Source organism: Streptomyces sp. RK9 (assembly GCF_045070545.1).
Classification (GTDB): Bacteria; Actinomycetota; Actinomycetes; order Streptomycetales; family Streptomycetaceae; genus Streptomyces; species Streptomyces alboflavus.
Genome location: NZ_CP173704.1, coordinates 3,242,796 through 3,704,168, shown reverse-complemented (window position 1 = coordinate 3,704,168; position 461,373 = coordinate 3,242,796). Strand labels below are relative to the sequence as shown.

Annotated in this window: 325 protein-coding genes, 3 pseudogenes and 1 riboswitch (1 of these 329 cut by a window edge); of the genes and pseudogenes, 158 read left to right on the top strand and 170 right to left on the bottom strand. The window is 72.9% G+C overall.

The features are described 5' to 3' along the window. The first annotated feature begins 219 nt into the window (after window positions 1-219). The 4 genes from AB6L24_RS36210 to AB6L24_RS36195 all read left to right on the top strand — a co-directional run bounded on the left by AB6L24_RS36210 (window position 220) and on the right by AB6L24_RS36195 (window position 2,995). Window positions 220-1,821 carry a phage tail sheath subtilisin-like domain-containing protein gene (locus AB6L24_RS36210; RefSeq protein WP_405662582.1) on the top strand — a complete coding sequence of 534 codons (1,602 nt, stop codon included), beginning with the start codon at window positions 220-222 and terminating at the stop codon, window positions 1,819-1,821. A gap of 69 nt (window positions 1,822-1,890) precedes the next feature. Then, window positions 1,891-2,334, top strand: coding sequence for a phage tail protein (locus AB6L24_RS36205; RefSeq protein WP_030360083.1), 444 nt, complete (start codon window positions 1,891-1,893; stop codon window positions 2,332-2,334). Next, the gene (locus tag AB6L24_RS36200) at window positions 2,334-2,840 is read left to right on the top strand and encodes a hypothetical protein (RefSeq protein WP_405662579.1); all 507 of its coding nucleotides are present in this window, start codon (window positions 2,334-2,336) and stop codon (window positions 2,838-2,840) included. The genes AB6L24_RS36205 and AB6L24_RS36200 overlap by 1 nt, the downstream gene beginning before the upstream one ends. Continuing rightward, entirely contained in the window at window positions 2,837-2,995 is a 159-nt protein-coding gene (locus tag AB6L24_RS36195; protein ID WP_087886307.1) for a DUF6760 family protein, read from the top strand. Before AB6L24_RS36200 ends, AB6L24_RS36195 begins: the two co-directional genes overlap by 4 nt. 272 nt (window positions 2,996-3,267) lie before the next feature. Here AB6L24_RS36195 and AB6L24_RS36190 read toward each other — a convergent pair whose 3' ends face one another. Further along, window positions 3,268-3,984 (bottom strand): hypothetical protein, encoded by a 717-nt coding sequence (locus AB6L24_RS36190; protein WP_405662577.1) that lies wholly within the window; start codon window positions 3,982-3,984, stop codon window positions 3,268-3,270. Between the two features lie 1,843 nt (window positions 3,985-5,827). On the opposite strand from AB6L24_RS36190, the gene AB6L24_RS36185 reads away from it, so the two are divergent. From AB6L24_RS36185 to AB6L24_RS36145, 9 genes are all read left to right on the top strand, one after another. Further along, entirely contained in the window at window positions 5,828-6,343 is a 516-nt protein-coding gene (locus tag AB6L24_RS36185) for an extensin (RefSeq protein WP_405662575.1), read from the top strand. A 78-nt stretch (window positions 6,344-6,421) separates the two neighbouring features. Continuing rightward, window positions 6,422-6,844 (top strand): phage tail protein, encoded by a 423-nt coding sequence (locus AB6L24_RS36180; protein WP_030360079.1) that lies wholly within the window; start codon window positions 6,422-6,424, stop codon window positions 6,842-6,844. Window positions 6,845-6,882: 38 nt separating this feature from the next. Beyond that, window positions 6,883-7,602: a LysM peptidoglycan-binding domain-containing protein gene (locus AB6L24_RS36175; protein WP_405662573.1), complete on the top strand. Its 720-nt coding sequence runs from the start codon at window positions 6,883-6,885 to the stop codon at window positions 7,600-7,602. Further along, window positions 7,602-9,515 (top strand): VgrG-related protein, encoded by a 1,914-nt coding sequence (locus tag AB6L24_RS36170; RefSeq protein ID WP_405662571.1) that lies wholly within the window; start codon window positions 7,602-7,604, stop codon window positions 9,513-9,515. The genes AB6L24_RS36175 and AB6L24_RS36170 overlap by 1 nt, the downstream gene beginning before the upstream one ends. Window positions 9,516-9,564: 49 nt before the next feature. Beyond that, the gene (locus AB6L24_RS36165) at window positions 9,565-10,017 is read left to right on the top strand and encodes a GPW/gp25 family protein (RefSeq protein WP_405662569.1); all 453 of its coding nucleotides are present in this window, start codon (window positions 9,565-9,567) and stop codon (window positions 10,015-10,017) included. Further along, on the top strand, window positions 10,017-11,975 hold the full coding sequence (locus AB6L24_RS36160) for a putative baseplate assembly protein (protein WP_405662568.1): 1,959 nt from the start codon (window positions 10,017-10,019) through the stop codon (window positions 11,973-11,975). Before AB6L24_RS36165 ends, AB6L24_RS36160 begins: the two co-directional genes overlap by 1 nt. 28 nt (window positions 11,976-12,003) lie before the next feature. Further along, on the top strand, window positions 12,004-12,561 hold the full coding sequence (locus tag AB6L24_RS36155) for a phage tail protein (protein WP_405662566.1): 558 nt from the start codon (window positions 12,004-12,006) through the stop codon (window positions 12,559-12,561). Then, entirely contained in the window at window positions 12,558-14,207 is a 1,650-nt protein-coding gene (locus tag AB6L24_RS36150; protein WP_405662564.1) for an NADase-type glycan-binding domain-containing protein, read from the top strand. The genes AB6L24_RS36155 and AB6L24_RS36150 overlap by 4 nt, the downstream gene beginning before the upstream one ends. A gap of 112 nt (window positions 14,208-14,319) precedes the next feature. After that, the gene (locus tag AB6L24_RS36145; RefSeq protein ID WP_405663573.1) at window positions 14,320-15,099 is read left to right on the top strand and encodes a polysaccharide deacetylase family protein; all 780 of its coding nucleotides are present in this window, start codon (window positions 14,320-14,322) and stop codon (window positions 15,097-15,099) included. Between the two features lie 64 nt (window positions 15,100-15,163). On the opposite strand, the gene AB6L24_RS36140 is transcribed toward AB6L24_RS36145, so the two are convergent. Then, on the bottom strand, window positions 15,164-16,465 hold the full coding sequence (locus tag AB6L24_RS36140; protein WP_405662561.1) for a cytochrome P450: 1,302 nt from the start codon (window positions 16,463-16,465) through the stop codon (window positions 15,164-15,166). Between the two features lie 113 nt (window positions 16,466-16,578). Continuing rightward, window positions 16,579-17,178 carry a TetR family transcriptional regulator gene (locus tag AB6L24_RS36135; RefSeq protein ID WP_405663571.1) on the bottom strand — a complete coding sequence of 200 codons (600 nt, stop codon included), beginning with the start codon at window positions 17,176-17,178 and terminating at the stop codon, window positions 16,579-16,581. A gap of 99 nt (window positions 17,179-17,277) precedes the next feature. Here AB6L24_RS36135 and AB6L24_RS36130 point away from each other — a divergent pair, with 99 nt between their 5' ends. Next, the gene (locus tag AB6L24_RS36130; protein ID WP_405662558.1) at window positions 17,278-18,270 is read left to right on the top strand and encodes an oxidoreductase; all 993 of its coding nucleotides are present in this window, start codon (window positions 17,278-17,280) and stop codon (window positions 18,268-18,270) included. A gap of 60 nt (window positions 18,271-18,330) precedes the next feature. Here AB6L24_RS36130 and AB6L24_RS36125 read toward each other — a convergent pair whose 3' ends face one another. The 5 genes from AB6L24_RS36125 to AB6L24_RS36105 form a co-directional block, all read right to left on the bottom strand. Beyond that, window positions 18,331-19,551, bottom strand: a complete 1,221-nt coding sequence (locus AB6L24_RS36125; protein WP_405662556.1) for an XdhC family protein — start codon at window positions 19,549-19,551, stop codon at window positions 18,331-18,333. Window positions 19,552-19,624: 73 nt separating this feature from the next. Next, window positions 19,625-21,082 (bottom strand): NCS2 family permease, encoded by a 1,458-nt coding sequence (locus AB6L24_RS36120; protein WP_380856447.1) that lies wholly within the window; start codon window positions 21,080-21,082, stop codon window positions 19,625-19,627. A gap of 162 nt (window positions 21,083-21,244) precedes the next feature. Beyond that, window positions 21,245-23,629, bottom strand: a complete 2,385-nt coding sequence (locus AB6L24_RS36115) for a xanthine dehydrogenase family protein molybdopterin-binding subunit (protein ID WP_405662553.1) — start codon at window positions 23,627-23,629, stop codon at window positions 21,245-21,247. Window positions 23,630-23,631: 2 nt separating this feature from the next. Further along, window positions 23,632-24,237, bottom strand: coding sequence for a (2Fe-2S)-binding protein (locus AB6L24_RS36110; RefSeq protein ID WP_405662551.1), 606 nt, complete (start codon window positions 24,235-24,237; stop codon window positions 23,632-23,634). Beyond that, a complete protein-coding gene (locus tag AB6L24_RS36105) occupies window positions 24,237-25,127 on the bottom strand; it encodes an FAD binding domain-containing protein (protein ID WP_380856453.1) in 891 nt (296 codons plus the stop codon). The genes AB6L24_RS36110 and AB6L24_RS36105 overlap by 1 nt, the downstream gene beginning before the upstream one ends. Window positions 25,128-25,512: 385 nt before the next feature. Here AB6L24_RS36105 and AB6L24_RS36100 point away from each other — a divergent pair, with 385 nt between their 5' ends. Together AB6L24_RS36100 and AB6L24_RS36095 are read left to right on the top strand one after the other, a co-directional pair. Beyond that, window positions 25,513-27,207: a PucR family transcriptional regulator gene (locus AB6L24_RS36100; protein ID WP_405663568.1), complete on the top strand. Its 1,695-nt coding sequence runs from the start codon at window positions 25,513-25,515 to the stop codon at window positions 27,205-27,207. Between the two features lie 184 nt (window positions 27,208-27,391). Then, a complete protein-coding gene (locus AB6L24_RS36095) occupies window positions 27,392-28,168 on the top strand; it encodes a hypothetical protein (RefSeq protein WP_087886296.1) in 777 nt (258 codons plus the stop codon). Between the two features lie 60 nt (window positions 28,169-28,228). Here AB6L24_RS36095 and AB6L24_RS36090 read toward each other — a convergent pair whose 3' ends face one another. After that, window positions 28,229-29,107, bottom strand: a complete 879-nt coding sequence (locus tag AB6L24_RS36090; protein WP_405663565.1) for a GntR family transcriptional regulator — start codon at window positions 29,105-29,107, stop codon at window positions 28,229-28,231. Window positions 29,108-29,291: 184 nt separating this feature from the next. On the opposite strand from AB6L24_RS36090, the gene AB6L24_RS36085 reads away from it, so the two are divergent. Next, window positions 29,292-30,161, top strand: coding sequence for a (2Fe-2S)-binding protein (locus AB6L24_RS36085; protein ID WP_405662548.1), 870 nt, complete (start codon window positions 29,292-29,294; stop codon window positions 30,159-30,161). A gap of 236 nt (window positions 30,162-30,397) precedes the next feature. Next, window positions 30,398-31,465: a DUF2637 domain-containing protein gene (locus tag AB6L24_RS36080; RefSeq protein WP_405662545.1), complete on the top strand. Its 1,068-nt coding sequence runs from the start codon at window positions 30,398-30,400 to the stop codon at window positions 31,463-31,465. Window positions 31,466-31,893: 428 nt separating this feature from the next. Here the strand turns inward: AB6L24_RS36080 and AB6L24_RS36075 are convergent, their stop codons facing one another. Beyond that, window positions 31,894-32,337 (bottom strand): ATP-binding protein, encoded by a 444-nt coding sequence (locus AB6L24_RS36075; RefSeq protein ID WP_405662542.1) that lies wholly within the window; start codon window positions 32,335-32,337, stop codon window positions 31,894-31,896. A 297-nt stretch (window positions 32,338-32,634) separates the two neighbouring features. Between AB6L24_RS36075 and AB6L24_RS36070 the strand changes: the two genes are divergently transcribed. After that, window positions 32,635-35,697, top strand: a complete 3,063-nt coding sequence (locus tag AB6L24_RS36070; RefSeq protein ID WP_405662539.1) for an alpha-mannosidase — start codon at window positions 32,635-32,637, stop codon at window positions 35,695-35,697. Window positions 35,698-36,426: 729 nt separating this feature from the next. Here AB6L24_RS36070 and AB6L24_RS36065 read toward each other — a convergent pair. After that, entirely contained in the window at window positions 36,427-38,169 is a 1,743-nt protein-coding gene (locus AB6L24_RS36065; RefSeq protein ID WP_380856469.1) for a pyruvate dehydrogenase, read from the bottom strand. Between the two features lie 54 nt (window positions 38,170-38,223). Continuing rightward, entirely contained in the window at window positions 38,224-40,233 is a 2,010-nt protein-coding gene (locus tag AB6L24_RS36060; protein ID WP_405662537.1) for a protein phosphatase 2C domain-containing protein, read from the bottom strand. A gap of 287 nt (window positions 40,234-40,520) precedes the next feature. Here AB6L24_RS36060 and AB6L24_RS36055 point away from each other — a divergent pair, with 287 nt between their 5' ends. The 5 genes from AB6L24_RS36055 to AB6L24_RS36035 all read left to right on the top strand — a co-directional run bounded on the left by AB6L24_RS36055 (window position 40,521) and on the right by AB6L24_RS36035 (window position 47,400). Further along, a complete protein-coding gene (locus AB6L24_RS36055; protein ID WP_405662535.1) occupies window positions 40,521-41,552 on the top strand; it encodes a helix-turn-helix domain-containing protein in 1,032 nt (343 codons plus the stop codon). 42 nt (window positions 41,553-41,594) lie between these two features. After that, window positions 41,595-42,080, top strand: coding sequence for a DUF456 domain-containing protein (locus AB6L24_RS36050; protein WP_405662532.1), 486 nt, complete (start codon window positions 41,595-41,597; stop codon window positions 42,078-42,080). Window positions 42,081-42,282: 202 nt separating this feature from the next. Then, window positions 42,283-44,601, top strand: coding sequence for a glycosyl hydrolase family 95 catalytic domain-containing protein (locus AB6L24_RS36045; protein WP_405662529.1), 2,319 nt, complete (start codon window positions 42,283-42,285; stop codon window positions 44,599-44,601). A gap of 128 nt (window positions 44,602-44,729) precedes the next feature. Then, a complete protein-coding gene (locus AB6L24_RS36040) occupies window positions 44,730-45,263 on the top strand; it encodes a hypothetical protein (RefSeq protein WP_380856484.1) in 534 nt (177 codons plus the stop codon). A gap of 16 nt (window positions 45,264-45,279) precedes the next feature. Further along, complete coding sequence (locus AB6L24_RS36035; RefSeq protein ID WP_405662525.1) at window positions 45,280-47,400, top strand: hypothetical protein; 2,121 nt, start codon at window positions 45,280-45,282, stop codon at window positions 47,398-47,400. 172 nt (window positions 47,401-47,572) lie between these two features. Here the strand turns inward: AB6L24_RS36035 and AB6L24_RS36030 are convergent, their stop codons facing one another. Both AB6L24_RS36030 and rsgA read right to left on the bottom strand, forming a co-directional pair. Continuing rightward, complete coding sequence (locus AB6L24_RS36030; protein WP_405662523.1) at window positions 47,573-48,970, bottom strand: DNA-3-methyladenine glycosylase 2 family protein; 1,398 nt, start codon at window positions 48,968-48,970, stop codon at window positions 47,573-47,575. A gap of 186 nt (window positions 48,971-49,156) precedes the next feature. Further along, window positions 49,157-50,236, bottom strand: a complete 1,080-nt coding sequence (rsgA, locus tag AB6L24_RS36025) for a ribosome small subunit-dependent GTPase A (RefSeq protein ID WP_405663562.1) — start codon at window positions 50,234-50,236, stop codon at window positions 49,157-49,159. A 526-nt stretch (window positions 50,237-50,762) separates the two neighbouring features. Between rsgA and AB6L24_RS36020 the strand changes: the two genes are divergently transcribed. From AB6L24_RS36020 to AB6L24_RS35995, 6 genes are all read left to right on the top strand, one after another. Further along, window positions 50,763-52,421, top strand: a complete 1,659-nt coding sequence (locus AB6L24_RS36020) for a hypothetical protein (protein ID WP_405662521.1) — start codon at window positions 50,763-50,765, stop codon at window positions 52,419-52,421. Between the two features lie 16 nt (window positions 52,422-52,437). Next, window positions 52,438-53,316, top strand: coding sequence for a hypothetical protein (locus AB6L24_RS36015; RefSeq protein ID WP_405662518.1), 879 nt, complete (start codon window positions 52,438-52,440; stop codon window positions 53,314-53,316). 75 nt (window positions 53,317-53,391) lie between these two features. After that, complete coding sequence (locus AB6L24_RS36010) at window positions 53,392-53,937, top strand: hypothetical protein (RefSeq protein ID WP_405662516.1); 546 nt, start codon at window positions 53,392-53,394, stop codon at window positions 53,935-53,937. Window positions 53,938-54,041: 104 nt separating this feature from the next. Beyond that, window positions 54,042-56,924, top strand: a complete 2,883-nt coding sequence (locus AB6L24_RS36005; RefSeq protein ID WP_405662513.1) for a glycoside hydrolase family 2 TIM barrel-domain containing protein — start codon at window positions 54,042-54,044, stop codon at window positions 56,922-56,924. 135 nt (window positions 56,925-57,059) lie between these two features. After that, window positions 57,060-58,463, top strand: a complete 1,404-nt coding sequence (locus AB6L24_RS36000; protein WP_405662511.1) for a hypothetical protein — start codon at window positions 57,060-57,062, stop codon at window positions 58,461-58,463. A 72-nt stretch (window positions 58,464-58,535) separates the two neighbouring features. Then, window positions 58,536-59,336, top strand: coding sequence for a hypothetical protein (locus tag AB6L24_RS35995; protein ID WP_405662510.1), 801 nt, complete (start codon window positions 58,536-58,538; stop codon window positions 59,334-59,336). Between the two features lie 60 nt (window positions 59,337-59,396). Here the strand turns inward: AB6L24_RS35995 and AB6L24_RS35990 are convergent, their stop codons facing one another. Further along, on the bottom strand, window positions 59,397-59,822 hold the full coding sequence (locus AB6L24_RS35990) for an NUDIX hydrolase (protein ID WP_405662508.1): 426 nt from the start codon (window positions 59,820-59,822) through the stop codon (window positions 59,397-59,399). 126 nt (window positions 59,823-59,948) lie between these two features. Here AB6L24_RS35990 and AB6L24_RS35985 point away from each other — a divergent pair, with 126 nt between their 5' ends. Continuing rightward, window positions 59,949-60,398 carry a VOC family protein gene (locus AB6L24_RS35985; protein ID WP_380856514.1) on the top strand — a complete coding sequence of 150 codons (450 nt, stop codon included), beginning with the start codon at window positions 59,949-59,951 and terminating at the stop codon, window positions 60,396-60,398. A 21-nt stretch (window positions 60,399-60,419) separates the two neighbouring features. Here the strand turns inward: AB6L24_RS35985 and AB6L24_RS35980 are convergent, their stop codons facing one another. Beyond that, entirely contained in the window at window positions 60,420-61,169 is a 750-nt protein-coding gene (locus tag AB6L24_RS35980) for a helix-turn-helix domain-containing protein (protein ID WP_405662505.1), read from the bottom strand. 9 nt (window positions 61,170-61,178) lie between these two features. After that, on the bottom strand, window positions 61,179-62,135 hold the full coding sequence (locus AB6L24_RS35975; protein ID WP_405662503.1) for an AraC family transcriptional regulator: 957 nt from the start codon (window positions 62,133-62,135) through the stop codon (window positions 61,179-61,181). An 81-nt stretch (window positions 62,136-62,216) separates the two neighbouring features. On the opposite strand from AB6L24_RS35975, the gene AB6L24_RS35970 reads away from it, so the two are divergent. Next, window positions 62,217-63,086 (top strand): NmrA family NAD(P)-binding protein, encoded by an 870-nt coding sequence (locus AB6L24_RS35970; protein WP_405662501.1) that lies wholly within the window; start codon window positions 62,217-62,219, stop codon window positions 63,084-63,086. 397 nt (window positions 63,087-63,483) lie between these two features. Here AB6L24_RS35970 and AB6L24_RS35965 read toward each other — a convergent pair whose 3' ends face one another. Then, window positions 63,484-64,620: a YihY/virulence factor BrkB family protein gene (locus AB6L24_RS35965; RefSeq protein WP_380856526.1), complete on the bottom strand. Its 1,137-nt coding sequence runs from the start codon at window positions 64,618-64,620 to the stop codon at window positions 63,484-63,486. Between the two features lie 17 nt (window positions 64,621-64,637). Between AB6L24_RS35965 and AB6L24_RS35960 the strand changes: the two genes are divergently transcribed. The 15 genes from AB6L24_RS35960 to AB6L24_RS35890 all read left to right on the top strand — a co-directional run bounded on the left by AB6L24_RS35960 (window position 64,638) and on the right by AB6L24_RS35890 (window position 79,353). Continuing rightward, a complete protein-coding gene (locus AB6L24_RS35960; protein WP_405662498.1) occupies window positions 64,638-66,272 on the top strand; it encodes an acyl-CoA dehydrogenase family protein in 1,635 nt (544 codons plus the stop codon). Window positions 66,273-66,557: 285 nt separating this feature from the next. After that, entirely contained in the window at window positions 66,558-67,859 is a 1,302-nt protein-coding gene (locus tag AB6L24_RS35955) for a GAF domain-containing protein (RefSeq protein WP_405662495.1), read from the top strand. Between the two features lie 116 nt (window positions 67,860-67,975). Further along, a complete protein-coding gene (locus tag AB6L24_RS35950) occupies window positions 67,976-68,542 on the top strand; it encodes a GNAT family N-acetyltransferase (protein WP_405662493.1) in 567 nt (188 codons plus the stop codon). 289 nt (window positions 68,543-68,831) lie between these two features. Continuing rightward, window positions 68,832-68,915, top strand: a complete 84-nt coding sequence (locus AB6L24_RS35945; RefSeq protein ID WP_318657890.1) for a putative leader peptide — start codon at window positions 68,832-68,834, stop codon at window positions 68,913-68,915. Window positions 68,916-69,031: 116 nt separating this feature from the next. Continuing rightward, window positions 69,032-70,738, top strand: coding sequence for a nitrite/sulfite reductase (locus AB6L24_RS35940; protein WP_405662491.1), 1,707 nt, complete (start codon window positions 69,032-69,034; stop codon window positions 70,736-70,738). Continuing rightward, the gene (locus AB6L24_RS35935; protein WP_030360356.1) at window positions 70,735-70,914 is read left to right on the top strand and encodes a hypothetical protein; all 180 of its coding nucleotides are present in this window, start codon (window positions 70,735-70,737) and stop codon (window positions 70,912-70,914) included. The genes AB6L24_RS35940 and AB6L24_RS35935 overlap by 4 nt, the downstream gene beginning before the upstream one ends. After that, complete coding sequence (locus AB6L24_RS35930) at window positions 70,911-71,627, top strand: phosphoadenylyl-sulfate reductase (protein ID WP_405662489.1); 717 nt, start codon at window positions 70,911-70,913, stop codon at window positions 71,625-71,627. Before AB6L24_RS35935 ends, AB6L24_RS35930 begins: the two co-directional genes overlap by 4 nt. Next, a complete protein-coding gene (gene cysC / locus AB6L24_RS35925; RefSeq protein WP_405662486.1) occupies window positions 71,609-72,220 on the top strand; it encodes an adenylyl-sulfate kinase in 612 nt (203 codons plus the stop codon). Before AB6L24_RS35930 ends, cysC begins: the two co-directional genes overlap by 19 nt. Then, window positions 72,217-73,188 carry a sulfate adenylyltransferase subunit CysD gene (cysD, locus tag AB6L24_RS35920; protein ID WP_405662483.1) on the top strand — a complete coding sequence of 324 codons (972 nt, stop codon included), beginning with the start codon at window positions 72,217-72,219 and terminating at the stop codon, window positions 73,186-73,188. The genes cysC and cysD overlap by 4 nt, the downstream gene beginning before the upstream one ends. A 2-nt stretch (window positions 73,189-73,190) precedes the next feature. After that, the gene (locus tag AB6L24_RS35915) at window positions 73,191-74,546 is read left to right on the top strand and encodes a sulfate adenylyltransferase subunit 1 (protein ID WP_405662481.1); all 1,356 of its coding nucleotides are present in this window, start codon (window positions 73,191-73,193) and stop codon (window positions 74,544-74,546) included. Window positions 74,547-74,787: 241 nt separating this feature from the next. Next, complete coding sequence (locus AB6L24_RS35910; RefSeq protein ID WP_405663559.1) at window positions 74,788-75,924, top strand: ABC transporter substrate-binding protein; 1,137 nt, start codon at window positions 74,788-74,790, stop codon at window positions 75,922-75,924. A gap of 43 nt (window positions 75,925-75,967) precedes the next feature. Further along, the gene (locus AB6L24_RS35905) at window positions 75,968-76,783 is read left to right on the top strand and encodes an ABC transporter ATP-binding protein (protein ID WP_405662479.1); all 816 of its coding nucleotides are present in this window, start codon (window positions 75,968-75,970) and stop codon (window positions 76,781-76,783) included. After that, window positions 76,770-77,696, top strand: coding sequence for an ABC transporter permease (locus AB6L24_RS35900; protein WP_405662477.1), 927 nt, complete (start codon window positions 76,770-76,772; stop codon window positions 77,694-77,696). Before AB6L24_RS35905 ends, AB6L24_RS35900 begins: the two co-directional genes overlap by 14 nt. 5 nt (window positions 77,697-77,701) lie before the next feature. Further along, the gene (locus AB6L24_RS35895; protein WP_405662475.1) at window positions 77,702-78,520 is read left to right on the top strand and encodes a sirohydrochlorin chelatase; all 819 of its coding nucleotides are present in this window, start codon (window positions 77,702-77,704) and stop codon (window positions 78,518-78,520) included. 296 nt (window positions 78,521-78,816) lie between these two features. Continuing rightward, window positions 78,817-79,353 carry a GNAT family N-acetyltransferase gene (locus AB6L24_RS35890; protein ID WP_405662472.1) on the top strand — a complete coding sequence of 179 codons (537 nt, stop codon included), beginning with the start codon at window positions 78,817-78,819 and terminating at the stop codon, window positions 79,351-79,353. 67 nt (window positions 79,354-79,420) lie between these two features. On the opposite strand, the gene AB6L24_RS35885 is transcribed toward AB6L24_RS35890, so the two are convergent. Further along, the gene (locus tag AB6L24_RS35885) at window positions 79,421-80,422 is read right to left on the bottom strand and encodes a ketopantoate reductase family protein (protein WP_405662470.1); all 1,002 of its coding nucleotides are present in this window, start codon (window positions 80,420-80,422) and stop codon (window positions 79,421-79,423) included. Window positions 80,423-80,510: 88 nt separating this feature from the next. Between AB6L24_RS35885 and AB6L24_RS35880 the strand changes: the two genes are divergently transcribed. Next, complete coding sequence (locus tag AB6L24_RS35880) at window positions 80,511-81,440, top strand: transglutaminase-like domain-containing protein (RefSeq protein WP_405662468.1); 930 nt, start codon at window positions 80,511-80,513, stop codon at window positions 81,438-81,440. On the opposite strand, the gene AB6L24_RS35875 is transcribed toward AB6L24_RS35880, so the two are convergent. The 3 genes from AB6L24_RS35875 to AB6L24_RS35865 all read right to left on the bottom strand — a co-directional run bounded on the left by AB6L24_RS35875 (window position 81,412) and on the right by AB6L24_RS35865 (window position 83,657). Beyond that, the gene (locus AB6L24_RS35875; RefSeq protein ID WP_405662466.1) at window positions 81,412-81,831 is read right to left on the bottom strand and encodes a DUF4440 domain-containing protein; all 420 of its coding nucleotides are present in this window, start codon (window positions 81,829-81,831) and stop codon (window positions 81,412-81,414) included. The two genes, AB6L24_RS35880 and AB6L24_RS35875, sit on opposite strands and share 29 nt — an antisense overlap. Next, window positions 81,824-82,375: a DUF1697 domain-containing protein gene (locus tag AB6L24_RS35870; RefSeq protein WP_405662464.1), complete on the bottom strand. Its 552-nt coding sequence runs from the start codon at window positions 82,373-82,375 to the stop codon at window positions 81,824-81,826. Before AB6L24_RS35870 ends, AB6L24_RS35875 begins: the two co-directional genes overlap by 8 nt. A gap of 73 nt (window positions 82,376-82,448) precedes the next feature. After that, on the bottom strand, window positions 82,449-83,657 hold the full coding sequence (locus tag AB6L24_RS35865; RefSeq protein ID WP_405662462.1) for a S8 family serine peptidase: 1,209 nt from the start codon (window positions 83,655-83,657) through the stop codon (window positions 82,449-82,451). A 469-nt stretch (window positions 83,658-84,126) separates the two neighbouring features. Between AB6L24_RS35865 and AB6L24_RS35860 the strand changes: the two genes are divergently transcribed. After that, the gene (locus AB6L24_RS35860) at window positions 84,127-86,406 is read left to right on the top strand and encodes an MMPL family transporter (protein ID WP_405662460.1); all 2,280 of its coding nucleotides are present in this window, start codon (window positions 84,127-84,129) and stop codon (window positions 86,404-86,406) included. On the opposite strand, the gene AB6L24_RS35855 is transcribed toward AB6L24_RS35860, so the two are convergent. Beyond that, window positions 86,345-87,061 carry a YitT family protein gene (locus tag AB6L24_RS35855; RefSeq protein ID WP_405662458.1) on the bottom strand — a complete coding sequence of 239 codons (717 nt, stop codon included), beginning with the start codon at window positions 87,059-87,061 and terminating at the stop codon, window positions 86,345-86,347. The two genes, AB6L24_RS35860 and AB6L24_RS35855, sit on opposite strands and share 62 nt — an antisense overlap. 110 nt (window positions 87,062-87,171) lie before the next feature. On the opposite strand from AB6L24_RS35855, the gene AB6L24_RS35850 reads away from it, so the two are divergent. Continuing rightward, window positions 87,172-88,632 carry a PLP-dependent aminotransferase family protein gene (locus AB6L24_RS35850; RefSeq protein ID WP_405662456.1) on the top strand — a complete coding sequence of 487 codons (1,461 nt, stop codon included), beginning with the start codon at window positions 87,172-87,174 and terminating at the stop codon, window positions 88,630-88,632. Window positions 88,633-88,727: 95 nt separating this feature from the next. On the opposite strand, the gene AB6L24_RS35845 is transcribed toward AB6L24_RS35850, so the two are convergent. The 3 genes and pseudogenes from AB6L24_RS35845 to AB6L24_RS35835 form a co-directional block, all read right to left on the bottom strand. Further along, window positions 88,728-89,840 carry a CDP-alcohol phosphatidyltransferase family protein gene (locus tag AB6L24_RS35845; RefSeq protein ID WP_405662454.1) on the bottom strand — a complete coding sequence of 371 codons (1,113 nt, stop codon included), beginning with the start codon at window positions 89,838-89,840 and terminating at the stop codon, window positions 88,728-88,730. Between the two features lie 277 nt (window positions 89,841-90,117). Beyond that, window positions 90,118-91,414 (bottom strand): annotated as a pseudogene (gene mgt, locus AB6L24_RS35840) (macrolide-inactivating glycosyltransferase). Continuing rightward, window positions 91,411-91,809, bottom strand: a complete 399-nt coding sequence (locus AB6L24_RS35835) for a MarR family winged helix-turn-helix transcriptional regulator (protein WP_405663556.1) — start codon at window positions 91,807-91,809, stop codon at window positions 91,411-91,413. Before AB6L24_RS35835 ends, mgt begins: the two are co-directional and overlap by 4 nt. A gap of 148 nt (window positions 91,810-91,957) precedes the next feature. On the opposite strand from AB6L24_RS35835, the gene AB6L24_RS35830 reads away from it, so the two are divergent. Further along, window positions 91,958-93,055 carry a hypothetical protein gene (locus AB6L24_RS35830; protein ID WP_405662452.1) on the top strand — a complete coding sequence of 366 codons (1,098 nt, stop codon included), beginning with the start codon at window positions 91,958-91,960 and terminating at the stop codon, window positions 93,053-93,055. A 62-nt stretch (window positions 93,056-93,117) separates the two neighbouring features. Here the strand turns inward: AB6L24_RS35830 and AB6L24_RS35825 are convergent, their stop codons facing one another. Genes AB6L24_RS35825 through AB6L24_RS35815 form a run of 3 tightly spaced genes read right to left on the bottom strand, consistent with a single transcriptional unit; the run spans window position 93,118 to window position 96,244 of the window. Then, the gene (locus tag AB6L24_RS35825) at window positions 93,118-94,413 is read right to left on the bottom strand and encodes an ABC transporter substrate-binding protein (RefSeq protein WP_405662450.1); all 1,296 of its coding nucleotides are present in this window, start codon (window positions 94,411-94,413) and stop codon (window positions 93,118-93,120) included. Continuing rightward, window positions 94,413-95,252, bottom strand: coding sequence for a carbohydrate ABC transporter permease (locus tag AB6L24_RS35820; protein ID WP_380856605.1), 840 nt, complete (start codon window positions 95,250-95,252; stop codon window positions 94,413-94,415). The genes AB6L24_RS35825 and AB6L24_RS35820 overlap by 1 nt, the downstream gene beginning before the upstream one ends. After that, the gene (locus AB6L24_RS35815; protein ID WP_405662447.1) at window positions 95,249-96,244 is read right to left on the bottom strand and encodes a carbohydrate ABC transporter permease; all 996 of its coding nucleotides are present in this window, start codon (window positions 96,242-96,244) and stop codon (window positions 95,249-95,251) included. Before AB6L24_RS35815 ends, AB6L24_RS35820 begins: the two co-directional genes overlap by 4 nt. Window positions 96,245-96,436: 192 nt before the next feature. On the opposite strand from AB6L24_RS35815, the gene AB6L24_RS35810 reads away from it, so the two are divergent. After that, a complete protein-coding gene (locus tag AB6L24_RS35810; RefSeq protein ID WP_405662445.1) occupies window positions 96,437-97,303 on the top strand; it encodes a phosphotransferase enzyme family protein in 867 nt (288 codons plus the stop codon). 206 nt (window positions 97,304-97,509) lie between these two features. Here the strand turns inward: AB6L24_RS35810 and AB6L24_RS35805 are convergent, their stop codons facing one another. The 4 genes from AB6L24_RS35805 to AB6L24_RS35790 all read right to left on the bottom strand — a co-directional run bounded on the left by AB6L24_RS35805 (window position 97,510) and on the right by AB6L24_RS35790 (window position 101,875). Then, window positions 97,510-98,217 carry a 3'-5' exonuclease gene (locus AB6L24_RS35805; RefSeq protein WP_405662442.1) on the bottom strand — a complete coding sequence of 236 codons (708 nt, stop codon included), beginning with the start codon at window positions 98,215-98,217 and terminating at the stop codon, window positions 97,510-97,512. A 103-nt stretch (window positions 98,218-98,320) separates the two neighbouring features. Further along, window positions 98,321-99,562, bottom strand: coding sequence for an SAV2148 family HEPN domain-containing protein (locus AB6L24_RS35800; RefSeq protein ID WP_380856617.1), 1,242 nt, complete (start codon window positions 99,560-99,562; stop codon window positions 98,321-98,323). 104 nt (window positions 99,563-99,666) lie between these two features. Further along, on the bottom strand, window positions 99,667-100,995 hold the full coding sequence (locus AB6L24_RS35795; RefSeq protein WP_380856620.1) for a copper amine oxidase: 1,329 nt from the start codon (window positions 100,993-100,995) through the stop codon (window positions 99,667-99,669). An 85-nt stretch (window positions 100,996-101,080) separates the two neighbouring features. Further along, a complete protein-coding gene (locus AB6L24_RS35790) occupies window positions 101,081-101,875 on the bottom strand; it encodes a Tat pathway signal sequence domain protein (protein WP_380856623.1) in 795 nt (264 codons plus the stop codon). A gap of 162 nt (window positions 101,876-102,037) precedes the next feature. Here AB6L24_RS35790 and glgX point away from each other — a divergent pair, with 162 nt between their 5' ends. Further along, complete coding sequence (glgX, locus tag AB6L24_RS35785) at window positions 102,038-104,146, top strand: glycogen debranching protein GlgX (RefSeq protein WP_405662438.1); 2,109 nt, start codon at window positions 102,038-102,040, stop codon at window positions 104,144-104,146. A 27-nt stretch (window positions 104,147-104,173) separates the two neighbouring features. On the opposite strand, the gene AB6L24_RS35780 is transcribed toward glgX, so the two are convergent. After that, the gene (locus AB6L24_RS35780) at window positions 104,174-105,532 is read right to left on the bottom strand and encodes an MFS transporter (RefSeq protein WP_405662436.1); all 1,359 of its coding nucleotides are present in this window, start codon (window positions 105,530-105,532) and stop codon (window positions 104,174-104,176) included. A gap of 81 nt (window positions 105,533-105,613) precedes the next feature. On the opposite strand from AB6L24_RS35780, the gene treY reads away from it, so the two are divergent. Both treY and AB6L24_RS35770 read left to right on the top strand, forming a co-directional pair. Next, the gene (gene treY, locus AB6L24_RS35775) at window positions 105,614-108,151 is read left to right on the top strand and encodes a malto-oligosyltrehalose synthase (RefSeq protein WP_405662434.1); all 2,538 of its coding nucleotides are present in this window, start codon (window positions 105,614-105,616) and stop codon (window positions 108,149-108,151) included. A 117-nt stretch (window positions 108,152-108,268) separates the two neighbouring features. Beyond that, window positions 108,269-109,519: a M14 family zinc carboxypeptidase gene (locus tag AB6L24_RS35770; protein WP_405662431.1), complete on the top strand. Its 1,251-nt coding sequence runs from the start codon at window positions 108,269-108,271 to the stop codon at window positions 109,517-109,519. 47 nt (window positions 109,520-109,566) lie between these two features. Here AB6L24_RS35770 and AB6L24_RS35765 read toward each other — a convergent pair whose 3' ends face one another. Then, window positions 109,567-110,127 carry a DUF1707 and FHA domain-containing protein gene (locus AB6L24_RS35765; RefSeq protein WP_051811445.1) on the bottom strand — a complete coding sequence of 187 codons (561 nt, stop codon included), beginning with the start codon at window positions 110,125-110,127 and terminating at the stop codon, window positions 109,567-109,569. A gap of 251 nt (window positions 110,128-110,378) precedes the next feature. On the opposite strand from AB6L24_RS35765, the gene AB6L24_RS35760 reads away from it, so the two are divergent. The 3 genes from AB6L24_RS35760 to AB6L24_RS35750 all read left to right on the top strand — a co-directional run bounded on the left by AB6L24_RS35760 (window position 110,379) and on the right by AB6L24_RS35750 (window position 115,348). Then, window positions 110,379-112,400 (top strand): ATP-binding protein, encoded by a 2,022-nt coding sequence (locus AB6L24_RS35760; RefSeq protein ID WP_405662428.1) that lies wholly within the window; start codon window positions 110,379-110,381, stop codon window positions 112,398-112,400. A gap of 130 nt (window positions 112,401-112,530) precedes the next feature. Next, window positions 112,531-114,276 carry a malto-oligosyltrehalose trehalohydrolase gene (gene treZ / locus AB6L24_RS35755; RefSeq protein ID WP_405662426.1) on the top strand — a complete coding sequence of 582 codons (1,746 nt, stop codon included), beginning with the start codon at window positions 112,531-112,533 and terminating at the stop codon, window positions 114,274-114,276. A gap of 70 nt (window positions 114,277-114,346) precedes the next feature. After that, window positions 114,347-115,348: an aldo/keto reductase gene (locus AB6L24_RS35750; RefSeq protein ID WP_405662424.1), complete on the top strand. Its 1,002-nt coding sequence runs from the start codon at window positions 114,347-114,349 to the stop codon at window positions 115,346-115,348. 30 nt (window positions 115,349-115,378) lie between these two features. On the opposite strand, the gene AB6L24_RS35745 is transcribed toward AB6L24_RS35750, so the two are convergent. Together AB6L24_RS35745 and AB6L24_RS35740 are read right to left on the bottom strand one after the other, a co-directional pair. Further along, entirely contained in the window at window positions 115,379-116,506 is a 1,128-nt protein-coding gene (locus AB6L24_RS35745) for a M24 family metallopeptidase (protein WP_405662421.1), read from the bottom strand. A gap of 173 nt (window positions 116,507-116,679) precedes the next feature. After that, window positions 116,680-117,321 (bottom strand): LysE family translocator, encoded by a 642-nt coding sequence (locus tag AB6L24_RS35740; RefSeq protein ID WP_405662419.1) that lies wholly within the window; start codon window positions 117,319-117,321, stop codon window positions 116,680-116,682. A 129-nt stretch (window positions 117,322-117,450) separates the two neighbouring features. On the opposite strand from AB6L24_RS35740, the gene AB6L24_RS35735 reads away from it, so the two are divergent. Continuing rightward, entirely contained in the window at window positions 117,451-118,200 is a 750-nt protein-coding gene (locus AB6L24_RS35735) for a metallophosphoesterase (RefSeq protein ID WP_405662416.1), read from the top strand. A 44-nt stretch (window positions 118,201-118,244) separates the two neighbouring features. Here AB6L24_RS35735 and AB6L24_RS35730 read toward each other — a convergent pair whose 3' ends face one another. Together AB6L24_RS35730 and AB6L24_RS35725 are read right to left on the bottom strand one after the other, a co-directional pair. Next, on the bottom strand, window positions 118,245-119,021 hold the full coding sequence (locus AB6L24_RS35730; RefSeq protein ID WP_405662414.1) for a PDZ domain-containing protein: 777 nt from the start codon (window positions 119,019-119,021) through the stop codon (window positions 118,245-118,247). Window positions 119,022-119,069: 48 nt separating this feature from the next. Continuing rightward, complete coding sequence (locus AB6L24_RS35725; protein ID WP_405662412.1) at window positions 119,070-119,933, bottom strand: LysR family transcriptional regulator; 864 nt, start codon at window positions 119,931-119,933, stop codon at window positions 119,070-119,072. Between the two features lie 96 nt (window positions 119,934-120,029). On the opposite strand from AB6L24_RS35725, the gene AB6L24_RS35720 reads away from it, so the two are divergent. Beyond that, window positions 120,030-120,788, top strand: coding sequence for a glutamine amidotransferase-related protein (locus tag AB6L24_RS35720; protein ID WP_405662409.1), 759 nt, complete (start codon window positions 120,030-120,032; stop codon window positions 120,786-120,788). A gap of 65 nt (window positions 120,789-120,853) precedes the next feature. On the opposite strand, the gene phsA is transcribed toward AB6L24_RS35720, so the two are convergent. After that, window positions 120,854-122,659 carry an O-aminophenol oxidase PhsA gene (gene phsA / locus AB6L24_RS35715; RefSeq protein ID WP_405663553.1) on the bottom strand — a complete coding sequence of 602 codons (1,806 nt, stop codon included), beginning with the start codon at window positions 122,657-122,659 and terminating at the stop codon, window positions 120,854-120,856. 484 nt (window positions 122,660-123,143) lie between these two features. Between phsA and AB6L24_RS35710 the strand changes: the two genes are divergently transcribed. The 10 genes from AB6L24_RS35710 to AB6L24_RS35665 all read left to right on the top strand — a co-directional run bounded on the left by AB6L24_RS35710 (window position 123,144) and on the right by AB6L24_RS35665 (window position 141,587). Further along, complete coding sequence (locus AB6L24_RS35710) at window positions 123,144-123,620, top strand: hypothetical protein (protein ID WP_405662407.1); 477 nt, start codon at window positions 123,144-123,146, stop codon at window positions 123,618-123,620. A 37-nt stretch (window positions 123,621-123,657) separates the two neighbouring features. Next, window positions 123,658-126,045 (top strand): hypothetical protein, encoded by a 2,388-nt coding sequence (locus AB6L24_RS35705; protein ID WP_405662405.1) that lies wholly within the window; start codon window positions 123,658-123,660, stop codon window positions 126,043-126,045. Window positions 126,046-126,054: 9 nt separating this feature from the next. Further along, a complete protein-coding gene (locus AB6L24_RS35700; RefSeq protein ID WP_405662403.1) occupies window positions 126,055-132,159 on the top strand; it encodes a CHAT domain-containing protein in 6,105 nt (2,034 codons plus the stop codon). Beyond that, window positions 132,156-132,503 (top strand): hypothetical protein, encoded by a 348-nt coding sequence (locus tag AB6L24_RS35695; protein ID WP_405662401.1) that lies wholly within the window; start codon window positions 132,156-132,158, stop codon window positions 132,501-132,503. Before AB6L24_RS35700 ends, AB6L24_RS35695 begins: the two co-directional genes overlap by 4 nt. Before the next feature lie 22 nt (window positions 132,504-132,525). Then, a complete protein-coding gene (gene grpE / locus AB6L24_RS35690) occupies window positions 132,526-133,062 on the top strand; it encodes a nucleotide exchange factor GrpE (RefSeq protein ID WP_405662399.1) in 537 nt (178 codons plus the stop codon). Then, complete coding sequence (locus tag AB6L24_RS35685) at window positions 133,059-135,200, top strand: Hsp70 family protein (protein WP_405662397.1); 2,142 nt, start codon at window positions 133,059-133,061, stop codon at window positions 135,198-135,200. Before grpE ends, AB6L24_RS35685 begins: the two co-directional genes overlap by 4 nt. Continuing rightward, window positions 135,197-137,176, top strand: coding sequence for an Hsp70 family protein (locus AB6L24_RS35680; protein WP_405662395.1), 1,980 nt, complete (start codon window positions 135,197-135,199; stop codon window positions 137,174-137,176). Before AB6L24_RS35685 ends, AB6L24_RS35680 begins: the two co-directional genes overlap by 4 nt. An 86-nt stretch (window positions 137,177-137,262) precedes the next feature. Beyond that, the gene (locus tag AB6L24_RS35675; protein ID WP_405662393.1) at window positions 137,263-138,921 is read left to right on the top strand and encodes a hypothetical protein; all 1,659 of its coding nucleotides are present in this window, start codon (window positions 137,263-137,265) and stop codon (window positions 138,919-138,921) included. Continuing rightward, a complete protein-coding gene (locus AB6L24_RS35670) occupies window positions 138,918-139,415 on the top strand; it encodes a hypothetical protein (RefSeq protein WP_405662391.1) in 498 nt (165 codons plus the stop codon). Before AB6L24_RS35675 ends, AB6L24_RS35670 begins: the two co-directional genes overlap by 4 nt. A gap of 3 nt (window positions 139,416-139,418) precedes the next feature. Next, window positions 139,419-141,587, top strand: a complete 2,169-nt coding sequence (locus AB6L24_RS35665; RefSeq protein ID WP_405662389.1) for a hypothetical protein — start codon at window positions 139,419-139,421, stop codon at window positions 141,585-141,587. Between the two features lie 21 nt (window positions 141,588-141,608). Here AB6L24_RS35665 and AB6L24_RS35660 read toward each other — a convergent pair whose 3' ends face one another. The 4 genes from AB6L24_RS35660 to AB6L24_RS35645 form a co-directional block, all read right to left on the bottom strand. After that, window positions 141,609-142,961, bottom strand: a complete 1,353-nt coding sequence (locus AB6L24_RS35660) for a protein kinase domain-containing protein (protein WP_405662386.1) — start codon at window positions 142,959-142,961, stop codon at window positions 141,609-141,611. Between the two features lie 19 nt (window positions 142,962-142,980). After that, a complete protein-coding gene (locus AB6L24_RS35655) occupies window positions 142,981-143,874 on the bottom strand; it encodes a protein phosphatase 2C domain-containing protein (protein WP_405662384.1) in 894 nt (297 codons plus the stop codon). Then, the gene (locus AB6L24_RS35650) at window positions 143,871-144,530 is read right to left on the bottom strand and encodes a tellurium resistance protein (RefSeq protein WP_380856914.1); all 660 of its coding nucleotides are present in this window, start codon (window positions 144,528-144,530) and stop codon (window positions 143,871-143,873) included. Before AB6L24_RS35650 ends, AB6L24_RS35655 begins: the two co-directional genes overlap by 4 nt. A 213-nt stretch (window positions 144,531-144,743) precedes the next feature. Next, complete coding sequence (locus tag AB6L24_RS35645) at window positions 144,744-147,704, bottom strand: GTPase-associated protein 1-related protein (protein ID WP_405662381.1); 2,961 nt, start codon at window positions 147,702-147,704, stop codon at window positions 144,744-144,746. Window positions 147,705-147,837: 133 nt separating this feature from the next. Here AB6L24_RS35645 and AB6L24_RS35640 point away from each other — a divergent pair, with 133 nt between their 5' ends. From AB6L24_RS35640 to AB6L24_RS35625, 4 genes are all read left to right on the top strand, one after another. Continuing rightward, complete coding sequence (locus AB6L24_RS35640) at window positions 147,838-148,650, top strand: alpha/beta fold hydrolase (protein WP_405662378.1); 813 nt, start codon at window positions 147,838-147,840, stop codon at window positions 148,648-148,650. Next, the gene (locus tag AB6L24_RS35635; protein ID WP_405662375.1) at window positions 148,647-149,918 is read left to right on the top strand and encodes a cytochrome P450; all 1,272 of its coding nucleotides are present in this window, start codon (window positions 148,647-148,649) and stop codon (window positions 149,916-149,918) included. Before AB6L24_RS35640 ends, AB6L24_RS35635 begins: the two co-directional genes overlap by 4 nt. A 69-nt stretch (window positions 149,919-149,987) precedes the next feature. Beyond that, window positions 149,988-151,256 (top strand): DUF1266 domain-containing protein, encoded by a 1,269-nt coding sequence (locus AB6L24_RS35630; RefSeq protein ID WP_405662373.1) that lies wholly within the window; start codon window positions 149,988-149,990, stop codon window positions 151,254-151,256. Between the two features lie 516 nt (window positions 151,257-151,772). After that, complete coding sequence (locus AB6L24_RS35625; protein WP_405662371.1) at window positions 151,773-153,980, top strand: tetratricopeptide repeat protein; 2,208 nt, start codon at window positions 151,773-151,775, stop codon at window positions 153,978-153,980. A gap of 208 nt (window positions 153,981-154,188) precedes the next feature. On the opposite strand, the gene AB6L24_RS35620 is transcribed toward AB6L24_RS35625, so the two are convergent. Continuing rightward, window positions 154,189-154,635 (bottom strand): hypothetical protein, encoded by a 447-nt coding sequence (locus AB6L24_RS35620; RefSeq protein WP_405662369.1) that lies wholly within the window; start codon window positions 154,633-154,635, stop codon window positions 154,189-154,191. Then, window positions 154,626-155,885 (bottom strand): hypothetical protein, encoded by a 1,260-nt coding sequence (locus AB6L24_RS35615; protein ID WP_405662366.1) that lies wholly within the window; start codon window positions 155,883-155,885, stop codon window positions 154,626-154,628. The genes AB6L24_RS35620 and AB6L24_RS35615 overlap by 10 nt, the downstream gene beginning before the upstream one ends. Before the next feature lie 305 nt (window positions 155,886-156,190). Between AB6L24_RS35615 and AB6L24_RS35610 the strand changes: the two genes are divergently transcribed. Continuing rightward, window positions 156,191-159,649, top strand: coding sequence for an AfsR/SARP family transcriptional regulator (locus AB6L24_RS35610; protein WP_405662364.1), 3,459 nt, complete (start codon window positions 156,191-156,193; stop codon window positions 159,647-159,649). A 236-nt stretch (window positions 159,650-159,885) separates the two neighbouring features. Here AB6L24_RS35610 and AB6L24_RS35605 read toward each other — a convergent pair whose 3' ends face one another. The 5 genes from AB6L24_RS35605 to AB6L24_RS35585 form a co-directional block, all read right to left on the bottom strand. Continuing rightward, complete coding sequence (locus tag AB6L24_RS35605) at window positions 159,886-160,413, bottom strand: hypothetical protein (protein WP_405662362.1); 528 nt, start codon at window positions 160,411-160,413, stop codon at window positions 159,886-159,888. A 47-nt stretch (window positions 160,414-160,460) separates the two neighbouring features. Beyond that, window positions 160,461-160,868: a peptide-methionine (R)-S-oxide reductase MsrB gene (gene msrB, locus AB6L24_RS35600; protein ID WP_030360292.1), complete on the bottom strand. Its 408-nt coding sequence runs from the start codon at window positions 160,866-160,868 to the stop codon at window positions 160,461-160,463. A gap of 43 nt (window positions 160,869-160,911) precedes the next feature. After that, the gene (gene murC, locus AB6L24_RS35595; RefSeq protein ID WP_405662360.1) at window positions 160,912-162,285 is read right to left on the bottom strand and encodes a UDP-N-acetylmuramate--L-alanine ligase; all 1,374 of its coding nucleotides are present in this window, start codon (window positions 162,283-162,285) and stop codon (window positions 160,912-160,914) included. Between the two features lie 162 nt (window positions 162,286-162,447). Next, the gene (locus AB6L24_RS35590) at window positions 162,448-162,918 is read right to left on the bottom strand and encodes an indole-3-glycerol phosphate synthase (protein WP_405662359.1); all 471 of its coding nucleotides are present in this window, start codon (window positions 162,916-162,918) and stop codon (window positions 162,448-162,450) included. 133 nt (window positions 162,919-163,051) lie between these two features. Beyond that, window positions 163,052-163,864, bottom strand: a complete 813-nt coding sequence (locus tag AB6L24_RS35585; RefSeq protein WP_405662356.1) for a pyrimidine reductase family protein — start codon at window positions 163,862-163,864, stop codon at window positions 163,052-163,054. Between the two features lie 47 nt (window positions 163,865-163,911). Between AB6L24_RS35585 and zapE the strand changes: the two genes are divergently transcribed. The 3 genes from zapE to AB6L24_RS35570 all read left to right on the top strand — a co-directional run bounded on the left by zapE (window position 163,912) and on the right by AB6L24_RS35570 (window position 167,552). Next, window positions 163,912-165,006 carry a cell division protein ZapE gene (zapE, locus tag AB6L24_RS35580; RefSeq protein ID WP_405662354.1) on the top strand — a complete coding sequence of 365 codons (1,095 nt, stop codon included), beginning with the start codon at window positions 163,912-163,914 and terminating at the stop codon, window positions 165,004-165,006. Window positions 165,007-165,118: 112 nt separating this feature from the next. Continuing rightward, window positions 165,119-166,501 (top strand): alkaline phosphatase PhoX, encoded by a 1,383-nt coding sequence (locus AB6L24_RS35575; protein ID WP_405662352.1) that lies wholly within the window; start codon window positions 165,119-165,121, stop codon window positions 166,499-166,501. 73 nt (window positions 166,502-166,574) lie between these two features. Further along, the gene (locus AB6L24_RS35570; protein WP_405662350.1) at window positions 166,575-167,552 is read left to right on the top strand and encodes a PPK2 family polyphosphate kinase; all 978 of its coding nucleotides are present in this window, start codon (window positions 166,575-166,577) and stop codon (window positions 167,550-167,552) included. A 28-nt stretch (window positions 167,553-167,580) separates the two neighbouring features. Here AB6L24_RS35570 and AB6L24_RS35565 read toward each other — a convergent pair whose 3' ends face one another. Together AB6L24_RS35565 and AB6L24_RS35560 are read right to left on the bottom strand one after the other, a co-directional pair. Then, window positions 167,581-168,888, bottom strand: a complete 1,308-nt coding sequence (locus tag AB6L24_RS35565) for a methyltransferase (RefSeq protein WP_405662348.1) — start codon at window positions 168,886-168,888, stop codon at window positions 167,581-167,583. A gap of 167 nt (window positions 168,889-169,055) precedes the next feature. Further along, complete coding sequence (locus tag AB6L24_RS35560; protein WP_405662346.1) at window positions 169,056-169,466, bottom strand: VOC family protein; 411 nt, start codon at window positions 169,464-169,466, stop codon at window positions 169,056-169,058. 240 nt (window positions 169,467-169,706) lie between these two features. Here AB6L24_RS35560 and AB6L24_RS35555 point away from each other — a divergent pair, with 240 nt between their 5' ends. The 4 genes from AB6L24_RS35555 (at window position 169,707) to AB6L24_RS35540 (ending at window position 172,213) form a co-directional block, all read left to right on the top strand. Then, on the top strand, window positions 169,707-170,591 hold the full coding sequence (locus AB6L24_RS35555) for a polysaccharide deacetylase family protein (protein ID WP_405662343.1): 885 nt from the start codon (window positions 169,707-169,709) through the stop codon (window positions 170,589-170,591). A gap of 86 nt (window positions 170,592-170,677) precedes the next feature. Continuing rightward, window positions 170,678-171,010 (top strand): thioredoxin family protein, encoded by a 333-nt coding sequence (locus AB6L24_RS35550; protein ID WP_405662341.1) that lies wholly within the window; start codon window positions 170,678-170,680, stop codon window positions 171,008-171,010. 150 nt (window positions 171,011-171,160) lie between these two features. Continuing rightward, on the top strand, window positions 171,161-171,343 hold the full coding sequence (locus tag AB6L24_RS35545) for a hypothetical protein (RefSeq protein WP_405662338.1): 183 nt from the start codon (window positions 171,161-171,163) through the stop codon (window positions 171,341-171,343). Window positions 171,344-171,481: 138 nt separating this feature from the next. Beyond that, window positions 171,482-172,213 (top strand): peptidyl-tRNA hydrolase, encoded by a 732-nt coding sequence (locus AB6L24_RS35540; RefSeq protein WP_405663551.1) that lies wholly within the window; start codon window positions 171,482-171,484, stop codon window positions 172,211-172,213. 39 nt (window positions 172,214-172,252) lie between these two features. Here the strand turns inward: AB6L24_RS35540 and AB6L24_RS35535 are convergent, their stop codons facing one another. Together AB6L24_RS35535 and AB6L24_RS35530 are read right to left on the bottom strand one after the other, a co-directional pair. Then, entirely contained in the window at window positions 172,253-172,930 is a 678-nt protein-coding gene (locus AB6L24_RS35535; protein WP_405662335.1) for a hypothetical protein, read from the bottom strand. A 110-nt stretch (window positions 172,931-173,040) separates the two neighbouring features. Then, window positions 173,041-173,484 carry a DUF5959 family protein gene (locus tag AB6L24_RS35530; protein WP_405662332.1) on the bottom strand — a complete coding sequence of 148 codons (444 nt, stop codon included), beginning with the start codon at window positions 173,482-173,484 and terminating at the stop codon, window positions 173,041-173,043. A 234-nt stretch (window positions 173,485-173,718) separates the two neighbouring features. Between AB6L24_RS35530 and AB6L24_RS35525 the strand changes: the two genes are divergently transcribed. From AB6L24_RS35525 to AB6L24_RS35505, 5 genes are all read left to right on the top strand, one after another. Further along, window positions 173,719-174,486, top strand: coding sequence for a DUF4142 domain-containing protein (locus tag AB6L24_RS35525; protein ID WP_405662330.1), 768 nt, complete (start codon window positions 173,719-173,721; stop codon window positions 174,484-174,486). A 219-nt stretch (window positions 174,487-174,705) separates the two neighbouring features. After that, entirely contained in the window at window positions 174,706-176,118 is a 1,413-nt protein-coding gene (locus AB6L24_RS35520; RefSeq protein ID WP_405662327.1) for a DUF692 domain-containing protein, read from the top strand. Window positions 176,119-176,220: 102 nt separating this feature from the next. Further along, window positions 176,221-176,976 carry a DUF4142 domain-containing protein gene (locus AB6L24_RS35515; RefSeq protein ID WP_405662324.1) on the top strand — a complete coding sequence of 252 codons (756 nt, stop codon included), beginning with the start codon at window positions 176,221-176,223 and terminating at the stop codon, window positions 176,974-176,976. Window positions 176,977-177,072: 96 nt separating this feature from the next. Then, the gene (locus AB6L24_RS35510; RefSeq protein ID WP_405662322.1) at window positions 177,073-177,843 is read left to right on the top strand and encodes a TIGR04222 domain-containing membrane protein; all 771 of its coding nucleotides are present in this window, start codon (window positions 177,073-177,075) and stop codon (window positions 177,841-177,843) included. A 160-nt stretch (window positions 177,844-178,003) separates the two neighbouring features. Beyond that, entirely contained in the window at window positions 178,004-179,665 is a 1,662-nt protein-coding gene (locus AB6L24_RS35505; protein ID WP_405662320.1) for an alpha/beta hydrolase, read from the top strand. A 72-nt stretch (window positions 179,666-179,737) separates the two neighbouring features. Here the strand turns inward: AB6L24_RS35505 and AB6L24_RS35500 are convergent, their stop codons facing one another. The 3 genes from AB6L24_RS35500 to hemG form a co-directional block, all read right to left on the bottom strand. Then, window positions 179,738-180,112: an RNHCP domain-containing protein gene (locus AB6L24_RS35500; RefSeq protein WP_405662318.1), complete on the bottom strand. Its 375-nt coding sequence runs from the start codon at window positions 180,110-180,112 to the stop codon at window positions 179,738-179,740. A gap of 167 nt (window positions 180,113-180,279) precedes the next feature. Next, window positions 180,280-180,999 carry a hydrogen peroxide-dependent heme synthase gene (hemQ, locus tag AB6L24_RS35495; RefSeq protein ID WP_405662316.1) on the bottom strand — a complete coding sequence of 240 codons (720 nt, stop codon included), beginning with the start codon at window positions 180,997-180,999 and terminating at the stop codon, window positions 180,280-180,282. 4 nt (window positions 181,000-181,003) lie between these two features. Continuing rightward, on the bottom strand, window positions 181,004-182,536 hold the full coding sequence (hemG, locus tag AB6L24_RS35490) for a protoporphyrinogen oxidase (protein ID WP_405662314.1): 1,533 nt from the start codon (window positions 182,534-182,536) through the stop codon (window positions 181,004-181,006). A 464-nt stretch (window positions 182,537-183,000) separates the two neighbouring features. Here hemG and AB6L24_RS35485 point away from each other — a divergent pair, with 464 nt between their 5' ends. Both AB6L24_RS35485 and AB6L24_RS35480 read left to right on the top strand, forming a co-directional pair. Next, window positions 183,001-184,245: a DUF4349 domain-containing protein gene (locus AB6L24_RS35485; protein WP_405662312.1), complete on the top strand. Its 1,245-nt coding sequence runs from the start codon at window positions 183,001-183,003 to the stop codon at window positions 184,243-184,245. 86 nt (window positions 184,246-184,331) lie between these two features. After that, complete coding sequence (locus AB6L24_RS35480; RefSeq protein WP_405662309.1) at window positions 184,332-185,717, top strand: FAD-dependent oxidoreductase; 1,386 nt, start codon at window positions 184,332-184,334, stop codon at window positions 185,715-185,717. A gap of 794 nt (window positions 185,718-186,511) precedes the next feature. Here the strand turns inward: AB6L24_RS35480 and hemE are convergent. Then, entirely contained in the window at window positions 186,512-187,576 is a 1,065-nt protein-coding gene (gene hemE, locus AB6L24_RS35475; RefSeq protein WP_405662306.1) for a uroporphyrinogen decarboxylase, read from the bottom strand. Between the two features lie 333 nt (window positions 187,577-187,909). Here hemE and AB6L24_RS35470 point away from each other — a divergent pair, with 333 nt between their 5' ends. From AB6L24_RS35470 to AB6L24_RS35450, 5 genes are all read left to right on the top strand, one after another. Beyond that, window positions 187,910-188,569 carry a DUF3000 domain-containing protein gene (locus AB6L24_RS35470; RefSeq protein WP_125264688.1) on the top strand — a complete coding sequence of 220 codons (660 nt, stop codon included), beginning with the start codon at window positions 187,910-187,912 and terminating at the stop codon, window positions 188,567-188,569. 282 nt (window positions 188,570-188,851) lie between these two features. Then, a complete protein-coding gene (locus AB6L24_RS35465) occupies window positions 188,852-189,514 on the top strand; it encodes a response regulator transcription factor (RefSeq protein WP_016643199.1) in 663 nt (220 codons plus the stop codon). Between the two features lie 78 nt (window positions 189,515-189,592). Next, a complete protein-coding gene (locus AB6L24_RS35460; protein WP_405662304.1) occupies window positions 189,593-190,888 on the top strand; it encodes an HRDC domain-containing protein in 1,296 nt (431 codons plus the stop codon). A 1,242-nt stretch (window positions 190,889-192,130) separates the two neighbouring features. After that, a complete protein-coding gene (locus AB6L24_RS35455; RefSeq protein ID WP_030357203.1) occupies window positions 192,131-193,357 on the top strand; it encodes an acetyl-CoA C-acyltransferase in 1,227 nt (408 codons plus the stop codon). After that, window positions 193,354-195,486: a 3-hydroxyacyl-CoA dehydrogenase NAD-binding domain-containing protein gene (locus tag AB6L24_RS35450; RefSeq protein ID WP_380856800.1), complete on the top strand. Its 2,133-nt coding sequence runs from the start codon at window positions 193,354-193,356 to the stop codon at window positions 195,484-195,486. The genes AB6L24_RS35455 and AB6L24_RS35450 overlap by 4 nt, the downstream gene beginning before the upstream one ends. Before the next feature lie 64 nt (window positions 195,487-195,550). Here AB6L24_RS35450 and AB6L24_RS35445 read toward each other — a convergent pair whose 3' ends face one another. Then, window positions 195,551-196,585, bottom strand: a complete 1,035-nt coding sequence (locus AB6L24_RS35445) for a hypothetical protein (RefSeq protein ID WP_405663550.1) — start codon at window positions 196,583-196,585, stop codon at window positions 195,551-195,553. A 119-nt stretch (window positions 196,586-196,704) separates the two neighbouring features. Between AB6L24_RS35445 and AB6L24_RS35440 the strand changes: the two genes are divergently transcribed. Beyond that, on the top strand, window positions 196,705-197,073 hold the full coding sequence (locus AB6L24_RS35440) for an NTP pyrophosphohydrolase (RefSeq protein ID WP_405662302.1): 369 nt from the start codon (window positions 196,705-196,707) through the stop codon (window positions 197,071-197,073). Window positions 197,074-197,086: 13 nt separating this feature from the next. Here the strand turns inward: AB6L24_RS35440 and AB6L24_RS35435 are convergent, their stop codons facing one another. From AB6L24_RS35435 to AB6L24_RS35410, 6 genes are all read right to left on the bottom strand, one after another. Beyond that, the gene (locus AB6L24_RS35435; RefSeq protein ID WP_405662299.1) at window positions 197,087-197,551 is read right to left on the bottom strand and encodes a hypothetical protein; all 465 of its coding nucleotides are present in this window, start codon (window positions 197,549-197,551) and stop codon (window positions 197,087-197,089) included. 194 nt (window positions 197,552-197,745) lie between these two features. Continuing rightward, window positions 197,746-198,816, bottom strand: a complete 1,071-nt coding sequence (locus AB6L24_RS35430; protein WP_380856806.1) for a C40 family peptidase — start codon at window positions 198,814-198,816, stop codon at window positions 197,746-197,748. Window positions 198,817-198,832: 16 nt separating this feature from the next. After that, on the bottom strand, window positions 198,833-199,315 hold the full coding sequence (locus AB6L24_RS35425; RefSeq protein ID WP_030357209.1) for a poly-gamma-glutamate biosynthesis protein PgsC/CapC: 483 nt from the start codon (window positions 199,313-199,315) through the stop codon (window positions 198,833-198,835). Further along, window positions 199,312-201,189: a poly-gamma-glutamate synthase PgsB gene (gene pgsB / locus AB6L24_RS35420; protein WP_405662296.1), complete on the bottom strand. Its 1,878-nt coding sequence runs from the start codon at window positions 201,187-201,189 to the stop codon at window positions 199,312-199,314. Before pgsB ends, AB6L24_RS35425 begins: the two co-directional genes overlap by 4 nt. Before the next feature lie 6 nt (window positions 201,190-201,195). Next, window positions 201,196-203,430, bottom strand: a complete 2,235-nt coding sequence (locus AB6L24_RS35415; RefSeq protein ID WP_405662294.1) for a HAMP domain-containing protein — start codon at window positions 203,428-203,430, stop codon at window positions 201,196-201,198. Window positions 203,431-203,710: 280 nt separating this feature from the next. Then, on the bottom strand, window positions 203,711-204,913 hold the full coding sequence (locus tag AB6L24_RS35410; protein WP_405662292.1) for a CapA family protein: 1,203 nt from the start codon (window positions 204,911-204,913) through the stop codon (window positions 203,711-203,713). A 77-nt stretch (window positions 204,914-204,990) separates the two neighbouring features. Between AB6L24_RS35410 and AB6L24_RS35405 the strand changes: the two genes are divergently transcribed. Next, window positions 204,991-206,010 carry a hypothetical protein gene (locus tag AB6L24_RS35405; RefSeq protein WP_405662290.1) on the top strand — a complete coding sequence of 340 codons (1,020 nt, stop codon included), beginning with the start codon at window positions 204,991-204,993 and terminating at the stop codon, window positions 206,008-206,010. 357 nt (window positions 206,011-206,367) lie between these two features. Here AB6L24_RS35405 and AB6L24_RS35400 read toward each other — a convergent pair whose 3' ends face one another. The 9 genes from AB6L24_RS35400 to ngcE all read right to left on the bottom strand — a co-directional run bounded on the left by AB6L24_RS35400 (window position 206,368) and on the right by ngcE (window position 218,602). Continuing rightward, a complete protein-coding gene (locus tag AB6L24_RS35400) occupies window positions 206,368-207,891 on the bottom strand; it encodes an amino acid permease (protein ID WP_405662288.1) in 1,524 nt (507 codons plus the stop codon). Between the two features lie 149 nt (window positions 207,892-208,040). Next, a complete protein-coding gene (dxs, locus tag AB6L24_RS35395) occupies window positions 208,041-209,969 on the bottom strand; it encodes a 1-deoxy-D-xylulose-5-phosphate synthase (protein ID WP_380856920.1) in 1,929 nt (642 codons plus the stop codon). Between the two features lie 267 nt (window positions 209,970-210,236). Further along, a complete protein-coding gene (locus AB6L24_RS35390; protein WP_405662286.1) occupies window positions 210,237-211,553 on the bottom strand; it encodes a sugar ABC transporter permease in 1,317 nt (438 codons plus the stop codon). Further along, on the bottom strand, window positions 211,550-212,350 hold the full coding sequence (locus AB6L24_RS35385; RefSeq protein ID WP_190115423.1) for an ATP-binding cassette domain-containing protein: 801 nt from the start codon (window positions 212,348-212,350) through the stop codon (window positions 211,550-211,552). The genes AB6L24_RS35390 and AB6L24_RS35385 overlap by 4 nt, the downstream gene beginning before the upstream one ends. Before the next feature lie 212 nt (window positions 212,351-212,562). After that, window positions 212,563-213,660: a substrate-binding domain-containing protein gene (locus tag AB6L24_RS35380; RefSeq protein ID WP_405662283.1), complete on the bottom strand. Its 1,098-nt coding sequence runs from the start codon at window positions 213,658-213,660 to the stop codon at window positions 212,563-212,565. A gap of 122 nt (window positions 213,661-213,782) precedes the next feature. Continuing rightward, window positions 213,783-214,982 (bottom strand): ROK family transcriptional regulator, encoded by a 1,200-nt coding sequence (locus AB6L24_RS35375; RefSeq protein ID WP_405662280.1) that lies wholly within the window; start codon window positions 214,980-214,982, stop codon window positions 213,783-213,785. Between the two features lie 177 nt (window positions 214,983-215,159). Further along, window positions 215,160-216,086 (bottom strand): carbohydrate ABC transporter permease, encoded by a 927-nt coding sequence (locus AB6L24_RS35370; protein WP_380856833.1) that lies wholly within the window; start codon window positions 216,084-216,086, stop codon window positions 215,160-215,162. A 13-nt stretch (window positions 216,087-216,099) separates the two neighbouring features. Next, entirely contained in the window at window positions 216,100-217,029 is a 930-nt protein-coding gene (locus tag AB6L24_RS35365; RefSeq protein ID WP_380856836.1) for a carbohydrate ABC transporter permease, read from the bottom strand. 124 nt (window positions 217,030-217,153) lie between these two features. Further along, window positions 217,154-218,602 carry an N-acetylglucosamine/diacetylchitobiose ABC transporter substrate-binding protein gene (gene ngcE, locus AB6L24_RS35360; RefSeq protein ID WP_380856839.1) on the bottom strand — a complete coding sequence of 483 codons (1,449 nt, stop codon included), beginning with the start codon at window positions 218,600-218,602 and terminating at the stop codon, window positions 217,154-217,156. A gap of 559 nt (window positions 218,603-219,161) precedes the next feature. Between ngcE and AB6L24_RS35355 the strand changes: the two genes are divergently transcribed. The 5 genes from AB6L24_RS35355 to AB6L24_RS35335 all read left to right on the top strand — a co-directional run bounded on the left by AB6L24_RS35355 (window position 219,162) and on the right by AB6L24_RS35335 (window position 229,274). After that, entirely contained in the window at window positions 219,162-220,502 is a 1,341-nt protein-coding gene (locus AB6L24_RS35355) for a P-loop NTPase fold protein (RefSeq protein ID WP_405662276.1), read from the top strand. Further along, window positions 220,492-222,333: an Hsp70 family protein gene (locus AB6L24_RS35350; protein ID WP_405662274.1), complete on the top strand. Its 1,842-nt coding sequence runs from the start codon at window positions 220,492-220,494 to the stop codon at window positions 222,331-222,333. The genes AB6L24_RS35355 and AB6L24_RS35350 overlap by 11 nt, the downstream gene beginning before the upstream one ends. A 125-nt stretch (window positions 222,334-222,458) precedes the next feature. Further along, a complete protein-coding gene (locus tag AB6L24_RS35345; RefSeq protein WP_405662272.1) occupies window positions 222,459-226,355 on the top strand; it encodes a GH92 family glycosyl hydrolase in 3,897 nt (1,298 codons plus the stop codon). A 144-nt stretch (window positions 226,356-226,499) separates the two neighbouring features. Beyond that, the gene (locus AB6L24_RS35340) at window positions 226,500-227,186 is read left to right on the top strand and encodes a DUF7019 family protein (RefSeq protein WP_405662270.1); all 687 of its coding nucleotides are present in this window, start codon (window positions 226,500-226,502) and stop codon (window positions 227,184-227,186) included. Then, window positions 227,187-229,274, top strand: coding sequence for a HEAT repeat domain-containing protein (locus tag AB6L24_RS35335; RefSeq protein WP_405662268.1), 2,088 nt, complete (start codon window positions 227,187-227,189; stop codon window positions 229,272-229,274). 44 nt (window positions 229,275-229,318) lie between these two features. Here AB6L24_RS35335 and AB6L24_RS35330 read toward each other — a convergent pair whose 3' ends face one another. Continuing rightward, the gene (locus AB6L24_RS35330) at window positions 229,319-230,821 is read right to left on the bottom strand and encodes an MFS transporter (protein WP_405662266.1); all 1,503 of its coding nucleotides are present in this window, start codon (window positions 230,819-230,821) and stop codon (window positions 229,319-229,321) included. A gap of 118 nt (window positions 230,822-230,939) precedes the next feature. Between AB6L24_RS35330 and AB6L24_RS35325 the strand changes: the two genes are divergently transcribed. The 3 genes from AB6L24_RS35325 to AB6L24_RS35315 all read left to right on the top strand — a co-directional run bounded on the left by AB6L24_RS35325 (window position 230,940) and on the right by AB6L24_RS35315 (window position 232,637). Continuing rightward, on the top strand, window positions 230,940-231,260 hold the full coding sequence (locus AB6L24_RS35325) for an ArsR/SmtB family transcription factor (RefSeq protein WP_405662263.1): 321 nt from the start codon (window positions 230,940-230,942) through the stop codon (window positions 231,258-231,260). A 114-nt stretch (window positions 231,261-231,374) separates the two neighbouring features. Further along, the gene (locus tag AB6L24_RS35320; RefSeq protein ID WP_405662261.1) at window positions 231,375-231,767 is read left to right on the top strand and encodes a VOC family protein; all 393 of its coding nucleotides are present in this window, start codon (window positions 231,375-231,377) and stop codon (window positions 231,765-231,767) included. Window positions 231,768-231,902: 135 nt separating this feature from the next. Beyond that, on the top strand, window positions 231,903-232,637 hold the full coding sequence (locus AB6L24_RS35315; RefSeq protein WP_405662260.1) for a hypothetical protein: 735 nt from the start codon (window positions 231,903-231,905) through the stop codon (window positions 232,635-232,637). 81 nt (window positions 232,638-232,718) lie between these two features. Here the strand turns inward: AB6L24_RS35315 and acnA are convergent, their stop codons facing one another. From acnA to AB6L24_RS35300, 3 genes are all read right to left on the bottom strand, one after another. Further along, on the bottom strand, window positions 232,719-235,433 hold the full coding sequence (gene acnA / locus AB6L24_RS35310) for an aconitate hydratase AcnA (protein ID WP_405662259.1): 2,715 nt from the start codon (window positions 235,431-235,433) through the stop codon (window positions 232,719-232,721). A 258-nt stretch (window positions 235,434-235,691) separates the two neighbouring features. Beyond that, window positions 235,692-236,474, bottom strand: a complete 783-nt coding sequence (locus AB6L24_RS35305) for a hypothetical protein (protein ID WP_405662258.1) — start codon at window positions 236,472-236,474, stop codon at window positions 235,692-235,694. Between the two features lie 79 nt (window positions 236,475-236,553). After that, window positions 236,554-237,564, bottom strand: a complete 1,011-nt coding sequence (locus tag AB6L24_RS35300; RefSeq protein WP_405662256.1) for a LacI family DNA-binding transcriptional regulator — start codon at window positions 237,562-237,564, stop codon at window positions 236,554-236,556. A 277-nt stretch (window positions 237,565-237,841) separates the two neighbouring features. Here AB6L24_RS35300 and AB6L24_RS35295 point away from each other — a divergent pair, with 277 nt between their 5' ends. The 3 genes from AB6L24_RS35295 to AB6L24_RS35285 all read left to right on the top strand — a co-directional run bounded on the left by AB6L24_RS35295 (window position 237,842) and on the right by AB6L24_RS35285 (window position 242,974). Beyond that, on the top strand, window positions 237,842-239,752 hold the full coding sequence (locus tag AB6L24_RS35295) for an amidohydrolase (protein ID WP_405662254.1): 1,911 nt from the start codon (window positions 237,842-237,844) through the stop codon (window positions 239,750-239,752). 166 nt (window positions 239,753-239,918) lie between these two features. Continuing rightward, window positions 239,919-241,448 carry a UDP-N-acetylglucosamine 1-carboxyvinyltransferase gene (locus AB6L24_RS35290; RefSeq protein WP_380860597.1) on the top strand — a complete coding sequence of 510 codons (1,530 nt, stop codon included), beginning with the start codon at window positions 239,919-239,921 and terminating at the stop codon, window positions 241,446-241,448. 68 nt (window positions 241,449-241,516) lie between these two features. Then, a complete protein-coding gene (locus AB6L24_RS35285; protein ID WP_405662251.1) occupies window positions 241,517-242,974 on the top strand; it encodes a hypothetical protein in 1,458 nt (485 codons plus the stop codon). A gap of 32 nt (window positions 242,975-243,006) precedes the next feature. On the opposite strand, the gene AB6L24_RS35280 is transcribed toward AB6L24_RS35285, so the two are convergent. The 3 genes from AB6L24_RS35280 to AB6L24_RS35270 all read right to left on the bottom strand — a co-directional run bounded on the left by AB6L24_RS35280 (window position 243,007) and on the right by AB6L24_RS35270 (window position 245,478). Further along, window positions 243,007-243,843, bottom strand: coding sequence for an alpha/beta fold hydrolase (locus tag AB6L24_RS35280; RefSeq protein WP_405662249.1), 837 nt, complete (start codon window positions 243,841-243,843; stop codon window positions 243,007-243,009). Further along, window positions 243,843-244,241: a RidA family protein gene (locus AB6L24_RS35275; RefSeq protein WP_405662247.1), complete on the bottom strand. Its 399-nt coding sequence runs from the start codon at window positions 244,239-244,241 to the stop codon at window positions 243,843-243,845. Before AB6L24_RS35275 ends, AB6L24_RS35280 begins: the two co-directional genes overlap by 1 nt. Window positions 244,242-244,314: 73 nt before the next feature. Further along, entirely contained in the window at window positions 244,315-245,478 is a 1,164-nt protein-coding gene (locus AB6L24_RS35270) for an acyl-CoA dehydrogenase family protein (protein WP_405662245.1), read from the bottom strand. 126 nt (window positions 245,479-245,604) lie between these two features. Here AB6L24_RS35270 and AB6L24_RS35265 point away from each other — a divergent pair, with 126 nt between their 5' ends. Beyond that, window positions 245,605-247,263, top strand: coding sequence for an AMP-binding protein (locus tag AB6L24_RS35265; protein ID WP_405662243.1), 1,659 nt, complete (start codon window positions 245,605-245,607; stop codon window positions 247,261-247,263). Window positions 247,264-247,272: 9 nt separating this feature from the next. Next, window positions 247,273-248,091 (top strand): PaaX family transcriptional regulator C-terminal domain-containing protein, encoded by an 819-nt coding sequence (locus tag AB6L24_RS35260; RefSeq protein ID WP_405662241.1) that lies wholly within the window; start codon window positions 247,273-247,275, stop codon window positions 248,089-248,091. 184 nt (window positions 248,092-248,275) lie between these two features. Here the strand turns inward: AB6L24_RS35260 and AB6L24_RS35255 are convergent, their stop codons facing one another. Together AB6L24_RS35255 and AB6L24_RS35250 are read right to left on the bottom strand one after the other, a co-directional pair. Continuing rightward, a complete protein-coding gene (locus tag AB6L24_RS35255) occupies window positions 248,276-250,684 on the bottom strand; it encodes a bifunctional salicylyl-CoA 5-hydroxylase/oxidoreductase (protein WP_405662239.1) in 2,409 nt (802 codons plus the stop codon). Window positions 250,685-250,713: 29 nt separating this feature from the next. Continuing rightward, a complete protein-coding gene (locus AB6L24_RS35250) occupies window positions 250,714-251,541 on the bottom strand; it encodes an enoyl-CoA hydratase family protein (protein ID WP_405662236.1) in 828 nt (275 codons plus the stop codon). Window positions 251,542-251,866: 325 nt separating this feature from the next. Here AB6L24_RS35250 and AB6L24_RS35245 point away from each other — a divergent pair, with 325 nt between their 5' ends. Next, window positions 251,867-252,292, top strand: a complete 426-nt coding sequence (locus AB6L24_RS35245) for an ATP-binding protein (RefSeq protein ID WP_030357254.1) — start codon at window positions 251,867-251,869, stop codon at window positions 252,290-252,292. Between the two features lie 27 nt (window positions 252,293-252,319). On the opposite strand, the gene argF is transcribed toward AB6L24_RS35245, so the two are convergent. The 6 genes from argF to AB6L24_RS35215 all read right to left on the bottom strand — a co-directional run bounded on the left by argF (window position 252,320) and on the right by AB6L24_RS35215 (window position 262,739). Further along, complete coding sequence (argF, locus tag AB6L24_RS35240; RefSeq protein WP_405662234.1) at window positions 252,320-253,330, bottom strand: ornithine carbamoyltransferase; 1,011 nt, start codon at window positions 253,328-253,330, stop codon at window positions 252,320-252,322. A gap of 118 nt (window positions 253,331-253,448) precedes the next feature. Continuing rightward, on the bottom strand, window positions 253,449-254,675 hold the full coding sequence (locus tag AB6L24_RS35235) for an arginine deiminase (protein WP_405662231.1): 1,227 nt from the start codon (window positions 254,673-254,675) through the stop codon (window positions 253,449-253,451). Between the two features lie 102 nt (window positions 254,676-254,777). Next, window positions 254,778-257,396 carry a polynucleotide kinase-phosphatase gene (locus AB6L24_RS35230; RefSeq protein ID WP_405662229.1) on the bottom strand — a complete coding sequence of 873 codons (2,619 nt, stop codon included), beginning with the start codon at window positions 257,394-257,396 and terminating at the stop codon, window positions 254,778-254,780. Then, window positions 257,393-258,886: a 3' terminal RNA ribose 2'-O-methyltransferase Hen1 gene (locus tag AB6L24_RS35225; protein WP_405662227.1), complete on the bottom strand. Its 1,494-nt coding sequence runs from the start codon at window positions 258,884-258,886 to the stop codon at window positions 257,393-257,395. Before AB6L24_RS35225 ends, AB6L24_RS35230 begins: the two co-directional genes overlap by 4 nt. Before the next feature lie 359 nt (window positions 258,887-259,245). Continuing rightward, the gene (locus AB6L24_RS35220) at window positions 259,246-260,250 is read right to left on the bottom strand and encodes a 2-dehydropantoate 2-reductase (RefSeq protein ID WP_405662224.1); all 1,005 of its coding nucleotides are present in this window, start codon (window positions 260,248-260,250) and stop codon (window positions 259,246-259,248) included. 242 nt (window positions 260,251-260,492) lie between these two features. Beyond that, window positions 260,493-262,739, bottom strand: coding sequence for an MMPL family transporter (locus AB6L24_RS35215; RefSeq protein WP_405662222.1), 2,247 nt, complete (start codon window positions 262,737-262,739; stop codon window positions 260,493-260,495). A gap of 247 nt (window positions 262,740-262,986) precedes the next feature. On the opposite strand from AB6L24_RS35215, the gene AB6L24_RS35210 reads away from it, so the two are divergent. After that, entirely contained in the window at window positions 262,987-264,291 is a 1,305-nt protein-coding gene (locus AB6L24_RS35210; RefSeq protein ID WP_405662220.1) for a sensor histidine kinase, read from the top strand. Between the two features lie 64 nt (window positions 264,292-264,355). Here the strand turns inward: AB6L24_RS35210 and AB6L24_RS35205 are convergent, their stop codons facing one another. Then, complete coding sequence (locus tag AB6L24_RS35205; protein ID WP_405662218.1) at window positions 264,356-265,030, bottom strand: response regulator; 675 nt, start codon at window positions 265,028-265,030, stop codon at window positions 264,356-264,358. A 162-nt stretch (window positions 265,031-265,192) separates the two neighbouring features. On the opposite strand from AB6L24_RS35205, the gene AB6L24_RS35200 reads away from it, so the two are divergent. Next, a complete protein-coding gene (locus AB6L24_RS35200; RefSeq protein ID WP_405662216.1) occupies window positions 265,193-265,501 on the top strand; it encodes a hypothetical protein in 309 nt (102 codons plus the stop codon). A 69-nt stretch (window positions 265,502-265,570) separates the two neighbouring features. On the opposite strand, the gene AB6L24_RS35195 is transcribed toward AB6L24_RS35200, so the two are convergent. Further along, window positions 265,571-266,494: an LLM class F420-dependent oxidoreductase gene (locus AB6L24_RS35195; protein ID WP_405662214.1), complete on the bottom strand. Its 924-nt coding sequence runs from the start codon at window positions 266,492-266,494 to the stop codon at window positions 265,571-265,573. 265 nt (window positions 266,495-266,759) lie between these two features. On the opposite strand from AB6L24_RS35195, the gene AB6L24_RS35190 reads away from it, so the two are divergent. Then, window positions 266,760-266,987 carry a hypothetical protein gene (locus tag AB6L24_RS35190; protein ID WP_380860653.1) on the top strand — a complete coding sequence of 76 codons (228 nt, stop codon included), beginning with the start codon at window positions 266,760-266,762 and terminating at the stop codon, window positions 266,985-266,987. A 197-nt stretch (window positions 266,988-267,184) separates the two neighbouring features. Here AB6L24_RS35190 and AB6L24_RS35185 read toward each other — a convergent pair whose 3' ends face one another. The 4 genes from AB6L24_RS35185 to AB6L24_RS35170 form a co-directional block, all read right to left on the bottom strand. Next, entirely contained in the window at window positions 267,185-267,706 is a 522-nt protein-coding gene (locus tag AB6L24_RS35185) for a DUF6099 family protein (protein ID WP_380860656.1), read from the bottom strand. A gap of 257 nt (window positions 267,707-267,963) precedes the next feature. Next, a complete protein-coding gene (locus tag AB6L24_RS35180) occupies window positions 267,964-268,287 on the bottom strand; it encodes a nucleotide pyrophosphohydrolase (RefSeq protein ID WP_030357267.1) in 324 nt (107 codons plus the stop codon). A 12-nt stretch (window positions 268,288-268,299) separates the two neighbouring features. Further along, window positions 268,300-269,541 carry an ATP-binding protein gene (locus tag AB6L24_RS35175; protein WP_405662210.1) on the bottom strand — a complete coding sequence of 414 codons (1,242 nt, stop codon included), beginning with the start codon at window positions 269,539-269,541 and terminating at the stop codon, window positions 268,300-268,302. Window positions 269,542-269,701: 160 nt separating this feature from the next. Next, on the bottom strand, window positions 269,702-270,085 hold the full coding sequence (locus tag AB6L24_RS35170) for a cell division protein SepF (RefSeq protein WP_030357269.1): 384 nt from the start codon (window positions 270,083-270,085) through the stop codon (window positions 269,702-269,704). 196 nt (window positions 270,086-270,281) lie between these two features. Here AB6L24_RS35170 and AB6L24_RS35165 point away from each other — a divergent pair, with 196 nt between their 5' ends. The 6 genes from AB6L24_RS35165 to AB6L24_RS35140 all read left to right on the top strand — a co-directional run bounded on the left by AB6L24_RS35165 (window position 270,282) and on the right by AB6L24_RS35140 (window position 276,210). Next, window positions 270,282-270,578, top strand: a complete 297-nt coding sequence (locus AB6L24_RS35165) for a hypothetical protein (RefSeq protein ID WP_405662207.1) — start codon at window positions 270,282-270,284, stop codon at window positions 270,576-270,578. Window positions 270,579-270,676: 98 nt separating this feature from the next. Beyond that, window positions 270,677-273,034 carry a heavy metal translocating P-type ATPase gene (locus AB6L24_RS35160; protein WP_405663547.1) on the top strand — a complete coding sequence of 786 codons (2,358 nt, stop codon included), beginning with the start codon at window positions 270,677-270,679 and terminating at the stop codon, window positions 273,032-273,034. Then, the gene (locus tag AB6L24_RS35155) at window positions 273,031-273,585 is read left to right on the top strand and encodes a copper chaperone PCu(A)C (RefSeq protein WP_405662205.1); all 555 of its coding nucleotides are present in this window, start codon (window positions 273,031-273,033) and stop codon (window positions 273,583-273,585) included. The genes AB6L24_RS35160 and AB6L24_RS35155 overlap by 4 nt, the downstream gene beginning before the upstream one ends. A gap of 150 nt (window positions 273,586-273,735) precedes the next feature. After that, a complete protein-coding gene (locus tag AB6L24_RS35150) occupies window positions 273,736-274,374 on the top strand; it encodes a metal ABC transporter ATP-binding protein (protein WP_405662203.1) in 639 nt (212 codons plus the stop codon). A 196-nt stretch (window positions 274,375-274,570) separates the two neighbouring features. Continuing rightward, a complete protein-coding gene (locus AB6L24_RS35145; protein WP_405662201.1) occupies window positions 274,571-275,455 on the top strand; it encodes a metal ABC transporter permease in 885 nt (294 codons plus the stop codon). Further along, a complete protein-coding gene (locus tag AB6L24_RS35140; RefSeq protein WP_405662198.1) occupies window positions 275,398-276,210 on the top strand; it encodes a metal ABC transporter solute-binding protein, Zn/Mn family in 813 nt (270 codons plus the stop codon). Before AB6L24_RS35145 ends, AB6L24_RS35140 begins: the two co-directional genes overlap by 58 nt. A 156-nt stretch (window positions 276,211-276,366) precedes the next feature. Here AB6L24_RS35140 and AB6L24_RS35135 read toward each other — a convergent pair whose 3' ends face one another. Continuing rightward, window positions 276,367-278,166, bottom strand: a complete 1,800-nt coding sequence (locus AB6L24_RS35135; RefSeq protein WP_405662195.1) for a class I adenylate-forming enzyme family protein — start codon at window positions 278,164-278,166, stop codon at window positions 276,367-276,369. Window positions 278,167-278,245: 79 nt separating this feature from the next. Beyond that, window positions 278,246-280,204: a CoA transferase gene (locus AB6L24_RS35130; RefSeq protein WP_405662192.1), complete on the bottom strand. Its 1,959-nt coding sequence runs from the start codon at window positions 280,202-280,204 to the stop codon at window positions 278,246-278,248. A 232-nt stretch (window positions 280,205-280,436) separates the two neighbouring features. Between AB6L24_RS35130 and AB6L24_RS35125 the strand changes: the two genes are divergently transcribed. Beyond that, window positions 280,437-281,591, top strand: coding sequence for an acyl-CoA dehydrogenase family protein (locus AB6L24_RS35125; RefSeq protein ID WP_405663544.1), 1,155 nt, complete (start codon window positions 280,437-280,439; stop codon window positions 281,589-281,591). 13 nt (window positions 281,592-281,604) lie between these two features. Here AB6L24_RS35125 and AB6L24_RS35120 read toward each other — a convergent pair whose 3' ends face one another. Together AB6L24_RS35120 and AB6L24_RS35115 are read right to left on the bottom strand one after the other, a co-directional pair. Then, window positions 281,605-282,783: a sugar ABC transporter permease gene (locus tag AB6L24_RS35120; RefSeq protein WP_405662190.1), complete on the bottom strand. Its 1,179-nt coding sequence runs from the start codon at window positions 282,781-282,783 to the stop codon at window positions 281,605-281,607. 228 nt (window positions 282,784-283,011) lie between these two features. Further along, window positions 283,012-284,190 (bottom strand): MFS transporter, encoded by a 1,179-nt coding sequence (locus tag AB6L24_RS35115; RefSeq protein WP_405663542.1) that lies wholly within the window; start codon window positions 284,188-284,190, stop codon window positions 283,012-283,014. A 545-nt stretch (window positions 284,191-284,735) separates the two neighbouring features. Here AB6L24_RS35115 and AB6L24_RS35110 point away from each other — a divergent pair. From AB6L24_RS35110 to AB6L24_RS35080, 7 genes and pseudogenes are all read left to right on the top strand, one after another. Beyond that, window positions 284,736-285,653, top strand: coding sequence for a hypothetical protein (locus AB6L24_RS35110; protein ID WP_405662187.1), 918 nt, complete (start codon window positions 284,736-284,738; stop codon window positions 285,651-285,653). 321 nt (window positions 285,654-285,974) lie between these two features. Continuing rightward, complete coding sequence (locus tag AB6L24_RS35105; protein ID WP_405662185.1) at window positions 285,975-286,706, top strand: sigma-70 family RNA polymerase sigma factor; 732 nt, start codon at window positions 285,975-285,977, stop codon at window positions 286,704-286,706. A 1,003-nt stretch (window positions 286,707-287,709) separates the two neighbouring features. Further along, window positions 287,710-288,882, top strand: a complete 1,173-nt coding sequence (locus AB6L24_RS35100) for a cytochrome P450 (RefSeq protein WP_405662182.1) — start codon at window positions 287,710-287,712, stop codon at window positions 288,880-288,882. Window positions 288,883-289,014: 132 nt separating this feature from the next. Then, on the top strand, window positions 289,015-303,483 hold the full coding sequence (locus AB6L24_RS35095) for an SDR family NAD(P)-dependent oxidoreductase (protein WP_405662180.1): 14,469 nt from the start codon (window positions 289,015-289,017) through the stop codon (window positions 303,481-303,483). A 68-nt stretch (window positions 303,484-303,551) separates the two neighbouring features. Further along, window positions 303,552-310,040 (top strand): annotated as a pseudogene (locus AB6L24_RS35090) (SDR family NAD(P)-dependent oxidoreductase); the annotation flags it as partial. A 17-nt stretch (window positions 310,041-310,057) separates the two neighbouring features. After that, entirely contained in the window at window positions 310,058-310,828 is a 771-nt protein-coding gene (locus AB6L24_RS35085) for a thioesterase II family protein (protein ID WP_405662178.1), read from the top strand. Next, entirely contained in the window at window positions 310,825-312,039 is a 1,215-nt protein-coding gene (locus AB6L24_RS35080) for an alpha-hydroxy-acid oxidizing protein (RefSeq protein WP_405662175.1), read from the top strand. Before AB6L24_RS35085 ends, AB6L24_RS35080 begins: the two co-directional genes overlap by 4 nt. Before the next feature lie 156 nt (window positions 312,040-312,195). On the opposite strand, the gene AB6L24_RS35075 is transcribed toward AB6L24_RS35080, so the two are convergent. Both AB6L24_RS35075 and AB6L24_RS35070 read right to left on the bottom strand, forming a co-directional pair. Beyond that, on the bottom strand, window positions 312,196-328,665 hold the full coding sequence (locus AB6L24_RS35075) for an amino acid adenylation domain-containing protein (protein WP_405662172.1): 16,470 nt from the start codon (window positions 328,663-328,665) through the stop codon (window positions 312,196-312,198). 1 nt (window position 328,666) lies between these two features. After that, window positions 328,667-335,197: an amino acid adenylation domain-containing protein gene (locus AB6L24_RS35070; RefSeq protein ID WP_405662169.1), complete on the bottom strand. Its 6,531-nt coding sequence runs from the start codon at window positions 335,195-335,197 to the stop codon at window positions 328,667-328,669. Window positions 335,198-336,052: 855 nt separating this feature from the next. Here AB6L24_RS35070 and AB6L24_RS35065 point away from each other — a divergent pair. After that, window positions 336,053-336,448: a molybdopterin-binding protein gene (locus AB6L24_RS35065; RefSeq protein ID WP_405662167.1), complete on the top strand. Its 396-nt coding sequence runs from the start codon at window positions 336,053-336,055 to the stop codon at window positions 336,446-336,448. Window positions 336,449-336,480: 32 nt separating this feature from the next. Here AB6L24_RS35065 and AB6L24_RS35060 read toward each other — a convergent pair whose 3' ends face one another. Together AB6L24_RS35060 and AB6L24_RS35055 are read right to left on the bottom strand one after the other, a co-directional pair. Next, a complete protein-coding gene (locus AB6L24_RS35060) occupies window positions 336,481-337,485 on the bottom strand; it encodes a PucR family transcriptional regulator (RefSeq protein WP_405662164.1) in 1,005 nt (334 codons plus the stop codon). A 4-nt stretch (window positions 337,486-337,489) separates the two neighbouring features. Beyond that, complete coding sequence (locus AB6L24_RS35055) at window positions 337,490-338,077, bottom strand: PucR family transcriptional regulator ligand-binding domain-containing protein (protein ID WP_405662161.1); 588 nt, start codon at window positions 338,075-338,077, stop codon at window positions 337,490-337,492. A gap of 288 nt (window positions 338,078-338,365) precedes the next feature. Between AB6L24_RS35055 and AB6L24_RS35050 the strand changes: the two genes are divergently transcribed. From AB6L24_RS35050 to AB6L24_RS35040, 3 genes and pseudogenes are all read left to right on the top strand, one after another. Further along, complete coding sequence (locus tag AB6L24_RS35050; RefSeq protein WP_405662158.1) at window positions 338,366-339,250, top strand: FAD binding domain-containing protein; 885 nt, start codon at window positions 338,366-338,368, stop codon at window positions 339,248-339,250. Further along, a pseudogene (locus AB6L24_RS35045) lies at window positions 339,247-342,107 on the top strand (molybdopterin-dependent oxidoreductase). The gene AB6L24_RS35050 and the pseudogene AB6L24_RS35045 overlap by 4 nt, the downstream one beginning before the upstream one ends. Beyond that, the gene (locus AB6L24_RS35040; protein WP_405662157.1) at window positions 342,104-342,697 is read left to right on the top strand and encodes an MBL fold metallo-hydrolase; all 594 of its coding nucleotides are present in this window, start codon (window positions 342,104-342,106) and stop codon (window positions 342,695-342,697) included. The pseudogene AB6L24_RS35045 and the gene AB6L24_RS35040 overlap by 4 nt, the downstream one beginning before the upstream one ends. A gap of 25 nt (window positions 342,698-342,722) precedes the next feature. Here the strand turns inward: AB6L24_RS35040 and AB6L24_RS35035 are convergent, their stop codons facing one another. The 4 genes from AB6L24_RS35035 to AB6L24_RS35020 all read right to left on the bottom strand — a co-directional run bounded on the left by AB6L24_RS35035 (window position 342,723) and on the right by AB6L24_RS35020 (window position 349,945). After that, on the bottom strand, window positions 342,723-343,913 hold the full coding sequence (locus AB6L24_RS35035) for a cation:proton antiporter (RefSeq protein WP_405662155.1): 1,191 nt from the start codon (window positions 343,911-343,913) through the stop codon (window positions 342,723-342,725). 63 nt (window positions 343,914-343,976) lie between these two features. Then, complete coding sequence (locus AB6L24_RS35030) at window positions 343,977-345,308, bottom strand: class I SAM-dependent RNA methyltransferase (protein WP_405662153.1); 1,332 nt, start codon at window positions 345,306-345,308, stop codon at window positions 343,977-343,979. 153 nt (window positions 345,309-345,461) lie between these two features. Then, a complete protein-coding gene (locus AB6L24_RS35025; protein ID WP_405662151.1) occupies window positions 345,462-347,510 on the bottom strand; it encodes an APC family permease in 2,049 nt (682 codons plus the stop codon). A gap of 176 nt (window positions 347,511-347,686) precedes the next feature. Next, the gene (locus AB6L24_RS35020; RefSeq protein ID WP_405662149.1) at window positions 347,687-349,945 is read right to left on the bottom strand and encodes an MMPL family transporter; all 2,259 of its coding nucleotides are present in this window, start codon (window positions 349,943-349,945) and stop codon (window positions 347,687-347,689) included. A gap of 249 nt (window positions 349,946-350,194) precedes the next feature. Here AB6L24_RS35020 and AB6L24_RS35015 point away from each other — a divergent pair, with 249 nt between their 5' ends. From AB6L24_RS35015 to AB6L24_RS35000, 4 genes are all read left to right on the top strand, one after another. Then, entirely contained in the window at window positions 350,195-350,551 is a 357-nt protein-coding gene (locus AB6L24_RS35015; protein ID WP_033263899.1) for a winged helix-turn-helix domain-containing protein, read from the top strand. After that, window positions 350,548-350,787, top strand: a complete 240-nt coding sequence (locus AB6L24_RS35010; RefSeq protein WP_405662147.1) for a hypothetical protein — start codon at window positions 350,548-350,550, stop codon at window positions 350,785-350,787. The genes AB6L24_RS35015 and AB6L24_RS35010 overlap by 4 nt, the downstream gene beginning before the upstream one ends. Window positions 350,788-350,943: 156 nt before the next feature. Beyond that, window positions 350,944-351,612 carry a TrkA family potassium uptake protein gene (locus AB6L24_RS35005; protein ID WP_030357311.1) on the top strand — a complete coding sequence of 223 codons (669 nt, stop codon included), beginning with the start codon at window positions 350,944-350,946 and terminating at the stop codon, window positions 351,610-351,612. Then, complete coding sequence (locus AB6L24_RS35000) at window positions 351,612-352,280, top strand: TrkA family potassium uptake protein (protein ID WP_030357312.1); 669 nt, start codon at window positions 351,612-351,614, stop codon at window positions 352,278-352,280. Before AB6L24_RS35005 ends, AB6L24_RS35000 begins: the two co-directional genes overlap by 1 nt. 408 nt (window positions 352,281-352,688) lie before the next feature. Here AB6L24_RS35000 and AB6L24_RS34995 read toward each other — a convergent pair whose 3' ends face one another. From AB6L24_RS34995 to AB6L24_RS34940, 12 genes are all read right to left on the bottom strand, one after another. Continuing rightward, a complete protein-coding gene (locus AB6L24_RS34995) occupies window positions 352,689-353,441 on the bottom strand; it encodes a DUF3159 domain-containing protein (protein ID WP_405662145.1) in 753 nt (250 codons plus the stop codon). A 3-nt stretch (window positions 353,442-353,444) separates the two neighbouring features. Continuing rightward, a complete protein-coding gene (locus AB6L24_RS34990; RefSeq protein WP_078619604.1) occupies window positions 353,445-353,855 on the bottom strand; it encodes an OB-fold nucleic acid binding domain-containing protein in 411 nt (136 codons plus the stop codon). Between the two features lie 143 nt (window positions 353,856-353,998). Continuing rightward, the gene (locus AB6L24_RS34985; protein WP_087886167.1) at window positions 353,999-354,682 is read right to left on the bottom strand and encodes a response regulator; all 684 of its coding nucleotides are present in this window, start codon (window positions 354,680-354,682) and stop codon (window positions 353,999-354,001) included. Between the two features lie 74 nt (window positions 354,683-354,756). After that, on the bottom strand, window positions 354,757-357,303 hold the full coding sequence (locus AB6L24_RS34980) for an ATP-binding protein (RefSeq protein WP_405662142.1): 2,547 nt from the start codon (window positions 357,301-357,303) through the stop codon (window positions 354,757-354,759). Between the two features lie 234 nt (window positions 357,304-357,537). After that, complete coding sequence (locus tag AB6L24_RS34975; protein ID WP_405662140.1) at window positions 357,538-358,764, bottom strand: alginate lyase family protein; 1,227 nt, start codon at window positions 358,762-358,764, stop codon at window positions 357,538-357,540. A 195-nt stretch (window positions 358,765-358,959) separates the two neighbouring features. Next, window positions 358,960-359,691, bottom strand: a complete 732-nt coding sequence (locus AB6L24_RS34970; protein WP_405662138.1) for a potassium-transporting ATPase subunit C — start codon at window positions 359,689-359,691, stop codon at window positions 358,960-358,962. A 5-nt stretch (window positions 359,692-359,696) separates the two neighbouring features. Continuing rightward, window positions 359,697-361,859 carry a potassium-transporting ATPase subunit KdpB gene (gene kdpB / locus AB6L24_RS34965; protein WP_405662136.1) on the bottom strand — a complete coding sequence of 721 codons (2,163 nt, stop codon included), beginning with the start codon at window positions 361,857-361,859 and terminating at the stop codon, window positions 359,697-359,699. Continuing rightward, a complete protein-coding gene (gene kdpA / locus AB6L24_RS34960) occupies window positions 361,856-363,520 on the bottom strand; it encodes a potassium-transporting ATPase subunit KdpA (protein ID WP_405662134.1) in 1,665 nt (554 codons plus the stop codon). Before kdpA ends, kdpB begins: the two co-directional genes overlap by 4 nt. A gap of 8 nt (window positions 363,521-363,528) precedes the next feature. Then, window positions 363,529-363,618, bottom strand: a complete 90-nt coding sequence (gene kdpF, locus AB6L24_RS34955) for a K(+)-transporting ATPase subunit F (protein WP_033264828.1) — start codon at window positions 363,616-363,618, stop codon at window positions 363,529-363,531. 350 nt (window positions 363,619-363,968) lie between these two features. After that, on the bottom strand, window positions 363,969-364,742 hold the full coding sequence (locus AB6L24_RS34950) for a DUF3710 domain-containing protein (RefSeq protein WP_030357321.1): 774 nt from the start codon (window positions 364,740-364,742) through the stop codon (window positions 363,969-363,971). A 1-nt stretch (window position 364,743) separates the two neighbouring features. Continuing rightward, entirely contained in the window at window positions 364,744-365,250 is a 507-nt protein-coding gene (dut, locus tag AB6L24_RS34945; RefSeq protein ID WP_405663540.1) for a dUTP diphosphatase, read from the bottom strand. Window positions 365,251-365,270: 20 nt separating this feature from the next. Then, entirely contained in the window at window positions 365,271-365,855 is a 585-nt protein-coding gene (locus AB6L24_RS34940) for a PaaI family thioesterase (RefSeq protein ID WP_405662132.1), read from the bottom strand. Window positions 365,856-365,913: 58 nt separating this feature from the next. On the opposite strand from AB6L24_RS34940, the gene AB6L24_RS34935 reads away from it, so the two are divergent. Next, a complete protein-coding gene (locus tag AB6L24_RS34935) occupies window positions 365,914-366,360 on the top strand; it encodes a DUF3093 domain-containing protein (protein WP_405662130.1) in 447 nt (148 codons plus the stop codon). Between the two features lie 90 nt (window positions 366,361-366,450). Here the strand turns inward: AB6L24_RS34935 and AB6L24_RS34930 are convergent, their stop codons facing one another. The 4 genes from AB6L24_RS34930 to AB6L24_RS34915 all read right to left on the bottom strand — a co-directional run bounded on the left by AB6L24_RS34930 (window position 366,451) and on the right by AB6L24_RS34915 (window position 370,140). Next, complete coding sequence (locus AB6L24_RS34930; RefSeq protein ID WP_380860336.1) at window positions 366,451-367,476, bottom strand: hypothetical protein; 1,026 nt, start codon at window positions 367,474-367,476, stop codon at window positions 366,451-366,453. Between the two features lie 13 nt (window positions 367,477-367,489). Beyond that, window positions 367,490-367,786 carry a DUF4193 domain-containing protein gene (locus AB6L24_RS34925; protein ID WP_030357326.1) on the bottom strand — a complete coding sequence of 99 codons (297 nt, stop codon included), beginning with the start codon at window positions 367,784-367,786 and terminating at the stop codon, window positions 367,490-367,492. A 393-nt stretch (window positions 367,787-368,179) separates the two neighbouring features. Beyond that, the gene (locus AB6L24_RS34920) at window positions 368,180-369,481 is read right to left on the bottom strand and encodes a sensor histidine kinase (protein ID WP_405662128.1); all 1,302 of its coding nucleotides are present in this window, start codon (window positions 369,479-369,481) and stop codon (window positions 368,180-368,182) included. A gap of 5 nt (window positions 369,482-369,486) precedes the next feature. Further along, the gene (locus tag AB6L24_RS34915; protein WP_016639100.1) at window positions 369,487-370,140 is read right to left on the bottom strand and encodes a response regulator transcription factor; all 654 of its coding nucleotides are present in this window, start codon (window positions 370,138-370,140) and stop codon (window positions 369,487-369,489) included. Window positions 370,141-370,456: 316 nt separating this feature from the next. Here AB6L24_RS34915 and AB6L24_RS34910 point away from each other — a divergent pair, with 316 nt between their 5' ends. Then, window positions 370,457-370,630 carry a hypothetical protein gene (locus tag AB6L24_RS34910; protein WP_169786659.1) on the top strand — a complete coding sequence of 58 codons (174 nt, stop codon included), beginning with the start codon at window positions 370,457-370,459 and terminating at the stop codon, window positions 370,628-370,630. 168 nt (window positions 370,631-370,798) lie between these two features. On the opposite strand, the gene AB6L24_RS34905 is transcribed toward AB6L24_RS34910, so the two are convergent. Together AB6L24_RS34905 and AB6L24_RS34900 are read right to left on the bottom strand one after the other, a co-directional pair. Further along, the gene (locus tag AB6L24_RS34905) at window positions 370,799-371,614 is read right to left on the bottom strand and encodes an inositol monophosphatase family protein (protein ID WP_405662125.1); all 816 of its coding nucleotides are present in this window, start codon (window positions 371,612-371,614) and stop codon (window positions 370,799-370,801) included. A gap of 21 nt (window positions 371,615-371,635) precedes the next feature. Continuing rightward, window positions 371,636-372,763: a ferrochelatase gene (locus AB6L24_RS34900; protein WP_405662122.1), complete on the bottom strand. Its 1,128-nt coding sequence runs from the start codon at window positions 372,761-372,763 to the stop codon at window positions 371,636-371,638. A gap of 163 nt (window positions 372,764-372,926) precedes the next feature. On the opposite strand from AB6L24_RS34900, the gene AB6L24_RS34895 reads away from it, so the two are divergent. Both AB6L24_RS34895 and AB6L24_RS34890 read left to right on the top strand, forming a co-directional pair. Further along, the gene (locus AB6L24_RS34895; protein ID WP_405662120.1) at window positions 372,927-374,219 is read left to right on the top strand and encodes an MFS transporter; all 1,293 of its coding nucleotides are present in this window, start codon (window positions 372,927-372,929) and stop codon (window positions 374,217-374,219) included. Beyond that, entirely contained in the window at window positions 374,125-375,498 is a 1,374-nt protein-coding gene (locus AB6L24_RS34890) for a D-arabinono-1,4-lactone oxidase (protein ID WP_405662118.1), read from the top strand. The genes AB6L24_RS34895 and AB6L24_RS34890 overlap by 95 nt, the downstream gene beginning before the upstream one ends. An 18-nt stretch (window positions 375,499-375,516) precedes the next feature. Here the strand turns inward: AB6L24_RS34890 and AB6L24_RS34885 are convergent, their stop codons facing one another. Continuing rightward, window positions 375,517-376,770, bottom strand: coding sequence for a hypothetical protein (locus tag AB6L24_RS34885; RefSeq protein WP_405662116.1), 1,254 nt, complete (start codon window positions 376,768-376,770; stop codon window positions 375,517-375,519). Window positions 376,771-377,269: 499 nt separating this feature from the next. Between AB6L24_RS34885 and sepH the strand changes: the two genes are divergently transcribed. Next, the gene (gene sepH / locus AB6L24_RS34880; RefSeq protein WP_405662113.1) at window positions 377,270-378,334 is read left to right on the top strand and encodes a septation protein SepH; all 1,065 of its coding nucleotides are present in this window, start codon (window positions 377,270-377,272) and stop codon (window positions 378,332-378,334) included. 237 nt (window positions 378,335-378,571) lie between these two features. Here the strand turns inward: sepH and AB6L24_RS34875 are convergent, their stop codons facing one another. Continuing rightward, the gene (locus tag AB6L24_RS34875) at window positions 378,572-379,426 is read right to left on the bottom strand and encodes a sulfurtransferase (RefSeq protein WP_405662110.1); all 855 of its coding nucleotides are present in this window, start codon (window positions 379,424-379,426) and stop codon (window positions 378,572-378,574) included. 431 nt (window positions 379,427-379,857) lie between these two features. On the opposite strand from AB6L24_RS34875, the gene AB6L24_RS34870 reads away from it, so the two are divergent. Then, window positions 379,858-380,673: a VOC family protein gene (locus AB6L24_RS34870; RefSeq protein ID WP_405662107.1), complete on the top strand. Its 816-nt coding sequence runs from the start codon at window positions 379,858-379,860 to the stop codon at window positions 380,671-380,673. A 4-nt stretch (window positions 380,674-380,677) separates the two neighbouring features. Here AB6L24_RS34870 and AB6L24_RS34865 read toward each other — a convergent pair whose 3' ends face one another. The 4 genes from AB6L24_RS34865 to AB6L24_RS34850 form a co-directional block, all read right to left on the bottom strand. Then, window positions 380,678-381,337, bottom strand: a complete 660-nt coding sequence (locus AB6L24_RS34865) for a thymidine kinase (RefSeq protein WP_405662105.1) — start codon at window positions 381,335-381,337, stop codon at window positions 380,678-380,680. Between the two features lie 92 nt (window positions 381,338-381,429). Next, the gene (locus AB6L24_RS34860; protein WP_405662103.1) at window positions 381,430-382,617 is read right to left on the bottom strand and encodes an alkaline phosphatase family protein; all 1,188 of its coding nucleotides are present in this window, start codon (window positions 382,615-382,617) and stop codon (window positions 381,430-381,432) included. Next, on the bottom strand, window positions 382,617-383,213 hold the full coding sequence (locus tag AB6L24_RS34855) for a DUF5998 family protein (RefSeq protein WP_380860305.1): 597 nt from the start codon (window positions 383,211-383,213) through the stop codon (window positions 382,617-382,619). The genes AB6L24_RS34860 and AB6L24_RS34855 overlap by 1 nt, the downstream gene beginning before the upstream one ends. 119 nt (window positions 383,214-383,332) lie before the next feature. Continuing rightward, window positions 383,333-386,365, bottom strand: coding sequence for a GNAT family N-acetyltransferase (locus AB6L24_RS34850; protein ID WP_405662101.1), 3,033 nt, complete (start codon window positions 386,363-386,365; stop codon window positions 383,333-383,335). Window positions 386,366-386,544: 179 nt separating this feature from the next. On the opposite strand from AB6L24_RS34850, the gene AB6L24_RS34845 reads away from it, so the two are divergent. Then, window positions 386,545-386,826, top strand: coding sequence for an HPr family phosphocarrier protein (locus tag AB6L24_RS34845; RefSeq protein ID WP_030357341.1), 282 nt, complete (start codon window positions 386,545-386,547; stop codon window positions 386,824-386,826). A 300-nt stretch (window positions 386,827-387,126) separates the two neighbouring features. Here the strand turns inward: AB6L24_RS34845 and AB6L24_RS34840 are convergent, their stop codons facing one another. From AB6L24_RS34840 to AB6L24_RS34825, 4 genes are all read right to left on the bottom strand, one after another. Continuing rightward, on the bottom strand, window positions 387,127-387,813 hold the full coding sequence (locus AB6L24_RS34840; protein ID WP_405662098.1) for a GntR family transcriptional regulator: 687 nt from the start codon (window positions 387,811-387,813) through the stop codon (window positions 387,127-387,129). A gap of 246 nt (window positions 387,814-388,059) precedes the next feature. Further along, the gene (locus AB6L24_RS34835) at window positions 388,060-388,887 is read right to left on the bottom strand and encodes a M23 family metallopeptidase (protein WP_405662097.1); all 828 of its coding nucleotides are present in this window, start codon (window positions 388,885-388,887) and stop codon (window positions 388,060-388,062) included. Window positions 388,888-388,900: 13 nt separating this feature from the next. Continuing rightward, a riboswitch (cyclic di-AMP (ydaO/yuaA leader) is annotated at window positions 388,901-389,061 on the bottom strand. A 263-nt stretch (window positions 389,062-389,324) separates the two neighbouring features. Beyond that, the gene (locus AB6L24_RS34830) at window positions 389,325-390,725 is read right to left on the bottom strand and encodes a M16 family metallopeptidase (protein ID WP_405662094.1); all 1,401 of its coding nucleotides are present in this window, start codon (window positions 390,723-390,725) and stop codon (window positions 389,325-389,327) included. Beyond that, window positions 390,722-392,083: a M16 family metallopeptidase gene (locus tag AB6L24_RS34825; RefSeq protein WP_405663537.1), complete on the bottom strand. Its 1,362-nt coding sequence runs from the start codon at window positions 392,081-392,083 to the stop codon at window positions 390,722-390,724. The genes AB6L24_RS34830 and AB6L24_RS34825 overlap by 4 nt, the downstream gene beginning before the upstream one ends. 372 nt (window positions 392,084-392,455) lie before the next feature. On the opposite strand from AB6L24_RS34825, the gene AB6L24_RS34820 reads away from it, so the two are divergent. Continuing rightward, on the top strand, window positions 392,456-394,909 hold the full coding sequence (locus tag AB6L24_RS34820; RefSeq protein ID WP_405662091.1) for a DNA topoisomerase (ATP-hydrolyzing) subunit A: 2,454 nt from the start codon (window positions 392,456-392,458) through the stop codon (window positions 394,907-394,909). Here the strand turns inward: AB6L24_RS34820 and AB6L24_RS34815 are convergent, their stop codons facing one another. Further along, window positions 394,910-396,139 (bottom strand): CobW family GTP-binding protein, encoded by a 1,230-nt coding sequence (locus AB6L24_RS34815; RefSeq protein ID WP_405662088.1) that lies wholly within the window; start codon window positions 396,137-396,139, stop codon window positions 394,910-394,912. Between the two features lie 346 nt (window positions 396,140-396,485). Between AB6L24_RS34815 and AB6L24_RS34810 the strand changes: the two genes are divergently transcribed. Then, window positions 396,486-397,034 carry a DUF6082 family protein gene (locus AB6L24_RS34810; protein WP_405662085.1) on the top strand — a complete coding sequence of 183 codons (549 nt, stop codon included), beginning with the start codon at window positions 396,486-396,488 and terminating at the stop codon, window positions 397,032-397,034. Window positions 397,035-397,286: 252 nt separating this feature from the next. Beyond that, on the top strand, window positions 397,287-397,523 hold the full coding sequence (locus tag AB6L24_RS34805; RefSeq protein WP_289944920.1) for a hypothetical protein: 237 nt from the start codon (window positions 397,287-397,289) through the stop codon (window positions 397,521-397,523). A gap of 224 nt (window positions 397,524-397,747) precedes the next feature. Here the strand turns inward: AB6L24_RS34805 and AB6L24_RS34800 are convergent, their stop codons facing one another. Further along, window positions 397,748-398,935, bottom strand: coding sequence for a citrate synthase/methylcitrate synthase (locus AB6L24_RS34800; RefSeq protein WP_405662082.1), 1,188 nt, complete (start codon window positions 398,933-398,935; stop codon window positions 397,748-397,750). Window positions 398,936-399,055: 120 nt separating this feature from the next. On the opposite strand from AB6L24_RS34800, the gene AB6L24_RS34795 reads away from it, so the two are divergent. The 4 genes from AB6L24_RS34795 (at window position 399,056) to AB6L24_RS34780 (ending at window position 403,753) form a co-directional block, all read left to right on the top strand. After that, window positions 399,056-400,384 (top strand): citrate synthase, encoded by a 1,329-nt coding sequence (locus AB6L24_RS34795; RefSeq protein ID WP_405662079.1) that lies wholly within the window; start codon window positions 399,056-399,058, stop codon window positions 400,382-400,384. A 36-nt stretch (window positions 400,385-400,420) separates the two neighbouring features. After that, window positions 400,421-401,326, top strand: a complete 906-nt coding sequence (locus AB6L24_RS34790) for a sucrase ferredoxin (RefSeq protein WP_405662077.1) — start codon at window positions 400,421-400,423, stop codon at window positions 401,324-401,326. A gap of 82 nt (window positions 401,327-401,408) precedes the next feature. Further along, entirely contained in the window at window positions 401,409-403,079 is a 1,671-nt protein-coding gene (locus AB6L24_RS34785) for an ATP-binding protein (RefSeq protein ID WP_405662074.1), read from the top strand. Next, complete coding sequence (locus tag AB6L24_RS34780; protein WP_405662073.1) at window positions 403,076-403,753, top strand: response regulator; 678 nt, start codon at window positions 403,076-403,078, stop codon at window positions 403,751-403,753. Before AB6L24_RS34785 ends, AB6L24_RS34780 begins: the two co-directional genes overlap by 4 nt. Before the next feature lie 11 nt (window positions 403,754-403,764). Here AB6L24_RS34780 and AB6L24_RS34775 read toward each other — a convergent pair whose 3' ends face one another. The 6 genes from AB6L24_RS34775 to AB6L24_RS34750 all read right to left on the bottom strand — a co-directional run bounded on the left by AB6L24_RS34775 (window position 403,765) and on the right by AB6L24_RS34750 (window position 410,869). Next, on the bottom strand, window positions 403,765-405,357 hold the full coding sequence (locus AB6L24_RS34775; protein WP_405662070.1) for a cation acetate symporter: 1,593 nt from the start codon (window positions 405,355-405,357) through the stop codon (window positions 403,765-403,767). Then, the gene (locus tag AB6L24_RS34770; protein WP_405662068.1) at window positions 405,354-405,854 is read right to left on the bottom strand and encodes a DUF485 domain-containing protein; all 501 of its coding nucleotides are present in this window, start codon (window positions 405,852-405,854) and stop codon (window positions 405,354-405,356) included. The genes AB6L24_RS34775 and AB6L24_RS34770 overlap by 4 nt, the downstream gene beginning before the upstream one ends. A 113-nt stretch (window positions 405,855-405,967) precedes the next feature. Further along, complete coding sequence (locus AB6L24_RS34765) at window positions 405,968-406,618, bottom strand: response regulator (RefSeq protein WP_405662066.1); 651 nt, start codon at window positions 406,616-406,618, stop codon at window positions 405,968-405,970. Between the two features lie 143 nt (window positions 406,619-406,761). After that, window positions 406,762-407,853, bottom strand: a complete 1,092-nt coding sequence (locus AB6L24_RS34760; RefSeq protein ID WP_405662064.1) for a sensor histidine kinase — start codon at window positions 407,851-407,853, stop codon at window positions 406,762-406,764. Between the two features lie 124 nt (window positions 407,854-407,977). After that, window positions 407,978-408,466, bottom strand: a complete 489-nt coding sequence (locus AB6L24_RS34755) for a DUF1453 domain-containing protein (protein WP_405662062.1) — start codon at window positions 408,464-408,466, stop codon at window positions 407,978-407,980. Window positions 408,467-408,745: 279 nt separating this feature from the next. Then, entirely contained in the window at window positions 408,746-410,869 is a 2,124-nt protein-coding gene (locus tag AB6L24_RS34750) for a type IIA DNA topoisomerase subunit B (RefSeq protein WP_405662059.1), read from the bottom strand. 431 nt (window positions 410,870-411,300) lie between these two features. On the opposite strand from AB6L24_RS34750, the gene AB6L24_RS34745 reads away from it, so the two are divergent. After that, entirely contained in the window at window positions 411,301-411,531 is a 231-nt protein-coding gene (locus AB6L24_RS34745; RefSeq protein ID WP_030357361.1) for a hypothetical protein, read from the top strand. A gap of 240 nt (window positions 411,532-411,771) precedes the next feature. On the opposite strand, the gene AB6L24_RS34740 is transcribed toward AB6L24_RS34745, so the two are convergent. From AB6L24_RS34740 to AB6L24_RS34710, 7 genes are all read right to left on the bottom strand, one after another. Then, complete coding sequence (locus tag AB6L24_RS34740) at window positions 411,772-412,602, bottom strand: S1 family serine peptidase (RefSeq protein ID WP_405662057.1); 831 nt, start codon at window positions 412,600-412,602, stop codon at window positions 411,772-411,774. A gap of 140 nt (window positions 412,603-412,742) precedes the next feature. Then, window positions 412,743-414,290: an RNA polymerase sigma factor gene (locus AB6L24_RS34735; protein WP_405662054.1), complete on the bottom strand. Its 1,548-nt coding sequence runs from the start codon at window positions 414,288-414,290 to the stop codon at window positions 412,743-412,745. 689 nt (window positions 414,291-414,979) lie between these two features. Beyond that, complete coding sequence (locus AB6L24_RS34730; RefSeq protein ID WP_078619518.1) at window positions 414,980-415,870, bottom strand: FadR/GntR family transcriptional regulator; 891 nt, start codon at window positions 415,868-415,870, stop codon at window positions 414,980-414,982. A gap of 162 nt (window positions 415,871-416,032) precedes the next feature. Further along, window positions 416,033-418,309, bottom strand: a complete 2,277-nt coding sequence (locus AB6L24_RS34725) for an ATP-binding cassette domain-containing protein (RefSeq protein WP_405662052.1) — start codon at window positions 418,307-418,309, stop codon at window positions 416,033-416,035. 216 nt (window positions 418,310-418,525) lie between these two features. Continuing rightward, a complete protein-coding gene (locus tag AB6L24_RS34720) occupies window positions 418,526-419,287 on the bottom strand; it encodes an NUDIX domain-containing protein (RefSeq protein WP_030362786.1) in 762 nt (253 codons plus the stop codon). Window positions 419,288-419,418: 131 nt separating this feature from the next. After that, the gene (locus AB6L24_RS34715; RefSeq protein ID WP_405662050.1) at window positions 419,419-421,524 is read right to left on the bottom strand and encodes a glycogen debranching N-terminal domain-containing protein; all 2,106 of its coding nucleotides are present in this window, start codon (window positions 421,522-421,524) and stop codon (window positions 419,419-419,421) included. A 216-nt stretch (window positions 421,525-421,740) separates the two neighbouring features. After that, a complete protein-coding gene (locus AB6L24_RS34710; RefSeq protein ID WP_405662048.1) occupies window positions 421,741-423,513 on the bottom strand; it encodes a DUF4192 domain-containing protein in 1,773 nt (590 codons plus the stop codon). A gap of 133 nt (window positions 423,514-423,646) precedes the next feature. Here AB6L24_RS34710 and AB6L24_RS34705 point away from each other — a divergent pair, with 133 nt between their 5' ends. After that, the gene (locus tag AB6L24_RS34705; RefSeq protein ID WP_405662046.1) at window positions 423,647-425,833 is read left to right on the top strand and encodes a RecQ family ATP-dependent DNA helicase; all 2,187 of its coding nucleotides are present in this window, start codon (window positions 423,647-423,649) and stop codon (window positions 425,831-425,833) included. A gap of 213 nt (window positions 425,834-426,046) precedes the next feature. After that, complete coding sequence (locus tag AB6L24_RS34700; protein ID WP_405662044.1) at window positions 426,047-426,682, top strand: hypothetical protein; 636 nt, start codon at window positions 426,047-426,049, stop codon at window positions 426,680-426,682. 315 nt (window positions 426,683-426,997) lie between these two features. Here the strand turns inward: AB6L24_RS34700 and AB6L24_RS34695 are convergent, their stop codons facing one another. From AB6L24_RS34695 to AB6L24_RS34685, 3 genes are all read right to left on the bottom strand, one after another. Then, window positions 426,998-427,669 (bottom strand): hypothetical protein, encoded by a 672-nt coding sequence (locus AB6L24_RS34695; protein WP_405662042.1) that lies wholly within the window; start codon window positions 427,667-427,669, stop codon window positions 426,998-427,000. Window positions 427,670-427,746: 77 nt separating this feature from the next. Beyond that, a complete protein-coding gene (locus AB6L24_RS34690; protein ID WP_030362792.1) occupies window positions 427,747-428,448 on the bottom strand; it encodes a ribonuclease HII in 702 nt (233 codons plus the stop codon). Window positions 428,449-428,556: 108 nt separating this feature from the next. Continuing rightward, complete coding sequence (locus tag AB6L24_RS34685; protein ID WP_405662040.1) at window positions 428,557-429,171, bottom strand: TetR/AcrR family transcriptional regulator; 615 nt, start codon at window positions 429,169-429,171, stop codon at window positions 428,557-428,559. Window positions 429,172-429,297: 126 nt separating this feature from the next. Here AB6L24_RS34685 and AB6L24_RS34680 point away from each other — a divergent pair, with 126 nt between their 5' ends. After that, window positions 429,298-430,854, top strand: coding sequence for an MFS transporter (locus AB6L24_RS34680; protein ID WP_405662036.1), 1,557 nt, complete (start codon window positions 429,298-429,300; stop codon window positions 430,852-430,854). A gap of 125 nt (window positions 430,855-430,979) precedes the next feature. On the opposite strand, the gene AB6L24_RS34675 is transcribed toward AB6L24_RS34680, so the two are convergent. Genes AB6L24_RS34675 through abc-f form a run of 3 tightly spaced genes read right to left on the bottom strand, consistent with a single transcriptional unit; the run spans window position 430,980 to window position 434,223 of the window. After that, window positions 430,980-431,906, bottom strand: a complete 927-nt coding sequence (locus AB6L24_RS34675) for an ADP-ribosylglycohydrolase family protein (RefSeq protein WP_405662034.1) — start codon at window positions 431,904-431,906, stop codon at window positions 430,980-430,982. Between the two features lie 12 nt (window positions 431,907-431,918). Beyond that, window positions 431,919-432,578, bottom strand: a complete 660-nt coding sequence (locus AB6L24_RS34670; protein WP_030362796.1) for a histidine phosphatase family protein — start codon at window positions 432,576-432,578, stop codon at window positions 431,919-431,921. 34 nt (window positions 432,579-432,612) lie between these two features. Next, window positions 432,613-434,223 carry a ribosomal protection-like ABC-F family protein gene (abc-f, locus tag AB6L24_RS34665; protein WP_405662031.1) on the bottom strand — a complete coding sequence of 537 codons (1,611 nt, stop codon included), beginning with the start codon at window positions 434,221-434,223 and terminating at the stop codon, window positions 432,613-432,615. A 191-nt stretch (window positions 434,224-434,414) separates the two neighbouring features. Here abc-f and AB6L24_RS34660 point away from each other — a divergent pair, with 191 nt between their 5' ends. Further along, window positions 434,415-435,047, top strand: a complete 633-nt coding sequence (locus AB6L24_RS34660; protein ID WP_405662029.1) for a TetR/AcrR family transcriptional regulator C-terminal ligand-binding domain-containing protein — start codon at window positions 434,415-434,417, stop codon at window positions 435,045-435,047. A 35-nt stretch (window positions 435,048-435,082) separates the two neighbouring features. Here AB6L24_RS34660 and AB6L24_RS34655 read toward each other — a convergent pair whose 3' ends face one another. After that, window positions 435,083-435,688 carry a YdbC family protein gene (locus AB6L24_RS34655; RefSeq protein ID WP_380860214.1) on the bottom strand — a complete coding sequence of 202 codons (606 nt, stop codon included), beginning with the start codon at window positions 435,686-435,688 and terminating at the stop codon, window positions 435,083-435,085. Window positions 435,689-435,721: 33 nt separating this feature from the next. After that, window positions 435,722-436,543 (bottom strand): arylamine N-acetyltransferase, encoded by an 822-nt coding sequence (locus AB6L24_RS34650; protein WP_405662025.1) that lies wholly within the window; start codon window positions 436,541-436,543, stop codon window positions 435,722-435,724. A 107-nt stretch (window positions 436,544-436,650) separates the two neighbouring features. Between AB6L24_RS34650 and AB6L24_RS34645 the strand changes: the two genes are divergently transcribed. Further along, entirely contained in the window at window positions 436,651-437,181 is a 531-nt protein-coding gene (locus AB6L24_RS34645) for a TerD family protein (protein WP_405662023.1), read from the top strand. A gap of 61 nt (window positions 437,182-437,242) precedes the next feature. Here AB6L24_RS34645 and AB6L24_RS34640 read toward each other — a convergent pair whose 3' ends face one another. Together AB6L24_RS34640 and nrdR are read right to left on the bottom strand one after the other, a co-directional pair. Beyond that, window positions 437,243-440,134, bottom strand: coding sequence for a vitamin B12-dependent ribonucleotide reductase (locus AB6L24_RS34640; protein WP_405662020.1), 2,892 nt, complete (start codon window positions 440,132-440,134; stop codon window positions 437,243-437,245). A 131-nt stretch (window positions 440,135-440,265) separates the two neighbouring features. After that, on the bottom strand, window positions 440,266-440,808 hold the full coding sequence (gene nrdR / locus AB6L24_RS34635) for a transcriptional regulator NrdR (RefSeq protein WP_030362803.1): 543 nt from the start codon (window positions 440,806-440,808) through the stop codon (window positions 440,266-440,268). Between the two features lie 495 nt (window positions 440,809-441,303). On the opposite strand from nrdR, the gene lexA reads away from it, so the two are divergent. Next, window positions 441,304-442,089 carry a transcriptional repressor LexA gene (gene lexA / locus AB6L24_RS34630; protein WP_030362804.1) on the top strand — a complete coding sequence of 262 codons (786 nt, stop codon included), beginning with the start codon at window positions 441,304-441,306 and terminating at the stop codon, window positions 442,087-442,089. Window positions 442,090-442,208: 119 nt separating this feature from the next. Here lexA and AB6L24_RS34625 read toward each other — a convergent pair whose 3' ends face one another. From AB6L24_RS34625 to AB6L24_RS34605, 5 genes are all read right to left on the bottom strand, one after another. Beyond that, window positions 442,209-444,224, bottom strand: a complete 2,016-nt coding sequence (locus AB6L24_RS34625; protein ID WP_405662016.1) for an ATP-dependent DNA helicase — start codon at window positions 444,222-444,224, stop codon at window positions 442,209-442,211. A 40-nt stretch (window positions 444,225-444,264) separates the two neighbouring features. Then, a complete protein-coding gene (locus AB6L24_RS34620; RefSeq protein WP_405662013.1) occupies window positions 444,265-446,232 on the bottom strand; it encodes an IucA/IucC family protein in 1,968 nt (655 codons plus the stop codon). Window positions 446,233-446,326: 94 nt separating this feature from the next. Next, on the bottom strand, window positions 446,327-447,103 hold the full coding sequence (locus tag AB6L24_RS34615) for a GNAT family N-acetyltransferase (RefSeq protein ID WP_405662011.1): 777 nt from the start codon (window positions 447,101-447,103) through the stop codon (window positions 446,327-446,329). A gap of 169 nt (window positions 447,104-447,272) precedes the next feature. Beyond that, the gene (locus AB6L24_RS34610; protein WP_405662008.1) at window positions 447,273-449,408 is read right to left on the bottom strand and encodes an IucA/IucC family protein; all 2,136 of its coding nucleotides are present in this window, start codon (window positions 449,406-449,408) and stop codon (window positions 447,273-447,275) included. Window positions 449,409-449,592: 184 nt separating this feature from the next. Beyond that, window positions 449,593-451,218 (bottom strand): diaminobutyrate--2-oxoglutarate transaminase family protein, encoded by a 1,626-nt coding sequence (locus tag AB6L24_RS34605; RefSeq protein ID WP_405662005.1) that lies wholly within the window; start codon window positions 451,216-451,218, stop codon window positions 449,593-449,595. Between the two features lie 586 nt (window positions 451,219-451,804). Between AB6L24_RS34605 and AB6L24_RS34600 the strand changes: the two genes are divergently transcribed. Further along, window positions 451,805-453,031, top strand: coding sequence for a serine protease (locus AB6L24_RS34600; RefSeq protein ID WP_087886112.1), 1,227 nt, complete (start codon window positions 451,805-451,807; stop codon window positions 453,029-453,031). A gap of 258 nt (window positions 453,032-453,289) precedes the next feature. Beyond that, window positions 453,290-454,504, top strand: coding sequence for a trypsin-like serine peptidase (locus AB6L24_RS34595; protein WP_405662002.1), 1,215 nt, complete (start codon window positions 453,290-453,292; stop codon window positions 454,502-454,504). A gap of 159 nt (window positions 454,505-454,663) precedes the next feature. Here AB6L24_RS34595 and hflX read toward each other — a convergent pair whose 3' ends face one another. The 4 genes from hflX to dapF all read right to left on the bottom strand — a co-directional run. Beyond that, window positions 454,664-456,154: a GTPase HflX gene (gene hflX / locus AB6L24_RS34590; protein WP_405662000.1), complete on the bottom strand. Its 1,491-nt coding sequence runs from the start codon at window positions 456,152-456,154 to the stop codon at window positions 454,664-454,666. Between the two features lie 360 nt (window positions 456,155-456,514). Beyond that, window positions 456,515-458,017: a M1 family metallopeptidase gene (locus tag AB6L24_RS34585; RefSeq protein WP_405661998.1), complete on the bottom strand. Its 1,503-nt coding sequence runs from the start codon at window positions 458,015-458,017 to the stop codon at window positions 456,515-456,517. A gap of 114 nt (window positions 458,018-458,131) precedes the next feature. Continuing rightward, complete coding sequence (locus AB6L24_RS34580) at window positions 458,132-460,279, bottom strand: RelA/SpoT family protein (RefSeq protein WP_405661995.1); 2,148 nt, start codon at window positions 460,277-460,279, stop codon at window positions 458,132-458,134. 252 nt (window positions 460,280-460,531) lie between these two features. Further along, window positions 460,532-461,373, bottom strand: the 3' portion of a protein-coding gene (gene dapF / locus AB6L24_RS34575; protein WP_405661993.1) for a diaminopimelate epimerase. 52 nt of this gene lie beyond the right edge of the window; 842 of the gene's 894 nt are visible here — the last part of the coding sequence; its start codon lies beyond the right edge, outside the window; the stop codon is at window positions 460,532-460,534.

Genomic DNA, 461,373 nt, shown 5'->3' with positions numbered 1-461,373 from the left:
CACCACCCTTGACCGGCCGGTCCGGTCCGGACAGGTCCACGGGGGCACCCTCGCGGGCACACCCGCGGGCCCCGCGCCGGGGCGTGCGGACACCCGGAGCCGCGAACTGCCCCTGTGGGCACAGGAGTTGCCCCGCGCCCGGCACCTGAGGACGTTTCAGTGACGGGAGTGGCCCGCGAGGGTGGGAGGGTCCCGTCCCGTACCCGAGGAGAGCAGAGCATGCCGTCCTACCTGTCACCCGGCGTCTACGTCGAGGAGGTGGCCAGCGGCTCGCGCCCGATCGAGGGGGTGGGCACCTCGGTGGCGGCCTTCGTCGGGCTCGCGCCGGCCGGACCGCTGAACGAGCCGACGCTGGTGACGAATTGGACGCAGTACGTCACGTCCTTCGGCGACTTCACCGAGGGCTACTACCTCGCCCACTCGGTCTACGGCTTCTTCAACAACGGCGGCTCCGCCGCGTACGTGGTCCGTGTCGGCGGCTCCGCCGAGGGCGTGTCCGGCGACGGCGAGGCACCGGCCGCGGTGACCGGACCGGCCGCCGCCCCGGCGGCGCTGCCCGCCGCGGAGCCGAAGCAGCTCGGCACGTTCTCGGTGACGGCCACCGGGCAGGGCCGCGACGGCCGGCTGTCCGTGGAGGTCGCCGACCCCGAGGGCGAGGGCGCCGCCGACCGCTTCAAGCTGATCGTCAAGGACGGCGACAAGGCCGTCGAGACGTACGACGTGAGCGCCAAGAAGGGCAGCCGCTCCTATGTCGTCACCCAGGTCAAGGAGCGCTCCAAGCTCATCGCCGTGACGGAGGCCGCCGCGGCGGCGCAGCTCGCCCGTCCGGAGAACCAGACCGTGGCCCTGCCCGTGCCGCCCGCCCCGGCGGCCCCGCTGCCCGCGCCGACGGAGCGGGCCACGACCGGGCACGCGGGCCCCGCCGAGTACCTGGGCGACTCCGCGGACCGCACCGGCTTCGGCGGCCTGGAGGCCGTCGACGAGATCTCCATGGTGGCCGTGCCCGACCTGATGGCCGCCTACCAGCGGGGCACGATCGACCTGGAGGCCGTCAAGGCCGTCCAGCTCGGGCTCATCGCGCACTGCGAGCTGATGGGCGACCGGGTCGCGGTCATCGACCCGCCACCGGGCCTGAATGCCCGTCAGATCCGGGTGTGGCGGCAGGAGACGGCGGGCTACGACTCCAAGTACGCGGCCCTGTACTACCCCTGGCTGAAGTCCTTCGACCCGGCCTCAGGACAGTCCCGCATGGTCCCGCCGAGCGGCCACGTCGCCGGCATCTGGGCCCGCAACGACTCCGAGCGCGGGGTGCACAAGGCCCCCGCCAACGAGGTCGTGCGCGGCGCCGTCGACCTGGAGCTCCAGATCACCCGCGGCGAGCAGGACCTGCTCAACCCCATCGGCGTCAACTGCATCCGCGCCTTCCCCGGCCGCGGCATCCGCGTCTGGGGTGCCCGCACCCTCGCCTCCGACCCCGAGTGGCGCTACCTGAACATCCGCCGCTACTTCAACTACCTGGAGGAGTCGATCCTGATCGGCACCCAGTGGGTGGTGTTCGAGCCGAACGACCACGCGCTGTGGGCCCGCATCCGCCGCAACGTGTCGGCGTTCCTGGTCAACGAGTGGCGCGGCGGCGCGCTCTTCGGGCAGCGGCCCGAGGAGGCGTTCTACGTCAAGTGCGACGAGGAGACCAACCCGCCGGAGTCCGTCGACCTCGGCCGGGTCATCTGCGAGATCGGCATCGCGCCGGTCAAGCCCGCCGAGTTCGTGATCTTCCGGCTCTCCCAGTTCTCCAGCGGGAGCGGGGAGTTGGAGGAGTAGCCCGTCCTCATGAAGCGCCCATCGCGTAGCAGCGCCCGTCGTCAAGAAGCCTAGAAGGACAGCGAACACATGAGTCTGATGCAGGGTGACTCCCTCACGTCACACAACTTCGGTCTGCAGATCGACGGTGTGATGGTCGAGTATCTCGCGGAGGTCAGCGGCCTCACGCTCGAACAGGACGTCATCGTCCACCAGCAGAACTCCGCGCAGGGCAAGCCCGAGGTGAATCTGCTGCCGGGCGTGCAGAAGAACGGCCAGTGCACCGTGGTGCGCGGCATGACCCAGTCGTCGTCGTTCACGACCTGGATCAACGACTCGATCAACGGTCAGATGAGCACGGCCCGCAAGAACGCGTCCATCATCATGATGGACTACCAGGACAATCCGGTGAAACGGTACAACCTGCGCAACGCCTGGTGCAGCAAGGTCGACGCCAGCACCCTCAAGGCGGGCGAGGCCGCGGCCCTCACCGAGACCGTGACCATCGTCTTCGAAGAACTGGTCATCGAGTAATGCGGCGCACGGCAGCCGGTGCGCCGGGCGCGGGCACGGCCGCCGCGCCGCCGCAGCACCCTCAGACCGCGGCGGCGGGAGCGGATGCCCCCGTCCCGTCTCCCGCCGCCGCACCTTACGACCCGGCTCCCCGGGAACTGCGCACCGAGTTCCCCTTCCAACTGCCGCGCGGCTACGTCGACGAGTCCGGCACCGTGCACCGGGACGGCGTGATGCGCCTGTCCACGGCGCGGGACGAACTGGTCCCGCTGCGCGACGTGCGGGTCCAGGAGAACCCCGCGTACCTGTCGGTGGTGCTGCTCGGCCGCGTCATCACGCGCCTCGGCACGCTGCCGATGGTGCACGACGGGACCGTGGAGAGCATGTTCGCCTCCGACCTGGCGTTCCTCCAGGACTTCTACCGGCAGATCAACGCCGAGGGCCACACCCGCGCCGCGGTGGAGTGCCCGCACTGCTCCGAGCCGTTCGAGGTGGAACTCGGCGGGAGCCGCCTGGGGGAATCGTGACGTACGCGACCGACCGGCTGCACGAGGAGATCGCGTACGTTGCCTACCACTTCCACTGGAGCCTGGCGGCGATCCTGGACCTGGAGCACCACGACCGCCGCCGCTACGCGGACCAGATCGCGTCCTTCGTGACGCGCGCCGGGGCGGAGGGCTGAGCTGTGGGGTTCTTGGAACGGCTGCGGGGGCGGCTCGCGGGTGAGTCTCGGGGGGACGGGCGGGGGGTTGCCGCTGCCGAGGGGGCTGGGGCCTCCGGTGGCGGTGAGTCCGGTGGCGGTGAGTCCGGTGGCGGTGAGTCCGGTGGTTCTGGGCACGGTGGATCCGGGTCCGGCGGTTCCGGGTCCGGTAGTTCCGGGTCCGGTAGTTCTGGATACGGCGGCGCCGTGTCGGGCCCGGCGCCCGTGGCCGCGTGGCCGGGGCTCGCGCCGATTCAGCGTGCTGTGGACGACGGGCGGGCCGGGGTCTCGGACAGCGCCTTCGGCACGCGGCTGCCGACGTGGCAGAACCCGTCCTTCGCCGGGGCGTCGTCCCTCACCACGGTCCTCGGCACCGGCTCCGGCGGGCTGCTGTCGGGGGCGCTGACCGAGTCGGCGCGACCGGTGACGGGGCTCGAACGGCCTGCGGATTCCCTGCCGTTGGGGGGTTCGGGCGACGCGGCCGGGGCCGGAGTCGGGGTGACGGGTCGGCGGGTGCCTGTGGTGCCGTTGCGGGCGGTCCCGGGGGCGGGGGCTTCGGCCTCTGCGCCCACATCGGTGTCGGCGCCCGCTTCGGCCTCGGCACGGGCTGTGCCTGCGGTGCGGACGGCTGTGCAGACCGCGCGGGAGGTCGGCTCCGGTGGGCGTCCGGTGCCGGAGGCGTCTCCGCGCGGGGCGGCGGCTGCGCGTGGGGCGGCTTCCGTGGGCGGGGCGGCTTCCGTGGGCGGGGCGGCGTCGGTGGCCGGGGCGGCGTCTGTGCAGCGTGCCGCTTCCGGTGGGGTGGCCGTGCCGGAGGCGGCCGGCTCAGGGGTGGTTCCGGCTCCGGTGGGCGAGCCGTCGAGGACTGCGCCCGCATCGGTGCCGGTCGTACGAGCCGGTGTCGCGAGCCCGGCCTCCGCGCCCGCCCCGGCCCCGGCTCGCGGGGTCCGCGTGTCCCCCGTACCGGCTGCCACGCCCTCCGCCGCCCGGCCCCGCCCCCTGACGAAGGCGCCGACCGCGCCGACCACCGTGCAACGCCGCGCCCTGCCCGTCGCGCGGCGCGAACCCACGCCTGCGCGGGCCGTGAGCGGCGCGTCGGCCGGAGTGTCGGCGTCGCCCGAGGCATCGACGGCAGCCGGGGCGTCGGCCGACCCTGACGCCCCGGCACACCGCCCGACCCCGGCCGCCCCCACCACCACGACCACCGATCGGCAGCCCGTACAGCGAGCCGTGGACCAGAGCACGGGCACGGGCACGGGCACCGGAACCGACATCGGCACCGGCACCGGCACCGGCACCGGCACCCGGAACAGCCCCCGACCCCCGTCGGCTCCATCTCCTCCCGGCGAGCAGAGCGCCAAGTCACCCTCTGCAGACGCACGTTCAACACCACCCAGCGCCCCGGCACGACGTCCCGTCACCCCGACCACACAGCCGAAGTCCCTGCAAACGCACCCGAACCCGAAGCAGCCGTCGCCCACCCCGAACGGGCCGCCGCCCTCAGGCAGTTCACGCACGCCCGAACCCCCGCGCGGGCAGACACCCACCCCTGCCCGCAGCCGGGGTCCGGGACCCACCCCGACCGCACCCACAGCCCCGGCACAGAGCAAGGCAGCGGACAGCGCACCGGACGCATCACCGGCAGCGCCCCCGAGCAGGCCCTCGACCTCGCTCACCCCTAACTCCGCGCCGCCCTCGACTCCGCCCGCCACGCACATCCCGAGCGCCCCACGCACCGCGCTCCCCTCCGCCACACCACCGGCACGCCCACAGGTACAGCGAGCCCCGGCGCGCCCTGCCCCCACGACCTCGCCCGCTGCCGCGCCCAAGCCCACCCCCGCGGCCACCGGCCCCACCACCCCGCGCATCACGGGCGACAACGCCGACAAGCCCACCGCACCCCGCGAGTCGCCCCCGACGCCCACCTCGCCCCGCCGGTCGGCCCCCGCGCCCACCTCTCCCTCCGCCCCGCCGAACACACCACCTCCCGTGCAGCGCGCCGCCCGCACCACGTCGGGCGTCACCACGCCCACATCCCGGGGCGGCACCACCCCGGCCCCCGCGTCCCCTACGGACGACAAGGCACCCTCCACCACACCTCCGGGAACCCCGAATTCCCTCACGCCCGCGTCGAGTTCACCCCCCGCGCAGCCCACCGCCACCACCACCGCCAAGCCCCCGGCCGTGCAGCGCGCCGTCACCCGCAAGCCCCCGCGCTCCGGTCTCGGCGCCCCGATCACCTCCACCGCGACCCCCGCGCCGACCACCACACCCGGCACCGCCCCGGCACCGCTCTCCGCACCGGCACCCTCGGCATCGGCTCCCACCGAGCCGACCCCACCGCCCGGCCCCGCCGCGTCAACTCGCCCACCCCTCGCACCGGTTCCGGCCCCGGCACGTCCCCCCGTCAACCAGGCCACCCCGCCCACGCACCAGGTCCAGCGCGCCGCAGCACCTTCCACCACACCCCTGCGACGCCGAACCCCCCTCGGCGCACCCCTCCCCGCCGCCCCCGCGGAGACCACACCCCCCACCCCTTCTCCGAAGCCGTCCCGCGACGCCTCGCACCCCACCGGTGGCACACCCGCGCCGGTCCAGCGCAGCACCGCCCCGACGCCCAGCAGCCCCAGAAGCCCCAGCAGCCCCAGCAGCGCACCCTTCACCGCGCTCCCCCCGGCACCCCCCGGACGTACGGCCACGCCCGCCGCTCCCGGTGCGCCCTCCGCACCGCCCGCCGTCCAACGCGCCACCACCCCCGCGAAACCCGTCCACCTGCGCGCCCTGCCCCCTCCCGCCGACACCGCGCTCCCCCTCCCCGTGACGCCCCTCGCGCCGCCTCCGTCCCCCTCGCGGCAGCCCGCACGCCCGCGCCCCGTCGCGCCGGTCGCGCCCAGCGCGCCCGCCGGGACCGGCGCCGACGGGCCCACCGTGCAGCGGCTGCCCTTCCGGTCGCCGCTCAGGTCCAGCGCGACGGCCGCGCTCGCCGCCAGGGCCGCCGCGACGGTGTCCTCCACCCTCGGGCACCTCACCTCGCGGCGGGACGACGCCGACGTCCCGCCACCGCCCTACTCCCCGCCCGCCGGTCCCCCGCCGCCGTACTCCCCGCCGGGCAACGGGGGCTCGCCGCCGCCGTCCGGCCAGGTGGCAGCGGCAGCGGCGGCGCCGCCCGCGTACAGCCGGGTCCCGGACGGCACGTTCGACCCGAAGGACCTCACGGAGTTCCAGCTCGACGAGCTGACGCACCGGATGATCGGCCGCATCACGCGGCTGCTGCGGGCCGAACTCCGCATGGACCGCGAGCGGATCGGCAGGCTCCGCGACGACCGGCGGTGACGGCCCAGGCCACACAGACGCACGTACCCGCACGGCTGGACGAACGGCCCAGCAGTCACGACAGAAAGGCGCTCCCCGATGCCCCGCCAGGACCCGGGCTCCACCATCTGGTTCTCCCTCTCCATCGACGGCGAGAGCCTCGGCCGCTTCAACGGCTGTGACGGTCTCTCGTCCCAGGTCGAGGTCGAGCACCACCAGGAGGGCGGTAACAACGGCTTCGTGTGGCAACTGCCCTCCCGGGTCACCTTCTCCACGATCCGGCTGACCCGTCCGCTCACCCCGGACACCACGAAGGTCGCCAAGTGGATCTCGTCCGTGCAGACCGGGATCAAGCGGCCCACCGCCGAGATCACGGCGCTGCGCGCGGACGGGTCCGAGGTCGCCCGCTGGGGGCTCATCGACGTGCTGCCCGTCAGCTGGCAGGGCCCCACCCTCGACCCCGGCAGCCCGGCCGTCGCCACGGAGGTCCTGGAGATCGCCCACCACGGGTTCACGGACTAGGGCGTCGAGGAAGCAGGAGAGGAGCGGGGGACAAGCACATGCCCAAGAGCAAAGGCGCGGGCAAGAGCCTCGTGCGCGCCAGTCTCGCCATCCATGAGCCGCCCGTCGGCACCAGCACCACACCGGGGTCGCTCATGAGGACGTTCGACTTCGAGTTCAATCCGGCGCAGCTGACCATCGGCCGCCGCGCCCAGTGGACGGTGACGCCGACGGCGGCCGAACGGGACGGCGCCATACCGGAGTTCATGGGCGCCGAGCCGCGCGAGATGAGCGTGGAGGTGTTCCTCGACTCCTCCGCCAAGCCCACCGGCAAGACGGTCCTGAAGAAGGTGGAGGCGCTGCTCGACTGCTGCAGCGTGACGGCGAAGAGCAAGGACGCCGACCAGCCGTCGCCGCCGTGGGTGGTCCTCCAGTGGGGGTCGTTCGCCACCGCCCGGTTCACCGCGTACGTCAGCTCCGTGCAGGCCTCGTACACCCTGTTCAGCACCACGGGCGTCCCCATCCGGGCCACCTGTCAGCTGCAATTGCACGAGATCCCGGGCGAGCCCATGGGGCAGAACCCGACGTCGGGCGCGCTCACCGCGCAGCGCGTGCACCGGGTCGTCGCGGGCGACTCGCTGCAGTCCCTGGCCTGGCGCGAGTACGGCGACGCCACGGTGTGGCGGACCATCGCCGACGCCAACGGGATCGACGATCCGTCCCGTCTGACGACGGGCACCGAACTGGTGCTTCCCGCACCGCAGGAGGTGCGGCGCTGATGGCACAGACCGCGTTCTCCAGCGTCCTCGACGTCAGGATCGGCGGCGCCGAACTGCCCCGGAAGGTCGCCCTGATGCTCGTCGACGGCTGGGTCGACCAGGGCGCGGGGGTGCCGGCCGCGTTCCGCCTCACCTTCCGCGACCCCCACCACAAGGTCCTCGGCCTGCTCGGCGTCGAGTTCGGCACGAAGGTGGTGCTCACGCCGGTCGCGGACGGCAAGGGCACCGGCGATCCGCTGCTCACCGGCGAGGTCACCGCGCTCGAGGCCGACTACGACGGCACCGGCTCCTACACCGTCATCCGCGGCTACGACTACGGGCACCGCTTCCTGCGCCAGCGCCGCGTGGCCGCGTACACGAACGAGACGGCGTCCTCGATCGCCCGGCGCCTCGCCGGTCTCGCGGGGGTGCCGGTCGGCAGGATCGAATCGTCCGGCGGGCGCTACGAGTTCATCAGCCAGGCCAACGTCACCGACTGGGACTTCATCGCGCGGCTCGCGGACGAGAACAAGATGGTGATGTCCCTGGACGCGGACGGCAGGTTCAACTTCGTGAAGCCCAAGCCGTCGTCGGGCGCGCCCTCGCCGAAGACGGACAGCAAGAAGAGCACCTTCGTCCTGAAGGCGGGCGCCGACATCCTGCGGCTTCGGACCGCGGTGACCGCCGCCGACCAGGTCGACACGGTGCAGGCGCGTGGCTGGGACGTCGCCAACGCGCGGGAGATCGTGGGCACGTCGCGCTCCGCGCGGAACCCGAACTTCGCCATCGGCGCCACCCCGGGCGAGGCGGCGGGCGCGTTCAAGAAGGCCACGCTCGTGCAGACGTCGACGCCCTACGACAAGCCCGCCGAGGTCGACCACGCCGCCGACGCCCTCTTCGACGACGTGTCCTCGTCGTTCTCCGAGCTGGAGGTCGTCGTGCACGGCAACCCCAAGCTGCGCCCCGGCGTGCCCGTCGCGCTCGGCGACGTCGGCAAGCCCTTCGAGGGCAAGTACACGACGACGTCCGTCCGGCACGTGTTCGGCAACGGGCAGCGCTACGAGTCGTGGGTCACCGTCAGCGGCCGCCAGTGGCGTTCCCTGTACGGCCTCACCTCGGGCGGCTCCGACAGCGCGCCGAGGCTGCCCGGCGTGGCGAACGCCGTCGTCAGTGCCGTCGACACCAAGGACGAACAGGCCCGCGTGAAGCTGACGTTCCCGTGGCTCGACGACACGTACGAGAGCGACTGGACGCGCTCGGTGCAGCTCGGCGGGGAGCGCGGGGGCGGGATCTTCCCGCTGGACGTGGGCGACGAGGTCCTCGTCGGCTTCGACCGGGGCGCGCTCGACCACCCCTTCGTGATCGGCGGGCTCTACAACGGCAGGAACAAGCCGACCCGGGACAGCGCCCCGCTGTACTCCGGCGCGCGCAACCAGGCCAGCCGCCACACCATCGCCGACCGCACCGGCAACCGCGTCGACCTGCTCAGCCAGCGCGTGGGCAGTCACCAGGGCGTGCGGATCAGCACGGGCGACGGCAAGTTGAAGGTCCACCTGGACCGCGCCAAGACCGAGATCACGGTGGACAGCAAGGGGTCGGTCACGATCACGGGCAGCCGCTCGGTGTCCGTGCACGCGGGCACGGACCTGTCGCTGAGCGCCAAGGGCAACCTGTCCATCAAGAGCGGCGGGCTGCTCTCCCTGCGGGCGGGGAGCGCGGTCAACGTGAACGCGGGCGGCGGCGGGTTCCGGGTCAACACGTCCTTCTTCCAAGTGACGGCGACCGGCCTCGCGTCCCTCGTCGCGCCCGGCGGGGTCACGGTGAACACCGCTGGGGCGATGGCGCTCACGTCCGGCGCCACGATGGCCCTGACCTCGTCGAACATCGGGCTGAACGGCGCTGTCCTCGTCAACCGCAAACCGCTGCCGTTCTGATGACCACGCACCCGACCCCGCATCCCGGGAGAGGACCGGTGACTTCCTGATGGCCGAACAGTTCGTCGGCTCCGGCTGGGCGTTCCCGCTGCGCATCGGCCCCACCGGGGGCATCGCCCTGGTCAGCGGGGAGCGCGAGATCGAGGAGGCCATCCGGCTCGTCCTCGCCACCGCGCCGGGCGAGCGGCCGATGCGCCCCGAGTTCGGCTGCGCCATCCACGACCTGGTGTTCGCCCCCGTCAACGAGCAGACCGCGGGCCGCATCCAGCACGAGGTGTATCTGAGCCTGGACCGCTGGGAGCCGCGCATCGAGGTCCTCGAGGTGGAGGTCTCCGCGGGCGAGGACCAGAGCGTGCTCTTCATCGACGTCCGCTACGCGATCCGCGGCACCAACAACCCGCGCAGCCTCGTCTTCCCCTTCTACGTCATCCCCTCCCACGAGGACCCGGAGGCCCCGGGGACGTCCGGCGGCCCCGGCAACTCCCCGGAAAGCGACCACTGATGCCCCTGCACTCCCCCAACCTCGACGACCGCCGCTTCCAGCAGTTCGTCGACGACGCCAAGCGCTACATCCAGGAGCGGGCGCCGGAGTGGACCGACCACAACGTCTCCGACCCCGGCGTCACCCTGGTCGAGACGGTCGCCCACATGGCCGACCAGATCGTCTACCGCCTCAACCGGGTCCCGGAGAAGAACCATCTGGCCTTCCTCGACCTCGTCGGCATCACGCTGTTCCCGCCGGTCGCCGCGCGCACCGACGTCACGTTCTGGCTGTCCGCGCCGCGCGAGGAGACCGTGGCGGTGCCCGTCGGCACCGAGGTGACGACGCTGCGCACGGAGGCCGAGGACGCCGTCGTCTTCGCCACCGAGCGCGATCTGCGCATCGTCTCCTGCGCCCTGCGGCACCTGCTGACGCAGCCGCGGGGCGAGCCCGTCGCGGACCGCACCACCGAACTCGCCGAGGGCGGCGACGTCCTGTGCTTCACGGCGGCCCCGCGCCCCGGCGACTGTCTGCTGTTCGGCCTGACCGCGGCCGTCCCCGACTGCGCGGTCGCCCTCGAACTGGACAGCCGCGTCGACGGCGTCGGCGTCGACCCCCGGCAGCCGCCGCTGGTGTGGGAGGCCTGGACTGCGGACGGCTGGCGGCCGTGCGAGGTCCACCGCGACGGCACCGGCGGCCTGAACCGGCCCGGCGAGGTCGTCCTGCACGTGCCCGGCGGCCACGTCCTGTCCCGCAGCGGCGGCCACGAGGGCGGCTGGCTGCGCTGCCGCGTCACCGACCCGCTGCCCGGCCAGCCCTTCTACACCACGTCGCCGACCGTGCGCGCCGCCGACGTCTGCACGGTCGGCGGCACCACGCGCGTCGTGCACGCGGAGACGGTGTACGACGAGGCGCTCGGCGAGTCCAGCGGGCTGCCCGGGCAGCGGCTTCGGCTCGCGCACGCGCCGGTGGTCGGCGATGACCCGCCGGTGCTCCTGCAGACCGCCGAGCACGACGGCTGGGAGGACTGGCGGGTCGTCCCGCACTTCTCCGAGTCCCGCCCCGACGACCGGCACATCACCCTCGACGCGGCCACCGGCGACCTCGCCTTCGGCCCCGCCGTCCGCGAACCCGACGGCTCCCTGCGCCAGTACGGGATGGTCGCCCCCAAGGGCTCCGTCGTCCGCGCCCGCCGCTACCGCACCGGCGGCGGCAGGGCGGGCAACGTGGCCCGCGGCGCGATCAGCGTCCTGCGCACCTCCATCCCGTTCATCACCGAGGTCGTCAACCGCGAGGCCGCGCACGGCGGGGTCGACGGCGAGACCGTCGAGGAGGCGAAGGTCCGGGCCCCGATCACGCTGCGCGCCCAGGAGCGTGCCGTGACCCTGCGCGACTACGAGGAACTGGCCCGCCGCGCCGCCCCCGAGACCGCCCGCATCACCTGCCTGGAGGGCGCCACCGACGAGGTCGGCGCGTACGCGGTGCGGGTCCTCGTGGTGCCGCAGGCCGTGCCCGACCCCGGCGGCCGGCTGCGCTTCGAGCAACTCGTCCCCGGGGACGCGCTGCTCGACCGCGTCACCCGCCACCTCGACGAGCGTCGCCTCATCGGCACCCGGCTCGCCGTGGGCCCGCCCTACTACCAGGGCGTCACCGTGGTGGCCACGGTGCACGCCTTCCGCGGCGTGGAGACCGACCGGGTGCGCCGCGCGGCCCACGACGCGCTCTACCGCCACCTCGACCCGCTCACCGGGGGTGCCGACGGCCGCGGCTGGCCGTTCGGGCGCCCGGTCCAGGCGGGCGAGGTCTTCGCCGTGCTCCAGCGGGTGCCCGGCGTGGAGCTGGTCGACGAGGTCGTCCTGCACCCGGCCGACCCGCTCACCGGCAAGCGCGGCGACCCGACCGACCGCATCGACCTGGAGCCGACCGCGCTGGTCTTCTCCTTCGACCACCGCGTCCGCGTGATCGGGGACGCCGCATGACGACTCCGCCTCGCAGGGGAGGCCCGCGATGAGAGGTTCCGTCGACGGCCTCGGCTCCTCGGCGCCCATCGGCATGATGCTCCCCGCCGTCTTCGCCGACGACGATCTCGCGCAGCGCTTCGTCGGCGGGCTCGACGACGTCCTCGCGCCGATCCTGAACGTACTCGACTGCCTGGACGCCTACTTCGACCCGGCGCTCACCCCCATCGACTTCGCCCAGTGGCTGAGCACCTGGGTGGGTGCGGAGACCGACGGCACCGAACCCGAGCGGCGGCTGCGGGCCGCCGTGGCCGCGGCGGCCACCCTGCACCGCGTCCGCGGCACCCGGCGCGGCCTGTCCGAAGCGGTACGGCTCGCGTTCGGCGTCGAGCCGGAGATCACGGAGAGCGGGGGCGCCGCCTGGAGCGCACGCCCCCGCGGCCCCGTCCCCGGCACGCCACGCCCCCACCTCCACGTCACCCTGCGGCTGCCCGAGCCGACCCCGGCGGACACCCACCGCCTGGACACCCTCGTGGCCGCCGCCCGCCCCGCGCACATGCCCTACACCGTCACCGTGACGGCCGTCGAAAGGACCCAGCAGAGATGACCACGCAGAACTGCGCCGAGTGCGACACCCGCGCGGAACCCGGTCAGTCGTTCTGCGACTCCTGCGGGGCCGTGCTCCGCTGGGACGCGGCGGGGGCGCGGAGCGGGGCTTCGGGCGCTTCGGGGGCTTCGGGGGGCGGGGCCGTTTCGGGGTCCGCCTCCGGGGCGGGCTCGGGCTCGGTCTCCGGGGCGGGCTCGGGCTCGGTCTCCGGGGCGGGCTCGGGGTCCGCCTTCGGGCCGGGCTCGGGGTCCGCCTTCGGGCCGGGCTCGGGGTCCGCCTTCGGGCCGGGCTCGGGGTCCGTCTCCGGGGCAGGAGCTGGTGCAGGGGGCGGTGCAGGAGCCGGTGCGGCTTCGGCGGCGGGCTCGATGGCGGGGTCCGGCTCGGCCCCCGGATCCGGCTCGGCCCCCGGCTCCGGACCGGCCTCGCGCCCGGGCCCGGCCCCCGGCTCCAGGGCCGACACCGGCTGGGACGCCTTCTCCCGCCCCGAAGGCACCGGCCTCGGCCCGTCGGGCGCGACGAGGACGGCCGCCGCGCCCCACCCCGCCCCCGGTTCCCCGGACCTGACGGACACGGTCCCCAACCCCCCGGCGCAGCCCGCCCCGGACGGCTACCCCCCGGCGGCCCCCGTACAGCCCACGCCACCCGACGCGTACGGCTCGCCCGACGCGCACCGCCCACCCGACCCGTACTACTCGCCCGACGCACCGAACGCGTACCACGCACCAGGCGCACCCATACCCGACGACCGGGCCCGTTCCCTCCTCGTCCCCGTCTCGGACCCGGAGCCCGCCCGGCCCGCGCCGACCCCGGCCGTGGCCCCCGTCCTGCCCGGACGCCCGGACGCGGCCCGCCCCCAGGTGCGCGCCCCCGGCCCGCACCTGCAGGAGCCGTACGGCCCGGCCTGCCCGTGGTGCGCCACCCCGAACCGCCCCGACCGCCACTTCTGCGGCCGGTGCGCGATGCCGCTCGCGGAGAACGGGGCACGCCCCACCCCGCCCGGACATCTCCCGTGGTGGCGGCGCCTGTTCGGGCCGGGCAGCGACGAGGCGCCCTGGGCGGGCGAGCGGCCCCGGCTGCGCCGGGTGTTCGACCGGGTCGGCACCTGGGTCACCGCCGTCGTGGTCGTGACGCTGCTCATCCTCGGCGCGGTGTACATCCCCGACGGCTACAACGCCACGCGTGACCACTTCGCCAAGCGCGCCCCGGTCGAGCCGGACCAGATCAAGGCGTCCCGGGCGTACACGGGCCACCCCGCGAAGCTTGCGTTCGACAAGCTGAACAACACCTGGTGGGGGCCGGGGGTGGTGCAGTCGGGCCAGGGCGAGTGGATCGAGGTGGGGTTCGCGCGGCCGACGCGGCTGCTCGACCTCATCATCACGCCGGGGGTCTCGACCCGCGCCGACAAGCTCGACGAGTCGGCGCTGCCGCACCGCGTCAAGGCGACGATCACCAAGAACGACGGCAGCACGACGACCCGCGACCTCACCCTGGACCCGGGCGCGGGCGGCCAGCGCCGCGCCTTCCGCGTCGGCGAGGTCACCAAGGTCCGTTTCACGATCGAGTCGGCCCACGCCGCGTCCGCGAAGAAGCAGGTGGCCATCGCCGAGATCGAGATGTTCGGGCGCTCCGACGGCAGCAGGACCTGACCCCTCACCCGGCCCCCGGGGGCGCCTGACGTGGGAGTCCGCCCACGTCAGCCCCCTGGACACCCCAGCTATACACCCTGCGTATAGTTCCCGCATGCCTGCCATACACAAGATGCGGAAGCCCGCGACCAGGTTGCGCCCGCGCGCCGTCTTTCTCGGGCTGGCCACGCTCGCCGTGAGCGTGGCCCTGTCCGGCTGCACGAAGCTGGACACCGTGTCCCCGAGCACCGTCCGCAAGGACGCGGCGGACGCGAAGCCCGCCGATCAGGGCACGTTCGGGACCGTGGACTGCCGCAAGGCCAAGTGCATCGCGCTGACCTTCGACGCGGGGCCCAGCGAGAACACACCGCGGCTGCTGAAGATCCTCAAGGAGAAGGCCGTGCCCGCGACCTTCTTCACGCTCGGCAAGAACCACATCGTGAAGTACCCCGAGCTGGTCAAGCAGATGGACGCCGAGGGGCACGAGGTCGCGAGCCACACGTGGTCGCACAAGATCCTCACCAAGATCGACGCCAAGGAGGCGCGCGCCGAGCTGGAGCGCCCCAACAAGGCGATCGAGAAGCTCATAGGCAAGAAGCCGACGCTCATGCGCCCGCCGCAGGGCCGCACCAACGACACCGTCAACAAGCTCTCCCGCGAGCTCGGGCTCTCCGAGATCCTCTGGACGGTGACGGCCAAGGACTACACCACGAACGACTCCGCCCTCATAGAGAAGCGGGTCCTCGAGCAGTCCAGCCGCGACGGGATCATCCTGCTGCACGACATCTACAAGGGCACCGTGCCCGCCGTGCCCGGCATCATCGACGCGCTGAAGCAGCGCGGGTACGTGTTCGTGACCGTGCCGCAGCTGCTCGCGCCGGGCAAGGCGGAGCCGGGGAAGGTCTACCGCTAGGAGCCGTGGGCGGCGGGTGGCGAGGCAGGGCGCGGCAGCGGGTCCTGGGCGCGGGGAAGCGCCGTCACCACTCCACGTACAGCGCCTCCGGTGCCCGGTGTATCAGCGTCGGACGCATCCGCACCGGCGGCCCGTCCGAGGCGAGCCTGAGGCCCGGGAAGCGCCCCGTGAACAGCTCCAGGGTCACGCGCAGCTGCTCGCGGGCGAGCTGGGCGCCGGGGCAGCCGTGCGCGCCGAGGCCGAAGGCGACGTGCCGGGCGACCGGGGTGCGGGTGATGTCGAACACGTCGGGCCGTTCGTACCGCCCCGCGTCGCGCCCCGCCGAGCCGAAGCCGACCAGGACCTCGGCGCCCGCGGGGAGCTCGGTGCCCGCGAGGGTGACGGCGCGGGTGGTGACGCGGCGGAAGCCCTGGAGCGCGGTGTCGTAGCGGGCCGCCTCCTCGATGGCGGCCGGGATGCGCTCCGGTTCCTCGCACACCAGCTTCCACTGCGCGGGGTGGCGCAGCAGGTGCAGCAGGGTCGTGCCGATCAGCGCCGTGGTGGTCAGGTGCCCGGCGAGCAGGAAGTTGTGCAGGTGCGCGACCAGCTCGGCGCGCTGCCCGAGGGTCAGCGCGGGGCCCGCGCCGTCGGCCTCGGGGTCGGCCTCGTCGGGTTCCCCGTCGTCGGGGACGAGCGAGGTGACCATCTCGCTGCACAGGTCGTCGCGGGGCGCGGCGTGCCGGTCCTGTACGTAGCCCTCCAGGAGCCGTCGCAGCGCCACCGTGTCGTGGGCCGCCGCGATCTGCTCGTCCTCCGGGAGCGGCCGGAACAGCAGCTGTTCGGAGCTGTGGCCGCCGCGCACGACCACCGGCACGTCCTCGGGGTCGAAGCCGAGGACCCGCCCGATGACCTGCCCCGGCAGCCGCAGGGCGTACGCCTCCATCACGTCCACGCGCGGCCCGCCCCGCGCGCCGGGCCCCGCCGCCGCGAGCGCGTCGACCAGGGCCGTCGCCCGCTCGGTCACGTACGGCAGGACGGCGGCCACCCGGGCCGGTGAGAGGCCGCGGACGAGGGGTGCGCGCAGGCGCTGGTGCGCCGGGCCGTCGGCGGTGACGACGACGCGGCGGCGGGGGCCGCCGCTCCGGTCCTGGCCCTGGCTGAGGACGGCGAGGGCCGCGGGCGCGGGGACGGTGTCCGGGCGCACCGCGTTGGCCGACGAGAACACGTCCGGCCTGCGCAGCACCTCACGGACGTCGGCGTCCCTGGCGACCAGCCAGGCCTGCAGCTCGGGCACGTAGGTGAGCCCTTCGGCACGCCGGGCGCGCGCGTACAGCGGGTAGGGGTCGCGCATCAACTCGTCGAGCCTGGCGTGCTGTTGCCGCTCCATCCTCCTCATGGTGCCCGAGCCGCCGAGCCCCACGGAAGGGCGCGGGCACCCCGCGCGGGGCTCGCGCACCCCCGCGCACCGGCCCCGCGGGACCAGGGCTCCCACGGCCCCCGTCAGCCCCGCGGGACCCCCGCGTCCAGGGCGGGGGCGATGACGGCGAACGCCCCGTCCGTCAGGCCCGCCGGGTCCTCCTTGCCCTCGCTGCCGCTCCAGCGGTGCAGCACGGTGTCGAAGGCGTTCAGGGCCATCCCGGCGGCCAGGCGCGGGTACAGCCCGGTCGCGTCGTCGAGGCCCTCGCGGCGGGCCAGTTCCGCCGCCAGGTCGTCGCGCCACTGCGCCTGCCGCTCCAGGAAGCGGGCGAGCAGCGCGGGCGTCCCGAGGATCAGCCGGACCACGCGCAGTGCCCGCTCGGAGTGGTCGGCGCACTCGCCGAGGGGGACCCAGACGGCGTGCCGCAGCGCCTCGGAGGGCCGCTCCCCGGCGGGCCGGGCGGCCAGCTCGGCGCACATGCCGGTGCCCATGTCCGCGAGGAACTGGACGACGACGTCCTCCTTGGACGCGAAGTACCGGAAGAACGTCCGCTTGGAGACGCCGGCCGCGCCCACGATCTCGTCGACGGTGACGGCGTCGAACCCCTTCAGGGCGAGCAACTGCAGCGCCGCTTCGGTCAATTCGTCCGCGACGAGCTGACGCTTGCGCTCGGCCAGGCTGATTTCACGGCGAGAACTCACCCCGTCATGTTACATGCGATGCCTCGCATGGCACTCGATAGCGCGTTGACACTCGGTGTCATGCGAGGCAGCATGTGCCGCATGACGCAGCAGCAGAGCCAGCAGTACGGGCAGCGCGGGCAGCAGCAGACGGGGGAGGGCGGCTGGGACGCCGCCTCGATACCGGACCTGACCGGCCGGACGTACGTCGTCACCGGCGCCAACAGCGGCCTCGGCCTCGCGACCGCCCGCGCCCTCGCCCACCGGGGCGCGCACGTGGTCCTCGCGGTGCGGGACGAGGCGAAGGGCCACCGCGCCGCCGCCGACATCACCGCCGACCGGCCGGACGCGACCCTGGAGGTACGCCCCCTCGACCTGGCCGACCTCGACTCGGTGCGCGCCTTCGCCGCCGCCCTGCACGCCGACCGCACCGGCCTGGACGGCCTCGTCAACAACGCGGGCGTGATGGCCCCGCCCCGGACGCTCAGCGCGCAGGGCCACGAATTGCAGTTCGCCGCCAACCACTTGGGCCACTTCGCGCTCACAGGGCTACTGCTCGACCTGCTGGCGGCGACGCCGGACTCCCGTGTGGTCACGGTGACTTCCACCAACCACCGGCAGGGCCGCCTCGCCTTCGACGACCTCGCCGGCGAGCGGACGTACTCCCCCATGGCGTTCTACAACCAGTCCAAGCTGGCCAACGCCGTCTTCGGCCACGAGCTCCACCGCCGTCTGACCGAGGCGGCGAGCCCCGTCCGCAGCCTCCTCGCCCACCCCGGCTACACCGCCACCAACCTCCAGACGGCCGCCCCGACCGGCCTGGTCAAGTTCCTCTTCGGCCGCCTCCTCAAGCCCCTGGCCCAGTCCGCCGACCGGGGCGCCCTCCCCCAGCTCTACGCGGCCACGGCCCCGGAGGCCCAGGGCGGCGACTTCATCGGCCCCGACGGCCCGGCGGAACTGCGCGGCGCCCCCAAGCGGGTCCGCCTCTCCCCCGAAGCGACGAAACCCGAGACCGCGACCCGCCTCTGGACCTTGTCGGAGGACCTGACCGGGGTGCACTTCACGTTCCGGGGGCTGAGCCCGTCCGGCGATTGAGGACGAGCGCGCAGCGCGATGAACAGCAACCCCGTCCGGGGGCACCGACCGGGTCCGACCTCAGGCGACCGACCCGATCCGCCCGCCCACCTTCCGCGTTCCCTCATGGTGGATGGGCGTGTGCGCCCCGGTGAGCGAGACCCCGCTCCCACCCCGCCGCGAGGCGACGATCTCCGCGGCGATCGACAACGCCGTCTCCTCCGGCGTGCGCGCCCCGAGATCGAGCCCGATGGGTGAGCGGAGGCGGGCCAGCTCCAGCTCGGTGACGCCGACTTCCCGCAGGCGCCGGTTGCGGTCCTGGTGGGTGCGGCGCGAGCCCATGGCGCCGACGTAGGCCACCGGAAGCCGCAGCGCGAGCCGCAGCAGCGGCACGTCGAACTTGGCGTCGTGCGTGAGGACGCACAGGACGGTGCGGCCGTCGACGTCGGTGCGCTCCAGGTACTCGTGCGGCCACGCGACGACGATCTCGTCGGCGTCGGGGAAGCGGGCGGGCGTGGCGAAGACGGACCGGGCGTCGCAGACGGTGACGTGGTAGCCGAGGAACTTGCCGACGCGGACGAGGGCGGAGGCGAAGTCGATGGCCCCGAAGACGATCATCCGGGGCGGCGGTACGGAGGACTCGACGAGGACGGTCAGGGGCTGCCCGCAGCGCGAGCCGTCCGCGCCGATCGCGACGGTCCCGGTGCGGCCCGCGTCCAGGAGGGCACGTGCCTCGCCCGCCACGGTCCGGTCCAGCTCGGGGTGCCCGCCGAGGCCGCCCTCGTAGCGGACGGCGGCGTCCGGCGCGACCTCGTCCGGGGGCCCGTCGCCGTGCGCGGCCCCCTCGGCCCCGGTTCCGGCGTCCGCGCGGACGAGCAGGACCTGCCCCATCAGCTCGGCGGGGCCTTCGGTGATCCGGGCGACGGCGGCCGCCTCGCCCCGGGCCGCGGCGGCGAGGGCCGCGGCGTACACCGGCCGCGCGGGAGAGTCCGCGCGGACCGGCGCCACCATGATGTCGATGACTCCGCCGCAGGTCAGGCCCACGGCGAAGGCGTCGTCGTCGCTGTAGCCGAAGCGTTCGACGACGGTTTCGCCGTCGTCGAGCGCCTGTCGGCACAGCTCGTACACCGCTCCCTCCACACAGCCCCCGGAGACCGACCCGATCGCCGTGCCGTCGCTGTCGACGGCGAGGGCGGCACCGGGCTGCCGGGGCGCGCTCCCGCCGACGGCCACGACGGTGGCGACGGCGAAGTCACGTCCCTGCTCGACCCACCGGTTCAGCTCTTCGGCGATGTCCAGCATGTCGGTCTCCTCAAGGGCTCTGCGGAGCCTCCCCGAGAGGCTCCCCACGGTCGTGTGCGGGGCGGGCGGCGCCTCAGTGGACGCCCATCCAGCTTTCGATGGGGCTGAGGGCGAAGTACACGATGAAGATCAGGGTCAGGCCCCACATGAAGGCCCCGATCTCCCGTGCCTTGCCCTGCGCGATCTTGATGGCGACCCAGGAGATGACACCCGCCGCGACACCGGTGGTGATGGTGTACGTGAAGGGCATCAGGACCACGGTCAGGAACACCGGGATCGCGGTGGCGCGGTCGGCCCAGTCGACGTGCCGTGCGTTCATCATCATCATCGCTCCGATGACGACGAGCGCGGCGGACGCGACCTCCTGCGGGACGATCGCGGTCACGGGCGTGAAGAACAGGCAGGCCGCGAAGAACAGGCCGGTCACGACGGAGGCGAGGCCCGTACGGGCGCCTTCGCCGACGCCGGTCGCGGACTCGACGAAGACGGTCTGTCCTGAGCCGCCCGCCACGCCGCCGATGGCGCCGCCGGCGCCGTCGATGAACAGCGCCTTGGACAGGCCGGGCATGCGGCCCTTGTCGTCGGCCAGGTTGGCCTCCGTACCGACGCCGATGATCGTCGCCATCGCGTCGAAGAAGCCCGCGAGCACCAGGGTGAAGACGATCATGCCGACCGTCATCGCGCCGACCTCGCCCCAGCCGCCGAACTCGACGTCCCCGAAGAGCGAGAAGTCGGGCGTGGAGACCGCGCTGCCGTGCAGCTCGGGGGCGCCGTTGGCCCACTGCTTGGGGTTGATGACGTCCATCGCGTTCAGGGCGACGGCGACGACGGTGCCGGTGATGATGCCGATCAGGATGGCGCCGGGGGTGTTGCGGGCCTGCAGCATGAAGATCAGGAGCAGGGTGCCGGCGAAGAGCAGGACGGGCCAGCCCTGGAGCTCGCCGGCCGGGCCGAGGGTCAGCGGGGTGGCCTTGCCCTGGTGGACGAAGCCGCCCTTGACCAGGCCGATGATGGCGATGAACAGGCCGATGCCCATGGTGATGCCGTGCTTGAGCGCGAGCGGTATCGCGTTCATGATCATCTCGCGGAGCCCGGTGACGACCAGGAGCATGATCACCACGCCGTACATCACGCACATGCCCATGGCCTGCGGCCAGGTCATCTCGGGCGCGACCTGGGAGGCGATGACGCCGGACACGGAGAGCCCGGCGGCCAGGGCCAGCGGCACCTTGCCGACGAAGCCCATGAGCAGGGTGGTGACGGCCGCGGCGAAGGCCGTCGCGGTGATGAGGGCCTTCTGCCCCATCGTGTCGCCCGCCGCGTCCTTGCCGGACAGGATCAGCGGGTTGAGCAGGACGATGTACGCCATCGCCATGAAGGTGGTGATGCCGCCGCGCACCTCACGCGCGACCGTCGATCCTCTGAGGGATATGTGGAAGTACCGGTCGAGCCAAGACCGTCCCGCGGGGACGCGCGAGCCGGGGCCCGCGTCCTCCGCGGTGGTCTTGGGCTCCACTGATTGCTGGGTCATGGTGCCTACTCCCAAGGTTCACAGGGGCACCCGCAGAGCTGCGGGATTTGGGATGGTGCGTGGGCTGCACGACCCGGGGGACGGCCCGAGACGAACTTGAGGAGAGGGGGTCCGGGGGACGAGAGTCCCCCGGTTCCCCTTTTTCTGCTGACCCCGGAGGGTTTACGTGCCGGTGAGGTGTTCGGGACGTACCGGCGTCTTGTTGAGCTCCAGACCCGTGGCCGCGCGGATCGCCGCGAGGACGGCCGGGGTCGAGGAGAGGGTGGGGGCCTCGCCGATGCCGCGGACGCCGTAGGGCGCGTGCGGGTCGGCGAGCTCCAGGTAGTCGACCGGGATGGTCGGGGTGTCGAGGATGGTCGGGAGCAGGTAGTCCGTGAAGGAGGGGTTCTTCACCTTCGCGGTCTTCGGGTCGACGATGATCTCCTCCATCACCGCGACGCCCAGGCCCTGCGTGGTGCCGCCCTGGATCTGGCCGATGACGGAGAGCGGGTTGACCGCCTTGCCGACGTCCTGGGCGCAGGCCAGTTCGATGACCTTGACCAGGCCCAGCTCGGTGTCGACCTCGACGACCGCGCGGTGCGCGGCGAAGGCGTACTGGACGTGGCCGTTGCCCTGCCCGGTGCGCAGGTCGAAGGCCTCGGTGGGGCGGTGCCTGAACTCCTCCTCCACCTCCACGGCCTCGTCCTCCAGGACGTCCACGAGGCTGGCGAGGGCCTCGCCGCCGTCGGTGACGACCTTGCCGCCCTCCAGGAGGAGTTCGGCGCTCGCCCAGGCCGGGTGGTACGAGCCGAACTTGCGCCGGCCGATCTCCAGGACCTTCCCGCGGACGATCTCGCAGGAGTTCTTGATGGCGCCGCCGGTCATGTACGTCTGCCGGCCCGCGGAGGTCGATCCGGCCGAGCCCACCTGGGTGTCGGCGGGGGCGATGGTGACCTGCTGGACGCCGAGTTCGGTGCGGGCGATCTGCGCGTGGATGGTGACGCCGCCCTGGCCGACCTCGGCCGCCGCGGTGTGCACGGTGGCCACGGCCTCGCCGTTGATGACCTCGATGCGGATCTTCGCGGTCGAGTAGTCGTCGAAGCCCTCGGAGAAGCCGACGTTCTTGATGCCGACCGCGTAGCCGACGCCGCGGACGACGCCCTCGCCGTGCGTGGTGTTGGACAGACCGCCGGGCAGCGCGCGGACGTCGGCGCCCTCGCTGGACTCCCACTGGCGCTCGGGCGGCATGGGGCGGGCCTTGACCCGGCGAAGCAGCTCGGCGACGGGAGCGGGCGAGTCGACCGGCTGCCCGGTCGGCATGATCGTGCCCTGCTCCATCGCGTTCTTCTGCCGGAACTCCACCGGGTCCATGCCCAGCTTCGCCGCCAGCTTGTCCATCTGGGCCTCGTAGGCGAAGCACGCCTGGACCGCGCCGAAGCCGCGCATCGCCCCGCAGGGCGGGTTGTTGGTGTAGAGGCCGATCGCCTCGATGTCCACGTCGTCGATGACGTACGGGCCGACCGAGAGGGACGAGGCGTTGCCGACGACCGAGGGGGTCGAGGACATGTAGGCGCCGCCGTCCAGGACGATCTTGCACTTCATGTGCGTGATCTTGCCGTCCTTGGTGGCGCCGTGCTCGTAGTACAGCTTCGCCGGGTGCCGGTGGACGTGGCCGAAGAAGGACTCGTACCGGTTGTAGACCATCTTCACCGGCTTGCCGGTGCGCAGCGCGAGCACGGAGGCGAGGATCTGCATCGAGATGTCCTCGCGGCCGCCGAACGCGCCGCCGACCCCGGCCATCGTCATGCGCACCTTCTCCTCGGGCAGGCCGAGGCAGGGGGCGATCTGCTTGAGGTCGGAGTGCAGCCACTGGGTGGCGACGTACAGGTCGACGCCGCCGTCCTCGGCGGGCACCGCGAGGCCGGACTCCGGGCCGAGGAAGGCCTGGTCCTGCATGCCGAAGGTGTACTCGCCCTTGACGATCACGTCGGCCCTCTTGGCGGCCTCGGCGGCGTCGCCGCGGATGATCGGCTGGCGGTGCACGATGTTCGGGTGCGGGGCGTGCCCGGCGTGGTGGTCGCCGCGGTTCTCGTGGACCAGGACCGCGTCGGGGGCGGTCGCGGACGCCTCGTCCGTGATGACCGGCAGCTCGCGGTACTCGATCTTGATCTTCGCGGCGGCGCGGCGCGCGGTCTCCGGGTGGTCCGCGGCCACGAGGGCGATCGGCTCGCCGTGGTGGCGGACCTTGCCGTAGGCGAGGACGGGGGTGTCCTGGTACTCCATGCCGTAGTTCTTCGCGGCCGGCAGGTCGTCGGCCGTGAGGACGGCGTAGACGCCGGAGAGGGCCAGGGCCTCGGAGGTGTCGATGGACACGATCTCGGCGTGCGCGACCGTGGAGCGCAGGGCCTGGCCCCAGAGCATCTCCTCGTGCCACATGTCCGAGGAGTAGGCGAACTCGCCGGTGACCTTCAGGGTGCCGTCGGGGCGGAGCGTCGACTCGCCGACGCCGCCCTTCGTCTGGGAGCCCTGGGTGACGTTGGCGGGGATTCCGGTGGTGGTGCCAGCCATGATCAGACCGCCTCTCCCTGGCGGGCCGCAGCCAGGCGGACCGCGTCGAGGATCTTCTCGTAACCGGTGCAGCGGCAGAGGTTGCCGGAGAGCGCCTCGCGGATGTCCGCGTCCGACGGGGTGTCGTTGCGCTCCAGGAGCTCGTCGGCCGCGACCAGCAGACCGGGGGTGCAGAAGCCGCACTGGACGGCGCCCGCGTCGATGAACGCCTGCTGGATGGGGCTGAGTTCGGCGCCCTCGCCGGTCTGCGAGTCAGTGGCCCCGCCGGCAGAATGAGCGCGCCACTGCTGGGCGTCCTGGAGCGAGGTGCCGCAGGCGCCGGTGGCGCAGCCGCCGCCCGGGTGGGCGCTCTCGCGGTGCTTGGCGTAGTCGGCGAGGCCCTCGACGGTGGTGACCTCGCGGCCCTCCACCTGTCCGGCCGCGACCAGGCACGAACACACCGGCACGCCGTCGAGGCGGACCGTGCAGGAACCGCACTCGCCCTGCTCGCAGGCGTTCTTGGAGCCGGGCAGGCCCATGCGCTCGCGCAGCACGTAGAGGAGGGACTCGCCCTCCCAGACGTCGTCGGCTTCCTGGGGACGGCCGTTGACCGTGAAGTTGACACGCATTACGCGACTCCCTCCGTGCTGCGGCCCGTGCCGCGGTAGGACTCCCACGTCCAGCCGAGTGTGCGGCGGGCCATGATGCCGACGGCGTGGCGGCGGTAGCTCGCGGTGCCGCGGACGTCGTCGATGGGGTTGGCGGCGCCGGAGGCGAGCTCCGCGAACTGCTTGGCGACCGACGGGGTGATGATCTTCCTGTTGTCCCAGAAGCCGCCCTCTTCGAGCGCCGCGTTCAGGAACTCCTCGGCGGCCTTCGCCCGGATGGGCGTGGGGGCGGCCGAGCCGATGCCGGTGCGCACCGTGCGGGTCTCGGGGTGCAGCGCGATGCCGAAGGCGCACACGGCGATGACCATGGCGTTGCGCGTACCCACCTTGGAGTACTGCTGCGGGCCGTCGGCCTTCTTGATGTGCACGGCCCGGATCAGCTCGTCCGGGGCGAGGGCGTTGCGCTTCACGCCGGTGTAGAACTCGTCGATCGGGATCAGCCGGGAGCCGCGCACGGACTCCGCCTCGACCTCGCAGTCGGCGGCGAGCAGCGCCGGGTGGGCGTCGCCGGCCGGGGACGCGGTGCCGAGGTTGCCGCCGACGCCGCCGCGGTTGCGGATCTGCGGCGATGCCACCGTGTGCGAGGCGAGCGCGAGGCCGGGCAGCTCGGCGCGCAGGTTCTCCATGATGTCCGTGTACGGGACCGAGGCGCCGAGCCGCACGGTGTCCGCACCGACCTCCCACTCCCGCAGCTCACCGATGCGGTTGAGGTCCAGCAGGTACTCCGGACGACGGTGGTCGAAGTTGATCTCGACCATGACATCGGTGCCACCCGCAATCGGCACAGCGGTGGGGTGCTCGGCCTTCGCGGCGAGCGCTTCCTCCCAGCTGGCGGGGCGAAGGAAGTCCATGAGTGGCTCTCTCTTCGTGATCGTGCCTGGCGGCCGGGTCCCGCTGGGGAACCGGCCGGGGCTTGACTGTCTGACGAGCCGGGGCGAACGTTCCGGCCAAGGTTCCGGCCGAAGCGGTCCTTCGCCTCTCGACTACTCGTTCATGTGCTGTTAACGCGGAGTGGGGCAAGTACACCGCCCGGTCGTCCGATGGGGTCAGTCACCGAAACCATGAAGGAGTTGGCTGGCCAAGGCGCGAGTCTTGTAGATTCGTATGAAGAACGGCCCCCAGTAACCTCGCGGATTCCCTCTAGAAACCGCGGAGCCTTCGGGACTCACCGGCCCCCGGGTTCGTCCGGGGCTCCGGCCACACGTGAAATCGAGACAGATCGGCGGCGACGACACCATGCGGCTGCGCGCACTCCTTGACACCGACGCGCTGGGCCTCAGGCTGCTCGGCGGCGAGGACGAGCTGGACCGCACCGTGCGTGGCGTGATGACCACGGACCTGCGCGACCCCAGCCGCTACCTCGCGGGCGGCGAGCTGGTGCTCACCGGTCTCGCGTGGCGCAGAGACGCCTCGGACACCGAGCCTTTTGTACGTATTCTCGCAGCCGCCGGGGTCGCCGCCCTTGCCGCGGGCGAGGCGGAGCTGGGCTCCATCCCCGACGACCTGGTCGAGGCCTGCGCCCGGCACCGCCTGCCGCTGTTCGCGGTCAACGAGTCGGTGGCGTTCGCGACGATCACCGAACACGTCGTGCGCCAGGTGTCCGGCGAGCGCGCCGGCGACCTGGCGGCCGTCGTGGACCGCCACCGCCGCCTGATGACCTCGGGCCCCGCGGGCGGCGGCCCCGACGTGGTCCTCGACCTGCTCGGCACCGACCTGGACCTGCGGGCCTGGGTGCTCTCCCCCGCCGGACGGCCCATCGCCGGGGCGGGCACGGCGGGCCCGGCCCTGCCCGCGGCCGTCTGCGCGCGGCTCGCCGGGGAGCAGCTGGCCGCCGCGAGGACGGGGCGCAGAGGCCCGCACCGGGTGAGCGTGGACGGGGTCACGTACTCGCTGTTCCCCATTCGGTCCAGTGGCCGGGGTGCGGTCGGCGCGTCCCGGGACGTGCGCGAGACGGTCCTCTCGGACTGGCTGCTCGCCGTCGAGGCGGACGCGGGCGACTGGCCCGAGGAGCGGCTCGATCTGCTCCAGGGCGTCACCCAGCTGATCGCCGTGGAGCGGGACCGCAGGGACGCGGCGCGCACGGTGCGCCGCCGCCTCGCCCAGGAGGTCCTCGAACTGGTCCAGACGGGCGCGGCACCCGCCGAGATCGCGGCGCGCCTGCGGGTCGCGGCGCCGGTGCTGCTGCCCGGGCTCGGGACGGCGCCGCACTGGCAGGTCGTGGTGGCGCGGGTGGAGTGGGAAGCCGCGGTCGGCGCCGAAGGATCGGGCATCGAGGGCGGCCCGGTCGCCCAGTCCCTCCTGGAGGAGATCCTGGTCGACCCGACGGCGGCCGGGCCCGACCCGTCCGACCGGATCGCGGTGGCCCACACCGGCGACGAGGCCATCGCGCTGGTGCCGCTGCCCGCGCTGTCCGCCGATGTGGACGGCGCCGAGCCGGGGCTGCTCGCGGACTCGCTGCTCTCGGCCGTGCGGGAGCCGCTCTCGGCGGGTCTCGCGGACGACGGGCGGCTCACGATCGGCGTCAGCGCGTCCGTGCACTCGGCGGAGGGGCTGCGGGGCGCCCTGGAGGAGGCCCGGCACGCCCGCAGGGTCGCTGCGGCGCGGCCGGGCCGGGTGTGCGCGGCGGGCCACCAGGAGCTGGCCTCGCACGTGCTCCTTCTGCCCTTCGTGCCCGACGACGTGCGCCGCGCGTTCACCGCGCGCCTGCTCGACCCGCTGCGCGAGTACGACCGCAGGCACCGCGCCGAGCTGATCCCGACCCTGGAGGCGTTCCTCGACTGCGACGGCTCCTGGACGCGCTGCGCGACCCGGCTGCACCTGCACGTCAACACGCTGCGCTACCGGGTCGGGCGTATCGAGCAGTTGACGGGCCGTGACCTTTCCCGACTTGAGGACAAGCTGGACTTCTTCCTGGCCCTGCGCATGAGTTGAGGCCCTGGGGCGGATTCTCAGGGGCCGCGGGCGTCTCCGCGGCCCCGCGCCCTCCACCTGTCCCTCGGCTCTCGTTCCCCCTCGTTTGTGAAATCTTTCACCCATCCCCTTGGCCGAGCGCGCCGATCCGTGCTGAGATTCGCCCACGACTCAACAGCTCAATGGCGCGCTAGGGGAGGGCAACGTGGCGCATACCGCCATGTCTGGTACCGGAACGAATGCTCAGAACGATCCACTCCAGACCGCGGTATGGCGGCTGCGCTCGCGCGGTTGCTGGACCGACGCGGCGGCGCTGCTCGCCACCCGAGAGGGCGCGGACGTCGCCGTCCAGAGAACCTCGCTCCTCATCGAGCGCTGCCTGTTCACCGGCGAGGGCTGGGACGAGGCCGAGGACAGCCTGCGCACGGCGGAGGCGGTCGCCGACGATGACGACGCCCGCGGTGCCGCGGCCTGCGAGCGCGGCCAACTCGCGTACGCGGCCACGGTGTTGGGCGTACGGGACCGGGCCGACGAGGCCCGCACCGCGCTCGGCAGGGCGGCCGCGCTGCTGGCCCCCGGGTCCTCCGGGCGCCCCCTGCTCGACTTCCGCCGCGGCCTGATCGCCGAGCACATCGCGGACTCCCCGCAGGCGGCCCGCGCCGCCTACCGCCGCGCCCACGCCGGGGCCACCGCCCACGACGACCCGCTCCTGCTCTCCTTCACCTGGCGCCATCTGGCCGGACTCGCCCTGCGCGAGGGCGAGTTGGCCGACGCGCGGCACGGCTTCGCGGAGTCCCTGCGGCTGCGCGAGGAGCTGGGCTTCCTCGTCGGCACGGCCCCGGCGCTCGCCGCCCTCGCGGACGCGGAGCCCGAACCGGAGGCGTCCCGGCTCCGTGCCGAGGCGACCCGTCTTTTCCGGCTCCTCGGCGGGGTGCCGTCGTGGCTTGCGGCACAGCTGACGCCGCCCGCGCCGGCGGCCTGAGGCAGGGGCCGCGCGGCGGCCGGCGCGGGCGGCGTTCCCGTCCGGCGGGCCGCCGCCGGGTCAGACGTCGCCGCCCGTGAAGTGCTCGCGCACCAGGGACTGGACCACCGGCAGGTCGCGGGCGACCAGGGCGTCCAGGAGGGCCATGTGCTCGGCTGCGTCGGCCACGAGGTCGGCGCGGCGGCCCGCGACGGGGCCCGTCACCAGGGGCCACTGGGAGCGGCGGTGCAGGTCGTCGGCGACCTGGACGAGCTGCTGATTGCCGGAGAGGCCGAGCAGGGCGCCGTGGAAGGCCCGGTCCGCCTCGGCGTAGCGGGCCAGGTCGGCGCAGGCCGCGGCGGCCACGGTCGCCTCCGCCAGGGGGCGAAGGCGCGCCCAGGCCTCCGCGGGCACGCTGCGGGCGAGCCGCAGCATCACGGGCACCTCGATCAGCGCCCGCACCTCCGCCAGCTCCCCCAGCTCACGCGCCCCGCGCCGGGTGACCCGGAAGCCGCGGTTGGGGACCACCTCCACCGCGCCTTCGAGCGCGAGCTGCTGCATGGCCTCGCGCACGGGCGTCGCCGAGACCCCGAAGCGCTCGCCGAGGGCCGGGGCGGAGTACACCTCGCCCGGCGCGAGCTCGCCGCCGACCAGCGCGGCGCGCAGGGCGTCGAGCACCTGGCCGCGCACGGAGGTGCGCTGCATGGGCTTGCGCGGGGGCGGGACGCCGAGGCGGCGGGCCGGTATGTCCGGGACGGCGTCGTCGGTCCCGTCGGGGGCGCCGCCGCCAGAGCCGCCGTCGGGGCCGCCGTGGGTGTGCTCACCCCGCGCCGCCGCGTCCGCCTGCCCTGACCCCGACTGCCCCGACTGCCCCGCCTGCCCCGACTGTCCGCACGGCTCAAGCTGCCCGGACCGCTCAGGCTGCCCCGACTGCTCCGGCACGCGCCCGGCGGCGCGCATGGCGGTCACATCCGCCGTCCGCGCTCCCGCCCGCTCCACGCTTGCCTCCCGCACTTCCGCGCCCCGTCCGTCCGAAACGTACGAGAAGCACCATAGGCGGACACGACCGCAGTTGAAACCTCGATCATGTTGGGTAAGGTTAGGCTTACCTGCAATCGATCGATTGATTCGGTGGTCCCCGCGCATGTCCGTTCCCACCCTGGAAAGCGGCGCTCGACGTACGGAGCACGCTCAGAGCCCCGTCACCGCCGCCTACGCCCGCCTCACCGAGGTGTTCCCCGGGCTGCGCATCCAGGAGCTGGCCGAGGACGAACAGCCGCCGCGGGGCGGTGGCTGGGTGGGCGCGGCCGGGCTCGCGGAGGCCGGGGCCGCGTTCGAGGAGTTCCTCGCCTGGGACGACGCGCAGGTCGTCAAGGACTACGGCCAGCAGGCCCGCCCGGACGTCGTCGCCAGCTTCGGCCTGCACCGCTACGCCTGGCCCGCCACCCTGCTGTTCACGGTGCCGTGGTTCCTCCAGCGCCGGGTGCCGAGCTATCCGGTGGAGAACGTCTTCTTCCAGCGCGCCCTCGGCAAGATCGCCGTGCGCCCGGGCGGCTTCGTCTGTCTGCCGGACGACCCGGCGGCCACGCTGCCCGGCGCCCGGGTCGTGGCGGACGAGGAGGCGCTGCGCGCCGCGCTGCGGGCGGCGGTGGCGGAGCACATGGGGCCGCTGCTCGACGGCTTCGGACCGCGGATGCGGCGCCGGGGCCGGGCGCTGTGGGCCGTCGCCACGGACGAGATCGTCGAGGGCCTCTGGTACGTGGCCCACCTCCTCGGCGAGGAGCAGCGTGCCACGACCGAGCTGGAGCAGCTGCTCCCGGGCGCCACGAAGCCGTACGTCGGCACCGCCGCGTTCCGCGAACTCACCGGTCCGAACGGCGAGAAGCTGCCCACCCGGGACCGCGCGAGCTGCTGCATGTTCTACACCCTGCGGCCCGCCGACACCTGCGTCACGTGCCCCCGTATGTGCGACGCCGACCGCGTCGCCAGGCTGACGGCCGACGCCGCGAGCTGACCTCCCCGGCGGCCCCCGAACGCCGCCGCCGGGCCGCCCCCGCCCCGAACCACCCCTTCGTGCGCGTTTAATCGAACCCAATTCCAGCGCCTCCCGCGTGAGTTCGAGGTATTCGGCGCTCGGTACGGCCTTCACCACCCCCTTGGCGTCCTCTTGCCGCAAAACCGCCTTGGGCGCTGTGCGGGGTGGGCCACTATGGCGCCCGAACTCGCCCTACGCGACGCAAGGGACGCCAGATGAGACTGACCGACATATCGCTGGACTGGCTGCTGCCCGGCGGGATTCTGCTCCTGGGCATGGCAGTCGCGGTGGCGGTACTCGCGCGGGGCAGGAAGGCCCAGGCGAAGGTGGCCACCAGCGACGACTCGTGGGAGCGCAACGAGGAGCGCCGCAGGCGCAAGGAAGCCGTCTACGGCACCGCCTCCTACGTCCTCCTCTTCTGCTGCGCGGCGGTCGCCGCCGCCCTCTCCTTCCACGGACTTGTCGGCTTCGGCCGGCAGAATCTGAACCTCTCCGACGGCTGGGAGTACCTGGTCCCCTTCGGTCTCGACGGCGCCGCCATGTTCTGCTCCGTCCTCGCGGTGCGCGAGGCGAGCCACGGCGACGCGGCGCTCGGCTCGCGGCTCCTGGTGTGGACGTTCGCGGGGGCCGCCGCCTGGTTCAACTGGGTGCACGCGCCGCGCGGCATCGGGCACGCGGGTGCCCCGCAGTTCTTCGCCGGGATGTCGCTGTCCGCGGCCGTGCTCTTCGACCGGGCCCTGAAGCAGACCCGCAGGGCCGCGCTGCGCGAGCAGGGGCTCGTGCCGCGGCCGCTGCCGCAGATCCGCATCGTGCGGTGGCTGCGGGCGCCGCGGGAGACCTTCGGCGCGTGGTCGCTGATGCTGCTCGAAGGCGTACGCACCCTCGACGAGGCCGTCGAGGAGGTGCGTGAGGACCGGCGCGAGAAGGAGCAGGCGCGGACGCGGCGGCGGGACCAGGAGAAGCTGGAGCGGGCGCAGCTCAAGGCCATCAGCCGGGGGCATCGCGGGTACCACGGGCGCGGTGCGCGTCAGGTGGACGTCCAGGTCGGCTCCTCGGGCGGGTCCGCGCAGGTCGGCGCGGACCCTGCCATAGGTGCGCCGCCGCCATCGCCGCCGCCCCAGGACGAGCTTCCCGTACGGCACCGGCCCTCCCTTCAGGCCGTGCCGAGTGACCCGTCCGCTCCCGTCACCGTCGACCTCACCGCCGAGGACGACACCCAGACGTTGCCCCGGCTCGACTCCCTGGAGCAGAAGCTGAAGGATCTCGAGCAGCAGTTCGGGTGAAGCTCGGCCGCGGGCCCCGCGCTCGGACCGGCCGAGCAACAGCCCGGCACCCTCAGCCCCTCGCGGGTCACCCCCGATCGGCGCTCCGCGCCCCGTCCTCAAACGCCGGACGGGCTCTCTCCCACCCACCCGCCCCAGCCATTCACCAGCTTGGCAACAGCCCGGCACCCTCAGGCCCGCCCCAGGTGACCTTCCAAGCCCACATCGGCGACGCCTTCAGCCCGTCCGGCGCTTGAGGACGAGCGCGAAGCGCGACCGGGGGCAACCCCTTCCGGGCTGAAGGTGCCGGGCCGGTACAAGTTCGGGCGGGTGGGTGGGAGAGAGCCTGTCCGGCGATTGAGGACGAGGCGCGGAGCGCCGATTCGGGGGAGGACTGTCCCACCCGCCACGGAACACCCACCCCCGGAGCCCAGGGGCGCAGCGCGGGATCAGCCCGAGCCCGCGTCCAGCTCGAACCACACCACCTTGCCCACCCCGTGCACCCGCACCCCCCACGCGTCGGCGAGGGACTGGACGAGGAGCAGCCCACGCCCGTGGGTGTCCTCGGCGTCCTCGGGCACCCGGGGCCGCGGCCGACGGGCAACGAAGTCCCGGACCTCGACCCGCAGCCGCCCCGGCCCCACCGTGGCGGTGAGCACCGCGTCCCTGTCGGTGTGCACGAGCGCGTTGGTGACCAGCTCACTGGCAAGCAGCTCCGCCGTCTCGGCCCGCCCGGGCCGCCCCCAGTGCCGCAACAGCTCCCGCAACGCACCCCGCGCCTCCGGCACCGCCCGCAGATCGGCACGCCCGAGCCGCCGCCGCAGCTGCGCCCGCCCGGTCCCGGGCGCACCCCCGGCCGTATCGTCCCCACGCTGCGGAGCGGACGCCGCCACACCGACGGAGCCGACGGAACCGACCGACCCGACGGAATCGGTGGCAGCTCCTCCTCTTAGGTGTCTCGTCATGACCCCCGCCCACCCGTTGCCCACCATGACCAAGCCCCCCGACCGGTCTCCATCTCGAAATCTCGAACACGCTCACGGAATGCATTCCCGTCCCGTCAGGCCGCACTCATGTCCATTCGTCAATCAAAGGGACGGATGCGCCGATGGGTTGGGGGGAAGTGAAGCCGAGTACGCCCCGACCGTCCCCCGGTCGACCCCCGTGAGCGAGAACGCGAAGGAGCCGCCGTGCACGACGACCGACCGCTGGTGGAGGAGCGCCTGGAGCGCGCGCTGCGGCAGTTCATCAGGCCCGCCCAGTACGCGGCGCGGGTGCCCCTCGCCCTGTCCGTGTGGCACGCGCCGGGCGAGCCGGTGCCCGTGGCCGAGGCCCTCGCGGAGACGTATGAGCCGTTCACGGCCGGATCCGACTGGGGAAAGCCCTGGTCGACGAGCTGGTTCCGGCTGGAGGGCGAGGTGCCTCGGGAGTGGGAGGGGCGGCATGTGGAGGCGGTGATCGACCCCGGGTTCACCGGGGAGGGCCCGGGCTTCCAGGCGGAGGGCCTGGTGTACGACGCCTCGGGGGTGCCCTTGAAGGGCATTCACCCGCGCAACCGTCATGTGCCGGTGGCCTCCCGCGCGCGGGGCGGCGAGCCGGTGCGGCTACTGCTCGAAGCGGCGGCCAATCCGACCGTGCTGCACGACTTCGTACCGACCCCGCTCGGCGACATCCTGACGGCCGGCGATCGGCCCATCTACCGATTCGCGGCTGCCGACCTCGCCGTACTGGACGAGGACGTCTGGCAGCTGATTCTGGACATCGAGGTCCTCGACGAGCTGATGCGGGAACTGGACCCGGCCAGGCCGCGACGGCACGAGATCCTGCGGGCCGTCGAGGACATGCTCGACGCGCTCGACCTGCACGACGTGGCGGGGACCGCGGCCGCGGGCCGGGCCGCGCTGGCCGACGTGCTCTCGCGACCCGCCGCCGCGAGCGCCCACCGCGTATCGGCTGCCGGGCACGCGCATATCGACTCGGCGTGGCTGTGGCCGCTGCGCGAGACGGTGCGCAAGGCGTCCCGCACGTTCGCCAATGTGACGGCGCTCGCGCGTGACTATCCGGAGCTGGTGTTCGCGTGCTCGCAGGCGCAACAGTACGCGTGGGTGAAGGAGCACCAGCCGCACATCTGGGAACGCATCAAGAAGGCCGTCACGGACGGCAATTGGGCCCCGGTGGGGTCGATGTGGGTGGAGTCGGACGCCAACATGCCGGGCGGCGAGGCACTCGCGCGGCAGATCGTGCACGGCAAGCGGTTCTTCCAGGAGGAGTTCGGCGTCGACACGGAGGAGATCTGGCTGCCGGACTCCTTCGGGTACACGGCCGCGTTCCCGCAGCTGGCGAAGCTCGCGGGCGTACGGTGGTTCCTCACGCAGAAGTTGAGCTGGAACCAGTCCAACAAGATGCCGCACCACACCTTCTGGTGGGAGGGCATCGACGGGACGCGGGTCTTCACGCACTTCCCGCCGGTCGACACCTACAACTCCCAGCTGCACGGCACCGAACTCGCCCACGCGGAGCGGAACTTCGCCGACAAGGGCCGCGCGACCCGCTCCCTGGTGCCGTTCGGCTGGGGCGACGGCGGCGGCGGTCCGACCCGCGAGATGATGGAGCGGGCGCGCCGCCTGCGCTCCCTGGAGGGCTCGCCGCGCGTCGAGGTCGAGCGGCCCTCGGCGTTCTTCGCCGCGGCCGAGGAGGAGTACGGCGAGCGGGCACCCGTGTGGTCCGGGGAGCTGTATCTGGAGCTGCACCGGGCGACGTACACCTCGCAGGCGGCCACCAAGCGCGGCAACCGGCGCACCGAACACGCCCTGCGGGAAGCCGAGTTGTGGTGCGCGGCGGCCGCCGTGAAGGACGCGGCGTACGCCTATCCGTACGACGACCTGGACCGGCTGTGGAAGACGGTCCTGCTGCACCAGTTCCACGACATCCTGCCCGGCTCCTCCATCGCCTGGGTGCACCGCGAGGCCCGCGACACCTACGCGCGCGTCCTCGCCGAGCTGGACTCCCTCACCGCCGAGGCGGTGCGCCACCTCGGCGGCGGCGAGGCCTCCGTGCTCAACTCGTCGCCGTACGAACGCAGCGAGGTCGTCGAGCACGAGGGGCGGCTCGTGCACGTGCACGTCGGCGGCCTCGGCACCCGCGGGCTCGCGGAGGCGGCCGGGCAGGAGCGGGAGCCGGGGGCCGTCACCTCGGCGACCCGCACCGGACAGGAGATCGTGCTGTCCAACGAGCACCTGCGGGTCACCATCGACTCCGACGGGCTGCTCGCCTCCGTCCTCGACCGGGCCGCCGACCGCGAGGTCCTCGCCCCCGGCAGCCGCGGCAACCTCCTCCAGCTGCACCCCGACCACCCCACCCACTACGACGCGTGGGACCTCGACAAGCACTACCGCCACCGGCACACCGACCTCACCCGGGCCGAGTCCGTGGAGCTGGTCGAGGACGGGCCGCTGCGGGCCTCCGTGCGGGTCGTGCGGGTCTTCGGCGCCGGGTCGCGGATCACGCAGGAGCTGCGGCTCGCCGCGGGCAGCCGCCGTCTCGACGTCGTCACCGAGGTCGAGTGGCGCGAGTCGGAGAAGGTGCTCAAGGCCGCGTTCCCACTGGACGTGCAGGCCGAACGGTCCGCCGCGGAGATCCAGTTCGGGCATGTGCAGCGGCCCACGCACGCCAACACCTCCTGGGACGCGGCGCGCTTCGAGATCTGTGCGCACCGGTGGCTGCGGGTGGCCGAGGACGGGTACGGGGTCGCGGTGCTCAACGACTCCACGTACGGGCACGACGTGACCCGGGTCGCGCACGCCGAAGGGCTCGGGACGACCGTGCGGCTCACCCTCCTGCGGGCGCCGCACAGTCCCGACCCGGACACCGACGTCGGCACCCACCACTTCACCTACGCGCTGCTGCCCGGGGCCGAGACGGGGGACGCCGTCGCCGAGGGGCTCGCCCTCAATCTGCCTCTGCGGGTCGCCTCCGCGCCCGCTGTGGCGCCCCTCGTGCGGGTCGATCATCCCGGGGTGACCGTCGAGTCGGTCAAGCTCGCGGAGGATCGTAGTGGGGATGTGGTGGTGCGGCTGTACGAGTCCCGGGGTGGGCGGGCCCGGGCCGTCCTCACGACCTCGTTCCCCGTCACCCGGGCCGACGTCACCGACCTCCTGGAACGCCCCCTCCACCCCGCCGACACCTCCGGCGCGGGTCTCTCCCTCACCCTCCGCCCCTTCCAGATCCTCACCCTCCGCCTGCACCCGGCCTAACCCTCGCGGGGCGCCCCAGTCCCACCCCTTCTCCGATCCCAGGGCTCCGCCCCTGGACCCCGGGGGTGGGACTCCCCTCCGGGCCGGCCGAAGACACCCCCGAATCGGCGCTCCGCGCCTCGTCCTCAAACGCCGGACGGGCTGAAATACCCCGGGGCGGGCCGGAGAGGCGCTGCGGCGTGAGCCGTTTCGGGGCTGAAAGTGCCGGGCTGCTGCTCAGCCCAAGCAATGGCGGGGGCGGGCGGGTGGGAGAAAGCCCGTCCGGCGCTTGAGGACAAGGCGCGAAGCGCCGATTCGGGGGCGACCCACGGAGGGCCGAAGGTGCCGGGCTTTCGGGCAAGCCCGTGCAGGTTCGGGCGGGCGGGTGGGAGAAAGCCCGTCCGGCGCTTGAGGACGAGGCGCGAAGCGCCGATTCGGGGGCGATCCACGGAGGGCTGAAGGCGCCGGGCTTTCGGGCAAGCCCGTGCGAGTCCGGGCGGGCGGGCGGGAGAAGGCCCGTCCGGCGCTTGAGGACGAGGCGCGAAGCGCCGATTCGGGGGCGACCCACGGAGGGCTGAAGGTGCCGGGCTTTCGGGCAAGCCCGTGCAGGTTCGGGCGGGCGGGTGGGAGAAAGCCCGTCCGGCGCTTGAGGACGAGGCGCGAAGCGCCGATGCGGGGGTGAGACCGGCAGGGCTGGGGGCGCCGGGCTGTCGGGCAGGGTGGTGCGAGTTCAAGAGGGTGCGCGCCCGTTCAGGGGCGTGGCACGTTGCGGAGGTTGGAGCGGGCCAGCTGAACCATGCGTCCCACCCCACCGTCAAGGACGATCTTGCTGGCGGAGAGCGCGAACCCCGTGACCATCTCGGAGCTGATCTTGGGCGGGATCGACAGCGCGTTGGGGTCGGTGACGATGTCGACGAGGGCGGGCCCCTTGTGGGCGAAGGCGTCCTTGAGGGCACCCGCGAGCTGCTTGGGCTTCTCCACGCGCACGCCGTACGCCCCGGCGGCCCGAGCGACGGCGGCGAAGTCGGGGTTGTGGTTGGTGGTGCCGTACGAGGGCAGCCCAGCGACCAGCATCTCCAACTCCACCATCCCGAGCGAGGAGTTGTTGAAGAGGACGACCTTCACCGGCAGGTCGTACTGGACGAGGGTGAGGAAGTCCCCCATCAGCATGGAGAACCCACCGTCACCGGACATGGAGACGACCTGCCGCTCGCGGTCGACGAACTGGGCACCGATGGCCTGCGGCAGCGCGTTGGCCATGGAGCCGTGGCTGAAGGAGCCGATGATGCGCCGCTTGCCGTTCGGGGAGAGGTAGCGGGCGGCCCAGACGTTGCACATGCCGGTGTCGACGGTGAAGACGGCGTCGTCGGCGGCGAGGTCGTCGAGGACGGAGGCGACGTACTCCGGGTGGATGGGGATGTGCTTCTCGACCTTGCGGGTGTACGCCTTGATGACGCCTTCGAGCGCGTCGGCGTGCTTCTTCAGCATCTTGTCGAGGAACTTGCGGTTCGACTTCGGCGAGACGCGCGGCGTGAGACAGCGCAGCGTCTCACGCACGTCGCCCCAGACGGCGAGGTCCAGCTTCGAGCGCCGGCCCAGGTTCTCGGGGCGCACGTCGACCTGGGCGATCTTCACGTCGTCGGGCAGGAAGGCGTTGTACGGGAAGTCGGTGCCGAGCAGGATGAGGAGGTCGCACTCGTGGGTGGCCTCGTACGCGGCGCCGTAGCCGAGGAGCCCGCTCATGCCGACGTCGTACGGGTTGTCGTACTGGATCCACTCCTTGCCGCGCAGCGCGTGCCCCACCGGTGACTTGATCTTCTCGGCGAACGCCATCACCTCGGCGTGCGCGCCCGCCGTGCCGCTGCCGCAGAACAGCGTGACCCGGTCGGCCTCGTCGATCATCGCGGCGAGCTTGTCGATCTCGGTGTCGCCGGGCCGCACGGACGGCCGGGACGTCACGAGGGCGGTCTCGGCGGCCTTCTCCGGGGCGGGCTCGGAGGCGACGTCACCGGGCAGCGACACCACGCTGACGCCGGACCGGCCGACGGCGTGCTGGATGGCCGTCTGCACCAGGCGCGGCATCTGCTTGGGGCTGGAGATCAGCTCGCTGTAGTGGCTGCACTCGCGGAACAGCTGGTCGGGGTGGGTCTCCTGGAAGTAGCCGAGGCCGATCTCGGAGGACGGGATGTGGGAGGCCAGGGCGAGGACCGGCGCCATGGAGCGGTGCGCGTCGTAGAGGCCGTTGATGAGGTGCAGGTTGCCGGGGCCGCAGGAGCCCGCGCAGGCGGCGAGGGAGCCGGTGATCTGGGCCTCCGCGCCGGCCGCGAACGCCGCGGTCTCCTCGTGCCGGACCTGGATCCAGTCGATCGCCTTGGTGCGGCGGATCGCGTCGACGACGGGGTTCAGGCTGTCCCCGACGACTCCGTAGAGGCGTTTGACTCCGGCGCGTACGAGGATGTCGACGAACTGTTCGGCGACGTTCTGCTTGGCCATCTCTTCATGCACCCCTTCACTCTCGTTGGGTCCATGAATTCACAGCGGCGCCGCTCACGCCTCCCAAACGGCGGCAGCGGTGCGATCGTCCGCGTATCCCTTCACCCGCACCTGGGTGTCGGCGAGGAACGCGGCGAGTCCCGGCGGGCCGCCCTCGGCCCAGCGGCGGGTGAGATGGCGGGCCAGCTCCGGCTCGCCCCGCAGCGGCTCGGCGAGGCCGCCGCTGCACAGCAGCAGCGTGTCACCCGGGCGGGCGACGGAGGCCCGGAACCGGAACGGGTCGCGCGGCGGCGCGGGCGCGGGCTCGTACGGGCTCGGGGGCGTCGTGATGCCCAGGTCCATGGTGAGCCGGTCGCCGTCGGGGGTCTCGGCGGGCGGTGAGCCGAAGCCGACGACGGGCTCGCCCGCCGTGTCCGCCGTGCGGGGCTCTATGTCCTGCCACTCGCCGCCGCGCAGCCGGAACAGGCCGCCCGCGCCGACGCCGAAGAACACGCGGGTGCGGCACTCGGGGTCGGCGGGAAGCAGCAGGCAGCGCAGCGTCGCCGTGTACTCGTCGGGTTCCAGGCCGAGTTCGCTGGCGCGGGCGCGGAGCTTGCCGAGACTGCGGTCGGTGAGGCGGTGCAGGCCCGACTTGAGGTCGCCGCGGCGCGCGGCGCGGATGTCCTGGGCGAGACGGCTGTGGCTGCGGCCCACGGCACGGCCGATCCAGGCGCAGGCGTCGGCCGCGGCCCGGTGCGCGCCCGGCGTGGCGCGGGCGCCGGTGGCCATGGCGACCAGGACGAGGGCGTCCTCGCCGGCGCCGAAGCGGGCGGTGAGCAGCGCGTCGCGGCGCGGCTCGCCCCGGAACCGGGCCGAGTCGCCGCGCACGGACGCGGCCCGCAGGGTGCTCGTGCCGTACCGCGCGCCGTCGAGCACGGTGTCCGCGACCAGTTCGCCGAGGGCGTCCGGGTCGGCCACGGGCAGGCCCGTCGGCTCCGCCTCGTACGTGGGCGGCCCGTCCCCGACGTACGCGGGCACCCCGATCGGCACCTCCGTGTCACCCCGCGCCGCCCCGTCTCCGGCATCGGTCCCGCTCGTCGGACTCCCCTCGCTCGACACCCGCCCCTCGGCCGTCGAGGCCTCCGGGGGCTCGGCCCGCCGCCCCGAAGGGAACGTGACGGGCCCGACGGCGGCGACGGTGGCCGACCAGGGGGCGGGGGCGCGGTAGGCGGGCGGGTGCTGGGGGCGGTCGGGGGGCGGGCCTGAGGGCGGGGAGGCGGGTGGTGAGGGAGGCGTTGAGCGGGGTCTTGAGGGCAGTGCTGAGGGAGGTGGTGAGGCGGGGCGCTCAGGGGGTGCGGTGCGCCCGGAAGGGGGCGGAGGCTCGGCAGGCGCAGCGGGTGCGGGGGTGCCGAGGGGGGCGGGCGGGGGCGGGGGTGTCGCGGGTGGGGAGGGTGGGGAGGGTGGGGAGGGTGGGCTGGAGGTGGAGGTGGAGGTGCCTGCGGTCGCCGGGTGGCGGGGTGGTTCCGGAGCCGAGGGACGCGGTGGCTCCGGAACCGAGGGCCGGGGCGCCTCCGGAGCCGGGGGCCGGGGCGCCTCCGGGACCGCAGGCCGAGGTGGTTCCGGAGCCGCAGGCCGAGGTGGTTCCGGGACCGCGGGCCGGGGCGGCTGGGGTGGTTCCGGCGTGGGGCGGTGAGGTGGCCGTGGGGCCGATGAGGTCAACCAGCCCGGGAGATCCTCGCGTTGGTCGGGGGCGGCCCCGCGCTCGGCCGGGTCCGCGTCGCGCTGCCCGGGAACCCCCCGCGCCCCGGAGCCCCCGGCCTCGTGCGCGTCACGGCCGTCGGCGGCACCGGGCCCGACACCCGCCCCGCCGCCACCCTCAGCGCCCACGGCGCCCTCAGCGACCTCTGCACCTTCGTCCCCGTCAGCCACCGTGTCCGACGCCGAAGCGAAGCGGTCGTCCAGGGTGTCGGCGGCCTTGGCCGGGCCCGTGTCGTCCTTCGACTCGTCGTACAACTGGCCCCACCAGTCGTCCTCCTGGCCGGAACGGGCCCCGTGACCGGTGTGCCTCTCCCCCTGCTGGCTCATGCCCCTATTGTCCACCGCACAGGGCGTACGAAAACGGTGCATGAAGAAATTCCGGCCGTCACGGGCGGGGGTGGGCCGGGGTGGCGCGGAAAGCGCCGGGCGGCCCCACCCCCCACGGGAGGACCGCCCGACGCAGGGGGACACCTTGGCAGACCGGCGGGTGCTGCGGGGATGATGTTCGCGGCGGGTTTACGCCGTGGCCGCTTTCCGCCACGGCGACGCGGACCGCGCCAGGACGATCGGGAGGCCCGGCCTGCCCGGAACGCATCGGGGAGGGACGGCGCCGCATGCTGGCTGCGATAGGCCTGGACGAGACGCACGAGGCGGCGTACCGCGCGCTGGTGTCGGTGGGCGCCGCCGACGTGCCCGACCTGGCGCGCCGGCTCACCCTGGGCGAACCGGAGACCGAGCGGGCGCTGCGCCGCCTGGAGCGGCACGGCCTGGCCGCGCAGGCCTCGGGCCGGGCGGGCCGCTGGGTGGCCGCGCCGCCCGGGGTCGCCCTCGGCGCGCTGCTCACCCAGCACCGGCACGAGCTGGAGAAGGCCGAGCTGGCGGCGACGCTGCTCGCCGAGGAGTACCGCGCGCGGGCCGCCGAGCCCACCGTCCACGACCTGGTCGAGGTGGTGACCGGGGCCGCCGCCGTCTCCCAGCGCTTCCTCCAGCTCCAGCTCGGCGCGAGCCGTGAGGTGTGCGCCCTGGTGACGGGCAGGCCGGTGGCGGTCACGGGCGTGGAGAACGACGCGGAGGAGCAGGCCGCGAACCGGGGTGTGCGCTACCGCGTGGTCATCGAGCGCGAGGTCCTCGCCGCGCCCACGGGCCTCATGGAGGTCGCGGCGGCCATGCGGCGCGAGGAGCGGATCCGGGTCGCCGACCGCGTGCCGACGAAGCTGGTGGTCGCCGACGGCACCCTCGCGATGGTGCCGCTGACGTCGCGGACGGCGGAGCCCGCCGCGCTCGTGGTGCACGCGAGCGGCCTCCTGGAGTCCCTGACGGGCCTGTTCGAGGCGGTGTGGCGGACGGCGCTTCCGCTGCGCCTCGGCGAGGGCGACGCGGTGCGCGAGGCGGGCGCCGACGGACCGGACGGCACGGACCTGGAGGTCCTCTCGCTGCTCCTCGCCGGGATGACCGACGCCAGCGTCGCCAAGCAGCTCGACCTGGGCCTGCGGACCGTGCAGCGCCGGGTCAAGCGGCTGATGGAGCTGACCGGCGTGACGACCCGCCTCCAGCTCGGCTGGCACGCGTACGAGCGCGGCTGGGTGGCCCGCGAGGCGGCCGCGGGCCCCCTCGGGAGCGCCCCCCACTCGGACCCCCGGGACTGACCCCGACCTGCGGTTTCGTACCCGCTCCTGCACTCTGGGCAGATGGGAGCGTGGGAACTCCTGCTGGTCGGCGTGGTGATGCTGCTCGGCCTGTGCGGAGTGCTGGTGCCCGGCGTGCCGGGGTCCTGGCTCGTATGGGCCGGGACCGCGTGGTGGGCGCTGCAGGACCCGAAGGGGCTCGCCTGGGGCGTCCTCGTCGGCGCGACCCTGGTGCTCCTGTTGTCCCAGGCCGTGCGCTGGCAGCTGCCGCCGCGCCGCCTCCGGGAGTCCGGGGCGACCCACCGGATGGCCGTGTACGCGGGCGGGGGCGCCCTGCTCGGCTTCTGCGTGCTGCCGGTGGTCGGGGCGCTGCCGGGGTTCGTCGGCGGAATGTACCTGGCGGAGCGGATACGGCTCGGCGGGCGCGGGGAGGCCGTGACGGCGGTGCGGACGGCGCTGCGGGCCGGGGGGTGGAGCGTGTTCGTGGAGCTGTTCGCGTGCCTGCTGATCGTGGGGGCGTGGGTGGGGGCGGAGGTGTGGGGCGGCTGAGGTGGAGGGGTGTGGGGGTGTGGGGTGGCTGAGGTGGGGGCGGCCGGGTCCGGTTCGTTCAGCAGGCCGCCCGGGTCCGGCTCGCTCGGCAGGCTGCCCGGCTCCGGTTTTACATCCGATCTCTCCCTACTCATTGACGTACCCGTACGTCATCTCTAGCTTTCAGCGGCAGATACCTCCGATGACTCGGCCAGGAGGCCTCATGCCACGCCCGTCCAGAAGAGCCGTGCTCGCCACCGGACCCGCGCTCGGCGGGGCGGTGCTCGTCGGCGGACTGCCCGCGCGGGCCACGGCGGCCGCGCCGCGGGCGCGGGAACGCGCGGCCCCCGACCCCTGGCGCACCGTCCTCGACGACGCGGACATGGTCTGGCAACGGATGCCGAGGACCTGGTACGAGGGCCCGTTCCTGGGCAACGGCTTCCTCGGCTCCGGGATCTACGCCGAGCCCGGCCGCGAGACGGCGGCCGTCCGCTTCAACGTGCAGCACTCCGAAGTACAGGACCACCGCCCCGAGTTCGGCTCGCTCTTCGGCCTCGCCCGGCTGCCGATCGGCCACTTCACCCTGGAGCCCGTCGGGGCGATCACCGGCGTCGACTGGCGGCTGCGCCTGCGCGACGCCGAGCTGACGGGGACGCTCACCACGGACCGGGGCACGCTCCGCGTCCGCGCGCACGTGCACAGTTCGCGTGCGGTGCTCGCCGCGGAGGTGACGGCGAGCGCGGGCGAGCGCGGCTTCCGCTGGGTGTTCCACCCGGCGGAGGCGATCAGCCCGCGGGCCGCGTTCAAGCCGGTGCCGGCGGGCTACGAGGGCAATCCGCCCGCGCGGGTGGAGAGCCACGACGGGGTGTCGGCGGCCGTGCAGCCGCTGCTCGCGGGCGGGCAGCACGTCACCGCGTGGCGGGAGCGACGGCGGGGCGGGGCACGGACGTTGTACGTCCACGTGGCGCACTCGCACCCGCAGTCCACGGCCCGCGACCGGGCCCTGCGCGCGGTGCGGGCCGCCGCCCGGCTGCCGTACGACACGCTCGCCGCGCCGCACCGCTCCTGGTGGGACGCCTACTACCGCAAGAGCTTCCTGTCGCTGCCGGACGCCCGCATGCAGCGCTTCTACTGGATCCAGCTCTACAAGATCGCGGCGGCGGCCCGCCGCGACGCCCCGGTGATGGCGACCTGCGGCCCCTGGCTGGAGCCGACGCCATGGCCGAACACCTGGTGGAACCTGAACGTACAGCTGGAGTACTGGCTGATCCACGGCGCCAACCACCTCGAACTCGACGCCGTCACGCGGGCGTTGAGCGAGTTCCGGGACAACCTGGCCAAGGAGGTCGCCGCGCCCTACCGCACCGACTCCCTCGGCGTGCCCCGCACCACCGACACCCGTCTCGTCAACGGCGCCTCCGTCACGAACGGTGGCTACGGCGTGGGCATTCCGGGCCAGGACCCTCCGACCCCCGAGGTCGGCAACCTCACCTGGGCGCTGCACAACGTCTGGCTGAGCTACCGCCACACCATGGACACCGCGATCCTGCGCGACGTCCTCTTCCCGCTCCTGCGCGGCGCCGTGAACTACTACCTGCACTTCCTCCGGCCCGGCGCGGACGGCAAGTTGCACCTCCCGGCGACCTTCTCCCCGGAGTACGGCGGCAACAGCAGAGACTGCAACTACGACCTGATGCTCCTCACCTGGGGCTGCCGCACGCTCCTGAAGACGACCGAACTCCTGGGCTTGGACGACGAGTTGGCGCCGCGCTGGCGCGAGGTCCTGACGCGGCTCGTCGCGTACCCCACCGACGCGAACGGCTACATGATCGGCGCCGACATCCCCTACGCGAAGTCGCACCGCCACTACTCGCACCTCCTCGCGGTCTATCCGCTGTACGAGGTGACAGGCCGGGCGCCCGCCGAGAAGGCGCTGATCGAGAAGTCCCTCGCGCACTGGGTGGGCTTCGAAGGAGCCCTGCAGGGCTACACGTTCACGGGTGCCGCATCGATCTCGGCGCTGCTCGGCAAAGGCGAGGACGCCCTGAAGTACCTGGGGCAGCTGATGAGCCGCTTCGTCCAGGCGAACACCATGTACAAGGAGTCGGGCCCGGTCATCGAGACGCCGCTGTCGGCCGCGCAGTCGCTGCACGACATGGTGTGCCAGTCCTGGGGCGACGTCATCCGCGTCTTTCCCGCGCTGCCCGCCGCGTGGCCGGACCTGACGGTCCACGACTTCCGCACCCAGGGGGCGTTCCTGCTCAGCGCGGTGCGCGAGCGGGGGGCGACGCGGTGGGTGCGCCTGGTGAGCGAGGCGGGCGCGCCGTGCGTCGTGCGGCACGGCATCGCGGGTCCGGTCGAGGTGCGGGACGCGCGGGGGCGGCCGCTGCGCCACGAGGACGCGGGCGGCGGGGCGTTGCGCATCACGCTCGGCAAGGGCGGCTCCGCGCTGATCACGGCCCGGGGGGACCGTCCCGACCTGCGGATCAGGCCCGTCAAGCCGGTTGCCGACGCCCCGAGATGGGGGCTGCCCGCGAGCTGACGGGACGTCGGGACGGGGCGGGACGAGGCGTTGACACGAAGAGCCGAAACGACTTAGGTATGCCTTACCTAAGTCGAGGCTCGCTCGGGCGTGCCTCGTCCCTGACACCCAGAGAGGTGCCGTCCACCATGCCCACCCGCACTCACGTCCGCGCCTGCGTCACCGCGCTCGCCGCCGCCGCGCTCACCGCCGCCTTCGCCGGATCCGCCGCGGCGGCCGACGTCACGGCCAAGCGCACCATCACCGACGGCGGCAAAACGTACAACCTCCAGCTGACCGGCCCGGACACCGCGTCGGCCGCGGGCGCCAACGTCACGGTCTCGGGCACCGGTTACAACACCGCGCAGGGCGTGTACGTCAGCCTGTGCGCCGTCAGCGGGGCGCCCGGCGCCAACAAGCCGACGCCGTGCCTGGGCGGCCAGGACCAGTCCGGCACGACCGGCGCCTCGCACTGGGTGTCCAACGTCGGCGGCGGCACCGTGCCGAACAGCTCCCGCTTCGCCGCGGGCGGCAAATTCTCCGTGAAAATCCACGTGAAGGCCGACCTGGGCAACGGCCAGGTGTGCGGCGAGACCGTGGAGTGCGCGATCGTGACGCGCGCCGACCACTTCGACTCCGGCGACCGCAAGTACGACGTGCACATCCCGGTCACCTTCCAGTAGGCCGGACGGTCACACGATGAGACGCACCTCGCTGCTGGCCGCGTCGGCGCTGACGCTCGCCGGCCTCACCGCGGGCTTCGCGCCCGCGGGCCCCGCGGGCGCCGGTGCCGCCGACTCCGCCGACTCCGCCGAGGAGAAGGTGAGTTATCGGCGCACGGGCGACTTCACGACGGCCGGGAAACCGCTCGACGTCACGATCCACCCCGATGCGAAGAAGCTGTACGTCGGCTCCGACGACGACTCGGGGACGGCGGACGTCAATGAGATGGGGCTGTACGTGCTCGACCGGGCCAGCGGCGCGGTGCGCGGCCGGACCACGAAGGCGCCCGGCTCGAACGGCGTGCCGCGCGAGTCGGCCGTCCGCAAGATCGCCGCGCCGCTGCCGGGCGACGGCGTGGTCTTCCACTATCCGCTCAAGGGCCTCGGCACGGCCAAGGACGGCGACCAGGAGGCCAAGGGCGTCTGGCTCGCGGGCGCCAAGGTCACCGACGTCGGTCCCGGAGTCACGGACGGGACGACGCTGGTGGCCCAGGGCGCCGTCCTGACGGAGGTCGTGACGGCCACGGGGGAGGCCGAGCGGACGCTGACGCTGCCGGGCGCCGGACAGTTCGCCGTCGACATCGCGCGGAAAGCGGTGTGGTCGACGGACCTCGCGCAGAACAAGCTGTACCGGATCGACACCACCTCCTTCACCGTCACCAAGGCCGTCGAACTCCCCGTCACGGAAGGCACGGAGGGCTTCACGGCCGTCGACCCGGCGACCGGCTCGGTGTGGGTCGGACGGCAGGACAAGGTGATGGTGTTCGACGCCGAGGGCGCCGCGCGCGGCACCGTCGACGGCAAGGACCTGGCGCGGGACGTGGCCTTCGACGGCTCCCGGGCGTACGTCGCCCGGCAGGACGTCGGCGACCCGGGCGCACCCGACTACGACGGCCGGGGCTCCCTGACGGTCCTCGACACCGGCACCCTGAAGCCGGTCGCCGAGCCGGTGTCGCTGCCCGGCAACGAGGCCCAACTCGGCTACGCCGCCGTGGCGGTGGCGCCGGGCGGCGCCGAGGTGTTCGTGACCAGCCCGGCCCAGAACCGGATCACCCGGATCGAGCGGAACACCCCGCCGAAGGTCACCGCGTCGCCGACCGACGTGAGCGCCGACGACGGGGCCGAGGTCACGTTCACCGCGCGGGCCGACGGCACCCCCGAGCCCGCCGTGCGCTGGCAGCGGAGCACGGACGGCGGCCGTTCCTGGACCGCGGTCGAGGGCGCCACGAAACCCTCGTACACCTTCACCGCCCGCGCGCGCCTCGACGGACACCGCTACCGCGCCGAGTTCAGCAACGACGCCGGCACGGCGCACTCGGAGCCCGCCACCCTCGAGGTCCGCGCGAAACCGGGCGACGAGGGCTCGGCGACCGGCCCCCAGGGGCAGCGGCTCACCGTCACCCCGGTGAACGAACTCGCGCCCAAAAAACAGAAGTTGACTGTCACGGGCTCCGGCTACGACGAGAAGAAGGGCATCTACGCGGCCCTGTGCGTCGACAACGGCCCCGGCAAGACACCGACGCCCTGTGTGGGCGGCGCGGCCACGGACGGCGGCTCGAAGGCGTCGGCGTGGATCTCGAACAACCCGCCGCCGCACGGCGCGGACCTGGCCGTCCCCTACGGCAAGGACGGCTCGTTCAAGGTCGAGCTGACCGTCGACGCCAAGGACGGCTCGACGGACTGCCGCACCACGCGCTGCGTCCTCGCGACCCGCGCGGACCACACCCGGCCGGGCGACCGCTCGCAGGACGTCCGAGTGCCGGTGACCTTCGCCGACGGCGGCGGTGACGGCCCCGGGGACGGCGACGGCAACGGCGGTACGGACGACGGCGGGTCCGACGGTTCCGACGGGGGCGGCTCGGCGGGCGGCTCCGACTCCGGCGGGTCCGGGGGCTCCGAGGGCTCCGGCACGGCGGGCTCGGGCGGATCCGGCGGCTCTGTCGGCGGCACCGGCAACGCCGGGTCGGACGGCAGCCTCGCCTCCACCGGTCAGACCATCGGCGGCGCCGCGGCCCTCGCGGCGGCACTGACGGCGGCGGGCTGGTACGCGATGCGACGGGCCCGCCGGGGAACCGACGGCCTGGGCGGGACGGGGTGAACTCCCCCGGCCGTACCGAGAGAGCCGCGTACCGAAAGAGCCGTGCCGAGAGAGCCGTGCCGAGAGAGCGGCACCGACAGAGCTGAACTCCCCTTCCCCATAAGGAGTTCAGAACAGCAGGAGGGGGCCTTCGCACGTGCGGCGCGAAGGCCCCCTCTCGTCGTGCGGGCCCCTACGCCGTGAGGAGCCGCGCCTCCCCCACCCGCGCTCCCGCCGCTCCCGTACGCAGATGACGCACCGCGTACGAACGCCAGGGCCGCCACGCGTCCGACACCGGCTCGCCCGGCGGGGCCACGTCCGGGTCACCGAGGGCCCGGGTCCGGATGGCCGCGGCCGCCACCGCGTCCACACCGGCCACCGCGCGCAGCTGCCGCTCGGCGTCGTCGCGGTCGACGCCCGCGTCCAGGCGCACCGTGCCGTCGGCGAGGGCGGCCGCGAGCGGGAGCCGTCCGGCGACGGCCTCCGGCGCGGGGAAGACGTGGGTGAGCGTGCCGCACGGCGACGGCAGCGGGGTGCCGTGCTCGACGACGAGCCGCCGCGCCTCCTCCCGGCCGACGACCGCGCGCACCGCGAACTCCTCCGGGTCGGCCGCACCCGGCGAGCGCAGTCCGGGGCGGGCCCGGACGAGGGGGGCGAGCCGGGGGTCGGCGGAGAGCCGCTCGTCGACGGCGTACGGGTCGGCGTCCAGGTCGAAGAGGCCGCGCAGGCGCTGCACGGCGGTGGTCAGGTCGCGCAGGTCGGTGAGGTGGAGGCGAGCCTCCAGCCAGCCGCAGCGGTGGCTGTCGGAGCCCTTGCGGGCGTCGCGCTCCTCGACGGCGACGATCCCGGAGGCGTACGGCAGCCGCAGGGTGCGCCGGTACGTGCGGGCGCCGCGCTCCCCGCTGACGTCCTCGACGCCGGGCAGCGCCTCGTGGGCGAGCAGGTCGAAGACGGCGGCGGCCTGGTAGGGGCCGCGGTGGGCGAGGCGCAGCGGGATGCCCGCGGCGGGGGTGCCGCGGCCGCCGCCGCGCTTGGGCGCGGCGGCGCGCAGCCCGGTGGGCGTCAGCTCGTACACGGCGCGGATGGTGTCGTTGAACTGCCGGACGCTGGCGAATCCGGCGGCGAACGCGATCTCCGTGACCGGCAGGTCGGTGGTCTGGAGCAGCACGCGGGCGGTGTGCGCGCGCTGGGCGCGGGCGAGCGCGACCGGGCCCGCGCCCAGCTCGGCGGTGAGCTGGCGCTGGACCTGGCGGGCGCTGTACCCGAGCCGGACGGCGAGGCCGCCGACGCCCTCGCGGTCGACGACGCCGTCCCCGATCATCCGCATGGCCCGGCCGACCACGTCGGCGCGGACGTTCCACTCGGCGGAGCCGGGCACGGCGTCGGGGCGGCAGCGGCGGCAGGCCCGGAAGCCGTTGCTCTGCGCGGCGGCGGCCGTCGGGTAGTAGCGGACGTTCTGCCGCTTGGGCGTGACCGCCGGGCAGCTCGGCCGGCAGTAGATGCCGGTCGTCTCGACGGCGAAGAAGAACTCCCCGTCGAAACGGGCGTCACGGCTGCGGACGGCCTCGTACCTGGTGTCTTGATCGCTCACACGTCCAGTGTGCGGCGCGGCTGCCGCCGGGGCTAGCGGGAATCGGACGTCACGCTGGCGGCCCGGTACGTCGGCGCGCGCGGGCTTACGGGGCGCGTACCAGCGCCCCGTAAGGGGCGCGGGGAACTGCGCGACCAGCCCCCACCGCCCCGCGGCCAAAGAACCACCGCGCCCCGCCGCACATGCTCAGCGCAAGCGCCCCCGCTTCGCCTCCATGGCGGCCTTCCCCTCGGCCCCGCGCCGCTTCCACTCCCGGCGCATGTCCGCCCGGACCCTGGCATCGGTCTTGGCGACGATGCGCTGGTTCTCCCGGATCAACTTCCGGTAGCTGTCAAGGCGCCGCTCGGGGAGCGTGCCGTCCTCAAGGGCGGCGAGCACGGCGCAGCCCGGCTCCGCGACGTGCGCGCAGTCCTGGAAGCGGCACCCCTCGCCGAGCTCCTCGATCTCGGCGAAGACCTGGCCGACGCCGGTCCCCGCGTCGTACAGGCCGACGCCCCGCAGCCCCGGTGTGTCGATGAGGACACCGCCGCCGGGCAGGACGAGGAGGTTGCGGGTGGTGGTGGTGTGCCGCCCCTTGCCGTCGACGTCGCGGATCGCCTGGACGTCCATGACGTCGGCCCCGGCGAGCGCGTTGGCGAGGGTCGACTTGCCCGCGCCGGACTGCCCGAGGAGCACCGACGTACCGCCGGAGAGGACCGCGGCGAGGACGTCGACGCCGTCGCCGTCGGCGGCGCTGACGGTGAGGACCTGGACGCCGGGGGCGGTCGTCTCGACGTCCTCGACGAGGTACGACAGGGCGGTGGCGTCGGGCACGAGGTCGGCCTTGGTGAGGACGACGACGGGCTGGGCGCCGGACTCCCAGCCGAGCGCGAGGAACCGCTCGATGCGGCCGAGGTCGAGCTCGGCGGCCAGGGACACCGCGATGACGGCGTGGTCGACGTTGGCCGCGAGGATCTGCCCCTCGGACCGCTTGGAGGAGGTGGACCGCACGAACGAGGTGCGGCGCGGCAGGTAGGCCCGTACGTAGCGGGGGTCGCCGCCGGCCGGGTCGACGGCCGCCCAGTCGCCGGTGCAGATGACCTTCAGGGGGTCGTGCGGGGTGACGTACGTGGTGTCGGCACGGATGACGCCCTCCTCGGTGACGACCAGGTCGCAGCTGCCGCGGTCGACGCGGACGACGCGTCCGGGGAGCAGCCCCTGCGCCGCGTACGGGGCGAAGGCGGCGGCCCAGTCCTCGTCCCAGCCGTACGGCACGAGGGAGGACACCGCGGACTCGGAGAGAGCCGCGGAGACGGCGGCCGGGGAGGAACCGGAAGAAGCAGGGGAAGCAGAGGAAGAGCGGAAAGCGGAGGAAGACAAGGGGAACCCTTCACAGGGTGGCCCCGGCCCACGCGCCGGACGGGCGCGGCGAAGGACGAGAGAGGTCAGCCGGAGACCACGGAGGTGGTGTGGATGAACGTCTGGGTGCGGGCAGCACCGTTCGCAACGACAGCCATGAATCACACCTCCTGGGAACCTGCTCGGCCGACTGCGGCGGTCGCGCGTCGCTTCCGCCGAGGAACGCGTTGACTGTAGCTCCCGCCTCCCGCGGACCGCCACCTCTTTTTCCGCTTTTTCCGCCCACCCGATCCGCACCCCGCGCCACCCGAGGGCGAACCCAACCCGGCGACACCCAACTCCCCGTGCGCACAAGCGAGTTGGTCCACCGAACTGACGCGTTCCCACCCTGACAGACCCCCGCGGCGCCGTTATGCTGGTGGGCTCTCTCGGGCGGAGCACTTACGGGGGACGTATGACGACGCCTGAATCACCCGCCCCACCCGGCGTGGGCAGGGAACTGCCGGACCGCACCGCGACGCGGCGGCTGTGCGCCGGGGTCTACCTGGACCCCGGGTTCCGCGACGCCGTCCTGCACCGGGTCTACAACGCCCGCAAACGCCGGGTCGCACCGTCGTACGGCTACGACCTCGTGCCCGTGGTGACGCACGCGTGGCGTGCCTGGTGGCTGTCCACCGTCGGCGACGCCGTGCTGCTCACGCTGTGCTGCGCGGCGATCCTGCTGTACCCGCTCCCGGCGCTCCTCGCCGCCGTCGCCCTCTTCGACATCGGCCTGGTGGCCGCGCTGGTCACGTACGCCACGCGCTCGGTCCGGGCCCTGGGACACCGGTACACCGACGCCCCGGACCCGGACCCGGACACCGACGACGACGCGGACGCGGACACGGACACACCCCGGTGGCGCAGGACCCTCGGCTACGACCTCGTCGTCGCCGCCCTCGTCACCGTGGGCGTGGTCGCGGGCGTCAGGGGAAGCGCGGGCGACGGCGTGTTCCTCACGGCCGCCGCGATCGCCCTGACGCTCTGCGCCGTCCTCGCGGTCCTCGGCACCCTGCGCCAGCTCGCCGTGAACCGGCTGCGCGCCCACGGCACGGATCCGCGCCGCCCGCGCACCCGCGGCCGCCTCGCCGTGATCGAGAGCCAGCAGCGGCACCCCCTGGTCGTGTACTCGGGCGCGAGCCCGTTCGTCGGAAGCGGCAGCGGCCTGCGCACCTGGTCGTTCGCGCAGCGTCTGATCGAGGCCAAGCCGCTCGGCGTCGACAAGGACGTCGAGTTCGAGAAGAAGCCGTTCGCCACCCGGGAGTTGGTGGAGGAGCTGCGGCGCGCGATCACGGCCCTCGACACCGAGGAGGACCCCGAGACCCGCCTTCCGGGGCTGCGGGTGCTCGACTCCCTCTTCGTGGAGGGCCGTTACGCGCGCGACTACGCGGACGACCTGGAGCCCGCAGCCCGCGCCGGCCTCGTCGAGCGGATCCTGGACCGGCCGCAGGAGACGGCCCGGCACTATCTGACGTGCCAGGTGGAGTCCTGGGGCGGCGAGGTGGTGACCACCGTCTTCGTCCATGTGTCGCTGCAAGGGCGCACGATGTACATCGAGTTCAGCAGCCGGGCGCTCGCGCCGACCCGCCTCGCCTACCAGGTCGTCGACACCATCGGCGGGACGGGCACCCTGGCGACGCTGCGGGCGGCCGCGCTGCACGGCGGCCGCATCCGGGACATCGCGCTCGCGCCGCTGCGGCTGCTGCGGGCGCCGCTGCCCCTGCTCGGCGCCCTCGGCGCCGGGAGCGATGCCACCGTGGCGCAGCTCAAGCGGGGGCGGGACGTCGGCGCGGACTGCAGCGCGCGCGAACTGGCGGCGATCGGCGCGGACGAGAACTACTTCCAGACGTTCGACGTCGTGAAGCATCTGAAGATCATCGAGCAGCGGCTGCTCTCGACGGTCGGCGACTACCTGACCGAGCGGGGCGTGGACACCTCCGAGTTCCGGCGCCGCGCCACGGCCATCCTCAACAACGGGGTCATCAGCACCGGCAACAGCGGGATCATCCAGACCGGCTCGGGGGACATCGACGTATCGGGGGCCATGGGCGAGGGCACGAGTGTCGGCAAGTGATCCCGGGAGGGACGCCGTGGGGAACAACGGGGTCATCAGCACCGGCAACAGCGGGATCATCCAGACCGGCTCGGGGAGCATCACCGTCTCCGCCCAGAGCGCCGCCGACGCCGAGCCCCCGCCGGACCCCGCCCCCGAGACCTGGGACCTCGGCGTCGTCACCGTCCTCTCCGTGGAGACCCGCGCCCTCGTCGCCGCGCTCTCCCTGCGCGGCACGCAGCGCAAGACGGTCACCGCGCGCCGCGAGCGGTTCCGCGAGTTCCGCTGGGTCGACGCGGGCCGCCCGGTGCGGGTCGCCGTGACCCAGTCGCTGCACCCGGGCCAGCTGTCGGCGGGCAGCGCGGTGGCGGCCCTGCGCGCCGCGTACGCACCGCGCTTCCTCGCCCTCGTCGGCATCGCCGGCGCCGTCCACCCGGACCTGGGCCTGGGCGATGTCGTCGTGGCGCAGGAGGTCGTGCACTACGAACCCCGCAAGGTGACGCCCGAGGGGATCCGCAGGCGCGGCCGCAGCCACCCGGTGGCCGCCGAGGTGCAGCACGCCGTCAACGACTTCTTCACGGAGCACGACGAGCCCTGGCGGCTGCCCTGGGCCGGGGAGCACCGGGCGCTGCGCGGCCTCGTCGGCTCGGGCGAGGCCGTCCTCGCCGACACCGACGCGGCCGAGCGGGCCTATCTGCGCGCGTACAACGAGAAGGTCCTCGCGGTGGAGACGGAGGGCGCGGGCCTCGCCGAGGCCGTGTACGCGGGCCCCGCCCACGACCGCGCCCCCGAGCCCTGGCTGATGGTCCGTGGCATGTCGGACGCGGCGGGCCCCGACAAGGACGACCGCCATCACGCCGTCGCCGCCCGCAACGCCGCGGAGGTCTTCTGCGCCCTGCTCCCCCACCTGCTGTGAGGCCGGGCGCGAAGCCGCCGCGCCCCCGCCCGTGACACCGCACGCCCGCGACGACCCCGAACGGACGGAGGCAGGATGGCGGAGCCGGACGAGGTGACGCTCGGACGCGTACTCCTGACCGAGTACGAACAGCTGAAGGCGGAACAGACGGGGCGGATCCGGCTGCGCGACAACCTCCTGTACGCGATGCTCGCCGCCACGGCCGCCGTCATCGCCGCCACGATGCGCGCGGGCGACCACGCGGCGCTCCTGCTGCTGCTCCCGCCGATCACGCTGCTGCTCGGATGGACGTACCTCGTCAACGACGAGAAGATCTCCGCCATCGGCCGCCATGTGCGCACGACCCTCGCGCCGCGCCTTGCCGAAGTCCTCGACGTGGACGAGGAGATCCTCACCTGGGAGTCGGCCCACCGCGACGACCGGCGCCGGGGCTCGCGCAAGGCCCTGCAGCTCGCCGTGGACCTGCTGGCGTTCGCGGTCTCGCCGCTGGCAGCGCTGACCGCCTTCTGGGTCAACGGCCACCTCACCTGGCCGCTGCTCGCGGTCTCGGGCGCGGAGGCCGCCGCCGTCGGGGTCCTCGCCTGGCAGATCGTGGTGTACGCCGACCTCGGCCGGGGCTGAGGCCGGGCCCGCCGCGCCGTTCGGTCCAGATCACGCGCCAAGAATCCAACAACCTGCCGACGCAAAGAATTGAGACCGCACCTTCCGCGGGTTGTGATGGACCCATGGAACTTCCCCACCACGAGGACGTGTCCCCCGGCACCGGCGGTCTCGCACCCCGCGCGTGGTACGCGGGCTCGGACGCCGCCGTGCTCTCACTGAACGGGAGCTGGCGGTTCCGGCTCTCCCCCGGCGCCCACGGGCTCGACGAGTCGTTCGCCGCCGCCGGGTTCGACGCCGCGGCCTGGGACGAGGTCGTCGTGCCCGGGCACTGGGTCCTCCAGGGCCACGGCGCGCCCGTCTACACCAACCAGATGTATCCGTTCCCCGTCGACCCGCCGCGGGTGCCGACGGAGAACCCGACGGGCGACCATCTGCGCGGCTTCGACCTGCCCGGCGCCTGGCCCGCGGACGGGGACGCGGTGCTGCGGTTCGACGGGGTCGAGTCGTGTGCACGGGTGTGGCTGAACGGCACCCTGCTCGGGGACTTCAAGGGGTCGCGGCTCCCGCACGAGTTCGCGGTGGGGCACCTGCTGCGGCCGGAGGGCAACGTCCTCGCGGTGCGCGTGCACCAGTGGTCGTCGGGGTCGTACCTGGAGGACCAGGACCAGTGGTGGCTGCCCGGCGTCTTCCGGGACGTGACGCTCCTGCACCGGCCCGAGGGCGCGGCGCGGGACTTCTTCACGCACGCCTCGTACGACCACGAGGCGGGCACGGGCACGTTGCGCGTGGACTCCGACGTGCCGGGCCGCGTGACGGTGCCGGAGCTGGGCGTGGACGTCGCGACCGGGCAGAGCGTGACCGTGCCGGTCGAGCCGTGGTCGGCGGAGCGGCCCCGCCTGTACGACGCGGAGCTGGCCACGGCGGGCGAGCGGATTCCGCTGCGGGTGGGGTTCCGCACGGTCGCCCTCACCGACGGGCTGATCACCGTGAACGGGCGGCCGTTGCTGTTCCGGGGCGTCAACCGGCACGAGTTCCACCCGGAGAAGGGCCGCGCCCTCGACCTCGCCACGATGCGCGCCGACGTCCAGCTGATGAAGCAGCACAACATCAACGCCGTCCGCACCTCCCACTACCCGCCGCACCCCGCCTTCCTCGACCTCTGCGACGAGCTGGGCCTGTGGGTCATCGACGAGTGCGACCTGGAGACGCACGGCTTCACGATGCTGGGCTGGCGCGGCAACCCCGCCGACGACGACCGCTGGACCCCGGCCCTCCTCGACCGCGCCGCCCGCACCGTCGAGCGCGACAAGAACCATCCGTCGGTGATCATCTGGTCGCTCGGCAACGAGTGCGGCACGGGCAGGGGCCTGCGCGCCATGGCCGCCTGGATCCGCGACCGCGACCCGGACCGGCTCCTGCACTACGAGGGCGACCCGTCCTGCCAGGACACCGACATGTACGCGCGGATGTACGCCGACCACGCCGAGGTCGAACGCATCGGCCGGGGCGAGGACGAGGGACCCGAGGCGCGGCGCAGGCTGCCGTTCATCCTCTGCGAGTACGGGCACGCCATGGGCAACGGCCCCGGCGGCCTGCGCGAGTACCAGGACCTGTTCGAGCGGTACGAGCGGCTGCAGGGCGGCTTCGTCTGGGAGTGGATCGACCACGGCCTGAAGCACCCGGAGTTCGGGTACGCCTACGGCGGCGACTTCGGCGAGGAGCTGCACGACGGCAACTTCGTCTGCGACGGCCTGTGCTTCCCCGACCGGACGCCGTCCCCCGGGCTCCTCGACTACAAACAGGTGATCCAGCCGGTGCGGTTCACCTACGACCCGGTGTCCGGCACGGTGTCGGTGACCAACCTGTACGACTTCGCGGACCTGGCGGAGCTCGCGTTCGAGTGGACGTACCTCGCGGACGGCCCCGCGCACCCGGTGTCGGGCCCCCTCGACGTGCCGCCCGAGCTGGGCCCCGGCGAGAGCGTCGAGCTGAAGCTGCCCGACCCGCCGCAGGCCGCGAACGGCGCCGAGATCCGGCTGCACGTGTCGGCCATGGTGTGCGAGGAGACCAACTGGACCTCCCTCGACCACGTGGTGGCCCGCGCCGACTTCGCCGTCACGCCGCGCCCGCCCGTGCCCGTCGCCACCGGCGAACGCCCGCGCCGCAGCGGCTACGACGTGGCGCTCGGCCCCGGCCGCTTCGACGCCCGCACGGGCGACCTGCGCGCACTCGCCGACGTCACCCTGACCGCGGCCCCGCGCCTGGACGTGTGGCGGGTGCCCACCGACAACGACGACGGCGCGCCCTGGCAGCCCGACACGCGCTACGGCCCGCTCTGGCGCAAGCTGGGCCTCGACCGCATGCAACACCGCCTGGACGGCGTCGAGTCGGACGCCGACGGGCTCACCGTCCGCACCCGGGTCGCCCCGGCGGCGCGCGACCTGGCGCTGCGCACCGTCTACCGCTGGACGTCCGACGGCACGGCCCTGCGGCTCGCGGTGTCGGTGACGCCGGAGGGCGACTGGGAGGTGCCGCTGCCCCGGCTCGGGATCCGGCTCGGGCTTCCCGCCGTCCTGGGGTACGCGCACTGGTTCGGCGGCGGTCCCGGGGAGGCGTACCCGGACACGGGATCCGCCTCGTGCGTGAGCCGTTGGAACATGGACGTCGGCCGGATGCAGACGCCGTACGTCCGCCCGCAGGAGAACGGCGCCCGCGCCGACGTGCGCTGGGCCGAGCTGCGCGACGGCTTCGACGGCGCCGGGGTGCGGATCGTCGGCGAACCGGAGTTCTGGTTCTCGGCCCGGCGCTGGAGCGACGCGGAGCTCGACGCGGCGGCCCACCGCACGGACCTGAAGCCGGGTCCCACGGTGTGGGTGCACCTCGACCACGGGCAGCGCGGCATCGGCTCGCAGTCGTGCGGCCCCGGGGTCCTTCCGCAGCACGAACTCCGCGCGCAACCGGCGGAGTTCACCTTCACGTTCGCCATGACCGGACGGGGGCGTTGAGAGAACACTGAACGGGGCGGCGCGCCCCGCGGCCACGGGTTCCGGACCCTTCCTGACCCGGAGAAACCCGGTTACGGCCGCCTAGACTGGGAATGACGACGACCCACGCGCCGCCCTGGGGGGAGGGAACATCCCGTGTCACAGCAGCAGCTGGGCCGCAGCCCGGCCCGGCCGGATCCGGAGCCGCCGCCCCCGGGCGATTCGCGCCAGGGCCGGTTCGTGGGCTGGCTCGGCGGCTTCGGCTGCGTCGCCGCGGGGTACGCCGTGTTCCAGTCCCTGGTGGGCGTGTTGCCGCAGGAGCTGTCCACGGACGCCGCGCGGTACGGCATCGCGGGCGTCAGCGGCGTCGGCACGGCCCTCGCGGCCTGGCTCGCGGCGGCGCTGCTGCGCGCACGGGCGGGCACGGACGACGACGGCGCGCCGGCCGCGCCGCGCGCCCTCGGCACCGGCGCGGCCACGGGGTCCGCACACGCCCCCGGCCCCTTCCCGGCGCTCGCCGCCGCGACCCACCGCACCCTGCACGCCGAACTCGCCGTCCTCGACGACCCCGACCGCGGCCTGCTCAAGGGCTGGCCGCACGCCCTGGACGAGCAGACCCTGCCGGTGCGGCCCACGCCCACCGGCACCGCGTACGGACTGCACCTCGTCCTCGAACTCGGCGTGCAGGACGGCCGGTTGAACCCCTCGGAGCTGGTGGAGACGCTGTGGCGGCAGCGTCTTTCCGACGGCGGCTGGGCGGCCCGCTCCCAGGGGGCGGTGCCCAGGCCCGAGGTGACGGCGCTGGTCCTCGGCGCGCTCGCCCGCGCGGGCGCGGACCCGGCGCGGCTCGCGGACGAGGCGGCGCGCTGCGCGGCCCGCTTCACCGCGGACCTGGAACCGTCGGGACTCGCCCGCACGCACGTCGTGACGACGGTCCTGCGGGGCATGCTGCGCGCGGCGCCAGAATCCCCGGCCATCGCCCGGCTGCGGGACGAGCTGGTCGACCGGACCATCACCGACCCGGCCCGCGAGCACCGCCGCTGCTGGGGCCCGGCCCTGCGCGGGCCCGCCGCGCACACCACGCGGCCCTCGCCCGCGCACACCGCGCAGGCCGTCGTCGCCCTGGACCGCGCGGCCCGCGTGCTCGGCGAGGACGGCAACACCCGGGCCGCCCGCGAGGACGGCATCCGCTGGCTCCTGGCCTGCCCGATGCCGGGGCACGAGACGTGCGCGGACCTGCGCAACACGCAGGAGGAGGTGCGCCGCCCGCACCCGCAGGACTCCTGGCGCCAAGAGGTCCTGTTCGTACGGCACTTCACGGCCGCGTGGATGGTGCGGGCCCTGCTCACGCCCGGGGCCTGGGAGATCGCCGTGGCCGAGGACCGCGAGGAGGCGTGGCGGACGCTGCTCGCGGACGCGGTCGCCGGTGTGCTGCGCCAGCAGGACGAGGGCATCTGGAACTGGGACGGGCACGATCTCGGCCGTCCCCTGTGGATGACCTATCAGGGCCTTTCGGCGCTGCGGGCCCATGCCGTATGGATGTATCAGCCGGACCGCTGAGAGCCTGTCGTCGAACCGGCTCCGCGTCCCGGCGGGCGGGGTCGTGGAACGGACGGAAGGCGGAGTGACCGCATGGGTGGTCGGCACGTGCTGCGGGCCAGGCGGCTGATGGAGGGAGCCCTCGACGGGCTCGTCGGGCCCGTGGGCCTCGCCGGGCGGGACGGCCGCGACGGTCCCGACGGTCCGGACGAGGAGGAGCTGGTGCGGGCCGCGCGCGCGGTCGTCGCCGAACTGGGCTCCCCTGGGCGGCTCTCGGCGCTCGTGGCGGAGCTGGCGGCAGGCGTCGGCGACCCCTCGGGGTGCGCGCGGTTCTCGTACCGGCACGTCCTCGGCTTCGACAAGCTGCTGCTCGTCTCCGTCGGCACCCGGCACATGCTGCGCGCGCACGTCTGGCACCCCGGCTCGCACCGGGCGGGCCGTGAGGACATCCACAACCACCGTTCCGCGCTGGCCTCGTTCGTGGTGCGCGGCACCCTCGGCATGGAGCTGTACGAGACGGCGGGCGACGGCCCGCTGGCGGCGGCGCGCTACCGCGAGTCGCTGTCGGCGGAAGTCAGCGACTGGCTCCTGGAACCGGCAGGGCGGGCGAGGCTGCGCCTGACGCAGTCAGCCGAGTACGCGGCGGGCAGTGGCTACGCCCTTCCGTCGCACGCGCTGCACCGGGCGTGGTGCGCCTCGCCGGGTACGGCGGTGACGCTGTTCCTGGAGACGGGCTCGGACCGGCGGCGCCACACGGACGTGTTCACGGGCGACGTCCGGGACGGGCGGGCGCAGGCGTACGCGAAGGAGCCGCTGGAGGTGGCGGAGTATCTGGCGGAGCTGCGGGCGCTGGCCGAACTGATCGGCGGGAGCGAGGAGTTGGCGCGCTCGTAGGCGCCCGTCTGGCCTGGGATCGGTGGTGCTCGGGCCGACCGGGCCCGGGTGCCCGGGCTGTCAGCGGGTGCGCAGGCGGCTCAGCGCCTGGCCCACGATCTCGCGGTTGTAGTCGTCGATCTCGACCGTGTCCAGCTCGCCGGGAGCGAGCCAGCGATGGGCCTGGTCGGGGTGGGGCAGGGTCACGTCGAAGCTGAGCGGACGGACGAGGAAGTTGTCCTGCCAGTTCTTGACCTCGTGCCCTCGGTACTGGCTGACGAAGGAGGACTCGCCGACCTTGCGCACGACGTGGCCGAGCAGTCCGGTCTCCTCCTTCAGCTCGCGCAGCACGCCGTCGCGCGGGCTCTCGCCCGGCTCCAGCTTCCCGCAGGGCACCCCCCACACGCGTGGCAGGAACCGCTCCGTCTCACTGCGACGCACGAGCAGCACGCGGCCCCGGTGGGCCACGACGGCTGCCGCAAGATGGTTCTCGCCAGGGATAGCCATGACACCACCGTAGCGAGGAATCAGGGCCCGGGACAGCCATGGACGCCGTCCGCGCCCCGCCCGCGCGCCCCCGGCGTGTCCGATTCCTTCAAGACCCTCGCGGAGCGGCTGCCTACGCTTTCCGACATGAACAGCGACGACACCGCACAGAACACGAACACCCCGGACCCCGCGCCGCGTGTCACGCCCCGCCTCGACATGGTGGGGATCGTCACCTCCGACATGGCGGCGTCCCTCGCCTTCTACCGCAGGCTCGGCCTCGACTTCCCGCCCGGCGCCGAGGACCTGCCGCACGCCGAGGCCACCGTCCCCGGCGGCCCGCGCTTCGCCCTCGACAGCGAGGAGACGATCCGCTCCTTCTCCCCCGACTGGCAGCCGGCGGAAGGCGGCGGGCGCATCGGGCTCGCCTTCCACTGCGGTACGCCCGCGGGCGTGGACGCGGTGTACGAGGAGCTGACGGCCGCCGGGTACCGCTCGGAGCTGAAGCCGTTCGACGCCAAGTGGGGGCAGCGGTACGCGACGGTGCTCGACCCCGACGGCAACGGCGCCGACCTGTTCGCCCCGCTGCCGCGCTGACCGGCGGCCGCACGCTCCCCGTCAGCCGGAGCCGAGCAGCTCGGTCAGGCGCATGCCCGTCAACTCCTTGACGTCCCGGGCCAGATGGGCCTGGTCGGCGAAGCCCGCGGCGGCCGCCGTGTCCGCGTACGGCTGTCCGGCGCGGGCCAGGGCGAGCGCCCGCTGGAGCCGCAGGACGCGCGCGAGGGTCTTGGGGCCGTAGCCGAACGCGGGCAGGGAGCGGCGGTGCAGCTGCCGGGCGCCGAGGCCCGCGGCGTCGGCGGTCTCGGCGACGCCCCGGCCCGCGCTCAGCGAGCGGACGACCGCGATCAGGAGCGGGTCGGGTGGCGGCCGGTCGGCCGCCCGCTCCCCGGCTACGGCCTCGAGCGCGGCCACGGGGTCCTCGGCCCCGTCCACGCGCGCGGTGAGGCGGCGCACCTCGGCGGCGCCCCACAGGTCCGCCAACTCCACGCGCCGGTCGCGCAGTTCGTGGGCGGGGGCGCCGAGGATCGCGGGGGCCGTGCCGGGCGCGAAGCGGACGCCGACGTACCGGCCGGACTCCCGGACGCCGGGCAGATACGCGTGCGTGTCCGGCCCGGCGACGTAGAGCCTGCCCTCGGTCCACAGCAGGTCCATGCAGCCGTCGGGAAGGACCGGCGAGACGGCCGGGGCACCGGGGGCGGCGTCCGGTGCGGCCGTCTTGGTCCACACGACGGCGCCGGGCAGCACCAGGGAGGGCCGCTCGGCGTACGCGGGCACCACCGCCCCCTCGTGCCTGCCGCCGACCGCCATGACCCCAGGCTACGACGCGCCCGTGCGGTGTTCCTGGGGGCTGACGCCGTACTCCCGCTTGAAGGCGCTGGACAGGGCGAACGCGCTGCCGTAGCCGACCTTGCGCGCGATCGAGGCGATCGTCAGCTCGCTGTCGCGCAGCAGGTCGGCGGCGAGGGCGAGCCGCCAGCCGGTCAGATACGTCATCGGGGGCTCGCCGACGAGTTCGCTGAAGCGCCGGGCGAGCGCGGCCCGCGAGACGCCCGCCTTGGCGGCCAGCGAGGCGACTGTCCAGGGGTGCGCCGGGTCGTCCTGGAGGAGCCGCAGGACCGGGCCGACGACGGGGTCGCCCATGGCCACGTACCAGGCCGGGGCGGCCGCCTCCGGGCGTGAGAACCACGCCCGCAGGGCCGCGATGAGCAGCAGGTCGAGGAGGCGGTCGAGGACGACCTCCTGGCCGGGATCGTCCTTGTCGATCTCCTCCGCGAGGAACGGTGTGAGCGGGCAGTCCCACACGTCCGTCGGCAGGACGAGCAGCGGCGGCAGCGCGTCGAGGAGGCGTCCGGTGATCTCGCCGCGCATCTGGTACGTCCCGATCAGCATCTGGACGGGCCCGTCGGGCTGGCCCCAGCGGCGCAGGCCGAGGCGCGCGTAGTGGCCCTCCGGGGCGCCGTTCAGCGGGGCGCAGGACTGGCCGGGGCCGATCTCGCCGAAGGGCGGGGTGTCCTGGTCGCCCGCGACCAGGTAGGGGTCGGGGCCGCGGGCGATGGCCACGTCGCCGGGGCGGATCAGCCGGGGCGGCCGGTCGGGGTGCGGGGTGCCGTCCGCGTTCTCCGGGACGAGCCAGGCCTCACCGGCCACCATGATCATGACCGAGACGGGCGCCCCGTCGGCGATCCGGACCGACCAGGGCGGCTCGAAACACGCGCGCAGCATGAAGGCGCCGCGGGCGCGGGGGCCCTCAAGCAGACCTGCGAGTACGTCCATGGGGGCAGCGTAGACGCACGCGTATGCGCGTGAGCCCCTCACGGATGGCTCCCGTGCGGGCACCGGCGGTTGACTTCACCCATGACCACGAACGAGCAGAACACACAGCACACGCAGGGCACTCCGGCACCGCTGACGGTCCTCGTCACCGGGGCGACCGGGCGGGTCGGGAGCCGGGTCGCCGAGGCCGCGCGGGCCGCGGGGCACGAGGTGCGGTCCGCCTCGCGGTCCGGCGCGGTGCGGTTCGACTGGTACGACGCGTCGACGTGGGCGGACGCCCTGCGGGGCGCCGACGCCGCGTTCCTCGCGTACCAGCCCGACGTCGGCGCGCCCGGTGCCGCCGAGGCCGTCGGCGCGTTCGCCCGGCAGGCCGTCGAGTTGGGGGTGCGCCACCTCGTCCTCCTCTCGGCGCGCGGTGAGGACCAGGCGCACGCCACGGAGGACGCGCTCGCCGTGCCCGGGGCGCGGTGGACCGTCGTGCGGGCCAGCTGGTTCGCGCAGAACCTCAGCGAAGGGCCGCTGGCGGACGCCATGCGGGAGAGCGGGGAGCTGGCGTTCCCCGGGGGTGAGGTGCTCGAGCCCTTCATCGACGTGCGGGACATAGCGGACGTCGTCCTCGCCGTGCTCGGGGCGGGTGAGCGGTACGACGGGCGCGTCCTTGAGGTCAGTGGGGGGCGGCTGCTGTCCTTCCGGGACGCCGTCGCCGAGGTCTCTGCCGCCGTGGGGCGGGAATTCGGGTACGTGCCCGTGCCCGCCGCCGAATACGGTGCCGCTCTGCGTGAATTCGGCGTCCCCGACGCGGAGGTCGAATTCCTCATCGAGCTCTTCGAAACCAACCTCGACGGGCGCAATGCCCACATCTCCACCGGCGTCCAGGACATACTCGGCCGGGCCCCGAGGGAATTCTCGGCCTTCGTCCAGGAGGCCGCCACCGCGGCCACGTGGAAGTAGCGACGCCGACCACGGCCCGGGGCTGAGCCGGGGTCACCCCCGATGCGGCGCTCCGCGCCTCGTCCTCAAACGCCGGACGGGCTCTCTCCCACCCACCCGCCCCAGCCATTCACCGGCTCGGCAACGGCCCGGCACCCTCAGGCCCGCCCCAGGTGACCTTCCAAGCCCACATCGGCGACGCCTTCAGCCCGTCCGGCGCTTGAGGACGAGGCGCGGAGCGCCGATACGGGGGTGCCCCTTGCGGGCCTGAAGGTGCCGGGCCGTTGCTCAGCGGGATGCAGGTCTGGGCGGGTGGGCGGGAGAAAGCCCGTCCGGCGTTCGAGGACGAGGCGCGGAGCGCCGATCGGCGGAGGGATCGGCGCAGCTGAAGGTGGCGTCGGCCGGACGCCGGGAGGGGCTAGTCCGGGTCAGGGTGGTCCCCGTTGCGCTTCGAGTGGTGGGTGCGCAGGCGGGAGGAGACGTCGTCGGGGGGCAGGAAGCGGGACCAGCGCTCGGGGAACTCCGAGGGCATGTCGGGGTCGTCGGGATCCTCCGCGGCCCGCGCGGCGGCGGCCCGCGCGATCAGCTCCGCGGCCTTCGCCTCCCGCACCCGCTCATTGGCCTCACGGGCGGACGCGGTGGCGACGGACGGCCACACCCGGTCTATGGCGGCGTTGACGGCCGCCCCGACGAGCACGGCGAAGGCGGAGATCCCGATCCACAGGAGCACGGCGACGGGCGCGGCCAACGAGCCGTAGATCGTGGGCCCTTCCACGGTACTGGTGAGGTAGATGCGCAGCAGGAAGCTGCCGAGCACCCACATGCCGAGGGCGATGAGCGCCCCGGGCATGTCCTCCACCCAGGGCGACCGCACGGGCACGGACACGTGGTAGAGCGTGGTGAGGAAGATGATGGAGAGGAAGGTGACGACGGGCCAGTAGAGGATCTGGACGACCGTCGCCGAGCCGGGCACCAGCTTCACCACCGCGTCCGGCCCGGCCACCATCAGCGGCAGCGCGACGGACCCGATGACGAGGGCGACGAGGAAGAGCCCGAAGGCGAGGATCCGGGTCTTGACGATGCCCCGGGCGCCGTCGAGTCCGTACATGACGGTGATGGTGTCGATGAAGACGTTGACGGCGCGCGATCCCGACCAGAGGGCGAAGAGGAACCCTATGGAGATGACGTCGGGCCGCCCGACCTTCATCACGTCCTCGAGGATCGGCTGCGCGATCTCACGGACACCCTTGTCGGAGAGGATCGTCCGGGACGCTTCGAGGATGTTGTTCTCGACGCTGGTGATGGTGTCCGCGCCGGTCCACCGGTCGACGTACGCGAGCAGCCCGATGAGGCTGAGCAGCAGCGGCGGCACGGACAGCAGCGTGAAGAACGCCGCCTCCGCCGCGAGCCCGAGGACGCGGTACTCGATGCAGGAGTTGACGGTGTCCTTCAGCAGCAGCCAGGCGGTCCTGCGCTTGGAGACGTTGCGGTAGAGAGCGCGGGCCCGTTTCCAGCGACCGTGTGGCCGCCCGGGTGTTTCTTTTGCCTGGTGCACCTCCTTACCGTAGCGGCATGGCAGCCACCACCCACACAGTGACCAACCAGGCTCCGCCCCTGGTGGGATATGACGTCTTCACGTCCGACCGCGCTCTGGTGGAGGGGGTCGAACGGCATCTCGACCCGTCGCTCCTGGGGGCGAGTCGCGAGGAGCTCTCCGCCCTCGGCCGCACCGCGGGTTCCGTCCAGGCACAGGAGTGGGGGGTGCTCGCGAACGAGAATCCACCCGTTCTGCACACGCATGACCGGTATGGGAACCGGATCGACGAGGTCTCCTTCCATCCGTCCTGGCACCGGCTGCTCGGCAAGGCCGTCGGCGCGGGCCTGACGGCGGCGTGGAGCCGTCCCGGCGGGCATGTGCGGCGGGCGGCGGGTTTCCTGGTGTGGACGCAGACGGAGGGCGGGCACGGCTGCCCGGTGTCGATGACGCACGCGGCGGTGCCCGCGCTGCGCGCCGACCCCGCGCTCGCCGCCGAGTGGGAGCCGCGGCTGACCTCCACGGTGTACGACGAGGGGCTGCGGCCGGCCGCGCAGAAGGCGGGCGTGCTCTTCGGGATGGGCATGACGGAGAAGCAGGGCGGCAGCGACGTACGGGCCAATACGACGCGGGCGCGGGCGCTCGCCGAGGACGGGACGTACGAACTCGTCGGGCACAAGTGGTTCTGTTCCGCGCCGATGTCGGACGGCTTTCTCGTCCTCGCGCAGGCGGCGGAGGGACTCACTTGTTTTCTGGTGCCACGGATCCTCGACGACGGTGCGCGGAACGTATTCAACATTCAGCGTCTGAAGGACAAACTCGGGAACAAGTCGAACGCCTCCAGCGAGGTCGAATTCGACGGGACCTGGGCGCGCCGGGTCGGCGACGAGGGGCGCGGCGTCCGCACCATCATCGAGATGGTGGCGGCGACCCGGCTCGACTGCGTCATCGGCTCCGCGGCGCTGATGCGGCAGGCGGTGGCGCAGGCCGTGCACCACGCCACGTACCGGGAGGCGTTCGGCGGCAAGCTCGTCGACAAGCCGCTGATGCGCAACGTCCTCGCGGATCTGGCGGTGGAGTCGGAGGCGGCGACGACGCTCGCGCTGCGGCTCGCGGCCGCGTACGACGACGGGAGCGAGCGGGAGCGGGCGTTCCTGCGGCTCGCGGTGCCGGCCGCGAAGTACTGGGTGACGAAGCGGTGCACGCCGCTCGCGGGTGAGGCCCTGGAGTGCCTGGGCGGCAACGGGTACGTCGAGGAGTCGGGGATGCCGCGGCTCCTGCGCGAGGCGCCGCTGAACTCCATCTGGGAGGGCTCGGGCAACGTCCAGGCCCTCGACGTGCTGCGGGCGTTGCAGCGGGAGCCGCAGGCGCTCGCCGCGTTCCTGGAGGAGGTCGGCGCGGCGCGCGGGGCCGATCACCGCCTGGACGGCGCGATCAAGGACCTGCTCACGGAGCTGGCGGACCTGAGCGGCGTCGAGGCGCGGGCGCGGCGTCTGGTGGAGCGGATGGCCCTGGTGCTCCAGGGCTCGCTGCTGGTGCGGTACGCCCCGGCGGAGGTGGCCGACGTGTTCTGCGCGTCCCGGCTCGGCGGGGACTGGGGCGCGGCGTTCGGCACGCTGCCGCACAGCCTGAATCTGGGGGCGGTGGTGGAGCGGGCGGCCGTGGGGCTCTGAGTTTCACGCCCGACGGGCGCTGTCACGGGGGTGGTGCTGCGCCGACACGGCACCACCCCCGGTCTTCAGGCCCCGTCGGGACGGGCGCCGCACGGGGCGGCGCACGGCCAAGTTTCAAACACCGCACGACTGTTCGCCAGAGTTGCAGAGGGTTGCAACTCTGGACGGTGTGCGGGTCCGGGTTCGTACGACCTGGGTGAAGCATGTCCCTCGGCGCGCCAGGAAGGGCACGATGGATGGCGTGTCCCCCTCTGTCGGCGGGCTCGGGGAGCGGGAGGAACGGTGATGAACACGCACGCGAGTTTCGACCTCGAACGGCTGACGGCCGTGAAGACCGCGCAGGCCGCACGGCTCCTTCGGGAGGTGCGCGACGCCAGGATCGCCGGCGAGCAACCCCGGGTCGGGCCCCGGCCGGAGATAGGGGCGTCCTGGGACCGGATGCTGGCGAGCGGCGTCGACCCCGAACACGACTTCCGCTCGGGCGTGTTGAGCACGGACGAGGTGGAGCGGCGGCGGCAGGCGTCGCCGCTCAGAGATGTGCTTCCGGTGCTGCGCGAGGGGCTGCTGTCGGTCGCGGACGTCGCGCAGCACATCATGGTCGTCGCGGACGCCGAGGGGCGGCTGCTGTGGCGCGAGGGCAACAGGTCGGTGCTGCGGATGGCCGACGGGCACGGCTTCGAGATAGGCGCCGACTGGCGGGAGAGCATCGTCGGCACGAACGGCGTCGGCACCGCGCTGGTGGCCCGGCGCCCCGTGCAGGTCTTCTCCGCCGAGCACTTCGTCCGCACCCACCACCGCTGGACCTGCACGGGCGCGCCGATCAGCGACCCGAGGGACGGGCGGCTGCTCGGCGTGGTCGACATCAGCGGGCCGCTCGACACCATGCACCCGGCGACGCTCGCCCTGGTCTGCTCGGTCGCCAAGCTCGCCGAGGCGCGGCTGCGCGAGGCGCATCTGACGGCCCTGGACCGGCTGCGGTCGGTGGCCGCGCCGGTGCTCGCCCGGATGGACGGGCGGGCCGTCGCGGTGGACAGCCACGGCTGGACGGCGGCGGTCACGGGCATGCCGCCGGTGGACCGGCTCGCCCTGCCCAAGTCCCTCGCCGACGGCCGCTCCTGGCTGCCCGCGCTCGGCATGTGCACGGTGGCGCCGCTGCCCGGCGGCTGGCTGCTCCGGCTCGACGAGGAGGAGCGGGACGTGGCCGGGCCCGGGGCCGGGACGCGGGTGGTGGTGGACGTCGCGGGGCCGCACCGGTGGACGGTCGCCGTCACCGGCAGCGCGGACTGCTGGACCCATGAACTGTCGCCGCGGCACGCCGAGTTGCTGTACCTGCTCGCCGTGCACCGCTCGGGCCGCACCGCCGCGGGCCTCGCCGCTGACCTGTTCGGCGATCCGGCGCGCACGGTGACGGTCCGCGCGGAGCTGTCCCGCGTCCGGCGCTATCTGGGCGGCCTGCTCGCCCACCGCCCGTACCGCTTCCACGAGGACACGGACGTCCAGCTGCTGCTGCCCGAGGACCCCTCCCGGCTGCTCCCGCACTCCCTCGCCCCCGCGGTGCTGCGGGCGCGGGCGGCGGCCGAGCCTTGACGGGGGCGGGGCCCGCTGGGCCGACTTACACGAGTCATGCGGTCCGCGCGCGCCGCTCGGGCCCGCCGGTGGATCCGCCTTGGCCCCCCGGCGCCGCCCATGATTGCCTGACCGGCATGAACATCCCCGTCACCACCTGGTCCCTCGAACAGACCGCCCGCACCGATCTGCTCCCGGCCGCCGCCCCGGACGGCGACGTGCGCATCGTGCGGGCCGAGGTGCCCTCGCCCGAGTTCAGCCGCTTCCTGTACTCCGCCGTCGGCGGCGACATCACCTGGGTGGACCGGCTCTCCCTCAGTTACGCCCAGTGGCAGGAGCACCTGGCCCGTCCGGGCGTGGAGACGTGGGTGGCGTACGACAGGGGCACTCCCGCCGGGTACGTGGAGCTGGACCCGCAGGACGACGGCGTCGTCGAGATCCTCTACTTCGGCCTGATCCCGGCCTTCCGGGGGCGGCGGATCGGCGGGCACCTCCTCTCGTACGGGACGGCCCGCGCGTGGGACCTCGCGGAGCGGTGGCCCGAGCGGACGCCGACGAAGCGGGTGTGGGTCCATACGTGCAGCCTCGACGGGGACCATGCGATGGACAACTACCTGCGGCGGGGCTTCAAGCTCTTCCACACGGAGGTCTCGGAGCAGGCCGAGCAGGTCACCCCCGGCCCCTGGCCCGGATCGCACGCCTGACGCCCACCGTGTCACGGTGCCCCTCGGCCGACGGCACCCCCGGATCGGCGCTCCGCGCCTCGTCCTCAAACGCCGGACAGGCTGAGAATCCCTGGCTCACGCCGTCCGGCAGCCAAGAGCACACAGAGGGGGAATCAGCCCGTCCGGCGTGTGAGGACGAGGGGCGGAGCGCCGAAAAAGCGGGGGAGCGGGGGCGCAGCCCCCATGATTTGTCCAGGATACGGGACGTAGACGTCCAGGATACGGACAGAGGTGGACTGCGCCGAAAGACGCGTGCCACGCTTCCGTCATGTCTCGAGCTGGAACCGCCTTGGTGAGTCGACGCCACGTCGACCTCGGCCGCATGTCCAGCGCCATGTGTCCGGCGAGCTGAGAAACCCAGCACCGCCGCATTCCCCTTGTCTGACCCCATCCCCGCGCACCGCCGCGCCTTCTGCGCGAGTGTGCAGGTCAGAGCCGTTCTCAGCCCGCTGTGAAGGACATACACCCATGGCTGCCAACCCTGAAGACACCGCGACCGCCGCCCCCCGCGCGCCCCGGCGCAAGGCGAGCCGCCACCGTGGCGAGGGCCAGTGGGCTGTCGGTCACTTCACCCCGCTCAACGGAAACGAGCAGTTCAAGAAGGACGACGACGGTCTCAATGTGCGGACACGCATTGAGACGATCTACTCCAAGCGCGGTTTCGACTCCATCGACCCGAACGACCTGCGCGGCCGGATGCGCTGGTGGGGCCTGTACACCCAGCGCAAGCCCGGGATCGACGGCGGCAAGACCGCGATCCTGGAGCCGGAGGAGCTGGACGACGAGTACTTCATGCTGCGGGTGCGCATCGACGGCGGCCGCCTCACCACCGACCAGCTGCGCGTGATCGGCGAGATCTCGCAGGAGTTCGCGCGCGGCACCGCCGACATCACCGACCGGCAGAACATCCAGTACCACTGGATCCGCATCGAGGACATGCCGGAGATCTGGCGCCGCCTGGAGGGCGTGGGCCTGTCCACGACCGAGGCCTGCGGCGACACCCCGCGCGTCGTCCTCGGCTCCCCCGTCGCGGGCATCGCCGAGGACGAGATCATCGACGGCACGCCCGCCGTCGACGAGATCCAGCGCCGCATCGTCGGCAACCCGGCCTTCTCCAACCTGCCCCGCAAGTTCAAGTCCGCGATCTCCGGCTCGCCACTCCTGGACGTGGCGCACGAGATCAACGACATCGCGTTCGTCGGCGTCGTCCACCCCGACCTCGGCCCCGGCTTCGACCTGTGGGTCGGCGGCGGCCTGTCCACCAACCCCAAGATCGGCCAGCGCCTCGGCGCCTGGGTGCCCCTGGAGGACGTGGCGGACGTCTACGAGGGCGTCATCTCGATCTTCCGCGACTACGGCTACCGCCGCCTGCGCACCCGTGCCCGGCTGAAGTTCCTCGTCGCCGACTGGGGCGTGGCGAAGTTCCGCCAGGTCCTGGAGGACGAGTACCTGCTGCGCAAGCTGGCCGACGGCCCCGCCCCCGCCCAGCCGGTCCAGCGCTGGCGCGACCACGTCGGCGTGCACCGGCAGCAGGACGGCCGGTTCTACGTCGGCTTCGCCCCGCGCGTCGGCCGTGTCGACGGCACCGTACTGACGAAGATCGCCGACCTGGCCGCCGCGCACGGCTCGGGCCGGCTTCGGACCACCGTCGAGCAGAAGATGATCGTGCTCGACGTGACCGAGGACCAGGTCGACTCGCTGGTCGAGGGCCTGGAGTCGCTGGACCTCACGGTCCGCCCGTCCTCGTTCCGGCGCGGCACGATGGCCTGCACCGGCATCGAGTTCTGCAAGCTCGCGATCGTCGAGACGAAGGCGCGCGGCGCCTCCCTCATCGACGAACTGGAGCGCCGCATCCCGGAGTTCGACGAGCCCATCACCATCAACATCAACGGCTGCCCGAACGCCTGCGCCCGCATCCAGGTCGCCGACATCGGCCTCAAGGGCCAGCTGGTCCTCGACGACGACGGCAACCAGGTCGAGGGCTTCCAGGTGCACCTGGGCGGCGCGCTCGGCCTGGAGGCCGGGTTCGGCCGCAAGGTGCGCGGCCTGAAGGTCACGTCGGCCGAGCTGCCGGACTACGTGGAGCGCGTGCTCAAGCGGTTCCAGGCCGAGCGCGAGGACGGCGAGCGGTTCGCCACCTGGGCGGCCCGGGCCTCCGAGGAGGCCCTCTCATGAGCGAGCGTGCCGCCCCCTTCTACTGCCCCTACTGCGGCGACGAGGACCTGCGGCCCAGCGAGCAGGGCCACGGCGCGTGGGAATGCGCGGCGTGCAACCGCGCCTTCCAGTTGAAGTTCCTCGGTCTTCTGACCCGTGGGCTTCAGCGCAACGACCCTGGAGGGGAATCGATATGAGAGCCGCTCAGGAGCCCGACACAGCGGCCACCGCCGAGCTGCGGGCGCTCGCCGAGCAGGCCGGGCGCGACCTGGAGGACGCCTCCGCGCTCGACATCCTCCGCTGGGCCGCGGACACCTTCGGCGCGCGGTTCTGCGTGACGTCGTCGATGGAGGACGCCGTGGTCGCCCACCTCGCCGCGCGTGCCCGGCCCGGCGTGGACGTGGTGTTCCTCGACACCGGCTACCACTTCCCCGAGACCATCGGCACCCGTGACGCCGTCGAGGCCGTCATGGACGTCAACGTCATCACGCTCGTCCCTGAGCTGACCGTGGCCGAGCAGGACGCCGCGTACGGCCCCCGGCTGCACGAGCGCGACCCGGACCTGTGCTGCGCGATGCGCAAGGTCAAGCCCCTCGAGGAGGGCCTCGCCGGGTACGCCGCCTGGGCCACGGGCCTGCGCCGCGACGAGTCCCCGACCCGCGCGAACACGCCGGTCGTCGGCTGGGACGAGAAGCGGCGGAAGGTCAAGGTCTCGCCGATAGCCCGCTGGACGCAGGACGACGTGGACGCGTACGTCACCGAGCACGGCGTCCTCACCAATCCGCTGCTCATGGACGGCTACGGCTCCGTGGGCTGCGCGCCCTGCACCCGGCGCCTCCTCGACGGCGAGGACGCGCGCGCGGGACGCTGGGCGGGACGCGCCAAGACCGAATGCGGGCTGCACGGATGACGAACCCTCACACAGCGCAGCCGGCGACGACCGACCCCCGAAGTGTTCAGGAGACCCACGTGACCGGAGCCACCGTCTGGCTCACGGGCCTGCCCAGCGCGGGCAAGACCACCATCGCCCACGAGCTGGCGCGCATCCTGCGCGCCCAGGGCCACCGGGTCGAGGTCCTCGACGGCGACGAGATCCGCGAGTTCCTCTCGGCGGGCCTCGGCTTCAGCCGCGCGGACCGGGACACCAACGTCCAGCGCATCGGCTTCGTCGCCGAACTCCTCGCCCGCAACGGTGTGTTGGCGCTCGTCCCGGTGATCGCGCCGTTCACGGACAGCCGTGAGGCGGTCCGCAAGCGCCACCAGGCGGGCGGCACCGCCTACTTGGAGGTGCACGTGGCCACGCCGGTGGAGGTCTGCTCCGTACGGGACGTGAAGGGCCTGTACGCCAAGCAGGCCGCGGGCGAGATATCGGGGCTCACCGGCGTCGACGACCCGTACGAGGAGCCCGAGTCGCCCGATCTGCGGATCGAGTCCCAGGACCAGACCGTGCAGGAGTCCGCGGCAGCGGTTCACGCGCTGCTCAACGAAAGGGGTCTGGTGTGACGACCGCCGCGAGTGTTCATGAGGGAACCGGCAACTCCGGTGACGCCGACGGGAGTTCGGCGAGCGACAGCCCGTACGCGCTGTCGCACCTGGACGCCCTGGAGTCCGAGGCCGTGCACATCTTCCGCGAGGTCGCGGGCGAGTTCGAGCGGCCGGTGATCCTGTTCTCCGGCGGCAAGGACTCCATCGTCATGCTGCATCTGGCGCTGAAGGCCTTCGCCCCGGCGCCGGTCCCCTTCGCCCTCCTGCACGTCGACACCGGGCACAACTTCCCCGAGGTCATCGAGTACCGCGACCGGGTGGTGGCCGAGCACGGCCTCCGCCTGCACGTGGCGTCCGTGCAGGACTACATCGACCGCGGTGTCCTGCGCGAGCGCCCCGACGGCACCCGCAACCCGCTGCAGACGCTGCCGCTCACCGAGAAGATCCAGACCGAGCGGTTCGACGCGGTCTTCGGCGGCGGGCGGCGCGACGAGGAGAAGGCGCGCGCCAAGGAGCGGGTGTTCTCGCTGCGCGACGAGTTCTCGCAATGGGACCCGCGCCGCCAGCGCCCCGAGCTGTGGCAGCTCTACAACGGCCGGCACGCCCCCGGCGAGCACGTCCGGGTGTTCCCGCTGTCCAACTGGACCGAGCTGGACGTGTGGCAGTACATCGCCCGCGAGTCCATCGCGCTGCCGGAGATCTACTTCGCGCACGAGCGGGACGTCTTCAAGCGCTCCGGCATGTGGCTGACCGCGGGCGACTGGGGCGGGCCCAAGGACGGCGAGGACGTCGTGCGGCGCCAGGTGCGCTACCGCACGGTCGGCGACATGTCCTGCACCGGCGCCGTCGACTCCGACGCGACGACGCTCGCGGCCGTGATCACCGAGATCGCCGCGTCCCGGCTCACCGAGCGCGGCGCGACCCGCGCCGACGACAAGCTCTCCGAGGCCGCGATGGAAGACCGCAAGCGCGAGGGGTACTTCTAGCCATGACCAGCACCACCGATACCGCCGCCGGGGAACTCGCCGGTCTGTCCGCGACCACGCTGCTGCGGTTCGCCACCGCGGGCTCCGTCGACGACGGCAAGTCCACGCTCGTCGGGCGCCTGCTCCACGACTCCAAGTCGGTCCTCGCCGACCAGCTGGAGGCCGTCGAGCACGCCTCGCGCAGTCGCGGCGCCGAGGGCCCTGACCTGGCGCTGCTCACCGACGGCCTGCGGGCCGAGCGGGAACAGGGCATCACCATCGACGTGGCGTACCGCTACTTCGCCACGCCCCGGCGCCGCTTCATCCTCGCGGACACCCCGGGCCATGTGCAGTACACCCGCAACATGGTCACCGGCGCCTCCACGGCCGACCTGGCCGTGGTCCTCGTCGACGCCCGCAACGGCGTCATCGAGCAGACCCGCAGGCACGCCGCCGTCGCGGCCCTGCTCCGGGTGCCGCACGTGGTGCTCGCCGTGAACAAGATGGACCTGGTGGCGTACGCGGAGCCGGTGTTCGCGAAGATCGCGGAGGAGTTCACCGCGTACGCGGGCGAGTTGGGCGTCCCGGAGATCACCGCCATCCCGATCTCGGCGCTCGCCGGGGACAACGTGGTGGAGCCGTCGTCGAACATGGACTGGTACGGCGGCCCGACGGTCCTTGAGCACCTGGAGACCGTGCCCGTCAGCCACGACCTGACGAGCTGCCACGCGCGCCTGCCGGTGCAGTACGTGATCCGGCCGCAGACCGCCGAGCACCCGGACTACCGGGGGTACGCGGGCCAGATCGCCGCGGGCACCTTCCGGGTCGGCGAGTCGGTCACCGTGCTGCCCTCGGGCCGGACGTCGAAGGTCGCGGGCATCGACCTGCTCGGCAGGCCCGTGGACGTGGCGTGGACCCCGCAGTCCGTGACCGTGCTCCTGGAGGACGACATCGACGTCTCACGGGGCGATCTGATCGTCCCGAGCAGTGATACGCCGTCCACCAGCCAGGACATCGCGGCGACCGTCTGCCACGTCGCGGACACCCCGCTCGTGGTGGGCCAGCGGGTGCTGCTCAAGCACACCACCCGCACGGTCAAGGCGATCGTGAAGCAGATCCCGTCCCGGCTCACCCTGGACGACCTGTCCCAGCACCCGAACCCCGGGCAGCTCGTCGCCAACGACATCGGCCGGGTCCTGGTGCGCACCGCGGAGCCGCTCGCGATCGACGCGTACGCCGACTCGCGCCGCACCGGCTCCTTCCTGCTCATCGACCCGGCGGACGGCACGACGCTGGCCGCGGGCATGGCGGGCGAGGCCTTCGCCAAGGCAGAGGACGCCCATGGCGCGCCTGCGGACGACGAGGGCTGGGACTTCTGACATGACCTCCATCGACGTGTACGCGACGTTCGCCAAGGAAGGCGGGCGCGTGGGCAGCGGCGCGCTCGGCGCGGGGACGGGAGGGGTCGCCCGATGTGCGCGATGACGTACGCGCACCGCTCGCGCGCCCACACCCCCCGCCGTCCCTTCCGACGTAAACGAAGATCCGCCGACGTCCGCCCGGCCGCACCCTGACGGTGCCCGCGCCGGGCCAACGAGAGGAACACCTCCCGTGCCTGCCATCCGCTCTCCCCGTACGACCGCCCGCCGCCGGGCGCCACACCGCGGCCGCCTGGCCGCGCTGAGCGCGCTGCCGCTCCTCGCCCTCACCCTCTCCGCCTGCGGATACGGCTCGGACTCCGACTCGAACGACAGCGGCAAGGCCAAGATCGCGGCCGGTGCGAAGAAGATCGAGGGCCTGGACACGGTGAAGATCGGGTACTTCCCGAACCTCACGCACGGCACCGCGCTCGTCGGCGACCAGGAAGGCATCCTGCAGAAGGAGCTGGGCGGCACCAAGGCGACGTACGCGCAGTTCAACGCGGGCCCCTCGGAGATCGAGGCGCTGAACTCGAAGTCCATCGACATCGGCTGGATCGGCCCGTCCCCGGCCATCAACGGCTACACCAAGTCCCAGGGCAAGAACCTGCGCATCATCGGCGGTTCGGCGTCCGGCGGCGTGAAGCTCGTGGTGAACCCGGACAAGGTCAAGTCCCTCGACGACGTCAAGGGCAAGAAGATCGCGACCCCGCAGCTCGGCAACACCCAGGACGTGGCGTTCCTCAACTGGGTGAAGGAGAAGGGCTGGAAGGTCGACGCCGAGAGCGGCAAGGGCGACGTCTCCGTGGTCCGCACCGACAACAAGATCACCCCGGACGCGTACAAGTCCGGCTCGATCGACGGCGCCTGGGTGCCGGAGCCGACCGCGTCCAAGCTGGTCGCCGAGGGCGGCAAGGTGCTCCTCGACGAGTCCGACCTGTGGCCGGACAAGAAGTTCGTGATCACCAACATCATCGTGTCGCAGGACTTCCTGAAGAAGCACCCGAAGGTCGTCGAGGCGGTCCTGCGGGGCTCGGTGAAGACGAACCAGTTCATCAAGGAGAACCCGGAGAAGGCGAAGGCCGCGGCCAACGCCAAGCTGAAGCAGCTCTCCGGCAAGGCGCTGCCGCCCGAGGTCATCGACCCGGCGTGGAAGTCGATCCAGTTCATCGACGACCCGCTGGCCGCGACGCTCGACACCGAGGCCGACCACGCGGTCAAGGCGGGCCTGCTCGACAAGCCCGACCTGAACGGCATCTACGACCTGCGGCCGCTCGGCAAGGTCCTGAAGGCGGCGGGCAGGCCCGCGGTCGACGACGCCGGACTCGGCGTCAAGTAGGCGAAGAACAGAGCCGGTTCAGGGATCCCAGGAGGTGACGACCATGGCCACCACGCTCACCAAGACCACGCCCGCCAAGTCGGCGGCAGGCGCGGTCGGCGAGGCCGCGACGCTCGACGTCGCCGCGCGCATCGAGCACGTCTCGAAGTCCTTCGCCACTCCGGCGGGGCAGCAGCTCGTCCTCGACGACATCACGCTCGATGTCGCGCGCGGCGAGTTCGTCACCCTCCTGGGAGCCTCCGGGTGCGGCAAGTCGACGCTGCTGAACCTCGCGGCCGGGCTCGACCGGCCCACCGCGGGCACCATCGCCACGGACGGGCGGCCCGCCCTGATGTTCCAGGAACACGCGCTGTTCCCGTGGCTGACCGCGGGCAAGAACATCGAGCTCGCCCTCAGGCTGCGGGGCGTGCCGAAGGCCGAACGACGGCCTAGGGCCGAGGAGTTGCTCTCCCTGGTGCGTCTCCAGGGCGCCCACGGCAAGCGGGTGCACGAGCTGTCCGGCGGCATGCGCCAGCGCGTCGCGCTGGCCCGCGCGCTCGCCCAGGACAGTCAACTCCTGCTGATGGACGAGCCGTTCGCGGCCCTCGACGCCATCACCCGGGACGTGCTGCACGACGAGCTGATGCGTATCTGGCGCGAGACCGGCGTCTCGGTCCTGTTCGTCACGCACAACGTCCGCGAGGCGGTGCGGCTCGCCCAGCGCGTCGTGCTGCTCTCGTCGCGGCCCGGCCGGGTGGCGCGCGAGTGGCAGGTCGACATCGAGCAGCCGCGCCGCATCGAGGACGCGGCCGTGGCGGAGCTCTCCGTCGAGATCACCGAACAACTGCGTGGGGAGATCCGCCGCCATGGGCAGCACTGACACGACGACGCCCGCGAAATCCGGCGGCGCGGCGAAGGCGGAAGGACCGGCGGACGCGCACGACCTGGCCGGTCTGGAAGCGGGCCTCGACGCCCTGGACACGGTGCAGACGCGGCGCACCCCGCTGCGCGAGACCCTGGTCCAGAAGGTCCTGCCGCCGATCACCGCGGTCGTCCTCGTCCTCGTGGTGTGGCAGGTCCTGGTCTGGGCGAAGGTCACCGACAGCTACAAGCTGCCCGCACCGTCCGCGGTGTGGGACGAGGTCGAGGCCTCCTGGCGGCAGGGCACCCTGCTCGAGTACATCTGGACCAGCGTCGAGCGCGGCCTGTTCGGCTTCCTGATGGCCCTCGCCATCGGCACGCCGCTCGGCCTGATCGTGGCGCGGATCCGCTTCGTACGGGCGGCCATCGGCCCGATCCTGTCCGGCCTGCAGTCGCTGCCCTCGGTGGCGTGGGTGCCGCCGGCCGTGATCTGGCTGGGTCTCAACGACTCCATGATGTACGCGGTGATCCTGCTCGGCGCGGTGCCCTCCATCGCCAACGGCCTGGTCGCGGGCGTCGACCAGATCCCCCCGCTGGTCCTGCGGGCGGGGCGCACCCTCGGCGCGCAGGGGCTGCGCAGCGCCTGGCACATCGTCATGCCGGCCGCGCTGCCCGGCTATGTGGCGGGCCTGAAGCAGGGGTGGGCGTTCTCCTGGCGCTCCCTGATGGCCGCGGAGATCATCGCGCAGTCCCCCGACCTGGGCATCGGACTCGGCCAGCTCCTCGAAGCGGGCCGTACCAACAGCAGCATGTCCCAGGTCTTCCTCGCCATCCTGCTCATCCTGATCGTCGGCATCGCCATCGACCTGCTCATCTTCAGTCCCCTCGAGCGGTGGGTGCTGCGCAGCCGCGGCCTCCTGGTGAAGAGCTGATTCCGATGCGCCACACGTCCCGTCCCGTCCTTCTGGTCGTCGCCCACGGCAGCCGGGATCCCCGGCATGCCGCGAGCGTGCGGGCGCTGCTGCGCACGGTGCGGGGCCTGCGGCCCGGCCTCCGGGTGGAGGTGGGGTTCCTGGACTTCAACACCCCGTCCGTGCCGGCCGTCCTGAACTCCCTCGCCGAGGAAGGGGTACGCGATGTCGTCGCCCTGCCCCTGCTCCTCACCCGCGCCTTCCACGCGAAGGCCGACATCCCGGCGGTCCTCCGGGAGGCCCCGCCGGGGCTGCGGGTGCGGCAGGCGGGGGTGCTCGGCCCGTCACCCCTCCTCCTCACCGCGCTCGAGACGCGGTTGTACGAGGCGGGGCTCGACCCCGCCGACAAGCCCACGACCGGGGTCGTCCTGGCCTCGGCGGGCTCCACCGACCCGGAGGCGATCGCAGTGATCGCTGACATCGCGCGGGAGTGGCGGCACACCGGTTGGTGCGCCGTGCGGCCTGCGTTCGCCTCCGCGACTCTTCCCCGCACGGAACAGGCGGTGCGCCTGCTGCGGGATACGCCCGGGGTGCGCCAGGTCGCCGTCGCGCCGTACGTCCTGGCCCCCGGCTTCCTGCCCGACCGGATCGCCCGCGGCGCGGCCGAGGCCGACGTCCTGGCGGACGTCCTGGGAGACTCCCCGCTGGTCGCCCACGTCCTCCTGGACCGCTTCGACGCATGCCACCGCTTCGCGGCGGATCCCGCCCGCCCACCCACCCGTGCGGGGAACATCACGACACCGCCGCAGCCGACGTGGCACCCCCCACTACGGGCAGCAGTCTGACGAGCCCCGTAAGGGGCGCGGGGAACTGCGCGACCAGCCCCCACCGCCCCGCAGGCGACACCCTGGGCCCCGCAAGGGCCGCAGGACGCCCCGCCCCACCGACACAGAGCCCCGCAAGGGGCGCGGTCCACCCCTGACACACCGCCCAGCCCCGCAAGGGGCGCGGGGAACTGCGCGCCAAGCCCCCACCGCCCCGCGGTCGAAACCCAACCCCGTCCCACCCTGACCTGATCTTGCCCAGGCCCCCGGCCAGAAACCGCTTGCGGTGGCCCCCACCCCCCAATACCGTCTCGCGGATGACGTCCGAGCCGGTCTCCCCCGAACTGAGGTCCGAGCGCCTCGTGCTCTCCGCCTATGTCGCGTCCGACGAGTCGGACTTCGTGGCGCTGTTCCAGGACGAGGCCGTGGGCCGCTGGTTCGGCGACGGGATGCGCAGCGCGGAGGCGGACCGGGCGCTGTTCGCGCGGCTGTTCGGCATCGTGTACGCGGAGGCACGCTTCCCGGTGTGGGCGGTGCGGCACGAGGGCCGGTACGCGGGGCACGCGGAGATCAAGCCGTCGCCCGAGCCGTGGCTGGACGGACACGAGATCGTGTACGGGCTCTCCCGGAGCAGCTGGGGCCTCGGCCTCGGCACGGAGCTGGCGCGCCTGCTGACCGACCACGGCCACCGGACCCTGGGCCTCGCCGAGGTGCACGCCACCGTCGACGCGCTGAACACGCCGTCCATAGCCGTGCTGAAGCGGCTCGGCTTCACCCAGGGCCGCGAGGTGCGCGAGGACGACGGGAGCACGACGCTCCAGTTCACGTCGCGGGCCGCGGACTGGCCGACGTGACACCGACGTGCCCCCGACCTGACCCCGCACCGCGCCCCCGCGAGACCCTGCACCGCGTCCCCGCGAGCTACCCCTTCTCCACCAGCGCGACCAGCTCCCCCACCGCCATCGACCCCGCCTCCCTGCGCTCCCGCGCGAACGCGTTGGCGAGCCGCCGCAGCACGTCGTTCACCGGCGTCGGCACACCGTGCAGCCGGCCCAGGAGCGCGATCTCGCCGTTGAGGTAGTCGGCCTCGATGGTGCCGGTGCCGCGGCTGAGGCTCTGCCAGGAGGAGCCGCCGCCCCGGGGCACGCCGGGCAGCGGTTCGAGGACGACGCGCTCGCCGCGCGTCTCGCGCTGCTCCTGCTCGCCGACCGCGTCGATCCCCGCGGCGGCGAGCACGGCCTCGCCCTCGGCTCGGGCGCGCCGCACGAGGGCGCGGGCGTCCTCGTCGGTGAGGGGTCCGGTGAGGGCCTCGACGGCGTTGGCGAGGTTGCCGAGGAGCTTGCCGTACTTCCAGCGCATCACGTCCTCGACCACGGGCGCGAGCAGCTTGGCGCTCTCCAGGTCGGCGGCGACGCGGCGCGCGGTGTCGTCGGTGCCCGCCGGGTAGCGGCCGAGGTGCAGCATGCCCGTGTGCGGGGCACCGGCGGCGGAGACGGTGCCGGGCTCGACGTACGTGGCGGGCAGGTACACGCACATGCCGTACACGTGGCGGAAGCGGCGCAGCGCCATCCGCTCGCTCTCGACGCCGTTCTGCGCGCAGACCAGCGGCAGCGCCTCGGCGGCGGTCGTGCCGCCCGCGACGGGCCGTACGGCCCAGGCGTCGAGGGCGGCCTCGGCGTCCTGGGTCTTCACGGCGAGCACGAGCACGTCGTCGGCGCGCAGTTCGCCGAGGTCGGCCGGGTCCTGGACGACGGGGGGCCGGTGGGTGCGGGTCCCGTCGGGCGTCCTCAGGGTGAGCCCGCGCTCCCGCAGCGCCTCAAGGTGCGCGCCGCGCGCGACCAGGACGACCTCGTGCCCCGCCTCGGCGAGGCGTCCGCCGACGCTGCCGCCGATGGCCCCCGCTCCGATCATGATGTAGCGCATGGCCCGAGCCTGACACAGCGAACAGGTGAACGGTCAAGATCTTTCCGTATCTTGACCTTGCCCCAGGGGCAGACTTCAGGCTCCCGCCATGGACAGCGACTACCTGACCCAGAGCCCGTACACGGACCCCGGCCCCCACCTCGACGCCCTCGTCGGACCCGACCCGCTCCCCCGGGACCCGGCCGCGCTCGCCGCCCTCGTGCGGGGCGTCGTCCTGCACCGGGAGGAGGGCGCCCGGTTCGGCCACGCGGTGCCCGAGGAGCGCATGCGCGAGGACGCCGAGTCCCGGTACGCCGCCGAACTGCTGCGGATCATCGGCGAGCGCGGCACGACGCCCCTGGCCGAGCCCCGGCCGCCGGCGGAGCGGTTCGTGGGCACCTGCCGGGACTTCGCCCTGCTCCTGTGCTCGCTGCTGCGGGCGACCGGCACCCCGGCGCGGCTGCGGTGCGGCTACGGCACGTACTTCCAGGCGGGGTTCCACGACAACCACTGGGTGACCGAGTTCTGGACGGCCGGGCGCGGCTGGGTCCTCGCGGACGCGCAGCTCGTCGTGGAGGCCACGCTGGGCGGAGGTCTGTACGACATCGACTTCGACCCCATGGACGTACCGCGCGAGCAGTTCGTGGTGGGCGGTGAGGCGTGGCGGGCGTGCCGGGAGGGGCGGGCGGACCCGGACACGTTCGGCGTGAGCACGGTCCCGGAGATCAAGGGGCTCGGCCTGGTGCGGTCCGACGTGGTGGCGGACCTGGCGGCGCTCGGCGGCACGGAGGCGCTGCCGTGGGACGGCTGGGGCGTGATGGAGAAGGCCGAGGACGAGGTCACGGACGCGGACCTGGCGCTCATCGACGAGGTGGCCGCCGTGACCTCGGCCGCCGGGACGGCCGAGGACGCCCGGCGGCCGGACGCGGTGCGCCTGCTGCTCGCGGACCCGCGTCTGGCCGTCCCGGCCGAGGTCGTCTCGCACACCACCTACGGCGGACTGCGCGTCGTCAGTCTGCCGGGGGCGGCTCGGGGGTGAACGGGGTGCCCTGATGGAACCAGAGCAGCCAGCCGTCGTCGGTGCGCCGCCACAGTGAACTGCGGTGCACCAGACGGCCGTTGGTGTCGGTGTCGAAGGTCAGGTGCACCACGCCCTCGGCGACCTCGACGCCCCGCATGCGGGAGGTCGTGGTGGGGCGGCCGCCCGGCTCGGGCCGGGCGGTGAGCACCTCGACGATCGACTCGCGGTCCCAGCGGACGCCGGACGCGCCGAACTCGGTGAACTCCGGGTGCAGGAGCGCGCCGAACAGCGCGGGCGAGGACCGCACTTCGGGGTCGAGGAGGCGCAGCTCGTTCTCGATGGCGGCCTCGACCGCGGGCGAGCGGCCGGGCAGGTCGGGCAGTCCTTGCGTGGCGGACGTGTCAGGCATCGGTCAGCTCCACGAGCTTGGTGACGGTGTTCCAGTTGCGGCTGGTGGCGACGAGCCCCTTGGTGAGCGCCGGGCGCGCGAGGGCCTCGCCGAGCTTCGAGCGGCCGAGGCCGTCGGGGGCGTACAGATACAGGGCGCGGTCGCCGAGCCGGAACTCCTCCGGCAGGAAGGCCGCTTGGTCGAGGGCGGCGAACCGGGCGGCCACGACGGGCGCGGAGAAGTAGGTGACGTGCAGCTGCTTGCCCTGAAGGGTGTCGGCGGGGAAGGGGCAGGCGTCGGCCACGGCCCTCAGATACGCGGCGTCGCGCACCAGGACGTCGACGGTGAACCCGAATTCCCGCTCCAGCGCGTCGCTCACCTCGGCGGCCAGGCTCTCCTCGTCGCCGTGGTCCGCCGTGAAGACGGCGTTGCCGCTCTGCAGGTACGTCCCGACGCCGGTGTGGCCGAGCCCTTCGAGGAGCGCGCGCAGGCGTGCCATGGGCACCTTCCTGCTGCCGCCCACATTGATGCCGCGCAGCAGCGCCGCGTAGATCTTCGTCGCCATGCGCACACGATAAGGCGGCCGCCGTGCCCCGTGGGGGTGGGCACGACGACCGCCGGCTTCTTCAGGGCCGTGACTACTCGACGACCTTCAGGAGCTTGTTGGGGGTGCCCTCGCTGGGGTTGGAGATCTTGTCCGGCGTGGCACCGTCGGTCAGGGCCTTGGCGACGGCGTCGGGCGTGGCGTCCTTGTGCGCGCCCAGGTAGACGGCAGCGGCGCCGACGACGTGCGGGGTCGCCATCGAGGTGCCGGAGATCGTCTTGGTGGCGTCGTCGCCGGTGTTCCAGGCGGACGTGATGTCCGAGCCCGGGGCGTAGATGTCCACGACGGAGCCGAAGTTGGAGAAGTCCGACTGCTGGTCGTCCTTGGTCGAGGAGGCGACCGTGATGGCCTCCTTGACGCGGGACGGGGAGCCCTGGCCGGCGTCGCTGGACTCGTTGCCCGCGGCCACGCCGTAGGTGACGCCGGCGGCGATGGACTTCTTCACGGCCTCGTCCAGGGCCTCGTCGGCGCCGCCGCCGAGGCTCATGTTGGCGACGGAGGGGCCCTGGTGGTTCTTGGTGACCCAGTCGATGCCCGCGACGACCTGCTCGGTGGTGCCGGAGCCCTGGTCGTCCAGGACGCGGACGGCGACGATCTTGGCCTTCTTGGCGACGCCGTGCGCGTCACCGGCGATGGTGCCCGCGACGTGGGTGCCGTGGCCGTTGCCGTCGTCGGCGTTGTCGTCGTTGTCGACGGCGTCGAAGCCGGAGGTGGCGCGGCCGCCGAAGTCCTTGTGGCTGACGCGGACACCGGTGTCGATGACGTACGCGGTGACGCCCTCGCCCGCGGCGTCGGGGTAGGTGTACTTCTTGTCGCCGGCCGTGTCGGCCTGGTCGATGCGGTCCAGGCCCCACGACGGCGGGTTGTCCTGGGTGGCGTCGATCGAGAACTTCTTGCTCTGCACGACCTTGCCGACGGCCGGGTCGGCGGCGAGGCGCTTGGCCTCGGTCTCGGACAGGCTCTTGGCGGCGAAGCCGTTGACGGCCGAGGAGTAGTTGCGGCTGAGCTTGCCGCCGTACTCCTGGGCGAGGTCGGACTTGGCTTCCTTGTTCGCCTTCTCGTCGAGCAGCACGATGTAGCTGCCCTCGACGGCGCCCTTGGCGTCGGCGCCGTAGACCTTGCCCTCGGCGGGCGTCGACGCACCTGCGAATGATCCTGCGAAGACGGTCACGCCCACCGCGGTGGCGGCGGTGGCTATCGCGGCGGTGAGCTTCATCGTGCGAGCGCGCTTGTGAGTTGCCATGAAGAGGGGTCTCCTCGTGGTGCGTTGTGGGGGGATGTGGGGGGTTTCAAAGCCTTTTCTGCTGTGTGCAGCCATGGCTGCGGCGCCCTGGGAACTCCGAAAGAACTGAAGATCTTTGGGCGTTGGGACGAAACCTTGTCTGAATGACGGGCGCAGATCAATACCTTCATACGCCTGTGACTTGTTCAACAAGGTTCCGTAATAACAAAAAGGGTTCGCAGTGGCAGATCGGACACGACGGAACGTATACATCCGGCCGAGGGGGTCCCGCGCCCCGTCTCGCGCGGCTCTTCCCGAGTGGGTGTAGGTGCCAAGTCCCCGATAGATGTAGGGGGCTTGAGTGTCATGTCTCCTCCCACGGTCTCGCGGCGGTTCACCTGTCGGCACGATGAGGCGGCGCGCGTACCGCCCTAGCGTCGGGAAAAGGTGGTGGCAGGGTGCCGCCGCACGACGGGGGGCGGACTCCATCATGAGCAGCACAGGGACACCCGTGCGGGGCTTCGCCGCGCGGGCCGGTGGCTGGAGCGCGCGGCACCGCTGGGCAGCGGTCGGCATCTGGGTCCTGTTCGTCGTCCTGGCCATGGGCGTCGGCTCGGCCGTGGGCCGGGCGGAGGCGCCGGAGGGCGACCTGAAGGGCGAGACCAGCCAGGCACAGCGCATCACCGACGACGCCGGCGTCGAGGAGCCGACCGGCGAGACGGTGCTGGTGCAGACCCGCGGCGGCGATGGACCGAAGGCCACGGACCCGCGCTTCCGCGCCGCCGTCGACGACGTCGTCAAGGCGGTACGGGGCACCGGCGAGGCCTCGGCCGTCACCTCCCCCTACACGTCCGGCACGGTCTCCAAGGACGGCCGCAGCGCGCTCGTCCAGGTGGACCTGCGCGGCGACCCCGACGACTCCATGGACCGGGTCGAGCCGGTCCTGAAGGCCGTCGAGGGCGTGGCGGACCGGCACGAGGACGCGGGGCTGCGGATCGAGCAGATCGGCGGCGCCTCCATGGAGAAGACGTTCGACGACGCCTTCGGCAGCGACTTCAAGCAGGCCGAGTACTCCGCCGTGCCGGTGGCCTTCGGCATTCTCCTGATCGCGTTCGGCGCTCTGGTGGCGGCGCTGCTCCCGGTGCTGCTCGCGATATCCGCGATCGTGGCGACGATGGGCCTGATGGCCCTGGTGAGCCATGTGCAGCCGATGAGCGACGTGGCGAACTCGGTGATGCTGCTCGTCGGGCTCGCCGTGGGCGTCGACTACTGCCTGTTCTATCTGCGGCGCGAACGCGAGGAGCGGGAGAAGGGCCGGGACGCGCAGACGGCGCTGCGGATCGCGGCGGCGACCAGCGGCCGGGCCGTGGTGGTCTCCGGCATCACGGTGTGCGTGGCGATGGCGGGCATGCTCTTCACCGGCATCACCGACTTCGAGGCGATGGGTCTGGCCTCGCTGATGGTCGTCGCCGTGGCGATGGTCGGCTCGGTGACGGTGCTTCCCGCGCTGCTCTCGCTGCTGGGCGAGCGGGTCGAGAAGGGGCGCCTGCCGTTCCTGCGGCGCGGGGCGAAGGCCGGCCGGAAGGACGCGGGCGAGAGCAGGCTGTGGCGGACCGTGGTCGGCGGGGTGCTGCGGCGGCCGGTGCTGTGGACGGTGGTCGCGGCGGGCGCGCTCGCGGCGATCGCGCTGCCCGCGCTCGGCATGAAGACCCAGGAGCTGACCCTGGACCAGGAGTTCGGCGACTCGCTCCCGATCGTGGCGACGTACGAGCGCGTGAACGAGGCGTTCCCCGGCGGCGCCGAGCCCGCCGAGGTGGTCGTGAAGGCGGACGACATCGACGCGCCCGCCGTCACCGAGGCCATCGCCGACTTCCGCGAGCGGGCCGTCAGCTCCGGCGCGTCGAAGGGGCCGGTGGAGGTGGCCCTGCACAAGAAGGAGAACGTGGCCGTCCTGAGCGTGCCCCTGATCGGCGGCTCCGACCAGGACGAGGCGGCGAAGAGCCTGACGCTGATCCGCGACGAGGTGCGCCCGGCGACGCTCGGGAAGGTGGACGGCGTCGAGGCGCCCGTGACCGGACAGGTCGCCTCCTCCAAGGACTTCAACGAACAGATCAGCTCGTCCGTGCCGCCCGTGTTCGCCTTCGTGGTGGTCTTCGCCTTCCTCCTGATGCTGCTCTCCTTCCGCTCCCTCGCCGTCGCCGTCACCTCGATCCTGCTCAACCTCCTTTCGGTGGGCGCGGCCTACGGCATCCTCGTCATGGTCTTCCAGCACGGCTGGGGCGCGTCGCTCGTCGGCGCGGAGGGCGTGGGCGCGATCGTCGCGTGGCTGCCGCTGTTCCTGTTCGTGATCCTGTTCGGCCTGTCGATGGACTACCACGTGTTCGTGGTCTCCCGGATCCGGGAGGCGCGGCTCCAGGGGCGCAGCACACGGGACGCGATCGCGCACGGAGTCGTGACCACCGCGGGCGTGGTCACCAGCGCGGCCGTCATCATGGTGGCGGTGTTCGCGATCTTCGGGACGCTGTCCATGCAGTCGATGAAGCAGATGGGTGTCGGTCTGGCGGCCGCGGTCCTCATCGACGCGACCGTGATCCGCGGGGTGCTCCTGCCCGCCGTGATGGCGCTGCTCGGCGAGCGGAACTGGTATCTGCCGCGCTGGCTCGGCTGGCTGCCCGACCTCACCCACGACGATTCGGCGCCCGCCGGACTCACCCCGGCCGCGGAGCCCGAGGCGCCCCGTACGCCCACCGCGGCAGGAAGTACTGGGTGACGGGCCCCATCGCGAGCGCGTACAGCACCGTCCCCACCCCCACGCTCCCGCCGAGCAGCCAGCCCACGGCGAGCACGGCGACCTCGATCAGGGTGCGCACGAACCGGATGGAGCGTCCGGTCAGCGCGGCGAGGCCGGTCATCAGGCCGTCCCTCGGCCCCGGCCCGAAGCGGGCGCCCACGTAGACCGCCACGGACAGCCCGTTGGCGAGGATCCCCACGACGAGGAGGCCGATCCGGGTCCCGAGTCCCAGGTCCGCGGGGACGAGCCAGAGGCCGAGGTCCGACGCGTACGCCACCACGATCACGTTGGCGCCCGTGCCGAACCTCGGCCGCTGCCTGAGCGGGATCCACAGCAGCAGCACGAGCGCCCCGACCACGGCGCTGACGGTGCCGAAGCTCAGCGGGGTGTGACGCTCGACGCCCTGGTTCAGCACGCTCCAGGGGCTGACGCCGAGCCCGGCCCTGACCATGACGCCGATGCTCAGCCCGTACAGGGCGAGACCGAGGAGGAGTTGGGGCAGACGGCGGAGGGGGCGTTCGGTGAGGGGGAGGTAGGTGAGCGGGGGTGGGGGTGGAGTGCGGGGGCCGGTTCGGTCGATGCCACTGCTGCTGTCGATGCCACTGCTGCTGTCGCTGTCGGCGGTGTGCCGCATGCCGGGGTGCCTCCACAGGTGGTCGGACGACGCATCGGCCCGCGAGGCCGATGGCGGCGAGTCTGTAGAGTGATTGGCCCGTAATACATGGCCAATCCCGGGAGAATGGTATGGCGGAGCGGGAAGCGCGGGACCGGACCCTGGGAAGCCGCCAACTCGCCGCCCTGCTCCCGGACCCGGCGGGCGCGCGGCCCGCGTACCGGCATCTGGCGCGGGCGATCGGCGCGCTGATCCTCGACGGACGGATCGCCCTGCACGTCCGCCTCCCCGCCGAACGGGAGCTGGCCACCGCCCTCGACACCAGCAGGGCGACGATCACGGCTGTGTACGACCTGCTGCGCGAGGGCGGTTACGCGCGCAGCCGACAGGGCGCGGGTACGTGGACGGCGTTGCCGGAGGGCCGGGCGCCGCGCGGCGTCACCCGGCACCTGCGGCCCCACGACAGCGCGATCGACCTGGCGAGGGCCGCCCCCGCGCTGCCCGAGCAGGTCGTCGCCGACGCCCTCGCCGAGGTCACGCCCCGGCTCGCCGAGCACACCCGCACCCCCGGCTACCACCCCTACGGCCTGCCCGAGCTGCGGGCCGCCGTCGCCGAGCGGTTCACGCGGCGGGGCCTCGCCACCGTGCCGGACCAGATCCTGGTGACCTCCGGGGCGCAGCACGCGCTCACGCTCGTCCTGGGGCTGCTGTGCGGCCCCGGCGACCGCGTCCTGGTCGAGAACCCGTCGTACCCGAACGCCCTGGAGGCGATGCGCCGGGCCCGGCTGCGCACGGTGTCGGTGCCGGTGACCGACGCCGGCTGGGACGTCGGGATCCTGGAGTCGACGCTACGTCAGACGGTGCCGCGGCTCGCCTATCTGATCCCGGACTTCCACAATCCGACGGGCCGCCTGCTGCCTGCGGCGGACCGGGCGCGGGTGGTGCGGGCCGCGCACCGCTCGGGGACCTGGCTCGTCGTCGACGAGACCCTGGCCGAGCTGGCGCTCGACGTGCCCGCGCCCGCGCCGCTGGCCTCCTACGTCGGTCCCGGCGCGGGCGGCGATGTCGTCACCGTGGGCTCGATGAGCAAGACGCACTGGGGCGGCCTGCGCGTCGGCTGGCTGCGGGCGCCGTCGCGGCTCGTCACCGAACTGGCCGCGCAGCGGGTCGCCAACGACATGGGCGGCTCGGTCCTGGACCAGCTCCTGGCGCTCGTCCTGCTCGACCGCGCCGGGGAGTTGCTCGCGGACCGCCTGGACCGGCTCCGCGAGCAGCGCGCCGCGCTCGCCGCCGCGCTGGCCCAGCATCTGCCCCGGTGGACCTGGGAGCAGCCGTCCGGCGGCCTGTCCTTCTGGGTCGACCTCGGCGAGCCCGTGGCCTCGGCCCTCGCCGATCGCGCCCTCGGCTACGGAGTCCGGATCGAGGGCGGCGCCTGCTTCTCCCCCGACCCCGGCCTCTTCGAGCAGCGCCTGCGCATCCCCTACACCGCTCCCCCGGACACCCTCCGCGAGGCCGTCCACCGCATGGCCACGACGCTCACCGACGGCCTGCCACCGTCACCGGCGGACCGCCGGCCGCACTGGATCGCATGATCGCCGCAGCACGAAGCGCCCCGAAGGGGCGCGGGGAACTGCGCGACCAGCCACTGACGGCCCGCAGATTCCCCACCTCACATCCAGCGAAGCGCTTACGCGGCCGTCGCGACCTCGCGCTTCTCGAAGGAGTCCAGCGTCCGGGAGAAGTCCCGGGTGGAGAGCAGCAGCTTGTAGATGATGGCGAGTTCGAAGACCAGGAGCAGCGCGCCGGAGACGATCGTCGCGGGGATGACGACGTCGAACAGCGGGCCGATGATGAAGACGCCCATCTGGAACTCGATGCCGCTCACCAGGTGCGTACGGATGCGGTGCCGCAGCAGGAAGGACCGCGCCCGCAGGTACGCGGGGAACTTGCCCCGGAACTCCTGGTGCAGGTCGATGACCTGGGCCTTGCGGCGGGGTCCGGCGCCCGCGGGGGCGGGGTCGCCGGGGGAACCGGCGTCGGCGTAGGACTCGGCGCGGGAACCGGCGTCGGCGTACGACTCGGCGTGCGAACCGGCGTCGGCGTACGACTCGATCCGGGAGTCGGCGTCGTCGGCCGAGTGGACCTCGGAAGCGACGCCCTCCGCCTTGGCCCGCTCCAGGTCCTGCTCCACGTCCGCCTCGGGGTTGTCCCGCAGCAGATCCTCCATGAAGGCCAGCTCGGCGGCGTTCTCGGCGCGGCGGGCGGCCCGCACGCGTGCCTTGATCTGCTTGCGCATGGTGTGCCGGATCTTGAATATCTCCAGCGAGTTGATGTACCGGAGCGTGTCCAGGAACACCACGGCGACCGCGAGCCAGATGTAGGTCTCGTCGTGCGTGCGCGCGTACTGACCGCCCATCAGGGCGACCCCGCACACCATCACCCGGATCCGGTCGAAGACGAAGTCGAGCCAGGCGCCGAAGACGGAACCCTGCCCGGTGAGGCGGGCGACCTTCCCGTCCATGCAGTCAAGGACGAAGCTGAAGTGGTAGATCACCGCGCCGAGCACCAGCCACTGCCAGTCACCGAACGCGAAGAACACCGACGAGACGAGCCCGAGCACGAACGCGCCCCAGGTGATCTGGTTGGGCGTGATCCTCGTGTACCGCGCCGTCAGCCGCACGAGCGGCGTGGCGAGCGGGTCCACGAGGATCACCGTCCACCACGCGTCGCGCTTCTTCTGGGTGATGCGGCGTACCTCGGCGAGCGGTGGCACGTCGGGGCGAGCGGACTGTCGTGACATGGGTCAACTTCCTGGCGTTCGAATGAAGTTCATCTCACGCTAGGTAGCCGTTCACGGAAGGAACAAGCGCTTACGTACGCAACCTTTGGGCAGGGTTATCGGTCACACAGACATACCCGGTCCATGGCCAAGTCAGGATGGACCCGCGTTATGCGAGCGTTATCCAATGACTCGGCCGTTACCGAAAGGCGTCGCGGAGCGTTACGTCAGGCCCGGTCGGCACTCCCCACACTCATACCGAAGTGCCACCAACCCGCCTTGAAGTACCACCAAACGGTCACCGCTCCCCGCCCGCGGCCTTCACAGCGCCGCCACGCGCGGCCCGCACAATCTCCTCCTCGATCAGGTCGGCCGCCATCTTCGTGCCGCCCTCCCCCGCCATGCCGGCGCGCACCTCGTCGAGCCTGCGGGCGACTTCGGGGTCGGCCACCAGGTCGAGGACCGCCGCGCGCAGCGTCTTCGCGTCGGCCTCCTCCATGGGCAGGTGCCGGGCGACCCCGAGGCCCTGGAGCATGTCCGCGTTGCCGAACTGGTCGACGGCCTGCGGCACGGCCACCATCGGCGTCCCCGTGGCGAGGCCCTCCTGGCTGCCGCCCGCCCCGGCGTGCGTGATGAAGGCGTCGGCCTGCTTGAGGATCGCCAGCTGCGGCACCCAGCGGTGCACCTCGACGTTGGCGGGCACCTCGCCGAGGTCGGCGATGTCGACGTGCTTGCCGATCTGGAGCACCAGGTGCCAGCCGGGCAGGTCACCGAAGGCCTCGACACACGCACGGTAGAACCCCGGCTGCTTGGTGAACGCCGAGCCGAGCGACACGAGCACCACCTTCTCCGCGTCCGCCGGGCGCTGCCAGTCGCCCTGCGCGGCGCGGTCGCCCTGGCAGGCGCCGACGAAGGTGTGCACCCTCTCGTCGACCCGGTCGGCGTTCGGCTGCAGCGCCTTGGGGATCAGGACGAGCGAGCGCGGCGGGCGGCCGACGAACGGGTCGTGGTGCTGGGTGATCCCGTTCTCCGCGAGCCAGGCCGCGAAGCGCGCGAAGTACGCCCGGCCGCGCTCGGTCTCCCGCAGCGGCGCGTAGAGCGGTTCGCCGACCTCCTCCTCGTACCCCTCCCAGGCCACCAGGTTCGGCGAGAGGGAGATCTCGGGGACGCCCCAGCGGCGGGCGAGCACGCGCGCGGGGTAGGAGGTGATGTCGTGCAGGACGATGTCCGGCTCGTCGCCCTCGTACGCCGCGAGGAGCTGGGGCAGCGCGTTGACGGCGTCGTTCAGGAACGGCTCGATGTTGTCGATCAGGGTGTCGCCCCAGGCCTCCGGGTCGGCGTCGGGGCCCGGGAGCGTGGTGGTGTAGAGCACGGGTTCGGCCCCGGTCTCGGCGATCTTCTCCTCGAAGGCGTGCGGGATCGCGTACGTGACGCGGTGGCCGCGGGCGACGAGTTCCCGGATCACTTCGAGGCTCGGGTTCACGTGCCCGTGGGCGGCGATGGAGAACATGGCGACATGGGCACGCTGCGGTGTGGTCATGCCCCGAACCTTAAGCGAGACGATACGTCTCGTGCAACCCTTTTCCCGGCGTCAGGGCGCCTCCCCCTCCGGCGCCCCCGCGTTGTACCGCAGCAGATACTCCGCGAAGCGCTCCAGGTCCGGCCCGCTCCAGCCCGCGAGCCGCTCGCGGAACGCCACCCGGCGGCTGTCGGTGACCTGCTGGAGCAGCCCCGTGCCGCGCCCGGTCAGGTGCAGCACCTGCACGCGGTGGTCGTCCGGATCGAGGCGCCGCTCCACCAGGCCCGCCTTCTCCAGGGCCCCCACCTGCCTGCTGATCGTCGACTTGTCGAGCGTGTAGTACGCCGCGAGGTCCGTGGCCCGGCAGCCACCCCGGTCCTCCAGGTGGCTCAGGAGCGTGAAGGACACCAGGGAGAGCTCGGGGTGCATCCGGGCGGCACTGGCCCGCGCCCGCCGCGCGAACGCCGTCATCTCACGCTGGATGATCTCGATCGGCCCGCCTGGGCCCGGCTCGTTCTCGGCCACGGTTTCCGCCTCCTCCGCGAATGGTTGTACAGTACAACATTGAGTGTGAGTTGTATAAGCCAACTACCTGTCGAGCCTTCTGGGAGCGATCTGCATGACGGCCAACGCCCGCGGCCCCCTGGGCCCCCTCGGTCACGTACTCGTCCATCTCGTGACGCCCTTGCTGATGTGCCTGGGCATGGGCCTCGCCTATATGAGCGCCTTCGTCACGCCCGAGCCGCACCGGCTGCCGGTCGCGGTCGTCGGCACCGACGCCCGCGCCCACGACGTCGCCCGCTCCCTCGGCGCCGGTGCGGGCGACGCCCTCGACGTGCGGCCGCTCGCCTCCCGCGCGCAGGCCGTCGACGCGCTGAAGTCCCTCGACATCTCCGGCGCGTACGTCCCGGACGCCAAGGCCCCCGAGCTCCTGGTGGCCTCGGCGGGCTCCGACATGAGCGCGCTCGCCACGGAGAAGGTCTTCACGCCGCTCGCCGCGGCCGAGGGCGCTCCCCTGAAGGTCACCGACGTGGCCGCCCCCGTCGACGACGACCCGACCGGGCAGGGACTCTTCTTCCTCCTGGTCGCCGTGAGCATCGGCTCCTACGCCTCGGTCGCCGCGCTCGGCGCCGCGGGCGCGGGGCTGCGGATGCGGACGCGGGCCGCGCTCGCCGCCGGGGTCTCGCTCGCCGTGAGCGTGATCGGGGCGGCCCTCGCGGGGCCGGTGTTCCACCTCGCGCACCACGGGCTCGCCGGGGTGTGGGCGATGGCCTGGCTGTACTCGGCGGGCATCCTCTTCATCGGCCTCGGCCTGCACACGTTCCTGAAGCGCTGGACGACGCTCGCGATGATGGTCCTCTTCGTGATGCTCAACTTCACGTCGTCCGGCGGCCTGTTCCGGCCCGAGCTGCAGAACGGCTTCTACGGCTCGCTGCACTCCTTCTGGAACGGCGCGGGCTTCGTCGAGGGCGTCCGGGGCCAGTTGTACTTCGACGGCCTCGACCTCGGCCGGTCCGTCTGGACGCTGGTCGCGTGGCTGGCGGCGGGGCTCGCGCTCACGGCGGTGGCGGCGGTGCGGGAGCGCGGGCGGCGCGCGGCCGCGGCGGGCCTCGCGGTCGCGGCGGACGGGGAGGACGGGGAGGACGGGGAGGACAAGGCTGACAGGGCAGACGGGGAGGCCGCGGAGGAGGAGCTGGAGGAGTCGGTCGGCGTCTGAGCCGGTACGCGGGTACGGGAACCACAGGTGTGCGTGGCCCCCGTACCCGCGTACCGCGACCGTCAGCGCTGGTAGCGCTTCAGGACCAGGTTGCCGTCCTTCACCAGGCGTTCGCGCAGCTCGTCCAGGCCGATCGCGCCGCTGTAGTACTCCTGGAGCGCCGGGGTCGCGATCTTGTCCTTCCACTCCGGGTAGCCGCGCACGGACTGGGCGGGGGCGGGACGCAGGTGTCCCGCGAGGGCGGTCCCGGTCGCCCAGTCGTCCTTCCTGGTGCGCAGCGCCGGGTCCTTCAGGGCTTCCTTGCCGGTGGGCAGCATCCAGTCGCCACGCGCGAGCCGCACCATGTTCGCGGGCCGCAGGAAGAAGTCGATGAACTGGGCGGCCTCCTTCTTGTGCGGGCTGTCCTCGGCGACCGAGAGGGTCTGCGGGCTGACGCCCTGCGCGAGCCCGTCCGCCCCGGCGGGCGCGGGCAGGACCTGCCAGTCGAAGCCCTTGGGCGCCTGCTGGGAGATCTGCTGACGGTAGGAGAAGCCGAGCGGCACCATGGCGTACTTGCCGCCGAAGAAGCCGGGCAGCGTGTCCGAGCCGCCCATGCCGAGCGTGCTGCCCGACGCGCTGCCGTCCACGTTGACCTGGTCGTGGACGGTGCGCGGCATGACCTCGTCGGCCGTCTCGAAGCGGATCTCCGCCTTGCCGTCGGCGCGCCGGTGGAACAGCTTGCCGCCGGTCGACAGGGACAGGTTGAGCGTCGCCGACACCGGGTCCTTCAGGGGCCAGGCGACGCCGAACTTACCGTCGCCGTCGCCGAGTTCCTTTGTCACCGACCGGAACTCCGGCCAGCTCCACGGCTTCTCGGGCGTCGGGACGCGCACCCCGGACTCCTTCAGCCACTTCGCGTTGGCGATCAGGACGCGCGGCTCCTGGAGGAACGGCACTCCGTAGACCTTGCCGCCGAAGGTCGCCGTGTCCCAACTCGTCTTCGGGATGTCCGACTTCAGCCGCTGCGGCAGGAGGTCGCCGAGGTCCGCGAGATAGCCGCCGTAGGCGAAGTCCGCGAGGTCGTCGGACGCGTCGTGGATGATGTCCGGCGCCTCACCGCCCTCGAAGGAGGTGAGCAGCTGGTCGTGAATGCTGGTCCAACTGCCCTGGACGTACTCGACCTTGACGTCGGGGTGGGTGGCGTTCCACTCCTTCACCAGCTCCTTGTTGGCCTCGACGGACTCCTGCTGCCAGGCCAGGGACTGGAAGCGCAGCGTGATCCGGCCGTCCGACTCGCCGTCGCCGCCGTCGGAGCACCCGGCGAGCAGCAGGACGAGCGCGGCGGCCGCGGCGCCGCACCCGCGTACGCGTACCGTCATCAGCTCTTCACCGCCCCGGCCAGCATGCCGCCGGTGATCCGCTTCTGGATGATCGCGAAGACCACGAGCGAGGGGAGCGTCGCGAGGAACGCGGCGGCGGCGAGCGGGCCGAGGTCGGCCGCGCCCTCCGCGCCGAGGAAGTGCGTGAGGACGACCGGCAACGTCTGTTTCTCCGGGGTCTTGAGCAGGACGAGCGCGAAGAAGAACTCGTTCCACGCGGTGATGAACGCGAACAGGGCCGTCGCCACGATGCCCGGCGCGAGCAGCGGCGCGGTCACCGAGACCAGCGTGCGCAGCTTGCTCGCGCCGTCGACGGCGGCGGCCTCCTCCAGCTCGGTCGGCACGGCACGGACGTACCCGACGAGCATCCACAGGGCGAACGGCAGCGCCCACACCACGTACACCATGATCAGCCCGGGCAGCGAGTTGATCAGGTGCAGGTTCTTCAGGACCAGGAACAGCGGGATGATCACCAGGACGAACGGGAACGCCTGGCTGACCACGACCCAGCCGGTCGCGGCCCGCGCGAGCAGGGTGCGGTGGCGCGCCATGACGTACGCCATCGGGGTCGCGATGACGACGGCGACGACGGCCGCGCTCAGCGCCGCGACCAGGGAGTTGCCCGCCGCTTCGAGCAGCGGCTGTTCGTCGAAGGCCTGGCGGTAGTTGGCGAGGGTGGGGTCCTTCGGGATCCAGGTGGGGTGCAGGCTGCCCAGTTCGCGCGCCGGTTTGAAGGACGTGGAGATCAGCCACAGGAACGGGAAGGCGAGGAACACCAGATACGCGAGGAGCGCCAGGTACTGGCCCGCCCGCGCGGGCCTGCTGGTACGTCGGGTCACCGCTGGTCGCCCCCTCTCAGCCGGCCCACGAGATACACGGCGAGCAGCACCGAGATGAGCGCGACCATCACACAGCCCATCGCGGCCGCGTAGCCGAACTGGCCGTAGCGGAAGGCCTCTTCGTACGCGAACAGCATCGGAAGGCGGGTGCGCCCGCCGGGGCCGCCGTTGGTCAGCACGTAGACCAGGGCGAAGGAGTTGAAGTTCCAGATGAAGTTGAGCGCCGTGATCGCGAGGGCGATGGGCTTCAGGGCGGGCCAGGTGACGGTGCGGAAGCGGCGCCAGGCGCCCGCGCCGTCCATCTCGGCGGCCTCGTGGAGTTCGCGCGGCACGTTCTGCAGCCCGGCGAGCAGCGCGACGGTCGTCTGCGGCATGCCCGCCCAGACGCCGACGACGATGACGGCGGGCAGCGCGGTGCCGATGCCCGTCAACCAGTCGCGACCGTCCCCGAAGCCGAGATCGCGCAGGGTCTCGTTGAGGATTCCCGCATCAGGGTTGTAGACGAGGCGCCACATGATGCCGACGACGACCTCCGGCATCGCCCACGGGATGATCGCGAGCGAGCGGGCCAGCCAGCGCAGGCGCAGGTTCTGGCTGAGCAGGAGAGCGAGGCCGAGGGCCAGGACGAACTGCGGCACGGTCACGCCGACGGCCCACAGCAGGCCGATCCGGAACGAGTCCCAGAACAGGGTGTCGTGCAGCAGGTCCTGGAAGTTGAGGAGTCCGATCCACTCGGTGGGCTCGGTGCGGCCCGACTGGGAGTCGGTGAAGGCGAGGGAGATGCCGTAGAGCAGCGGGCCGACGCTGAGGACGAGGATCGGGAGCAGCGCGGGCAGGACCAGGAACCAGGCCCCGTGGTCCATCACCCGGGCGCGCGCCGCGCCCCTGCCCTCGCCCCCGTCGTCCCCGGTGCGTCTGCGACGGCCCCACCACCATCGGCCCCCGCCGGAGCCGCTGCTGCCGGACCGCTCGCTCGCGGTCGCCAATGTCACGGAATCGGCTCCTTTGGGCGGCTGATTGGGTTTTGGCCGCCCAGGCGGCCCCCGTCATCGTGCTGATGTGACCTTGATACGTCAAGCGACCGCGCACGCCGGAAGTCCGGTCTGGCCTGTGCGAATGCGAGACTTGCGCGGCGGCTGGAGACTTCCGGCCGTGGGCGAGGCACCGGGTGCGGGAGGCATGGGATGGACGAGGCACGGGCACGGGACGTACTGAACTCCGCGGGGCTCGCGGGCTCCGCCGGCGACCGCCCCGAGCTGATCGCTCTCGGCGAGAACGCGGTGTTCGCCGTGGGCGACCTCGTGGTGAAGGTCGGCCGGGACGCGCCGGAGCTCCTCGACCGGGCGCGGCGCGAGCTGGCCGTCGCCGAGTGGCTGCGGGCGTGCGGGGTACCGGCCGTGCGGGCCGCCGAGCCCAAGCCGTGGTTCGTCGCCGGGCATCCGCTGACCCTCTGGCACCGGCTGCCCCCGGCCGTGCGGCCCGCCGGGCCCGCCGATCTGGCCGAACTCCTGCGCCTCGTGCACGCGCTGCCCGCTCCCTCGTTCCGGCTGCCCCGGCGTGAGTTGCTCGGTGGGGTCGAGCGGTGGCTGCGGCTCGCCGGGCACGCGATCGACGCGGAGGACGCGGAGTATCTGCGGGCTCGGCGGGACGGGTTCGCGGCTGCCGTCGTCGCGCTCGTGCCGCACCTCACGCCCGGGCCCCTGCACGGGGACGCGCTGCCGCGCAACGTACTCGTCGGGCCCGAGGGGCCCGTCCTCGTGGACCTGGAGACCTTCTCCTCCGATCTGCGCGAGCACGATCTCGTCGTCATGGCGCTGTCCCGGGACCGGTACGGGCTCGGGGGCGAGGCCTATGACGAGTTCACCCGGGTCTACGGGTGGGACGTGCGGGAGTGGGAGGGGTGTTCCGTCCTGCGGGGGGCCCGGGAGACCGCGAGTTGCGCGTGGGTCGCGCAGCACGCTCCCGCCAACCCTCGGGCGTTGGCTGAATTCCGCCGCCGCGTGGGATCCCTCCGGGACGGGGACCCGACGGTGCGGTGGCATCCGTTCTAAGGGGCCGGGGTGTGCCGTTGCCCTGGGTCGGGGGGACTGCCGAATCGGCGCTCCGCGCCTCGTCCTCAATCGCCGGACGGGCTGAAATTCAGCCGGGGCGGGCCAAAGAGGTACCGCGAGGCTGATGGTGCCGGGCTGTTGCTCAGCAGAGTGCAGGTTTGGGCGGGTGGGTGGGAGAAAGCCCGTGCCACCCGCGCGGGGACCCGTCAGGCCGCCCGCAACGGCCACGTCCCGTCCACCACAGCGGCAGCGTCCCCCTTGCGGCGCAAGAAGTTCTGGAAGTCGGCCGCCCACTCCGCGTACCACCGGACCTGCTGGCGGTGGAGTTCGGCCACGCCGAGGTCGGCGACCTTGGTGTGGCGGGCGGCTATGGCGTGGGCGAGGCGGGCGGCGGCGAGGGCGTCGGCGGAGGCGTCGTGGGCGGAGTCGAGGACGATGCCGTACTCGGTGCAGACCGCGGCGAGGTTGCGCTTGCCGCGGCGGTACCGGTCGACGGAGCGGTCGATGGTGTACGGGTCGACGACGGGCGCGGGCTCCGCGCCGCCGAGCCGGTCCCGCAGGGACGGCAGCCCGTGCCGGCGCAGCTCGGCGGCGAGCAGGCTCAGGTCGAAGGCGGCGTTGTAGGCCACGACGGGGACGCCCGCCTGCCAGTACGACACCAGGACCGCGGCTATCGCGTCGGCGACCTCCGCGCCGGGGCGCCCCTCGGCGGCGGCCTTCTCGTCGGTGATCCCGTGCACGGCCACCGCGTCCTGCGGGATCGGCACGCCGGGGTCCGCGAGCCACTCGCGGCGACCCAGCTCCTGCCCGGCCCTGACCTCGATCACCGCCCCCGTGACGATGCGCGCCTGAAGCGGATCCGTGCCCGTCGTCTCCAGGTCGAAGCCGATCAGCAGCTCCTGGTGCCAGCCCATGGCCGCCCCCTTCGTCGTGGTGCTTTCCCCCAGTGGTCCCCACGATCCCATGCGCCACTGACAATCAGATGGCCGGATTCCGCTTCTCCCCGCGGGGCACCCCTCACGACACCGGCCGCGAGTCCGCCCACGCCGTCTCGAACTCCTCCCGGTAGGTCGCGAAGAGTCCGTGCTCGCCGTGATCGCCCGGCTTCACCACCCTGCCGCCGCCGCGCAGCACCAGCACGGGCACCTCCATGCCGCGGGTGCGGCGGAGGTAGGACTGGACGACCGCGATGCCGTCCGCCCCGTCCCCGTCGACCAGATAGGCCGTGAAGCGCGGCGTCTCGTCGAAGACCTGGATCTCGAAGGCGCCGGGGTCCCGCAGCCGGGACCGCACCCGCCGCATGTGCAGGATGTTCGTCTCGACGGAGCGGCTGAGCTCGCCCCGCTTGAGTCCGAGTTCCCGCTCGCGCCGCTTGACGGCGCTGCTCGCGGGGTTCAGGAAGAGCAGCCGCACCCGGCAGCCGGACTCGGCGAGCCGGATCAGACGGCGCCCGGAGAAGTTCTGGACCAGCAGGTTCAGGCCTATCCCGATGGCGTCGACGCGCCGGGCCTCGCCGAACAGGTCCTCGGCCGGGAACTGGCGGAGGAGCCGCACCCGGTCGGTGTGCACCCCGACCACGTCCGCGTACCGGTCCCCGACCAGCTCCTCGACGGCGTCGACGGGCAGGCGCCGCGCGGAGGGCGTGTCGGAGCCCGCGCCGAGGATCTCCAGGAGCCGGGCCGAGGCGCGTTCGGCCTGGGCCAGGACCGTCGGCGACAGGGCGCGGTTGCGGGAGACGACGTTGCGGGAGACCTCCAGCTCGTCCAGGGCGAGCTCGACCTCGCGCCGGTCGTCCAGATAGGGCTCGAAACACGGCCAGTGCTGCACCATCAGCTCCCGCAGCTGCGGCAGCGTCAGGAAGCTGAGGACGTTGTCGTCCGCGGGGTCGAGGAGATAGCCCTTGCGGCGGCTCACCTCGCGGACGGCGACCGCGCGCTGCACCCACTCCTGCCCCGCCGGGCCCGCCGCGGCGACGACCCAGTCGTCGGCGTGGACGGGTTCGTAGACGGGGCGCAGAACAGCGGCCACGACCGCGCGCAGCCGCTGTTCCACGAGGTTCAGCCAGATGTAGGCCCGCCCGGCCCGCTGCGCGCGCGTACGCACCTCGCGCCAGGCGTCGGCGCCCCAGTCCAGCTCGGGGCCGATCTGCGATGCCATGTCCACCGGACGTGCCAAGGACACGGCCGACGGCGGGACACTGGCGGAGCCCTCCTCGTGACCCTCGTCACCAGGGGGCAGTTCCCGCCCACCCGAGCTCACCCACGCACCGCCTTCCGCTCCCCCCGGACTCTCCCCAGTCAACGATCAAGGAAGGGTACTCCGGGAGCGGCGGGCGGTGCAGCCGGATGGAGCGGGCACTTTCCTCAATTGCCGATCGGGATCTGTCCGTTGTGGCCCGCGAGGTCCTGCGGCGTGAGCGGGTTCATGGCCGTGACGTCGCGCGGGGCCAGGGCGAAGCCCTGCCAGTGGACCGGCATGGGCTGCTGGTCCTCGTCCCGGGCGATGTGGTGGAAGCCGATGTTGACCCAGGTGATGGGGTGCTTGAGGGTCTCCCCGTTCGACCACTGGTCGACACTCTTCGGGTAGCCGTTCGGGCAGCCTATGTTGGCGCTCGCGTACTGCTCGCACTTCTTGTACTCGGTGAAGTACACGTCGTGCTTGGTGTAGGGCCGCCCGATGTGCTTGTTGCTGGCCCCGGGGACGATCTCGTACGAGCGCGGGTGCTTGTCCTTGTTCTTGCCCGTGGCGCTGACCACGCGCCACCAGCGCATGTCCTTGCGGTCGCCGGTGAGTTCCTTGGTGACGGGCGTGCGGGTCGTCTTCGTGGTCGGGCTGCCGCCGTTGGTGGACGGGGTGACCTTGGAGTCGTACTGCTCGACCTTGGCCTTCGGGGAGCCGTCGAGGCCGAAGTTCAGGCGCCAGAAGACGTTGTGCGAGTGGCTCTCGGCCTTGGCCTGGTCGCCCTTGCCGATGGGCCAGCCGCGGCTGTCGCCGCCGTCGAAGTCGAACGGCGAGAGGCTGCCGGTCGCGCCCACGTTGGAGGTGATGGTGCCGTCCGAGGAGAAGCGCCACTCGGTGATGTACTCGTACCAGGAGGCCTTGTTGACGGTGTAGACGAGCAGGTCCTTGCCCTGGGCGGTGTAGACCTTGCCGTTGCCGCCGGTGGACTGGTCGTGGGTGAGGCGGTACGCGTGCCCACGCGCGCGCGTGGTGGTGCACAGGCCCTTGACGTTGCCCCGGTCGGGCACCTTCACGGTCTTGATGGTGCCGCCGGGGCACTCGCCGGGCTTGAGGGCCTGCAGGGCCTGGCCGAAGTCGGTGTCGGTGACGTCCTGGAACTCGGCGTCGCCGTCGTCGTAGGGCACGTGGATCTGGGCGAGGCGGGCGCTGGTGAGGACCGGGATGGGCTTGGGCTCGCCCTTGGGCTGGTAGCTGATCTTGTCGAGGATCAGCCCGGAGTACGAGTTGTAGTGCCAGCACATCCGCCAGGTCGTACCGCCGTCGACGGTCTGCTCGATCTTGTAGGCGGCGCTGCAGTCGGCGGCCGCGGCGGGCGGGGCCTCGGGAGCGGCGGCGGCCGGTCCCGCGGGGCCCGCGGCGGCGAGGCCGGCCCCGATCAGCGCGGAGACCGCGAGGACCGTGCCGGCCCTCCTGCGGGCGCGCGAAAGTCTGTTGCCGTGAGAGGCGTCCATACGGAAGTGACTCCTTCAGGAGGAGAAGTGTGTGGGTGCCCTGCCCCGCCGTCCTGCGGGTGCGGGCGGTGGTCTGCCGGGCGGGTCAGCCCAGGCGGCCCACGTCACGCGAGCTGAGGTCCACGACGAAGGCGCGGGTGTCGATCCACGGGCCGCGCTTGACCTTCGCGACGACCTGGAAGCACCGGTGCTTGCCGCACTCGGAGAGCTCCGCGGGGATCTTCAGGTTCGTCTGCTTGCTGAAGATGAAGCCGCTCAGGTCGAGGTCGCCGGGCCCGGTGAGGTCCTTGCCGGTGGCCTTCTTGTAGTCCTGCTTCAGGCCCTTGCCGAGCGGGTCGGCGATCAGCAGCTGGGTGGCCTCGGTCAGCTCGTCCTTGGTGGGTGGCGGCTGCACGTTGTGCGCCGAGTTCGTGGACTCCACCTTGCCGGTCTCCAGATTGACCGTCTTGGTGATCGCCGCGTCCTTCTTGTAGTCGTAGTACACGATCTGCGCGCGGCGCGCGGCGTCGGCGCCCTCGGCGGGGTCGTTCTCCGCGAGGTTCGTGGAGAGCCGCTGCGGCCCGCGGTCGCCCTCCACGTCCCGTGCGCTGGTGCGCAGCCCGTTGCTGTCCAGGGCCGCCTTCTCGGCGCGCTCGGTCTCGGCGTCGGTCAGCGGGTCGCTGCCTATGCCTTTGTCGCCCTCCTCGGGCGCGTCCTCGACGACTCCCTCGGGCGCGATCGCGTCCTGTCGCGCCGAACCCGCCGCCGTGCTGCGGTCCCCCCTGTCACCCGCGCCGGCCCCCTCCGGCAGCGTGACGACGACCATCGCGGCGGTCGCGACGACGGCGAGGGCGCCGCCCGCCACGACCTTCCCCAGATGACGTCTGACTAGTTCGCCCATATCCTCCCCCTTTTTCTCCCGTACAGCCCCATTTTTAGGGCATGTCGAGTATGTGGTCAGTCGGTTAGACGGGCTCAACTCCCGGGCGGTTGCCCCACTTTCGAGCAGAGTCTGGGCGAACTCCGGTCATGAGGCGGGGGCGATCGTGGAAGAGTCATAGGCATGCAGGTCTGGCCTGGGCAGGCGTATCCACTCGGCGCCACGTACGACGGCGCCGGTACCAACTTCGCGGTCTTCTCCGAGGCCGCCGACAGATTGGAGCTGTGTCTGCTGCACGACGACGGCTCGGAGACCGCCGTCGAGCTGCGCGAATCCGACGCCTTCGTGCGCCACGCCTATCTGCCCGGGATCATGCCGGGCCAGCGGTACGGCTTTCGCGCGCACGGCCCGTTCGACCCCGCGCGCGGGCTGCGGCTCAACTCGGCGAAGCTGCTCCTCGACCCGTACGCGCACGCCGTGAGCGGCGCCGTCGGCTGGGGCGAGGAGGTGTACGGCTACCACTTCGGCTCCCCGGACGAGCGCAACGACCTGGACTCGGCGCCGCACATGATGACGTCGGTGGTGGTCAACCCGTACTTCGACTGGGGCGACGACCGCCCGCCGCGCACCCCGTACAACGAGACCGTCATCTACGAAGCCCACGTCAAGGGCCTCACGATGCTCCACCCCGAGCTGCCCGACGAGCTGCGCGGTACGTACGCGGCCCTCGCGCACCCGGCGGTCATCGAGCACCTGACGGCGCTCGGCGTCACCGCCCTGGAGCTGATGCCGGTCCACCAGTTCGTGAACGACCACCGGCTCGTGGACCTCGGCCTGAACAACTACTGGGGCTACAACACCATCGGCTTCTTCGCGCCCCACAACGCCTACGCCTCCTGGGGCGACCGGGGCGAGCAGGTCCTGGAGTTCAAGTCGGCGGTGCGGGCGCTGCACGCGGCCGGGATCGAGGTGATCCTGGACGTGGTCTACAACCACACGGCCGAGGGCAACCACCTGGGCCCCACGTTGTCCTTCCGGGGCCTGGACAACGCCTCGTACTACCGGCTCACCGACGATCCCCGCTACTACATGGACACCACGGGGACCGGCAACTCGCTCCTGATGCGCAACCCCCACGTCCTCCAGCTGATCATGGACTCGCTGCGGCACTGGGTCACCGAGATGCATGTGGACGGCTTCCGCTTCGACCTCGCGGCGACGCTCGCGCGGCAGTTCCACGAGGTGGACCGGCTCTCCTCGTTCTTCGACCTGGTGCAGCAGGACCCCGTGGTCAGCCAGGTGAAGCTGATCGCGGAGCCGTGGGACGTCGGCGAGGGCGGCTATCAGGTGGGCAACTTCCCGCCGCTGTGGACGGAGTGGAACGGCAAGTACCGCGACACGGTGCGGGACATGTGGCGCGGTGAGCCGCGCACGCTCGCGGAGTTCGCGTCCCGGCTCACCGGGTCCTCCGACCTGTACCAGGGCGACGGGCGGCGCCCCCTCGCCTCGATCAACTTCGTCACCTGCCACGACGGGTTCACGCTGCACGACCTGGTCGCGTACAACGACAAGCACAACGAAGCCAACGGCGAGGACAACCAGGACGGCGAGAGCCACAACCGGTCCTGGAACTGCGGCGTCGAGGGCGAGACCGACGACGCGGACGTCCTCGCGCTGCGCGCCCGCCAGATCCGCAACTTCGTCGCCACCCTGATGCTGTCCCAGGGCGTGCCGATGCTCAGCCACGGCGACGAGTTCGCCCGCACCCAGGGCGGCAACAACAACGCCTACTGCCAGGACAACGAGGTCGCGTGGGTGCGCTGGCCCGAGGGCGACAGCACGCTCCTGGAGTTCACACGCGCGATGACGTGGCTGCGCCGCGACCACGCCGTCCTGCGCAGGCGCCGGTTCTTCCACGGCCGTCCGGTCGAGGGCACGCACGACGAGCTGTCCGACATCTCCTGGTTCACGCCCGAGGGCGAGGAGATGACGCAGGACGACTGGGACGCGGCGCAGGCACGTGCCCTGACGGTGTTCCTCAACGGCAACGCGATCTCCGAGCCCGGGGAACGCGGGGAACGCATCACCGACGACTCGTTCCTGCTGATGTTCAACGCCTCCGCCGAAGCCCTCGACTTCGTGGTGCCGGTGAACCAGGGGGCGCAGTGGCAGGTGGTGGTGGACACCGCCCGTGAGGACGGTGTGCCGCCGGGGACGGGCGGGAAGGTGCGGGCGGGCGAGCGGGTCACGCTGGTCGACCGGAGCCTGGTGGTGCTGCAGCGGCCGGCCTGAGGGGCGTCCTCCCCGGCTCCGGCCGGCTCACCTGCCCGGGCGGGCGAGCAGCGCCACCACGAAGGCCACCGCCGCGGCCGCGCTGCCGAGCGCGAACGCGGCGCCCGCCCCGTGCGTCTCGGCGAGGCGCCCGGCGACCGCGAGCGTGACGGCCTGGCCGCCGACGAAGGCGCTCGCCGCGAACGTCATGCCCTCGGCGAGCCGCGCCTGCGGCACGGAGCGTTCGGTGAGGGCGAAGCCGGTGATGAGGTTCGGGGCGTACACGGCGCCGAAGACGGTCACGACGGCGTACAGGGCCGCCATGCTGTGCGTCCAAACCAGCGGCAGCGAGAGCAGCGCCGCGGCGGCCGTCGCCACCCGCCAGCGCGCGTGCAGCCCGAACCGGTCCGGCAGCGCGGCCGTCGCGAGCCCGGTGACGGCACTCATCACGCCCATCGCGGCGTAGACCAGGCCCGCCTGGCCGGACGCGCCGAGTTCCTCGGTGAGCGCGGTGATCCCGGCCCCGCAGGCGCCGAGCAGCACGCCGAGGAAGACCAGGCCGACCCGGACGACGTACACCTCGCGCGGCAGCGGCGGGCGGCCCCCGGGGGCGCTCCGCGCGGTCGGCCCGCCGGTGGGGACGGCGCGGGCCGTCGGGTGCAGCGCGAAGCCCGTGCCGCAGACGGCGACCAGGACGGCCGCGACCCCGAAGGCGTACGCGGGGTGGCCGGCCAGGGCCGCGAGGCCGACGAGGGCGGGGCCGAGGACGAAGGACAGCTCGTCCATCGTGGACTCCAGGGACAGCGCGGTGCCGACGAGCCGCACGTCCCCGCCCTCCTTCCGGACCAGGCGCACCACGCGGGCCCGGGCGAGCGGCCCGATCCCGGGCACGCTGGCGCCCGCCAGGACGCCCAGGAGGAGCAGCGCGAGGGTGGGCAGGCCCAGGAGCGCGCCGAGCGTGTACGCGGCCACACAGAGGGCGTTGAGCGCCGCGAACGCCAGGACCACGGGCCGCTGCCCGCGCCGGTCCGCGAGCCGGCCGACGAACGGGCCCGCGCTCACCTGCCCGAGCGCCAGCGCGCACGCGACGGCTCCCCCGGTCGCGATCGACCCGCTGGTCCGGCTGACCAGCAGCACGCTGCCGAACTGGATCACGGCCACGGGCAGCCGCCCCAGGAACGACACCACGGGGAGCGCGGCCCCGGTGACGGCGAGCACCTGCCGGTAGGCGTCGAGGGTGGCACCGCGGCCCCCGGACTCGCGCGCCCCGGACTCGCGCGCCCCGGACCTCCGCGCCCCGGACTCGCGCGCCCCGGCGTCACCCGCGGCGGCCTCGCCCGCCGTCGCCCGGTCCGGGGCCTCCGTCCCCTCGTCCCGTGCCGTGATCCCCCGCGTGCTCTCAGCCATCGTCGGACGCTAACCGCCGCCCGGTCCGCGTACGCATGCGTCGAAGGCACGAAAGGCGGTGAGGCGGGTACGTACGTTCGCATGACGTCTGCGCGCTCCGTCCCTGTGGTTCCGCCGCCGCCCACCGCCACGTACCGGCTTCAGGTGCAGCCGGACTTCCCGTTCGCGGCCGCCGCGCGGGCGGTGCCGTATCTGGCCTCGCTGGGGGTCTCGCACCTGCACCTGTCGCCCGTCCTCGAGGCGGTGCCGGGGTCGACGCACGGGTACGACGTCGTGGACCACGGGCGGGTGCGGGCGGAGCTGGGGGGTGAGGAGGGGCTGCGGGCGCTCGCGCGGACGGCTCGGGACGCCGGGCTCGGGCTCGTCGTGGACATCGTGCCGAACCACATGGCGGCGGTGCCGCGGCACAACCGGGCGCTGTGGGAGGTGCTTCGCGAGGGCCCGGACTCGCCGTACGCGCGCTGGTTCGACATCGACTGGGAGGCGGGCGGCGGCAAGGTGCTGCTGCCCGTGCTCGGGCGAAGGATCGGCCGGGAGCTGGAGCACCTGCGCGTGGAGGGCGGCGTGCTGCGCCACCACGACCAGGAGTTCCCGCTGCGGGCGGGCACGGAGGGGCTGCCGCTGCCGCGACTCCTCGACGCCCAGTGGTACCGCCTGGCCTGGTGGCGCCTCGCCCGCACGGAGATCAACTACCGGCGCTTCTTCACCATCTCGGACCTCGTCGCCGTCCGCGTGGAGGACCCGGAGGTGTTCGACGCCACGCACGCGACGGTGCTGCGGCTCCTGTCCGAGGGGGTCGTGGACGGCCTGCGCGTGGACCACCCCGACGGCCTCGCCGACCCCGGGGCGTACCTCCAGCGGCTGCACGAGGCGACGGGCGGGCGCTGGACGGCCGTCGAGAAGATCCTGGCCGACGGGGAGCCGCTGCCCGCCGCCTGGCCGGTGGCGGGCACCACGGGCTATGACGCCCTGCGGCACGTCGACGGGGTCCTCACGGACGAGGCGGGCGCCGCCGAACTCCTCGCCCGCTACCGCGCGTTCGCGGCGCCGCCCGCCGACCGCGGCGGGGACTGGACGGCGACGCTGCGGCGCGCCGCGTACAAGGTCGTCACGCGCGAGCTGGCCGCCGAGGTCGACCGCCTCACGCGCGAGGCGGCGGCGCTGTGCGCGACGGACCCCGCGCTGCGCGACCACGCGCCGTGGGCGCTGCGGACGGCGCTGCGGGAACTCCTCGTACGCCTTGAGGTCTACCGTCCGTACGCCACCGGGGGCGCCGATCCCGAGACGGTCCTGACGGCCGGGGCGGCGCGCGAGGCCAAGCGGGTGTTCGCCGTCCCCGAGGAGGCCGAGGCCGTGGACGCGGTGCGGGACCTGGTGCTCGGCAGGGCGCCGGGGGACGGGGCGCGCGCGGCGTTCCGGGCGCGGTTCGGGCAGACGGCCGCCGCGCTGCGGGCCAAGTCGGTGGAGGACACGGCGTTCTACCGGCACGCGCCGCTCCTGTCCGCGGCCGAGGTGGGCGGCGCGCCCGCACGGCCCGCCGTGGACGTGGCGGAGTTCCACGCGTACTGCGCGCGCGTGCAGCGCGACTGGCCGTACTCGGGCACCGTCCTGACGACGCACGACTCCAAGCGCAGCGCGGACGTGCGGGCGGCCGTGAGCGTGCTCTCGCAGGCGCCCGCGCGGTGGGCGGCACTGCTCACGGAGCTGACGCGCAGGACCGCGCGGGCCGGCGGCACGCGGGCACCCGACCCGCAACTGGCGTGGGCCGCCTGGCAGACGGCGTTCGGGTTCGCCCCATCGGCGCTCACGGCGGGGGCGGCGGCGCAGGCCGGGCCGTACGGTGAGCGGCTCCAAGGGGCGCTGTTGAAGCACGTCCGGGAGGCCGGGCTGCACACGAGCTGGACGGAGCCCGACGAGGCGTACGAGGGGGCGGTGACGGCGTTCCTCCAGGCCGGGCCGTGCGGGCCGCCGCTGCACGCGGTGACCGAGTTCGCCGCGGAACTGGCACCGCACGTGCGGGCCAACGTGCTCGCCGGGGCGCTGCTGCACCTGACGATGCCCGGGGTGCCCGACCTCTACCAGGGCACCGAGCGCGACTACCGGGCCCTGGTGGACCCGGACAACCGGCATCCCGTGGCGTTCGGCGATCCCCTCGACGCTTCCGGGGGCGCGCTCGACGGCTCGGCGGACTCCTTGGACCCGTCGTCTCCGGAGGGGGACCCAGCGCTACCGGAGAAGGGCGAGGGCGGCGCGCGGGACCTGTCCGCCGAGAAGCTGGCGGTGACCGTCGCGGCGCTGCGGCTGCGGGCACGGCGGCCGGAACTCTTCGGCGGCGCGGGCACGTACGAGCCGCTGGCCGCGACGGGCCCCGGCGCCGGGCACTGCCTCGCGCACACGCGCTCCGGGGGCGTCGTGGTGGCCGTGACGCGCCTGTCGCTGCGGCTCGCCGACGCGGGCGGCTGGGGGGACACCGCGCTGCCGCTGCCCGAGGGCGACTGGGCCGATCTGCTCGTACCGGGGCGGCGGTTCAGCGGGCACGCGCGCGTGGCGGACGTGTTCGCGGAACTGCCGGTGGCGCTCCTGGAACGCACGGGGGAAGCGCCGCGCACGGGACGGTGACGCGGCGGAGGCGTGCCCTTCTTGCGCGGGCCCTGGGGAGCCCGGGTCCGGAGTGCTTGACACCTGAACCGCCGCGTGGCGTACTGCGGATTGCGTCAGCGGACGGACCAGCGGGGGGTGAGTCAACTGGCGGAAAACCGCTATCCCACGGTTCCCGAACTCGTCCTGTCCGTTCGGGATCTTGCGGCCCACCGTCCCGAACTGAGCACGCTGCGCCGCGTCGGCACCTCACGCGGCGGCCGTCCCCTGCACCTGCTGTCCGTGGGCCACTCCCCCCACGCCGTCCTGGTGGTCGCGGGCGCCCACGCCAACGAGCCCACCGGCGGCTCGACCCTCCTCGCGCTCGCCGAACAGGCGGTGCGTACACGGGAGTTGCGGACGGACACCTCCTGGCACTTCCTGCTGTGCGCGGACCCGGACGGCGCCAGCCTGCACCGGACCCCGGCACCGCGCAGCCTCCTCGACTACCACCGGCACTTCTTCCGTCCGGCGGGCCCCGAGCAGCCCGAGTGGTCGCCCTCGGTGCTCCCGCCGGACCGGCTGCCGCCGGAGACCCGCGCCCTGACCGGCGTCATCGACGAACTGCGGCCCTTCCTGCAGGTGTCCCTGCACTGCACGGACCTCGGCGGCAGCTGGGTGCAGCTGACCCGGGACATCCCGGGGCTCGCCGAGCCGTTCGCCAAGTCGGCGGCCCGCCTCGGCATCCCGGTGGAGACGGGCGCGTCGGACGCGGCCGGGTGGCCGGTGTCCGGGCCGGGCGTGCACGTGCTGCCGGGCCCCGGGTCGGCGGCGGCGTACCCGAGCCTGCCGGAGGACGCCCGGCACACGACGTGGCACCACGCGCACCGCTACGGCGGTACGACCGCCATCGTGGAGGTGCCGATGTGGGCGAGCGACACGGTGGGCGACGTCGCGGCGCACCCGGCGCCGCGCACCGCGATGCGGACCTTCGCGTCCCGGCTGCGGCACGACGCGCGCCTGGTGGAGGAGGTGCTCAGGGACGCGCTGCCCCGGCTTCCGCGCGCGGAGGGGCCGCTGCTGCGGGCGGCCAAGTGGGCGCTCGGCCTGGTGCCGGGGCTCGCCGACGACTGGGGGCGGCTGCCGCCCGCGGGCACGTCGATGGCGTACATCGGGAGCGTCGACGCGTTCGGGCGGCGGCTGCCGCTGCGGGCGGCGGCGATGCTGCTCCGGGTGCTCGACAGCGCGGGTGACCGGGCGGCGCCGCGGCTCGACCGGCTGGTGACGCTGTGGAGCGAGACGTTCGCCGAGCGGTTCGGGGCGCGCTGGGTGCCGCTGGAGCACCAGGTGGAGCACCAGGCACGGACGGCGGTGGAGGCGGCGCGGCACGCGCGCGAGGCGCTGGGCTGAGAGGGCGTGGGCGGCTCGGGGGCGGGGATCGGGGGCGGCGGTCCCGGTCAGGCCGTCGCGAGGCAGAACGACAGGCTCCCGAAGGACACCTGGTCCCCGGCCTGCACGACGGCGGCGCCGATCACCCGGCGGCCGTTCACCGACGTGCCGTTGGTCGAGCCGAGGTCGCGCAGGACCCACATGCCTCCTTGCGCGGACAGTTCGGCGTGCAGCCGCGAGACCGTGTCGTGGCTGAGCCGCAGGCCGTTCGCCGGGTCGCGGCCGATCCGCAGCGGGTACGCCCCGGGCGCCGGGAGCAGCAGCTTGGGCAGCCGCTCGGACTGCCAGGCCCTGCGCAGCTTCACCGTGAACCCGGACACCGCGCCCACGGAGCCGAGCACCAGCTTCGACCAGCGGCCCTCGGTGCGCAGGTCGGCGGTGAGCGCCGCCAGTTCGTCCCGGCGCCGGGCGGCGAGGGCCAGCTCCATGCGCCGTACGAACGTGTCGTGCGAGAGCCGGCCGAGCGCCGCGCCCTCTCTGAGCACCTCCAGGGCCCGCTCCCGCTCGGCGTCGGTCAGCCGCACCGGGTTGGTACCGGACTCGGAGGGCAGCGAGGAAGGCGAGGTCACATCGACAATTGTCGGCCAGGCCACGGCGGGTGTCCAGAAAGGGCCGGGCAGGAGCCGGTCAGGAGCCGAGCGGCGCCCCACGACGCGCTCCCCCGCCGCGCGGCCCGAGCCGTGCGCACCGCGCGTGGGCCCCGACCCGGCCGCCCCCCGGCGGACCCACGTGGATCCCAACAGCCGTACGGGTTACGGCGGCTGGACCCGGGCGCCACCCCTTGGGTCAGAATGTGCAAATGGTGGCTGATCTTCCGCAAGTGGCGAACAGTTTCGTGGGCCGTGAGACCGATCTGGACCGCGTCGCCGCCGCGCTCGCAGCGCATCCCGTGACCACCGTCACCGGCATGGCGGGCGTGGGCAAGACCCGCCTGGCGCTGGAGAGCCTGCACCGGATCGCGGCGGACCGGCCGGGCGCGTTCGGCGAGACGTGCTGGGCCGACCTCGGCGGGCTCCCGCACGAGCGGCAGCTGCTCGCGACCCTCGCGCACGCCGCGGGGTTCGCCGACCACACCACGGGGGTGGCCCTGGACGCGCTCGTCACCTGGCTGTCCGGACGCCGCTTCCTGCTCGTCCTCGACTCCTGCGAGCACCTGATCGACGCGTGCGCCGACGTGGTCGGCGAACTCCTCGCGGCCTGCCCCGACCTGAGGATCCTCGCCACGAGCAGGCAGCGCGTCGGCTTACCCGGCGAGCGCGTCGTCCCGATCGCCCCGCTGCCCGCCGACGGCGACGCGCTCACCCTGTTCCTCGACCGGGCCCTGGTCGTGGCCCCCGCACTGAGCCTGCGCACCCCGCGCCAGACCGAGAGCGCCCGGGAGATCTGTGCGCTGCTCGACGGCATCCCCCTCGCCCTCGAACTGGCCGCGGCCCAGCTGATGCACACCACCCTCCACGAACTGAGCGAGCGGCTGAGTTCGGGTCGCGCCGGTCTCATGTCGCCGACCTGGCCCGCGCGGCACCGCTCGCTGCGCCTGGCCATCGGCTGGAGCCACGAGCTGTGCGAGCCACTGGAGCGGCTGCTCTGGGCCAGGCTCTCGGTGTTCCCCGGCTCCTTCGACAGCCGCGCGGCGCGGGGCGTGTGCGCGGGCGGGCCGCTGTCCGCGGCGGCCGTCGACACGGCGCTCGCGGGCCTCACCGCCAAGTCGGTGGCCGGCCGCGAGGACGACGACCGCTACCGGCTGCCGCGGACCGTGCGGGACTACGGCGCGATGTGGCTGGAGGAGCTCCAGGAGACCGAGGCGACGGCCGCACGCCACGCCGCGTACTTCCTGGACCGCGCCCGGTCCGCGGACCGGGGCTGGGCCGGGCCCGGGCAGGCGCTGTGGTACCGCAGGATCGGGGCCGCGCACATCGACCTGTGCGCGGCCCTCGACCACTTCTGCGACCACGATCCCCCCGCCGCCGTGGAACTCGCCGCCCTGGTCGGCTTCTTCTGGGTCTGCTGCGGGCATCTGCGCGAGGCGCGCGCGTATCTGGAGCAGGTGCTCGGCCTGAGTCCGGGGTTCAGCAGGGCGGGCGAGCGGGCGTGGTGGGCCCTCGGGGTCGTCAAGGCCCTCCAGGGCGACCTCGACGGGGCCGCGGCCATCGGCCGGCGGTGCGCGCGGGGCGCCGAGCGCCTCGACGACGCCGAGGCCGGGCTGGCCGCCGCCTATCTGATCGGCCTGGCCCACCTGCTGCGCGGGGAGCCGGAGCGGGCCGAGGAGGTGGCCGACGACGCCCTCGGGGTGGCGGGGGCGCCGCCCTTCACGTCCGCGTCGACGCTGCGCTGCCATCTGGTGCGGGTGTTCGCGCTCACCGCGCTCGGCAAGCTCGACCCGGCCCGCAAGGAGGCCGCCGCGCTGCGGGCGCTCTGCGCGGCGCACGGCGAGCGCTGGACGCGCGCGTACGCCGATCAGCAGCTCGCCCTGATCGCGCTGGCGCAGGGGCGGCCCGTGCCCGCGGCCGAGCACGCCCGCGCCATGCTGACCGGCATGCGCCACCTGGGCGACACGTTCGGCATCGCCCTCGGCATGGACGTCCTGGCCGCCGCTGCCGCCGCCCGCGGCCTCGGCGAACCCGCCGCCCTGGCCGCCGGGGCCGGGCAGACGTACTGGGCCGCCGTGGGGCACGCGCAGCGCGGCACCCCCGAACTGGGCGAGATGCGCCGCGCCTGCCGGGCGGAGGCCGTCGCGGCCATCGGCGAGTACGCGTTCCAGGTGGCGTTCCGCCGGGGCGCGGAGGGGGACCCGGACGCCGTGCTCCGCCTTGCGGTGTCGGGGCACCTGTTGGAGAAGGCGTGACCTGAAGGATCGTGGCGCCGACGGATCAGGAGCCGTACGGTCCGACGGGTCCGACGGGTCCGACGGGTCCGACGGGTCCGACGGGTATACGCAAGTCCATGGGCAAGGTCGACCGACGAGGGGACTGCCGGTGAGGTTCGAGGTGTGGGCGCCGCGCGCGGAGCGGGTGGATCTGGTCCTGGACGGCGGCGCGCGGGCGGCGGCGCGGGAGGAGGAGCGCCCGGGGTGGTGGGCGGTGGAGGCGGCGGCGGGCGACGGCACGCGCTACGGCTTCTCGCTGGACGGCGGCCCCGCGCTGCCCGACCCCCGTTCGGCGCGCCAGCCCGAGGGACCCGACGGACTGAGCGCGGTCGTGGACCACGACCGGTACGCGTGGCGGACGCCGTGGGCGGGGCGCGGCCTGCGCGCCGCGGTGCTCTACGAGCTGCACGTGGGCACGTACACCCCCGAAGGCACCCTGGACGCGGCCGCGGAGCGCCTCGATCACCTCGCCGGACTCGGCGTCACGCACGTCGAGTTGATGCCGCTGTGCCCCTTCCCCGGGCAGCACGGCTGGGGCTACGAGGGGGTGTCGCTGTGGGCCGTGCACGAGCCGTACGGCGGGCCGGAGGCGCTGAAACGGTTCGTCGACGCGGCGCACGCGCACGGGCTCGGCGTCGTCCTCGACGTGGTGCACAACCACCTGGGCCCGTCCGGCAACCATCTGCCCGCGTACGGGCCCTACTTCACGGACACCCACCAGACGCCGTGGGGCGCCGCGGTGAACCTGGACGCGCCCGGCTCGGACGAGGTGCGGGCGTATCTGGTGGGCAGCGCGCTCGCCTGGCTGCGGGAGTACCGGATCGACGGGCTGCGCCTGGACGCCGTGCACGCGCTGCGGGACACCCGCGCCCTGCACTTCCTGGAGGAGCTCGCGGCGGCCGTGGACGGCCTCGCGGACGAACTGGGCAGGCCGCTCGCCCTGGTCGGCGAGTCCGACCTGAACGACCCGCGCGTCATCACCCCGCGCGCGGCCGGCGGCCTCGGCCTGCACGCGCAGTGGAACGACGACTTCCACCACGCCCTGCACACCGCGCTGACCGGCGAGTCCCAGGGCTACTACGCGGACTTCGCGGCCGCTCCCCTGGCCGCGCTCGCCAAGACGATGACGCACGGCTTCTTCCACGACGGCACGTACTCGACGTTCCGTGGGCGCGGCCACGGGCGCCCGGTCGACCGCGCCCGCACGCCCGCGTACCGGCTGCTCGGCTACGCGCAGACGCACGACCAGATCGGCAACCGCGCGCAGGGGGACCGGCTCTCCGCCGCCCTGTCCCCCGGGCTGCTGGCGTGCGGGGCGGCGCTCGCGCTCACCGGCCCGTTCACGCCGGTGCTGTTCATGGGCGAGGAGTGGGCGGCCGGTACGCCCTGGCAGTTCTTCACCGACCACACCGACCCGGACCTCGCGGAGGCCGTGCGCCGGGGCAGACGGCGGGAGTTCGCCGCGCACGGCTGGGCGGAGGAGCAGATCCCGGACCCGCAGGACCCGGCGACCCGCGCGCGCTCCTGCCTCGACTGGTCGGAGCCGCGGCGCGAGCCGCACGCGCGCGTGCTCGCCTGGTACCGCGAGCTGATCGCGCTGCGCCACGCCCGCGCGGACCTGACGGACCCGGATCTGGCGGCGGTCCGGGTGGCGTACGAGGAGGCGGCGCGCTGGTTCGCGGTGCGGCGCGGGGATCTGCGGATCGCCGTGAACCTGTCCGGGGAGGAGGCCGCGGTCCCGCTGGGCGTGCCCCACGCGCGCGTGCTCGCCGCCTGGGACGCGGTCGAGGCACCGGGTGCGGACGGGGTGCTGCGGCTGCCGCCGGAGTCGTGCGCGGTGCTCGGCCTCGCCTAGGGGCGCGCGGACCCTTGACTTCAACGGCACGTGAACTTCTAGTCTGCGCCGGGACACAGGAGGAGATCGCATGGAACAGCGGTACCTGGGCGGGACCGGGCTGCGGGTGAGCGAGCTGTGCTTCGGCGCCATGATGTTCGGCGGTGGCGAGAGCGGCGCGGACGAGGCGACGGCGCACCGCATGCTGGACGCGTTCACGGCGGCGGGCGGCACGTTCGTCGACACGGCGGACGTGTACGGCGGCGGGGTCTCGGAGGAGGTGCTCGGCCGCTGGCTCAAGGGCCGCCGCCGCGACGACCTCGTCATCGCGACGAAGGTGTTCCTGCCGATGGGCGAGGGCCCGAACGCCCGCGGCCTCAGCCGCAAGCACATCCTGTCGGCCGTCGACGCGAGCCTGCGCCGCCTGGGCACCGACCACATCGACCTCTACCAGACGCACGTGTGGGACGCGCGCACGCCGCTGGAGGAGACGCTGTCCACCCTCGACGGCCTGGTGCGGGCGGGGAAGGTCCGCTATCTGGGCACGAGCAACGTCAGCCCGGCCCAGCTCCAGAAGACCCTCGACCTGTCCCGGGCGCGCGGCTGGGAGCCGTACGTCTGCCTCCAGCCGCGCTACAACCTGCTGGCCCGGGAGGCCGAGTGGGAACTCCTTCCGCTGAGCGCGGCGGAGGGCGTCGGCGTCATTCCCTACAGCCCGCTCCAGGCGGGCTGGCTCTCGGGGAAGTTCCGCCGGGGCATGGCGGCGCCGCCCGCGGGGGCCCGCGGCAGTGGCGCCTGGGAGGAGCGCGCCACCGAGGAGACCTGGCGGGTCGTGGACGCCGTGCTCGCCGTCGCCGAGGAGACCGGCCGCACGCCCGCGCAGGTGGCGCTGCGCTGGCTGCTCCAGCGCCCCGGCGTGACCGCGCCGATCGTGGGCGCCCGCTCGGTGGAGCAGCTGGCGGACAACCTGGGCGCGGCGGGCTGGACGCTGACGGCGGAGCAGGACCGGCGTCTGACGGAGGCGAGCGCGCGGCCGCTGCCGTATCCGTACGACCTCCTGGCGCACTTCACGGACGAGCGGCCGCACGGCTGAGCCGGGGCGCGCACGGCGCGGCCCGGGCCGTCAGTCGACGACGGCCAGTTCGCGCGCGGTGGTGTTGAGGCGGCGGCCGCCGTCCTCCGTGACCGTGACGATGTCCTCGATGCGGACGCCGAAGCGGCCCGGCAGGTAGATGCCGGGTTCCACGGAGAAGCACATGCCGGGGACGAGCGGCTGCCGCTCGCCCTCGATCATGTAGGGCGGCTCGTGCGTGGTGACGCCGATGCCGTGGCCGGTGCGGTGGATGAAGTACTCGCCGTACCCGGCCTCGGTGATCACCGCGCGCGCCACGCGGTCGACGTCCTGGCAGGCGATGCCGGGCTTCACGGCGCGGCAGGCGGCGTCCTGGGCCTCGCGGACCACGTCGTGGACGCGCTGCTCCTCGGCCGAGGGCTCGCCGACGTGCACGGTGCGCGAGGTGTCGGAGCCGTAGCCGTGCCGCAGGCCGCCGAAGTCGAGGACGACCATGTCGCCGCGCTCGATGACGCGGTCGCCGGCCTCGTGGTGCGGGCTGGCGCCGTTGGGCCCGGAGCCGACGACGGTGAAGTCGACCTGCTCGTGTCCGAACTGCCGCAGCAGGTCCGCGAGATCACCGGCGACGTCGGTCTCCTTGCGGCCCGCGAAGGCGACCTTCTGGATCTCCTCGTACGTGGCGTCGGCGGCGGCTCCGGCCGCGGTGAGCCGCTCCAGTTCGGCGGTGTCCTTGACGGCGCGGAGCATCGGCAGGGCCTCGGTGAGGGCGGCGTAGGAGCTGTCGGGCAACTGCCGCTGCAGGCCGAGGAGATGCAGGGCCCAGGCGTTGTCGCTCACGCCGAAGCGGCCGCGGGCGTCGAGCAGCGGCGCGGTCACGTCGTAGGGGTCCATGCCGTCGGTCCAGTCCCGCAGGGTCAGCGCGGGGGCGCCGGCCGCGCGGGCGGCGTCGGGGGCCTCCAGCTTCGGCACGACGAGGACCGGGTCCTGGCCCGGGGCGATGACGAGCAGGGTGAGGCGTTCGGTGTCGGCGGGCACGCGGTAGCCGGTGAGCCAGACCAGGTCGGGGCCGGGTGCGACGAGGACGCCCGCGAGGCCCGCGTCGGCGGCGGCGCGGGCGGCGCGGTCCATCCGGGCGCGGTAGTCGTCGGCGGTGAACGGCGCGGGCGTGACCGTGGTCATCGGGCCTCCTGGTCCGGGTGCGGGATCTCCCCCAGCATCCTGCACGGCCGCCGCGGGGGCCGCGAGTGGGTATCGCATCGGTGCTGGTGGCCGGGCACTGGGCCGGTGGGCCGGCCGGTGAGCCGGTGGCGGGCCACCGGGTCCGTGCCCCTGCCCCACGGCGCCGCGCCCTCTCAGCCCTCCACCGCGAGCCGCACGCCCAGCAGTACGAGCACCCCGCCGGACACCTGCTCCAGCCTGCGCCGCACGGCGGCCCGCGAGAGCACCGCCTTCATCCGGCCGACGAACCACACGTACAGGCCGTAGTAGCCCACCTCGTAGAGCGCCCACAGCGCGGCGAGGCCGATCATGAGCGGCAGTCGGGGCGCGCCCGACGGCACGAACTGCGGCAGGAAGGACATCGCGAAGACGGCCGCCTTCGGGTTGGCGAGGTTGAGCAGCAGCCCGCTCCGGTAGGCCGCCCAGGACGACTGCGCCTTGACCGGCGCGTCGGCGCCGTCGGCGGCGGCGGCGTCCTCGGAGCCCGCCTTCTTCTTGCGCGCGTTCCACAGCGTCTGGGCGCCGAAGACGAGCAGCACCGCGGCGCCGACGACGCGCATGATGTCGTACGCCAACTCCGATGCCGCGACCAGCGCGGTCAGGCCGAAGGCGGCGGCGAGACCCCAGACGAAGATGCCGGTCTCGTTGCCGAGGACCGTCATGAACCCGGCCCGGCGGCTGCGCAGCGACTGCTTGACGATCAGGACCGTGCTCGGCCCGGGCGAGGCGGCGATCAGCGTGCAGGCGCCGAGGAAGGCGACGAGGGTGGTCAGCATGGCGCCCATCATGGGTGGCCGGATCCGCGCCGTGCCACCGGTTTGCGATTGGCCGTTCCGACTTCGGCCCGACTAATGGTTAGATCCTCTCCAGCCATTAGATCATCTCGGTACGGAGGGGCGTACGACATGCTGGTACTGGCGCAGATCAGTGACCTTCACCTGGACGGGACGGCACGCGCGACGGAGCGGGCGGAGCGGGTGCTCGACCATCTGCGGGCGCTGCCCGGGCCGTTGGACGCGCTCCTGGTGACCGGCGACATCGCCGACCACGGCGAGGAGTCCGAGTACAAGGAGGCCGCCCGCCTGCTGTTCACCGACGCGCCCTGGCCGGTCCTGACCTGCCCCGGCAACCACGACGTGCGCGGCCCCTACCGGACGGCGCTGCTCGGCGAGGGCGCGCCCTCCGACGCGCCGGTGAACCGCGCCCACCGCGTCGGCGGCACCGAGATCCTGATGGTCGACTCCAGCCTGCCCGGCAGCGACGAGGGGCAGTTGGACGAGGAGACGTACGCGTGGCTGGAGGACCGGCTCTCCGGGCTCGACGACGGCACCCCGGTCCTGCTGTCCTTCCACCACCACCCCGTCCGGATGCACCACCCGCGCCTGGACACCTGGCGGCTGCGCGCACCGGAGCCGCTCGCGGCCCTGGTCGAGCGGCACCCCGAGATCGTGGGCCTGATCATCGGGCACGCGCACACCCCGGCGGCGACCACCTTCGCGGGGCGGCCCCTGATCGTCGGCCCCGGCGTGGTCTCCACGCTGCGGCTGCCGTGGGAGGGCGAGGGCCTGGTCGACCTGGACGCCCCCGTCGGGCTCGCCTTCCACGTCCTGGACGACGAGCGGCGGCTGACCACGCACTTCCGCACCCTCACGTGACCAGGCCGGGGCACACCCTCACGTGACCAGGCCGGGGCGCACCCTCACGTGACCAGGCCGGGCCGCGCCGTCAACACCTGGCGCACCCCGCTCGCATGACGGACCGTCAGCGTGACGTTCCTGCCCGGCCTGGCGCCCGCCACGGCCTTCGCCAGGTCACCGGCCGAGGCGACCCGGCTGCCGCCGAACGCGAGCAGGACGTCACCGCGCACGAGACCCGCCGCGTGCCCGGGGCCCGGCTGGTGCACCCCGACGAGCAGCGCGCCGCCTCCGCCCGGGGCGTCGACGGCCTCGACGCCGAGGGCGGGGCGCGGGGACCCCGGCCCGACGGCCGCGGCGCCCTTGCCGGCGGAGGCCGTGCCCGAGGTGGCCCTGCCCGAGGCGGTCTTCTTCGGGGACGCGTCCCGAGGCGCCTTCGGGGCCGGTTTCGGGGACGTGGCGTGGTCCGCCCCGGAAGGCGCCCCCGCCCCGGCCCCTGCCCCGGCTCCTGAGGCCGCCCCCGGCGCCGCGCCCATGGCGGCGCCCTGCTCGCCCGCCTGGCTCTGCATCTCCGCGAGCTTGCTCATGCCGATGACCGTGGCGCCCACGGTGCCGAGGCCGATGCCCGAGAGCAGCAGGACCGCGGCGCAGAACAGGCCGAAGAGGAGCGAGAAGAGCCGTCTGCCGCGGCGGCGGGCGGCGTGCGGACGGTGGCCCTTGCGGGGTGCGGCGGGGCGTCCGGGTTTCCCGGGCGCCTCGGACGCGGTGGCTGTGGGGGATGGTCGGCCGGGGTCGGGCTCGTCTCCCGGCAGCGGCTTGGGACGCAACGCGGTCTGTTCCATGGCTCGCCTCCGGCCACAGCCCTACCCGGCGTGACCCCGCGCGACGATTCACGAACGGGTGACGTCCAGGCGTGCGGCGAACACCTCGGCGGGGCCGTGCGGAGCCCCGGCGTACAACAGTTCGGTGCGGTGGACGACGCGCGGCTCGGTGAGCGGTACGGCGACGGTGCCGGGCGCGGCAGCGGCCGATTCCGGGAGCAGTACGAGGCCGTGTCCCGCGGCGGCGAGGGCGGTGAGGGTGCGGACGTCGGTGCCTTCGTAGCGCAGGGCGGGGCGGAAGCCGCCGCCGTGGGCCGCCCGCAGCTGGTCCAGGGGCAGGCCCGCGCCGGGCGCGTCCAGCCAGCGGGCGTCGGCCAGGTCGCCGAGGCGCAGGCCGGTGCGGTGGGCCAGCGGGTGTCCTGCGGGCAGCAGGACGCGGACGGGTTCCTCGCCGACGCCGCGGACGCCGAGCGGGGCCACGTCGGTCAGGCGCAGCGGGTCGCTGGGCGCGGCCAGGCCGTCGACGAGCCCGAGGGGTGCGGCGCCCGTCGCGACGGCCCCGGGGACGTCCGCGCGCGGCAGGACGCGCAGGGTGACGCCGGTCGGCGGGAGCGCCCGGAGCGTGCGGGGCGTCAGGGCCGTCGGCGCGGCGACGAGCGTGAGGGCCTCGTCGACCGCGCCCACCAGGGCCGCGACCTCCGCGCGTGCCGCGTCGATGCGCAGCAGGAGCGGGCCCGCGTGCTCCAGGAGGCGTTCGCCCGCGCGGGTGGGCGCGACGGGGCGGCGGGTCAGGAGCGGGGCGCCGAGGTCCTGTTCCAGGGCGGCGATGTGCTGGGAGACGGCGGACTGGGTGTAGCCGAGTTCGCGGGCGGCGGCGGAGAACGAGGCCAGGCGGGCGACGACGACGTACGTGCGCAGGAGGTGCGGGTCCATGCCGGTCAGGATCGCCCACGTGCATCAGCGTTGCTTATCGAGGGTGCAGATTTGATCGTTGGACGTGAACGGGCGGGGCCGCCGAGGATGAGGTCCATGACCGAAGCACCGGCCCCCGTGGCCCGTATCGCCCTGATCGCCGACCGTTCGCCGTCCGTCATCGCCCACACCCGCGTCCCGCTCCTGCTGTCCGCGCTCGCCGCCCGCGACGGGCTGCTCCTCGACGCCTACTGGATCCCGACGCCGGACGCCGAGGAGCCGGACGCGGTGCGCGGCTTCGACGCGGTGTGGGTGCTTCCGGGCAGTCCGTACCGCAGCGAGGCGGGCGCGCTGGCCGCGATCCGCACCGCCCGCGAGGACGGTGTGCCGTTCCTCGGCACGTGCGGCGGCTTCCAGCACGCGCTCCTGGAGTTCGCCCGGAACGCGTGCGGCCTGACCGGGGTCGCGCACGCCGAGAACGACCCGGACGCCGACGACCAGATGCTCACGCCCCTCGCCTGCTCGCTCGTCGGCCACGAGGGCGTGGTGCGGCTCGCGCCCGGCTCCCTCGCCGAGTCGCTGCTCGGCGCCGACCGCTCCCTGGAGCGCTTCCACTGCCTGTACGGCCCCGACGGCAGCGTCCACCTCCCCGTCCTGGAGTCCCACGGCCTGCGCTTCAGCGGCTGGGACGAGCAGGGCCAGGTGCGGGTCGCCGAACTTCCCGGCCACCCCTTCTTCCTGGCCTCGCTCTTCCAGCCGGAGCAGTACGGCGACGGGTCGCGCCCGCATCCGTTCGTGCGGGGGCTCGCCCGGGCGGCCGTGGCACACGCGGCGGGGGCACGGGAGCCGGAGGGGCAGGGAGCGCGGACCGCCTGAGCCCGCGTCCCCGCAGCACCCGCAGCCCCGCAGCACCCGCGCCGGGGTCGCTCGTGGAGTCGCCCTCAGTGGCCGCCCCCGTGGCCGCCGTCATGGCCGCCGTGCCCGCCGCCGTGGTCGAACTTCAGCGCCTCCTTAGGCATCACGACGAACGGCCGCATCATCCCCATGTCCTCGTGTTCGAGGAGGTGGCAGTGGTACATGAACCGGCCGTACGCCCCGTCGAACTTGCCGATGACGCGCAGGAGCTGGCCGCCGGGCACCCGGAAGACGTCCTTCCAGCCGCGCTCGTTGGGGGCGAGGGGGATCCTCGTGTCCGGGTCGTGGGCGATCGGGGCGCGGGTGCCGCCGACCGTCACGTCGAAGCCCGAGGCGTCGTACGCGTCGCGGCCGAGGAGCTGGAAGTCGGCCAGGTGGATGTGCATCGGGTGGGTCACGTTCGGGGCCACCGCGAGGTTCAGGAAGCTCCACTGTTCGTACGCGCCCTCGCCGATGGTGAAGCCGAGGCCGTCGTTGAACGTGCGGGCGATGCGGCGGTACGTCTTCAGCACGCCGTCCGGGCCGCGCAGTTGGATGATGCCGTCGGCCGGGATCCGGACGGACCCCGGGTCCTTCACCTCCACCATCTCCCACATCTCCGGGTGACCGCCGCCGCCCTTCGTGGCGGGCGGGGTGAGCACGACCAGGCGGTGGCCGTGCGGCACGCCGTGGCCGATGGCCCGGAAGGAGCCGGACAGGACCTCGGGCAGCCGGAACGTCTCCGGGGCGCCGCCGCCCCTGCCGACCCGGAACTCCATGACGTGCGGATAGGCCACGTCACCCGCCGGGTCGGGGACGCCGGGCGCGGCGTTCGGCCCCTTGTTGACCAGGCGGAGCCGCTTGCCCGCGAGCTTCCGGAAGTCCACGAGCAGGTCGAAGCGCTCGGCGGGCGCGACCGTCAGCGTGGGCAGGGCCGCGTCGAAGTCGACGGGCACGGGCCGGGGCAGCAGGCCGCCGTCGCTGCCGATCTGGTGCAGCACGCCCGGCACCGGTTCGTCGTCCTCGTCGACGAGTACCAGGTCGTACGTCCGGGCGTTCGACGCGTTCACCAGGCGGAGGCGGTACCAGCCCGGGGCCACCTCCGCGTACGGCCAGATGCGGCCGTTCACCGTGGTGTACGGGCCGGTGAAGGGCAGGGAGACCGGCTTGCCCGTCTCCGCGTTCTTCGGGTCGACGATCGTGGTCTTGTGCAGGAGGCGTCCGGTGAGGCGGCCGTCCTCGTCGGTGTCCAGGTTCCGGTCGGCGAGGAGCAGCGGGATCTCGCGCTTGCCGGAGGGGAGTTGGAGCGCGTCCTCCTCGTCGTCGCGGACCAGGTAGGTGCCGTAGAGCCCCGCGTACACGTTCCACCGGGTGATGTTCATGGCGTGGTCGTGGTACCACCACTGGACCGCCTGGTGGTCGTTCGGATACTCCGACAGCTGGGCGTCGCCGTACCCCACGGCGTTGTCCGCCCAGCCGTCGTTCCCGCCGCCCGTCTGCGCGCCGTGCACGTGCGTGACCGTCCAGGCGGGCAGCGCCGCCACGTCCTTGTTCGGCTCGACGCCGTCGCGGCCCGGGCGGGTGCTCGGCGGTGGCGACGTGCGCGGGGCCTCGACGGCCGTGACGGGGAACTCGCTGTCCTTGGGGACGCGGTTCGTCCAGGCGATCCGCACGCGCTCGCCGCGGCGCACCTCGATGGTGGGCCCCGGCACGCACCCCTCGTACCCCCACATGAGCGTCGGCGGGAGCTGTGGGTGCAGGCGCACCCAGGCGGGGCGGACAGCGATCTCCGTCTCCTCCAGGACGTCGCCGCCCGCCGGGCGCAGGACGGGCGGGACGGTCAACGGCGCCATGAACGGCGTCAGTTCGCGGGTCTCCAGGTCGCGCGCGGCGGCTTCGTCGCGCGTGGCGGCATCGCGGTCGACGTCCGCGTGTGCTCCGGTCCGCGTACCGGTCTGCGTGTCAGTCACGTCGGTCAAGGTCGAACACCCCCGTGTTCAGCTGTCTCCAGTGATGCGGCTGACTCGGCTGTTCTTCAGCCTTCACCCCAGAAGACTCACGGCATGCGGCGAAAGTTCCATGAATCCCGCATTCCGGAAAAAGGGCGCATGACGGGTGCATGGCAGATGCAGGGGAGTGCGTCGTGGGCGTCCTGAGGGGCGGCGGGCGGTGGTGCGGGTGAGGGCTCCCGGGCCTCCGGTGCGGGTGAGAGATCGCGGTTTCCCGGTGCGGGAGCGACCCGCGCCTCTAGGCTGCGGGTCCCGGGACCCGGGTCCGTACCCACCGCCGACCCCCGCCCCGGCCGCCGCCGTCGCCGCCGGAAGGAGAACGCGCCCCATGCCCGACGCCCTGCCGCTGCGCGCGGAGCTGCTGCTCGACCAGGAGGCACCGGAAGCCCTCGGCCAGGACCTCGCCGCGACGCTCGACGGCCTCGGCGTCCGCACGGCCCGCGTCCGCCGGGCCGTCGACCACCGCGGCGTCGGCGACCTCCCGTGGCTCGCCCTCGTCTCCCTGCCGCTCCAGGCCTTCCTCGGCGGCCTGGGCGCGGAGGCGGTGCGGGACGCGTACGCGTCGTTCAAGGACGTGGTGCGGCGCGCGGCGGGCCGGGGAGCCGCGGGCGACGGCGGGGCGCCGCGCCCCCTGGTGCTCCAGGACGACCGGAGCGGCCTGAGCGTCGTCCTGGAACCGGATCTGCCCGCCGAGGCGTATGAGCAGTTGCTGGGCCTCGACCTGACGAAGTTCCGGGTGGGGCCGCTGCACTACGATCGCCGACTCGGCCGCTGGCGCTCGGAGTTGGACGAGGCCGCGGGCTGAGCGACCGTCACCGGCTGCTGAACGGGGGCTTGTGGGAGTGGAGCCACGGACGGAGTCGGCAGTCGCCGACGGGGAGAGGGCTTGCGCGGAGCGGGCCGACGCGGAGCGGGCCGACGCGGAGAGCGCCTGCGCGGAGGGGGAGGCTCGCCTCGGTCGGCGGGGGGTCGGAGGCGCCGGTGCTGCCGTAGGTGCGGGTGCTGCCGCCGGTGCCGCCGAGCGGTCCTTTCGGCTCGCCCTGTCGTTCGCCCCCGGCACCGGCGTCAGTGCGCGGGCCCACGTGGGGCTCGGGCGCTTACAGCTGGCCGCCGGACAGCCCGACGGCGCCCTCGCCGAGTTCCACCTCGCCCACGACACGGCACCCGACGACTCCGCCCCGCTGTTCTGGCTCGGCTGCGCCCTGGCCCACCAGGGTGAACTCGACGCCGCCGAGGCCCACTTCACCCGCTGCCTCGCGAGCGCCGAGCCCCACCCGCGCGCCCTCGTCCAGCGCGCCTATGTCCGCGTGGCCGCCGGGAACCGGGAAGGTGCGCGGGACGACCTTCGCGCGGCGGAGCGGGATGGGGTCCTTGACGACGAGGGGCGGTGGGTGGCGGCGGTGCTGTCGGGGGTACGAGGCGCTCCTGAGCCGGACGTACGGGTCACCCCCGAGCCGGAGGTACGAGGCGCCCCTGAACCGGACGTACGGGTCACCCCCGAGCCGGAGCCGCAGAGCACCCCCGAGCCCGCGAGCGCCGCCCCTCGCACCGCCGCGCTGCTCCGCAAGGCCGGGCTCGCCGCGCTCGCCGGCGCCGATCCGGACTGGCCGCGAGCCGCCGCGCTGTTCGGCGCGGCGTGGGACATCGAGCCGGACGCCGGGGGCCGCGCGGCGCTGTACGGCGTCGCCCTGGCCGTGGGCGGGCGGCGGACCCACGCCGTCGACGTCCTCGCCACCGCCGCCCGGCGCGACCCCTCCGACCACCGCGTCACCCACGCCCTCGCGATCGCCCTCCTCAACTCCCCGGCGCAGGAGCCCCGCACCGACGGCCCGCCCCCGACGGACTCCCCCACGCCCCCCGAAGCACCGGCGTCCCCGGCCGCCCCGCCCTGCGAGCGCGCCGTCGCCGCCTGGGGCACCCTCCTGTACGACGCCTCCTTCTGGGACCGCGTACGCCTCACGGCCGGGCGGCGGTACGGCGTGGACGTGGCCGCCGACCTCGTGCCCGACCTCCGCACCGGGCTGCGGGACCGGGTGGCGCGACACCTGCCCGACGAGGGCGACAGCGGCAGCCGCGTACCCCCGGACGTGCTCCTCCAGCGCGAGGCCGACGCCGCGCGGCTCCTCGACGAGGCCGGAGGGTTCCCCGGGCCCTGGGGCACCCCGCTGCGCTGCGGCCCGCTGGCGATCGCCGCGCTGGACCAGGTGCGGCAGTTCGGCGCCTTCACGGCCACCGGGGGCGGGGCGGCCATCGCCACAGGCGCCGACGCCGAGACGGGCACGGGTGCCGACACAGGCACCAGCACCAGCACCAGCACCAGCACCAGCACGGAAACGGGAACCGGCACAGGAACCGCCGCCGACACCGACCCCGCCCACCCCACCCTCATCCACCCCTTCTCCGAACTCGGCTTCGCCCACCTCCAGTTGACCGCCGGACTCCCCGGCGACGCCCTCGCCGCCCTCGCCGAGCTGCGCTGCCGCGGCTGCCGTGCGCGGGCCCGTGCGGCGGGCTCGGCCGCGGCGCCCGTCTGCGAACCGGACTGCGCCCGCTTCGACGCGCTCAACCCCGGGTACGCGGGCCTCCCCGACCGCCACCGGCGGCTCGCCCGGGACGCCAGGGAGCTGGCCCTGCACGCCCGCGTCACCCTCGGCAGGGACCACCTCACCGCCGACCGGCCCGACTTCGGCGCCGCCGCCGCGTGCTGGCGCCGCGCCCTCGTCCACAGCAGACAGCTGGACCGCTACCGGCACACGCAGGCAGCCGTCGTCGGCCTCGCCCTCGCCGCCGCCAAGGACGCCTACCGCGCCGGGCGCCTGACCCGCGCGGCCGGCACCCTGGAGACGGCCCGCTCCGTCATCGGCGCCAACGAACGCCCCCGCCTGGACGGCCAGTTGGCCCGCGTCCTCGCCGACCGCGGCATCCGCGAGGCCAACCGCGAGGACCCCGACCTGGAGACCTCCGCGAGCGATCTGCGGCGCTCCGTGGCGATCGCGCCGCGACTGCGGCGGGCACAGCTCAGCCTCGGTATCGTGCTGCACGGCCTGGCCCTGCGCCGCTGGGGCTCGGGCAGCCTGTCCGGCGCGCGCACCTCCCTGGAGGAAGCCGTCGGGCAACTGACCGCCGCACTCACCCACTTCCCCGACGACCCGGAGATCACGGAGCAACGCGACCGGGTGCAGGGCGAACTCGACTTCGTACGCGGACAGTTCGACGAGAGCTGGAGGTGAGCGACGGCCGTGCTCCAGTACGAGGAACTGCGCATCCGGGTCCGCCCGGTCGGCCCGTCCCACTGCCTCGTGGCCGTCAGCGGCCCCGCCTGCGCCCTCGGCGTGATCGCCGTGGACGGCGCGCCCGCGGCGTTCCGGGCCCGCTGGGACCGGCTCGTCGAGGCCGACCTCGGCCTCGCACCCATGGGCGAGCGGCACACAGCCGAGCAGCTGCGCGAACTCGGCCGGGACGTGTACGAGTTGCTGTTCGGCGACGCGGGACAGGGAGGCGGCGCGGGCGGAGGCGGCGCGGCCGGGAGCTGTCTGGCCGCCGCCCTCGAACTCGCCCAGCGCCTGCGCCCCCCGCGCGGCCTGCGCCTCCGCTTCGACCTGCCGCCGCACCTGCGGGAGCTTCCCCTCGAAGCGCTGTGCGCGCCCGCCGGCCTTCCGCAGCAGTCCCTCGCCCTCGGCCCCGGCTACTCCCTGGCCCGCTCGCTGCCCGGCGGCCCCCTCGGCCGCCGTCTGCCCGACCCGGCGGACGAGCCCAGCCTGATCCGTCTCGTCGTCGCCTGCGCCTCCCCGGCCGGTTCGGGCCCCGCGCTGCGCGTGGACACCGAAGTGGCGGCGCTGCGCCACGAGTTGCCCGAGGTGGCCGTCCGTACCACCGTCGTCGAGCGGGCCACCCGCGAGCGCCTGGAGGCGGCGCTCGGCGCGCACGGCGACCTGCCCACGGCCGTGCTCCTCATCGCCCACGGAACGTACGACGAGGACCTCGGCAAGGGCGTCGTCCAACTGGAGACGGACCACGGCGGCGTGGACCCCGTCCCCGCCGACCTCCTGAGCGGCATCCTCCTCAAGGCACCCCGGCTGCGCCTCGCCGTCCTCAACCTCTGCTCCGGAGCGGACAGTTCGGGCCCCGACGGCGTGCACTCCGAGCCGTTCTCCGGGCTCGCGCAGGCGCTGGTCGGCGGGGGTGTGCCCGCCGTCGTCGCCATGCGCGGCCGGGTCAGCGACGTGTCGGCGGGCCGCTTCAGCCCGGAGCTCCTGAAGGGGCTCGCGGCGAACCGGACCGTCGACGAGTCGATGGCCGCCGCGCGCCGCCGCATCTCCCATCTGCCGCGGCACACCGCCGTCGAGTGGGCGACGCCCGCGCTGTTCCTGCACGCGGGGTACCGGCACGGGTGGCTGTTCAAGGCGCGGGAGGTGCGCGACGACGACAGCGCGGCGCCCGACCCGCTGCGCGAGGGCGCGGAGGCCCTGCGCGCCTTCCAGCGGCCCGTCGGGCACGTGGGCGCGGCGACGCTGATCGACGCGGCGCGCTTCGAGCGCGACCGCGGCGAGTGGGCGCAGGTCCTGCGGATCCTGCGGACACCGACGCGGCAGTACGAGGACGAGCAGCGGCAGTTGCGGGACGAGGCGGCGTTCGAGCTGGCCTGGCCCGATCTCGACGCGCTGTGCGGGGTGCTCGCCGCCGGGCATGCCGGGGCGGACGCGGCGCGGCGCCTCGCCGCGGTCGGCGAGGCGCTGCCGTGCCCGCTGCCCGCCGCGCTCGTCGACCGCGCGGATCGGCTGCGCCACGCCGCCGACCTGGCCGACCGGGCTCGCGCCGCGGAGGCCGCCGCCGACTGGCCCACCGCGATCGCCCTCTACGAACAGATCCTCGCCACCACCCCCGACTCCCCCACCCCCCGCACCCGCCTCACCGCGGCCCGCACCCACCTCCGCCTCGCCGAGGCCCTCACGACGGCCACCCGCGCCCACCACGCCACGGACTGGCCCCGGGCCGCCCACGCCTACGCCGAGGCCCTGGCGCTCCACCCCACCGACCCGACCCTCACCGCACGCGCGGCATACGCACGGGGCCGCATCGCGGAGGGCGCGGGGGACTGGCGGGGGGCGGTGGAGGAGTTCGGGGTCTGTGTGGGGGCAGGCGGGGGCGCGTTGGAGGGCGGGGGTGTCGGGGGTGTCGGGGAGGACGCGGGGGGTGGCGAGAGGGCGGCTGTCCGGGAAGGGGCGGGAGCCGGGGAGGACGTGGTCGGCGGCGCGGGGGTTGGTACGGGGTACGGCTTGCGGGACGGAGTCGGTGCGGCCACGGAGAGCGGGGCGACGGGCGGCGGGGGGCAGGCAGGCGCTGGGGACGGCGTCGACGCTGAAGTCGGCGCACTCGCGGGGAACAGTGCGGCGGGGGCCGGGACGGGCACACCCACCGGAAACAGCACGGCAAGCACCGGGACCGGCACACCCACCGGAAACAGCACGGCAAGCACCGGGACCGGCACACCCACCGGAAACAGCACGCCGAGCACCGGGACCGGCACACCCACCGGAAACAGCACGCCGAGCACCGAGACCGGCACACCCACCGGAAACGGGGCGGCTGCTGCCGACGCGGGTGCGGCCGACGAGATCCGCGCGGTCATGGCCGATCGGCAGCTCCCCGGCGGCAGCCCGACCGCCCCGCCACTCACCCCGCCGAAACCCTCCGCGCCCCCGCACGCCGCCAACGGCGACCACGGCGACAGCCCCGCCCCTTCGGGCCCGCCCCGCACCGACACCCCCGGCACGCCGGACGCCCCGGACATCTCCGACGCCCCCGTCCGCCACGCCTACGCACGCGGCCGAGTCGCAGCCGACGCGGGCGACTGGGCCACGGCGAGCGCCGCCTTCGGCACATGCCGGGAAGCGGTGGCCGACAACGGAACCACGGGAGGCGGCGACGTCACCCTCCGCTGGTCCTACGCCCAGGGTCGACGCTGCCAGGAGTCGCGCGACTGGGGCGCCGCCGTGGCCCACCTGGCCGCCCTGCCCATCGAATTCGTCGACGTACAGGCCCAACTCCGCTACTCACGTGGCATGTTCGCCGACGCTCAGGGCGAGTGGGACGGCGTCATCGACGGGTTCGGCGGGCTGCCGGACGAGTACGCCGACGGCGAGGTGAAGGTGCGCCGCCTCTACGCCCGGGCCCGTGCCGCCGCCGACGGCCGCGGGGACTGGGCCGCCGCCTCCGGGCTCCTGGCCGACCTCCCCGACGCCGCCCGCGACGGCACCGTGGCCCCGCTGCGCCGCAAGGTGGAGGGCCGCCGCGCGGAGAGCCGGGGCGACTGGGCGGCGGCCTGCGCCATCTACGCCCGCGCGTTCACCGACGGCGCACCCGGTGGCGCCGTGCCGCCGCCCCGCACCCCGTTGCCGCCACCGACGCCCGACCCGGCAGGCGCCACCCCTGCCCCTGCCGCACCCAGCCCCGCTCCGGACACCACCGCCACGATCAGCCCCACGCCGAGCACCCCCACCACCATCAGCCCCACACCACACACCCCCACGGACACCGCCACCCCGAACTCCCCCACCAGCAACGCCAACACCAGCACCACCCCGAACTCCCTCATCCCCGTCCTCTCCCCCACCACCCGCGAATCCCTCCACCTCCACCTCTACGCGCTCGCCCGCACCCACGAGCTCGCCTCCCGGTGGGCCGACGCCCTGCACGCGCTGGTCGTGCTGCCCGACACGTGGGCCGACGTGGCGCCGCGGCGGCGGTACGCGGGGGCCCGGGTGGCCGAGGAAGCGGTCGAGGCGGCGGGCGAGGCGCCGGGGGCGGCCGCCGCGTGGCGGGAGGTCGCCGCCGCATACGACCAGCTCGGTGGCGCGGACGGCACGAGCGGTGCGGGCGAAGGGCGGGATCACGTCGCACGGGCGGAGTACGCCCGGGTGCGCGCCGCCGAGGCGGACGGCGAGTGGGCGGCCGTGGTGACGGCGGCCGGGGCGCTGGGCGCGTACCGGGACGCGCCCGCCGTCGCCGCGTACGCCCGGGGCAGGCTCGCGGACGCGCACCAGGAGTGGCGGCGGGCCGCCGAGGCGTTCGAGGAGTGCAGGGGGCACGGGGACGCGGACGCCCATCTGGCGTACGCGCGGGGCCGGTCCCTGGAGGCGGAGGGCCGGTGGAGCGAGGCCGTCGAGGCGTACGGGCGGGCGGCGGACCGGCTCGACCGCGCCGACGTGCGCCGCCGCAGGCTGCGGCGCCTCATCGAGCTGCTGCCGTGGGCCGACGGCCCCACCCGGGGCCCGCTGGCCGCGGACCCGTTGGCGCTGCGCGACGAGACGTACCCCTACCGGGCGCTGCGCACGGCGGGCGTGCACCCGGGCGTGTCGATGGCAGCGGTGAGCGACGCCTCGTACACCCTCCTGGAACGCGGCGCGATGACGTGGTCGGAGCGGGTCGCCTGGGACCAACTGCGGCTGCCGGGACGGCGATTGCAGGTGGACGCGCTGCTGTACCGCTGGCAGCGGCCGGACGGCGTGCGGGCCGCGCTCGCCACGCTGTCGCCGGACGACGAGCACGCGGGGCCCGGCTTCGTGGACGTGCTGTGCGAGCGCTTCCCGGACGACGCGCCGCTGCTTCTGCTCCTCGCGCGGGGCCGCGACGCGGCCACCGCCGAGTGGGAGCGGCGGCTCGCCGCCGCGCCGGGCGACATGGCGGCCGCGCACGGTCTGGCCGTGGCCCGGCTGTGGCAGGCGCAGGACCTGGAGCAGAGCGGGGCGTGGGAACACGCGGTGCGTACCTGGGAGTTGGCGCTCGCGTACTGGGCCACGCTGCTGAGCGACGACGCGTACTGGGACGGCTGGCGGGCCGAGCGGGCCACCTGCTACGACCGGAAGCTGACCCATGAGGACATGACGCGGCTGCGCTGGGAGCTGAGCCGCCATCTGTTCGGCCTGCTCTCGGCGTACGAGCAGCGGCACACCGAGCAGGACCGGCCCCAACAGGCCGCACGATACGAGGAGTTGGCACAGTTCCTGGAGGCGGAGCTCGCGGGCGCGCGGATCCTCAAGGACGTCGGCGGCCTCGCCGGGGTGCCGGGGGCGCGCGCCGCCCTCGCCTGCGGACCGCGCTACGTACGCCTCCTGGAGCTGCGACTGCCGCTCGCCGAGCTGGCCGCGGACCTGGACGCCGCGGCGAAGGACGGCAAGGACCCGGGCGAGTACGCGGTGCGGGAGCTGCGCTGGGCGTTCTCGGGGCTCTCGCGGGCCCTCACGCTGTGCGCGGTGCACAAGTTCGAGCCCGCCCTGCGCGCCCTGCCCGCGTTCCCGACCCTGACGACGCTCCCCGACGACTGCGCGGGCCCCGCCGCCGCGTCCGACCCGCGCCGCCACATCGAGGGGTGCGCGTACTGCCAGGAGTTCCTGCGCCGGGACCCGGCGTACGTCCATCTGCCGCACCGGCACGCGCGGTTGCTGCAGGACGGCGTCGAACTGGCCGTCCGCGTACGCCTTGAGCTGTCCCGGACGGCGCTCGCCGACGGCGCGTGCGGGCTCGGCCGGGCGCAGGAGCAGTGGGAGCGCCTGGTGCGGGTGGCGCGCCGCGCGGGGATGACGGCGCGGGCGAAGAAGGCGCTGGTGCGGACCGTGCTCGGGCGGGTGGAGACGCTGCTCGACGAGGACCGGGTGCGCCGCGGTGACGTCCTGGACGAGGCGATCACGCTCGTCGAGGCGGTGCCGCCGGTCCTTCACCCGCTGGAGCGCGAGGTCCGCGACCAGCTCGACGGGCGCCTTTCGTCGCTGTACTCGATGCGGGGCGTGTGGCGCGGCTACACCCGCACCAAGCACGGCATGCGCTCCGACGTGTACGGCGCGGAGGCCGACCTGCGCCGCGCCCTCGCCCTGAACCCGGCGTCCAACCACGCCCGCGACAACCTGGCCCGCGCCCTCGTCTTCACCCTGGACGCCCGCACCGACGAACTCCCCGCCCGCCTGCGCCTGTTGCACGAGGCCCTGGGCCTGCTCGACGTGGGCCTCGGCCAGGCCCTCACCCACAACTACCGCGAGACCCTCGGCGAGAGCCTGGAGGAGCTCGACCGGCTGCTCGCCACGGACCTGGGCGTCGTGGGCGTGGGCGAGCTGATGCGCAGCGACGGCGCGGAGCCGCCCCCCGACGAGAACGACCTGGCGTCCTGGGCGGCCGCGCTGACCGACCGCGCGGAGGCCGAACTCGCCCGCGGTGACGTCCGCAAGGCCCTGCACCACCTGATCCGTGCCACCCGCGCCGACGTCATGGACGCCAGGGTCAGGCGGGCGCTGCTCGACGCGGTGAGCCGCTGGCTCACGGCCCTGACCACCGAAGGAGGCGACCCCTCGTGATCAAGGATCCGGACAGCGGACCGAGCCCCTACGACGTCCTCGCCGCGGCCGGCGTGACGCCGTGGACCTCGCACGCGGAGCTGCGGGACGTGCCGTTCGAGCTGCTCGCGCGGCACCTGATGACACCGTTCACACAGGCGGCCTGGGACGAGTTGCGCACCGTACCGGGACGGCTGCTCATCGATCTGTTCCGCTACGACGTGGACCTCTCCGCCGAACTCCCGGAAGCCGTAGCGGAGATCGACCGGCTGCTCCGAGCACCGGGCGGGCCCGACCCCGGCGCCCCCGTGTCCGAGGAGGCCGCCGCCCGCCTCCTCGCCGACCTCGTCCGCTTCGACGTCTGACCGCCCGAAAGGAGGCGCGCGCATGAACCCGATGGACCCGCCGGGCCCCCCGCGCCCGGACCCCGACGACCCCCACGCCCCCCAGGAATCTGCCGCCGCGTACGGGGCCGCCGCCCTGGCCGCGTACGAGGGCTCCAGGGCGCTGGCCGCCCGGGACGCCGCGCACCGGGCGCACACCGAACGACTGCTCCTGGTGTGCGCCGACACGCTGGACGCCTGCGGGCGCCTCCTCGCCGAAGGGCCGGACGGCGCGGACCCGGCCGCGTACCACCGCAGTCTCGAACTCGTCGTGCGGCAGCTGGAGTCGGCCGTCTCCGACGAGGGCCTGGAGGTGTTCGGGCGCGCCGGGGAGCGCGCGGACCCGGCGACGCACCACGTCGTGGAGGTGCGCGCCGCCCGGGACGGAGTGGTGGACGACGAGGTCCTTGAGGTCGTGCGGCGCGGGTATCGATACCGGGGTCAGGTGCTGCGCGCCGCCCGGGTCGTGGTCGCGGCGGCCGAGAGGGGCGCCGACGGCGGGACAGGCAGGGCACCACGGGAAGGGACCACGCACGGATGAAGGCCATCGGGATCGACCTCGGCACGACCAACAGCGCCGTCGCCGCCCACGATCCGCACCGCGCCGACATCGCGGTGCTCACCAACAGCAAGGGCGACCGTCTGACCCCGTCCGTCGTCGGCCTGGTGCGGCGCGACGGCAAGGAGCAGACGATCGTCGGCGAGGACGCCCTGAACTGGGCGGTGCGCCAGCCCACGGACACCATCGTGTCGGTGAAGCGCCTGATGGGCCGGGACTTCGCGGACACCTCGGTGGCCGAGGCCCGCGGCCGGCTCAGTTACGCGATCGTGCCGGGTCCTGACGACGACCCGCGCGCCCATGTGACGCTCGGGGGCCGCACCCGCACACCCGCCGAGATCTCAAGCGTCATCCTCGACAAGCTGGTCAGGGACGCGGCGCGCACCCTCGGCGAGCAGGTCACGCACGCGGTGATCACGGTGCCCGCGTACTTCAGGGACGCGCAGCGCGCGGCGACGCGCGAGGCCGCGGAGCGCGCGGGCCTGGTGGTGAAGAAGATCGTCGACGAGCCGACGGCCGCCGCGGTCGCCTTCGGCCTGCACAAGCCGGACGGCGCCCGCAGCCGCGTCCTGGTGTACGACCTGGGCGGCGGCACCTTCGACATCTCCGTCCTGAACACGGTCAAGGACCGCGACGGGCACAGCCAGTTCCAGGTGCTCCGCTCCGCCGGGGACATCTGGCTGGGCGGCGACGACTTCGACCTGGTGATCGTGGAGCGGATCATCGCCTGGATGCGCGAGGAGCGGGGCGTCGACCCGGCGGGCGACAAGGAGTTCCTGTTCCAGGCGAAGAAGGCGGCGGAGGCGGCCAAGCGGGAGCTGAACGAGCTGCCGGAGACGTACATCGTGATCCCGGCCGCGTACCGCGGTCCCGAGGGGATCGTCGACGTCGAGATGGCGCTCACCCGCGACGAGTTCCAGGCGATGATCGCGCCCCTGGTGGCCCGCACCATGGACCTGGTCAAGGAGACCCTGTCGGGCTTCGAGCTGGCGCCCGGCGACATCTCGGACGTGCTGCTCGTCGGCGGCGGCACGCTGACCCGGCCGGTGTACGAGGCGGTGGAGGCGTTCTTCGGCGCCGACAAGGTGCGCCGCAACATCAACCCGATGGAGTGCGTGGCCTACGGCGCGGGCGTGCTCGCGCAGACCCTCGACGGCGTGGAGTGCCCCGCCCCGAAGTGCGCCCGGACCAACGAGTACGCCGCCGAGACGTGCGCGGACTGCGGGCAGAGCCTGGTCAACGGGCGTCCGGTGGGCTCCACGGGCCTCTTCGAGTCGACGCCCATGGCCATGGGGATCGCCGCGGTGAAGGGCGCGCAGCGGGACGTGTTCGTCCAGATCATCCCCGCGGGCTCCCCCTATCCGCTGCCCGAGCCGCGCCAGCGCACCTTCCACGCGACGGACAGCAGACTGATCCGGGTGCCGGTGTACGAGGGCGACAGCCATGTGGCGAGCGAGAACCACGAGCAGGGCGTGGTGGAGTTCGAGCTGCCGCAGGAGATCGAGATCAACTGCCATGTGGACGTGTCGTTCAACTACTCGGCGGACCGCATCATCACCGTGCGGATCTCCGTGCGCGGCACGGACATGGTCCTGGAGGCGACACCCCGGCGCGAGAAGCCCCGCACCCCGCCGCCCGAGACCGAGCAGGAGGTCGACAGCGCGGTGCTGCGCGAGGAGCTGGGGCTCGCCGTGCGGGAGGCCCAGCGCTTCCTCAAGCAGTACGGCACCTACATCGAGCAGACGCAGGAGATGAAGGCGCGCCGCGACATCGCGCAGGCGCAGCGGGCCGTGGAGATGGGCGACAGTCGCGAGTACAAGCGCCTGACCGAGCTGCTGCTCGACGACATGTATCACCAGTGCGGGCTCGCCAGTCAGTTCCGGCAGGCCGAACTGGCCTCCGACGGCGCCCCGTTGGAGACGGTCAACGCGATCAGTGACGCCGTCGAACAGGTCAAGGCCGCCCACCGGCAGGGCAACACCATCCAGACCGCCGAACAGGCCAAGAACCTGCGCAGCATGATCGCCGTGGCCTACTCGGAGCGCGCGGTGCCGACCCTGCCCAGCAAGAAGGACTACGGAGGCATCCTCCAGGTTCCCGACGACACGGCCGGCGGATGACGGCAGCCAGGGCCGGGGCGGACCGCGTCAGCCTCGGCGTGGACTTCGGCGCCACCGGGGTGCGGGCCCTCTTCGCGGGGTCGGGACAGCAGGTGCGCCGCCTCGACCTGCCCGCGGACGGGCTGCCGTGGCTGGGGTGCGCCCCGGCCGGTTCGGGCGTGCTCCCGGTGACGTTCCCGAGCCTGAAGTCCCTGGTGGCCGGGGGCCGTTCGGTCCCGTGGCGGGGGCAGACGGTCGACGTGGACACGGTCGTGGTGCGACTCTTCAGGGCGCTGCGCGAGCGCGTCGAGGAGCAGGCGGACGCGCTGGTCGCGCAGACCGTCGTCAGTGTGCCCGCGTCCTTCCAGTCGGCGCAGCGCCAGGCCCTGCGGGACGCGGCGAGCGAGGCCGGGCTCACGCCCGTGCGGCTGATCAGCGACTCGATGGCCGCGGTCATGGGGCACACCACGGACCGCGACAGCGGCACGTTCCTCGTGTACGGCATGGGGTACGAGGGGTTCGAACTCGGCCTGGTGCGGGGCGTGCGCGGGCACTGCCGCGCCCTCGGCTACGTCGGCGCGGCCACCTCGGGGGGCCGCGCCTTCGACGAGGCCACCCTGGAGTCCGCGGTGCGGCTCCTGCGCGCGCACCGCGGGCCCGCGTCGGTGACGGGCGCCCCGGCCGAGGTGTGGCTCGGCCTGCGCGAGCGCGCCGAGCGGGCACGGGAGGCGCTGACGGGACCGCCCGCCGGGGACGGCTCCGCGGTCACGGACTTCGCGGCGCTCACCCTCGACCTGGGCACCGGGCCCGCCCTGCGCATGGGCATCACCCGGCCGAACCTGGACGCCTTCCTGGAGCCGCACGTGCGCCGCACCGTGCGCCGCGCCCAGGCCCTGCTCGACGAGTCCGCGGTGGCGCGCGCCGACGTGGACACCCTGCTCCTGGTCGGCGGCGGCACGCGGATGGAACAGGTGCGCGCGGGCGTCGCGGGCCTCGGCCGGCGCACCGCCCACGGGCCGCCGGAGCTGCTGGCCCTCGGCGCCCTCAAGCACGCCGTGCGGCTCGGGGGCGGCGGCGCCTCCTCGTCCCGCTCGACCGCCCTGGAGGAGGGCCTCCTCGAACCCGCCGACCCGGCCCGCGACACCCTCGCCGACGCCCCCGCCCTCACCGCGAGCCTCTTCCCCCTCGACACCCCGTCCGACGCCCCCGCCGACGGCACCCCGGCCGCGCCGCGCCAGGACGTGGCCCGCGCCAGGGACCTGGCCCGGCAGGGGCGCAGGCAGGAGGCGGTGGCGCTGCTGCGGGACATCGTGACGGAGGCGCGGGAACTGCTTGCGGGGCTCGAGGCCGGTCTTGACGCGGGGCTCGGGACGGGGGTGGACGGGGGTGCGGACGGGGGCGGGCCCGTGTCCGTGGGTGCGGGGGCTGGTGCGGACACGGGTGCGGGTGCGGGCCCCGACGCACGGTCGGGGGAAGACCGACCGGAGGGCGTCGGCCCCCCGGAGCCGCAGGACCAGCCGGACACCGAAGGCCGTGTCGTGCGGCAGCGCCCCGGCCGCAGTACCGAGCGTCAACTCGCCCGCGCGCGGCTCCTGTTGGAGAGCGGGCGGTACGAGCACGCCGTGCAGGCCTCCCATCGGGCCTGGCAGGAGGCCACCGCGCACGCGGACCGCGCCGACATCCTCGACGCGATGATCGACGTGCACTGCGCGGCCGCGATGGCCGACATGGCGCCGGAGCACTTCGCGGACGCCGAGCGGTGGCTGCGGTGCGCCTACGGCCACGACCCGACGAACGAGCGGGTGCGGGGGCTGCTCGCGCGGCGCACCTTCCGGCACGCGGAGGAACTGCACCGGATCGGTGCGCGGGATGAGGCGATTGAGGCCCTTGGCAAGTGCCTCATGTGGGACCGTGAACACCCCGGAGCCGAGGCGCTGTCGCGCCTGCTCGGCCGCGACGGCAGGAACCGGCGCGGCCGGGGGGACGTCCTCGACTGACGAGGCCTCCCGGACCTGCGCCCCGGCGCTCGCGCCACCGGCCCGGGACGGCCCCTTCAAGCCACTCCGAGACAGGGAGTACGCGTTTGACGCCCGCGGAACTGCTGGACAAGCAGGATCTCATCAAGCAGCTGCAGGACCTCGCGGGCAGACCGACGCTCAGCCCGCGCGCCGCCGAACTCCAGGCCCTGGCCGACGACTTGACGCACAGCAAGCGGCTCGACAAGTGGGCCGAGCTGGACCTCGTGCACGCCTACGTCCGCCCCGAGACCGTGACCGCCTCCGGCTCCCGCCCGTCGGCGCGCCGCGACGGCGTCCTGGAGGCCGCGCTCGGCGTCCTCGTCTTCATCCCGCTGCTGATCACCTGGTTCGGCCTGCGGGACGCCGTGCGGGCGTACGGGGAACTCGCCGAGGAGAACCGCAAGGAGGCGACGCGGCCCTTCCTCCAGCTGTGGCAGTCCGGCTTCGGCGGGCATCTGTCGCCGCTCGGCCGCTTCGAGAACGTGGCGCTGACGGCGGTCGTCCTCATCGCCCTGCTCGTGCTGCTCTCGGTCGTCCACGCGCGCGTGCGCTGGCGCGCCGACAAGGAGGAGGCCGACCAGGAGGCGGAGCGCGAACGGCTGCTCGCCCGGCTCGCCTCGGTGCTCACCCGGCTCCAGATGCTGCTCGCCCAGCACCGCAGCGCCTCCCCGCAGCAGTTCGCGACCGAACTGACCAAGGCCGCCCGGCAGATGAACTCCCTCGCCGCCAAGGCCGAGAAGAACCACAAGGAGCTGACGGCGACGGCCGGGGCGGTGGCGAGCGCGACGACGTCGCTCCAGGACGCCGCGACCAAGCTCACCGAGGAGGTGCCGAAGCTGGGCGCGGCGGCCAACCGCATGGAGACCACGCTGCGCGACGTCCAGGCGGCGACCGTCCGAGCGGGCGCCGCGAACACCGCCGCAGCCGACGTCATCGCCGAACGCGTGAAGGCGGCGGGCACGACGGTCGAGGCCTCGCTCCAGGCCCTGGTCACCGCCCAGCGGGAGCTCGTGACCAAGTCGGAGTCGGTCGCCCGCGCCACCCAACAGGCCTCCCAGGCCCTGGTCACGAGCACCGGCCGCACGAGCGACGCGATGGACGGCATACGCGAGGCCACCGAGCGCTGGGACGCGGCGGCGGCCCACTGGCAGGACGCGGCGGCCCGGGTGGAGTCGGGCGTGCGGTCCGCCGCGGGCGCCACGGCGGGGGCGCCCCCCGTACGCAACGGCGCGGCGCGTCCGGCGGCGGATCTGTACGGGGCACCGCAGGCGGGCGCGTACGGGTCGCCCGACACGGAGCCGTACGGCACGTCGCTGCCCTCGTACGACGCGTCGACGGGCCCCTACGGCACGCCGACGCCGCGGCCCGCCAGCACGAACGGGGCCCCCGTGCCCGGGCCCCGCGCGGCCGAGGCCCCGGCGCCCGAGGGCAGCCCGCCGCAGGCACGATCCGCAGCCCCGGAGCCGACACCAGCCCCGACACCAGCGCCGACGCCGACCCCGACGCCCCGTACGGATCCGCCGCAGGACGCGCCCCGCGACACCACCCCGCAGGACACCCCACTGCCCCGGCCGACCGCGTCACCCCCCTCGGACACGCCCTCGGACACGCCCTCGGACGCCACCCCGGACACCGCGTCGGACGTCGCCTCGAACCGCACCCGCGCCCTGCGCCCGCCCACCCGGCGCCCGTCCGCTCCCCCGTCGTCCGGGGGTGACGCGTGAGCCCGTCCCGGCGGCGCGGGCGGGGCACGGGCAGTCGGGTCGCGGGCGTCGTCCTCGCGGGCTGGCTCTTCGCGGACCTGCTGCTCGTCCTGGCCCTGGTGTCGATGGCCGACCGGCCCGACCCGCTCGCCGCGCGCCCCAAGCCGTCGAACAGCGCGGACGGGACGAAGTCTCCGAAGCCGAAGCCCACGGGGCCGCGCTCGGTGGAGCGCAGGCCCGAGGAGTTCGAGGTCAAGGGCACGGACAAGGACGCGCTCGTGGCGCAGATCGGCCGGTCCACCAAGAAGTGGCAGGGCAGGACCGCCGCGCTGGTGCTGACCTTCGGCGGCGGGCAGAGCGGCACGACGTACGCCCACCGCGTCAACTCGCTGCTCGGCAAGGGCCGTCCGGAGATGTTCACGCGGAAGACGGCGACGGACGACTTCCACGACCTCGGCAACGACCCGTCGACCGCCGTGGTCCGGGTGTACTTCTTCACCGCTCCGGGAGGCTGACCGGTGGCGACGACCTGGCGGCCCGGCGTCCGGGGCACCGACGGCGCGCTCCCGCCGCTGCCCGTGCTCCCCCAGTTCCCCGGCATGCGCGGGTACCGCCGACTGCGCGGCAGCATCAGGGGCCTGGGCTTCCGGCACGCCGCCGACCTGTTGCGGGAGCCGGGGCGGCTGCGGGCGGCGGGCGGTGTCTTCGGCACCCTGCCCAGGGCGGAGACGGACGACGGCTTCCGCGTTCTCGACGGCCTGTGGTTCCCCGGCCGGGGCGGGCTGTGGCAGCGCGTGGACGTGCCGTTCGTACGGCGTGCGCGGGAGGCCTGGCAGACGTCGGCCGACCCGCGCGCGCTGACGGCGGCGGCGGTCACCGACGTCCTGGAGACCCTGGCGCGCGACCACCCGATGGGCCTGCGGCACATCGTCCTGTGGGAGCTGTGCTGCCTGCTGAAGGACGGCGACGACGGCAAGGGCGGCAGGCTCGGCGGCGGCGCGCACGCGGCGACGACCGCCGACGACGCCGCCGCGCTCGGCGTGCACCGCAGCGAGGCCCGGCTCCTGGCCGCCGCCGTCGACGCCGCTTTCCCGGCCGACGGGGCGGAACGCCGCGCGGCGGAGGAGTTCAACGACGTCTGGCCGAGCGTCCGGCTGCGCCGCGCCGAGCACCTCGCCGACCTCCTTCCGGCCGCGCCGGACGACCACGCCCTGGCCGCGCTGCTCGGGGCCCTGCGGACCCGCTCCGCGAAGGTGCGGTTCCTCGCGTACGCGGCCCGCAGGGCGCAGGAGGGCGGCGACCCGCGGGCGGCGGCCACCACGTGGCTCGGCGCGCTGCGGCAGGCCACGGACGCGCCGGAGCTGCGGGCGGGCCTGCTGCGGGCGGCCACCGCGCTGGCCGACGCGCCGTCCGCCGCCGAGCAGACCGCGGTCCGGACATGGACGAACGACCTTGCTGTCGGCCTGAGTTGGCGGACCCCGCACGTGCCGGGCACGCGCCCCGCCACCCCCGTGACGTACGCCGTCCTGCGCTTCGACGACGACGCCCCGGAGACCACCACCGAGATCACACGGATCGACGTGGCCGCCCCGGAGGCACGGCTGTTGACGGCCCACGACCCGGTGGCGCCGCTGGGCCGCGTCCTGCGCTACGCCGTCCTTCCGCTGCGCGGCGACCGCGTCGCCGGGGTGCCGCGCGTCACCGCGCCGGTCCTCGTCGCCCCGGACGTCGAGGGGCTCCTGACCAAACCTGTGCCGGGCGGCGTCCAGGTGCACTGGCGGCCGCACGCGGCGGCCGTCGACATCGAGGTGCTGCGCTACGACGTGCCGGACGTCGGCGCGGGGCGCGGGCCGACGGTCGTGCCCTGCGGACAGCGGGGCCTGGTGGACGACGCGCTGCCCCCGGGGATCTACACGTACCGGGTGAGCTGCGGCTATCCGGGGCCCGGCGGCACCGTCGTCCGGTCGCCGGGTGTGCACGTCATGGCCCGCGTCGACGAGTGGCCGACTCCCGTGGCGGAGGTCGCCGCCGAGCTCGCCGGGGACCGGGTGGTGCTCGGGTGGCGCGCGCCGACGCGCGGCTGGAGCACGCTGGTGCCGTGGCCGGGAGGCCCGGTCGAGCCGGGCACGGACGTGTCGGAGCGCTTCGCCCGCCTGACGGCCGGGGATCCGCCCGGCGGGAAAGCGCCGGAGCTGTCGGAGCCGCGCCTGCGCCCTGAGGACGCACGGGACCTGCTGCTCGAAGTGAACCCGCCAGTGGCGGGGCGGCTGCGGATGACGGCGGTGAGCGTGCTCGGCGACCGCGCGGTGGCCGGACCCAGCGTCGTCGTCGAAAGTCCGGCCCCGGTCAAGGACTTGACGGTGGTCCGCCTCGCACCCGGGCGCGCCGACGCGTGGTTCAGCTGGCCGGAGCCCGCCGTGCTCGTGGAGGTCGGCTGGCACGACGGCACGCGCGGCGACTCCCGTCGCGTGCCCCGCAGCACGTACATGCAGAAGCTCGGCGCGGTCGAGCTGGCCGTGCCGGACACCGCCTGCACGGTCACGGTCACCCCGCTGACCCGCCCGGACGCCGTCGCGATTCCCGCGCCGCCCGCGCACGCCGACGTGCCCGCGGCGCACCTGCCGCCGCCCCCGCTGTGGCGAAAGTGGTGGCGCCGGTGGCTGCGCACCGGCGCCCGCCAGGGCTGAGGCCCCGCCCCCTCGGCTCCGCTACTCCTTGACCTCCGCCTCCACCCCGCCCCCGAACTCCAGGAGCAGCCCGGACTGCAGCGCGATGGTGCGGCCCGGCTCCACCTCGCGTACCGAACCGTCGTCCTTGCGGACCGTCCACACGTTCTGGGTGCGGTTGGTCAGGCCGTACCTGCCGCGCTGCTTGGGGTGTTCGGTGACCTCGCCGACGATCGCGCGGAAGTCGTGCCGGTCGGGGTCGCCGTCCAGGTGGTGGGCGTACACGCGGGCGCTCGGGTCGAGGCGGATGCCGCGGCGGGTGCGCAGGGTGGTGCCGGTGGCGGTGACCAGTTCGAGGCGGGGCGGGAGCTGGAGGGGCCGGCCGCACTTCCAGCAGTCCGGCGGGGTGCCGTCGGGCTGCGTCAGGTTCTGCCTGCCGCACGCGCGGCACTGGGTGATGGCGTCGAGGACCTGGCTGAGCGCGTCCCGCCACTGCGTCTCGCGGACCCGCTTCGCGGGCGTCCTCAGGCCGTCGGTGAACGTCTGCACGAACAGGTCCCGCAGGATCTGCGGCAGCGCGGCCCAGGTGGCGATGACGGTCGGCTGCTCACCGGCGACGGGACGGTTGCGGGTGTCCGCCGGGTCGTACACGAAGACCGGGTCGGTGCCGTACAGCTTGCGCTTGGCGGCCTCGCCCATGCAGTGGATGCGCATGGCGAGCGCCCCGTTGAAGGGGTGCTCGTTCATCAGGAGCAGGAACAGGAGCACGGCGAGGGAGTGCAGGTCGGTCTGGGTGCCGGGCTGCGCGCCCCGGTCGCCGCGCACCAGCTCCGGCGCCATGAAGTCCATGGTCCCGGCGACGCCCGCGGTGCCGCCCTCGACGACCGCGTTGTCGTTGTCGCAGACCAGGACGTCGCCGGTGCGCGGGTCGAAGAAGATGTTGCCCCAGTTGATGTCGCGGTAGGCGATGCCCTTGGAGTGCAGCGCGCGGTACGCCTCGACGGTGTGCAGGGCGACCGTCACCAGCGTGCGCATCGTCGCCTCCTTCACGGACGGGTCGCGCCGGAACAGCGCGGGCAGGTCCTGGAAGCGCGCGGGGCGCACGTCCATCAGATAGCCGAAGCCGGGCTCCTTGCCGTCGGGGTCCATGACGATGGACCGCGGCCACAGGAAGCGGTCGTCGTCCCAGCCCTTCTCGATGAGCCCTTCCAGGATGTGCCGCTGGCGGGCGTCGGCGAGCTGCGGGTAGTACCACTTCACGGCGCGGTCGCCGCGGACCGTGGAAACGCGGTACACCTCGCCCTGGCCGCCGGATCCGAAGAGCTCCCCGACCGTGACCTGTTCCCCGGCCTCGGTCACCAGCTTCTTGCCGGTGGCGAGCATGCCGTTGCTCATGCGGTCCCCGTTCCTTCCGTCATGCCGTCGTCGTTCCTTCCGCGGTCGTCGCGAAGGCCGCGACGAGCGTCGTGTCGTCCCCCGAGTACTTCGCCGCCCGCGCCAGCCAGTCCTCCAGCTGTCCCTGGACGGCGGCGACGCCCTGGCCGACGGCGCGTTCGCACACGCCGGTGGCGAAGTCCAGGAAGCCCTGGTGGTCGGCGAAGCTCTTGGAGAGCCCGTCGGTGGAGAGCAGCACGGCCGGCGGCGGGCCGCCGGTGAGGGGCTGCCAGTGGGTGCGGGTCTTGCGCCAGGGCTCCGGCTCGCACAGCGAGTCGGTCTCGTCGCCCATGTCGGGTCCGGTGGACAGCGGTGTGCGCGGTACGCCGCCGTCGTCGACGAGCACGATGTCGCCGTCGCCCAACTGCCAGCACAGCAGCAGGTGCGGGGTCAGGACGGCGCCGAGCAGGGTGCTGCCGTACGCGGCGAGGTCCCAGGTCCCGGCGGGGCCTTCCTGGTCGCGGCGGGCGCGGGCCGCGGCGCGCCGGGCGGGGCCCGCGCCGTGCGCGGGCGAGCTGGCGTCGTGCACCAGGGCCCGCTGCTGCCAGCGGTGCCCGACGGCCCTCGGAAGCTGCCGGGCCTCGGCGCGGAGCTCGGGCCAGTTCGCCGCGTCGGCGCCGAGCCGCACCGCCTCGTGGGCGAAGACCTCGGCGCAGGCCGTGAACTCCTCGACGGCCCAGCGCGCGCCCTGGTCGCTGCGGAAGTGCGCGGCGGAGCCGTGGCCGTCGGCGACCGCCAGGACCACGGCGCGGCCGCCCGCGGTGGCCTGGGCGGCGCACCGGTCCTGGCTGTACTTCTTGGCGACACCCTTGACGGCGCCGCGGAGCAGCTCCCAGTCCGCTGCCCGGTCGAGCGGCGCACGGACCGCGGTCACCAGATCTCGTCTTCGTCGCCGCCCTTGGTCAGCGGCGGGCCCACCGGCGCCGCGGGTTTGGCGTCCTCGACCTTGGGGGTGGAGGCGTCCTTCACGACGGCGGTCGACATCCAGCGGATGGCGGCGGCGAGCTGGCGCGGGTTCTTGGCCTGCAGCGGCTCCAGTTCGGGGTTGGCGAGGAACTCCTTCAGCATGCTCTTGTCCGCGTCGTCCCCGATGGCGACGGCGACGCGCACGGCCCGCTTGCCCCAGGGCGTGCTGTCGATGGCGCGCAGGCCGGCACGCCAGTCGTCGGTGGGCTGGCCGTCGGAGGCGAGGGCGAGCACCGGGGGCAGGGCGCGCTGCGGCATCGGCGGGGTTTCCAGGGCCCCGGCGGCCAGCTTGAAGGCGGCGCCCATGTCGGTGCCGCCGTAGGTGTGCACGTCCTCCCAGGAGAAGCTGTCGACGGGGGTCGGCTCGCCGACGTGCCAGCTCGCGCCGCTGGCGAACGAGATGGCCCGCACGAGCAGCGAGGCGGCAGGGTTGGCGTCGGCGGCCTGCCGCATCTCGGGGATGGCCTCGCGGATGGCGAAGTTCAGCTGCCCGATCTTGCCGTTCACGCTCATGGAGCCCGAGCAGTCGAGCATCCAGATGAAGTGCACGGGGCGGCTCGCCATGGAGCCGCCGGGGAAGTTGTCGGCGGTCTCGCTGGACTCACCGGTGACGCTGGTGCTGTTCGTTCGGCTCACGCTGGTCCTCTCCAGGTGGATCGGGGTGGATCAGGTCGGGTGCTGACGGTTCCTCAGTACGAGGTGACGTACGAGGTGACGTACGGGGAACGAGGCGCGGTTGCGGGACGTGGCGGACGGGCGGACGGGGCGGGGCGGCGGCTATCCGGCGTGGAAGCCGTGGCGCCAGGCGTTCCACTCCCGCACCCGCGCCTCGCCCTGGCGGTTGGCGATGACGGTGGCCACCTCGCCGAGGCGCCGCTCGTCGAGGCGGGCCACGACGGGCGCGAGGATCTCGCGGAGGAGTTCCTGGGCGACCTGCCGCCAGTCGAGGCTCGTGCCGGGGCGCCGGGTGGGCCGCCACAGGTAGTAGTAGGCGCTGATGTCCTCCGGTTGCAGCGGAAGGTCCCGGTCGAGCTGGTCGCGTCTGCGTGCGTCGAGCATCAACTGCCGGTAGGGGTCTAGGAGTTCGGGCCCGGAGGAGATCAGGTAGTCGAACACGGGCGGGCGGGCGAGCTGCGGGGCGTCGGCGCGGACGAGGGCGAGGGCGACGAGGTCGCCGACGCCCCGGCGCACGGTGACGGCCAGCGGAGCCGCGTCGACGTGCAGCGCCTGCAGCCGGTGGATGCTCTGCGGCAGGGCGAGCCTGCGGTCGGCCAGGTCCTGGGCGAGGACGAGGAGGTGGGCGGTGGCGCGCTGGCGGCGGTTCAGGCCGCGCTCGTGGAGCAGGTCGCGGGCGAACGCGACGGTCTCCTGGTCGACCCGGTCGGGTGCCGTGACGACGCCCGTGATGTGCCTGCCGAGGCCCGCCTGGACGAGCAGCGGCACCGTGCAGGTGCGGGCGAGCCAGGGCAGGTCGGCGGGCGCCGGTTCGGTGCCGCGCCAGACGAGCCGCCACATCTGCCGCAGCGTCGCCGCGTCGCTCACGCGGCGCCCCGGCAGGATCTCGGCGAGCCTGCCGAACAGGTCGACGCCGCGCAGCCCTTCGCCGGGGCCGCCCCACTGCGCGGCGGCCACGGCAAGCCGCAGCGGCTGCGGCGAGTGGTCGTCGAGGTTGCGGCGCAGCCAGTCGCCCTGCGGCGAGGCGGCGAGGTCCCGCAGCAGGTCGAGCCGCCCGATGCCGCCGTCGGAGCCGAGCAGCTTCAGGACGCGCCGGGTCAGCGGGGCGCAGTCGACGGCGTCGAGGACGTGCGCGGCCTGCTCCCGGTCGGTGCCGTCGGGGGCGCGCAGGGCGCGGGCGAGCCGCTTCATCGCCGCGTCGATGCCGCGCCCGCCGTCGGCGGCGACCGCGAGCGCGAGCCGCAGCGGTTCCACCCAGGCCTGAGGGGGCTCCCGCAGCGCCCGCCACAGCGCCTCGTCTGCGTCCCCGCCGTACTCGGCCCGCAGCGCCCGCTCGGCGCGGTCGCCGAGCGGCAACTCGGCGCATACGTCGGCAAGTTCGGAGGACAACTCGCGCGGGCCGACGCCGCCGAGACGGTGCCGGGCCAGGGCGAGCGCGAGGGGCGCGGCGGCGTCCGGGTCGTGGGCGTGGAGTTCCTGGCAGAGGGCGGTGAGGTGGGCGGGGTCGAGGGGAGGGGGTGCCTGGTCGGCGGTGGGGGTGCCCGGGTCGGTCGCGGCGTCGGCGGGGCCTCCCGCGGGCGGGCCTTCGTCGGTACGGCCTTCAGGGGAGCCCTCGCCGGTACGACCCGCCGCAGCGCCCTCGCCGGTACGACCCGCGGCCGGACCCCCGCCACTGACGCGCACCGCCGCCACCAGCGCGGCCACCGCGTCCCGCCGGGCGTCGCCGGTCAGCTCGGCGAGGTCGCCGCCGGTCAGCAGGCCCGCGCGGAGCAGGACGGGGACGAGCCGGGTCGGCGAGAAGGCGTCGGAGTCGGAGGCGGGGTCGGGGGAGTCGGCCGTGCCGTCGCGGGCGTCGGGGTCCGCGCCCTTGTCGGCGGCGACGGTGGCTGTGGCGGCCGTGGCCCGGGGCAGCGGTACGCCCGCGATCCACAGGCGGGCCGTCCAGGTCGCCCAGAGGTCGGTGGCGGGCGGGCTGCCGGGGCCGTCGAGGCCGTCGTGGACGCGGTAGAGGTGGTCGAGCATGGCGCTGTCGAAGCGGTCGAAGTCGGCGTCGGGGCCGATGCCGACGATGTGCTGCGGGGCACGGCCGGGGTCGGCGGCCCGGGTGGTGAACGTCAATGAGGGGACGTACGCGGGCGGCAGCGAGGCGCAGGCGAGGGCGATCCAGCGGGCGACGGTGTCCGGGCTCTCCTCGGCCACGACGAGCTGACGCCCGGCCGGGTCGTCGAAGAGGCGGCGCACGTCGGCGAGGAAGGGGGCGACGCGGGGCTCGTGCGCGCGGGCGAAGAGGGTCAGCTCGGCGGTGCCGAACGGGCCGCCGGGAGCGGGGAGTTCAGCGGAGCCGGAGCCGGGTTCGGAGCCGGAACCGGGTTCGGAGCCGGAACCGGGTTCGGAGCCGGAACCGGGTTCGGAGCCGGAACCGGGTTCGGAGCCGGAGTTGAAATCGGGGTCGGAGCCGGAGGCGGAATCGGGGCCGGGGTCGACGTCCCCACCGCCACCCGTACCGGCACCGGCATCCGTGCCCGTGACGCTGCCCAGATCCCCCGCCCCGGCCGCGAGCAGCGTCACCGGCCACTCCTCGGCGAAGCGGGCCATGTCGGCACCGGTGAGGTGGATGGCCCGCACCCCGCGTCCGGCGCCGCCGGTGCGGCACAGCAGGCTGGCGCCGTCGGGCAGTCGGCTGAAGCTGAACCGCGCCTCGCGCCCGAACCCGTCCGCGCCCCGCCCGGCGCCGACGGCGAGCGCCACCCACTCGGCGACCTCCGCGTCGTCCGCCCACGAACCGGGCTCCCCACCGGACTCAGGGCTGGACGCCTGTGCGGGCACCAGCCCCGAGGCACCCTCGGAGGCCGAAGCCGGAGCGGCCGTCGAAGCCGGAGCGGACACCGAAGCCGACGCGGCGGCCGAAGCCTCCGCCGCCGAGGCGGACTCGGCCCCGGGCCCGACCTCGGGCCCGCGCTCGGAGCCGTGCCCGGGACCGGGCGGGACAGGGACCGGAACCAGCCGGACGGCGCCGGTGACCGGCTCCTCGTCGAGCCGGTAGTTGAGGTGGCGGATGGCCATGCCACATTGTGACCATCAGCGCGCACCGCCCGCAGGAAGTCAGCCAACTTCCCACGCACACCGCGAGTTTCACCCCGCCGCTCCAGGCCCCCGGGGCACGACGGCACTCTTGCGCGGCCCGCAGGACCCGGCCATGGTGACCGTCGTGACCGCCTTCATGCTTCCTCATCAGCTGGTCGGCGAAGGACCCCACAAGGTGCTCGCCGTGCACGGCTGGTTCGCGGACCGCTCCGCGTACGCGCCGCTGGTCGCCGACCTCGACATCGACACCTTCCAGTACGCCCTGGTGGACCTGCGGGGGTACGGCGAGGCCAAGGACGCCGTCGGCTCGTACACCACCGCCGAGGGGGCCGCCGACCTCGTCGACCTGGCCGACCGGCTCGGGTGGGAACGGTTCTCGGTGGTGGGGCACTCGATGGGCGGGAGCGTGGCGCAGCGCGTGGTGGCGCAGTCGCCGCACCGGGTGCGGCGGATCGTGGGGATCTCACCGGTGCCCGCCTCGGGCCTGCCGCTGCCGCCCGAGCAGGGCGAGCTGTTCGCGTCGGCCGCGCACCGGCCGGAGAACCGCCGCGCGATCATCGACGTGACGACGGGCGGGGTCCGTCCGGACGCCTGGCTCGGCCGCATGGTCGCCCGGTCCCTCGCGTGCAGCGACGCCAAGGCGTTCCGGGCCTGGCTCGACTCCTGGACGGGGGACGACTTCCACGCGCGCCTCGACAACTGCCAGGTGCCCGCGCTCGCCGTGACCGGCGCCCTGGACCCGGCCCTGTCGGCGGACCTGATGCGGCAGACCTGGCTGACCTGGTTCACGCGCGGCGAGCTGGTGGACCTGCCGGGCGCAGGGCACTACGCGATGGACGAGGCGCCGCTCGACCTGATCCGCGCGGTGGAGGACTTCCTGCGGGCCGACGACGGCACGGCCGCGCCCGGCGCCGCCGGCGCATGACCCCACCCCCCGGGCCCGCCGCCGCGCTCCCCGACGTCTTCGACCCGCGTCTGTACGCCGACGGCGTGCCGTACGACCGCTACCGCGTCCTGCGCGACCACCACCCCGTCGCCCGGCAGGAGGAACCGGCCGTGCTCGGCTGGCCCGCCGGGCCCGGGTTCTGGGCGGTGACGCGGCACGCGGACGTGACGGCGGTCCTCAAGGACACGACGACGTACTCCTCGCACCTCGGCGCCACCCAGATCCGCGACCCGGACCCGGACGACCTGCCGTTCATCCGCCGCATGATGCTCAATCAGGACCCTCCGGAACACGGCCGGTTGCGCACGGTCGTGAGCCGCGCGTTCACGCCGCGCCGGATCGCCCGCTTCGAGGAGCGGGCGCGGGAGCGGGCCCGGACGCTCCTCGCGCGGGCGGTGTCGGCGGCCCGCGCCGGGGACGGCGGCTTCGACCTCGTGCCCGCGGTCACCGACGAGTACGCCCTCCTGAACCTCGCGGACCTGCTCGGCGTGCCGGAGAGCGACCGGGGGCTGCTGCTCCACTGGACGCAGCGGGTCATCGGCTACCAGGACCCGGACGAGGCGGGCGAGCCGGTGCTCGGGCCCGACGGGCGGCCGGTGAACCCGCGCTCCCCGGCGATGCTGGCGGACATGTTCGCGTACGCCGGTGAACTCGCCGCGCACAAGCGGCGCCACCCCGACGACGACATCCTCACGGCGCTCGCCACCACGCCCGAACTGGGCGCGGGCGAGCTGGAGATGTTCTTCTTCCTGCTCACCGTCGCCGGGAACGACACGGTGCGGGGCGCCGCGCCCGGCGGGGTGCTCGCCCTCGTCGAGCACCCGGACCAGCTGGGCGCGCTGCGGTCGGGGGCGGCGCCGGTGCCCGGCGCGGTGGAGGAGTTGCTGCGCTGGCATCCGCCGGTGCTCAGCTTCCGGCGGACGGCGGCCCGCGACACCGTGCTCGCCGGGCAGACGGTCCGGCGCGGCGACAAGGTCGTCGTCTTCCACGCCGCGGCCAACCGCGACGAGCGGGTGTTCACCGACCCCGACCGCCTCGACCTGCGGCGCGCGCCGAACCCGCACGTGTCGTTCGGCGGCGGCCCGCACGTCTGCCTGGGCGCGCACTTCGCACGGATGCAACTGGCGTTCTTCTACGAGGAGTTCCTCGCCACCGTCCCGGAGCCGCGGCTCGCCGGGCCGCCGGTCCGCCTGGTCTCGCACTTCATCAACAGCCTCAAGTCGCTGCCCCTGCGGATGGCGGACTGAAGAAGCCGCCGACCGCGTCGGATACCGTTCGGGAAAGATCATCCCCAGCACGGAAGCGAGCATCCGGCCATGTACGCGGCAGCCGAAGACGACTACCACGACGACGTGTTCCCGGTCGTCCCGGCGCCGCAGGACGGCACCCGCTGGCAGGCGCCCGCCGATCTGGAGGAGCACCTGTACGAGCTGATCGAGGCCGACGACGGCTACGGCTATCTGCGGGCGCTCGCCGTCGAGGGCCTGTACCGCCCGGTGCTTCTCACCGACCTCGCGGCGGCGCCGGACGCCCCGCCCCTGTTCAGCGTGGAGGTCCCCGACGGCCGCAGGGTGGCGCAGGTGTACACGGCGGGGCTGCTGCCGCGCCCGCACCCCGACGTCGTGTACGAGTACGTCACGCTCGGCACCCTCGCGCGGCAGTGGCCCGAAGGCCCCGACAGGATCGACGTCCTGGTCGTCAACACCCAGACGCCGTGCGAGCAGTACTACCTGACCACGGACGAGGAGCGGCAGGTCTGGGCCGACCTGCACGACGAGCACCACCGGCCGGGGCGGATCGACGACCGCGTGGACACCCGTCGCACCGGCGCGCCGGACGGGCCCGTCCTGCACGGCCTGGCCTGCGGCGCCCACCTGTGCTTCGCCAACGGCGCGCCCTGGAACACCCTCGACTGGCACGGCGCCGGCTACACCAACGAGGTGGCGCGCCTGGAGGAGTGGTGGGGGGTGCGGGACCGCGAGGAGTGGCACGGCGTCCAGGAACGTCTCCTGGACCGTGAAGTCAGCCCCTGGTACTGGGACTTCGTCCTCGGCGCCCGCACCGCCGTGCTCGCCGAGCAGGGGCCGCCCGTGGACGCGGAGCTGTGGCGCCGCTGCGTCGAGGTGACCCTGCGCAACCGCGTCGTCGAGACCGGCGGGCCCGACGTCCCGCACCGGCCCGGCGACGACCCGGAGCTCGACCAGTTCGTCGACGCGATGCGGGCCCTCGTCGGCAAGGTCCTTCGCTACGAGGCCCGCTTCCGCGCCGACGGTCTGCTTCCGCCGGACGGCCACGTCGCCGGCGTCGCCGCCTGGGATCTCGGGCGCGCCTCCAAGATGGCCCGCTGGGGCCGCGGCGCCCGGTACGCCACCCACACGGAGCTCGTCGCCGCCCTCGAACGCGTCTCCCACGAGGCCCGCGCCGCGTACGCCTCCTGGTCGGAGTTCTCCGCGGGCTACATCCTCGGCCGCTGCCTCCACTTCGACGAGGAGGAGTACGGCACGTGGTACACGTCCGTGCTCCGCGCCCACCACACCCTCACGACGGACCCGGACAGCCCCTGGCAGCAGGTCCCTTTCCTGTGACGCCCGGTCCCGCCGCTACCGCGGCGGACATCTCCCACCCGCCCGCCCGTTTCCAGTCGGCCACAGGGTGAACGTCTCCTGCGGGGGTCTCCCGCCGTCGGCGCCCGCGGGCCGTGGGTGGTTTTCCCGCCGCTACCGCGGCGGGTGTCTCCCACCCGCACCACCCGTTTCCGGTTGGCCGCAGCGTGAGCGTCTCCTGCGGAGGTTGCCCGCCGTCGGCGGCTGCGGCTGCGGCTGCGGCTGCGGCTGCGGCTGCGCATGATGTGCCCCCAGCCCTGTGGGCAATCGTGCCGCAGGGCGGCACGGGTGGGCACAGCCACGGCCGACGGTGCCGCCCATGTAGGGCTGCGCCACGTCCACGGCCGACGGCCAACCTCCGGGCGAGGGCAGGCCGGTTCCCCGCCCGGAGGGCATATGTTTCGGCCGCCTCCGGCCCACCCCGCGCCGCCCCACGGATATCGCCCGCCCGTACGGAAAGGATGCCCTCGACGCGGCGCGGGGTGGAGGGGGTGCTCGGTGCGGGGGCAGGAGCAGGGCGGCCGGAACGAGTTGAGCGGGACGGTGCACGGCCCCGCCGTACAGGCGCAGACGGTGCACGGCGGCATCCACATCCAGCCGCCCACACCACCGCCCCCGACACCCCGCCCACCCTGGCAACTCCCGCCCCCCACCCGCATCACGGACCGCACCACCGAACTCGACCTCCTGGAACGCCAACGGCGCCGAGCCGGACACACGGGCCACCGCACACTGGTCGCGGTCAGCGGCCTCGGCGGCGTGGGGAAGACCGCACTCACCCTCGCCTGGCTGCACACACTCCGAGCGGACTTCCCCGACGGCCAGCTGTACGCCGACCTGGGCGCCCAGTCCCCCGGCGGCCCCACCGACCCGAGCGAGGTCATCGGCCGCTTCCTGCGCGCCCTCGGCGTGCCGGCCGCCCAGGTCCCCGCGGGCCTCGCCGAACGAGCCGCGCTGTACCGCTCGTTGACGTCGGAGCTACGACTCGTGGTGCTCCTGGACGACGCCGCGTCCGCCGCACAGGTCCGCCCGCTGCTTCCGGGCGGCGCCGGAGTGACCGCCGTGACCAGCCGCTGGCGGATGCCGGGCCTGACCGTCGACGGCTGCCACTCCGTGCAGTTGGAGCCCCTGGGCGTGGACGAGGCGGTGGAGCTGCTCGCCGCCACGCTCGCCGACGACCGGGTGGACGCCCAGCCCGAACAGGCCCGCGCCCTGGTCGAGTTGTGCGCGGGCCTGCCGCTGGCGGTGCGGGTCGCGGGGGCGCGGCTCGCGGCCAGGCCCCGGCGCGGGATCACCACGATGGTGCGGGCGCTGACCGAGGAGCACGACCGGCTGGAGGGGTTGGCGATCGACGGCGACCACAACGTGCGGGCGGCCCTCGACCTCACGTACCAGGAACTGCCGCCGGATGCCGCGCGGCTCTACCGGCTGCTCGGCCTGCACCCCGGCACGGAGTTCGGCGACGCCGTGGCGATCGCCGCGCTGGCCCGCCCCGCCCCGGGGCCCGGCGGCACGGCGGCACCGCCCGGGCCCGCGCGGCCCGCTCCGGCGGCCGCCGCCCCCGGCGCCGCCCGGACCCGCGCGCTCCTCGACCTGCTGCACGAGGCGAACCTGCTCACCGACGCCGAGGAGGACCGCCACCGCTTCCACGACCTGGTCCGCCTGCACGCGGCGGCGAAGGCCGCGCAGGACGAGCCCCCGTGGGAGCGCGCCGCGGCGCTGCGCCGGATCGCCGACCACTACCTCGCCACGGCGACCGCTGCGGAGTGGGCCGTCGACCCGCAGCACCGCACGCTGCCCCGCGACCACGGCCCCGGCCCCGTCCTCACGGAGGAGTTCGGCGCGGGCCCGGAGGCGGCGCTCGACTGGCAGGAACGCGAACTGCCCAACCTCATGGCCGTGTTGCGGATCGCCCGCACCGCCTTCCCCCCGGTGACGTGGCAGCTCGCCGACGCCCTGTGGCCGCTTTTCCTGCGCCGCAAGTTCTACGCGGAGTGGCGGGCCGCGCACGACGAGGGGCTCGCCGCGGCCGAGGGGCTCGGGGACACGGCGGCGCAGTGCCGGATGCTGACCTCCGGCGGGGTGGGCGAGCTGGGCATGGGCTGCCACGAGCGGGCCCTGGCGATGTTCGAGCGCGCGGCCCGCCAGTTCCGGTCCGACGGCAACGCCCTCGGGCACGCCCGGACGCTCAACTACCGGGGCCTGGCCCACCAGCGCCTGGGGCGGCTCGACGAGGCGGCCCGCTACTTCACCCGGGCCGCCGAGTCCCTGCCCGGCGTCGGCGACGTCCGCGCGGGCGGCCTCGCCCGCCTGAACCTCGCCGACGTGGCCCTCGCCCGGCGCCGCCCCACCGAGGCGGCCCGGCACGCGACCGCCGCCCACGCGACGCTCCGCGAGGCCGGCGACACGTACAACGCGGCCCGGGCCTCCGTCCTCCTCGGCCGCGCCCACCTGGCCCGCGACGAACCCGACCTCGCCGAGACCCACCTGACCCCCGCGCTCACCACCCTCCGCACCATGTCCGCCGCCTACGAGACGGCCCGCACCCTCCACGCCCTCGCGGAACTCGCTGAACACCGCGACGACCCGGCCACGGCCCGCACCCGCTACGCCGAGGCCCTCACCCTCTACGAGTCGGCGGGCCGCGCCACGTCCCCGGGCGCGAGGACGGCCAGGTCCCGCCTGGAGTCCCTACCGGAACAGTGACCGAGTCCCGGACGGGGGACATGGCGCACGCCTGCAGGGCCGGTACCGCACGGCACCGCACCCGCACCCGCACCCGCACCCGCACCCGCACCCGCACCCGCACCCGCACCCGCACCCGCACCCGCACCCGCACCCGCACCCGCACCCGCACCCGCACCCGCACCCGCACCCGCACCCGCCAACGGCGAGAAACCCCCACAGGTGACGGTCACCATCCGGTCAACTGGAAACGGGTGGGCGGGTGGGAGACACCCGCCGCGGTAGCGGCGGAAAACCACCCACCATCCGCAGCCGCCAACGCATGCGCAAGCGACGCGAACACCGGCCAGGACGACACCACCCCCGCCCCCCGGGCCACGCCCACCCGCACCTCCCGACCGCGCGGCCCGACCCGCAGACGGCACACCTCGTCGTCGTACACGGCCACGACCAACGCCCCCGGGTACCGGGAAGCGACCCGCACCGCGCGCCCCGGCACACCCGACTCCTCGTGGAGCACGTCACCGAGCCGCGCCAGCGCACCCGGCGCGGGCAGCGCCACGCGCACGTGCTCGTCCATGAAGCCCACCCCGCGCTCCGGCCAGCGCAACGTCACCCGGACCCGCTCGACTCGCTCCGCCACTGCCGTGGTCGCCACATGGACCTTCAGCGCCATGACACGACGCTCCCCGGCTCGTCGTACTCCAGGAGGCGTGGCAGCCGGGCCGGTTCCATGGCCGGGAGCCCTCCGGGCGGCCGCAGCCGCAACTTGCGGTAGAGGAGGGCGCGCATCTTGCGGGCGAACCGCCCGGGCTCGGAGCTGATGCGGCCGGCAACCCGCTCGTACAGCTCGGCCCGATACGTAGAGGCGGCCCGCACCAGCTGCCGCCGCACCGGCTTGCCGTCATGGAGCCGGGGCGCGAAGGAGCCGAGCTCGGCCATGGGCGAGCCGGGATCGACATCGTCGTCGGGCAGGCAGGCGAGGAGCACGGGACGCCCGGTCATGGCGCCGTACAGGGACACGGACCCGTGGTCGCCCACGACGAAGTCGGCGGCGACGAGCGCGCCGACCCAGTCGGCGCGGGGGCTGACGACACGGAGCCCGTCCCGGCTGAGCCCCGCGAACCAGCTGCGGACCTGCCATTCGCTGTGGGAGTGCCACACGTGCGGATGGAGCAGCGCCGCCACCCGGTAGTCCGCGGCGGGCAGTTCGGCCATGAGGCGCTCGATCAGCTCCCGCCCGCAGGAGCCGAGGAGCGATCCCGGGCCCCAGGTGGAGCAGACGAGGACGAGCCGCTGCCCCGCGCCGGTCCGCAGGGCCTGCCGGTAGAGCGCCCGCGCGGGCCTGCTCGCGGTGACACGGTCGAAGCAGGGGTCGCCGACGACCTCGGCGACCGGCACCGCCTCCGGGCACTCGCGGCCGAGCCGCGCCAGCTCCTCGCGGTGGGCGAGGACGATCGCCTCGGGGATCACCGACCCGTCGCGTACGAGCCGCTGCCTGCTCAGCCCGTACACGCCGCGCGCGGCGACGGCCCCGCCCCGCCGGGCCCGCACGATCTTGTTGTGCCCGGCGCCGTGCGGCAGCACGACGACGGGCGCGTGCAGTTCGTGCAGGCCGCCGTGGCCCGCGGCGAGGGCGAGGTCGAAGACCGTCTGCACGGCCTGGCTCCAGGGCAGCACGAGCGCCCGCAGCTCGTCGAGGAAGTCGGCGACCCCGCCGCTGAACACGTCGGGGGCAGCGGTGAAGAACACCTGCACCCGCCAGTCGCCCTCCAGCAGGCGCACCGCGTCGAGGAGCCGCCGCCCCGAGTTCACCGTGTGCACCACGGCGAGCACGCGCCGCCGCACGGGCCGGGTGGCCCAGCGCTCCACGTCCGGGCGCACGGGCACGGGTTGCCCGTACGCCTCCAGCATCGTCACACTCATGGTCGTCTCCCCCGTCTCCCCGCCGTCGGACCGGCGGTGTCGCTCGGACGCGCCCAGCGTGCCCGGGGGGACTGGATGGCGGCATTGCAGGAATCCTGCAGTCCGAGTGCCGCTCGCCGAGGGCATACGCCAGTACTCCGGCTCACACCGGCGCACACCACCCGCACCTCAACTCCCTTGTTGGTCAAGCCTGTTGAGGTTCACCGGGCCGGGCGGGGGAATGTTCCGCCCATGGACACGCGTGCGGGACGGCCGACGGCGGCGGCGCGGTGTGCCCGCCGGGCGTGCGCCCATCGGGGGTGACGGTGGACTTACGGGCCCTCGGGCCGCTCGAACTCTGGCAGGACGGCGTGCGCTGCGAGCTGGGGTCGCCGAAGGAGCTGTGCGTGCTCGCGGTCCTGGTGCACGCCCACGGCGAGCCGGTCTCCCTCGACACCCTGATGGACCGCGTGTGGGCCGACGAGCCGCCCCGCACGGCCCAGGACACGCTCCAGAGCTATCTGTCCCGGCTGCGTTCGCGGCTGACGCGGGCGGCGGGCGACCAGGCCTGCCTGGAGCGGTACGCGCCACGCCTGTACCGATTACGGGTCGCGCCGGACGCCGTCGACCTGCTGCGCTACCGGCGGCTGCGCACCGAGGCCGCCGTGACCGCCCGGCAGGGCGACAGCGGGCGCGCCGTCGACCTGCTGCGCACCGCGGAGTCGCTGTGGCGGGGCGAGCCGCTGACGGAGTTCACCGGCGCCTGGGCGCGGTCGGCGCGCGCCCGCCTCCTGGAGGACCACCGCCGGGTGCGCGAGGAACGCATCCGCCTGGAGCTCGACCTCGGCCGGCACGCCGACCTCATCGGCGAGCTGCGCGAGCTGGCCGCCCAGAACCCCCTGGCCCAACGGGTCGTCGCCGCCCTGATGCTGGCCCTGTACCGCTCGGGCCGCGACGACGAGGCCCTCGGTCTGTACCGCGCCACCCGGGCCCGGCTGCACAGCGGCCAGGGCATCGAACCCTGCGCCGAACTCCAGGAGCTGCACCTGCGCATCCTGGAGCAGGACCGGGTGCTGATGACGACCACACCGGACTCGCGGGGGCACTCCGCGTCCCTCACGTCCACCTCGTTCACCGCGCCTGCCTCGTCCACCGCGTCCGCCCCGGCCGCTGAGCGTCGCGCTTCGGCCTCACCCCACGGCACCCCGGAGAAGGACGCCCCGGACACGGCCGGCCAAGAGGACCACGGCCCCGGGAAGGACAGCCCGGGCCGCCCCGACAGCCCGGCCGGACCGGACAGCGGCGACGGACCGCGCACCAACCTCCCCCGCGACATCCGGGACTTCACCGGCAGGGCCAGCGAACTGCGCGTCCTGCTCGGCGAGTTCACCGAAGGCGGCCCCGACGCCCACACCGACGCCGACCCCGCCCACCCCTCTCGCCCCGGCGCCCCGGCCGCCCCCCGCACCTCCCTCCCCCTCACCGTCATCCACGGCATGCCCGGCGTCGGCAAGACCGCGCTCGCGCTGCACGCCGCGCACCGCCTGCACCCGGCCTGCCCGGACGGCCAGTTCTACGTCGACCTGCGCGGCTACGGCGCGCTGCCCCCGTACGACCCGGCGGAGGCTCTGGCCGTCCTGCTGCACGCGGCCGGGTTCACGGGCGAGCTGCCCGGTTCCCTCGACGCGCGCGTGACGCGCTGGCGGGAGTGGACGGCGCGGCGGCGGGTCCTCGTCGTGCTCGACAACGCCCGCGACGCCGAGCAGGTCCGCCCGCTGCTGCCCGGCGCCGCGTCCTGCCGTGTCCTCGTGACCAGCAGGAACCGGCTCACGGGCCTGGCCGGTGCGACGCCCCTGTACCTGGAGGTGCTGTCCACGGCGGAGGCCGCGACGCTGTTCACGCGGGTCGCCGGGGCAAGGCGGCTGCCCACCGAACCCTCGGCGCTCACGCGGACCGTCGCCGCCTGCGGCCGCCACCCGCTCGCGCTCCAGCTCCTCGCGAGCCAGTTCCGGCACCGGGACTCCTGGAGCCTGGACCACCTCACCGACCGGCTCGTCCAGGCCGCCGACCCGCTCGACGAGTTCGACAGCGACGCGGTGGCGTCGGCCTTCTCGCTCTCGTACACCGAACTGCCCCCGCAGGCCGCGAGGTTGCTGCGCCGCCTCGCGCTCCATCCGGGCCCGGACATCACCCTGCGCGCGGCGACGGCGCTCGCGGCGGAGCACACCGCGCCCGGCGCCGAGAAGGCGGCCCCCGACCCGCCCCGGGAGACCGCCCGCACCCGCAAGATCCTCGATCAGCTCCTTGACCGCAACCTCGTCGAGGAGCCGGTGGCCGACCGCTACCGCCTGCACGACCTCACCCGCGCCTTCGGCCTGCGGATGTGCACCCGCGACGAGCCGCACTCCACCCGCCGGGCGGCGCTCGCGCGGCTGCTCGACTGCTATCTGACGGGGGCTCACCGCGCCGCCGTCCGCGTCGACCCGCACCGCCGCGTCCTGGCGCCGGGGCCGCATCTGACCTGCCCGTACGCACCGGACTTCGGCGGCGCCGACAGCGCGGACGAGGCCGCGGCCTGGCTGAGCGTGGAGCGCGGCAACCTCCTCGCCGTGGCCCGCGCGGCGGCCGCGCAGTCGCCGGAGCACGCGGTGCTGTTCCCGCACGTCCTCGCCAAGTCACTGCGCCTGTGGGGCACTTGGGACCTGGCGGCGGAGCTGTTCGAGGCGGCGGTGGCCGCGGCCCGGCTGCGCGAGGACCGGGTCGCGCTGTCCCGCACCCTGGTCGAGCACGCCGACGTACTGACGCAGAAGGACCACGCGAAGGCCCTGCACCGGGCGACCGAGGCGCTGCTGCTCTTTCAGGACTTGAACGACGCGCGCGGCCGGGCGGACGCCCTCTTCCAGTCCGGCCGCGCCCATTTCGCGGCGGGCCGCGGCGGCCTGTGCCTGCGGGTGCTGCGGGCGGCGCACACCCTGTACGAGCGGGTGGACGACGCCACCGGCCGGGCGGACGTGGCCAACATGATGGGGGTGGCGCTGCACGCGGCGGGCCGCCACCGGGAGGCCTTGGAGCAGTTCCGCACGATGCTGCGCATCCATGAGGAGACCGGCTCCCTGTACGGCCAGTTGCGGGCCCTGAACAACGTGGGTGAGGTGTACCGCCTCGACGGCCGCCACGACGAGGCCCGCGCCCACTTCGAGCGCTCCCTGCGCCTGGCCCACCGCGTCGGGGGCAGGCAGGAGCGGGCGAACCTGCTCACGAACCTGGGCAGCGTCTGCGAGGCCACCGGCCAGGTGGAGCAGGCCCTCACGTACTTCCGCCGCGCCCTGACCAGCTACCGCGCGGCGGGCGACGCGCGCGGCGAGTCGGACACCCTGATCAGCCTGGGTTCGGCGTACACCGGCGACCGGCGGCCCGGCGAGGCGCTGTGGCACTTCGCGGAGGCGGAGCGCATCGCCCGCAGCGTCGGCAGCCCCTTCGACCTGCAGGCCGCCCTCCTCGGCACCGGCACGGCGCTGCGGCTGCTCGGCCGGTACGAGGCGGCGCTCGACGTGCTCCGCGAGGCGCTGCGCCTGGCCAGGGAGGTCGGCAGCCCGCTGGCCGCGGCCCGGTCCCTGGACGGCCTCGCCCGCACGGCCCCGCACACGCAGGACGCGCCCTCCGCACGGGGTTTCGCGGAGGACGCGCTGGATTTGTACGAACGGCTCGGCTGTGCCGGACGGGCGCGGGATCTCCGCCTCGCCGTCACGGAGCCCGGGGTGACTAGCCCCGCCAGATCCACATGAAGATCTTCTCCTCGCCGGGGAGCGGGGAGGAGAGGTCGTGCCGGTTCGAACGCCGTGCAGAGATCACGTGCGGCTCCGTGTTTCTTGTACTTGAATGAACGTCGCCCCCGAGTTGACGAACACCTTAGCTAGGTGAACGCGGAACCGGAACGCATCGTTCGAGGAAATCTCACGGCGCACGGGAGCGCACTACCGGCGCACGACCGAACTCCCGTAACACGCCCCTCGGTAACCCCTCATTTCGCCCTGTTCCCGCGCTCCCCCGGCGGCAGTTGGTCGGCGTACCCGGCCTCGTCCCACACGAGACGCTTGAACTGCTCCGGCGTCAGCAGGCCCGGCCACGGCTCCCCTTGGGGGCAGAACACGGACTCGCACCCGCGGCAGTAGTGCGCGGGGTCCCAGAGCGCGGCGGCGCGCGCCGCACCGGCCCGCTCCGCGGCCTTCTCGCGTCCGTCGCCGCGCACCACGACGATCGTGGCGATGAACAGGAGGACGGCGAGGACGATCCCGCCCCAGACGTACAGCGGCTTCTCCGGGTCCGTCCCCATCCACGCCCAGGCGAGGGAGAGGGCGACGAGCACCATGCCCTCGGCGAAGTGCAGCAGTCCGTCGCCGGACTTGTCCGGCCCCTTGGCGAGCCGGGCCGCCAGCTCCTTGCGGGCGGCTCCCCGGCCGCCCGCCGCGTCCCGCACCGCGGCGACGTCCGCGCCGCCGCAGCCGGGACACCTCGCTCCAACCGGCCCGCGGGCCCCCGTGGTCGACATGCCCTCACGCTAGTCGCGGACCACGGCCCCGCTGAGCCGGGATCCGGTCAGCTCTCGTCGGCGGTGAGGCGCAGCGAGATGGAGTTGATGCAGTACCGCTGGTCCGTCGGCGTCGGATAGCCCTCGCCCTCGAAGACGTGCCCGAGGTGCGAGCCGCAGCGGGCGCAGCGCACCTCGGTGCGGACCATGCCGTGCGAGGTGTCCTGGATCAGCTCGACGGCCTCGGCGTCCCGCGGGTCGTAGAAGCTGGGCCAGCCGCAGTGCGACTCGAACTTCTCGTTCGACGTGAAGAGCTCCGCGCCGCAGGCCCGGCAGGAGTAGACGCCCTTGGTCTTGGTGTCGGTGTACTCGCCCCGGAACGCGGGTTCCGTGCCGGCCTGACGAAGGACCTGGTACTCGGCGGGGGTCAGCTCCGCGCGCCACTGCTCGTCGGGCTTCTCGACGTCGTACGACATGGGTCGCATCCCCTTCGTGGACATTCCGGCCCGCCGGGGCGGGCTACTTCGACAGCTCGGCCAGGACGAGCGGGCCGAGGTCGGTGACGTCGCCCGCTCCCATGGTGAGAACGAGATCGCCGGGCCGCGCCATTCCCGCGATCACCGCGGGCGCCGCCGCCTTGTCGCGCACGGCCGTCACGTCGGCGCCCGCGGCGCGCGCGGCGTCGATGATGAGGTCGCTGGTCACGCCGGGGATCGGGTCCTCGCGGGCCGGGTAGATGTCCAGGACCACGGAGGCGTCGGCGAGCGCCAGGGCCGCGCCCATCTCCGTGCCGAGCTCCTGGGTGCGGGAGAACAGGTGCGGCTGGAAGAGCACCAGGAGGCGGGCGTCGGCGGCGGCGCCGCGCATGGCCTCCAGGTCGGCGGTCATCTCCGTCGGGTGGTGCGCGTAGGAGTCGACGACCTGCACTCCGGCGCTCTCGCCCTTGAGCTGGAGGCGGCGCTTCACGCCCGTGTACGAGGCGAGGGCGGGGGCCAGCTCGGCGGCCGGGATGCCGAGGGCGACGCCCGCGGCGAGGGCGGCGACGGCGTTGTGGGCGTAGTGGCGGCCGGGCACGGAGACGGCGAAGCGCAGCTCGGTGCCGTCGATGACGGCGGTCACGTCGCTCTTGAGGCCCTGCGGGGTCACGTCGGTGATCCGCACGTCGGCGTCGGCGGCCTCGCCGTAGGTGACGACCCTGAGGTCGGGCTTGCGCTTGACGACGCGCCGGGTCAGCTCCCGGGCGCCCTCGTGGTCCGCCGCGATCACGAGCGTCCCGCCGGGCACGATGCGGTCGGCGAAGGTCTCGAAGGACTCGTAGATCTCGTCCATCGAGGCGTAGTTGGCGTGGTGGTCCAGCTCCACGTTGAGGACGATGGCGACCTCGGGGGCGTACTTGTGGAAGCTGCGGTCGCTCTCGTCGGCCTCGGCGACGAAGATCTCGCCGCTGCCGTGGTCGGCGTTGGAGCCGGGCGCGTCCAAGTCGCCGCCGATGGCGTACGAGGGGTGCAGGCCGAGGGCGGCGAGGCTGACCGCGAGCATCGACGTGGTGGTGGTCTTGCCGTGGGTGCCGGCGACGGCGATCGGGCGCAGGCCGTCCATCAGGGAGGCCAGCGCGTCCGAGCGGTGTACCACGGGGATGCCGAGCTCGGCGGCGCGGGCCAGCTCCGGGTTGTCGGCGCGGATCGCGGAGGAGACGACGACGCAGGTGGCGTCGTCGGCGAGGTGGTCGGCGGCGTGGCCGATGTGCACCCGGGCGCCGAGCGCGCGCAGGGCCTCGGCGGTGGCGGAGTCCTTGGCGTCGCTGCCCGCGACCTTCGCGCCGCGCTGGGCGAGGATCTTCGCGATGCCCGACATTCCGGCGCCGCCGATGCCGATGAAGTGCGGTCGGTCCATGGCGGTGGGCATCGAGTTCTCTCCGAAGGGTGGGACGGTCACGTGCGCGGGGCCAGCCTACTGGGCCCCGCCGCCCTGGGTTGATCGGCCCGCGGCCTCGTCCTCAAGCGCCGGACGGGCTGATTCCAGCCCTGTCCGGCGCCGAGCCGCGCGCGTCCGTGGTCACGTACTGTGCGCGAACAGCTTCAGGACCGGTACGCCCACCTTGTGGCGGGCCCGGGAGGCCCAGTCGCGGTGGAAGAACTCCTCCACCAGGTGCGGCTCGGTCAGCACGATGACCTCGTCCGCGCCCACGTCGTCGACCAGCTCCTGGAGCGCGTCCAGGGGGTGGGACTCGATCAGGCGGCCGGTGGCCTCGCTGCCCGCCGCCCGCAGCGCCAGGAGGGACACCTGGAGCGCCTGCCCGGCCGGGCCCACCGCGTCCTTGCCCTCGGGCACGTCGCCCTCGCGGACGGCCTCGTCGAGCTCGCCGAGGGCGACGTCGTCGATGGCCCGCAGCAGGCGGTCCGCCTGGTCGCCGCGGGGCTGGAGCAGCACGTGGAAGGTGACCGGCTCGTCGCTGTGCAAGGTGGTGACGAACTCCACGTCGGCGGACGTCAGGGCCTTCTCGATCATCAATACGCTTGTGAACACGACAGGCGCCCTTCTCCTCCGTTGGCCGTGTCTCTGGCCCCCTGCGGAAACCATCCTGCCCCTGCCCGAGCGGGGGCTGCGAGATTTAGTGTGCCCCGCGAAAGCGAAACGGAACGGAATATTCCGCCGATTGTCAGGAGCCCCGGCGGTATCGGGTGAACAGGAACCCGGACTCCTCCAGAACGGACGCCAGTACGAATTTCTCGGGCACCGCGACACCGGGTCCGCCCGCGATCCGCTGGGCGTCCCCCGCCGTCAGCATCGGCGACACCGTCAGGCACAGCTCGTCGAGCGCGCCCGCCGCCACGAACTGGCCGAGCATCCTCGGCCCACCCTCGGTGAGCAGCCGGGTCAGACCTCGCTCGCCGAGTTCCCGCACGACCCGCGCGGGGTCCGCCACCGCGCCCTCACCCGCCATCACCACGTCCGCGCCCGCCTCGCGGGCCGCGGCCACCCGGTCGGCGGGTGCGGCGGCGCCGGTGACCACGAGGGTGGGGGTGAGCGGGGCGGTGAACAGGGGCAGGCGGAAGTCCAGGTCGAGGCTCGCGCTGACGACCGCGACCGCCGGGGCCGGGGGCTGTCCGGCCGCCGCCCTGCGGGCCGCGAAGGCGTCCCGGGCGCGGGCGGGCCGGTAGCCCTCCTGGCGTACCGTTTCCGCACCCACCACGACCACGTCGGCGAGCCCGCGCAGGGTGCCGAAGATCCGCATGTCGGTGGCGTTGGAGATGGGCTGGGAACGGCCGTCGTGCTGGGCGGCGCCGTCCAGCGTCGAGACCATGTTGGCGCGCAGCCAGGGGCCGGTCCCGGCGGGGTAGGCGTACGCGTCGGCCAGCTCGTCCAGGGACCACTCGTGGTCCTCGGCGGCCCGGTCCCGGACGGCCGCCGGGGCGCTCCCGTCCGGGGTCGATTCGACTGTGTGGTCGGTCACAGGGAACAGGCGTCGCATGCCGGGCAGTCTTACACGGCCCGGCGACGGCTCTACGATGGAGAATCGTGTCAGCAACCTCCCCTGCCGCCGGGCAGAGCCCCATAGCCGAAGCGGGCCCCGTGTCCCTGTGCGCCCGCGAGCCGCAGGTGCCCGCGGACCGTCTCGTCGCCGAGATGGTGCCGCCGCCGCGCTTCGACTCGGTCCGCTTCGATACGTACGTCCCGGACCCGGGACAGCCCAGCCAGAGCGAGGCCGTGCGCGTCCTCAGCTCCTTCGCGGGCGGGCTCGGCGGGGCGCACGCGTCGGGATCGGGCAAGCGGCGCTGGTTCTCCCGGGCGAAGCAACCGGCCCCGAGCGGGCCCCGGGGCGTCTACCTGGACGGCGGCTACGGCGTCGGCAAGACCCACCTGCTCGCCTCGCTGTGGCACGCCACCCCGGCCGAGCCCGCGCTCAAGGCCTTCGGCACGTTCGTGGAGCTGACCAACCTCGTCGGCGCGCTCGGCTTCCAGCAGACGGTGCGCACGCTCAGCGGCCACCGCCTGCTGTGCATCGACGAGTTCGAGCTGGACGACCCGGGCGACACCGTCCTGGTGTCGTCGCTGCTCGGCAAGCTCGTCGAGGCGGGCGTGGCGCTCGCGGCGACCTCCAACACGCTGCCCGGGAAGCTGGGCGAGGGCCGGTTCGCCGCCGTCGACTTCCTGCGCGAGATCCAGGGCCTCTCGGCCCACTTCGAGGCGCTGCGCATCGACGGCGAGGACTACCGCCACCGGGGTCTGCCCGAGGCCCCCACGCCGTACTCCGACGAGCAGGTCACCAAGGCCGCGTACGCCACCGAGGGCGCCGCCCTCGACGACTTCCCGCACCTGCTCGGCCACCTCGCGCGCGTGCACCCGAGCCGGTACGGCGCCCTCACCGACGGCGTCACGGCCGTGTGCCTCACGGACGTCACGCCGGTGCCCGACCAGTCGACGGCGCTGCGCCTGGTCGTCCTCGCCGACCGCCTCTACGACCGGGAGGTGCCGGTGCTCGCCTCCGGTGTCCCGTTCGACAAGCTGTTCAGCGAGGAGATGCTGAACGGCGGCTACCGGAAGAAGTACTTCCGGGCGATCTCGCGGCTCACGGCCCTCGCGCGCGACGCGAAGGGGCTCGTGCGGGACTGACCGGCCGTCCCGGCGACGTTGATCGCGGGGGTGTCCAAACCCTCGTGCGCGGGCCGCCTGCGTGCTACACACGTGCGGGTCATGTTCCTGTCCGCCAGCAGGAGGTTGCCCCATGTCGGACGCCAAGCTGTCCGCGACCAGACGTCAAGTGCTCGCCGGCACCGGAGCCCTGGGGGCGTCCATCGCCTTCACCGGCGCCCTGTCGGAGCTGTTCGCGGGCACGGCCACCGCGGCCACCCAGGGCAAGGCGGGCTACGGCCCGCTCGTGCCCGACCCCGAGGGCCTGCTCGATCTGCCGAAAGGATTCCGCTACCGGGTCCTCTCCCGCGAGGGCGACGAACTGCGCTCGGGCGAGGGCAAGGTCCCCAGCAATCACGACGGGATGGCGGCGTTCCGGGGCCGCCGCGGCGGGGTCCACCTCGTCCGCAACCACGAGAACCGCGTCACCGCGAAGCTCGGCGTCCCGACCGTCAAGGGCCTCACCTACGACCCGATGGCCAAGGGCGGCTGTACGGCGCTCGGGCTCGACCGGCACGGCCGGGTCGTCGACGAGCGCGTCGCCATCGCCGGTACGGCCGTCAACTGCGCGGGCGGCCCCACCCCTTGGGGCACCTGGCTGACCTGCGAGGAGACCGAGGACAAGGCCGGCACGAACGGCTACACCAAGGACCACGGCTTCATCTTCGAGGTCGACCCGGTGGATCCGCGGCGCACGGGAGCCGTGCCGCTGACCGCCATGGGCCGCTTCCAGCACGAGGCGGTCGCCGTCGACCCGTGGCGCGGTGTCGTCTACGAGACCGAGGACGCCTTCCAGAAGCCGTTCGGCCTGTTCTACCGCTTCCTGCCGGACAAGCCCGAGGGCGGCAGGGGCTCGCTGCGCGCGGGCGGACGGCTCCAGGCGATGCGCGTGCCCGGCCTGCCGGACCTGTCCGCGGTCCAGGAGACCGGCGCCACCTTCGACGGCGTCGAGTGGGCCGACGTACCCGACCCGCTGGCCGTCCGGACACCCATCCGGAACCAGGACTTCGGGCCGAAGGGCGTCACGCACGCCCAGAAGCTGGAGGGCTGCTACTGGGGCGGGCGCTGCGTGTACTTCGTCTCCAGCTACGCGCGCAGCGCGGAGGGCTCCGCGGGCGACCACTACGGCCAGGTCTGGCGCTACGACCCGGCGCGCCGCCGCCTCACCCTCGTGATCGTCTTCGGCCCCGACACCGACATCCAGCTCCCCGGCGAGTCCCCGGACAACATCTGCCTCGCGCCCAGCGGCGGCCTGATGGTGTGCGAGGACGGCGGCGGCACCCAGCACGTGTACGGCGTCACGCGCGGCGGCAAGGTGTACGCGATGGCGCGCAACGCCCAGAACACAGGCACCCCCGAGGAGCCCGAGTGGGGCGAGTTCGCGGGCGTCGCCTTCTCCCCCGACCACGACACGATGTACGTGAACTGCTACACGCCCGGCACCACGTTCGCCGTGACGGGCCCCTGGCACCGGTAGCACCGCGGCACAGGTAGCGCCGCCGCCTGCCCCGGCGCACGATCGGGGCAGGCGACCGGAAGAGGTGCGGGCTGTGGCCAAGGGCACGAACAAGGGCGGGGCCAAGGGCGAGGGCAAGGCCAAAGGGGACAGGGGCAAGAAGGGCGCGCGGCACGGCAGCGGCTCCCCCGGCCGGGGCAAGAAGGACAAGGCCGCTGCCGCTGAACCCGCGCTCCGGCTCAGCGACCTGCTGCGCGTCCCCGAGGGCAAGCCCTACGACCTCGCCGCCCAGGACGCGTCCGCGACCCCCGCGGGCCCGGCGGACAAGGCGGCCGGGCTCGCGGCGACCGCCCGTATGGGTGAACATCTCGCGGACCTCCAGGAGCGTCTGTACGCGGCGAGCACGAAGGGCGACCCGCGCCGGCTGCTCCTGGTCCTCCAGGGCATGGACACCAGCGGCAAGGGCGGCACGATCAAGCACGTCGTCGGCCTGTTCAACCCGTCGGGCTGCCGCATCCGGGCGTTCAAGGCGCCGACGGCCGAGGAGCGCGCGCACCCGTTCCTGTGGCGCATCCGCAAGGCGCTGCCCGAGGCGGGCGAGCTGGGCATCTTCGACCGCTCGCACTACGAGGACGTCCTCATCGCGCGCGTCCGCGACCTGGTCCCGCGCGCCCAGGTCACCCGCCGCTACGCCCAGATCAACCGCTTCGAGCAGTCCCTCGCCGACGACGGCGTCACGGTCGTGAAGTGCTTCCTCCACCTCTCGTACGAGGAGCAGGGCCGCCGCCTCGCGGCCCGCCTCGACACCCCCGAGAAGCACTGGAAGTTCAACCCGGGCGACATCGAGGAGCGGGCGGTGTGGCCTGCGTACCAGGAGGCGTACAGCCTCGCCCTGGAGCGCTGCTCGACGGCCGCGGCCCCCTGGTTCGTGATCCCCGCGGACCGCAAGTGGTACCGGAACTGGGCCATCAGCACCCTCCTGCGCGAGCACCTGGAGGCGCTCGACCCGCAGTACCCGAAGGCGGACTTCGACGTGGCGGAGTGCAAGGCCCGGCTCCTGAGCGAGGGCTGAGCGGCCGGGGCCCGGCGCGGACTTCGGCTCAGATCGCTGCGGCGAGCCGCCACAGGGAGGTGACCTCGGCGGCGCGGGCGGCGTGCAGGGGGTCGGTGGTGTCGCTCGCGCGGGGGTGGCGGGGCTTGGCGTCGAGGCGGTCGACGACGCGCAGGCCCGCTGCGTCGAAGGCGCCGACGAGTTCGTCGCGGGTGCGCAGACCCAGGTGTTCGGCGAGGTCGGAGAGGATCAGCCAGCCCTCGCCGCCGGGCTCCAGATGCTCGGCGAGCCCTTCGAGGAAGGCGAGGAGCATGGCGCCGCCCGGGTCGTACACGCCCTGTTCCACGCTGGAGGTGGGGCGGGCGGGGAGCCACGGCGGGTTGCAGACGACGAGGGCGGCGCGGCCCGTCGGATAGAGGTCGCCGCTGTCGGTGACGTGCACGCGGTCGCCGATGCCGAGGCGTTCGACGTTGTCGCGCGCGCAGGCGAGCGCGCGGGGGCTGCTGTCGGTGGCGACGACCCGGCCGAGGCCGCGGTGTGCGAGGACGGCGGCGAGCACGCCGGTGCCGGTGCCGAGGTCGAAGGCGGTCGCGGGGGCGCCCTGGGCGGCGGCGGGCAGCGGGGCCTCGCCGACGAGGTCGACGTACTCGCCCCTGACCGGGGAGAACACGCCGTAGTGCGGGTGGATGCGGGCGTCGAGCGCCGGGATCGGCACGCCCTTGCGGCGCCACTCGTGGGCGCCGATCACACCGAGCAGCTCGCGCAGCGACACGACGGTGCGGTGCCGGGGCGGGCCGTAGGCCTCGGTGCAGGCGGCCCGGACGTCGGGGGCGCGGCGCAGGGCGAGCCCGTGGTCGTCCTCCAGGACGACGAGGAGCATGCCGAGGACCCTGGCGCGGTGGCCGCGGGCCTGCCGGTGCCGGTGGAACGTCTCGGCCGGGGTGGCCCCCGGCTTCGGCGTCAGCCGGTCGAGGCGCCGCCCGAGGGCGCGCAGGAGCTGCCGGGCGCCCTGGTAGTCCCCGCGCCACAGCAGCGCGGTGCCCTCGCACACCAGGCGGTAGGCGGCGTCGGCCTTCATCCGGTCGTCGGCGACGATCACGCGCCGGGGGGCGGGGAGTCCGCTCTCGGAGTGCCAGGGGGTGGTGTGGGTGAGGGTGGTGGGGGCGTTGTCGGGGGCGGGGCTGCCCTCGGGGGCGTCGTGGGGGGCGGGGGTGCCGTCGCGGTCGCGGCCGCCGTCCGTGTGGCCGCCTGCGCCGGGGGCCGCCTCATGTCCCGGACCGTGCCCGGACCGGCGCCCCGGCCGGGGCCTGGTCGGCCGGACGTCCTCGGCCCAGGTGATGTCGGTGTGGTCGGACATCGACGGCTCGTCAACTCCTCGTGGTCGCGGGTGCGCGGGGCCCGGGGCCGCGGCGCGACCGGGAAGCGTCCGGGGAAGTCAGGACCTCAGGACGATTCCACAGCGGCCGCCCCCTGGCAAACCCGGACCTCCCCGGCGAACGCCGTCCGCCGCGCCACCCGCACGCCTCACTCCGAGTTCGCCCCGCCGCAGGTCACGGCCTCGCCCCGGTCCCGTTCCGCCGCGCTGCGCAGCACACAGAACTCATTGCCCTCCGGGTCCGCGAAGACGACCCACCCGGTGCCGTCGGGCTCGCGCCGGTCGGCGACCACGGTCGCGCCGACGCCCCGGAGCCGCTCGACCTCCTCGTCGCGCGGCCCGTCCGGCCGGAGGCACACGTGCACGCGGTTCTTGCCGTTCTTGGGCTCGGGGATGTTCTCGAAGTACAGGTGCAGGCCGGTGGGCAGCGCGATCACGGCGACGGGGTCGCCCGGCCGGTCCTCCTCGTCCAGCGAATGCCCCACCACCTCGCTCCAGAACCGCGCGAGTCCGTACGCGTCCGCGCAGCCGAAGGCGACGTTGTAGAGGGAGGCGGGCATGGGGCACGTCCTTTCCTACGATCATGGGCCGGGCACGCATCCTCTCCCACGCGGTCCACAGTGAGCTACGGCTCTTCCGTGGGCTTCGGGGTCCGCGCGCTGCGGCGTCGCGCTTGCTTCGGCAGCTCCCGCGGGCCTCGGCGCCCTGCCTTCGGCGGCCCGCCCGCGCTTCGGCCCGGCACCCCCTCGGGCGGGCCTCGCCTACCCGATTAATCCTATTTGCACAGTTATCTTCACCGCATGATCACTCGTGCACGGCAGCGGGCCGCCCGCGCCTCCCTGGCCGCACTCGCCGCGGCGGCACTGACCGCCCTCAGCGCCTGCGCCTCACCCTCCACCCCCACCCGCCCCCACAGCCCCGCTCCCCACCACAGCCCCCAGAAGGCCGCCCCGCCCACCCTCGCCCTGGGCCCCCAGGGCCTCACCCCGGTCTTCAAGAACGCTCCCCGCGCCAAGCAGGGCGCGCCCACGGTCGCCCTCACCTTCGACGCCGACATGACGGCCGGTCAGGGCCCGCGCGCCCGGGCGGGCGAGCGCTTCGACAACCCGGCGCTCGTCGACACGCTGCGCCGCCTGGAAGTCCCGGCGACGTTCTTCATGACGGGCCGGTGGGCGGAGGAGTACCCGGCGCAGGCCAGGGCCATCGGCCGGGACCCCCTCTTCGAGGTCGCCAACCACTCGTACAGCCACTACTCCTTCACCCGCGACTGCTACGGCCTGCCCACCGTCGCCCCGCACCGCATGCGCGCCGACGTGGAGCGCGCCTTCGCCGCCTTCCGCAGGGCGGGCGTCGAGCGCCCGGTGCCGTACTTCCGCTTCCCGGGCGGCTGTTACGACCAGCGGGCGCTGCGCGCGCTCGCCCCGGCCGGGGTGACCGCCGTGCAGTGGGACGTGGTGGGCGGCGACGCGTTCGCCACGGATCCCGGCGCGGTGGCGCGGCAGGTGCTCGGCGGGGTGCGGCCGGGCTCGGTCGTCGTCCTGCACTGCACCCGCAGCGCCGCGCCCGCGACGGAGCGCGCCCTGCGCACGATCGTCCCGAAGCTGCGCGAGCGCGGGTTCCGCTTCGTCCGGGTCTCGGAGCAGATCGGGGCCGCGCGCGCACCGAAGGAGGGCAGGGCGGCCTGATCCGGCTCTTCCTGGACCGTCGGCGCCGGCGCTAGCGTGAAGCGCTGTCCGATACGGCGTGCGCTGCCGAGTCCGGGGAGAGCGGCATGACAAGCAGTCAGTTCGTACAGGCCGTCACGAAGGACGCCGACTTCGACGAGGGGGTCCTCAACGCCCCCGTGCCGGTCCTTGTGGTGTTCCGCGCCTCGTGGAACGGACCGTGCAAGCAGCTGGCTCCGGTCGTGGAGAAGATCGCGGAGGACTTCCGGACCGAGGTCCGGGTCGTCTCCGTCGACATCGACGACTGCCCCGAGACGTCGCGCCGGTACGGCGTCCGGTCCGTGCCGATGGCGGTGGCCTTCGAACAGGGCCGGAAGACCGGCTCGCACACCGGCCTGACCAACCGCGAGACCCTCCTGCGCCTCATGGGCCTCGGCTGACGCGGCATGCGGAGGCTGTACGGCAGGCCCGGCTGATGCCCGGCGGCCCTGCTACGACTGCCCGGCTGCTGTCCGGCGCCCCTGCGGCTGCCTGACAGCCCCTGTCACCCCGGTCGCCCGGACAGCCGGGCAGAACCTAGGCTCGTCACCATGGCGGACGACGAGTACTGCGCCCCGACCCCTGCGACCGGCCCCCGCCCGCCGCAGGGCCCGCCGTTCGCGGAGTGCGTGCTGTGCAGGAAGCCCACGGAGTACCCGGAGTCCCACCGCGGCGCCACCCTGTGCCCGGTCTGCGAGTGGCAGGAGGCCCAGCGGACGGCTTGCTCGGGCTGAGCGGGGCGGCGATCACCGCCCTGGCAGACTGGACGGGTGACCAGCAACGCGCCCCGCCCGGACGACTCCCCGACCACGCAGGCTTCCGAGGCGGCACAGTCCTCCCAGTCCTCCCGGTCCTCCCAGTCCTCCCGGTACATCCAGGGCACCCCGGCCGCCGAGGGCGCCGCTCCGAGCAGCCCCTTCCGCGTCGAGCGCACGCCGCGCGACGAGGCCCCGCAGTTCGTGCTGCCCCTGGTGGCCCGGATCGAGCGGGCCGCGCCCCCGGCCCGTACGGACGCGCTGGAGACGGCGGCCCGCGCGGTCCTGACGATCCTGAGCGACGAGCGGGCGCTGGGCGAGGGGCAGTGGGCGCAGGTGATGCGGGACTGGCAGGACGCCCGCATCCGCAAGGTGGTGCGCAGGGCGCGCGGCGCGGAGTGGCGGAAGGCGGAGGCGCTGCCCGGGATCACGGTGACGGGCAAGTCGGCCGAGGTGCGGGTCTATCCGCCGGTGCCGCTCGACGGCTGGCCCAAGGACCTGGCCCGCCTCCAGGTCTCCGGCACGGACCTGGACGACCCGGAGCCGCCTCGGGACCCCGACCCGTCCACCCCCGTCCTCTGGCTGAACCCCGGCATCGACATGTCGGCGGGCAAGGCGATGGCCCAGGCGGGCCACGGCGCCCAGCTGGCCTGGTGGGACCTCTCCGCCCCGGCCCGCACGGCCTGGCGCGACGCGGGCTTCCCCCTGTCCGTCCGCACGGCCCCCGCGTCCCGCTGGCCCGAACTGACCACGAGCGGCCTTCCCGTGGTCCGCGACGCGGGCTTCACGGAGATCGCCCCCGGCTCCTGCACGGTGGTGGCGGACCACCCGGCCCTGCGGCGCCCCTGAGCCCCGCCCGGCGCTCCGCCCACCGGCGGCCGCCCCGGCCTACTTCACCTTCCCCGAGAAGATCGCCGCCTCCGTCTCGAAGTCCGGCGTGACCTCGATCTGCAGGTGCTTCTGCGACGTGGGCAGTTCGCAGCCCAGCGTCGCCGTGATGGAGCGGCCGGGGCGCAGATGGGTCTGGGGCGGTCCGTCCAGGCCGTTCTCGCTGTCGAAGATCTGCTCGCCGTCCTTGGCCTCGTGCCCGTACTGGCACAGGACCGACAGCGCGCTCATGTCGATGACCTTGTCCGTGCCGTTCTTGAGCTTCAGCGTGAACTTGACGTACGGGGTGCGCTCCGGCGAGGCGTACGGGCCCGAGACGCCCCGCGAGAAGGACGACAGGGACACCTCGTTCTTGTTCTCGTAGACCGCGGTGCCGGTGAGCCCCAGGGTGTCGTCCTTGGCCTCGGCGGCCTCGTCGGGCTCGGACTCGGACTCCGGCGACGGCTCGGAGTCCGACGCCTCCGAGCCGGCGGGCGCGTCGCCCGCCGTGACGGTCTTGGTGACCGTCACGGCGGGGCGCGGCTTGTCGCCGTCGCCGCAGGCGGTCAGGGCCGCGCCCAGCGTGAGCACCGCGGCCGCGGCGAACAGGGTGCTTCTGGTGGCGGTGCCGGTGTGGACGGCGGCGGTCCCGGTGCCGCCGCCGCGTTCGGCGTCGTCGTCGATCGTGCTGGCGTTCATGTTCTGTCCCCCCAAGGACGGTACGTAGACATCCAATTGTGGAGGAGGTGTGAACGCCGGTGTCGGCGGGTGCACGCATCGTGGCCGAGCCGTGACACGGGCACCTGCCCTCACCCCTGCAACGCCCCCTCCACCGGCCAGGCCCGCAACGTCGCGTCCAGCCGGTCGTACGCCTCGTCGAACCACTCGTCCGTGAGCGTGACGGTCGCCGTGACCGTGGTCAGGGACATCGTGTGGTCGGCGATCGTGACGTGGGCGCGCTCGCCGTCCGGGTCCAGTTCGACGAGGAGTTCGGGGGCGCGGCCACCCTCGCGCCAGGCACTGTCGTCGCCGCCGTCGAGGGCGTCGAGGGTCTCGCGCCACTCGGTGAGGTCCTCCGGGGACACCGACGTGGCGAGCGTCCCCCGGACGAAGGCGGTGTCGACGAGGATCTCGCCGACGAGTTCGTCGATTCCGGGACGCCCCGGCGCGGGACGCTTTCCGGTGATCCTGACGACGACGCTGTTGTCCTCGCCCTCCAGGCGGATCAAGTCGATCGGCTCCGCAGGCGCCATGGCCCCTCCCCAATTCCCCGTGCGGCCTCTGTCCTTCCGGACCCTAGTGGACGGCACCGACAACGCCGAGGCCGCGCGTCACCCGCCCCCACACCCCCGGAACGTGACCCCCGTCACAGAACCTTCACGTCGCTGAACACCGGCCCCGCCCCTCCCGTACCTTCCCGTACCACCAAGTGGCCCGGCCCCCGGCCGGGATGCGGCTCGGGAGGCACTTTGCAGCGCATCAGGCACATGGGGCGTATCAACGGCACGGCCCTGATCATCGCGGCCCTCGTCGTCACCGTGGGCGCCCTCGCCTTCCCGGTGTGGTCCTACGCCGACCGCTCGGGCACGGGCGAGGCGAACCTCAACGCCGGGAGCGTGTCCACCCGTTGGGGCCCGCTGTCCGCCACCGACCGGGACTTCCTGGTGAAGGTCCGCCTCGCCGGGCTCTGGGAGATACCCGCCGGACAACAGGCCGTGGAGCGCGCGCCGAGCAAGGCCGTCAAGGAGGCGGGCGACCATCTGATCGTCGGCCACACCGACCTCGACGAGCGGGTGCGCGGCATCGCCTCGCAGCTCGGCGTCGAGCTGCCGAACCAGCCCACCGCCCAGCAGCAGGGCTGGCTGCGGGAGTTGACCGCCGCGACCGGCGAGGACTACCAACGCAAGTTCGCCAACCTGCTGCGCGTCGCGCACGGCAAGGTCTTCAGCCTCGTCGCCCAGGTGCGCGACACCACCCGCAACTCCCTGGTGCGCCAGCTCGCGTCCGACGCCAACCAGACCGTCCTCGACCACATCACGATGCTCGAAGGCACCGGCTACGTCGACTTCGACGCCATCGCCAACGACACCGCGGGCAAGTCGACCGCGAGCCCGACAGGCCCTCCGCCGCCCGACGGCAACACTCCCCCGCAGCCCGACCCCGCCGCCCCCACCGGCGATGTCTCCGGCACCTCACGGCCCTCCCCCGGCGCTCCGGGCACCGTGAACACCGATCGGCCCGAACCTCAAATGTAGCTCTGAAACCCCTGATCAGAAGGTTCGCCCCGGTCTGGCGCGGTCATGACTACGGCTACGTGAACGACCGGGGAGGACCAGCGGCAAGGAGGGGGAACGACGATGACCGCACGGGGGACGACAGCAGTACAGGCAGGAGAGGCAGCACAGGGAACGGCGGCACGCGAGGCTGCCGCCGCACGGGGAACGACCGCACCGGGAACGACCGCACGAGGAACCATGGCTCAGCTGGGGACCGGCATCGGATGGCGTCCGGAGATCGCCGACGCCGTCGAGCGCATGCCCGGCATCGACTGGGTCGAGGCCGTCGCCGAGAACGTGTGCCCGGGCCACCTGCCCGACTCGCTGCTGCGGCTGCGCGAGCGCGGCGTGACCGTCGTGCCGCACGGCGTCTCGCTCGGCCTCGGCGGCGCGGAGCGCCCGGACGAGGCCCGGCTCACCGCCCTCGCGGAGCGCGCTGAGGCACTCGGCTCGCCGCTCGTCACCGAGCACATCGCGTTCGTACGGGCCGGTGGCGCCCTCACCGCCTCACCGCACCTCGAAGCGGGCCACCTGCTGCCCGTGCCGCGCACCCGGGACGCGCTCGCCGTGCTGTGCGAGAACGTCCGCATCGCCCAGGACGCACTGCCCGTGCCGCTCGCCGTCGAGAACATCGCCGCCCTCATCTCCTGGCCCGGCGAGGAGATGACGGAGGGCCAGTTCCTGTACGAGCTGGTGGAGCGGACCGGCGTCCGGCTGCTCATCGACGTCGCCAACCTGCACACCAACCACGTCAACCGGGGCGAGGACCCGTCCCGCGCCCTGGACGAGCTGCCGGTGGAGGCCATCGCGTACGTCCATGTGGCGGGCGGCTTCGAGCGGGACGGCGTGTGGCACGACAGCCACGCGCACGCCGTGCCGCGCCCCGTCCTCGACATCCTCGCCGACCTCGCCTCGCGCACCCGACCGCCCGGCGTGCTCCTGGAGCGGGACGAGAACTTCCCCGAGGAGGCCGAGCTGGAACGGGAGTTGACGGCGATCCGGGAGACGGTGACGACGGCTACGGCGACGGCTACGGCTACGGCTACGGCTACGCCAAGGTCCACAGCGGCGGCCCCCGCGCCCGACCCCGCCCCGGACCCGGCCGACGGCGCCGCGCCCGACCCCGCCGCCACCCCCGAGACCCGCCAGCGCGTCGCCCTCGCCCAGGCCGCCCTCCTCTCCGCCCTCGTCGCGGGCACCCCCGCGCCGGAGGGCTTCGACGGGGCCCGGCTCCGGGTGCAGAGCCGCGCGCTCGGCGCCAAGCGGGCGGACGTGGTGGCGAAGGTCGCCCCCGAACTGCCGTGGATCATCGGCGAGTCGTACCGCGCGGACTTCCTCGGCTACGCCCGCACCCGCCCCATGACGGGCGGCTACCGCCAGGACGCGCTGGACTTCGCCGAGCACCTGCTGCTCGCCGGGCGGCCCGAGGACGCGGCGGCGCGCGGTGAGCTGACGGCCTGGTGGCTGGAGCGCTCGGGCCCGAAGCCGCTCGACGGGCACCCCCTCACCCGCTGGCTGCGGACGCGGACGGCCAGGATCGCGCTGCGCAGGGCGCGGCGGCGCGCCCCCGGCCACGCGGGCGTGGACGCCGACCCCGCCCCGGCGACGTAACCAACTGCCGCTTCTCGTACAGCCGTTGGCGTACTCCGTCCGGTATGCGGGACGCCTCCCCCGCGCCGCGCACTAGCGTGCGGTGGCGCGACAGGAGGCGTCATGCGTTCCCGAATCATCAGCGGCAGCGGTCTCGTTCTCACCGGGCTCGTGGTCACGCTGGCCGCGCTGGTCTATCCCGTGTGGTCGTACGAGGACCGCTCGGGCACCGGCCTCGACGCGCTCACCTCGCAGACCGTGTCGACGGACTACGGACCGCTGTCCGCGCTCGACCGGGACTTCATCAGCAAGGTGCGGCTCGCGGGCCTGTGGGAGCTGCCCGCGGGCCAGCAGGCCGGGGAGCGCGGCACCACCCGGGCCGTGCACGTCGCGGGCAAGCACCTGGTCGAGGGGCACACGTTCCTGGACGCGCGGGTGCGCGAGGTGGCGGCGGCGCTGCGGCTCGAACTGCCGAGCCAGCCCAGCGCCCAGCAGCGCCGCTGGCTCGCGGAGCTGAGCGCGGAGCGCGGCACGGCGTACGACGTGAAGTTCGCGAACATCCTGCGGCGCGCGCACGGCAAGGTCTTCAGCCTCGTCGCGGAGGTCCGCGCCACCACCCGCAACTCCCAGGTGCGGGCGCTCGCCGACGACGCGAACACCACGGTCCTCGACCACATCAAGGTCCTGGAGGGGACGGGCCTGGTCGACTTCGACGGCCTGGCGCGCGACGCCGCCACATCCACGACCCCGCCCCCGGCCCGCACTCCCGCGCCGCCGGGCCCCCAGGACTCCCCGCCCCCGGCGGCCCCGGTGTCCCCGACGCCCACGTACTCGCTGCCGCCCGCGGTCTCGCGGCCCGCGCCGGGACTGCGCGACTGAGGCGGGGCGGGGCGGCGGGGCGGCCGGTGAAGAAGGGGTGTCCACATCGTGGAATACCGGTAGCGGCGTCACACCTCCTTCACATAGAAAACCGGCATGTTCTGGGTCCCGCTGCTGCTCCTCGCCTGTGCTCTCGCCGCGCTGTCCTGCGGCCGGCTCTGCGTGGCCGCCGTGCGCGCCGCGGCCAGTGAGGCGCGCGGGGCGCACGAGGGACGGCATCTGACGCTGTACGAGGCGGCGTTCCTGTCGGGCGGGCCCGGGCGGGTCGTCGACGTGGCGCTCCTGTCGATGGCGCGGGGACGGCGGCTTCTGCTCGCGCACACGGGGTGGGCGACGGTGGTGGATCCGGTGGCCGGGGACGACCTGGAGCGGTCGGTGCTCGGGGCGATCGGTCCGGCCGGGCAGTCGCGGATCGCGCCGGTGCGCACGGCCGCGGCGGCCGGGGACGGGGTGCGGGCGCTCGCGGACCGCCTGGTCGCGGCGGGGCTCGCGGTGCCGGACGGGATGTGGGCGGGGATCGCGGGCGCGGCGCGGCAGGTGCGGGCGGCCGCGGTCGCCGTCGTCGCCCTCGGCGCGTGCGCGACGCTGCTTCCGGCCGAGGGGCACGAGGGGGAGCTGCCGGTCGCGGTGTGGTTCGCGCTGCCGTTCTTCCTCACGGTGAGCTGTCTGGCCATAGCCCGCTTCGAGGTGCCGACCACGCGCTGGGCGTCCCCTGCGGGGCGGCGGCTGCTCGGCGCGCTGCCCTCGCGGGACGACCTGACGTCGGTGGCGGTGCGCGGCCTGCGCGCCCTGGAGGACCCCGCCCTGCGCGCCGCGCTCTCGCACCGGGACCCGAACCTCGACGGGTACCGCGAGACCCGGCCGTAGGTCCCGCGCGGGCGGCCAGGGGGCCATTGGGGCGCGACTCGCGACGCCCCCGGGCCGGTGCTGGACTTTGCCACCTTTCGAACTGAATATCCCTTTTATTGTGATTTTGCGATTTACGCGATCACTTGGGCCCGCGCCGCGAAAGGGACACAGAACAGCGATGAGAGCACCAGCAACAGCCGCCGCCCGGTACAGAGCCGCCAGAACCGTCGGAACCATCGGCTCCCTCGTCCTGACCGCCCTCGCCGCGGCCCCCGCGAGCAGCGCCGCCACCGCCCCCTCCCCCGGCGCCCCCGGCGCCCCCGCCACCCCCTCCCCCGAGACCCTCGGCACCGCGCTCGCCGCCCAGCGCGCCCAGACCACCGGCATCGACTTCGGCGCCTGCCCGCAGGTGGAGAACCTGCCGCCGTCCGTGGAGTGCGGCACCGTCACCGTCCCCCTCGACTACGCCCGCCCCGACGGCAAGCAGATCCGACTGACCGTCAGCCGCGTGGAGGCCACCGGGAAGTCGGGCCGGGCCGTGGTGTCGCGGCAGGGCGCGCTGGTCTTCAACCCGGGCGGCCCGGGCGCGTCCGGGATGTACTTCCCGATGGTCGGCCCGATGCCGGAGTGGAAGCGCGTCGCGGCGGCGTACGACCTCGTCGGCTACGCGCCGCGCGGCGTCGGCCGCTCCGCGCCGCTGTCCTGCCAGGACCCGAAGCAGTTCACCAAGGCGCCCACCAACTCGCCGACCCACCCCGACGCCTCGTACAAGGCGGAGCGGATCGCGCAGGCGAAGGCGTACGCGCGCGGCTGCGCCCGGAACGCGGGCCCGGACCTGCGCCACTACACCACCCTGAACAACGCCCGTGACCTGGAGGTCCTGCGCGCCGCCCTCGGCGAGCGGAAGCTGACGTTCATGGGCGCCTCGTACGGCACCTACATCGGCTCCGTCTACGCGACGCTCTTCCCCGGCCATGTGCGCCGCATGGTCTTCGACTCGGCGGTCAACCCGGCCCCGGACCAGATCTGGTACGCCAACAACCTCGACCAGTCCTTCGCCTTCGAGCGCCGCTGGGCGGACTTCCGCACCTGGGTCGCCAAGCACCACAAGGCGTACGGCCTCGGCACGACCCCGCAGGAGGTGCAGCGCTCCTACGAGAGCGTCCGCGCCGAGCTGACGCACAAGCCCGCGGGCGGCAAGGTCGGCTCGTCGCAGCTGCGGGCGGCGTTCCTGCGGGCCGCGTACTACGACGACTACTGGCCGATGCGGGCGACGGCCCTGTCGCAGTACCTGAAGGGCAACCCGAAGCCGCTGATCCAGCAGGCCGCGCCGCACCCGGCGGCGGCCGCCGAGGACGAGAACGGCAACGCCGTCTACACGGCCGTCGAGTGCAACGACGCGGCCTGGCCCACCGACTTCCCCACCTGGGACCGCGACAACTCCGCCCTCGCACGCCTCGCCCCGTTCGAGACCTGGGACAACGCCTGGATGAACCTGCCGTGCGCCTACTGGCCCGAGCCGCGCCGGCAGGCCCTCGACGTGCGCACCGCCCCGGGCGCCCTGCCGCCGACCCTGATCCTGGCCGCCGAACGGGACGCGGCGACGCCGTACGAGGGCGCTCTCGAACTGCACCACCGGCTCGCGGGTTCGGTCCTGGTGACCGAGAAGGACGCGGGCACGCACGGCATCGCGGGCGGCCCGAACGCGTGCGTCAACGGCCACGTGGAGGCGTATCTCCTGGAGGGTGAACTCCCGGCGCGACGCGCGTCGTGCGCGCCGCACCCGGAGCCGAAGCCGCTGTCGACGGGCCGGTCGGCGGACCTCCCCAAGCCGCTCTAAGGCGGAGGAGCGCCCCGTACGGGGCGCGGGGAACTGCGCGACCAGCCACAGCGGACCGCTAGTTTCAGAACGTCAGAGCGCCCCCAACCGCTCCAGCGGGAACGGCGCCTGCGCCAGCGGCCGCACCGCGAGCCGGGTCAGCGGCAGGACGTTGTCATCACCCGCGGTGCGATTCGCGTGGAGGACGCCGCAATGGGTGCAGCGGTGGACGAGAACCCACTCGCCGTCTCCTCTGACGGATATGGCGAGGGGTTCCATCCGGGCTCCGCAGTCCGCCGCCCGGTCGCCGGGGGTGTCGTCGAGGTGACGGCTCCACAGGCAGGTCGGGCAGTGGTTGCGGTGGCCGGTGCCGGGGGCGGTCATCGAGACGTCGAGGCCGCAGTGGAGGCAGCGGAAGGACTGGGCGCGTGCTTCAGTGCGCGCCCGCCGGGAGGTGTTGCGTGACATGGGAGAGAGGACTCCTGAGCGATGCGGAATGGGGTGAGGTCGAGAGATTCCGCAGGGCCCTGGGCATACAACACCGGCTTTCTGTCCACGCACGAGAGGCCGGGCCCCAGTCGGCCCGACCTCTCGATGAAACCCGCGTCGCGCGGGCGCGGCAACCGAATTACCGGCTACGCGAGCCCCTCCACCAGGTCCGCCACGGACTTGCGGCGCCCGGTGTAGAACGGGACCTCCTCGCGGACGTGCATGCGGGCCTCGGAGGCGCGCAGGTGCCGCATCAGGTCGACGATGCGGTACAGCTCGTCCGCCTCGAAGGCGAGCAGCCATTCGTAGTCGCCGAGGGAGAACGAGGCGACCGTGTTGGCGCGCACGTCCGGGTAGCCGCGGGCCATCATGCCGTGGTCCTTGAGCATGCGGCGGCGGTCCTCGTCGGGCAGCAGGTACCAGTCGTAGGAGCGCACGAAGGGGTAGACGCTCACGTAGTCGCGGGGCGTCTCGTCGGCGAGGAACGCCGGGATGTGCGACTTGTTGAACTCGGCGGGGCGGTGCAGCGCCATGTTCGACCAGACCGGCTCCAGGGCGCGGCCGAGCTTGGTGCGCCGGAAGAGGTTGTACGCCTCCTGGAGCTCGTCGGCGGTCTCCGCGTGCCACCAGATCATGACGTCGGCGTCGGCGCGCAGGCCGGAGACGTCGTACGTGCCGCGGACGGTGATGTCCCGGGCGGCGAGCTTGTCGAACAGCTCCTGGACCTCGTCGGCGTACCCGAGGCGGCTCTCGGGCAGGACGTCGCGCAGTTTGAAGACGGACCACAGGGTGTAGCGGATGACCTCGTTGAGGTCCTTGGCCTTCTTGCCGGCGTTCGGGATCTTGGCGGGGGCGTCGTCACTCATGCGGCTATTCTCCCGCGCCGCCGTGCAGACTCTGCACCGGGTTGGCGGTGAGCTCGCGCACGGCGGAAAGGTCGCCGGTGAGCTGGTCGACGGCCGCGTTCGCACTGGCGACACAGGCCGGGATGCCCACTCCGTCGTACGCCGCCCCGCAGACCGCGAGGCCCGGCATCCGCCCCACGTGCTCGCGGACGCGGGCCACGCGCGCGTGGTGGCCGACGGGGTACTGCGGCAGGCCGCTGTCCCAGCGGGTGACGGCCGAGGCGACGGGCGCCGCGTCCAGGCCGGTGGCCGCGCGCAGGTCCCCGCGGGAGACGTCGACCAGCTCGTCGTCCGGCCGCCCCAGGTCCTTCTCGTCGCCGTACCGCCCCACGGACGTACGCAGCACGAAGAGGTCCGGGTCCTGGTCCGCGATCCACCCCCACTTCTGGCTCGCGAACGTCGACGCCTTGATGGTGCGCCCGTCCACGGGCGGCACCAGGAACCCGCTCCCGTCGGGCAGCGCGCCCACGTCGGCCCGGCGGTAGGCGAGGGTGATCAGCGCCATGGAGGCGTACTCGACGGCGCGCAGCTCGGCCGCGGCCCCGGGGACGTCGTGCTCCAGGAGGTGGGCGGCGTGCGGAGCGGGCACGGCGAGGACGACGGCGTCGGCCTCCAGGTCCCAGTCGTCGACGTACACCTCCCAGCCGTCCTCGACCCGGCGCAGCCCGTGGGCCGCGCACTTCAGCAGGATCTCGCCGCCCCGGGTCCGCACCGACTCCGCGACGGCGAGCGGCAGTCGGCCGACGCCGCCGTCGATGCCCATGAAGACGGGGCCGGGCTGCTGGTTCCCGGCGGCCCGCGCCTGGAGGTCGCGGACGCCCTCGGTGAGGGAGGTGTGGGTGCGGGCGGCCTCGAAGAGCTGCGGGACGGCGGAGCGCATCGAGATGCGGTACGCGTCCCCGGCGTACACCCCGCCGAGCAGCGGCTCCACGAGCCGGTCCACGACCTCGCGGCCGACCCGCCGGGCGACGTAGTCCCCGACCGCGACGTCGTCACCGACCTCGGTGGGCGGCAGCTCACGGTCCCGCTCGATGCGGCGCAGGCCCTCGTCGGAGAGCACCCCGGCGACGGCGGAGGCGTCACCGGGCACGCCCATCACATGCCCCTTGGGCATGGGCCGCAACGCCCCTCGGGTCCAGATCGCGGCACTCGCCGTCGCCGGCGCCTGCAGCCGGTCACCGAGCCCGACCTCACGGGCGAGACCGACCGCCTCCGGCCTGCGCGCCAGCATCGACTCGGCCCCGAGGTCGACACCCACACCCGCGATCTCCCCCGCCCGCAGCTTCCCACCGAGCCGGTCGGAGGCCTCCAGCACGGTGACACGCGCCCCCGCGTCCAGAAGCCGATGCGCGGCGGCGAGCCCCGCGATGCCACCACCGATGACGACGACGTGCCCGAGGCCGCGAGGGGATCCGTCGGAGACGGAGGGATCCTGACTCGGCGCTGGCCTCGTCGATGTGCTCGTCGATGTGCTCGTCCGTGTGTCCGCTGCGCGCATGCCCCCACTCTCTCAGAGCGGCTCGCAACGGCTTCCGGCGCTCCGCCCGTCGTCCTCGAACACCGGACGGGCTCTCCCCCACCCGCCCGCCCGGACGTGCACCCCGCTGTGCAGCAGCGCGGGCCTTTCAGCCCCGAACCTGCCCACGCCGCAGCGCCTCTCCGGCCCACCCCGCCGATATGTCAGCCCGTCGTGGGGGTACCCCCTGCTCCTTAAGAGCGTGGGGGAGTTTGAGGACGAGGCGCGAAGCGCCGATAGCGGGGGAGGACCGTCCCACCCGGCACGGGACACCCACCCCCGCAGTACGCGCCCCCCGCCTCCTCCGCACCGCGCCCCCGCGGCCCTCTTCCGGACGAGTCCGCTCCGTGACCGCGCCGGAACCTCATCGGGACCGCCCGGACCGAACACCGCGACCGGTCCCGGCGTCGTAGGAGCACACTCACCACGACCTCGGGGGTACGTCGATGCACACGTCCAGCACGTCAGGGCCATCCGGTACGGGCGCTGGGTCCGCGCCCGCCGACACGTCCGCGGCGCGGGGCGCACCGACGCCCCGCGGCCGGGCGCGGCGGGGGCCGCTCAGCGGGCTCGCCGCGGTGCTCATCGCGGTGACGCTCGCGCTCGCGGGGTGCGGCGCCAGCGACGACAGCAGCGACAAGGGTGGCGACGCCGGCGGGGGCGACCGGGCCGCGGGGGCGCAGGCCAGTCAGGGGCCCGGCGACGACAGCGCCGCCCTGCGGGACGAGGGCGGGGCGGAGGGCGACCGGGCCGAGGGCGGGAAGAAGCGCGCGGGCGGCGACGCCAGGAACCCGTCCGGGCCGCTGCGTCCCGCCGACACCCACATCATCCGCACGGCGTCGCTGACCGTACGCGTCAAGGACGTACCGAAGGCCCTGGAGCGGGCGCGGACCGCGGCCGAGGGCGCGGGCGGCCTGGTCGGCGACGAGTCCACCGACCGCGACCGGCGCGGCCACGACCGCTCCCGCGTCGTCCTGCGCGTCCCGCAGGACCGCTACGAGCAGGTCCTCTCCGACCTCGCGGGCACGGGGAAGCTGATCAGCCGCAACGCCAAGGCCGAGGACGTCACCGAGGAGGTCGTGGACGTCGAGAGCCGGATCAGGACGCAGCGGGCGAGCGTGGCGCGGGTGCGGGCCCTGATGGACAAGGCCACGAAGATCAGTGACATCGTCTCGCTGGAGGGCGAGTTGAGCGGCCGTCAGGCGGACCTGGAGGCGCTGCTCGCGCGGCAGTCCTCGCTGAAGGACCGTACGACGATGGCCACCATCACGCTCACGCTCTCCGAGTCGCCTCAGACCGGTGCGGACGGCAAGGACGACGACGGCCCGACGTTCGCGGGCGCGCTGTCCGGCGGCTGGGGCGCCTTCGTGACGATGCTGGGCTGGCTTGCGGTGGCGCTGGCGGCGGCCCTGCCGTTCGCGGCGGTCGCGGCGCTGCTGGTGCTGCTGTGGCTGCGGGTGGTGCGGCCGTGGACGGGGCGGCGGGCGGTTGCGGTGCCCGCGGGGGTGACGGTCGGCTCGGGCGGGGCCGCGGTCGCCGGGGGTTCTGGCAGCGGTGCCCCGGGCGCCCCCGCAAGCGGCGGTCCAGGCGGCACGGGCGGCTCCGGCGGCGGCAGGTCGGGCGGCTCCGGCGCTTCCGGGGCGGGCGGTGCGAGCGACCCGAACCCGCCGAAGCCGTCGGGGGGTTCCTGACCCGCGCGGGGGCGGGGGCCGGGCCCCGGTGCCGTGCCGGGGGCGGCACCGGGACCCGAACTGCCCCCGCCCCGTAGCGTGTCCGCATGAGTGAACGACTGGTGGTCATCGGAGGGGACGCGGCCGGGATGTCGGCCGCGTCGCAGGCACGCAGGCTGAAGTCGCCGCAGGAGCTGGAGATCGTCGCCTTCGAGCGGGGCAACTTCACCTCGTTCTCGGCGTGCGGGATCCCGTACTTGGTGGGCGGCGACGTCGCCGAGCGGGACGACCTGATCGCGCGGACGCCCGAGGAGCACCGGGAACGCTCCATCGACCTGCGGATGCGTACCGAGGTCGTCGAGATCGACGCGCGGGAGCGCCGGGTGCGTGCCCGGGACCTCGCCTCGGGCGCCGAGGAGTGGACCGCGTACGACAAACTCGTGATCGCCACCGGCGCCCGGCCGCTGCGCCCGGACCTGCCCGGCATCGACGCGCCGGGGGTGCACGGCGTGCAGACCCTGGACGACGGGCAGGCGCTCCTCGACACGCTCACCGCGACGCCGGGCCGCCGGGCCGTGGTGATCGGCGCGGGCTACATCGGCGTGGAGATGGCGGAGGCGCTGATCGGACGGGGTTACGAGGTCACGGTCGTCAACCGCGGCAAGGAACCGATGTCCACGCTCGACCCGGACATGGGCCGCCTCGTGCGCGAGGCGATGACCGGCATGGGCATCACGATGGTGAACGACGCCGAGGTCACCAAGATCCTCACTGGGGACGACGGCAGGGCCAGGGCCGTGGCCACGGAGGACCGCGAGTTCCCCGCGGACGTGGTGGTCCTGGGGGTCGGCGTACGTCCCGAGACCGCCCTCGCCCGCGCCGCCGGGCTGCCGCTCGGGGAGCACGGCGGGTTGCTCACCGACCTGGCGATGCGGGTGCGCGGACCGGTCGCGGACGGGGCGATCTGGGCGGGCGGCGACTGCGTGGAGGTCCTCGACCTGGTCTCGGGCCGGGAGCGGCACATCGCGCTCGGCACGCACGCGAACAAGCACGGGCAGATCATCGGGTCGAACGTGGGCGGCGGCTACGGCACGTTCCCCGGCGTCGTCGGCACCGCCGTGAGCAAGGTCTGCGACCTGGAGATCGCCCGCACGGGCCTGCGGGAGAAGGACGCGCGGGCGGCGGGCCTGCAGTACGTGGCGGTGACCATCGAGTCGACGAGCCGGGCCGGCTACTACCCCGGGGCGGCCCTGATGACGGTGAAGATGCTGGCCGAGCGGCGCACGGGCCGGCTGCTCGGCGTCCAGATCGTGGGCCGTGAGGGCGCGGCCAAGCGGGTCGACGTGGCGGCCGTGGCGCTGACGGCGCGCATGACGGTGGAGCAGATGACGGCGCTCGACCTCGGGTACGCGCCCCCGTTCTCGCCCGTGTGGGACCCGGTCCTGGTGGCGGCGCGCAAGGCGGTGTCGGCGGTGCGGGCGGGCGGGGCCTGAGGGCCGGCGTCGGCGGCAGCGGCGGCACCGCCCCTGCCGCTGGCGCGGTCCGCACCCTTGCGGCGGCGGGTTTCGGGGGCACGGCGTGACAGCGCGCGGCACGGCGGGGCGCGGGGCCGGATACCCACCGCGCACCGCTCCCCCGGAACGCGTCTGCCGTGCAGGTCGGAACGCGCTTTCCGGCATTCCGCCGCGGCCTTCGGCAAGCCCTGGGGCGTGGCCGATTTCCTTCATTGGTCCGGTCCACTGCAAAAAGCCGAACACGCCGGGCGCACGCCCCATACATGCAAGCGCCACGCACTACGCCGACGAGGCAGCCCGAACCCCGCTGAGCGGCCACGCCGTCCCCACCACCGGACACCCGAAGGCACCACGCGCCTCCCCACGGGCCCCATGCGCCCCGCGCCGCACCCATCAGCGACTACCTGCACTTTTCCGCCACTTTTCACAGAATCGGCACAGGTCTCACGGAGGGGACGCACTATGTGACGCGTCAGAGCGGAACGAACACACACGGCAACATGCGTTCGGATCGCTGGGGGGTGGAAGCCCTCGGACGCGGGCTTGCCGGACCTCGGTCCGGTGGCCCTCGCCGGGGCGCGCGAGCCCGATTCCCACCCGTCGGGGGGCGGGTGGGAGTCCGGCCGCGGAAGGAAAGGAAGAGGGGGGTCCTGTTGATGGGGGGTTCCGTCCCGGGGCCGAGGGGGGCGTCGCGTGCGGCGTCGGGCTCCGGGACGGACGGGACCGCTGCTCCGGCCGCCGCCAGGAGGCGGCCGGGGCAGTCCCGACGACGATCAGACGGTACGCGTGTGGACGTACTCCACGAGCCGGGTGAGGGCGTCGGGGTCGGTGCTGGGCAGGACGCCGTGGCCGAGGTTGAAGATGTGGCCCTCGAGTCCGGCGGCCGCGGCGAGCACCTCGTCGGCCTTCGCCTCGACGGCCTCGCGGCTGGAGAAGAGGACGGCGGGGTCGATGTTGCCCTGGAGCGCCTTGCCGGGTCCGACGCGCCGGGCGGCCTCGTCGAGCGGCACGCGCCAGTCCACGCCGACCACGTCGGCCCCGGCCTCACCGAGCAGGCCCAGCAGTTCACCCGTACCGACGCCGAAGTGGATGCGCGGCACCCCGTACCCCGCGACGGCCTCGAAGACCTTGGTGGACGCGGGCATCACGGAGCGGCGGTAGTCGGCGGGGGCGAGGGCGCCCACCCAGGAGTCGAAGAGCTGCACGGCGCTCGCGCCGGCCTCGATCTGCACCTTCAGGAAGGCGCCGGTGATCTCCGCGAGCCGGTCGAGCAGGTCGGCCCACAGCTGCGGGTCGCCGTACATCATGGCCTTGGTGTGCTCGTGGTTACGGCTCGGACCGCCCTCGACGAGGTAGCTCGCGAGGGTGAAAGGCGCACCGGCGAATCCGATGAGCGGGGTCTCGCCCAGCTCGCGCGTGAGCATCCCGATGGCCTCGGTGACGTAGGAGACGTCCTCGGGCGTGAGGTCCCGCAGCCGCGCGAGGTCGGCGCGGGAGCGGATCGGCTGCTCGACGACGGGCCCGACGCCCGGCTTGATGTCGAGGTCGATGCCGATGGCCTTGAGGGGGACGACGATGTCGCTGAAGTAGATCGCCGCGTCCACGCCGTGGCGGCGCACCGGCTGCAGCGTGATCTCGGTGACGAGCTCCGGCATCATGCAGGACTCCAGCATGGCCGTGCCCTCGCGCACCTTGCGGTACTCGGGCAGTGAGCGCCCGGCCTGCCGCATGAACCACACCGGCGTGTGCGGCACGGGCTCACGCCTGCACGCCTTCAGGAATGCGGAGTCGTACGTAGCTGCGTTTCGCCGGCCCGTGGCCTCGTCATTGACACTCACCCCCAAAGTCTCCCACGCGCCCCACACCCCGGGACGCCGGGTCAACCGGAAGGAAGTCACCCACACCCGGCCGAACTCAGCCCGTCCAGCACTTGAGGACGAGCCCACCTCAGCCCGTCCGGCACTTGAGGACGAGCCCATCTCAGCCCGTCCGGCGCTTGAGGACGAGCGCGAAGCGCGAAACGGCAGCAACCCCCACGGCGGGCCAGGAGAAGAGACCACCCCCGGAAGGGACCACCCACCGACCCGAGCCAGGGTCAAGGAGTGAGCAAAGCGCGCCCCGAGAGGGGCGCCTCCCTGCACGGAGGCGCCGTTCCCCTTAATCTTCCCCGCATGGCTGCGGCTCAAGGACAACGGTCGGACGACGCGGGCGAGATGGACGGCGCGCAGGGGGTGGTGGCGGACGCGGGTCCACCGCCGTTCCGTGCTGCCGTCGACGCGCTGCGCGGGGCACGGCTGCGGCCGCAGATCGAGGTCGAACAGACCCGGTCGCCGAAGCGGCTCGCCCCGTACGCGTACGCGCTGGAGGCGGCCGTCGTCGACGGCGAGGAGGACCTGGCGGACGGCAGACTCGTGCTGCTGCACGACCCGGACGGGCACGACGCCTGGCAGGGGACGTTCCGGCTCGTGACGCTGGTGCGGGCGGAGCTGGAGCCGGAGATGGCGGCGGACCCGCTGCTTCCGGAGGTGTGCTGGACCTGGCTGACGGGGGCGCTCGCCGCCCGGGGCCTGGCGTGCGGGGAGCCGAGCGGGACGGTGACGCGGGCGGGCTCGCACTACTTCGGCGGTCTCGCCGAGCGCCCGCCCGCCTCCCAGATCGAGATCCGCGCGTCCTGGACGCCGCGCGAGTCGACCGCCGGGGTGCCGGACACGGCGGCGCACCTGGCGGCGTGGTGCGACCTGCTGTGCCAGATCGCGGGACTGCCGCCGGTCGCGGCGGCCGACGGCTCGGTGGTGTCGCTGCCGCAGCGCCGTGGGCCCCGCTCCACCTGAGGGCGCGGGGCGGCGGTGCCCCCGGCTGCACAGCGATGACCCCCGGCGTTGACGCGGCCGGGGGTCGAGCACGGGCGACGGGAACGGCACGCCTGGTGAGAGGGGTTGATCGTCGGATGATCGATCACGTGTCCGAATCGCCCGAATTTGTTACTCACCAAATCGTGATCATCCCCTAAAGGCGGGTGCCATTGGTGCCGAAGAGGTCTGTGACCTTGAAACGTACGGTTCGTCCCGGCTTCATCCCCGAGCCGGCTCCGACCCGCCACCCCAGGAGGCCTGGTGTCCGTTCTCCTCGAGCAGCCCGCAAGCCTGGTCGCCTACCGCCCGAACAAGCCGACCGCCATGGTCGTCGTGGCCGACCCCCGCGTCCGCTCCACCGTGACCCGCCACCTGTGGGCCCTCGGTGTACGTGACGTCATCGAGGCCTCGTCCATCGCGGAGGCTCGTCCCCGCATCGGCAACCCCCGCGACATCTGCGTCGCCGACGTCCACCTTCCCGACGGCTCCGGCCTGACCCTCCTGTCCGAGACCCGCGCCGCGGGCTGGCCCAACGGACTCGCGCTCTCCGCCGCCGACGACATCGGCGCCGTGCGCAACGCCCTCGCGGGCGGCGTCAAGGGCTACGTCGTCACCGGCACCCGTACCAACGTGGGTCTGCCCACCCGTCCCGGCGCCGCCCCCATCGGCTCCGCCGCCGCCCGTATGCACCGGCGCCCGCCGGGCACCCCGAGCCACCCGGGCGGCTACCGCGAGCTGTCGGGCCGCGAGGTGGAGGTTCTCCGCCTGGTGGCCGAGGGGCAGTCCAACAAGGCCATCGGCGTCTCGATGGGCCTGTCCGCACTGACCGTCAAGAGTCACCTCGCCCGCATCGCCCGCAAGCTCGGCACCGGCGACCGGGCGGGCATGGTCGCGGTGGCCCTGCGCACGGGAATCATCCACTGACCGATTTACACCCCCCGGCCGCCCGTCGACGTAACGTTCCGTCGACGGGCGCCGTGCGTTCACAGATACCCTTGACAGGTGACCGACGCCCAAGAGACCGCAGCAGACAGTTCACTGCGAACCACCGGAGGCGCTCCTCCGGACGAAGGCGTCACAGGCGTCTCCGTCGAAGGGACTCCCACCCCGCTCCTCGAACCGCGAGACGGCATTCCGCCCGTCGTGGCCGACCCCGCGACGCTTGCGCAGGTCATCGCGGCATTTGCCGCGGGTACGGGACCGGTGGCCGTGGACGCCGAGCGGGCGTCCGGCTACCGCTACGGCCAGCGCGCCTACCTGGTCCAGCTCCGCCGCGAGGGCGCGGGCACCGCGCTGATCGACCCCGTCGCCTGCCCCGACCTGTCCGGGCTCGGCGAGGCACTCGCCGGCACCGAGTGGGTGCTGCACGCCGCCACCCAGGACCTGCCGTGCCTGCGGGAAATAGGCATGGTCCCGGCCGGCATCTTCGACACGGAGCTCGCCGGGCGGCTCGCCGGATTCCCCCGGGTCGGGCTCGGCGCCATGGTCGAGAGCGTCCTCGGGTACGTCCTGGAGAAGGGCCACTCCGCCGTCGACTGGTCGACCCGCCCCCTCCCCGAGCCCTGGCTGCGGTACGCCGCGCTGGACGTGGAACTGCTCGTCGACCTGCGGGACGCCCTGGAGAAGGAGCTGGACCGGCAGGGGAAGCTGGAGTGGGCCCGCGAGGAGTTCGACGCCATCGCCTCCGCGCCGCCCGCGCCGCCCCGCAAGGATCCCTGGCGGCGGACGTCCGGCATGCACAAGGTCCGTCGTCGGCGGCAGATGGCTGTCGTACGGGAACTGTGGGTGACCCGGGACCGGATCGCGCAGCGGCGTGACGTCTCGCCCGGCAAGGTGCTCAGCGACGGCGCGATCGTGGAGGCGGCTCTGTCGCTGCCCCCGAACGTGCACGCGCTCACCGCGTTGCCCGGGTTCGGGCACCGGATGGGGCGGCGGCAGCTGGAGCAGTGGCAGGCCGGGGTCGATCGTGCCCGGGCGCTGCCGGACGCCGAGCTGCCGCAGCCCGGGCAAGCCGTGGCGGGGCCGCCGCCGCCCCGCTCCTGGGCCGACCGGGACCCGGCCGCCGCGGCGCGGCTCTCCGCCGCCCGCGCCGCCGTGTCCGCGCTCGCCGAGCGCCTGAACATGCCCCAGGAGAACCTGATCACCCCCGACACGGTCCGCCGCGTCTGCTGGGAGCCCCCGTCCGACCTCACCCCCGACGCGGTCGCCTCGGCCCTCACCACCCACGGCGCCCGCCCCTGGCAAATCACCCAGGTAACCCCCGCACTCACCAGGGCCCTCACGACCCCGGCCCCATAACCCCGGGCCAACCGGGCCAACCGGGCCACGATCGCTGACCCGGGCCACCAACGCCCACCAGAGGCGCCCTCACCCACCGAGGGCGCCTCACCCTTTGCCCGGGGGCGCCCTCCCCCGCCGCTGCGCGGCGGCCCTCCCACCCGCCCACCCATCACCTTGCAGGCGGGTTTCGGCACGACACCCGTGGAGGGCGAGCGCCCGTGAGGGCCCGGCGCCCGTGGAGGGCGGGCGCCCGTGAGGGCCCGGCGCCCGTGGAGGGCGGGCGCCCGTGAAGGCCCGGCACCCGTGGAGGGCGGGCACACGCGAAAACCCGGCACCCGTGAGAGCCCGGCACCCATGGAGTCCCCCGGCATCCGTAGCGGACCGGCATCCGTCGCGGACCGGCCGGCCGACGGCCTCGGGCAACACCTCGCCAACCGGCCGACCAACCGCCGCGTCCGGGCCCACACAACCCTCGCAACAGCCCCGGCAACGGACCCGCGCCCACACCTCGGCGACAGCGACAGCGACAGCCCGGCCTGCGGCGCCGCGCCCACACCCTGACAGCAGGTCGAGCGACAGCCCCGGCCCCACGCCGTGACGACAGGCCGACCGACCGACAAGTTCCGGCCACCGCACCCTGGCGGCGCCCCGCGCACCGAATTCAGACCGACCCGCCGCGACGGCAGGCACCATCACGCGGAGTCACACGCACGCGGCTTCGCGGCGCCCCGCACACTCCCACCGGGGCGGGACGCACCGGAGGCCCCGGCCCGTGCCCATAGGCCCAACGCCCACCGCAGACGGTGCGCCGGGGACGACGGTGAACGGGTGGGCGGGGCAGGGGGACGGCGAGGGGCACGGTGGGGTCGGGTCCGAGCCCGGCAGACGCTCGCCGGGGGGCGCGCCTGGGACGACAGTCACGGGCGGGTGGGCGGGGCTACCGCCGCGCAGCGGCGGACGGAGGCAGCAGGACAGCGGGCGGCGCGACGGCATCAGCCACGACTCCACCTGCCGCCCCGGGAGCGCGCCTGGGCCGGCAGTCACGGGCGGGCGGGTGGGGAAGCCGCCGCGGAGCGGCGGGGGCGGCAGCGGGAGGACGGATGCGGGGCGGAGATGTGGGGGTGGAGGTGGTCGTCCGGGGATGCGCACCGCATGTGATGTGTGCCTCCCCGGACCAACCCTTGGCCTCATAGTTACCGACAAGTAGCATGACCGGAGGAAGCGCGCCGCAGGCGCACCGCACCCTGGAGGAGAGCCATCGTGCCTCGTACCGTCAGGGACGTCGTCTTCGTCGACGGCGTCCGCACCCCGTTCGGCAAGGCGGGCCCCAAGGGCATTTACCACGAGACCCGCGCCGACGACCTCATCGTGAAGGCCATCCGGGAGCTGCTGCGCCGCAACCCGGCCCTGGACCCGGCCAAGATCGACGAGGTCGCGGTGGCCGCCACCACGCAGATCGGCGACCAGGGGCTCACGATCGGCCGCACGGCGGGCATCCTCGCGGGGCTCCCGCAGTCCGTGCCGGGCTACTCGATCGACCGCATGTGCGCCGGCGCCCTGACGGCCGTGACGACGACGGCCGGCTCCATCGCCTTCGGCGCGTACGACGCGGTGATCGCCGGTGGCGTCGAGCACATGGGCCGTCACCCCATGGGCGAGGGTGTCGACCCGAACCCCCGGTTCGTGAGCGAGAAGCTCGTCGACGAGTCCGCCCTGTTCATGGGTATGACGGCGGAGAACCTGCACGACCGCTACCCGAGCATCACCAAGCAGCGCGCCGACGAGTACGCCGTGCGCTCGCAGGAGAAGGCCGCCAAGGCGTACGCCAACGGCAAGATCCAGCAGGACCTGGTGCCGATCTCCGTACGCCGCACCAACGAGGAGGCGGGCGAGACCGGTTGGGGCCTCGCCACCCAGGACGAGCCGATGCGTCCGGGCACGACGCTGGAGAACCTGTCCGGTCTGAAGACGCCGTTCCGTACGCACGGCCGCGTCACCGCGGGCAACGCGGCCGGCCTCAACGACGGCGCCACCGCCTCGATCATCGCCTCCGAGGACTTCGCCCGGGAGAACGGCCTCCCGGTCAAGATGCGGCTCGTGTCGTACTCCTTCGCGGGTGTCGAGCCGGAGGTCATGGGCTACGGCCCGATCCCGGCGACGGAGAAGGCCCTCGCCCAGGCGGGCCTCTCCATCTCCGACATCGGCCTCTTCGAGATCAACGAGGCCTTCGCCGTGCAGGTGCTCGCCTTCCTGGAGCACTACGGCATCGCCGACGACGACGCCCGCGTCAACCAGTACGGCGGCGCCATCGCCTTCGGACACCCGCTCGCCTCGTCCGGCGTCCGCCTGATGACGCAGCTGGCGCGGCAGTTCGAGGAGCAGCCCGAGGTCCGCTACGGCCTGACCACCATGTGCGTCGGCTTCGGCATGGGCGCCACGGTCATCTGGGAGAACCCGCACCACAAGGACGCCGGAGGCGACAAGTGAGCACCACCACCACTGAGCTGTTGAAGGGTGCGGCCGAGCTGTTCCCGGACGAGGTCGTGACGCAGGCTCACGTACGTCACCTCGACCTGCCCGCGGGCGCCGGGCGCTTCGCCCTCATCACCCTCGACAACGGCTTCGACCACACCAAGCCGACCACCTTCGGCCCGGGCTCGCTGGCGAACCTGAACGCCGCGATCGACCAGGTCGAGAAGGAGGCGGCCGAGGGCACGATCGTCGGCGTCGGCATCACCGGCAAGCCGTTCATCTTCGCCGTCGGCGCCGACCTCAAGGGCGTCGAGATACTGAAGCGGCACGAGGACGCGCTGGCCATCGGCAAGGGCGGCCACGACGTCTTCAAGCGGCTCTCGGGCCTCGCGGTGCCGACGTTCGCGTACTACAACGGCGCCGCCATGGGCGGTGGCGTCGAGGTCGGTCTGCACTGCGCGTACCGCACCGTCTCCAAGGCGCTGCCCGCGTTCTCGCTGCCCGAGGTCTTCCTGGGCCTCGTCCCGGGCTGGGGCGGCTGCACGATTCTGCCGAACCTGATCGGCGCGGACCGAGCGGTTTCGGTCATCATCGAGAACTCGCTGAACCAGAACAAGCAGCTCAAGGGCAAGCAGGTCTTCGAACTCGGCATCGCGGACGCGCTGTTCGAGGGCGCGGACTTCCTGGAGCAGTCGCTGGTGTGGACGGCCTCCGTCCTCAACGGCACCGTCAAGGTGGAGCGCCCGGAGATCGACCGCGGCGAGGGCTGGGACGCGGCGGTCGCCCGTGGCCGCGCCATCGCCGACTCCAAGGTCCACGGCGCCGCCCCGGCCGCGTACCGCGCCCTGGAGATCGTCGCCGCCGCCAAGGACGGCGACCTGCAGAAGGGCTTCGACGCCGAGGACAAGGCGCTCGCCGACCTCATCATGGGCGGCGAACTGCGCAGCGGCATCTACGCGTTCAACCTGGTGCAGAAGCGCGGCAAGCGCCCCGCGGGCGCCCCGGACAAGAACCTGGCGCGTCCGGTCACCAAGGTCGGCGTCGTGGGCGCGGGCCTGATGGCCTCGCAGCTGGCGCTGCTCTTCCTGCGCCGCCTCGAGGTGCCGGTCGTCCTGACCGACATCGACCAGGAGCGCGTGGACAAGGGTGTGTCGTACGTCCACGGGGAGATCGACAAGCTCCTGCTGAAGGGGCGCGTCAACCAGGACAAGGCCAACCGTCTGAAGGCCCTGGTCACGGGTGTCCTGGACAAGGCCGAGGGCTTCGCCGACGCCGACTTCATCATCGAGGCCGTCTTCGAGGAGATCGGCGTCAAGCAGCAGGTGTTCGCCGAGGTGGAGGCGGTCGCCCCGGCGCACGCGATCCTCGCGACCAACACCTCCTCGCTTTCGGTGACGGAGATGGCCTCCAAGCTGAAGCACCCCGAGCGGGTCGTCGGCTTCCACTTCTTCAACCCGGTCGCGATCCTGCCGCTCCTGGAGATCGTGCGCGGCGAGCAGACCGACGACGCCTCGCTGGCCACGGCCTTCGGTGTCGCCAAGAAGCTGAAGAAGACCGCGGTGCTCGTGAAGGACGCCCCGGCGTTCGTCGTGAACCGCATCCTGACCCGCTTCATGGGCGAGATCCAGAACGTCATCGACGAGGGCACCCCGGTGCCGGTCGCCGAGAAGGCCGTCGAGCCGCTCGGCCTGCCGATGTCGCCGCTGGTCCTGCTCGAGCTGGTCGGCCCGGCCATCGGCCTGCACGTCTCGGAGACGCTGAACCGCGCCTTCCCGGACCGCTTCACGGTGTCGCCGAACCTGAAGGCCGTCGTCGAGGCCGGCAAGCGCGGCTTCTACGTGTACGACAGCGGCAAGCCGGAGCTCGACCCGGAGGTCGCCGCGCTCCTGAAGCAGGGCGACTCCGTCCTGACCGAGGAGCAGGTGCGGGCCCGCGTGCTCGACGCCGTCGCCCAGGAGATCGGGCTCATGCTCGACGAGGGTGTCGTCGCCGAGGCGCAGGACGTCGACCTGTGCCTGATCACCGGCGCGGGCTGGCCCTTCCACCTGGGCGGGATCACGCCGTACCTGGACCGTGAGGGTGTCAGCGAGCGCGTGAACGGCAAGCGGTTCCTGGAGCAGGGGCTCGCGAGCGTCCCCGCGTAGCAGGGAGTCGTGTCAGTGCCCGGTACGCCGATCGGTGTGCCGGGCACTGTCGTGTCCGCGCGCGCTACGCGGAAGCGGCCTGCTCCCACGCCTTGAGGGCGAGGCCCGGCTCGTCCTTGCGGTGGGTCAGGCGCAGCGCCCCGGTGCCGGGCACGAAGGTCGCCGCCATCACCCGGCCCGCGGCGTCGGTGGCGAGGGCGACCCGCGCGTCCACCGGCAGGGCGGGGCCCGACTCGGCCCACCAGGCGCCCGCCGACTCCAGCTCGGTCGGGTAGGCGGCGAAGGCGACGCGGCCGCTCTCGGCGCGCTGGGCCAGCAACGTGCAGTCGTGGCCGTCGAGTTCGCAGCGCATGGCCGAGACCGGGCCGGGGCCCGCGGCCGTGAGGAGGCGGACCGGCTCGTCGGCCGCGGTGCCGCGCCAGGCGCACAGCTCGCCGTCCGTGTCCGTGAAGAACAGGGTGGTGTGCTCGGCGGAGGTGGCGAGGGCGCGCAGGGTGCCGGGGCGGGCCGTGACCGGCAGCGGCTCCTCGTCCAGGGCGGGGATGGCCCCGGGTGAGGCCTGGCGCCAGCACAGGATGCTGTCGGCGGTGGCCGCGTACGCCGTGACCAGGCCGGATTCGCCCGTCACCACGGCGAGCGGGCCGCGCACCCCCTGGCCCTTCAGGTCGCGCCAGGGGCCCCAGCCGCCCTTCTCCTTCTGGCCGCGCATGCTGACCCCGCCGCCCCGGTTGGGCACGAACACATGGGCGCGGCCCTGGGCGTCGACGGTGACGGCGGGCGCGCCGGTGCTCTGGCCCTTCTTGTTGGGGTGGCCGAGGGGGTTCCAGTCGAGGGCGGTGAGGTGCGGCTGGAAGTGCGTGGAGTGCACGAGGCCGGACTCGCCGGAGACCGTGGGCCGCCATGACACCAGGTGGGTGTAGGTGTCGGTGCCCTGGGCGACGGCGAGGACGGGGTGGACGCGCTGGTCGCCGCCGACGACGCGGGGCGCGGTCCAGGGCTCGCCCGGGTGGCGTTGGGTGCGGCAGACCACGGCGTCGCTCTCGCAGGCGTAGACGGCGAGCCTGCCGTCGCGTGCGCGTATGAGCCAGTCGCCGTTCACGGTCGGTGGGGTGGGGGCTGGGGGCATGCGGCGGTTTCCGTGGCCAGGGACGTCGGGTCACAGCAACTCTAATGGGCGAGGTGGGGGTGGGCGCACCCGGGCGTGCGAGGCTTGGCCGCATGGACACTGTGACCCTCGTCGTGGACGCCGCCAATGTCGTGGGCTCCGTGCCGGACGGCTGGTGGCGGGACCGGCGGGGTGCGGCGGAGCGGCTGCGGGACCGTCTGGTGCCGCTCGCCGCCGCGGGCCTGCCCGACGTGCCCGGCCCTCTCGACGTCGTCCTCGTCGTGGAGGGCCGGGCCCGCGGCGTCGAGTCCGTCCCGGGCGTCCACGTCGACTCGGCCCCCGGCAGCGGCGACGACCGCATCGTGGAGCTGGTCGCGGAGGTCCCGGGCCCCTGCGTGGTGGTCACCGCCGACCGCGAACTGCGCCGGCGGGTGGGCGAGCTGGGGGCGGAGTGCGTGGGCCCGCGGACGGTGCGGAGCTAGCCCGCTCCGGCGCTCAGTACCACTTCCCGCACCACACCTGCGCGCCCGCGCCGTCGACCGTGCAGACCCTGACCTTCAGGTCCTTGATCTTGACCGCGGGGTCGGTGTGCAGGCTGGTGTGGCGGCCGCTGTCGCTGGCGTCCTCGACCGTGTTCAGAGTGCGCGTGACGGGCTTCCAGGTGGAGCCGTCGAGCCAGGAGTAACCGGCCTGCAGGACGGAGTCGTTGCCGTCGTTCTTGAGGTCCCACGTGTTTCCGTAGACACCGCCCTTGCCGGTCTCCCAGTCCACGCGGAGGACGGCGCGGGCACCCTGGGTGCCGTCGTACGGGGTGACGAACGAGCGGGACTCGGCGTAGTGGGCCTCACCGTCGGCCCAGTGCTCGGGGGCGGCCGTGGCGGGCGCGGCGAGGACTGCGGTGGCGACCACGGCTCCGGCGAGCGGCAGCAGGACGCGCGCGGGCACCTTGGTGAACTTCATGAACTCCCCCTTCTGCGGCCCGCGTTGCGGGCCCTTCGGTGATCAGGCGGCCCAGACAAACACGCCTTCGCGCGGCTTGTCATCAGCGATAGGGGCTCTTGCTCCTGTCACGGGTGGCGTTCTCGCCAGGTAGGGGGTGAGGAGGGGTGCGGTGCTCCCGCGCGGGTTCGTCCGCCCGCGCGGGAGCCCGGCGGCTACAGGCGCTTGGCGCTGCGCAGCGCCTTGGCGTAGTAGCCGTTGCCGTCGAGGCGGGACGTGCCGCCCTTGTCGCCGATGGTGGGGCCGTTGACCTCTTCGCGGCTGGAGATGAACACCTTGTGGCCCTCGGCGTCGTGGCCGAGGAAGATCCCCACGTGGTCGAGCCGCTCCTTGGTGCGGGCGTCGAGCTTGAAGAACACCAGGTCGCCGGGCTGGACCACGTCGATCGTCTTCGGGCGGTCCGCGGCGCCGACGCCCTTGAGCGGGATGACGGGGGCGCCGAGCTTACCGCGGGCCATGCCGTTGGCGGTGCGGGGCAGGCCGTCACCGGTGGTGTCGTTGGCCATCAGCGGGAACCGGGCGCGGTAGCCGAAGACGGTCCGGATGAAGCCGGAGCAGTCGATGGCGCGGGCCCGCTTGGCCTCGGGCTGGATCGTGGTGCCGTCGCGGAAGGTGTACGGGATGCCGAGGTAGTCGTAGAAGTCGGACTGCTCCTCGCGCAGGTCGTTGCCCTCGCTGCCGGCCGGGTTCAACGGGCCGAAGCTGGCGTCACCGGCGTAGGAGATGCCCTCGTCGTCCTTCTTGACGGGCGCGCCCTCCACGTACTGGAACGCCATCGCGAAGAGGTCGTCCTCCTCGCTGCCCGCGAACTCCTTGAACCAGTCCTTGAACCACTTCTCCTTCTCCGCGCCCTTGCGCCACACCTCCGGCATCAGCCGCACCCAGTCGTCGGTGACGACCTTCGACTTGGTGTTGCTGGGCTCGGCGAAGGTGCGGCTCGGCCCGGAGAGGGTCGCCGTGCGGGCCCCGTCGGTGAAGGTGGCGAGGACCTTGCCGTCCTCGGTGCGCAGGACGGAGCGGTCGGGGTTGCGCAGCCGCTCCCACTTCTGCTTCCCGTCGGCCTGTCCGGTGCCGTTGGTCAGGTCCGGGGTGTCGGTGACGGACTGCACCTTCGGCGCCTTGTCGTGCTCGTCCTTGCGCAGCTCGACGGTCAGGTAGGTGCTGCCCGCGAGCAGGGCGAGGACGGTGACGGCGTGGACTGCGGGGCGCTTCTTCTTGGGCGGCATGTGTGGCTCCGGTAGGTCAGGCGGAGGGCATGAAGCCGAGGAGGATCCCGGCCGTGAGGACGACGTAGGCCATGAGGGTCACCGATCCCGTGGCGAGCAGGGTGGGGCCCTTGGGCTGACGGACCAGCTGGTAGGCGATCAGGCCCGGCACGATGAAGCCGAGGGTCTGGTTGCTGTACATCAGCGGGAACTCGATCGAGAGCACGATCATCACGGTGGCCTGGAGCACCACGCCGGTGAGCACGACCGCGGCGAACAGGCGCTTGCCGTAGAGGATCACGAACTTCTGCATCAGCAGGGTGCAGACGTACGTCAGGACGGTGACGCCGACCACCATGGCGGCGCGCTGGAGGTCCTCGACGAGGGTCAGCGCGAGCCAGCCCGGCGTGATCATGCCGCCGGGCGACAGGTTGGTCGTCAGATAGCAGACGAGCGAGAACAGCAGCCCGAGCGCGATGCCGACCGCGGCGATCTCGGGGGTGAGGACGGACGGGATCAACGCTGCTCTCCTGGGCTGTGCCACTGCTGGGTTTCATCCGCGGCGGGCGGGGCGGGCGGGACGCGCGGCTCGAACAGGCCGCGGGGGGCGGGAGGTTGGGACGGGTCCTGCGGCGGTTCCGTGTGCGGCGCCCGGTAGGACTCGTGCGGCGCGTACTGCTCGTGCGCGCCCTGGTGCTGCTGCGGGGCGTGCTGGTGGTGCTGGCCGAGCGCGGGCTGCTGGTGGTGCCGGCCCTGCTGGTGCTGGCCCTGCTGGTGCTGCGGGTGTGCGGCCTGCTGGTCGTACTGCGGGTGCGCGGCCTGCTGGCCGTGGTACCCGTGCGGGGCCTGCTGGTGCTGCTGGCCGTACGCGTCGTACGTGACCGGCGTGTCGTACGACGCCTGCTGCGCCGCGTACGGTTCCTGCGCCGCGTACTGCCCCTGGTTCTGCTGCTGGTACGCGCCCTGCCCTGCGTAGGGGTCCTGCGCGGCCTGGCCGTCGTACTGCGGCGGGTAGTGCTGCTGTGCGGTGCGCTGCACGGGGACGTGCGGCACCGGGACCATGCGGTGCGAGCCGGTGTTCGTGTACCGGCTCTCGTACGCCTCCGGGTAGTGCTGGTACGGGTCGATGTGCGGCTCGTACAGCTGGTGGCTGCCGGTGGTCTCGTTGGCGGACTCGCCGGCCGGGGCGGCCGGGGCCGCCGGGTCCTCGCTCTCGTCGGCGGGCAGTTCGGCGAGGTGCTCCAGGAGCAGCTCGCCCTGGCCGTGGATGTTGCCGATGGCCACGAGCGAGGAGTCCGCGCCGAGCTGCCCGAGCAGCAGGCCCATGAACTCCTCCGGGTCGCGCCGGTCGCCGCCGAGGTCCACCGCGCGCGAGCGCCAGTCGGCGGGGATCGCGTCGATGGCGGACTTGGCGGGGTGGCCGATGACGAAGACCTTGTCCGGCTGCAGGTCCGGGATGATCTCGCCCATCTGGCCGTTGCGCTCGACGCGGTCGGGGCGGCAGTTGATGACGACGTTCAGCGGGCGGTGGATGGCGCCGAGGTCGAGCAGCTGGTTGATGTTCATCAGCGTCGACTCGGGGTCGTTGGCCGCGAAGACGTTGGCGAAGCGGAGCTTCTTGCCCTCCTCGGTCACGTACCGCTCGACGGAGAGGACACCGGGGTCCGGCGGCGCGTCGTACATGCCCTGGAGGGCGACCTCGCGGCCGACGCCGAGGAGTTCGGCGACCTTCAGCGCGATCGACACGTTCTCCTTGAAGGTGAACCAGCTGAAGCCGCGCAGCTCCTCGTCGGAGACCGTCTCGGGGTCGGCGTAGATCAGCTCGCAGTTCCGGGCGTCGGCCTCCTCCTTGAGGATCGCGAAGCGGTCCTTCTCGGCGGTCACGCAGATGCCGTTCTCCGGCATCGAGCGGGACAGCGAGCGCGCCACGTCGTCCAGGGTCGGGCCCATCTCGGCGAGGTGGTCCTCACGGACGTTGCAGAGCACGCCGATGGTGGAGCGGATCAGCTTGGACTGGTTGATCTCCTGGAGCGCCGGCATGACCGCCATGCACTCGATGACCAGCGCGTCCGGGTTGTACGCGGCGGCGCGCCGCACGATGCCGATCTGCTCGACCACGTTGGCGATGCCGAACTTGCGGTAGACCGGCTCCTCGGTGGCGTCCGGGTGGATGAACCGGGCCGCGGTGCCGGTGGTCTTGGCGACCGTGGTGAGGTCGCCGCCGCGCAGGGCGCCCGCGCACAGGCGGGTGATGGAGCTCTTGCCGCGGATGCCGTTGACCAGCACCCGCGACGGTATGTGTTCCAGGTTGGTGAAGTGCCGTCGCTGCTCGATCACGCCCGCGACCAGCAGGACGGCGCAGCACACCACCAGGACGGTGTAGAGGAAGAGCACAGCGGTTCAGTTCCTTCCGGCGAGGCCGGCACTGGCGCCGTCCCGCTTGCGCTGCGTGCCCGACGGCAGCTGCTGCCTGATCAGTTCGAGGCTGCGCGTGACGGCGCCGACCTCGTCGTGATGGACGGGGTACAGGACGGTCTTGCGGTCGCCGTCGGCCAGTGCCTCGGCCTGCTCGGCGAGCTTGCGCAGCGGCCGCACCACGATGATGTGCAGCCAGCCGAGGCAGGCCGCCGCCGCCGTGATGCCGAGCATGCCCGCGAGGACCGTGCGGTTCTGCAGGGTGTACTCGGGGATCTCGAGGTTCGACGCGGGCTGCCAGCTGACCACGGACCAGCCGAGCTGCTCGGCCGCGCCGCCGCCGGCGAACGGGGCGGCGGCCGCGATCTGGATGTCGCCGCCGTCGCGGTACAGCACACCGCTCGGGCGCGGCTTGCCGCCGACCTTCTGTCCGGTGCCCTCGACGAGCCCGTTGAGGCGGCCGCTGGGCAGCCCCTGGAACTCGCGGTAGCCGTCGTTGCCGCCGAGCACCCGGCGCTTGGCGTCGACCACGCGGACCTCGCCGAGGCCGGGGCGCTTGAGCAGCGAGTTCAGGAACTCGATGCGGAACTCGCCCACCACGGCCGCGCCCTGACGGCCCGGCACCTCGGCGGTGCCGATGATGACCGGCTCCTTGCCGTCGTCGTCGATCACCCGGACCGCGGTGTCGGACGGCTTCTCGCCGGAGGGGCTGCGCGGGTCGTCGCCCGACTTGGAGAGGACCTTGCCGTCCTTGTCGAGGACGTACAGGGACCGGTAGCGGGAGTGCTGGTTGCGGGTGCTCTCCAGGACCTTGTCCATGTCCGAGGGGTCGGTGCGGGCACCGATGAGGGACGCGAGCGAGGTGAGGTCGGCGTGGCCCTCGTTGAGCGCGCGGCGGACCCGGTCGGAGAGGGTGTCGGTGCGCTCGCGCTGGTCGTTGACCATCTGCTGCGGCACCTGGACGGTGTCGCCCGCGCGGTTGATGAGCAGCAGCAGCGGCGCCGACCAGACGAGCAGCAGCACACCGGCGACGGCGAGCAGGGTCCGGCTGCCGAGCCCCTTGCGCTTGGCCGGGGTGGCCTTGGCGGCCGGTTCCCCGTTGAGCTGGCGGCGCAGCCGTTCCAGGGCGCCGCCGATGCGGGCGGCCTCGCCGTGCTTGGGCACGGACACCGGGCGGCCGAGGTCGCCGCGGGTGAGCCTGCGGCTCTCCAGGAACAGCCGGACGATCGGGCGCTGCACGGTGCGAAGCAGCAGGAAGACGGTGAGGCCGCCGATGACGAGGAGCGCGCCCGCGGCGAACAGGCCGAGCGCGGAGCCCTTGGTGCGCTTGGCGTCCTCGGCGACCGGGACCATGGAGACGACGCTGAGGCCGAGGCGGGTGGCCACGGTGGACTCCCCCGCCTCCGGTGCGGCGAGCGAGGCGTAACCGGCGATGGACCGCTCACCGAGGTGGCGGTCGCCGACCAGGTGGCCGCTGACGCCGAGATAGCCGCCGGAGCCGGGCTCCTTGGCCAGGATCGGGTGGCTGCGGGACTTCTTGGCGGCGGTCTCCGCGAACGACTGGAGCTGCTTCTCGGAGGCCTTGACCTCCGCCCGCTCCTCGTCGGTGCTGACCTGCTCGGGCTCGGGGATGCCGTCGGTGCTCAGCACCTTGCCGTCGTCGCCGACGACGGCGATGGAGCGGAAGTTGCCGAGGCTGATGCCGGGGAAGCGCAGGCTGCTGGAGGCGACCAGGAGCTGCTGAGGCTGTCCCTTCCAGGCGAGGACGGCGAAGGAGAGCAGTCGGGTCTCGCCGCTCTCCAGGCGCACCATGCGGGGCGCGAGGCCGTCGTCGTCGGAGAGCTTCGCGCGGTCGATCGCGGCCAGCGGGACGTTCTCGCCGCGGGCGGCGAGGAGCTTGCCCGAGCGGACCTCCATGACCGCGGTGCCCATCCACTTCTGGTACACGCTGCTGATCTTGTCGAGCACGGCGTCGGCGGGCACCGGGTCGGACGCGTTGAACAGGTCCGCGGTCCGGGTGAGGTCGGTGACGCTCTCGTCGATCGAGGCGCGCAGGGCGATGGCGCCGTCCTCGGCGAAGTGCTGCTGGGACGACTTGACTGCCTTGGGGACGGCTTCCTGGCCGACACGGCCAAGAGTGAGGGCGGTGACGCCCGCCAGGGCAAGGAGCAGGACCGACAACACGGCGATCGGGGGGCGGATGCCTCCGATCAGTGACATGTCGGTCCTTCGGCGGACCTTGTGCCGCCGCTTCGTGGGCGAAGCGGCCAAGGGGGTGCTCCTCTCCTGGAGTGACACAGCGAGTGACACTGATGTGACACGGGGTATGGACGTCGTGCCGCGGCGCACGCGGGCGCGCAGGGGCGATCTGGAATGTCATGACCCATGACGGGTCCGGATGGATGTACGAGCGTAGCGAGATGTGAGCTACGTCAAAGATCCACTTCCGGCACCTTTCACAAGGCCGCCGGGCAGTTCACCTGGAGTTCTGCGGAAGTTCTCAGTCCGGCAACTTCTCCAGGGGTTCGAGGCCGTCCTTGCTCGCCCCGCGGTTGAGCAGAGTGCCCTGCGTACGCTCGAAGGCGAGGCGGTAGCGGGCCCGCTGCTGGGTGGTGAGCTTGTCGCCGTCACGCAGCGCGGTGGCCACGTCGAGCAGCCGGTGGTCCTTGACCGCGTCCTTGGGCAGCGCCGCGCCGTCCTCGTCGGGCTCCGGCGGGATCTCCGTGAAGGTGGGCGCGTACTTGGCGTTGACGTCCCAGTCGTCGCCGTCCTTGCGGAACTCGAACCAGCCGATGACGCCTTCCTCGGTCAGTCCGCTGGGCGCGTCGTGCCGGGCGATCTGGTTGCCGAGTCCGTACGCGATCCAGGTGCCGTCGACCTTCTCCATCGGCTGCACGACGTGCGCGTGGTGGCCGATCACGAGGTTGATCCCGGTCTCCTTGGCGATCCTGCGGCCGAGTTCGACCTGCTGGGCGGCCGCGTTGGGCTGGTGCTCCTTGCCCCAGTGGAGGCTCAGGATCACGACCTCGGCGCCCGCGGCGCGGGCCTTCTTCTCGGCGGCGGCGATGCGGTCGAAGTCGGTGAGGTTGGCGAGCCAGGGCTTGTCCTTGGGGACCTGCCGCCCGTTGAAGCCGAGCGCGAACGCGATCTGGCCGACCTTGACGCCCTTGACCTCGGTGATGAGGGGCTTGTCGGCCTCCGCCTTGTTCCGTGCCGTGCCGGTGTGGCGCAGGCCCGCCTTGTCCAGGGCGTTCAGGGTGCGGGTGACGCCCTCGGGGCCGTGGTCGAGGCTGTGGTTGGAGACGCTGGAGCACTGGTCGTAGCCGACGGCCTTGACGGCGGTGGTGATCTGCGGCGGGACCACGAAGTCGGGGAAGCCCTGGAACGGCCCGCCGGGGGCGCCGACCACCGGCTCGAAGTGGCAGATGCCGAGGTCGGCCTTGCTGATCACCGGCTTGATGCCGGCCATCATCGGGCCGAAGTCGATGCCCTTCTCACCCTTGCCCGTCGCCTTGCCGTCCTTGCGGGCCTGCTCGGTGAGTTCGGGGTGGATGAGGATGTCGCCCGCGGCGGCGACGGTGAAGGTCGGGTCGCCGCCGTCGGCGGCGTCGCCGTCGTCGCCGAAAGGGCCGCAGGCGGTGCCCGCGAGCAGGACGAGCGAGGCGGCGCAGGTCGCTATGAGCCTGCGAGAAGGACGTGTCATCACGAGGCTATCTTTATACAACCATGACTCACCCTCCAATTCGGTCGATAACAAACGCAAAGCGCCGCAAGGGTCTTATGGCGCTTGCCATCGCCCTCGCGAGTGTGTTGTGCCTCACGCAGTGCTCCTCCGCCTCGGACAGCGAGAAGCCGCGCTCCGGATGGGCCGAGCGCTCGCCCGAGAGCCGCCCGTCGGCCGACCGCTCCCCCGAGAGCCGGAAGCCGTCCGCCACGCCATCCCCCTCGGCCACGTCGTCGCCCTCGTCCGGCGGCCGCGTCCGGGCCGACCTGGAGCGGCGGGTCACCGCGTACACCTCGGGCTTCTCGGAGGACAGCGGCTACCGCCGCCCGTCGGCCAAGGACCGGCGCACCGTCGCCGAGGGCGTGGCCCTGCTCCTGGACCGGCACCGCTCCCGGGCCGAACGCCGCCTGGCCGACGTCGACTTCCGGGTGCGCACGGTCAGGGACACCGAGTCCGGGCGGCGCTTCGCCGAGGTGTCCGACCTCTCCGAGGACGCCGCGGCGCCGCGCGGCTGGGGCCGGGTCTATGTGGACCTCGACTCCCCGATCCGCTGGTCCGTGCAGGTTCCCCACCCCGTCGCCGACCGCCACACCGAACGGCTCGGCGCCGCGCTCCTCAGCCGCTCCCCCGGCGGCGTCATGGTCATTGCGGGGGCACATCGCAAAGCTGGGCGCGACGACGAGGCGGATGTGGCGCACCGGCGGAAGAGCGTGTTCCACGCCATCTGCGACGAGTTGGCGAAGCGTGGCGTGCCCGGCATCCAGGTGCACGGGATGGCGGACGACTCCGCCCCCAAGTACGACGTGGTCGCCTCCACGGGCAAGGGCCGCGAGGCCGTCTCCGAGGGCCGGGACCTGGCGGACGCGCTGCGCCGCCGCGGCTACGACGTGTGCCGCGCCTGGGCCCGCTCCTGCCCCCTCGAAGGCCGCAAGAACGTCCAGGGCCGGGGCGCCGCCGCACAGGACACGGAGTTCCTGCACGTCGAGTTCGGCGCGCGGATCCGCGACCGCGAGCGGCACCTGCGGGCGGCGGTGTCGGCGATGGCGTCGGTGACGCGGGACTGGCGGCGGATGTAGCCCGAGGGGGTCTCAGGGCACCCGGGAGTCCTCGGGGGCACCTCGGCTCCCACCCCGGGTCGGCCGGGGCCACGGTGCCCCCGTGCGGCTCCCCCAGCTGCGCGGCGGCGCGCAGGCCCACAGGGAGGCGGCGAGCAGGCGCGCGGGGCCGAGGGCTGCCCCGACCGTCCGCTCCGGGGGCAGGATTTGCAGGTCACCTGTGCCCGAAAGGGCAGACCGTCGAGGGACCCGGCAAGCACGGCCCGGCACCGCACGGCCAGAACAGCACCGCACGGCCGAGCACAGCCAGAACGGCGTCCGGCCCCGCGGTTCCCCTCCGGAGGGAACACACGGGGCCGGACGACCGACGGCGGACGGCTACTCGCCGCCACGGCCCGGCGGGCGCAGCACCTCGCCCACCGTCGTCTCCTCCTGCCTGCCCAGGCGGCTGTGCGAGCGCCCGTACAGGAAGTAGACGGCGACACCCAGCAGCATCCACCCGCCGAACCGGACCCACGTCTCGGCGGGCAGGTTGAGCATCAGCCACAGCGAGGCGCCGACGGACAGGATCGGCAGGACGGGCACCCACGGGGTGCGGAAGGAGCGGTGCAGGTCGGGACGCGTCCTGCGGAGGATGACCACCCCGATCGCGACGATCACGAAGGCGAACAGAGTGCCGATGTTCACCAGCTCGGCGAGCTCGCTGAGCGGGGTGAAGCCGGCGACGACCGCGATGATCACGCCGAGCAGGATGGTCGGCCGGTGCGGGGTCTTGAAGCGCGGGTGGACGCGGGAGAAGAAGCGCGGGAGCAGTCCGTCGCGGCTCATCGCGAAGAACACCCGGGTCTGGCCGAGGAGCAGGATCATGCAGACCGTGGTCAGGCCCACGGCGGCACCGAAGCTGATGAAGCCCGCGTACCAGGGGTGTCCGGTCGCCTTGAACGCGTCGGCGAGCGGGGCGTCCACCGAGAGCTCGCTGTAGTGCTGCATGCCGGTCACGACGACCGACACGGCCACGTACAGCGTGGTGCAGATGAGCAGCGAGCCGAGGATGCCGCGCGGCATCGCCCGCTGCGGGTCCTTGGTCTCCTCCGCCGCGGTGGCCACGACGTCGAAGCCGATGAAGGCGAAGAAGACGACGGAGGCGGCGGTGAAGATGCCCATCACGCCGAAGTTGCTCGGGGCCCAGCCGAACATCAGCTGGATCAGCGGGGAGTCCAGACCGCCGCCCGCCTCGACCTCCTGGGCCTTGGGGATGAACGGGTCGTAGTTCTTGCTCTCGATGAAGAAGGCGCCCGCGACGATCACGACCAGGACGACCGTCACCTTGATGGCGACGACGAGGGAGGTGATGCGCGCGGACAGCTTCATGCCGAGGACGAGGATGACCGTGAGCAGCAGGACCAGGGCGGCGGCGAGGATGTCGAAGCCGAAGCCGTCGGCCGCGTCCCTGCTGCCGAGCGCCTCCGGCAACTGCCAGCCCGCGTTGTCGAGCAGCGAGGCGATGTACCCGGACCAGCCGACGGCGACCACCGCCGTGCCGAGCGCGAACTCGAGGACGAGGTCCCAGCCGATGATCCAGGCGGGCAGTTCACCGAGGGACGCGTACGAGAACGTGTACGCGGACCCCGCCACCGGGAGCGTGGAGGCGAACTCGGCGTAGCAGAGCGCCGCGAGGGCGCAGACGACCCCGGCGACCACGAAGGCCAGGGCGACCGAGGGGCCGGCGTTGTTCTTGGCGACCGTGCCGGTGAGGACGAAGATGCCGGTGCCGATGATGACACCGACGCCGAAGACGGTCAGGTCCAGCGCGGACAAGGATTTCTTGAGCGCGTGTTCTGGTTCCTCGGTGTCGAGGATGGACTGCTCGACCTTCTTCGTCCGGAAGAGGGTGCTGCTCACGGCGTACCTCCCACGCTTGTCGTCCTCGACATGATCGAGAGGGCACGTTCTGCTTATGCCCCGACGCGGGTGGATTCACGCAAATGGGCCGGTTTCACCACTCTTCACGGTGGTGAAACCGGCCCATCCGGACACATCGGCCGTTGATTTCAGTCGCGCGCGGGCTCCACGGAGTCCACGGACGCCGCGTTGCGCTCGAAGCGGCCGTCGAGCTTGGCGACCAGACCCGTCACCTGGCGGGCGATGTCCGGCGCCGTCAGGCCGATCTCCGCCATGACCTCCTTGCGCGAGGCGTGGTCGAGGAAGCGCGGCGGGATGCCGAAGTCGCGCAGCGGCACGTCCACGCCCGCGTCCCTGAGGGCCTGGGCGATGGCCGAGCCGACGCCGCCCGCGCGGGAGTTGTCCTCGACGGTGACGACGACGCGGTGCTGCTCGGCGAGCGGCGCCATCGCCTCGTCGACCGGCTTGACCCAGCGGGGGTCGACGACGGTGGTGGAGATGCCCTGCTTGTCGAGCAGGTCGGCGATCTCCAGGCACATCGGCGCGAGCGCGCCCACGGAGACGAGCAGCACGTCGGGCCGGTCGGTGCCCGCCGTGCGCAGCACGTCCATGCCGCCGACCTTGCCGACCGCCTGCACGGCGGGGCCGACGGCGCCCTTGGAGTAGCGCACGACGGTCGGCGCGTCGTCGACCTCGACGGCCTCGCGGAGCTGGAGGCGGACCTGGTCGGCGTCGCGGGGCGCGGCGATGCGCAGGGTGGGCACGCACTGCAGGATCGACATGTCCCACATGCCGTTGTGCGAGGCGCCGTCGGTGCCGGTCACGCCCGCGCGGTCCAGGACGAAGGTGACGCCGCACTTGTGCAGGGCCACGTCCATCAGGAGCTGGTCGAAGGCGCGGTTGAGGAAGGTCGCGTACACGGCGAAGACGGGGTGGACGCCGCCGGAGGCGAGGCCCGCGGCGCTGACGGCGGCGTGCTGCTCGGCGATGCCGACGTCGTAGACCCGGTCGGGGAAGGCCTTGGCGAACTTCTGCAGGCCGACGGGCTGGAGCATGGCCGCGGTGATGGCGACGATGTCGTCCCGCTCGTGGCCGAGCTTGACCATCTCCTCACCGAAGACGGACGTCCAGTCCATGCCGCCCGCGGCGATCGGGAGTCCGGTGTCGGGGTGGATCGGGCCGATGCCGTGGAAGTGGTCGGCCTCGTCCTCCTCGGCGGGTTTGTAGCCGCGGCCCTTCTCGGTGATGCAGTGCACGATGACGGGGCCGTTGAAGCGCTTGGCGCGCTGCAGGGCGGACTCCAGGGCCTCGATGTCGTGGCCGTCGATGGGGCCGACGTACTTCAGGCCGAGGTCCTCGAACATGCCCTGCGGGGCGATGAAGTCCTTCAGGCCCTTCTTGGCGCCGTGCAGCGTCTCGTACAGCGGCTTGCCGACGACGGGGGTGCGCTCGAGGAGGTCCTTGCCGCGGGCCAGGAAGCGTTCGTAGCCGTCGGTGGTGCGCAGGGTGGCGAGGTGGTTGGCGAGGCCGCCGATGGTGGGGGCGTAGGAACGCTCGTTGTCGTTGACGACGATGACGAGCGGGCGGTCCTTGGCGGCCGCGATGTTGTTCAGCGCTTCCCAGGCCATGCCGCCGGTGAGGGCGCCGTCACCGATGACGGCGACGACGTGGTCGTCCTTGCCGCGCACCTCGTTGGCCTTGGCGAGGCCGTCGGCCCAGCCGAGCACGGTGGAGGCGTGGCTGTTCTCGATCACGTCGTGGTCGGACTCGGCGCGCGAGGGGTAGCCGGACAGGCCGCCCTTGGCGCGCAGCTTGGCGAAGTCCTGGCGGCCGGTGAGCAGCTTGTGGACGTAGGCCTGGTGGCCGGTGTCCCACAGGACCTTGTCCTTCGGCGACTCGAAGACGCGGTGCAGGGCGATGGTCAGCTCGACGACACCGAGGTTGGGGCCGAGGTGACCGCCGGTCTTGGAGACAGCGTCGACGAGGAAGCCGCGGATCTCGTTCGCCAGCTGGTTGAGCTGTTCCGGGCCGAGCAGGTCCAGATCGCGCGGTCCCGTGATGCGGGTCAGCAGCGGCACCCGTGCCTCCTTGCAGTAGAGCGTGTAGCGCTGTTCGAGCATTGCCGGGCCTGTCGAGTCTAATGTTCCGCCGCGCGAGACGTAGTCCGGGCCGGGGGTCCCGCATCACGCGATCGGCTGTAAATCGACTGGTACGACCGGGGGCGACCGGCGGATCCGGACCACCGGACGGGAACGGATGTTCCTATTCGAGGACATGCCCGTGCCCGGTACCGGAATGTCCGGTACCGGGCACGGGCACATGTGATCAAGCGTGGACCTGCGAGATCAGGCGCGGCCCGCGGACTTCTGGGTCTTGCGGGAGACCGAGTCGATCACGACGGCGGCGAGCAGGACCGCGCCGGTGATCATGTACTGGATCTCGTTGGGCATGCCCTCCAGGTTCAGGCCCTGCTGGATCGACTGGATCACCAGCATGCCGAGCATGGCGGACCAGATCTTGCCGCGGCCGCCGAAGAGGCTGGTGCCGCCGATGACCGCCGCCGCGATCACCATCATCAGGGTGTTGCCGGCGCCGAGGCTCTTGGTCGCGCCGCCGGAGAGGCTCGCGATGAAGAGCCCGCCGAAGGCGGCGAGCATGCCGGAGATCGCGAACACGGTGATCCGCACCCGGTCGACGTTGATGCCCGCGCGCCGCGCCGCCTCCGCGTTGCCGCCGACCGCGAAGACCTGGCGGCCGAAGGTGGTGCGGCGGGCCACGAAGTCCGCGATCACGAGCACGGCGAGGAAGAGCACCAGGGCGAGCGGAAGGCCGCGGGCACCCTCCGGCTCGTTCAGGAAGTACGCGGCGACGAAGGCGAGGACCGCGAGCAGACCGGTGCGCAGCAGGATCTCGCTGAGCGGCCGCGAGGGCAGCTCGGCGTTCTTGCGGCGCCGCGCGTCCAGGTACTGGGAGGCCCCGTAGGCGAGCACGGCGATCAGGGCCAGGCCGTACGCGGCGGCCTTGTCGGCGAAGAAGTGCGTGGTGAGGTCCTCGACGACGGAGCCGGTGGGCGTGTTGATGCTGCCCTCCTTGCCCATCAGCCAGATCTGCAGACCGCTCCAGCCGAGGAAGCCCGCCAGGGTGACCACGAAGGCCGGTACGCCGATCTTGGCGAAGAAGAAGCCGTGCAGCGCGCCGATCACCAGGCCGGAGGCGATGGCCACGACCACCGACAGCCAGTCGCCCCACCCGTGGGTGACGCTCAGGACCGCCCAGACGGCGGCACCCACACCGGCGACGGAGCCCACGGACAGGTCGATCTCGCCGAGCAGCAGCACGAAGACGATGCCGACCGACATGATGCCGACGCCGGAGGTGAACACCGCGATGTTGGCGAGGCTGGAGGCCGACAGGAACTTGTCGTTCTGGAGCTGGAAGACCAGGGCGATGACGATGAGGCCGACGACGACGGGCAGCGAGCCCAGCTCACCGCCGCGGACCTTGCGGACGAACTCCGTCCAGTAGCCGGCGAAGCCCTGCTCGCGCACGAGCAGGCGGGGGTCGACGGCCGCGGCGGGCGTCGCGGACGGCTCGGCGTCCACGGTGCCGCTCGTGGCCGTCTGCACCTTCTCGGTGTCGGGGGTCTTGGCGAGGTCGCTCACTTCGCGCCCTCCTTCGTTGCCGTGGCCGTGCGCGCCCTGCGGCGGGTGACGGCGTTGTCCGTGGCGCCGGTGATGGCGGCGATGACTTCCTCGGGCGAGGTGTCGGCGACCCGGAAGACGCCGTTGTTGCGGCCGAGGCGAAGGACCGCGACCCGGTCGGCGACGGCCTGGACGTCGGCCATGTTGTGGCTGATGAGGATCACGCCGTGGCCGCGCTCGCGCAGCCGCTCCACCAGGTCCAGGACCTGGGCGGTCTGCTCGACGCCGAGGGCGGCGGTGGGCTCGTCGAGGATGACGACCTTGGGGTCGCCGACCAGGGCGCGGGCGATGGCGACGACCTGCCGCTGGCCGCCGGAGAGGGCGGCGACGGGGATGCGGACGCTGGGGATGCGGATGGACAGCGTGTCCAGGAGCACCCGGGCGCGCTTCTCCATCTTGATCTCGTCGAGGACGCTGGCGCTCTTCAGCTCGCTGCCGAGGAAGAGGTTGGCGACGACGTCGAGGTTGTCGCAGAGCGCGAGGTCCTGGTAGACGGTCGCCACGCCGAGGTGCTGGGCGTCGTGCGGGCGGCCGATGCGGACCTCCCTGCCCTCCCACTCGATGGCGCCCTCGTCGATGGGGTGGACCCCGGAAATGGTCTTGACGAGCGTGGACTTGCCGGCGCCGTTGTCACCGACGAGGGCGACCACCTCACCGGCGTGGATCTCGAGGTCTACGTCCGTGAGCGCCTGGACGGCGCCGAACCGCTTGGAGACCCCGCGCAACGCCAGCACGGGCGTAGCGGACACGTGAATCATCTCCTTCGCCGCCTTTGGGGGGCGGGGATGGTGGTGCGCGCGGGCGGCACGGACCGCGTGTGCGGGGACACGGGTGCGCGCGGCACGCAGGACAAGGCGCCCGGTGCCCGCCCTCCGACTGCGGGGCGGAATGAAGTGGGCGGGCACCGGACCGCTGGGGAAGGTGTCTCGCGGCCCGCGGGCCACGTCAACACCTGGAACCTGACCGGGAGTTACTTGATCCCGGCCTCGTCGCAGGCCTTCTTGAACTGCTTGGTGCAGATGTCGCTGGCCTTGTAGACCTTGTCCTTGACGATGGTGCCGGCCACCTCGTCCTTGGTGATCGCCTGGGCGTCGTACAGCTTGGCGGGGATGCCCTTGTAGTCGCCGCTGAGCGAGTTGACCTTGCGGTCGGTCAGGTCGTCGATCTTCTTGTCCTTGAGCAGCCGGACCGCGATCTCGGCGGTGGTCTCGGCCTCCGGCTTGATCTGCTTGTAGATCGTGAAGGCCTGGTCGCCGCTCAGCAGGCGCTGGACGCCGGCGAGCTCCGCGTCCTGGCCGCCGACGGGGACGTCGATGCCCCGCTGCTTGAGGGCGGTGATGATGCCGCCCGCCATGCCGTCGTTGGCGGAGTAGACGCCGTCGATGCCGTCCTTGCCGAGCTTGTCGATGGCGGCGGCCATCTTCTTGTTCGCCTCGTCCGGGGACCAGTCCGGGATGTCCTGCTCGTAGGCGACCTTCTTGACGTTCTTGTCGAGCACCGAGTGGGCGCCCTTCTTGAAGAAGGGGGCGTTCGGGTCGGTCGGGGAGCCGTTGATCATGACGACATTGGCGTCCTTGGCGTCGGAGCCGAGCGCCTTGACGAGCGCGCCGCCCTGGAGGCGGCCGATCTTCTCGTTGTCGTAGCTGACGTAGGCGGCCAGCGGACCCTCGGCGAGCCGGTCGTACGCGACGACCTGCACGCCTTCCTTCTTGGCGCGCTCGATCCAGCCCTTGGTGGACTTGTAGTCCACCGAGTCCAGGATGATCACCTTGACGCCCTGCGTGATCAGCGCGTCGAACTGCTTCTTCTGGGTCTCGATGTCCTGCGCGGCGTTGTTGTACTTGACCTCGCAGTCGCTGCACAGCGACTTGATCTTCGACTCCATGATGGGGCGGTCGAAGGTCTCGTAGCGGGTGGTCTTGTTCTCCGGCAGGAGCAGGCCGATGGTCTTGCCGTCGCCGCCGCTGCCCTTGCCGTCGCCGTCACCGGCCTCGCCGCACGCGGCCAAGGCCAGCGCCATGGAAACGGTGACGGTGCCTATGCCGACGCGGCGCGTCAATGCGTTCATTTGGGGGTGCCTCCCTGACGTGGCCGCGTCGCTGCGGCCGAGGTGGCTCGAAGTCAACTCGGCCGCCCGACACGCGTCAAGGAGTAAATCCTTAACGAGATGACAACGGTGCCATGCGTTATCTAAGTGAAGGCGGGTGTGGCGGCGGGGAGGGTCTCGTCCAAAAGGGTTGAATCCCCCATCTCGCTGAGCGCGAGGGCGAGCGCCCCGAGGACCTCGGCGCGCGAGCCAAGTGCCCCGGGAAGCACGGAGAGTTGACGGGCCGCGCTGGGGATGGCGTAGCGCCCCACGGACTCCCTGATCGGCGCGAGGACCAGCTCCCCGGCCTCGGCGAGGGCACCGCCGAGGACGACCCTGCTGGGGTTGAGGAGGTTGCACAGGTTCGCGACACCGCTGCCGATGTGCCGGCCGACGTCGGAGATCACCCGGCGGCACCCCGGGTCCCCGTCGCGGGCGAGGGCGACCACGCGCTCCATGGTCAGATCGGTGCCGTGGCTGGACTGGAGCAGCGGAAGCACGTACCGGGCGGCGGCGAAGGTCTCCAGGCAGCCGCGGTTGCCGCAGCGGCAGACGGGGCCCGACTCGTCCAGGGTGATGTGCCCGATTTCTCCCGCTGTGCCGCCGGGCCCCCGGTAGATCCGGCCGCTGATCACCAGACCGGCGCCGACACCGCTCGCGACCTTGATGTACGCCAGGTCCTTGACCCCGCGGCCGCCGCCCCAGACCAGCTCGCCGAGCGCGCCCAGGTTGGCGTCGTTGTCGACGTGCACGGGCACGCCGAGCCGCTCCTTCAGCTCCTCGGCGGGCTTGGTGCCCGCCCAGCCCGGCAGGATCGCGGTGGAGCCGAGGGTGCCGGACTCCACGTCGATGGGCCCGGGCACGCCGAGGCCGACGCCCGCGACCTTGGCGCGGTCCACGCCGGTCGCCTCGATCAGCTTGCCGACCAGGCGCTCGGCCCGGTCGAAGCCCTGCGCGGCGGAGGCGTCCACGTCCAGCGGCTCGGCCTCCTCGGCGAGCACCTTGTGGGCGAGGTTGCCGAGGGCGACGCGCAGGTGGGTGTGGCCGAAGTCGATGCCGATGACCATGCCCGCGTCGCCGCTGAGGGAGACGCTGCGGGCCCGGCGGCCGCCCGCCGAGGTGGGGGTGACCTCGACGGTGCCGCCGTCCTTCAGCTCCCGGACGATGTTCGACACCGTCGCGGCGGACAGGCCTGTCGTCCTGGCGATCTCCGCCTGCGTGAGCGATCCCGCGAGCCGTACCGCGCGTACGACCCGCTCGAGGTTTGCTCGGTGCAGTGACGACTGCGACCCCGGAGTCTCCATCGACTCATCCACTCCCGCCTATGGCGGGCGGCGCCGGCGCCGCCCGTACAAGTTGTGAACTCCAAGCTCTGCTGAAGGGGTTACCGCAGTCAAGTCCTTGACGAAAATCCAGTAGGTCACCCCGCACACACGAAACGCCCCGCGTGCGGGGCGTTCCCTGTGCTTGATCGCGTTCGACTACTTGATCGTGGCCGCCGTGAGGCCGGACTGCACCTGCCGCTGGAAGGACAGGTAGACCACGAGGACCGGGATCATGGAGATGGTCATGCCCGCGTACAGGGCGGGCAGGTCGGTCTCGTAGTTGCCCTGGTTCATCAGGCTGACCAGGCCCTGGGCGAGCATCGAGCGGTCCGGGTCGGAGCCGCTCTGCTTCTGCATCAGGGTCAGCGGCAGGATGTACTGGTTCCACTGCCCGAGGACGTTGAAGATCCCGACGCTGATCAGTCCGGGCTTCGCCATCGGCACCATGATCTGGAAGAACACCCGGGTGTGCGAGGCCCCGTCGATCACGGCGGCCTCGTGCACGGCCGTCGGCAGGGTGCGGAAGAACGAGTGCAGATAGAACACGGTGAACGGCAGCGAGTAGGCGACGTACACCAGGATCAGTCCTTGGTACGTGTTGAGCATGCCGAGCCGGTCGACCATGAAGTAGAGCGGTACGAGCGCCAGGAACACCGGGAACATCGAACCGGCGACGAAGAAGTAGTACACGAACCGGTTGCCGACGAAGTCGTAGCGGGCGAGGACGTAGGCCGCCATCGCGCCGAGCAGCATCGTCAGGGGCACCGAGACGATCATGACGATCAGGGTGTTGAGCAGATAGTCGCCGACACCCTTCTCCCAGCCGCGCTGGAAGGCGTCGAAGGTCCATTCGGTGGGCCAGGTCCAGGCGCTGGACTTGATCTGGGAGTCGGTCTTGAAGTTGCCGAGCAGGATCCAGAACAGCGGCAGGACGATCATGACCGCCCACAGCACCAGGAAGCCGTGCGAGAAGGCGTTGAGGGTCCTGCCCTCCATGCCGTCCTTGCCGGGGCCGCGGCCGCCGCCGCGCTGGCCCGGCACCTTGACCTTGGTGACCGGTGGCTGAGTCGCAGGAGCCGTCATCGCTCGCGCCTCCTTAGAACTCGATGCGGTCACGTCGGCTGAGCCGCAGCGTGACGATGGACACGATCAGGGTGAGCAGCAGCATCACCACACCCATGGCGCAGGCGTATCCGCTCTTGCTGTACGTCTGGAAGTTGCGCATGAGGTACGTCGAGATGACCTCACTGCTGTGGTCGGGGCCACCGCCGAAGTCCTGCGACGTGAGCGTGGAGATGAGCAGGAACGCGTCCATGGACAGAATGGCGAGGAAGACCCAGGCCGTCTGGATGGTCTCCCAGAGCAGCGGCAGGGTGACCCGGAAGAAGGTCTGGAACCGTCCGGCGCCGTCGAGCAGCGCCGCCTCGTAGATGTCCTTGGGGATGGACTGCATGGCGGCCGAGAACAGCACCATGTAGAAGCCCGCCCCGGCCCAGACCATCACGAAGACGATGCACCAGAGCACCAGGTCGGGGTCGTTCAGCCACTCCGTGGGGTTGTTCTTGTCGCCGAGGCCGACCGCCTGCAGCGTGCCGTTGATGAGGCCCGAGTCGTCGCCGCGGTAGACCGCCTTGAAGAGGATGGCGAGGATCGCGATGGACAGGACCTGCGGGAAGAAGAAGATGACGCGGTAGAAGGCGGAACCCTTGACGCCGGACACACCGCCGGCTCCGCCGCGCCCGCCGACATTCACCATGAAGGCGAAGAACAGCGAGAGCAGAATCGTCAGGGTCGGCACCAGGACAAGGAGCAGGGCATTGTGCTGCAGCGCCTTGATGAAGACGTCGTCGTTCGCGAGGTCCTTGTAGTTGTCGAGGCCGACGAAATTGAAGTTCTGGGAGGCGCCGCTCCAGTCGGTGAAGGAGTAACTGATGGTCTGGAGATAGGGCCAGATCACCAGCAATACATAGAGCCCGACGGGAAGAACGAGGAATCCCGCGATGAACGGGTACTTTTTCCGATGCATAACACCCTGCTCCTGGCCTTGCCGTGACCGTGCCGAGACGGCGCCGCACCCCCGGCCGGGCCGTGGGCGGTGCCCGGCCCGGCCGTGCCGCCCGGCCCCGGCCGGCGGCTGACGACGACGACTGCTACTTCCGCTTCGTGTCCGGGTTCTTCTCTGCTTCCTTGTCGACCGCCGCCTGGCAGCGCTCCAGCCACTTCTTGGGCGTGATGCGCTTGGCCATGAGCTCACCGGTGGCGTTCTGGATCGCGACGTCCAGCTCCCCGTACCACTCCGAGTAGCGGAAGTTGAAGCGCTCGTCGACCGGACAGGCGTCGACGGCGGCGAGCGCGGTCTTGATGCCCGGGCGCAGCTGCACGCTCTTGTCGACGTACTCGGGGCCGATCACGGACAGCGAACTGGCCTCCTTGGCGAAGGCGGTGGCGCCTTCCTTGGAGAGCATCCGGCGCAGGAACTCAAGGCCGCCCGCGACGTTCTTCGCCTTGGACGGCACGATGAAGGGCTCGTCGGCGCCGGTGCGCAGGGCGTGCAGCTTCATCTTGGAGTCGGGCAGCAGGGGCAGCGGCAGGAACGTCATCTCGAAGTCGTCCGGCGTCTGCTTGGCCTGCTCGTTCTCCAGCCAGGAGCCCGAGGGGATGAAGACGGCCTTGTACTCGTTCCACTTGGTCTGGGCCTCGGTGTGCTCCAGGGAGTTGGTGCCCGGCATCAGCAGGCCCTTCTCCACGATCTCGTACACCGCCTCGATGGCGCGCTCGGCGGCCGGGTTGCCGACGAAGGCCTTCTTGTCGAGGTTGTCGATCGCCTTCACGGCGTCCATGCCGCCGGTCTTGGCGATCAGGTCCATGATCACGATGTTCATGTAGTACGGGTACTTGCCCTGGTGGGCGAGGCCGCCGATGCCCTTGGACTTGGCGTCCTTCATGATGTCGAGCATCTCGTCCCAGGTCTTCGGCACCTTCCAACCGTGCTTCTTGAAAAGCTTGTTGGAGTACCAGAGGCCCCACGTCGCGTAGACGTAGAACAGCGCGTGGAACTTGCCGCCGAAGGTGCCCTGCTCGATGGTGCCGGGCAGCATGATGTCGCGGATCTTCTTGCTCGGGTCGTCGATGGACGGCGCGTCGAGCAGCTGCGTGAGGTCGGTGAGATGACCTTCCTTGTGCAGGGTGTCCAGCTTCATCTTCTTGGAGCCGGAGTCGTCGACGACGTCCGGCGGGTTGCCCTTGTTGAAGCGGGGCTGGAGCTTGCCGGTGACGTCCTGCTCGCCGCTGTGCGCGACCGAGCCGCCGTACTTCTTCTCGAAGGACGCCTCCCACGCCTTGGCGTAGGCGTCGCCGTAGCCGCCCTTGAAGATGAAGACGTCCAGGTCGTTGTCCTTGGCCACGCCGAAGGGGTTGTTCTTCGTCTTCTTGACGGTCTTGGCCTTGTCGTTGTCACCGCCGCCGCCGGACGCACAGGCCGAGAGGAAGCCCATCGTCGGGACGGAGATGATGCCGAGCGCGGCCGCTCGCTTGATCAGGTCGCGCCGGCCGACGCCGTCGCTGCCGGGCCTGCCGGGGGTCCCAGGGGTGGATCCCATGCTCAAGTCCTCGCCTTCTTCCAGGACTCAGGCGGTGAACCGGACCTCCCCGGCACCGCGGAGTTGTGAAGCTGGGGTCGTGCGATGGTGCGGGATGTGCGGGATGTGTCCGATGCCGCTGCGAGCGCCGCCGCGGCTGGTCGATCCGGGACGGCCCAGGGAACTCGGACGCCGACAGGTATAGTCCACTCACAGTCGGCCAAGCAAGATCGAATGCAGGTTTGGACTGCAGGCTTTTCCGAGTTGAGACCTCGCGGAGACCGGCCGCATCTCCGGTTCGGATACACGTATCCCGCGCCCCCTCGACGGCATTCGGGTACCGCACCGGGAGCCGGTGCGGTACCCGGCGAGGGCTTCTCAAGCGCGCCATAAAAGTCCGTACCAATGAGGAATCCGACCGGCTATTTCCCCGCCGTCGCCGGTACCGGAACGACCTGCCGTCATTTCCGGGCGCTTCGGCGAACTTCGCTCGCAGAAGGGCCGATTCGGGCACCATGGGTGGTATGCCGCTGGCAATCAGTCACGGTGGCTGATTCCGACGCGGCGCATGGGGGGGCTCATGCTGCTGACCGACAACCCGATCCCGGACGCGGACGGGGACCACTTCGGATTCCGGACCCACGCCGCCGTGCTCTGCGCGGCGATCACCGCCACCGAGGACCTGCCGCTGACCGTGGGGGTCTTCGGCCCCTGGGGCATGGGCAAGTCGAGCTTCATGAAGGTCTGCCAGGACCTGCTGGACCAGCGCGACATCCCGACCGTGTGGTTCAACCCGTGGAAGTACGACCAGAAGGACGAGATCTGGCACGCCCTGATCCAGAGCGTGCTCACCGAGATCGCCCAGGACCTGGAGGAGCGGCGGCAGAAGGGCGACCTGGCCCTGCGCGAGCGGATGGCGGGCGCCCTGGAGACCATCCGGCGGCTCAGCCAGGCCGCCGCCTGGCTCCTGGCCCGCCGCGCCGCGGGCCCGCTCACCGCAGGCGTCCTCACCGCCGACGACGTGGACGCCGCGCAGACCGCGCTCACCGAACCGGGCACGGAGACCTACCTGCACGTCAACCACTTCGAGCAGGACTTCAAGGACGTGGTCCACACCTACACCGACGGCGGGCGGCTCGTCCTGTTCATCGACGACCTGGACCGGTGCAGCCCGGACGCGGCGATCACCGTCCTCGACTCCCTCAAGCTGTTCCTCGGCGAGGGGTCCTGCGTGTTCGTGCTCGCCATGGACTACCAGGTCGTCGCGGAGGCCGCCGCCCGGCGGTTCCACGCCGAGAACCCGGACGAGGCCCGGGGCCGGCAGTATCTGGAAAAGCTCATCCACTTCCCGTACCACCTGCCGGGCGTCTCCTTCGAGGCCATCGTCCGGCACCTCCAGGACAAGGTCACCGACGCCGAACTCGCGGGCTCGCGGGAGCTGTGGGAACTGGTCGAGGTCGCCTTCGAGGCCAACCCGCGCCGCGTCCGCCGCTTCGTCAACGGCCTGAACCTGACGGCGATGACCCTGCGCATGAACCCGGCGGACCCGCCCTCGCGCAGACTGCTCCTGCACGCGGGCACACTCCTCGCCCTGCACATGAAGCACCCCGACTTCTTCGGGGTGCTCAAGTCCGACCCCGGCGTCTGGCGGCGCTTCGACGACGCCGAGTTCTTCAGGACGGAGCTGAGCGGCCAGGACGCGCTCCTCGCCCGCGAGAACCCGGGGGCACGACGTCTCCTCGCGAGGGTGTCGTTCCGGCGCGAGGGCTACGACTTCCCCGATCCGCCGACCCCCACCGAGATCAGACTCCTGACGCAGGTCCTGACGGTGACCGGCGGCCTGTCGAACGGCACGGCGGACCCGTCGGCGGCCGCCACCGCCGACGGCACCACAGGAGCGGGGCCGGGCCATGGCGCATGACGAGGCACACGATGTCCGGTACGCGGTCGGCCTGGACCTCGGCGACGGCGAGAGCTCCCTGTGCTGGCTGGACACGACCGGACAAGGCCCCGGGGAGGTCTACGTCCGCGGCACCGAGGGCACCGCCGTCGTCACGGCCCTGGGGCGCGTGCCCCTGACACCCGCCGACCCCACCGACCCCACCGACCCCACCGACCACCCGGACACAGACACAGACACCGACCTCGTCCACCGCGTCGTCATCGGCGAGGACGCCGTGCTCGCCAGGAACTGCGTGCACTTCAGCGTCAACTTCAAGAACCGGCACCAGCCCACCGACCTGCAGGCGGTGCAGTTCGCCCAGGTGTTCCTCGCCGAGTTCTTCGCCAGGCACCCCGAGGTGCAGGAGGACTGCGTGGTCCACGTCGGCCACCCCGCGGGCTGGGACCGCCGCTCCGTCAAGGCCTACCTGCGCCAGCTGCGGGCCCTGGACGTGCCCGTGCGCCTGGTCGCCGAGTCCCAGTCGGCCCTCGTGCACGTCCGCGACCGCCGGGCCGAGCGCCCCGGCCGCGGGCTCGACCGGGTCCTCGTCGTCGACGTGGGCTCCTCCACGACCGACTTCACCGTCGTGGAGGACCTGGTCCCGCGGAACCTGCCCGTGGGCACCGAACTGGGCTGCCGCGAGATCGACGCGACCCTCGCCCGGATCGTGCGCGCCGACTTCGAGGGCGCGGACTCCAAGGACGGGGCGAGGTTCACCGAGGAACTGCGCCAGGACGGCGGCGCCCACATGCTGATGCTGGTCTGCCGCCGGGCCAAGGAGGCCCAGTTCACCGGCACGGACTTCAAGGTGCAGGAGCTCCAGGCCGGCTGCGCCCGCGAGTTCGTCTCCCTGGTCACCCTGAGCGTGGAGCGCCTGCGGTCGGTCGACATACCCGGACGCGTCGTCCGCGCCCCCGGCGGCTGGGCCGACCGCTTCGCGGACATGCTGACGGAGGTGCGCGCACTGCTCGGCGCCACCGCCCCCGAGCTGGTCGTCCTCACCGGCGGCGGCTCCCGCATGCCCGTCGTGCGCGAGCTGTGCGCCGCCGCGTTCCCCGAGGCCACTGTGGAGAACGCGGCGGAGCCCTCCCTCTCGGTCACCCGGGGGCTCGCCAGCATCGGGCGGCACAGCGTCAACGTCGTCCGGTTCCGCCGCGACATCCAGGCGCTCAAGGACCGCCCCGAGTTCGAGGAGGCGATCCGCGCGGGCCTCGTCGAGGCGTTCGACCAGGCCAAGAGCTCTCTCCTGAGCCGCCTCCTCGCCCGGGCCGACCGCCTGTACGCCAACGACGAGGGCGACCTCGACGCGCTGATCCGCGAACTCACCGGCCTGGACACGGTGCTGGCCGACCTGCGCGCCACGCTGGAGGCCGAGCTGATCCCCCTGGTGCTCGGCATCTGCCGCTCGTACGGCATCCGGGACGACCAGTTCACGCTCGACATCACGCTGCCCGAGATCATCGGTACGGCCATCACCCGCCGCATCCGCGCCCTGTGGCGGGTCCTTCGCAACTCCCAGGGGGCGCTGGACGTCGTCACGAGAGTGCCGCAGGTGGGCCTGATGCGGTTGCGCAGCGCGATGCGCGCCGGGGCGACACCGGCGCAGATGGCCGCGCTCGTCGCCGGGATGGCCGTCATCGTGGCCCTGCCCAAGGGCGCCGAACTCGGCGCCCGCCAGCTCATCAAGGTCACCCTCGGCAACGCCTCCCTCGACCCCACCGAGGTGGACCGCCTGGTCACCGACGTCGCCGAGCGGATCAGCGCACAGATGGACGACCGCGCGCGGGAGGTGGAGCGCTTCCTGCGCTGACGTCCACAGCGCCCTCGTGAACCCTCTTCAACCCCCTTGACACCACCGCCCACTTACCGCCCTACTGGACCCTGCGCAGCCACTGACAACGTTGTCCGGACAGTTGCTTGGAGGGGACTCAGGGGATGGGACACAGACCTCGGGGACACAGACCGCGCTGGGCGCCGGCCCCGCTCGCGGGCGCGGCGGGGCACCGGCGCCGAACGGCCGCCGGCGTCGGCCTCACCGCCCTCGCGGTGCTCGCCGCCTCGCAGGGCGCCGCCGTCGCGGGTCCTGAGCGGGCGCCGCGGGCGGCCGAGGAGTTCAGCTCCTCGTTCGAGAAGGACGACGCGCAGCCCGACTGGCTGAATACGGTCGAGACGGACGCCGACGGCAAGAAGAAGGCCGGCGGGGTCAACGGCGGCTTCAGCTCCGGGATTCCGGGGAGCGTGAACGACCGCGTCGTGGACGTGCGGGCGAGCGGTGAGAACACGGGCGCCGGGGAGACCAAGGAGAAGCTGGTCGACGGCGAGCAGTCGACGAAGTGGCTCACCTTCAAGCCCACGGGCTGGGTGGAGTTCGAGCTCGACGCGCCCGCGAAGGTGGTGACGTACGCGCTCACCTCCGCCAACGACCACCAGGAGCGCGACCCGAAGGACTGGAAGCTCCAGGGCTCGACGGACGGCAAGGACTGGAAGGACCTCGACACCCGCACGGGCGAGAAGTTCGCCAGCCCCTTCACCACGAAGAAGTACGACTTCGAGAACACGGCCGCGTACTCCCACTACCGCCTGGACATCACCGCCAACAACGGCGCGAGCGATGCCCTGCAACTGGCCGACGTACAGCTCTCCGTCGGCGGCAGCGACAACCCGGCTCCGCCCGACGACATGCTGAGCCTCGTCGACCGCGGCCCCGCCGGGTCCCCGACCGCGAAGGCGCGCGCCGGGTTCACCGGCAGGCAGGCGCTGCGGTACGCGGGCACGCACACGGCCGAGCAGCGCGGCTTCTCGTACAACAAGGTCTTCGACGTGAACGTCGACGTGCGCCGCGACACCGAGCTGTCGTACCGCGTCTTCCCGTCCATGGCGGACGGCGACCTGGACTACGACGCCACGAACGTCGCCGTCGACCTGGCCTTCACCGACGGCACCTATCTGAGTGACCTCAAGGCCACCGACCAGCACGGATTCCCGCTGACCCCGCGCGGTCAGGGCGATGCCAAGGTCCTTTACGTCAACCAGTGGAACGACGTCGTCGGAAGGATCGGCGAGGTCGCGTCCGGCAAGACGGTGGACCGCGTCCTCGTCGGCTACGACTCCCCCAAGGGTCCCGCGAAGTTCCGTGGCTGGCTGGACGACGTGTCGCTGAAGGAGACCCCGCCCGCCAAGCCCAAGGCGCGCCCCTCCGACTACGCCTCGACCACGCGCGGCACGAACTCCAGCGGCGGCTTCTCGCGCGGCAACACCTTCCCGGCGACGGCCGTCCCGCACGGCTTCAACTTCTGGACGCCGGTGACCAACGCGGGCTCCATCAGCTGGCTGTACGACTACGCACGCGGCAACAACGACGACAACCTGCCGACCGTGCAGGCGTTCAGCGCGAGCCACGAGCCGAGCCCGTGGATGGGCGACCGGCAGACCTTCCAGGTGATGCCGTCGGTGGCGAAGGACAAGCCGGAGGCCGACCGGGCCAAGCGGGCGCTGCCGTTCCGGCACGAGAAGGAGACGGCGAGGCCGCACTACTACGGCGTGACGTTCGAGAACGGTCTGAAGGCTGAGATGACGCCGACCGACCACGCGGCCATGTTCAAGTTCACCTATCCCGGTGAGGACGCGAGCATCGTCTTCGACAACATCGAGAAGACGGGCGACACCAAGCACAACGTCGGCCTGACCCTCGACAAGGAGAAGGGCGTCGTCACGGGCTACTCCGACGTGAAGTCGGGCCTGTCGACGGGCGCGACCCGCATGTTCGTGTACGGCACCTTCGACAGCCCGGTCACGGACAGCGGCAAGCTGACGGGCGGCGGCACGACCGACGCCACCGGCTACTTCCGCTTCAAGGCGGGCAAGGACCGCACGGTCTCGCTGCGCCTGGCGACCTCGCTGATCAGCGTGGACCAGGCGAAGGACAACCTGGACCGGGAGATCCCGGCGGGCTCGTCGTTCGCCGGCGTCAAGGAGCGGGCGCAGGACAAGTGGGACGACATCCTCGGCCGCGTCGAGGTGGAGGGCGCGAGCGAGGGGCAGAAGACGTCCCTGTACTCCAGCCTGTACCGCCTCTACCTCTACCCGAACTCCGGGTTCGAGAAGGTCGGTTCGAAGCACAAGTACGCGTCGCCGTTCTCGCCGCAGACCGGCCCGGACACGCCCACCCACACCGGCGCCAAGATCGTCGAGGGCAAGCCGTACGTGAACAACGGCTTCTGGGACACGTATCGCACGACGTGGCCCGCCTACTCCCTCTTCACGCCGAAGAAGGCGGGCGAGCTGGTCGACGGCTTCGTGCAGCACTACAAGGACGGCGGCTGGACGTCGCGCTGGTCCTCGCCCGGCTACGCGGACCTGATGACCGGCACGTCCTCCGACGTGGCGTTCGCCGACGCGTTCGTGAAGGGCGTCAAGGGCTTCGACGCGAAGGCGGCGTACGACGCGGCGGTGAAGAACGCGACGGTCGCGCCGGACAAGTCGGGCTACGGCCGCAAGGGCATGACCACCTCGCCGTTCCTCGGCTACACCCCGTCCGAGACGCACGAGGGCCTGTCGTGGGCACTCGAGGGCTACGTCAACGACTACGGCATCGCGAAGATGGGCCAGGCGCTCTACAAGAAGACGGGCGAGAAGCGCTACAAGGAGGAGTCCGCGTACTTCCTCAACCGCGCCCGTGACTATGTGAACCTCTTCGACTCCAAGGCCGGGTTCTTCCAGGGCAAGAACAAGAAGGGCGACTGGCGCGTCCCGTCCGAGAAGTTCGACCCGCGGATCTGGGGCCACGACTACACCGAGACCAACGCGTGGGGCTACGCCTTCACCGCCCCGCAGGACTCGCGCGGCCTCGCCAACCTGTACGGCGGCCGGAAGGGCCTGGCGAAGAAGCTCGACACGTACTTCGCCACGCCGGAGACGGCCTCGCCCGAGTTCGCCGGTTCCTACGGCGGCGTCATCCACGAGATGACGGAGGCCCGTGACGTGCGCATGGGCATGTACGGGCACTCCAACCAGGTCGCCCACCACGCCGCGTACATGTACGACGCGGCCGGGCAGCCCTCGAAGACGCAGGAGAAGGTCCGCGAGGTCATGTCCCGCCTGTACACGGGCAGCGAGATCGGGCAGGGCTACCACGGCGACGAGGACAACGGCGAGCAGTCGGCCTGGTACCTCTTCTCCTCCCTCGGCTTCTACCCGCTCGTCATGGGCAGCGGCGAGTACGCCATCGGCTCCCCGCAGTTCACGAAGATGACCGTGCACATGGACAACGGCAAGGACCTGGTGGTCAAGGCCCCCAGGAACAGCGCGAAGAACGTGTACGTGCAGGGCCTGAAGGTCAACGGCAAGAAGTGGAACTCGACCGCGCTGCCGCACGAGGCTGTTTCGCGGGGCGGGGTCCTGGAATTCGACATGGGCCCGAAGCCGTCCGCCTGGGGCACCGGCAAGAACGCCCAGCCGGTCTCCGTGACGGACGACGACAAGGTGCCGTCGCCGCGCAAGGACGCCCTGAAGGTCGAGGGCGAGCTGTTCGACAACTCCTCGACCACGTACGCGAACGCGGCGTCCGTCGTGCTGCCCGTCCAGGGCCGCACCAAGGCCGTCCAGTACACCCTCACCTCCGCCGACAAGGCCAAGGCCCCGCGCGGCTGGGTCCTCCAGGGCTCCCGCGACGGCGAGAAGTGGAAGACCGTCGACAAGCGCTCCGGCCAGTCCTTCGCCTGGGACCAGCAGACCCGGCCGTTCACGGTGAGCGACCCCGGGTCGTACGTGAAGTACCGCCTGGTCTTCACCGGGGGCCGGGGCACCCTCTCGGAGGTGGAACTCCTCCGCTGACGCCCGCCTGACCCCACCCGAACCCCGGCCCCGGCCCGTCGACCCCTCCGTCGACGAGCCGGGGCCGGCCTGCGTCGTCGAAGGTGGACCGCCGGGGACACGCGTGTGGGAGGCTGCGGGCAAAAGGCCCTCCACACCGAGGACATGAAGCACTTGCGGTACTACGTCTACGTCTCCACCGCCAAGGTGGACATGCTGTACGAGCAGATCCCGCCGAAGCTCCTCCGGCGGCTCGCCGTCGAGGCCAAGGTCGACCTGAAGGTCGTGAGCGTGGCCGTGCAGTCGCCGCGCGCCGAGCCCAGCGCGTACGACCGGCTCGACCTCGTGGAGGCCTACCTGGAGCGGGAGTTCGACGTCAGCTGGATGTCGGAGCCCGCCGCCTGGTTCCGGGGGGACCTGGGGCTGCGGATCGCGGGGTACGGCGAGGCGGACAAGCCGACGCTGATGACGGGGCGCGACGGGGACACGGTCGTCGCGCTGATCGGCTCGGCGCACCATCTGATCGGCCATCAGGCGGCTCCCGACATGCACCGGGTCGGCTTCTCGGGACTGCCGTCGATCTTCCGGCTCCTTCAGGACACCCCGCCCGAGTGGGAGCGCCAGTTCAATGTCCGCTCGTGGAACACCATGCCGGATCGAGGGAGCGTGACGTCCGACGTGCTGCGCGTCGCCGAGGCGTTGACGGTGCCGCCGATGTACTGCGAGTTCCTGGCGCGGCAACTGATGCGCGGCACCGTGACGCAGGAGGACGGGCGGGAGCTGACGATCGTCGTCGGGACACCGCTGTACGTGGCGATGTCGGACCGGGTGCCCGTGGACGGGGAGGTCTGAGTGGAGCAGGAGTCGTCGCTCGCCGATCTGGTGCGGATGCGCTTGGCCGGGGATGTCGCGGGGCTGTGCCGGGCCACGCGGTCGGAGGTTCTCGACGTCCGCCTCGGCGCCACGACGTTCCTCGGCGGCAGCACGGATTCGCCGGAGGCCGTCGAGACGCTGCTCGCCTGCCTGCGGCGCGGGCCGCGGTGGCAGGCCGCCGAGGCCTTGGGGAGGCTGCGGGAGCACCGCGCGGTTCCCGGGCTGCTGCGGATGCTGGCCGCGTCGCGTGCCACTCACGAGCAGCTGGAGAAGCCCGCCGTCGACGCCCTCGTCGCCATCGGTGGGCCGCAGGTCGTGCGCGGACTCGTCGAGCTGTGCGGCCAGTTGGCGACCGGCCGCGGATACTGGACGGTGCGGGTGCTCGACGCGCTGGCCGCGTTGCGCGCGCCGGAGGCCGTGACTCCGCTCCTCGCCGCGCTCTGGGCGTACCTGCCGGGGCGCGCGGAACGCGTGCTGCGGACACTCGGCGCGATCGGGGACCCTCGCGCGACCTCCGCCCTCCTCGTCCTCGCGCACACCCCCGCCCCCGACAGCCACGTGCGCCGGGCCGCCGTGACGGCGCTGCACGCGCTGCCCGACATCGACTGGCCGACCGCGCACCCGTGGCCGTCCGCCGAAACGCTCCTGCACGCCCCGCAGCGCGACCCGGACCCCGAGACGGCACGCCTGGCGACGGCTCTGCTCTCCCGGACGGAGGACGGCCGCGCCCACCTGTGGGAGGTGCTCCGCACGGCGTGGCACTCCCCGGACCACCCCGATGCCCCGCCCCACGCCGTGGCTGCCGTCTGCACTCATGTGGCGGAACGGCCCGGCCTCTTCGCCGTGCCGGACCCGGGCGAGCACCACGCCCTGCTCCGGCACCACTTGCGCGCGTCACCGGTGCCGACCGTGCGCCGGGCCGCCGCCCGGGCCCTCGCCGCGTACGCGCGCGTCGAGGCGAGTGAGGCCCTGCTGGAGGCTCTGAGCGACGCGCACATCAGCGACGCCGTGGCGGACGTCATCGCACGTCTCCCCAAGCCGCCGCTCCGGGAACTCCAGGAACTGCTCACCGACACGCACCGGACCGTGGCCCAACGGCGCGGCGCCACCAGGGCGTTGGGTGCCGCCGGGCACACGGCGGTCGCGCCGGTGCTGCTGACCCTCCTGACGGACGACGCGGCCCCGACGGCGTTGCGCACCGCCGTCGCGGACGCGCTCGGCGCCCTACGCCCCCCGGAAGCCACCACACCCCTCGCGGCCCTGGCCGAGGACGAGGAGGAACCCGGCACCCTGCGCGCCCATGCCGTGCGGGCCCTCGGCCTGATCGGCGCACCGCACACCCTGCCGGTGGTGCTCGCCTGCGCCCGCTCGCCGCACGAGGCGGTGCGGGCACGGGCGGTGGCGGCGCTGGGCGCCTTCCCCGTGGCGGAGGCGGCCCGGGCGCTCGGGGAGATCGTCACGTACAGCACCGGACCGCACGACACCGCCCCCAGCAGCACTCCGGCCGAGCCACACGACACCGCCCCCGGCACCACCCCCGCCGAGCCACACGACGCCGCCCCCGAGCTGGCCCGCACCGCCCTGCACGCCCTGCGTCGCGTCGGCGCCCCCGCCCTGCCCGTCCTCATCGCGCTCGCCGACGGCGTGGACGACCTGGGCGAGGACCTGGCCGACCGGCTCGTCGCGGCGCTCGCCGCCCACCCCGGGGCCGAGGCGACCGCCGTCCTGGTCCGGCTCGCCGCGGCACCGGAGCCGCCGTGGGGCGCCGGGCGCGTCGAGCCCGGCGCGGGCCGGCTCTCCACGTTGCGCCCCGCGCGGGAGGCCGCGTCCCTCGCCCTGACCGAGCGCGGCACACCCGACTGCCTCACGCCCCTGACGTCGCTCCTCGGCCCGGACTCGTGGTTCGGCGCCCAAGAGGCCGCCGTACGGGCCCTGTTGGAGATCGGCGCCGGCGAGGCGCACGAGCACGTGCTGGCGTACTGCCGCAGGGCGACGCACTTCTACGGCTGGCACGTCGAAGCGGTGAACGCGATAGCCGAGGCCCGCGGGGTCGGGCTCGGACCGTAGGCCGGGCGGGACCTCACCCGCCGCGCCCCGAGCCCCCTGGCGTCCTAGCCCAGGCCCTTCTCCCCGTCGGCGCCCGGCTCGGCGGCCCCGCGCCCGCCCATCAGCGCGAAGACGACAAGGCCGAGGACCAGGCAGATCGCCGCGAGCCCCCAGAGCACCAGGTGGAAGGCAGAGTCGTACGACCGGGACGCGGTGAGCGTCGTGAGGACCGAGCCGTACAGCGCCACCGCGACGGCCTCGCTGCCGAGCCGCAGCGTGTTGAGGAAGCCCGCGGCCATGCCCGCCTTCGCGGGGTCGACCAGGGCCAGGGCCTGGCCGTCGACGAGGCCCGCGGCGAGCGCCATGCCCGCGCCGGTGACGATCATCGGCAGGGCGACGACGGCGACGGACACGTCGGGGCCGAAGAGGGTCAGGGCGGCGTCGCCGACGACGAGGGCGGCGAGGCTGGCATAGATGACGGTGAGCGCGGGGACGCCTCGGGCCACCGACTTGGCGGCGAGCAGCGGGAGGACGAGCATCGGCGCGGTGAGCAGGACCATGATCAGGCCTGCCGCGCCGGTGCCGCGGCCGGTCACCTCCGTCAGATAGGTCGGCAGGTACGTGAGCATCGTGACGAAGCCGAACGATCCGGCGACCGGGACCAGGCACAGCGCCAGGAAGCGACGGTCGCGCAGCAGACCCAGGTCAAGGAGCGGGTGCTCGCGCCGCTTCTCGACGGAGCCGAAGACCGCGAGCGCCACGACCGCCCCGGCGAAGAGCCCGAGCACGCCCGCGCTCCCCCAGCCCCACTGGGAGCCCTGCACGATGGCGGTGGTCAGCAGCACCATGGCCACGACGAAGACCACGCTGCCGGGGACGTCGACCCTCGCGCCGGTGCGGGGCGTCGGCGGCACCGCCCGCGCGATGACCGGCACGGCGAGCAGGACGACGGCGAGCGCCACGGCATGCAGCGCGAACACCCAGCGCCAGCTCACCGTCTGCAGCAGCACCCCGGAGAGCGAGGGCCCGACCGCGATGCCCACGCCCGCCACGGTGCCGAACAGCGCGAACGCCTTGGCCCGCGCCGGACCCTCGTACACCGTCGACAGGATGGCGGCCCCGCACGAGAAGATCGCCGCGCCGCCGACACCCGCGAGGGCACGGGCCGCGTCCAGCAGGAGCACGCCGGAGGCGAGGGCGCTGGCGAGCGAGGCGACCGCGTAGACGGCGGCCCCCGCGGCGAAGGCCCTGACCCGGCCGACGACGTCGGCGACCGAGCCCCAGACGAGGGTGAAGCAGGCGAAGGCGACGTTGAAGGCGTTCACCACCCACTGGAGCGGCGCCGGTTCCGCGTGCGTGGCGGCTCCGATGCCCGGCAGGGCGACGGCGGTGCCGGAGATCGACATCGGGACGACGAAGACGGCGAGGAGGATGGCGGCGAGCGGGAGTGCGGGCGGCTTCGGCGCCTCCGTCTCCCGCGCCGGGGGTGCGGACCGCGCTGCGGGCGCGGGCTGGGTCGCGGATTCGGACAGCGTCGCGGACGCGGACCGCGTCGATGGTTCGGGCATGGCGAGGAGACCCCCGGGAAGACGAGAAGGTTCGGTTTCAATCGAACCTGACCCTGACACGCGCGAGAGGTACGATGCAAGTAGAACCTGATGGGACCCGAACGCGAGGAGCGACTCCGTGCCGGACGAAGAAGGCCACCCGCTGCCCTCCGAGATGGACCTGCGCACGGTCCTGCACGCCCTCGCGGACCCCCTGCGCTTCGGCGTGATCGCCGGGTTCCTGCGCGAGCCCGACGGCACCGAACGCACCTGTGCCTCCTTCCAGTTGCCGGTGTCGAAGTCGACGACGTCGCACCACTTCAAGGTGATGCGCGAGGCAGGCCTGCTCCGCATGGTCGACCACGGCAACAGCCGCACGGCGGTCCTGCGCCGCGCGGAGCTGGACGCGCGCTTCCCCGGCCTGCTCGGCCTGGTGGGCGCCGAGCCCGCACAGGACTGATCGGATCCGCTCGACAGCGCGCCCGGGGCCCGCCTAAGATCCCCGGCAGCATCGCGTGCCGGTCACCGCCCGGGTGAGGCATGGAGGTGCGGGAGATGCCCACGGAGGCATTCCTTGGCAGTTCAGCTCAATCACACGATCGTCCACGCCCGCGACAACCGGGAGTCCGCCGAGTTCTTCGCGGAGCTGCTGGACCTCGACATCACGGACGAGTGGGGCCCGTTCATCGCGGTCGCCCTCAGCAATGACGTCACACTCGACTTCGCCACCGCCCCCGCGGACAGGATCACTCCGCAGCACTACGCGTTCCTGGTCTCGGAGGCCGAGTTCGACGCCGCGTACGCGAAGATCAAGGAGCGCGGCCTCGCCCACTGGGCCGACCCGCACCAGCGGCAGCCGGGCGGGTTCAACCGCAACGACGGCGGCAAGGGCGTGTACTTCCTCGACCCGTCGGAGCACGCCATGGAGCTGATCACGGTGCCGTACGGCGGCCTGCCGCAGGCATAGTCGCCGTCGCCGGATTTCGCCCTACCGGGGCGCGGGGTGCGCGTGGGACCTTCGTCGCAGGAAGTGCGGGAGTTTCCAGAGCGCATCCCGCACCCGGACGGGAGAACCGAATTGAAGCGATGGACAGCCATGCGCGTGGGGCGACCGGCACTCGCCCTCGCGGTCGGCGTGGGCGCCTTCCTGGGCACGGCGGGGCCGGCCCAGGCGGCCCAGGACCGACAGGAGGCGGCCGCCTCCGGCTATCTGAACCTGCACCAGTGCGCGTACTACGCCAGCAGCCTCGACGACCACTTCAACTCCTTCCTGACACCCAGCGCCGACGGGCGCTACTCCACCGGCACGAAGCAGTCCGCCACCGCCGACACCACGGCGGCCTGCGGCGCGGGGAACGGCAATCACGTGCCCGTCCCGCTCCTGCACGGCGTCAAGGCCCTGAACCTCGCCGCGGGCCGCTACCTCAACCTCCAGCAGTGCGACTACTACCGAAGCGCGAGCACCGACCGCTTCACCACCCTGGTGACGCCGAGCGGCGACGGGCGCTACTCCACCGGCACGAAGATCTCCAACTCCCCCGAGACCAGCCCGACCTGCGGCCCCGGCAACGGCAGCCACGTCCCCAACCCGGGACTCTCCGGCGTCAGGGCCCTGGACCTGAACGCGGGCCGCCACCTCAACCTGCACCAGTGCGTGTACTACTCGGAGCGGCACAAGAGCCACCTCACGAGCGTGGTCACCTCCCCCGACACCCGGTACTCGACCGGGACGAAGGTCTCCGACACCGTCGACACCAAGCCCACCTGCGGCCCCGGCAACGGCGACTACGTCCTGATCCCGATCCTCTCGGCCGTCAAGAGCATCCCGCTGCGCTGATCACCCGCGGTGACGCGCGAGAGGGCCGTACCCCCCGGTCGACGCCGGGGGGTACGGCCCTCAACTGCCGTCCCTGACCGCTTACTTGCGGATCAGGCTGCGCAGCACGTACTGCATGATGCCGCCGTTGCGGTAGTAGTCCGCCTCGCCGGGGGTGTCGATGCGGACGACCGCGTCGAACTCCACGCCGGTGTCGGTGGAGACCTTGACCGTGCGCGGGGTGGTGCCGTTGTTCAGCTCCTCGACGCCGGTGAAGGAGAAGGTCTCCTCGCCGGTGAGGCCGAGGGAGTCGGCCGACTGGCCCTCGGGGAACTGGAGCGGCAGGACGCCCATGCCGATGAGGTTCGAGCGGTGGATGCGCTCGTACGACTCGGTGATGACGGCCTTGACGCCGAGGAGCGCGGTGCCCTTGGCGGCCCAGTCGCGGGACGATCCGGAGCCGTACTCCTTGCCGCCCAGGATGACGAGCGGGGTGCCCTGCTCGATGTAGTTGCGCGAGGCGTCGTAGATGAAGGAGACGGGGGCGTCGGCCTTCGTGAAGTCGCGGGTGAAGCCGCCCTCGGTGCCCGGCGCGAGCTGGTTGCGCAGGCGGATGTTGGCGAACGTGCCGCGGATCATGACCTCGTGGTTGCCGCGGCGCGAGCCGTAGCTGTTGAAGTCACGGCGGGCGACGCCGTGCTCCGTGAGGTACTGGCCGGCCGGGGTGTCGGCCTTGATGGCGCCGGCCGGGGAGATGTGGTCGGTGGTGACCGAGTCGCCCAGCTTGGCGAGGACGCGGGCGCCGGAGATGTCCGTGACCGGGGCCGGGTCCATCTGCATGCCCTCGAAGTACGGGGGCTTGCGGACGTAGGTGGACTCGGTGTCCCACTCGAAGGTGTTGCCGGTCGGGATCGACAGGGCCTGCCACTGGGCGTCGCCCGCGAACACGTCGGAGTAGGACTTGTTGAACATGTCCTCGCCGATGGAGTTGGCGACGACGTCGTTGACCTCGGCCTCGGTCGGCCAGATGTCGGCGAGGAAGACGGGCTTGCCGTCCTGGTCCGTGCCGAGCGCGTCCTTGGTGATGTCCACCTTCATCGAACCCGCGATGGCGTACGCGACGACCAGCGGCGGCGACGCCAGGTAGTTCATCTTGACGTCGGGGTTGATGCGGCCCTCGAAGTTCCGGTTGCCGGAGAGGACGGACGTCACGGCCAGGTCGTGGTCGTTGACGGCCTTCGAGACCTCCTCGGGCAGCGGGCCCGAGTTGCCGATGCAGGTGGTGCAGCCGTAGCCGACGAGGTTGAAGCCGACCTTGTCCAGGTACGGGGTGAGGCCCGCCTTGTCGAAGTAGTCGGTGACGACCTTCGAGCCCGGGGCGAGGGTGGTCTTGACCCACGGCTTGCGGGTCAGGCCCTTCTCGACGGCCTTCTTCGCGACGAGCGCGGCGGCGACCATCACGTACGGGTTCGAGGTGTTGGTGCAGGACGTGATCGCGGCGACCGTGACGGCGCCGTGGTCGATCTCGTACGTCGAGCCGTCGGGGGCCGTGACCGTGGTCGGGCGGGACGGCACGCCGTTGGAGGAGGCCGGGGCGTCGGAGGCCGGGAAGGACTCCTTGCCCGCCTCCTCGTCCTCGGAGACGTAGTTGCGCACGTCGACGGCGAACTGCTGGGCGGCGTTCGCGAGGACGATGCGGTCCTGCGGACGCTTCGGACCCGCGATCGACGGGACGACCGTGGAGAGGTCCAGCTCCAGCTTCTCGGAGAAGTCCGGCTCGGCGGCCGGGTCCAGCCAGAGGCCCTGCTCCTTGGCGTACGCCTCGACGAGCGCGACCTGCTGGTCGGAACGGCCGGTCAGACGCAGGTAGTTCAGGGTCTCGCCGTCGATCGGGAAGATCGCGGCGGTGGAGCCGAACTCCGGCGACATGTTGCCGATGGTGGCGCGGTTGGCCAGCGACGTGGCGGCGACGCCCTCGCCGTAGAACTCGACGAACTTGCCGACGACGCCGTGCTTGCGCAGCATCTCGGTGATCGTGAGCACCAGGTCCGTGGCGGTCGTGCCCGGCTTCAGCTCGCCGGTCAGCTTGAAGCCGACGACGCGCGGGATGAGCATCGAGACCGGCTGGCCCAGCATCGCGGCCTCGGCCTCGATGCCGCCGACGCCCCAGCCGAGGACGCCGAGGCCGTTGACCATCGTGGTGTGCGAGTCGGTGCCGACGAGGGTGTCGGGGTACGCCTGGCCGCCTCGAACCATGACCGTACGGGCCAGGTGCTCGATGTTGACCTGGTGCACGATGCCGGTGCCCGGCGGGACGACCTTGAACTCGTCGAAGGCGGTCTGGCCCCAGCGCAGGAACTGGTAGCGCTCCTTGTTGCGGCCGTACTCCAGCTCGACGTTCTGGCCGAAGGCGTCCTTCGTGCCGAACTTGTCGGCGATGACGGAGTGGTCGATGACCAGCTCGGCCGGGGCCAGCGGGTTGATCTTCGCCGGGTCGCCGCCCAGCTCCTTCACGGCCTCACGCATCGTGGCGAGGTCCACGACACACGGCACGCCGGTGAAGTCCTGCATGATCACGCGGGCCGGCGTGAACTGGATCTCCTGGCTCGGCTGCGCCTGGGAGTCCCAGGAGCCGAGCGCGCGGATGTGGTCGGCGGTGATGTTCGCGCCGTCCTCGGTGCGGAGCAGGTTCTCCAGGAGAACCTTCAGGCTGTAGGGAAGGCGTGCGGAGCCCTCGACCTTGTCCAGCTTGAAGATCTCGTACGACTCGTCGCCCACGCGCAGCGTGGCGCGGGCGTCGAAGCTGTTCGCCGACACGACAGTCTCCTTCATATATGTGCGCAGTCCACCGCATCCTGCCGTCACCGCTTCTCGCCGATCCGCTAAGGTAAGGCTAAGTTAGGTAACCCTTACCGGCGGATGCGGCGAAGGCGTGCGGCTGCGGCGCGCCTCGGCAGATATCTCGATGTCGAGATAACTCTAATACATCACCCGCCGTCGCGACGAGGCGCGCCCCGCTGTCCTGTCACAGCGGCGGTCCGGCGTGCGCTCGCACGGCCCGCCCGCGGGCCGCGCTCAGGTGCGGCGCACCGGCGCGAGCGTGCACTCGATGTCCCACTGCGCGCGGTCGAGGGACCTGCCGCGCGGCAGAATGCGGGTGCCCGAGGCGACCGTCACATGGCGGTCGGCGGAGAGGCAGAAGACGACGAAGACCCGCTGATGGGCGAATTCGACCGTCTCGTCGTAGTACCAGTCGGGGAAGACGCGCCGGTCGTCCCGTACGAAGGGACGCTGCAGGAACTCCTGCACCTCGACGGGGAAGTTCCCCAGAACGCCCCTGGTCTCGTCGTCCAGACTCAGAGGCCGCGCGACGGCGGCCGGCGACGGCTGCTGCCGATGGCTGTCGGCCCCCGGGCGGCGCAGGACCCGGGACCAGCCCGCGGCCCGGCTCTTGGGTGCCGCTCCGTCGAACGACTGCCGCCGCATCGCGCCCGGCTCAAGTCGCAGGCGTTCGACCAGGTAGACCCACTTGCCGTTCCTGACGACCGGGGTCGCACGGCAGAGGCCGTCGGTCCCGAACACGGTGGCTCTGACGCGACCCTCGTGGTCCACGCGCGCCCACCACTCGAGGACCGTGCCCGCCTTCGCCCGCAGTCTGTCCTTGACCCCGGCCCCCAGCATGTCCCAGCACGCCTGCCGGTCGGGGAACGAGTCGTCCACGGGGAAGCCGCCGGGCTCATGGAGCGACGGCACGACCTCCAGGGGCTCCGGGCGCCGCGGCACCAGGCTGTTCCCGCCCGTCGGCAACTCGGCCCGCCGGCCACGCCCGGGGCCTTCCGGCAGCTGTCCACCCGTCATCCGCTCCCCCTGGCCGACCGTGAGACCCAGCGCCTTGCGACGGCCATTGTCGCGCCTCGCCCGGCCCCGGTCGACGCCCTCACCGAAGGTTCGGCCGCCGTGTGCCCCGGGACGAGGTCCGCACGTGCAGGGCCGCCGGGACGACGGCCGGGCCCGGCGCCGGCGGGTCGGCGCCCTCGATCAGGGCGACCAGACGGGCCACGGCCGCGCGGGCCATGAGTTCCGGGTTGAGGCTCACCGTGCTGACGGGCGGCGCGGTCCGCGCGTAGCCCGGGTCCTCGCTGGCGCACACGAGCAGCAGGTCGTCGGGGATCCGCAGCCCGTGGCGGCGCGCGGCCGCGAGGAACTGGCGGCCGCCCGGGTCGTACGCGGCGTACACCGCGTCCACGCGGTCGGTGCCGGTGAGCAGGGCGTCGAAGGCCCGGCCCTCGGCGTCGGCCACGTCGAACCGCACGGCGCGCGCCACGACGCCGCGCTCCGCGCACCACTCCTCGTACGTCTCCGTCACCACGCGCGCGTACGTCTCGGTGCCGCTGCCCGACTGCAGGGCGACGCGCCGGGCGCCCGCGGCCGTGAGATGGCCGAGGACCTCGCGGGTGGTGGCGGTGTGGTCGTTGTCGATCCAGTGGTCGCCCTCGTGCACGTCGCCGGGGACGCCGTCGAAGACGACCGGGATGCCGCGGGCGCGCAGGGCCCGTGCCATCGGGTCACCCGGCGGGCTGTCGGCGATGAGCATGCCGTCGACGGCGAGCGTGTGCCAGGCCGCGTCCGCGACCCGGTGCGCGGGCAGCGTGGTGACCGCGTACCCGTGCGCGTGCGCGGCGGCGGTGGCCGCGGTGACGGCACGGGAGAAGTAGGCGATCTCGGTGTAGTTCCAGGGGCCCGGGAACGTGGTGACGGCGATGCCGAGCGTGCGGGTGCGCGGGCCCCTGAGCGGGGCGCCGTAGCCGAGCGCGGTCGCGGTCGCGCGGACGCGCCGCCGGGTCGCGTCGGCGAGCCGCCCGGTGCCGTTGAGCGCGTGCGAGACGGTCGCCGTCGACACCTCGGCGGCGCGCGCGACATCGGCGAGGGTCGGTCGGCTGTCCGGCACGGGGTCATCGTACGGACGGGGGCCGTGAGGGAGGGGTGCGGAATTCGTTGTCCGGGGTGGGTTCTGGTTAACGGGTTACTCACCGAACGTGCGGTCACTGCCCCGTCGACGTATGCGCCTTGGAGTGCCCATGTCTGCCGAAGCCGCCGAGCCGTCCGCATCGCCCGCGCCGAAGGCGCCGTCCTCGCCGTCGGTGCCGCCCGCGTTGTCAGCGCCGCCAGCGCCGTCCGTACCGCCCGCGTTGTCAGCGCCGCCAGCGCCGTCCGTACCGCCCGCGTTGTCAGCGCCGCCAGCGCCGCCAGCGCCCTCCTCGCCCGTCGCGCGGCGCAGCCTGCTCGCCGCCGCCGGTGCCGCCGGCGCCGCCGGGCTCGTCGCCGCGGCCGGTGTCCCCGCCGCCGCCTCGGGCGCCGCATCGGCCGGGCGCGGGGCCCGCCACCGTGCCGCGCTAGTCGTGCACAACGCCCGCGTGTTCACCGGCGTGCGCGGCTCCGGGCCCGCGCGGGCGGTCGCCGTCGGGCGGGACGGGCGGATCCTCGCCGTGGGGTCGGACGCCGAGGTGCGGCGGTTCGCCGGGCGGGACACCGAGGTCGTCGACGGGCGCGGCGGGAGCCTGCTCAGCGGGATCCATGACGGGCACGCCCACCCGACGGACGCGGCCGCGCGCTCGCTCCGGCCGTCGCTCGACGGGGCCGAGCAGACCGTGGCGGAGCTGCAGCAGACCCTCACCGGGTTCCTGAAGGAGACCTCGGGCGAGGGCGGGGGCGGCGAGCCCGACGGATGGCTCGTCGTGGAGGACTGGAACCCCGTGGGGCTGCTCCCGCGCGGCACCGCCCCGCACCACTCGATGCTCGACGCCCTGCCCACCCGCCGCCCCGTCGCCCTGCGCGGCGCCGACGGCCACAACATGTGGGTCAACCAGCGCGCCCTGGACATCGCGAAGATCACCGCCGCCACGCCGGACCCCGTCGGCGGCAAGATCGTGAAGGGCGCCGACGGCAAGCCCACCGGCGTGCTCAAGGACGACGCGCAGGACCTGGTGTCCCGGCACATCCCCGAGCCCGACGAGGCCGCGCTCGTGGCCGCGGCCGCGAAGGTGTTCGCCGAGGCGGCGGCGTCGGGGATCACCACGTTCATGGAGGCGGTGACGGGTGAGGACGAGCTGGCCCTGTACCGGGCGCTCGCCGCCGCGGGCAAGCTGCCGCAGCGGGTCGTGCCCGCGCTCCGGCTCACCTCCGAGCAGGCCAAGGACCCGCGCGCCTCGGTTGCGTACGCGAAGAAGCTGCGCGACGAGTTCGACGGGGTGCCCGGGCTGCGGTTCGGGACCGTCAAGGTGTTCCTCGACGGCGTCATCGAGTACCCGGCGCAGACCGCCGCGCTCCTGAAGCCCTATCTGGACAAGGACGGCAGGCCCACCGACCACCGCGGCGACCTGTATGTGACGGCCGCCGACCTCGGCCGCCTCACCGCCGTACTCAACACCGAGGGCTGGCAACTGCACGCGCACGCCATCGGCGACCGGGCCGTGCGCACCGCCCTCGACGGATACGCGTACGCCCTGCGCCGCACCGGCCGCCGTGACGTCCGCAACACCATCGCGCACCTCCAGCTCGTCGACCCGGCCGATCTGCCCCGGTTCGCCGAACTCGGCGTCGTCGCCTGTATGCAGCTGCAATGGGCGACGCGGAACGCCTGGACGGTGGACGCGCTGCTCCCCTATCTCGGCGCGGCCCGGCACCGCTGGCTGTACCCGGCGCGCAGCCTGCAGGCGCACGGCGCGCACCTCTCGGGTGGCTCCGACTGGCCCGTCGACCCGCTCCAGGTGTGGAACCAGGTCCGCACGGCCGTCGACCGGCGCGGCACGGACGCCGAGGGAGAGGGCGACCTCTACCGCGCCAAGGAGGGCATCAGCCGGACGTCGTCGCTGCTCACGCACACCCTCGGCAGCGCGCGGCAGCTCCGCATGGCGCATCTCACCGGGACCGTCGAGTGCGGCAAGCAGGCGGATCTGGTGCTGCTCGACCGCGATGTGACGCGGTGTCCGGTGGCCGAGATCAGCGGCGCCGAGGTGCGTCTCACGCTGAGCGGGGGCAGAGTGGTGCACGACGGCGAGTCGCCGTCGGGGCGCGCTGCCGCCGCTCGGGTGACGCGGGCGGCGGGGCGGCCCCGGGTGACCTGCGGCTGCGGCTGAGCGCGGGGCGGCGAGCCGGGCCCCTGGTGCGGCCCGGCTCAACTCCCGGGCGCCGGGCGGCTCCCGCGGGCGCGAGCGGGGCCGCGCGCTCCGTTCGGAACCGGTCACTCCACCAATGGCCCACCCCAGCGCGTACGCCATCTCATATCTGAGATAGCCTGCACCCATGGCAGACGACTACCTCGTACGCATCGGCAAGCTCATTCGTGACGCCCGGCAGCACCGTGGCTGGACTCAGGCGCAGTTGGCCGAGGCGCTCAACACCAGCCAGAGCGCCGTCAACCGCATCGAGCGGGGCAACCAGAACATCAGCCTTGAGATGATCGCCCGTATCGGCGAGGCGCTCGACAGTGAGATCGTCTCGCTCGGCTACGCCGGTCCGATGCATCTGCGGGTCGTCGGCGGCCGTCGCCTCTCGGGCTCCATCGACGTCAAGACGAGCAAGAACGCCTGCGTCGCCCTGCTGTGCGCGTCGCTCCTGAACAAGGGCCGCACGGTGCTGCGCCGCGTCGCCCGCATCGAGGAGGTCTACCGCCTCCTCGAGGTCCTCAACTCCATCGGCGTGCGCACCCGTTGGATCAACGACGGCGTCGACCTGGAGATCGTGCCGCCCGCGAAGCTCGACATGGACGCCATCGACGCGGAGGCCGCCCGCCGCACCCGCTCGATCATCATGTTCCTGGGCCCGCTCCTGCACCGCATGGACCACTTCAAGCTGCCCTACGCCGGCGGCTGCGACCTCGGCACCCGCACGATCGAGCCCCACATGATCGCGCTGCGCCGCTTCGGCCTGGACATCGCCGCGACCGAGGGTCTCTACCACGCGGAGGTCGCCCGCGACGTCACGCCCGACCGCCCGATCGTCCTGACCGAGCGCGGCGACACGGTGACGGAGAACGCCCTCCTCGCCGCCGCCCGCAGCGCCGGCACGACCGTCATCCGCAACGCCTCCTCCAACTACATGGTCCAGGACCTGTGCTTCTTCCTGGAGGCGCTCGGCGTCAAGGTCGAGGGCATCGGCACGACGACGCTGACCGTGCACGGCGTGCCGACCATCGACGTGGACGTGGACTACTCGCCGTCCGAGGACCCGGTCGAGGCGATGAGCCTGCTGGCCGCGGCCGTCGTCACCGAGTCCGAACTGACCGTCAAGCGGGTGCCGATCGAGTTCCTGGAGATCGAGCTCGCGGTCCTGGAGGAGATGGGCCTCGACCACGACCGGTCGCCGGAGTACGCGGCGGACAACGGCCGCACCCGCCTCATCGACCTCACCGTGCGCCCCTCCAAGCTGGAGGCGCCCATCGACAAGATCCACCCGATGCCCTTCCCGGGGCTCAACATCGACAACGTCCCCTTCTTCGCGGCCATCGCGGCGGCGGCCCAGGGCAAGACCCTCATCCACGACTGGGTCTACGACAACCGCGCGATCTACCTGACGGACCTCAACCGCCTGGGCGGCCGCCTCCAGCTGCTCGACCCGCACCGCGTCCTGGTCGAGGGCCCGACGCGCTGGCGCGCCGCCGAGATGATGTGCCCGCCCGCGCTGCGGCCCGCCGTGGTCGTGCTGCTCGCGATGATGGCGGCCGAGGGCACGTCGGTGCTCCGCAATGTGTACGTGATCAACCGCGGCTACGAGGAGCTGGCGGAGCGGCTGAACTCGGTCGGCGCGCAGATCGAGACGTTCCGGGACATCTGAGGCGTCCTGACCGGTCGTTACCGGCCGTCGCTGGAGTCCGGGCGGGTCCCGGTGTGAAGGTGTGCCCCATGCCTTCTGCCGCCGTGACCCGCCCGTTCGCCGTCTGTGCCGCACTCGTCCTGCTCGCGGGGTGCGGCTCCGGCGGCTCCGACGGTGACGGGTCCGGCAGGTCCGGCCGGGGCGCGTCCGCTTCGCGGGCCCCGGACGTCGTGCCGACCGAGAGCCGTCCGCCCGCACCCGGGCGTGGCTCCGGCGACCCGGACGACATCAACGGCGACGGCCACCGCGATCTCCTGCTGCCGGTGGCGGGTCCCGACCCCCGGAAGACCGGCGGCGCGCCGTCCCACCTCGCGGTGGTCTTCGGCACCAGGCGCGGCCTCGATCCGACGATCCGCAGCGTGTACTCGGCGCGCGAGCTCGGCCTGCCCGACGTCGAGTCCCCGGCGACCGGGGCGCTGCTCCCGCAGACCACCGTCGACCTGGACGACGACGGCTTCCCCGACTTCCTCAGCCGGGGCAGCGAGGCGGTGCCCGAAGAGGAGCGCGTCCGCAACGGATCGGTGCTGCGCAGGATCGAGTACGTGACGTGGGGCGGCCCCGGCGGACCCCGGCGCACCGGCGCCGCGACCCGGCTCCCGCTGCCCGCGCCGGACGCGGTGGAGGGCTACGAGGAGACGGTGCGCGGCGACTTCGACGGCGACGGGCGCCATGACCTGGCGGGGCTGCGGGCCGACGGCACGGCCGTGGTGCTGCTGTTCGGCCCGTTCACGCGCGCGGGCGCGGCGGCGCGCACGGAGCGGCTCCCCCTGTCCCGGGCGGGCGCGACGTCGTACGGCAAGCTGTACGCGGACGAACTGCCCACCGGGGGCAAGCCCCGCACCACCGGCCTGTTCCTGCACTACGGCAACGACGGCGAGCAGTCCGCGGGCGAGTACTTCGCCGCCCGCCCCGGTGGCGGCCTCGCCACCACGAGCCGCCTCGTGCGCAAGGGGAACGGCCACGCCTTCGGGGACTTCGACGGGGACGGCACCCGTGACCTGGCCGTCGGCGACGACGGCGAACGCAACGACGAGCCCAACGCCTCGAAGGAGTCGGCCGACGTCCACGGCAGTTACGCCGTCTACCCGGGCGGCGACGGCGCCGTGCGCACCTACCTGCCGCCCGAGGGCGCCCGCATGGGCGCGTACACGGCCGTCGACCCCGACGGCGACGGCCGCGACACGCTGCTGCGCGACGCGCCGCGGAACCCTGTCCTCATCGACGGCGACCGGCGCCTCGGGCACCTGGTCCGCAGGCCGCCCGCCCGTGTCGACGGCACGCGCATCCCCGCGTCCAGCGGCACGCAGCAGGTGCACGCCGCCGCCGACTTCGACGGGGACGGCAAGGACGAGGTGGTCCTGTCCTGGACGTCGACGAGGCTGCACGACGCCTTTGGCACGGCGCCGACGCACTGGTGGGTCACGGACGGTGTGAGCGGGAAGGACGACGCGGCGTTCTCCTCGCGGAGGTTCGCACGGCGGGAGTGAGGTCGGGGTGGGCCGGACGCCGTCCGGCCCCCTCAGCTCTCGTCCACGAACTCGCGGATCGCGTCGGCCAGGCCGTCCGGGCGGTCGAGGGGGATCAGTGTGCCGCAGTCGTCCAGTTCCACGAGGCGGCCCTTGGGCAGGAGTGTGGTGAGTCTGCGGGCGTGTTCGGGGGGCATCATGCGGTCCTGTCTGCCCCAGACGACCAGGGCGGGGCGGTCGTAGACGCGCAGGCCCTCGACGGCCGCCATCATGTCGGTCCTGGTGACGGACCGGAGGTAGTCGACCAGGACGCGGCGCGCGGCGGGGTTCTTGCGCAGGGGTTCGATCCAGTGGTCGATCAGGTCGTGCGGGACGGGGCGGTGGGCCATGACGGCGTACCCGGTGCCGGGCACGCGTCGCAGGGGGCGGACGGCGAGGACGTGCGCGAGCAGGGCGATGCCGCCGGGGACCTTCGACGCCACGTCGAGGAGCTTGCCGCCCGCGCCCGGCGGATAGTTGTCGAAGGCCTCGCAGCCCGCGATCACCAGGCGGCCCACGCGCTCGGGCCGCTCCGTGACCAGTTGCTGGAGCCGGCCGCCGTCGTTCTCGACGAACACCGTCTCGTCGCCGAGCGCGAGGGCGTCCGCGAACTCGCCGACGAGCAGCGCCATCGTGCGCGGCGTGAGCGCGGCGCCCGGCTTCAGCGGCAGGCGATGGCTGCCGTACGGGAGGGTCGGCACCAGGCAGCGGAAGGCGGCGCCGAGCCGGTCGACGACGTGCCGCCACACCGTGCCGTCCTGGGCGGGCCCGTGCACTAGGACGACGGGCACGCCGTCACCGCCGCTGTCCTCGTACGCGATCGGGCCCACGCCGAGTTCGACCTGCGGCATCAGTCGACCACCGCGATCCCGTCCAGCTCCACCAGGCACTCCTCGTCCCACAGCCGCACCGCGCCGATCACCGCCATCGCGGGGTAGTCGCGGCCCGCCAACCGCTTCCAGATCCGGCCGAGTTCGGGGGCGTGGGCGCGGTAGTCGGCGACGTCGGTGGCGTACACCGTGACGCGGGCGAGGTCGGCCGGGGTGCCGCCCGCGGCGGTGAGGGCGGCCAGGAGGTTGGTGAGGGCCAGCTCGAACTGGGTGGGCAGGCTGCCGCCGACGGGCTTGCCGTCGGTGTCGAGGGCGGTCTGGCCGGCGAGGAAGACGAGACGACCGCCGGTGGCGACGACGGCGTGCGAGAAGCCGGTGGGCGGGGAGAGGTCGGCGGGGTTGAGTCGGTCGAGGCTCATGCGGTGGTGCGCTCCTTCGTGGTCACGTGCGCTGGAGTTGCCGCTGCCGCGTTCGGTGCCGCGGTCCCGGACGCTACCCCTGCCCCCGGGCCGCCGGGTCGGCGGCCCCCGCTCCCGCCGCCCGCCCGCCGTACAACTCCTTGGCGATGACGGCTCGTTGGACCTCGCTCGCGCCCTCGTAGATGCGCGGGGCCCGCACCTCGCGGTACAGGTGCTCCAGGAGGTGGCCGTGGCGCAGGGCGCGGGCGCCGTGCAGCTGGACGGCGGTGTCGACGACGAACTGGGCGGTCTCCGTGGCGAACAGCTTCGCCATGGCCGCGCGCCCCGCGATGTCCGGCTCGTCGCGGTCGTACGCCGCCGCGGCCGCGTACACGAGCAGGCGGGCCGCCTCCGTGCGCGTCGCCATCTCGGCCACCTGGTGGGACACCGCCTGCAGGTCCTTCAGTTTGCCGCCGAAGGCGTCCCGCCCCGCGGTGTGCGCGAGGGTGGCGTCGAGGGCGGCCTGGGCCATGCCGACGGCGAACGCGCCGACGCTGGGCCGGAAGCGGTTGAGGGTGGTCATGGCCACGCGGAAGCCGCGGTCGCGGTCGCCGAGGGCGTCGTCGGCGCCGACGCGGACGCCGTCGAAGGCGAGCGTGCCGATGGGGTGCGGCGAGAGCATCGCGAGGGGGGCGCCGGTCAGGCCCGCGCGGTCGGCGGGGACGAGGAAGGCGGTGACGCCGCGGGCGCCCGCGTCCGGGGTCGTGCGGGCGAAGACGGTGTAGAAGTCGGCCTCGGGGGCGTTCGAGATCCAGGACTTCTCGCCGGTCAGACGCCAGCCCCCGGATCCGTCGGGCTCGGCGGCCAGGGCGAGGGCGGCCGCGTCGGAGCCCGCGCCGGGCTCGGAGAGGGCGAAGGCGGCGACGGCACGGCCCGCGCGCACGGGCGGCAGCCAGCGCTCGCGCTGCGCGGGGGAGCCGTACGCGTGCACGGGGTGGGCGCCGAGGCCCTGGAGGGCGAGGGCGGTCTCGGCCTCCGTGCAGCCGCGGGCCAGGGACTCCCGCAGCAGGCACAGGTCGAGCGCCCCGGAGTCGAACAGGGCGTCCAGGAGCCCCAGTTCGCCCAGCTCCTGGACCAGGGGGCGGTTCACCCGGCCGGGGTCCCCCTTGTCGGCGAGGGGGAGCAGCCGCTCGGCGGTGAGCTCCCGCAGCCGTTCACACCGGGCGATCTCTTCCGGATTGAGCGAGAATGCGGTCATCCCGGTCCTCTCCCCTCGCGCGCCGCTCCATCGCGTTTATCGCGCACCGTTGACTGTCGTCACCATCACGATACGCTCGTCTGGCTGGCGCACCACTACGCCCGACCGGCAAAGGGGCGAGGCACCATGGAGACATCCGGCCACGTCGACACGTTCGCGCGGGACCACCTGCCGCCCCGCGAGCAGTGGCCCGCGCTGGTCCGCGACCGGCCCGAGCTGCACTATCCGGACCGCCTCAACTGCGGCACGGAACTGCTCGACCGCTCGGCCCTGCGGCACGGCACGGACCGCCCCGCGTTCCGGACGGCCGACGGCGCCGTCTGGACGTACGGACGGCTCCAGGAGCAGGTCGACCGGATCGCGCACGTCCTCACCGACGAGCTCGGGGTGGTCCCCGGCAACCGCGTGCTGCTGCGCGGCGCCACCACGCCGTGGCTCGCCGCGTGCTGGCTCGCGGTGATGAAGGCGGGCGGGGTCGCGGTGACCGTCCTCGCCCAGCAGCGCACCCAGGAGCTGGCCACGATCTGCGAGATCGCGCAGGTCTCGCACGCCCTGTGCGACGCCCGCGCGGTCGACGACCTGACGAAGGCCGGGGTGCCGGGCCTCGCCGTGACGACGTACGGCGGCGAGGGCCCCGACGACCTCGTCGCCCGCGCGGCGGCCCGCCCCCCGGCCGCGTACGCCGCCGTGGACACCGCCGCCGACGACGTGGCCCTGATCGCGTTCACCTCCGGCACCACGGGCCGCCCCAAGGGCTGTATGCACTTCCACCGGGACGTGCTCGCCATCGCGGACACCTTCGCGCGCCACGTCCTCAAGGCGGGGCCCGACGACGTGTTCGCGGGCAGCCCCCCGCTGGGCTTCACGTTCGGCCTCGGCGGCCTGGTCGTGTTCCCGCTGCGGGTCGGCGCCTCGTCCCTGCTCCTGGAACAGGCGGGCCCGCGCCAGCTCCTGCCCGCGATCGCGGAACACGGCGTGAGCGTGCTGTTCACGGCGCCGACGGCGTACCGGGCGATGCTGGACGAGCTGCCCGCGCCCGCGCCGGACGAGACCGCGGAGCGGTCCCCCGCGCCTCCCGCGGCCCTCGCCTCCCTGCGCCGCTGCGTGTCCGCGGGCGAGAACCTGCCGGCCGCGACCTGGCAGGCCTGGTACGAACGCACGGGCCTGCGCATCATCAACGGCATCGGCGCGACGGAACTCCTGCACATCTTCATCTCCGCCGCCGACGAGGCGATCCGCCCCGGCACCACGGGGCTGCCCGTGCCCGGGTGGCACGCGCGCGTGGTCGACGAGGCGGGCGTGCCCGTGCCGGACGGCGAACCGGGGCTCCTCGCGGTCCGCGGCCCGGTCGGCTGCCGCTATCTGGCCGACCCCCGGCAGCGGGAGTACGTGCGCCACGGCTGGAACGTCACCGGCGACACCTACATCCGCGACAGCGACGGCTACTTCCGGTACGTCGCCCGCGCGGACGACATGATCATCTCGGCCGGGTTCAACATCGCGGGCCCGGAGGTCGAGGAGGCGCTCCTGCGCCACCCGGACGTGGTGGAGACGGCGGTCGTGGGCCGTCCCGACGAGCGGCGCGGGCAGGTGGTCGTGGCGTACGTGGTGCTGCGCGCCGGGGCGGTCGCCGACGCGGAGCGGCTGCGGGAGTTCGTGAAGGCGGAGCTGGTGCCGTACAAGTGCCCGCGGGAGCTGGTGTTCCTGGAGACGCTGCCGCGCACGGCGACGGGGAAGCTCCAGCGCTTCCGGCTCCGCGAGCCCGGGCCGGGGTCCGGGGCCTAGAGTGATCACGTGTCCGAGCAGCACACTCCCAGGTCCCTGATCGTCACGTTCTACGGGGCGCACGGCCGGGCCGCGTCCGGCCCCGTGGCCGTGGCCGAACTGGTACGGCTCCTCGCGCCCGTGGGCGTGGACGCGCCGTCCGTGCGGTCCTCCGTGTCCCGTCTGAAGCGGCGCGGGCTGCTGCTGCCCGCGCGCACCGCCACCGGGGCGGCGGGGTACGCCCTCTCCCCCGACGCCCGGCAGCTCCTGGAGGACGGCGACCGCCGCATCTACTGGCCGTGGGCCGATCGGCGTGCGGACGAGGGGGGCTGGGTGCTCGCCGTGTTCTCCGTGCCGGAGGCCGAGCGCAGCAAGCGGCACGTGTTGCGGTCGCGGCTCGCCGGGCTCGGGTTCGGCAGCGCCGCGCCCGGCGTGTGGATCGCCCCCGCCCACCATCACGCGGAGACCCGGCACACCCTCGAACGGCTGCAACTCGCCCCGTACGTCGAGCTGTTCCGCGGCGAGCACCTCGGCTTCGCGCCGACCGCCGAGGCGGTGGGGCGGTGGTGGGATCTCGCCTCTCTCGCCAAGCAGCACGAGGCGTTCCTCGACCGGCACGAACCCGTCCTGCGCGCCTGGCAGTCCCGCCCGGACACGCCCCCCGAACAGGCCTACCGCGACCACCTCCTCGCCCTCGACTCCTGGCGCCACCTCCCCTACGCCGATCCCGGCCTCCCCGCGCACCTCCTGCCGGAGGACTGGCCCGGTCGGCGCTCGGCGGAGGTGTTCCGGGCCCTGGACGAACGCCTCGGGGAGGCGGGGAGGGGGTTTGTGGCGGGGGTGGGTTGAGGGTGCGGGGCCTCGCGGGGCGCCCCAGTCCCGCCCCTTCTCCGAAACCGGGGGCTGCGCCCCCTGGACCCCCCTGATCGGCGCTCCGCGCCTCGTCCTCAATCGCCGGACGGGCTAGAGACAGCCCCTCCGGCGTTTGAGGAGTGGGGGTCTGGGGGCGGAGCCCACGGCAAGGCCCGCACCCTCAACCCCCCAGCGACAACCGCGGCTTCGGCGCGTCCGTGCGGCCCGTCTGGGGGCGGCGGCTGCCCGCGCGGTAGGGGGCGGGCCAGGGGGCGCCGGGGCCGGAGTAGGACTGTTCGGCGGCGGCGTGGAGGGTCCAGTGGGGGTCGTAGAGGTGAGGGCGGGCGAGGGCGCAGAGGTCGGTGCGGCCCGCGAGGAGGAGGGAGTTGACGTCGTCCCAGGAGGAGATGGCGCCGACGGCGACGACGGGGACACCGGTCTCGTTGCGGATGCGGTCGGCGAAGGGCGTCTGGTAGGAGCGCCCGTAGGCGGGCCGCTCGTCGGCGACGACCTGCCCGGTGGACACGTCGACGGCGTCGGCCCCGTGCGCGGCGAACGCGCGGGCGACGGCGACGGCGTCGTCGGCGGTGTTGCCGCCGTCGGCCCAGTCGGTCGCGGAGATGCGGACGGTCATGGGCCGGTCGGCGGGCCACACGTCGCGGACGGAGTCGAAGACTTCGAGGGGGAAGCGGAGGCGGGCCTCGAGGGAACCTCCGTAGGCGTCGGTGCGGTGGTTGGTGAGGGGGGAGAGGAAGCTGGAGAGGAGGTAGCCGTGGGCGCAGTGGAGTTCGAGGAGGTCGAAGCCACAGGCGGCGGCGCGCCGGGCGGCGGCGGTGAACTCCTCGCGGATGGCGGGGAGTTCGGAAACGGACAGGGCGTGGGGGGTCTGGTTCGCGGGGGTGTACGGGAGGGGTGAGGGGGCGACGAGCGGCCAGTTGCCGGTGGGCAGGGGCTCGTCGATGCCGTCCCACATCAGCTTCGTGGAGCCCTTGCGGCCGGAGTGCCCGAGCTGGACGCCGAGGGCGGTGCCGGGCGCCTGGGTGTGGGCGAAGTCGACGATGCGGGTCCAGGCGGCGGCCTGTTCGTCGGTGTAGAGCCCGGCGCAGCCGGGGGTGATGCGGCCCCGCTCGCTCACGCAGACCATCTCGGTCATGACGAGACCGGCCCCGCCGAGCGCCCGCGCGCCCAGGTGGACGAGGTGGAAGTCGCCGGGCACGCCGTCCTCGGCGGAGTACATGTCCATGGGGGACACGACGACGCGGTTGCGGAGTTCGAGGCCGCGCAAGCGGAACGGCGTGAACATCGGCGGCGTACCGGGCGGGCACCCGAAGTCCCGCTCGACGGCCTCGGTGAAGCCGGCGTCGCGCAGCCGCAGGTTGTCGTGGGTGACGCGGCGGCTGCGGGTGAGCAGGTTGAAGGCGAACTGCAGCGGCGGCTGGCCGAGGTACGTCGGCAGTTCCTCGAACCACTGCAGGCTGGCGAGGGCGGCGCGCTGCGTGGACTCGACGACGGGGCGGCGCTCGGTCTCGTACGCGGCGAGTGCGGCGGGGATGTCGGGCTGCTCCTGGAGGTTCGCGGCGAGCGCGAGGGCGTCCTCGACGGCGAGCTTGGTGCCGGAGCCGATGGAGAAGTGCGCGGTGTGGGCGGCGTCGCCGAGCAGGACGGTGTTGCCGTGCGACCAGTGGGCGTTGACGACGGTGCGGAAGGTGAGCCAGGAGGAGTTGTTGGAGCGCAGCGGGCGGCCGCCGAGGGCGTCGGCGAAGAGCTTGGCGCAGCGTTCGACGGACGCGGCCGCGTCGAGGTCGGCGAACCCGGCGGCCTCCCACACCTCTTCGCGCATCTCGACGATGACGGTGGACGCGCCGGGGGCGGTGGCCGTCGCGGCCTCGTAGGGGTAGCCGTGCAGCTGCATCACGCCGTGCTCGGTCTCGGCGATCTCGAAGCGGAAGGCGTCGAAGGCGAAGTCGGCGGCGAGCCAGATGTAGCGGCAGCGGTGGCTGGTGAGGGTGGGGCGGAAGGCCTCGGGGTGCGTCTCGCGGGTGAGGCTGTGCACGCCGTCCGCGGCGATCACCAGGTCGTACGCGGTGGCGAGGGTGGCCGCGGGCGGGGCCTCGGTACGGAAGCGGAGGTCCACGCCGAGGTCGCGGCAGCGCTCGTGCAGGATCGCGAGCAGCGCGCGCCGCCCGAGCGCGGCGAAGCCGTGGCCGCCGGAGGTGTGGCGGGTGCCGCCGCGCACGATGTCGATGTCGTCCCAGCGGACGAACTCCTCCTGCAGCGCCGCGTACACGACCGGGTCGGCGTGCTCGATGCCGCCGAGGGTCTCGTCGGACAGCACGACGCCGAAGCCGAAGGTGTCGTCCGGCGCGTTCCGCTCCCAGACGGTGACCTCGCGGTCCGGGTCGAGCCGCTTGAGCAGGGCGGCGGCGTAGAGGCCACCGGGGCCGCCGCCGATCACGGCGATTTTTGCTGGCGTGGGCGCCTTGGCCGGGTGTTCCCCCTCGGGTGAGACGGGCCTCTCCCGATCGCGCTGCGCGCTCGTCCTCAAACTCCCCCAAGCTCTCGACTTCGCTCGAGCAGGGGGTACCCCCATGACGGGCTCATTCCCCGCCACCGTCGTCGTCACCGTCCCTGCCACTTCGGCGTCCGCTTCTCCGTGAACGCCGCGTGGAACTCGGCGTAGTCCTCGCCGTTCATCAGCAGGGCCTGGGTCGCCGCGTCCATCTCGACGGCGGCCGCGAGGGGCATGTCCAGCTCGGCGGTGAGCAGGGCCTTCGTCTGGGCGTACGCGAGGGCGGGGCCCTCGGCCAGACGGCGGGCCAGGGCCGCCGCGGCCTCCGCCGCCTTTCCCTCGTCCGTCAGCTCGCTGATGAGGCCGATGCGCTCGGCCTCGGGGGCCCGCACCGGCTCCCCCAGCATCAGCAGGCGCGTGGCGTGGCCGAGGCCGACGACGCGCGGCAGCAGATACGCCGCGCCCATGTCGCCGCCGGAGAGCCCCACCTTGGTGAACAGGAACGAGAACCGCGCCGACGGGTCGGCGACCCGGAAGTCCGCGGCGAGCGCGAGCACCGCGCCCGCGCCCGCGGCCACCCCGTGCACGGCGGCGACCACCGGGAACGGGCATTCGCGCAGGGCCCGCACGACCTGGCCCGTCATGCGGTTGAAGTCGAGGAGCTGCGCGGTGTCCATGGCGAGGGTCGCGCCGATGATCTCGTCCACGTCGCCGCCGGAGCAGAAGCCGCGGCCCTCGCCGCCGAGGACGAGGGCCCGCACGGACCGCTCCCGGGACAGCTCGGCGAGCAGGTCGCGCAGGTCGGCGTAGGCGCCGAAGGTGAGGGCGTTCAGCTTCTCGGGGCGGGCGAGCGTGACGGTGGCGACGCCGTCGTCGACGGTGAGGCACAGATGCCGCCACTCGGGGGTGCGTGCGGTGGAGCCGGTGAAGGGACTCATGACGTGCGGCCTCCTGGGTCGAGGGCGGCGGGGGCCGGTGCGCGGGCCTTGGCCGGGGCGCGGTCGGCGCGCCGGGGCGCGGTCTCGCTCCCTCTCGAAGTTATCACTCGTCCATGACTGTCGTCACGAGTACGCGATACGGGGAGACGGGGGTGCGCACATCATTCCCGGTCGCAGAGGCGTAAGTCCCGCCATGTCCTGGCATCGGGCCGCGAACCGGCCGACGATCGCCCCTGTCGCCACTCGGCTTAGGATTCGTACGGTTGACAGCAGGACCGCACAGGGCCCCCTGCCCGGGACCACCTGCTCGCCGAACGGACCCGCCTTGCCCGAACCGCACGCTCCCGCCTCCTGGCGCATCGGACTGCCGCACACCACGGCGGCCGTGCCGATCGCGCGCGCCCTGGTCCGTACGGCCCTCGTCGACATCGGCTCCACCGCGGACACCGACACCGCGGAGCTCCTGACCGCCGAGCTGGTCGCCAACGCCGTGGAGCACGCACCGGGGCACGACCCGATAGAGCTGGTCATCGAGCTGCTGCCGACCAGCTGCCAGGTCGAGGTGCGCGACTCCAGCCCGGTCCCGCCGGGCGACCTCACCGACCCGTCGCCGGACGACGAGCCCGACCCCTGGCAGGAGCACGGCCGCGGCCTGCTCCTCATCCGCACGCTCAGCTCGTCCTGCGGGCACCGGCCCACGGAGTCCGGCAAGGCCGTGTGGTTCACGCTGCGGGCACCGGCCGACCACTGAGGCGCGGGCCCCGGCGCTCCCGCGGCCTCAGGCGAGGGTCGCCACCAGGACCGCCTTGATCGTGTGCATCCGGTTCTCCGCCTCGTCGAAGACCACCGAGTGCGCCGACTCGAAGACCTCGTCGGTGACCTCCAGCGAGTCCCGCCCGTGCCGCTCGGCCACCTCGCGCCCGACCTGTGTCGCCAGGTCGTGGAAGGCGGGCAGGCAGTGCAGGAACTTCACGTCGGCGTTGCCGGTGGCGCGCAGGACGTCCATCGTGACCGCGTACGGACCGAGGGCGGCGATGCGCTCGTCCCAGACCTCGGCGGGCTCCCCCATCGACACCCACACGTCGGTGGCGACGAAGTCGGCGCCCGCGACGCCCTCGGCGACGTCCTCGGTGAGCGCGATCCGCGCCCCGGTGGACTCGGCGAGCTGCCGCGCCCGGGCCACGACGTCCGCCGCGGGCCAGTACGCCCGGGGCGCCACGATCCGGACGTCCATGCCGAGCAGGGCGCCGGTGACCAGGTAGGAGTTGCCCATGTTCAGACGGGCGTCGCCGAGGTAGGCGAGGGTGATCCGGTCAAAGGGCTTGGCGCAGTGCTCGGTCATCGTCAGGACGTCGGCGAGCATCTGGGTGGGGTGCCAGGCGTCGGTCAGACCGTTGTAGACGGGCACGCCCGCGTGGGCGGCCAGGGTCTCGACGGTGTCCTGGGCGTCGCCGCGGAACTGGATGGCGTCGTACATCCGGCCGAGGACGCGGGCGGTGTCCTTGACGGACTCCTTCTTGCCGATGTGCGCCCCGGAGGGGTCGATGTACGTCGTGGCGGCGCCCTGGTCGGCGGCGGCCACCTCGAAGGAGCAGCGGGTCCTCGTGGACGCCTTCTCGAAGATCAGCGCGATGTTCCTGCCGGTCAGGCGCCGGGTCTCGGCGCCCGCCCGCTTGGCGGCCTTCAGCTCCGCGGCCAGGGCGAGCAGGCCGCGGAACTCGTCGGCGGTGAAGTCCAGCTCCTTGAGGAAGTGGCGGCCGGTGAGGTCGGTCGTGGCTGTCGTCGCCATGGGGCGCTCCTGGGGTACGCGTGCGTCGGGGCGGGCGGGGACCCTTGAAAGTCTATACGATCTTTCACATTTATATGCAGGCCCCCGCCCGCCCCGTCCCGCTCGCTCCAGGGTGCGCCTAGCGGACCGGATCCCGCTCGACGGGACAGCTCATGCAGCGCGGGCCGCCCCGGCCCCGGCCCAGCTCGCTGCCGGGGATCTCTATCACCTCGATGCCCTGCTTGCGCAGATACGTGTTCGTGGTCGCGTTCCGCTCGTACGCCACGACGACGCCCGGCTCGACCGCGAGCACGTTGCAGCCGTCGTCCCACTGCTCGCGCTCGGCGGCGTGCACGTCCTGGGTGGCCGTGAGGACCCGGATGCCGCCGAGGCCGAGCGACGCGGCGATGGCGCGGTGCATGTGCTCCGGCGGGTGGTCGGTGACCTTCAGCTCGCGCTCGTCGACGCCCGGCTCGATGGTGTACGAGCGGAGCATGCCGAGGCCCGCGTACTGCGTGAACGTATCGCCGTCGACCATCGTCATGACCGTGTCCAGGTGCATGAAGGCGCGGCGCTTGGGCATGTCCAGGGCCACGATGGAGGTCGCGGAACCGGCGGCGAACAGCTTGTGCGCGAGCATCTCGACGGCCTGCGGCTTGGTGCGCTCGCTCATGCCGATGAGCACGGCGCCGTTGCCGAGGACCAGGACGTCGCCGCCCTCGATGGTGGAGGGATAGTCGGACTGGCCCTGCGACCAGAGGTGGAAGCCCTGGTTGTGGAAGAGCGGGTGGTGCTGGTAGATCGCCTCGAAGTGGACCGTCTCGCGCTGGCGCGCGGGCCAGCGCATGGCGTTGATGGACACGCCGTCGTAGATCCAGGCGGAGGTGTCGCGGGTGAACAGGTGGTTGGGCAGCGGGCCGAGCAGGAAGTCGTCCATGTCCATGCAGTGGAAGCGCACGGACGTCGGCTCCGGGTGCCGCTCCAGGTACTCCCGTTTGGTCATGCCGCCGATCAGGAACTCGGCGAGTTCCGCGGACGGCAGCGACTCGAAGCTCGCCCGCAGGTGGTCGGTGGCGAGCGGGCCGTACTCCTTCTCGTCGAAGACGCGGTCCAGGACGAGCAGCCGCGCGGCCGGCACGTCCAGCACCTCGGTGAGCAGATCACCGAAGAGGTGGACCGTCACTCCCCGGTCGCGCAGCACGTCGGCGAAGCCGTCGTGCTCCTGTCTTGCCCGCCGCACCCACAGCACGTCGTCGAACAGCAACGCGTCCTTGTTGGTCGGCGTGAGGCGCTTCAGCTCCAGGTCCGGACGGTGCAGGATCACGCTGCGCAGGCGCCCGGCCTCGGAGTCGACATGGAATCCCATGTCCCCATCCTCACCCCACCGGGACCGCGTCACGCGCACGACGGCACGTTTTGGACGTCCCGCCAGGCAGGACAGGGGCGCCCAAAACATGCCATACGCACCTCAGAGCCGCGGATCGACGGGTTCCGATTCCAGTGCGAGCACCGCGAACACCGCCTCGTGGACCCGCCACAGCGGCTCGCCCTCCGCGAGCCGGTCCAGCGCTTCGAGGCCGAGCGCGTACTCCCGGATCGCCAGGGAGCGCTTGTGGCCGAGGGTGCGGCCGCGCAGCTTCTCCAGGTTCTCAGGGCGGGTGTACTCCGGGCCGTAGACGATCCGCAGGTACTCCCGGCCCCGGCACTTGATGCCGGGCTGCACCAGACGCCCCTTGCCGTCGCGCACCAGCGCGCCGACCGGCTTGACGACCATGCCCTCGCCGCCGCGCCCGGTCATCTCCAGCCACCAGTCGACGCCCGCGCGCACGGAATCCGCGTCGCCGGTGTCGACGTACAGGCGCCGCGTGGTGCGCAGCAGGCCCGTCGTGTCGTGCTCCACCATCCGGTCGATCAGGGCCAGTTGCCGGTCGTGGGGCGTCGCGGCGAGGCTCCGGCCCTGGACGGCGAGGATCTGGAACGGCGCGAGGCGCACGCCGTCCAGGCCGTCGGTCGGCCAGCAGTAGCGGCGGTAGGCGTCGGTGAACGCGGCCGCGTCGGCGGCGCGTTCACGCTGCTTGCCGAGCAGGTCCCGGACGTCCACACCGCGGGCGACGGCCGCCTCCAGGGCGCCGAGCGCACCGGGGAAGACCGCGCCGGACGCGGCTCCCACCGCTGCGTACTGCGAGCGGAGCAGCCCCGACGCCTTCAGCGACCACGGCATCAGCTCCGCGTCGAGCAGCAGCCAGTCGGTGTCGAGCTCCGCCCAGAGCCCGGCGGCGTCGGCGGCGTCCCGCACCCGGCCGAGCACCTGCTCGGTGCGGTCGGGGTCGCCGAGGAACGGGCGGCCGGTGCGGGTGACGAGGGCGCCCGTCGGCCCTCCCCCGCTGCCTGCATCGGCGTGCGAGGCAGCCCCCACTCCGAACCGCTCGCGCGCCACGTCCGCGTTCCGGCACACCAGGGCCACCGCGCGGGAGCCCATGTGCTTCTCCTCGCACACGACCCGGGCGACGCCGTCGGCCGCGTACTGCGCGAACGCGTCCTCCGGGTGCTCCAGGTAGCCCTCCCGCCGTGAGGTGGCGGAGGGCGCCATCGTCGGCGGCAGGTACGGGAGCAGGCGCGGGTCGGCGGCGAAGCGGCTCATCACCTCGAGCGCGGCGGCGGCGTTCTCCTCGCGCACGGTGACGCGGCCGGCGTGCCGGGTCTCCACGGCGCGGCGGCCCCGCACGTCGCCGAGGTCGAGCGGGCGGCCGTCGTGGCCGCCGGGCGCGTCGGTGCGCAGCGGCCGCGTCGGCTCGTACCAGACGCGCTCCGCGGGTACGTCGACCAGCTCGCGCTCCGGCCAGCGCAGCGCGGTGAGCTTCCCGCCGAACACCGCGCCGGTGTCCAGGCAGATGGTGTTGTTCAGCCAGGTCGCCGTCGGCACCGGGGTGTGGCCGTAGACGACGGCCGCCTTGCCGCGGTAGTCCTCCGCCCAGGGGTAGCGCACGGGCAGGCCGAACTCGTCGGTCTCGCCGGTGGTGTCGCCGTACAGGGCGTGCGAGCGCACCCGGCCCGAGGTGCGGCCGTGGTACTTCTCCGGCAGGCCCGCGTGGCACACCACGAGCCTGCCGCCGTCGAGGACGTAGTGGCTGACGAGGCCGTCCACGAACTCCCGCACCCGGGCCCGGAATTCCGGGTCCCGCGCGTCCTCGGCCTCCAGCTGCGCGATGGTCTCGGCGAGGCCGTGGGTGTGCTGGACGCCGCGGCCCTTCAGATAGCGGCCGAGCTTGTTCTCGTGGTTGCCCGGTACGCACAGGGCGGTGCCGTCGGCGACCATGCCCATGACGCGGCGCAGGACGCCGGGGCTGTCCGGGCCGCGGTCGACGAGGTCGCCGACGAACACGGCGGTGCGGCCCTCGGGGTGCGCCCCGTCGGCGTATCCGAGCCTGCCGAGCAGCGTCTCCAGCTCGTTCGCGCAGCCGTGGATGTCGCCGATGATGTCGAAGGGACCGGTGAGGTGGGTGAGGTCGTTGAAGCGCCGCTCCGTGACGACCTCGGCGCCCTCGACCTCCGCGACGCCCCGCAGGACGTGCACCTTCCGGAAGCCCTCGCGCTCCAGGTGCCTGAGTGAGCGCCGCAGTTCGCGCTGGTGGCGCTGGATGACCCGGCGCGGCATCCCGGCCCGGTCGGCCCGCGCGGCGTTCCGCTCGGCGCAGACGTCCTCGGGCACGTCGAGGACGATGGCGACGGGCAGCACGTCGTGCCGCCGGGCCAGCTCGATGAGCTGCTTGCGGCTGTCCGACTGCACGCTGGTCGCGTCCACGACGGTGCGGCGGCCCGCGGCGAGCCGCTTGCCCGCGATGTAGTGCAGGACGTCGAAGGCGTCGCCGCTCGCGCCCTGGTCGTTCTCGTCGTCGGCGACGAGACCCCGGCAGAAGTCGCTGGACAGCACCTCGGTCGGCTTGAAGTGCCGCCGCGCGAAGGTGGACTTGCCCGCGCCGGACGCGCCGATGAGGACGACGAGGGAGAGGTCGGTGACGGGGAGGCGGCGGCCGCCGGGGGTGGTGCTGCCGGTGGTGTGGTCGGTGCCGGTGGTGTGGTCGGTCATGCCGCCTTCGCCTCCTTCGTGTCGCTGTCGTTCTGGAACCGGGTGAACACCGCCATCTGCGTCGGCGGGCCCACCTCGGGGTCGTCGGGGCCGACGGGCACGAACTCGACGGTGTACCCGTGCTGGTGGGTGACCCTCTCGGCCCAGGCCCGGAACTCCGCGCGGGTCCACTCGAAGCGGTGGTCGCCGTGCCGGACGTGTCCTGCGGGCAGGGACTCCCAGCGGACGTTGTACTCGACGTTCGGCGTGGTCACGAGCACCGTGCGGGGCCGCGCCGAGCCGAAGACGGCGTACTCCAGGGCGGAGAGACGCTCCGGGTCGACGTGCTCCACGACCTCGCAGAGCACCGCCGCGTCGTACCCCTTCAGACGCTTGTCGGTGTACGCCAGCGAGCCCTGGAGGAGTGTCACGCGCTCGGCCTGGCGCTGACCCATGCGGTCCAGCTTGAGCCGCCGCGACGCGACGGTGAGCGCGCGCATCGACACGTCGACGCCCACGATCTCCGTGTACCGCACGTCCTTGAGCAGCGCCTGTATCAACTGGCCCTGGCCGCAGCCGAGGTCGAGGACACGCGCGGCGCCCGCCGCGCCGAGTGCGGCGAGGATCGCGTCCCTGCGCTGCTCGGCGAGCGGGGCGGGCTTGTCCTCCGCGTCCGGCCCCTCGTCCTCGGCGACGGCGTTGTCGATCTCCTCGACGTCCGTGTCGTCGGCGTCGGCGAGCCGCGCCAGTTCGAGCCGCTCCATGGCCTCGCGCGTCAGCGACCAGCGGCGCGCCAGATAGCGGCTGGTGATCAGCTTCTGCTCGGGGTGGCCCGCGAGCCAGCCCTCCCCCGCGCGCAGCAGCTTGTCGACCTCGTCGGCCGAGACCCAGTAGTGCTTGGCGTCGTCGAGCACCGGAAGCAGCACGTACAGGTGGCGCAGGGCCTCGCTGAGCGTCAGCCTGCCGTCCGGCACTTCCAGTACGAGGCGTACGTACCGCGAGTCGCCCCACTCCGGGAAGCGCTCGTCGAGCGGCACCGGATCGGCGCTCACCGTCCAGCCCAGCGGCTCGAACAGCGCCCGGACCAGGCGGGCCCCGCCGCGCGCGGGCAGCGCGGGCACCTCGGCGCGCAGCGGCAGCGGCTCGGCCGCCCGCTCGGGCAGGGACTTGCAGGCGCCGCGCAGGGCGCTGGAGAACACCGTGCTCAGGGCGACGGCGAACAGCGAGGACGCGGCGTACGGACGGTCGTTGACGTACTGCGCGAGAGCCGCGTCCGCGGCGCCGCCCCGGCCCTTGGTGGCTCCCCTGACGCGCCGTGCGAGCGCCACCGGGTCCACTTCGAGCAGGAGCGCGGCCGTGCAGCACTCCGCCGTCGCCTCGGGGTAGAAGACGTGCGCCTGCCCGTAGGACGTGGAGAACGCCTGCGCCTTGCCGGGATGCTTGTGCAGCAGGAACCCGAGGTCGGTCGCGGGGCGTTCCGGAGTGCCGGTGGTGCTGATCGTCAAGAACATGGGTATGCCTCGATAGGGATCTGGGCCATGGGTTCGACGGGCCGTCCGAGCCGTGGGCTCGCCGGACCGTCCGCGTGTGGTGACGTGCTGGGGTCACGTGTCGGGGTGTCTGTCGCACGGCGCGTCGGCCCGACCGTTCCGCGTCGGCCGACCGCGCGTGCGCGAAGGGGTGGCAGATCATGCCCCCTGCGGGCCGGGCGCGTCTCGCGTCGCGGCCTGCTCCTCAACCCCCCGTATCTGTCGCGTGCGCCGCGGCGCGGACCTCTCGCCGCGCACCGCCCTCTTCCCGGCGCACCTGCACAAACGTACAGCGAAGCCCTCGGACGCACGCGTGAATTTCCGCGCGGCCGCCGCCCCGTTCAGCGTGCCGCGCGCAGCTCGGCGTACAGCTCGGGGCCCGTCCACGTGCGCGGCGCGGACTCCGCCTCGTGCACGAGGGCGACCAGGCGGGCGTTCACGGGGGCGCGCCGGCCGTGGGTGCGGGCCAGGTCGACGATCTCGCCCTGAAGGGATTCGACCTCCGTGGGGCGGCCGCACTTCAGGTCCTCCCACATCGAGGAGCGCGCGTGGGCGTCGGTCCGCAGGGACGCCGCGGCCACCCGGCGGAAGACGGCGTCGGGGAGCCCGAGGACGAACGGGACGGCGCCGGGCGCGATGGGGCCGAGGCGGGCGGGCGCGACCCCGGCGGCGCGGTAGGCGGCGAGGGCCTCGCGCTGGCACAGGGCGAGGCAGCCGCGGTAGGCGCGCAGGCCGAGCTGGTCGCGCAGCGGGAGGCCGGACAGGGCGTTGACGGCGTTGTTGAGGTTCATCAGGAGCTTGGAGTGCAGCACTTCGGACATGTCGGTACGGGCCTCGATGTCCAGGCCCGCCTCGTGGAAGGCGGCGAGGAGCGCGTCGTCGGGCTCCGCCATGAGGCGTCCCGGCATGCCCTGGTGCACGGTGCCCGGCTCGGACCGCAGCACGTTGTACGGCACCATCCCGGCGAGGACGGTGCGGCCGGGGAGCGCGGCACGCAGGGCGGTGGGGTTCCGCAGTCCGTTCTGGAAGCTCACGACGGTGGCGTCGGGGGCGAGATGGGCGGCGAGGCCCGTGGCGGCGGCCTCGGTGTCGGCGCTCTTCACGGTGACGAGGACGTGGTCGGCGCCCGCCGCCGCCTCGGGCCCGGTGGCCAGCGTCAGCCGGTCCGGCGGAAGGTGCACGGGCGGGCGGGTCGAGCTGGTGAGGGTGAGTCCCCGCTCGGCCAGGGTCGCCATGGCGGCGGACCGGCCGACGAAGGTCACGTCGTGCCCGGCGGCGACGAGGTGGCCACCGAGGTGACAGCCGATGCTGCCGGCACCGAGGACGGCGAAGCGGGGCCTGGGCATGGGCGGCTCCTGGGGGCACGGCGGGCGGGCAGGCGGGGCGGGCGGCGTCGGGTCGGCCAGGGACAGCCTGGACCAGGACGCACGGGCTTACCAGCCCCGGGCTCGCGCAGGGTTGCGCGGAGGCCGCGCGTCGCGCCGCCCCGGGGAGCGGGCGAGGGCGCCGGTCGCCCGGCCCCGGCGGGAGCATCACCCACCACCCCGGCGAGGGGGTGGGTGCCGCGCCCGGCCCCGCCCCCTCCCGCTCAGCTCCGTCCGCTGTAGTCGTGCGCGGGCCGACGGTCCGACTGGTCCGGCTGCTCCGGCAGCGGCGGCACCGGCTCGGCGCGCGCCAACTTCTCGCCCTCGATGTCGACATGGGGCAGGATCCGGTCGAGCCACCCGGGCAGGGACCAGGCGCGCTTGCCGAGGAGCGCGAGGGCGGCGGGCACGATCGTCATGCGGACGACGAACGCGTCGAAGGCGACGGCGACCGCGAGACCGAATCCGAGGGCCTTGATCATGGCGTCGTCGGAGCCGACGAACCCGGCGAAGACCGTGATCATGATGAGGGCCGCGACGGTGACGACGGTCGCGCTGTGCCGGAACCCGTCCGCCACCGCCGTCCGCGCGTCGGCGCCGTGGACGTACGCCTCCCGCATCCGGGTCACCAGGAACACCTGGTAGTCCATGGCGAGGCCGAAGACGATGCCGACCATCAGGATGGGCATCAGGCTCATGAGGGGGCCGGTCTGCTCCAGGCCGATCAGGTCCTTCAGCCAGCCCCACTGGAACACCGCGACGATCGCGCCGAGCGAGGCGAGGACCGACAGCAGGAAGCCGAGGGCGGCCTTCAGGGGCACCAGGACCGAACGGAACACCAGGATCAGCACGAGGACCGCGAGCCCGACGACGAGCGCCAGGTAGGGCACGATCGCCTTGCTGAACTTGTCGGAGACGTCGATGTTGAGCGCCGTCGTGCCGGTCACCAGGGCACGGGCGCCCGAGTCGGCCCCCATGCGGTCGGCCAGGGAGCGGATGTCGCCCACGAGATCCTTCGTGGCGTCGCTGCCCGGCGCGCTCTTGGGCACGACCGTGATGAGGGCGGTGTCGCCCGCCTTGTTGAAGACGGCCGGGGTCACGGCGGCCACGTCGCCCAGGTCCTTGAGGGACGTGCCCAGCTCCGCGGCTCCGGTACGGGCGACGGCCGGATCCTCGTTGTCGACGGTCACCGTGAGCGGCCCGTTGAAGCCGGGGCCGAACGACTGCGACAGCATGTCGTACGCCTTGCGCTGGGTGGAGGAGGCGGACTTGGAGCCGTCGTCCGGAAGACCGAGTTCGAGCCGCGTGGCGGGCAGGGCGATCACGCCGAGCGCGAGGACGGCCAGGACCAGGACCTTCGCGGGCTTGCGGAGGACGTACGCGATCCAGCGGTGCGCGAGGCCGGTCTTGGGGGAGGCCGCACGGGCGGGGAGGAACCGGCGGACGAACCGCCCGCGGCCCCTGCCGACCACCCGCTCACCGGCGAAGCCCAGCAGCGCGGGCATCAGCGTGACGGCGACGAGCACGGCGACGGCGACCGCGCCCGCGGCGGCCAGGCCCATCGCGGTCAGGATGGACAGGTTCACGACGGCCAGGCCCGCGAGGGCGATCACGACCGTGAGGCCGGCGAAGACGACGGCCGATCCGGCGGTGCCATTGGCGCGGGCGGCGGCTTCCTCGGCGTCGTACCCGGCGGCGCGCTCGGAGCGGTAGCGGGACACGATGAACAGGGCGTAGTCGATGCCGACGGCGATGCCGAGCATGGTGGCCAGGACCGAGGCGTTGCTGTTCAGCTCGAAGGGACCGCTGAGCGCCGTGATGGCGGTCATGCTCACGGCCACGCCGACCAGCGCGGTCACCAGCGGCAGGCCCGCGGCGACCAGGGAGCCGAAGGTGATCAGGAGGATGACGGCGGCCAGAGCGAAGCCGATCACCTCCGCCGTGTGGCTCTCCTCGGGGGGCTGCAGCGCGTTCCCTGACGCCTCCACCGTCAGCCCGCGGTCCCGGCCCGACTCCAACGCCTCGTCGAGCCCGGTGTGGTCACGGTCCGTCAGCTCCGTGTCCGGCACGCTGTACGTGACCTGGGAGTAGGCGGTGGTGCCGTTCCCGCTGACCGCCTTCGCCGCGAACGGGTCGCTGACCTTGGCGATGTGCGCGGAGGACTTCCGCACGTCGGCCAGGGTCGCCTTGAGCGCCGCTCTGTTGTCGGCGCTGTCGATCTTCTCCCCGGCGGGCGCCCGCAGGACGACGCGGGCGTTGGCGCCGTCGGCGTTGGCGGCCGGGAACTGCTTCTCCAGGAGGTCGTTGGCGCGCTGTGCCTCCGTGCCGGGGAGGGTGACGTTGGTCGTCTGCGGACCCGAGCCGTTGGCGGCGGCGACGCCCACGGCACCGAGGACGAGCGCCCAGAGAAGGACGACCAGCCAACGTCGTCGGAAGGCGGTCCGGCCGATGCGGTGCAGGAAGGTGGCCATGAGGGGGTGCGATCACTCTCTGTCTGTCGGTGCGGGCGGGCGGGCCGTGCGGCGGTGCGGTGCCCCCGAACCCGGTCCCGGACGTGCGGGCGGCGGCCGGGCCCCGGGGGAAGGTCGCCGGCCGCCGTGGTCACCAGGGTTCCGCCGGGCGGGGGTCCGTTCCGTCGGCCGTGCGTACCCTTCGCGCTCCGGACTGTCGGTCATTCGGCCGACACGCGCCTCCGCTTGTGCTCCTACGCTGATCGGCGTGGACTGGAAACTCCCCCTCAACCCGGCCGCCGACGGCAGGCTCCTCAGGATCAGCAGCCTGACCGCGTTCACGCTGATCCTGGTCGGGGACTTCGCCGCCGCGCGCATCGCCGACCCCGATCCGCTCCAGGCGCCGACGGCCTGGCTGCCCGTGGTCGTCACCGGTCCGCTGATCGGCTTCGCCGTCCTCGGCCTGCCGCGCTCGTTCGCCCTCGGCCGCCGCGTCGTCGGCGCCGTGGCGATCTCCCTCGCCCTGACCGTGTGGACCCTGGTCGACTCCGCCGACCTGCAGTGGTGGGGCGCCCTGGAGACCTGCGGGCTGCTCTTCCTCACCATCCGCACCACGGCCCACGCCTGGCGTCCGGCGCGCGCGATCGCGGCCACCGTCGCCCTGTGCGTCGCCGTCCTGATGCTGCCGGTGCGCAGCGGCTCCTGGTCGGCCTTCGTCGCGGGCGGCTACATCCTGACCGTGGCCCTCGCCATCTGCGTCGCCACCGGCTGCGCCCTGCGCGCCATGGAACTGCGCAGGGAACGGGCCGTGCACGACGTGCGCCAGGCGGAGCGCCTCGCCCTCGCCCGGGACCTGCACGACCTGATCGCCCATCACATGACGGGCATCATCGTCCAGGCCAACGCCGCCGTGACCATCCAGGGCACCGCCCCCGACCAGGTGGATCCGCTGCTGCGCAACATCGCCCGGTCCGGCACGGAGACGCTGGAGTCGATGCGCCGCCTGGTGGGCGTCCTGCGGGAGGACAACCACGCGGCGCTGCGCCCCGGCGACCTCCTCACCGAACTGGCCGACCTCGTCTCCGCGCACTGCGCCCACACCACCGCAGACACCGCCGACACTCCCGACGCCACTGACGCCACTGACGCCACTGACGCCACTGACGCCCCCGACGCCCTCGACGCCGACGCGTCCGCCCGGCTCGACGTCACGGCGGCCGCCCGCACCGCCCGCCTCAGCCCCGAGGTCGAGATCTCCGTGCAGCGCCTGGTCCAGGAAGCCCTCACCAACGTCCGCAGACACGCCCCCGGCGCCCGCGCCACGGTCCGCCTGGACGCGGACCCCGGCTGGCTACGGGTGACGGTCACCAACACCGCGGCCCCGCACCGGGCCACCACCCCGGCGGGCGGACGCGGCGGCTTCGGCCTGCTCGGCCTTCGCGAACGCGTCGAGGCCCTGGACGGGACGCTGCGCACCGGCGCGCTCCCTCACGGCGGCTGGCAGGTCGAGGCCGCCTTCCCCCTGGCGACGTCCGCCGCCGACGCCCTCCAGGGCCAGGGGCCGGGGCGCTGAGGGGGGACGGGAGCCACCGAGGGCCGGGGCCTCCGAGGGGACGAGGGCGCCGAGGTGCCCGGAGTCAGCGCGCCGGGTGTGCCACTCCGTGCTCCCAGGCCCACGCCGCGACCTCCACCCGGTTGCGGGCCGCGAGCTTCGCCTGGATCCGCGCCAGATATGTCTTCACCGTCGACAGGGACAGGAACAGCTCGTCGCAGATCTCCTGATTCGTACGCCCCACCGCGACCAGACGCACGATGTCCAGCTCCCGCTCGCTGAGGCCGGCGGCGCCCGCGTTGCCGGACACCGGGTCCCGCTCCGACTGCTCAAGTCGCCGCAGCAGACGCACCGTCACCGCCGGTGACACCAGGGCGTCCCCGCGGGAAGCGGCCTGCACCGCCTCCACGAGCAGCCCCGGCGAGGCGTCCTTCAACAGGAACCCGCACGCCCCGTTCCGCAGCCCGGTCCGCACGTAGTCGTCCTGGTCGAACGTGGTGATCAGCACGACGTTCAGCGGCTCCGCCACGCCAGGCCCCGCCAACTGCCGCACCACTTCGAGGCCGTCGAGGCGCGGCATGCGGATGTCGGCGAGCACCACGTCCGGGCGCAGCCTGCGCGCCATGTCGATGCACTCCACGCCGTCGGCCGCCGCACCGACCACGGTGATGCCCGGCTGCGCCCCCAGGATCAGGCTGAACCCGGTCCGCACCAGCTCCTGATCGTCGGCGATCACCACATCGATCCGTGTCTCGGCCACCGTCCGTTCCTACCACAGCGATCCATGCCGTCGGACCCGGCGGCCGCCCCCACCCCGGCCTCGGCGGGCCCGGGCCCCGACCGTAGGATTGATCATGAGCACGCCTCGCCGTGTTCGCAAACGTACTGTTCGCCCGACAGGGCACCTCTGGGGGAGACTTCCTTGAAGCTCACTGTGTCGCGCCGCGCCGTGACCACGTCCATCGCGGCCGCGTTCCTCGTCGGCGGCCTCGCCACCGCCGCACCCGCCTCCGCCGCCGGCAGCGGCAACTACGCCTGCGGCAACTGGAAGATGAAGGTCAACACCTGGTCCGCCTCCTGCAAGGTGAAGAGTGGCCAGGCCCGCGCCGTCACCGACTGCAGCAACGGCAAGACCATCTACGGCAAGTGGGTGGGCCGTGGCCAGTGGCGCTTCGGCGGCGACTGCGGCAAGTACTTCATCGTCGCCCACACCACCCAGGGCCGTGGCTAGCAGCACCGGGCGGTAGCCGACACCGGCTGACGCGGGGCCCGTCGAGTCATCGGCGGGCCCCGTCGCACGTCACGACAGTTGCGACTGCACCTGCGCCGAGATCAGCTCCAGGTGGTCCAGGTCGGACAGGTCGAGGCACTGGAGGTAGACGCGGCTCGCGCCGATCTCCGCGTACCGGCCGATCTTGTCGACGACCTCGGCGGGCGAACCCGCGAGCCCGTTGGCCTTCAGCTCCTCCACCTCACGCCCGATGACGGCCGCACGCCGTGCCACCTCGGCGTCGTCCTTGCCCACGCACGCCACCAGGGCGTTGGAGTACACCAGGTCGTCGGCCTTGCGCCCGACCTCCTCGGCGGCGGCCCGCACCCGGCCGAACTGCCGCTCGCTGTCCTCCACCGAGGCGAACGGAATGTTGAACTCGTCCGCGTACCGCGCGGCGAGGCGCGGCGTGCGCTTCGCGCCGTGACCGCCGATCAGGACCGGCACCTTGGACTGCGCGGGCTTGGGCAGCGCGGGCGAGTCGGTCAGCTGGTAGTGCGTTCCCTCGTACGAGAACGTGTCGCCCGGTGCCGTCCCCCACAGGCCGGTGACGATCGCGAGCTGCTCCTCCAGGCGCGCGAACTTCTCTTTCGGGAACGGGATTCCGTACGCCTTGTGCTCCTCCTCGAACCAGCCCGCGCCCAGACCCAGCTCGACCCGGCCGCCCGACATCTGGTCGACCTGTGCCACCTGGATGGCGAGCACGCCCGGCAGCCGGAACGTCCCCGCCGTCATCAGCGTGCCGAGCCGGATGCGCCTGGTCTCCCGGGCGAGCCCGGCCAGCGTGATCCACGCGTCCGTGGGTCCGGGCATGCCGTCGACGGATCCCATCCGCAGATAGTGGTCCGAGCGGAAGAACGCGTCGAAGCCGAGGTCCTCGGTCGCCTTGGCGACGGCGAGCAGCGTGTCGTAGGTGGCCCCCTGCTGGGGCTCGGTGAAGATGCGAAGATCCATACCTCCATCCTGCACGGTCGAACGCCCGTCAACCTCCCCTGTCCCACCGGTCCACCGCCGCCCCGGTCGGGTGAAATCCGTCAACCCCGCGACCGGGGCGGGCCCGCCGCAGTGACCGTGCCGCACAGGTGATCGTTGGCTCGGCGGAGCCGGACCGCCCGGCACCCGCGCCGGCGGTCGCTGCCGACGCGTCCCCCGCACCAACTGCCTTGCCCGTCCGGGGCGCGCCCCCGGCACCGGCGGGGCGCGGGCCGAGGAGGCCGTCATGTCCCAGGAAGCCGTGCCCGAGCAGGCGCACGACCCGCTCGCGCCGGAGCAGCCCCGCGACGAGGTGGTGCCGGAGCAGGCTCGCGCGCAGGCACCGGCCGGGCAGCAGGGTGCGCCCAAGGGCCTGCTGCAGCAGATGGAGGAGCTCATGGCCGCGCTCAACGCGGATCTGACCCAACTGGACGCCGACCTCCAGCGGCCCCCTGCCGGGGAGGAGCAGGTCTGACGGGCGCCGTCGCCGCACCGGACGACCCCGGCCGCCGCGTCCCTCCCCGGCCGGCCGGGGCCCGCCGCTGACCGGATCGCCGCCGGGGCCTGCCCGGCCGGGGCACCGTCCGCCTCGTCGCACCGCCGATCGCGCTGCGCGCTCGTCCTCAATCGCCGGACGGGCTCATACATACCGGCCGACGCCAAGTCCCGCCCTCAGCACGAGGGCGACTTCCCCTCCGGCACCCTGTCCCCCCTCCCCCGGTCCAAGGCGCCCCCGCCGGACACCGCGTTGCGTTCGCGGGCCGCGAGTCTGCGGAGCATTTCGAGGACGCGGTCGCGGGACTCGTCGGCGGCGTCGATGGCTTCCATGCACTGCCAGTACACCCCCTCGTCCTCGGCGCCCATGGCCACCGTGACCAGGGCGATGCCGACTTCGCCGAGGAGGGCGCCGAGGCCGAGGAGGGTGTCGTGGGCGTCTCCTATCTCCGTCAGGCCCGCCGCGCGTATCTCCTGGGTCCCGGACTGGCGGGGGTCGAGGACGGCGCAGCCTCTGCCGCTGAGCTCGCTCAGGCCCAGCGCCTCGCCGCGTAACTCCGGTGGACCCGCGACCGCGAGGCGGCTGCCGATCGCCTGTGCCAGGGCCTGGGACTGCCACACCTCCGCCACGATCGCTGCGGACTCCTGGCTCCGCGCCAGGGCGCACCTGCTCGCCTCGATGAGCCGCATCGCATCCATGCGCCGTCCCCATTCATCGCGCGCCCACTCACAGCACGTACATCCGAACTCCCTTATCCACTACCCACAGTGAGCGCCTTCAGGACGAAAAGCCAGAGGAAGCCTGAAATCTGTGGACAAAAAATCGACTGTGGACAATGCATCCACTCCGGAGAGTGACGATGAGGTGTCTTTGGGGGGCTTTCGGCATGTCCAACGGGCGGTGACAGCCGGGGATCACGGGGCGGATGGGCCCAGCTCCCCGGCGCACGCGGGCGCTACGGCGCCGGGAAGCGGTGTTCGTTCCGCTCGATCTTCGCCGCGAGCGCCTGGAGCGGGTCGATGCCGAGCACTTCGCAGAACTGGAGGAGATAGGCGAGGACGTCGGCGACCTCGTCCGTGACGCGGTGCGCCGAATCCGGGTCGGCCATCACCCGCGCCGACTCCTCCGGCGTCAGCCACTGGAAGATCTCCACGAGTTCGGAGGCCTCCACGCTGAGCGCGGCGGCCAGGTTCTTGGGCGTGTGGTAGGGCTCCCAGTGCCGCGCGGCCGCGAACTCGGCCAGCCTGCGCTGCAGTCCCGCTACGTCTTGGTCGGTCACGGCTCAAGTCAACTACATTCCGGGCGTCCGCGATCTCGGCACCCGCGCGCGGCGGGCGACCGGTGCGCCTTCGGCACCCCCGTCCCCGGCCCGCCCCAGGTCCACCACCGTCACCCCGTCCGCCGTCGCGGCCCAGGTCGCGTCGGCCACGGCGCCGATCAGGCGCAGGTGGCCGCGGGCGCACATGCGGGCGGCGAGGTCCGCGAGGGCCCGCTTCTGGCGCTGGTCCAGGCAGCGGTCGAAGCCGTCGGCGAGGACGGTGAGGCTCTGGTAGGCCTCGGGGACCTCCGCCACCGGGTCGACCTCCAGGACGCGCGGTCCCGTGAGCAGCACCAGGGCGAGGGCGAGATAGCGCAGTTCGCCGTCGCCGAGCCGCCCGACGCAGGTGCGCACGCCGTCGCCGCGGTCGAGCAGGGCCCGCAGCTCGCCGTCGCGGGTCTCCTCGGCGAGGACGTCGGCGACCGGTCCCGCGCAGCCGGAGCGCAGCGCCGCCACGAGCTGGGCGTGCCGGTTGCCGCACTCGGAGCGGGTGCGCCACAGGACCTCGGCGAGGTTGTCGCAGCCGCCGAGCAGCCGTCCCGCGCCGACGAGTCCGGGCGGCACGGGTGCGCGCATGCGGCCGGGCCGCGGATCGCAGGTGAACACCGAGCGCAGCGCCACGACGACCTGTTCGGCGGCGGCGAGCACCAGGCGCTGGCCGTCGGTCTTGCCCGCGACGCGCAGCGGGAGCAGGGCCGTGCCGAGCCGGTCGTCGGGCAGCGGCGCGCGGGTCACGGGCGCGGCGCCCGCGGTGTGCCAGGCGGCCTGGACGGCGCGGCGGCCGGGGTCGCGCAGCGCGGTCTCCAGGAGGGTGAGCCCGTCGCGCGTCAACCGCTCGCCGGCGATGCGTAGTTCCGGCTCGGCCTGCACGGCGACGTCGAGCCGGACGGGTCCGGCGGGGCCGTCGACCGTACAGCCGATGCGGAAGCCGCGCCGGGCCTGGCCGTCGCCGCGCGCCCGCTCGGGCACGCAGCGGGTGGGTTCGGGGAAGACGTCGATCAGCTCGACCCCGGCGCCGAGCAGCGCGAGCGCCTCGTACGCCCGCAGCGCGCTCGTCTTGCCGCTGCCGCTGGGGCCCGCGAAGAGCGTGAGCGGGCCGAGCGGGAACGCGGCGCCGCGGTGGCCCGCGAAGGCGGAGAGGCGCAGTTCGGTGACGCGTGGCTTGGCCCGGGCCGTCGGATCCTGCGCGAGCGCCCGGCGGGAGTGCACAGTCATGAACGGAAGCTACGGGCCGGTGGACAAGCCGAACCGTTTTGCCCAAGCGACCTTCGCACGATCGAGGGATCGGCGGCCGAAGCACCACGTGGGGCGGCGAGTTGGGCTAGATCACCGACGGAGCTCGCCCCGCGCGCCCTCCCGCCGGACACCGCTGCGGCTAGATGCCGGTCGCCGCCTCCACCAGGCCCTGCACCTCCGTGTCCGCCGGGGACAGCAGGAAGACGTTCTTCTCCACGCGGTGCATCCCGCAGCCGAGTCCGAAGACCACGCCGCTGCTGAAGTCGAGGACCCGCTTGGCGACTTCGGTCTCGGCGCCGGACAGGTCGAGCAGGACGGGGGTCTGCGCCATGAGGTGCTCGGCGACCTCACGGGCGTCCGCGAAGATGTTCACACGTGTCACGATGAAACGGCGGCGCGCTTCCGTCTCGGCGTCGGGCAGCGCCCGGTGTCCCGGCCACGACGGCCATTCGTTGCGGCCGCGCAGCGGTACGACCTGGGCGAGCCCTTCCCACTGTTCGTCGGTGGCTTCGTGGCTGGTCACAGAGCAACCCCGTCCTGGCTCGTCCTCAACGTCTGCACCAGGCAATTCTTGCGCAAGTCACCCGTTCGGCCCAACTGCGACACGTCCGCATGGCACGTCTCACACCTTCCGGGAACCCACCGGCGGCGGCGCGCGACCACCTGTCCGGTGCCGGGCGTCCGCTGCCCGCGCCGCCGGATCAGCCACGGGAGCGTCGATGGCAGACGAGCGTTCGTCCCTTTCGGGTACGTCGCCGAGTTCGCGTACGTCAAGCAGCGCACGCACGCCGGGTGCGTCCGGGGTGTGGCGGCCGCCACCCGCGCTCCTGGGGTTCCTCGTCCTGCTCGTCGTCGTCTTCGCCGTCGCGTACCAAGTCGGCTCGTCCGTGGGGCCGGTGGCGCCGGGGATGCGGTCGTCGACGCCGGACGGCGGTGCGGGCGGCGACAAGGACGGCGGCTCCGGCGGCGGTTCGGGCGGGGGCCACGGCGGCGGGCACGGGGGCCACGGCCAGTGACCCCCGATCCCACGGCCGCCGCCACCGAAGCCCCCGAGGCTCCCGAGACCTCAGAAACCCCAGAGGCCACCGTCACCACCGACCTGATCGTCGGCGGGATGACCTGTGCCGCCTGTGTGAACCGCGTCGAGAAGAAGCTCGGCAAGCTGGCGGGCGTCAGCGCGACCGTGAACCTCGCCACCGGCCGGGCCCGGGTGCGCCACCCCGTCGGCACCGGCACGGACGAGCTCGTCGCCGTCGTCGTACGCGCCGGGTACACCGCCGAGCCGCCCCCGCCGCCCGCACCGCCCACGGCGTCGTCGTCGGGGGCGCCGGGGGCGGCGGAACCCGCTGCGCCGGGCGCCGACGAGGCGCGGGCCGAGCGGCAGCGGCTGCTGGTCACCGCGCTGCTCTCGCTGCCCGTGCTCGTCCTCTCCATGGTGCCCGCCTGGCAGTTCCGCAACTGGCAGTGGCTGTGCTTCATGCTGACGGCGCCGGTCGCGGTGTGGGGCGCGTGGCCCTTCCACCTGCGGGCGGTACGCGGCCTGCGGCACGGCGCCGCGACCATGGACACCCTGGTGTCGCTCGGCGTCGCGGCGTCCTTCTCCTGGTCGGCGTACGCGCTGTTCCTCGGCGGGGCGGGCGAGCCGGGGATGCGGATGCCGTTCGAGGTGCTTCCGTCGGCGGGCGGGGGCGCGCACGTGTATCTGGAGGCGGCCGTCGGCGTGCCGCTCTCGGTGCTCGCGGGGCGCTTCCTGGAGGCGCGGGCGCGGCACGGCACCGGGGCGGCGCTGCGGTCGCTGGCGTCGCTCGCCGTCAAGGACGTCGCGGTACGGGACCCGGGCGGCGGTGAACGACGGGTGCCCACCGGGGAGTTGCTGGTGGGTCAGGAGTTCGTCGTACGGCCCGGGGAGCGGGTGGCCACCGACGGTGTGGTGGTGTCCGGGCACTCCGCGCTCGACCTGTCCCTCGTGACCGGTGAGAGCGAGCCGGTGGAGGTCGGGCCCGGGCAGGACGTCGTCGGGGCCGCCGTCAACGAGAGCGGGCTGCTCGTCGTGCGGGCCACGGCCGTGGGTTCCGACACCCGACTCGCCCGCATCACCACGATGGTGACGGAGGCCCAGGCCGGGAAGGCCCGCGCCCAGCGCCTCGCGGACGCCGCGGCGGCCGTCTTCGTCCCCGTCGTCCTCACCCTCGCCGTGACCGTCCTCGGGTTCTGGCTCGGCGCCGGGGCCGACCCACAGGCCGCCGTCACCGCGTCCGTGGCCGTCCTCGTCGTCGCCTGCCCCTGCGCCCTGGGCCTCGCCACGCCCACCGCGCTGCTCGCCGCCACCGGACGCGGCGCCCAGCTCGGCGTCCTCGTCGGCGGACCGCGCGCCCTGGAGACGCTGCGCCACGTCGACACCGTCGTCCTCGACAAGACCGGCACGCTGACGACGGGGCACATGACCGTCACCCAGGTCACCGCCGCGCCGGACGGCCCGGGCCGGGACGCGGCGCTGCGGCTCGCGGGGGCGGTGGAGCGGGGTTCGGAGCATCCGCTGGGGCGCGCGATCACGTCGTACGCCCGACAGGAGCTCGGCGAGGGGGAGTTGCCCGAGGTCACGGAGTTCCTGGCGCGGCCCGGGTGGGGTGTGCGCGGGGTCGTGGAGGGGCGGGTGGTGGAGGTGTGCTCGCCGGGGGCGGAGGCGGGGCCGGAAGGGGCGCCCGACGACGGGGGCCACGCCCTCCCCGACGTCCTCGCCCGTGCGCTCGCCGACGCCGAGGCCGCCGCGCGGACCGTGGTCCTGGTGCGGGTGGACGGGGTCGTCGCGGCCGTCGTGGCCGTGGGGGACGTGCTGCGGGCCGGGAGCTACCGCGCGGTGGACCGGCTGCGGCGGCTCGGCGTGGAGCCGGTCCTCGCCACCGGGGACCGGACGGCGACCGCGCACGCCGTGGCCGCCGAGCTGGGGATCCGCGAAGTGCACGCGCGCTGCACGCCCGAGGACAAGGCGGACCTGGTCGGGCGGCTGCGGGCGGAGGGCCAGCGGGTCGCGGTGCTCGGCGACGGCGTGAACGACGCGGCCGCCCTCGCCCGCGCGGACCTCGGCATCGCCATGGGCTGCGGCACCGACGCCGCGATCGGCGCGGCCGACGTGACGCTGGCCGCCGGAGACATCGGGGCCGCGGCCGTCGCGGTGCGGCTCGCCCGGCGCACCCTCGCCACCATCCGCGCCAACCTGGTCTGGGCGTTCGGCTACAACGCCCTCGCCGTACCGCTCGCCGCCGTCGGCCGTCTCGGCCCGATGACGGCGGCCCTCGCGATGTCGGCGAGCTCCCTGCTCGTGGTCGCGAACAGCCTGCGGCTGCGTACGTGGGAGCCGGTGCCGCGGAGTGCCGCGCGGGAGGCCGCGGGGCGGGAGCGGGCAGGGCGAGAACGGTCCGGGCGCGAGCAGGGCGGACCTCGGCGGGCCGCTCGGAAGAGGAGCTTCCAGTGAAGGCCCGTACGAGTGCCGGGCCGAGTGCCCCGCAGCGGGACGCCGACGCCCCCGGCCGCACCGGCGAGGCGTACGCGCGCCTGCGCTCCGCACTCGCCGGGGTCCTCGCCCCCGTGCTCGCCTGCGCGCTCGCCCTGTGCGGGCTCTCCGCGTGGGTCGCCGTCGGGGCGGCGGGCAGCCCCGCGCGCGTGACCGTCGACGAGGGGCGGGTGTTCCTGCCGTACGGCGGCAAGGAGGAGACCGCGGCGTTCTTCCGGATCACCAACACCGGTGGGTCCGGCGACACGTTGCTGTCCGTCCGCTCGCCCGCGGCCACCGACGTCATGCTCAGCCGGACCGTGGAGCGGCCGGGGAACGTCGAGTCGATGCGGATGGTGGACTCGGCGGCCGTGCCCGCGCGGTCCGTCGTGCGGATGACACCCGAGGGCCTGGACGTGATGCTGCGGCCCACCGGGGCGCTGCGGCTCGGTGACCGGGTGCCCTTCGTGCTGCGCTTCCGGCACGGCGGGGAGGTGACGGTGCGGGCCGTGGTGGTCAGGCCCGGCAGTTGAGCCCCCGCGGATCCGCCGCCCGCGTACGGGAACTCCCCGGCCCGTCCGTCCGACTACTGCCCCGGGACGGCGGCCGGGACGGGCCGAGGCAGGCCTGTACGGGCCGGAACAGGCAGAGGACCGGGGCCGGGAGAGGGGCGCGGGCGACCGATGGGTGGTCTGGACATACGCATGCGGGGTGTGACCTGCGGGCATGGGCGCGTGGTCGCCGTCGACGACGTGCATCTGGAGGTCGCCGCCGGGGAACGCGTGGCGCTCACCGGGACGAACGGGTCCGGCAAGTCCACGCTGCTGCGGGCCGTCCTCGGGCTGCACCGGCCCGCGGCGGGCAGCATTCTCGTCGGTGGCCGCGGTACCGCTTCCGCGGCGGACCGGGGGTGGCGGCGGCGGGCCTGTGCCTGGGTGCCGCAGAAGCCCGCGGCCGGGCGGTTCCCGCTGCTCGCGGGTGAGTTGCTGGACTCCGGTGGGGCGCCCGACGAGGCCGCGGAGGCGGCTCGGGCGCTGGGGGTGGGCGCGTTGCGGCGGCAGCCTCTGGACACGTTGTCCGGGGGGCAGTTGCAGCGGATGTATCTGGCCCGTGCCCTCGGGTGTGTGGCCGCCGGGGCGGGGGTGCTGCTCGCCGACGAGCCCACTGCCGCGTTGGACTTCGCGGGGCAGGAGGAGGCTGCCGAGGCGCTCATGGCTCTGCCCGTCACGCTCGTTGTCGTCACGCATGACCGGGCGCTTGCCGAGCGGTGTGACCGGGTGCTCGACATGGCGGCGGGGCGGCTGCGGGAGGTGGGGCGATGAGGCCTTGCCGGGGGCTCCCCAGTCCCGCCCCTTCCCGAAACCGGGGCTCCGCCCCTGGACCCCGACGTAGGTGTCCCGTGGCGGGTGGGACAGTCCTCCGCCGAATTGGCGCTTCGCGCCTCGTCCTCAAGCGCCGGACGGGCTGTATCAGCATCGGCCCGGTCAGCTGTGTCAACGGAGTCCCGGAGGTGCGGCCATGACCGTTCTCGCCACCGCCGACATCGGGCTGATGCTCGAACTCGTGCCGGTGCAGCGGGCCGGGTTCGCGCTGCTGCTCGCCGCCGTCGGGCTGCCCATCGTCGGGGTCGTGATCGTCGGGCTCGACATCATGCCGGTGCGGTTCGCGATGATGCATGTCGCGTTGCTCGGGATCGCCGTGGGGCTGCTCACGGGGCTCGACCCGATGCTGTGCGCGCTGGTGGCGTGCGCGCTCGCGGGGGCGGGGGTCGCGCCGCTGGCCAGGACGCCGGCCGGGTTGTCCGGGGCCATGGGGCTCCTGATGAGCATGGCCATCGCGGCGGCGCTGCTCGTGCTCTCCGTGTCCGGGGTCAACGCCTCCGGCGCGTTCGCGCTGCTGTGGGGGTCGATCCTGTCCGTCGGCAGCGCGGACATCGTCGTGGTCGGGGTGCTCGCCGTCGTCGTACCGGCGCTGTTCTGGTGGCGGCGCCGCGACCTCGCGCTGCTCCTGTACGACCGTGAGCTCGCCCAGTGCTCCGGCGTGCGCGTCGGACCGCTCACCGTCGTCCTGCTCGTCCTCGTCGCCGTCGCCGTGGCGGGCGCGATCAAGCTGACCGGGGCGCTGCTCGTGGACGCCCTCACCCTCCTGCCCGCCCTCGCCGCACGCCGTCTCGGCAAGCGGCTCACCACCATCGCGCTGTGGGCCGTGGCCATCGGCCTCGCCGTCAACGTCACGGGCTTCCTCATCGCCCTCTGGCTGGACTGGCCGCCAGGGCCCGTCCTCGTCCTGACCGCGGGGGCCGTCGTCCTCGCCGTCCACCTCATTCCCGAACGGAGCATCACCTCATGGCGCGCACCGGCGTCCGCATCCCCCACACCCGCACGTCCGCCCTCCTCGCGCTGAGCGCCGTCCTCGCCGTGACGGCCGCGGGCTGCGGCGACGACTCGTCCGACGGCGGCTCGGACAGCAAGAAGGACGGTCCCGTCGTGGTCGCCACCACCACCTGGGAGGGCGCCTTCGCCAAGGCCGCGGGCGCCAAGAACGTCACGGTCCTGGTCCCCTCGTCCACCCAGCACGCCCCCGACTACGACCCGAAGCCCTCCGACCTCGCCACCGTCGCGAAGGCCGACTTCGTGCTGTACGCGCCCTTCGAGCCGTACGCCGGGAAGATCAAGGACGCCGCCGGTTCCAAGGCCGAGCTGGTCAAGGTGAACCTCGACAACGACGCCGCCAAGGTGCGCGGCGAGGTCACCCGGCTCGGCGGGCTCTTCGGCACCAAGGCCGCCGCGGCGAGCTGGACCAAGACCTTCGACCGCGAGTACGCCGCGCTCGCCAAGGACCTCAAGGCCGCCTGGCCCGGCGGCACGAGCCCCGCCGTCGTCAGCCAGGTGTTCACCACGTGGTCGGCCCGCATGGCGGGCGCGCGGACCGTCGGCACGTACGGTCCTGAGGCGGTCACCGCGGGGCAGCTCGCCGAGCTCTCCGCGAAGAAGCCCGCGTTCGTCCTCGACAACGCCCACATGTCCACGGGGAAGGTCCTCCCCGACTCCGGCGCCGCCCAGGTGAAGATCGTCAACTACCCCGGCGAGGACCTGGACCTGCTGCCGGTCTACCGGGACGCGGCCGCGGAGTTGAAGAAGGCGATGAAGAAGAAGTGACGTCAGGGGCGGCTCGCGGGCGCGGGGTGGCGTCGGCGAGAAGCCGGGCGCGCCGGGCGTAGCGACAGCGGGGGGGGGGGGGGGGGGGGGTGTTCCTCCCCCCCCCCCCCGCCCCCGCGCTCGTCCCTGTCCCTGTCTGTCCGGCTGCCGCCTGCCTCAGGCCCGCGCCGCCAGCTCCCGCAGCGCCGCGCGGTCCGGCTTGCCCGCCGGTGTCAGCGGCAACTCCTCGACGAGCAGCAGCCGTTCGGGGTGCTTGACCCGGTCAAGGCCGCACCCGGTGAGGTGTCGGCCCAGGTCGTCCAGCGTCGGCGTCGCGAGCGCGGACGCGCGGGACGCCGGGACCACGCAGGCCGCGAGCCGCTCCCCCATCACCGGGTCGGGTACGCCGACGCACACCACGTCACGTACCAGCGGATGCGCGCTCAGCCCCCGCTCGACTTCCGCGGGGCTGATGTTGGCGCCGCCGCGGATCACCACGTCCTTGAGGCGGCCGACGACGTGCAGGACGCCGTCCGCGTCGAGGAGGCCCAGGTCGCCGGTGCGGACCCAGCCGTCGGGGGTGCGGTAGCGGGCGTCGAGTTCGGGGGCGCCGACGTAACAGAGCGGGGTCATCGGGCCGCGCGCGACGATCTCGCCGACGGCGCCTTCCGGGAGGGGCTCGTGGGTGGCGGGGTCGGCGACGCGGATGTCGGCGACGCGGGGGTCGGGGCGGCCCGCGACGATGCCGTGACGGCTCCCGAGGCCGCCTTCTCGTTCTCCTTCTCCTTCACAGTCCACGCCTCCGACTCCGACTCCGTTAGGGCCCTGCTCCTCCGGATCACCCAGTCCGGTATGGCAGTTGACGCCGTCCGCCGAGCCGTAGAGGTTCACGACGGGGCAGCCGAAGGCGTACCGGGCCTCGGCGGCCGTGGTGGCGTCGAGGGGGGAGCCGCCGAGGACGAGGGCCGTGGGGGCGGGCAGTTTTCCGGCGCCCTCCTGGTCCTGTTCCCGCTCCTGTTCGAGGCGGTCGAGGATCATGCGGGCCATCGTCGGGACGCCGAGGACGTGGGTGGGTTCGTGTTCCCGTACGGCGGCGACGGCGGCCTCGGGCGTGAAGTGGTCGAGCAGGACGAGCGTGCCGCCGTGCCGGGCGAGCGCGACGGCCGTGCCGTTGGAGCCGAACGCGGAGGCCAGCGGCACCAGGAAGAGGCAGCGCGGCGGCTGAGCCGGGTCCGGCATCAGCGAGGCGAAGAAGTTGCCGCGGCCCCCGGCGAGGGCGTTGTGGGAGTACGCGACCATCTTCGGCTCGGCCTCGGAGCCGGAGGACACCAGGATGCGGGCGGGGCCGTCCGGGTCGGGGCGCGCGGCCACGAACGCGGCCGGGTCGGAGCGCAGCAACTGGGCGAAGGGGACGGCTCCTTCGGGGACGGTGCCGGGGCCGACGGCTATGACGTGGCGCAGGGGTGCGGGGGCGGCGCCGGGCCGGTCGGAGGCGGCGGGTCCGTCGGGGGTTCCGGGTCGGTCGCCGTCGGGCCCGGCCGTCGAGGCGAGGAGGGCCGCCGCCGGGTGGGCCCCGCGGTGCTCCGCCGCGGCGATGACGGCCACCGCCTCCGCGCGCCGCAGCAGGCTCGTGGCCTCCGCGGCACCGCGGCCCACGGGGAAGGGCAGGGCGACCGCGCCGATCGCCGCGAGGGCGAGGTCGGCGATGACCGCCGCGCGGGCGTTGGGGAGTTGGACGCCGACGACGTCCCCGGGCGCGACGCCGAGCTCTCTGAGCCCGACGGCCAGACATCGCACCTTGCGGTCCAGGGCGGTGTAACAGAGCTTGCCCTTGGCGTCGATGACGGCCGTGCGGTGCAGATCACTGATCTGCCGGGCCCGGAACAGGCTGTACAGGTCGAGGTCGGGGCAGGTGCCGTCGACCGCCCAGGCGCGGCGGAGGGAGGCGGGCAGGAGGTCGTTCAGGGGGTGGGGCATGCGGGCTCCTGGGAGGGAGAAGGAGAGGGCGGGACGCTTCGGGGCGGTCCCGTGCGGTGGCCGCGGGGCGCGGCGGGCGTCAGGAGAAGGCCCACGGGTCGGGGACGACGGGTGCCCCGTGCTTGTCGCGCCCGACGGAGCCCGTGCGGCGCGCGCCGGTGTGCAGGGCCGCGAGGTCGGTGGTGACCGGGGTCGCGGTGAGGCCGTGGGCGCGGAGCAGGTCCAGGGCCTCGGCGGTGCGCAGGGTGCTCAGGTCGTACGCCGACGCGGCCGCCGCGCACGTGTCGGTCGGGGCGAGCCAGCCGTCCGCCGTGCGCAGGGGGCGGCGGAAACCGGCGGGCGGGCGGGGGGCGGCGCCCTCGGCCGCGCGGCGCAGGGCGGGGGCGGTGAGGGTGTCGGCGGCGCCGAGGAGGGAGGAGTCGACGCGGACGCCGCGGCCGCCGTTGCGCTCGCGCAGGAGCAGCCCGGCGAGGACGGCTTCCGCGCCGAGGAGGCCGCCGAGCACGTCGAGGAGGGTCATCAGGGAGGGCGCGGGCGGCTCGTCGGCCGGGCGTACCGCCGCGCCGACGGCCGTGCGGGCCTGGACCATGAAGTCGGTGCCCATGGGGGCGTCGTCGAGCCGGTCGCCCCAGCCGCTCGTGTACGCGTACACCAGGCCCGGGTTGACGGCGGTGAGGTCGGCGGCGTCCAGGCCGAGTTGGGCGGCCTTGCCGGGGGCCCAGTTGTGCAGGAACACGTCGGCGTCGGCGACGAGTTCGCGCAGGCGGCGGCGCCCCGAGGGGGACTTGATGTCGGCCTCGACGGCGCGCTTGCCGCGGTTCAGGGCGAGCCAGCGGGCCGAGACGCCGCCGCAGGCGGGCGGCATGCCGCGCAGGGGGTCGCCGCCCGGCGGCTCGATGCGGACGACGTCGGCGCCGAGGAGGCGGAGCAGGTGGGCGGCCAGGGGGGCCTGGATGCGGCGGCCCGCCTCCAGGACGGTGATCCCGGTCAGCGGGAGGTCCGGGGTGGGGAGTTCGTGGCCCCGCCGCCCGGGCGCGGCGGCGGCCGGGCCGAGCCGCGCCAGGGACCAGGGCGCGGCGCCGTCGTGCTCGGCCGCCCGCTCTTCGAGGGTCCGCAGGGCGCAGACCTCGGCGCCGGAGGTGGCCGCGGCCTGCCTGACGCGCGCCCACGGGTGGGAGCGGGCCGTGGCGTGCAGGGCCTCGGGGAAGGGCGCGCAGGCGGTGGCGTACCGGAACTGGAAGGGCCGCCAGCCCGCGCGTATCGCCTCGCCCGGCGCGTCCAGGGCCCGCCAGAACGCGGCCCAGGCGCCGGGGTCGAGGGTCTCCAGCTCGAAGCGGGTGCCGTCGGCGGAGGTGAACGGGGGCCCGCCGGGGGCGATGCGGGCGGCCTCGTCCTCGTCGGCGCCGGTGGCGGCGAGGTACTGCGACACGGCCAGCAGCCCCGCGCGGGCCGCGCTGGTCGTGACCCGCCCGGCCGCGCGGGCGTTCCCGCCCCGCGCCTGGGCGAGGAGTTGGGCCAGCAGCCCCTGCACGGCGAGGACGCCCGCGGCGGTGGCCGCGTAGTCGGCGCCGAGTCCGCGGGGGCCGTCGTCGCGGCGTCCGTGCACGGACATGATGCCGGTGGCGGCCTGGACGGTGGCCTCGTCGGGGGTGGGGGGTGCTTCGCGGGGGTGGGGGGTTGCCCGCGGCGGGCCCACCGCGTCGCGCGACGGTGTCGTCCGGACGTCCGTCCAGTGCACCTCCGCCGTGACCGGGCCGAATCCGCCGCCGGTGAGGACGACTTGGGCGGGGGTGTCGGGGGTGGCTTCGGTTCCGGGGGTCCCGGCAGCCGTCGCGGTCCCGGAGGGCTCCGCCGCGCCGGACGCCTCCGCCGTACCGTTCGCCTCGGCCGTATCGGCCGCCTCCGCCGTCTCCGCGCCGAGCAGGCGCAGATGCTCGGTCACGACCCGCGTCAGCTCCGGCGGCCCTGCGATGTCGCAGCGCAGCGACTCCAGGGGCCGGGCGGCGGTGCGCACTGTGGTGAGGGGTGGTGACGTCATGTCAGTCGTGTCTCCTCTCCCGGTGCGGGGGCAGCCCCCGCCGGGGTCGTTCCGAACGCGGGAACCCGAGGCCGTCGGCACCCGACCAGTTCCTTGGAAGACAGTCGGGCGCCCGGGCCCGCGGGTTCCCGGTGAAACAGAGGAAGCGGTGGGAGCGGTGGCAGCGGAGCACGTGGTGGAAGGGGTGGCGGAGGCGGTCGAGCCGTGTGGGGACGCGGCCCGGCCGGGGCGGGTGCACCCGAGCGACGGCGCCGCGTCCCTCCCCGAGCGCGTCGGCGCGTTCGTACGCGCACACGTCATGCCGTACGAGGACATCCTGGACGCGGGCGGACCCGCGGCCGACGCCGTGCTGCGGTCGCTGCGGGAGCGGGCCCGGCGGGCCGGTCTCTGGGCGCTGCCGCTGCCCGCCGAACTGGGCGGGCAGGGGCTCGGCCTGGCCCGGTACGCGACGTTCGCCGAGGCGGAGGGCGCCAGCGACCACGGGCCCGCCGCGCTCGGCTCCGCGCCGCTCCTCGATGTGACGATGCTGCGCCGCCACGGCACCGCGCGGGTCCGCGAGGCGTATCTCACCCGGCTCGTCTCGGGCGAGCTCCGCACCTGTTACGCGATGACGGAGCCCGACGTGCCCGGCACCGACCCCTTCCTCACCGGCACCCGCGCCATCCTCCGGCCGGACGGCAGTTGGCGTCTGACCGGCCGCAAGTGGTTCACGTCGGGGGCGGCGGGCGCGGACCTCGTCACCGTGCTCGCCCGCACCGACGGCGCGCCGCCGGACCGCGAAGGACTGTCGCTGTTCCTCGTGCCGACGGCGTCGCCCGGCTTCCGTGTCGTGCGCGAACTGCCCGTGCTCGGGGCGGGCGGCCAGTGGGAGATCGAGTTCGACGGCGTACGGGTGCCGGGCGACCATCTCGTCGGGGCGCGGGGCGCCGCTCTCGCCGTCGCCGGTGAGCGGCTCCAACTCGGCCGTACGCTGCGCTGTCTGCGCTGGCTCGGGCAGGCGCAGCGGGCCTTCGACCTGATGGCCGCGCGTGCGGTCGCCCGTACGGGGTCCCGTGGGCCGCTCTCGTCGCACCAACTCGTGCAGCGCCACGTCTTCGAGTCGCTCCTCGCGCTGCGCACGGCGCGGCCGCTGGTGCACGAGGCGGTGGCGCGGCTCGTGGCCGAGGAGGACGCGCACGTCGAGGTGGGCCTCGCGAAGGTCGCGGCGGCGCGCACGTTGCAGCAGGTCGTGGACGCGGCGGTCCAGGTGCACGGCGCGGCAGGACTCGGCCCCGACACCGCGCTGCCCGCGCTCCTTCGCACGGGACGCGCGGCGCGGATCCTCGACGGTCCGGACGAGTTGCACATCACGTCGGTGGCTCGGCGGGTCCTCGGCGGATACGCGTAGCCGCTCCCACGCCTCACGCTTCGCGTGGGTCCACCAGGCCTGTCAGCGCGGCGAGGCCGAGGGCCAGGAAGAAGTCGCCCCAGATCAGCTCGTGTTGGACGGCGGTTCCGGTGACGGCGTCGTGGCAGCCGTCGAGGAGCATGCCGGGTGGAGGGACGGGGGCGCCGGCGGTGGGGGCTTGTCCGGTCTCGGAGGCGGTCCCGGTGCCGGTCAGGTGGGCGGTGGCCAGGCGATGGAGGACGGCCTCCGCTCGGCGGGCGCAGGCCTCTTGGCCGGGCTGCGTCGCGAGTTTGAGCAGGGCTACGGCGGTGATGGCCGCGGCGGAGGTGTCGAGGGGGCCGTCGGGGTGGGATGCGTCGGCGGGTGGGACGAGGGAGGTTGCCGGGGGCGGGGCGTGGGATGTCGGGGCGGGGTGCGCCTCGTCCGCGGTCGGTCCGGGCTCCGGTGCGCCCAGCCTGGTGGCCGTCGCGCGCAGATGGTCGGAGCACGCCACGGCTCCGCCGGGGTGCGTCAGCGCGTCCGCTGCGGCGAGGAGGAGCCAGGCGCGGCCGCGGCTCCAGCCGGGGGCGGGTTCGGCGAGGGGGTGCCAGCCGGTGGCGGGGTCGTGACGCCAGGCGGGGGCGAGCCGCCCGTCGTTCCCGACGCACAGCCGCAGGTGCCGGTGCAGGTGTGCGGCGGCCGCCTCCCTGCCCCGTGGCCCCGCCGAGGCGAGCAGCGGGACCAGCCCCGGTGCCCCGTCCGCGCGGGCGAGCAGGCGGGGGCCGCCGAAGGCCGACCCCCAGGGGACCAGGCCGAGTTCGGGGTCGAAGGCGGTGAGGCAGGCGTGGGCCGAGCGGGCGCGCAGGGCGTCGGCGGGCGCCGAGCCGGTGGCGAGCGCGGTGCCGTACCAGAGGATCAGGCCGCGCGTCGCGGTGTCGGCGTCGGCCCAGTCGGCGAGGCGCGCGGTGCAGGCCTCGGCGGCGGCCTCGTCGGCCGGGTCGCCCGTGTACCGCGCCCGCAGCCAGAGCAGTCCGGCCCAGAAGCCGCCCGTCCAGGAGCCCCGCCGGGTGGTCGTCCACGTGCCGGTGCCCGGGTCGGCGGACAACGGGAAGCGGGGGCCGACGTCGGCGAGGGTCACGGCGACCCGCCCGAGTACGGCGTCCAGGGCGCCCCCGGCCCACCCGTCCGCCATCCCGCCCGGCCGCTCACCCATCTTGCTCTCCCGTCACCTGCGCCCCATGTCCCGTCACCCGTGCCTGGGGCGCGGCGTCTCGTGTCTCCGGCCCGGCCCTCATGTCCCGTGTCTCGCCCGGCTCGTCCCGCACTCCGCCCGGCTCCTCCGCGCTCCGCGTCGCCGCTCTCCGTTCCGCCACCGGACGCGCGGCCCTGCTCGGCCCTCACCGAGCCGAGCCCGCCGCCGGGGCGCGTCCCGAGGCAGGAGTCACGGGCCGCCCGCGCTCGACGGTCGACCGGCTGGAGGCACCGGGTCCTTCACGCACCCAGCCCCTCCCTCGCGCCCCCGTTCCCGTACCGCCCACGCCAGTGCCACCGCGCCCGCCGCCGCGAACTCCGCCGTCACCAGGGTCCAGCCCCAGCCGTAGTGGCCGGCGGAGGCCAGGAGGCCGAAGAGGGGTGGGCCCAGGGCGAAGCCCGCGAAGAAGCCCGCCGAGACCAGGGCGGAGTCCTGGCCCGCCCGGCCCGGTGCCGCGCGCTGCATGACCAGGACCATCGACACCGCGTTGGCCGACACCGCGAACACGCCCACCGCCACCGCGCCCGGCCACACCAGCGCGCTCAGCGCCGCCGCCCCGGCCAGGAGCAGCGCCGCGCCGACCGCGCCCGCCGCGAGCAGGCCAGGCAGCCACTCCGCGCGGCCGGGCGTCGCCGCCCTGGACCAGGCGACGCGGCCCACGACCCCGGACACCCCGAGCACCGCCACCAGCGCCCCGGCCGCGCCGGGACCCAGGCCGAGGCGGTGCGCCCCGTACAGCGCCAGGTACGTGTTGACGGAGGCGATGCCGCAGCCGAGCAGGAGCGAGAAGCCCGCCAGCCAGGCGATGGTGCCGCGCGGTACGAGGGACGCCGGTGGCGCGCCGGTCCGTGCGGGCGCGTCCTGCGGCAGCGTGCGCAGCGCCCACGCCGCCGTCACCACCGCCGCGCCCGCCGCCGTCCACACCGCGCCCCGCCAGCCGAGCCAGCCGGCCAGCGCCGCGAGCGGCAGGCCCGCGGCGAACGCGCCCAGTTGGACGCCCGACTGCTTCATGCCGGTCACCGCGCCCCGGCGCGCGGGTTCCACCGACGCCAGGATCGCCTTGTTCGTCGCCGGGTTCGCGAGCGCCTGCGGCAGCCCGCCGAGTGCCACCGCCGCCAGCAGGAAGCCCGCGCCGGGCGCCGCGCCGATCAGGGCGAGCGCCACGGCCGAGAGGAGGAGCAGCGCCGCCAGCGCGCGGCGCGGGCCCACGCGGTCCACGATCCGGCCGCCCGCGGGCGAAAGCACGGCCGCGGTGCCGAAGCCGATCGTCGTGGTCAGGCCGAGCACCGTGGGCGAGATGTCCAACTCGTCCACCAGGCGCGGGCCGAGCGCCCCGAGCAGGAAGAGCTGGAGCATGGAGAACGCCATGGCGCAGGTGAGGAGGGCGGTGGGGAGGGGGCGTGTCGTAGGGGGTGGGGAGGTCGGCCGCCCGGTTTGTTGGGGGTCGGTGGTCTTCGGCCGGGAGGGGGGCTGCGGCCTGACGCCGTCCGGCTGGGGCTGCGGCTCGGCGTCGTCCGGCTCCAGCCGGGGCTGTCGCTGCGGTTCGGCGCCCTCCGGCGGCACCCCGTGCCCCGCCGCCCCCGGCCCACGCCCCGCGTGCTCCGGTCCGGCCCCCGCCTGCTCCGTCCCCACTCAGCCGCCCCCAGGAAGTCTCGTACCGCCGGACAAATCCACCGAGTTCACGCCGTACCGCACCACGTGCCCCCGCGCCTCGGGTGCATCGTGGCCCGACGCGCCTCCGCAGGAGTCGGATCCGTTCCCTCCGGGGTTCCCGGACGCCTTCGTGACCCCGGCCACACCTCGGCCGCATCTGAGCCGGGACCCGTGCGGCGCCCGGCCTCCGCACGCCTCGCGACGGAACATTCCGGACCCGCCCGTTGCCGCCGTGAGGCGGATGCAAAGATGAGGCCGCCATGACTGGGGGCCGAAGCTGTCGCGCGGTACGGGCTGCGGTGTTCGCGGCCGCCTGTGTGCTGCTCGCTGCCACCGGCCACGCCCTGATGTCGTCGGCGCCGCTGCCCTGGTGGGCGCTGCCCGGCGCGGGCGGTGCCACGTTCGCGGGCGCCTGGCTGCTCGCCGGGCGCGAACGCGGCGTCCTCGCCGTCACCTCCGCGTCCGTCGTGGCCCAGGCCGCGCTGCACACGTGGTTCTCGCTGGCGCAGGCCATGGCCCAGTCCTCGCCGGGCGGCGGCGCGTCCGTCGCCCAGCAGTGGGCGCGTCATCTGCTGTGCGGGGCGGGCGGTACGGGGATGCTGCCGGAGGCGGACGCCGTGCGCGCCGTCACCGACGCGGGCCTCGCCGACCGCCTGAACGGGCCGCCGCCGGGGCACACCCGGCACTCCATGGGCATGCAGGAGACCCTCGGCTCGGGGGCCGCAGGGAGCGCGGGCAACGCCCACGCCTCCATGGGGCACGGCATGTCCGGCACGCACGACGCGTCCGGCGCCCTCTCGGGCTCGGGATCGGGGTCGGGATCGGGCTCCGGCATGGACGGCATAGCCGACATGACTGGCATGACCGGGATGTCCGGCATGCACTCCGGGCACGACATGGGCGGCATGTCCCCGCTCGGCATGCTCGCCGCGCACCTCCTGGCCGCGCTCCTGTGCGGCCTGTGGCTCGCGTACGGCGAGCGCGCCGCGTTCCGCGTCGGCCGCGCCGTCGCGGGCTGGCTCGTCGCCCCGCTGCGGCTCGCCCTGCGCCTTCCGCAGCCCCCGCACCGGCCGCGGCTGCGCCCGCGCCGTGACTTCGGCGCCCGCCGCGCGCGGCGGCTGCTGCTCGTCCACGCCATCACGTCCAGGGGTCCGCCCCTCGGGATCGCTGTCGTCTGACAGCTGGTTTCCCCCGACCCGCCACGGCACCGCACGGCGCTCGCACGGCATCCGCTCGGCACGGTACGGCTTCACCTCGCACACCCGGCTCGGCGCCCCACGGCTCCGCGCCCGTGCCGTCGTACCCGCCGTCGGACCGCGTACCGCCCGCGCGCGTCCCACCCCCTCACGCCGCACCGCGGCACACGGTGGCACGCACGCCCCGAGCAGGTCGGGCACCGGCCCGCGCCGCCCTCACGGCGCCGGGCCGCGACACCTCGCCGGCCCCGCCCCGCGCGCGGCCGGATCCCGATATCCCGGACTCCCAAAGGACTTCAGGCGATGACTCCTGCCCTGACGGCACCCCCTGCCCAGAACCCGGCACCGGCGCGGCCCCAGACATCGGCAGCACCAACAGGCCCCGCACCGGCGGCACGGGAAGCCGTACCCGCACCCGCACCCGGACCCGCACCCGCGCCCTCCCCCTGTCCCGGCCCCGGCACCCCCGCCCGCACCCGGACCCGCCGCACCGACGCCGCCGACGAACCCGTCACGCGGCTCGCCCTCGCCGCGCGGGACGGCGACCCCGAAGCTGTCGAGCGTTTCGTGCGTGCCCTGCACCGGGACGTCCTGCGCTACGTCGCGCACCTCAGCGCCGACCCGCAGGCCGCCGACGACCTCGCGCAGGACACGTTCCTGCGGGCGCTCGGCAGCCTGCACCGGTTCGAGGGGCGCTCGTCGGCGCGCACCTGGCTGCTGTCCATCGCGCGGCGCACCGTCGTCGACAGCCTGCGGCACGCGGCCGCCCGGCCCCGGCTCTCGGACCGCGACGACTGGCAGGCCGCCGCCGAGCAGGCGCAGCCGCGCGGGCTTCCCGGGTTCGACGACGGCATCGCGCTCGCCGAACTGCTCGACGGCATACCGGCCGAGCGGCGCGAGGCGTTCGTCCTCACCCAGCTCCTCCAGCAGCCGTACGCGGAGGCGGCCGCCGCCATCGGCTGCCCCGTCGGCACGGTCCGCTCCCGGGTGGCCCGGGCTCGGGCCACCCTCATCGAGGCCCTCGCCGCGGCCTGACGGAACAGCGGGACCACGGAGCAACAGCACCACTGAAGGGGGTCGCTGCCGCACTCGCGGCGGCGGCCCCCTCCGTCTCCCCGGGCCCGGCCCGCACCCCACCGCACCGCGAACTGTTAAATGAATATGACGGAGTTCACTGCCGCACCGGTTCCCGCCTGTGGCACCATGCGCGGAGCCTCGGCAGCCGACTTCCCGGCGAACTCCAGGTGTTCTTCGGCGGCGCACCCGAGTACGTAACGAAGAACTTCCGAAGTGCGGTCCGTTATGAATGCGTCAAGGATTTCCCGACCGCCGCTCATACGGAATTCGCGATTCGCCGAAGAGCGAGTACGAGCGGGTCGCGCATGTCAAGTTCGGCCGTCGAGGCCCCCCGGCGCGGGCCCCGTCGGCCCCGTACCCGAGGGCCGACAGCCCAGCCCGTCCCGTTGACAGGACAGCCGCGAGCGCACCGGCGGCAGTGGTCCCCCGACCTGTCGCCAACTACCCCCGTAGTCTCCAGTTTCCGGTTCACCGTTTCCCGGCCGGAGGGTATGTTCGAGCTCGGCCGGAAAGCCGGAAATCCATGAACGGGCGCGGCAGCAGCCCTCCTTTCCAGGTACGGAATGGAGAAGGATTACCGGGGCCGATCCAGGCTTGTGCACAGTGAATTCGAGGTGAAGGGGGGATATGGCCGTGTCCGCGACCGCGCGATCGCGTCATCTCCCGCCTTCCGGCTCTTCCGGTTCTTTCGGTACCGGCCGCACACAGGGGCTGCCCACCGCCGCCCCCGTGCCGCGTCACCCGCGACCGCCCGGCCCACCGGCCGGCCGCGGCGGGGGACCGCAGAGCCGTTGAGTGCGCGTCACCGTCCCGCCCCCGCGGCGGGCCTCCGTGCGTCCGGGGAGGGCGCGCGGAGCGTTCCACCGGCGGCCGTGACATCACGACACCGCGACACCGCGAAAAACGGAGCGCCGAATTCCGGCTGCCCGACAGCCGCCGACCAGGGGGAGGAAAGACACCCATGACGCAGTGCCCCTATCACCAGCTGGGCCCACTGCCGGACTTCTTCGAGCCGGGGGAGCCCGGCGCCGACGACGTCACGCAGATGATCACGCCGACCGGCGACAAGATGTGGCTCGTGCGCGACTACGCGCTCAGCCGTCTCGTCCTCGCGGACAAGCGGTTCAGCAGGACCGCCGCCGTGGCACCGGGCGCTCCGACGTTCAACGACGCGCAGCCCGTGGCCGAGTCGATGATGAGCATGGACGGCGCCGAGCACGCCCGCCTGCGCAAGACCGTCATCGGCGCGTTCACCGCCCGCAAGATGGCCGCGATGGCCCCGGGCATCACCGAGGTGACGGACCGCTACCTGGACGCGCTCGAGGAGCACGGCCCCGGCGCCGACCTCATGGAGGGTCTCGCCAACCCGCTGCCGCTCGACGTGCTGTGCCAGCTCCTCGGCATCCCCCTGACGGACAGCGAGAAGTTCCGCGACTGGGTGGAGGTGCTCTTCGACATCTCGGCGAGCTCCCCGCAGGAGAAGGGCCGCAAGCGCCTCGAACTCAGCGGCTACATGGCCGACCTGCTCGCCACCAAGCGCCGCGAGCCCGAGGACGACCTGCTCTCCTCGCTGATCCAGGCGCAGGACCGGGGCGACCTGACCCAGGGCGAGCTGATCACCCTCGGCCTGACCCTGCTGATGGCGGGCTACGAGACGACGGTCGGCCAGATCGCCCTCTCCGCGAACGTGCTGCTCTCCGACCCCGCCGGCTACCGCGACCTGGTCGAGCACCCCGAGCGCGTGGACGCGGCCGTCGAGGAGCTGATGCGCCTCACCCCCACCACCCCCCTGAGCTTCTCGCGCGTCGCGACGGAGCCCGTGCAGCTCGGCAGCGTCCAGGTGCAGGCGGGCGACGCCCTGATGGTCTCGCTCCTGAACGGCAACCGCGACGACAAGGTCTACCCCGACCCCGACCTCCTGGAGCCCGAGGGCCGCGACGCGGTCCACCTCACCTTCGGCCACGGACTGCACCGCTGCCTCGGCGCCCCGCTCGGCCGGATCCAGCTGCAGATCGTCTTCCGCCGCCTGGTCGAGCGGTTCCCCGGACTGCGCTTCGCCGACGTCCCCGAGCCGGTGGTCTGGAAGGACGGCATGGGCACCCGCGGCCTGTCCCGGCTCCTCGTCGCCTGGTAGTCCCGCCCCTCCGGTCCCGCAGGTCCCGTCCGCCCCCGTCCGCCAAGGCCGCCGAAGCCGTCGGTCGCGCGCCGCCCGCCCCCTCGTGGCGGCTCTCCCTAGAACACCGCTTGACCTTCAGTGAGGAATGGCATGTCTGTTGACAACACCCGCAGCGATGCAGGGCTTGCCGGGGAACCCATAGCCGTCGTCGGGATGTCCTGCCGCTTCCCCGGCGCCCACGATCCCGAGGCGTACTGGCGGCTGCTCGTGACCGGGCAGGACGCCGTCACCGACACGCCCGCGGAGCGCGCGGAGCTCGGCCTCGGCATCGAGCACGGCCCGGCGGGCAAGGGTGCCTTCCTCGACGGGATCGACCGCTTCGACCCCGGCTTCTTCAACATCCCGCCGCGTGAGGCGGCGATGATGGACCCGCAGCAGCGGCTCGTCCTCGAACTGGGCTGGGAGGCCCTGGAGCAGGCCGGCGTCGTCCCCGCCGACCTCCAGGGCGGCGACACCGGCATCTTCCTCGGCGCGACCACCGGCGACTACGCCGACCTCGTGCACCGCGCCGCCGACGGCTCGAACGTCACGCACCACTCCTTCACCGGTCTCGACCGCAGCCTCATCGCCAACCGCGTCTCGTACGTCCTCGGCCTGCGCGGCCCGAGCCTCACCGTCGACGCGGGCCAGGCCTCCTCCCTGGTCGCCGTCCACATGGCCTGCCAGTCGCTGCGCAACGGCGAGTCCGAAGTCGCCCTCGCGGGCGGCGTCGAACTGCACCTGGCCCCCGAGAAGACCGCCCTGGCCCAGAAGTTCGGCGGCCTGTCCCCCGACGGCCGGTGCTACACCTTCGACGCCCGCGCCAACGGCTACGTACGTGGTGAGGGCGGCGCCGTCGTCGTCCTGAAGACGCTGCGGCGTGCCCTCGCCGACGGCGACCGCGTGCACGCCGTCCTGCGCGGCAGCGCCGTGAACAACGACGGCGGCGGCGCGGGCCTCACCGTGCCGCACGAGGACGCCCAGCGCGACCTGCTGCGCCGCGCCCACGAGCGGGCCGGGACCGCGCCCGCCGAGGTCGGCTACGTCGAACTGCACGGCACCGGCACCCCCGTGGGCGACCCGGTCGAGGCCGCGGCCCTCGGCGCCGTGCTCGGCTCCGCGCGCCCCGCCGGGGAGCCGCTGCTCGTCGGCTCCGTGAAGACCAACATCGGACACCTGGGCGCCGCGGCCGGCATGGCCGGGCTCCTGAAGGTCGTCCTCTCCCTCACCCACGGCCGGCTCCCCCCGAGCCTCCACTACACCTCGCCCAACCCCCGCATCCCCATGGCCGAGCTGAACCTGCGCGTGCAGGACACGGTCGGCGACTGGCCCGGCGAGGGCGAACGGCTTGCCGGCGTCTCGTCGTTCAGCGTCGGCGGGACCAACTGCCATGTGGTGGTGGCTTCGGCGCCCGCGAGCGCTGCGGGCACTGTCGACACCGCGACCGATGCGAGCACCGCGGAGGCAGAGGGCGCCGGGGACACGGAAGCCGTGGAGACCGCCGTGGCCGCCGTCGCGCCGTCCCTGCGCGGCGACACCCTCCCCTGGCTCGTCTCCGGCCGCTCCGCCGCCGCCGTGCGCGCCCAGGCCGAGCGCCTCCTCGCCCACCTGGAGGGCGGCACCGCGAGCGCCGCGGACATCGGGCTCTCGCTCGCCACCACGCGTACCGCCTTCAAGCACCGCGCCGTCGTCCTCGGCTCCGGCCGCGAGGAGCTGACCGCCGAACTGACCGCGCTCGCCGAGGGGCGCCGCTCGGCCACGCGGATCAGCGGCACCGCGAAGCCGCGCGAGCGCGTCGTGTTCGTCTTCCCCGGCCAGGGCCCGCAGTGGACCGGCATGGCGGGCGACCTGCTCGACGCCTCGGACGTGTTCCGGGCCCGCATCGACGAGTGCGCGGCCGCGCTCGCGCCGCACATCGACTGGGACCTGGAGGCCGTGCTCCGGGACGCCCCCGGCGCGGCCTCGCTGGAGCGCGAGGATGTCGCCCAGCCCGCCCTGTTCGCGGTCATGGTGTCCCTCGCCGCCCTGTGGCAGTCGTTCGGCGTCGAGCCGGAGGCCGTCGTCGGGCACAGCAACGGCGAGATCAGCGCCGCCGTGGTCTCCGGCGCCCTGTCCCTGGAGGACGGCGCGCGCGTGGTGGCGCTGTGGAGCAAGGCGATGCTGGCCGTCGTCGGCCAGGGCACGATGCTCTCGGTGCCGCTGCCGGTCGCCGAGGTCACTCCGCGCCTGTCCGCGTGGCAGGACCGCCTGTTCGTGTCCACCATCAACGGGCCGCGCCTCTTCACGCTGTCCGGTGACGTCGAGGCCATCGAGGCGCTGCAGGCCGAGCTGGTCGCCGAGGGCGTACAGGCCCGGCGCATCCAGATCGACCTGGCGCCGCACTGCGCGTGGATGGAGGTCCTGCGCGAGGAGATCCTCGGCCTCCTGGAGCCGATCCAGCCGCGCACGCCGACGCTGCCGATGTACTCGACCATCACCGGCGAGCTCGTCGACGGCCCCGTGCTCGACGGCACGTACTGGATGAGCAACCTCACCGGCACCGTCAACTTCGAGCGCACCGTCCGCGAACTCGCCCCCGAGACGGACGCGTTCGTCGAGATCACCCCGCACCCCGTGCTCGGCATGGCGCTCCAGCAGATCACGGAGGACGTCGGCTCGGACGCGGCGATCGTCGGCACGCTGCGCCGCGGCGAGGACGGGCAGCGCCGCTTCCTCACCTCGCTCGCGCAGCTCAACGCCAGTGGCGCGGACGTGGACTGGCGTCCGGCGTTCCCCGCGGACGCCGCCGTCGTGGAGCTGCCGACGTACGCGTTCCAGCGGCGCGGCTACTGGCTGGAGGGCCTCGCGGGCACCACCGCCCCCGACGCGACCGGCACCGCGGCCGACGCCGAGGCCGCCGCGCAGGCCCCCGCCGCGGACGAGCCGCGCGCCGACCTCGTACCGGCGACGGCTCCGGCTCCGGCTCCGGCTCCGGCTCCGGCTCCGGCGGAGTACGACGCCGCCGACCTCGACGACGAGTCGGGCCTGCGCGGGCTGAGCCCCGAGGAGACCCTGGAGCGGGCGCTCGACCTGGTGCGCGCCGAGGCGGCCCTGGTGCTCGGGCACGACAGCGGCGCCGACGTCGACCCCGAGGGCGCGTTCATCGACCTCGGCTTCGAGTCGGTGACGGCCGTGGAGATGCGCAACCGCCTGGTCGAGGCGACCGGCCTGAAGCTCCCGGCCACGCTCCTGTTCAACCACCCGACACCGCAGAACCTCGCCGCCCGCATCACCGAGGAGATCCTCGGCAAGAAGACCGCGCCGAGGACGAGCGGGCGCAAGGCGGCCGCGAAGGGCGGCGCCGCGGACGACCCGATCGTGATCGTCTCCATGGCCTGCCGCTTCCCCGGCGACGTGACGTCGCCCGAGGACCTGTGGCAGCTCGTCCTCGACGGCCGCGACGCCATCTCGCCCTTCCCCGAGAACCGCGGCTGGCCGCTGGACGCGCTCTTCGACGACGACCCGGACCGCGCGGGCCGCTCCTACGCCCGCGAGGGCGGCTTCCTGCACGACGCGGACCTGTTCGACGCGGAGTTCTTCGGCATCAGCCCGCGCGAGGCCCTCGGCCTCGACCCGCAGCAGCGGCTGATCCTGGAGACGGTCTGGGAGACCGTCGAGCGAAGCGGAATAGACCCCTCCGCGCTGCGCGGCAGCGGCACGGGCGTGTATGTCGGCGCCATCAAGCAGGACTACGGCCCCCGCCTGGACGCCGCCGACGAGACCGCGAGCGGCTATCTGATCACCGGCAACTTCACCAGCGTGGTCTCCGGCCGCGCCTCGTACACCTTCGGCCTGCAGGGCCCCGCCGTCACCGTCGACACCGCCTGCTCCTCCTCGCTGGTGGCCGTGCACATGGCCGCGCAGGCGCTGCGCAACGGCGAGTGCGACCTGGCGTTCGCGGGCGGCGTCACCGTGATGTCGAGCCCGGGCCTGTTCATGGAGTTCAGCCGTCAGCGCGGGCTGTCCCCCGACGGGCGCTGCAAGGCGTTCGCCGACTCCGCCGACGGCACCGGCTGGGCCGAGGGCGCGGGCATGCTGATGCTGGAGCGCCTGTCCGACGCCCGCCGCAACGGCCACGAGGTCCTCGCCGTCGTACGCGGCTCCGCGCTCAACCAGGACGGCGCGAGCAACGGCATCGCCGCCCCCAACGGCCCCTCCCAGGAGCGGGTCATCCTCGACGCCCTCGCGGGCGCCGACCTGACCGTCGCCGACGTGGACGCCGTCGAGGCGCACGGCACCGGCACCAAGCTGGGCGACCCGATCGAGGCCCAGGCGCTGCTCGCCACCTACGGGCAGCGCGACGGCGCCGTGGAGCCGCTGTACCTGGGCTCGCTGAAGTCCAACGTCGGCCACTCGCAGGCCGCGGCGGGCGTCGGCGGTCTCATCAAGATGGTGATGGCGATGCGCCACGGCGTACTGCCGCGCACGCTGCACGTCGACGCGCCCAGCAGCCACGTCGACTGGACCGCCGGCGCCGTGACGCTCCTGACCGAGGCGCGCCCCTGGCCCGAGACCGGCCGCGCCCGCCGCGCGGGCGTCTCCTCGTTCGGCATCAGCGGCACCAACGCCCACGTGATCGTGGAGCAGGCGCCCGCCGTCGAGCGCGCGCCGCGCGCCGTCGAACCCGCGCCGGTCCCGGCCACGCCGTGGCTGCTCTCCGGCCGCACCGAGGACGCGCTGCGCGAGCAGGCGGCCCGGCTCCGGGACTTCGTCGCCGCGCACCCCGAGGGTGAACTCGCGGACATCGGCCTGTCGTTGATGTCCGCGCGCACCCTGTTCGCGCACACCGCGGCCGTCGTCGCCGAGGACCGCGACGGGTTCGTCCGGGGCCTGGCCGCGCTCGCCGCGGGCGAGTCCGCCGCCGAGGTCCTCCAGGGCCCGCCCGCCGTCCCCACCAAGGCCGTCACCGGCCGCTCCACCAAGGGCAGGACCGCGTTCCTGTTCACCGGTCAGGGCAGCCAGCGCCTCGGCATGGGACGGGAGCTGTACGAGAACTGCCCGCCGTTCGCCGTCGCCCTCGACACGGTGTGCGCGCACCTCGACCCGCATCTGCCGCGCGCGGTGAAGGACGTGATGTTCGCCGCCGAGGGCAGCGACGAGGCCGAGCTGCTCGGCCAGACGCTGTACACGCAGGCGGCGCTGTTCACCATCGAGGTGGCGCTGTTCCGGCTCATGGAGCACAGCGGCCTCTCCCCCGACTACCTCATCGGCCACTCCGTCGGTGAGCTGGCCGCCGCCCACGTCTCGGGCGTGCTCTCGCTCGCGGACGCCTGCGCGCTCGTCGCGGCCCGCGGCCGGCTGATGCAGGCGGCGCCGGGCGGGGGCGCGATGGTCGCCGTCGAGGCCACCGAGGAGGAGGTCCGCGAGGCCCTGCCCGCGTACGCGGGACGCCTGGACGTCGCAGCGATCAACGGCCCGCTCGCCGCCGTCGTCACCGGTGACGAGGACGCCGCGCTCGCCCTGGCCGCCGGCTTCAAGGAGCAGGGCCGCCGCACCTCGCGCCTGAAGGTCAGCCACGCCTTCCACTCGCACCACATGGACGGCGTCCTCGACGAGTTCCGCGCGGTCGCCGCGGGCCTGACGTACGCCGCCCCGCGCATCCCCGTCGTCTCCAACCTCACCGGCGCCCTCGCCACCCCCGAGGAGCTGGCCTCGCCCGACTACTGGACGAGCCACCTGCGCGGCACCGTCCGCTTCCAGGACGGCGTGCGCGTGCTGCGCGAGGCGGGCGTCACCGCGTACGTGGAGCTGGGCCCGGACGCCGTGCTCGCCGCGATGGTCCGCAACTGCCTCGGCGAGGAGCAGGCCGAGGCGATCGCGCCCGTCGCTGCGCTGCGCAAGGGCAGGACCGAGTCCCTGACCGTCGCCGCCGCGCTCGGCCACGCCGCCCTGCGCGGCGCCGCGCCCGACACCGCGCGCCTCTTCCCCGGCGCAGAGCGGACGGATCTGCCGACGTACGCCTTCCAGCGCGAGCGCTACTGGCTCGACGCGCCCGCCGCCACCGCCGACGCCACCGGCCTCGGCATCTCCCCCGCCGACCACCCGCTGCTCGGCGGCATGACGAGCCTCGCCGAGGGCGACGGCCTGCTCCTGACCGGACGGCTCTCGCTGCGCGGCCACCCGTGGCTCGCCGACCACGTCATCGCCGGGGCCGCGCTGCTCCCGGGCACCGCGATGGTCGAGCTCGCCGTGGCCGCGGGCGACCGCCTGGGCTGCGACCACCTGCGCGAGATCGTCCTGGAGGAGCCGCTGATCGTGCCCGAGGACGGGGCGGTCCGGGTCCAGGTGACCGTCGGCGCGGCCGACGGCTCCGGCCGGCGTCCGGTGGCCGTCCACTCCCGCCGGGAGAGCGCGGGCCAGGGCGAGCCGTGGGACGAGGGCGGCTGGACGCGGCACGCGTCGGGCGTCCTCGCGGTGGACGGCGGCGCGCCGTCGGCCCTCGACCAGGTCTGGCCGCCGCAGGACGCGAAGCCGATCGACGTCGACGGCGTCTACGACCGCCTGAACGACCTCGGCTACACCTACGGCCCGGCCTTCCAGGGCCTCGTCGGCGCCTGGCAGGCGGGCGAGGACCGGTACGCGGAGGTGGCGCTGCCCGCCGACCGGCACGCCGAGGCCGCCGGGTACGGCGTGCACCCGGCGCTCCTGGACGCGGCCCTGCACGCGCTGCTGCTCGCCGGGCCCGAGGGCGGCCTGAGCGACGAACTGCGCCTGCCGTTCTCCTTCGACGGCGTCACGCTGCACGCCGCGGGCGCCACGGCGCTGCGGGTGCGGCTGACCCCGGCGGGACGCGACGGCGCCACCCTCACCGCTGTCACACCCGGCGGCGAGCCGGTGCTCACCGTCGGCTCCGTGGTCCTGCGGGCGCTGCCCGCCGACCGGCTCGCGCAGCGGGCGGGCGCGCACCACGACGGGCTCTACCGCTTCGGCTGGAAGCCGGTGCGGCAGGCTCCCGCGGCCGTGGCGGCCGACGCCGTGGCAGCGGCGGGCCGTTGGGCCGTGCTCGGCGCCGACCCGCTCGGCCTCACGACGGCGCTGACCGCCGCCGGTGTGACCGCCGACGGCTACGCCGACGCCGCCGCCCTGGAGGCCGTGCTCGGCGCGGGCGCCCCGGACGTGGTCGTCCTGACCCGCCCGGCGCCCGGCACCGAAGGCCCCTCCGGAGCCGTCGCGGAGGCCGCACACGCCGCGGCCGCCGACGCCCTGGACGCCGTCCGGCGCTGCCTGACCGACGAGCGCCTCGCCCCGAGCCGCCTGCTGCTGCTCACCGAGGGCGCGGTGGCCGCGGGCGCCGCCGAGGAGGTGCGGGACCTGGCCGGCGCGGCCGCGTGGGGGCTCGTGCGGACCGCGCGCAGCGAACACCCCGGGCGCTTCGCCCTGTTGGACGTGGCGGGAGCCACGACCGCCGACGGCACCGAGGCCGCGGCCTCGACCGGCGCCGGTGCCACCGCGTCCGGCACCGCCCCCGAGGGCACACCGCCCGCACAACTCAGCGCCCCCGCACCGTCCGTCGCGACCGAGGGAGCCGCACCGGCCCCGCACGCAGGCGACCTGCACGAGCCCGCCCTGGAGCACACCCCGACCACCGACGCCCCCGAGGGCACACCGCCCGCACAGCTCGGCGCCACCGCCCCGGCCATCGCGACCGAGGGAACCACACCGGCCCCGCACACACGCAACCTGCACGAGCCCACCCTGGAGCACACCCCGACCACCGACGCCCCCGAGGGCACACCGCCCGCACAGCTCGGCGCCGCCGCCCTGGCCGTCGTGGCCGAGGGAGGCGAACTGGTCCTCCGCGCGGGCGAGTTCCACGAGCCCGCCCTGGAGCGCACCCCGGCTGTCCCGGCCACCCCGGCCGCTCCGGCCACCCCGGCCACCCCGGCCACCCCGGCCACCCCGGCCACCGACACCCTCCCCGCCCAGGCACCCCCCGCCCTCGACCCCGACGGCACCGTCCTCATCACCGGCGGCACCGGTGCCCTCGGCCGTCTCTTCGCCGAGCACCTGGTCACCCGGCACGGCGTCCGCCGCCTGCTCCTGACCAGCCGCCGCGGCCCGGCCGCCGCGGGCGTCGGCGAACTCACCGCGTTCCTGGAGGGACTTGGCGCCGAGGTCACCGTCGCGGCCTGCGACGTGGCCGACCGCGCCGCGCTCGCGGAGCTGCTCTCCGGCATCCCGGCCGAGGCCCCGCTGACCGCCGTGATCCACACGGCGGGCGTCCTCGCCGACGCCACCCTGCAGAACCTGACGGACGCCGACCTGGACGCGGTGCTTCGGCCGAAGGCGGACGCCGCCTGGAACCTGCACGAGCTGACCGCCGACGCGCCGCTCGCGGCCTTCGTGCTGTTCTCCTCGATCGCGGGCCTCATCGGCAACGCGGGCCAGGCCAACTACGCGGCGGCCAACGTCTTCCTGGACGCCCTGGCCCGGCACCGCCGCGACCGCGGCCTGCCCGCCACCTCGCTGGCCTGGGGCCTGTGGGGCACCGACGGCATGGCGGGCACGCTGTCCGAGGGCGACCTGGCGCGCTGGCGGCGCAGCGGGCTCGCCCCGATCACGGCCGCGCGCGGCGCGGAGATCTTCGACGCGGCCCTCACCACCACGGACCCGGTGTTCCTCGCGGCCGAACTCGACCTGGCCGCCCTGCGCGACCCGGACGCCTCGCAGGCCGCGCCCGCGCTCCTTCGCGGCCTGGTGCGCACCGCGCGCCGCCGCACGGTGGCTGCGTCCTCGGCGGCCGGTGCGGACGCGTCCACGTGGGCGCGTACGACGGCGGCGCTGCCCGAGGCCGAACGGCGGCGCGCGGTCACGGACCTGGTCCGCTCGACCGTGGCGGCCGTGCTCGGGCTCGCCGGTCCCGCGGCCGTCGCCGACGCCGTGGCGTTCAAGGACCTCGGCATGGACTCGCTGACGGCCCTGGAGCTGCGCGGACGGCTCGGCGCCGCGTCCGGTGTGGCGCTCTCGACCACGCTGGTCTTCGACCACCCCTCGCCGGGCGCGCTCGTCGACCACCTCCTCGCGCAGGTCGCCGAGGTCACCGGTGACGAGCGGCCCGAGGAGGCCGCGCGGGCGGTCCCGGCGCGCGCCGCGGCCGCGCAGGACGACCCCGTCGTCATCGTCGGCATGGCCTGCCGCTACCCGGGCGACACCCGCTCCCCCGAGGACCTGTGGAACCTGGTGGCGTCCGGCACCGACGCGATCGGCCCGTTCCCGGAGAACCGCGGCTGGGACGTGGAGGACCTCTACGACCCCGACCCGGACCGGCACGGCAAGTCCTACACGCGCCACGGCGGTTTCCTGTACGACGCCGACCAGTTCGACGCCGAGTTCTTCGGCCTGAGCACCCGGGAGAGCGTCCGTCTCGACCCGCAGCAGCGGCTGCTCCTGGAGACCAGCTGGGAGGCCGTGGAGAGCGCGGGCATCGCCCCGACGTCCCTGCACGGCACCCGTACCGGCGTGTTCAGCGGCGTGATGTACAGCGACTACACCTCACGGCTGCACACCGCGCCGGACGACGTGGAGGCGAACCGCTTCATCGGCAACTCGCCGAGCGTGGCCTCCGGCCGCGTGTCGTACACCTTCGGCCTCCAGGGCCCCGCGGTCACCGTCGACACGGCCTGCTCGTCGTCGCTGGTGTCGCTGCACCTGGCGGCGCAGGCGCTGCGCGGCGGCGAGTGCGACCTGGCGCTCGCGGGCGGTGTCGCGATCATGTCGTCGCCCAGCACGTTCCAGGAGTTCAGCCGCCAGCGCGGCCTCTCCGTGGACGGGCGCTGCAAGTCGTTCTCGGAGTCCGCGGACGGGCTCGGCTGGAGCGAGGGCGTGGGCGTGCTGCTCCTGGAGCGGCTCTCCGACGCGCGCCGCAACGGCCACGAGGTCCTCGCGGTCGTGCGCGGCTCCGCGGTCAACCAGGACGGCGCGAGCAACGGCATCACCGCCCCGCACGGCCCCTCCCAGGAACGGGTCATCCGGGACGCGCTCGCCTTCGCGGGCCTGGCCGCCGCCGACGTCGACGCCGTCGAGGCGCACGGCACCGGCACCAGGCTGGGCGACCCGATCGAGGCGCGGGCCGTGCTCGCCACCTACGGCCAGGGCCGCGACGCCGACAAGCCGCTGCACCTGGGCTCGCTGAAGTCCAACATCGGGCACGCGCAGGCGGCTTCGGGCGTCGGCGGCGTCATCAAGATGATCATGGCGATGCGGCACGGCGTGCTGCCCCGCACCCTGCACGTGGACCGGCCGACGACCCACGTCGACTGGACCTCGGGCGCGGTGTCGCTGCTCACCGAGGAGCGTCCGTGGCCCGAGACCGGCCGCGCCCGCCGCGCCGGCGTCTCCTCGTTCGGCGTCAGCGGTACGAACGCGCACGTCATCCTGGAGCGGCCGGTCCCGGACACCGAGGCCGCCGCGGCCGAGGCCGCGCCGGTCCCCGCGCCCGCCGTGGTGCCGTGGACGGTGTCGGCGAAGAGCCCGGCCGCGCTGCGCGCGCAGGCCGAGCGGCTGCGGGCGCACGTCGCCGAGCGACCGGGCCTCGCGCCCGTCGACGTGGCCGCGTCCCTGGTGCGGGGCCGTGCGGCCCTGGAGCACCGGGCCGTGGTGGTCGCGGGCGGCAGGGACGAGCTGCTTGCCGGTCTCGATGCCGTCGCGCGGGGCGAGCAGTCGCCGCTGACGGTCGTGGGCAAGGCCCGGCAGGCCGGTGACGCGGTCTTCGTCTTCCCCGGCGAGGACGCGCACTGGGCGGGCGTGGCCGTCGAGCTGATGGCGTCCGAGCCGGTCTTCGCGGACCGGATGCGGGAGTGCGGCGAGGCGCTGGCCCCGTTCGTGGACTGGGACTTCGCCACCGAACTCGCGGGCAGCCCGGACCGCGTCGACATCACGCAGCCCCTGTCGTGGGCCGTGATGGTGTCGCTCGCGGAGCTGTGGCGCGCGCACGGCGTCGAGCCGGCCGCGGTCGTCGGCCACGGCCACGGCGAACTGGCGGCCGTCGCCGTCACCGGCGGCCTGTCCCTGAGCGACGCGGCCCGGGTCGTCGCGGCCCGCTCCCAGCTGATCGCCGAGCACCTCGCGGGCCGCGGCGGCGCGGTCGCCGTGGGCCTGCCGCGCGCCGCGGCCGAGGCCCGGATCACCGGCTCGGCGGGCCGGATCGCCGTCGCGGCCGTCGACAGCCCCTCGTCCACGGTGCTCGCGGGCGAGCCCGCGGCCCTGGAGATGCTGCTCGCGGCCTGCGCGACGGAGCGGATCACGGCCCGCAGGATCGACGCCGGGCACGCCGCGCACACGGCGGCGGCGGACGTGGCGGCGGCCGAACTGTCCGGCCTGCTCGACGGGATCACCCCGCGCTCCTCGCAGATCCCGTTCTACTCGACGGTGGACAGCGAGGCCGTGGACACCACCCTCCTCGACGCCGGGTACTGGGCGCGCGGGCTGCGCTCCCCGGTGGAGTTCCACCGCGCGGTCAGCAGCCTGGTCGGCCTCGGCTACCGCACGTTCGTGGAGGCGGGCGGGCACCCCGTCCTGACCTCGGCGGTCGTGGAGACCGCGCGCCGCGCGGGCGTCCGGGACGCGGCGGCCGTCGGCACGCTGCACCGGGGCGACGGCGGCCCCGCGCGGTTCGCGCTCGCGCTCGGCGAGGCGCACGCGCAGGGCGTCACCGTGGAGTGGGGCGACCTGCTGCGCGGCGGACGCACGGTGGCGCTGCCCACGTACGCGTACCAGCGTGAGAGCTACTGGCTGACCGCGGCGAGCAGCGCGCCCGCCCGGAACTCCACCGGGCACCCGCTGCTGAGCGAGGCCGTCGAACTGGCCGGTGGCCAGGGCTGGTTGTTCACCGGTGAGATCGACCCGGACGTGCACCACTGGCTGGCCGACCACACCCTGATGGGCCAGCCGCTGCTCCCGGGCGCGGCCGTCGCCGAGCTCGCCCTGTACGCGGGCCGCAAGTCCGGCGCGGAGCGCGTCAGCGACATCGCCCTGGAACGGCCGCTGCTGCTGTCGGAGCCGATGGGCCTGCAGCTGATGGTGGGCCCGGCCGACGCGGACGGCTCGCGCGCCTTCACCCTGTACTCCCGGCCGGAGGCCGCGTCGAAGGAGGACTGGAAGCGGCACGCCGCCGGTGTCCTGGAGGTCGCCGAGCCCACCGCCGACCCGGAGGGTTCCGCCGCGCTCGCCCTGTGGCCGCCGCTGAACGCGGTGCCGGTGCCCATCGACGGCCTCTACTCCGAACTCGCCAAGATCGGGTACGAGTACGGGCCCTCCTTCCAGGGTCTGCGCGCCGTCTGGCGCCGGGGCGCCGACGTCTACGCCGAGGTGGAGCTGCCCGCCGAGACCCACGCGCGCGGCTTCCAACTGCACCCGGCCGCCCTGGACTCGGCGCTGCAGACCCTGGTCAGCGGCACCAGCGGCGAGGGCACCCGGCTCGTGGTGCCGTTCGCCTGGAGCGGCCTGACCCTCTACACGCCCGGCGCGACCGCGCTGCGCGTCCGTATCCGGCAACACGAAAGGGACTCCTGCTCCGTGCACATCGCCGACGAAACCGGTACGCCGGTTCTCGACGCCGAGACCCTCGCGGTGCGCGAGCTTCCGGCGGAGACGCTCGCTTCGGCCGCATCGGCCGCATCGGCCGACGGGGCGGCGCTGTTCGCCCTCGAATGGGCCGAACCGCAGACTCCGGGGGCGACCCCGGAAGGAACCTGGGCGGTCGTGGGTCACGACCGCTCCCACTTGACGGGCGTGGTCCGGGCCGCGGGGGTGTCGGTGGACGCCTACCCCGACCTGGCCGGACTGCGCCGGGCGCTCGACGACGGGGCAGCGGTGCCGACCGTCGTCGTCGCCACCGGACTTGGCGGATCCGCCGCACCCAGCGGATCCCCCATCAGCGAGCCCGCCACCAACGGGCCCGCCACGGCCGGTGGGTCCACCGAACCCGGTGGACCCACCGAGGGGCCCCACGCCGCCACCCGCGCGGCCCTCGCCCTGGCCAAGGACTGGCTCGCCGACACCCGCCTGACCGGATCCCGGCTCGCCGTGGTCACGGAACGGGCCGTCGCGGTCACCGCCGACGAGAGCGTCGACCTGACCGGGGCCCCGGTGTGGGGCCTGCTGCGCTCGGCGCAGACGGAGAACCCGGGCCGCTTCACCCTGATCGACAGCGACGGGCGCCCGGAGTCCGCGCCCGGCGTGGTCCAGGCCGCGGCGGGCGACGACCCCCAACTGGCGCTGCGCGCCGGGCGGGTGACGGCGCCGCTGCTGCACAAGCACGAGCCGCGGACCGCCGAGCAGCAGCCCGGGCAGGACCGGACGGCGACGCCGGTCTTCGACGCCACGAGCCACGTCCTGATCACCGGCGGCCTCGGCACCCTGGGCCGCCTCCTCGCCCGGCACCTCGTCACCGAGCACGGCGTGCGCCGGCTGCTCCTGACCGGCCGCCGCGGCATGAGCACCCCGGACGCCGAGGAGTTCGTGGCGTCGCTGCGGGCCACCGGCGCCGAGGTGCGGGTCGCGGCCTGCGACACGGCCGACCGGGCCGCGCTCGCGGGCGTGCTCGGCGCGGTCCCGGCCGAGCACCCGCTGACCGGTGTGGTGCACGCGGCCGGTGTCCTCGACGACGCCGTGGTCGGCTCCCTCACCCCGGAGCGCCTGGACGCGGTCCTGCGGCCCAAGGCCGAGGGCGCCGCGCTCCTCGACGAGCTGACGCGCGATCTCGACCTGACGGCGTTCGTGCTGTTCTCGTCCTTCGCGGGCACGCTAGGCACCCCGGGCCAGGCCAACTACGCGGCGGCCAACGCCTATCTGGACGGCCTCGCGCAGCGGCGCCGCGCCGAGGGGCGGCCCGCGCTGTCCGTGGCGTGGGGCCTGTGGGCGGACGAGTCCACGATGACGGGCGGCCTCAGCGAGGCCGACCTGCTGCGGCTGCAGCGCTCCGGCATCGGGTCGCTGTCCGCCGAGGACGGGCTCGCCCTGTTCGACGCGGCCCTCGGTGACGGCGCCCCGGTCCTCGCGGCCTTCGTGCTCGACCCGCGCGCCCTGGACAAGGCCACCGCCCCCGCGCTCCTGAAGGGCGTGGCCCCGCACCGCGCGGCGGCCGTGGCGCCCCCGAAGGACTCGGCGGCGGAGCTGCGCGAGAAGCTGGGCCGTGCGCCCGAGCGCGAGCACCGGCACATCGTGCTCCAGCTGATCCGCGCCGAGGTCGCCGCGGTCCTCGGCCAGGAGCCGGGGCAGGTCTCGGCGGGCCGCCGCTTCCAGGACCTCGGCTTTACCTCGCTGACCGCGGTGGAGCTGCGCAACCGGCTGATCGCCGCGACCGGCATCAAGCTGCCGCCGACCCTGGTCTTCGACCACCCGACCCCCGGTTCCCTCGCGCAGTGGCTCCTTGGCGCGCTCGCTCCCGAGCCCGTCGAAGAGTCCGCCGCGGACGGCGAAGCCGGTCCGCACGACCCGCAGAACGCCTTGATCGGCACCGACTTGTCCGAGAGCGAAAGCCTCCTGGACGACATGAACACCGACGACTTGATCCGCCTGGCTCTAGGCGACAGCGAGTCCTGACACAGCCCCAGCAGGGAACTATGGAGAGAGACACGATGGCGTCCACATCACCCCAGCAAGTCGTCGACGCGTTGCGGGCCGCGCTGAAGGAGAACGAGCGGCTGAAGGCCGCGAACGCCCGCGCCAAGGAGCGCGACGAGGAGCCGATCGCGATCGTCGGCATGGGCTGCCGCTTCCCCGGCGGCGTCAGCTCGCCGCAGGACCTGTGGCAGCTGGTCACCGACGAGGTCGACGCGGTCGGGGACTTCCCCACCGACCGCGGCTGGGACCTGTCCAACCTGTTCGACCCGGACCCCGACCACGCCGGCACCTCCTACGTCGAGCAGGGCGGGTTCCTCTACGACGCCGCCCAGTTCGACCCCGAGTTCTTCGGCATCTCCCCGCGTGAGGCGCACGCGATCGACCCCCAGCAGCGGCTCCTCCTGGAGACCGCCTGGGAGGCCTTCGAGCGCGCGGGCATCGACCCCGCGACGCTGCGCGGCAGCCGCACCGGCGTGTTCGTCGGCACGATGTACGACGACTACGCGGCGCGCCTGTCCCCCGCCCCGGAGGAGTACGAGGCGTACCTGACCATCGGCAGCACCGGCAGCGTCGCCTCCGGCCGCGTGTCGTACACCTTCGGCCTGCAGGGCCCGGCGATCACGGTGGACACGGCGTGCTCGTCGTCCCTGGTGGCGCTGCACCTGGCCGTGAACTCGCTGCGCCGCGGCGAGTGCTCGCTGGCCCTCGCGGGCGGCGCGACGCTGATGGCGACCCCCAACTCCTTCGTGGAGTTCAGCCGTCAGCGCGGCCTGTCCAAGGACGGCCGCTGCAAGTCCTTCGCGGCGTCCGCCGACGGCACCGCCTGGGCGGAGGGCGCGGGCCTGCTCCTCGTCGAGCGCCTGTCCGACGCCCGCCGCCTCGGCCACCCCGTGCTCGCGGTGGTGCGCGGCTCGGCCGTCAACCAGGACGGCGCGAGCAACGGCCTGACCGCGCCCAACGGCCCGGCCCAGGAAGCCCTGATCAAGCAGGCGCTCGCGGGCACCGGCCTGAGCGGCGCCGACGTCGACCTCCTGGAGGCGCACGGCACGGGCACGCCGCTCGGCGACCCGCTGGAGGCGGGTGCGCTGCTCGCCACGTACGGCGCGGCCCGCACCGCGGACAACCCGCTGTACCTGGGCTCCCTGAAGTCCAACATCGGGCACGCGCAGGCGGCCGCCGGTGTCGGTGGCCTCATCAAGCTGACGATGGCGCTGCAGCACGGCGTGATGCCGAAGACGCTGCACGTGGACGAGCCCAGCCCGAACGTCGACTGGTCGACCGGCACGCTGGAGCTGCTCACCGAGGCCAAGCCGTGGCCGCAGGTCGACCGCCCCCGGCGCGCGGCCGTGTCCTCCTTCGGCATCGGCGGCACCAACGCGCACGTCATCCTGGAGCAGGCCCCCGAGCCCGCCGAGCGGCCCGCCGAGGAGCCGGCCGCCAAGCCGCTGCCCGCCGTCCCGCACGTCCTGTCGGCCACCACCGAGGCCGCCCTGCGCGCCCAGGCCGACCGGCTGCACCAGCACCTGACGGCCGAGCCCGCCGTGACCGCCGACGGCCTCGCGCCGCTCGGCCTCACCCTGGCCACCGCGCGCGCCCACCTGGCGCACCGCGCCGTCCTGACGGCCGCCGACCGCGCGTCGCTGCTCACCCAGCTGCGCGCCCTCGCCGACGACACGGCGGGCGCCGAGGTCGTGCGCGGCAAGGCCGCCGAGGGCCGCACCGCGTTCCTCTTCGCCGGGCAGGGCTCGCAGCGTCCGGGCATGGGCAAGGACCTGTACGACACGTTCCCCGCGTACGCCGCGGCCTTCGACGCCGTGTGCGCCGTGGTCGACCCGCACCTGGCCAAGCCGCTGTCCGAGGTGGTCTTCGCCGCCGAGGGCTCGCCCGAGGCCGAGCTCCTGAACCGCACCGAGTACACGCAGCCCGCGCTGTTCGCCGTCGAGGTGGCGCTGTTCCGGCTCTTCGAGTCGTGGGGCATCCGCCCGGACGCCGTGCTCGGCCACTCCGTCGGCGCGTTCGGGGCCGTGCACGCGGCCGGTGTGCTCTCCCTTCAGGACGCCGCGCAGCTGGCCGTCACCCGCGGCCGCATCATGCAGCAGCTGCCCGCGGGCGGCGCGATGGTGGCGCTGCGCACCTCCGAGGAGGAGGCGGTCGAGCTCCTCGGCGGGTTCGAGGGCAAGGTGTCCCTCGCCGCCGTGAACGGCCCCGCCGCGACCGTGCTGTCCGGCGACAAGGAGGCGCTGGCCGCCGCCATCAAGCCGTTCGAGGAGGCGGGTGGCAAGGCGACCTGGCTGAAGGTCAGTCACGCCTTCCACTCCCCGCTGATGGAGCCGGCGCTCGCCGAGTTCCGCGCGCTCGCCGCGAGCCTGGAGTTCAACTTCCCCGAGCTGACGGTCGTCTCGGACCTCACCGGGCAGCCCGTGGAGCCCGACGAGCTTGCCGACCCGGACTACTGGGTGCGGCACATGCTGAGCGCCGTCCGCTTCCAGGACGGTGTGCACAGCCTGGCCGCCGACGGCTGCGTGCGGTTCCTGGAGATGGGCCCGTCCGGCGACCTCACCGCGATGGCCGCGGACTGCCTCGCCGAGCAGCGCGTCGCGCGCACCGCGCACGAGCTGATCCCCTCGCTGCGCCGCCGCCACGCGGAGACCGAGACGCTGCTCGCCGCGCTCGGCCGCACCCACACGAGCGGCGGCGACGTCGACTGGGCCGCGGTGTTCGCGGGCCACGGCGGACACCGCGTCGAGCTGCCGACGTACGCCTTCCAGCACCGCCCGTACTGGCTCGACAAGCGCGTCGTCACCGGTGACGTGCGCTCGGCCGGTCTGGTCGCGCTCGACCACCCGATGCTGACGGCCGTCGCCGAACTCCCCGAGCTGGACGGCCTGTTGCTGACCGGCCGCCTCTCCCTGGCCACGCACGCGTGGCTCGCCGACCACAAGGTCGGCGACCAGGTCCTGGTGCCGGGCACGGCCCTGCTCGACCTGGCCGCGCGCTCCGCCCGCGAGGCGGGCTACGACGTCGTGGAGGAGCTGCTCCTGGAGGCGCCCCTCATCGTCGCCGAGGACAGCGAGGTCCAGTTGCGGGTGTTCCTCGCGGCCCCCGACGCCACCGGCAGCCGTGAGGTGACGATCCACTCGCGCCGCGAGGGCGACGCCGAACTCGGCGGCTGGCTGCGCAACGCCGGCGGGTCCGTCACGAAGGCCACCGACGAGGCGGCCCCCGCCGACCTCACCGTGTGGCCGCCGCGGGACGCCGAGGAACTGCCCGTCGCCCTGGACGACCTGTACGCCGACCTCACCGCGAAGGGCCTGTCGTACGGCCCGGTGTTCCGCGGCGTCAAGGCGATGTACAAGCGCGGCGACGAGGTGTTCGCCGAGGTGGCGCTGCCGGACGGCAAGCAGCCCGGCACGGGCGGCTACGGCCTGCACCCGGCGCTGCTCGACGCGGCCCTGCACCCGTCGGCGGCCGGCGGCCTGACCGACACCTCGGGCGGCAAGACGCTGCTGCCCTACGCCTGGAACAACGCCCGCACCCTCGGCACCGCCGACGCGGCGCTGCGCGTGCGGCTCGCCCCGGCGGGCCAGAACGCGATCTCCGTGGACGTCGCCGACGCCGCGGGCGAGCCGGTCGCGTCGATCGGTTCGCTGGCCCTGCGCCCGGCCGCGATGGCGTCCGCGAGCGACCGCGACGGCCTGTACGTGCCGTCGTGGGAGGCCGTCGACGAGCTGCCCGCGACCGGTGACACGGACCTGTGGGCGGTCATCGGCGACTTCGCCGACGAGTCGCTGCACGGCGTCGTGCCGCGCCGCTTCGCCGACCAGGCGTCCCTGTCCAACGCCCTGGACGAGGGCGAGGAGGCCCCCGAGGTCATCCTGCTGCCCGTCGCGGCGGGCGCCGCCGACGGGACGCCGGACCCGGCGGCCGTCCGTGACGCCCTGCGGCACGTCCTGACGACCGCTCAGCTCCTGCTCGCCGACGACCGCCTGTCGACGACGCGCCTGGTCGCGGTCACGCGCGGCGCGGTCGCCGTGGACGCCGAGCAGCCCACCGGACGGCTCGGCCAGCGCGCCGTGTGGGGTCTGCTGCGCTCCGCGGTCGCCGAGCACCCGGGCCGCTTCGCGCTCCTGGACGAGGACGGCACGGCCGGTGCGCGGGCGGCGCTCGCGGGCGCGGTCGCCGTCGCCGCCGACGAGCCGCAGCTCGCCCTGCGCGGCGGCACCGGCTACCGCCCGGCCCTCAGCACCACGGCCGCGGGCACCACGCTGCGCCCGCCGCTGAACGAGCCGAACTGGTACCTGGACTACGTCGCCAAGTCGTCGTTCGCGAACCTGACCTTCGAGCCGTGGCCGGAGATCGCCGAGCCCCTCAAGGAGGGCCAGATCCGCCTCCGCCTGCGCGCGGCGGGCCTGAACTTCCGTGAGGCGCTGCTCGCGCTCGGCGTCATCCACGCCTCCGTCGACGCCAACGCGTCCGACAACGGCGGTGGCGGCGAGGGCGCGGGTGTCGTCGTCGAGGTCGGCCCCGGCGTCACGGACCTGAAGCCCGGCGACCGCGTGATGGGTCTGATCAACGGCGTCGGCCCGAACACGGTGACCGACCACCGCCTGGTGTGCCGGATCCCCGACGGCTGGTCGTTCCGGCAGGCCGCCGCGGTCCCGGTGACGTATCTGACCGCGTACTACGGCCTGGTGGACCTGGCCGGGCTCGGCGAGGGCGAGTCGGTCCTCATCCACGCGGGCGCCGGCGGCGTCGGCACCGCGGCCATCCAGATCGCCAGGCACCTCGGCGCCACGGTCTACTCGACGGCCAGCCAGGGCAAGTGGGACGCGCTGCGCGCCGCGGGTGTCGCCGACGACCACATCGCCTCCTCCCGGACGCTCGACTTCGAGCAGTCCTTCCTGGGCGTCTCCGGCGGCAAGGGCGTCGACGTCGTCCTGAACTCCCTCGCGGGCGAGTTCGCCGACGCGTCGCTGCGCCTCCTCCCGCGCGGCGGCCGGTTCCTGGAGATGGGCAAGACCGACCGGCGCGACCCGGCGGAGGTGGCCGCGCGGCACGAGGGCGTGAACTACCGCGCCTACGACGTGCGCGAGCCCGGCCCGGACCGCATCCAGGGCATGCTCCTGGAGCTCCTGGAGCTGTTCCAGCAGGGCGCCCTCAAGGCCCCGCCGATCTCGGTGTGGGACATCCGGCGCGCCCCGGAGGCGTTCCGCTACCTGAGCGAGGCCCGGCACATCGGCAAGGTCGTCCTCGCCCTCTCCGACCCGGACGAGCCGTACGACACCACCCGCGCCGCCCTCATCACCGGCGGCCTGGGCTGGCTCGGCCGTCTCGTCGCCAAGCACCTCGTGGCCGAGCACGGCGCGCGCAGCGTGGTCCTGATGGGCCGTGGCGCGCCGAAGGAGGACGCGCGGCGCGACATCGACGAGCTGCGGGCGCAGGGCGTGGACGTGCGTGTGGTGGCGTGCGACGCGGCGGACCGGGACGCGCTCGCCGCGGCCCTGGACTCCCTCGCGGCGGACGGCGTGCACGTCGGCAGCGTCCTGCACGCGGCGGGCGTCCTGGACGACGGCATCCTCGCGGACCTCACCCCGGAGAGCCTGGACCGGTCGCTGCGCCCGAAGGTGGACGCGGCCCTGAACCTGCACGAGCTGACCGAGCACCTGGGCCTGGACGCGTTCGTGCTGTTCTCCTCGCTCGCGGGCACCATGGGCTCGCCCGCGCAGGGCGGTTACGCCGCGGGCAACTCCTTCCTCGACGGCCTCGTCGAGTACCGGCGCTCCATCGGCAAGCCCGGCGTGTCCATCGCGTGGGGCCTGTGGGAGGGCGTCGGCGGCATGGGCTCCGGCCTGACCGAGACCGACATCACGCGCATGAGCCGCATCGGCGTGGCGCCGCTGACGTCGGAGCGGGGCCTGGAGCTGCTCGACGCGGCGGTCCGCAGGGACTCCGCGGTGGCCGTGGCCGCCGCGTGGCACCTGGAGGGGCTGCGCGAGCAGGTCGCGAACGGCGGCGCGATCCCGGCGCTGCTCAAGAACCTGGTCCCGGCCGCCGCCCGCAAGGCCGCGGCGGGCGGCGCCGACGCCCCCGCCCAGAGCGCGGGCACCGGCGACCGGCTCCTGGACACGGTCCTGCAGGAGGTCGCGGCCGTCCTCGGCCACGCGTCCGCCGCGGTCGTCGACCCGCACGGCGCCTTCGACCAGATCGGCTTCGACTCGCTGACGGCGGTGGAGCTGCGCAACCGGCTCGGCGGCACCACGGGCGTGAAGCTGCCCGCCACCTTCATCTACGACTGGCCGACCCCGGCCGAGCTGGTGGAGCACCTGAAGGCGGAGCAGGGCTACGTAGAAAACGCTGCCGACACCGCCGAGGCCGCGGGCCCCGCGGACGCCGCCGGTGACCCGCAGGCGCTGCTCGACGAGATCACCAAGCTGGAGTCGGTGTTCGCCGACGTCACCGGGGCACAACTCGGTGACACGGTGCGCGACACCGTGACCGACCGTCTGAACGCCCTGCTCACCAAGCTCGGCTCCTGAGGAACGGGACCCACACGATGAGTCGCAACAAATGGATTCGTACGTTCCATGCGAAGCCCGACGCCAAGGCCCGCCTGGTGTGCTTCCCGCACGCCGGTGGCCCCTCGATCGCCTTCACCGCGCTGTCGGCGAAGCTGCCCGCCGATGTCGAACTGCTCGCCGTGCAGTACCCGGGGCGGCAGGACCGCAGGGCGGAGCCGTTCGCCGAGGACGTGACGACGCTCGCCACGGGCATCGTGGACGCGCTCGCCGACTTCGACGACCGGCCGCTGTTCCTGCTCGGGCACAGCTTCGGCTCGCTCGTGGCCTTCGAGTCGGCCCGTCTCCTGCAGGAGCGGGCCGGCCTGGCCCGCCTCTTCGCGTCGGCGGCGTGGCCACCGTCGGCCGACTGGCGGGCGCACGCCGACGGGGCGCACTCCGACGAGGAGATCCTCGGCCACATCCGGTGGCTCGGCGGCGTGCCGGACATCATCCTCAACGACCCCGAAATGGTCGGCGAGATGATCCGGCTGATGCGCGGCGACCAAGAGGTCCTCGGCCGCTACCAGGCCAAGGACGGCGCCGCGATCACGGCGCCGCTCACGGTCCTGCTCGCGCAGGACGACCCGAAGAACACGGCCGAGCAGATGGCCGACTGGGAGCGGCACACCACGGGCGAGTACCGCCTGGAGCTGATCCCCGGCGGCCACTTCGCCCTCACCGAGCCCGACCCGGCGGTGGTCCCGCTGCTCGCCCGCGTCATCCGTGAGGACCTGGCGCGCGCGGCCGGAGAGGCGGGCGGCGCATGAGCGAGCAGACCGGAGGGACACGGGCCGTGCAGGCGGGGACGCCCCGGCCGCCGCGGGCCGAGATGGTCCGGGACATCTATCTGGCCGGGATCTCCGGGCAGCGGCCGAAGCTGTCCACGGACCTGACGACGCTGGAGGAGGCGGCGCGCGCGGTCCTCGAACCGCACGCGCACGCCTACATAGCGGGTGACGCGGGCACCGGCACCACCGGTCACGTCAACCGCGAGGCGTTCGAGCGCTGGCGGCTGCTGCCGCGCATGTGGAAGGGCGTCAGCGAACGGGACATGTCGGTGACCCTGTTCGGGCAGCGCCTGGACGCGCCGGTGCTGCTCGCGCCGGTGGCCGCGCAGACGGTGGCGCACCCCGAGGGCGAGCTGGCCTCGGTCCGCGCCGCCGCCGAGGTCGGCCTGCCGTTCGTCCTGTCGTCCTTCTCCTCGCACTCCATGGAGGACGTGGCGAAGGCGGCCGGGAGCGAGCCGCGCTGGTACCAGCTGTACTGGCCGAACGACCCGGAGGTGGCCGAGTCCCTGGTCCGCCGGATCGCTCCGGCCGGGTACGCGGCGATCGTGGTCACGGTGGACAACCCCACCTTCGGCTACCGGCCCTGCGACATGGACACCGCGTACATCCCGTTCGTGCACGGCCAGGGCATCGCCAACTTCACCAGCGACCCGGCGTTCCAGGCCCGGCTGCCCGAGGGCGGCGGGACCATGGCGGCCGTCGGGCAGTGGGCGCAGATCTCGTCCAACCCGACGCTCACCTGGGACGACCTGCCGCGCCTTCGGTCGTGGACGGACCTGCCCATCCTCATCAAGGGCGTCCAGCACCCGGACGACGCCCGCAAGGCGCTCGCGTCCGGCGCGGACGGCGTCGTGGTCTCCAACCACGGCGGCCGTCAGCTGGACGGCGGCGTGGCCGCGCTCGACGCGCTGCCGGCGGTGCGCGCGGCCCTCGGGCCCGACGTCCCGGTCCTGATGGACTCGGGGGTGCGCACGGGCACGGACGTGGTCAAGGCGCTCGCGCTCGGCGCGGACGCGATCCTGTTCGGCAGGCCGTACCTGTACGGTCTCGCGCTCGACGGACAGGCGGGCGTGGAGCACGTCCTGCGGTGTCTGCTCGCCGATCTGGACCTGGCGATGACCCTCACGGGCAGCAGGACGATCGCGGACATCACCCGGGACCTGGTGGTCCCGTCGGGTCCGCTCACGTAACCGCGGTCGGCACGACGCACTGAAGCGGTCCTGGCCCGCGCCGAAAGGCGCGGGCCAGGACCGCTTCGTCGTGTGCGGCCCGGCGTCGAAGCCTCAGGAACCCCGAAGGGGGCGAAGCCTTCCGGCCTCGCCCCCTTCGGGGTTTCCTCGTACCGCCTACTCGCTGTCGAGGTGACGGCTGAGGATCCGGCAGATCTCCGCCGCAGGACGCGGCAGGTACATCCCCATGTGCGTGGAGTGGATGTCGTGCTCCTCAACCGTCCCGTCGATGTACGCCGCCCACTGCGGGGCGTACGTCTCGTCGGGGTTCAGCGTCGCGTTGAAGAACACCGCGTCGCCGCGGTACTTCGGCTGCGTGTACTCCATCATCATGTCCGTGTGCCGGACGGCGATGACGGACGCGTTCCTCACGAGCGAGTTCCGCTCGCCGCCCCCGGCCCCGTCGGCGGCGTCGGCGTCGCCCTCCGGGCCCGTGTGCGGGATGTACCCGGCGAGGACGTCCTCCACCTCGGCCATCTCCAGGGACGTGTTGTTCCGCGCGAACCACTCCGCGGGCACGCAGTCGAGCAGGCCGAGCAGCGTCACCTCGTGGCCGCGCGCCTGGAGTTCGCCCGCGAGGGCGTGCGCCAGGGTGCCGCCGATGGACAGGCCGACGAGTCGGAAGGGGCCTTCCTGCTGGACGGCGAGGATCTGCTCCAGGTAGTCCGCGACCATCTCGTCGACGGAGCCCGGCAGTTCGGAGCCGTCGAAGCCCCGCGCCTGGATGCCGTACACGGGCCGGTCGCCGAGTTGCGTGGCGAAGCCGAGGTAGACCCAGGACAGGCCGACGCCGGGGTGGATGAACCAGAGGGGTCCGCCGTCGCCGTCGGTCTTCATCGGGAGCACCACACCGAACGGGTCGGTGAAGCTGAACGACTCCCTGCCCGAGGTCAGGCAGTCGGCCATGTCCGCGACCGTGGAGTACTGGAACACGACCCGCATCGGGATCTCGACACCGAGGACCGTACGGATCCTGCTGACGAGCCGGGTCGCGAGCAGCGAGTGGCCGCCGACGGTGAAGAAGTCGTCGTCGATGCCGACCCGCTCCAGGCCGAGGACCTCCGCGAACAGGCCGCACAGGACTTCCTCCTGCGGGGTGCGCGGGGCCCGGTACTCGACCCCCGTGAACTCCGGCTCGGGCAGCGCCTTGCGGTCCAGCTTCCCGTTCGGGGCCAGCGGCAGGCGCTCCAGGACCACGAACGCCGACGGCACCATGAACTCGGGCAGCTTCCCGGCCACGAACTCCCGCAGCGCCGTGACGTCGAACGTGTCGACGTCCCGCGCCCCGGCCGGGACGACGTACGCCACCAGGCGCTTGTCCACCGTCCCGGTGCCGCGGGCCACGACCACGCCCTGCGCCACCTCCGGGTGCGCCGTGAGCGCCGCCTCGACCTCACCGGGCTCGATGCGGAAGCCCCGCACCTTGACCTGCGCGTCGTCGCGGCCGACGTACTCCAGCTGCCCGTCCGCGTTCCAGCGGGCCAGGTCACCGGTGCGGTACATCCGCGACCCGGCGGGGCCGTGCGGGTCGGCGACGAAGCGGTCGGCGGTCAGCTCGGCGCGGCCGAAGTAGCCGCGGCTGACGGCGCCCGCCACGTACAGCTCGCCGACGACGCCCTCGGGTGCCGGGGCGAGGGTCGGGCCGAGGATGTACGCCCGCATGTTGCCGAGCGGGGTGCCGACCGGCGCACTGCCGGTGCCGGCCCACTCCTGGCCCGCGGGCAGGGCGAACGTCGTCGCGTAGAACGACTCGGTCTGGCCGTAGGCGTTGACCACGCGGACGCCCGGGATGGCCTCGCGGACCCGCTCCACGAGCGCGGCGGGCAGCGCCTCGCCGGCGAAGACCACGGACTCGGCGCTGATCTCCCCGGTGACCTGGTCGAGGAGTTCGGCGAAGACCGACGGGACCGTGGAGATCACGCCGCCCGTCCAGCCGTTGCGCTCGCCGATCACCAGGACGTCCCGGACCACTTCGAGGGTGCCGCCGGTCGACAGCGTCGTGAAGGTCTCGAAGACCGACACGTCGAAGTTGACCGAGGTGCCCGCGAGCATCCGCGAGCCCGCGCCGCCGACCCGCTCGACGAGGCGCGTGATGCCGTTGACCACGTTGGCGTGCGTGACCATGACGCCCTTCGGCGTGCCGGTCGAGCCGGAGGTGTACATCACGTACGCCACGTTGTCCGGCCGCAGCGGCGCCACCCGGTCCTGGCCGCGGACCTTGGCGTTGCGCTGCTTCGGCTCCAGGTCGAGGTCGCCGACGAACAGACGCGGGATGTCGTTGTCCGGCAGGACGCCGACGGTGTCCGCGTCGGTGAGCAGCAGCCTCGGCCGCGCGTCGGACAGGATGTAGTCCAGGCGCGAGCTGGGGTACTTCGGGTCGATCGGCAGGTACGCCGCACCGGCCTTCAGGACACCGAGCAGACCCACGATCAGCTCCGCCGAGCGCGGCAGCGCCAGGCCGACGATCGTCTCCGGGCCCACCTCGCGCCGGATCAGCTCACGTGCGAGCCGGTTGGCGCGGGCGTCCAGTTCGCGGTACGTCCACGACGTGTCGCCGAAGTCCACGGCGACCGCGTCGGGCGTCCGCGCGGCCTGCTCCTCGAAGAGGCCGGGCACGGTGAGGTCGGGCGTCTCGGCGGCCGTGTCGTTGTACGCGACGAGCAGCCGCTCCCGCTCCCCCGGCTCGAGCACGTCGACGTCCTTGACGGGCGTCTCCGGGTCGGCCGCGATCTGCTGGAGCACCCGGCCGAGGCGACCCGCGATGCCCTTCACCACATCCTTGTCGTACATGGTGTCCTGGTACTGCAGGCCCATGCGCAGGTGCGGCGAGGCGTCGGCGCCCACGATCAGCGGGTAGTGCGTGCCGCTGGACGCGCGCAGGCCCGTCACCGCGATGCCCGCCGTGGCGTTGGCGTCGCTCATGCCCGCGTGGTCGACCGGGAACGACTCGAACACCACGATGGTGTCGAAGAGCGTGCTGAGCCCGGTCGCCTGCTGGATGTCGGAGAGGCCGTAGTGGTGGTGGTCGAGGAGCGCGGCCTGGCGGTCCTGGAGTCCGGTGAGGAGCTGGGCGAGGGTCTGGCCGGGCTCGGCCGTGACGCGGACGGGCAGGGTGTTGATGAAGAGCCCGACCATGGTGTCGACGCCGGTGACCGACGGGGGTCGTCCGGAGACGGTGGCGCCGAAGGTGACGTCCTGACGGCCCGTCAACTGCCCGAGTGCCAGCGCCCAGGCGCCCTGCACCAGGGTGTTGAGGGTGATGCCCAGCTCCGAGGCGCGCCGCGACAGCGTGCGGGCGTCCTCCGTGGGCAGCGGCACCTCGACCATGTCCAGGCCGCCCTGCTCCTCCGAGGCACCCGGAGCGAGCATCGTCGGCTCCTCGACGCCGTCCATCTCCTGCGCCCAGGCCCGGGCCGCCTCGCCCCGGTCCTGCTGCGAGAGCCAGGCCAGGAACTCCCGGTAGCTGCGGACGCGCGGCAAGTCTGCGGGGTCGCCGTGGGAGCCGTACAGGCGCAGCAGGTCCTGGATGAGCATGGGGAAGGACCAGCCGTCGTACAGCACGTGGTGGGCGCTGAAGACCAGCTCGGAGAGGTTGTCGTCCATCTTGACCAGGCACATCCGCAGCAGCGGCGCGGAGGCCGGGTCGAAGTGGGTGACCTGGTCCTCGGCGAGCAGCTTCTCGAACGCCTCCTCGCGCTCGCCCTCGGGCAGCGCGCTCAGGTCGGCCTCGCTCCAGGGGAGTCGGGCGCCGTCCACGATGAGCTGGACCTGCTCGCCGCGCGCGTCGGTGACGAACGCGGCCCGCAGGTTGGCGTACCGGTCGAGCAGGGCCTGCCCGGCCGTGCGGATCCTGGCCGGGTCGACCTGTCCGGACAGGTGCATCACGAGCTGGATGTGGTACGCGTCGCGGGCGTCGGCCGGGCCCTCGGTGTCGCTCGCGCCGAGCATGCTGTGGAACAGCAGGCCCGACTGCATCGTCGTGAGCGGCCAGATGTCCGAGACGCCGGGGTACCTCTTCTCCCAGGCCTCGATGTCGGACTGCTCGACGCTGACGAGCGGCACGTCGGACGGCGTGAGGCCGCCGGCGTCCGGGGTCGCGGCGTGGCGGGTGAGGCCGTCCAGGGCCTCGCACCACAGGTCGGCGAGGCGCTGCACCTCGTCGCGGGTCAGCACGCCGGTCGGGAAGCCGACGCTCGCGGTGAGCTCGGGTCCCTGGGCGCTGTCCGTGACGTACGCGGCGAAGTCGACCGTGGCGAGGGCGGGCATCTCCGCGTTCAGGTCGGCGATGAGCGCGTCCGTGTCGGGGGCGATGCTCCAGCCCAGGCCGCGCAGTTCCTCGGGCATGTCGTCGGCGGAGAACCGGCCGAGGTAGTTGAACGCGATCTGGCCCGTCGGACGCCCCTCAAGAGCGAGCGACGTCACCGGGTTGAGGTAGCGCAGCAGACCGAAGCCGATGCCCTTGTCCGGCACGGCGAGCAGCTGCTCCTTGACCGCCTTGACCACGGATCCCGCGGCCCGGCCGCCCGCGAACGCCTCGGCCACGTCGTGCCCGGCGACGTCGAGACGTACCGGGAACATGCTCGTGAACCAGCCCAGCGTGCGCGACACGTCCGCGCCCGGAGCGACGTACTCCTCGCGGCCGTGGCCCTCCAGGCGGATCAGCGTGGAGGACTCCGCCACACCCCGCTCGTCCCGCCAGCGCGAGACCGCGAGGGCGAGCGCGGCGAGCAGGCCGTCGTTGACGCCGCCGTGGAACGCGGCCGGGACGGTCGTCAGGAGCGACTCCGTCACCGCCACCGGCAGCTTGACGGACACGGTCTCCACCGTGGCGGTGACGTCCACCGCCGGGTCGAGCGGGCGGGAGCCGAGGACCGGGTCGTCGCCGTCCAGGATGCCGTCCCACAGAGGGAGTTCGGCGGTGCGGGTCGCGCTGTTCGCCTCGTCCTTCAGGGCGTGCGACCAGCGGCGCAGCGACGTCGCGACCGGCGCGAGCTGCACTGCCTTGCCCGCCTTGACCTGCTCCCAGGCCGCGGCCAGGTCCGGCACCAGGATGCGCCAGGACACACCGTCCACCACCAGGTGGTGCAGGACGACGATGAGCCGCCCCGCGGTGTCGGCGCCGGCGGTGTCGAACCACACGAACTGCGCCATCACCCCGGCCGCCGGGTTCAACCGGCCGGTGGCGGCGTCGAGTTCGGCGGCGGCGAGGCGCTGCCAGGCTTCCGCCGACCAGTCGCCGTCGCACTCCACGCGGTGCACGAGGGACGCCACGTCGACGGTGCCGGGCGCGGTGACCTCAAGGCCGCCCTCGGCCCCCTCGTCCTCGGTGAGGAAGCGGGAGCGCAGCGCGTCGTGGGCGTCGACGACGGCCGTGAGGGTCGCGAAGAGGCCCGTCTCGTCGATGTCACGCGGCAGGTCGAGCACCGTCGACATGGAGAACCGGTCGGTGTTCTCGCCGAGTTCGGTCGTCATGTAGCGGGCCACGGGCAGGAGCGGCATCCAGCCGACGCCGCCGCCCTCCAGCTCCTCCAGGACCGCGCCCGCGCCCGCGAGCCGGTTCTCGACGGCCGCGACGGCCAGCTCGGCCACCGTGCGGCACTCGAAGATCTGCCGCGGGGTGATCTCGACGCCCTGCGCCTTGGCGCGGGAGACGACCTGGATGGAGCGGATGGAGTCGCCGCCGACGGCGAAGAAGTCGTCGTCGACACCGACCCGGCCAAGGCCCAGGACCTCCGCGTACACCCCGGCGAGAAGCTTCTCCTCGGCGGTGCGCGGCGCCCGGTACTCCCCCGCCGTGAACTCCGGCTCGGGCAGGGCCTTGCGGTCCAGCTTGCCGTTCGGGGCCAGCGGCAGGCGGTCGAGGACCACGAACACCGCGGGCACCATGAACTCGGGCAGGCGCCCGGCGGCGAACTTGCGCAGCTCCTCCACCGAGACACCGGCGGTCAGGTCGAGGTCGGCGTTGACGTCCTCGACCTGCTCGCCCGCGGGGACCACATAGCCGACGAGCTGCTTGGTGCCGCGGCCGTCCTTGACGACCACGACGGCCTGGGCGACGCCGGGGTGCTCGGCGAGCGCGGCCTCGACCTCGCCGGGCTCGATGCGGATGCCGCGCACCTTGACCTGCGCGTCGTCACGGCCGACGTACTCCAGCTGCCCCTCGGGGGTCCAGCGGGCCAGGTCGCCGGTGCGGTACATGCGGCCGCCGGCCGGGCCGAACGGGTCGGCGACGAAACGGTCGGCGGTCAGGTCGGCGCGGCCGAAGTAGCCACGGGCCACGTTGCCCGCGATGTACAGCTCGCCCACGACACCCACCGGGACGGGCGCGAGGCCGGAGCCGAGGACGTAGGCCCGCATGTTGCCGAGCGGCGCGCCGATGGGGGCGCTGGCCCCTCCGGTCCACTCCTGGTCGGCGGGCAGGGCGAACGTCGTCGCGTAGAACGACTCGGTCTGGCCGTAGGCGTTGACGACGCGGACGCCGGGGATGGCCTCGCGGGCCCGCTCGACGAGGGCCGCGGGCAGCGCCTCACCGGCGAACACCACCGAGTCGACCTCGAGTTCGCCGTCGACCTGCTCCAGGAGCTCGGCGAAGACCGACGGGACGGTGGAGACGACGCCGCCCGTCCAGCCGCCGCGCTCGCCGATGACGAGCACGTCGCGGGCCACCTCGACGGTGCCGCCCTGGGCCAGGGTCGTGAAGGTCTCGAAGACCGACACGTCGAAGTTGACCGAGGTCGCGGCGAGCATCCGCGTGGAGGAGTCGATGCCCACGGACGCGGCGAGGCGGGTGATGCCGTTGACCACGTTGTGGTGGGTGATCGCCACACCCTTCGGCGTGCCCGTCGAGCCCGACGTGTACATCACGTACGCCACGTTGTCCGGCTCGAGCGCGGCCGTGCGGTCCTTGTCGCGGACTCTGACGTTGCGCTTCCTCGGCTCCAGGTCGAGGTCGCCGACGAAGAGCCGCGGCACGTCGTTGACGGGGAGCACCCCGACGGTGTCCGCGTCGGTGAGCAGCAGCCTCGGCCGCGCGTCGGACAGGATGTAGTCGAGCCGCGAGCTGGGGTACTTCGGGTCGATCGGCAGGTACGCCGCACCGGCCTTCAGGACGCCCAGGAGGCCCACGATCAGGTCCGCGGAGCGCGGCAGCGCCAGGCCGACGATCGTCTCCGGGCCCACCTCGCGCCGGATCAGCTCGCGTGCCAACTGGTTGGCACGGGCGTCCAGTTCGCGGTACGTCCAGGACGTGTCGCCGTCGACGACGGCGACGGCGTGCGGGCGCTTGTCGACCTGCTGCTCGAACAGGCCGGGGACGGTGAGGTCCGGCGTCGGCTGCGCGGTGTCGTTGAAGCCGCGCAGGACGAGCTCGCGCTCGGCGGGCTCGACCAGCTCGACGGCGCCGACGCGCTGCGCCGGGTCGGCCGCGAGGAGGCCGACGACGCGGATGAACCGGTCGGTGATCTCCTGGGCGCTCGCGTGGTCGAACAGGTCGGTGGCGTACTCCAGGTGGCCGACGACGCCGTGGCCGGGGATGTCGGCCATGTTGAAGAACAGGTCGAACTTGGCGCTCTCGTTGCGGATCCGCTCGAACCGCACGTCCAGGCCGGGCAGGGCGAAGTCGTTCCGGTTGAAGTTCTGCCAGGCGAACATCACCTGGAACAGCGGCGAGTACGCGGTGGAGCGCTCCGGGTTGAGGACCTCCACCAGGCGCTCGAACGGCACGTCCTGGTTGTCGTAGGCGGCCAGGGACTTGTCGCGGGCCTGGTCGAGCAGGTCCTCGAAGGTGGGGTTGCCCGACAGGTCGGCGCGCAGCACCCAGGTGTTGACGAAGAAGCCGACCAGGTCGGCGAGGAGTTCGTCGGTGCGGTTGGCGATCGGCGCGCCGACCGTGATGTCGTCGCCGCCGCCGAGGCCGTGCAGGAGCACGGTCAGGGCGGACTGGAGCACCATCGACGCGGTCGCGCCGCGCCTCCGGGCCAGTTCCTCGACGGCGTCCATGACGTCCCGGTCGAGGGCGAACTCGACCGTGGCGCCGCGGTGGCTCGCGGCCGGCGGGCGGGGCCGGTCGGTGGGCAGGCGGAGCGGCTGGGGCACGCCCGCCAGCTCCTCGCGCCAGTAGTCGACCTGCCCGGACTGCACGCTGTCCGGGTCGTCCTCGGCGCCGAGCAGCTCGCGCTGCCACAGCGTGTAGTCCACGTACTGGACGGGCAGTTCCGGCCACTGCGGGGCCTCGCCCGCGAGCCGCGCGGTGTAGGCCGCGGCGAGGTCGCGGGAGAGCGGGCCCATGGACACGCCGTCGCTGACGATGTGGTGGAAGAGCAGCAGCAGGACGAACTCGTCCTCGCCGCAGCGGAACACGGTGGCCCGCGTCGGGACCTCGCCGGCCAGGTCGAAGCTGTAGCCGGCGGCCTCGGCCATGGCGTCGTCGAGCGCGTCGGGCGCGACGTCGACGACAGGCACGTCGATGTGCACGTCGGCGGCGGGAAGCACCTTCTGGAAGGGCACGCCCTCGCTGTCGTCGATGATCAGCGTGCGCAGGCTCTCGTGCCGCGTGACCACGTCGTTGACGGCGGCCTCGAACGCGGCGGCGTCCAGGGTGCCGGTCAGCCGCAGCGGGAACGGCGTGTTGTACGTCGCCGACGGGCCCTCGAAGCGGTCGATGAACCACAGGCGGCGCTGGGCGTACGACAGCGGCACGAACTCGGGGCGGGTCTCGGCCCGGCGCAGCTGCGCGCGGACGCTGCCGCCGCCCGTCAGGTGCTCGACGAGCTCCGCGACGGTCGGCGAGGCGAAGACGACGCGGATCGGGATCTCGACGTCGAGGGTGGTGCGGATGCGGCTGACGAGCCGGGTGGCGAGCAGCGAGTGGCCGCCGACGGTGAAGAAGTTGTCGTCGATGCCGACCCGCTCCAGGCCGAGGACCTCCGCGAACAGGCCGCACAGGGCCTCTTCCTGCCCGGTGCGCGGGGCGCGGTACTCGGCGCCGGTGAACTCCGGCTCGGGCAGGGCCTTGCGGTCCAGCTTGCCGTTCGGGGCCAGCGGCAGGCGCTCCAGGACCACGAACGCCGACGGGACCATGAACTCGGGCAGCCTGCCGCCGACGAACTCGCGCAGCGCGGTGACGTCGAACGTGCCGGTGTCCTCGGCGGACCCGGCCGGGACGACGTACGCCACGAGGCGCTTGTCGGTGGTGCCGGTGCCACGGGCCACGACCACGCCCTGGGCGACCGCCGGGTGGGCGGTCAGGGCGGCCTCGACCTCGCCGGGCTCGATGCGGAAGCCCCGCACCTTGACCTGGGAGTCGTCGCGGCCGACGTACTCCAGCTGCCCGTCCGCGTTCCACCGCGCCAGGTCGCCGGTGCGGTACATGCGGGCGCCCGCCGGGCCGTAGGGGTCGGCCACGAAGCGGTCCGCGGTCAGGTCGGCGCGGCCGAAGTAGCCGCGCGCCACGTTGCCCGCGATGTACAGCTCGCCCACGACACCCACCGGGACGGGCGCGAGGCCCGCACCGAGGACGTAGGCGCGCATGTTGCCGAGCGGCGCGCCGATGGGGGCGCTGCCCGCGCCGGCCCACGTGTCGCCCGCGGGCAGCGCCCACGTCGTCGCGTAGAACGACTCGGTCTGGCCGTAGGCGTTGACCACCCGCACACCGGGGACGGCCTCACGCACGCGCTCCACGAGCGATGCGGGCAGTGCCTCGCCCGCGAACACCACGGAGTCCACGGTGATCTCGCCGGTGACCTGGTCGAGCAGCTCGGCGAAGACCGACGGGACGGTGGAGACGACGCCGCCCGTCCAGCCGTTCTGCTCGCCGATGACGAGGACGTCCCGGGCGACCTCCAGGGTGCCTCCCCGGGACAGGGTGGTGACGGCCTCGAAGACCGACACGTCGAAGTTGACGGAGGTGCCCGCGAGGACGCGCGTGCCGGCGTCGATGCCCACGGACGCGGCGAGGCGGGTCACGCCGTTGACCACGTTGTGGTGGGTGATCGCCACGCCCTTCGGCGTGCCCGTCGAGCCCGACGTGTACATCACGTACGCCACGTTGTCCGGCTTGAGCGGGGCCCTGCGGTCGGCGTCCGTGAGCGGGGCGTCGGCGGTGGCGGACGCGAGGTCCACGTCGCCGAGGAAGAGCCGCGGGATGTCCGTGTCGGGAAGGACGCCCACGGTGTCGGCGTCGGTGAGGAGCAGCTTCGGCGCCGCGTCGGACAGGATGTGGTCCAGGCGCGAGCTGGGGTACTTCGGGTCGATCGGCAGATAGGCGCCGCCCGCCTTCAGGACCGCGAGCAGCCCCGTGATCAGGTCGGCGGAGCGCGGCAGGGCCAGGCCCACGATCGTCTCCGGGCCGACCTCGCGGGCGATCAGCTCCCGCGCGAGGCGGTCGGCGCGGGCGTTCAGCTCGGCGTACGTCAGCTCCGTGTCCTCGTGCACGAGCGCGACCGCGTCCGGGGTCGCCGCGGCCTGCCGCTCGAACAGGCCGGGGATGGTGAGGGCGGGCGTCTCGGCGGCCGTGTCGTTCAGGCCGCGCAGGACGTGCTCGCGCTCGTCGGCCTCCAGGATGTCGACGTGCCCGGCGGGGATCCGCGGGTCCTCCACGAGCTGGAGCAGGACGCGGTGGAAGCGGGCCGCGATGGCCTCGACGTCCGCGCGCTCGAAGAGGTGGTGCTGGTACTGCAGGCCGAGGCGCAGGTGCGGCTCGGCGTCGGCGGAGACGATCAGCGGGTAGTGGGTTCCGCTGAGCGGGCTGATGCCGGTGACTTCGAGGCCCGCCGACGCGTAGGCGTCGGTGATGCCGACGGAGTCGACGGGGTAGGAGTCGAAGACGACGATCGTGTCGAACAGCGAGGTCAGGCCGACCGCGTTCTGGATGTCGCTCAGACCGAAGTGCTGGTGGTCGAGGAGCGAGCCCTGCCGGTTCTGCAGGGCGGTGAGGACGTCGGCGAGGGACTCGCGCGGCGCGCACTCCACGCGCACCGGAAGGGTGTTGATGAAGAGGCCGACCATGTGGTCCACGCCCGGCACGACCGGCGGACGCCCGGACACGGTGGCGCCGAACACGACGTCCCTGCGGCCGGTCAGCTCCGCGAGGAGCAGGCCCCAGGCGCCCTGCACGACGGTGTTCATGGTGATGCCGAGCTCGGCGGCGCGGCGGGCCAGCTCACGGGCGGACTCGGCGGCCAGCGGCACGTCGACCTGGCCGATGCCGCCGGGCTCCGCGCCGGGGCGGGCGCCGGGGGCGAGCAGGGTGGGCTCGTCGACCCCGGCCAGCTCCCCGGCCCAGACGCGGGTGTCCTCGGCGCGGTCCTGCTGGTCGAGCCAGACGAGGAAGTCCCGGTAGCCGCGGACGCGCGACAGCTCGGAGGCGTCGCCCTCGGAGCCGTACAGGCGCAGGAGGTCCTGCAGCAGCAGCGGCACGGACCAGCCGTCGAACAGGACGTGGTTGGCCGTGAACACCAGCTCCGCGCGGTCCCCGCCGAGGGTGACCAGGGTCATCCGCAGCATCGGCGGGTTGACGGGGTCGAAGTGCTCGGCGTGGTCGTCGGCGAGGAGCTTCTTCAGGGCGGCGTCGCGCTCGGCCTCGCCGAGGGAGCTGTAGTCGAACTCCAGCCACGGCAGCGGGACCTCGTCGAGGACGAGCTGCACCTGGTTGCCCTCGGTGTCCGTGACGAACGCGGTGCGCAGGCTCGCGTACCGGTCGAGCAGGGCCTGTCCCGCCGCGCGCATGCGGGCGGGCTCGACCTTGCCGGACAGGTGGAAGACGAGCTGCATCTGGTACGCGTCGAAGGAGGCGTCCGAGAGCATCGTGTGGAACAGCAGGCCCGACTGGGCGGCGGTGAGCGGCCACACGTCGGACACGCTCGGGTAGCGGCGCTCCCACAGCTCGATGTCGGCCTGCGTGGTCGTCACCAGCGGCACGTCGGACGGCGTGAGGCCGCCCGCGCCGGGCGTCGCCACGTGCTGGGCGAGGCCTTCGAGGGCCTGGATCCACAGGTCGGCGAGGTCCCGCACGTCGGCGGCGGAGAGCACACCCGCGGGGAAGCCGATGCGGGCGTTGAGCTGCGGGCCCTCCTCGGCGTCCAGGACGAGGGCGTTGACGTCGAACACCGACAGGGCGGGCATGTCCGCGTCGAGGTCGGCGAGGATGTCGGCGGTGCCCTCGGCCTGGCCGAAGCCGAGGCCGCGCAGGTGGTCGGGCATGTCCGTGGACGTGGAGAAGCGGCCGAGGTAGTTGAAGGCGATCTGGCCGGTGGAGTAGCGGCGCAGGATCTCGGCGGTCTCCGGGTTGAGGTAGCGCAGGAGACCGTAGCCGAGGCCCTTGTCGGGGATGGCGAGTGCCTGCTCCTTGACGGCCTTGACCGCGGCACCGGCGGCGGCGCCGCCCGCGAAGGCCTCCTCGACGTCGATGCCGCCGAGGTCCAGGCGCAGCGGGAACATGCTGGTGAACCAGCCCATGGTGCGGGACAGGTCCGCGCCGGGCACCGCGTACTCCTCGCGGCCGTGGCCCTCAAGGCGCAGCAGCACCGTCGGCTCGTCCACGCCGCGGGCGCGCCGCCAGCGGGTGACGGCGAGGGCGAGGGCGGCGAGCAGGCCGTCGTTGACGCCGCCGCGGAAGGCCGCGGGCAGCGTGGTCAGGAGCTGCTCGGTGACGGGCACGGGCACCTGTACGACGACGTGCTCGACGGTGGAGACGGTGTCGGTCGCCGGGTCGAGGTGGCGGCTGCCGAGCACCGGGTCGGGCCCGGCGACGACGGACTTCCACAGCTCCAGCTCGGCGGTGCGCTCCGGGGTCGCGGCCTCGTCCACCAGGGCGTGGGCCCAGCGGCGCACGGAGGTGGAGACGGGGTCGAGCGCGGGGGTCCTCCCGTCCTTGATCTGCTCCCAGGCGGCGGCGAGGTCGGGCAGCAGGACGCGCCAGGACACGCCGTCGACGGCGAAGTGGTGCAGGACGAGGTGCAGGCGGCCCGGCTTGTCGGCGCCCGCGTCGAACCACACGAACCGCGCCATGCTGCCGGCGGCGGGGTCCAGGAGGTCGGTGGCGGCGTCGAGTTCGGCGAACGCGCGCTCGCGCCACGCCTGGTCCCACTGGCCGTCGCAGGGGACGCGGTGGACGAGCGAGGCGACGTCGAAGCCGCGGTCGGGTCCCGCGGGGGCGACCTCCAGGCCGCCGTCGCCGTCGGTGAGCAGGCGCGAGCGCAGGATGTCGTGGTGGTCGACGACGGCGCTCAGGGTGGCGACGAGGCCCGTCTCGTCGATGCCGACGGGCAGGTCGAGGACCATCGACATGGAGAAGCGGTCGCTGCCGCCGCCGAGTTCCTTCAGGAAGTGCCCGGCGGGAAGCAGCGGCATCCAGCCGACGCCGCCGCCCTCCAGCTCCTCCAGGACGGTGGCCTGGCCCCCGGCCGCCGCGACGTCGGCCAGCTCGGCCACGGTGCGGCACTCGAAGATCTGCCGGGGGCTGACCTCGACGCCCTGGGCGCGGGCCCGGGAGACGACCTGGATGGAGCGGATGGAGTCGCCGCCGACGGCGAAGAAGTCGTCGTCGATGCCGACCCGGTCCAGGCCGAGGACCTCGGCGTAGACGCCGGTGAGGACCTCCTCGGTGGGCGTGCGCGGGGCGCGGTACTGGCCGCCGGTGAACTCCGGCTCGGGCAGGGCCTTGCGGTCCAGCTTGCCGTTCGGGGCCAGCGGCAGGCGGTCCAGCATCAAGAAGACGGACGGAACCATGAACTCGGGCAGCCGCGCGGAGACGAAGCGGCGCAGCTCGCGCGAGGAGACGACCATGGTCAGGTCGACGTCCAGCTCGCCGAGGCTGTCGACGTCGCCCGCGCGCACGCGGTCGTCGGAGCCCACGGGCACGACGTAGCCGACGAGTTGCTTGCTGCCGCGGCTCTGGTGGACGGTCACGACGGCCTGGGCGACGCCCGGGTGCGCGGTGAGCGCGGCCTCGATCTCGCCGGGCTCGATGCGGAAGCCGCGGACCTTGACCTGCGCGTCGCCGCGGCCGACGTACTCCAGGCGGCCGTCGGCGTTCCAGCGCGCGAGGTCGCCGGTGCGGTACATGCGGGACCCGGCCGGGCCGTAGGGGTCGGCGACGAAGCGGTCGGCGGTGAGGTCGGGGCGGCCGTGGTAGCCGCGGCCGACGACGCCCGCGACGTAGAGCTCTCCCGCGACGCCGACGGGGGCGGGCTCCAGGCCCGGGCCGAGGACGTAGGTGCGGACGTTGCCGAGGGGGCTGCCGATGGGGGCGCTGCTGGTGCCGTGCCACTGGTCGGTGTCGGACACCGCGAAGGTGGTGGCGTAGAACGTCTCGCTCTGGCCGTAGGCGTTGACGACGCGCACGCCGGGGATGACCTCGCGGACGCGCTGCACCAGGGTCGCGGGCAGCGCCTCGCCGGCGAAGACGACGGCGTCGACGTTGATCTTGCCGTCGACCTGGTCGAGGAGTTCGGCGAAGACGGAAGGCACGGTGGAGACGACGCCGCCGGTCCAGCCGCCGCGCTCGCCGATGACGAGGACGTCGCGGACCACTTCGAGGGTGCCGCCGGTGGACAGCGTGGTGAAGGTCTCGAAGACCGACACGTCGAAGTTGATGGAGGTGCCCGCGAGCACCCGCGAACCGGCCTTGACGCCCACGGCGGACGCGAGCCCCGTGACGTCGTTGACGACGTTGCCGTGGGTGATGGCGACGCCCTTGGGCGTGCCGGTGGAGCCGGAGGTGTACATCACGTACGCGACGTGGTCCGGGCGTAGCGGCGCCGTCCGGTCGGCGTCGGTCAGCTCGGCGTCGGCGGCCGTGGCGGTGTCGAGGCCGACGTCGCCGAGGAAGAGCCGGGGCGCGGCGTCGGCTGAGCCCTCGGGGCTCTCGGGGAGCACGCCGACGGTGTCGGCGTCGGTGAGGATCAGGTGCGGCCTGGCGTCCGAGAGGATGAAGTCGAGGCGGGTGCTCGGGTACTTGGGGTCGATCGGCAGGTAGGCGCCGCCCGCCTTGAGGATGCCGAGCATGCCGACGACGAGGTCCGCGGAGCGCGGCAGGCACAGGCCGACGACGCTCTCCGGGCCGACGCCGCGGCCGATGAGGTCGCGGGCGAGCCGGTTGGCGCGGGCGTTCAGCTCCGCGTACGTCAGCTCGGTGTCCTCGTGCACGACGGCGACCGCGTCCGGGGTCGCCGCCGCCTGCTTCTCGAAGGCGCCGGGCACGGTGAGCGCGGGCGTGGTGACCGCGGTGTCGTTGAACTGGCCGAGGACCAGCTCGCGTTCGCCGGGCTGGAGGATGTCGACGCGGGTGACCGGCGCGGCGGGGCTCTCGACGAGCTGGCGCACGACGCGGACGTACCGCTCGGTGATGGCCTCGGCGGTGCGGCGGTCGAACAGCTCGGTGGCGTACTCCAGGTACACCAGCATCGACTGCTTGGCCGGGTCGTGGAAGTAGTTGAACTCCAGGTCGAACTTGGCCGTCGTGGTCGACAGCATCTCAAGGCGCGTGGTCAGGCCGGGCAGTTCGAGTTCGGTGCCGACCTCGGTCTCCCAGGTGAACATGACCTGGAAGAGCGGGTGGTAGGCGGTGGAGCGCTCGGGGTTGAGGATCTCCACGAGGCGCTCGAACGGCGCGTCCTGGTTGTCGTACGCCGCGAGCGCCTTGTCCTGCACCTGTGCGAGGAGCCGCTCGAACGTCGGGGCGCCGGAGAGGTCGCCGCGCAGCACCCAGGTGTTGACGAAGAAGCCGATCAGCTCGGTGAGGTCGTCGTCGGTGCGGCCCGCGATGGTCGAGCCGAGCGCGATGTCCTCGCCGGCGCCGAGGTGCTGGAGGGTGACCATCAGCGCGGCCTGCATGACCATCGGGACGGTCACGTCGCGCTCGCGGGCGAGCCGCTCGACCTTCGCGACGAGGTCGGGGTCGACGTGCAGGCTGATGCCGTCGCCCTCGTGGCTGGCGACGGGCGGGCGGGGGCGGTCGGCGGGCAGCTGGAGGGGCTGCGGGACGCCGGCCAGCTCGCCGCGCCAGTACTCGACCTGCGCGGCGAGGACGCTCTCGGGGTCGTTCTCGTCGCCGAGCAGCTCGCGCTGCCACAGCGTGTAGTCCACGTACTGGACCGGGAGTTCCTCGAAGTCGGGCGCGGTGCCCGCGAGCCGGGCGCGGTAGGCGGCGGCGAGGTCGCGGGCCAGCGGGCCCATGGACTCGCCGTCGCTGGCGATGTGGTGGATGAGGAGCACGAGGACGTGCTCCTGGTCGCCCGACTTGAGCAGCGTCGGGCGCAGGGGTATCTCGGTGGCGAGGTCGAGGACGTACTCGGCCTCCTTGGCGATGGCGGCCTCCAGGGCCTCCGGCGCCACCTCGACGAGGGGCATCTCCAGGCGGGCGTCGGCGAGCGCGAGGACCTCCTGCGCCGGGACGCCGTCGGCGTTCTCGACGATGAGGGTGCGCAGGCTCTCGTGGCGCTCCACCACGTCGCGTACGGCCGCTTCGAGGGCGGCGGTGTTCAGCTCGCCGCTGAAGCGGAGCAGGAAGGGAAGGTTGTACGTCGCCGAGGGGCCCTCGAAGCGGCTGATGAACCACAACCGTCGCTGCGCGAAAGACAACGGGATCATTTTACTGTCCACTCCTGTTCATCCTGCGCAGCTTGGGTCGGCGCGACGCCGTGGCGTTCTGCACCGTGCGCGACAGTTCGGCGATGCTGTGCGATTCGAAGATCGCCCGGATCGGCACACTGACTCCGAGTGCCTTGCCAATGCGGCTGGTGAGCCGCGTGGCCAACAGGGAATTGCCGCCCAGGTCGAAGAAGTCGTCGTCGATCCCGACCCGCTCCACACCGAGGACCTCGGCGAAGAGCGTGCAGAGCGTCTCTTCCTTCTCGTTGCGCGGCGCGCGGTAGGCCGCGCCCGCGAACTCGGGCTCGGGCAGCGCCCTGCGGTCCAGCTTTCCGTTCGGGGCCAGCGGGAAGCGGTCGAGGACCACGACCGCGGCGGGCACCATGAATTCGGGCAGGCGGCCCATGACGAAGTCGCGCAGCTCGGTCATGTCGACCGTGCTCCTGACGCCGTCCGCCTCGGTGGGCACGACGTAGCCGACGAGCCGCTTGCCGACGCTCTCGCCGCCGTCGTGGACGACGACCGCGGCCTGTGCGATGGCGGGGAAGTCGGCGAGGGCGGCCTCGACCTCGCCGGGCTCGATGCGGAAGCCCCGCACCTTGACCTGCGCGTCGCCGCGGCCCACGTACTCCAGCTGCCCGTCCGTCCAGCGGGCCAGGTCACCGGTGCGGTACATGCGCCCGCCTGCCGGGCCGAACGGGTCGGCGACGAAGCGGTCGGCGGTCAGGGCGGCCCTGCCGTAGTAGCCGCGGCCGATGTTCCCGGCCACGTACAGCTCGCCGACCACGCCCTCGGGGACGGGGGTGAGGCCCGGGCCGAGGACGTAGGTGCGCATGTTGCCGATGGGTGTGCCGATGGGGGCGCCGGCCGCGCCGGTCCAGGGCTCGTCGGCGGCGAGGGCGAAGGTGGTGGCGTAGAAGCTCTCGCTCTGGCCGTAGGCGTTGACGACCTTCACGCCGGGCATGGCCTCGCGGATGCGGCCGACCAGTGCGGCGGGCAGCGCCTCGCCGGCGAACACCAGTGTCTCGACCTTGGACTTCGCGGCGATCTGTTCGAGCAGTTCGTTGAAGACGGACGGCACGGTGCTGATCACGCTGCCCGACCAGCTGTCGCGCTCGGCGAGGACGAGGACGTCCCTGACGACCTCGACGGTGCCGCCGGAGCAGAGCGTCGTGAACGTCTCGAACACCGACACGTCGAAGTTGACGGAGGTGCCCGCGAGCATCCGGGAGCCGGGGCCCCCGGCGACCCGCTCGGCGAGCCGCGTCACGCCGTTGACGACGTTGGCGTGCGTGATCACGACGCCCTTGGGGGAGCCGGTCGAACCGGACGTGTACATCACGTACGCGATGCCGTCGGGGCGCAGCGGCGCGGGCCGGTCGGCGTCGGTGACGGGCCCGCCCGGCGCGTCGTCGAGCGCGAGCGCGTCGAGGTGCACGTGCGGCACGTCGGAGGCGGGCAGCACCCCGGTCGTCGCCGAGTCGGTGAGGACGAACCGCGGGGCGGCCTCGGTGAGGATCGAACCGAGGCGCGCGCTCGGGTACTTGGGGTCGATGGGCAGGTATCCGGCGCCGGACTTGAGGATGCCGAGCATGCCGACGACGAGGTCCGCGGAGCGCGGCAGGGCGAGGCCGACGATCGTCTCGGGGCCCGCGCCCCGCTCGATCAGCTCGCGGGCGAGGCGGTTGGCGCGGGTGTCGAGTTCCGCGTACGTGAGCTGCCGGTCCTCGAAGACGACGGCGACCGCGTCCGGGGTCCGCGCCGCCTGCTCCTCGAAGAAGCCGGGGATCGTCAGCTCGGGCGTGGGCTCGGCGGTGTCGTTGAGCCCGACGAGGAGGCGCTCGCGCTCGGCGGCGTCGAGCACGTCGACGGCGCGTACGGCCTGGTGCGGGTCGGCGGCGACGGTGGCGAGGATCCGGCCGAAGCGCGCGGCGAGGGTGTCCGCCTCGCCCTGGTCGAACACGTCCTGCTGGTACTGGACGTTCAGGCGCGGGTACTCGCCGTCGGGGTAGACGAAGACCGTCACCGGGTAGTGGCTCGCGGTGAACGCGCGGATGCCGGTGATGGTGATGCCGGCGGCCGCGCTGACCTCGCTGATCGTGCCGCGGTCCAGGGGGAAGGACTCGAAGCCGACAAGGGTGTCGAACAGGGCCTTCAGACCGGTGGTCTTGTGGATCTCGGTGAGGCCGTAGTGGTGGTGGTCCAGGAGGGCGGCCTGCCGGCCCTGCAGGCCGGTGAGCAGGTCGGCGAGGCTGTCACCGGGGGCGCACTTGACGCGTACGGGGAGGGTGTTGAGGAACATGCCGACGATTCCGTCGACCCCCGCCAGCGCGGGCGGACGCCCGGCGACCGTGGACGAGAGCACCACGTCCTGACGCCCGGTCAGCTGACCGAGGAGCAGGCCCCAGGCGCCCTGCACGAGGGTGTTCAGGGTGACGCCGAGGTCCGCGGCGCGCCGGGTCAGCTCGGTGGCCTCGGCCGCGGTCAGCGGTACGTCGACCTGGGCGATGCCGGAACTGTGGCTTCCGGTTTCCGCGCCGGGGGCCAGCATCGTCGGCTCGTCGACGCCGTCCAGCTCGCGCCGCCAGGCTTCGGCGGAGACCTCGGGGTCCTGCTGGGCGAGCCAGGCGAGGTAGTCGCGGTACGTCCGCGCGGGCGGCAGGCCGGACGTGTCGCCGCCGGTGCCGTAGAAGCGGAGCACGTCCTGGATGAGCAGGGGCAGCGACCAGCCGTCGAACAGCGCGTGGTGCGCCGTCAGGACCAGCTCGAACCGCTCGGCCTCGCGCTTGACCAGGGAGAGCCGCAGCATCGGCGGCTTGGTGATCTCGAAGTGGGCCTTGAGGTCGTCGGCCATGAACTTCTCGAACGCCGCGTCACGTTCGCCCTCGGGCGTGCCGCTGAGGTCGACCTCCTGCCAGGGCAGCTCGACGCCGTCGACGACGAGCTGGACGAGGTCGCCGGACGCGTCGTTGACGAAGGCGGTGCGCAGGGCGGGGTGCCGGTCGAGCACGGCCTGCCCGGCGGCGCGCATCCGCGCCGGGTCGATCCGCCCGGAGAGCTGGAGGGCGTACTGCACCTGGTAGGCGTCGAACGAGGACTCCGCGTCGTCGGCCATCAGCGTGTGGAAGAGCAGGCCGGACTGGAGCGGCGAGGTCGGCCACACGTCGGACAGGCCGGGGAACTGCTCCTCCCAGGCCTCGATGTCGGCCTGGGTGGCGTGGACGAGGGGGATGTCGGACGGTGTGAGGCCACCGGCGCCGGACTGGGCGGCGTGCCGGGCGAGACCTTCGAGGGCGGTGCACCACAGGTCGGCCAGCTCACGGACCTCCTCCTGCGCGAGCACGCCGGAGGGTGCGGTGAACAGGGCGCCGAGCTGGGGGCCTTCGGGGGTGTCGGTGACGGAGGCGTTGATGTCGACTTCGGCCGGGGCGGGCATCGCCTGGTCCTGTGCCGCGTCCAGGGCGTCGAGTCCAGTGATGCCCGGGACTTGGGTGAAGCCGAGGTTCTGGGCGTGGGCGGGCATGTCGGTGTGGGTGGAGAAGCGGCCGAGGTAGTTGAAGCCGACCTGGCCGTGGCCGTGCGCGGCCAGCACGTCTGCGGTGTGGGGGTTGAGGTGGCGCAGCAGGCCGTAGCCGATGCCCTTGTCCGGGATCGCCCGCAACTGCTCCTTGACCGCCTTCAGCACGCGGGCGGCCGTCGGCCCGCCGTTGATCGCGTCGTCGAGGTCGGCGCCTGCCAGGTCGAGGCGGACGGGGAAGACGCTGGTGAACCAGCCCACCGTCTCGGAGAGATCCGCTCCCGGAGCCGCTGCCTCCTCACGGCCGTGGCCCTCCAGACGGATCAGCGCGGACGACTCGTCCGTCCCGCGGGTCTGGCGCCACTTGGCCAGCGCCAGAGCCAGACCGGCCAGGAGGCCGTCGTTGACCTCGCCGTGGAACGCGGCCGGGACGGTGGTCAGGAGGGCTTCGGTGACGGGGGTCGGGAGCTGGACGCGGGTCTCGGTCAGGGTCGCGATGACGTCCACGGCCGGGTCGAGGCGGCGGGTGCCCAGGACGGGGTCGGGGCCGTCCACGATCTGCTGCCAGAGGGCGAGTTCGGCGGTGCGCTGGGTGCTGGTGGCCTCCTCGGCCAGGGCGTGCGCCCAGCGCCGCATCGAGGTCGCCACCGGAGCGAGTTCGGGGGTGCGGCCGTCGCGGACCTGTTCCCAGGCGATGGCGAGGTCGGGCATGAGGATGCGCCAGGACACCCCGTCCACCACCAGGTGATGCAGGGCGATCAACAACCGGCCCGGGGTGCCACTGTCGGCCGGCTGGAACCACACGAACTTCGCAATGACACCACTCGCGGGGTCCAACGAGGCCGCAGCCGTCTCCAGTTGGGCCATCAGCTCGGCGTGCCACGCCTCGCTCTCCCACGCCCCGTCGCACTCCACCCGCTTGATCAGCGCGGCGACATCGACGGATCCGGCCTCGGCGACCTCCAGGCCGCCCCCGCCGTCCTCCACCAGCTTCGCCCGCAGCAGGTCATGCCGGTCGATGACCGCACCCAGCACCCCCACCAACTGCTGCTCACTGATCCCGGCGGGCAGGTCCAGGACCATCGCCTGCAAGAACCGGTCAAAGCCCGGCCCCCACCCCCGCAGCAGTTGCGCGACGGGCAGCAGCGGCATCCACCCGACACCCCCGCCCTCCAACTCCTCCAGCACGGTGACCGCGCCGGAGAGTTTGTTGGCGACGGCGGCCTCGGCCAGACGGGCCACGGTCCGGGACTCGAAGACCTCCCGCGCGCTGATCTCCAGACCCTCCGCGCGGGCCCGGGAGACGACCTGGATGGACTGGATGCTGTCCCCGCCCACCGCGAAGAAGTCGTCGTCGATCCCGACCCGGTCCAGACCCAGGACAGCGGCGAACGCGCCCGCCAGGACCTCCTCCTCCACCGTGCGCGGCGCACGATAGGCACTGCCCTTGAACTCCGGCTCCGGCAACGCCTTCTTGTCGACCTTGCCGTTCGTCGTCAACGGCAGCCGGTCAAGCACCATCACCGTCGCCGGCACCATGAAGTCCGGCAACCGCTGCCCGAGGTAGCTCCGCAGCTCGCCGGTGGAGAAACCCGAGTCGAAGGTCATGTGCCCGGTGCCGCCGCTCTTGGCGGCCTCTTCGCGCGCGGCCTCCGCGTCACCGGCTCCGGCCGGGACCACGTAGCCCACGAGCTGCTTGCCGGTGCCCCGGCCCTCGTGGACGGTCACGACGGCGTGCGCGACGCGCGGGTGGGCGAGCAACGCGGCCTCGATCTCACGCAGTTCGATGCGCAGGCCCCGGATCTTGACCTGGGTGTCGGCGCGGCCGAGGAAGACGAGCTGGCCGTCGTCGCCCCGGCGCACGAGGTCGCCGGTGCGGTACATGCGCTCGCCGGGCCCGCCGAACGGGCAGGCCACGAAGCGCTCGCCGGTCATGGCGGGACGGCCCAGGTAGCCGCGCGCGAGGGGCGCGCCCGCGATGTACAGCTCGCCGGGGCTGCCCTCGGGGACCGGCTTCAGGTCGTCGTCGAGGATGTACGCCTCGGTGTTGGACAGGGGCGCGCCGATCGGCGGGGCCTGGCCGTCGCCGGTCAGCGGGGCGCTCAGGGTGACGGCGACGGTGGTCTCGGTGGGGCCGTAGCCGTTGATCATCCGGCGGTCGGCGGCCCAGGTGGCGACGAGTTCAGGGGCGGTCGCCTCACCGGCGACCGCGAGGCTGCGCACGGTGGGCAGCGAGCCGGTCGGCATGGCGGCGAGCACGGCGGGCGACATCACGGCGTGCGTCACGGCGTGCCGGTTGATGGTCTCGACGAGCGGGGCGCCGGGGGCGAGGGCGTCCTTGTCGGCCATGACGAGGGTGGAGCCGGAGAGCAGCGACATGCCGAGCTCGCCCACGGACACGTCGAAGCTCGGCGAGCAGAACTGCAGGATCCTGCTGTCCGGCGTGACGTTCATCCGGTCGAGCATGGCGCCGACGAGGTTGGCGATGCCGGTGTGGGTGACGGTGACGCCCTTGGGGCGGCCCGTGGAGCCCGACGTGTAGATGACGTACGCGGCGTTGGCGACGGTCAGCGGGGTGGCGCGCTCGGCGTCGCCGACGTCCCCGGAGTCGTACGCGGCGACGGCGCCGGTGACCTCCGGTTCGTCGAGGCGGACGACGGGGGCGGGCAGCTCGGGCAGCAGCCCGGCGGTGTCCTCGTCGACCAGGACCATGACGGCCGCGGAGTCCTCGACCATGTACGCGATGCGGTCGGCGGGATAGGCCGGGTCCACCGGTAGATAGGCGCCGCCGGCCTTCATCACGGCGAGCACCGTCACGCACCACTGGGGCGAGCGGCGCAGCGCCACACCGACGACGGTCTCCGCGCCGACACCGCGCTCGATCAGAAATCGCGCGAGACGATTCGCGCGCGCGTCCAGGTCGGCAAAGCTCAGCGATTCGTCGCCGAAGACCACAGAGGTCGCGTCCGGCGCCGCGACGACTTGCCGCTCGAACAGTTCAGGAATCGTCCCCACCGGTACCGCAACCTCCGTGTCATTGAGCCCGCCCCGCAACGCACCCTGCTCAAAAGAACACAAAGCGACCATCCCCCACAGTGGTTAGACGTTGGAACTGAAGCCAGGATCATTGATTAATCCGTGCCGCGGAGGTCGAGCGGCAAGCGCGCACGAATACCAGGGCGCGAAAGCCCTATTCACCGGCGCAATTGATCGCCCGCATCGCTCGTTCGGTTCGGCCGAGCAGCCAGAACCCGCTCGCTGGGCAGCTCTTGTACTCCCGTTGCTCCGACAGGCTCGTACCTCGCGGCGACGGAGTCAACCGCCTTCAAGATCACCCCGGTTGCTCTCCCCCGGAGCCCTCCGCACACCTTCACGTCGATACGTCAACCCCAAAGTCCCACCACGGAAGACTCTTAACGAATAACATGCGCACATCGTTGTCCGCAGGCGTGGCCAAGGCCACTCGACGGAAATGCTGAGTGAAATAAAGAAGGCCGGACGGCGGTCACTCCTGAACCCCGACAGGAAATGCCCCCGCTCCCGAGCAAGGAGCCTATGAGCCCTCTTCCGCAGGAGCAAGGAACGGCCTCTGCGGGCACTTTGCGCCACCGGGAACGACACCGAACGGAACTCTCGCACGGAAAGCGAAGGTGTCCCGGGAAACCGAACCGCGGTCCGCGAAAGTGTCAACATTCAGCTCGCGAACGCACGATGGTTTGCCGTGTCCCGTCGCCAGGACACCACAAGTCGGGCGGCCCGACGGGGTCGGAGCCGGGCGGCCGACGGCGTCGGGGAGCGCACCCGGAATCCAAACGGAAGTCTTGATTCCGCTCGGCGACGGGGGCGGTGCGCTCACCGTAGAGTGCGACCGTGCGGTCGTACAGCATTGGGCAGGCAGCGGCGCTCCTCGGTGTGAGCGCGGAGACCGTCCGCCGGTGGGCGGACGGCGGTCGGCTGCGGATGGAGCGGGACGGCACGGGGAACCGGACCATCGAGGGCACCGCGCTCGCGGCGTTCGCCAAGGAGCGGGCCGCGGGCCGGCATCCGGTGCCGGAGGGCGTGGCCACGTCCGTGCGCAACTCGTTCGCCGGGATCGTCACCGCGGTCCGCCTCGACGACGTGGCCGCACAGGTCGAGATCCAGTCGGGACCGCACCGCCTGGTGTCCCTGGTGACGCGGGAGTCCGTGGCGGAACTGGGCATCGAGGTCGGGGTGATGGTGACCGCACGGGTGAAGTCGACGAATGTCCATGTCGACGTTCCCTGAGGCCCACGCCCCTCGGAGGGGCCGTCCGCGTCTCAGCGGCAGAGCAGGGCGGCCCGCAGGTCCAGCTTGTGGTCGAGGCGGGACAGGTCGCGGCCGGTGAGGGCCTCCACGCGCTGGATGCGGTAGTGGACGGTGTTCACGTGCAGCTGCAGGGCCTTGGCGGTGCGGGCCCAGGAGCCGTTGTGGCCGAGGAACACCTCCAGCGTCTCCAGGAGCACGCCGTGCGACGCCCGTGCCTCGCCGAGGAGCGGGCCCAGGGTGCTGCTCAGATACGCCGCGCGTACGTCGTGGGGGACTCCGGCGAGCAGGGACTCCAGGGTGGAGAGGTCGTCGACGGCCATGACGGCTGAGGCCTCCGGCCCGGCGGCCGCCGGTGCGGTGGTCCTCGCTCCCGCCAGGGCGTAGCGGGCCTGGACGACGCCCCGGCCGAGACCGGCAGGGTCCGGGATCAGGGTGCTGATGCCCGCGTGCAGGGCGGTGTCCGGCCGACAGGCCTGGAGCAGCGGCCACACGTCCCGGAACCCGTCGCGGGACGCGCGCCCCTCCCCCCCATCGCCGTCGGCCCCGGCGTCGACCGGGACGATCGCGACCGCCCCGACGCCCGGGCGTTCCGCCACCGCGAAGGGCGCGGACGTGAGGTGGCGCGTGGCTTCGGCGAGGGCGTTGAGGGCGAGGCGGGGACCGGGCGGAGCGACCCCGGCGGCGGCACGCGACGCACCCGCTCCCGCGACCACCACCCGATAACTCCCCCGCCCCGGAAGCCCGCAGGCCCGCAGCGCGTCGGCCAGCGCGTCCGTGTCCGGTGCCCCGGCGTCGGCCCGGACGACCAGGTCGACGAGCGTTTCGTGGGCCCGGGCGCGGGCGGCACGACGGCGGTCGTGGTGGTGGCGGTGCTGGGCGAGCACCTCGGCCATCTCGTGCAGGACGCGGGGCGGCGCGGCGTCCGCGTCCGGCAGGTGCAGCTGCCAGGCGTCGTACGCGGTGGCGTCGGCCTGGACGCGCAGCGTGGTGCCGGAAGCGGAGCGCAGCAGCCGCACCGCCTCACGTGCGGACAGGGCGGGGGCCGACGAGGTGCGGGCGACGGTGCGGCCGGTGCTCGTCAGGAGGTGGCAGGGCGGTGTGCCGAGGTGGGCGAAGGCGCTCTCCAGGAGTTCGGCCGGGCCCGCGCCGCGCTCCAGGAGACGGCCGAGTTCGCCGCGTACGTTCTCCGGCAGGGCGTGGTGCGGCGCGGGGAGGCGGCTCAGGTCCCCCCCACTGCCGGAGGTACACCGCTTCGGTGACGGCGCGGAAGCTGGTGCGCGCGGGCACGGAGAGCAGCGGCACGCGGTGCGCGCGGCAGGCGTCGACGAGGTCGGCGGGGACGGCGCCGTGGGTCTCCTCCCCGGCGAGGAGGGCGACCGCGCCGCCCGCGCTCAGGGCGGCGACGAACCGCTCGGCCTTGGCGCGGCCGTCGTCCGGGTGCCACCACACGAGCCCGGTGAGGACGATCTCGCCGGGCCGCAGGAACCGCGCCGGGTCCTCCAGATCGGTGGCGGTGACCCCGCTGATCTCCCGGCCGAGCAGGTGCTCCTCGCCCCAGACGAGGGTGATGCCGAGGCTGTCGAGCTGGCGGAGGTGGTCGACGTGCATGCGGTGCTCCTTGCGCGGCTGCGGGACGGCCCGCATCTCACATTCACGAGGCGAATACGAGAAGCATCATCGTAAATGCCCAGGTGTTCGAGCAGAACGCCTCTTGGTTGAACACACAAGGAGCACCCCGCGGGTCCGGTGTTTTTCGTGTACGGGACCAGTGGTCCGCGTCCCGCCCCGCGGGCTTCACTGAGGACAGCCGATGGCCGGAACGCCCGCCGACCGTGGCCGGAAGGCGACGGGCGGGCCGAGGACAGGGGGAGCCGTGAGCGCACGACAGGGGGAGCCGTGGATCTGAACACCGTGCTCGACGTACGGGACGCGCGGCACCGCGAACCCTGGCGGCCGGGCGACGCCTGGCTCGGCGGCGGAACGTACCTCTTCTCCGAACCGCAGCCGCACCTGCGCCGCCTCGTGGACCTGAGCCGGACGGGCTGGGAGCCGGTCGTACTCCGGCCGGACGGCGCCCTGGAGATCGCGGCGACCTGCACCATCGCCACCCTGTACCGCTTCGCCGCGACCTTGGCCGCACCGGCGGCGCCGCTCTTCGAGGAGTGCTGCCGCGCCTTCCTCGCCTCGTTCAAGATCTGGAACATGGCGACCGTCGGCGGCAACCTCTGCAACGGCCTTCCGGCCGGGCCGATGATCTCGCTGACCGCCGCGCTGGACGGCACCTGTCTGCTGCGGCCGCAGACGGGCGCGGCGCGTACCGTCCCCGCGGCGGACTTCGTCGCCGGCGCGGGCCGCACGGTCCTGGCCGAGGGCGAGTTGCTGCGCTCGGTCACCCTGCCCGCCCGCGCCCTGCGCTGCCGCACCGCGTTCCGGCAGGCGTCGCTGTACGGCCTCGGCCGCTCCGGCGCGCTGGTCATCGGCGCCCTCGACCCGGCGGACGGCTCGCTGGCGGTGACCGTGACGGCGGCGACGGTGCGGCCGGTCCGGCTCTGGTTCCCGCTGGTGCCGGACGCGGCGGGGCTGCGGGCGGCGCTGGCCGCGGCGGTCGGCGACGACGAGTGGTTCGACGACATCCACGGACTGCCGGAGTGGCGGCGGCACATGGCGTTCCGGTTCGCCGAGGAGATACGCCGCGAACTTGAGCGGGCGCGGCCGGAGACGACCGCCACCCGCACCACGAACCCCACCACCGCCACCCGCACCGAGGAGACCTCCCGATGACCTTCCACCTCCAGGTCAACGGCCGCCCCAGCACCACGGATCCGCGCCCCGGCCAGTGCCTGCGCACCTATCTGCGCGAGCAGGGCTGGTTCGGCGTGAAGAAGGGCTGCGACGCCGGGGACTGCGGCGCCTGCACGGTGCATGTGGACGGCGAGCCCGTGCACAGCTGCGTCTATCCGGCGGTACGGGCGGCCGACCGCGAGGTCACGACGGTCGAGGGCCTCGCGGCGCCGGACGGCGAACTCCACCCGGTGCAGCGGCGGTTCCTCGACGCGCAGGGCTTCCAGTGCGGCTTCTGCACCGCCGGATTCCTGATGACCACGGCCGCCCTGGAGGCCGAGCGCGGCACCGCGCACGACGACGGCAAGCTCGACGACCTGCCGCGCGCCTTCAAGGGCAATCTGTGCCGCTGCACGGGCTATCGCGCCATCGAGGACGCCGTGCGCGGCGTCACGCACACCGAACGCCCGGGCGCCGGTGAGGCCGTCGGCCGCAACCTCGGCGCCCCCGCGGGCCCCCAGGTGGTCACCGGCAGCGCGCGCTACACCTTCGACGTCGACGTACCGGGCCTCCTGCACATGAAGCTCGTCCGCTCCCCGCACCCGCACGCCCGCGTCCTGGCCGTCGACAAGAGCGCCGCCCTCGGTGTCCCGGGCGTGCACGCCGTCCTCACCCACGAGGACGCCCCGGACCGCCTGTACTCGTCGGCCCGCCACGAGCACCCCACGGAGGACCCCGACGACACCCGCGTCCTCGACGACACGGTCCGGTACGTGGGCCAGCGCGTCGCGGCCGTCGTCGCGGACAGCGAGCAGGCGGCGGAGGAGGGCTGCCGACGCGTGGAGGTGACGTACGAGCTGCTCCCCCACGTCGTGGACCCCGAGGAGGCGATGCGGCCGGGCGCCCCGGCCCTGCACGGCGACAAGGGCGCGGACTCGCGCATCGCGCGGGCGGCGGACAACGTGGTGGGCGAGGTGCACGGCGAGATCGGCGACGTGGAGCGGGGCTTCGCGGAGGCGGACATCGTCATCGAGGAGACGTTCCGTACGCAGCGCGTGCAGCACGCGAGCCTGGAGACGCACGGCTGTGTGGCGTACTTCGAGCCAAGGTGCGATGACGGTGGCGGGGGCGGCACCGGGGAGCGGCTCACGGTCCGCTCGTCCACGCAGACGCCCTTCCTGACGCGGCGGGCGCTGTGCGCGCTGTACGACTTGCCGGAGGACGGGGTCCGGGTGGTCGCGGGCCGGGTCGGCGGCGGGTTCGGCGGCAAGCAGGAGATGCTGACGGAGGACGTCGTGACGCTGGCGGCGCTGCGCCTGCGGCGGCCGGTGAAGCTGGAGTACACGCGGGCCGAGCAGTTCCACGGCGCCACGACCCGGCACCCGTTCAAGGTCACGATCAAGCTCGGCGCCCGCGCGGACGGCACGCTGACGGCGTTCCACTACCGGGTGGTGGCGAACACGGGCGCGTACGGCAATCACGGCCCGGCGGTGATGTTCCACAGCGTGGGCGAGTCGATGGCCATGTACCGCGCCCCGCACAAGAAGGTCGACGCGTACTCCGTCTACACCAACTGCGTGCCCGCGGGCGCCTTCCGGGGCTACGGCCTCGGCCAGGTCACCTTCGCCGTCGAGTCCCTGCTCGACGAGCTGGCCCGCCGCCTGGACCTGGACCCGCTCACGGTCCGCGAACGCAACGTCATCGGCCCCGGCGAGCCGATGCTGAGCCCCATCGGCGAGGAGGAGGACCTGCACATCGCGTCGTACGGCCTCGACCAGTGCCTGGCGGTCGTACGCGAGGCGATGGCGGCGGACCCGGGCACCGCTCCGGCGCCGCCCGAGGGCTGGCTGGTCGGGCAGGGCGCGGCCCTGGCGATGATCGCGACGGGTCCGCCCGGCGGCCACTTCGCCGACGCCCGCGTGTCGCTGCGCCCCGACGGAACGTACCAAGTGGCCGTGGGGACGGCGGAGTTCGGCAACGGCACCACCACGGTCCACCAGCAGATCACCGCGGGCGCGCTGCGGACCACGGAGGACCGGGTGACGATCCGTCAGTCGGACACGGATGTCGTACGTCATGACACGGGCGCCTTCGGCTCGACGGGGAGGGTGGTGGCGGGCAAGGCGGTGCTGCTCGCGGCGACGGCGCTCGCCGAACGCCTCCGCACGTTCGCGGCCCGGCACACCGGGGTGGCCCGCCACCTGTGCCACCTGGGCGCGGAGGCCGTCGACTGCGCGGGCCGCACGGTCACCCTCAAGGAACTCCACGAGGCGGCCCGGGCGTCGGGCGCCGAGGCCGAACTCTCCGCCGAGGGCCACTGGGGCGGCTCCCCGCGCTCGGTGGCGTTCAACGCGCACTGGTTCAAGGTGGCCGTGGACCCCGGCACGGGCGAGATCCGCGTCCTGCGCAGCGTGCACGCGGCGGACGCGGGCCAGGTGATGAATCCGATGCAGTGCCGCGGCCAGGTGGAGGGAGGTGTCGCCCAGGCCCTCGGCGCGACCCTCTTCGAGGAGGTACGCGTCGACGACCGCGGCGAGGTCACCACGGCCGCCTTCCGCCGCTACCGCCTCCCCCAGTACGCGGACGTCCCCCGCACCGAGGTGCACTTCACGCGGACCAGGGACGCGATCGGCCCCCTGGGCGCCAAGTCCATGAGCGAGAGCCCCTTCAACCCGGTGGCTCCGGCCCTGACGAACGCCCTGCGCGACGCGACAGGCACCCGCTTCACAGCCTCCCCGTGACACGCGACCGGGTGTGGCTGACCCTGTCCTCCGCCACCCTTGGCACAAATCCTGCGATCACAGGCAGACGTGCCACTCGTGGGGACCGACGGACCTCGGAAGAATCAAGGCCATGACGAACACACAGCTCGGCCGCACCGCCACCTACAAGGTCCTGACCACCGGTTACGTGGGCTCCACGGGCCCCGGTGTCGCCGCGACCGTGTCCTACATCAGCGACGCGGGCCGCCACATCGTCTTCGACCCGGGCATGGTCGCGAGCCGCGACGACATCCTCGGCCCCCTGGCCGAACTGGGCCTCGCCCCCGAGGACATCACCGACGTGATCCTCAGCCACCACCACCCCGACAACACCCTCAACGTAGGCCTGTTCCCCCAGGCCCGCATCCACGACCACAAGGTGGAGTACCAGAACAACACCTGGACGAACCGGGACGCCGAAGGCCACGAACTCACCCCGTCCCTCCGCCTGATCCGCACCCCCGGCCACAGCCCCGAGGACATCACGCTCCTCGCGGGGACCGCCTCCGGCGTGATCGCGTTCGCGGGAGACCTCTGGTGGCACTCGGCGGGACCGGCGGACGACCCGGTGGCCCCCGACCGCGAGGTCCTGCGCGCGTCCCGGATCCGCGTACGCGACACGGCGGACGTGATCGTCCCGGGCCACGGCGCACCGTTCACGCCGGACGACACGACCCCGCTGTAGCCGCCGCCTCCTGCCGATACGTCCGCTACTGCCGATACTTCCGCGCGGTGACGGGAGACCCGAGGCCGTGCAGCGCGACACTGCCGAGCACAGTGATCACCAGAACCGTCAGCACGAGGACGGAGTCGTCGTCGAGGCTCAGCTCATTGAAGGCGAGCAGCCCGAACACGATGGAGGTGGTCCCGCGCGGCCCGAGCCACCCGATGAGAAACCCCTCCCGGACGGGCACCCCCGACCCGATGAGCGAAAGCATCACGGGCACGATCCGCACCACGGTCAAGGCAGCCGCACAGAACAGCACGAGCTCCCACTCGACACCACCCCACAGGGCGAACACAGCGGTCGTCCCGAAAACGAACCACATGACGACCCCGAGCAGAAACCCGACGTCGTCAATCAACTGCATCTCGCGCTGAGTCTCCTCAGTACGCCGTACAGCATGAAAGACGAACCCGCACAGGAAGGAAGCAACAAACCCGTTCCCGCCCACCCCCACGGCACACCCATAGGCCAACAAGGGCGCAGCGACAAGAACCAACCGCTTGGCCTGAGCACTCATGAACCCGGCCCGCTCGGCCCGATTGACGCAGAACCCCAGCAAGGCCCCGAGCGCGAGCCCCACGAGAACCGCCTTCACGGCGGAAGGCGCGGCCGTCCCGAGCGCGTCCCCCGCGCTCCGCCCGCTCGTGGCATGCCCCGCGAGAACCAACGCGAAGAGAAAGACCGGCGACACGATCCCGTCGTTGTACCCGCCCTCCACATTGAGCACGTCCCGCACCCGAGCCGGCAGCCGCCGATCCCGCAGAATCGCCTGCGCGGGCGCGAAGTCACTGGGCATCACGACACAGGCGATCACCAACAACAACGGCCACCCCACCCCCGGCAGCAACCAGGCCCCCACCCCCACGGCAAGCCCCAGACTCAACGGCAACCCGATCAACAACACCCGCAACGCGACCCCAGGATGCCGCCCGAACATCCCCCCACGAACATCAGCCGCATCAACGAACAACAACACAGCCAACGTGATCTCAGCCGCCCGCAGCGCCGCATGCGTATTGAGCGTCTCCCCCACGCTGTCCCGCACAGCAAGCCCGACCACGACCCCCGCCACCACCACAACAACCGGCGCGGTGAACCGCCACTCCTCAAACTTCTCAGCCAACAACGACCAGACGACGAGGGTGGCGGCGACGGCGACGATCGATGCAATCACGGGGGGTATGGTCGCAGGCGGAAGCCGTTGGGCCGGGGTGCCGCACGGGGCGGGTCCGCCAGGTCAGCGACCCTTTTGGACGGGCTCCAGAATCGCCACACACTCCACATGATGCGTCATAGGGAAAAGATCGAACGCCCGAAGCATCCGCACCTTGTACCCCCCCTCCCGGAAATACCCCAAGTCCCGAGCCAGCGCAGCCGGATCGCAAGCCACGTACGCGATCCGCCGCGCCCCCAGCCCCGCCAGGTGCCGCACCGTCGCCTTGCCCGCGCCCGCGCGCGGCGGGTCGAGGACGATGACGTCGACCTCGGTGATGCCGGTGCGCGGGAGGACCGATTCGACCTTGCCCTGTTCGATGCGGACGCGGTCGAAGGAGGCGAGGTTGTGGCGGGCGTCCTCGACGGCGCGTTTGCCGGACTCGATGCCGAGGACGGCGCCCTCGTCGCCGACGCGGTCGGCGATGGCGCCCGCGAAGAGGCCCACGCCGCAGTAGAGGTCGAGCGCCGTCTCGCCCTTGCGCGGGAACAGGCCCTGCATGACCGCGGTCACCAGGGTGTCCGCCGCCTTCGGGTGGACCTGCCAGAAGCCGCCGTTGCCCACGCGGTACGTGCGGCCGTCGGCGCGTTCGCGGACGAAGGGGCGGCCGTGGACGCGGTGCACGCCGCCGTCCTTCTCCTCGACGCGCAGGACCGAGACCGGCTTGTCCAGTTCGACCAGGGGGAGGCGGGCGCCGGGGCGCGGGGTCAGGATGACCTGACGGTCCTGCGAACCCGTCGCCGCGATCGCCTCGACCGAGGCCATCCCCGGCCAGTCACGCCGTTCGACGCCCAGCTCGGTGACGCCCTCCGCCGCGATCATGCAGTGGTCGACCGGCTCCACCTCGTGCGAGCGGTGGCGGCGCAGGCCCGCCCGGCCGGAGGAGGGGTCCACCGCGTACTGGACGCGGGTCCGCCAGGACGGGACCTCGCCGGCGGGGAGCTTGTCGCCCTCGGCGGGCATGACCGTGCCGTCCCAGCCGGCCTCCTCCGGCGTGAGCCCGGCAAGGCGCTTGAGCTGTTCGGCGATCACCTCGCCCTTGAGGCGGCGCTGCGCGCCCGGCTTCGCGTGCTGCCAGTCGCAGCCGCCACAGCGGCCGGGCCCGGCGTAGGGGCAGGGGGCCTCGACGCGGTCCTTGGAGGCGTCCAGGATCGTCACGGCGTCGGCCCGCAGGAAGCGTGCGCCCTCCTCGCCCTCCGTCACGCGCGCGACGACCTTCTCGCCGGGCAGCGCGTGCCGTACGAAAAGGACCTGGCCCTCGGCCGTACGGGCGACGCAGTGCCCGCCGTGCGCGACCGGTCCGACCTCGACCTCGTACTCCTCGCCCACCAGAGAGTTCTTCGGTTCAGCCTGCATGGCGGGGTGACTCCACAACGTAAGAGGTAAGGAACGCACGAGGTAAGGACAGTGGTCGGCGGCGTCGAGAACATCGAGAAAACGGACGGCCGGACGACAGCCCACCAGTCTACGTTGCCCTTCGCGGACCGCTCGCCAGGGAGGGCCGCGCGCTCACCCCTTCTTGCTCGTCTCCCTCGCCCGCTTCTCCACCGGCCCCCTCCGCACCGACCCCGGCGCGTTCCACTCCTGGCGCCTGCGCGCCCGCCGCTTCGCGGCCTCGGAGGACTCCAGCTGGTAGGGGACGGAGGTGACCATGACTCCGGGGGTGAACAGGAGACGGCCCTTGAGACGGAGTGCGCTCTGGTTGTGCAGCAGGTGCTCGTACCAGTGGCCCACCACGTACTCGGGGATGATCACGCTGACCGCGTCGCGCGGACTCTCCCGGCGCAGCGACTTCACGTACTCGATGACCGGGCGGGTGACCTCGCGGTAGGGCGAGTCGAGGACCTTCAGGGGCACGCTGATGTTGCGGCGCTCCCACTCGTCGCGCAGGGCCTTGGTCTCGGCCGGGTCGACGTTGACGCTCAACGCCTCCAGAGTGTCCGTGCGCATCAGCTTGGCGAACGCGAGGGCCCGCAGCGTGGGCTTGTGGATCTTGGAGACGAGGACGATGGAGTGCACGCGGGAGGGGCGGACGCTGTCGTCGGAGGGGCCCTCGGCGGCCGCGATCTCGTGGGCGACGCGGTCGTAGTGGCGGCGGATCGCGGTCATCGTCGCGTAGAAGATGACCATGCCGAGCAGCGCCACCCAGGCGCCGTGCGTGAACTTCGTGACGAGGACGACGATCAGGACCAGGCCGGTGAAGAAGGCGCCGAAGGCGTTGATCCCGCGGGAGCGGATCATGTGGCGGCGCTTGCCCGGGTCGCGCTCGGTGGCCAGGTGGCGGTTCCAGTGCCGGACCATGCCGATCTGGCTGAGCGTGAAGGAGACGAAGACGCCGACGATGTAGAGCTGGATCAGGCGGGTCGAGTCCGCCCCGTAGATCCAGACGAGCATGGCCGCGGCGCCCGCGAGCAGCACGATGCCGTTGGAGAAGGCGAGGCGGTCGCCTCGGGTGTGCAGCTGGCGCGGCAGATAGCGGTCCTGCGCGAGGATCGAGCCGAGCAGCGGGAAGCCGTTGTACGCCGTGTTCGCGGCGAGGAAGAGGACCAGCGCGGTGGCCGCGGCGAGGACGATGAAGAGGAAGCTGCCGTCGCCGAAGACCGCCTCGGCGACCTGGGAGATCACCGGGTTCTGGACGTAGTCGCCGCCGAGCGGGACGCCGTTCTCCAGGAGGTCCTTGGCGGGCTTCTCGGCCATCTTGACGTCCGTCGCCATGGCGAGGCCGATGATGCCGCAGAACATGGTCACGGCGAGCGCGCCCATCAGGGCGAGCGTCGACGCGGCGTTCTTCGACTTGGGCTTGCGGAAGGCGGGCACGCCGTTGCTGATCGCCTCGACGCCGGTGAGGGCGGCACAGCCGGAGGAGAAGGCCCGCAGGAGCAGGAAGACCATGGCGAAGCCGGCGAGGCCCTCGTGCTCGGCCTTGATCTCGAAGTCGGCCGTCGGGGCCTTCATGGTGTCGTCGAGGATCAGGCCCCGGTAGGCGCCCCACGCGATCATGAGGAAGACGCCGACCACGAAGACGTACGTCGGGATCGCGAAGAGCTTGCCGGACTCCTTCACGCCGCGCAGGTTCATGAGGGTCAACAGGACGATGACGCCGACCGCGCAGAGCACCTTGTGCTCCACGACGAACGGGACCGCCGAGCCCAGGTTCTCGATGCCCGAGGAGATCGACACGGCCACGGTCAGGACGTAGTCGACGAGCAGCGCGCTCGCGACGGTCAGTCCGGCCTTGGGCCCGAGGTTGGTGTTGGCGACCTCGTAGTCGCCGCCGCCGCTCGGGTACGCGTGCACGTTCTGGCGGTACGAGGCGACGACCGTGAACATCAGCACGACGACCGCGACGGCGATCCAGGGGCTGAAGTGGTAGGCCGAGACGCCCGCGACGGACAGGACGAGCAGCACCTCGCCGGGCGCGTACGCGACGGAGGACAGCGGGTCGGACGCGAACACGGGGAGGGCGATGCGCTTCGGCAGGAGCGTTTCTCCGAGCCGGTCGCTGCGCAGTGCGCGCCCGATGAGGATCCGTTTGGGCACGTCGGTCAGTTTGGACACGCAGAGGATCGTAAGCGCTCCGTCAGCACGTCGCCCACCCAGTACCCCGGTCCTGTCAAGAGCTTCTGGGGAGAAGATTAAAGAGATGTTCAAAAGGTGGGTGGGTGGACCGGTCGGCGTGCTCGCACCGACCGGTCCACCCGCTCAGCGTCCGCGGCCGCGCGCCGCGTCTCCGCTCACCGCTCGCGGGCCGTTCCCGCCCCCGCCAGCGGCGGCTCCGCGCTCTCTCCGGCCGGGGCCGCGTACCCACGGGTCAGCCTCTCCTCGGCCCGCCGCACCGCCTTCGACGGCCACCACGTCGCCCGGCCGAGCAGCAGCAGCGCCGCAGGCAGGATCATGACGCGGATCACGAAGGCGTCGAGCAGGACGGCCACCGCGAGGACGAAGCCCATCTGCTTCATCTCCAGGATGTGCAGCATCACGAAGCTCGCGAAGACGGTGACCATGACGAGGGCCGCGCTGGTGACGACCTTGGCGGACGCCGCGATCCCGTCGATCACGGCCTGCCGGGTGGGCACGCCGTCCAGGGCGGCCTCGCGGATCCGGCTGACGACGAACACCTGGTAGTCCATCGAGAGCCCGAAGAGGATCACGAAGAGGAACAGCGGCACACGCGACGAGATGCCGTGCAGGGAGACGAAGGACAGCAGGTCCTCGGCCCACTCCCCCTGGAAGACGAGCACGAGCAGCCCGAGCGCGGACGCGGCGGACAGCAGGTTCAGGCCGACGCCGAGCAGTCCGAGGACGACGGACCGGAACGCGTACACCGTCATCGCGAACGTCATCAGGAGCAGCAGCCCGAGGACCAGCGGCAGCTTCTGGCTCTGGTGGTCCACGTAGTCCACGCCGCGCGGCACGTCACCGCTGACGGCGCTCTCGACGCCGTCGAGCTTGCCGACGGTCGCGGGCAGGTAGTCGTCGCGGATGCGGTCGAGGGCTTCGACGGCCTTGTCGGAGTACGTGGCGTGCGGGGCGCCCAGGTCCAGGGTGCTGACGCGGCGGTCGGCGGAGGTCCTGACGGCGGGGCGGTCGTGGCGGGCCAGGAGCGGGTCGGCGGCGGCCTTGCGGTCGAGTGCGCGCAGGGCGTCGGTGACCTGCTCGGACTTGCCGGGCTCGGACGTGACCACGACCTGGTAGCGGATGCGCAGGTCGGGGAAGGCGGCGAGCATCCGGTCGTAGCCCTGCATGGCGGGGATCTCGCGGGAGAAGCTGTCCCGGGCCGGGTCCTTGAGCTTCATGGTCACGGCGGGGGCCGCGAGGCCGAGCAGGACGAGGACGGACAGGCAGAGCGTGAGCGCGGGGCGCTTGCGGGCGGGGGTGAGCAGGGCGTTCCAGACCCGGCCCGGCTTCTTCTCGATGTCGGACCGCACGGTCTTGCCCGCGGCGCGGCGCTTCTCCGCTCGGCGCTCGGCGCGCTTCCCGAGCTTGACGAGCATCGCGGGCAGCACGGTCACCGAGCTGACCACGGCGACGGCGACGACCAGGATGGTGCCGGTGGCGAGGGAGTCGAAGATGACGTCCCCGGCCAGATAGAGCGCGGCGGTGGAGACGATCACGGCGAGCCCGGAGATCACGATGGCGCGGCCCGCGGTCGCGGCGGCGGTCTCGACCAGCGCCTCCGCGGAGAGCCTGCCGCCCGCGCGGGCCCGCTCCTCGCGTTCGCGCTTGAGGTAGAAGAGCGTGTAGTCGACGCCGACGGCCATGCCGATGAGCAGGATCATGTTCATCCCGACGCCGGTGTCGGGCAGCAGGTGCGAGGCGAGCATCGCCAGGCCCATGGTCGCCATGATCGAGGTGATGGCGAGCAGCAGCGGTACGCCGACCATCAGGACGGAGCCGAACACCAGGGCCAGCGTGATCAGCGTGACCGGCAGCGTGATCATCTCGGAGAACGCCAGGTCCTTGCCGCGCTGGTCGTTGACGCCCTTGCTCACGGACGCGGCGCCGGTCTCCTCCACCACGACGTCCGGGTGGGCCTTCCGCACCTTCTCGGTCGCGGCCTGGAGCGGGACGACGTTCTTCTTGCCCTCCTGCTCGGGGCCCTTCAGGGTGACGGGCACCCGCACGACCCGGCCGTCCTCGGAGCGGACCGGCGCGGCGACCTCGTCGACCTCGGGCAGGGCCCGCATGCGCCGGGTGACGTCCTCGACGGCCGCGTCGGCGGCGCGCTCGTCCAGGCGCTGACCGGGCTTCGCACTGACGAGGATCTGCTCCAGGGGCTTGATCTGGAGGTCGCCCCGCGCCGCCATGGCCTCCGCGCGACCGGCCTCGCCGACGCGGAAGTCCGCCGACGTCGCCTGGTTCATCCCGGCCGTGATGCCCGCCCCCAGGCACAGCACCACGAACACGAACCAGCCGACGATCGCCCGCCACGGATGCAGAGCGCTCCACCGCGCCACCCGCACCGTCATCGACTGCCTCGCGCCGCGCCTCATGTCCGGCCCCCTCGCTGCCATAGCGACTCTCCCGTCCTTCATATGTAAGTTGAGACTGACAGGTGAAGGTCTGAGACGTCAACTGTCAGGATCGAACGGGGCTGGGGCCGCGAACAGGCACGCGGGATCTGTGAGCAGGCACGCAGGAACGGAAGAGTCCGATCGACGGAGGGTTTGACAGTGGTTCAAGCCATGCGTAAGCCTTGGCCGACGGGTATCGGGACGGCGCGAAGGCGGGCCATGCAGGCCATGAACAGCGAGGAGCTGCTGGCCTTTCTGGCGGCCGTGGGCCACGCCCAGCGCATCCGGATCATCACGGAGCTGGCCACAGGTCCGCTGTACGTGAGCGAACTCGCCCGCCGCCTCGGCGTCTCCCGCCCCCTGCTGTACATGCATCTGGAACGCCTGGAGAAGGCCGGTCTCGTGATCGGCAGGCTGGAGCTGTCGGACGACGGCAAGGCCCTCAAGTACTTCGAACTCGCGCCCTTTGACGTGCAGTTGAACGTCGATACGATTCTCGCGGCTGCCCGCCTCGACGGGGCGGACGCTCCACCGGACGGGACGGGCGAAGCCGGAAAGCACTCACCAAAGGGGACGCCCCAATGAGCGACGCGATCATCCCGATCGCTTTCTTCCTGATCCTTGCCGGCGCAATCGTGACGGTGGCCAAGTTCCAGACGCAGCGCAGCCGCGAGCGCGACATCGAGTACGCGCAGGCGATGGAGGGCTACCGCAAGGCGCTGGACTCGGTCACGGTCCAGCAGGAAGCCATACGGACCCAGCTCACCGAGCTGAACGTCCGGGTCCAGTCCATGGAGAGCATGCTGCGCGCCGTCGAGTGAGCCCGCGCCCGGGCCCGGACGCTCCCGCGGGATCCGACCTGGGTGAAGAAGCCGTTAACGTGGACTCGAGCATTCCCGGGGAACATTCGAGGGCGAGAGTCATGAGTAGGGCATTTACGCAGGTCACGAGGGCCATGAGGAGCGCGGGGTAACGACGTGCACATCGTCATCATGGGCTGCGGGAGAGTCGGTTCCGCTCTCGCGCAGACCCTGGAACAGCAGGGGCACACGGTCGCCGTCGTCGACCAGGACCCCACCGCATTCCGCCGTCTGGGCTCCGGCTTCGGCGGCCGCCGTGTGACCGGCGTCGGCTTCGACCAGGACACCCTGCGCGAGGCCGGCATCGAGGACGCCGGTGCCTTCGCCGCCGTCTCCAGCGGCGACAACTCCAACATCATCGCCGCCCGGGTGGCCCGCGAGATGTTCGGCATCGAGAACGTCGCGGCCCGTATCTACGACCCGCGCCGCGCAGAGGTCTACCAGCGTCTCGGCATCCCCACGGTCGCCACGGTCCGCTGGACCGCCGACCAGATGCTGCGCCGGCTCCTGCCGTCCGGCGCGGAGCCGCTGTGGCGCGACCCCACCGGCGGCGTACAGCTCGCCGAGGTGCACGCGTCCGCCGCGTGGATCGGCCACAAGATCAGCCAGCTGCAGGAGGAGACCGGCGTGCGCGTCGCGTTCCTCACCCGGCTCGGCGAGGCGGTCCTGCCGACGTCGCAGACGGTGCTCCAGGAGGGCGATCTGGTGCACGTGATGATGCGCACCGACGAGGTGGAGAAGGTCGAGGCCGCGTTCGCCGAAGGCCCCGAGGAAGGCGGTCACTGATGAGGGTCGCCATTGCCGGAGCGGGCGCGGTGGGCCGTTCCATCGCCGGTGAGCTCCTGGAGAACGGGCACGAGGTCCTGCTCGTCGACAAGGCGCCGACGGCCATCTCCGTCGAGCGCGTCCCGCAGGCCGAGTGGCTGCTCGCCGACGCCTGCGAGATCACCTCGCTGGACGAGGCGGCGCTCCAGCGCTGCAACGTCGTGATCGCCGCGACCGGCGACGACAAGGTCAACCTCGTCGTCTCGCTGCTCGCCAAGACCGAGTACGGCGTCCCGCGGGTCGTCGCGCGCGTCAACAACCCCAAGAACGAGTGGCTCTTCAACGAGTCCTGGGGCGTCGACGTCGCCGTGTCCACGCCGCGGCTGATGTCCGCGCTCGTCGAGGAGGCGGTGAGCGTCGGTGATCTCGTACGGCTGCTGCGCTTCAGCCACGGCGACGCGAACCTCGTCGAGCTGACGCTGCCGCCCGAGTCCGCCCTCGCGGGCACCCGCGTCGGGGACGTCCAGTGGCCCGAGGACACCTCGCTCGTCACCATCATCCGCGGTACGCGCGTGCTCGCGCCGACGCCGGACGACTCCCTCGAAGCGGGGGATGAGCTTCTCTTCGTCGCCGCGCAGGCGCGGGAGGAGCAGTTGGAGGATCTGCTCTCCGTACGTCGCGACGTCTAGCCCCTGGGCTCTACGCAGGTGGGGGCGCCGGAATGCTTCCGGCGCCCCCACCTGCGTGACCGCCACAACCGGCGCTCCGCGCCGCGTCCTCAATCGCCGGACGGGCTCTCCCCCACCCACCCGCCCGAACTCGCACCGGCCTGCCCAACAGCCCGGCACCTTCAGCCCCGAAACGACTCACACCACAGCGCCTCGCCGGACCACCCCGCAGCACGTCGCCAGACCGCCCCGCAGCACCTTTCCGGCCCACCCCGGCTGTATTCCAGCCCGTCCGGCGCTTGAGGACGAGGCGCGAAGCGCCGATCCGAGGGAGGACTGTCCCACCCGCCACGGGACACCTGCCTACGGGGTCCAGGGGCGAAGCCCCGGTTTCGGAGAAGGGGCGGGACTGGGGCGCCCCGCGAAGGCCTAAGCCTGGCGCTGCCGCTCCGCCTCGGCCTTCTCCTCGGCCTCCATCTCAGCGAAGACGTCGATGGGAGGCGGCGCCTTCGCCAGGAAGACCCAGGTGAAGTAGACGGCGAGGACCATGGGCGGCAGCTTGAGGGCGATCAGGACCCAGCCGAGCTGCTCGGTGTCGGCCCACCAGTAGAGCGGGAAGAGGATGGCGTACTTGGCGAGGAAGATCAGACCCCAGGCCAGCGACGCCTTCGTGTAGGCCTTCTTGCGGCCAGGATTACGGGTGCGCCAGGAGAGATTCTCGCGGAAGACGGGACCGAGCAGCAGCCCGAGCAGCGGATAGCCGACGAGCGCGGAGAGGAAGAAGGCCGCACCGAGCCCGGTGCCGTAGATCATGCCGGGCAGATAGAAGTCCTTGGCGTTGCCCGTGAACATGGCGAAGGCCACGCCGAAGGCGACTCCGAAGACACCGCTGAAGGCGTGCTTGACGGTGTCCCGGCGGACCAGGCGGACCACGACGAGGATCAGCGCCACGGCGAGGGCCGCGATGGCCGACAGGTGCAGGTCCTTGTTGATCGTGTAGATGAGCACGAACAGCAGGCCCGGCACCATCGTCTCGACCGTGCCGCGGATGCCGCCGAACGCGTCGAACAGCGCGGCCTGGGTGAGCGCCCTGGTCTCGGCGTCCTGGGCCGCACGCGCGGCCTCCGCGTCCTGCGGGCGGTCGCCCACGGCCTGGTCGGTCGGCTTGTCGACTGACGTCACCGGTTACTCCCGTCCGAGCGGTCTGAGTTCGTACTTGGGGTTGAAGAGCACTCTGCGGCCGCGGTCTATGGAGATCCGCCCCGACGCGATCAGGCGCCGTCCCGGCTCGATCCCCACGATGGAGCGCCGGCCGAGCCACACCACGTCGAGCGCGGCGGAGCCGTCGAACAGCTCCGCCTCCAGGGCGGGGACGCCGGCGCGGGGCCGCAGGGTGACCGTGCGCAACGTACCAGTAACGGTGACTATCTCGCGGTCGTGGCAGTCACCGATGCGCGTACACCCGGCCGTCTCGGCGTCCTCGCGCAGCTCCTGCGACTCCAGGTCCTCCTGGGAGGACGACAGCCGGTCGAGCATGCGCCGGAAGCGGCCTGCCGGCTTGCCGGATCCAGGGGCAGAACCAGGAACAGCACTCATACCCGAAGCGTACCGGTGGTCACCAGCGCCCCCGCAATGGGTGCGCTCACCTGTGCTGATGCCCGCCCGGAGCGGGCGTCAAGCCTCGTTACGGCGAATCCCGGCCACCGCTCCCCCGCCACCCCCCGGGCCCCCAGGTCGCGCTACCGCTCGAACCGGTATCCCATTCCGGGCTCCGTGATGAAGTGCCGGGGGTGCGCCGGGTCCGCCTCCAGCTTGCGGCGCAGCTGGGCCATGTAGACGCGGAGGTAGTTCGTCTCCGTGCCGTACGAGGGACCCCACACCTCCTGCAGGAGCTGCTTCTGGCTGACGAGACGGCCCGCGTTGCGCACCAGGACCTCCAGGAGGTGCCACTCCGTGGGGGTCAGGCGTACGTCGCGGCCGTTGCGGTTGACCTTCTTCGCGGCCAGGTCGACGGTGAAGTCCTCGGTGTCGACCATCACGTCGTCCTCACCGGCACCGGTGGGCTCCGCGCGGCGGACGGCGGCGCGCAGCCGGGCCAGGAGTTCGTCCATGCCGAAGGGCTTGGTCACGTAGTCGTCCGCGCCGGCGTCCAGGGCCTCGACCTTCTCGTCCGAGCTGTGCCGGGCCGAGAGGACCAGGATGGGCACGCGCGTCCAGCCGCGCAGCCCCTTGATCACCTCCACGCCGTCCATGTCGGGCAGACCGAGGTCGAGCACGATCACGTCGGGGTGGCGGGCGGCGGCGAGCTGGAGGGCGGTGGCGCCGTCCGGTGCCGCGTCCACCTCGTACTTGCGTGCCTTCAGATTGATCACGAGGGCGCGTACGATCTGCGGCTCGTCGTCGACCACGAGCACCCGGGTCATTCCTACCTGCCTTTCGGGCTTGTCAGCGCCGCTGACGCGGCTTTCGGTGCCACGTACGGGGCGTTCGGTGGCGGTCACGAGGTCATCTGCGCGGAGAGGTCCGGCACGACGGGCGGTCGCCCGGCCGCCGCCTTCAGCGTCAGCACCATCGTGAGGCCGCCACCAGGAGTGTCCTCCGCATTGAGGGTTCCCCCCATCGATTCCACGAAGCCACGGGCGACCGCGAGGCCGAGGCCGACGCCGCTTCCGCGTGGAGCGTCACCGTAGCGCTGGAACGGCTCGAAGATGCGGTCCTTGGCGTCATCGGGAACCCCGGGTCCCCGGTCGACGACCCGCAGTTCCACGCGGTCGCCGAGGGCGCTCGCCGAGACGAACACGGGTTCCTCGGCGGGCGCGTACTTGACGGCGTTCTCCACGATGTTGGCGACCGCGCGCTCCAGGAGGCCCTTGTCGACGGCGACCATGGGCAGCTCCTCGGGGATGTCGAGGACGACGCTGCCGTCGGGGACGCCGCCGAGGGCCATCGGGACCACCTCGTCGAGGTCGATCTCGCGGATCAGCGGGGCGACCGTGCCGGTCTGCAGCCGGGACATGTCCAGGAGGTTGCCCACCAGGTGGTCCAGGCGGTCGGCGCCCGCCTCGATGCCCGCGAGCAGCTCGGCCTGGTCCTCCTCGGACCACTCCACGTCCTCCGAGCGCAGCGAGGTCACGGCGGCCTTGATGCCGGCGAGGGGGGTGCGCAGGTCGTGGCTGACGGCGGCGAGCAGGGCGGTGCGGATGCGGTTGCCCTCGGCGAGGGTGCGGGCCTGGTCGGCCTCGGTCTGCAGGCGCTGGCGGTCCAGGACGACGGCGGCCTGCGCGGCGAACGCGGCGAGGACGCGGCGGTCCTCGGCGGGCAGCACGCGGCCGCTCAGGGCGAGCGCCATGTGGTCGCCGACCGGCACGTCCACGTCGGCGTCCTCGGGGCGGCCGACGTGGGCGCGGGCACCGACGCTGCCCGCGCAGGTCCACGGCGTCACGTCGCTCTCGCGTTCGAGCAGGGCCACGGACTCCATGGCGAAGGTCTCGCGGACGGTCTCCAGGAGCGAGTCCAGGCTGTTCTCGCCGCGCAGGACGCTGCCCGCGAGGTGGGAGAGGATCTCGGACTCGGCGCGCAGCCGTGCCGCCTGGTGGGTGCGGCGCGCGGCGAGGTCCACGACGGAGGCCACGGAGATCGCCACGGACACGAAGACGACGATCGCGACGATGTTCTTCGCGTCGGAGATCGTCCACTGGTGCAGCGGCGGGGTGAAGTAGTAGTTCAGGAGCAGGGAGCCGAACGCCGCCGACGCCAGGGACGGGACGAGACCGCCGAGCAGGGCCGCCGCCACCGTGAGCGTCAGGAACAGCAGCATGTCGTTGGCGAGACCGAGGTCCGCGTCGATGTTGGTGAGCAGCAGCGTCAGGAGCGCGGGTCCGACGATGCCGACCAGCCAGCCCCAGATGATCCGGGAGCGCCCGAGCCGGGCGCCGCGTGCCACGGGCAGCCCTCGCCCCTTGGCCACCTCGCCGTGCGTGACGATGTGGACGTCCAGGTCGGGCCCGGACTCGCGGGCGACGGTGGCGCCGACGCCGGGTCCGAAGACGTACTGCCAGGACTTGCGGCGCGAGGAGCCGAGGACGATCTGGGTGGCGTTGACGCCGCGCGCGAACTCGAGCAGGGCCGCCGGGATGTCGTCGCCGATGACGTGATGAAAGGTTCCGCCAAGGTCCTCCACGAGGGTCCTCTGGACGGCCAGCTCCTTCGGCGAGGCCGCGGTGAGGCCGTCGCTGCGGGCGATGTAGACGGCGAGGATCTCGCTGCCCGAGCCCTTGGCCGCCATGCGGGCGGCGCGGCGGATGAGGGTGCGGCCCTCGGGTCCGCCGGTGAGGCCGACGACGATGCGTTCGCGGGCCTGCCAGGTGGAGCGGATGTTGTGCTCGCCGCGGTACTGCTGGAGGTATTCGTCGACCCGGTCGGCCACCCAGAGGAGCGCCAACTCGCGCAGGGCGGTGAGGTTTCCGGGGCGGAAGTAGTTGGACAGGGCCGCGTCGACCTTGTCGGCCTTGTAGATGTTGCCGTGCGCCATCCGGCGCCGCAGCGCCTGGGGCGACATGTCGACCAGCTCGATCTGGTCCGCCCGGCGCACCACCTCGTCCGGCACCGTCTCGCGCTGCCGTACGCCGGTGATCGACTCGACGACGTCGCCGAGGGACTCCAGGTGCTGGATGTTGACGGTCGATATGACATCGATGCCGGCCTCCAGCAGCTCCTCGACGTCCTGCCAGCGCTTGGCGTTGCGCGAGCCGGGCACGTTGGTGTGCGGCAGCTCGTCCACCAGGGCGACGGCGGGGGCACGGCGCAGCACGGCGTCGACGTCCATCTCGGTGAACTGCGAGCCGCGGTACTCCAGCTCCTTGCGGGCGACCTGCTCCAGGCCGTGCAGCATCACTTCCGTGCGCGGACGGTTGTGGTGCTCCACGAAGGCCACTACGCAGTCGGTGCCCCGCTCGATACGACGGTGCGCCTCGGCGAGCATGGCGTACGTCTTGCCGACGCCCGGTGCCGCACCGAGGTAGATCCGTAGCTTGCCGCGTGCCATGGCCTCATTGTCTTCCTGAAACTGCTGTGTACGCAGCGTCGACCTTACGGCCAATAATTACGGCAAATCGGATGAGGCCGACCTTCCTGAGGCTCCTTGACGCAACCCTGATGCCCCCCAGCGCGTCCGGGGCGGGGCGAAAGCCGCCATTTTCGGCCGCCCCGGGCTCCCGGGCGGGCCGTGGACAGCGCTCGGGGCCGCCCCGGCGAGCGGAGCGGCCCCGGTCCACACGGATCAGCGTGGATTGTCCCCGTGCGTCAGCGTCTCCCAGGCCACGAAGAGGTTGTTCGACCCGGCCGGACGGTTCCGCTCGGTGAGCCGCTGGGTGTTGGCCATGGGCACGCCGAGCCGGTTGTGCAGGGCGTTGTAGCCGACCTCCGTGACGGGCCCGAGGCCGCGGTGCACGGAGCCGCCGCACAGCCATCCGGGGGGCGCCTCGCCCAGCTCGTACTTGGCCTGGAAGCCGAGCGCGTGCTGGAGCCGCTCGCCGACGTCCGTGCCGTAGAGGTCCTGGCCCTGGATGCGGCTGGTCTCGGCGACGTGGGCGATGGCGGAGATGCCGTAGCCGGTGTGCGTGAAGTCGCGGCAGGTCTCCTGGGTGAGCCCGGCGACGAACGTGCCCTGCCCCTGCCAGTACTTGACGATCTTCTCGCGGGTGTTGAGGTTCTGGCTCGGCACGGTCTTGGGCAGCGCGCCGTCGGAGGGCAGATAGACGTAGGCGGCGGTGCGCGTGCGGAACTTCGCCATGGCCTTGTCGTACGACGCCTTGTCCTCCAGGAAGACGGAGATGCCGATCGCGGCCTCCATCATCGACAGCTCCCAGTTGCCGTTGGAGTGGGAGCCGTTGATGATCTTCGGAAGGTAGACGTTGCGCAGCATGGTCGCGAAGCGCCCGGAATTCGCCCAGGTGCCCGTGTACGTGTGCTTGATGATCTCCGCGGCCTTGGGCCAGGAGGAGCCGGCCCAGCCGGTCTGGAGCGGGGCGTTGCTGTTGGTGTGGTCCTTGATGGTGCCGGACCAGGCGTCCATCAGCTCGATCGACTTCTTCGCGTACCGCTCGTCGCGGGTGAGGTACCAGGCGAGGGCGGTGGTGTACGCGGCTATCGCGTCCTCGCGCTCGTCGGTGCAGCCGTGGTTGGGGTTGGAGTACGAGCCGCACTCGACGATCGCGCGGGGCTTGGGGGTGCGCGAGAGGGAGGCGTACTTGCTCCCCATCATCTGGTCGTAGGCGCCCTTCCAGGGCTGGGCGCCCGCGTTCACCTTCTCGCGGGTGAAGTCCAACTGGCTCTTGGAGACGGTCACTCCGGGGTGCGCGAAGGTGGCGGGGGCCGCGTCGGCGCGGTCGATGCCGGGCCAGGCGAGCAGGGTGGCGGCGAGGGCGGCGACGGCGGTGGTCGCGGTCGCGAGGAGGGCCGGGCGTGGTCTGCGGCGGTGGCGTACGGGTGTGGGGGTGGGCGCCATGAAGAGGCCATCCGTTCGTGTATGTGAACCTCAAGTGCCTGTCTGAACACGCGTGTTGAACGGTGACCATAGGTACGGACCTGACTTCCGTCAAGGCATGAAGAAGGCCCCCCGTGGTCCGGCGAACCGGACCACGGGGGGCCGCAAGGCGGTTGAGAGGGGGAGCCGGTTCCCCACCACCGGCTCCTGCGCCGATCAGCCCTTCTCCGCCACCAAGTGCTTCAGCGCGATGTTCAGCTTGAGGACGTTCACCCGCGGCTCGCCCATGAAGCCGAGGATCCGCCCGTCGGTGTGGTCGTCGACCAGCTTCTCCACCTGCTTGACGTCCAGACCGTTCTTGTCCGCGACGCGGTGGGCCTGGAGGTCGGCGTACTTCGGGGAGATGTGCGGGTCGAGGCCGGAGCCCGAGGAGGTCACGGCCTCCGCCGGGATGTCCGAGGGCTTGACCTTGTAGTCGGCCGTCTGGTTGTCCTTGATGACGGCGTCCCTGGCGGCGAGGACCTGGGCGCACAGGCCCTCCTCGGCCTTGGGGTCGCAGACCTCCTTGCCGTCCTTCTTGCCGCCCTCCTTCATGGAACCGGAGTCGCCGGACAGGTTGGTGGCGCCGGACAGGATCAGCTTGTACTGCGTGTTCACGCTGTTCGCGCCGAGCCCGTTGGACGGCCGGGGCTGGAACCACTTCAGGTCCGGCTCCGGGGTCTCCTGGCCCTTCTTCAGCGGCAGGTCGTAGCGCTGTCCGATCAGCTCGGACCCGACGACCTTGCCGCCGTCCTTGATCTCGGAGCCGTTGGCCTTGTTGTTGAACAGGGCCTGGGCGACGCCCGTCACGGCCAGCGGGTAGATCACGCCACAGATCACCGTGAGCACGAGCAGGGCCCGCAGCCCGGCGCCGAGCAACCGCGCGGTGTTTCCTACGGACTTGTTCATGGCGATCAACCGATTCCGGGGATGAGGGAGATGATGAGGTCGATGATCTTGATGCCGATGAACGGCGCCACCAGACCGCCGAGCCCGTAGATGCCGAGGTTGCGCCGCAGCATCCGGTCCGCGCTCATCGGCCGGTACTGCACGCCCTTCAGGGCCAGCGGCACGAGGGCCACGATGATCAGCGCGTTGAAGATGACGGCCGACAGGATCGCGGACTTGGGGCTGGACAGGTCCATGACGTTGAGCTTGTCCAGGCCCGGGTAGACCACCGCGAACATCGCCGGGATGATCGCGAAGTACTTCGCGACGTCGTTGGCGATCGAGAAGGTCGTCAGGGCACCGCGGGTGATCAGCAACTGCTTGCCGATCTCCACGATCTCGATGAGCTTGGTCGGGTTGGAGTCCAGGTCCACCATGTTCCCGGCCTCCTTGGCGGCCGAGGTGCCGGTGTTCATGGCCACGCCGACGTCGGCCTGCGCGAGCGCCGGGGCGTCGTTGGTGCCGTCGCCCGTCATCGCGACCAGCTTGCCGCCGGCCTGCTCGCGCTTGATGAGCGCCATCTTGTCCTCGGGCGTGGCCTCCGCGAGGAAGTCGTCCACGCCCGCCTCGTCGGCGATCGCCTTGGCCGTCAGCGGGTTGTCACCCGTGATCATGACGGTCTTGATGCCCATGCGGCGCAGCTCGTCGAACCGCTCGCGCATGCCCTCCTTGACGACGTCCTTGAGGTGGATGACGCCGAGCACGCGGGCGCCCTCGGTGTCCTCCAGGGCGACGAGCAGCGGCGTGCCGCCCGCCTGCGAGATCTTGTCGGTCAGCTCCTGCGCCTCGGGCGTGACGGTGCCGCCGCGCTCCTCGACCCAGGCCACGACCGAGCCGGTCGCGCCCTTGCGGACCTTGCGCCCGTCCACGTCCACACCCGACATCCGGGTCTGAGCCGTGAAGGCGATCCACTCGGCGTCCACCAGTTCGCCCTGGTGACGCTCGCGCAGGCCGTACTTCTCCTTGGCGAGGACCACGATGGAGCGGCCCTCGGGCGTCTCGTCGGCCAGCGAGGACAGCTGGGCGGCGTCCGCCACCTCGGCCTCGGTGGTGCCGCGCACCGGCACGAACTCGGCGGCCTGGCGGTTGCCGAGGGTGATGGTGCCGGTCTTGTCGAGCAGCAGCGTCGAGACGTCACCTGCGGCTTCCACCGCGCGGCCGGACATCGCGAGGACGTTGCGCTGGACCAGGCGGTCCATGCCCGCGATGCCGATCGCGGAGAGCAGCGCGCCGATGGTCGTCGGGATCAGGCAGACCAGGAGCGCGGCGAGCACGATCATGGACTGCTCCGCGCCCGCGTACACCGCGAACGGCTGCAGCGTGACGACGGCGAGCAGGAAGACGATGGTCAGCGAGGCGAGCAGGATGTTCAGCGCGATCTCGTTGGGCGTCTTCTGCCGGGCCGCGCCCTCGACGAGATTGATCATCCGGTCGATGAAGGTCTCGCCGGGCTTCGTCGTGATCTTGATGACGACGCGGTCGGAGAGGACCTTCGTACCTCCGGTGACGGCCGAGCGGTCGCCGCCGGACTCACGGATGACCGGAGCCGACTCACCGGTGATCGCCGACTCGTCGACGCTGGCCACGCCCTCGACGACGTCACCGTCGCCGGGGATCACGTCGCCCGCCTCGCAGACGACCAGGTCACCGATCTTGAGCTCGGTGCCGGGCACCTGCTCTTCCTTCTTGCCGGGCCCGCCGTCGGCGGACAGGCGCCGCGCGACGGTGTCCGTCTTGGCCTTGCGCAGGGTGTCGGCCTGGGCCTTGCCGCGGCCCTCGGCCACGGCCTCCGCGAGGTTCGCGAAGATCGTGGTCAGCCACAGCCACGCGGCGATCGCCCAGCCGAACCAGTCGCCCGGGTCCTTGAAGGCAAGGACGGTGGTGAGCACCGAGCCGACGAGGACGACGAACATGACGGGCGACTTGATCATCACCCGCGGGTCGAGCTTCTTGATGGCGTCCGGGAACGACTTCAGCAACTGCTTGGGGTCGAACAGGCCACCGCCGACCTTGCCGTCCTCGGGCTTGTGCCCGGTGGGCACATCCTGGTGCGGCGCCCGGGTGGGAGTGGCTGTGGGCGTGGGAGTCATGGAGCCGGGCTCCTCTTGCTTCCTGGTGTCGGTTGTCATGACGCGAGACCCTCTGCGAGGGGCCCGAGCGCGAGCGCCGGGAAGTACGTCAGACCGGTGATGATCATGATGGTGCCGACCAGCAGGCCCGTGAACAGGGGCTTCTCGGTACGGAGCGTGCCCGCCGTGGCCGGGATCGGCTTCTGCTCGGCCAGCGAACCGGCGAGCGCGAGGACGAACACCATCGGCAGGAACCGGCCGAGCAGCATCGCGAGACCGATCGTGGTGTTGAACCACTGTGTGTCCGCGGTCAGACCGGCGAACGCCGATCCGTTGTTGTTGGCGCCGGAGGTGAAGGCGTACAGGATCTCGGAGAAGCCGTGCGCGCCGCTGTTGAGCATCGAGTCCTTCGGCGTGGACAGGGCCATCGAGGCACCCGTGAAGCCGAGGACGAGCGCGGGCGTGATGAGGATGTAGCAGGCCGCGAGCTTGATCTCACGGGTGCCGATCTTCTTGCCCAGGTACTCCGGCGTACGGCCGACCATGAGACCCGCGATGAAGACCGCGATGATCGCCATGATGAGCATGCCGTAGAGGCCGGAGCCGACACCACCGGGCGCGATCTCGCCGAGCTGCATGCCCAGCATCGTGATCCCGCCGCCGAAGCCGGTGTACGAGGAGTGGAAGGAGTTCACCGCGCCGGTGGAGGTGAGCGTGGTGCTCGTCGCGAAGAGCGAGGAGCCGCCGATGCCGAAGCGGGTCTCCTTGCCCTCCATCGCGCCGCCCGCGAGGTCGAACGCCGGGCCGCCGTGGTGGAACTCGGTCCACATCATCAGCGCGGTGAAGCCGATCCAGATCGTCGCCATCGTGGCGAGGATCGCGTAGCCCTGCTTGACCGAGCCGACCATCTTGCCGAAGGTCCGGGTCAGGGCGAACGGGATGACCAGGATCAGGAAGATCTCGAAGAGGTTCGAGAGGGGGTTCGGGTTCTCGAAGGGGTGGGCGGAGTTGGCGTTGAAGTAACCGCCGCCGTTGGTGCCCAGCTCCTTGATGACCTCCTGCGAGGCGACCGCGCCGCCGTTCCACTGCTGCTCGCCGCCCATGAACTGGCCGACGCCGTGGATGCCGGAGAAGTTCTGGATCGCGCCGCAGGCGACCAGGACGATCGCGCCGATGACGGAGATCGGGATGAGGATGCGGACGACACCGCGGACCAGGTCGGCCCAGAAGTTGCCCAGCTCACCGGTGCGCGAGCGCGCGAAGCCGCGCACCAGCGCCACAGCGACGGCGATGCCGACGGCGGCCGAGACGAAGTTCTGCACCGCGAGGCCACCGGTCTGCACGACGTGGCCCATGGCCTGCTCGCCGTAGTACGACTGCCAGTTGGTGTTCGCCACGAACGAGGCCGCCGTGTTGAACGCCTGGTCCGGGTCGATGGCCTGGAAGCCGAGCGAGCCGGGCAGCGAGCCCTGGAGCCGCTGCAGCAGGTACAGGAACAGCACGCTCATCGCGGAGAAGGCAAGCACGCCGCGGAGATAGGCGGGCCAGCGCATTTCGGTGTTGGGGTTCGCACCGATGCCCTTGTAGATCCACTTCTCGACGCGCAGGTGCTTGTCGGAGGAGTAGACCTTGGCCATGTAGTCGCCGAGGGGACGGTATGCGAGGGCCAGTGCGGCGACGAGCGCGAGCAGCTGGAGCACACCAGCGAGGACGGGACTCATTTGTTGACTCAGAACCTCTCCGGGAACACAAGGGCGAGGACGAGATAGCCCAGCAGGGCGACGGCCACGACGAGGCCGACGATGTTTTCGGCGGTCACAGCTTCGCCACCCCCTTGGCAACGAGTGCCACCAGCGCAAAGACCGCGATAGTGGTGACGACGAAGGCCACGTCGGCCATCGTGTGCTCCTAGATGAGATTCGGAATTACTGACGTGTTGAGGAAACCGCTTCGCTGGCGGGTTTCGATCGCCGTTGACACCTCCCTTACGGGCATTGGCGCCGCATTGACGACTCTCTTACGCCTTCCGTTTCCACCTGGGAAAACACCGATGGGCCGCACCCCCTCATAAGGGAGTGCGGCCCATCGGCCCGCAACTTTTCCGATCAACCAGGACCGCCTGCACGGCGCCCCGCGATCACCCGCCCGCACGCACCGGCGGCCGGATCGTCAGCGTACTTCGGTGATTTCCGGACCGCGCGCGAGCTGGCCCATGCCACCGGAGAACCGGGAGGTCTCCTGGTCCTCCTGCTGGACGCCCTCGGGCACCATCTGCGCGTCGTCCGGCAGCTTCAGGACGATCGGGTCGCGCGGGGCCATCGGACCCTCGCCGCGGACCACGACGGTGTCCCGGAAGATCTGCTCGAGCAGGCCCGCGGCCTGCGGCTGCACGGCCCCCTGCCCGGAGATCACACCGCGCAGGAACCAGCGCGGCCCGTCCACACCGACGAACCTGACGACCTGGAAGCCGCCCGTGCCGTCCGGCAGCTGCACCGGCACCTGTGCGCGCAGCTCCCAGCCGAGCGGACCCTCGACCTCGTCGATGACACCGCCCTGCTGGGTGATGCCCGAGGCGATCTCCTCGCGGACCTCGCCCCAGATGCCCTCGCGCTTGGGGGCGGCGAAGCCCTGCAGCTGCACGGCGCTGTCCTGCAGCACGATGGTGGCCGCGACGATCGCGTCGCCGGCGACCTCCACGCGCAGCTCCATGCCCTCGACCCCCGGCACGAAAAGGCCGCCCAGGTCGACCCGGCCCTCGCCGGGCTCACGGACCTCGGAGACGTCCCAGGGACCGTCGGGGCGCGGCTCCGGCTCCAGCCTCACCCGCTGCGGCTCAGCGCCCTCAGTGTCCTCGGCATCCTCGTTGTCGATGCCGTCGACGACCTGCTCGGCCTCGCTCGCCGCGTCCTCGGCGGCACCGCTCTTCTTGCGACGTCCGAACACGTCACTGTCCTTCCCGGTCGGATACGACCGACGCGTATCGATTCCCACCCGTTTGTTCATCGGCGCTGGCGCCCACGGCGGCATGGCCTCCGGTGGACCCGAATCCCCCCTCGGCCCGCACCGAGCCGGGAAGCTCCGCCACCTCCTGGAAGCGCACCTTCTCGACCTGCTGGACGACCAGTTGGGCAATCCGGTCGAAGCGCTCGAACCGCACGCTCTCGCGCGGGTCGAGATTCACCACGATCACCTTGATCTCCCCACGGTACCCGGCATCAATCGTCCCCGGGGCATTCACCATGGCGACACCGCAGCGTGCGGCGAGGCCCGACCGGGGGTGCACGAAGGCCGCGTACCCCTCGGGCAGCGCGAGGGAAACCCCCGTCGGCAGCACCGCCCGTTCACCGGGCGCCAGTTCGCAGGCCTCGGTCGTCCGCACATCGGCGCCGGCATCGCCGGGCTGCGCGTACGACGGCAGCGGTACGTCGGGGTCGACGCGCCGGATCAGCACGTCCAAAGGGGCAGGGTGGGTCACGGGTTCACCTCGAAGGCGCGGGCGCGCCGGATCTGGTCCGGGTCGTTCATGGCCGCGCGGATCTCCTCCGGGCGGCCGTTTTCGATGAAGTGGTCCACCTTCACCTCGATGAAGAGGGCCTCGGCACGCACGGCGACGGGACCTTCGGGCCCGCCGATCCGGCCGGTGGCGGTCGAATAGATCTTCCGTCCGGCCACGGCCGTCACCTCGGCCTCGAGGAACAGCACCGTGCCGACCGGAACCGGCCGCCGGAAGTCCGTCTCGAGCCGCCCGGTCACGGCGATCACCCGCAGCAGCCAGTTCAGGGAGCCGAGCGTCTCGTCGAGCGCGGTGGCGAGCACGCCGCCGTGCGCGAGCCCCGGCGCCCCCTGGTGCGCCTGGCGCACCGTGAACTCGGCGGTGACGGCGACGCCCTCACCGGCCCGCGCCTCCAGGTGCAGCCCGTGGGCCTGCCCTCCCCCGCACCCGAAACAGTGCTCGTAGTGCGCGCCGATGAGCTCGCCGGGCGCGGGTGCGTCCGGGTGGCGGGCGGGGCGTATGGCGTCCGCCGGGGGTGTCAGAGCTGCTGATGTACCACTCACAGGCGCAGACCTTACCTCCGCGTCAGCGGCCGTCGCGCACCGTGCCAAGCTTGGCTTCATGCAGCCTTACGAAGAACGCCTGACCGCGCCCCGTTCGTGGTGGCTCGTCTCGGTCCTCGTCGGAGTCGCGGCGGGCCTGACGATGCTCCCGTTCGGCACCTTGCCCCTCCTCGGCGGCCTGGTCGGCGGCACGGCCCTGGCGGCGGTCCTCACCAGCGCGTACGGCGCCGTGCGGATCCGTGTCGTGGCGGGCTCCCTGGTCGCGGGGGACGCGAAGATCCCGGTGACGGCGCTGGGGGCGGCCGAGCCCCTGGACGAGGCCGAGGCCCGCGCCTGGCGGACCTACAAGGCGGACCCGCGGGCGTTCATGGTGCTGCGCAGCTACATCCCTACGGCCCTGCGGGTAGAGGTGACGGACCCCGAGGACCCCACTCCGTACGTGTATCTGTCGACGCGGAACCCCGAGGGCCTGGCGGCGGCCCTGAACGCCGTACGCGCGGCGTAGCGCACCGGGCCCCTCGACGGGCCCCTGTCCCCCCGCCGTGGCGGCGTCCGGCCCCGAGCGGCCCTCCTGGGACGCCGCGGGCCAGGACTCTCAGCCCCCGAGCTCCTTGGGCTTGTGCCCGAGCCGCAGCGGGTCGACGGGGGCCTCCAGGGGCGGCAGGCCCTCGAGCGCGTCCCACGGCACCTGAGTCCGGCGCAGGTCCGTCCGCACACGCTCGGCGAGCTTCTTGGTGTCCCTGCGGTTCATCACGGCGCCGACCGCCGCGCCCACCATGAACGGCAGCAGGTTCGGCAGGTTGCGCACCATCCGCTTCATGATCTGCTGGCGCAGTTCCCGCTTCATGTGGCTGCCGAGGGCCGCGTTGATCGACGCGGGCTTGACCACGTCGATGCCGCGCTCCTCGGTCCAGGCGCGCAGATACGCGGCGCTGCGCTCCTTGAGGTTGCCCTCGGGCCGGCGGCCGTAGACCTCGTGCAGCTCCGCGATGAGCTTCAGCTCTATGGCCGCGACGCCGGTGATCTCGGCGGCCAGCTCGGCGGGCATGGCGGGCGGCACGGGCAGCATCGCCGCCGCGCCGACTCCGGCGCCCACCGTGGAGGTCGCGTTCGCCGCCCCGGCGATGAGCTTGTCCGCGAGCTGCTCGGGGCCGAGGCCCGGGAACTGCTTGCGGAGCGTCGCCAGGTCGCGGACCGGGACCCGCGGGGCGTTCTCGATGATCCGGTCGGCGAGATAGCCGATGCCGGCCTTGGCGCTGCGCCCGCCGCGGCGCACGCCGTTCTTCAGTCCGTTCGTGACGGCGGTGAGGCGGCGGCCCTTGCCGCGGGCCCCCTGCTCGTCCGTCTCCGTGCCTTCCCCGTCGAACTCCCTGTCCGCCGCTGCGAGAGCGGCCGTCTCCGGCACTGCCAGGGCGGAACCGCGCACCAGCGCGGGAACCGCCTCGTAAGCCGCCTCAGCGGCGTCCTGTGCCCCTGTGGCGCCGTCGCCGTGCGACGGGGTGCCGGCAGGGTCGAGCGAGGCCTCAGGGCCCCGCTCGGCCTCCGACGCGCGCTCGGGCGCGTCCGCGTCCGCTCCCTGGTCCTGGAAGCGGTGCTTCCTGGGCGGGGTCGAGCCTGTCACGGCCGACCCCGCTTCAGTCGCAGTCGCGGCAGATCGGCTGGCCGTTCTTCTCCCGGGCCAACTGGCTGCGGTGGTGCACCAGGAAGCAGCTCATGCACGTGAACTCGTCCTGCTGCTTGGGGAGCACGCGCACGGCGAGCTCCTCGTTGGACAGGTCCGCGCCGGGCAGCTCCAGGCCTTCCGCGGCCTCGAACTCGTCGACGTCTACCGACGACGTCGACTTGTCGTTCCGCCGGGCCTTCAGCTCCTCGATGCTGTCCTCGTTGACGTCATCGTCGGTCTTGCGTGGGGTGTCGTAGTCCGTTGCCATGTCGCTCTCCCCCTCTGGGTGTCTGCGGTGTCTCAGCGCACGTAACGCGTGAGAGGCCGGACTTGTGCCCGACCTGAGGCGGAGATTTTGCCTCACATCAAGGTCTGTTACTCAATCGACACCCAACCGCACCCCTGAAGAGGTGATCGGTTTGGATGGCGATCGGGACCGTACACGGTCCGAATGTCGCACTTCACGGGCGCCACCCCGAGTACTTCCCGTGATCAAGACCCCCGAAAACCCGGATTTTCCCGGCTTTCCGGCGACTTCGACGGTCACGGAGAGTAGATGGCCGAAAAATCGCTCCTGTGATCGATCACACAGGAATCCTCGGAGATCAGGTCCCGAAAATTCCGCGTAAAGCGAACATCCTGGCGCTTGTGCGGCAGCATCTCAGATCGGCAGGGTGACTCGCATCACGAGCCCACCCCCCTCGCGCGGCTCCGCGATGATACGGCCCCCGTGGGCCCGCGCCACCGACCGGGCGATGGACAGGCCGAGACCGACCCCCTTGTCGCTGCCGGTGCGCTCGGTGCGCAGGCGGCGGAAGGGCTCGAAGAGGCTGTCGATCTCGTACGCGGGCACCACGGGGCCGGTGTTGGTCACCACGAGGACGGCCTGGCCGTGCTGGGCCTCCGTCGTCACCTCGACCCAGCCGCCCTCCCGTCTCCCGCCACCACCCTTGTCCTGAAGGGCTTCGCCCTGCCCCTCTTCACTCTTCACGTTGTAACGCACGGCGTTCTGCACGAGGTTCAGCGCGATGCGCTCCAGGAGCACGCCGTTGCCCTGCACGACCGCCGGGCCCCGCTCGCCGCGGATCTGCACGCCCTTGGCGTCGGCCTCGGACAGCGCCTGGTCGACGGCGCGGTCGGCGACCTCCGCGAGGTCCACGGGCTTGCGCTCCACGATCTGGTTGTCGCTGCGGGCGAGCAGCAGCAGGCCCTCCACGAGCTGCTCGCTGCGCTCGTTGGTGGCGAGCAGCGTCTTGCCGAGCTGCTGCAGCTCCACGGGTGCGCCGGGGTCGGACAGGTGCACTTCGAGGAGGGTGCGGTTGATCGCCAGGGGTGTGCGCAGCTCGTGCGAGGCGTTGCCGACGAAGCGCTGCTGGGCCGTGAAGGCGCGCTGCAGGCGCTCCAGCATCTCGTCGAAGGTGTCCGACAGCTCCTTCAGCTCGTCGTCCGGGCCGTCCAGCTCGATGCGGCGGGACAGGTCCGAGCCCGCCACCGCGCGCGCGGTGCGGGTGATCCGGCCGAGCGGGGACAGCACCCGGCCCGCCATCGCGTAGCCGAAGGCGAAGGCGATGACCGCGAGGCCGAGCAGGGCGAGGAGCGAGCGGCTGAGCAGGTTGTCCAGGGCGACCTGGCGCTGGTGGTCGGTGCAGGCGCTGATCGCGGCGTTGAACTCGGGGATCAGCAGGTTGCCCGAGGAGGCCTGCGGGCAGTTGTCGCTGGTCACCCGGATCTCCCGGCCGCCCACGATCTTGAAAAGCGGTTCGTTGCCGGTGTTCAGGGCCTGCGCGGCGAGGAGGTAGATGATCGAGAGCAGCAGGATGCCCGCGATCAGGAACATCCCGCCGTACAGCAGCGTGAGCCGTATCCGGATGGTCGGGCGCAGCCACGGGAAGGGTGCGTCGATCTTCCTCGGGTCCCAGGTGGGCTTCGGGGGCGCCCCTGGGGGCGCGGGCGTCGCGGCCACCGCGTTCAGATCCGGTAGCCGGAGCCCGGCACCGTCACGATGACGGCGGGCTCGCCGAGCTTGCGGCGCAGGGTCATGACGGTCACCCGGACGACGTTCGTGAACGGGTCCGTGTTCTCGTCCCAGGCCTTCTCCAGGAGCTGCTCCGCGGAGACGACGGCGCCCTCGCTGCGCAGCAGCACCTCGAGGACGGCGAACTCCTTGGGCGCGAGCTGGATCTCCTTGCCGTCGCGGAACACCTCGCGGCGGTTCGGGTCGAGCTTGATGCCGGCGCGCTCCAGGACGGGCGGCAGCGGCACGCTGGTCCGCCGTCCGAGGGCGCGCACCCGGGCGGTGAGCTCGCTGAACGCGAAGGGCTTGGGGAGATAGTCGTCCGCGCCGATCTCCAGGCCCTCGACGCGGTCGCTGACGTCGCCGGACGCGGTGAGCATCAGGACGCGCGTCGGCATGCCGAGCTCGACGATCTTGCGGCAGACGTCGTCGCCGTGGACGACGGGCAGGTCGCGGTCCAGGACGACCACGTCGTAGTCGTTCACGCCGATGCGTTCCAGGGCGGCCGCGCCGTCGTACACGACGTCGACTGCCATGGCCTCCCGGCGCAGTCCGGTGGCCACCGCATCGGCGAGCAGCTGCTCGTCCTCGACGACGAGTACGCGCACGTCGCTTGTCCTTCCTCTGTGCCCGGCGCGCGGACGCGCCTGGGCAGGCCTGTACGTGGAGTGAGGTCTCCATCCTGCCCCTTTCGGCCATAAACCGGCTGTAAGGCGGCCTCGGGCCCCGGGAATACGGGATTTTCTGCTCCGGTTGAGGTTTCCGTCGAAGGGGGCGGGGGGAGGACGGCCTTACACCCGCGATCACGCTTCGTATGTGGCACGCCACGACCTGCTTCACGCAGCGGGCGCCGGACGTGATCGCCCCTTCTCCACGGCACACCCCCGTGCCACCGACCCACGACCCAGCCGAGGGGGCGCAACCATGGACGCATTCACCGCAGGTCTCCTGCAGCGCATAAAGACCACGGAGTCCGACCTCACGCGGGCCCGCGAGACAGGCGACGACTTCCTGGCCGAGGTGGAACTGGCCGAGCTGGAGGATCTGCACCGCCTGGCAGCCGAGCACGGCGTGGAGGTCGCCGCCCCGACCCACTGACCGACGCACGGACCGGGATGTCTCCAGCGTCCGGTCCGGGCCGCACGCGACGAGGCCCCGACACCTTCCAGGAGGTGTCGGGGCCTCGTCGTGCGCTGAGGGCTCCGCCGTGCGCGGGCCGGGTCACGGGGATCCGGGTCCGGCTGCTCCGCCCGCGTCCGGTCCGGGTCAGTCGTGCCAGGCGCCGAGGTCGTCGAGGAGGGCCTGGAGGGGCTCGAAGAGGCCGGGCGGGCCCGCCACCGTCAGCTCGCCCGAGAGGGCCTCTCCGGGGCGGCCGCCGGTCAGAGCGCCCGCCTCCCGGGCGATGAGGTCACCGGCCGCGAAGTCCCAGGGGTTCAGGCCCCGTTCGTAGTACGCGTCCAGGCGTCCCGCCGCCACGTCGCACAGGTCGATGGCCGCCGAACCGGCCCGCCGGATGTCCCGCACGCGCGGCAGCAGGTGCCGGGCGACCTCGGCCTGATGGGCGCGCCGCTCGGCGACGTACCCGAAGCCCGTGCCGATGAGGGCCTGCTCGAACGGGGGCGCCGGGCGGACCCGGGCGGTCCTGTCGCCGACGTACGCGCCCTGTCCGAGGACCGCGCGGAACGTCTCGCCGCGCACAGGCGCGTGGACGACGCCGACCAGGGTCTCGCCGTCCTTGCGGGCGGCGATCGACACCGCCCAGTCCGGGCGGCCGTACAGGTAGTTCACGGTGCCGTCGATGGGGTCGACGACCCACTGGACACCGCTGGTGCCCGCGGAGCTCGCGCCCTCCTCACCGAGCACGCCGTCGTCGGGCCTGCGCTCGGCGAAGAAGTCCGTGATCAGCTTCTCGGAGGCGATGTCCATCTCGGTGACGACGTCGACGGCGCTGCTCTTCGTGGCGGCGACGCCGAGGTCGGCCGGGCGACCGTCACGCAGCAGGTCGCCGGCGCGGGTCGCGGCCTCCAGGGCGACGGCGAGCAGTTCGGCCTTGAGCCGGTCATCGGGGGCGGGGGCGGTCACGGTGCTCCTCGGTGCGGCGTACTAGGCGAACGGGCTGTCGGCGCCCGCGGCGGCGGGCTTGGGGGCGCGGGCCGGGCAGCAGCCCACGGGGCACAGGTCGTGGCTCGCGCCGAGGGCGCCCAAGGCGCAGGGCGTCACAGGGCGCCCGCTCTCGGTGGCGGCGCGCTCCAGGACCAGCTCGCGGACGGCGGCGGTGAACCGCGGGTCGGCGCCGACGGTGGCCGAGCGGCGCACCGGCAGGCCCAGCTCCGCGGCCTTCGCCGTGGCCTCGGTGTCGAGGTCGTACAGGACCTCCATGTGGTCCGACACGAAGCCGATCGGGACCATGACCACGGCCGGGACACCGGCCTCGTGCCGCTCCTGGAGGTGGTCGCAGATGTCGGGCTCGAGCCAGGGGATGTGGGGGGCGCCGCTGCGCGACTGGTAGACGAGCTGCCAGGGGCGGTCGACGCCGGTCTCCGCGCGGACCGCGTCGGCGACCAGGGCCGCCACGTCCAGGTGCTGGCGCACGTACGCGCCGCCGTCGCCGTGGGTCTCGGCGGGGCCGGAGGTGTCGGCCGCGGCGGTGGGGATGGAGTGCGTCGTGAAGGCCAGGTGCGCGCCGTCGCGGACGTCCTCGGGCAGGTCGGCCAGGGACTTCAGGACGCCGTCGATCATGGGGCGCACGAAGCCGGGGTGGTTGAAGTAGTGCCGGAGCTTGTCCACGCGGGGCACGTCGAGGCCCTCGTCCCTGAGGGTGGCGAGGGCGGCCGCGAGGTCTTCGCGGTACTGCCTGCAGCCCGAGTACGACGCGTACGCGCTGGTGGCGAGGACCAGGACGCGGCGGCGGCCGTCCTGCGCCAACTCGCGCAGGGTGTCCGTCAGATACGGCGCCCAGTTGCGGTTGCCCCAGTACACCGGCAGGTCGAGGCCGTGCTCCGCGAAGTCCTTGCGCAGGGCGTCGAGGAGGGTGCGGTTCTGATCGTTGATGGGGCTCACGCCGCCGAACAGGAAGTAGTGCTGCCCCACCTCCTTCAGGCGCTCCTTGGGGATGCCGCGGCCACGCGTCACGTTCTCCAGGAACGGGACGACGTCGTCCGGCCCCTCGGGGCCACCGAACGAGAGCAGCAGCAAGGCGTCGTAGGGAGTGGGATCCAGCGCTTCGGACATGTATTTGATCCTGCCACCCGCCACTGACAGCGGTGAAACCGCCACCCGGCGACCCGGAAAACACGGTGCGCGCACGCCCCGGCGGCCGTAAGCTGTATCGGCCATCTTCACGCCTTACCGGAGTCCGCTGTCCGAGCGCTCCGCCGCCCCCGCGGAGTCCCACGTGCCGAGCCCCTACCGCGCCATATTCGCCGCCCCCGGCTCCAAGGGGTTCTCCGTCGCGGGCTTCCTCGGGCGGATGCCGCTGTCGATGATGGGCATCGGCATCGTGACGATGATCTCCCAGCTCACCGGGCGGTACGGCCTCGCGGGCGCGCTGTCGGCCACCGTCGCGCTGTCCGCCGCGGCGATCGGCCCGCAGATCTCCCGGCTCGTGGACCGGCACGGCCAGCGGCGGGTGCTCCGGCCGGCGACCCTGGTGTCGCTGGTCGCGGTGTCGGGGCTGCTGCTCGCCGCGAAGTTCGAGACGCCGGACTGGACGCTGTTCGTCTGCGCCGCGTTCGTCGGCTGCGTGCCGAGCGTGGGGTCGATGGTCCGCTCCCGCTGGGCGGCGCTGTACCGCGACACCCCGCAGCTGCACACGGCGTACTCCTTCGAGTCCGTCGTGGACGAGGTCTGCTTCATCTTCGGGCCGATCATCTCGATCGGCCTGTCCACGGCCTGGTTCCCCGAGGCCGGTCCGCTGCTCGCGGGCGCCTTCCTCGCCGTCGGTGTCTTCTGGCTCACGGCGCAGCGGGCGACCGAGCCGGTGCCGCATCCGCGCGAACACCACACCGGGGGCTCGGCGTTGCGCTCCGGGGGCCTGCAGGTCCTGGTCGCCACGTTCGTCGCGACCGGGGCGATCTTCGGGGCGGTCGACGTGGTCACGGTGGCCTTCGCCGAGGACGAGGGCCACAAGGGCGCCGCGAGCCTGGTGCTCGCCGTCTACGCGCTCGGCTCGTGCCTGGCGGGCGTCGGCTTCGGTCTGCTGCACTTCAAGGGGGCTCCCGCACGCCGATGGCTGCTGGGTGTCTGCGCCATGGCCGTGAGTATGATCCCGCTTCAACTGGTCGGGAATCTTCCGTTTCTGGCCGCGGCGCTCTTCGTCGCGGGCCTGTCCATCGCGCCGACGATGATCACGACAATGGCCCTCGTCGAACAGCACGTACCCCGCGCGAAGCTGACCGAGGGCATGACCTGGGTCAGCACGGGACTCGCCGTCGGTGTGGCGCTCGGCTCCTCCATGGCCGGCTGGGTGATCGACGCCGCGGGCTCGCGCGCGGGGTACGCGGTCCCGGGGGTGTCCGGGGCGGTCGCGGTGGTGGTGGGATTCCTGGGGTATCGCCGGCTGCAACGGCCGGTTCCGCGACGGGGAGGGACCCATGAGCACGGGAACGGGCAGGGGCACGGGAGCGGGCAGAGGCACGGGAGCGGGAACGGCAGCGATCGGCTCACGAAGGCCGACGACGTGGCGTAACTGGGCGGGCACGGTCGCGTCGCGGCCCGCGCGCGAGGCGACGCCCGCCTCGGTCGACGAGCTCGTCGCCGCGATCCGCGGGGCCCGCGAGGACGGCCTGAGGGTCAAGCCCGTCGGCACCGGCCACTCCTTCACGGCCGCCGCCGCGACCGACGGCCTCCTGGTGCGGCCGGACCTCCTGACCGGCATCAGGAACATCGACCGCGCGGCCGGGACCGTCACCGTGGAGGCGGGCACGCCCCTCAAGCGCCTGAACGCCGCGCTCGCCCGCGAGGGCCTGTCGCTGACGAACATGGGCGACATCATGGAGCAGACGGTGTCCGGCGCCGTCAGCACCGGGACGCACGGCACGGGCCGCGACTCGGCCTCGATCGCCGCCCAGATCACCGCGCTCGAGCTGGTGACCGCCGACGGCCGCGTCCTGACCTGCTCCAAGGACGAGCACCCTGATGTCTTCGCCGCGGCCCGCGTGGGACTCGGCGCGCTCGGCGTCATCAGCGCGATCACGTTCTCCGTAGAGCCCATCTTCTTCCTCATGGCCCGCGAGGAACCTATGACCTTCGACCAGGTCACCGGGGAGTTCGACCGACTCGTCACCGAGAACGAGCACTTCGAGTTCTACTGGTTCCCCCACACGGGCAACTGCAACACCAAGCGCAACAACCGCAGTGTCGGCCCGGCCGCTCCCCCGAACGCGATCAGCGCCTTCGTAGACGACGAACTCCTCTCCAACGGCCTCTTCCAGGTGGCCAATTCGCTCGGCAGGGCCCTGCCCGCCACCATCCCCACCATCGCGAAGCTCTCCAGCAAGGCCCTGTCGGCCCGGACCTACACCGACATCCCGTACAAGGTCTTCACCAGCCCGCGCCGCGTGCGCTTCGTCGAGATGGAGTACGCCGTGCCGCGCGCGGCCCTCGTCGAGACACTGCGCGAACTGAAGTCGATGATCGAGCGGTCACCGCTGCGCGTCAGCTTCCCCGTGGAGGTCCGCACCGCCCCCGCCGACGACATCACGCTCTCGACGGCCTCGGGCCGCGACAGCGCGTACATCGCCGTCCACCTCTACAAGGGCACGCCCATGCGCCGGTACTTCAGCGCCGCCGAGGAGATCTTCACCGCCCACGAGGGACGGCCCCACTGGGGCAAGCTCCACACCCGCGACGCCGCGTACCTGGCCAAGGCCTATCCGCGCTTCGGCGAGTTCACCGCCCTGCGCGACCGGCTCGACCCGGACCGCCTGTTCGCCAACCCCTATCTGCGGCGGGTCCTCGGCGACTGACGCGGCCCGCACGGCGGGTCACTGCTCCGGCGCCTGCTGCTGCTCCTGTACGTCGCCGTTCCCGTTGCCGGTGCCGCCGCCGCTCGACGGGGTCGGCGTGGGCGTCGGAGTCGGCGTGGGGGTGGGAGTGGGCTTCGGGTCGGGCTTCGAGCCGTCGCCCTTGTCCGTGCCGCTGCCGGTGTCGCCGTCGCCCTTGTCCGTGCCGGAGCCGTCCCCGGAGCCGGTGCCCGAGCCGGTGTCGTCACCGGGCGAGGGCTTGCCCGACGGGTCCTTGGACGTGTCGTCGCCCTCCTTCGAGCCGTCGCCCGATCCGGACGTGCCGTCGTCCGACTGCTCTCCGGGGTCGTCGGTGGACGGCGGGTCGTCCTTCGTCGACGAGGAACCGCCGTTGGAGATCGCGTCCCGGATGGTGGTGCTCTTGTCGTCGCCGCTGAAGCTCTTGCCGCTCACCAGCTCGTACGTGGTGATCCCGGCGAGCGAGACCCCGAAGACCAGGGCCGCGGCGACCAACGGCCGCTTCCAGCTGCGCACACGCGTGCGGTGAGTGGTCCCTTCGGAGAAGTCGTCCGAGGGGAACGGGAGGTCGGCCGGGGCGGGGCCACCGACGGGCACGGGTCCGGCGGGTCCTGCGGGGCCGCCGTGGCCGACGGGTCCGGCTTGGCGCAGGACGCGGGTCCGCTGGTCGTCCGGCAGGGACTGGGTGGCTTCCACGGAGCCGAGCAGTTGGGTCCGCTCGGGGTCGGTGCCGGCCACGGGGAGCGCCGTCGTCGGGTCGGCGGGGTCGACGGCCGGGAGCGCCGCGGTGGGGTCGGCCGGGTGGACCGTCGGGAGCGCCGCAGTGGGATCCGCCGGGTGCGCCACAGGGAGCGCCGTCGTCGGGTCGGCGTCCGGGACGGTCCTCCCCCACGTCGTGGTGACCGGGCCGCCGCCCATGTGGGCCCGTGCCTGGAACGTCTCCGGCACCGGAGTGGCCTGCGTCACCGGGACCTGCTGGGCCTTCGGCTTGGCCTGCACCGCGACGTCACGTATCTGCTCGCCCGTACGCGAGAAGAAGTGCTGGAAGACCGTGCCCCCGCAGGTGGCGATGCCACTCACCACACCGGCGCCGAGGATCGTCCCGTAGACACCGAAGGAGGACGCGAGCTTGGCGGCGAGCACGGCCGCCACGGCGCTTCCCGCCACCTGCGGCACACTCAGATCGAACCGCCTCTGCCCCGGCTCGCCCTCCGTCGCTTCCTCCGACTCCCCGCCGGTTTCCGGCTTTTCACGCATCTGCGGACCTTGCCTGCCTTTCTCGACTTCACGCATGACTTACGCATTCACGTATGAGCTACGCGAGGTACATGAGAAAGGGACGTACGCCCGAAGCGAATAGTTCCGTTTCTGGCTCTTTCGTGAAGAGCGCCACGCGCGCGCGGGGGACTCACTGCATCGGCTGATGCCAACTCCCTTCCCCCATGAGAAGTTCGGCGGCGTGCCGGTCCACCCGGGTGGCCCGAATGGAGTAGTGTTGCGAGCCCTGGGTCCGGTCTCCAGCCAGGGTGTCCGGGGCCAGCCAGGACCGCCGGGAGGGGGATCGCTGCACAGGGTGATCGAGTTGGTCACTTAGCGTTGCGAATCGGTAACCGTGCCATAACGGCGATCCAGGGCCCATGCCCGACACGCCGGGCAACTCGGCAAGGTTGTGGCAGGCTGCACCCGGGCAGGCCACACTCGACTAGCGGAAGCAGCGACGCACGTGACGTCGGCAGGCACCACCCGGGAGGTCCCCATGCCCGAACTGCGTGTCGTGGCCGTCAGCAACGACGGCACACGGCTGGTGCTGAAAGCTGCGGACAGCACGGAGTACACGCTTCCGATCGACGAACGGCTGCGCGCCGCCGTGCGCGGCGACCGCCCGCGACTCGGACAGATCGAGATCGAGGTGGAGAGCCACCTCCGCCCCCGCGACATCCAGGCCCGCATACGTGCCGGTGCCAGCGCGGAAGAGGTCGCCTCGCTCGCCGGCATCCCCGTCGACCGCGTCCGCCGCTTCGAGGGCCCCGTGCTCGCCGAGCGCGCCTTCATGGCCGAGCGGGCCCGGAAGACCCCCGTGCGCCGTCCCGGCGAGAACACCGGACCCCAGCTCGGCGAGGCCGTCCAGGAGCGACTGCTGCTGCGCGGCGCCGACAAGGAGACCGTCCAGTGGGACTCCTGGCGCCGCGACGACGGCACCTGGGAGGTCCTGCTCGTCTACCGCGTCGCGACCGAGCCGCACTCCGCGAGCTGGACGTACGACCCGCCCCGGCGGCTCGTCCAGGCCGTCGACGACGAGGCCCGCGCCCTGATCGGCGAGACCGACGACATCGCGGCGCCCGAGCCCAGCTTCCCGTTCGTGCCGCGCATCGCCCGGCTCCCCCGGGACCGGCCGCTGGACCGCGCCCTGGAGCGCCCCGGTGGACCCGTGCCCGAGACCGACCAGGAGCCGGCCGCGCCCGCCGCCGTCGCCGAGCAGGAACGCGACTCGCTCACCAGCCTCCTGGAGGCCGTGCCGAGCTTCCGCGGCGACATGGTCGTCCCCGAGCGCCCCGCCGCGGCACCCGCCGAACTGCCGTCCGCACCGGCGGAGGAGCCCGAGCAGGAGCCGGAGGCCGAGGAGCCGCCCGCGACCGCCGCGTCAGCCGGTTCCGCGTACGCGGACGTCCTGATGCCGCGCGCCGTGGCCAGCCACCGCGACCGCCTCGTCGGCTCCACCGACCGCCAGGCCGAGGCCGACGGCGTCCGCCCCGGCCGCCGCGCCGCCGTGCCGAGCTGGGACGAGATCGTGTTCGGCACCCGGCGCAAGAAGCAGGAGTAGCGGCGCCCGGCAGGACCGACCGGCGCGGGGTGCACACGACATCAGCCCGCGCACGCCGGTCCGAGCGACCGAGAGCATGGTGAAGGGCCTGTACGCGACATGCGCACAGGCCCTTCACTCGTCCGCCACAACTCGCTCCGGGTGGCGCCCGCGCACAGCGAACGACTCACCGCGCGCGGCACCGACGCACAGCGAAAGCGCCAGGTCTCCCGACACGACCCGGCCCGCGACGCCGGGCTACTGCGGCTCGGACCCCGTCGCCACCGGACGCTCCGGGTCCGACGACCACTCCGACCACGAGCCGACGTACAGCGCCGCCGGGACGCCCGCCACCGCGAGGGCGAGGACCTGGTGGGCGCCGGAGACGCCCGAGCCGCAGTACACGCCGACCTCCGAAGTGCCGGACGCCCCCAGGGACTTGAAGCGGGCCGCCAGCTCGTCGGCGGGGAGGAAGCGGCCGTCCGCCGCGACGTTCTCCGTGGTGGGCGCCGAGACCGCACCGGGGATGTGGCCGCCGACGCGGTCGATGGGCTCCACGTCGCCGCGGTAGCGCTCCGCGGCTCGGGCGTCCAGGAGCAGGCCCGAGCGGGCCAGGGCCGCCGCGCCGTCCGCGTCCACGCGGCCCACGGACTCCGGGACCGGCGTGAACGTGCCCGCGACCGGCGCGGTCACCTCGCCGGACTCCAGCTCCCCGGTCCACGCGGCCAGCCCGCCGTCCAGGACCCGCACCTCGGGGTGACCCGTCCAGCGCAGCAGCCACCACGCGCGCGCGGCGGCCCAGCCCTGCCCGCCGTCGTACACGACGACCGGCCGGTCCGCCGAGACCCCGGCCGCCCGCATGACCGCGCCGAAGTGCTCGACATCCGGAAGCGGATGCCTGCCCCCGGCGCCCGCCGCGCCCGCGAGGTCCGCGTCGAGGTCGACGAAGACCGCCCCGGGGACGTGCCCGGCCGCGTACTCGGCCCGCCCGTCGAAGGGCGGCTCCCCGGCCGCCTTGGCCGTACTCAATTGCCAACGGATGTCGAGCAGCACTGGCGGGTTCTCGCCCGCCAGGTCGCTCGCGAGTTCGGAAGCGGAGATGATGGCATTCATGGGCCCCATCCTTGCGCACGGGGTGGCCGCCGCGCTCAGCTCCGGATACCCTGCTCGGCCGGACCACGCCCGGACACGCGGCGTACGGAGACGGGCACGCCGCGTACCGCAGATGGACACAACCGTGCAATCGCTCATTAACGGATGAGAAATGGCAAATCGGGCATCCTCCGCGAGGGAGCCCGCGAGCGCGGCGCGGCCGGGGCGCGCCGGGCACCAGGTGATGCGAGCATCTGCACGGGCGGGCAGACGCACGGCGAAAGCACGTGCGTTCGGACAGCGAATCGAAGCGGAATCGAAGCGGAGTGGCATCGGCTGGGCGACGACGGATGACAGCTAACGGACAACAGGTGTCAGAGCTCGAACTCTGTTGGCCGTGATCCGTCGCCGCCGGGCTGTCGAAGTCACGAGGGCCCGAGGAGAGAGTGACGATGACCGAGGCACGGTGGCCGGACGACGGACGCGCCGAGGGCGCGCGGTGCACACCCGGCACGCCCTGCTGGGTGAGCCTGATGGCGCACGACCTGGCTGCGACCCAGGAGTTCTACGCGGCGCTTTTCGGCTGGACCTACGAGCCCGGGCCGCAGCAGCTCGGCCCCTATGTGCGGGCGCTGCTCGACGGCTACGAAGTGGCGGGAATCGGACAACTGCCGGCCGACCGCCATCTGCCCATCGCGTGGACCCCGTACCTGGCGTCGGACGACGCGGGCGAGGCCGCCGAGACGGTGCGGCACTGCGGCGGCACGGTCGGCGTGGGGCCGCTGGACGCGGGCGAGGCCGGGCGCATGGCGATCGCGTCGGACCCGGCGGGAGCGGTGTTCGGCATCTGGCAGGCGTCGTCGCACCTGGGCACGGCGGTCGCGGGCGTGCCGGGCACGCCGACCTGGAACGAGCTCCTGACGCGCGAGACGGAGGAGGTCGCGAAGTTCTACCAGACGCTGTTCGGCTACACCGAAAAGGCCGCCACAAGGCCGGGGTTGGACTATCTGACGCTGCGCCTCGACGACGTCCCGGTGGCGTCCGTGCGCGGTGTCGGGCAGGAACTGCCGGGCGACCGGGGCGCGCACTGGATGACGTACTTCGAAGCGGCGGACGTGGACGCGTCGGCGGAGCGGGTGGTCGAGCTCGGCGGCCATGTGATCAGCCCCGCGCAGGACGGTCGGTACGGACGGATCGCGACGGTCGCCGACCCCGAGGGCGCGGTCTTCACACTCATCCGCTCGGAGCATCCGCGCGCGAGCGGCTAGGGCCCTAGGACCGCTCCAGGGTGTCGACCGGCAGCACGTCGGGGGACAGCGCGCCCGCGCGCGCGGAGGCCGCCGTCATGCGGCGCCGGTAGTGACGGCGGCACAGCACCTCGTAGCCCACTTCGTCGGACGCCTGATTGACGTCGCCGACGACGATCTGGGCCCCCTCGACGACCATCTGGCCGCCTATGGTGCGGGCGTTGTGCGTGGCGCGGGCGCCGCACCAGCACAGGGCCTCGACCTGGAGGACCTCGACGCGGTCGGCGAGCTCGACCAGGCGCTGGGAGCCGGGGAACAGCTTGGAGCGGAAGTCCGTGGTGATGCCGAACGCGAAGACGTCCACGCCCAGATCGTCGACCACGCGCGCGAGCTGGTCGATCTGCTCCGGCGCGAGGAACTGCGCCTCGTCGGCGATCACGTAGTCGGCGCGGGCGCCGCGCGAGAGGTGGTCGACGAGGTACGCGTAGACGTCGAGGTCGTCGGCCACCTCGATGGCCTCCGTGACCAGGCCGAGCCGCGAGGAGAGCTTGCCCTCCCCCGCCCGGTCGTTGCGCGCGAAGATCATGCCCTGCAGACCGCGTGCCGAGCGGTTGTGCTCGATCTGCAGCGCGAGGGTGCTCTTCCCGCAGTCCATCGTTCCGGAGAAGAACACCAGCTCAGGCATGGGGGGTTGAGCGCCTTTCGGTGGGTGCGCGAGGAGGTGCGCGGGGGCGTACGAGAAGGGGTGCCGTCCGTGACGTACACGTCAAGAAGCAGCTAGGAGCGTACTTCGAGGAGCGGTACGAGTTGTTCGGCGGGGGTCATCGAGCCGTGGTTGCCGACCATCGCGGACTCCCTGGGCTCTCGCTGGGAAGCGGTGATGAGGACGTCGGCGTGGGCGGCGGCGACGACGTCACCGATGCGCCCGTGGACGCGTTCGTCGACGCGCGGGCCGAACCAGCCCGCCGCGATCGCCTCGTCCCGGCTCGCCACCCAGAACTGCTCGCCGAGCACCTCGCGCCAGACGGTGAGGACGTCGGCCTCGGCACCGGGGACCGCGTAGACGTGCCGGGCGCGGCCCTCGCCGCCGAGCAGGGCGACTCCGGCGCGCAGCTCCCAGTCCTCGTCGAAGTCGATGCGGGAGGCGTCGTCGAAGGGGATGTCGAGCATGCCGTGGTCGGCGGTGACGTACAGGGCGCTGCGCGGCGGGAGCTGTTCGGCGAGGCGCTGCACGAGCCGGTCGACGTACATCAGCTGGCCGCGCCAGGCGTCGGAGTCCACGCCGAAGCGGTGGCCCTTGCCGTCGACTTCGGCGTAGTACGTGTAGACCAGGGTGCGGTCGGCGGCGGCGAGCTGCTCGGCGGCGAGGTCCATGCGGTCCTCGCCGGAGAGGCGGCCGCGGAAGGTGCCGCCACTGAGGGCGATCTTGGTGAGCGGGGTGTGCTCGAAGGTCGGCGAGGACACCTGGGCGGTGTGGATGCCCGCGTCGTGGGCGCGCTGGAAGATCGTCGGGTACGGCTGCCAGGCGTGCGGGTCGGTCCAGGGCTTCCAGCGGAGCTGGTTCATCAGCTCGCCGCTGTCGGGGTTGCGGACCGTGTAGCCGGGCAGGCCGTGGGCGCCGGGCGGCAGGCCGGTGCCGACGGAGGCCAGGGAGGTCGCCGTGGTGGCGGGGAAGCCCGCGGTGATGGGCCGGCCGGTGCCACCGCGCGAGGAGCCGAGCAGCGAGGTCAGGAACGGGGCTTCGGCGGCGTGGGCGCGCAGCTGCTCCCAGCCGAGGCCGTCGATGAGGAAGACGCAGTTCCGGTCGGCCGGGGCCAGCTCGGGGATGAGCGGGGCGAAGCCGTCCACTTCCTGGTGGGCGACCAGGGTGGGCAGCACGTCGGCGAGCGATCCCGTGCCGTACGCGGGCAGGGGTGCGGAATCGAGGGCGAGCGGCTGGATGTCGTCCCAGGCTGGATGCCCCATCAGCGGCCGGTGTCCGTGCCCGCCGCGGTGGCCTCGGAGAGTGCCTGGGCGAAGGCGAGGGTCTGGCGGACGGTGTCCGGGCCGTCCCCGGCCTCGCTGACGCGCAGGCTGAGGTCGTCGGCCGTGGAGCTGCCGGTGTAGCCGTGGTCGGCCTCGCAGTTGGGGTCGCCGCAGGCGGCGGGCTCCAGGTCGATGCGGGAGACGGCGCCCCAGCCGATGGTCAGGACGACCTCGCGGGGCAGGGATCCCGGGACGTACTTCTCCGGGTTGGCGACGACGCGGCTGACGACCACGGACGAGATCCGGCCGATCTTCACGGACTCGGTGGAGGTGGTGGCGTACGGCGTCGGGGACGTGGAGTCGGCCGCCTGCTCGTCGGTGTGGCTGACGATGAAGCGGGTGTCCGTGAGCACGAGGACCGTCACGTGGCGGCGGACCTCGTTCGCGTCGAACGTGGTCTCCTGGTGGACCAGATACGACCCGATGGTCTCGCCGCCGATCGCGGCCTCCACCGCCTCGGCCACGAGGGCCGGGTAGTAGCCGCTGCGCTCGATCGCCGCGCGCAGCCCCTGGGTCGTCGTACCGGTCTTTGCCATGCCGCCCATCCTACGGCCCGGCGCCTGGCCCAAGGTGCCCAGTGGCCGCCCGGGCACCCCTTGTGTGCCCTCGTCGGCCACGCGCGCGGGGCGTTCGGCGGGGCCACGGGCGCGCGCCGTCAGTACGCGGGCAGGGTGCGCGGGCCCAGGTCGTCGCGGGCGGGCGGCGGGGCGAGGCGCACGGCCGCGCTGAGCACGGAGAGACCTTCCTGCGCGACGACCACCGGCTCCAGTGAGACGGTGACCACTTCGGGGTGGTCGTCGACGAGCCGCGAGAGGCGCATCAGGAGCTCTTCGAGGGCGGGGGTGTCCACGGGGGCAGAGCCGCGCCAGCCGAACAGGAGCGGGGCCGTCCGGATCGATCGGACGAGATTGCCCGCCTCCCGGTCGGTGACCGGAATCAGCCGGTGGGCGGTGTCGCCGAGCAGCTCGGAGGCCGCTCCGGCGAGCCCGAAGGACAGCACGGCGCCGGCGACGGGGTCGTGGCCCGCGCGCACGACGGTGTCCACGCCGCGGGCCACCATGGCCTGCACGACGGGGCGCAGCTCGGCGGGCCTGCCGAGGGTGTGGGTCAGTTCCCGGTAGGCGCGCCGCAGTTGGTCCTCGTCGGCGAGGTCGAGGCGGACGCCGCCGAGGTCGGGGCGGTGGCGCAGATGGGGCGCGGTGGTCTTGAGGGCGACGGGGTAGCCCGCATCGCGCGCGGCGCGGACGGCGGCGTCGGCGTCGGGAGCGGGCAGCGCGCGGTGGACGCCGATGCCGTACCGCGCGAGCAGGTCGTGGGCGTCGTCGGCGTCGAGGGTGACGCCGCGGACGTCGTCGGCCTTGGCCAGGAGGCGCTCGATCAGCTCGCCCGCGCCCTGTTCGTCGATGTCGTCGTACTCCGGCACCTTGCCGGGCTCGGCGATGTCGCGCCGCCACTGGGCGTACTTGACGGCTTCGGCGAGCGCGCGGACGGCGCGCTCGGCCGCGGGGTAGGCGGGGATGCGTTGATGGGGCGGGGGGTCGGCCCGGAGGGTGGGGGCCGGCGGTTCCGCCGCGGGCGCGGGTGTGCCGGGGACCGCTTGGGGGCGTGGTGGGGTGGCCGGGCGAGGCGGGTGGGAGGGGCGGGGCGGGGGTGTCGGTGCCGAGGGGTCGGCAGGGGCCACCGAGTGAGCCTCGCCCTCCTGGTCCACCTGGTCCTCCTGCTGGTCCACCTGGTCCACCTGGTCCACCTGGTCCACGATCGCCGCCGCCCGCGGCCCCGTGCTCGCCGCCGCCGACAGCGCCTTCGCCAGGCCGCCCAGCTCCACGTGGACGACCGTGACCGGCTTCGTGGGGCAGCTCGCCGCGGCGGCGCGCAGGGCCGTCGCCAGGGACTTGTCCTCGCCCTCTCGGGTGGACTCGCCGAGGGACGGGATGACGGTGACGACGACCGCGTCGGAGCCCTCGTCGGCCAGGGCGGCGGCGAGCGCGGTGCGGAAGTCGTCCGGGGAGGCGGCGGTCGTCAGGTCGAGGGGCGGCAGCGGGCGCAGGCCCTCGGCGACGCAGGCGTCGTACGTGAGCAGGCCGAGCGACTCGGAGTTGCCGAGGATGGCGACGCGGGGCCCGGCGGGCAGCGGCTGCCCGGCGAGGAGCAGTCCGGCGTCGACGAGTTCGGTGACGGTGTCCACGCGGATCACCCCGGCCTGCCGGAGCAGCGCCGACACCGTGGCGTGCGGGAGGCGGGTGGCGGCGCCCGCGTGGCCGGTCGGCGCGATGCCGCTGTGCCGGGCGCCCTGGACGACGACGAGGGGCTTCACGGCGGCGGTGCGGCGGGCGAGACGGGTGAACTTGCGGGGGTTGCCGATGGATTCGAGGTACATCAGGGCGACGTCGGTGTCCGGGTCGTCGTACCAGTACTGGAGTACGTCGTTGCCGGAGACGTCCGCGCGGTTGCCGGTGCTGACGCAGGTGGACAGGCCCCACAGGCCCGAGCCGCGGCGGTGCAGCCGGGACAGGAGGGCGATGCCGATGGCGCCCGACTGGGTGAACAGGCCGAGGCGTCCGGCGGGCGGCAGTTCCGGCGCCAGGGAGGCGTTGAGGCGGGTCTCCGGAGAGGTGTTGATGACTCCGAAGGCGTTCGGTCCGATGATGCGCATCCCGTAGGAGCGTGCTTGGCGGACGAGTTCACGCTGCCGTTCGCGTCCTTCGGGGCCGCTCTCGGCGTATCCGGCGGAGATGACGACGAGCCCCTGGACGCCGTGTTCGCCGCAGTCGGCGACGGCCTCAGGGACCCGTTCGGCGGGGACGGCGACGACGGCGAGGTCGACCGGTTCGGCGATGTCGCGCACGGAGCGGTGGGCGGGCACCCCGTCGATGTCGGCGGCCCCTTCGGGGAGTGCGCTGTTCACGGCGTACAGCCGGCCGGTGAACCCCGCTCCCAGGACGTTGCGCAGGACGCCGCGGCCGACGCCGTCCGGGGAGCGGCCCACGCCGATGACGGCGACGGATCCCGGCGCGAGCAGGCGCTGCACGGAGCGGGCCTCCGCGCGCTGTTCACGGGCGCGCTGGACGGCGAGGGAGCGGTCGGTGGGCTCCAGGTCCAGTTCCAGGCGTACGACGCCGTCCTCGAAGCTGCGCTGCTGCTGATAGCCGGCGTCCGTGAAGACCTTGACCATCTTGGTGTTGGCGGGCAGGACCTCGGCGGCGAAGCGGCGGATGCCGCGTTCGCGGGCGACGGCCGCGATGTGCTCCAGGAGCGCGGAGGCGACGCCGCGGCCCTGGTGGGCGTCCTGGACGAGGAAGGCGACCTCGGCCTCGTCGGCCGGCGCGGAGGCGGGGCGGCCCTGGGCGTCGATGCGGTCGAAGCGGACGGTCGCGATGAACTCGCCGCCCACGGTGGCCGCGAGGCCCACGCGGTCCACGTGGTCGTGATGGGTGAAGCGGTGCACGTCCTTGGCGGACAGGCGGGGGTACGGCGCGAAGAAGCGGTAGTACTTCGACTCGTCCGAGACCTGCTCGAAGAAGCTGACCAGGCGGTCCGCGTCGGCGGCGGTGATGGGCCTGATCCGGGCGGTGCCCCCGTCCCGCAGCACCACGTCGGCCTCCCAGTGGGAGGGGTAGGGGTGCCGGTCCGCAGTGGGCTCGGCGCTGTCCGACGAGGTGTGCGCTGGGCCGTCCGCCGGGGTCTGCATGGGGCCAGGGTACGGGTCGCGCGGCCGCCCGGGCCGGGGCAGTGTAGGAGTGGTCGAAGGGCGGCCGGGTAGGGGTCGTACGTCCGTGGCGCGAGGGGACGGACGTCCGGCGGGAGCATCCGGGTCGGCATGAGATAGTGGTCTAGACAAGTGTGAGACACCTGGAAGGGCAGCAACACATGGCTGAGCGCCGCGTCAACGTCGGCTGGGCCGAGGGCCTCCACGCCCGGCCCGCCTCCATCTTCGTCCGTGCGGCCACGGCCGCCGGCGTCCCCGTGACGATCGCCAAGGCCGGCGGCAACCCGGTCAACGCCGCCTCCATGCTCGGGGTGCTCGGTCTGGGTGCGCAGGGCGGCGAGGAGATCGTGCTCGCTTCGGACGCCGAGGGTGCGGACGCCGCCCTCGACCGCCTGGCGAAGCTGGTCGCCGAGGGGCTCGAGGAGCTTCCCGAGACCGTCTAGTGCGCCTGGCGCTCCGTCCGCGGAGAACGCCGCCCGGCACCTGCGCGAAGGGCCCGTCCTGAATCCAGGGCGGGCCCTTCGCGTACCCGGCGCGCATCTCATGACGCATGGGCACATCTCGTGACTCATATGGAGTCGTGCACCTGGCGATTATCCGGCCGTGCACCTCACGCACATTCGGCGCATATTCGGCACGCATTCGACACGTATTCGGCGCACATTCGGCGCGTACTCGAAGCCGAAACAAAGGCAGTGGAATGCCGACCGCGAACACGTCTCTCTTTGTATACGGCGTCGCCGTTAATTCCGCGCGCTCACTGTGTTGACGGCATGTTGCGAATCCCTCACACGCCCGGCGCGGGGGCCGGTCCGCGGCCGGTGCGCGGTGGCGGCCCGTTCGGCGTGCAGCACGGTGAGGGCGCGGGCCCGCTCCGCGTCGCCGCGGGCCACGGCGTCGACGACGGCGGCGCGCTCGGACCAGGTCTGCGCGGGGGCGGCCTGGGGCTCCGTGCCGTACATCCAGGCGATCTTGTGGCGGAGCTGGGTGAGCAGGGTGATCAGGCCGGGGCTCGACGAGGCCTGCGTGAGCGTCTCGTGGAACCAGCCGTCGAGCGAGCGGAGGTCCTCGGTGCCGCCGTGCCGGGAGCGCTCCTTGCCGAGCCGGACGAGCCCGCGCAGGACCTTCAGATGGGCCTCGGTGCGGCGCTGGGCGGCACGGGCGGCCGCCAAGGGCTCCAGGAGCGCGCGGATCTCCAGGAGGTCGGCTGCGTCCTGCTCGGTGGGCTCGGCGACGCAGGCGCCCGCGTGCCTGCGGGTGACGACGAAGCCCTCGGCCTCCAGCGTGCGCAGGGCCTCGCGCACGGGGACGCGGGAGACGCCGTAGCGGCGGGCGAGCAGTTCCTCGGTGAGGCGCGTGCCGCGTTCGTAGACACCGGAGACGATGTCGTCCCGGATGGCCGTGCACACCGAGTGCGCGGGAATGCGCATGACGGACCTCCGCTTTAATGCCCGCGAAACGCGTCGGTCGGCGCGTCGGCCGACGCGTCGAATGGCGCTCGTTCAACGACTCCATGGACCCTGCCGCCATGAACTCTATTGCAGCGGGCCGGATTTTCCGACGGGAGACCGGAATCCATGGATATCTTTTGGCCAAAAGGGCCCGCATACGCAGGAAAGCCCCGGCTCGGGTGAGCCGGGGCTTTCCTGCGTCCGGGAGGGTCCCGGCATCAGGATTCAGACGTTGACGCCGTGCGAGCGGAGGTACGCCACGGGGTCGATGTCGGAGCCGTAGTCCGCGCCGGTGCGGGCCTCGAAGTGCAGGTGCGGGCCGCTGGAGTTGCCGGTCGAGCCGGAGAGGCCGATCTGCTGGCCCGGGGTGACCGCCTGGCCGACCGTGACGCTGAGGGACGACATGTGGCCGTACTGCGTGTACGTGCCGTCGTTGTGGCGGATCACGACGTTGTTGCCGTAGGCGCCGCCCCAGCCGGCCTCGACGACGGTGCCCGCGGCGACCGCCTGGACCTGGGTGCCGGACGCGGCGTGGAAGTCGACGCCGGTGTGGCTGCCGGAGGACCACATGGCGCCGCCGGTCTTGTAGCCGGTGGAGACGTAGCTGCCGTCGATCGGCGAGACGTAGGAGCCGAGGCGCTTGCGCTCGGCCTCGCGGGCGGCGCGCTCCTTGGCCTCGCGCTCCTTCTGGGCCTTCACCTTCGCGGCGGCCTCGGCCTTCCGCTTGGTCTCGGCGGCCTTGCGCTTGGCCTCCGCGGCATCGGCGCGGGCCTCGGCCTCGGCCTTCTTCTGCGCGGCGGCCTCGACTGCGGCGTGCTTCTGGGCGGCGGCCTGGGCGTCGATCTCGCCGGCCAGGGAGTCGCCGACGGAGATGGACTGGGTGAGGCCGGTGTGCGCGTACTCCGCGGAGCTGCCTTCGGCGGCGAGGGCCGGCGCGGCCAGGCCCGAGATGACTCCGGTGGTGGTGAGCGCGGCGACGCCCGCGGCGCTTGCGGTCGTGCGCGTGATGCGGCTCGGACGGCGGTGCTTGCCGGTCGGGCGGGTGAACGCCATGAAGCGGCTGATCCTTTCCTTCCTTCTCGCCTACCGGGTTAGCTGACGGGTTCGGAGCAGGAAGGTCTCCTACGGGCTCCTCGCCTCGCGGCAAGGGGTCCGATTCACCCCAGGGACGTGTGGGTCCCCGGCTCCCCCGGCTCGCGCCGTACGGGGACTCGGCGATGGCTGTCCGGTGCCGCGGACGCGGCGTACTGCCTGACGGACAGCCGGACCGACGCTAAACGTCTCATCTTTCAATCGACAAACGAATCAGGCCTTTTGTAGCGCACGCCACAGGCCAGACGAGCAACCTCCATGCCAATTCGGACATATGGCAGCATGCAGGGACCCCAGCGGCTTCCTGAGCCACTGGGGTCCCTGTTCTCACGCGATGGTTGCTACCGCTATGTCCGGCTTTACGTCATCAGCGGCGCAGGTCCGTCCCTTTCCGGCAATCAGCCGGTGACCACCGTCACTTCACCGATGCCGAGCGCCTTGACGGGCTCCTCGATCTGCGCGGCGTCGCCCACGAGGACCGTCACCAGACGGTCGTCCGGGAAGGCGCTCACGACGGCCGCGGTGGCCTCCACGGTGCCCGTCTGCGCCAACTGGCGGTACAGGTGGGCCTGGAAGTCGTCCGGCAGGTGCTGCTCGACCTGGTCGGCGAGGGTGGCGGCGACGGCCGCCGCGGTCTCGTACTTCAACGGGGCGACGCCGACCAGGTTCTGCACGGCGACGTCGCGCTCGGGGTCCGTCAGGCCCTCCGCGGCGAGCGTGCGCAGGACCTTCCACAGGTCGTCGAGGGCCGGGCCCGTGTTCGGGGTGTCCACGGAGCCGCTGATGGCGAGCATCGCGGCGCCCGTAGCCCCCTCCGGGGACGTGGGGGCGGCGGAGCGCAGGACCTGGGCGAAGGCGCGCACTCCGTAGGTGTAGCCCTTCTCCTCGCGCAGGACGCGGTCCAGGCGTGAGGTGAGGGTGCCGCCCAGGCAGTACGTGCCGAGGACCTGCGCGGACCACACGCGGTCGTGCCGGTCCGGGCCTACGCGGCCGATGAGCAGCTGCGTCTGGACGGCGCCGGGGCGGTCCACGATGACGACGCGGCCGCGGTCGTCGGCGGTCACCGGGGGCACCGGGCGCGGCTCGGCCGCCCCGCCGGTCCAGGCGCCGAGGGTGTCGGCGAGGACGGCGTCCAGGTCGATGCCGGTGAGGTCGCCGACCACCACGGCGGTGGCCGTCGCGGGGCGGACGTGCCTTTCGTAGAAGGCGCGTACGGCCGCCGAGTCGATCGCGGAGACCGTCTCCTCCGTGCCCTGGCGCGGGCGCGACATGCGCGAGGACGCAGGGAAGAGCTCCTTGGAGAGCTCCTTGGCGGCGCGGCGCGCCGGGTTGGCGGCCTCGTGCGGGATCTCGTCCAGGCGGTTGCGGACCAGGCGCTCGACCTCGCTGTCGGCGAACGCGGGCGCGCGCAGGGCGTCGGCGAGCAGGCCGAGCGCCTTGGGGAGCCGGGAGACGGGCACTTCCAGGGAGACCCGCACGCCGGGGTGGTCCGCGTGCGCGTCGAGCGTGGCGCCGCAGCGGTCGAGCTCGGCGGCGAACTCCTCCGCGGAGTGCTTGTCGGTGCCTTCGGAGAAGGCCCTCGCCATGATCGTGGCGACGCCGTCGAGGCCCTGCGGCTCGGCGTCCAGGGGGGCGTCGAGGTGGATCTCCACGGCGACGAGCTGCTGGCCGGGGCGGTCGCAGCGCAGCACGGTGAGGCCGTTGCCGAGCGCGCCGCGCTCGGGGGCCGGGAAGGCCCAGGGCCTGGCCGTGCCCGCCTGGGGCTGCGGGTGGAACTGCATCGTTGCGGCCTCGGTCACTTCGCCGTCTCCTCGTCTTCCTCGTCGGTGCCGGCGGCGTCTTCCGCGTCCACGGGGCCGGTGGGTTCGTACACGAGCACCGCGCGGTTGTCGGGGCGCAGGCGGGCCTTGGCGACCTCCTGGACCTCGTCGGCGGTGATGTCGAGGACACGCTGGACGGCGGTGAGGGCGAGCTGGGGGTCGCCGAACAGGACCGCGTACCGGCACAGTTCGTCCGCGCGGCCCGCGACCGTGCCGAGCCGGTCGAGCCACTCGCGCTCCAACTGGGCCTGGGCGCGCTCCATCTCCTCCGGAGTGGGGCCCTCCGCGGCGAACCGGGCCAGCTCCTCGTCGACGGCGGCCTCGATGACGGGGACCTCCACGTCGCCGGACGTCTTCACGTCGAGCCAGCCGAGGGAGGGCGCCCCGGCGAGCCGCAGCAGGCCGAATCCGGCGGTGACGGCGGTGCGGTCACGGCGCACGAGGCGGTTGTAGAGCCGCGAGGACTCGCCGCTGCCGAGGACCGTGAGCGCCAGGTCGGCCGCGTCGCTCGCGCGCGTGCCGTCCTCCGGGAGGCGGTAGGCGGCCATGAGGGCGCGCGCGGGGACCTCCTCCTCGACGACCTCGCGCAGCTCCTTGCCGATGCGCTCGGGCAGCGAGCCGTCGCGCGGGGGCTGCTTGCCGTCGTGCGAGGGGATGGAGCCGAAGTACTTCTCGACCCAGGCGAGCGTCTGCTCGGGGGCGATGTCCCCGACGACCGAGAGGACCGCGTTGTTGGGCGCGTAGTACGTACGGAAGAACTCCCGCGCGTCCTCGAGGGTGGCCGCGTCCAAGTCGGCCATGGAGCCGATGGGCGTGTGGTGGTACGGGTGGCCCTCGGGGTAGGAGAGGGCGGTCAGCTTCTCGAAGGCCGTGCCGTACGGAACGTTGTCGTAGCGCTGGCGGCGTTCGTTCTTGACGACGTCCCGCTGGTTCTCCATCGACTCCTCGTCGAGCGCCGACAGGAGCGAGCCCATGCGGTCGGCCTCCAGCCAGAGGGCGAGCTCCAGCTGGTGGGTCGGCATCGTCTCGAAGTAATTGGTGCGCTCGAAGCTGGTGGTGCCGTTCAGCGAGCCGCCGGCGCCCTGCACCAGCTCGAAGTGGCCGTTGCCGTGCACCTGCTTCGAACCCTGGAACATCAGGTGCTCGAAGAGGTGAGCCAGGCCCGTACGGCCCTTGACCTCGTGGCGGGAGCCGACGTCGTACCAGAGGCAGACCGCGGCGACCGGGGTCAGGTGGTCCTCGGAGAGCACCACGCGCAGGCCGTTGGCCAGCCGGTGCTCGGTCGCTGTCAGGCCGCCGGAGCCGGCCTCGGCTGTGGCCGTGTGACCCATGGGCATGTACGTCCCTTCGATCGCGAAATCCTCGATAAGTGCTGGCAAGTCCTGCCACTGTAAGCAAGGCCTCGGACCCCTGGCGAAGTTCCCGCTCCGCCCTCGGCGTAGTCGGGTTTCGCCCTCGGCGTGATCCGCCGCGGGCCCGGGCGCCGTGGGCCGGGCGGGTGAGCGGTGGAGGCGGTGGGACGGGCGGGGCGCGCGGTCGCTGTCGCGGGGTCGCGGCGGGCGGGGCGCACGGCCGGTACGGGTGCGGCGCGCGGTTGACGCGCGCTCGGGGCCCGCCCACCACCGGGTCGTGGTCGGCGTTGTCAGTGGGACAGTCCACAATGGTCGGCGTCAGATCCCGCACTTGTTGGTGAAGGAGCCGCAGCAGCGATGGCCCGCCGCAGCACGAAGACCCCGCCGCCCGACGACTCGTTCGAGGAGAAGATCCTCGACATCGACGTCGTCGACGAGATGCAGGGCTCCTTCCTCGAGTACGCCTACTCCGTCATCTACTCCCGCGCCCTGCCCGACGCCCGGGACGGCCTGAAGCCGGTGCACCGCCGCATCGTCTACCAGATGAACGAGATGGGCCTGCGCCCCGAGCGCGGCTATGTGAAGTGCGCCCGTGTCGTCGGCGAGGTCATGGGCAAGCTGCACCCCCACGGCGACGCGTCGATCTACGACGCCCTGGTGCGCATGGCGCAGCCCTTCTCCATGCGCCTCCCCCTGGTCGACGGCCACGGCAACTTCGGCTCCCTGGGCAACGACGACCCGCCCGCGGCGATGCGGTACACCGAATGCCGCATGGCCGACGCGACCTCCTTGATGACGGAGTCCATCGACGAGAACACGGTCGACTTCGAGCCGAACTACGACGGCCAGGAGCAGGAGCCGGTCGCGCTCCCCGCGGCGTATCCGAACCTCCTGGTGAACGGCTCCTCCGGCATCGCCGTCGGCATGGCGACGAACATGCCGCCGCACAACCTGGGCGAGGTCATCGCCGCCGCCCGGCACCTGATCAAGCACCCGGGCGCCGACCTGGACACGCTGATGCGGTTCATCCCGGGCCCCGACCTGCCCACGGGCGGCCGCATCGTCGGCCTCGCGGGCATCAAGGACGCGTACGAATCGGGGCGCGGCACCTTCAAGATGCGCGCCACGGTCTCCGTGGAGGCGGTGACCGCGCGCCGCAAGGGCCTGGTCGTCACGGAACTGCCCTTCTCCGTGGGCCCCGAGAAGGTCATCTCCAAGATCAAGGACCTGGTCGGCTCGAAGAAGCTGCAGGGCATCGCCGACGTCAAGGACCTCACCGACCGCCAGCACGGCCTGCGCCTGGTCATCGAGATCAAGAACGGCTTCGTCCCGGAGGCCGTCCTGGAGCAGCTGTACAAACTGACGCCGATGGAGGAGTCCTTCGGCATCAACAACGTCGCCCTGGTCGACGGCCAGCCGCTCACGCTCGGCCTCAAGGAGCTCCTCGAGGTCTATCTCGACCACCGCTTCAACGTCGTGCGGCGCCGCAGCGAGTTCCGCCGCGGCAAGAAGCAGGCCCGGCTGCACCTGGTGGAGGGCCTGCTCGTCGCCCTCCTGGACATCGACGAGGTCATCCGCCTCATCCGCTCCAGTGAGAACTCCGCGCAGGCCAAGGAACGCCTGATGGAGCACTTCTCGCTGAGCGAGGTCCAGACGCAGTACATCCTGGACACGCCGCTGCGCCGCCTCACCAAGTACGACCGCATCGAGCTGGAGTCCGAGCGCGACAAGCTGAAGGCGGAGATCGAGGAGCTCACGCGGATCCTGGAGTCCGACGCGGAGCTGCGCAAGCTGGTCTCCGCGGAACTGGCCGCCGTGGCCAAGAAGTTCGGCACGGACCGGCGCACGGTGCTCCTGGAGTCGGCGGGCGCGCCCGCGGCCGCGGTGCCGCTGCAGGTGGCGGACGACCCGTGCCGGGTGCTCCTGTCGTCGACCGGCCTGCTCGCGCGCACGGCCAACGGCGAGCCCTTCGGGGAGAGCGACGGCAAACGCGTCAAGCACGACGTGATCGTCTCCGCGGTGCCCGCGACGGCGCGCGGTGAGGTGGGCGCGGTGACGTCCGAGGGACGGCTCCTTCGGCTCTCCGTGGTGGACCTGCCGCAGCTTCCGGACACGGCTTCGGCACCCAACCTCTCCGGAGGGGCGCCGGTCGCGGAGCTGCTCTCCCTGGAGGGCGACGAGAAGCTGATCTGCCTGATGACGCTGGACGAGTCCTCGCCGGGCCTGGCGCTCGGCACCGAACAGGGCGTCGTCAAGCGCGTGGTGCCCGACTATCCGTCCAACAAGGACGAGCTGGAGGTCATCACCCTCAAGGACGGTGACCGCATCGTCGGCGCGGCCGAGCTGCGCACGGGCGAGGAGGACCTGGTCTTCATCACGGACGACGCCCAGCTGCTGCGCTATCCGGCGGGGCAGGTCCGTCCGCAGGGCCGTCCGGCGGGCGGTATGGCGGGCATCAAGCTGGCCGACGGCGCGAAGGTGCTGTCCTTCACGGCGGTCGACCCGGCGGCGGACGCCGTGGTGTTCACGGTCGCGGGCTCGCGCGGCACGCTCGACGACTCGGTGCACACGACGGCCAAGGTCACGCCGTTCGACCAGTATCCGCGCAAGGGCCGGGCCACGGGCGGCGTGCGCTGCCAGCGGCTCCTGAAGGGCGAGGACTGCCTGAGCTTCGCCTGGGCGGGCCCGACGCCGCCGCGCGCGGCCCAGCGCAACGGCCTTCCGGCGGAGCTGCCGGAGGTCGACCCGCGCCGGGACGGCTCCGGGGTGTCGCTGGCGAAGTCGGTGGCGGCGGTGGCGGGGCCGGCGTAGTCAGTCGTCGGAGCCGGGCTCGTCCGGGCCGGGGGCGGAGGCCGCGTCCGAGCTGGGCCCCGGGCCCGGCCCCGGGACCGGCTCCCCCTCCGGCTCCTGTACGTAGCGCAGGACGCCCCACATGCCGAACTCATCGGTGTGCGGGGCGTCCTCGTCGTTCTCCCGGCACAGCGTCAGCTCCCCGTCCAGGGCGGCGACGTCTATGCCGGAGCCGATGAGGACGAGCTGAGTGAGCCGCTTCTCGCCGGGCTCCCACGGCTCGGGGTAGAACCGCAGGAAGCGCCCCACGGCGTGCACCGCGTACCGGTTGCGGGCGTCGGCGGCGCCGAAGTCGACATACCCCTTGATGCGGTACAGCCCCTCGGGCCTGCTGTCGAGGAAGGCCATCAGTCGGCGCGGGTTGAGGGGCGCCTCCGAGGTGAAGGCGAGGCTTTCGTAGCCGGCGTGCAGGTGGTGGTGGGCGGGGTCGTCGCACCCGCAGGCGGCGTGGCCCTCGGCGTCGGGCCGACCGGAGCTGGGCAGGTCGGAGCCGGGCCGGTCGGAGTCCGTCCCCTCCCCCTCCGGCAGGTCGGCCTGTTCGCCGTGGTCGTGCAGGTCGTCGAAGGACAGCTGCCCGACGCGTTCCCCCACGGGCTTGCGGTCGAGCAGGAGCGCCACGTCGACGCGCCCGTACGAGGCGGTGACGACGGCCGCGCGGTCGGTGAGGCGGTGCACCTCGGCGAGGATGCGCTCCCGCTCGGCGTCACTGACCCGGTCGGCCTTGTTGACGACGACGAGGTCGGCGATGCCCAGGTGCCGGTCGACCTCCGGATGCCGCTGCCTGGTGGCGTCGAACTCGGCGGCGTCGACGACCTCCACGAGACCGCCGTACACGATGTTCGGGTTCTCGCTGGCCAGCACCATCCGCATCAGCTCCTGCGGCTCGGCGAGCCCGCTGGCCTCGATGACGATGACGTCGATACGGGCGGCCGGTCCGGCAAGCCGCTCCAGGTACTCGTCCAGCTCGCTGGCGTCCACGGCGCAGCACAGGCAGCCGTTGCCGAGGGAGACGGTCGAGTCGCCGAGCGCCCCGGCGACGGCCATGGCGTCGATCTCGATGGAGCCGAAATCATTGACGATCGCCCCGATCCGACTGCCCCCACTGCGATGCAGCAGATGGTTCAGGAGTGTCGTCTTTCCGGAGCCCAAAAAGCCGGTGAGGACGACAACCGGAATCTGCTGCTCACGCACGTGCGGCCCCTCGCGTCAACTCTCATCAAGGTGGATCAAGTCGCTCAAGACGTGTACACATCGCGGGCGACGAAGCTGTACGACGATTGAAGACCGCTCCAGGATATGTGCGCGTAGACGCGCCGGTTGGTGAACGATTGTTAGCGGCGCTCGCGGGGCACACATTGGGCACGGCGCACGGGAAGAGAGCACCGCTTCCCTCCGTGCGCCCTCCTCTCCGCCTCCCGCCCGATCAGAGCCGCTCGGCACCCTGGGAGACGGCAAGCGCCGCCCATCGCTCGCCGGTCCGCACCCTGCCGCCCCGCACCCGACGACCGGCGTACGGTCGCCTGATTCGGGGGTTGACATGACCACACAGAAATTCGGCACAGGGGGGCTCTGCTCCGCGGCCGGGGCGGGACTCGCCCTCGCGGCCGGATGCCTCGCACTCCTGGCCGCCCAGCAGCGCAAATACGCAGAGCTCCGCGCGCGGGCGGACCGGGAGGAGCGCGCCGAGTGGCGGCGCGCCATGATGGCCGAACAGCAGGAACTCCAGCTCTATCTGCTCCGAAAGGCCATCGAGGACCCCGATCTCGCGGCGGTCTACAGCGTCGCGGAAGCCGATTCACCCACACAGCGGCGCCAGTTCCTGTTCGCCAACGCGCTCTACACGAACGCGTTGCTCGCCTATCGCAGTGGCGTCGTCACCTGGGAGGAACTCCACGGCCACCTGCGATGGATCGCCACCAACCCGGTCTTCCGCCAGTACTGGCACGCCACCCGCCATCAGCGCGCCAGCCTCAAGGACTCCTCGGACGAAGCCCGGGTGGGCCGAATGATGGACACGCTCATCCGCGACCTGGACGAGGCCGACACCGACGAGTACTGGGTGGTGGGTGAACCCCCTCCGGAATAGGGCCGGTTGGAGCAGCCCGAGTTCGGGGCGGGATAAGGAACGGCTAACCTGTCCCCGCCCGCCCCGTCGTCCGCATCCTGGGTGGCGGGCGCTGCGGCATGTCCACACCTCGGGGCGACGACCCTTCTTGCGTCCGAACCCCTCCCCTTGTGCCGCATCACCCTCTTCACCTCATCCGCATCACCCTCCAGACCGACACCCCACTACCGCCCCCTACCCATGACCGTTCACACCTCAAGGACCGGGATCCACTTGAAGATCGTGCGCCGCATCGGTGCGTCACCACGGGAACGTGGCAGTCTCGCCGGCGACACCTGCCCCGACATCTTCGAACTCAGCAGCGGCGACTTCGCCGTCATCGGGACGGAAGCAACAGCGGCGCTTGACGGCGAGCTTCCCCCTGACGCCGCCCGCGCCCCTCACGAGCGCATCGTGATCGTCAGCCGCGAGACACTCGTCCGCGCGAAGGCCGACATCCCCAACAGCTGATCCCGCTGCGCGGAGCGACCGGCGCTCACCGCGCCCTCTCCGTCGAGGTCCTCCGGCCACCCCGTTGAGGCCGCCTCCGGATGACGAACTCCTCCGCTTGCCCCACCGACCTTGCGTGCTGTGAGGCCCGGCGCCAGACCGGCACCGGGCCTCACAGTCGTCTCCCGGCCCGCGCCGGCCGCCTGAGACCGTCTCAGCCCCAGGCGGCCCGGACCGGGGCTTCGTCAGGCTCCCTCCCTGTCCGGCGCAGGCACCGGAACCGGCGGCACCGGCCCGGTATACCGCGCCGCGGGCCGAATGATCTTCGAGTCCTCCGCCTGTTCCAGGACGTTGGCGCTCCACCCGATCACACGCGCCGACGCGAACGTCGGCGTGAACATCTCGCGCGGCAGCCCGCACAGCTCCATGACCACGCCGGCGTAGAACTCCACGTTCGTGTGGAGTTCGCGGCCCGGCTTGAGCTCCGCGAGGATCGCCTCGACCTGCCGCTCGACCTCGACGGCGAACGCGACCAGCTCCCCGCCGAACCTTTGCGCGATCCCGCGGAGCATCCGGGAACGCGGGTCCTCGGTGCGGTACACCGGGTGCCCGAAGCCCATGATGCGTTCACCCGCGAGGACCCGTGCGCGGATCCACGGGTCGATGCGGTCGGGGGTGCCGATGGCGTCGAGCGTGTCCAGGGCCCTGCTCGGTGCACCACCGTGAAGGGGCCCCGACAGCGCGCCGACGGCGCCCACGAGACAGGCGGCCACATCCGCACCGGTCGAGGCGATGACCCGGCCCGTGAAGGTGGACGCGTTGAATCCATGGTCAATGGTGGAGATCAAGTATTGCTCGACCGCACGGGCCCGGTCGGCATCGGGCTCTGAACCCGTGAGCATGTAGAGGTAGTTGGCGGCGTACGGAAGATCGTCACGCGGCTCGACCGGGTCGAGCCCCTGGCCCAGCCGGTACAGCGCGGTGAGCAGTGTCGGTACGACAGCGGACGCGGCGAGCCCGTCGGCGCGCCGCCGGTCACCATCGATGTCGTACACCGGCCGGAAGCCCTTGGCGGCCCCGAACAGCGAGAGGGCCGAGCGGAGCCCGGCGAGCGGCCCCGACAGGGCGCTGGCCCTGGCGATGCCGGGCAGGGCCGCCCGTACCTCTTCGGGGAGGTGCCGCAGCGTGGCGGTCTGCCGGGCGAAGGCGGCTCGCTGCGCGGCATCCGGCAGCGAGCCATGGAACATCAGGTGCCAGACGTCCTCGAAGCTGCGGGTCTGCGCGAGCTCCACGGCGGAGTACTGGCGGTAGTGGTAGAAGCCCTCGCGCCCCCGGACGTCACCGAGTTGGGTCTCGGTGACGACGACGCCCGCGAGGCCGCGTGGGACCTCGACGGGCGCGGTGGGGGTGGCGGCGGAGCCATTGATCGGCATGTTGTTCCTCGACTTCCTCCCTGGACTTGATTCGACTGTCCATGCTTGACTGAAGCTCTGTCAATATTGATTGAATCAATATAACGATGCGGGTATCGGGACATGGATACGGTGACGCCCATGACGGATCAAGAAGCGGGTCACAGCGCACCCACGCGCGCAGACCGCCGCCTCAGCACCAAGGAAGCCGCGGAACTCCTCGGCGTGAAGCCGGAGACCGTGTACGCGTACGTGAGCCGCGGCCAGCTCAGCAGCCGCCGCGGCCCCGGCGCACGGGGCAGCACCTTCGACCCCAAGGAGGTCGAGGCGCTGGCTCGCAGGAACCGGCGCGAACCCGCCGCGGCCTCCGGCGCCAACGAGCTCTCCGTACGCACCCGCATCACGCTGATCGAGAAGGACCGCTACTACTTCCGCGGCGTGGACGCGGCCGCGCTGGCCCTGCGCCACTCCTACGAAGAGGTCGCCGAGTGGCTGTGGACCGGTGTGCTGAAGCCCGGCATCCACTTCACGGCCCCCCCGGAGCCGTCAGGCTCGGCCCGCCTGGCCGTGCGCGCGCTCCCGGAGCACTGCGGACCCACCGACCGCCTGCGCGTGGCGGCCATCGCCGCGGGAGCGTCCGACCCGCTCCGCTTCGACCTCTCCGAGGACGCCGTCATCGGCACGGCCCGCACCCTGATCCCGACACTCGTGGCCGCGCTCCCGCCCCTGCTGTCCACCCACCGGGACGGCGGCCCGCTCGCCGGACGCCTGTGGGGACGCCTCAGCCGCCACAAGCCCGACGACGCTTCCCTGCACGCCCTGGACACCGCGCTCGCGCTGCTCGTCGACCACGACCTGGCGGCGTCCACGCTGGCGGTCCGCGTCGCGGCATCGGCACGCGCCCACCCGTACGCGGCCGTGTCGGCGGGGCTCGGCGTCCTGGAGGGCCCCCTGCACGGCGCCGCAAGCGGCCTCGCCCACCGCATGCTCCTGGAGGTCCTCGACCGCGGCACGGCGGCACCCGTCGTGGCGAACGAGCTGCGCGCGGGCCGCCGCGTCCCCGGCCTCGGCCACCGCGTCTACCAGGGCGAGGACCCTCGCGCGCAAGCCCTGTTCGGCCTCCTGGAGACCATGCCGAAGGCCGGCCCGGCCCTGGCGGCGGCCCGTGACGTGATGGCCACCACGGCGCGCCACACCGACCTGCACGCCAACGTCGACCTCCCGCTCGCCGTCCTCACGGCGTCGTCCGGCATGGCCGCGGAGGCGGGCGAGGCCGTCTTCGCCGTGGCGCGCACCGCCGGGTGGATCGCGCACGCCCTGGAGGAGTACGGCGAGCGGCCCATGCGGATGCGTCCCGTGGGGCAGTACGTCGGGCTGCGGCCGCCCCAGCCGCTGCCGGAGGCGCACGGCCCGTCCGGCGCGTCCGAGGTACCCGGCGCGAGCGCCACGCCCGGCTCGCCCAGCAGGTGAAACAGGCTGGTCCGGGCGCGGGTTAGGCTCACCTCCGTGAGTACGTGCGCGACCGCCTCGCGGGATCTGGACGAACCTCTGGCGGGCACCGCGGCCACCGCCAGGACCTGGCTGCTCCTGGAACAGCCCGGCCCCTGGGGCGCCAAGGCGCTCACGTCGAGCCACCTCGATCCGGACGTGGGGCGCGCCCTGGAGCGGGCGGCCGAGTCGACCGGCGTACGGGTCGCCCTCATCCGGCGCCCGGGGCGGCACGCCGACTGCCACACACCGGCGCGGCACCGCGTCTACGTAGCGCACACCGTCCCGGGCAACGCCTGGCTGCGCTCCCATGTGGTGGACGAACCGCGGCAGTTGCTCGACCTGGACTTCGCGGCGCTCGGCGCGGGCGACCACGGGGGCTTCGGTTCACCTCACACGGGCGAGCCACTGGCGCTCGTCTGCACGAACGGCAAGCGCGACCGCTGCTGCGCCCTGCTCGGCAGACCACTGGCCGGTGAACTGACCGCCTCCGGAGAGGAAGGCGTCTGGGAGATCACTCATCTGGGTGGTCATCGCTTCTCCCCCACGCTCCTCGTCCTGCCGCACGGCTATGCGTACGGCCGCACCGGGGCGCACGCCGTCAAGGAGATCCTGCAGGCGGTACGTGAGGACCGCGTCGTCACCGAAGGGTGCCGGGGCAACTCCGCCTGGGAACGCCCCGGCCAGGCCGCCGAGCTCGCGGTGCGCACCGCCGTGCGGGAGGACGCCCTGGGCACCCTCAGCGTCGTGGGCACGACGGGTGACGCTCCGCGCTGGGAAGTGACGGTCGCCCACACCGACGGACGGCGCTGGCGGGTCACCGTCGCGCAGGGCGCCTCGTTGCCGCCGCGCCCGGAGAGCTGCGGGGCGGCGTGGGGGTCGCCCGCGCGGATGGACGTGATGGCGGTGCGGGAGATCGTGTAGGGCCGCTGGCCGACGGGCCGCCGGGAGATCCACGCCACACTCCCTTCGGAGCAGGCCGCCCCTCGCCGTACCGTTCGTACACATGAGCCCGACTCCCCCTGCCCGACGTCTGCGCCTCGGCCTGCCGCGGCGCGTCTTCTCGCAGGTGCTGCTGATGCAGCTGGCAATCGCCGCAGGGGTGGCCGTGCTCGCCACCGGGCTCTTCCTGGCGCCGCTCAGCGACCAGCTGGACGACCAGGCGATGCGCAGGGCCCTCGCCATCGCGCAGACGACGGCGGCGCAGCCCAGGATCGCCGAGGACCTGACCTCCTCGCGTCCGGCGGCCGACGGGCCCGTGCAGGCCGCGGCGGAGCGGATCCGCAAGGCCAGCGGCGCCGAGTACGTCGTGATCATGAACAAGGAGGGTGTGCGCTGGTCGCACACGGACCGTGACGAGGTCGGCAGGGTCGTCTCGACGGACCCCAGCGACGCGCTGGCGGGCCGCCACGTCATGGAGATCGACAACGGCACGCTCGGCCGCTCCGCGCGCGGCAAGGTGCCACTGCGGGACACGAGCGGCACGATCGTGGGCGCTGTCTCCGTAGGCATCGAGTACGACAGCGTGCGCGCCCGGCTGATCCACACGATCCCGAGCCTGTTCGCGTACGCCGGCGGGGCGCTGGCCGTCGGTGCGCTCGCCGCCTACCTGATCTCGCGCAGGGTGCACCGCCAGACGCGTGACCTCGCGTTCTCCGACATCTCGGCGTTGCTCGCGGAGCGCGAGGCGATGCTGCACGGCATCCGCGAGGGTGTCGTCGCCCTGGACCGCGGCGGCAGGATCCGGCTGCTCAACGACGAGGCGCAGCGGCTCCTGGGGCTCGGTGCGGAGGCGATCGGGGAGTCCCTGGAGGCGGCGCTCGGCGAGGGCCGCACCACCGATGTCCTGTCGGGCCGCGTCTCCGGCACCGACCTCCTGACGGTACGCGGCCAGCGCGTCCTGGTCGCCAACCGCATGCCCACGGACGACGGCGGCGCCGTCGCGACCCTCCGTGACCGCACCGAACTGGAACAGCTCGGCCGGGAACTCGACTCCACGCGCGGCCTCATCGACGCCCTGCGCGCCCAGGACCACGAGCACGCCAACCGCATGCACACGCTGCTCGGCCTGCTCGAACTGGAGATGTACGAGGAGGCCGCGGAGTTCGTGGGCGAGGTGGCGGGCGCGCACCGGGTGACCGCCGAGCAGATCACCGAGAAGATCCACGATCCGCTGCTCTCGGCCCTGCTGGTCGGCAAGGCGACCGTCGCCGCGGAGCGCGGCGTGGCGCTCGCCGTCTCGGAGGACACCGCTCTGCCCGACCGGCTCGTCGACCCCGGTGGGCTCGTCACGATCGTCGGCAACCTCGTCGACAACGCGCTGGACGCGGCGGCGACCCTGCGGCCCGGGACTGCGGGCATCGGGCACGCGCGCGTGGAGGTCGCTCTGCGCACCGAGGGACCGAAGGGGCGCACGGTGGTGCTGCGGGTACGCGATTCGGGTCCCGGTGTGCCCGCGGAGCAGCGGGAGTCGGTGTTCACGGAGGGCTGGAGCACCAAGGAGCCGCCCGCGCACGGGAAGCGCGGCATCGGGCTCCCTCTGGTGCGCAGGCTCGCCGAGCGGCAGGGCGGCAGTGTGGCGGTGGGTGCGGCGCCCGGTGGTGGCGCCGAGTTCACGGTCGTACTGCCTGAGGGACTCGCGGAGCTGCGGCCGGTGGCCACGGAGGAGGCACGATGATCGAGGTTCTGGTCGTGGACGACGACGTGCGCGTGGCGAACGTCAACGCGGCCTACGTGGAGAAGGTTCCGGGTTTCCGGGTGGCCGGGCGCGCGCACAGCGCCACCGAGGCCCTGCGCCTCGTCGAGGAGCTGCCGGTCGATCTGGTGCTGCTCGACCATTATCTGCCGGACGAGACGGGCCTGGCCGTGGTCCGCTCGCTGCGTGAGCGCGGCCACCAGACCGACGTGATCATGGTGACGGCGGCCCGTGACATCGCCACGGTGCAGGCCGCGATGCGTCACGGCGCGCTGCAGTACCTGGTCAAACCCTTCTCGTACGCGGGGCTCCGCGCCAAGCTCGACGCGTACGCGACGCTGCGCCGCACTCTCGACGGCGGCGGCGAGGCGGAGCAGGCCGAGGTCGACCGCATCTTCGGTGCCCTCTCGGCCACACCGGCGCCGGAGCTGCCCAAGGGGCACTCCCCCACGACCGCGGAGCTGGTCCGCAGGGCGCTGATGGCGGCTGAGGGGCCGATCTCCGCCCAGGACCTCGCGGAGTCCACCGGGCTGAGCCGACAGACCGCACAGCGCTATCTGAAGCTTCTGGAGCGCACGGGCCGTGTGCGACTGAGCCTGAAGTACGGCGACACGGGCCGCCCGGAGCACCGCTACGCGTGGTCGTCCTCCTTCTGACTGCTGACCCGCTACGCGGCGCCCGCTCCTGTCAGCGACCGCACTTCCGTCTCCGCGTGCTTGGCCTCGTCCGCCGGGTCCGGCGAGGTGACCGTGCCGAACCATCCCGCGAGGAAGCCGAGCGGAATCGACACGAGCCCGGGGTTCTCCAGCGGGAAGTACTGGAAGTCCACGCCGGGGAAGAGGGAGTTCGGGCTGCCGGAGACCACGGGCGACAACACCACGAGCACCAGTGAGGGCAGCAGCCCGCCGTAGACGGACCAGACGGCGCCCCGTGTGGTGAACTGCCGCCAGAACAGCGAGTAGAGCAGCACCGGAAGGTTCGCGGACGCCGCGACCGCGAAGGCCAGGCCGACGAGGAAGGCGACGTTGAGGTCGCGGGCGACCAGGCCGAGCCCGATCGCGACCGCGCCGATCCCCACCGCCGCGACCCGCGCCACCGCGACCTCGCTGCGCGGCTTGGCGTTCTTGCGCCGCAGCGAGGCATAGAGGTCGTGGGCCACGGACGCCGAGGAGGCGAGCGTGATCCCGGCGACCACGGCGAGGATCGTGGCGAAGGCGATGGCGGCCACGACCGCGAACAGAACCGTTCCGCCGGTGGAATCCGCACCGCCTCCCAGGTCGAGCGCGAGCAGCGGAACCGCCGTGTTCCCCGCCGCGTTCGAGCCCTTCACCGCGTCGGTCCCGACGATCGCCGCGGCACCGAAACCGAGCACGATCGTCATCAGGTAGAAGCTGCCGATGAGGCCGATGGACCAGACGACCGACCGCCGGGCGGCCCGTGCGGTCGGCACGGTGTAGAAGCGCGACAGGATGTGCGGCAGTCCGGCGGTGCCGAGCACCAGCGCGAGGCCGAGGCTGATGAAGTCGAACCGTGACGTCCAGTCACCGCCGTACTTCAGCCCGGGCGCCAGGAACTGCCCGCCGTGCCCGCTGCGGTCGGCGGCCGTCCGCAGCAGTTGGTCGAAGTCGCCGTGGAAGCGCATCAGGACGAGCACGGTCAGTGCGATCGCCCCGGCCATGAGCAGGACCGCCTTGACGATCTGGATCCAGGTGGTGGCCCGCATCCCTCCCATCGACACATAGATGACCATGAGCGCGCCGACACCGATCACCGTCCAGGTCTGCGCCGCCTCGCTCGTCCCGCCAAGGAGCAACGCGACCAGTGAGCCCGCCCCCACCATCTGCGCCACCAGATAGAGAACGGACACGGTCACCGAGGAAGTTCCCGCGGCGATCCGCACCGGACGCTCCCGCATCCGCGCCGCCACCACGTCGGCGAGCGTGAACCGCCCGCAGTTCCGCACCAGTTCGGCCACCAGGAACAGCACGACGAGCCAGGCCACCAGGAAGCCCACCGAGTAGAGCAGCCCGTCGTAGCCGTAGAGCGCGATCAGCCCGGAAATGCCCAGGAACGAGGCCGCCGACATGTAGTCGCCCGCGATGGCAAAACCATTCTCCATGGGCGAGAACAACCGACCGCCCGCGTAGAACTCCTCCGCGGAGCCGTGCCGGTTGCGGCTCACATACGTCGTGATCCCCAGTGTGACCGCCACGAAAGCCCCGAACAGGACCAGCGCCAGCGTCTGGTGATCCCCCGTCACCGCTCGGCCCCCTGGCGCAGTTCCTGCTCCCGCTTCTGCTCGAACACGACCCACCGCAGGTCGAGCGCCGCTTTGTCCCGGCGCAAGCGGGCATGCCGTGCGTACGCCCATGTCAGCAGGAACGTTGAGGCGAACTGCGCGAGACCCGCGACCATCGCCACGTTCACCGCTCCGCTGACGGGGCGTGCCATCAGCTCCGGCGCCGCCGTCGCGGTCACGACGTACGCCACGTACCAGGTGAAGAAGGCGGCCACGGCGGGGATCACGAACCTTCGATACCGACGGCGCACCTCCTGGAAAGCCGGGCTCGCCTGCACCTCCAGATAGATGTCGGCGGCACTCCGCTCCGGCGCGGCGGTCGGCGCCGGTACGGCGGGCGCCGTGGGTGCGCCGGTGCCGTCCAGCTCGCCCCATCCGGAGGCCAGCTCGTCGTACCACGGATCCTTCAGATCACCGTGCCGGACCCGCCCGGCGTCGCGGCCGTCGTGCTTCTCCACCGAACTCTCCTTGTCCGCGGCCTGATCCGGCCGCGTGCCCAAGGATGGGCAGATCGGGAAGATCCGTGACTCTTCTCTCCCCGCTCTTCACCCCATCAGGTGACGGAAGCCCCTCACCCCCGCGTTCGGCCCGGCGGCTGCGCGAGACCGTGCCGGTAGGCGTAACGCACCGCCTGCGCACGGTCATTGAGGCCTGCCTTGGCGAAGAGGTTGTTGATGTGGGTCTTCACGGTGGCGGTGGAGACATGCAGCGCCCGCGCGATCTCCTGGTTGGTCATCCCTTCCGCGATCAGAGCGATCACCTCCGTCTCCCGCAGCGTCAGCCCATCGGGCGGCTCCGCCGGGCGCGTGGCCTCCGCAGGCTCCGAAAGCCGCTCGAGAAGGCGCCGTTGGATCTTCGGTGAGAGCCCCGCGTCCCCCGAGAGCACGTCCTCGACGGCCCGCACGATCTCCTCTCCGCCCGCGTCCTTGGTGAGATAGCCCCGCGCCCCGGCCTTGAGCGCCGGGAAGAGCGACTCGTCGTCGGCGTACGTCGTGAGCACCACGACCTGCGTGCCCGGATACTGCGACCGGATCCGCCGCGTGGCCTCCGCCCCGTCGCAGCGCGGCATCCGCAGGTCCATCAGGACCACGTCCGGCGCGAGTTCCGCGACGAGCCGCACCGCCTCCTCGCCGTCGGCGCCGGCCCCGACGACCTCGATGCCCGGCAGCAGCCCGAGGAGCATCACGATCCCCTCGCGCACCACGGTCTGATCGTCGACCACGACCACCCGCGCGGGCGGCCGACCCCCATCACCAGCGCCCCCGCCCCTCGGAACCACGCCCTCACCACCACTGCCCGCACCCCGCCGACCCGCGACACCAGCACCAGCACCAGCACCAGCCTCGGGAGACCCTTCGTCCATCGTCATCCCGGCACCTTCAACCGCACCGCGAAGCCTTCCTGTTCCGGCCCTGCCTCCAGCGAGCCGCCCAGCAGCTCGGCGCGCTCGCGCATCCCCAGCAGACCGTACCCGGCTCCGGAAGCCGCGAGTTCGCCCGGCGAACCGCCCGAGTCCCGCACGTCCAGCGTCACCTCCCCCTCCCCGTACTCAAGGAGGACCGTCACCTTGGCCCCCCGCGCGTGCTTGCGCACGTTCGTCAACGCCTCCTGAGCCACTCGGCGCACCGCCTGGGACGCCTCCGCCGTCAGATCCCGCCGCTCCCCCGTGACCGCCACCGACGCCCGGTCCGACGCCACCAGTTCCCGTAGGAAGTCCTCCACCGGCGTCATCTCACCACGCAGCGCGGACAGCGCCTGCCGGGTCTCGGCCAGTCCTTCCGAAGCCATCGACCGGGCCGCCACCACACGTCCGAGGATCTGCTGCCGGTCACCGCCCCCCTCGATCAGCAGCCGGGCCGCCTCCAGGTGGACGAGCTGGGCGGACAGGCTGTGCGCCAGCACGTCGTGGATCTCCCGGGCGATCCGCCCCCGCTCGGCCAGCGCCGCCGACTCGGCCTCGGCGACGCGTGCCGCACGCTCCTGGGCCAGCAACTGCTGGGCGTTCCCCCGAGCTTCCGCGTCCAGTCGCAGCACGTACCCGGCGAGGGCGATCCCCGCGGTGACAGCCGCCGTCGTCGGCCAGGGGTCCTCGTTCACCAGGGCGAACGCCCCGAGTGCCGCCCCGGTCGCGATCACAGCCGCTCCCAGGGGCAACCGCTCCATCGACATGACGGCGGCGGCGCACCACAGCACAGTCGCCGGAAGGTCGAAGCCGGTCGCATGGGCCGCGACGCCCACCGCCAGGACAAGGCCAAGCGATCCCAGCGACAGCCACAGCCGCTGCCCCAGCGTGGCGCGGAAGTACACCACGAGGGATGTCCCGCAGACGATCATGGCGACCAGCCCCAGCGCGATCCCCCAGCCCGGGATCCCGCTTCGGAAGAGGGTGCTCCAGAGCAGCAGACCGACGAACACCGCGCGCACGAGCCTGCTGAGCAGCCGCCGGGGGCGCGTCATCCTCTCGCTGGACAGGGCCTCTCGCGACGGCCACCGTGTCCAGGTGTCAAGCATGGCGGACACCCCGTTCCCACGGGGAGCCCCGTCGCCGGCGGGGTCCGTCCCCATCAGTGCGGGCATTTCGTCACCGTACGCCGCCGGCCAGGGCCGGCGCCGGGCGCAGGGCCTGGGCCCGCAGTTCCAGGATGCCCGCGCGCACCAGCAGCGACGCGGCGAGGGCGACCAGGAGCGCGCCGGTGCCCTGATGGATGCCGATGAGGAGGCCTGTCCCCATGAGCCCGAGCCGGGCGGCTATGCCGACGACCCAGACGACGGCGGTGGACTTGGTGCCGCGGGTCCACACGGAGCCGTCCTGCTCGGTCCAGACCCGGCTGGTCCAGGCCCAGGCGGCGCCCATCAGCAGCCCCACGACGATCTCACCGCCGAGCAGCACGAGGGAGGCCGTCTCGTGCCGGGTGTCGATGACACCGGAGCCCCTGAGGCCGACGTAGCCGAGCACGGCAGGGATCAGCCACCAGCGCTTGGAGCCGGTCATGCGCTGCGGCTGTGTCTGGCGTCTGACGACGAGAACGACTGCGGCAAGGATCAGCAGCGCGTTGGCGAACCCGGACATCACGGCCTCCGATGGCGTGCGCGGACGAAGAAGAGCGATGAAGAAGTACGCCTTCGACGCTACGGAATCAGCCTGGTCAGAGGATCGGAGCGGGGGTGGATCATGGGTGGATCAGGTGTCTCCACCCATGGGTGGAGACACCTGCCAGGAAGGCCTCCGGCCGCACAGACGCGGGTGCCCCGTGTGCGCTGGGCGCCCTGACAGGACGCGCCCAGCGCACACGGGGCACTCAGACGTTCAAGGACGCGCTCATGGGTCAGACACGCGTCCGCACGGACCTCACGCGTCGATGCGCGAACGGTCCAGGGTCGCCGCCGAGCTCGTGATGAATTCCTTGCGCGGCGCGACCTCGTTTCCCATGAGCAGGTCGAAGACCTGCTCCGCCGACTCGAGGTCGGAGATGTTGATCCGGCGCAGGGTGCGGTAGCGGGGGTCCATCGTCGTCTCGGCCAGCTGGTCGGCGTCCATCTCGCCCAGACCCTTGTAGCGCTGGATGGAGTCCTTGTACCGCACGCCCTTGCGCTCGAACTCGAGGAGGGTGTCGCGCAGCTCGCGGTCCGAGTACGTGTAGACGTACTTGTCCTGGCCCTTCTTGGGCTGGATCAGCTCGATCCGGTGCAGCGGCGGCACGGCGGCGAACACACGGCCCGCCTCGACCATGGGCCGCATGTAGCGCTGGAACAGGGTCAGGAGCAGGATGCGGATGTGCGCGCCGTCGACATCGGCGTCGACCAGCAGGATGATCTTGCCGTAGCGCGCCGCGTCGATGTCGAAGGTCCGACCGGACCCGGCTCCTATGACCTGGATGATCGCGCCGCACTCGGCGTTCTTGAGCATGTCCGAGACCGAGGCCTTCTGGACATTGAGGATCTTGCCGCGGATGGGCAGCAGGGCCTGGAACTCGGAGTTCCGGGCGAGCTTGGCGGTGCCGAGGGCGGAGTCTCCCTCGACGATGAACAGCTCACTGCGGTCGACGTCGTCGCTGCGGCAGTCGGCGAGCTTCGCGGGCAGCGAGGAGGACTCCAGGGCGGTCTTCCGGCGCTGGGCGTCCTTGTGCTGGCGGGCCGCGATGCGTGTGCGGGCGGCGGCGACGGCCTTCTCCATCACGGAGCGCGCCTGCGCCTTGGCGTCACGCTTGGTAGAGGTCAGGAACGCCTTGAGCTCCTTGGCGATGACGTTGGCGACGATGCGGTTGGCCGCCGACGTGCCGAGGACCTCCTTCGTCTGCCCTTCGAACTGCGGCTCCGCGAGGCGCACGGTGACGACGGCGGTGAGGCCTTCCAGGGCGTCGTCCTTGACGATGTCGTCCTCGGCGACGCGCAGCAGCTTCTGCGCGCGCAGCGCCTCGTTCATCGTCTTCGTGAGCGACCGCTCGAAGCCGGTCACATGTGTGCCGCCCTTGGGGGTGGCGATGATGTTGACGAAGGACCTGACCGTCGTGTCGTATCCGGTGCCCCAGCGCAGCGCGACGTCCACGCCGAGCTCCCGCGTGACCTCGGTCGGCGTCATCTGGCCGTGGTCGTCGAGGACGGGCACGGTCTCCTTGAAGGTGCCCTGGCCGGAGAAGCGGAGGACGTCGCAGACGGCCTTGTCCTGCGCCAGGTACTCGCAGAACTCGCTGATTCCGCCGTCGAAGCGGAAGGATTCCTCGCCCTTCGTGCCGCCCTCGCCGAGGCCGAACTCGTCCCGCACGACGATCGTCAGCCCAGGCACCAGGAAGGCGGTCTGGCGTGCGCGCTGGTGCAGGTTCTCCAGGCTGAGCCTGGCGTCCTTGAGGAAGATCTGGCGGTCGGCCCAGTAGCGCACGCGCGTGCCGGTGCGGGTCTTGGGGATCTTCTTGACCTTGCTCAGCCGTGCCGCCGGGTCGAACGCCGCGTCCGCGCCGGGCTTCGCGAAGGCTCCGGGGACACCCCGCCGGAAGCTGATGGCGTGCGTGTGCCCGGCGCGGTCCACCTCGACGTCCAGACGGGCCGAGAGGGCGTTCACCACGGAGGCGCCCACACCGTGCAGGCCGCCGGAGGCCGCGTACGAACCGCCGCCGAACTTGCCGCCCGCGTGCAGCTTGGTCATGACGACCTCGACTCCGGAGAGCCCGGTCTTGGGCTCGACGTCGACCGGGATGCCGCGGCCGTTGTCCCGGACCTCCACGGAGGCGTCGTCGTGGAGGATGACCTCGATGTGGTCGCAGTACCCGCCCAGGGCCTCGTCGACGGAGTTGTCGATGATCTCCCAGAGGCAGTGCATCAGACCGCGGCTGTCCGTCGACCCGATGTACATGCCCGGACGCTTGCGGACGGCTTCGAGCCCCTCCAGGACGAGAAGGTGCCGCGCGGTGTAGTTGGAACCGTCCCGGTCTGCTCCGGTCAGCAACGCTGTGGACGGCACGGACGTCTCGGCGGTCACGCGGTTCGCTCCTCGCTGAATTTCAAGGGAGGCCCTTTGGGGTAAGGGCCCGGCTTCTACTGCCCGTCAGAGGGTACCGAGGCCTGGTAGAGCCGTTGTCACGCCACCCTCGACTCGGCCCAGACTAGTCCAGAAGCGTACGCGTGTTCGATCGCTCGATGGAGTGAAGCACACATCACGTTCCCTTCCAGGCATGAACCATTTAGGCTCCGGGCACGTCCTCATGAACAACCGGCAAGCCAGCCGGCGAGGACCTGACCTGACAGACAGCGCGAAACCGTACGACAGCAATACGGCACATTCGCCGCCAACCGGCAGCAGACAGCCACCCCGAATGAAAAATTCGAGGAAAAGCCACGAGCGGGAACGTTTTCGGCCTGGTTGGATGTTGACCCTGGTACGACAGCTCGTCGAGCTAGAGAAGAGGCGACGTGACTACTGTTCTGACCCCCGCGAGCCCCCTGACGGCCGCTGACCGCTGCGACCGCTGCGGCGCACAGGCGTACCTGCGCGTCGTCCTGTTGAGCGGCGGTGAACTGCTCTTCTGCGCCCACCACGGTCGCAAGTTCGAGCCGGAACTCAAGAAGATCGCCGCCGAGATACAGGATGAGACGGAGCGCCTGACCGCTGTGCCGGCCAGCTCATCCGAAGAGGAACGCTGAAGCCTCGCACAACGACGAGCGAGCGCCGGACCACCAGACCGGCGACCGGGCGGCTGCCCCTGTAACCCCAGGGGCAGCCGCCCGCTCACGTTCCCCAGGACGCCCGACAGCCCGCGCTCCCCGGCCGACCGGCCCCCCGTGCCGTACTGGCGCCCCCGGAGCGCGTACGGGCCGCCCAGAGCCCCGCACGGCCTCGTCCGCCCGGAGCCCGGGGCTCTAGGCCCCGCACGGCCCGTCCGCTCACTGGCCCTGGTCCATGGCCCGCACGACGTCCGAGATCCGCGTGTACACCCCCGGGCTGCCCGCCCGGCCGCAGCCGTCCCCCCACGACACCAGGCCGATGAGCCGCCCCCGCGCGACCATCGGCCCACCGCTGTCGCCCTGGCAGGCGTCCCGGCCCCCCTGGGGCTCCCCCGCGCACACCATGGAGGCGCGCGTGTACGTGCCGTCAGCACTGCCGGGGTACGCCTCCTCGCACACCTTGTCCGCGAGGACCGTGACCTGGGCGGCGCGCAGCGACCGGGCGTAGTCGCCCCGCCCCGTGGTGTCACCCCAGCCGTACACGGTGGCGCTCGTACCGGGGTCGTAGGCGGCGTCTCCGGCGCGCGCCGTCCCGATCACATGGCTCTGCGGCAGCGGCTGCGCCAGGGTCAGCACCGCGAAGTCACCGGCGTTGGTGTAGCTGTCGTAGTCGCGGTTGACCCGCACGCGGCTCACGGAGATCTCGCTGCCCGCGTTCGTGGCCAGGTCCTCACGGTCGGCGATGACCTTCAGGTCCCGTACCTCACCGAGGGGCACACCGAGGACTTCCTCGCGCATGCAGTGCGCCGCGGTGAGGACCGTGGAGCGCGCGATCGCGACACCGCCGCAGAACTGGCCCGACCTCGTACCCCCGAACCGGTCACGGCTCGCGAGGGCCACCGTCCAGGGACTGTCGGCCACCCGCACCGGCTGGCCCCCGATGATGACGCTGTCGGCCTCGGCGGGGGCCGTGGCCGCCAGGGGCAGCGTGGCTGCCGCTGCCCCCAGGACCAGCGCTGACGCCAGCGATCGGGCGATGGGACGACGCATGCGATCTCCTCACTCCGGGTTGCAATCGCACACCCAGAGTCAGCTACCGTCCCATGCCCCGCACGTGCGCCACGCGGGCAGGCGAAAGGCCCGGAGTCCCGTGCGGGTCTCCGGGCCTTTCTGTGGCACTGTGCCGCGGCTCAGTCCAGGTAGTCGCGCAGGACCTGCGAGCGCGACGGGTGGCGCAGCTTCGACATCGTCTTCGACTCGATCTGGCGGATGCGCTCGCGCGTCACTCCGTAGACCTTGCCGATCTCGTCGAGGGTCTTCGGCTGACCGTCGGTGAGACCGAATCGCATGGAGACGACGCCCGCCTCGCGCTCCGACAGGGTGTCGAGCACGGAGTGGAGCTGCTCCTGGAGGAGCGTGAAGCTGACCGCGTCCGCCGGGACGACGGCTTCGGAGTCCTCGATGAGGTCACCGAACTCGCTGTCGCCGTCCTCGCCCAGCGGCGTGTGCAGGGAGATGGGCTCGCGGCCGTACTTCTGGACCTCGATGACCTTCTCCGGGGTCATGTCGAGTTCCTTGGCCAGCTCCTCCGGGGTGGGCTCGCGGCCCAGGTCCTGGAGCATCTGGCGCTGCACGCGCGCGAGCTTGTTGATGACCTCGACCATGTGCACCGGGATACGGATGGTGCGGGCCTGGTCGGCCATGGCGCGGGTGATGGCCTGACGGATCCACCAGGTGGCGTACGTGGAGAACTTGTAGCCCTTGGTGTAGTCGAACTTCTCGACCGCGCGGATCAGACCGAGGTTGCCCTCCTGGATGAGGTCCAGGAAGAGCATGCCGCGGCCGGTGTAGCGCTTGGCCAGGGAGACCACGAGGCGGAGGTTGGCCTCCAGGAGGTGGTTCTTGGCGCGGCGGCCGTCCTCGGCGATGATCTCCAGCTCGCGCTTGAGCTTCGGCGCGAGCTTGTCCGCGTTGGCCAGCTTGTCCTCGGCGAACAGGCCCGCCTCGATGCGCTTGGCGAGCTCGACCTCCTGCTCGGCGTTGAGCAGGGGGACCTTGCCGATCTGCTTCAGGTAGTCCTTGACCGGGTCGGCGGTGGCACCCGCGGCGGCGACCTGCTGTGCGGGCGCGTCGTCCTCGTCCTCGTCGGAGAGCACGAAGCCCTGCGCGCCCTCCTCCGCGGGCTCGCCCTCGCCGGGCTTGCCGGCGGCGGGCGTCTCCTCGGTGGCCTCCTCGTCCAGGAGCTCACCGGCTTCCTTCTTGGAGGTGGTCTTCTTGGCCGCCGTCTTCTTGGCGGTGGTCTTCTTGGCGACGGCCTTCTTGGCGGTCGTCTTCTTGGCAGCGGCCTTCTTGGCCGTACCGTCCTCGGCGGCTTCGGCGGTGACCGGCTTCTCGGGCGCGGCCGCGGTGGTGGCCGGCTTCGCCGTGGCGGTCTTGGCCGCGACCGTCTTGGTCGCGGTGCGCTTGGCCGGGCTCTTCGCTGCGACGCTCTTGCGGGGGCGCTTCGGCTCCGCGGCACTGACCATCAGCGTCACACCCTCTTCCTCGAGGATCTGGTTGAGGCTGCGCAGAACGTTCTTCCACTGAGTGGCCGGGATCTGGTCAGCTTCGAAGGCACGACGAACGTCGTCGCCGGCGATCTGCCCATCAGCCTTTCCCCGCTCGATGAGCGCCATGACAGAGACGGATTCGGCGATCTCCGGCGGGAGCGTACGGGATGTGCTGGCCGACACGAACAACCTCTCGGAACGTTGGAAAACGGCTTCCGGCCCCGTCCACTGTGGACCGGAGCCGACGACCGACGGCTGGGGATTTGGGCCGACGGCGCGGGCGGGACCGTGGAGCTCGGACAGCGCCGTGAACGACGGCTGTATTCCCTCCTCGGCTATCACCTCTTAGGTCATCGCGCTGTTCGTAGGAGCGTTACGCCCAATCTACGTGGCCCGAGTCACACCCCATAAGCGCTCAAAAGCAGCTAGATGCGGCCAGAAGCGACGAGAGTTCCGTCATCCTCCAGTCGGATGCGCACGTCGGGTTCGTCGTGATGCGCATCCGTCGGCGCCCATACGGTCGCATCAACATTCCTTGTCACGCATCAACATCCTTCGACGTCCGTCAGCGTCCGTCGGCGTACCTGGGGTGTTCGCCGACAGCGTCTCTCCGTGTACGTCAGCGTCCGTCGGCCCGGACTGCGACGCCACCCGGGCGCCTGGGCTCGCGGCCGCCGTCCGCCTACGAAGTCATCGCCTTTCCCCTGAGTACGAAGTCATCGTCTGCCCTCCGATCCCTCGTGTCATCCCCCGCCGCTGCCGCCGGACCCGCCCTGCCCCTGAGGGAGTGCGGGAGTCCGGCGACGCGGGCGGCGGCGTGAGGCAGCGAAACGATGCTGCGGGGGCGGGCACGGGCTGCCGTGCTGACGCGGGAGGGGTCAGTGCTCCCGGGGAGCGGGTACCACGCGCTCCACTTCCGGGTGGACGGTGAGCAGCTGCCGCATGGCGGACTCGGCACCGGCTCCGTCGCCCGCGGCGAGGGCGTCGACGATCCGGGAGTGGTGCACCAGGGAGGCCTCGGTCGGGCGGTCACAGCCGGTGACGGGCCCTCCGGAGACGTGGAGTGCGGCGGAGACGATGCCGGAGAGGTGCTCCAGCATGCGGTTGCCCGCGACCTGGATGAGCAGCGAGTGGAACTCGGCGTCCGCGCGGGAGAAGGTGATCGAGTCACCCTGGGCCAGCGCGTGGCCCATGATCTCCACCATGTCGGCGAGGCGCTGCTGCACCTCCTCGCGGCCGTGTCCGGCGGCGAGGCGGGCCGCCAGGGGCTCGATCGTCCAGCGCAGCTCACTGAGTTCGCGCCTCTGGTCGTCGCGCTGCGGGCCGAACGCCCGCCATTCGATGATGTCCGGGTCGAGCAGGTTCCAGTCGCTGACCGGGCGGACGCGCGTGCCGACGTTCGGGCGGGCGCTGACGAGGCCTTTGGCCTCCAGTACGCGCAGCGATTCACGGACGACGGTGCGGGAGACCTCGAACCGCTGGCCGATCTCCTCCGGGACCAGTGGCCGGTCGGCTCCGAGGTCTCCGGAGACGATCATCTGGCCCAGCTGCTGGACCAGTTGGCCATGCAGCCCGCGGCCGCGGTTGCCTGCGGCTCGTCGGCCCACGCGGCCCAGGTCCTGGTCCGCGCCGTCCCACACGGGGGCGACCACGCGGTCGGCGCCGGGAGCCTCCGCGTAGGGGTAGCGGTCGAGTTCGCCCGCCGGACCGGCGAGGCCGGCGTCTGCGGAGCGGGCGGTGGTCATCATGGTGTGCGCAAGGGTACTCACGGATGAGTTGTCGGCTTGGCCCTCAAGTCCCTTGAGGTCTTTGGTGAAAAGCACACGAAAGGGTGATCGCTTACCTCGCTCCAATTGACGCGTTATCGGAAAGAAGTGGCCGCCGCCCGGAGAGTTGCGCGCAACGCAGGAACGAAAGGCAGCAGATTGCGGTCAGCTCGCTCTGTTCCGCGTCGCGGTGAGCAGATAAGCGCAGAGCAGGGCGGTGACGGACAACGCCAGTGCACCGCCCACGGGTTGGGCCACCATCCGGAGCCCCCCGGCCAGATACCGCTCGACTCCGAAGGGCCATTCCACGAGTGCGAGCTGCCGCAAACGCCCTGGCAGACCGACCGCCGATCGCACAGACGGGCCCGCCAGCCCCTTTTGTACGAGGGGTACGACGACAATCGGAACGGCGACGACAGCGGCGAGCCCAGCGGTGGTGGACCGGAACACACCGGCCGCCAGAACCCCCGCCCAAGCGCAGCCGATCATAAAAGTGATCCAACTCGTACTCGCGGAAAGCCAGTCAGCGGGAACTTCGGTGAGCTCCGGTCCGTATACGAGGTGGAGGACGGCGGCGTCGCAGCCCACGGTGAGCGCTGCCAGAAGCAGAGCGGTGACCGCGGCGACCGTGAGTTTCGCGGCGAGCAGACCGAGACGGCGCGGGACGGTGCCTCGGTCCGCGGCGAGGGCGGGGTGGCGGAACTCCTCGCCGAAGGCGAGTGCGCCGAGAAGTCCGGCGCCAAGGGCCGCGGGCGGCAGCGGAAGTTCGGTGGGCCAGGCCGCGAGCAGCCGGGGCTGCGGTGTGTGGCCCGTGCGGCCGAGGAAGACGCACAGCAGTGCCGATACGGCGAGGACGGCGGCCACCGTGAGGTATCCGGTGCCGATTCCGGTGGCGCGGCACAGTTCGTAGCGCAGGGGGCGCAGGGGGCTGCGAGCCGCGTGGACGGCGATGGGGGGTGGCAGGGGGGACACGGGGGGTGGTGAGGGCTGGGGTGGGGCTGGGGACGGGGATGCGTGCGGGGTCTGGGGGTGGGGCTTCGGTGATGTCCGTGTGAGGGTCAGGTCGACGGGTGGCTCGCCGCCGTCCAGTGGGCGGAGCGGGACGAGCGGGTGGAGTGGGGTGAGCCGGGGCGGGGGCTCGGCGGGGCGTCCGGGCTCACCCCTGGCCTCGTACCGGGGCCCACTCATTGGCTCGTCCCGGGGCTCGCCCTTGGGCTCGTCCCGCGGCTTGTCCTTTGGCTCGCTCCAGGGCTCGGCGACGGGCGACCCGGCTCTCAGGGCGGGCTCCGCCTCTGCGCCTGGCTCCGCCGGAGTTTTGTGCTCGGGCTCCGTGTCGCGCCGGACCGGGTCGGCGTACTTCCGCTCGTCGGGCAGAAGTTGAGCCGTCGGTGCCGGTTCCGGTGAGGTCACGGGCGGGAGGGTGACGGTAGACGGGTCGGTGACGTCTGGCGGGGCGGTGTCAGCATCACGCGGGTTATACGGAGTGCTCCCAGCGGGTACGCCGGGCGCGTGCTCCGGCGCCGCCACCTCGGGCTCCGTCTCAGGAGCCCACCCACGACCAGCCGACGCCCCTGCGTCCCCGATCTCGTCCGCGAGGTGATGAACGAGAATGCCGTGCCGGAACGCGGTCTCGCCCACGTCCGCGCAGGTGCTGCCGTACACCGAAAGTCTGTTGCCGTCCTCCTCCACCACCTCCACGGGCCTGCGGCGTGCCCGTGCCTCCTTCGTCAGCAGGGCGGCCAAGCGCGCGGCATGCGGTGTGCGGACGGCCACGCGGGGGCGCAGTCGAGTGCGGGCGAACTCCCCCGCCTCCTGGTCGGCGGTGACGCGTCCGGCTTCGAGCGTGACGACCCGATCGGCGGTTCGCGCGGCCTCCTTGGAGTCGCTGGTGGAGTACAGGACGGTGCCGCCTCGGGCCGCGTGCGCCCGCAGGAAGCCGTGCAGCCAGGCACCCTCCCGGGCGGAAAGGCCATCGGCGGGACCGTCCAGGACGAGCGTGTGCGGGTCGGCGAGCAAGGCGCAGGCCAGTGCGAGCCTGCGGTCCATGCCCCGCGAGAGGGTGCCGAGCGGCTGTCCGCGAAGGCTGACGAGCCCCACGGCCTCCAGTACGTCGTCGGCACGCAGCACGGGCACACCGACAGCGGCGCAGAGCATCCGCAGGTGGCCCCGCACCGAGCGGGCCGGATGACCTGGCACTTCACCGAGCAGCACACCCACTTCCCGGGAGGGATGGGCGATACGATGCAGGGGACGGCCTCTGAAGTAGGTGACCCCGCGGCCCTGTTGGAGTTCGAGCATCAACCTGAGCACCGTCGTCTTGCCCGCGCCGGCCGCGCCGAGCAGCGCGGTGACACGGCCCGTGCGCGCCTCGAAGGACACGTCGTCGACAGCGGGCGGGAGGTCCTTGCGACTCTTGCTGGTCAGTCCGATGGCCTGGATCATCGCTTCTCTCGCGGGATGTGCGACCGCTCGACGGCCGGGGCGAGTCCGCCGAATCGGGGACGGACGAACCCCGTGGGTACCGCAGCAAGATAACGCGACATTTCCGGCTTTTCGCTCAGGGCGTGGGCCGCGGGTGTCAACCGCGGTGCCCGAGGCGCCGAATGACACACCCCGACCGCGCAGCCAGGCGCGGCACTAAGCGATCGAGAGGTGCCCTCAGACGTCCGGGCGCAGCATCGGCGGGTTGAGGAGCGTGGCGCCGCCTGCCCGGAAGAGCTGCGCGGGCCGCCCGCCCTGGCGGGTCGTCGTGCCGCCGGTGGGGACGAGGAAGCCCGGCGTGCCCGTCACCTTGCGGTGGAAATTGCGCGGGTCGAGCGCCACACCCCACACGGCTTCGTAGACCCGGCGCAGTTCACCGACCGTGAACTCGGGCGGGCAGAACGCCGTGGCCAGGGAGGAGTATTCGATCTTCGAACGGGCGCGCTCCACTCCGTCGGAGAGGATCTGCGCGTGGTCGAACGCGAGGGGCGTCGCCTGTTCCCCCTCGCGGCCGTACCCGCCCTGGGCGAGCAGAGCGTCGACCGGCGCCCAGCGCGCGCTGTTCGCGTCACCGCCCGCCCTGGGCGCGGGCAGGTCGGGTGCGAGCGCGAGGTGCGCGACGCTGACCACCCGCATGCGCGGATCGCGCTTGGGATCGCCGTAGGTGGCCAGCTGCTCCAAGTGCGCCCCATTGGCCTGAACCGGGCTGTCAGGATCATGGGCGCACAGCCCCGTCTCCTCGATCAGTTCCCGCGCCGCCGCAGACGACAGGTCCTCATCGGGCCGCACGAACCCGCCGGGCAGCGCCCAACGTCCCTGGAACGGTGACTCACCGCGACGCACGGCCAGCGCGCACAGCGCGTGGCGACGCACGGTCAGCACGACCAGATCGACGGTGACAGCAAAGGGCGGGAAGGCCGACGGGTCGTAGGGCGACATGCCGCGATCATAGTCGTCTGCCTGACGATAAACACCTCCTACGCCATCTCCCGCAACATCTACTTCCGGCCCCGATTCCTGGCATCCGCGCCCATGGCCCGCTACACCCTCCGCACCGCCGCCCAGCGCTCTCACACCCCCAACTGCAGCCGGTCGGCCGCTTCCTCGACCATGGCGAGCCCGAGCCTGCTCACCCGGACCGAGAACGGGGCTTCCGCGACCCGCAGCCCCGTCAGCCCGAGCTCGCCCAGCGGGGCGCTGCGGATGGGGTTCAGCGTGACCGTGCCCGCAGGGGCGTCCGGGCGGATTCCGGCGAGCACCGTCAGGAGCTGTACCCCGGCTGCCGCGGTCATCGCCGCCGGGCGGCACGCCGCAGGGTGCGGCAGCGGCGCGCCGCCCTCCGCGCGTTGCTCGCTCGCGTACATCTCGGGCAGTCGGTGGCCGAAGGTCTCGGCCGCGGCGAGCACTCCGCGCAGCAGCGACCCCGCTTCCTTCTCGTAGCCCGCAGCGGCGAGCCCCGCGACCGCGACGGCCGTCTCGTGCACACGCACCGCTCCGCTCCGGTGCCCGAACAGGTTGTACGCGGCCTCCTTCACTCCCATGCTCCGCAGCCCCCAGCCCGAGTCCATGGCGGGGCCGCCGAACAGCCTGGCGACCTGTTCCGTCTGCACCTTGTCGAGCAGGCCGGGAGCGAGCGCCCCGGACCCGAGCAGCCCTGTGTCCAGGAGGTGGGCCGCGCTCCCGGTGAGGTACGGAACCAGTCGGCCGTCTGGCCACCGCGCCGCCGCAGGCCTGCCACCCGCCCGGTCCGCCGCCCAGAACTCTCTGCGGAACCGGGCACGCAGTCGCCCCGCCCACTCCCTCAGCTCGCCACCGCCCGCACGTCCATGGGCGTCGAGCAGGTCGGCGCCGAGCAGCGCCGCACGGTGGGCGTGGGCCTGGGTCTCGCAGCGGGCAGGACCGCCGGGGTGGGGGTCCGGGAGGAAATCGCTGTCGTCGACAGCACCGAGGAGCCACCGCAGGCACCGCTCCGCGGGCGACAGCAACTCCTCCACGTCCGCCTCCGGTGTCCCCCAGCGCCAGGCCTCGGCCAGGAGCACGGGGAACAGGAGCGTGGCTTCGATGCCCGTGCAGCCGGGAGGCAGCAGTGGTCCCGCGTTGCGCATCGGACCAGGGATCATTCCTGCCCGCGTCCCCGGTGTGCCGATCTGGCTGCGGGCGAGGGTGCGCAGCGTACCGACGGCGAGCCTGGTACCGAGCGGCAGGGCCATCCGGGCGGCCATGAGCGCCTCGGCGGGTGCGAGGCCGCACCGCCAGGGCGCCCCGGCTGCCACGTACACATCGGTCGGATACGCGGGATCCCGCAGCAACAGCGCCCTCAGGTCCGCCGTGGACGTCTCCAGGAGCCGCCCCACCGTCGGCTCGTCGCCGACCGCCCGGGCCGGTGACAGCGGGCTGCTCGCACCGTGCCCCACCGGGCGCACCGGCCCACCACCGTCCGGGCGGACCCGCAGCTCCACGCTCTGGCTGCCTCCCGGCGGCAGCTGCATTTCCCAGCGGAGCAGCCCGGCGGAGGCCAGCGCGTCCTTGGGTGCTGGGACGGCGGTGACCACGCAGTGGCCCTTGCCCGACGACCAGCGCATGCCGGAGTCGTGCACGCTGGCCGGCAGTTCCGGGCCGGCTCTGCCCGAGGCGACCGCGCCCAGTTCCGCGAGGTCCGTGCCGAGCGACACTTCGACGGGCAGCCTGAGAGGACGGCTGGCCGCGCTGTGCAGGGTGATCCGCTCCGTGCCGTCGGCGTGCCGGGTCCGCTCCACGACGACGTCCGGATCCGGCCCGCCTTCGGTGGACGGCAGAACAGTGGCCACGAAGCGGGCGCTGTCGGCCGAGAGCATCCGTGCCTGCACCGCGACCGGTTCCCGTCCGGCCACCCGCACCTGGCAGCGCGACAGCATGCGCCGCCCCGAGCGGTAGAACCCTTCGAGCCCACGGCCGTTCAGTTGCCCTTGGTCGGTGGACACCGCCAACGCCGGCAGCGCGACACAGACCAGCGAGGCGTGCACGGGCGGCAGCGCGCCTGGGCGGCGTGAAACGGGAGCGGGGGCCTGTCCGACGGGTGGGCGCCGGGCAGCGGTGGCGGGCAGGCGGATGCTGTTGTCCTGCCCGCCGTCGGATCTCTTGGGCCTGCCGGAGAGACCGGACAGGCCGGAGGCGGGAGACGGGGCGGGAACGTGCATGGGGCGGCCTCTTCTGCGTTGTCTGCGCTGCGGAGACTCGGTCGCGGTGCAGCGGCGCGACCCGGACGTGGGTACCGCCACTCAGGTGAACGGGCCCGGGCCGCCCCAAGTCACGCACGCGCCACAGGAAGCCGCCCATACGGCGGCGCACCGCCGCGACCGCCGCCGCGGCTCGCGCCCACACAGGTCGCCGCCCGCGGCGCCCGTCTCCCGAGTTCACCTGCCGTTCCTCCTCTCACGCCGGCCCGCGGGCCGGCGGTGCCGCGGCCCCGCCCCCGCGCTGCCGCCCGGACGCGTCCCACGGGTGGTGGAGCAGCGAGCACGACGTCGGGCAGGGGACGTCGAGCCGACGCTTGCGTCAGCCCTGGGTTCTCCTCCCGCCACAGCGTCGGAAGCCACGTCGGCGCCGGCGCCTGATCCCGCGGTGGAAGTGGTGGAAGCGGCGGGAGTTGCGGGAGCGGAGGCCGAGACAGTTGCGCCAGCGGGGGCCGGAGTGGACGTGCTCAACCGATCCGCATCTCCCGGAAGTTCGGTTCCTCCCGGAAGTTCAGTCCCTCCGGGAAGCTCGGGAAGCTCGTCGAGGGCACCCGCAATACCCGCACCACCCCGACCGTCTGCCAGGTCGCCGATCGGGACTCCCGAGTCGATCGGAACCTCCGCGCCGACCGAGGCCTCCAGGTCGATGAGTTCCTCCGGGGCGAGCGGGATCTCGGGGTCGTCCGACTCACGCTCGGCCCGCTCGCGGCGCAGCACGCGGCGAATCGGCTCCGGGTCCTCGTCCGCGCCGCAGGCGGGGTAGAGCAGCAGCGCGAAGGTGTAGTGCGGGTCGGCTTTGAGCGCCATGGTCAACGCCTCCTGGCCCTCGATGAGGTCGCCCAGAGACCAGGCGACCCAACCGGCCAGGGCCAGTGGCGCCGCCGCGTGCTCGTGGAAGGGGCCGACACAGCGGCGTGCGAGCGCCCGCCAGAGCCTGAGAGCGGGTTTCGCTTCTGCTCCCTCCATCCACTCCGCCGCCCGGTCCCGGGTCGTGCGGTCCTGGATGCCGAGGATCAGGGCAGCGGCCTCGTCATGGGCCAGCAGCTCGTCGTCCTGGAGATCCGCGGCCAGCGGGTCGCCCTTCGCGGGCGCCTCAGTGAGACGAGCCATGACGCGACGGGCGAGGTCGATCGTCTCGTCGGAGACTTCGGCGTGGCCACCCTCGTCCAGAATCCTGGGCACGAGCGCGATGGCCGCCCCGTGCAGCGCGCTCTCCTGAGCAGCTGCGGCGTCGGTTCGCCAAGGCGTGAGTCGCGCTCGCAGCTTCCCCTGGTCGAGGCCCACAAGACGGCCCGAATACGCGGTGGCCGCCGCCAGGACCGACGTGCCCGCAGGAAGCAGCCGCGTCCCCTCCGCCGGGCAGCACCGCTGGTCAGGGCAGCAGTACGTCCAGAAGCGCCCGTCCGAGATACAGACGACCTCCAGAACCGGGACGTCGAGACTGCCGCAGGCGGTCCGCAGAGCCTGAGCCAGCGGCCGCAAGCGCTCCACGACCTGCCGCCCGGAGTTTCCGGAGGCGCCCTCTGCCTCTCCTCGGCCGGACGGCCCGGATCCTCGGCCGGACAGCCCGGAGGTGTCCCCCGCGGACCCTCCCGGCTCCTTGCAGAGAAAGGCGACGACGCCGTCCGGTCGGGCATCGCGCCGTTCGCAGCCGCTCACGAGACACTGCGCGAGTTGCTCCGCGACGGCCGGCCAGTCCTCCGCGCGCGTCGGAATACCGAGGCGCGCCCTGCCGCCGAACCGTCCGCTGCGGCCGTGCAGTGCGATGAGGACGACGCTGTTCTCGGGCCTGAAGCCGAGCAAGTACGGCAAGGCGTCGGCCAGTTCGGCGGGAGTGCGCAGGGTGACCACGGACTCGGCGACGGAGTCCGCGCTTGCACCTTCGACGGGCGCTTCGGTCGACCCCCCGGTCGGGCCGTCGATCGGATCGGCTGATTCGCTGTGATTCGTCATGCGCCGACTCTGCACCGGATTCCATCATTCCGGTTGACCCTGTGGATAACCATGATCAGGGGCACCTCAAGAGTTATCCACAGACTGGCGGACTCGTTCGCCCGATGTCGTACCCATCAGGTTGCATGGGGCCATGAGCAACGAAGACCTGCGCACGGCGGCCGACGCCGTCCTCGCCCGCCTCGTCGGCGGCCCCTCCCCCGATTCCGGCGGGGCGCCGCCGGGCGGCCCTCGGCTGCGCGAGGACCAGTGGCGCGCGATCGAGGCGCTGGTCGCCGAGAAGCGCCGAGCGCTCGTCGTGCAGCGAACGGGCTGGGGCAAGTCCGCCGTGTACTTCGTCGCGACGGCACTGCTGAGGGAGCGGGGCAGCGGCCCCACCGTGATCGTCTCTCCGCTGCTCGCGCTCATGCGGAATCAGGTGGAGTCGGCCGAGCGCGCCGGAATCCGCGCCCGCACGATCAACTCGTCCAACACGGAAGAGTGGGACACCATCCAGGCCGAGGTGGCGGCGGGCGAGGTGGACGTCCTGCTGGTGAGCCCGGAGCGGCTCAACAATCCGGACTTCCGCGATCAGGTCCTGCCGAAGCTGGCCGCGGCCACGGGCCTGCTCGTGGTCGACGAGGCCCACTGCATCTCGGACTGGGGACACGACTTCCGCCCCGACTACCGCAGGCTGCGCACCATGCTGGCCGACCTTCCGCCCGGCGTCCCGGTCCTGGCCACGACGGCGACGGCCAACGCCCGCGTGACGGCCGACGTCGCCGACCAGCTCGGCACCGGCGGCGGATCGGACGCCCTCGTCCTGCGCGGCGCGCTCGACCGGGAGAGTCTGAGCCTCGCCGTGCTCCAACTGCCCAACGCGGCACACCGGCTGGCCTGGCTCGCCGACCACCTCGACGAGCTTCCGGGCTCCGGGATCATCTACACCCTCACCGTGGCCGCCGCCGAGGAAGTGACGGCGTACCTGCGCCATCGCGGGCACACCGTCACCTCGTACACCGGCAAGACGGAGAACGCGGACCGGCAGCAAGCTGAGGAGGACCTGCTCGCCAACCGGGTCAAGGCCCTCGTCGCGACCTCCGCGCTGGGGATGGGCTTCGACAAGCCGGACCTCGGCTTCGTCGTCCACCTCGGCTCGCCGTCCTCACCGATCGCCTACTACCAGCAGGTGGGCCGAGCGGGCCGCGGCGTCGCCCACGCGGAAGTCCTGCTGCTTCCGGGCAAGGAGGACACGGCGATCTGGAACTACTTCGCCTCGCTCGCCTTCCCACCGGAGGAGCAGGTGCGGCGCACCCTGGACGTGCTGGCGCAGGCCGACCGCCCCATGTCGCTTCCGGCCCTTGAGCCTCTCGTCGAGCTGCGCAGGTCACGCCTCGAGACGATGCTCAAGGTCCTCGACGTCGACGGCGCGGTCCGGCGTGTCCAGGGAGGCTGGATCTCCACGGGCAGGCCGTGGACGTACGACACCGAGCGCTACGCCTGGGTGGCCAAGCAGCGGCAGGCGGAGCAGCAGGCCATGCGGGAGTACGCGACCACGACCGGCTGCCGCATGGAGTTCCTGCGGCGTCAGCTCGACGACGAGGAGGCCGCGCCGTGCGGGCGCTGCGACAACTGCGCGGGCGGGCGGTTCAGCGACAACGTGTCGTCCGCGGCGCTGGAGACGGCTCGCGGTGAGCTCGCCCGCCCGGGTGTCGAGGTCGAGCCGAGGAAGATGTGGCCCACAGGTCTTGCGGCCGTGGGGATGACGTTGAAGGGACGCATCCCGGCCGGTGAACTGGCCGCACCCGGGCGGGCCCTGGGCCGGCTGTCGGACATCGGTTGGGGCAATCGACTGCGGCCGATGCTCGCGCCCCAGGCTCCGGACGGGCCAGTTCCGGACGATGTGGCGAAGGCCGTCGTGGATGTGCTGGCCGACTGGGCGAAGGGGCCGGGCGGCTGGGCCTCGAAAAGCTCCGACGCGGGGCCGCGTCCGGTGGGAGTGGTGACCATGGCCTCGCGCTCGAAGCCGCAGCTGATCCAGTCCCTGGGCGCGCGGATCGCGGAGATCGGGCGCCTGCCGCTGCTCGGCTCCCTGGAGTACGCCGACGGGGCCGAGACCGCGCACGTGCCGAGGAGCAACAGCGCCCAGCGGCTGCGAGCCCTGGACGGCACACTGACCCTGCCGCCCGCGCTGGCCTCGGCCCTCCAGGAGGCGGACGGGCCCGTGCTCCTGGTGGACGACTCGACGGAGACCGGCTGGACGCTCGCCGTGGGAGCGCGGATGCTGCGCCGAGCCGGAGCCAAGGGGGTGTTGCCGCTGGTCCTGGCCGTACAGGGGTGAATCGGGCTTGGGTGAGGGACGCTCTGGGCAGGGATATGCGAGACGTATCACCGGATACAGGGCGACGGCTTCAATTGCTCGTTGCCGCAAGCCAGTACGACGGGAAGAATTGGAAGCGCTCCCGCGTGGCCCCCGTGGTCCAGTAGGGCTCTGCCGCGGTGCGCCCCAGTCCGACGCCGCCCTCTGCAGGGGCGTGTAGCCGAAGGGAGGATCGTGACCTTCGGATTCACTCCGTCCACAGCGGCATCGACGACGGATCCATCGGCCGCCGCCGCGATACCCGATCCCGCTCAGTCGCCCACCCGTCTGCTCGAGCCCGCCGAGTGGTCGGCCGCCGAGATCCCGCTGCTTCGCAACCCTCGCGAGGTCGTCAGTGGCCTGCACGCCCGCCACCGGCCCACTCCGGCCACGGCGGTGGTCGCCGTCCTCGACCAGGAGGAGCGGGTCAGGGCGTCCGCGTCGTTCGCGAGGCGGTCGAGCGTGGCCGACGGCTGGGTGTTCCGCAACGCCCTGCTCGCGCAGTTGCGCCGGGTCATCCCGCACGATCTGCGCCGCCGCACCCCGGTGCGTACGGCTGTGTTGCTCTACTGCCGGGACGGGGACGGGCTGTGGACGCAGGAGGACGGCGCGTGGATGTGGGGGCTGCGGGACGCGTGCACGCTGCACGGGCTGCGCTGCGGGGCGTACATCACGCTGACCCGGGAGGGCTGGCAGGTGCTCGGCGAAGGCCGCGCGGGCCGTCGGCCGAGCGCCGGTTCGCGTCCTGAGGACCTCGCCGAGGTCGAGACGCCTCCGCCGCGCATGGGTGGCGTGGCGTCGGAGTTGTTACGTCGCGTCGCCGCTCGCTGAGACGTCGTAGGGGCCTGCCCCAGGGCGGGACGAGTAGGTGCCGCCGGACGCCGCCTCGAACCGAGCGCCTTCGCCTCTCCCTGCACCCGCTACCGCCGCAGGCAACCCACGACGCAGGCGCCAGCCGACACCCAGCACCCAGCACCCAGCACCCAGCACCAACGAGATCACACGCGCCGCAACCACATGCGCCGCACCAGCCTCACGCTTCACATGCGTGTGCAGCACGTGGCCACGCAGGTGGCCGCAGCCCAGCGCGATGTGGCGCGTGGCGCCGCGGCGCGAGGCCGCGGCGTGGCCCACCGGACGGGAGCGTCAGACGCCCGCGCCCAGCATCGCGTTGATCCGCTGCGGGTCGCCGCAGACGACCAGCAGGGTTCCGGCCCGGGTGAGCGCCGTCGGCAGGGCCGCGACGGCGACCTCTTCGCTGCCGCCGTTCAGGGCCACGACGACCACGGGACGAGCCTTGGCACGGGGCAGGGCGGCGGCGTCGGCGTAGAAGACGTCGTCGCCGGCGTCGTGCTGGGCCCAGTAGGCGTCGTCGCCGAAGGACAGCTCGTGCGTCGCCCACGGGTGCGGTTCGCCGGTGGTGATCACCAGGACGTCACCCGGGGCGCGGCCCGAGTCGAGCAGCAGGTCGACGGCTTCCTCGGCGGCGTCCAGCGCACCCTCGACCGAGGCCGGGATCAGCTGGATCTGCGGGAGCGCCGCGGCGGTGTCGACGGCGGAAGCTTCGGGGGCAGCCGGAGCCGTGGGCTCCGGCGTGGGGGCCAGGGCGGTGGGCCCGGGCTTGACGGCCGATTCGCGCGTCGCGCGCTGCGCGGGCGGCGTCGGCCGTGCGGGACCCGGACGTCCGGGCCGCGGCGGCGCCGCGGGACGCGGGCCGGGTACGGGGCGGGGGGTCGGCGCGGTACGGCTGCTGGCCGGCGTGGCGCGGGGACCCTGGGCACTCTCGTGAATCTGAGGCTCCTCGGGAATGAGAGGCATGCGTTGTTGTCTATCAAACGCCGACGCGACACGCGTCGGCGGGTGGCACATGAGTGCGACCGGAACTGCGGAAAACATCAGAAGTCAAAGCCGAGCTGGCCCTCGATTTCCGGAACGTTTCCCTCCGCCCAGCTGCGGGCTTTCTTGAGATGCCGCCACTGGGGCAGCGCATCAAGATACGCCCACGTAAGCCGGTGGTAGGGGGTGGGCCCCCGTTCCGCCAGCGCGGCCTTGTGCACCGGCGACGGATAACCGGCGTTGGCCGCAAAACCGAAGTCTGCATGTTCGATGCCCAGTTCGGCCATCATTTTGTCGCGCCGAACCTTGGCGATCACCGACGCGGCGGCGACGGCCACGCAGGACTGGTCGCCCTTGATGACCGTGCGGACCCGCCACGGCGCCCCGAGGTAGTCGTGCTTCCCGTCGAGAATGACCGCCTCCGGACGGACCGGAAGGGCCTCGAGAGCCCGGACCGCGGCCAGCCGCAGCGCGGCCGTCATGCCCAGGTCGTCGATCTCCTCGTGCGAGGCGTGACCGAGGGCGTGCGCCGTGACCCAGCCCTCCAGCTCGTCGGCGAGCTCGGCTCGCCGCTTGGGGCTGATCAGCTTGGAGTCGGTGAGCCCTGCGGGCGGCCTGCGCAGTCCCGTCACCGCCGCACAGACAGTGACCGGTCCCGCCCACGCCCCGCGTCCGACTTCGTCGACACCGGCGACGATCTTCGCTCCGGTGGTGGCGCGCAGGGAGCGCTCGACAGTGTGGGTGGGTGCTTCGTACGGCATGGCGCCAGACAGCGTACGCCGCCGATGACCACTCGCGACACCCCGGTTCGCCGAGCTCTGTCCGGTTTCACGCCGACGCCCCGCGCGTGCACCTCGGCCGCCCCCGCGCTACACGCGCAGCAGCGGCACCATGACCTGGTCGATCAAGCTGATGAATTCCTCGTCCGTCCATTCGCTCCCGCACACTTTGGAGCGATACATCATCATCGCCGGAATCACATCGCAGACGAATGGGTCCGTCGCTCCGGAACGCACCTCTCCGCGCTCCATTCCGCGCCGCATGACCTCTCTGATGAGTTCCACACTCGGTTCGATGACACCCTCGACGATCACTGCATGGAAACGCTCCGCGGTTGCCGTGTCGCACTCGTGAAGAACGGCCATGAGGGCATAGCCGGGGCGTGACGTCATGGCCGTACGCATCTGACGGCACAGTTGCAGCAGGTCCTCCCGGACGCTGCCGTGATCCGGAATGCCCACCAGGTCCGGCAGCCCGGCCTGCAGCGCGTCCACGACGAGGTCCTCCTTGGACGGCCAGCGCCGGTACACCGCGGCCTTGCCCGTCTGAGCACCCGCGGCCACGCCCTCCATCGTCAGCCCGCTCCAGCCGACCGTACTGAGCTGCTCCAGCGCGGACTCAAGAATCGCGCGCTCCAGCACGGGGCCTCGGCGGCGCGAGGAGACCGCCTGCGCGGAGGCAGCCGTCCAACGCGAAGTAACCATCTACACATCTCCGTTGAGCAATCAAGGCAGTTCCAGTGAACGCTTGCGTTCACTGTCAGGGTTTCACTACCGTAGGCCGCGACAGTGAACGTATGCGTTCACTAACGCACTTGTGGGGGACCCATAGTGACAACCTCTCAGTTAAAACAAGATCAGAAGCCAGGTGCGGCCCGTCGAGAAGGCCGCCCCGGTGTGGCGCTCACCATCATCGCTGCCTGCCAACTCATGGTGGTCCTGGACGCGACGATTGTGAACATCGCGCTCCCGCACATTCAGGACGCGCTCAAGTTCTCCACGACAGACCTCACTTGGGTCGTGAGTGCGTACACCCTCACCTTCGGCGGCCTGCTGCTTCTCGGTGGCCGCGCCGGTGACATCCTCGGTCGCCGCCGGGTCTTCATGACCGGCATCCTGCTCTTCACGCTCGCCTCGCTGCTCGGCGGATTCGCCCAGGAACCCTGGCAGTTGCTGGCGGCACGCGCCCTGCAGGGCGTCGGTGGCGCGATCGCGTCACCCACGTCGCTCGCGTTGATCACGACCACGTTCCCCGAGGGGCCCGAGCGGAATCGCGCGTTCGGTGTCTTCGCTGCCGTCTCCGCGGGTGGTGGCGCGATCGGCCTGCTCGCGGGCGGCATGCTCACCGAGTGGCTGGACTGGCGCTGGGTGCTGTTCGTCAACGTGCCCATCGGTGTGCTGATCGCCTTCCTCACCCCGCTCTACATCAGTGAGTCCGAGCGCCATCCCGGCCGCTTCGACTTCGTGGGCGCGCTGACCTCGACCGCGGGCATGGCCGCACTCGTCTACGGCTTCATCCGGGCGTCCGAGGAGGGCTGGCGCGACGGCCTCACCCTGGGGTCGTTCGGCGCGGCGGTCGTGCTGCTCGCCGCCTTCGTCCTCATCGAGAGCCGGGCGAAGGAACCGATCACACCACTGAAGATGTTCGCCGACCGCAACCGGTCGGGCACCTACGTGATCATGCTCAGCCTGGCCGCCGCCATGTTCGGCATGTTCTTCTTCATCGTTCTCTTCGTCCAGAACGTGTTGAGCTACACCCCCATCGAAGCCGGTCTCGCCTTCCTCCCCGTGACGGTCGCGATCGTGATCGGCGCGGGTCTGTCGCAGCGGTTCCTGCCGGTTCTCGGACCCAAGCCGTTCATGGTGACCGGCTCCGCCATCGTCGCTCTCGGCCTTGGGTGGCAGACGTTCATCACTCCGGACAGCTCGTACGTCAGCGGGGTCCTCGGGCCGATGGTCCTGTTCGGCTTCGGCATGGGTCTCAACTTCGTGACGCTGACGCTGACCGCGGTGTCGGGCGTCGCCGTGCACGAGGCGGGAGCGGCGTCCGGACTGCTCAACGCGACGCAGCAGGTGGGCGGTTCGCTGGGCCTGTCCATCCTGACGACGGTCTTCGGCACGGCGAGCCGGGACGAGACCAAGGAACAGGTCCCGGACTTCATGGCGAAGGCCTCGCCGGAGCAGAAGGCCGAGTTCGCCAAATCGGGAGAGCTTCCCGCTCCCTGGGGCCACGAGGTGCTGTCCACCGGCATCTCCACGGCCTTCCTGCCGGCTGTCGGCATGGCCGTACTCGCCCTGGTCACGGCCATGCTCGTGATCCGGGTGCGCAAGAGCGACCTGGACGCACTCTCCGGTACGGCGAGCGCGGCAGGTCCAGCGGGGGGCTGACGGGGGCCGTGTGTGCCGGGCCGTTCGCGACGGCGAGACCGGCCCGGCACACACGTTGGTCAGCTCACCTCTGAGGGCGCGCGTCAGCGGTCCTCAGCGTACGAATCACCGGCCTGCTCCGGCCCTCAGGCAGCAGCCACCGGCACCCAGGCGGGCAGCGGCTCGGTCCGCTCCAGCCATGCGGCCGGGGGCGCGCCACCCGCGTCAGCACCGGCACCGGCGCCCGCGGCGACGACCCCACCCACGATCGCGCACGTGGTGTCCATGTCACCGCCCACCCGCACGGTCGCCCAGAAGCCCGTTTCGTAGTCGCCGAGCGCGCGTGCCGCCGACCACAGCGCGAACGGCACCGTGTCGTGCGCCGTCGTGCGGCGCCCGCACCCCAGCACCGCCGCCACCGTCCCGGCGTCCCCGTAGTCGAGCATGTCCCGGGCCCTGCGCAGCCCGGCGCCCACAGCACTGCGGGGTACGAGGTCGATGACCCCGTCGAGCAGCGCCTTGGGAGCCGGCGGCCCCGCGGGGTCGGCGGCCAGCGCGGCCGCGGCGGCCACTGCCATCGCCCCGACGACGGCCTCGCGGTGCTGGTGGGTCGGGTAGGCCGAGATCTCCGCCTGGTGGGTCGCCTGCTCCGGGTCGTCGGCGTACCAGGCGCCGAGCGGAGCGATCCGCATGGACGCGCCGTTGCCCCATGACCCCTGCCCCTTGAACAGGGCGGAGGCCAGCTCCCGCCAGTCCCCGCCGTCCCGGATCCGGCCGAGCAACTGGTTCACGGCGGGGCCGTACCCCCGCTCGACGTGGTGGTGCTCGGCGAAGGAGCGGGCCAGCTCGTCCTGGTCGATCCTGCCGTGGGCAGCGAGGACGGACAGCACGGAGCAGGCCATCTCGGTGTCATCGGTCCAGGGCCAGGGGCCCTCGGGCAGCTCGCGCCGCTTGAGCAGTGGGTAGTGCGCGGGCGTGAAGAACTGGGAGCCCAGCGCGTCCCCCACCGCAAGACCACGCAGGCTGGCGAGGGCGCGGTGCAGGCGCTGGTCTGGAGAGAGGTCAGCGGTCATCGCCCTGTCACTCTATCCGGTGATGCCGTACGGCTCCGGCTCACGCCAGCGCTCGAACGGCCGGTCGAGTGTGTACTTGCCGTCCTCGCCGAGCAGTAGCGTCCGCGTCTCGCCGTTGCCGGGGTTGGACAGCGACTCGAACTCCGCCACCGACCAGTGGAACCAGCGCATGCAGAACAGCCGCATGGTCAGCCCGTGGGTGACGAGCAGGACGTTCGGCGGGTGGTCCGGGGCCTCGAAGCTGCGGTACAGGCTCTCCAGGAAGGAGCCGACGCGGTCGTAGACGTCGGCACCGGACTCGCCCTGGGCGAAGCGGTAGAAGAAGTGGCCGTAGGCGTCGCGGTAGGCCTTCTGGAGCTTGACGTCGTCCCTGTCCTGCCAGTTCCCCCAGTCCTGCTCCCGCAGCCGCGGCTCCTCCCGCACCCGCACCCGGTCGGGGTCGAGGCGCAGGGCCCGGAAGGTCTCGTGGGTGCGGCGGTACGGCGAGACGTACACGCTCACGTGCTCCTGACCGAACAGCTCCCGCAGGTGTTTCCCGGTCTCCTCCGCCTGGCGCCACCCGGTCTCGGTGAGCGCCAGGGCATGGTCGGGCTCGCGTTCGTACACGGTGTCGTCGGCGTTGCCGGCCGACTCGCCGTGCCGGACGAGGACGATGCGCCGCGGTCGTGCCATGGGTCGACCCTAGATCGGTGGCACCCCGGGCGGGTCAGGAGGGTAGCCGTCCGGACTCCATCCGGCGTATTCGTCCCGTGAAACGGCCGCGCAGGAGCCGGTCGTGCGAGACGACCACGAGAGCTCCCGTCCACTGCTCAAGGGCCTCCTCCAGTTCCTCCACGAGGGCGAGCGCCAGGTGGTTGCCCGGCTCGTCGAGCAGGAGCAGGTCCGCGGGTCTGGCGAGCAGCCGGGCGAGGGCGAGCCTCCGGCGCTGTCCGGCGGAGAGCGAGCCGACGGGGACGTGGAGGTCGCGGGCGTGGAACAGGCCGTAGGAGAGCAGCAGTTCGGCCTTCTCCTCGACTGTGAGCGGCAGGCCTTTCCCGAAGGTGTCGAGGACGCGCTCCGCCGGTCGGTGCACCGGGATCTCCTGGGCGAGGTACCCGATGCGGCCCCGGCGGACGACGGAGCCCTCGTCCGGTTCGAGCACGCCCGCCATGGTGCGCAGCAGGGTGGACTTGCCCGCGCCGTTGCCACCGTGGACGAGGAGTCGCTCGCCCGCCGACACCGTCAGCTCCGGGACGGACAGGCGGTCCCCGACCCGGACGTCCCGCAGGGTCACCAGGTCCCCGCCCACAGCCCCGGCCTCCGGGCGGGCGGCGAAGCGCAGGGGCGCGGGCGGCTTGGGCACCGGGTGGTCGTGCAGCCGGCGCAGCCTCTCCTGCGCGTTGCGCACGCGCCCGGCGACGGAGGCCTGCACGCGGCCTCCCGCGCGGTCGTACGCCATTTTGTTGTTGTCCTTCATGCCGCGGCCGCCCGCCACGGCGTGGGCCGTGGTCGCCGCGAACTCCTCCAGCCGTCGTATCTCCTCGCACCACTCCGCGTAGGCCTGCTCCCAGCGCCTTCTCGCTGCCGCGCGCTCGGCCAGCAGGCCCTGATAGCCGCCCCCGTAGCGCACGACCGCGCGGCGGGCCTCGTCCACTTCGAGGATCGCGGTGGCCACGCGCTCCAGGAAGGTCCGGTCGTGCGAGACCGCGACGACCGTGCCGTGGTGCGCCAGCAGGGAGGCCTCCAGCCAGTCGAGGGCGCTCTCGTCGAGATGGTTGGTCGGCTCGTCCAGGAACATCACTTCCGGGGCGGCGGCGATCAGGCAGGCCAGGCCGAGGCGGGCCTGCTCGCCGCCCGAGAGGCTGCCCAGCTGCCGTCCGCGGTCTATGCGGGCGAGTCCGAGGCCGTGCATGGCCTTGTCGACGCGGGCGTCGGCCTCGTATCCGCCGCGCAGTTCGAAGGCCGTGAGGAGGTCGCCGTACTCGCTGAGCACAGCCTCGGACGCCGCGTCGAGCCTCGTCTCCAGCTCACGCAACCGGCTTTCCATGGTGCGCAGTTCGGCCAGGGCGGCGTCGATCGCGTCCCCCACGCGACGGTCCGCCGGCAGCTGCGGGGTCTGCGCGAGGAATCCCGCGCCGCCCTCCGCGACGGTGACCACGTCACCGCTGTCCGGCCGGTCCTGTCCGGCAAGGAGGCGCAGCAGTGTCGACTTTCCCGCGCCGTTCTCGCCGACGATCCCGATGCGCTCACCGGGCCGGACCGTGAAGGAGACGTCGCCGAGCAGGAGGCGGTCGCCCCTGGCCTTCGTCACGCCACGTACCGAGATCTGTGTAGGCATGGGCACCCCCGTTTCCGTACATGCCACTTCCACCCGCCGCCGGGCAAACGCAACCCGCGTCGCATTACGATGAGTGTGACACAGTCGCCAGCGCTAATGCAACCGAAGTAGCACTTGAGCGCGACACCACTCGACGCAGCCGGGAAGACAGCCCGGCGCGGTCGGCCGGCCAGAGGAAGCGAAGGACCGAGATGAAGAACGAGGGCGTTCACGCCGACGAGCGACCGGCACCCGGAACGCGCCGCCCCGGCGGCCGCACCGCCCGCACCCGCGCGGCGGTCCGCGACGCGGTCCTGAGCGGGCTCAGCGACCACGGCTACCCGGGCCTGACGATCGAGTACGTCGCCGAGCACTCCGGCGTGCACAAGACCACGCTGTACCGACGCTGGGGCGGCCTGGAGGGCCTGATGGCCGACGCGCTCGACCTCGCGGGCGAGGACGCGTGGACCCCGCCGGACACCGGCAGCCTGGAAGGTGATCTGCGCGCGCTCGCGCACGAGGTCGTCGACGCGTTCGCCGACGAGTCGAAGGCCGCGGCGCCGACCGCCTTCGTCGCCGCCTCGTTCCAGTCGCCGCGCGCGGCCGACGCCCTGCGGGCCTTCTACGCCGAGCGGTTCTCCCGCTGCGAGGCCGTGGTCGCACGAGCCGTGGAGCGGGGCGAGGCGGACCGGGACACCGACGCGGCGGCGCTCGTGCGCGCCGTCTCCGCGCCACTGATGCTCCGTCTGTTCGTCACGCGGGAGCCCATCGATGCGGCGCTCGCCGACCAGTCCGCGGCCGTGGCACTCGCGGCCACGCGCGCGGGGGCGTTCATGAGGCGCTGACTACGACTGGTTACGGCTGACTGCGTAATGACCCCTCACACCGTCCACGAAGGTTCCAACTGCACGACATCCCCCGCGAGCGCCGCCACATCCGCTTCGGTCTGTGCGCGCAGCGCGAGCCGTTCCACCCGCTCCACGCGGTACTTCCCGTGCTCGGCCGCCGACTGCCACATGGAGAGGACCAGGAACTCATGGCCCGGGGCTTCGCCGAAGAGCCCCCGGACCATGCCGGGCGAGCCCGCCATGGCAGGGTTCCAGACCTTCTCCTGCATCAGCGCGAAGTTCTCCACGCGCGCCTCATGAACGCGGCAGTGCGCCACCCGGACCACGTCCGCGTCCGTGAACCGCGGCTCGAACCCCGTCTTCACGTCGAAGCGGTGGTCGAAGAGCTTGGCCTGCAGGTTCTTGTACGTGCCCACCTGCGCCGAGGCCAGCCGGTCGTGCGAGCGGGCCATGAAGGAGTCGTAGAAGGCGCGGCTCTCCCAGAACGCGAAGACATGCGCCACATCCGGTCGACCGCGACTCCACCCTCCGCCCTGTCCCCGGAACCCCGGCTCCCCCAGAAGCCCCGCCCACTTTCGCTGCGCCCGCTCGAAACCCCGGCGGTCCACCACGGTGCAGCGAATCCACTTGACCAGCACCGCGCCATCGTACGGCGCGGCGCGTGGCCAGGGTCACGCTCCGGCGTAGTGCACCCGGATCAGCTCGGCGAACTCGTCGTCCCCCAACTCGATGCCGAACTCCCGCACGAGCGTGTCCCGCAACTCGCTTACAGGTACGTCGCGTTCGTCACGGGAGCCGTCGGGGCGCGTTCGGGTCAGTTGCGCGCCGATCAGCCGACACCGCACGCCGGGGGCGGCCTGTTGCAGCACTGGGCGCCGGATGAAAGGAGATCTGGGGTGAGTTGAGGTGTAGTGGTTCATCACTACGTAGTCGACGGGCAAGCACCCGGTCGTCGTGTACGCGTAGAGGTCGAACCAACCGTCGGCGTTCTGGGTGCGAAGTACCCGCACCCCTTCCTCTTCGCTCCCGATGCCGAACCGCCACTCTCCTTGGCTTACGTCGACGCCCGCACGCAGGGGGATCGGTTCGAGCAGCCCGTCGGCGCCGAACCCGACATCGCAGTGCCACTGCTCACCGTCGGCCTCGACGTCCAGGAGCATGTGCGTCACCGCGCGCGTGGTGGACGCTCCCGCCCTGACCCGGGCACCGAGCCCCTTGACCGAGAAGCCGATGCGCTCCAGGGCGGCGGCGAACAGCAGGTTCTGTTCGTAGCAGTAGCCGCCGCGGCGCCGGTGCACCATCTTGTCCTGCAGTGCCGCCAGGTCCAGCAGGACCGGCCGACCGAGCATGATCTCCAGATTCTCGAAGGGGATCGAGGCCACGTGCCCGCGGTGGAGCGCGCGCAGCGTCTCCAGGTCCGGCTTGGCCTCGCCCTCGTACCCGATCCTGGCCAAGTAGGCCTCGATGTCCAGCTCTTCCCCGTTCCACGTCATGAGGGCAATGATCGCAGGCGATCCGAAGGGTTCACGGCACCGATGTCAGCGGCAGGCCTTAGCGTGGTCGTAGCACTGACAACGCACGAAGACCGAGGGGGAGTTCGGTGAGCAACATCAAGAAGGGGCTGAAGAAGGTCGAGGTCGGCCTGCGATGGGATCCGAGCCCCCTCGGCACGCCCTCCCACGACCTGGACATCGTCGCCGCGACGTACACCTCCGAGGACCTCCACGGCAGTCCCGCCTACCTCGTGCACTTCGACAGCCGTTCCCCGGACGGCACGATCACGCTCAGCAGGGACAGCAAGACCGGCCAGGGCTTCGGATACGACGAGGTCATGGTCCTGGAGCTGGAGCGGCTCTCCGAGAGGTACGTCCGTGTGGTGGTCGGCGTGGCCATCCAGCAGCCCCCGGAGGGCCGGGTCTTCGGGGACATACTGAATGCCTCGGTCCGGATCCGCGAGGGGTACACGGACCTCGTCGAGCACGACTTCGCGGAAGTGGCCGGTTCCACGGCCTCCGTGGTCGCCGAGTTCACCCGGGACCAGCCGGGCGGTCCTTGGACGTTCCGCGAGGTGCTCCAGGGCTTCGACACCGACCTGGCGTCCTTCACGGCCGCGATGGGCGGCGTCCGCTGAGACGAGGTGAGGGGCGGGGGGCCCGAAGGCCCCCCGCCCCTCACCTCACGGCGTCAAGCGATCAGCTGCAGCCGCTGGTGGAGCCGCAGCCCTCGCAGATGTAGCACGAGCCCGCGCGCTGCATCTTCGTGCCGCAGGAGAAGCACAGCGGCGCGTCGGCCTGGATGCCCAGCTGCATCTCGACGAGCTCGGCGCTGGTGTGCGCCTGCTGCGGAGCGGCCGCCTCGGCCTCCGGCTTCGGCGTGGCGACGGCCTTCAGGACCTCCGTCTGCCGCGGGGCGGACTGGGCGAGGCCCTCGACGTCGACGTCCTCGTCGGCAGGCTCGTACGAACCGGTCTCCAGGTGACGCTGACGCTCCTCGGCGGAGTGGATGCCGAGCGCGGAGCGGGTCTCGAAGGGCAGGAAGTCCAGCGCCAGGCGGCGGAAGATGTAGTCGACGATCGACTGCGCCATCCGCACGTCCGGGTCGTCCGTCATGCCGGCCGGCTCGAAGCGCATGTTCGTGAACTTGGAAACGTACGTCTCCAGGGGCACGCCGTACTGCAGGCCGACGGAGACGGCGATGGAGAAGGCGTCCATCATGCCCGCGAGGGTCGAACCCTGCTTGGACATCTTGAGGAAGACCTCGCCCAGACCGTCGTCCGGGTAGGAGTTCGCCGTCATGTAGCCCTCGGCGCCACCGACCGTGAAGGACGTGGTGATGCCGGGACGGCCCTTCGGCAGACGCTTGCGGACCGGGCGGTACTCGACGACCTTCTCGACCGCGCTGCGGATCGTGCCCTCGGCCTTCTCGGCGATCTCGGTCTTCTCCTCCTCCTTCTTCTTGGCGGAGAGGGGCTGACCGACCTTGCAGTTGTCGCGGTAGATCGCGAGCGCCTTGACGCCCAGCTTCCAGGCCTCGAAGTAGACCTCCTCGACGTCCTCGACGGTCGCGGTCTCGGGGAGGTTGACCGTCTTGGAGAGCGCGCCGGAGATCCACGGCTGGATGGCCGCCATCATCCGGACGTGACCCATCGCGGAGATGGAGCGCTCGCCCATGGCGCAGTCGAAGACCTCGTAGTGCTTGGTCTTCAGGCCCGGGGCGTCGATCACATTGCCGTGCTCGGCGATGTGGGCGACGATCGCCTCGATCTGCTCCTCCTGGTAGCCCAGGCGACGCAGGGCCTGCGGCACGGTGCCGTTGACGATCTGCATCGAGCCGCCGCCGACGAGCTTCTTGAACTTGACCAGGGCCAGGTCGGGCTCGAGGCCGGTCGTGTCGCAGGACATGGCGAGACCGATGGTGCCGGTGGGCGCGATGACCGAGGCCTGCGAGTTACGGAAACCGTTCTTCTCGCCGAGGCGCAGGACGTCCTGCCAGGCCTCCGTGGCGGCGGCCCAGATCGGGGTGTCCAGGTCGTCGATGCGGACGGCCGAGGCGTTGGCGTCGGCGTGCTGCTTCATGACGCGCTTGTGCGGGGTGGCGTTGCGGGCGTAGCCGTCGTAGGCGCCGACGACCGCCGCGAGCTCCGCGGAGCGCTTGTACGAGGTGCCGGTCATCAGCGACGTGATGGCACCGGCGAGGGCGCGGCCGCCGTCGGAGTCGTACGCGTGGCCGGTCGCCATCAGGAGGGCGCCCAGGTTGGCGTAGCCGATGCCGAGCTGGCGGAAGGCGCGGGTGTTCTCGCCGATCTTCTGGGTCGGGAAGTCTGCGAAGCAGATGGAGATGTCCATCGCCGTGATGACCAGCTCGACGACCTTGGCGAAGCGCTCGGACTCGAACGACTGGGCGCCGTTGCCGTCGTCCTTGAGGAACTTCATCAGGTTCAGCGAGGCGAGGTTGCAGGACGTGTTGTCCAGGTGCATGTACTCGCTGCACGGGTTCGAGCCGTTGATGCGGCCGGACTCCGGGCAGGTGTGCCAGGCGTTGATGGTGTCGTCGTACTGGATGCCGGGGTCGGCGCAGGCCCAGGCGGCCTCGGCCATCTTGCGGAAGAGCGACTTGGCGTCGACCCCCTCGATGACGTCGCCGGTCATGCGGGCACGCAGGCCGAACTTGTCGCCGTTCTCCACGGCCTTCATGAACTCGTCGTTCACACGGACCGAGTTGTTGGCGTTCTGGTACTGGACGGACGTGATGTCGTCGCCGCCCAGGTCCATGTCGAAGCCCGCGTCACGCAGCGCGCGGATCTTCTCCTCTTCCTTCACCTTGGTCTCGATGAAGCCCTCGATGTCGGGGTGGTCGACGTCGAGGATGACCATCTTGGCCGCGCGGCGCGTGGCGCCGCCCGACTTGATCGTTCCTGCGGACGCGTCGGCGCCCCGCATGAAGGAGACCGGACCCGAGGCGTTGCCTCCGGAGGACAGCAGTTCCTTGGAGGAACGGATGCGGGAGAGGTTCAGGCCGGCGCCGGAGCCGCCCTTGAAGATCATGCCCTCTTCCTTGTACCAGTCGAGGATCGACTCCATGGAGTCGTCGACGGACAGGATGAAGCAGGCGGAGACCTGCTGCGGCTGGGGCGTGCCGACGTTGAACCACACCGGGCTGTTGAAGCTGAAGATCTGGTGCAGGAGGGCGTACGCCAGCTCGTGCTCGAAGATCTCGGCGTCGGCGGGCGAGGCGAAGTACTTGTAGTCCTCGCCGGCCTTCCGGTACGTCTTCACGATGCGGTCGATGAGCTGCTTCAGGCTCACCTCGCGCTGCGGCGTGCCGACCGCGCCGCGGAAGTACTTGCTCGTGACGATGTTGACCGCGTTCACCGACCAGAACTCGGGGAACTCGACACCGCGCTGCTCGAAGTTGACCGAACCGTCGCGCCAGTTGGTCATGACGACGTCACGGCGCTCCCAGACCACCTCGTCGTACGGATGCACGCCCGGGGTCGTGTGGATGCGCTCGATGCGCAGGCCCTTGCCGCCCTTGGGACCCTTCGCGCGCGAACCTCGCGCGGGGCCGCTCGTCGTCTCGGTCATGCCGCCTCCCTGTATCAGGCTAAAACGCCCTGAAGTGCCACGTTCTTCCCGCAGCACGGTGTGTGTCTTGTGTCGCGGGCACCACTAGGGGCGACCGCGACAGGTCTGGTTCGCCGTCGGACCGTGAAAGGTCAGTCGCCGGCGGTGGCAGGCTGCGGGACTTCGGCAGTCCCACCGGGCCCGCGGCCGGTCGCGTCACGTTCCGCTCCGGAGCCGTCCGGCGCGGCGTCGCGCCGCTCCCTCAGCTCTTCGACCGCGGCCTCGAAGTCCTCGAGCGAGTCGAACGCCCGGTACACGGACGCGAAGCGCAAATAGGCGACGAGGTCGAGTTCCTGCAACGGGCCGAGTATGGCCAGCCCCACGTCGTGGGTGGTCAGTTCGGCACTTCCGGTGGCCCGGACCGCTTCCTCGACGCGCTGGCCGAGCTGCGCCAGCGCGTCCTCGGTCACAGGCCGCCCCTGGCATGCCTTGCGGACGCCGTTGATGACCTTGGTGCGGCTGAAGGGCTCGGTGACGCCGCTGCGCTTGACGACCATCAGGGAGCAGGTCTCCACGGTCGTGAAACGACGCGAGCAGTCCGGGCACTGACGGCGCCTGCGGATCGACGTGCCGTCATCAGTGGTGCGGCTGTCGACTACACGGCTGTCGGGGTGCCTACAGAAGGGGCAGTGCATGGATCTCCCAACCCTCCTTCATGGCACGACACAGAGGCCTCCAAGGACCCTTGGGCCCCTCGAAGCAGCCCCAAGCATAGGCGATGCCCGCGACCCCGGAAGACCGGGGACCACAACTTCTAGGCTGCGGTCGCAATCCAACCACTACATCTGGGGTTTGCTCGTCATCATCGACGTCACCGCGTGTCGCGGGAGTCTCCGGACGGGCGGGCGCGCGCGGGCCGACGCCGACGCCACCCGGGAGGTCCCAGTGCCCAGTTGACGGGGCACCGAATGGCACTATGGGAGCCTCACCCGGCAGGGCCTGGACCCCGGCGGTGAAGCGTACCGTAATGAACCGAAATTCCTTTCGGCCCGAACGTCAGCCATACACCCAGACACATGATCAGGACAGGGAATCTACGATTTTTCACTCGAACGTGTGTTTGGCGCAACCTTTCGAAAGCAACTACCGTTGGCTAACTAGGGAGAACATCTCGAGAGGGGCCGACCGACGTGACCACCACCGCAGACAGCGCCACCATCACAGCCCAGGACCGCTCCCAGAGCCGATTCGAGCCGGTGCATGCCATGAATGACGCAGCCACGAACCAGGAGGGGCCCAAGCCCACACGCTCCCTGCCGGGCCGACCTCCAGGAATCCGCGCCGACAGCTCCGGGCTCACCGATCGCCAGCGCCGGGTGATCGAGGTCATCAGGGACTCGGTGCAGCGGCGTGGTTACCCGCCGTCGATGCGGGAGATCGGTCAAGCGGTCGGACTCTCCAGCACGTCGTCGGTCGCCCACCAGCTGATGGCCCTCGAGCGCAAGGGTTTCCTGCGCCGCGACCCGCACCGCCCGCGGGCGTACGAGGTCCGGGGCTCGGACCAGCCCAGCACCCAGGCCACCGACACCACGGGCAAGCCGGCCGCTTCGTACGTCCCCCTGGTCGGCCGCATCGCGGCGGGCGGTCCGATCCTCGCCGAGGAGTCCGTCGAGGATGTGTTCCCCCTCCCCCGCCAGCTCGTCGGCGACGGTGAGCTGTTCGTCCTGAAGGTCGTCGGCGACTCCATGATCGAGGCCGCCATCTGTGACGGGGACTGGGTCACGGTCCGCCGCCAGCCCGTCGCCGAGAACGGCGACATCGTCGCCGCCATGCTCGACGGCGAAGCGACCGTCAAGCGCTTCAAGCGCGAGGACGGACACGTCTGGCTCCTGCCGCACAACTCCGCGTACCAGCCGATCCCCGGCGACGAGGCGACCATCCTCGGCAAGGTGGTCGCGGTCCTGCGTCGCGTGTGAGCCTCCGCCCCTGACACGGGCCCCGGGACCTACTGCGCCGGTTCCGGGGCCCGTCTCTTGCGTTCGGAGGGCTGCGCCGTGCGTTTCCAAGGGCTCAGAGACCAGGACGGGGCGGCAGGCTACTCCTCCGCAGCCTCGACGGTCTCCGGCACCCCGGCCCCGCCCGACGCCTCCGCAGCCGTCGCCGCCGCGTCGATCGCCGCCAGGGAGCGACGCACCTGGTTCCGGTCCGTCGTGTACCAGAACTCCGGCAGCGAGGCCCGCAGATAGCTTCCGTAGCGCGCGGTGGCCAGGCGCGGGTCCAGGACCGCCACCACCCCACGGTCCCCCGACGCCCGGACGAGACGACCGGCGCCCTGGGCCATGAGCAGCGCGGCATGGGTCGCCGCGACCGCCATGAAGCCATTGCCGCCCGCCTCGTCCACGGCCTTCTGCCGGGCACTCATCAGCGGGTCGTCGGGGCGCGGGAACGGGATCTTGTCCATGATCACCAGCTGGCAGTTCGCGCCCGGTACGTCGACGCCCTGCCACAGCGAGAGCGTGCCGAACAGACACGTCCGCGCGTCGGCCGCGAACCCCTTGATCAGCTCGCCCAGCGTCTCCTCGCCCTGCAGCAGGATCGGCATGTCGAGCCTGCCCCGCAGCTCCTCGGCCGCCGCCTGGGCCGCCCGCATCGAGGAGAACAGGCCGAGCGTCCGCCCACCCGCCGCCTCGATCAGCTCGGTGAGCTCGTCCAGCATGTCGCCGCGCGTGCCCTCGCGCCCCGGACGTGCCAGGTGCTGCGCGACGTACAGGATGCCCTGCTTGCGGTAGTCGAAGGGCGAGCCGACGTCGACGCCCTTCCAGACGGGCGCGTCCTCGGCCTGGGTGCCCTCCGGGGACAGCCCGAGCGACGCCCCGACGCCGTTGAAGTCGCCGCCGAGCTTGAGCGTGGCGGACGTGAGGACCACCGAGCGGTCGGTGAACAGCTTCTCGCGGAGCAGGCCCGAGACGGACATCGGGGCCACCCTCAGGGAGGCGCCGAAGCGGTCGTGCCGTTCGTACCAGACGACGTCGTACTCGGAGCCGTTCGTGATGCGCTCCGACACGTCGTGGATCGTCTCCACGGAGGCCAGGGCCTGCTTGCGGACCACGTCCTCGTCCTGGACGGACTTGTCGCGGGTCGAGCCGAGTGCCGAGATGACCGTGCGGGCGGCGTCGCGCAGCGCCATCAGGGCATAGCCGAGGTCCTCGGGGACCTCTTCCAGGCGCCCCGGCAGCGCCAGCTCCATGAGCCGCTCGAAGCCCTCTGCGGCGGTCTGGAGCTGATCCGCGGCCTTTTCGTTGACCAGCTTCGCCGCGCGCCGCACCGCGCGGTTGACCTGTCCCGGGGTGAGCTCGCCGGTGGCGACACCAGTGACGCGGGACACTAGCTCATGGGCCTCGTCCACGATCAGCACCTCGTGCTGGGGCAGGACGGGGGCGCCCTCGATGGCGTCGATCGCGAGCAGCGCGTGATTGGTGACCACGACCTCGGCGAGCTTCGCGCGCTCGCGGGCCATCTCGGCGAAGCACTCCTGGCCGTACGCGCACTTCGAGGCGCCCAGGCACTCCCTGGACGAGACGGACACCTGCGCCCAGGCACGGTCGGAGACTCCCGGGGTGAGGTCGTCGCGGTCGCCGGTCTCCGTCTCGTCCGCCCAGTCCCGCATGCGCAGCAGGTCCCGGCCGAGCTTGCTGGTGGGCGTCGCCGCCTCGAACTGGTCGAAGAGACCCTCTTCCTCGTCCTGCGGCACGCCCTCGTGCAGGCGGTGCAGACAGAGATAGTTCGACCGGCCCTTGAGCATGGCGAAGTCGGGGCGGCGGCGCAGCAGCGGATGCAGGGCGTCCACCGTCCGCGGCAGGTCGCGCTCGACCAGCTGGCGCTGCAGCGCCAGGGTGGCCGTCGCGACGACGACCCGCTCCCCGTGCGCCAGCGCGGGCACCAGGTAGCCGAGGGACTTTCCGGTGCCGGTGCCGGCCTGGACCAGCAGGTGGGAACCGTCGTCGATCGCCTCGGCGACGGTCTCGGCCATGGTCACCTGGCCGGGGCGCTCCGTACCGCCGACGGCGGCGACGGCGGCGTGCAGGAGCTCGGGGAGGGAGGGCTTCGTCATAGCTCGACCACCCTACGGTGCCCCACTGACAACACTGCGATCAAGGCTGATGGAGGGGGTTGGCCACGGTCCCGTGGACGGCGGCGTGCGGGCGCTCGGAGCGGTCGCGGTAGCCGTCGAGGTGGAGCCGGTTGCGGTTCAGGCACAGGCGCTCGATACGGGGTGTGAGCAGGTCGAATGTCTCGTACCGCTCCTTCAGCTCGGGGGCGCGGGCCTGGTGCCGCAGGATCTCGGCCCGTACGAGGGACCAGAAGTCGGCCTCCGGGACGCCCAGTTGGTCCTCGCACAGCGGCGCCAGGTAGCGGAAGACGCCCACGAAGAGCCCTGCGTGGATGAACTGGGTCAGGAAGGCCGGCGGCTCGGTGAGCAGGATGCCGCGTACGTCGTCGGGCATGGAGGCGTGCTCCGGCACGGGCTCCGCACTGACATTGACGTCGTCCACGAAGTCCTTGACCGCGAGGCGCACGGGGACATCCTTGTCGTCGAAGACGACGATGGCGTTCTCCCCGTGGGGGGAGAACACCGTTCCGTAGCGGTAGAGGAACTGCAGCAGGGGCGGAAGGAGCGCGGCGAACAGACGCGTCAGCCAGGCCGTGGGCGTCAGCCCGGAGCGGTCGACGAGCTCCGTGACGAAAGCGCGGCCCTGGGGGTCGGTGTGCAGGAGCGCGGCGAGGGTGCGGGCGCGCTCCCCGGGCGCGAGGTAGCGCGTGAGGGGCTCGCGCCAGATGGCACCCAGCAGCTCCTTGTACTGATAGGGAACTTCCGGGAGCGAGTCGTAGACGGGGTGCTCCACTGCGACGGAGGCGACCTCTCCGAGGAGGATCACCCGGCACTCGTCACGCAGGAACGGATCGCTGTCGCGCAGGGCGTGCACCCAGGAGGTGACGGCCGAGGCGGCGACCGTCCGCTCGGTGGGCAGACCTCGCCACACCAGGGTGTTGAGGACCGACAGCGGGAGCTTGATGGTGTGCCGGTCGGGACGGGTGGTGTTCAGGAATGTCCGGATCGACTGCTGCGGCAGACGCAGGTCGCCGTCGCTGGGGAGCGGGACGATGGTCCCCTCGGCGACGGACGGGGCGAACAGGGGCAGCACGACGTCGTCCCACTGCCAGGGGTGCACGGGCAGGTACAGGTACTCCCGGGGGTCGAGGCCGCGTGCGCCGAGTATGGCCGCGTAGGACTCGCGGGTGCCTGCGTCGAGCTCGCGCGCGTAGAGGTCGTCCGCGGTGTCGAGGCCCGGCACGCCCCGGTAGGTGGCGATGCTGTGGTGCACGGCGATCCACGGGATGGCCGCGTCGCTGCGGGCCTCGGGTGCCCAGCGCGCGGCGTCCGTCGCGGAGAAGCCGATGCGGCCCTTGTTGAGGACGAGCCAGGGATGGCCGGTCTGGTGGCCTTCGAGCTCCGCGTAGCCGAAGTCGGCGAGCTGCCCGGCGCTGAGCGCCCCGTGGTCGAGGCGGGTGTCGGCGCTCAGCGTCGCGGTCAGTTCGCGGATGAGGTGGCCGAGGGTGGCGCCGTCGAGGTCCAGGGTGCGGCGGGCGACGGTCAGGAAGCGCAGTGGGTCGGTGCAGGGGCGCGGGCTGCCGGTGCCGTCGGTGAGCGTGAGGCTCGCCGGGTCCACTCGCCAGCTGCCGTAGGCGCCGCGGCGGGCGCGGAAGGTGAGACGCGGGCGGGGCTCGCCGGACGTGGCGGGTTCGTCGAGAAGCAAGGTGTACGTGTCGGCGGCGCGCCCCTCACCGTCCGCGACGCCCTCTTCGCTTTCTACGGCGAACTCTGCGGCCGACCCGCTGCTCCCCCTGGCAGCCTCGCGGCCTTCGGCATCCTCGCCTCGGCTGTCGGCGCTCACTGCCCCCGCCGGTACCGGACTGAGGATCTCTTCGTACGCGAACTCGGCGACGATCTTGGCGAGGAGTCGGCGCCCGGCCTCCTCCCAGCGTTCCGCGGTCAGCTCGGGCGGGTCGTAAAGGGCGGCGGGCTCGTTGGGTGTCGCGGGGTCGGAAAGATTCGGCACGGGGACTCCTCGGGGAGGGAACCGGATCGGGTCGAGCGGTGTATCAGAAGTGGGCGGATCGAAGTGAGCAGATGAGAGGGGCGGGCCGAGCGGGTCACAGCACGGCGCGCAGGGCCCGGTCACGGACCATGAGTGCCGCTCGTTTGTCGGGGAGGTCCACCTCGGCGGCGAAGCGGAAGCCGGCGCTGAGAAAGGCGGAGACAGAGGGGGTGTTGCGCAGGTCTGGTTCGGCTACGACACGTGCGCAGGAGGGGCGGTGATCGAGTACGAGGTCGGCGACGGCCCGCAGCAGGGTGGTGCCGAGGCCTCGGCCGCGATCGGCGACGCCGCCGACGAGGAGGTGGATCCCGGTGTCGTGAGGGCGTGCGGGGTAGTGGCGGGCGAGGGGGTCGAGGTCGGCGCGGTAGATCTCCCAGTAGCTCATGGGGGCGCCGTCGAGGACGCCTAGGCAGGGCACGCTGCGCCCGTCGCCGTCGAGCTGGGGGCGCAGGTGGGTCTCCGTGACGGATGCGGGTCCGGCCAGTTCCCAGAAGGCCGCCACGGCGGGGTCGTTCATCCACCTGCTGATCAGTGCCAGGTCGCGTTCGACGCGTACGGGGACGAGTTGGAAGACGCCGGCTTCGGTGGTGGCCGGGCTCCAGGTGGCCACGTGGTCGAGGAGGTCGCCGCGGGCCGGGTCGGGCTCGGGGGCCGTCGTGGGGTCCGAGCCCGCCGCGGCGTCGGAGCTGAGGTGCGCGGTGTGCCCACCGGAGTCGGCGATGAGCGCGACGAGTTCGTCGGGCAGCCGCAGGTCCAAGGTGTCGTCGCAGTCCGGGGCGCCCGCGGTGGCGGGATCTGTTCCGGCGTCGGTGCTCGCGTCGGTGGGAGGCACGGCGTCGCTCCTCTCGGAGGGGAAGGGTTCGGCAGGGGTGGGGCCTGGTCCTCAGGAAGGGGTCATGGTCATCGGCGGGGGAAGGGGGCGTGGTCCCCGGTGGCGCAAACGAAGTGGTCTTGGCCACCGGGGAGTTGGTGGATCCGGGCGGGGTTCGGGGTGGAGCGGGTCACGTATGGAGGGGATTCGAGATGGTGACGTAGACGGATTGGGTGTCGACGGGCCCGACGAGTTCGTCGAGTCCGTGCAGGCGGGTCAGCAGGTTGGCCTTGCAGCGCAGCACGGGTGAGTCGAGCAACCGGGCGGGCAGCGGGGTACGGAGCCGGTCGGGCCCCGAGGCGGCGGCGAGGAGGAAGCGGCGGAACGCGGCGAGCAACAGCCGTTCGTCGGCGAGGCGTTCGGCGCCCAGGGCTCCGATGAGGCCGAGGACGTTGTTGATGCCGAGGTAGTAGGCGAAGCGTTCGTCGGTGACCTCGTCGGAGACGAAGGTGTCGCTCTGTCGGCCGATGCCGGGGAGCCGCTTGTCCAGCTCGGCGCGGCGGGATTCGCGGAAGTAGTAGCCCTGGTTGTCGCGGTAGCGGCCGCCGGTGGGCCAGCCGTCGGGGTCGAGCAGCAGCAGGGTGTTCTGCTGGTGGGCCTCCAGGGCGACGCCCGCTTCGCTGTCCAGCCAGAGCACGGGGCGTACGACGTTCTGGAGGTAGCGCAGGAACCACTCCGTGGCGACGGCTCCCCGTGGGCGGCCGGTGTGTCCGGCGAGGCGGGTGATGATCGCGGCTAGCCGGGAGTGCATCGGCGGCCGGTCCTGGCCGGTGGGCTGGGCGGGCGGCCGGGGTGAGACGAGGCCGGCGATGCAGGTCGCGTCGTCGCCGGGGCGGAAGGGGTTGTGCCGGATCATCACGTCGAGTCCGGGGACGGCTTCTCCGTCGGCTCCGGTGACGGCGAGCCAGGCCGGGTCGCGGATCACGTCGAAGCCGGGGTGGGCCGCCTGCCACTGCTCGGCGAGGCCGCTGCGCAACAGCCGGTGGACCTCGACGCCGCGGTGGAGTTCCTTGCGAAGGTTCTCACGACGGGAGTTGGTGATGCGCAGGGCCAGCGAAAGCTTCAGCATGGCCGGGGCGCCGGAGCGGTAGAGGGTGCGGACGGAGGAGGTGGGGTGCCAGGGGGCGCCGTGCGGGCCGAGGTCCTTGAGGAGTCCGGCGTCGAGCAGGGCGGCGGTCTCGGGGCGGTGGTGGAGTTCGCGGAGCTGCCACGGGTGTGCGGGCAGTACGGCGTGGTCGTCGGGCAGCGGCAGGTCGGGGCCCGCGAGGCGGGCGGCGAGCTGGTCGGCGGGGACGGTGCGGCCGCGTTCGGTCCAGGCCGAGTCCATGGCGAGCACCGAGCGGTCGACGGCGAGCCAGTGCAGCGGGAAGGCGCCGCGCAACTCGGGTGAGTAGAGCCGGGATTCGGTGTCGGAGAGTCCTTCGCGGCTCTTCGGGGTCGGGTGCAGGGGGTGACCGAGGAGGAGGGACTGTTCGGCGGCAAGGAACAGGTCGGGGATGTCGCCTGGATTGTTCCTGCGGTCGGCGATGAAGTCGGCGGTGCGGCGGACGGAGTCGGCGACGCGGGCCACCAGGTCGGCGCCGTCGGGGGCTTCCCGGGCCTCGGCGGGTTCGGCTTCGGCCGCTTCCCCGAGGGCTGCGGCCGACGGGACCGTCGGCTGTGGTTGTGCCTGTGGTTGCTCCGGGTCGGGCTGCGCCTGGGGGTCAGAGTCGGTGAATTCGCCATGCTGGGTGGCGGATTGGGTGTCGGCGCCGGGGTCGTGTGCGGCGCGCTCCTGGTCGTCTGCGGCGCGCTCCGGGGTGGGGCCGTGGGTCGCTTCGGCTGTGCGGGCGGTCTCGCGGCTCAGGAGGGCGGCGACGGTGACGGCGTCGACCGGTGGCGCCGTGGTGGGGCCGTCTTCCAGGCAAGGGGGGCCGAAGCGGTGCCAGCCGGTCGGGGACCAGTAGTCCACGGGGACGAGGAGGGCGGTGCCGCTGGCTTCGAGGGGGACGCGCAGGGAACCGTGTTCCGGTGCGGCCATGTCGTTCTCCCGCACCCAGCAGCGCAGCAGGTTCTCGACGGCTGCGGCCTGGGCCGCGGTGTGCGGGTCGGGGTGGTCGAGGAGGTCGGTGGTGCCGTGGCGCAGTCGCTCGGCCTCCTGGCTCCTGCCTTTCTGCCGCGGGACCGTACCGGCCTCCGCCGTCTGCGGGGACTGCGCGGACTGTGTGCCGCACGCTGCCGGTGGGTGCGGTTGGGGACGGCCGTCGGGTGCGGGGGTGGCGTTCAAGAGGGTTCCTTGTGTGGTTGATCGGGCTCCGTTTGGCGACGGGCGGTGTTGGGCGGGACGGGTCGCGGAGGGGGCACGGGGTGAGACGGTGACCTACGCGCCTGGGAGGTGATGGTGCGGCTGCGGCTGTCATCGGGCCGGTCGGTTCGTGCCCGGCTCGGTCAGGGGACGTGAGTCGCGGTGGTCATGGATGGTCCGGTGCGAGTCTGCCGTCGGGGGTGCGGCGGTGGGAACGCTCCGCCGCGGTGAGGGCATCGGCTAGTCGGTCGAGGACCGCGGTCGCCTGTTCGTCCGTGATGGTGAGGGGAGGCAGGAGTCGCACGACGCTGGAGTGCCGTCCGCCGAGTTCGACGATGAGCCCGCGGCGCAGGCACTCGCGCTGTACGGCGGCGGCCAGTTCGGGGGCCGGTGGGTGCGGGCGGGTGTCGGGGAGGTCGTGCGGCCGGTGGTGCTGAAGGTGATTGTGCCGGTGCGGGTGCTGGTGTGGGTACTGGGCACCGGCCGGAGGCGCGGTGGGCGTGGTCACGGGCGGTGCGGTCGTGGGGGGTGCGGGTGCCGGTTGCGCGGGGGCGGTGGGGACGTAAGAGGTGCTTGGGGTCTGCGAGGCGGACGCGGAAGGTTCTGTCGCGTGGCTCAAGTGCGGGGTGTGGGAAGTGGGTTGGGCGTATTCCGGGTCCACGAGTTCGACGCCCAGCATGAGGCCGAGCCCGCGGACGTCGCCGACGCAGGGGTGGTCGGCGGCTAGGGAGCGCAGATCGCCGAGCATGCGGGCGCCGAGGGTGGCGGCGCGTTCGGCGAGGCGGTTCTCGCGTACGTGGGCGAGGGTGGCGGCGCCGGCGGCCATGGCGAGTTGGTTGCCGCGGAAGGTGCCCGCGTGGGCGCCGGGGGGCCAGACGTCGAGGTCGTCGCGGTAGACCACGACGGCGAGGGGGAGGCTGCCGCCGATCGCCTTGGACAGGACGAGGACGTCGGGGACGATGCCGCTGTGCTCGACGGCCCAGAAAGCGCCGGTGCGGCCGACGCCGGTCTGTACCTCGTCGGCGATGAGGGGGATGCCGCGGGCCGCGGTGATGTCGCGCATCCGGCGGAGCCAGGCGTCGGGGCCGGGCAGGACGCCGCCTTCGCCCTGGACGGGTTCGAGGATCATGGCGGCGGGGGCGGGAACGCCGGACTTGGTGTCGTCGAGGAGGTTCTCGGTCCAGCGGGCGGCGAGTTCGGCTCCGTTGGGACCGCCGATGCCGAAGGGGCAGCGGTAGTCCTGCGGGTAGGGCAGGCGGGCCACGCGGACGTCGCGGGCGCCGCCGGAGGCTTCGAGGGCTCCTGCGGTCATGCCGTGGTAGGCGCCGGTGAAGGCGAGCAGACCCTCGCGGCCGGTGGCCGTGCGGGTGAGTTTGAGGGCCGCTTCCACCGCGTCGGTTCCGGCGGGGCCGCAGAACTGGATGCGGGCGTGGTCGGCGAGGGCGGGCGGGAGGGTGCGGAACAGTTCGGTGGTGAAGGCGTCCTTGACGGGGGTGGCCAGGTCGAGGACGTGGAGGGGGGCTCCGGAGTCGAGGACGTTGCGGATGGCTTCGAGGACGACGGGGTGGTTGTGGCCGAGGGCGAGCGTGCCCGCGCCGGAGAGACAGTCCAGGTAGCGCTGTCCGTCGGCGCCCTCGATGGTCATGCCGCGGGCTCGGACGGGGACGATCGGCAGGGCTCGCGCGTAGGTGCGCGCGGCGGACTCGCGGGCGGACTGGCGGCGCAGGATGCCTTCGTGCGCGCCCCTGTCGGGGATGGGGGTGCCTGACTGGTGCGTGCCGGTTTGGTGCACGGCCTTGCCCCGCGGGCCCTCCTCGCGCGCGGCACCGTCTCCCGCAGTGCCCTCACTCCCGCTGCCCCCACTGGCCCCAGCGCTCTCACCGGCAGTTCCCTGCTCCGCGGCCCCCGCCGCGATTTCGCGCCCCGCGGGCACCACCGCGGAAGCGGGCTCGATCACGGCCACAGCTGTTGGTCCTCCCGCTGGGACTTGACGCGGGCCCGCGGATCTCGGCCGGGCGGGCGAGCGAGTTGGCGCGGGGGCTGAACGCGCGCGGCGTGTCCCCCGTACGTACCAACGACGGCACGTGCGCGGGATCACGGGTGCACGGAAGATCCTTGCCGTGACGGAACCGTTGCCGTCTCGTGGGCCGTCCCCAACGGCACCGGCATAGTGTGGGGTGCCGTTCATCAGCACCAAGGTGTTCCGCACCGCGGGCAAATCCGGACGTTCGGTACCACCGACGACCGGGCGCCCGCCAGCACGGGCATCCGCGCGCCCCCTAGGGGCGCGCCGTGATGACCGCGGCCGTACGGAAGGACGTACGGCACCACGATGTACGGCATTTGGAACGATTTCGAGGCCCAGGGGGATTCTCACCATGCGACCCATACGTCCGCTCTTCAGCTCCCGCAGTGGGAGGAGCGCGCGCGGCAGGACCTCCCCCGTGGCGGCCGCCGTCGCGCTCGGCGCGGCGCTCGTTCTGACGGCGACCGCCTGCGGCCCGAGTGACGACAACGCGGGCGACTCGTCCGCGTCGCAGCCCGGCGACAAGGGCGACGACAAGATCCAGCTTCCCGGCGACATCCAGGACCGGCTCAAGGAGCACGGCATCGACCTGGACAAGTGGAAGGACGGCGCCTGGAAGAACTGGGACAAGGACGACTGGCTGCGCGAGGCGGGCGACTTCGTCAACCCGATCATCGAGGACCTCTGGGACCCGGACCGCATGCGGGACGCGGACAAGAACCCGGACCGCGGTGTCGACGAGGGCGACATCTCCGGTGACCAGGGCGTGACGGACCCGACGCCGGAGCCCGTCGAGGCCGCGGCCGTGAAGACGCCGTACCACGACCAGGTCCCCGCGGCCGGCAAGCTCTTCTTCGACGGCCCCGAGGGCTCCATGGTCTGCTCGGCCACGGTCGTCAAGGACCCGAAGAACCCGGGCAAGTCCAACATGGTGTGGACCGCCGGTCACTGCGTCCACGCGGGCGCCAAGGGCGGCTGGTACCGCAACATCGCCTTCGTCCCGTCGTACAACGACAGCGGCACGCCCACCGCGGAGCTCCAGGGCAAGCCCAAGGAAGAGGTCGCTCCGTACGGCGTCTGGTGGGGCGACTGGGCGCAGACGTCCGACCAGTGGATCGAGACGGGCGGCCCGACGGGCGGCAAGGGCGCTCCCTACGATTTCGCGGTGATCCACGTGACGCCGGAGAAGGGCAGCGAGGGCAAGTCCCTGGAGGAGACGGTCGGCACCGCTCTGCCGGTGGACTTCGACGCCCCCGCGGTGCCGAAGATCAAGGACATGACGGCGACCGGCTACCCGGCGGCGTCGCCGTTCGACGGCCAGAAGCAGTTCCAGTGCGCGGACAAGCCGGGCCGCCTCTCCCTGAGCAAGCCCGACCCGACGATGTACCGGATCGGCTGCACCATGACCGGCGGTTCGTCCGGTGGCGGCTGGGTCACGGAGGGCCAGGACGGCAAGCCCGCGCTGGTGTCCAACACATCGATCGGCCCGGTCACGGCGGGCTGGCTCGCGGGTCCGCGCCTCGGTGACGAGGCCAAGGGCATCTACAACGCGGTCAGCAAGAAGTTCGCAGGGCAGTAAGCAGTCGGGGCGGTGCGACGTCACCGCCGGTGGGTCGGCCTCGATTCCCGGGGCCGACCCACCATCCGCTTCGTCCGCGTACGGGAAGCGTGCGTGCGACGTACGCGCATCAGCGCGGCGAAACCTTCACCGCCCCGCCGCCGTTCGTCCCCAATTCCACAGGCATAGTGGGAGCTCACGTCGGCCCGGGCGGCGGACGCCACGCCCACGCCTGACACGCACATGGCAAATACACGTTCCTACGGGGGTTACAGCTACATGCGTTCCATTCGTGCGCCCTTCGCGCGCAGCCGCGGCCGCCGCGCCGCGCTCGCCGTCACCGGGCTCGCCGCGACCCTGGCGCTCACCGCCACGGGCTGCGGCCCGAGCGACGACAAGGCGAGCGACAAGTCGGACAGCGGCTCGGCGCAGGAGGCGGACAAGGGTTCCGGCTCCGACTCCGGCTCCGGTCTGCCCGGCGACCTCGCCGACCGGCTCAAGGAGCACGGCATCGATCCGGACAAGTGGAAGGACGGTGCCTGGAAGAACTGGAGCAAGGACGACTGGCTGCGCGAGGCCAAGGACTTCGTCAACCCGGTCATCGAGGGGCTCTGGAAGCCCGAGCGGATGCAGAAGGCCAAGGACCCGAACAAGACGATCGCGGCGAAGGACGCGACCGCCGACCAGGGCCAGACCGACCCGGACCCCGCTCCGGTCCAGGCGAAGCCCGAGAAGACGCCGTACCACGACAACGCGGCGCCGGTCGGCAAGATCTTCTTCGACTCCCCCAAGGGTTCGATGGTCTGCTCCGGCACGGTCGTGAAGGACCCGCGCAACCCGGGCAAGTCCAACCTCGTGTGGACGGCGGGCCACTGTGTGCACGCCGGTTCCGAGGGCGGCTGGTACCGCAACATCACCTTCGTGCCCTCGTACAACGACCTGGGCAAGTCCGAGGCGGCCCTGAGCAACGCGGCGCCGCAGGAGATCGCGCCGTACGGCCAGTGGTGGGCGGACTGGGTCTCGACGTCCGGTGAGTGGATCGACCAGGGTGCCTCCTCGGGCGGCGCCGGCGCTCCGCACGACTACGCCGTGATGCACGTGAAGCCGCAGGAGGGCACCAAGTCCCTCGAGGAGACCGTCGGCAACGCGCTGGAGGTCGACTTCTCGACTCCGTCGGCGCAGAGCGTGGCGTCCATGGGCGCCTGGGGCTACCCGGCCGCGCCGCCGTACAACGGCCTGATCATGCACAAGTGCATCGACAAGCCCGGCCGTCTGTCGCTGGACCCGGCGACGCCGACGATGTACCGCATCGGCTGCACCATGACCGGCGGTTCGTCCGGCGGTGGCTGGTTCCGGGTGGTGGGCGACAAGTCCCAGCTGGTGTCCAACACGTCGATCGGCCCGGCCGACAACACCTGGCTCGCCGGTCCGCAGCTGGGCAGCGGCGCGAAGCAGGTCTTCGACACGATGAGCGAGAAGTACGGATCGCAGTGAGCCGTCGGCCGCCGGGGTCGCAGCGGCCCTTCGGCCACCCGGTCCCGGTTGCCCGTCGGCAGCCAAGACCCCGGTGACCTGGAGCTTTCATGGTGAAGGCCCCGCCCCCTACGAGAGGGGGCGGGGCCTTCACCATGTGGTGCGCGTACGAGTCCCGCGTCAGTGCGCCGCGGGAACGTACGGCGCGAGTTCCGCCGCCAGTTCCTCGTGCACCCGTGCCTTGAGCAGCGTGCCCTCGGGGGTGTGCTCCTCGGAGAGCACTTCGCCGTCGGCGTGCGTGCGCGACACGAGGTTGCCGTGGGTGTACGGCACGAGGGCCTCGATCTCGACCTCGGGGCGCGGCAGTTCGGCGTCGATGAGCGCGAGCAGCTCCTCGATGCCGGCGCCGGTGCGCGCGGACACGGCGATCGCGTGCTTCTGCTGGCGCAGCAGCCGCTGGAGGACCAGCGGGTCGGCCGCGTCCGCCTTGTTGATCACCACGATCTCGCGCACGTCCGTCGCGCCCACGTCCCGGATGACCTCGCGCACGGCGGCGAGCTGCTCCTCCGGCGCGGGGTGCGAGCCGTCCACCACGTGCAGGATCAGGTCGGACTCGCCGACCTCCTCCATGGTGGAGCGGAACGCCTCCACGAGGTGGTGCGGCAGATGCCGGACGAAGCCGACCGTGTCGGCCAGGGTGTACAGCCGGCCGCTGGGCGTCTCCGCCCTGCGGACCGTCGGGTCGAGGGTGGCGAACAGGGCGTTCTCCACCAGCACACCCGCGCCCGTGAGGCGGTTGAGCAGGGAGGACTTGCCCGCGTTCGTGTACCCGGCGATGGCGACCGAAGGCACCTTGTTGCGCTTGCGCTCCTGGCGCTTGATGTCGCGGCCCGTCTTCATCTCCGCGATCTCACGGCGCATCTTGGCCATCTTCTCGCGGATCCGTCGCCGGTCCGTTTCGATCTTGGTCTCACCGGGACCACGGGTGGCCATGCCGCCACCGCCGCCGCCACCCATCTGACGGGAGAGCGACTGACCCCAGCCGCGGAGCCTCGGCAGCATGTACTGCATCTGCGCGAGGGCGACCTGTGCCTTGCCCTCTCGGGACTTGGCGTGCTGGGCGAAGATGTCGAGGATCAGGGCGGTCCGGTCGACCACCTTGACCTTGACGACGTCTTCGAGGTGGATGAGCTGGCCGGGGCTGAGCTCACCGTCGCACACGACGGTGTCCGCTCCGGTCTCGAGGACGATGTCACGCAGCTCCAGGGCCTTGCCGGAGCCGATGTACGTCGCCGGGTCGGGCTTGTCGCGGCGCTGGATGACGCCGTCGAGCACGAGCGCGCCCGCGGTCTCCGCGAGGGCGGCCAGCTCGGCGAGGGAGTTCTCCGCGTCGTGAACCGTTCCTGAGGTCCAGACGCCCACGAGGACGACGCGCTCCAGGCGGAGCTGTCGGTACTCGACCTCGGTGACGTCCTCGAGCTCGGTGGAGAGGCCGGCGACGCGGCGCAGGGCCGCGCGCTCGGAGCGGTCGAACTGCTCGCCGTCCCGCTCTCCGTCGATCTCGTGGCTCCAGGCGACGTCCTCTTCCATCAGGGCATCGGCCCGAAGACCTTCGGGGTAGTTCTGCGCGAAGCTCTGTGCGTCCTGGGAAGGGGAAGAAGAGGAGGTCATTGGGTCCTTTACGTCGATGGGAATCCGATACGGAGAGCGCCTGCGGGCATCCTTCGCCCTGCCGCACCGCGTGTGCGACTCGCACCGCGGGCCGCAGCGCCACCCGTCATGTTCGACAACGCTCACGGCCCCCCGGAGATTCCCCGGGTCGGCCGGGTCCGCCCCTGAGATGTCCCCGAGGGGATCTCCCGGACGGGCCGCGCCGTCGACCTGTTGATGGTCGCACGGTACGACCCGTCTCGTCACCCGAGTATTTCGGTGCGGGGCCTGGCCCCAAGGCGGCCGGGGCGCCCACCGCCGGGGGCCTGGCGCTACGTCTTGCCGGACGCCGTCTTACTTCACGTCTTGCCGGACGCCGTCTTACTTCCTGCCGGACGCCGCCTTCTTCTCCGGTGGCGTCGACGTCCAGTCGGGGTGACCCGGCATCGGAGGCGTCTTCGCCCCGTACAGCCAGGCGTCGAAGAACCCGTCGAGGTTCCGGCCGGAGACCTCGGACGCGAGCCGCACGAAGTCGGCGGTGGTCGCGTTCCCGTCGCGGTAGGTGTGCACCCAGGCCCGCTCCACGGCCTCGAAGTCGGACCGGCCGATCTCCTGGCGCAGCGCGTAGAGCACGAGCGCGCTGCCGTCGTACACGACGGGCCGGAAGATGCTGATCTTCTCGCCCGGCCGGGGCCCCTTGGGCGCGGCCGGGGGCCCGCCCGCCGCGCGCCAGCTGTCGGAGAGCCGGTAGGCGTACCGCATCCGCTTCTCCAGCGGCTGGCGCGCCTTCTCCTCGGCGTACAGGGCCTCGTACCACGTGGCGTGCCCCTCGTTCAGCCACAGGTCGGACCAGGTGGCGGGGCTCACGCTGTCGCCGAACCACTGGTGCGCCAGCTCGTGCACCATGATCGATTCCACGTACCACTCGGGGTACGCGGGCCGTGTGAACAGCTCCTTCTCGAAGAGCGACAGTGTCTGTGTCTCCAGCTCGAAGCCGGTCCGGGCGTCGGCGACGAGCACCCCGTAGGTCTCGAACGGATAGCGGCCGACCTTGTCCTCCATCCAGGAGATCTGGTCGGGGGTCTTCGTCAGCCAGGGTTCCAGTTGCTCGCGGTCCTTCGTGGGCACGACGTCCCGTACGGGGAGGCGGTAGGGGCCGGTGCGGTGCAGCACGGTGGAGCGGCCGATGGACACCTGGGCCAGCTCGGTCGCCATCGGGTGCCGGGTGCGGTACGCCCACGTGGTGGTGTCCGCGCGGCGCTCCTCGGCCAGGGGCAGGCCGTTGGCCACGGCGGTGAGGCCCTTGGGCGCGGTGACGCGGAAGGTGAACTGCGCCTTGTCGGCGGGGTGGTCGTTGCACGGGAACACGCGGTGCGCGACGTCCGCCTGGTTGGCCATCGCGAGCCCGTCGCCGGTGCGCACCCAGCCGCCCTCGACGTCGCCGGACACCGGGTCGCTGGTGTGCCGCACGGCGATCCGCAGGCGCTCGCCGGGCTGCACGCGCGCGTGGGGCGTGACGACCAGGTCCTCGCCGGCGGTGGTGAAGTCGGCGGGGGCGCCGTTCACCTCGACGGAGCGGACCTTGCCGTGGGTGAAGTCGAGGTTGACGCGCTCCAGCGGGGCCGTCACCCGGGCGTCGATCTTCGTGAGCGCGTCCAGGGGCTTGCTGTTGTCCCCGTGATAGGTGAAAGCGATGTCGTACGACGTGACGTCGTACCCGGGGTTGCCGAGGTGGGGGAAGAGCCGGTCGCCGATGCCGAGCGGGGCGGCGGGCTGCGGGGCGCTCGCGGCGAGCAGGGCGGCGGAGGTGGTGGCGGCGAGGACGGCGACGGCGATCCGGACCGCCTTCGGCCGGGACGGCTTGGTGCGCGGGGTGAGGAGCATGAACTACGGCTATCAGCGCACGCCTTCCGCGCCGGGACGGCACGCGACGGGCCCACCCGAACGAGTCGGCGCCGTTTCACCGAAGAGCACCGTCGGGCTCGGCGTGGAGCGGCCTCAGGGCGCCGCTGCCGCCCGGTGCTGCGCGCGGGCCACGTCGTACACCCCGGGGACGTTGCGCATGGCGCGCATCAGGCCCGGAAGGTGCGCCGCGTCGGGGAGTTGGAGCGTGTACGTGTGGCGTACGCGCTGTTGGCTCGGGGGTTCGACGGTCGCCGAGATGATCGCGGCGCCTTCGAGGGCGATGGCTTCGGTGAGGTCGGCCAGGAGGTGCGCCCGGCCGAACGACTCGGCGATCAGGGTGACCCGGCACTCCGTGGTGTCCCCCCAGCGCACGCCCACCTCCGGGCGCCCCACCTGCGTCATGCGCGCCACCGCGGGGCAGGTGACGCGGTGGACGGTGACGACGCCGCCGCGTACCGCGAAGCCGGTGATCTCGTCGGGCGGCACCGGGGTGCAACAGCCCGCGAGCCGTACGGTGGCGCCCTCGCGGTCGACGACGACGCTCTCTGCCGCCGGGCGCAGGGTCGCGGAGACCTGGGGCCTCGGTGCGGCGGCGGGCACCGTCACGGGGTCCTGCGGGGCCGGGTCGTCCTGCGCGGGCGGGACGGGGGCGGGCGCCGGGTGCGTGGTGAGCCAGCGCCGGATGGCGATGCGCGCGGCCGGCGTGCGTGCGTGGTCGAGCCAGTCGCGCGAGGGCCCCGAGGTCAGGTCCTGGCCCATGAGCAGCTGCACGGTGTCGCCGTCGCGCAGGACCGTGCTGAGCGTGGCCAGGCGGCCGTTGACGCGCGCGCCGATGCAGGCGTGGGCGTCCTCGCCGTACTGGGCGTAGGCGGCGTCGACGCAGCTTGCGCCCGCGGGCAGGCCGAGCGTGCCGCCGTCGGTGCGGTAGACGGCGATCTCGCGGTCCTGGGCGAGGTCTTCGCGGAGCGTCGACCAGAAGGTGTCGGGGTCGGGCGCGGCCTGCTGCCAGTCGAGGAGGCGCGAGAGCCAGCCGGGGCGGGTGGGGTCGGCGCGCTCGCCGTCGGGCGGCTGCTCCTCGGACGGCCCGGCGTAGGGATTGTGCAGGGCGACGACGCCCGCTTCGGCGACCCGGTGCATCTGGTGGGTGCGGATGAGGACTTCGGCGACTTCGCCGTCGCCGCGGGACACGGCCGTGTGCAGCGACTGGTACAGGTTGAACTTCGGTACGGCGATGAAGTCCTTGAACTCCGAGACGACCGGCGTGAAGCAGGTGTGCAGCTCGCCGAGGACTCCGTAGCAGTCTGCGTCCTCGTTCACGAGGACGAGCAGGCGGCCGAAGTCGGCGGGGCGCAGCTCGCCGCGTTTGCGGTGCGCGCGGTGGACGGACACGAAGTGGCGTGGCCGGATGAGGACTTCGGCGGCGATGCCGGCCTCGCGCAGGACGCCGCGCACCTCTTCGGAGATGTCGGCCAGCGGGTCGGTCCCGGCCCGCGCCTTCGCCGAGATCAGCTCCTTGACCTCGGCGTACTCCTCGGGGTGGAGGATCGCGAAGACGAGGTCCTCCAGCTCGGTCTTGAGGGCCTGCACGCCGAGCCGTTCGGCGAGCGGGATGAGGACGTCGCGGGTGACCTTGGCGATGCGGGCCTGTTTCTCGGGGCGCATCACGCCGAGGGTGCGCATGTTGTGCAGGCGGTCGGCGAGTTTGATCGCCATCACGCGGACGTCGTTGCCGGTGGCGACCAGCATCTTGCGGAAGGTCTCCGGTTCGGCGGCGGCTCCGTAGTCGACCTTCTCGAGTTTGGTGACGCCGTCGACCAGGTAGCAGACGTCGTCGCCGAACTCCGCGCGCACCTGATCGAGCGTCACATCCGTGTCCTCGACGGTGTCGTGGAGCAGGGACGCGGTCAACGTGGTGGTCTCGGCCCCCAGTTGGGCCAGGATCAGCGTGACGGCGAGCGGGTGTGTGATGTACGGCTCACCGCTCTTGCGCATCTGGCCGCGGTGCGAGGACTCCGCGAGGACGTAGGCGCGGCGCAGCGGCTCCAGGTCGGCGTCCGGGTGGTGGCCGCGGTGGGCCTCGGCCACATGGCCGATGGCGTCCGGCAGGCGGTCCCTCGTGGCGGGACCGAGGAGTGCGGCGCGGCCGAGTCTGCGCAGGTCGAGGCGGGGGCGGGTGCGCCTTCGCTGGGTCGAGGGCGTCATCGGGCCTGGCGTCGCGGGATTCGTCGCCTCCGCACTCATGGGCACCTCCGGCAGCTCCGACCGGCGGTGGGCGGACGGCAGCCTGCTCCGTCCGGGCCGGTGCTTGATGCTATCGAGCCCATCACGTGGTGCTGACCCGCTCTCGCCGAGCGTGAAACGGATCACCCATTCGAGCGACAGTTCTGTGGAGTGTCGTTTCGACCGGGACGAGCGGGGTTTCGACCACGGCGCGGGGGCGGGGCCGGGCGGGCCGCCCGGGCTCCCGTGTGCGCCGTGCGGCCGAGCGCGCCATCAGGCCGCCGCTACGGCCGCCGCCAGCCAGTCGGCGTCGATCTCGCCCTCGGCCACGATCACGGCGGGGCCCGTCTTCTCGATCTCGCCGTCCGGCCGCTCGGTGATGACCAGGCGTCCGCCGAGCACGTCCACGGTGTACGCCACGGGGGTGCCGGTCACTGCGGGGTCCAGGCCGTCCCTGCGCGCCGCCGCGACGGCCACCGCGCAGGCGCCCGTGCCGCACGAGCGGGTCTCGCCGGCGCCGCGCTCGTACACGCGCATGGCGACGTGGCGCGGGCCGCGGTCGGCCACGAACTCCACGTTCACCCCGTGCGGGTAGGCCGTGGCCGGGCTGAAGGGCGGCGGGTCCAGGAGGCGGCCGGCGTGCGCCAGGTCGGCCACGAAGGCGACCGCGTGCGGGTTGCCCATGTTCACGTTGAGCGCGGGCCACCGGTGCTCGCCCACGGAGACCGTGACGTCGCCCTCGGGGAGCACGGCCTTGCCCATGGCGACGGTGATGTCGCCGGGGGCGCCGTCCTCGGTGGGCTTGGCGATGTGGACACGCTTGACGCCGCCTCGGGTCGCGACGGCCAGGTCGCCCTCGCCGACTAGTCCGGCGCGCTCGAGGTACCGGGCGAAGACGCGCACGCCGTTGCCGCACATCTCGGCGACCGAGCCGTCGCCGTTGCGGTAGTCCATGAACCACTCGGCCTCCGCGGCCAGGTGCCGCGCGTCCGGGTGGGCGGCGGAGCGCACGACGTGCAGCAGGCCGTCGCCGCCGATGCCCGCGCGGCGGTCGCACAGGGCGGCGACGGCGGCCGGGGGCAGCTCGATGGCGTTGTCGGCGTCGGGGACGATCA

Bases quoted from the DNA above. Each gene is read 5' to 3' on its own strand.
- AB6L24_RS36210 (WP_405662582.1), top strand. From the start codon at position 220: ATGCCGTCCTACCTGTCACCCGGCGTCTACGTCGAGGAGGTGGCCAGC.
- AB6L24_RS36205 (WP_030360083.1), top strand. From the start codon at position 1,891: ATGAGTCTGATGCAGGGTGACTCCCTCACGTCACACAACTTCGGTCTG.
- AB6L24_RS36200 (WP_405662579.1), top strand. From the start codon at position 2,334: ATGCGGCGCACGGCAGCCGGTGCGCCGGGCGCGGGCACGGCCGCCGCG.
- AB6L24_RS36180 (WP_030360079.1), top strand. From the start codon at position 6,422: ATGCCCCGCCAGGACCCGGGCTCCACCATCTGGTTCTCCCTCTCCATC.
- AB6L24_RS36175 (WP_405662573.1), top strand. From the start codon at position 6,883: ATGCCCAAGAGCAAAGGCGCGGGCAAGAGCCTCGTGCGCGCCAGTCTC.
- AB6L24_RS36170 (WP_405662571.1), top strand. From the start codon at position 7,602: ATGGCACAGACCGCGTTCTCCAGCGTCCTCGACGTCAGGATCGGCGGC.
- AB6L24_RS36165 (WP_405662569.1), top strand. From the start codon at position 9,565: ATGGCCGAACAGTTCGTCGGCTCCGGCTGGGCGTTCCCGCTGCGCATC.
- AB6L24_RS36160 (WP_405662568.1), top strand. From the start codon at position 10,017: ATGCCCCTGCACTCCCCCAACCTCGACGACCGCCGCTTCCAGCAGTTC.
- AB6L24_RS36155 (WP_405662566.1), top strand. From the start codon at position 12,004: ATGAGAGGTTCCGTCGACGGCCTCGGCTCCTCGGCGCCCATCGGCATG.
- AB6L24_RS36150 (WP_405662564.1), top strand. From the start codon at position 12,558: ATGACCACGCAGAACTGCGCCGAGTGCGACACCCGCGCGGAACCCGGT.
- AB6L24_RS36145 (WP_405663573.1), top strand. From the start codon at position 14,320: ATGCGGAAGCCCGCGACCAGGTTGCGCCCGCGCGCCGTCTTTCTCGGG.
- AB6L24_RS36140 (WP_405662561.1), bottom strand. From the start codon at position 16,465: ATGGAGCGGCAACAGCACGCCAGGCTCGACGAGTTGATGCGCGACCCC.
- AB6L24_RS36130 (WP_405662558.1), top strand. From the start codon at position 17,278: ATGACGCAGCAGCAGAGCCAGCAGTACGGGCAGCGCGGGCAGCAGCAG.
- AB6L24_RS36125 (WP_405662556.1), bottom strand. From the start codon at position 19,551: ATGCTGGACATCGCCGAAGAGCTGAACCGGTGGGTCGAGCAGGGACGT.
- AB6L24_RS36120 (WP_380856447.1), bottom strand. From the start codon at position 21,082: ATGACCCAGCAATCAGTGGAGCCCAAGACCACCGCGGAGGACGCGGGC.
- AB6L24_RS36115 (WP_405662553.1), bottom strand. From the start codon at position 23,629: ATGGCTGGCACCACCACCGGAATCCCCGCCAACGTCACCCAGGGCTCC.
- AB6L24_RS36110 (WP_405662551.1), bottom strand. From the start codon at position 24,237: ATGCGTGTCAACTTCACGGTCAACGGCCGTCCCCAGGAAGCCGACGAC.
- AB6L24_RS36105 (WP_380856453.1), bottom strand. From the start codon at position 25,127: ATGGACTTCCTTCGCCCCGCCAGCTGGGAGGAAGCGCTCGCCGCGAAG.
- AB6L24_RS36100 (WP_405663568.1), top strand. From the start codon at position 25,513: ATGCGGCTGCGCGCACTCCTTGACACCGACGCGCTGGGCCTCAGGCTG.
- AB6L24_RS36090 (WP_405663565.1), bottom strand. From the start codon at position 29,107: ATGCGCGCCGCCGGGCGCGTGCCGGAGCAGTCGGGGCAGCCTGAGCGG.
- AB6L24_RS36085 (WP_405662548.1), top strand. From the start codon at position 29,292: ATGTCCGTTCCCACCCTGGAAAGCGGCGCTCGACGTACGGAGCACGCT.
- AB6L24_RS36080 (WP_405662545.1), top strand. From the start codon at position 30,398: ATGAGACTGACCGACATATCGCTGGACTGGCTGCTGCCCGGCGGGATT.
- AB6L24_RS36065 (WP_380856469.1), bottom strand. From the start codon at position 38,169: ATGGCCAAGCAGAACGTCGCCGAACAGTTCGTCGACATCCTCGTACGC.
- AB6L24_RS36060 (WP_405662537.1), bottom strand. From the start codon at position 40,233: ATGAGCCAGCAGGGGGAGAGGCACACCGGTCACGGGGCCCGTTCCGGC.
- AB6L24_RS36055 (WP_405662535.1), top strand. From the start codon at position 40,521: ATGCTGGCTGCGATAGGCCTGGACGAGACGCACGAGGCGGCGTACCGC.
- AB6L24_RS36050 (WP_405662532.1), top strand. From the start codon at position 41,595: ATGGGAGCGTGGGAACTCCTGCTGGTCGGCGTGGTGATGCTGCTCGGC.
- AB6L24_RS36045 (WP_405662529.1), top strand. From the start codon at position 42,283: ATGCCACGCCCGTCCAGAAGAGCCGTGCTCGCCACCGGACCCGCGCTC.
- AB6L24_RS36040 (WP_380856484.1), top strand. From the start codon at position 44,730: ATGCCCACCCGCACTCACGTCCGCGCCTGCGTCACCGCGCTCGCCGCC.
- AB6L24_RS36035 (WP_405662525.1), top strand. From the start codon at position 45,280: ATGAGACGCACCTCGCTGCTGGCCGCGTCGGCGCTGACGCTCGCCGGC.
- AB6L24_RS36020 (WP_405662521.1), top strand. From the start codon at position 50,763: ATGACGACGCCTGAATCACCCGCCCCACCCGGCGTGGGCAGGGAACTG.
- AB6L24_RS36010 (WP_405662516.1), top strand. From the start codon at position 53,392: ATGGCGGAGCCGGACGAGGTGACGCTCGGACGCGTACTCCTGACCGAG.
- AB6L24_RS36005 (WP_405662513.1), top strand. From the start codon at position 54,042: ATGGAACTTCCCCACCACGAGGACGTGTCCCCCGGCACCGGCGGTCTC.
- AB6L24_RS35995 (WP_405662510.1), top strand. From the start codon at position 58,536: ATGGGTGGTCGGCACGTGCTGCGGGCCAGGCGGCTGATGGAGGGAGCC.
- AB6L24_RS35990 (WP_405662508.1), bottom strand. From the start codon at position 59,822: ATGGCTATCCCTGGCGAGAACCATCTTGCGGCAGCCGTCGTGGCCCAC.
- AB6L24_RS35985 (WP_380856514.1), top strand. From the start codon at position 59,949: ATGAACAGCGACGACACCGCACAGAACACGAACACCCCGGACCCCGCG.
- AB6L24_RS35980 (WP_405662505.1), bottom strand. From the start codon at position 61,169: ATGGCGGTCGGCGGCAGGCACGAGGGGGCGGTGGTGCCCGCGTACGCC.
- AB6L24_RS35975 (WP_405662503.1), bottom strand. From the start codon at position 62,135: ATGGACGTACTCGCAGGTCTGCTTGAGGGCCCCCGCGCCCGCGGCGCC.
- AB6L24_RS35970 (WP_405662501.1), top strand. From the start codon at position 62,217: ATGACCACGAACGAGCAGAACACACAGCACACGCAGGGCACTCCGGCA.
- AB6L24_RS35960 (WP_405662498.1), top strand. From the start codon at position 64,638: ATGGCAGCCACCACCCACACAGTGACCAACCAGGCTCCGCCCCTGGTG.
- AB6L24_RS35955 (WP_405662495.1), top strand. From the start codon at position 66,558: ATGAACACGCACGCGAGTTTCGACCTCGAACGGCTGACGGCCGTGAAG.
- AB6L24_RS35950 (WP_405662493.1), top strand. From the start codon at position 67,976: ATGAACATCCCCGTCACCACCTGGTCCCTCGAACAGACCGCCCGCACC.
- AB6L24_RS35945 (WP_318657890.1), top strand. From the start codon at position 68,832: ATGTCTCGAGCTGGAACCGCCTTGGTGAGTCGACGCCACGTCGACCTC.
- AB6L24_RS35940 (WP_405662491.1), top strand. From the start codon at position 69,032: ATGGCTGCCAACCCTGAAGACACCGCGACCGCCGCCCCCCGCGCGCCC.
- AB6L24_RS35935 (WP_030360356.1), top strand. From the start codon at position 70,735: ATGAGCGAGCGTGCCGCCCCCTTCTACTGCCCCTACTGCGGCGACGAG.
- AB6L24_RS35930 (WP_405662489.1), top strand. From the start codon at position 70,911: ATGAGAGCCGCTCAGGAGCCCGACACAGCGGCCACCGCCGAGCTGCGG.
- cysC (WP_405662486.1), top strand. From the start codon at position 71,609: ATGCGGGCTGCACGGATGACGAACCCTCACACAGCGCAGCCGGCGACG.
- AB6L24_RS35915 (WP_405662481.1), top strand. From the start codon at position 73,191: ATGACCAGCACCACCGATACCGCCGCCGGGGAACTCGCCGGTCTGTCC.
- AB6L24_RS35905 (WP_405662479.1), top strand. From the start codon at position 75,968: ATGGCCACCACGCTCACCAAGACCACGCCCGCCAAGTCGGCGGCAGGC.
- AB6L24_RS35900 (WP_405662477.1), top strand. From the start codon at position 76,770: ATGGGCAGCACTGACACGACGACGCCCGCGAAATCCGGCGGCGCGGCG.
- AB6L24_RS35895 (WP_405662475.1), top strand. From the start codon at position 77,702: ATGCGCCACACGTCCCGTCCCGTCCTTCTGGTCGTCGCCCACGGCAGC.
- AB6L24_RS35890 (WP_405662472.1), top strand. From the start codon at position 78,817: ATGACGTCCGAGCCGGTCTCCCCCGAACTGAGGTCCGAGCGCCTCGTG.
- AB6L24_RS35885 (WP_405662470.1), bottom strand. From the start codon at position 80,422: ATGCGCTACATCATGATCGGAGCGGGGGCCATCGGCGGCAGCGTCGGC.
- AB6L24_RS35880 (WP_405662468.1), top strand. From the start codon at position 80,511: ATGGACAGCGACTACCTGACCCAGAGCCCGTACACGGACCCCGGCCCC.
- AB6L24_RS35875 (WP_405662466.1), bottom strand. From the start codon at position 81,831: ATGCCTGACACGTCCGCCACGCAAGGACTGCCCGACCTGCCCGGCCGC.
- AB6L24_RS35870 (WP_405662464.1), bottom strand. From the start codon at position 82,375: ATGGCGACGAAGATCTACGCGGCGCTGCTGCGCGGCATCAATGTGGGC.
- AB6L24_RS35865 (WP_405662462.1), bottom strand. From the start codon at position 83,657: ATGGCAACTCACAAGCGCGCTCGCACGATGAAGCTCACCGCCGCGATA.
- AB6L24_RS35860 (WP_405662460.1), top strand. From the start codon at position 84,127: ATGAGCAGCACAGGGACACCCGTGCGGGGCTTCGCCGCGCGGGCCGGT.
- AB6L24_RS35855 (WP_405662458.1), bottom strand. From the start codon at position 87,061: ATGCGGCACACCGCCGACAGCGACAGCAGCAGTGGCATCGACAGCAGC.
- AB6L24_RS35850 (WP_405662456.1), top strand. From the start codon at position 87,172: ATGGCGGAGCGGGAAGCGCGGGACCGGACCCTGGGAAGCCGCCAACTC.
- AB6L24_RS35845 (WP_405662454.1), bottom strand. From the start codon at position 89,840: ATGTCACGACAGTCCGCTCGCCCCGACGTGCCACCGCTCGCCGAGGTA.
- AB6L24_RS35835 (WP_405663556.1), bottom strand. From the start codon at position 91,809: ATGACGGCGTTCGCGCGGCGGGCGCGGGCCAGTGCCGCCCGGATGCAC.
- AB6L24_RS35830 (WP_405662452.1), top strand. From the start codon at position 91,958: ATGACGGCCAACGCCCGCGGCCCCCTGGGCCCCCTCGGTCACGTACTC.
- AB6L24_RS35825 (WP_405662450.1), bottom strand. From the start codon at position 94,413: ATGACGGTACGCGTACGCGGGTGCGGCGCCGCGGCCGCCGCGCTCGTC.
- AB6L24_RS35810 (WP_405662445.1), top strand. From the start codon at position 96,437: ATGGACGAGGCACGGGCACGGGACGTACTGAACTCCGCGGGGCTCGCG.
- AB6L24_RS35805 (WP_405662442.1), bottom strand. From the start codon at position 98,217: ATGGGCTGGCACCAGGAGCTGCTGATCGGCTTCGACCTGGAGACGACG.
- AB6L24_RS35795 (WP_380856620.1), bottom strand. From the start codon at position 100,995: ATGGACGCCTCTCACGGCAACAGACTTTCGCGCGCCCGCAGGAGGGCC.
- AB6L24_RS35790 (WP_380856623.1), bottom strand. From the start codon at position 101,875: ATGGGCGAACTAGTCAGACGTCATCTGGGGAAGGTCGTGGCGGGCGGC.
- glgX (WP_405662438.1), top strand. From the start codon at position 102,038: ATGCAGGTCTGGCCTGGGCAGGCGTATCCACTCGGCGCCACGTACGAC.
- AB6L24_RS35780 (WP_405662436.1), bottom strand. From the start codon at position 105,532: ATGGCTGAGAGCACGCGGGGGATCACGGCACGGGACGAGGGGACGGAG.
- treY (WP_405662434.1), top strand. From the start codon at position 105,614: ATGACGTCTGCGCGCTCCGTCCCTGTGGTTCCGCCGCCGCCCACCGCC.
- AB6L24_RS35750 (WP_405662424.1), top strand. From the start codon at position 114,347: ATGGAACAGCGGTACCTGGGCGGGACCGGGCTGCGGGTGAGCGAGCTG.
- AB6L24_RS35745 (WP_405662421.1), bottom strand. From the start codon at position 116,506: ATGACCACGGTCACGCCCGCGCCGTTCACCGCCGACGACTACCGCGCC.
- AB6L24_RS35740 (WP_405662419.1), bottom strand. From the start codon at position 117,321: ATGCTGACCACCCTCGTCGCCTTCCTCGGCGCCTGCACGCTGATCGCC.
- AB6L24_RS35735 (WP_405662416.1), top strand. From the start codon at position 117,451: ATGCTGGTACTGGCGCAGATCAGTGACCTTCACCTGGACGGGACGGCA.
- AB6L24_RS35730 (WP_405662414.1), bottom strand. From the start codon at position 119,021: ATGGAACAGACCGCGTTGCGTCCCAAGCCGCTGCCGGGAGACGAGCCC.
- AB6L24_RS35725 (WP_405662412.1), bottom strand. From the start codon at position 119,933: ATGGACCCGCACCTCCTGCGCACGTACGTCGTCGTCGCCCGCCTGGCC.
- AB6L24_RS35720 (WP_405662409.1), top strand. From the start codon at position 120,030: ATGACCGAAGCACCGGCCCCCGTGGCCCGTATCGCCCTGATCGCCGAC.
- phsA (WP_405663553.1), bottom strand. From the start codon at position 122,659: ATGGCGCCGTTGACCGTCCCGCCCGTCCTGCGCCCGGCGGGCGGCGAC.
- AB6L24_RS35710 (WP_405662407.1), top strand. From the start codon at position 123,144: ATGCCCGACGCCCTGCCGCTGCGCGCGGAGCTGCTGCTCGACCAGGAG.
- grpE (WP_405662399.1), top strand. From the start codon at position 132,526: ATGAACCCGATGGACCCGCCGGGCCCCCCGCGCCCGGACCCCGACGAC.
- AB6L24_RS35685 (WP_405662397.1), top strand. From the start codon at position 133,059: ATGAAGGCCATCGGGATCGACCTCGGCACGACCAACAGCGCCGTCGCC.
- AB6L24_RS35680 (WP_405662395.1), top strand. From the start codon at position 135,197: ATGACGGCAGCCAGGGCCGGGGCGGACCGCGTCAGCCTCGGCGTGGAC.
- AB6L24_RS35660 (WP_405662386.1), bottom strand. From the start codon at position 142,961: ATGAGCAACGGCATGCTCGCCACCGGCAAGAAGCTGGTGACCGAGGCC.
- AB6L24_RS35650 (WP_380856914.1), bottom strand. From the start codon at position 144,530: ATGGCGAGCCGCCCCGTGCACTTCATCTGGATGCTCGACTGCTCGGGC.
- AB6L24_RS35645 (WP_405662381.1), bottom strand. From the start codon at position 147,704: ATGGCCATCCGCCACCTCAACTACCGGCTCGACGAGGAGCCGGTCACC.
- AB6L24_RS35640 (WP_405662378.1), top strand. From the start codon at position 147,838: ATGGTGACCGTCGTGACCGCCTTCATGCTTCCTCATCAGCTGGTCGGC.
- AB6L24_RS35635 (WP_405662375.1), top strand. From the start codon at position 148,647: ATGACCCCACCCCCCGGGCCCGCCGCCGCGCTCCCCGACGTCTTCGAC.
- AB6L24_RS35630 (WP_405662373.1), top strand. From the start codon at position 149,988: ATGTACGCGGCAGCCGAAGACGACTACCACGACGACGTGTTCCCGGTC.
- AB6L24_RS35620 (WP_405662369.1), bottom strand. From the start codon at position 154,635: ATGGCGCTGAAGGTCCATGTGGCGACCACGGCAGTGGCGGAGCGAGTC.
- AB6L24_RS35615 (WP_405662366.1), bottom strand. From the start codon at position 155,885: ATGAGTGTGACGATGCTGGAGGCGTACGGGCAACCCGTGCCCGTGCGC.
- AB6L24_RS35605 (WP_405662362.1), bottom strand. From the start codon at position 160,413: ATGTCGACCACGGGGGCCCGCGGGCCGGTTGGAGCGAGGTGTCCCGGC.
- msrB (WP_030360292.1), bottom strand. From the start codon at position 160,868: ATGTCGTACGACGTCGAGAAGCCCGACGAGCAGTGGCGCGCGGAGCTG.
- murC (WP_405662360.1), bottom strand. From the start codon at position 162,285: ATGGACCGACCGCACTTCATCGGCATCGGCGGCGCCGGAATGTCGGGC.
- AB6L24_RS35585 (WP_405662356.1), bottom strand. From the start codon at position 163,864: ATGCGACGCCTGTTCCCTGTGACCGACCACACAGTCGAATCGACCCCG.
- AB6L24_RS35575 (WP_405662352.1), top strand. From the start codon at position 165,119: ATGTCGGACGCCAAGCTGTCCGCGACCAGACGTCAAGTGCTCGCCGGC.
- AB6L24_RS35565 (WP_405662348.1), bottom strand. From the start codon at position 168,888: ATGTCCGACCACACCGACATCACCTGGGCCGAGGACGTCCGGCCGACC.
- AB6L24_RS35560 (WP_405662346.1), bottom strand. From the start codon at position 169,466: ATGCCCGCCTCCCTCTACAACGTCGCCTTCGGCTGCGCGGACGCGTAC.
- AB6L24_RS35555 (WP_405662343.1), top strand. From the start codon at position 169,707: ATGATCACTCGTGCACGGCAGCGGGCCGCCCGCGCCTCCCTGGCCGCA.
- AB6L24_RS35550 (WP_405662341.1), top strand. From the start codon at position 170,678: ATGACAAGCAGTCAGTTCGTACAGGCCGTCACGAAGGACGCCGACTTC.
- AB6L24_RS35545 (WP_405662338.1), top strand. From the start codon at position 171,161: ATGGCGGACGACGAGTACTGCGCCCCGACCCCTGCGACCGGCCCCCGC.
- AB6L24_RS35535 (WP_405662335.1), bottom strand. From the start codon at position 172,930: ATGAACGCCAGCACGATCGACGACGACGCCGAACGCGGCGGCGGCACC.
- AB6L24_RS35530 (WP_405662332.1), bottom strand. From the start codon at position 173,484: ATGGCGCCTGCGGAGCCGATCGACTTGATCCGCCTGGAGGGCGAGGAC.
- AB6L24_RS35525 (WP_405662330.1), top strand. From the start codon at position 173,719: ATGGGGCGTATCAACGGCACGGCCCTGATCATCGCGGCCCTCGTCGTC.
- AB6L24_RS35520 (WP_405662327.1), top strand. From the start codon at position 174,706: ATGGCTCAGCTGGGGACCGGCATCGGATGGCGTCCGGAGATCGCCGAC.
- AB6L24_RS35515 (WP_405662324.1), top strand. From the start codon at position 176,221: ATGCGTTCCCGAATCATCAGCGGCAGCGGTCTCGTTCTCACCGGGCTC.
- AB6L24_RS35510 (WP_405662322.1), top strand. From the start codon at position 177,073: ATGTTCTGGGTCCCGCTGCTGCTCCTCGCCTGTGCTCTCGCCGCGCTG.
- AB6L24_RS35505 (WP_405662320.1), top strand. From the start codon at position 178,004: ATGAGAGCACCAGCAACAGCCGCCGCCCGGTACAGAGCCGCCAGAACC.
- AB6L24_RS35500 (WP_405662318.1), bottom strand. From the start codon at position 180,112: ATGTCACGCAACACCTCCCGGCGGGCGCGCACTGAAGCACGCGCCCAG.
- hemQ (WP_405662316.1), bottom strand. From the start codon at position 180,999: ATGAGTGACGACGCCCCCGCCAAGATCCCGAACGCCGGCAAGAAGGCC.
- hemG (WP_405662314.1), bottom strand. From the start codon at position 182,536: ATGCGCGCAGCGGACACACGGACGAGCACATCGACGAGCACATCGACG.
- AB6L24_RS35485 (WP_405662312.1), top strand. From the start codon at position 183,001: ATGCACACGTCCAGCACGTCAGGGCCATCCGGTACGGGCGCTGGGTCC.
- AB6L24_RS35480 (WP_405662309.1), top strand. From the start codon at position 184,332: ATGAGTGAACGACTGGTGGTCATCGGAGGGGACGCGGCCGGGATGTCG.
- AB6L24_RS35470 (WP_125264688.1), top strand. From the start codon at position 187,910: ATGGCTGCGGCTCAAGGACAACGGTCGGACGACGCGGGCGAGATGGAC.
- AB6L24_RS35440 (WP_405662302.1), top strand. From the start codon at position 196,705: ATGGACACTGTGACCCTCGTCGTGGACGCCGCCAATGTCGTGGGCTCC.
- AB6L24_RS35435 (WP_405662299.1), bottom strand. From the start codon at position 197,551: ATGAAGTTCACCAAGGTGCCCGCGCGCGTCCTGCTGCCGCTCGCCGGA.
- AB6L24_RS35430 (WP_380856806.1), bottom strand. From the start codon at position 198,816: ATGCCGCCCAAGAAGAAGCGCCCCGCAGTCCACGCCGTCACCGTCCTC.
- AB6L24_RS35415 (WP_405662294.1), bottom strand. From the start codon at position 203,430: ATGTCACTGATCGGAGGCATCCGCCCCCCGATCGCCGTGTTGTCGGTC.
- AB6L24_RS35410 (WP_405662292.1), bottom strand. From the start codon at position 204,913: ATGACACGTCCTTCTCGCAGGCTCATAGCGACCTGCGCCGCCTCGCTC.
- AB6L24_RS35405 (WP_405662290.1), top strand. From the start codon at position 204,991: ATGGCGCTTGCCATCGCCCTCGCGAGTGTGTTGTGCCTCACGCAGTGC.
- AB6L24_RS35385 (WP_190115423.1), bottom strand. From the start codon at position 212,350: ATGATTCACGTGTCCGCTACGCCCGTGCTGGCGTTGCGCGGGGTCTCC.
- AB6L24_RS35380 (WP_405662283.1), bottom strand. From the start codon at position 213,660: ATGAACGCATTGACGCGCCGCGTCGGCATAGGCACCGTCACCGTTTCC.
- AB6L24_RS35375 (WP_405662280.1), bottom strand. From the start codon at position 214,982: ATGGAGACTCCGGGGTCGCAGTCGTCACTGCACCGAGCAAACCTCGAG.
- AB6L24_RS35370 (WP_380856833.1), bottom strand. From the start codon at position 216,086: ATGACGGCTCCTGCGACTCAGCCACCGGTCACCAAGGTCAAGGTGCCG.
- AB6L24_RS35365 (WP_380856836.1), bottom strand. From the start codon at position 217,029: ATGCATCGGAAAAAGTACCCGTTCATCGCGGGATTCCTCGTTCTTCCC.
- ngcE (WP_380856839.1), bottom strand. From the start codon at position 218,602: ATGGGATCCACCCCTGGGACCCCCGGCAGGCCCGGCAGCGACGGCGTC.
- AB6L24_RS35355 (WP_405662276.1), top strand. From the start codon at position 219,162: ATGCTGCTGACCGACAACCCGATCCCGGACGCGGACGGGGACCACTTC.
- AB6L24_RS35350 (WP_405662274.1), top strand. From the start codon at position 220,492: ATGGCGCATGACGAGGCACACGATGTCCGGTACGCGGTCGGCCTGGAC.
- AB6L24_RS35345 (WP_405662272.1), top strand. From the start codon at position 222,459: ATGGGACACAGACCTCGGGGACACAGACCGCGCTGGGCGCCGGCCCCG.
- AB6L24_RS35340 (WP_405662270.1), top strand. From the start codon at position 226,500: ATGAAGCACTTGCGGTACTACGTCTACGTCTCCACCGCCAAGGTGGAC.
- AB6L24_RS35330 (WP_405662266.1), bottom strand. From the start codon at position 230,821: ATGCCCGAACCATCGACGCGGTCCGCGTCCGCGACGCTGTCCGAATCC.
- AB6L24_RS35305 (WP_405662258.1), bottom strand. From the start codon at position 236,474: ATGACGGGTGGACAGCTGCCGGAAGGCCCCGGGCGTGGCCGGCGGGCC.
- AB6L24_RS35290 (WP_380860597.1), top strand. From the start codon at position 239,919: ATGGCAGACGACTACCTCGTACGCATCGGCAAGCTCATTCGTGACGCC.
- AB6L24_RS35285 (WP_405662251.1), top strand. From the start codon at position 241,517: ATGCCTTCTGCCGCCGTGACCCGCCCGTTCGCCGTCTGTGCCGCACTC.
- AB6L24_RS35280 (WP_405662249.1), bottom strand. From the start codon at position 243,843: ATGCCGCAGGTCGAACTCGGCGTGGGCCCGATCGCGTACGAGGACAGC.
- AB6L24_RS35275 (WP_405662247.1), bottom strand. From the start codon at position 244,241: ATGAGCCTCGACCGACTCAACCCCGCCGACCTCTCCCCGCCCACCGGC.
- AB6L24_RS35270 (WP_405662245.1), bottom strand. From the start codon at position 245,478: ATGACCGCATTCTCGCTCAATCCGGAAGAGATCGCCCGGTGTGAACGG.
- AB6L24_RS35265 (WP_405662243.1), top strand. From the start codon at position 245,605: ATGGAGACATCCGGCCACGTCGACACGTTCGCGCGGGACCACCTGCCG.
- AB6L24_RS35255 (WP_405662239.1), bottom strand. From the start codon at position 250,684: ATGGGGGTACCCCCTGCTCGAGCGAAGTCGAGAGCTTGGGGGAGTTTG.
- AB6L24_RS35250 (WP_405662236.1), bottom strand. From the start codon at position 251,541: ATGAGTCCCTTCACCGGCTCCACCGCACGCACCCCCGAGTGGCGGCAT.
- argF (WP_405662234.1), bottom strand. From the start codon at position 253,330: ATGGCGACGACAGCCACGACCGACCTCACCGGCCGCCACTTCCTCAAG.
- AB6L24_RS35235 (WP_405662231.1), bottom strand. From the start codon at position 254,675: ATGGGATTCCATGTCGACTCCGAGGCCGGGCGCCTGCGCAGCGTGATC.
- AB6L24_RS35230 (WP_405662229.1), bottom strand. From the start codon at position 257,396: ATGACCGACCACACCACCGGCACCGACCACACCACCGGCAGCACCACC.
- AB6L24_RS35225 (WP_405662227.1), bottom strand. From the start codon at position 258,886: ATGTTCTTGACGATCAGCACCACCGGCACTCCGGAACGCCCCGCGACC.
- AB6L24_RS35220 (WP_405662224.1), bottom strand. From the start codon at position 260,250: ATGCCCAGGCCCCGCTTCGCCGTCCTCGGTGCCGGCAGCATCGGCTGT.
- AB6L24_RS35215 (WP_405662222.1), bottom strand. From the start codon at position 262,739: ATGGCCACCTTCCTGCACCGCATCGGCCGGACCGCCTTCCGACGACGT.
- AB6L24_RS35195 (WP_405662214.1), bottom strand. From the start codon at position 266,494: ATGGATCTTCGCATCTTCACCGAGCCCCAGCAGGGGGCCACCTACGAC.
- AB6L24_RS35190 (WP_380860653.1), top strand. From the start codon at position 266,760: ATGTCCCAGGAAGCCGTGCCCGAGCAGGCGCACGACCCGCTCGCGCCG.
- AB6L24_RS35185 (WP_380860656.1), bottom strand. From the start codon at position 267,706: ATGGATGCGATGCGGCTCATCGAGGCGAGCAGGTGCGCCCTGGCGCGG.
- AB6L24_RS35175 (WP_405662210.1), bottom strand. From the start codon at position 269,541: ATGACTGTGCACTCCCGCCGGGCGCTCGCGCAGGATCCGACGGCCCGG.
- AB6L24_RS35165 (WP_405662207.1), top strand. From the start codon at position 270,282: ATGGCAGACGAGCGTTCGTCCCTTTCGGGTACGTCGCCGAGTTCGCGT.
- AB6L24_RS35160 (WP_405663547.1), top strand. From the start codon at position 270,677: ATGACCTGTGCCGCCTGTGTGAACCGCGTCGAGAAGAAGCTCGGCAAG.
- AB6L24_RS35150 (WP_405662203.1), top strand. From the start codon at position 273,736: ATGGGTGGTCTGGACATACGCATGCGGGGTGTGACCTGCGGGCATGGG.
- AB6L24_RS35145 (WP_405662201.1), top strand. From the start codon at position 274,571: ATGACCGTTCTCGCCACCGCCGACATCGGGCTGATGCTCGAACTCGTG.
- AB6L24_RS35140 (WP_405662198.1), top strand. From the start codon at position 275,398: ATGGCGCGCACCGGCGTCCGCATCCCCCACACCCGCACGTCCGCCCTC.
- AB6L24_RS35135 (WP_405662195.1), bottom strand. From the start codon at position 278,166: ATGCCCCACCCCCTGAACGACCTCCTGCCCGCCTCCCTCCGCCGCGCC.
- AB6L24_RS35130 (WP_405662192.1), bottom strand. From the start codon at position 280,204: ATGACGTCACCACCCCTCACCACAGTGCGCACCGCCGCCCGGCCCCTG.
- AB6L24_RS35120 (WP_405662190.1), bottom strand. From the start codon at position 282,783: ATGGGTGAGCGGCCGGGCGGGATGGCGGACGGGTGGGCCGGGGGCGCC.
- AB6L24_RS35115 (WP_405663542.1), bottom strand. From the start codon at position 284,190: ATGGCGTTCTCCATGCTCCAGCTCTTCCTGCTCGGGGCGCTCGGCCCG.
- AB6L24_RS35110 (WP_405662187.1), top strand. From the start codon at position 284,736: ATGACTGGGGGCCGAAGCTGTCGCGCGGTACGGGCTGCGGTGTTCGCG.
- AB6L24_RS35105 (WP_405662185.1), top strand. From the start codon at position 285,975: ATGACTCCTGCCCTGACGGCACCCCCTGCCCAGAACCCGGCACCGGCG.
- AB6L24_RS35100 (WP_405662182.1), top strand. From the start codon at position 287,710: ATGACGCAGTGCCCCTATCACCAGCTGGGCCCACTGCCGGACTTCTTC.
- AB6L24_RS35095 (WP_405662180.1), top strand. From the start codon at position 289,015: ATGTCTGTTGACAACACCCGCAGCGATGCAGGGCTTGCCGGGGAACCC.
- AB6L24_RS35085 (WP_405662178.1), top strand. From the start codon at position 310,058: ATGAGTCGCAACAAATGGATTCGTACGTTCCATGCGAAGCCCGACGCC.
- AB6L24_RS35080 (WP_405662175.1), top strand. From the start codon at position 310,825: ATGAGCGAGCAGACCGGAGGGACACGGGCCGTGCAGGCGGGGACGCCC.
- AB6L24_RS35075 (WP_405662172.1), bottom strand. From the start codon at position 328,665: ATGATCCCGTTGTCTTTCGCGCAGCGACGGTTGTGGTTCATCAGCCGC.
- AB6L24_RS35055 (WP_405662161.1), bottom strand. From the start codon at position 338,077: ATGCACGTCGACCACCTCCGCCAGCTCGACAGCCTCGGCATCACCCTC.
- AB6L24_RS35040 (WP_405662157.1), top strand. From the start codon at position 342,104: ATGACGAACACACAGCTCGGCCGCACCGCCACCTACAAGGTCCTGACC.
- AB6L24_RS35030 (WP_405662153.1), bottom strand. From the start codon at position 345,308: ATGCAGGCTGAACCGAAGAACTCTCTGGTGGGCGAGGAGTACGAGGTC.
- AB6L24_RS35020 (WP_405662149.1), bottom strand. From the start codon at position 349,945: ATGAGGCGCGGCGCGAGGCAGTCGATGACGGTGCGGGTGGCGCGGTGG.
- AB6L24_RS35015 (WP_033263899.1), top strand. From the start codon at position 350,195: ATGAACAGCGAGGAGCTGCTGGCCTTTCTGGCGGCCGTGGGCCACGCC.
- AB6L24_RS35010 (WP_405662147.1), top strand. From the start codon at position 350,548: ATGAGCGACGCGATCATCCCGATCGCTTTCTTCCTGATCCTTGCCGGC.
- AB6L24_RS35000 (WP_030357312.1), top strand. From the start codon at position 351,612: ATGAGGGTCGCCATTGCCGGAGCGGGCGCGGTGGGCCGTTCCATCGCC.
- AB6L24_RS34990 (WP_078619604.1), bottom strand. From the start codon at position 353,855: ATGAGTGCTGTTCCTGGTTCTGCCCCTGGATCCGGCAAGCCGGCAGGC.
- AB6L24_RS34985 (WP_087886167.1), bottom strand. From the start codon at position 354,682: ATGACCCGGGTGCTCGTGGTCGACGACGAGCCGCAGATCGTACGCGCC.
- AB6L24_RS34980 (WP_405662142.1), bottom strand. From the start codon at position 357,303: ATGGCACGCGGCAAGCTACGGATCTACCTCGGTGCGGCACCGGGCGTC.
- AB6L24_RS34975 (WP_405662140.1), bottom strand. From the start codon at position 358,764: ATGGCGCCCACCCCCACACCCGTACGCCACCGCCGCAGACCACGCCCG.
- AB6L24_RS34970 (WP_405662138.1), bottom strand. From the start codon at position 359,691: ATGAACAAGTCCGTAGGAAACACCGCGCGGTTGCTCGGCGCCGGGCTG.
- kdpB (WP_405662136.1), bottom strand. From the start codon at position 361,859: ATGACAACCGACACCAGGAAGCAAGAGGAGCCCGGCTCCATGACTCCC.
- kdpA (WP_405662134.1), bottom strand. From the start codon at position 363,520: ATGAGTCCCGTCCTCGCTGGTGTGCTCCAGCTGCTCGCGCTCGTCGCC.
- AB6L24_RS34935 (WP_405662130.1), top strand. From the start codon at position 365,914: ATGCAGCCTTACGAAGAACGCCTGACCGCGCCCCGTTCGTGGTGGCTC.
- AB6L24_RS34925 (WP_030357326.1), bottom strand. From the start codon at position 367,786: ATGGCAACGGACTACGACACCCCACGCAAGACCGACGATGACGTCAAC.
- AB6L24_RS34910 (WP_169786659.1), top strand. From the start codon at position 370,457: ATGGACGCATTCACCGCAGGTCTCCTGCAGCGCATAAAGACCACGGAG.
- AB6L24_RS34900 (WP_405662122.1), bottom strand. From the start codon at position 372,763: ATGTCCGAAGCGCTGGATCCCACTCCCTACGACGCCTTGCTGCTGCTC.
- AB6L24_RS34890 (WP_405662118.1), top strand. From the start codon at position 374,125: ATGAGCACGGGAACGGGCAGGGGCACGGGAGCGGGCAGAGGCACGGGA.
- AB6L24_RS34885 (WP_405662116.1), bottom strand. From the start codon at position 376,770: ATGCGTGAAAAGCCGGAAACCGGCGGGGAGTCGGAGGAAGCGACGGAG.
- sepH (WP_405662113.1), top strand. From the start codon at position 377,270: ATGCCCGAACTGCGTGTCGTGGCCGTCAGCAACGACGGCACACGGCTG.
- AB6L24_RS34875 (WP_405662110.1), bottom strand. From the start codon at position 379,426: ATGAATGCCATCATCTCCGCTTCCGAACTCGCGAGCGACCTGGCGGGC.
- AB6L24_RS34870 (WP_405662107.1), top strand. From the start codon at position 379,858: ATGACCGAGGCACGGTGGCCGGACGACGGACGCGCCGAGGGCGCGCGG.
- AB6L24_RS34865 (WP_405662105.1), bottom strand. From the start codon at position 381,337: ATGCCTGAGCTGGTGTTCTTCTCCGGAACGATGGACTGCGGGAAGAGC.
- AB6L24_RS34860 (WP_405662103.1), bottom strand. From the start codon at position 382,617: ATGGGGCATCCAGCCTGGGACGACATCCAGCCGCTCGCCCTCGATTCC.
- AB6L24_RS34855 (WP_380860305.1), bottom strand. From the start codon at position 383,213: ATGGCAAAGACCGGTACGACGACCCAGGGGCTGCGCGCGGCGATCGAG.
- AB6L24_RS34850 (WP_405662101.1), bottom strand. From the start codon at position 386,365: ATGCAGACCCCGGCGGACGGCCCAGCGCACACCTCGTCGGACAGCGCC.
- AB6L24_RS34845 (WP_030357341.1), top strand. From the start codon at position 386,545: ATGGCTGAGCGCCGCGTCAACGTCGGCTGGGCCGAGGGCCTCCACGCC.
- AB6L24_RS34840 (WP_405662098.1), bottom strand. From the start codon at position 387,813: ATGCGCATTCCCGCGCACTCGGTGTGCACGGCCATCCGGGACGACATC.
- AB6L24_RS34835 (WP_405662097.1), bottom strand. From the start codon at position 388,887: ATGGCGTTCACCCGCCCGACCGGCAAGCACCGCCGTCCGAGCCGCATC.
- AB6L24_RS34825 (WP_405663537.1), bottom strand. From the start codon at position 392,083: ATGCCCATGGGTCACACGGCCACAGCCGAGGCCGGCTCCGGCGGCCTG.
- AB6L24_RS34820 (WP_405662091.1), top strand. From the start codon at position 392,456: ATGGCCCGCCGCAGCACGAAGACCCCGCCGCCCGACGACTCGTTCGAG.
- AB6L24_RS34810 (WP_405662085.1), top strand. From the start codon at position 396,486: ATGACCACACAGAAATTCGGCACAGGGGGGCTCTGCTCCGCGGCCGGG.
- AB6L24_RS34800 (WP_405662082.1), bottom strand. From the start codon at position 398,935: ATGCCGATCAATGGCTCCGCCGCCACCCCCACCGCGCCCGTCGAGGTC.
- AB6L24_RS34795 (WP_405662079.1), top strand. From the start codon at position 399,056: ATGACGGATCAAGAAGCGGGTCACAGCGCACCCACGCGCGCAGACCGC.
- AB6L24_RS34785 (WP_405662074.1), top strand. From the start codon at position 401,409: ATGAGCCCGACTCCCCCTGCCCGACGTCTGCGCCTCGGCCTGCCGCGG.
- AB6L24_RS34780 (WP_405662073.1), top strand. From the start codon at position 403,076: ATGATCGAGGTTCTGGTCGTGGACGACGACGTGCGCGTGGCGAACGTC.
- AB6L24_RS34760 (WP_405662064.1), bottom strand. From the start codon at position 407,853: ATGACGCGCCCCCGGCGGCTGCTCAGCAGGCTCGTGCGCGCGGTGTTC.
- AB6L24_RS34755 (WP_405662062.1), bottom strand. From the start codon at position 408,466: ATGTCCGGGTTCGCCAACGCGCTGCTGATCCTTGCCGCAGTCGTTCTC.
- AB6L24_RS34740 (WP_405662057.1), bottom strand. From the start codon at position 412,602: ATGCGTCGTCCCATCGCCCGATCGCTGGCGTCAGCGCTGGTCCTGGGG.
- AB6L24_RS34725 (WP_405662052.1), bottom strand. From the start codon at position 418,309: ATGATCCAGGCCATCGGACTGACCAGCAAGAGTCGCAAGGACCTCCCG.
- AB6L24_RS34720 (WP_030362786.1), bottom strand. From the start codon at position 419,287: ATGTCGCCCTACGACCCGTCGGCCTTCCCGCCCTTTGCTGTCACCGTC.
- AB6L24_RS34715 (WP_405662050.1), bottom strand. From the start codon at position 421,524: ATGCACGTTCCCGCCCCGTCTCCCGCCTCCGGCCTGTCCGGTCTCTCC.
- AB6L24_RS34710 (WP_405662048.1), bottom strand. From the start codon at position 423,513: ATGACGAATCACAGCGAATCAGCCGATCCGATCGACGGCCCGACCGGG.
- AB6L24_RS34705 (WP_405662046.1), top strand. From the start codon at position 423,647: ATGAGCAACGAAGACCTGCGCACGGCGGCCGACGCCGTCCTCGCCCGC.
- AB6L24_RS34695 (WP_405662042.1), bottom strand. From the start codon at position 427,669: ATGCCTCTCATTCCCGAGGAGCCTCAGATTCACGAGAGTGCCCAGGGT.
- AB6L24_RS34690 (WP_030362792.1), bottom strand. From the start codon at position 428,448: ATGCCGTACGAAGCACCCACCCACACTGTCGAGCGCTCCCTGCGCGCC.
- AB6L24_RS34685 (WP_405662040.1), bottom strand. From the start codon at position 429,171: ATGGTTACTTCGCGTTGGACGGCTGCCTCCGCGCAGGCGGTCTCCTCG.
- AB6L24_RS34675 (WP_405662034.1), bottom strand. From the start codon at position 431,906: ATGACCGCTGACCTCTCTCCAGACCAGCGCCTGCACCGCGCCCTCGCC.
- AB6L24_RS34670 (WP_030362796.1), bottom strand. From the start codon at position 432,578: ATGGCACGACCGCGGCGCATCGTCCTCGTCCGGCACGGCGAGTCGGCC.
- abc-f (WP_405662031.1), bottom strand. From the start codon at position 434,223: ATGCCTACACAGATCTCGGTACGTGGCGTGACGAAGGCCAGGGGCGAC.
- AB6L24_RS34660 (WP_405662029.1), top strand. From the start codon at position 434,415: ATGAAGAACGAGGGCGTTCACGCCGACGAGCGACCGGCACCCGGAACG.
- AB6L24_RS34650 (WP_405662025.1), bottom strand. From the start codon at position 436,543: ATGACGTGGAACGGGGAAGAGCTGGACATCGAGGCCTACTTGGCCAGG.
- AB6L24_RS34640 (WP_405662020.1), bottom strand. From the start codon at position 440,134: ATGACCGAGACGACGAGCGGCCCCGCGCGAGGTTCGCGCGCGAAGGGT.
- nrdR (WP_030362803.1), bottom strand. From the start codon at position 440,808: ATGCACTGCCCCTTCTGTAGGCACCCCGACAGCCGTGTAGTCGACAGC.
- AB6L24_RS34625 (WP_405662016.1), bottom strand. From the start codon at position 444,224: ATGACGAAGCCCTCCCTCCCCGAGCTCCTGCACGCCGCCGTCGCCGCC.
- AB6L24_RS34600 (WP_087886112.1), top strand. From the start codon at position 451,805: ATGCGACCCATACGTCCGCTCTTCAGCTCCCGCAGTGGGAGGAGCGCG.
- AB6L24_RS34595 (WP_405662002.1), top strand. From the start codon at position 453,290: ATGCGTTCCATTCGTGCGCCCTTCGCGCGCAGCCGCGGCCGCCGCGCC.
- hflX (WP_405662000.1), bottom strand. From the start codon at position 456,154: ATGACCTCCTCTTCTTCCCCTTCCCAGGACGCACAGAGCTTCGCGCAG.
- AB6L24_RS34585 (WP_405661998.1), bottom strand. From the start codon at position 458,017: ATGCTCCTCACCCCGCGCACCAAGCCGTCCCGGCCGAAGGCGGTCCGG.
- AB6L24_RS34580 (WP_405661995.1), bottom strand. From the start codon at position 460,279: ATGAGTGCGGAGGCGACGAATCCCGCGACGCCAGGCCCGATGACGCCC.